345 protein-coding genes, 3 tRNA genes and 4 pseudogenes (2 of these 352 only partly in view) are annotated in these 461,373 nt (G+C 53.5%); 173 read left to right on the forward strand and 179 right to left on the reverse strand.

From position 1 onward, the window contains the following. Positions 1-1,905 carry the 3' portion of a PSD1 and planctomycete cytochrome C domain-containing protein gene (locus F1728_RS07315; RefSeq protein WP_194242724.1) on the forward strand. The gene continues 648 nt to the left of window position 1, outside the view, so only the last 1,905 of its 2,553 coding nucleotides appear in the window; its start codon lies beyond the left edge, outside the window; it ends in the stop codon at positions 1,903-1,905. Positions 1,906-1,930: 25 nt separating this feature from the next. Beyond that, a complete protein-coding gene (locus tag F1728_RS07320) occupies positions 1,931-3,319 on the forward strand; it encodes a DUF1501 domain-containing protein (protein ID WP_155363565.1) in 1,389 nt (462 codons plus the stop codon). A gap of 61 nt (positions 3,320-3,380) precedes the next feature. On the opposite strand, the gene F1728_RS07325 is transcribed toward F1728_RS07320, so the two are convergent. The 3 genes from F1728_RS07325 to F1728_RS07335 are packed head-to-tail and all read right to left on the reverse strand — an operon-like array spanning position 3,381 to position 8,774. After that, a complete protein-coding gene (locus F1728_RS07325) occupies positions 3,381-4,319 on the reverse strand; it encodes an alpha/beta hydrolase (RefSeq protein WP_155363566.1) in 939 nt (312 codons plus the stop codon). Beyond that, entirely contained in the window at positions 4,316-5,773 is a 1,458-nt protein-coding gene (locus tag F1728_RS07330; RefSeq protein ID WP_155363567.1) for a DUF1501 domain-containing protein, read from the reverse strand. Before F1728_RS07330 ends, F1728_RS07325 begins: the two co-directional genes overlap by 4 nt. Next, positions 5,766-8,774 carry a PSD1 and planctomycete cytochrome C domain-containing protein gene (locus F1728_RS07335; RefSeq protein WP_228030539.1) on the reverse strand — a complete coding sequence of 1,003 codons (3,009 nt, stop codon included), beginning with the start codon at positions 8,772-8,774 and terminating at the stop codon, positions 5,766-5,768. Before F1728_RS07335 ends, F1728_RS07330 begins: the two co-directional genes overlap by 8 nt. Before the next feature lie 487 nt (positions 8,775-9,261). Here F1728_RS07335 and F1728_RS07340 point away from each other — a divergent pair, with 487 nt between their 5' ends. The 6 genes from F1728_RS07340 (at position 9,262) to F1728_RS07365 (ending at position 17,523) form a co-directional block, all read left to right on the forward strand. Continuing rightward, positions 9,262-10,218 carry a DUF1559 domain-containing protein gene (locus F1728_RS07340; RefSeq protein WP_155363569.1) on the forward strand — a complete coding sequence of 319 codons (957 nt, stop codon included), beginning with the start codon at positions 9,262-9,264 and terminating at the stop codon, positions 10,216-10,218. Positions 10,219-10,343: 125 nt separating this feature from the next. Then, positions 10,344-10,832, forward strand: coding sequence for a hypothetical protein (locus tag F1728_RS07345; protein ID WP_155363570.1), 489 nt, complete (start codon positions 10,344-10,346; stop codon positions 10,830-10,832). Between the two features lie 282 nt (positions 10,833-11,114). Next, positions 11,115-13,007, forward strand: a complete 1,893-nt coding sequence (locus F1728_RS07350; RefSeq protein ID WP_155363571.1) for an ABC transporter ATP-binding protein — start codon at positions 11,115-11,117, stop codon at positions 13,005-13,007. A gap of 266 nt (positions 13,008-13,273) precedes the next feature. Further along, positions 13,274-14,410 (forward strand): cytochrome-c peroxidase, encoded by a 1,137-nt coding sequence (locus tag F1728_RS07355; RefSeq protein ID WP_228030540.1) that lies wholly within the window; start codon positions 13,274-13,276, stop codon positions 14,408-14,410. Between the two features lie 343 nt (positions 14,411-14,753). After that, complete coding sequence (locus tag F1728_RS07360) at positions 14,754-15,470, forward strand: ZIP family metal transporter (RefSeq protein ID WP_155363572.1); 717 nt, start codon at positions 14,754-14,756, stop codon at positions 15,468-15,470. Between the two features lie 238 nt (positions 15,471-15,708). Then, positions 15,709-17,523: a heavy metal translocating P-type ATPase gene (locus F1728_RS07365; RefSeq protein ID WP_155367332.1), complete on the forward strand. Its 1,815-nt coding sequence runs from the start codon at positions 15,709-15,711 to the stop codon at positions 17,521-17,523. Between the two features lie 30 nt (positions 17,524-17,553). Here the strand turns inward: F1728_RS07365 and F1728_RS07370 are convergent, their stop codons facing one another. Further along, complete coding sequence (locus tag F1728_RS07370) at positions 17,554-18,561, reverse strand: alpha/beta hydrolase family protein (RefSeq protein WP_194242725.1); 1,008 nt, start codon at positions 18,559-18,561, stop codon at positions 17,554-17,556. 208 nt (positions 18,562-18,769) lie between these two features. Here F1728_RS07370 and F1728_RS07375 point away from each other — a divergent pair, with 208 nt between their 5' ends. The 13 genes and pseudogenes from F1728_RS07375 to F1728_RS07435 all read left to right on the forward strand — a co-directional run bounded on the left by F1728_RS07375 (position 18,770) and on the right by F1728_RS07435 (position 33,139). After that, positions 18,770-19,912: a serine hydrolase domain-containing protein gene (locus F1728_RS07375; protein WP_155363574.1), complete on the forward strand. Its 1,143-nt coding sequence runs from the start codon at positions 18,770-18,772 to the stop codon at positions 19,910-19,912. A 298-nt stretch (positions 19,913-20,210) separates the two neighbouring features. After that, positions 20,211-21,185, forward strand: a complete 975-nt coding sequence (gene coxB, locus F1728_RS07380) for a cytochrome c oxidase subunit II (RefSeq protein WP_149336949.1) — start codon at positions 20,211-20,213, stop codon at positions 21,183-21,185. Continuing rightward, positions 21,182-23,413 carry a cytochrome c oxidase subunit I gene (gene ctaD, locus F1728_RS07385; RefSeq protein WP_155363575.1) on the forward strand — a complete coding sequence of 744 codons (2,232 nt, stop codon included), beginning with the start codon at positions 21,182-21,184 and terminating at the stop codon, positions 23,411-23,413. The genes coxB and ctaD overlap by 4 nt, the downstream gene beginning before the upstream one ends. After that, on the forward strand, positions 23,410-24,240 hold the full coding sequence (locus tag F1728_RS07390) for a cytochrome c oxidase assembly protein (RefSeq protein WP_155363576.1): 831 nt from the start codon (positions 23,410-23,412) through the stop codon (positions 24,238-24,240). The genes ctaD and F1728_RS07390 overlap by 4 nt, the downstream gene beginning before the upstream one ends. Further along, a complete protein-coding gene (locus tag F1728_RS07395; protein ID WP_155363577.1) occupies positions 24,237-24,452 on the forward strand; it encodes a hypothetical protein in 216 nt (71 codons plus the stop codon). Before F1728_RS07390 ends, F1728_RS07395 begins: the two co-directional genes overlap by 4 nt. Then, a complete protein-coding gene (locus F1728_RS07400) occupies positions 24,449-24,982 on the forward strand; it encodes a QcrA and Rieske domain-containing protein (protein ID WP_155363578.1) in 534 nt (177 codons plus the stop codon). Before F1728_RS07395 ends, F1728_RS07400 begins: the two co-directional genes overlap by 4 nt. A gap of 31 nt (positions 24,983-25,013) precedes the next feature. Then, positions 25,014-26,450, forward strand: a complete 1,437-nt coding sequence (locus F1728_RS07405) for a cytochrome b N-terminal domain-containing protein (RefSeq protein ID WP_145038000.1) — start codon at positions 25,014-25,016, stop codon at positions 26,448-26,450. A 64-nt stretch (positions 26,451-26,514) separates the two neighbouring features. Continuing rightward, positions 26,515-28,107: an FMN-binding glutamate synthase family protein gene (locus F1728_RS07410; protein WP_155363579.1), complete on the forward strand. Its 1,593-nt coding sequence runs from the start codon at positions 26,515-26,517 to the stop codon at positions 28,105-28,107. 73 nt (positions 28,108-28,180) lie between these two features. Next, a complete protein-coding gene (locus F1728_RS07415) occupies positions 28,181-29,401 on the forward strand; it encodes a DNA polymerase Y family protein (RefSeq protein ID WP_228030542.1) in 1,221 nt (406 codons plus the stop codon). Beyond that, on the forward strand, positions 29,401-29,871 hold the full coding sequence (locus F1728_RS07420; RefSeq protein ID WP_145037996.1) for a hypothetical protein: 471 nt from the start codon (positions 29,401-29,403) through the stop codon (positions 29,869-29,871). Before F1728_RS07415 ends, F1728_RS07420 begins: the two co-directional genes overlap by 1 nt. A 93-nt stretch (positions 29,872-29,964) precedes the next feature. Beyond that, a complete protein-coding gene (locus tag F1728_RS07425; protein WP_155363580.1) occupies positions 29,965-30,828 on the forward strand; it encodes a substrate-binding periplasmic protein in 864 nt (287 codons plus the stop codon). Between the two features lie 56 nt (positions 30,829-30,884). Then, positions 30,885-31,303: pseudogene (locus tag F1728_RS32525) on the forward strand (Appr-1-p processing protein). Positions 31,304-31,582: 279 nt separating this feature from the next. After that, complete coding sequence (locus F1728_RS07435; protein WP_155363581.1) at positions 31,583-33,139, forward strand: hypothetical protein; 1,557 nt, start codon at positions 31,583-31,585, stop codon at positions 33,137-33,139. A gap of 33 nt (positions 33,140-33,172) precedes the next feature. Here the strand turns inward: F1728_RS07435 and F1728_RS07440 are convergent, their stop codons facing one another. Further along, positions 33,173-33,637, reverse strand: coding sequence for a hypothetical protein (locus F1728_RS07440; RefSeq protein ID WP_155363582.1), 465 nt, complete (start codon positions 33,635-33,637; stop codon positions 33,173-33,175). Positions 33,638-34,035: 398 nt separating this feature from the next. Between F1728_RS07440 and F1728_RS07445 the strand changes: the two genes are divergently transcribed. After that, complete coding sequence (locus F1728_RS07445; RefSeq protein ID WP_155363583.1) at positions 34,036-35,121, forward strand: class I SAM-dependent methyltransferase; 1,086 nt, start codon at positions 34,036-34,038, stop codon at positions 35,119-35,121. Between the two features lie 28 nt (positions 35,122-35,149). Next, a complete protein-coding gene (locus F1728_RS07450; protein ID WP_155363584.1) occupies positions 35,150-35,560 on the forward strand; it encodes a methionine-R-sulfoxide reductase in 411 nt (136 codons plus the stop codon). 4 nt (positions 35,561-35,564) lie between these two features. Here F1728_RS07450 and F1728_RS07455 read toward each other — a convergent pair whose 3' ends face one another. Further along, complete coding sequence (locus tag F1728_RS07455; protein ID WP_155363585.1) at positions 35,565-37,172, reverse strand: protein adenylyltransferase SelO; 1,608 nt, start codon at positions 37,170-37,172, stop codon at positions 35,565-35,567. Between the two features lie 263 nt (positions 37,173-37,435). On the opposite strand from F1728_RS07455, the gene F1728_RS07460 reads away from it, so the two are divergent. After that, entirely contained in the window at positions 37,436-38,677 is a 1,242-nt protein-coding gene (locus F1728_RS07460) for a hypothetical protein (protein ID WP_155363586.1), read from the forward strand. An 18-nt stretch (positions 38,678-38,695) separates the two neighbouring features. Here the strand turns inward: F1728_RS07460 and F1728_RS07465 are convergent, their stop codons facing one another. After that, positions 38,696-39,898 carry an aminotransferase class V-fold PLP-dependent enzyme gene (locus F1728_RS07465; protein WP_155363587.1) on the reverse strand — a complete coding sequence of 401 codons (1,203 nt, stop codon included), beginning with the start codon at positions 39,896-39,898 and terminating at the stop codon, positions 38,696-38,698. Positions 39,899-40,207: 309 nt separating this feature from the next. Here F1728_RS07465 and F1728_RS07470 point away from each other — a divergent pair, with 309 nt between their 5' ends. Both F1728_RS07470 and F1728_RS07475 read left to right on the forward strand, forming a co-directional pair. Further along, the gene (locus F1728_RS07470; RefSeq protein ID WP_149336985.1) at positions 40,208-40,873 is read left to right on the forward strand and encodes a response regulator; all 666 of its coding nucleotides are present in this window, start codon (positions 40,208-40,210) and stop codon (positions 40,871-40,873) included. A gap of 276 nt (positions 40,874-41,149) precedes the next feature. Beyond that, a complete protein-coding gene (locus F1728_RS07475) occupies positions 41,150-41,584 on the forward strand; it encodes a rhodanese-like domain-containing protein (RefSeq protein WP_194242726.1) in 435 nt (144 codons plus the stop codon). A 140-nt stretch (positions 41,585-41,724) separates the two neighbouring features. Here F1728_RS07475 and F1728_RS07480 read toward each other — a convergent pair whose 3' ends face one another. From F1728_RS07480 to F1728_RS07490, 3 genes are all read right to left on the reverse strand, one after another. After that, positions 41,725-41,994, reverse strand: a complete 270-nt coding sequence (locus tag F1728_RS07480) for a BON domain-containing protein (RefSeq protein ID WP_187781832.1) — start codon at positions 41,992-41,994, stop codon at positions 41,725-41,727. A gap of 56 nt (positions 41,995-42,050) precedes the next feature. Next, complete coding sequence (locus tag F1728_RS07485; protein WP_194242727.1) at positions 42,051-42,542, reverse strand: Hsp20/alpha crystallin family protein; 492 nt, start codon at positions 42,540-42,542, stop codon at positions 42,051-42,053. 280 nt (positions 42,543-42,822) lie between these two features. Continuing rightward, positions 42,823-43,038 carry a carbon storage regulator gene (locus tag F1728_RS07490; RefSeq protein ID WP_145181471.1) on the reverse strand — a complete coding sequence of 72 codons (216 nt, stop codon included), beginning with the start codon at positions 43,036-43,038 and terminating at the stop codon, positions 42,823-42,825. 683 nt (positions 43,039-43,721) lie between these two features. On the opposite strand from F1728_RS07490, the gene F1728_RS07495 reads away from it, so the two are divergent. From F1728_RS07495 to F1728_RS07505, 3 genes are all read left to right on the forward strand, one after another. Next, the gene (locus F1728_RS07495; protein WP_155363591.1) at positions 43,722-45,188 is read left to right on the forward strand and encodes a PAS domain S-box protein; all 1,467 of its coding nucleotides are present in this window, start codon (positions 43,722-43,724) and stop codon (positions 45,186-45,188) included. A 201-nt stretch (positions 45,189-45,389) separates the two neighbouring features. Further along, positions 45,390-46,796, forward strand: a complete 1,407-nt coding sequence (locus tag F1728_RS07500; protein ID WP_155363592.1) for a magnesium chelatase — start codon at positions 45,390-45,392, stop codon at positions 46,794-46,796. Positions 46,797-46,835: 39 nt separating this feature from the next. Beyond that, positions 46,836-48,536 (forward strand): vWA domain-containing protein, encoded by a 1,701-nt coding sequence (locus tag F1728_RS07505; RefSeq protein WP_155363593.1) that lies wholly within the window; start codon positions 46,836-46,838, stop codon positions 48,534-48,536. Positions 48,537-48,538: 2 nt separating this feature from the next. On the opposite strand, the gene F1728_RS07510 is transcribed toward F1728_RS07505, so the two are convergent. The 6 genes from F1728_RS07510 to F1728_RS07535 form a co-directional block, all read right to left on the reverse strand. Continuing rightward, positions 48,539-49,663, reverse strand: coding sequence for a multiheme c-type cytochrome (locus F1728_RS07510; protein ID WP_228030544.1), 1,125 nt, complete (start codon positions 49,661-49,663; stop codon positions 48,539-48,541). A gap of 74 nt (positions 49,664-49,737) precedes the next feature. Continuing rightward, a complete protein-coding gene (locus F1728_RS07515) occupies positions 49,738-50,190 on the reverse strand; it encodes a hypothetical protein (protein ID WP_155363594.1) in 453 nt (150 codons plus the stop codon). A 35-nt stretch (positions 50,191-50,225) separates the two neighbouring features. Beyond that, positions 50,226-51,329 (reverse strand): DUF1559 domain-containing protein, encoded by a 1,104-nt coding sequence (locus tag F1728_RS07520; protein WP_155363595.1) that lies wholly within the window; start codon positions 51,327-51,329, stop codon positions 50,226-50,228. Between the two features lie 178 nt (positions 51,330-51,507). Beyond that, on the reverse strand, positions 51,508-52,800 hold the full coding sequence (locus F1728_RS07525) for a tetratricopeptide repeat protein (protein WP_155363596.1): 1,293 nt from the start codon (positions 52,798-52,800) through the stop codon (positions 51,508-51,510). Next, complete coding sequence (locus F1728_RS07530; protein ID WP_155363597.1) at positions 52,797-53,768, reverse strand: hypothetical protein; 972 nt, start codon at positions 53,766-53,768, stop codon at positions 52,797-52,799. The genes F1728_RS07525 and F1728_RS07530 overlap by 4 nt, the downstream gene beginning before the upstream one ends. A 517-nt stretch (positions 53,769-54,285) precedes the next feature. Next, positions 54,286-57,621, reverse strand: coding sequence for a LamG-like jellyroll fold domain-containing protein (locus F1728_RS07535; protein WP_155363598.1), 3,336 nt, complete (start codon positions 57,619-57,621; stop codon positions 54,286-54,288). A 252-nt stretch (positions 57,622-57,873) separates the two neighbouring features. Here F1728_RS07535 and F1728_RS07540 point away from each other — a divergent pair, with 252 nt between their 5' ends. Genes F1728_RS07540 through F1728_RS07550 form a run of 3 tightly spaced genes read left to right on the forward strand, consistent with a single transcriptional unit; the run spans position 57,874 to position 61,750 of the window. Further along, positions 57,874-58,719: an HAD-IIB family hydrolase gene (locus tag F1728_RS07540; RefSeq protein ID WP_194242728.1), complete on the forward strand. Its 846-nt coding sequence runs from the start codon at positions 57,874-57,876 to the stop codon at positions 58,717-58,719. Positions 58,720-58,764: 45 nt separating this feature from the next. Continuing rightward, positions 58,765-59,985, forward strand: a complete 1,221-nt coding sequence (locus tag F1728_RS07545; RefSeq protein WP_145181458.1) for a glycosyltransferase family protein — start codon at positions 58,765-58,767, stop codon at positions 59,983-59,985. 4 nt (positions 59,986-59,989) lie between these two features. Further along, positions 59,990-61,750 (forward strand): sugar phosphorylase, encoded by a 1,761-nt coding sequence (locus tag F1728_RS07550; protein WP_155363600.1) that lies wholly within the window; start codon positions 59,990-59,992, stop codon positions 61,748-61,750. Between the two features lie 28 nt (positions 61,751-61,778). Here the strand turns inward: F1728_RS07550 and F1728_RS07555 are convergent, their stop codons facing one another. Then, positions 61,779-62,186 carry a VOC family protein gene (locus F1728_RS07555; protein ID WP_155363601.1) on the reverse strand — a complete coding sequence of 136 codons (408 nt, stop codon included), beginning with the start codon at positions 62,184-62,186 and terminating at the stop codon, positions 61,779-61,781. A gap of 30 nt (positions 62,187-62,216) precedes the next feature. Continuing rightward, positions 62,217-62,585: a cupin domain-containing protein gene (locus F1728_RS07560; RefSeq protein WP_155363602.1), complete on the reverse strand. Its 369-nt coding sequence runs from the start codon at positions 62,583-62,585 to the stop codon at positions 62,217-62,219. A gap of 137 nt (positions 62,586-62,722) precedes the next feature. Between F1728_RS07560 and F1728_RS07565 the strand changes: the two genes are divergently transcribed. Together F1728_RS07565 and F1728_RS07570 are read left to right on the forward strand one after the other, a co-directional pair. Next, entirely contained in the window at positions 62,723-63,265 is a 543-nt protein-coding gene (locus tag F1728_RS07565) for a hypothetical protein (protein ID WP_155363603.1), read from the forward strand. A 51-nt stretch (positions 63,266-63,316) separates the two neighbouring features. Continuing rightward, positions 63,317-63,853, forward strand: coding sequence for a type 1 glutamine amidotransferase domain-containing protein (locus tag F1728_RS07570; RefSeq protein ID WP_155363604.1), 537 nt, complete (start codon positions 63,317-63,319; stop codon positions 63,851-63,853). Between the two features lie 20 nt (positions 63,854-63,873). Here F1728_RS07570 and F1728_RS07575 read toward each other — a convergent pair whose 3' ends face one another. Continuing rightward, positions 63,874-69,306 carry a neutral/alkaline non-lysosomal ceramidase N-terminal domain-containing protein gene (locus tag F1728_RS07575; protein WP_155363605.1) on the reverse strand — a complete coding sequence of 1,811 codons (5,433 nt, stop codon included), beginning with the start codon at positions 69,304-69,306 and terminating at the stop codon, positions 63,874-63,876. A gap of 206 nt (positions 69,307-69,512) precedes the next feature. On the opposite strand from F1728_RS07575, the gene F1728_RS07580 reads away from it, so the two are divergent. The 12 genes from F1728_RS07580 to F1728_RS07635 all read left to right on the forward strand — a co-directional run bounded on the left by F1728_RS07580 (position 69,513) and on the right by F1728_RS07635 (position 87,166). Beyond that, positions 69,513-70,673, forward strand: a complete 1,161-nt coding sequence (locus tag F1728_RS07580) for an AraC family transcriptional regulator (protein ID WP_194242729.1) — start codon at positions 69,513-69,515, stop codon at positions 70,671-70,673. Between the two features lie 161 nt (positions 70,674-70,834). Beyond that, positions 70,835-71,314: a MarR family winged helix-turn-helix transcriptional regulator gene (locus F1728_RS07585; RefSeq protein WP_155363607.1), complete on the forward strand. Its 480-nt coding sequence runs from the start codon at positions 70,835-70,837 to the stop codon at positions 71,312-71,314. A gap of 522 nt (positions 71,315-71,836) precedes the next feature. Beyond that, positions 71,837-72,451: an RNA polymerase sigma factor gene (locus F1728_RS07590; protein WP_155363608.1), complete on the forward strand. Its 615-nt coding sequence runs from the start codon at positions 71,837-71,839 to the stop codon at positions 72,449-72,451. 18 nt (positions 72,452-72,469) lie between these two features. Continuing rightward, a complete protein-coding gene (locus tag F1728_RS07595; protein WP_155363609.1) occupies positions 72,470-74,584 on the forward strand; it encodes a protein kinase domain-containing protein in 2,115 nt (704 codons plus the stop codon). Positions 74,585-74,753: 169 nt separating this feature from the next. Beyond that, the gene (locus F1728_RS07600; protein ID WP_155363610.1) at positions 74,754-76,214 is read left to right on the forward strand and encodes a glycosyltransferase family 2 protein; all 1,461 of its coding nucleotides are present in this window, start codon (positions 74,754-74,756) and stop codon (positions 76,212-76,214) included. 692 nt (positions 76,215-76,906) lie between these two features. Continuing rightward, positions 76,907-77,527 (forward strand): GntR family transcriptional regulator, encoded by a 621-nt coding sequence (locus F1728_RS07605; protein ID WP_155363611.1) that lies wholly within the window; start codon positions 76,907-76,909, stop codon positions 77,525-77,527. A 14-nt stretch (positions 77,528-77,541) separates the two neighbouring features. Next, entirely contained in the window at positions 77,542-80,922 is a 3,381-nt protein-coding gene (locus tag F1728_RS07610) for a PSD1 and planctomycete cytochrome C domain-containing protein (RefSeq protein ID WP_194242730.1), read from the forward strand. Between the two features lie 12 nt (positions 80,923-80,934). Continuing rightward, positions 80,935-82,332, forward strand: a complete 1,398-nt coding sequence (locus tag F1728_RS07615; RefSeq protein WP_155363613.1) for a DUF1501 domain-containing protein — start codon at positions 80,935-80,937, stop codon at positions 82,330-82,332. A 54-nt stretch (positions 82,333-82,386) separates the two neighbouring features. Beyond that, positions 82,387-83,505 carry a mandelate racemase/muconate lactonizing enzyme family protein gene (locus F1728_RS07620; RefSeq protein ID WP_155363614.1) on the forward strand — a complete coding sequence of 373 codons (1,119 nt, stop codon included), beginning with the start codon at positions 82,387-82,389 and terminating at the stop codon, positions 83,503-83,505. Positions 83,506-83,548: 43 nt separating this feature from the next. Further along, positions 83,549-84,583 carry a succinylglutamate desuccinylase/aspartoacylase family protein gene (locus F1728_RS07625; protein ID WP_155363615.1) on the forward strand — a complete coding sequence of 345 codons (1,035 nt, stop codon included), beginning with the start codon at positions 83,549-83,551 and terminating at the stop codon, positions 84,581-84,583. A 32-nt stretch (positions 84,584-84,615) separates the two neighbouring features. Then, entirely contained in the window at positions 84,616-86,289 is a 1,674-nt protein-coding gene (locus tag F1728_RS07630) for a sodium:solute symporter family transporter (protein WP_155363616.1), read from the forward strand. Between the two features lie 34 nt (positions 86,290-86,323). Next, on the forward strand, positions 86,324-87,166 hold the full coding sequence (locus tag F1728_RS07635; RefSeq protein ID WP_155363617.1) for an alpha/beta fold hydrolase: 843 nt from the start codon (positions 86,324-86,326) through the stop codon (positions 87,164-87,166). Positions 87,167-87,173: 7 nt separating this feature from the next. Here F1728_RS07635 and F1728_RS07640 read toward each other — a convergent pair whose 3' ends face one another. After that, positions 87,174-87,608 carry a PEGA domain-containing protein gene (locus F1728_RS07640; RefSeq protein ID WP_228030545.1) on the reverse strand — a complete coding sequence of 145 codons (435 nt, stop codon included), beginning with the start codon at positions 87,606-87,608 and terminating at the stop codon, positions 87,174-87,176. Positions 87,609-88,054: 446 nt separating this feature from the next. Here F1728_RS07640 and F1728_RS07645 point away from each other — a divergent pair. The 4 genes from F1728_RS07645 to F1728_RS07660 all read left to right on the forward strand — a co-directional run bounded on the left by F1728_RS07645 (position 88,055) and on the right by F1728_RS07660 (position 91,834). Continuing rightward, positions 88,055-88,128: transfer RNA gene (locus tag F1728_RS07645), tRNA-Pro, on the forward strand. Positions 88,129-88,476: 348 nt separating this feature from the next. Further along, complete coding sequence (locus tag F1728_RS07650) at positions 88,477-89,025, forward strand: hypothetical protein (RefSeq protein ID WP_155363619.1); 549 nt, start codon at positions 88,477-88,479, stop codon at positions 89,023-89,025. Positions 89,026-90,206: 1,181 nt separating this feature from the next. Further along, positions 90,207-91,193, forward strand: coding sequence for an aldo/keto reductase (locus F1728_RS07655; RefSeq protein ID WP_155363620.1), 987 nt, complete (start codon positions 90,207-90,209; stop codon positions 91,191-91,193). 11 nt (positions 91,194-91,204) lie between these two features. Next, positions 91,205-91,834 (forward strand): alpha/beta hydrolase, encoded by a 630-nt coding sequence (locus F1728_RS07660; RefSeq protein ID WP_155363621.1) that lies wholly within the window; start codon positions 91,205-91,207, stop codon positions 91,832-91,834. Positions 91,835-92,141: 307 nt separating this feature from the next. Here the strand turns inward: F1728_RS07660 and F1728_RS07665 are convergent, their stop codons facing one another. The 6 genes from F1728_RS07665 to F1728_RS07690 all read right to left on the reverse strand — a co-directional run bounded on the left by F1728_RS07665 (position 92,142) and on the right by F1728_RS07690 (position 100,249). After that, positions 92,142-95,306: a fused MFS/spermidine synthase gene (locus F1728_RS07665; RefSeq protein ID WP_155363622.1), complete on the reverse strand. Its 3,165-nt coding sequence runs from the start codon at positions 95,304-95,306 to the stop codon at positions 92,142-92,144. Positions 95,307-95,488: 182 nt separating this feature from the next. Continuing rightward, positions 95,489-95,977, reverse strand: a complete 489-nt coding sequence (locus F1728_RS07670; protein WP_155363623.1) for a GNAT family N-acetyltransferase — start codon at positions 95,975-95,977, stop codon at positions 95,489-95,491. 116 nt (positions 95,978-96,093) lie between these two features. Next, the gene (locus tag F1728_RS07675; RefSeq protein WP_155363624.1) at positions 96,094-97,134 is read right to left on the reverse strand and encodes a sialidase family protein; all 1,041 of its coding nucleotides are present in this window, start codon (positions 97,132-97,134) and stop codon (positions 96,094-96,096) included. A gap of 41 nt (positions 97,135-97,175) precedes the next feature. Continuing rightward, on the reverse strand, positions 97,176-98,651 hold the full coding sequence (locus tag F1728_RS07680; RefSeq protein ID WP_155363625.1) for a neutral/alkaline non-lysosomal ceramidase N-terminal domain-containing protein: 1,476 nt from the start codon (positions 98,649-98,651) through the stop codon (positions 97,176-97,178). Between the two features lie 58 nt (positions 98,652-98,709). Continuing rightward, entirely contained in the window at positions 98,710-99,696 is a 987-nt protein-coding gene (locus F1728_RS07685; protein ID WP_155363626.1) for a hypothetical protein, read from the reverse strand. 121 nt (positions 99,697-99,817) lie between these two features. Further along, positions 99,818-100,249 carry an OsmC family protein gene (locus F1728_RS07690; RefSeq protein ID WP_187781836.1) on the reverse strand — a complete coding sequence of 144 codons (432 nt, stop codon included), beginning with the start codon at positions 100,247-100,249 and terminating at the stop codon, positions 99,818-99,820. Between the two features lie 230 nt (positions 100,250-100,479). Between F1728_RS07690 and F1728_RS07695 the strand changes: the two genes are divergently transcribed. Further along, on the forward strand, positions 100,480-101,643 hold the full coding sequence (locus F1728_RS07695) for a transglutaminase-like domain-containing protein (RefSeq protein WP_155363627.1): 1,164 nt from the start codon (positions 100,480-100,482) through the stop codon (positions 101,641-101,643). Between the two features lie 55 nt (positions 101,644-101,698). Here F1728_RS07695 and F1728_RS07700 read toward each other — a convergent pair whose 3' ends face one another. The 13 genes from F1728_RS07700 to F1728_RS07760 all read right to left on the reverse strand — a co-directional run bounded on the left by F1728_RS07700 (position 101,699) and on the right by F1728_RS07760 (position 112,364). After that, positions 101,699-102,124 carry a YciI family protein gene (locus F1728_RS07700; RefSeq protein ID WP_155363628.1) on the reverse strand — a complete coding sequence of 142 codons (426 nt, stop codon included), beginning with the start codon at positions 102,122-102,124 and terminating at the stop codon, positions 101,699-101,701. A 53-nt stretch (positions 102,125-102,177) separates the two neighbouring features. Continuing rightward, the gene (locus tag F1728_RS07705) at positions 102,178-102,537 is read right to left on the reverse strand and encodes a YciI family protein (RefSeq protein WP_155363629.1); all 360 of its coding nucleotides are present in this window, start codon (positions 102,535-102,537) and stop codon (positions 102,178-102,180) included. A 55-nt stretch (positions 102,538-102,592) separates the two neighbouring features. Then, the gene (locus tag F1728_RS07710; RefSeq protein WP_155363630.1) at positions 102,593-102,952 is read right to left on the reverse strand and encodes a YciI family protein; all 360 of its coding nucleotides are present in this window, start codon (positions 102,950-102,952) and stop codon (positions 102,593-102,595) included. Between the two features lie 17 nt (positions 102,953-102,969). Then, positions 102,970-103,449: a DUF1579 domain-containing protein gene (locus F1728_RS07715; protein WP_155363631.1), complete on the reverse strand. Its 480-nt coding sequence runs from the start codon at positions 103,447-103,449 to the stop codon at positions 102,970-102,972. A 66-nt stretch (positions 103,450-103,515) separates the two neighbouring features. After that, positions 103,516-103,902, reverse strand: coding sequence for a YciI family protein (locus tag F1728_RS07720; RefSeq protein WP_155363632.1), 387 nt, complete (start codon positions 103,900-103,902; stop codon positions 103,516-103,518). Positions 103,903-103,965: 63 nt separating this feature from the next. Next, positions 103,966-104,448: a VOC family protein gene (locus F1728_RS07725; protein ID WP_145181421.1), complete on the reverse strand. Its 483-nt coding sequence runs from the start codon at positions 104,446-104,448 to the stop codon at positions 103,966-103,968. Positions 104,449-104,499: 51 nt separating this feature from the next. Further along, a complete protein-coding gene (locus F1728_RS07730) occupies positions 104,500-104,982 on the reverse strand; it encodes a VOC family protein (RefSeq protein WP_155363633.1) in 483 nt (160 codons plus the stop codon). A 221-nt stretch (positions 104,983-105,203) separates the two neighbouring features. Further along, positions 105,204-106,478 (reverse strand): RNA polymerase sigma factor, encoded by a 1,275-nt coding sequence (locus F1728_RS07735; RefSeq protein WP_155363634.1) that lies wholly within the window; start codon positions 106,476-106,478, stop codon positions 105,204-105,206. Positions 106,479-106,597: 119 nt separating this feature from the next. Further along, on the reverse strand, positions 106,598-107,458 hold the full coding sequence (locus tag F1728_RS07740; RefSeq protein ID WP_145439492.1) for a GntR family transcriptional regulator: 861 nt from the start codon (positions 107,456-107,458) through the stop codon (positions 106,598-106,600). A gap of 238 nt (positions 107,459-107,696) precedes the next feature. Beyond that, a complete protein-coding gene (locus tag F1728_RS07745) occupies positions 107,697-109,067 on the reverse strand; it encodes an alkaline phosphatase PhoX (protein ID WP_155363635.1) in 1,371 nt (456 codons plus the stop codon). Between the two features lie 371 nt (positions 109,068-109,438). Beyond that, a complete protein-coding gene (locus F1728_RS07750) occupies positions 109,439-110,587 on the reverse strand; it encodes an MlaD family protein (protein WP_155363636.1) in 1,149 nt (382 codons plus the stop codon). A gap of 80 nt (positions 110,588-110,667) precedes the next feature. After that, the gene (locus tag F1728_RS07755) at positions 110,668-111,483 is read right to left on the reverse strand and encodes an ABC transporter ATP-binding protein (protein ID WP_155363637.1); all 816 of its coding nucleotides are present in this window, start codon (positions 111,481-111,483) and stop codon (positions 110,668-110,670) included. 38 nt (positions 111,484-111,521) lie between these two features. Then, a complete protein-coding gene (locus F1728_RS07760) occupies positions 111,522-112,364 on the reverse strand; it encodes an MlaE family ABC transporter permease (RefSeq protein WP_145037813.1) in 843 nt (280 codons plus the stop codon). Positions 112,365-112,724: 360 nt separating this feature from the next. Here F1728_RS07760 and F1728_RS07765 point away from each other — a divergent pair, with 360 nt between their 5' ends. Further along, positions 112,725-113,504: a leucine-rich repeat domain-containing protein gene (locus F1728_RS07765; protein WP_194242731.1), complete on the forward strand. Its 780-nt coding sequence runs from the start codon at positions 112,725-112,727 to the stop codon at positions 113,502-113,504. 72 nt (positions 113,505-113,576) lie between these two features. After that, complete coding sequence (locus F1728_RS07770; RefSeq protein WP_149337086.1) at positions 113,577-114,047, forward strand: SRPBCC family protein; 471 nt, start codon at positions 113,577-113,579, stop codon at positions 114,045-114,047. A 2-nt stretch (positions 114,048-114,049) separates the two neighbouring features. Here F1728_RS07770 and F1728_RS07775 read toward each other — a convergent pair whose 3' ends face one another. From F1728_RS07775 to F1728_RS07805, 7 genes are all read right to left on the reverse strand, one after another. After that, on the reverse strand, positions 114,050-115,702 hold the full coding sequence (locus tag F1728_RS07775) for a WD40 repeat domain-containing protein (RefSeq protein ID WP_155363638.1): 1,653 nt from the start codon (positions 115,700-115,702) through the stop codon (positions 114,050-114,052). Beyond that, on the reverse strand, positions 115,699-116,973 hold the full coding sequence (locus F1728_RS07780; protein WP_155363639.1) for a DUF1501 domain-containing protein: 1,275 nt from the start codon (positions 116,971-116,973) through the stop codon (positions 115,699-115,701). The genes F1728_RS07775 and F1728_RS07780 overlap by 4 nt, the downstream gene beginning before the upstream one ends. Positions 116,974-117,023: 50 nt before the next feature. Then, on the reverse strand, positions 117,024-118,760 hold the full coding sequence (locus F1728_RS07785) for a DUF1549 domain-containing protein (RefSeq protein ID WP_155363640.1): 1,737 nt from the start codon (positions 118,758-118,760) through the stop codon (positions 117,024-117,026). Positions 118,761-118,992: 232 nt separating this feature from the next. Then, positions 118,993-120,726, reverse strand: coding sequence for an outer membrane protein assembly factor BamB family protein (locus F1728_RS07790; RefSeq protein WP_155363641.1), 1,734 nt, complete (start codon positions 120,724-120,726; stop codon positions 118,993-118,995). Next, positions 120,704-120,985 (reverse strand): hypothetical protein, encoded by a 282-nt coding sequence (locus F1728_RS07795; RefSeq protein ID WP_155363642.1) that lies wholly within the window; start codon positions 120,983-120,985, stop codon positions 120,704-120,706. The genes F1728_RS07790 and F1728_RS07795 overlap by 23 nt, the downstream gene beginning before the upstream one ends. 94 nt (positions 120,986-121,079) lie before the next feature. Next, a complete protein-coding gene (locus tag F1728_RS07800; RefSeq protein WP_228030546.1) occupies positions 121,080-122,504 on the reverse strand; it encodes a sulfatase family protein in 1,425 nt (474 codons plus the stop codon). Further along, complete coding sequence (locus F1728_RS07805; protein WP_155363643.1) at positions 122,501-122,902, reverse strand: thiol-disulfide oxidoreductase DCC family protein; 402 nt, start codon at positions 122,900-122,902, stop codon at positions 122,501-122,503. The genes F1728_RS07800 and F1728_RS07805 overlap by 4 nt, the downstream gene beginning before the upstream one ends. A gap of 419 nt (positions 122,903-123,321) precedes the next feature. Between F1728_RS07805 and F1728_RS07810 the strand changes: the two genes are divergently transcribed. The 3 genes from F1728_RS07810 to lexA all read left to right on the forward strand — a co-directional run bounded on the left by F1728_RS07810 (position 123,322) and on the right by lexA (position 129,084). Further along, positions 123,322-124,299, forward strand: coding sequence for a vWA domain-containing protein (locus F1728_RS07810; RefSeq protein ID WP_155363644.1), 978 nt, complete (start codon positions 123,322-123,324; stop codon positions 124,297-124,299). A 290-nt stretch (positions 124,300-124,589) separates the two neighbouring features. Continuing rightward, positions 124,590-128,117 carry an acyl-[ACP]--phospholipid O-acyltransferase gene (locus F1728_RS07815; protein ID WP_155363645.1) on the forward strand — a complete coding sequence of 1,176 codons (3,528 nt, stop codon included), beginning with the start codon at positions 124,590-124,592 and terminating at the stop codon, positions 128,115-128,117. A 361-nt stretch (positions 128,118-128,478) separates the two neighbouring features. Then, the gene (gene lexA, locus F1728_RS07820; RefSeq protein WP_155363646.1) at positions 128,479-129,084 is read left to right on the forward strand and encodes a transcriptional repressor LexA; all 606 of its coding nucleotides are present in this window, start codon (positions 128,479-128,481) and stop codon (positions 129,082-129,084) included. Here the strand turns inward: lexA and F1728_RS07825 are convergent. Beyond that, positions 129,081-129,659, reverse strand: a complete 579-nt coding sequence (locus F1728_RS07825) for a DinB family protein (RefSeq protein ID WP_155363647.1) — start codon at positions 129,657-129,659, stop codon at positions 129,081-129,083. The genes lexA and F1728_RS07825 overlap by 4 nt on opposite strands. 278 nt (positions 129,660-129,937) lie before the next feature. Between F1728_RS07825 and F1728_RS07830 the strand changes: the two genes are divergently transcribed. Beyond that, a tRNA-Ala gene (locus F1728_RS07830) sits at positions 129,938-130,010 on the forward strand. Positions 130,011-130,237: 227 nt separating this feature from the next. Next, the gene (locus F1728_RS07835; RefSeq protein WP_155363648.1) at positions 130,238-130,885 is read left to right on the forward strand and encodes a DUF1801 domain-containing protein; all 648 of its coding nucleotides are present in this window, start codon (positions 130,238-130,240) and stop codon (positions 130,883-130,885) included. Between the two features lie 122 nt (positions 130,886-131,007). On the opposite strand, the gene F1728_RS07840 is transcribed toward F1728_RS07835, so the two are convergent. From F1728_RS07840 to F1728_RS07860, 5 genes are all read right to left on the reverse strand, one after another. Next, a complete protein-coding gene (locus tag F1728_RS07840) occupies positions 131,008-131,511 on the reverse strand; it encodes a Flp family type IVb pilin (protein ID WP_155363649.1) in 504 nt (167 codons plus the stop codon). Between the two features lie 939 nt (positions 131,512-132,450). Further along, on the reverse strand, positions 132,451-133,215 hold the full coding sequence (locus tag F1728_RS07845; RefSeq protein WP_155363650.1) for a class I SAM-dependent methyltransferase: 765 nt from the start codon (positions 133,213-133,215) through the stop codon (positions 132,451-132,453). 215 nt (positions 133,216-133,430) lie between these two features. Further along, positions 133,431-143,876: a golvesin C-terminal-like domain-containing protein gene (locus F1728_RS07850; protein WP_194242732.1), complete on the reverse strand. Its 10,446-nt coding sequence runs from the start codon at positions 143,874-143,876 to the stop codon at positions 133,431-133,433. Between the two features lie 20 nt (positions 143,877-143,896). After that, positions 143,897-147,202 carry a beta strand repeat-containing protein gene (locus tag F1728_RS07855; protein ID WP_155363652.1) on the reverse strand — a complete coding sequence of 1,102 codons (3,306 nt, stop codon included), beginning with the start codon at positions 147,200-147,202 and terminating at the stop codon, positions 143,897-143,899. Next, positions 147,175-147,813 carry a right-handed parallel beta-helix repeat-containing protein gene (locus F1728_RS07860; protein ID WP_155363653.1) on the reverse strand — a complete coding sequence of 213 codons (639 nt, stop codon included), beginning with the start codon at positions 147,811-147,813 and terminating at the stop codon, positions 147,175-147,177. Before F1728_RS07860 ends, F1728_RS07855 begins: the two co-directional genes overlap by 28 nt. Positions 147,814-148,350: 537 nt before the next feature. Here F1728_RS07860 and F1728_RS07865 point away from each other — a divergent pair. Next, the gene (locus F1728_RS07865; RefSeq protein ID WP_155363654.1) at positions 148,351-148,797 is read left to right on the forward strand and encodes a hypothetical protein; all 447 of its coding nucleotides are present in this window, start codon (positions 148,351-148,353) and stop codon (positions 148,795-148,797) included. 131 nt (positions 148,798-148,928) lie between these two features. Here F1728_RS07865 and F1728_RS07870 read toward each other — a convergent pair whose 3' ends face one another. Next, positions 148,929-149,798, reverse strand: a complete 870-nt coding sequence (locus F1728_RS07870) for a tetratricopeptide repeat protein (protein ID WP_194242733.1) — start codon at positions 149,796-149,798, stop codon at positions 148,929-148,931. A 513-nt stretch (positions 149,799-150,311) separates the two neighbouring features. Continuing rightward, positions 150,312-151,088, reverse strand: a complete 777-nt coding sequence (locus F1728_RS07875) for a M90 family metallopeptidase (protein WP_155363656.1) — start codon at positions 151,086-151,088, stop codon at positions 150,312-150,314. A gap of 311 nt (positions 151,089-151,399) precedes the next feature. On the opposite strand from F1728_RS07875, the gene F1728_RS07880 reads away from it, so the two are divergent. Beyond that, a complete protein-coding gene (locus F1728_RS07880; RefSeq protein ID WP_155363657.1) occupies positions 151,400-152,881 on the forward strand; it encodes an arylsulfatase in 1,482 nt (493 codons plus the stop codon). Between the two features lie 361 nt (positions 152,882-153,242). Here the strand turns inward: F1728_RS07880 and F1728_RS07885 are convergent, their stop codons facing one another. Next, the gene (locus F1728_RS07885) at positions 153,243-154,463 is read right to left on the reverse strand and encodes a hypothetical protein (protein ID WP_155363658.1); all 1,221 of its coding nucleotides are present in this window, start codon (positions 154,461-154,463) and stop codon (positions 153,243-153,245) included. A 68-nt stretch (positions 154,464-154,531) separates the two neighbouring features. Beyond that, positions 154,532-155,026, reverse strand: coding sequence for a TadE/TadG family type IV pilus assembly protein (locus F1728_RS07890; RefSeq protein WP_194242734.1), 495 nt, complete (start codon positions 155,024-155,026; stop codon positions 154,532-154,534). A 338-nt stretch (positions 155,027-155,364) separates the two neighbouring features. Here F1728_RS07890 and F1728_RS07895 point away from each other — a divergent pair, with 338 nt between their 5' ends. Beyond that, complete coding sequence (locus F1728_RS07895; protein ID WP_155363660.1) at positions 155,365-155,961, forward strand: TadE/TadG family type IV pilus assembly protein; 597 nt, start codon at positions 155,365-155,367, stop codon at positions 155,959-155,961. 82 nt (positions 155,962-156,043) lie between these two features. Beyond that, positions 156,044-156,220 carry a hypothetical protein gene (locus F1728_RS07900; RefSeq protein ID WP_155363661.1) on the forward strand — a complete coding sequence of 59 codons (177 nt, stop codon included), beginning with the start codon at positions 156,044-156,046 and terminating at the stop codon, positions 156,218-156,220. 11 nt (positions 156,221-156,231) lie between these two features. On the opposite strand, the gene F1728_RS07905 is transcribed toward F1728_RS07900, so the two are convergent. From F1728_RS07905 to F1728_RS07915, 3 genes are read right to left on the reverse strand one after another with little or no spacing between them, the layout of a single operon-like run. Then, positions 156,232-158,511 carry a hypothetical protein gene (locus F1728_RS07905; protein ID WP_155363662.1) on the reverse strand — a complete coding sequence of 760 codons (2,280 nt, stop codon included), beginning with the start codon at positions 158,509-158,511 and terminating at the stop codon, positions 156,232-156,234. Beyond that, the gene (locus F1728_RS07910; protein WP_155363663.1) at positions 158,508-159,554 is read right to left on the reverse strand and encodes an AsmA family protein; all 1,047 of its coding nucleotides are present in this window, start codon (positions 159,552-159,554) and stop codon (positions 158,508-158,510) included. The genes F1728_RS07905 and F1728_RS07910 overlap by 4 nt, the downstream gene beginning before the upstream one ends. 32 nt (positions 159,555-159,586) lie before the next feature. Next, on the reverse strand, positions 159,587-160,723 hold the full coding sequence (locus F1728_RS07915) for an ArnT family glycosyltransferase (RefSeq protein WP_194242735.1): 1,137 nt from the start codon (positions 160,721-160,723) through the stop codon (positions 159,587-159,589). A gap of 441 nt (positions 160,724-161,164) precedes the next feature. On the opposite strand from F1728_RS07915, the gene F1728_RS07920 reads away from it, so the two are divergent. The 4 genes from F1728_RS07920 to F1728_RS07935 all read left to right on the forward strand — a co-directional run bounded on the left by F1728_RS07920 (position 161,165) and on the right by F1728_RS07935 (position 166,461). Next, positions 161,165-162,931, forward strand: a complete 1,767-nt coding sequence (locus F1728_RS07920; protein WP_155363665.1) for a flagellar basal body P-ring protein FlgI — start codon at positions 161,165-161,167, stop codon at positions 162,929-162,931. A 119-nt stretch (positions 162,932-163,050) separates the two neighbouring features. Beyond that, the gene (locus tag F1728_RS07925) at positions 163,051-163,899 is read left to right on the forward strand and encodes a sterol desaturase family protein (protein ID WP_155363666.1); all 849 of its coding nucleotides are present in this window, start codon (positions 163,051-163,053) and stop codon (positions 163,897-163,899) included. A gap of 674 nt (positions 163,900-164,573) precedes the next feature. Next, the gene (locus F1728_RS07930; protein WP_155363667.1) at positions 164,574-165,920 is read left to right on the forward strand and encodes a DEAD/DEAH box helicase; all 1,347 of its coding nucleotides are present in this window, start codon (positions 164,574-164,576) and stop codon (positions 165,918-165,920) included. A 343-nt stretch (positions 165,921-166,263) separates the two neighbouring features. Continuing rightward, positions 166,264-166,461 (forward strand): cold-shock protein, encoded by a 198-nt coding sequence (locus F1728_RS07935; RefSeq protein ID WP_145181389.1) that lies wholly within the window; start codon positions 166,264-166,266, stop codon positions 166,459-166,461. Between the two features lie 120 nt (positions 166,462-166,581). Here the strand turns inward: F1728_RS07935 and F1728_RS32530 are convergent, their stop codons facing one another. From F1728_RS32530 to F1728_RS07945, 3 genes and pseudogenes are all read right to left on the reverse strand, one after another. Further along, entirely contained in the window at positions 166,582-166,695 is a 114-nt protein-coding gene (locus F1728_RS32530; RefSeq protein ID WP_390643693.1) for an H-X9-DG-CTERM domain-containing protein, read from the reverse strand. Between the two features lie 50 nt (positions 166,696-166,745). Beyond that, positions 166,746-167,510, reverse strand: a pseudogene (locus F1728_RS07940) (DUF1559 domain-containing protein); the annotation flags it as partial. Positions 167,511-167,767: 257 nt separating this feature from the next. Next, complete coding sequence (locus F1728_RS07945) at positions 167,768-168,790, reverse strand: ferrochelatase (protein WP_155363668.1); 1,023 nt, start codon at positions 168,788-168,790, stop codon at positions 167,768-167,770. Between the two features lie 298 nt (positions 168,791-169,088). Between F1728_RS07945 and msrA the strand changes: the two genes are divergently transcribed. Beyond that, positions 169,089-169,820, forward strand: coding sequence for a peptide-methionine (S)-S-oxide reductase MsrA (msrA, locus tag F1728_RS07950; protein ID WP_155363669.1), 732 nt, complete (start codon positions 169,089-169,091; stop codon positions 169,818-169,820). 30 nt (positions 169,821-169,850) lie between these two features. On the opposite strand, the gene F1728_RS07955 is transcribed toward msrA, so the two are convergent. The 5 genes from F1728_RS07955 to F1728_RS07975 all read right to left on the reverse strand — a co-directional run bounded on the left by F1728_RS07955 (position 169,851) and on the right by F1728_RS07975 (position 171,674). Then, the gene (locus tag F1728_RS07955; protein ID WP_155363670.1) at positions 169,851-170,138 is read right to left on the reverse strand and encodes a hypothetical protein; all 288 of its coding nucleotides are present in this window, start codon (positions 170,136-170,138) and stop codon (positions 169,851-169,853) included. Between the two features lie 527 nt (positions 170,139-170,665). Then, the gene (locus F1728_RS32115) at positions 170,666-170,869 is read right to left on the reverse strand and encodes a YqaE/Pmp3 family membrane protein (RefSeq protein ID WP_155363671.1); all 204 of its coding nucleotides are present in this window, start codon (positions 170,867-170,869) and stop codon (positions 170,666-170,668) included. A 1-nt stretch (position 170,870) separates the two neighbouring features. Beyond that, entirely contained in the window at positions 170,871-171,152 is a 282-nt protein-coding gene (locus tag F1728_RS07965; protein WP_155363672.1) for a hypothetical protein, read from the reverse strand. A gap of 34 nt (positions 171,153-171,186) precedes the next feature. Beyond that, positions 171,187-171,387, reverse strand: a complete 201-nt coding sequence (locus tag F1728_RS07970) for a hypothetical protein (protein WP_155363673.1) — start codon at positions 171,385-171,387, stop codon at positions 171,187-171,189. Further along, on the reverse strand, positions 171,384-171,674 hold the full coding sequence (locus F1728_RS07975; protein ID WP_155363674.1) for a hypothetical protein: 291 nt from the start codon (positions 171,672-171,674) through the stop codon (positions 171,384-171,386). Before F1728_RS07975 ends, F1728_RS07970 begins: the two co-directional genes overlap by 4 nt. 192 nt (positions 171,675-171,866) lie before the next feature. On the opposite strand from F1728_RS07975, the gene F1728_RS07980 reads away from it, so the two are divergent. The 3 genes and pseudogenes from F1728_RS07980 to F1728_RS32535 form a co-directional block, all read left to right on the forward strand. Next, positions 171,867-176,708 (forward strand): DEAD/DEAH box helicase, encoded by a 4,842-nt coding sequence (locus F1728_RS07980; RefSeq protein ID WP_155363675.1) that lies wholly within the window; start codon positions 171,867-171,869, stop codon positions 176,706-176,708. A 514-nt stretch (positions 176,709-177,222) separates the two neighbouring features. Then, a complete protein-coding gene (locus F1728_RS07985) occupies positions 177,223-177,417 on the forward strand; it encodes a helix-turn-helix domain-containing protein (RefSeq protein ID WP_194242736.1) in 195 nt (64 codons plus the stop codon). A gap of 1,131 nt (positions 177,418-178,548) precedes the next feature. Then, positions 178,549-179,355, forward strand: a pseudogene (locus tag F1728_RS32535) (tyrosine-type recombinase/integrase); the annotation flags it as partial. Between the two features lie 212 nt (positions 179,356-179,567). Here the strand turns inward: F1728_RS32535 and F1728_RS07995 are convergent. Further along, positions 179,568-179,641: transfer RNA gene (locus F1728_RS07995), tRNA-Ile, on the reverse strand. 273 nt (positions 179,642-179,914) lie between these two features. On the opposite strand from F1728_RS07995, the gene F1728_RS08000 reads away from it, so the two are divergent. Next, the gene (locus tag F1728_RS08000; RefSeq protein ID WP_228030548.1) at positions 179,915-181,000 is read left to right on the forward strand and encodes a sialidase family protein; all 1,086 of its coding nucleotides are present in this window, start codon (positions 179,915-179,917) and stop codon (positions 180,998-181,000) included. Here the strand turns inward: F1728_RS08000 and F1728_RS08005 are convergent. The 4 genes from F1728_RS08005 to F1728_RS08020 all read right to left on the reverse strand — a co-directional run bounded on the left by F1728_RS08005 (position 180,997) and on the right by F1728_RS08020 (position 187,600). Further along, positions 180,997-181,584 carry a hypothetical protein gene (locus tag F1728_RS08005; protein ID WP_155363677.1) on the reverse strand — a complete coding sequence of 196 codons (588 nt, stop codon included), beginning with the start codon at positions 181,582-181,584 and terminating at the stop codon, positions 180,997-180,999. The two genes, F1728_RS08000 and F1728_RS08005, sit on opposite strands and share 4 nt — an antisense overlap. Beyond that, the gene (locus F1728_RS08010; RefSeq protein ID WP_155363678.1) at positions 181,551-183,065 is read right to left on the reverse strand and encodes a CehA/McbA family metallohydrolase; all 1,515 of its coding nucleotides are present in this window, start codon (positions 183,063-183,065) and stop codon (positions 181,551-181,553) included. Before F1728_RS08010 ends, F1728_RS08005 begins: the two co-directional genes overlap by 34 nt. A gap of 57 nt (positions 183,066-183,122) precedes the next feature. Next, the gene (locus tag F1728_RS08015) at positions 183,123-186,638 is read right to left on the reverse strand and encodes a PVC-type heme-binding CxxCH protein (RefSeq protein WP_155363679.1); all 3,516 of its coding nucleotides are present in this window, start codon (positions 186,636-186,638) and stop codon (positions 183,123-183,125) included. A gap of 110 nt (positions 186,639-186,748) precedes the next feature. Then, positions 186,749-187,600, reverse strand: coding sequence for a 3-keto-disaccharide hydrolase (locus F1728_RS08020; RefSeq protein WP_194242737.1), 852 nt, complete (start codon positions 187,598-187,600; stop codon positions 186,749-186,751). 268 nt (positions 187,601-187,868) lie between these two features. Here F1728_RS08020 and F1728_RS08025 point away from each other — a divergent pair, with 268 nt between their 5' ends. Together F1728_RS08025 and F1728_RS08030 are read left to right on the forward strand one after the other, a co-directional pair. Next, entirely contained in the window at positions 187,869-190,682 is a 2,814-nt protein-coding gene (locus tag F1728_RS08025; RefSeq protein WP_155363680.1) for a PSD1 and planctomycete cytochrome C domain-containing protein, read from the forward strand. Between the two features lie 7 nt (positions 190,683-190,689). Beyond that, positions 190,690-192,111, forward strand: a complete 1,422-nt coding sequence (locus F1728_RS08030) for a DUF1501 domain-containing protein (protein WP_155363681.1) — start codon at positions 190,690-190,692, stop codon at positions 192,109-192,111. 8 nt (positions 192,112-192,119) lie between these two features. On the opposite strand, the gene F1728_RS08035 is transcribed toward F1728_RS08030, so the two are convergent. The 5 genes from F1728_RS08035 to F1728_RS08055 all read right to left on the reverse strand — a co-directional run bounded on the left by F1728_RS08035 (position 192,120) and on the right by F1728_RS08055 (position 197,842). Then, a complete protein-coding gene (locus F1728_RS08035) occupies positions 192,120-192,557 on the reverse strand; it encodes a GNAT family N-acetyltransferase (RefSeq protein ID WP_194242738.1) in 438 nt (145 codons plus the stop codon). Positions 192,558-192,574: 17 nt separating this feature from the next. Then, positions 192,575-194,221: a Na/Pi cotransporter family protein gene (locus F1728_RS08040; protein ID WP_155363683.1), complete on the reverse strand. Its 1,647-nt coding sequence runs from the start codon at positions 194,219-194,221 to the stop codon at positions 192,575-192,577. 112 nt (positions 194,222-194,333) lie between these two features. Continuing rightward, positions 194,334-195,137 (reverse strand): SDR family NAD(P)-dependent oxidoreductase, encoded by an 804-nt coding sequence (locus F1728_RS08045; protein ID WP_145439445.1) that lies wholly within the window; start codon positions 195,135-195,137, stop codon positions 194,334-194,336. 28 nt (positions 195,138-195,165) lie between these two features. Beyond that, on the reverse strand, positions 195,166-196,179 hold the full coding sequence (locus tag F1728_RS08050; RefSeq protein ID WP_155363684.1) for a Gfo/Idh/MocA family protein: 1,014 nt from the start codon (positions 196,177-196,179) through the stop codon (positions 195,166-195,168). A 190-nt stretch (positions 196,180-196,369) separates the two neighbouring features. Beyond that, positions 196,370-197,842: a glycoside hydrolase family protein gene (locus F1728_RS08055; RefSeq protein ID WP_155363685.1), complete on the reverse strand. Its 1,473-nt coding sequence runs from the start codon at positions 197,840-197,842 to the stop codon at positions 196,370-196,372. A 190-nt stretch (positions 197,843-198,032) separates the two neighbouring features. Between F1728_RS08055 and F1728_RS08060 the strand changes: the two genes are divergently transcribed. The 3 genes from F1728_RS08060 to F1728_RS08070 are packed head-to-tail and all read left to right on the forward strand — an operon-like array spanning position 198,033 to position 201,943. Further along, on the forward strand, positions 198,033-199,193 hold the full coding sequence (locus tag F1728_RS08060) for a GntR family transcriptional regulator (RefSeq protein WP_155363686.1): 1,161 nt from the start codon (positions 198,033-198,035) through the stop codon (positions 199,191-199,193). 35 nt (positions 199,194-199,228) lie between these two features. Further along, complete coding sequence (locus F1728_RS08065; RefSeq protein ID WP_155363687.1) at positions 199,229-200,911, forward strand: M14 family zinc carboxypeptidase; 1,683 nt, start codon at positions 199,229-199,231, stop codon at positions 200,909-200,911. A gap of 30 nt (positions 200,912-200,941) precedes the next feature. Continuing rightward, entirely contained in the window at positions 200,942-201,943 is a 1,002-nt protein-coding gene (locus F1728_RS08070) for a sialidase family protein (RefSeq protein WP_155363688.1), read from the forward strand. A 90-nt stretch (positions 201,944-202,033) separates the two neighbouring features. Here F1728_RS08070 and F1728_RS08075 read toward each other — a convergent pair whose 3' ends face one another. After that, a complete protein-coding gene (locus F1728_RS08075) occupies positions 202,034-203,575 on the reverse strand; it encodes an aspartate:alanine exchanger family transporter (protein WP_194242739.1) in 1,542 nt (513 codons plus the stop codon). A gap of 245 nt (positions 203,576-203,820) precedes the next feature. Here F1728_RS08075 and F1728_RS08080 point away from each other — a divergent pair, with 245 nt between their 5' ends. Next, on the forward strand, positions 203,821-206,262 hold the full coding sequence (locus tag F1728_RS08080; RefSeq protein ID WP_155363690.1) for a glycoside hydrolase family 10 protein: 2,442 nt from the start codon (positions 203,821-203,823) through the stop codon (positions 206,260-206,262). Between the two features lie 70 nt (positions 206,263-206,332). Here F1728_RS08080 and F1728_RS08085 read toward each other — a convergent pair whose 3' ends face one another. Continuing rightward, entirely contained in the window at positions 206,333-207,724 is a 1,392-nt protein-coding gene (locus F1728_RS08085; protein WP_155363691.1) for an RtcB family protein, read from the reverse strand. A gap of 666 nt (positions 207,725-208,390) precedes the next feature. On the opposite strand from F1728_RS08085, the gene F1728_RS08090 reads away from it, so the two are divergent. Beyond that, positions 208,391-211,600 (forward strand): DUF1553 domain-containing protein, encoded by a 3,210-nt coding sequence (locus tag F1728_RS08090; RefSeq protein WP_155363692.1) that lies wholly within the window; start codon positions 208,391-208,393, stop codon positions 211,598-211,600. Positions 211,601-211,687: 87 nt separating this feature from the next. Further along, entirely contained in the window at positions 211,688-213,163 is a 1,476-nt protein-coding gene (locus F1728_RS08095; protein WP_145181362.1) for a DUF1501 domain-containing protein, read from the forward strand. Between the two features lie 75 nt (positions 213,164-213,238). On the opposite strand, the gene F1728_RS08100 is transcribed toward F1728_RS08095, so the two are convergent. Continuing rightward, the gene (locus tag F1728_RS08100) at positions 213,239-214,036 is read right to left on the reverse strand and encodes a sialate O-acetylesterase (protein WP_228030550.1); all 798 of its coding nucleotides are present in this window, start codon (positions 214,034-214,036) and stop codon (positions 213,239-213,241) included. Between the two features lie 121 nt (positions 214,037-214,157). On the opposite strand from F1728_RS08100, the gene F1728_RS08105 reads away from it, so the two are divergent. Together F1728_RS08105 and F1728_RS08110 are read left to right on the forward strand one after the other, a co-directional pair. Further along, positions 214,158-215,087, forward strand: a complete 930-nt coding sequence (locus tag F1728_RS08105; protein WP_155363693.1) for an alpha/beta hydrolase — start codon at positions 214,158-214,160, stop codon at positions 215,085-215,087. A gap of 56 nt (positions 215,088-215,143) precedes the next feature. Beyond that, positions 215,144-218,107 (forward strand): PVC-type heme-binding CxxCH protein, encoded by a 2,964-nt coding sequence (locus F1728_RS08110; RefSeq protein WP_155363694.1) that lies wholly within the window; start codon positions 215,144-215,146, stop codon positions 218,105-218,107. 7 nt (positions 218,108-218,114) lie between these two features. On the opposite strand, the gene F1728_RS08115 is transcribed toward F1728_RS08110, so the two are convergent. Next, positions 218,115-218,885, reverse strand: coding sequence for an SDR family NAD(P)-dependent oxidoreductase (locus F1728_RS08115; protein ID WP_228030553.1), 771 nt, complete (start codon positions 218,883-218,885; stop codon positions 218,115-218,117). A 438-nt stretch (positions 218,886-219,323) separates the two neighbouring features. Between F1728_RS08115 and F1728_RS08120 the strand changes: the two genes are divergently transcribed. From F1728_RS08120 to ndk, 3 genes are all read left to right on the forward strand, one after another. After that, a complete protein-coding gene (locus F1728_RS08120) occupies positions 219,324-219,719 on the forward strand; it encodes an ArsR/SmtB family transcription factor (RefSeq protein ID WP_145037667.1) in 396 nt (131 codons plus the stop codon). Between the two features lie 145 nt (positions 219,720-219,864). After that, positions 219,865-221,043, forward strand: a complete 1,179-nt coding sequence (gene carA, locus F1728_RS08125; protein WP_155363695.1) for a glutamine-hydrolyzing carbamoyl-phosphate synthase small subunit — start codon at positions 219,865-219,867, stop codon at positions 221,041-221,043. A 205-nt stretch (positions 221,044-221,248) separates the two neighbouring features. Beyond that, entirely contained in the window at positions 221,249-221,716 is a 468-nt protein-coding gene (gene ndk / locus F1728_RS08130; protein ID WP_145037663.1) for a nucleoside-diphosphate kinase, read from the forward strand. A gap of 93 nt (positions 221,717-221,809) precedes the next feature. On the opposite strand, the gene sucD is transcribed toward ndk, so the two are convergent. Together sucD and sucC are read right to left on the reverse strand one after the other, a co-directional pair. After that, positions 221,810-222,688, reverse strand: a complete 879-nt coding sequence (gene sucD, locus F1728_RS08135; protein WP_145037661.1) for a succinate--CoA ligase subunit alpha — start codon at positions 222,686-222,688, stop codon at positions 221,810-221,812. A gap of 112 nt (positions 222,689-222,800) precedes the next feature. Then, positions 222,801-223,988, reverse strand: coding sequence for an ADP-forming succinate--CoA ligase subunit beta (gene sucC, locus F1728_RS08140; protein WP_145181358.1), 1,188 nt, complete (start codon positions 223,986-223,988; stop codon positions 222,801-222,803). 259 nt (positions 223,989-224,247) lie between these two features. Here sucC and F1728_RS08145 point away from each other — a divergent pair, with 259 nt between their 5' ends. Continuing rightward, entirely contained in the window at positions 224,248-224,679 is a 432-nt protein-coding gene (locus F1728_RS08145; protein ID WP_145037657.1) for an RbsD/FucU family protein, read from the forward strand. An 897-nt stretch (positions 224,680-225,576) separates the two neighbouring features. On the opposite strand, the gene F1728_RS08150 is transcribed toward F1728_RS08145, so the two are convergent. Then, positions 225,577-226,863, reverse strand: a complete 1,287-nt coding sequence (locus tag F1728_RS08150) for an adenylosuccinate synthase (RefSeq protein WP_145181356.1) — start codon at positions 226,861-226,863, stop codon at positions 225,577-225,579. A 237-nt stretch (positions 226,864-227,100) separates the two neighbouring features. Between F1728_RS08150 and F1728_RS08155 the strand changes: the two genes are divergently transcribed. Beyond that, a complete protein-coding gene (locus tag F1728_RS08155) occupies positions 227,101-227,481 on the forward strand; it encodes a response regulator transcription factor (RefSeq protein ID WP_155363696.1) in 381 nt (126 codons plus the stop codon). Positions 227,482-227,667: 186 nt separating this feature from the next. On the opposite strand, the gene F1728_RS08160 is transcribed toward F1728_RS08155, so the two are convergent. Next, positions 227,668-228,180: an REP-associated tyrosine transposase gene (locus tag F1728_RS08160; RefSeq protein ID WP_155363697.1), complete on the reverse strand. Its 513-nt coding sequence runs from the start codon at positions 228,178-228,180 to the stop codon at positions 227,668-227,670. A 328-nt stretch (positions 228,181-228,508) separates the two neighbouring features. Between F1728_RS08160 and F1728_RS08165 the strand changes: the two genes are divergently transcribed. Next, on the forward strand, positions 228,509-229,525 hold the full coding sequence (locus tag F1728_RS08165) for a glycoside hydrolase family 43 protein (RefSeq protein ID WP_155363698.1): 1,017 nt from the start codon (positions 228,509-228,511) through the stop codon (positions 229,523-229,525). A 231-nt stretch (positions 229,526-229,756) separates the two neighbouring features. On the opposite strand, the gene F1728_RS08170 is transcribed toward F1728_RS08165, so the two are convergent. The 4 genes from F1728_RS08170 to F1728_RS08185 all read right to left on the reverse strand — a co-directional run bounded on the left by F1728_RS08170 (position 229,757) and on the right by F1728_RS08185 (position 233,778). Continuing rightward, positions 229,757-230,020, reverse strand: a complete 264-nt coding sequence (locus F1728_RS08170) for a MoaD/ThiS family protein (protein WP_155363699.1) — start codon at positions 230,018-230,020, stop codon at positions 229,757-229,759. Between the two features lie 16 nt (positions 230,021-230,036). Beyond that, a complete protein-coding gene (locus tag F1728_RS08175) occupies positions 230,037-232,331 on the reverse strand; it encodes a xanthine dehydrogenase family protein molybdopterin-binding subunit (protein WP_155363700.1) in 2,295 nt (764 codons plus the stop codon). Next, positions 232,331-232,837: a (2Fe-2S)-binding protein gene (locus F1728_RS08180; protein ID WP_145181349.1), complete on the reverse strand. Its 507-nt coding sequence runs from the start codon at positions 232,835-232,837 to the stop codon at positions 232,331-232,333. Before F1728_RS08180 ends, F1728_RS08175 begins: the two co-directional genes overlap by 1 nt. A gap of 71 nt (positions 232,838-232,908) precedes the next feature. Further along, positions 232,909-233,778, reverse strand: a complete 870-nt coding sequence (locus F1728_RS08185; protein ID WP_155363701.1) for an FAD binding domain-containing protein — start codon at positions 233,776-233,778, stop codon at positions 232,909-232,911. Positions 233,779-234,238: 460 nt separating this feature from the next. Between F1728_RS08185 and pruA the strand changes: the two genes are divergently transcribed. Further along, positions 234,239-237,247, forward strand: a complete 3,009-nt coding sequence (gene pruA / locus F1728_RS08190; RefSeq protein WP_155363702.1) for an L-glutamate gamma-semialdehyde dehydrogenase — start codon at positions 234,239-234,241, stop codon at positions 237,245-237,247. An 11-nt stretch (positions 237,248-237,258) separates the two neighbouring features. Here the strand turns inward: pruA and F1728_RS08195 are convergent, their stop codons facing one another. From F1728_RS08195 to F1728_RS08225, 7 genes are all read right to left on the reverse strand, one after another. Then, complete coding sequence (locus F1728_RS08195; RefSeq protein WP_155363703.1) at positions 237,259-239,235, reverse strand: hypothetical protein; 1,977 nt, start codon at positions 239,233-239,235, stop codon at positions 237,259-237,261. 48 nt (positions 239,236-239,283) lie between these two features. Next, positions 239,284-240,714 carry a replicative DNA helicase gene (gene dnaB / locus F1728_RS08200; RefSeq protein WP_155363704.1) on the reverse strand — a complete coding sequence of 477 codons (1,431 nt, stop codon included), beginning with the start codon at positions 240,712-240,714 and terminating at the stop codon, positions 239,284-239,286. A gap of 181 nt (positions 240,715-240,895) precedes the next feature. After that, on the reverse strand, positions 240,896-241,402 hold the full coding sequence (gene rplI, locus F1728_RS08205) for a 50S ribosomal protein L9 (protein WP_145037632.1): 507 nt from the start codon (positions 241,400-241,402) through the stop codon (positions 240,896-240,898). Between the two features lie 87 nt (positions 241,403-241,489). Beyond that, on the reverse strand, positions 241,490-241,987 hold the full coding sequence (gene ssb / locus F1728_RS08210; protein WP_155363705.1) for a single-stranded DNA-binding protein: 498 nt from the start codon (positions 241,985-241,987) through the stop codon (positions 241,490-241,492). An 83-nt stretch (positions 241,988-242,070) separates the two neighbouring features. Next, positions 242,071-242,487, reverse strand: a complete 417-nt coding sequence (rpsF, locus tag F1728_RS08215; protein WP_155363706.1) for a 30S ribosomal protein S6 — start codon at positions 242,485-242,487, stop codon at positions 242,071-242,073. 125 nt (positions 242,488-242,612) lie between these two features. Continuing rightward, a complete protein-coding gene (gene pth / locus F1728_RS08220; protein WP_145037626.1) occupies positions 242,613-243,179 on the reverse strand; it encodes an aminoacyl-tRNA hydrolase in 567 nt (188 codons plus the stop codon). Between the two features lie 59 nt (positions 243,180-243,238). Next, positions 243,239-243,880, reverse strand: a complete 642-nt coding sequence (locus F1728_RS08225) for a 50S ribosomal protein L25 (protein WP_155363707.1) — start codon at positions 243,878-243,880, stop codon at positions 243,239-243,241. A gap of 629 nt (positions 243,881-244,509) precedes the next feature. Between F1728_RS08225 and F1728_RS08230 the strand changes: the two genes are divergently transcribed. The 3 genes from F1728_RS08230 (at position 244,510) to F1728_RS08240 (ending at position 250,427) form a co-directional block, all read left to right on the forward strand. After that, positions 244,510-249,252 (forward strand): outer membrane protein assembly factor BamB family protein, encoded by a 4,743-nt coding sequence (locus F1728_RS08230; protein WP_155363708.1) that lies wholly within the window; start codon positions 244,510-244,512, stop codon positions 249,250-249,252. A 96-nt stretch (positions 249,253-249,348) separates the two neighbouring features. After that, a complete protein-coding gene (locus F1728_RS08235) occupies positions 249,349-249,810 on the forward strand; it encodes a hypothetical protein (RefSeq protein ID WP_155363709.1) in 462 nt (153 codons plus the stop codon). Between the two features lie 182 nt (positions 249,811-249,992). Then, positions 249,993-250,427 carry a hypothetical protein gene (locus F1728_RS08240; protein WP_155363710.1) on the forward strand — a complete coding sequence of 145 codons (435 nt, stop codon included), beginning with the start codon at positions 249,993-249,995 and terminating at the stop codon, positions 250,425-250,427. 132 nt (positions 250,428-250,559) lie between these two features. Here the strand turns inward: F1728_RS08240 and argJ are convergent, their stop codons facing one another. Both argJ and argC read right to left on the reverse strand, forming a co-directional pair. Continuing rightward, complete coding sequence (argJ, locus tag F1728_RS08245; RefSeq protein ID WP_228030555.1) at positions 250,560-251,759, reverse strand: bifunctional glutamate N-acetyltransferase/amino-acid acetyltransferase ArgJ; 1,200 nt, start codon at positions 251,757-251,759, stop codon at positions 250,560-250,562. A 28-nt stretch (positions 251,760-251,787) separates the two neighbouring features. Then, positions 251,788-252,801 carry an N-acetyl-gamma-glutamyl-phosphate reductase gene (argC, locus tag F1728_RS08250; RefSeq protein ID WP_155363711.1) on the reverse strand — a complete coding sequence of 338 codons (1,014 nt, stop codon included), beginning with the start codon at positions 252,799-252,801 and terminating at the stop codon, positions 251,788-251,790. A gap of 498 nt (positions 252,802-253,299) precedes the next feature. Here argC and F1728_RS08255 point away from each other — a divergent pair, with 498 nt between their 5' ends. From F1728_RS08255 to F1728_RS08270, 4 genes are all read left to right on the forward strand, one after another. After that, positions 253,300-254,523 (forward strand): hypothetical protein, encoded by a 1,224-nt coding sequence (locus F1728_RS08255; RefSeq protein WP_155363712.1) that lies wholly within the window; start codon positions 253,300-253,302, stop codon positions 254,521-254,523. Between the two features lie 85 nt (positions 254,524-254,608). Next, on the forward strand, positions 254,609-255,661 hold the full coding sequence (locus F1728_RS08260; protein WP_155363713.1) for a sugar phosphate isomerase/epimerase family protein: 1,053 nt from the start codon (positions 254,609-254,611) through the stop codon (positions 255,659-255,661). Positions 255,662-255,727: 66 nt separating this feature from the next. Then, the gene (locus tag F1728_RS08265; protein WP_155363714.1) at positions 255,728-256,885 is read left to right on the forward strand and encodes a Gfo/Idh/MocA family protein; all 1,158 of its coding nucleotides are present in this window, start codon (positions 255,728-255,730) and stop codon (positions 256,883-256,885) included. A 127-nt stretch (positions 256,886-257,012) separates the two neighbouring features. After that, entirely contained in the window at positions 257,013-257,501 is a 489-nt protein-coding gene (locus F1728_RS08270; RefSeq protein WP_187782036.1) for a GreA/GreB family elongation factor, read from the forward strand. Between the two features lie 112 nt (positions 257,502-257,613). On the opposite strand, the gene F1728_RS08275 is transcribed toward F1728_RS08270, so the two are convergent. From F1728_RS08275 to F1728_RS08305, 6 genes are all read right to left on the reverse strand, one after another. Next, a complete protein-coding gene (locus F1728_RS08275; protein WP_145181335.1) occupies positions 257,614-257,958 on the reverse strand; it encodes a hypothetical protein in 345 nt (114 codons plus the stop codon). 317 nt (positions 257,959-258,275) lie between these two features. Then, positions 258,276-258,557 carry an alpha/beta hydrolase gene (locus F1728_RS08280; protein ID WP_155363715.1) on the reverse strand — a complete coding sequence of 94 codons (282 nt, stop codon included), beginning with the start codon at positions 258,555-258,557 and terminating at the stop codon, positions 258,276-258,278. A gap of 343 nt (positions 258,558-258,900) precedes the next feature. Next, on the reverse strand, positions 258,901-259,347 hold the full coding sequence (locus tag F1728_RS08290; RefSeq protein ID WP_145439416.1) for a hypothetical protein: 447 nt from the start codon (positions 259,345-259,347) through the stop codon (positions 258,901-258,903). Between the two features lie 108 nt (positions 259,348-259,455). Continuing rightward, positions 259,456-260,403 (reverse strand): DUF1559 domain-containing protein, encoded by a 948-nt coding sequence (locus F1728_RS08295; protein ID WP_149341176.1) that lies wholly within the window; start codon positions 260,401-260,403, stop codon positions 259,456-259,458. A 494-nt stretch (positions 260,404-260,897) separates the two neighbouring features. Continuing rightward, on the reverse strand, positions 260,898-261,227 hold the full coding sequence (locus F1728_RS08300; RefSeq protein ID WP_155363717.1) for a hypothetical protein: 330 nt from the start codon (positions 261,225-261,227) through the stop codon (positions 260,898-260,900). Between the two features lie 514 nt (positions 261,228-261,741). After that, a complete protein-coding gene (locus tag F1728_RS08305) occupies positions 261,742-263,775 on the reverse strand; it encodes a sigma 54-interacting transcriptional regulator (protein WP_155363718.1) in 2,034 nt (677 codons plus the stop codon). A gap of 238 nt (positions 263,776-264,013) precedes the next feature. On the opposite strand from F1728_RS08305, the gene F1728_RS08310 reads away from it, so the two are divergent. Further along, positions 264,014-265,279: a PQQ-binding-like beta-propeller repeat protein gene (locus tag F1728_RS08310; protein ID WP_155363719.1), complete on the forward strand. Its 1,266-nt coding sequence runs from the start codon at positions 264,014-264,016 to the stop codon at positions 265,277-265,279. A 207-nt stretch (positions 265,280-265,486) separates the two neighbouring features. Further along, on the forward strand, positions 265,487-265,936 hold the full coding sequence (locus tag F1728_RS08315; RefSeq protein ID WP_155363720.1) for a hypothetical protein: 450 nt from the start codon (positions 265,487-265,489) through the stop codon (positions 265,934-265,936). A gap of 10 nt (positions 265,937-265,946) precedes the next feature. On the opposite strand, the gene F1728_RS08320 is transcribed toward F1728_RS08315, so the two are convergent. The 8 genes from F1728_RS08320 to F1728_RS08355 all read right to left on the reverse strand — a co-directional run bounded on the left by F1728_RS08320 (position 265,947) and on the right by F1728_RS08355 (position 273,741). After that, positions 265,947-266,393 carry a hypothetical protein gene (locus tag F1728_RS08320; RefSeq protein WP_155363721.1) on the reverse strand — a complete coding sequence of 149 codons (447 nt, stop codon included), beginning with the start codon at positions 266,391-266,393 and terminating at the stop codon, positions 265,947-265,949. A 204-nt stretch (positions 266,394-266,597) separates the two neighbouring features. Then, positions 266,598-266,954 carry a 50S ribosomal protein L20 gene (rplT, locus tag F1728_RS08325; protein WP_145037588.1) on the reverse strand — a complete coding sequence of 119 codons (357 nt, stop codon included), beginning with the start codon at positions 266,952-266,954 and terminating at the stop codon, positions 266,598-266,600. Positions 266,955-267,037: 83 nt separating this feature from the next. Beyond that, entirely contained in the window at positions 267,038-267,238 is a 201-nt protein-coding gene (gene rpmI, locus F1728_RS08330) for a 50S ribosomal protein L35 (protein ID WP_145037587.1), read from the reverse strand. A gap of 410 nt (positions 267,239-267,648) precedes the next feature. Beyond that, the gene (gene fliM / locus F1728_RS08335; protein ID WP_155363722.1) at positions 267,649-268,698 is read right to left on the reverse strand and encodes a flagellar motor switch protein FliM; all 1,050 of its coding nucleotides are present in this window, start codon (positions 268,696-268,698) and stop codon (positions 267,649-267,651) included. Positions 268,699-268,773: 75 nt separating this feature from the next. Then, positions 268,774-270,048: a glutamate-5-semialdehyde dehydrogenase gene (locus F1728_RS08340; protein ID WP_155363723.1), complete on the reverse strand. Its 1,275-nt coding sequence runs from the start codon at positions 270,046-270,048 to the stop codon at positions 268,774-268,776. 288 nt (positions 270,049-270,336) lie between these two features. Next, positions 270,337-270,861, reverse strand: coding sequence for a Crp/Fnr family transcriptional regulator (locus F1728_RS08345; protein WP_145037581.1), 525 nt, complete (start codon positions 270,859-270,861; stop codon positions 270,337-270,339). A 91-nt stretch (positions 270,862-270,952) separates the two neighbouring features. Next, positions 270,953-272,182 (reverse strand): Glu/Leu/Phe/Val family dehydrogenase, encoded by a 1,230-nt coding sequence (locus F1728_RS08350; protein WP_155363724.1) that lies wholly within the window; start codon positions 272,180-272,182, stop codon positions 270,953-270,955. A 341-nt stretch (positions 272,183-272,523) separates the two neighbouring features. After that, entirely contained in the window at positions 272,524-273,741 is a 1,218-nt protein-coding gene (locus F1728_RS08355) for an SGNH/GDSL hydrolase family protein (RefSeq protein WP_155363725.1), read from the reverse strand. Positions 273,742-274,005: 264 nt separating this feature from the next. On the opposite strand from F1728_RS08355, the gene F1728_RS08360 reads away from it, so the two are divergent. From F1728_RS08360 to F1728_RS08380, 5 genes are all read left to right on the forward strand, one after another. Beyond that, positions 274,006-275,211, forward strand: coding sequence for a M20/M25/M40 family metallo-hydrolase (locus F1728_RS08360; RefSeq protein WP_155363726.1), 1,206 nt, complete (start codon positions 274,006-274,008; stop codon positions 275,209-275,211). A gap of 46 nt (positions 275,212-275,257) precedes the next feature. Beyond that, the gene (locus tag F1728_RS08365) at positions 275,258-276,151 is read left to right on the forward strand and encodes a polyprenyl synthetase family protein (protein WP_155363727.1); all 894 of its coding nucleotides are present in this window, start codon (positions 275,258-275,260) and stop codon (positions 276,149-276,151) included. Continuing rightward, a complete protein-coding gene (gene dxs / locus F1728_RS08370) occupies positions 276,151-278,064 on the forward strand; it encodes a 1-deoxy-D-xylulose-5-phosphate synthase (protein ID WP_155363728.1) in 1,914 nt (637 codons plus the stop codon). Before F1728_RS08365 ends, dxs begins: the two co-directional genes overlap by 1 nt. A 57-nt stretch (positions 278,065-278,121) precedes the next feature. Beyond that, positions 278,122-279,528, forward strand: a complete 1,407-nt coding sequence (locus tag F1728_RS08375; protein WP_155363729.1) for a hypothetical protein — start codon at positions 278,122-278,124, stop codon at positions 279,526-279,528. Positions 279,529-279,772: 244 nt separating this feature from the next. Next, positions 279,773-280,708 carry a diguanylate cyclase domain-containing protein gene (locus F1728_RS08380; RefSeq protein WP_155363730.1) on the forward strand — a complete coding sequence of 312 codons (936 nt, stop codon included), beginning with the start codon at positions 279,773-279,775 and terminating at the stop codon, positions 280,706-280,708. A 9-nt stretch (positions 280,709-280,717) separates the two neighbouring features. Here F1728_RS08380 and F1728_RS08385 read toward each other — a convergent pair whose 3' ends face one another. The 3 genes from F1728_RS08385 to F1728_RS08395 all read right to left on the reverse strand — a co-directional run bounded on the left by F1728_RS08385 (position 280,718) and on the right by F1728_RS08395 (position 285,832). After that, a complete protein-coding gene (locus F1728_RS08385; protein ID WP_228030558.1) occupies positions 280,718-283,051 on the reverse strand; it encodes a parallel beta-helix domain-containing protein in 2,334 nt (777 codons plus the stop codon). 33 nt (positions 283,052-283,084) lie between these two features. Beyond that, on the reverse strand, positions 283,085-284,761 hold the full coding sequence (locus F1728_RS08390; RefSeq protein ID WP_155363731.1) for an aldehyde dehydrogenase family protein: 1,677 nt from the start codon (positions 284,759-284,761) through the stop codon (positions 283,085-283,087). Between the two features lie 63 nt (positions 284,762-284,824). Continuing rightward, a complete protein-coding gene (locus tag F1728_RS08395; RefSeq protein ID WP_155363732.1) occupies positions 284,825-285,832 on the reverse strand; it encodes a DUF1559 domain-containing protein in 1,008 nt (335 codons plus the stop codon). Positions 285,833-286,387: 555 nt separating this feature from the next. Between F1728_RS08395 and F1728_RS08400 the strand changes: the two genes are divergently transcribed. The 6 genes from F1728_RS08400 to F1728_RS08425 all read left to right on the forward strand — a co-directional run bounded on the left by F1728_RS08400 (position 286,388) and on the right by F1728_RS08425 (position 294,283). Beyond that, the gene (locus F1728_RS08400) at positions 286,388-287,014 is read left to right on the forward strand and encodes a TetR/AcrR family transcriptional regulator (RefSeq protein ID WP_155363733.1); all 627 of its coding nucleotides are present in this window, start codon (positions 286,388-286,390) and stop codon (positions 287,012-287,014) included. Positions 287,015-287,407: 393 nt separating this feature from the next. Beyond that, on the forward strand, positions 287,408-289,456 hold the full coding sequence (locus tag F1728_RS08405; protein ID WP_228030560.1) for a carboxy terminal-processing peptidase: 2,049 nt from the start codon (positions 287,408-287,410) through the stop codon (positions 289,454-289,456). Between the two features lie 92 nt (positions 289,457-289,548). Next, positions 289,549-290,616, forward strand: coding sequence for a beta/alpha barrel domain-containing protein (locus tag F1728_RS08410; protein ID WP_155363734.1), 1,068 nt, complete (start codon positions 289,549-289,551; stop codon positions 290,614-290,616). Positions 290,617-290,714: 98 nt separating this feature from the next. Beyond that, the gene (locus F1728_RS08415) at positions 290,715-291,743 is read left to right on the forward strand and encodes an ABC transporter ATP-binding protein (RefSeq protein ID WP_155363735.1); all 1,029 of its coding nucleotides are present in this window, start codon (positions 290,715-290,717) and stop codon (positions 291,741-291,743) included. A 48-nt stretch (positions 291,744-291,791) separates the two neighbouring features. Then, a complete protein-coding gene (locus tag F1728_RS08420; RefSeq protein WP_145037556.1) occupies positions 291,792-292,616 on the forward strand; it encodes an ABC transporter permease in 825 nt (274 codons plus the stop codon). 410 nt (positions 292,617-293,026) lie between these two features. Then, positions 293,027-294,283, forward strand: coding sequence for an MFS transporter (locus tag F1728_RS08425; protein ID WP_155363736.1), 1,257 nt, complete (start codon positions 293,027-293,029; stop codon positions 294,281-294,283). Between the two features lie 17 nt (positions 294,284-294,300). Here F1728_RS08425 and F1728_RS08430 read toward each other — a convergent pair whose 3' ends face one another. Further along, entirely contained in the window at positions 294,301-294,567 is a 267-nt protein-coding gene (locus F1728_RS08430) for a hypothetical protein (RefSeq protein WP_155363737.1), read from the reverse strand. 534 nt (positions 294,568-295,101) lie between these two features. On the opposite strand from F1728_RS08430, the gene F1728_RS08435 reads away from it, so the two are divergent. After that, a complete protein-coding gene (locus F1728_RS08435; RefSeq protein ID WP_149341219.1) occupies positions 295,102-296,166 on the forward strand; it encodes a fatty acid desaturase family protein in 1,065 nt (354 codons plus the stop codon). Between the two features lie 136 nt (positions 296,167-296,302). On the opposite strand, the gene gcvT is transcribed toward F1728_RS08435, so the two are convergent. From gcvT to F1728_RS08465, 6 genes are all read right to left on the reverse strand, one after another. Beyond that, positions 296,303-297,400 carry a glycine cleavage system aminomethyltransferase GcvT gene (gene gcvT, locus F1728_RS08440; protein WP_155363738.1) on the reverse strand — a complete coding sequence of 366 codons (1,098 nt, stop codon included), beginning with the start codon at positions 297,398-297,400 and terminating at the stop codon, positions 296,303-296,305. A 209-nt stretch (positions 297,401-297,609) separates the two neighbouring features. Continuing rightward, complete coding sequence (locus tag F1728_RS08445) at positions 297,610-298,371, reverse strand: succinate dehydrogenase/fumarate reductase iron-sulfur subunit (protein ID WP_194242740.1); 762 nt, start codon at positions 298,369-298,371, stop codon at positions 297,610-297,612. Beyond that, on the reverse strand, positions 298,371-300,302 hold the full coding sequence (locus tag F1728_RS08450) for a fumarate reductase/succinate dehydrogenase flavoprotein subunit (RefSeq protein WP_155363740.1): 1,932 nt from the start codon (positions 300,300-300,302) through the stop codon (positions 298,371-298,373). The genes F1728_RS08445 and F1728_RS08450 overlap by 1 nt, the downstream gene beginning before the upstream one ends. A gap of 77 nt (positions 300,303-300,379) precedes the next feature. Then, positions 300,380-301,123, reverse strand: a complete 744-nt coding sequence (locus F1728_RS08455) for a succinate dehydrogenase cytochrome b subunit (RefSeq protein ID WP_155363741.1) — start codon at positions 301,121-301,123, stop codon at positions 300,380-300,382. 309 nt (positions 301,124-301,432) lie between these two features. After that, positions 301,433-303,730, reverse strand: coding sequence for a ribonuclease R (gene rnr, locus F1728_RS08460; protein WP_155363742.1), 2,298 nt, complete (start codon positions 303,728-303,730; stop codon positions 301,433-301,435). Positions 303,731-303,734: 4 nt separating this feature from the next. Then, complete coding sequence (locus F1728_RS08465; protein ID WP_155363743.1) at positions 303,735-304,706, reverse strand: 3'-5' exoribonuclease YhaM family protein; 972 nt, start codon at positions 304,704-304,706, stop codon at positions 303,735-303,737. A gap of 380 nt (positions 304,707-305,086) precedes the next feature. On the opposite strand from F1728_RS08465, the gene F1728_RS08470 reads away from it, so the two are divergent. Continuing rightward, positions 305,087-306,841, forward strand: a complete 1,755-nt coding sequence (locus F1728_RS08470) for a proline--tRNA ligase (protein ID WP_155363744.1) — start codon at positions 305,087-305,089, stop codon at positions 306,839-306,841. A gap of 87 nt (positions 306,842-306,928) precedes the next feature. Here the strand turns inward: F1728_RS08470 and F1728_RS08475 are convergent, their stop codons facing one another. The 5 genes from F1728_RS08475 to F1728_RS08495 all read right to left on the reverse strand — a co-directional run bounded on the left by F1728_RS08475 (position 306,929) and on the right by F1728_RS08495 (position 312,375). Next, positions 306,929-307,594 (reverse strand): 3-keto-disaccharide hydrolase, encoded by a 666-nt coding sequence (locus F1728_RS08475; protein ID WP_145439395.1) that lies wholly within the window; start codon positions 307,592-307,594, stop codon positions 306,929-306,931. Positions 307,595-307,703: 109 nt separating this feature from the next. Further along, complete coding sequence (locus F1728_RS08480; RefSeq protein ID WP_155363745.1) at positions 307,704-309,170, reverse strand: sulfatase family protein; 1,467 nt, start codon at positions 309,168-309,170, stop codon at positions 307,704-307,706. Between the two features lie 171 nt (positions 309,171-309,341). After that, complete coding sequence (locus F1728_RS08485; RefSeq protein ID WP_145037531.1) at positions 309,342-309,863, reverse strand: hypothetical protein; 522 nt, start codon at positions 309,861-309,863, stop codon at positions 309,342-309,344. Positions 309,864-310,280: 417 nt separating this feature from the next. Further along, positions 310,281-311,570: a DUF6655 family protein gene (locus F1728_RS08490; RefSeq protein WP_315853518.1), complete on the reverse strand. Its 1,290-nt coding sequence runs from the start codon at positions 311,568-311,570 to the stop codon at positions 310,281-310,283. 343 nt (positions 311,571-311,913) lie between these two features. Beyond that, positions 311,914-312,375 (reverse strand): tetratricopeptide repeat protein, encoded by a 462-nt coding sequence (locus tag F1728_RS08495; protein WP_145181298.1) that lies wholly within the window; start codon positions 312,373-312,375, stop codon positions 311,914-311,916. A gap of 414 nt (positions 312,376-312,789) precedes the next feature. On the opposite strand from F1728_RS08495, the gene F1728_RS08500 reads away from it, so the two are divergent. After that, positions 312,790-314,421 carry a sulfatase family protein gene (locus F1728_RS08500; protein WP_155363747.1) on the forward strand — a complete coding sequence of 544 codons (1,632 nt, stop codon included), beginning with the start codon at positions 312,790-312,792 and terminating at the stop codon, positions 314,419-314,421. Between the two features lie 28 nt (positions 314,422-314,449). On the opposite strand, the gene F1728_RS08505 is transcribed toward F1728_RS08500, so the two are convergent. Continuing rightward, on the reverse strand, positions 314,450-315,289 hold the full coding sequence (locus F1728_RS08505; RefSeq protein WP_155363748.1) for a hypothetical protein: 840 nt from the start codon (positions 315,287-315,289) through the stop codon (positions 314,450-314,452). Between the two features lie 302 nt (positions 315,290-315,591). On the opposite strand from F1728_RS08505, the gene F1728_RS08510 reads away from it, so the two are divergent. The 8 genes from F1728_RS08510 (at position 315,592) to alaS (ending at position 328,780) form a co-directional block, all read left to right on the forward strand. Then, entirely contained in the window at positions 315,592-316,716 is a 1,125-nt protein-coding gene (locus F1728_RS08510; RefSeq protein WP_155363749.1) for an MraY family glycosyltransferase, read from the forward strand. Further along, complete coding sequence (locus F1728_RS08515) at positions 316,709-319,129, forward strand: O-antigen ligase family protein (protein ID WP_155363750.1); 2,421 nt, start codon at positions 316,709-316,711, stop codon at positions 319,127-319,129. Before F1728_RS08510 ends, F1728_RS08515 begins: the two co-directional genes overlap by 8 nt. Before the next feature lie 93 nt (positions 319,130-319,222). Further along, on the forward strand, positions 319,223-320,455 hold the full coding sequence (locus tag F1728_RS08520) for a DUF1573 domain-containing protein (RefSeq protein WP_145037517.1): 1,233 nt from the start codon (positions 319,223-319,225) through the stop codon (positions 320,453-320,455). 202 nt (positions 320,456-320,657) lie between these two features. Continuing rightward, on the forward strand, positions 320,658-322,346 hold the full coding sequence (locus F1728_RS08525) for a multiheme c-type cytochrome (RefSeq protein ID WP_155363751.1): 1,689 nt from the start codon (positions 320,658-320,660) through the stop codon (positions 322,344-322,346). Between the two features lie 11 nt (positions 322,347-322,357). Next, entirely contained in the window at positions 322,358-322,960 is a 603-nt protein-coding gene (gene cyaB, locus F1728_RS08530) for a class IV adenylate cyclase (protein WP_155363752.1), read from the forward strand. A gap of 296 nt (positions 322,961-323,256) precedes the next feature. Then, positions 323,257-324,357, forward strand: coding sequence for a recombinase RecA (gene recA / locus F1728_RS08535; RefSeq protein ID WP_155363753.1), 1,101 nt, complete (start codon positions 323,257-323,259; stop codon positions 324,355-324,357). Positions 324,358-324,547: 190 nt separating this feature from the next. Further along, positions 324,548-326,146, forward strand: coding sequence for a trypsin-like peptidase domain-containing protein (locus tag F1728_RS08540; protein WP_155363754.1), 1,599 nt, complete (start codon positions 324,548-324,550; stop codon positions 326,144-326,146). A gap of 6 nt (positions 326,147-326,152) precedes the next feature. Next, a complete protein-coding gene (gene alaS, locus F1728_RS08545) occupies positions 326,153-328,780 on the forward strand; it encodes an alanine--tRNA ligase (RefSeq protein WP_155363755.1) in 2,628 nt (875 codons plus the stop codon). Positions 328,781-328,798: 18 nt separating this feature from the next. Here alaS and F1728_RS08550 read toward each other — a convergent pair whose 3' ends face one another. From F1728_RS08550 to nusA, 14 genes are all read right to left on the reverse strand, one after another. Continuing rightward, the gene (locus F1728_RS08550; protein WP_149341260.1) at positions 328,799-329,824 is read right to left on the reverse strand and encodes a dihydrodipicolinate synthase family protein; all 1,026 of its coding nucleotides are present in this window, start codon (positions 329,822-329,824) and stop codon (positions 328,799-328,801) included. A 93-nt stretch (positions 329,825-329,917) separates the two neighbouring features. After that, the gene (locus F1728_RS08555; protein ID WP_155363756.1) at positions 329,918-332,086 is read right to left on the reverse strand and encodes a Na+/H+ antiporter NhaC family protein; all 2,169 of its coding nucleotides are present in this window, start codon (positions 332,084-332,086) and stop codon (positions 329,918-329,920) included. 173 nt (positions 332,087-332,259) lie between these two features. Then, complete coding sequence (locus tag F1728_RS08560; protein ID WP_155363757.1) at positions 332,260-333,480, reverse strand: sensor histidine kinase; 1,221 nt, start codon at positions 333,478-333,480, stop codon at positions 332,260-332,262. A gap of 74 nt (positions 333,481-333,554) precedes the next feature. Then, on the reverse strand, positions 333,555-334,136 hold the full coding sequence (locus F1728_RS08565) for a response regulator (protein WP_145037498.1): 582 nt from the start codon (positions 334,134-334,136) through the stop codon (positions 333,555-333,557). A 566-nt stretch (positions 334,137-334,702) separates the two neighbouring features. After that, on the reverse strand, positions 334,703-336,535 hold the full coding sequence (gene mnmG, locus F1728_RS08570; protein ID WP_155363758.1) for a tRNA uridine-5-carboxymethylaminomethyl(34) synthesis enzyme MnmG: 1,833 nt from the start codon (positions 336,533-336,535) through the stop codon (positions 334,703-334,705). A gap of 39 nt (positions 336,536-336,574) precedes the next feature. Next, entirely contained in the window at positions 336,575-337,645 is a 1,071-nt protein-coding gene (gene ruvB, locus F1728_RS08575) for a Holliday junction branch migration DNA helicase RuvB (protein ID WP_155363759.1), read from the reverse strand. 145 nt (positions 337,646-337,790) lie between these two features. Continuing rightward, positions 337,791-338,789, reverse strand: a complete 999-nt coding sequence (locus F1728_RS08580) for a hypothetical protein (RefSeq protein WP_155363760.1) — start codon at positions 338,787-338,789, stop codon at positions 337,791-337,793. Positions 338,790-338,877: 88 nt separating this feature from the next. Next, positions 338,878-339,792 (reverse strand): zinc ribbon domain-containing protein, encoded by a 915-nt coding sequence (locus tag F1728_RS08585; RefSeq protein WP_155363761.1) that lies wholly within the window; start codon positions 339,790-339,792, stop codon positions 338,878-338,880. A 139-nt stretch (positions 339,793-339,931) separates the two neighbouring features. Continuing rightward, positions 339,932-340,684 carry a YebC/PmpR family DNA-binding transcriptional regulator gene (locus tag F1728_RS08590; protein WP_145037486.1) on the reverse strand — a complete coding sequence of 251 codons (753 nt, stop codon included), beginning with the start codon at positions 340,682-340,684 and terminating at the stop codon, positions 339,932-339,934. A gap of 110 nt (positions 340,685-340,794) precedes the next feature. Then, positions 340,795-343,056 carry a tetratricopeptide repeat protein gene (locus tag F1728_RS08595; RefSeq protein WP_194242741.1) on the reverse strand — a complete coding sequence of 754 codons (2,262 nt, stop codon included), beginning with the start codon at positions 343,054-343,056 and terminating at the stop codon, positions 340,795-340,797. Between the two features lie 337 nt (positions 343,057-343,393). Next, positions 343,394-344,260 (reverse strand): hypothetical protein, encoded by an 867-nt coding sequence (locus tag F1728_RS08600; RefSeq protein ID WP_155363763.1) that lies wholly within the window; start codon positions 344,258-344,260, stop codon positions 343,394-343,396. Between the two features lie 137 nt (positions 344,261-344,397). Next, complete coding sequence (gene rbfA, locus F1728_RS08605) at positions 344,398-344,817, reverse strand: 30S ribosome-binding factor RbfA (RefSeq protein ID WP_145037480.1); 420 nt, start codon at positions 344,815-344,817, stop codon at positions 344,398-344,400. A gap of 38 nt (positions 344,818-344,855) precedes the next feature. Continuing rightward, positions 344,856-347,720: a translation initiation factor IF-2 gene (gene infB, locus F1728_RS08610; RefSeq protein WP_449267414.1), complete on the reverse strand. Its 2,865-nt coding sequence runs from the start codon at positions 347,718-347,720 to the stop codon at positions 344,856-344,858. Positions 347,721-347,739: 19 nt separating this feature from the next. Continuing rightward, positions 347,740-349,218 (reverse strand): transcription termination factor NusA, encoded by a 1,479-nt coding sequence (gene nusA / locus F1728_RS08615; RefSeq protein WP_155363765.1) that lies wholly within the window; start codon positions 349,216-349,218, stop codon positions 347,740-347,742. A gap of 764 nt (positions 349,219-349,982) precedes the next feature. On the opposite strand from nusA, the gene F1728_RS08620 reads away from it, so the two are divergent. Beyond that, positions 349,983-351,404 carry a tetratricopeptide repeat protein gene (locus F1728_RS08620; RefSeq protein WP_155363766.1) on the forward strand — a complete coding sequence of 474 codons (1,422 nt, stop codon included), beginning with the start codon at positions 349,983-349,985 and terminating at the stop codon, positions 351,402-351,404. Between the two features lie 74 nt (positions 351,405-351,478). Here the strand turns inward: F1728_RS08620 and F1728_RS08625 are convergent, their stop codons facing one another. From F1728_RS08625 to rpmF, 6 genes are all read right to left on the reverse strand, one after another. Then, complete coding sequence (locus tag F1728_RS08625; protein ID WP_155363767.1) at positions 351,479-352,780, reverse strand: beta-ketoacyl-[acyl-carrier-protein] synthase family protein; 1,302 nt, start codon at positions 352,778-352,780, stop codon at positions 351,479-351,481. 414 nt (positions 352,781-353,194) lie between these two features. After that, positions 353,195-354,439: a beta-ketoacyl-ACP synthase II gene (gene fabF / locus F1728_RS08630; RefSeq protein ID WP_145037469.1), complete on the reverse strand. Its 1,245-nt coding sequence runs from the start codon at positions 354,437-354,439 to the stop codon at positions 353,195-353,197. 83 nt (positions 354,440-354,522) lie between these two features. Next, positions 354,523-354,756 (reverse strand): acyl carrier protein, encoded by a 234-nt coding sequence (gene acpP / locus F1728_RS08635; protein WP_002649181.1) that lies wholly within the window; start codon positions 354,754-354,756, stop codon positions 354,523-354,525. A 389-nt stretch (positions 354,757-355,145) separates the two neighbouring features. Further along, entirely contained in the window at positions 355,146-356,054 is a 909-nt protein-coding gene (gene fabD / locus F1728_RS08640) for an ACP S-malonyltransferase (protein ID WP_155363768.1), read from the reverse strand. Between the two features lie 53 nt (positions 356,055-356,107). After that, on the reverse strand, positions 356,108-357,037 hold the full coding sequence (gene plsX / locus F1728_RS08645) for a phosphate acyltransferase PlsX (RefSeq protein WP_261344517.1): 930 nt from the start codon (positions 357,035-357,037) through the stop codon (positions 356,108-356,110). A 77-nt stretch (positions 357,038-357,114) separates the two neighbouring features. Continuing rightward, positions 357,115-357,294, reverse strand: coding sequence for a 50S ribosomal protein L32 (gene rpmF / locus F1728_RS08650; protein WP_145037464.1), 180 nt, complete (start codon positions 357,292-357,294; stop codon positions 357,115-357,117). Positions 357,295-357,574: 280 nt separating this feature from the next. On the opposite strand from rpmF, the gene F1728_RS08655 reads away from it, so the two are divergent. Continuing rightward, positions 357,575-358,825 (forward strand): tetratricopeptide repeat protein, encoded by a 1,251-nt coding sequence (locus F1728_RS08655; protein ID WP_155363769.1) that lies wholly within the window; start codon positions 357,575-357,577, stop codon positions 358,823-358,825. Between the two features lie 101 nt (positions 358,826-358,926). Here F1728_RS08655 and F1728_RS32540 read toward each other — a convergent pair whose 3' ends face one another. The 3 genes from F1728_RS32540 to F1728_RS08670 all read right to left on the reverse strand — a co-directional run bounded on the left by F1728_RS32540 (position 358,927) and on the right by F1728_RS08670 (position 360,431). Next, entirely contained in the window at positions 358,927-359,118 is a 192-nt protein-coding gene (locus F1728_RS32540; protein ID WP_228030816.1) for a DUF1559 family PulG-like putative transporter, read from the reverse strand. 41 nt (positions 359,119-359,159) lie between these two features. After that, positions 359,160-359,969, reverse strand: a complete 810-nt coding sequence (locus tag F1728_RS08665) for a DUF1559 family PulG-like putative transporter (RefSeq protein ID WP_155363770.1) — start codon at positions 359,967-359,969, stop codon at positions 359,160-359,162. A 78-nt stretch (positions 359,970-360,047) separates the two neighbouring features. Continuing rightward, positions 360,048-360,431: a carboxypeptidase-like regulatory domain-containing protein gene (locus F1728_RS08670; protein ID WP_155363771.1), complete on the reverse strand. Its 384-nt coding sequence runs from the start codon at positions 360,429-360,431 to the stop codon at positions 360,048-360,050. A 363-nt stretch (positions 360,432-360,794) separates the two neighbouring features. Here F1728_RS08670 and F1728_RS08675 point away from each other — a divergent pair, with 363 nt between their 5' ends. From F1728_RS08675 to F1728_RS08710, 8 genes are all read left to right on the forward strand, one after another. After that, positions 360,795-362,279 carry a PP2C family protein-serine/threonine phosphatase gene (locus F1728_RS08675; protein ID WP_194242742.1) on the forward strand — a complete coding sequence of 495 codons (1,485 nt, stop codon included), beginning with the start codon at positions 360,795-360,797 and terminating at the stop codon, positions 362,277-362,279. Continuing rightward, on the forward strand, positions 362,276-362,533 hold the full coding sequence (locus tag F1728_RS08680) for a hypothetical protein (RefSeq protein ID WP_155363773.1): 258 nt from the start codon (positions 362,276-362,278) through the stop codon (positions 362,531-362,533). Before F1728_RS08675 ends, F1728_RS08680 begins: the two co-directional genes overlap by 4 nt. A 176-nt stretch (positions 362,534-362,709) precedes the next feature. Further along, the gene (locus tag F1728_RS08685) at positions 362,710-363,630 is read left to right on the forward strand and encodes a DUF1559 domain-containing protein (protein WP_155363774.1); all 921 of its coding nucleotides are present in this window, start codon (positions 362,710-362,712) and stop codon (positions 363,628-363,630) included. A gap of 40 nt (positions 363,631-363,670) precedes the next feature. Beyond that, positions 363,671-364,639: a DUF1559 family PulG-like putative transporter gene (locus tag F1728_RS08690; protein ID WP_155363775.1), complete on the forward strand. Its 969-nt coding sequence runs from the start codon at positions 363,671-363,673 to the stop codon at positions 364,637-364,639. Positions 364,640-364,694: 55 nt separating this feature from the next. Continuing rightward, positions 364,695-366,284, forward strand: coding sequence for a DUF1549 domain-containing protein (locus F1728_RS08695; RefSeq protein ID WP_194242743.1), 1,590 nt, complete (start codon positions 364,695-364,697; stop codon positions 366,282-366,284). Between the two features lie 17 nt (positions 366,285-366,301). Further along, the gene (locus tag F1728_RS08700; protein WP_155363777.1) at positions 366,302-367,579 is read left to right on the forward strand and encodes a DUF1501 domain-containing protein; all 1,278 of its coding nucleotides are present in this window, start codon (positions 366,302-366,304) and stop codon (positions 367,577-367,579) included. Continuing rightward, entirely contained in the window at positions 367,576-368,937 is a 1,362-nt protein-coding gene (locus tag F1728_RS08705; RefSeq protein WP_155363778.1) for an EF-hand domain-containing protein, read from the forward strand. The genes F1728_RS08700 and F1728_RS08705 overlap by 4 nt, the downstream gene beginning before the upstream one ends. A gap of 235 nt (positions 368,938-369,172) precedes the next feature. Further along, positions 369,173-370,507 (forward strand): glycosyltransferase family 87 protein, encoded by a 1,335-nt coding sequence (locus F1728_RS08710; protein ID WP_194242744.1) that lies wholly within the window; start codon positions 369,173-369,175, stop codon positions 370,505-370,507. A gap of 1 nt (position 370,508) precedes the next feature. Here F1728_RS08710 and F1728_RS08715 read toward each other — a convergent pair whose 3' ends face one another. Then, positions 370,509-371,777, reverse strand: coding sequence for a hypothetical protein (locus tag F1728_RS08715; RefSeq protein WP_194242745.1), 1,269 nt, complete (start codon positions 371,775-371,777; stop codon positions 370,509-370,511). A 252-nt stretch (positions 371,778-372,029) separates the two neighbouring features. Between F1728_RS08715 and F1728_RS08720 the strand changes: the two genes are divergently transcribed. The 3 genes from F1728_RS08720 to F1728_RS08730 all read left to right on the forward strand — a co-directional run bounded on the left by F1728_RS08720 (position 372,030) and on the right by F1728_RS08730 (position 377,314). Beyond that, positions 372,030-373,454 (forward strand): neutral/alkaline non-lysosomal ceramidase N-terminal domain-containing protein, encoded by a 1,425-nt coding sequence (locus tag F1728_RS08720; RefSeq protein WP_155363780.1) that lies wholly within the window; start codon positions 372,030-372,032, stop codon positions 373,452-373,454. Positions 373,455-373,682: 228 nt separating this feature from the next. Continuing rightward, positions 373,683-376,358: an aconitate hydratase AcnA gene (acnA, locus tag F1728_RS08725; protein WP_155363781.1), complete on the forward strand. Its 2,676-nt coding sequence runs from the start codon at positions 373,683-373,685 to the stop codon at positions 376,356-376,358. Between the two features lie 11 nt (positions 376,359-376,369). Further along, entirely contained in the window at positions 376,370-377,314 is a 945-nt protein-coding gene (locus F1728_RS08730; protein WP_155363782.1) for an RluA family pseudouridine synthase, read from the forward strand. A gap of 30 nt (positions 377,315-377,344) precedes the next feature. Here F1728_RS08730 and sthA read toward each other — a convergent pair whose 3' ends face one another. Continuing rightward, entirely contained in the window at positions 377,345-378,838 is a 1,494-nt protein-coding gene (sthA, locus tag F1728_RS08735) for a Si-specific NAD(P)(+) transhydrogenase (RefSeq protein ID WP_228030565.1), read from the reverse strand. Positions 378,839-379,152: 314 nt separating this feature from the next. On the opposite strand from sthA, the gene msrP reads away from it, so the two are divergent. After that, positions 379,153-380,160, forward strand: coding sequence for a protein-methionine-sulfoxide reductase catalytic subunit MsrP (gene msrP / locus F1728_RS08740; protein ID WP_155363783.1), 1,008 nt, complete (start codon positions 379,153-379,155; stop codon positions 380,158-380,160). A 123-nt stretch (positions 380,161-380,283) separates the two neighbouring features. Here msrP and F1728_RS08745 read toward each other — a convergent pair whose 3' ends face one another. Further along, entirely contained in the window at positions 380,284-381,018 is a 735-nt protein-coding gene (locus F1728_RS08745; protein WP_155363784.1) for a Bax inhibitor-1/YccA family protein, read from the reverse strand. A 340-nt stretch (positions 381,019-381,358) separates the two neighbouring features. Between F1728_RS08745 and F1728_RS08750 the strand changes: the two genes are divergently transcribed. The 3 genes from F1728_RS08750 (at position 381,359) to F1728_RS08760 (ending at position 386,709) form a co-directional block, all read left to right on the forward strand. Next, positions 381,359-385,198, forward strand: coding sequence for a hydantoinase B/oxoprolinase family protein (locus F1728_RS08750; RefSeq protein WP_228030567.1), 3,840 nt, complete (start codon positions 381,359-381,361; stop codon positions 385,196-385,198). 171 nt (positions 385,199-385,369) lie between these two features. After that, entirely contained in the window at positions 385,370-385,906 is a 537-nt protein-coding gene (locus F1728_RS08755) for a peptidylprolyl isomerase (protein WP_155363786.1), read from the forward strand. 5 nt (positions 385,907-385,911) lie between these two features. After that, a complete protein-coding gene (locus F1728_RS08760; RefSeq protein ID WP_155363787.1) occupies positions 385,912-386,709 on the forward strand; it encodes a putative hydro-lyase in 798 nt (265 codons plus the stop codon). Between the two features lie 9 nt (positions 386,710-386,718). Here the strand turns inward: F1728_RS08760 and F1728_RS08765 are convergent, their stop codons facing one another. Further along, entirely contained in the window at positions 386,719-387,006 is a 288-nt protein-coding gene (locus tag F1728_RS08765; RefSeq protein WP_155363788.1) for a hypothetical protein, read from the reverse strand. Between the two features lie 335 nt (positions 387,007-387,341). On the opposite strand from F1728_RS08765, the gene F1728_RS08770 reads away from it, so the two are divergent. The 4 genes from F1728_RS08770 (at position 387,342) to F1728_RS08785 (ending at position 391,210) form a co-directional block, all read left to right on the forward strand. After that, a complete protein-coding gene (locus F1728_RS08770) occupies positions 387,342-388,262 on the forward strand; it encodes a dihydrodipicolinate synthase family protein (protein WP_155363789.1) in 921 nt (306 codons plus the stop codon). Between the two features lie 62 nt (positions 388,263-388,324). Further along, on the forward strand, positions 388,325-389,275 hold the full coding sequence (mch, locus tag F1728_RS08775; RefSeq protein WP_155363790.1) for a methenyltetrahydromethanopterin cyclohydrolase: 951 nt from the start codon (positions 388,325-388,327) through the stop codon (positions 389,273-389,275). A 44-nt stretch (positions 389,276-389,319) separates the two neighbouring features. Further along, positions 389,320-390,243, forward strand: a complete 924-nt coding sequence (locus F1728_RS08780; protein ID WP_155363791.1) for an ATP-grasp domain-containing protein — start codon at positions 389,320-389,322, stop codon at positions 390,241-390,243. Between the two features lie 46 nt (positions 390,244-390,289). Then, complete coding sequence (locus tag F1728_RS08785) at positions 390,290-391,210, forward strand: inositol monophosphatase family protein (RefSeq protein ID WP_155363792.1); 921 nt, start codon at positions 390,290-390,292, stop codon at positions 391,208-391,210. On the opposite strand, the gene F1728_RS08790 is transcribed toward F1728_RS08785, so the two are convergent. Next, positions 391,201-391,986 carry a class I SAM-dependent methyltransferase gene (locus tag F1728_RS08790; RefSeq protein WP_155363793.1) on the reverse strand — a complete coding sequence of 262 codons (786 nt, stop codon included), beginning with the start codon at positions 391,984-391,986 and terminating at the stop codon, positions 391,201-391,203. The two genes, F1728_RS08785 and F1728_RS08790, sit on opposite strands and share 10 nt — an antisense overlap. A gap of 379 nt (positions 391,987-392,365) precedes the next feature. On the opposite strand from F1728_RS08790, the gene F1728_RS08795 reads away from it, so the two are divergent. The 8 genes from F1728_RS08795 to F1728_RS08830 all read left to right on the forward strand — a co-directional run bounded on the left by F1728_RS08795 (position 392,366) and on the right by F1728_RS08830 (position 400,518). Next, positions 392,366-393,472, forward strand: a complete 1,107-nt coding sequence (locus tag F1728_RS08795) for an arsenate reductase/protein-tyrosine-phosphatase family protein (RefSeq protein WP_155363794.1) — start codon at positions 392,366-392,368, stop codon at positions 393,470-393,472. A gap of 303 nt (positions 393,473-393,775) precedes the next feature. Next, the gene (gene rpiB, locus F1728_RS08800; RefSeq protein ID WP_145181247.1) at positions 393,776-394,240 is read left to right on the forward strand and encodes a ribose 5-phosphate isomerase B; all 465 of its coding nucleotides are present in this window, start codon (positions 393,776-393,778) and stop codon (positions 394,238-394,240) included. Between the two features lie 287 nt (positions 394,241-394,527). Continuing rightward, positions 394,528-394,914: a glycine cleavage system protein GcvH gene (gene gcvH / locus F1728_RS08805; protein ID WP_145037415.1), complete on the forward strand. Its 387-nt coding sequence runs from the start codon at positions 394,528-394,530 to the stop codon at positions 394,912-394,914. Between the two features lie 188 nt (positions 394,915-395,102). Further along, complete coding sequence (gene gcvPA / locus F1728_RS08810; RefSeq protein WP_155363795.1) at positions 395,103-396,458, forward strand: aminomethyl-transferring glycine dehydrogenase subunit GcvPA; 1,356 nt, start codon at positions 395,103-395,105, stop codon at positions 396,456-396,458. 65 nt (positions 396,459-396,523) lie between these two features. Beyond that, on the forward strand, positions 396,524-397,993 hold the full coding sequence (gene gcvPB, locus F1728_RS08815; protein WP_155363796.1) for an aminomethyl-transferring glycine dehydrogenase subunit GcvPB: 1,470 nt from the start codon (positions 396,524-396,526) through the stop codon (positions 397,991-397,993). 118 nt (positions 397,994-398,111) lie between these two features. Then, on the forward strand, positions 398,112-398,822 hold the full coding sequence (locus F1728_RS08820) for a lipoate--protein ligase family protein (protein ID WP_194242746.1): 711 nt from the start codon (positions 398,112-398,114) through the stop codon (positions 398,820-398,822). A 436-nt stretch (positions 398,823-399,258) separates the two neighbouring features. Continuing rightward, positions 399,259-400,080 carry an FHA domain-containing protein gene (locus tag F1728_RS08825; protein ID WP_155363798.1) on the forward strand — a complete coding sequence of 274 codons (822 nt, stop codon included), beginning with the start codon at positions 399,259-399,261 and terminating at the stop codon, positions 400,078-400,080. A gap of 228 nt (positions 400,081-400,308) precedes the next feature. Then, positions 400,309-400,518, forward strand: coding sequence for a hypothetical protein (locus F1728_RS08830; RefSeq protein WP_145037406.1), 210 nt, complete (start codon positions 400,309-400,311; stop codon positions 400,516-400,518). 130 nt (positions 400,519-400,648) lie between these two features. On the opposite strand, the gene F1728_RS08835 is transcribed toward F1728_RS08830, so the two are convergent. Then, complete coding sequence (locus F1728_RS08835) at positions 400,649-401,074, reverse strand: hypothetical protein (protein ID WP_155363799.1); 426 nt, start codon at positions 401,072-401,074, stop codon at positions 400,649-400,651. Between the two features lie 77 nt (positions 401,075-401,151). After that, the gene (locus F1728_RS08840; RefSeq protein WP_155363800.1) at positions 401,152-402,099 is read right to left on the reverse strand and encodes a DUF1559 domain-containing protein; all 948 of its coding nucleotides are present in this window, start codon (positions 402,097-402,099) and stop codon (positions 401,152-401,154) included. Between the two features lie 448 nt (positions 402,100-402,547). Between F1728_RS08840 and F1728_RS08845 the strand changes: the two genes are divergently transcribed. The 4 genes from F1728_RS08845 to F1728_RS08860 all read left to right on the forward strand — a co-directional run bounded on the left by F1728_RS08845 (position 402,548) and on the right by F1728_RS08860 (position 406,298). Beyond that, positions 402,548-403,105 carry an RNA polymerase sigma factor gene (locus F1728_RS08845; protein ID WP_155363801.1) on the forward strand — a complete coding sequence of 186 codons (558 nt, stop codon included), beginning with the start codon at positions 402,548-402,550 and terminating at the stop codon, positions 403,103-403,105. Then, positions 403,092-403,778, forward strand: coding sequence for a hypothetical protein (locus tag F1728_RS08850; RefSeq protein WP_155363802.1), 687 nt, complete (start codon positions 403,092-403,094; stop codon positions 403,776-403,778). Before F1728_RS08845 ends, F1728_RS08850 begins: the two co-directional genes overlap by 14 nt. Before the next feature lie 41 nt (positions 403,779-403,819). Then, the gene (locus F1728_RS08855) at positions 403,820-405,631 is read left to right on the forward strand and encodes a DUF3352 domain-containing protein (RefSeq protein ID WP_155363803.1); all 1,812 of its coding nucleotides are present in this window, start codon (positions 403,820-403,822) and stop codon (positions 405,629-405,631) included. Between the two features lie 352 nt (positions 405,632-405,983). Continuing rightward, positions 405,984-406,298 carry a hypothetical protein gene (locus F1728_RS08860; RefSeq protein WP_145037393.1) on the forward strand — a complete coding sequence of 105 codons (315 nt, stop codon included), beginning with the start codon at positions 405,984-405,986 and terminating at the stop codon, positions 406,296-406,298. Between the two features lie 61 nt (positions 406,299-406,359). Here F1728_RS08860 and F1728_RS08865 read toward each other — a convergent pair whose 3' ends face one another. From F1728_RS08865 to F1728_RS08890, 6 genes are all read right to left on the reverse strand, one after another. Next, a complete protein-coding gene (locus F1728_RS08865) occupies positions 406,360-408,057 on the reverse strand; it encodes a SpoIIE family protein phosphatase (protein WP_155363804.1) in 1,698 nt (565 codons plus the stop codon). Between the two features lie 37 nt (positions 408,058-408,094). Further along, positions 408,095-409,777, reverse strand: coding sequence for a SpoIIE family protein phosphatase (locus F1728_RS08870; RefSeq protein ID WP_155363805.1), 1,683 nt, complete (start codon positions 409,775-409,777; stop codon positions 408,095-408,097). Between the two features lie 113 nt (positions 409,778-409,890). Next, positions 409,891-411,171, reverse strand: coding sequence for a glucuronate isomerase (locus F1728_RS08875; RefSeq protein ID WP_155363806.1), 1,281 nt, complete (start codon positions 411,169-411,171; stop codon positions 409,891-409,893). A gap of 190 nt (positions 411,172-411,361) precedes the next feature. Further along, entirely contained in the window at positions 411,362-414,655 is a 3,294-nt protein-coding gene (locus F1728_RS08880) for a c-type cytochrome domain-containing protein (RefSeq protein ID WP_155363807.1), read from the reverse strand. A gap of 81 nt (positions 414,656-414,736) precedes the next feature. Next, the gene (locus F1728_RS08885) at positions 414,737-417,538 is read right to left on the reverse strand and encodes a hypothetical protein (protein ID WP_155363808.1); all 2,802 of its coding nucleotides are present in this window, start codon (positions 417,536-417,538) and stop codon (positions 414,737-414,739) included. A 183-nt stretch (positions 417,539-417,721) separates the two neighbouring features. After that, the gene (locus F1728_RS08890) at positions 417,722-420,256 is read right to left on the reverse strand and encodes a DUF1549 domain-containing protein (protein ID WP_228030569.1); all 2,535 of its coding nucleotides are present in this window, start codon (positions 420,254-420,256) and stop codon (positions 417,722-417,724) included. 605 nt (positions 420,257-420,861) lie between these two features. Between F1728_RS08890 and ribA the strand changes: the two genes are divergently transcribed. After that, on the forward strand, positions 420,862-422,112 hold the full coding sequence (ribA, locus tag F1728_RS08895; RefSeq protein ID WP_194242747.1) for a GTP cyclohydrolase II: 1,251 nt from the start codon (positions 420,862-420,864) through the stop codon (positions 422,110-422,112). Here ribA and solA read toward each other — a convergent pair. Together solA and F1728_RS08905 are read right to left on the reverse strand one after the other, a co-directional pair. Next, a complete protein-coding gene (gene solA, locus F1728_RS08900; RefSeq protein WP_155363809.1) occupies positions 422,109-423,251 on the reverse strand; it encodes an N-methyl-L-tryptophan oxidase in 1,143 nt (380 codons plus the stop codon). The two genes, ribA and solA, sit on opposite strands and share 4 nt — an antisense overlap. Before the next feature lie 495 nt (positions 423,252-423,746). Then, positions 423,747-424,022 carry a carbon storage regulator gene (locus F1728_RS08905; RefSeq protein ID WP_155363810.1) on the reverse strand — a complete coding sequence of 92 codons (276 nt, stop codon included), beginning with the start codon at positions 424,020-424,022 and terminating at the stop codon, positions 423,747-423,749. A 475-nt stretch (positions 424,023-424,497) separates the two neighbouring features. Between F1728_RS08905 and rpmB the strand changes: the two genes are divergently transcribed. The 4 genes from rpmB to gatB all read left to right on the forward strand — a co-directional run bounded on the left by rpmB (position 424,498) and on the right by gatB (position 428,194). Continuing rightward, positions 424,498-424,758 (forward strand): 50S ribosomal protein L28, encoded by a 261-nt coding sequence (gene rpmB / locus F1728_RS08910; protein ID WP_145037375.1) that lies wholly within the window; start codon positions 424,498-424,500, stop codon positions 424,756-424,758. Positions 424,759-424,786: 28 nt separating this feature from the next. Beyond that, positions 424,787-425,077, forward strand: coding sequence for an Asp-tRNA(Asn)/Glu-tRNA(Gln) amidotransferase subunit GatC (gene gatC, locus F1728_RS08915; protein ID WP_145037373.1), 291 nt, complete (start codon positions 424,787-424,789; stop codon positions 425,075-425,077). A gap of 102 nt (positions 425,078-425,179) precedes the next feature. Next, positions 425,180-426,637 carry an Asp-tRNA(Asn)/Glu-tRNA(Gln) amidotransferase subunit GatA gene (gatA, locus tag F1728_RS08920; RefSeq protein WP_155363811.1) on the forward strand — a complete coding sequence of 486 codons (1,458 nt, stop codon included), beginning with the start codon at positions 425,180-425,182 and terminating at the stop codon, positions 426,635-426,637. 78 nt (positions 426,638-426,715) lie between these two features. Continuing rightward, positions 426,716-428,194 (forward strand): Asp-tRNA(Asn)/Glu-tRNA(Gln) amidotransferase subunit GatB, encoded by a 1,479-nt coding sequence (gene gatB / locus F1728_RS08925; RefSeq protein ID WP_155363812.1) that lies wholly within the window; start codon positions 426,716-426,718, stop codon positions 428,192-428,194. Positions 428,195-428,289: 95 nt separating this feature from the next. Here the strand turns inward: gatB and F1728_RS08930 are convergent, their stop codons facing one another. The 6 genes and pseudogenes from F1728_RS08930 to F1728_RS08955 all read right to left on the reverse strand — a co-directional run bounded on the left by F1728_RS08930 (position 428,290) and on the right by F1728_RS08955 (position 433,737). After that, entirely contained in the window at positions 428,290-428,676 is a 387-nt protein-coding gene (locus tag F1728_RS08930) for a metal-sulfur cluster assembly factor (RefSeq protein WP_145037367.1), read from the reverse strand. Between the two features lie 213 nt (positions 428,677-428,889). Continuing rightward, positions 428,890-429,201 carry a Rieske (2Fe-2S) protein gene (locus F1728_RS08935; RefSeq protein WP_155363813.1) on the reverse strand — a complete coding sequence of 104 codons (312 nt, stop codon included), beginning with the start codon at positions 429,199-429,201 and terminating at the stop codon, positions 428,890-428,892. A gap of 36 nt (positions 429,202-429,237) precedes the next feature. Then, complete coding sequence (sufD, locus tag F1728_RS08940; protein ID WP_155363814.1) at positions 429,238-430,578, reverse strand: Fe-S cluster assembly protein SufD; 1,341 nt, start codon at positions 430,576-430,578, stop codon at positions 429,238-429,240. Positions 430,579-430,703: 125 nt separating this feature from the next. After that, positions 430,704-432,127: pseudogene (gene sufB, locus F1728_RS08945) on the reverse strand (Fe-S cluster assembly protein SufB). 107 nt (positions 432,128-432,234) lie between these two features. Continuing rightward, entirely contained in the window at positions 432,235-433,041 is an 807-nt protein-coding gene (gene sufC / locus F1728_RS08950) for a Fe-S cluster assembly ATPase SufC (RefSeq protein WP_155363815.1), read from the reverse strand. Positions 433,042-433,113: 72 nt separating this feature from the next. Beyond that, entirely contained in the window at positions 433,114-433,737 is a 624-nt protein-coding gene (locus tag F1728_RS08955; protein ID WP_145181222.1) for a helix-turn-helix transcriptional regulator, read from the reverse strand. 475 nt (positions 433,738-434,212) lie between these two features. Here F1728_RS08955 and F1728_RS08960 point away from each other — a divergent pair, with 475 nt between their 5' ends. Next, entirely contained in the window at positions 434,213-435,919 is a 1,707-nt protein-coding gene (locus F1728_RS08960; RefSeq protein WP_228030572.1) for an alanine/glycine:cation symporter family protein, read from the forward strand. A gap of 103 nt (positions 435,920-436,022) precedes the next feature. After that, positions 436,023-436,460: a universal stress protein gene (locus tag F1728_RS08965; RefSeq protein WP_155363816.1), complete on the forward strand. Its 438-nt coding sequence runs from the start codon at positions 436,023-436,025 to the stop codon at positions 436,458-436,460. Between the two features lie 10 nt (positions 436,461-436,470). Here the strand turns inward: F1728_RS08965 and F1728_RS08970 are convergent, their stop codons facing one another. Next, positions 436,471-437,232, reverse strand: coding sequence for a 3-keto-disaccharide hydrolase (locus F1728_RS08970; protein WP_228030818.1), 762 nt, complete (start codon positions 437,230-437,232; stop codon positions 436,471-436,473). 503 nt (positions 437,233-437,735) lie between these two features. Here F1728_RS08970 and F1728_RS08975 point away from each other — a divergent pair. The 7 genes from F1728_RS08975 (at position 437,736) to F1728_RS09005 (ending at position 446,078) form a co-directional block, all read left to right on the forward strand. Then, entirely contained in the window at positions 437,736-438,791 is a 1,056-nt protein-coding gene (locus F1728_RS08975) for a DUF3500 domain-containing protein (RefSeq protein ID WP_155363818.1), read from the forward strand. A gap of 703 nt (positions 438,792-439,494) precedes the next feature. Then, positions 439,495-440,379 carry a sugar phosphate isomerase/epimerase family protein gene (locus F1728_RS08980; RefSeq protein ID WP_155363819.1) on the forward strand — a complete coding sequence of 295 codons (885 nt, stop codon included), beginning with the start codon at positions 439,495-439,497 and terminating at the stop codon, positions 440,377-440,379. Positions 440,380-440,665: 286 nt separating this feature from the next. After that, complete coding sequence (locus tag F1728_RS08985) at positions 440,666-441,373, forward strand: PTS sugar transporter subunit IIA (RefSeq protein ID WP_155363820.1); 708 nt, start codon at positions 440,666-440,668, stop codon at positions 441,371-441,373. Between the two features lie 303 nt (positions 441,374-441,676). Beyond that, entirely contained in the window at positions 441,677-442,408 is a 732-nt protein-coding gene (locus F1728_RS08990) for a PIG-L family deacetylase (protein WP_155363821.1), read from the forward strand. 167 nt (positions 442,409-442,575) lie between these two features. Then, a complete protein-coding gene (locus F1728_RS08995; RefSeq protein ID WP_145439324.1) occupies positions 442,576-443,316 on the forward strand; it encodes a PP2C family protein-serine/threonine phosphatase in 741 nt (246 codons plus the stop codon). A gap of 87 nt (positions 443,317-443,403) precedes the next feature. Continuing rightward, entirely contained in the window at positions 443,404-444,984 is a 1,581-nt protein-coding gene (locus F1728_RS09000) for a hypothetical protein (RefSeq protein WP_155363822.1), read from the forward strand. A gap of 257 nt (positions 444,985-445,241) precedes the next feature. Next, complete coding sequence (locus tag F1728_RS09005) at positions 445,242-446,078, forward strand: hypothetical protein (protein WP_155363823.1); 837 nt, start codon at positions 445,242-445,244, stop codon at positions 446,076-446,078. 6 nt (positions 446,079-446,084) lie between these two features. Here the strand turns inward: F1728_RS09005 and aroH are convergent, their stop codons facing one another. Beyond that, positions 446,085-446,456, reverse strand: a complete 372-nt coding sequence (gene aroH / locus F1728_RS09010) for a chorismate mutase (protein ID WP_145181212.1) — start codon at positions 446,454-446,456, stop codon at positions 446,085-446,087. A gap of 400 nt (positions 446,457-446,856) precedes the next feature. Here aroH and lpxD point away from each other — a divergent pair, with 400 nt between their 5' ends. Continuing rightward, positions 446,857-447,957 carry a UDP-3-O-(3-hydroxymyristoyl)glucosamine N-acyltransferase gene (gene lpxD / locus F1728_RS09015; protein ID WP_155363824.1) on the forward strand — a complete coding sequence of 367 codons (1,101 nt, stop codon included), beginning with the start codon at positions 446,857-446,859 and terminating at the stop codon, positions 447,955-447,957. A gap of 43 nt (positions 447,958-448,000) precedes the next feature. After that, positions 448,001-448,894 (forward strand): LpxI family protein, encoded by an 894-nt coding sequence (locus F1728_RS09020; protein WP_228030574.1) that lies wholly within the window; start codon positions 448,001-448,003, stop codon positions 448,892-448,894. 9 nt (positions 448,895-448,903) lie between these two features. On the opposite strand, the gene F1728_RS09025 is transcribed toward F1728_RS09020, so the two are convergent. Continuing rightward, the gene (locus F1728_RS09025; RefSeq protein WP_228030576.1) at positions 448,904-449,389 is read right to left on the reverse strand and encodes an FHA domain-containing protein; all 486 of its coding nucleotides are present in this window, start codon (positions 449,387-449,389) and stop codon (positions 448,904-448,906) included. A gap of 558 nt (positions 449,390-449,947) precedes the next feature. Between F1728_RS09025 and ppdK the strand changes: the two genes are divergently transcribed. Beyond that, positions 449,948-452,680 carry a pyruvate, phosphate dikinase gene (gene ppdK / locus F1728_RS09030; protein ID WP_155363825.1) on the forward strand — a complete coding sequence of 911 codons (2,733 nt, stop codon included), beginning with the start codon at positions 449,948-449,950 and terminating at the stop codon, positions 452,678-452,680. Positions 452,681-453,107: 427 nt separating this feature from the next. Further along, positions 453,108-455,252, forward strand: a complete 2,145-nt coding sequence (gene fusA / locus F1728_RS09035; protein WP_145181209.1) for an elongation factor G — start codon at positions 453,108-453,110, stop codon at positions 455,250-455,252. A 28-nt stretch (positions 455,253-455,280) separates the two neighbouring features. Here the strand turns inward: fusA and F1728_RS09040 are convergent, their stop codons facing one another. After that, the gene (locus F1728_RS09040) at positions 455,281-456,213 is read right to left on the reverse strand and encodes a dihydrodipicolinate synthase family protein (RefSeq protein ID WP_155363826.1); all 933 of its coding nucleotides are present in this window, start codon (positions 456,211-456,213) and stop codon (positions 455,281-455,283) included. Between the two features lie 163 nt (positions 456,214-456,376). Between F1728_RS09040 and F1728_RS09045 the strand changes: the two genes are divergently transcribed. Genes F1728_RS09045 through trxA form a run of 3 tightly spaced genes read left to right on the forward strand, consistent with a single transcriptional unit; the run spans position 456,377 to position 458,697 of the window. Continuing rightward, positions 456,377-457,282: a triphosphoribosyl-dephospho-CoA synthase gene (locus F1728_RS09045; protein ID WP_155363827.1), complete on the forward strand. Its 906-nt coding sequence runs from the start codon at positions 456,377-456,379 to the stop codon at positions 457,280-457,282. Next, a complete protein-coding gene (locus F1728_RS09050; protein ID WP_145181206.1) occupies positions 457,272-457,778 on the forward strand; it encodes a 6-pyruvoyl trahydropterin synthase family protein in 507 nt (168 codons plus the stop codon). Before F1728_RS09045 ends, F1728_RS09050 begins: the two co-directional genes overlap by 11 nt. Positions 457,779-457,833: 55 nt before the next feature. Then, the gene (gene trxA, locus F1728_RS09055; protein ID WP_155363828.1) at positions 457,834-458,697 is read left to right on the forward strand and encodes a thioredoxin; all 864 of its coding nucleotides are present in this window, start codon (positions 457,834-457,836) and stop codon (positions 458,695-458,697) included. A gap of 7 nt (positions 458,698-458,704) precedes the next feature. On the opposite strand, the gene F1728_RS09060 is transcribed toward trxA, so the two are convergent. The 3 genes in view from F1728_RS09060 to F1728_RS09070 are tightly spaced (at most 14 nt apart) and all read right to left on the reverse strand, a layout consistent with a single transcriptional unit that may run on beyond the window. After that, a complete protein-coding gene (locus tag F1728_RS09060; protein WP_155363829.1) occupies positions 458,705-459,853 on the reverse strand; it encodes a hypothetical protein in 1,149 nt (382 codons plus the stop codon). 1 nt (position 459,854) lies between these two features. Continuing rightward, positions 459,855-460,922: a hypothetical protein gene (locus F1728_RS09065; protein ID WP_155363830.1), complete on the reverse strand. Its 1,068-nt coding sequence runs from the start codon at positions 460,920-460,922 to the stop codon at positions 459,855-459,857. 14 nt (positions 460,923-460,936) lie between these two features. After that, a protein-coding gene (locus F1728_RS09070; RefSeq protein ID WP_155363831.1) for a hypothetical protein crosses the window boundary here: on the reverse strand, positions 460,937-461,373 show its end. The gene runs 757 nt beyond the window's last position; only the last 437 of its 1,194 coding nucleotides appear in the window; the start codon falls outside the window, past its right edge — the gene reads right to left on this strand; its stop codon occupies positions 460,937-460,939.

Consider the following 461,373-nt stretch of genomic DNA (forward strand, 5'->3'; position numbering starts at 1 on the left):
CTGCCCCCGACGCCACAGGAAATCACAGACTTCCTCAACGATCCCGCTGCAGACGAAACCGCGTTCGCTACCGTCGTCGATCGACTGCTCGCCTCTCCCGCTTACGGGGAACGCTGGGGCCGCCACTGGCTGGATGTCGCCCGTTACGCAGACACCCAGGGAGACGTCGGCGATTTTCCGATCCCCGGTGCCTACCTCTACCGCAACTGGGTCATCGACGCTCTCAATGCCGATCTCCCCTACGATCAGTTTCTCACCGCCCAGCTCGCCGGCGACATTCTCTCCCAACAGGAATCCGATCCGGCCCGGGCTCGACAACTCAAAATCGCCACCGGCTTCATCGCCCTCTCCCGCCGGTTCGGCAACACCCGTTTTGAAGATCAGCACCTCACCATCGACGACACCATCGATACCATCGGTCGCGGCCTCATGGGCGTCACGCTCAAATGTGCCCGCTGTCACGATCATAAATTCGATCCGATGCTCGCCACCGACTACTACGGACTCTACGGCATCTTCGAAAGCACCCTCTACCCAAGCATGGGCGCCTCGAATCAGCCCTCTCCCACGCAACTGGTCTCCGCAGAAAACACACCCGGTTCACAACAGAAAATCAACGACTACTGGAAACTGCTCAGCCACTATCAGCACCAGATCCGTAATCACTTCCGCCCCTGGCTCAAACCGACTCTCAAGGAATATAAACAGGTCGCCGCAAAAATCGAACAGGCGAAACAGGCTGGCAAACCATTCGACAAACTGGAAGCCCGTCGGCAGAAACTCCTCGCTATGCATAAGGGTAAGTTCCGCGAACTGATGCTGCACGGCCTCCCCTGGCTTAAACAGGAAAAAGCCCGCCTGGTCAAGCAGCCCCCCGTGGAGATGCTCTACGCCGTCATCGACGGCAAACCGCATCACAGCCGTCTGCACCGCCGCGGAGATCCGGAGAACCAGGGGGATGTCGTCCCCCGCCAGTTCATCAGCGTCATCTCGAAATCAAAACCATCTCTCGACAAACAGCACTCGGGACGACTCGAACTGGCCCGCTGGCTGACCGATCCGGAACACCCCCTCACCGCCCGCGTGATGGTCAACCGGCTCTGGTATCATCACTTTGGACAGGGACTTGTCAAAACCGTCGATAATTTCGGCGTCCTGGGTGAAGCCCCCTCCCATCCAGAGCTGCTCGATTACCTGGCCAGTCAACTGATCGCACACCAGTGGTCACTCAAAGCCCTGCATCGACAGATCATGCTGACCCGCGTCTATCGCCTCGACAGCCGGGACCAGCCAGAAAACAGCCGCCGCGATCCAGACAACGTCTACCTCTGGAAACACACCCGCCGCCGCCTCGACGCCGAATCCATCCGCGATGCCATGCTCTTCGTCTCCGGCGAACTCGACCGCGAACAGGGCGGCCCGCACCCGTTCATTCCCTGGCATAAAAAAGGCTACAGCCTCAACGGTCCCTTCCACGAAGTGTACGAGACCAACAAACGCAGCGTCTACCTGATGACGCAGCGGCTCTATAAGCATCCCTTCCTGGGTCGCTTTAACGGTCCCGAAACCAACGAAACCTCGGGCAGTCGGCACAGCTCGCATCTGCCCACCCAGGCACTCTACCTGTTGAATGCCCCCTTAGTGCCCCGGCAGGCAGCCGCCCTGGCACAGCGTATCGAACAGACATATTCGACCCCCGCAGAACAGGTGGAACTCGCCTGGCAGTTGGTCTACGGTCGCAGCCCCACCAAATCCGAACAGGCAGACGCCCTTGAGTTTCTCAAAGCGTACCAGGCACAACTGGCAGCAGAACAAACACAGGATTCAGCAACAGAGGTCCCTTCCGCCTGGACCGGACTGGCCAAAGTTCTGCTCACCAGTAACGAGTTCTTTTTTATTGACTGACCCCGCAATCCACCAGGAACGCAGTATGTCCGATTCTGCATTGATCTCACGACGACAGCTTCTGCAAGCCGGCCTGGGGACCTCCGCAGGCCTCTGGCTTCCCTGCGTATTGCCTGCCGAACTCGCGGCCCCGCATCATCGGCCCCGCGCCAAACACGTAATCATGCTCTACATGTCCGGAGGCTACTCGCACGTCGACACCTTCGACCCCAAACCCGAACTTACCAAACGGCACGACCAGTCGATCGGCAACGAAAACAAAGCCGCCGTCTCCGGTCAGCCCAAAGTCGAACGCTATCTCAAAGCCCCGCTCTGGAAATTCCGCCCCAACCGGGAGTGTGGCACCGAAGTCAGCGACCTCTTCCCCGAGATCCGCAAACAGATGCACGAAGTTGCGTTGATCCGCTCCATGAACTGCGATCACCGCGACCACGGCGAAGCCACCCTGCAGCTGCATACCGGCAGCACCACCGCAGCCATGCCCGGCATGGGAGCCTGGCTGAGTTACGGCTTGAAATCATTCAACCCGAACCTCCCGTCACACGTCGTCATCTCCGAACATCGCCCCTATAATGGACCCCAGTTGTGGGATGCCAACTTCCTCCCCGCAGTCAACACCGGCGTCCGCGTTATGCCTGGCAACGATCCGATTCCCTATCTCAAATCTCCTACGTCGCATTCCCGCCAGCAGCTCGAACTCTCGTTGTTACGGAAACTGAATCAGCGACACTTGGATCGCCGCGATCACGATTCCGAACTCATCGGTCGCATGTGTACCTTCAAAGCCGCCTCCGGTCTCCAGCGTCAGGCCCCCGAAGCACTCGACCTCTCCCGGGAATCCAAGTCAACACTCAAACTCTACGGCGCCGAACAGGGAGACCAGGCCAGCTACGCGGCCCAGTGCATCATGGCCCGCCGCCTGATCGAACGAGGCGTCCGCTTTGTCGAAATCATCGACGCCGTCGGTGCCTGCCGGGACAACTGGGATGCCGCGCACCGCGACATGGCCTCGCATGAAAAATACGCCCGCCGCGTCGATCAGCCCATCGCCGCCCTGATCACCGACCTCAAACAGCGGGGCCTGTTCGAAGATACCCTGCTCGTCTTCTGCACCGAATTCGGCCGTTCCCCCTGGGCCCAGGATGGCAAAGGAACCAAATCCCGCACGCATCACCCCAACGCATTCTCCTGCTGGCTGGCCGGCGGAAATGTGCGTGGCGGTGTGATTCACGGCGAATCCGACGACATCGGCAACTACGTGGTCAAAGACCTGGTCCACATCCATGACTTCCATGCCACCATCCTGCACATCATGGGACTCGACCACGAACAACTCACTTACCGCCACGCAGGACGGGACTTCCGTCTCACCGACGTGCACGGACACGTCGTCAAGCAGATACTCCACTCTTGATCCCTGAACAGGATTCTGGTGTGTTTACCTGAGTCCGCTCCCCAAAAAGATTAAGCGAAGATTAATCGCGCTCCGGCACAGCCAGCTTCCGCAGCCGCAGCCAGTCTGCGGCGCGGTCGGTCCAGCTATCAACATTTGAATCGGCCACCGGACGCATCCCGTAGCCGTGACCACCCGTCTCATAGATGTGCAGTTCGGCCCCGACGCCGTTATTTTTGAGAGCCGTATAATACAGAATGCTGCTCAGCGGCGTCGCGTGGTCGTCATGTGCATGTGCCATGAAGACCGGTGGTGTTTTTTTCGAAACCGTGAAAACTTCATTCAGTTTCCCGGTCTTGTCGTCCATCAGCCGCCAGGGATAAATCAGCAGGCTGAAGTCCGGCCGGCATGAAACCTGGTCGGTCGCATCCTGTGCCGGATACGCCCGTTTGTCAAATCGGGACGTCACCAGTGCCGCGGCCTGCCCCCCTGCCGAAAAACCGATCACGCCGATCCGGTCCGGTTTCAGCCCCCACTCTTTGGCCCGCTCACGCACCAGGCTCAATGCCCGCTGCCCGTCTTGCAGGGGACGTTCGGAATAAGGCGGCAGTTTTTCGTTCGCCCGCTCGGGGGGAGTCTTGCCAGGCTTGGTTCGATAGTGCACCACGAACGCCGTGATCCCCATCGAATTCAACCACTGGGCTGTCTCTGAACCCTCTTTGTCAGCGACCACGTAGTTATAGCCTCCTCCGGGAAAGATCAGTACTGCCGACCCGTTCCGTTTGCCCGCTGGTGGCTGATAGAGAAACAGCTGCGGTCGCGTAATATTTTTAACGCGGGTTGCTGGCGGATTTTCATTCTCCCGTCGCGGCAATTTTTCCCCGGTGTTCTTTGTCGTTTCACCCGGCGCCAGCCCGGGCCAGATATCAATCACCGCATCCGGCTCGCGTGCCTCAACAGCGCTCACCAGCCCACAAATCATGCCTGCAACAAATAATGACAGCAGCGCCCACCGCCTCATACCAGTATCTCCTCAACAATTCTGGACGGTTCGACGCCCGTAAGTTTAAAATCAAGTCCCTGATGTCGATACGTAAATCGCTCGTGATCAATGCCCAGCAGATGCAGTACGGTCGCATGCAGGTCGCGGACATGCACCGGGTTCTCGGCCACGTTGTAACTGAATTCATCGGTCATGCCATAGGTCATCCCCGGCTTGACTCCGCCCCCGGCCAGCCAGGTCGTGAAGCACCGCGGATGATGGTCGCGGCCCCCTTCAGGACTGTTCCATTTACCCTGCCCCGCCACTCCGCGGCCGAACTCTCCACCCCAGATCACCAGGGTCTCATCCAGCAGACCGCGCTGCTTGAGATCTTTTACCAAGGCAGCACTCGCCTGGTCGGTATCGCGACAACGGGCCACGCACCAGGAACCGAGGCGGCTGTGATGATCCCAGTCCGGGTGAAACAGCTGCACGAACCGCACGCCCCGCTCGATCAACCGCCGTGCCAGCACGCAGTTGGCCGCGTAACTGCCGGGCCGACGTGAATCGGGACCATACAACTCAAACGTCGATTCCGGCTCGTCGCTTAAATCATTCAGCTCGGGAATACTCGACTGCATCCGCCACGCCATTTCGTATTGCCGGATCCGGGTTTCAATTTCGGGATCCCCGGTCTGCTCGAGCCGCATCTGATTCAGTTCCGCAATGCCGTCCAGCATCCCCCGTCGGATCGGCCGCGGCATCCCGTCCGGATCGCGCAGATACAATACCGGCTCTTTCGCGTTTCGCAGCTTCACTCCCTGGTAACGGGACGGCAGAAAACCGCTGCCCCAGTAATGATCATACAACGGCTGATCGCTGGGCCGCTTCATCTTGGAGATCAACACCAGGTAGTCAGGCAGATTCCGGTTCTCGCTCCCCAGTCCATAACTCGACCAGGCTCCAATCGATGGTCGCCCCGGCAGCTGATGCCCGGTCAGAAACTTCGTCATCGCGGGGGCATGATTGATCTGATCGGTGTTCATCGACTTGATGAAGCAGAGCTCGTCCGCGACTTCGCCATGAAAAGGCAGCCACTCGCCCAGAGTCGCCCCGCTCTCGCCATAGCGTTTGAACTTCGTCCGCGAAGGCATAATCAGCTGCTTCTGATTAGCGGTCATCGTCGTCAGACGCTGTCCGCCCCGTACGCTTTCGGGCAGTTCCTTCCCCGCCCACTTCATCAGGTTGGGCTTATAGTCGAACAGCTCAATCTGCGACGGTCCCCCCGACTGCGTCAAGAAGATCACGTTCTTCGCTTTGGGTGGCTTGTGCGGCAGATCGGGCAGACCAATCGCTGGTGCTTTCTCAGCCGCTTGACTGCGAGTCGCTTCCAGCAGTCCCAGTGCCATCGCGCCCAGGCCAACGCCTGCGCCCTGCCCCAGAAAATAGCGGCGGGAGACTTCCAGTGCCGACTCTTCCAGTGGCTCATTCATGGGTAATCGCCTCGTCCAGGTTAAAGATCATACTCGCAACCACCATCCAGGACGCCAGCTCATCGGGTGCAACCTTGCTTTTTGCTGGGGGCTGACCTACATCGAGCAGTTGCAGCGCGGCCTCAGGGTGACTCTGATAATAATCGCGTGACTGCTCGTACTCGCGGGCCAGCACCGTCTGCTCCCGCGCAGTTAATTCTCGGGACAGAATCCGCTGTGCGATGAAATTGATGCGATCAGGCGGCTTCTGCTCCTGCTGAATCGCTGTCCGTGCCAACTCACGTGAAGATTCCAGAATCGTCACGTCGTTCAACAGGGTCAGCGCCTGCAGCGGAGTGTTCGTCCGCCGCGGCTGCACTTCGCAGACCCGCCGCTGGGCACTGTCAAACAGAAACGTCGGCGCACTCGAACGCCGCCAGAACGCATACAGGCTCCTGCGGTACTGCGCCGCTCCCTGGCTCGGTTCATACGTAAAGCGTCCCATGAACATCTCGGCCCAGACCCCCGGCGGCTGGTAAGGCATCACCGGCGGTCCTCCTTGTGCCGGGTTGAGTAGTCCACTGGCCTGCAGGGCCGCATCGTGAATCATCCAGCTGGGCAGACGGAAACGGGCTCCGCGGGCCAGCAAGCGGTTCTCCGGATCGCGGGCCAGCAGCTCGGGAGTGACGTCGCTTTGCTGCTGATACGTCCGGCTGGTGACGATCAGTTTCAGAATGTGTTGCAGATCCCAGTCATGTTCCATTAACTCCACGGCCAGCCAGTCCAGCAGTTCCGGGTGTGTAGGTGGCTCTCCCTGCAGACCAAAGTCGCCCGGCGTCCGTACCAGTCCGGTGCCAAAACAGAGCTGCCAGAGATGGTTCACCACCACCCGCGCGGTCAACGGGTTCTGTTCTGCCACCAGCCACTGTGCCAGGTCCAGCCGGTCTTTCGTTTTCTCAGCAGGCAGCGGCAGGATCGCTTCCGGCACCGAGCGGGAAACTTCTTTACCATGCTTGTCCCAGACGCCCCGCTCCAGCACATACGTCTTCCGCGGTTCTTTGCGTTCGGCCAGTACCATCACCGACAGTTCCCCGGCCGCTTTTTTAACCTGCGCCAACTGGGCGTTCGCCCGGTCCAGTTCCGCCTTCCTTCTCTGGTAGTCGGCATGGTCCACCAGGAACTGTTCCAGCAGACGCTTTCTCAATTTCGGATCCAGTTGGCCCGGCTCTTTCACTTTCGCCTTGGCCAGTGCCTCCAGCGGCATCGGATCGAGTGACCGCACCGCCTGCCCCGGCTGATCGGTCAGCAGCAGTCGGAACCGGCCGATGTTCGCATCCCCCTCGGTGGAGCGATGCAGCATCACAAAGATCAGTTCTTCCCCCGGCTCCAGCACCAGTGGTTCCGCCAGTGCAAACACCGCCGTATGCTGCTGGCGGGCCGAGTACGTCTCGGTCGTCCAGCCGTTACGGGGATCGTCATCCAGCGTGTCTTTGATTTTGCCGTAGTTGCGACCTTTGGCTGACTTTTCGACATCCGCCACCGCAGAGGCTATTTCGATGTCGCGTAACTGGGAACTCCCCTCGCGACGCACCTGCAGCTTGACATCGGTCAGAATGAATTCACCGGTTTTTCCCCGTGATAATTTTCCATCCGTGTGCGATGCATGCGGAAAGACTTCCAGCCGCAGTCCGGTAATCCGTGGCAGCTTGGTCGAAGCAATCAGCCGATAGTCATCCTGGCGCAGGACAGGCCCACTCGTCTGGATAACCCCCTCGGCTTCCTGTTTCAACACCGTCCCTTCCACCGAACTCAGCCCGGTAATCTCTGGCTGATACCAGGACTGAAAATCCTGTTGTTTGACTCTTTGGATCTGCTCCGCCAGCCACGGTTCGAATTCCGCTTCCGCCTGTTTGCGGGCTGCGGCTTCCAGCGGCTTCCGGTCCTGCACGACCTGCTCCGCCTCTTTAATCGCCCGCTCCACCAGCGGTGATTTATACTTCAGATAAGGCTTTGCCCGGCTCCCCGCTTTGCCGTCCTCGTCAATACTGTTGAAGAAGGCAAACAGGCTGTAATAATCGGCCTGCGAAATGGGATCGAATTTGTGCGAATGACACTGGCAGCAACCCAGCGTCAGCCCCAGCCAGACGGTCCCCGTTGTATTCACCCGGTCGATGACATAATCGATTCGCGACTCTTCCGGATCGCGGCCCCCTTCACCATTGGTCATGTGATTCCGATGGAAGCAGGTCGCCAGTTGCTGCTCGGGACTCGACTTCGGCAGCAGATCGCCGGCAAACTGCTCGACTGTAAACTGATCGAAGGGCTTGTTCTCATTGAACGACTGCACCACCCAGTCCCGCCAGGGCCAGTTTGTGCGGGTCGCATCCTGTTGAAACCCGTCCGTATCCGAATAGCGGGCCAGATCCAGCCACCACATCGCCATCCGCTCGCCGTAATGTTTTGATTTCAGCAGACGGTCTACCAGCTTCGCATACGCTTCCGGCGAATCATCATTCACAAACGCGTCGACTTCAGCCGGCGTGGGAGGCAGCCCCGTCAGATCGAAGGAGACCCGGCGGATCAGGGTTCGCTTGGCAGCAGCCGGGGAGAGCGACAGCCCTTCAGCAGCCAGCTTCCGCTGTACCAGCACATCAACCGGATGCTGCTTTGTTTCTTTCGCGTTGAAATTCACCTTCGCGGGCGGCTCAAACGACCAGTGCCGTCCCCACTGTGCCCCCTGTACAATCCACTTGCGGATCGTCTCGATCTGTGACTTCGTCAACGGTTTGCGGTGTGAGTCCACAGGCGGCATCAGCAGGTCACTGTCATCAGTACTGATCCGTGCCAGTAACTCGCTCTGCTCCGGCTTCCCGGGAACGACCGCAGTCGTACCGTCCCGATCTTCGATTGCCGCTTCACGGAGATCCAGCCTGAGACCGGCTTCGCGATGTGTGGGATCGGGACCATGACAGTGAAAACAACGATCCGAAAGGATCGGCAGCACATCACGGCTGAAATTCACCTCATCTTCCGCAAGACAGACTGTGCCTGTCACTAAAACAGCTGAAAACGCGATGAGAAATTTGAAGAAATCAGGCATGATAATCAATGCAGATTGAGATTCAGGCAGGAGATCGAACGGAGGTAGCCGGATAGAATCACTTCGGCTTTATTCATGGTACTTACGCCCCTCCCCCAGGTCCAGAGAAACCCTTTTCATGCATTCTGGAATACGGTTCGCATGCATACTAAATCCTGATTTTTCTTCCCAATGAAAAATACATCAGTACAAACTGATCAGTTTTCCGCAATACATCCTGAAAAATGCCCCGGGCCCCACGGTCTGTTCACTTCGGATACGGAAAAAAAGATTGACACGTAGATTAACTCAATTATTATTAATTAGTGATATTTACTTAAATAACTATCCTATATTTCGCGCTCTTAAATACATTCAGTCGCTCAATCAATCGATTTCCGTTTATCATATTTTATTAAGGAAATGAATAATGGGCACCCACTTAAGACGCAAAGCATTCACATTAATTGAACTACTGGTCGTCATCGCAATTATCGCCATTTTGATTGCTTTACTCTTACCAGCTGTTCAGCAGGCACGGGAAGCGGCTCGCAGATCTCAGTGCAAAAACAATCTCAAGCAACTGGGATTGGCCTTCCACAACTACCATGACACCTTCAGCTGCTTACCCAATGGCAGCCATCCCACTCCCACCTATCCGGGCGGTGGTTACCATATGGGCTGGGCTCCTAAAATTTTCCCCTACATTGATGAGGCAACCCGGCTGCACGCCATGGAAGCCTTCTCCCCCAACCCGATCAGTGAGCTCGCTCCCTGGCGAATCGATGCCGCACCGCACAATGGCCGGAACGAAATCTGGGGACCCATTCCCGTTTTTGCCTGCCCTTCATCCGCGTTAGGAAATCGATCTCCCGATATCGTGAATTCAACCCTTCCCTGGATTGTCAGTCATGGAGCACTCCACTATCGCGCCTGTGCCGGTCGTGTTGAAGATGTCACCAACCCTTCGGACTCGAATAACTACCGCTGGGCCAACACCGGTCTGATTTTCCCACAGAGCAAAACCAGATTCCGCGATGTCATAGACGGGACAACCAACACAATTCTGCTTGGGGAATCGTCGTCTTCTTACGGCTGGTCCTCTTCGATGAAAGCCGGCTGGGGCGGAATTCAACCCTGGACCTGGGGCATGTACTGGTACACCGACACCAGACGTCTGATGCTGGACAGTAAAAACATTCAGTTCCCGATTAACTATCGTGGAAGTTTTGGCACGAACCACACCCCTTTCACCAGCTACCACGTTGGCGGAGCACACTTTCTGATGGGTGACGGCTCTGTCCACTTCATCAGTGAGAATATCGATCTCGCACTGTTCAAAGGACTAGGCACCAAAGCCAATGGTGAAGTCCTGGGTGAATGGTGATCTAACCACCTGAAATGGTTTTCTCCCGGAAAGGGCGTCTGTTCTTTCCGGGAGTGATTTACCATGACCGGAATTGGTTTCATTCAATCCCTACCACACCTCACTTTACTACCAGGGTATTTCAGATGATCTCCCGACACATTCCTTCTACCTTTAGAGAATTTCGTGATCGTTTCGTTCAAGCTATTATTTTAGTCCTGCTGATCTCAATCTGGGGCTGTGGAGACGGTCATCCGGCTCGCTCTAAGGTCACAGGCAGCGTCAGTTATAATGGAGAGCCGCTGCATATCGGCTCGCTGGTCTTTATTCCCGTCGGTGGCGGTCCACCCGCACAGGGTAATATCGACCGCGATGGCAACTATTTCATGGGAACCTTCGATGAATCGGACGGCGTGATCCCCGGCGAATACAAAGTCATGATCACCGCCATGACCAGCGAAGGGGGGTCCGGCCTCCCGGAAGATGCCGTCAACGGCAATGCCGGTCCCGTGTCTGTCATTCCAGAATGGTACGGCGATCTCGAAAACTCCGGTCTTGTGGTCAAAGTCGAACCAGACAAACCCAACACCATCGACTTCCCACTGACCGATGACAAACCCAAAAAGGCCAACTGAGCCTGTTCCTGTTCTCACCCCCGACCTGACGCAGATCAAACACTGATCTGCTGCAGGTCGGGAAACAACTTTCTAACGACTCCCCATTTCTGCTCCCCGCCAGTTCCTCCCCGTTCGGCTGAATTCGAGCCTTCCCATACCCAGGTGTACGCGAATCTACTGGAATAATGGCTTGTTCCCCGTCAAAACTCTCTATAATAATAGATACCCGCAATTATCACTCGACTACCCTCTCCGGAAATGCGATTTCGTTCCAGCGATCGTTTCCCTTAAAGAGCATTCATGACTACACATTCGCGTACCAGTCGCCAGCAGTTCGAAGAATATAAAACGGAATTTCGTGAAACCCAGATCAAGGCCCAGCAGAAACAGGCGTCTAACCGGGACCGTTCCTCCTGGGAACTGATCCGCAGCTTTCTGGGACTGCTGAAAAACTACCGTGCCTCCGTACTGTTGTCATTAGGCACACTGACGATTGCGACCCTGCTCGCCTTAATTCCACCTGCGGCCACAAAGTTCGTGGTTGACTATGTCCTCGATCAGAAACCACTGCCCGTCAATCTCCCCTCGTGGATCCCGCATAAACCCTGGCCAATGCTGGTCACAATCACTGTGGGTGTGATTCTGATCTCGATGGTGCGTATCGCTCTGCAGATCTGGGGACGCTGGCAAGCAACTCGCATCACCAAGTTGATTCAAATGAAAGTCCGCAAACTCGTCTTTGCGCACGCCGTCCGCCTCCCCCTGCACCGCGTTCAGGAACTTAAATCAGGTGGTGCGACCAGCATTCTCCGCGAGGATGCCGGCAGTGTCGGCGAACTGGTCTTCGGTATGCTCTACAATCCCTGTCGCGCCATCATCCAGTTACTCGGCAGCTTGATCATTCTGGCCTGGGTCGACTGGCGTCTGTTACTGGGCGCATTGTTTCTGGTGCCGCTGGTCTACCTCACACATCGCACCTGGATCAGTCGGATTCGTCCGCAACATCGCAAGGTCCGTCAACAACGCGTCGCCGTCGATGCCCTGGCCACCGAATCATTTGGTGGGATGCGCGTCGTGCGTGCCTTCGGACGACAGCGTTCTGAAACCGCACGCGTGCTACGCGGCAACCATCTGATGGGCCGCCAGGAACTCTATGCCTGGTGGTGGTCGCGACTGATTGAAATTGTCTGGGAAACCCTGATCCCGATCGCTTCGGCCTGCCTGCTCCTCTACGGCGGGTGGCAGGTTTTACAGGGAGAACTCACGCTCGGTGACCTGGTGATGTTTCTGGCCTACCTGCTGATGCTGCTCGGTCCGCTGGCCGTGCTTGCGCAGAGTACCGCTCAGTTTCAAAACAGTCTCTCAGGACTGGATCGCGTGCTCGATCTACTCGCCGAGCCCCGCGAAATGGAATCGGCCACCGCCAGAAAAATCAGTCGAGCAGATGTGGAAGGCCGCGTCACTTTCCAGGATGTGAATTTTCAATATCCCGGCTCGCTGCAATATGCCCTTGAAGACATCTCGATTGATATCGCCCCCGGCGAAACCATCGCACTGGTGGGTCCCAGTGGGGCGGGCAAAACCACCTTCTGTAATCTGGTCGCTCGATTTTACGATCCAACTTCAGGACAGGTGCAGCTTGATGGTCAGGATTTGAAAGACCTCGATGTGGAAAGTTACCGGCACCTGATCGGTGTCGTCGAACAGGATGTCTTTCTGTTTGATGGTTCCGTCGCTGAAAATATCGGTTATGGGAATCGACACGCGGAATTATCAGAAATTCAACGGGCTGCTGAAGTCGCGAATGCCGATGAATTTATTCAGCAACTGCCACAAGGTTATCAGACTCTCATTGGTGAGCGGGGTGTCAAACTGAGCGGCGGACAACGACAGCGTCTGGCCATTGCGCGTGCGATTCTGGCGGATCCCCGTCTGTTAATTCTTGATGAAGCGACCAGTAACCTGGATACCGAAAGCGAACGCCTGATCCAGGACAGTCTCGCCACATTGATGCAAAATCGCACCTGTTTTGTGATCGCCCACCGCCTGAGTACGATTACTCACGCCAATCGAATCGTCGTCTTTGAAGGGGGGCGCATCATCGAAACCGGCACACACGAGTCTCTCATGGAGACTGACGGCAAATACCGGGAAATGGTCCTGCTGCAGACCAGCCCCGCCGAAGTCAGCTGAACTGAAATGACTTTCAGGTAAAACATCAATTCCACAAAACCCCTCGCGTGCGACATGTTCCAAATTGAAAACCCCTGCATGCATGCGTACAATTTGATATATGAAGTAAAAGTGTTTTCCCACCTGAAACATTCCTCAACCAATATTACTGTCTCAATCACCGACTGCGTCATGATCAGGATGCCGTCGAGATACCTTAACAGCCCCTTTCGTTTTACTGGTTATACTTAAAGCACCGGGATGCCCCCGGAAAGGAAGAGACTCGAATGAACGTATCGGAACACCGAAGCTACCCGTTCCTGATTAAAATCAGCATGACGACTGCCCTGCTGGCAGGACTGACCTGCACGCAGACGGGTACAGCACAGGCTGCCGAAAAAAAATCAAACAAAGTGCAGCTGGGCACAGATGAACTCACGCTGGGAGTTCCCGGCAAAGGCCCCCTGACCAAAGCGGAAATCAAAGAATGGCTCGACAACCCCGAGAATCACCAGATTCTGGAAGTCACGCTCCCCCTCGGCCTCAGCGCCGGTCAGGCCCAAATGCAAGGACTCAAAGAAAATCCCCTCACCAGGGCCAAAGTTGAACTGGGACGCCAGCTCTATTTCGACAAGCGTCTCTCGTCCGATAACACCATCAGCTGTGCCAGTTGCCATCATCCCGATGAAGGCTGGGGACGACACACACAGTTCGGCATCGGTGTCCGGGACCAGGAAGGGGGCCGTAACTCGCCCATCAGCTACAACCGGATTCTGAGTGGTCCTCAGTTCTGGGATGGACGCGCCGCCACTCTGGAAGAACAGGCCGTCGGACCGATCGCCAACCCGATTGAAATGGCTAACACGCATGAGAACGCCGTGAAGACTCTCAAGAAGATCCCCGGCTATCAGATGCAGTTCAAGAAAATCTTCAAAGACGGCGTCAACATTGACAATGTCGGTAAAGCAATCGCGGCTTTCGAACGTGCCGTGGTGACCGGGCCTTCTCCCTTCGATTATCAGGAACAACTCAAGCCGTTCCTCAAACTCGACAAAGAAGATCTGGTCGACTTCAAAGAAGAATATGAAGCTGCCCTGGCGATGACCAAAAAACATCCCATGTCAGACAGTGCCAAACGTGGTATGAAACTGTTCTTCAGCGAAGAAGTCAACTGTGCCGCCTGTCACCTGGGTCCGAACCTGGCCGATGAAAAATACCACAACCTGGGCGTCGGCATGGATGCAGATAAACCGGACCTCGGTCGCTACGAAGTCACCAAACAGGAAAAAGACAAAGGTGCCTTCAAAACACCCACGATTCGTAACGTCGAACAAAGTGCACCTTACATGCACGATGGATCGCTGGAGACACTCGAAGAAGTCGTGGAACACTATAACAAAGGGGCACACCGAACCCCTGGTTGAGTGACAAGGTCAAAAAACTGAACCTGTCGGCCCAGGACAAAAAAGACCTGGTCGCCTTCATGAAAGCCTGCACCGGCCCCTTCCCCAAAGTAGAATCGGGGCGGCTGCCTGAATGAGGCTGATGTAGCATTGTGAATTAAATTCGACAGCCCGGCCGAGAAGCCGGGCTGTTTTTTTGTCAGCACATCAGTCAGGAACATCTTCCTTCCCGTGGAACATCAGGTTGATTTACGACCGTGAAACCATATAGTCTATAGCCAACATTTCAGACGCCAGCCACGTGTCCGGTATCTGATCTGTTTTCCCTCAATGTTTCACGAAACTGTCATCACGAGGACTACCCTTGACCGGCGTACTGGAAGTCATTGTCTTAACCACTCTGGCCGGGATCACCATTCCCATCGGAGGATTCCTCGCGCTGATCGAACGGATTCATCCCCGCTGGCTGGAGGTCGAATTTCGACACTCTATCATCGCCTTCGGTGGAGGCGTCCTGCTGGCGGCTGTCGCGTTGGTTCTGGTCCCGGAGGGTATTGCTGAGCAGCCCCCTCTGATCGCAGCGGCTGCGATTCTCTTTGGCGGCGTCTGCTTTATGAGCGTCGACCGCATCCTGGCGACCCACAAAAACTCAGCCTCCCAGTTAATCGCGATGCTGCTCGACTTTGTTCCCGAATCACTGGCATTGGGGGCCTCCTTCGCGACCAATGGAGAATCCGTCGGACTGCTGCTGGCCATCCTAATCGGACTGCAGAATCTGCCCGAAGGCTTTAATGCCTTTCGCGAACTCAACAGTACTACCACCATGACGAAAAAATACATTCTGCCCGGTTTCTGTCTACTGGTCCTGCTCGGCCCCATCTCGGGATTAATCGGATACTATCTGCTGGCACTCGTTCCGCGGATGGTCGGCCTGATTATGCTCTTCGCCGCCGGTGGCATTCTGTATCTGACATTTCAGGATATTGCCCCCCAGGCCAAACTCGAACGTCGCTGGGCACCTTCCCTGGGCGCCGTCCTCGGCTTTGTCTTTGGACTGATCGCACAAATGGTCATCGCCTGAATATCGACGTTTTTGCCTCAACCTCGACTTTCCCGCGTACTTTTCTCTGATACTCAGAGGACCTCTTTGCTGTGAGCTGCTATAATGCAAGCTGACTGGCAGCACAACATCCGCCGAGCTGTGCGGGCATTCTTCATCACAGATCAAAGGGTCCTCAGTGTCAGACTCCCCCTCTGCCTCTTCGAGTTCATCACTCTGGAAATCACTGGAAACCGTTATCGCGCTCTTCACGATTCTGATGATCGTGGTCTACCTCTGTCTGCGCTATGGCTGGAATGTTCCGGAAACAACCCAGAACATCCCTCTCTGGTCGGTCCTGCTGCTGGGAGGCACCCCCCTGGTCTGGGGCCTGCTGGTCAAAATGATTCATCGCGAATTCGGATCTGACCTGCTGGCCGGAATCTCGATCGTGGTATCCGTCATTCTGGGAGAGTATCTGGCCGGTTCCCTGGTGGTGCTGATGCTCTCGGGAGGTGAGGCGCTCGAAGCCTACGCGGTCCGCAGTGCCTCGTCCGTCCTTCAGGCTCTCAGCCGCCGTATGCCCTCCATCGCACATCGTAAAACCGATTCCCGCATCGACGACATCGCACTCGATCAGATTCAGATCAACGATACGATCGTGATCTTCCCCCATGAGACCTGCCCCATAGATGGAACCGTGCTCGAAGGGCACGGCGTCATGGATGAATCTTATCTCACCGGTGAACCCTATATGATGTCCAAGACGCCGGGATCGCAGGTCCTCTCCGGGGCCATCAACGGAGAAGCGGCCCTGATTGTCCGCGCAGAGAAACGGGCCATCGACTCACGGTATGCCAAAATCATGGAAGTCATGCAGGCTTCCGAACAACACCGCCCCCGGATGCGGCGACTGGCTGACCGACTGGGAGCCTGGTACACGCCCCTCGCGGTTCTGATTGGCATCGTGGCCTGGGTGTTGACCGGCGACCCGGTCCGCTTCCTGGCGGTGATGGTTGTTGCTACTCCCTGTCCGCTACTGATCGCCATTCCGGTCGCGATTATCGGTTCAATTTCTCTGGCAGCACGCCGGGCAATCATTGTCCGTGATCCAACATCCCTCGAAACCGCAGATACCTGTCGGACGATCATCTTCGACAAAACAGGCACATTGACCTACGGCGAACCGCAACTCACCGAACAGATCTACGCGCCCAACATGAATGCGGATGAGGTCCTCTCCCTGGTGGGTAGTATCGAGCGGTTTTCCAAGCACCCGCTCTCGCAGGCCATCCTGGATGCCATGCAGGAGGCCCGGGCCGTCGTGCATGAAGCGACCGAAATCAGCGAGCCTCCCGGGCAGGGCCTCAAAGGCACGGTCAACAGCCATAGTGTCGAGATCACCAGTCGCAAAAAACTGCTGCATCAATACCCCGATCTGGAATCAGAGCTCCCCGAACAGGTCGGCGGTCTGGAATGCGTGATTCTGATCGACAATCAATATGCAGGGCTCTATCGGTTTCGGGATACGCCCCGCACCGATGGCCTCTCCTTTATCAATCACCTTTCCCCCAAGCATCACTTTGGCAGGACGATGCTGGTCTCCGGAGACCGGGAATCAGAGGTCCGCTATCTGGCCGAACAGGTCGGAATTCAAGAGGTCTATTTCAGCCAGAGCCCTGAGCAGAAACTGGAAATCGTCAACCAGGAAACAGCCCAGGCGAATACCATCTTCGTGGGGGATGGCATCAACGATGCCCCCGCACTCGTCGCTGCGACTGTAGGCGTCGCTTTCGGGCAGAACAGCGATGTCACTACGGAAGCCGCCGATGTGATTGTGATGGACAGTTCGCTGCAGAAAATCGATGAATTCCTGCATATCAGCCGTCGTATGCGTCGCATCGCCCTGCAGAGCGCCATCGGCGGCATGGCGTTGAGCATGCTGGGCATGTTACTGGCAGCCGCCGGTTATCTCCCACCGGTTGCAGGTGCGATCAGCCAGGAAGTGATTGACGTTCTGGCGGTGTTGAATGCCCTGCGCGTGGCCCTGCCTCCCAAAGCCCTGATCGATTTCAAACCGGGAGAACTGGACTGATCATTTCTGGATCAGCTTACCGGTGAGAACCTACTGGGCTTCGAAGCGAACTTCAGGAATCCCCTTCTGCCAGGAAATCACGTAGCGACCGTCGGACGTGGGATAGACGACATCCTGTTTCAGCTCAATGTCGGTGGGTGAACTTCGTAATCGATACTGCGGTCGTCCCGGGATGATAAACTCTCCTCCCAGTTTCACAATCATCTGCGTGCGATCACCGAGTGAATGCCCGATCGATTTGAAAATCTTGCCATCCAGATCGTTTTCCGTCACAAACTTCGCGGAAACATCCAGGCCGGCTGCTTTCATATTCTGAAACATGTCCCGCGCGTCTGCATACGGACAAGTGGTATCCCCGCTGCCATGGATGATCAGAATCTTCGTTTCATGTCCCCGGGCCTTCATCAGTTTCAGATGATGCGGGTTGCCCAGATAACGAATCTCCTGGCCGCCAGGCGTCAGGTAGTCGGGAGAATGGGGATCCTTACTGTAGCGGGCATTCAGGCTGCTCCCCCCTGGCAGATTGTATGCGATGTCATCACTCAACCGGGGCATACCACAGATATCAACCACGCCGGTAAACGTATGCGGTGCGAATTTATTACACATCAGGGTGACATTCCCGCCCCCCGATCCCCCGGTCGCATAGATCCGTTTGTCGTTGAACGGAATCTGCTTGGCCTGTAATCCCTGAAAGACAAACGCCAGCGCCCGCAGCGCATCAATAGCCTGCAGGTAACCGAAATCGTAAGGAGCTCCGGACTGGTCTTTCCACGAACCACTCTGCAGATAGTCCACGGAGATCGCAATCACATTGAGCTCTTTGGTCAGTACACTCGGATTGCCGGCTCCCGAAGTATTCGTTCCGCCCCAGTTATGCAGGTTGAGAATCAGCCCCGTCTCTTTATTCACCTGCTGCAGACTTTTACCGGGATAGTAAATGTAGACTTTGACTTCACGCGGCCCCGGCTGAAACGGCCACTCCTGTGTTGCGATCGTGACCGTGCCATCCTTGTCCGGCAATTCTGCGGCCTGCACAGCGAGGTTCCAGAACAGCACACAACATAGACACAATATAGACAGACACCGGTTCATCGTTCAGTCAACCTCAGTAAGTGAATTCATCAGATTGCGAGCCTTCAGAGCAGTCAGCCCCCTCTCTCACTTGACGCTGACTCTTCTATCGATCATCGTGAACTGGCTGGCTCGAGTCAATCCCGCCCCCTGCTTTCAGAGGAACCTGCTGATGACTGCACTCCCCACCGCCGAACCCCGGGAACTGAACCTGGATCCGGAACGGCTCAAACTGGCGCATCAACTGCTGAAAGAATGGACGGACGCCGGCGATATTCCCGGCGCTGCCATCGTCGTCGGCCGCCATGGAAAAATGGTCGAACCAGTCTTCTTCGGCAAACAGGGGCCGGAAAGAAAAGCAGAACCGATTCGCCAGGACGGAATGTTTCTGCTCGCATCGATTACCAAACCCGTCGTTTATATGAGTGCCCTGCGTCTCGTCGAACGTGGCCAGCTGGTTCTCTCCAATCCAGTCACGCATTACATCCCCGATTTCGCAGCGCACCATAAAGAATCAATTCTGGTCCACCACCTGTTCACACACACTTCGGGAATGCCTGATATGCTCTCGAACAATGTGGAACTTCGCCAGTCACTGGCCCCCCTGGATAAATTTATTAACGGGGCCATCTGTGACACGGTTCCCCTGTTCCAGCCTGCGGGCACCAGCCTCAGCTATCAGAGCATGGGCACGTTAATCGTGGCTGAAATTGTGCAGAGACTCACGCGCAAAACGATCGCCCAGCACGTTCGCGATGAAATTATCAAACCTCTGGGCCTCAACAGCACCTGGCTCGGACGGGGCGATTTTCCCCGTGAGCGACTGGTGCGGGTCGAAACGCCCGAGTACCAGGCCGGTTCTCATTTCGGCTGGAACAGTAAATACTGGCAGGACCTCGGTGTCCCCTGGGGAGGGATGTTCGCTTCTCCCGCAGATATGGCGGTCATCTGCCAGTGCATGCTTAATTATGGAGAAGTCCAGGGAACGCAACTGCTCTCCCGCTCCATGGTCGAGATGGCCACGACTAACCGCCTGGATGACTATCCCGATCTGCCCGAATCAATCCGCCGCTCCCAACCGTGGGGGCTAGGCTGGAGATTGAACCATCCGGGGCAAAGTGGAAGCTGGGGCAACCTGCTCGACCGCAGCGTCTTTGGACATACTGGCGCGACAGGGACCATGGTCTGGATGGATCGTCGTCGTGACGGTTTTGCTGTTCTACTTACAACAGCGATCCGCTCGCGTGCTCCCTGGCGACTGGTGCAGCTTTCAAACATCATCGCATCTGCATTCATTGAACCCGCGAATCTTTAACAGCGCTGGGAAATCTAACCTGCGAAAACTCTGATACGTTAAAGTCGACCGTGTATTCATTACGATGGAGAGAAAAATAAAGAAACGTTAAACATTGCCTGTTTCACTTGGGATAAGATAGCCCGTCTGGGTTCCACCTGCCTTGATTTGGCCGCAGTTCCGTTTTTTTTCAGAATAGAAATTGATCAATTCCCATTCATTAATCACACTATTGAACTATACTGAGTCATCAACCTGACTTAGCAGCTCCTCATCACGCAGCAGACATCTTTAGCATATCAGATTCCAGGCATTGTTTATGAACTCTGTGATTCCTGTTCTTGACCCCGCGTCGCCACAGGCAGAGGCAATCAACAACTTGTTTCTTCAAGTCTTATTGATCAGTGCCGTCATCTTTGCGATTGTGACTGGGCTGATCCTGATTGCCATTTCGAAAGGCCGCCGCCGCCAGACACTTCCCGATCAGAATTTTGGCAGTGAAAAAGCAGAAATCGCCTGGGTCATCGGCCCGGTCATCATAGTACTCTGGCTGGTTGCCATCAGTGCGAACCTCGTCATCACCCTCAACGCCATACCCGATGTGAAACCACAGAGCGCAGACAACGCCGAGGAAGTTCAGGATGTCGAACTGATTATCACCGGACACCAGTGGTGGTGGGAGGTCGAGTATCCCAAAGCGGGCGTGATCTCCGCGAATGAAATTCACATCCCTGCCGATCCCAAACGGAAATTTCGCATCCGCATCAACTCGGATGACGTAATCCACAGCTTTTGGGTCCCTCAGCTGGGCCCTAAGATTGACGCCATCCCCGGACGGGATAACTACCTCTGGCTGCAGGCCAGTAAGCCGGGCACTTATCAGGGCCGCTGCTCAGAATACTGTGGTGCCCAGCATGCCTGGATGAACTTCTTAGTCATCGGTGAGAGCGAAGAAGAATACCAGAAGTGGATCGCCGGACAACAAAAGAAACCCGAAGCGACAACGCTGATCTCCCCCCTGGCCATGGCTGGTCGAGAATACTTTTTCAAAGCGACCTGTCCGCGGTGTCATAAGATCGCAGGCACCTCAGCCCAGGCCATGATCGGCCCCGACCTGACTCATTTTGCGACGCGCAGCGAAATTGGTTCAGGCGTTCTGACCAACTCCACTGAGAACCTGACCCTCTGGCTCAAAAACCCCCAGGCGGTCAAGCCCGGCTGTAAAATGCCCAACTTCAAGCTCAGTGAACAGAATCTTAAACAACTCGTAGCCTACCTGGAGACACTCAAGTGACGACAGGATCTGTTGAACAAGCCGACTATACCAGTCTCGAGTCCCCCGCGAACTATACGCGGCTACTCGACTGGGTCAGTACGCTGGATCATAAAAAAATCGGCATCATGTACATCCTGACTGCCGTGTTCTACCTGGGGATCGGCGGTTTCGAAGCCCTGTTGATGCGGATTCAGCTTGCGCTGCCCAATAACACGTTTCTTGGGCCGAAAATGTTCAACCAGTTATTCACGATGCATGGCACCACCATGGTTTTCCTGGTGGGCATGCCCGTACTGACGGGGTTTGCCAATTATTTTGTCCCCCTGATGATCGGTGCCCGCGATGTCGCCTTTCCACGTCTGAACTCGTTCGGCTTCTGGATCTTTTTCTTCGGGGCGGCTCTGCTGCACTTCAGCTTTCTGACGGGTTCTGCCCCTAACGCTGGCTGGTTCAACTACGTTCCCCTTTCCACCAAAGCTTACAGTTCCCTGCAGGGAGTCGACTACTGGATTATCGGTCTGCTACTCATGGGGATTGGCTCCGTTTCGGGGGCGATCAACATCTTCGCCACGATTATCAGCCTCCGTGCGCCCGGCATGAGCCTGCAGCGGGTCCCGCTGTTTGTCTGGATGATGCTCATGCAGGTGATCCTGATCATCCTCGCACTGCCGGCACTGAACTCGGCCCTGGCCATGCTGCTCATCGATCGCTGGCTGGGCTCCGCCTTCTTCGATCCCAGTCGCGGCGGTTCCGCAGTACTCTGGCAGCATTACTTCTGGATCTTCGGTCACCCCGAAGTCTATATTCTGATTCTGCCCGGCTTCGGTATGATCAGCGAAGTGATTCCCGTCTTCTCCCGCAAACCCATCTATGGTTATACCTTTGTCGCTGCTTCCTCTGTGGCCATCGTCCTCCTCGGATATGGAGTCTGGGCGCACCACATGTTCGCCGTCGGCCTGGGCATGTATGCAGACATCTTTTTTGCCGTCGGTTCGCTGCTCATCGCGATCCCCACCGGTATTAAAGTCTTTAACTGGACAGCCACCCTCTGGGGCGGGGAAATCAATTTCAACACATCTCTGCACTTCGCCGTCGCGTTTCTGCTGCAGTTTGTGATCGGGGGGTTGACCGGCATCATGTTCGCTGCGGTCCCCATCGACTGGCAGCTTACCGACACCTATTTCGTCGTCGCACACTTTCATTATGTACTCATCGGCGGCCTTGTGTTCGCCCTGTTCTCTGCCACTTATTACTGGTTCCCCAAAATGACCGGCCGGATGCTCAACGAGCGACTGGGGCTCACCCAGTTCTGGCTCTGGGTCATCGGATTCAACATGACCTTCATGGTTCAGCACTTCCTGGGCATGATGGGCATGCCTCGCCGTGTTTATACCTATGCAGACAATCCCGGCTGGGCATTGCTGAACGGAGTCGCTTCCCTGGGAGCCCTCTTCATGGCCGTTGGTACGCTGGTGTTACTCTGGAATATCGCCGTGAGTCTCAAGCGAGGTAAAATCGCCGGCGACAATCCCTGGGATGCCTTTACCCTCGAATGGGCAACCACCTCCCCTCCGCCCACAGAGAACTTTGAAACGGTTCCCGAAATTAAGAGCCGGCGTCCCGTCTGGGATCTGAATCATCCCGAAAGCGCAGACTGGAAAGCAGAATCCACACCCGAAGACAAAGGCCGCCGTGGCAATCTTCCCAAGATCGCCGCCTGGGCATTTATCGCTTCGGAAGCGGTCTTCTTCCTGCTGCTGCTGGTCGCCTATGTGGTCTTCAATACCCGCAGTGCGGAAGAGGAAGTCACCTCTGCCGTCCTGAACGTCAAACGGACCGGCATCTTCAGCCTGTTCCTGATTTCCAGCAGTGTCACCTTCTGGATTGCAGAACGTTTCCTGAAACGAGGGATGCAGAAAGCATTCAATATCTCCCTGGGACTGACGATCCTGCTGGGCATCACCTTCCTCTGCGGTCAGGCCTGGGAATACACCGGGCTGCTGATGGATAACATCACCATCAATACCGACCTGTTTTCAGCCACATTTTTCACCGTCACCGGCTTTCATGGAATCCACGTGACCGCGGGTGTGATCGCCCTGATCGTGATGCTGATCCTGGGCCTGAAAGGCAGCCTGACGGCCCGGAAATCAAACGTGTTCGCCGCCGTCGGCGTCTATTGGCATTTCGTCGATGTCGTCTGGATTGCCGTCTTTGGAATTATTTATCTGGGACTTCTCCAATGAGTTCATACTTCGATCTGACAAGCGAATTATGGAAATGGAACTCGCCGATCTGGCTCCTGGTGCTGGCCCTGACCGGCCTGTACCTCGTCTGCCTGCGCGGACAGTCAGGCAAACAGATCGCCTGCTTTGCCCTGGCGCTGCTCACGCTGGCACTGGCCTACGTCTCTCCCATCGGCGTGCTTTCTGACGGTTACCTGTTCAGCGCACATGTCATCCAGCATCTGGCCCTGCTGCTGATTGTTCCACTGCTGCTCCTGCTCAGTCTGCCCTCCTCTGCGATGGAAACCCTGTTTCAGAATCCGCTGCTCAACCGCATCGGCCATGTGCTCGCGGTACCTTTTCTGGGCTGGCTCAGTGGCCTGGGTGTAATGTGGTTCTGGCACATCCCCTCTTTCTGCAGTGCTTCAACGGAAAGTTACTCACTGGGAATTGTCCGCGACGCCACTTTTCTGCTGGCCGGTCTGGCATTCTGGTGGCCTATCTTCTCTCCCGTAAAACGCTTTCATCTTCCCTCGGCTCAGGCTGTCCTGTACCTGTTCTCAGCCTGCCTGGGATGTACGCTCCTGGGAATCTATATCACGTTTACCGTCATCTCAGTCTGCCCGGCCTTCGCGAACCCCGTCGATCGAATCGGGATTCTGAACATGCTCTACGACCAGGGCCTGACACCTGCCACCGACCAGAAACTGGGCGGCCTGCTGATGTGGGTTCCCCCTTGCTCACTGTATGTCACAGCCATCATGGTCACACTCAGACGCTGGTACGCAGACATGGAACCCATGACGGCACCTGACACAACAGGCTCCTTAAGGGAGGCACATCGATGAACGAGCCCACAACTGCGGAAACGGAGACCGAAACAGAAGAACCGGAACTTCGGCCGACCTATGCCCCTGCCGCGCTGTCCATGGGAATCATGTTTGCCTTCTGGGGAATTCTCACTCACTGGAGTATGTCCCTGATCGGAGGCCTGATGATGTTCGGTGCCATCTGGGCCTGGATGCATGAGATCCGTACTACATGGAGTAAAACACCTTGAACAGCGATCAGCCCACAAACGAAACACCCTGCTGTCAGCAACAACAGCGCAGAACCTTTCTGGCCCGGCTGTCGATTGCCCTCTCTGCAGTCATCGGTGTCATCATCGCTTTGCCCGGAATTGGCTTTGTACTCGCACCGGTGTTCCGTAAACCCAAACAGAAATGGCGGAAAGTCGGCAAGCTGGAAGACTTCAAAGTCGGCGGGTTTGTGCTGGTACAGTATGAAGACAGTTCTTCCGTCCCCTGGGCAGGCATTACAGCCAAAGAAGGTGCCTGGATCCGTCGCGCAAGTGAAACCGAGTTCATCGCCTTTTCAATCAACTGTCGGCACCTGGGTTGTCCCGTCAGATGGGTCGATGATCCCCGGCTGTTTATGTGCCCCTGTCACGGAGGCGTGTATTACGAAGATGGGACCGTCGCCGCTGGTCCACCACCAGAGCCACTGCAGCGACTGAATGTTCGCATCAAGAATGGTCAGGTCGAAATTGAATCCGGGCCGACACCATTGACGCTGACCAAAATTACTTGAAATCACCTTTGAAAAGCGAGTAGCCGGCTGAATGAGCAAAAATCCTCTGATGCGAACCTGGAACTGGATCGACAATCGAATCGGGTATTCCGATTACATTGTGCCGCTCATGGTGCATCTGGTCCCCGACAATGCCCGCTGGTGGTACATTTTCGGAAGTGCGACACTCTGCGCATTCATGGTTCAGGTCTTCACCGGTATCTGCCTGGCGATGGCCTATGTTCCCGGTGGTGAAAAAACTTACGAAAGCCTCGTCTATATCACCAACACTGCTCCCTTGGGCAACCTCTTGCGCGGCATGCACTATTACGGTGCCTCCGCGATGGTCATGCTGGCCGTCATCCATATGATCCAGGTCTACATGCATGCCACCTATAAATACCCCCGGGAAATGAACTGGATGAGCGGCGTGGTCCTGCTGTTTGTCGTGCTGGGGATGGCCTTCACCGGACAGTTGCTCCGCTGGGACGCCAATGGTGTCTGGTCCGTCACCGTGGCCGCGGAAATGGCAGGCAGAACTCCCATCATCGGTCCTACAATCGCGCACTTCATCATGGGTGGGGAAACGGTAGGCGGCTCGACCATTACCCGCTTCTTCGCCATGCACGTGTTTATCATGCCTGCGATTATTTTCGCGGGCATCGGCCTGCACATGCTGCTGATAATGCGGCACGGTATCTCCGAAATGCCCGATGCCAACGATCCGGTCGACCCGGAAACCTATAAAGAAAAGTACGAAGAACGCATCCACAAAACCGGGGTTCCGTTCTGGCCAGACGCCATGTGGCGAGACATGATCTTCTCCACCATCATCGTGGGTATTATCCTGGGCTGCTCCCTGTTCCTCGGTCCGCCGACACTCGATCCGCCACCAAACCCGAGTAGCATCAACGCGAACCCACTCCCCGACTGGTACTTCCTCTGGTACTTCGCCGTGCTCTCGCTTCTGCCCCCGAAACTGGAAACCTGGGTCATTCTCGGTGTACCGATCCTCGGTTTTCTGGGTCTGTTCTTCCTGCCCATGATCTCCAATAAAGGACACCGGGCACCTTCCAAACGTCCCTGGGCCGGGGGAACCGTGATCTTCGGTTCGGTCGCCTTTCTGGTACTTACCATTTACGGTTACAAAAAACCCTGGTCACCCGATTTCGGCGTGAAGGAATTACCGGCTTCCGTTGTCGGCACCGATCAGGGACCATTGATGGAAGGGGCGAAACTGATGCATATCAAAGGCTGTCTGTACTGCCACGACATCAGTGGATACGGCGGTCATCGTGGTCCCGAGCTCACCGAAATCGGCAAGCTGCTCACCCGCGATGATTTGATCATTCGCATCAACAACGGTGGTCATAACATGCCGGCGTTCGCCAGTTCCATCAGCTCCGATGAGTTGCACCTGATTGTTGATTTCCTGTTAACCCGGGGAGTAGACCAGGATCAACCCATCCTGAACGGGGACTCTCCCTGATCAGCCGTGGGTTGCATTTATAATATTTCGACACCACTGTTCTCGTTTCTGACTGGTCAATCACATGAGATACTCGGCTTTCATCCTGACTGTGCTGCTGACCCTGCTGTTTTTTATCCTGGGTCTCGCCGTTGATGACTGGTTTTTCTGGCCGCTGCTCGTCCTGGCGCCCCTCTCCCTGCTGGGAGTCTGGGACCTGGTCCAGACCAGACACAGCATCACGCGCAGCTATCCAATCATAGCGCATCTGCGGTTCCTGTTCGAGATGATCCGACCGGAAATCCACCAGTATTTCATCGAAAGTAATATTGACGGTCGTCCTTTCAACAACGATGAACGTTCCCTGATTTATGAGCGCTCCAAAAACATCGATGGACTCAAACCCTTCGGCACCGAACTCGACGTTTACGGCGATGAATACGAGTGGCTCAACCACTCCATGGCTCCTCGGCCCCGCTCCAAGGAACTGTTTCGTACGACCGTCGGTGGACCGGAGTGTAAGCAGCCTTACTCCTGCTCCATTCTGAATATCTCTGCCATGAGCTTCGGCGCCCTTTCCGCGAATGCAATTATGGCTCTGAACTCGGGCGCCAAAAAAGGGAACTTCTACCACTGTACCGGCGAAGGGGGCGTGAGCCCGTATCACCTGAAGCCGGGTGGCGACCTCGTCTGGCAGATCGGAACCGGTTACTTCGGCTGCCGAAATCATGACGGCACCTTCAACCCCGATCTGTTCCAGGAACAGGCGGCTCATGAGTCCGTCAAAATGATTGAGATTAAAATCTCACAGGGTGCCAAACCCGGTCACGGGGGCGTGCTTCCCGCTGCCAAAATCACCCCCGAGATCGCCTCGACCCGTAAAGTCCCCATGGGGGAAGACTGCATCTCGCCTCCCGGACACTCCACTTATTCAACCCCCATCGGCCTGTGTGAATACATCGCTCAGTTAAGGGAACTCTCCGGAGGGAAGCCGGTCGGTTTCAAACTCTGCATCGGACATCCCAGTGAATTCCTCGCTATCTGCAAAGCCATGATGCAGACCGGTATCCTGCCCGATTTCATCACCGTCGATGGTGGCGAAGGGGGCACCGGGGCCGCCCCGCTGGAATTTTCCGACAACATGGGTATGCCCTTAAAAACCGGGCTGATCTTCGTGCACAATGCCCTCGTCGGCTGTAATCTCCGCGACAAAATCAAAATCGCCGCCGCTGGCAAAGTCAGTTCCGCTTTCACGATGGCCCGCTGCCTGGCTATCGGTGCCGACTGGTGTAACGCCGCCCGCGGTTTCATGATGTCCGTCGGCTGTATTCAGGCACAAGCCTGTCACACCAATGAATGTCCGGTCGGCGTCGCCACCCAGGACAAGGGACGCCAGCGGGCACTCGTCGTACCGGATAAGAGCGAACGTGCCTACAACTTCCATCACAATACGATGGAAGCCCTGACCGAAGTCATCGCGGCTGCCGGCCTGGACCATCCCAACGAATTACGCCCCTGGCACATCTATCTCCGCTCGAAACGGACCGAAGTTCTCTCCTATTATGAAGCCTTCGACTTCCTCAAACCAGGGGAGCTGCTCGAGGACTGCCCTTACCCCGTTTACAGCAAACTCTGGGATTTGGCCTCCGCGGAAACCTTTGAATCCCATCATGGCTGAGCCCCAGCCCCGGCCTGGTAAATCCGAAATACTGTTCAGTAGTATTCCATGAAAGCTCTGATACCATGCCCGCATGGGCACGACTTTGATTGGACATATTGACTCGGACTGCTTCTACGTAAGCTGTGAAAGAGTAAGATCTTACACACTGCGTAGCGTCCCCTGCGGCGTCCTGGGCAACCAGGGAGCCTGCGTCATCGCCAAGAGCTATGAACTCAAATCCTACGGCGTTAAGACCGGGCACCCCATCTGGGAAGCCAAGAAACTCTGTCCCCACGCCGTCTTTGTCAAACGGGATTTCCGCTGGTACGAAGTCATCTCCCGTCGCCTGCTGGAACTGCTCAAAATGGTCAGCCCCCGTGTCGAATACTACAGCATCGACGAAATGTTCTTCGACGCCGGCGAACTTCAGCGCTACTTTCAACTCCCTCTGCAGGAAGCCACCCGAGCCCTGCAGACGCTCGTCCAGGATGAAGTGGGAGTCCCCGTTTCCATCGGCATCGCCCCTTCCCGATCCCTGGCCAAGCTGGGCAGTGATGCCGCCAAACCGTTTGGCGTACACATCGTCAACAGGGAGAATTGCGAAGCCTTCCTGCGTTCGCAGCCGGTCGGCGAACTCTGTGGCATCGGCCGGCGGAGCGAACGCAAATTGCAGGACCGCAACATTCACACCTGCTGGGATTTCCGCCAGGCAGACCGCTTGCTGATCCGCGATCTGCTGACCATCAAAGGTGAAGCCCTCTGGTGGGAACTGCGTGGCGACTCCGTCACGCCGATTCAGACCAGTCGGCCTCCCCACAAAGCAATTGCCCGCGGCGGTTCCTGTGGCGGCAAGACCAGCGATCCCGAACGGATCCGCGCCTGGGCCGTGCGGAATATTGAACGCCTGATTGAAGCCCTCGACCATCACCGTGTCTACGCCCGGCACATCAGCCTGCAGATCGACGCCAACAAAACCGCGCTCTGGCTCGGACGCACGCCGCTGGCCGTCCCCTCCGCCTCCTTTCGCACCATTTATGACGCCGTGATGCCCATGCTGGCCGCCGCCCCGCAAGACCACCTTGTCAGCCACATGCACATCATCGCTGAAAACCTGGTCTGGCGGGATCGGATTCAAAAATCGCTCTTCTTCGAAGATGCCCAGAGCCCCCTGGATCAGATCAAACGCAACATCAACCAGAAACTGGGCCGCTTCGCGATCCGTAGTGCCGAAACACTGCCCCTGCATGAAATCTACCACGACACGACTCACAACTATGACATCTGTGACATTTCAGGAAAGATGTGCTTCTGATGTGTACTGCAATCACCCTGGCCTGGCGAGAAATCCCCCGCAAACTGATCCGCCGCTTTCAACTGGAAGAACGTGTCATTCAGCGTTCAGAAACCGCCGACAAGGAAATCCTGTTCCTGCAGCGACACCGCCAGCCACTGCTCCCCGTCTTTTACCAGGGGGAACTGCACATCCTCCCCTGGGGCAATCGTCAGCGTAACAGCAGCGCCCCCCTCGCCTGGTGGTGCGATGTCGCCACGCTCCAGTCGGGCGCCTGGGCCCAGTATCACCCGGAACCGGTCGAAATCCTGGCGAACTTCGGACTTGAGCGGGGTGTCTGGTTTCTGATCCGCGAAGGCCTCCAGGGCGTCCTGATCCACGACCAGCGGGAACAGCCCTCTGTCTACCTGCTCCTGCAACCCGCTTCGCATTACTACCAGGTCATGACCGGCTACCACCGCGAACCCGTTTTTCTGGGCGAGCAGATCTGAAGGGAATCTCAGAGTCAGATAACTGCCTGTTGAGTGATCGGTCATGACGCATTATACTCCAGCAAAATCCCCCTTCACTCAGGAGAAACAAAGATGAATGGATGCCGACTGTCTACTGCCGCTGGTTTGATGCTGCTCGCGATGTGCCTGACCGCCTGTCAAAAATCAACGCCTGCGCCCCAGCAGGAAGAGCCCGGGATTACCGCCGAGACAGAAATCATCCCCGAACCGGATGCCGGCTCGGAAAAACAGCAGCTGAATGTCGCCATCAGTACGGACATCGCTCCTTACGTGATGCAGAACGCCACAACAGGCATCGAGGTCGATATCGCCACCCAGGCACTGCCTGACTACAAGCTTAACTTCATTCAGATGCCCTACGCGAAACTGCAGGCTGCGGTCGCCGAAGATCAGGCCGATCTCGCTCTGGGCGTACAGCAGTTCAAAGACGTGGAAGGCATTTTCTACTCCGATAATTTCATCGACTTCACGAACGCCGCCATCACCAAAAAATCAGCGAAGCTTAAAATCGAAAAGGTCGCCGATCTGGCCGATCACAAGGTTCTCACCTGGCAAGATGCGTACCGCGAACTCGGTCCGGAATTCGAAAAAATGTTCTCACCGGACGCCCCCCAGAGAAAGAACTACGTTGAAGTCGCCGACCAGGGTCAGCAGGTCAAACAGTTCTGGGAAGACAAAGCCGCTGTCATCGTCATCGACAAAGCGATCTTCAACGCCATCAGTCAGGCCACCGGCCACAAGCTGGACGAAGTCGAATACCATGCCATCTTCCCGCAGACCACATACTTCAAAGCCAACTTCGAAGAACCCTCCGTGCGGGATGCCTTCAACGCCGGCCTGCAGAAACTCTGTCAGAGCGGAGAATACGCGAAGCTGCTCAAAAAGTATAATATCGACCTGCCCGGCACCATCTGTGACCAGAAATCGAAACCGTGACCGAAATCACTTACCTGCAGGGAGACGCCACTCAGCCGCAATCGTAGGGAAACAAGATCATTGCCCACATCTGCAATGATCTGGGCGGCTGGGGCAAAGGCTTCGTACTGGCAATCAGTAAACGCTGGCCGGAACCCGAAGCCGAATACCGCCTGTGGCACCGTGAACGCGCCAAGAACAGTTTCGGTCTGGGCGAAGTGCAGTTTGTGAATGTCGAGAAATACATCTGGATCGCCAACATGATCGGTCAGCGCGGCATGAAGACCGGCAGCAAAGGCCCCCGGTGCGCTACCCGGCCATTGAACAATGCCTGGCGACAGTCGCTGACAAAGCGGGAGAACTCTCCGCCTCCGTCCACATGCCCCGCATCGGCTGCGGCCTGGCCGGCGGCAAGTGGAATCAGATCGAACCATTAATCCAGCAGACGCTCTGCGCCGCCGGAATCGAAGTCTTCATCTATGACTTCGGCACGTAAACCAGTCAGCGGAATTCCAGCAGCTAATTACGCTTACGCCGGATAGCGTTTTCCCATCAGCCCCAGAGCCATGCTCCTCTAAACAGCATACACTTTTGCACACCAGCAGAAAAGAATAGAAATCCGAACACAAACCTTTGGAATTGTGAAAAAGATTTCTCACTTCGCTGATATATTGATTGATAGAAAGAGCGCTCATGCACACTCACAATTCTGGTTGTATGGGAAGCAGAAATGAGGTCTGACATTTTCGATCCGTAAATTCACAGGAGAGGTAAAATGAAAGCCAACACGCGCCGCGAGTTTCTCGCAGACATTGGACGGGGAATGCTGATTGGTAGCGTCGGTTCGTCACTCGCACTGGACTTGGGAATTTCTTCCACTTTCGCAGGTGAAGAGGCCGCCAAGCTCACTTTCGGCGAACTGGAACCACTGGTCTCAGCCCTGCAGGAAACGCCTCTCAACAAACTGCAGACAATGCTGGTCAGTAAACTGAACTCAGGTACCGATCTACAGACATTGGTCTCAGCAGCAGCGCTTGCGAATGCCCGCTCGTTCGGGGGTCAGGATTATATCGGCTTTCATACCTTCATGGCCCTGGCACCCGCCTACCAGATGACCCGGGAATTACCCACGGAACTCAAACCCCTTCCCGTCTTGAAAGTCCTCTATCGCAACACGGCGCAAATTCAGGACACGGACAGCCAGCATCATGAAATTCTCCACCCGGTGGAGCCGTTAACGCTTCCTCCCAACAGCGCTGGAGGCCCACTCCTGCAGACAGCCACCCGCAGCGCTGACTACGACCAGGCAGAAGGAACGTTCGCCGCTCTTGCACAGGGTCCGGTTGATGAAACATTCAACGAATTACAATATACCATTCAGGATGAACTCAACGTCCACCGTGTTGTGTTGTCCTGGCGTGCCTGGGCGATGCTTGAACTGGCAGGACAGCAACACGCACACACACTACTGCGTCAGTCAGTCCGGTTCTGCGTGAATTCGGAACAGAATCTCCAGAAGTATAATCGCCCGCCTTCTAAAATTCGCATCGTGCTGCCGATGCTCCTTGACCAGTACAGTTTGCTCAGTAAACCACTCGGAAATAGAAAAGCCGATGATTCCTGGGTGGATTCGCTGGCGCGAACGATCTACCGCAGTAATCCGGAACAGGCTGCCGAGGCAGCCGCTGCCGCCCTGGCGGAAGGCTTTGATCCAGAAGCCGTGGGGGAAGCCATCTCACTGGCGTCGAATGCACTCGTCCTGCACGATCAGGGACGCACCAAAGCTTTTCCCGATAAGCCTCTCGGCAGTGTGCACGGTGATTCTGTGGGAGTACACGCATCAGACTCCGCCAATGCCTGGCGAAATATCGCCCGGGTCAGTAACAAACGAAACACGATCGCCAGCCTGATCGTCGGAGCCTATCATACCGCGGTCGGCAGATATAACAGTAAACTGAATGAATTACCCTATCCGCTCCAGGATCAACTCGAACAGATCACATCCCGAAATCCGAAACAGCTGCTTCAGGAAGCAGAAGCAGCCATTCGAAATCAGGACCAGTTCCGCGCTGCAGCGGTGATACATCAGTATGGAGCGCAGGGCCACAACGCCCGTCCGGCATTTGATCTGTTATTAAGATACGCCACCAGCGAAGACGGTGCGTTACACGCAGAAAAATATTACTGCACAGTGAAAGAGGAGTTCCAGAATACACGACCGGCATTCCGCTGGCGCCAACTTGTAGCTCTCGCTCGAGTGACTGCCAGTGAATACGGCAAACCTTCTCCCGGTTATGCCGAAGCCTGTGGTTTATTAAAGATCAATAGCTGATTGTAAAACCACCTCTTACTGTGGAGAAACACCTCAATCGCCAACACCGAAATCGCTGTTGAACGCGTCCTGAACAATCCGGCGTTCGTGTCGCTGGTGAGCGATGTAGCTGGTAATCCAGTCGCGTAGTTCATCACGCAATTCACTGGCAATCTGTTGCATTTTCTGCAGAGGCTGTGAATCACGCATCCGGGTCCGCAGCTGATTCAGCTTCCGCAGGAGCTCACAGCGTTCCTGATAAAGGTCTCTGACTTGTCCCTGCCAGTTCGGCTGTTCTTCCAGTACCTCTTCCAGGTAACCACCTTCGTCCTGCAACTCGAATTCGCGAGGCATCGCGGACAAAAGCGTGTCGAGCACTTTCGAGATCCATTTCCAGGCGGCGGCATCGCCATCTGCTTCATCCAGTAAATCCAATAAGTCGCCAAGCAGAATATATTCCAGTGCGGAAATCTCTTCTAATGCACCATCGACCACAAGGCTTGTCTGTTTTCTGTTCATAAAAACTCCTTTAGCGGGCGAACGAACTGCAGAAAGGCGATCGCCCTGTTACTGGATTGATTGATGTTCCGTAGGCAACTCCTGTTTTATTCAGCGAGACCAATCAAAGAGAAATGAAATAAGAACGCTTGCTGTAGCAGTCAATAATTTACCATTCCCGCTCTCAGTCGTCAAAAAAATCTTTTGTTTCGCAGACAGAGAGCACCTTTATAAACATCATTCACATTTTCAATTCTGTACACTTCCAGCTCCAAAAGTCACTACGGGGAAAATGATTTAGGTCTCAATGAATCATCCCAATACGGGCCGGCTGGTGATGGATTCTGAATTCTGCCTGAGATAAACTGAAAAGACCAATCTGAGTTTCTCAATCATCCCCTCAGCCAGGAGATCAGCCGATGCCAGCGACAACCGGAATGAAAGGGGGCGGCTATTATGATGCCAACTCTCGCGAACAGCGTTCCGCTTCGGATTCGTTTCTCCCCTGGCTGGAAGCAGCGATCGCCGACCTGCCCGCACCGACGGAAAGTCAGTCCAGTTGGAACGTACTCGACATCGGCTCCTCGGAAGGTGCCAACGCCATCTACACGATGAACCGGGTTGTCGCTGTCTTACGTCAACACACCGACTTGCCTGTCTGGGCCCTGTTCGATGATCTGCCCACAAATGACTTCAACCAGCTGTTCCTGAACCTGTTTCCCGATCAGACTCCCGCACTCACCGCCCCAGATGTCTATACCGCTGCCATAGGTGGATCGGCTTTCGGCAGGCTGGTGCCACCGCGCAGTCTGCACGTGGCAACGACGTTCAATGCCATCGGCTTTTTTGAAAATAAGCCGCAAGCGCGACTTCCCCACTTCATTCTGGCAATGCAACCCAATCCTCGCGCGTCTCGAGAGGGAGTCTCGGTCACTCCTGAGGAACTGCAGCCCTTCCAGCAGCAGGCCCATCAAGATCTATGTGAGTTTTATTCTGCCCGGGCCGCAGAACTGGTCCCCGGTGGTAAACTGCTGGTGCAGGTCTTCGGACGAAATGAGAACCACTCTACCGGTCATGGGATCTGCGATGTGCTGAGTGACGCCCTGCTTGACTTTGTGGAAGCCGATCTGTTACCACAGACGTTCTATGAAGATTTTCTGTTCCCGGCCTATTATCGCAGTACACAGGAACTTGCTGCCCCCATCGAACAGATTCCGGAGCTGGCGTCTGCATTTCGAATGGAACACCTCGCCGACATCAATGCCCCGGTCCCGTTCAATAACGAATTTGCCCGCTCAGGAGATCGCAAAGCGTGGGCAAAAAGTTATACCGGCTTCCTGCGGGCATTTACGGAACCGGTGCTGGCGGCAGCCTTGCCTGCAGAGTTGGTCGCAGAACAGATCGTCGATAAAATATACCAGCGAATTGAACAACTACTGGCAGACAACCCCGAACGGTATGAATTTCACTTCATTTCGATCGCCGCTCTGCTGACACGACTTTGACCAACGACCATCAGACAGGAAGGATCTCATGTCTTCTGAACCAGCATATAATAAACTGACTCCCGAAGAAGAATACGTCATTCTGCACAAGGGGACAGAACGTCCATTTGTGGGAGAATACACCGATCTCAAAGCGGAAGGCACCTTCATCTGTCGACGCTGCAACGCCCCGCTCTACCAGAGTGCCGATAAATTCGAGAGCCACTGCGGCTGGCCCAGTTTCGATGATGAACTGCCTGACGCCGTCGATCGCTTCCCCGACCCCGACGGCATGCGCACCGAAATCGTCTGTCACAACTGCGGAGGACACCTGGGACACGTCTTCCTCGGCGAGCGAATGACCGATAAAAATACCCGGCACTGCGTGAATTCCATCTCAATGAAATTCATCCCCGCTGGCGAGCCTCTTCCCCCGGTCGTGAAAGCCGAAAACGCCTGAGCGATCAGGAACTGCAGGACAGCATCGAACAGCCGGGACGATTCCGCGCCCACTCCGGTCGCTTCTCCGCATACTGTTCGCGACCGGGCTGTTCATCATACGGATGCCGCAACACATCCAGTAATTCATTGACCAGGGAAAAATCCCCTTCTTCGGCTTTATCGATGGCTATCTGTGCGAGGTAATTCCGTAACACATACTTCGGATTGATCTCATTCATCCGCGTACGGCGTTCTGCTGGTTCGGTTCCATCCTGTTGCAGGCGATTCTGATAACGCCGCAACCAGTCGCAGATTTGCTTCTGAATGTCGCCTGTTACCTTCTCGGGAGCATAATAAGCATCCCGAAGTGGAGCGAGCAGCGTCTCATCATCTAGATCCGCGTCTGTCTCCAACAGCGCCAGTCTACGGAAGAAAATCGTCATGTCGGTTTCCACCAGTTGCAGGACTTCCTGCAATGATTCGATCAACGACACATCTTCATCGGCCTGAAACGAAGTCAGCCCGAGTTTCTCGACCATCATCTGCTGCCAGCCCTTTTGGAAGCGGTCGGCATATTGATCCAAAGCCTCTTGCAGCGGTTCGACTTCTTCGATCAGTGGATAGAGTGCATTCGCAAACTGTACCAGGTTCCACAGTGCAATCTGCGGCTGGTTACCGAAGCGATAGCGCCGACCTGAAGCATCGGTAGTATTGGGTGTCCAGTTCGGATCGAAATCTTCCAGCCAGCCATAGGGGCCGTAATCGATGGTCAACCCCAGGACCGACATGTTATCGGTGTTCATCACGCCATGCACGAAACCGACGCGCATCCAGTGAATGATCATATCTGCGGTCCGGCGGCAGACCTCCTCAAACCAGGCCAGGTAAGTATCTCGTCCCGGATCTCCGAGACCGGGGAAATCGGTTTGAATCGTATAGTCCACCAGTTTTTTCAATGTCTCAATTTCACCCCGTGCGGCAAACAGCTGGTAATTGCCGAACCGTAGAAAAGATGGCGCAACACGACAGACCACCGCCCCGGGCTCCATCTGGGGATTGCCGTCATAAAACATGTCCCGCTGCACTTCTTCGCCTGTGAGTACCAGGCTGAGTGCCCGTGTGGTAGGCACTCCCAGGTGATGCATGGCTTCGCTGCACAGAAATTCGCGCACCGATGACCTCAGCACCGCCAGGCCATCCGCCATGCGGGAATAGGGAGTCGGCCCCGCTCCTTTCAGTTGCAGCGTCCAGTGTTCGCCCTGCGGGTTGACCACTTCACCCAGATTAATCGCCCGTCCATCCCCCAGCTGACCGGCCCAGTTGCCGAACTGGTGTCCGCCGTAACACATGGCAAACGGATCCATCCCCTTCAGCAGCTTATTCCCGGCAAAAACCTGAGCAAACTCCGGTGTCTCGACCGCTTCCGGTGAAAGCCCCAAGATGTCGGCCATCTCTCGCGAATAGGCCACAAGCTGTGGCTCCCGGACGCTGGTGGGAGACACACGCGAATAACAGGCCTCACTCACCTGCCTGCGATAATTCTTCGCCTCAGGGTCCGCGGGCAGCGCACGTGTAAACTGGTTATCAAACTCAAGCTCTTCCAGACTCTGGATCATTTTTTGACTGTTCATACTATTATTTTAGCACTCTGCACTCGAAACGAAAACCCGGGGATATTTTACCAGAAGCCGGTGATCGAGAGTCGCGATACAATACCAAGCACTTTTGCTTTAATAACGTCAGACCATAAAACATCAGGCGTCGGGATTTCTCGAATGATCTTGCATACCAGTAGTGAATCCGCCATAGTTAACATAAACCATCCTTGATCCATCCCCATCACTCCGCCTCAGAGTGATCCACCCTCTGCAAACCAGATTTCAGGAGGTCCGCCATGACTCTCATGAATCGCCGTCACTGGCTGCAACAGGCATCAGCAACATCACTCCCCCTGCTCCTCTCAGGCAATGCCTTCGCTGCGGAATCGAAATCACGCCCGCAGCTTCCAGTCGCAGCCATCGTGACCGAATACACGCCCAATTCACACGCCGATGTCCTGGTAGGCAAAATCCTGGAAGGATTCCAGCAACAGGGAGGTCCGGGCCCCTATTTGAAACTGGCGGCCCTCTATACCGATCAGGTTCCCCAGCGAGACATGAGTCGCGCTCTGTCACGAAAATATGGATTTCCCATCACAGACACAATCGAGGAAGCAATCACGCTGGGAACACAGCAGGTACAGGTAGCTGGGGTCTTAATCGTTGGCGAGCATGGCGACTACCCTTACACCCCCACCACGAAACAACACATGTATCCCCGTAAGCAGTTCTTCGATGCAACCACCGCCACGTTCAAAAAGTGTCGTAAATCGGTCCCTGTCTACAATGACAAGCACCTCGGCTATCGCTGGGAGGATGCGAAAGATATAGTCGACACATCGCGCGAGATGGGCTTTACCCTGATGGCAGGCTCCTCACTACCGGTTGCCTGGCGGCACCCTACACTGACACTTCCTGAAAACTGCGAAATCGAATCGGTACTGACAATAGGCCGCGGTAATTTCGAAGCGCACGGCTTTCACGCCCTGGAAGCACAGCAGTGCCTGATCGAACATCGTCAGGGCTCTACCGGCGTCACTGCAGTCGAAACCGCACAGGGCAAACAGATCTGGGAAGCTGAGCAGGCAGGAAAATGGAATCGCGAAATGCTTAAAGCCGCCCTGGCCGTGATACCTAATGTCGCGAAAGGCAAGTGGGAAGAGATTCTCAAAGACGACAGTGCATTCTACTTCCTTGAACATCAGGATGGATTAAAAAGTACCGTCGCGATGGTCAACCGACTCGGTCGGCATTACGCGGTCGCCGTCAAATTGAAGGGTGAGAACCAGCCGCGGGCCACCTGGATCAAGCTTGAACTGGATCCCCCGTTCGGGCACTTCGCCTACCTGCTGAAGGCCATTGAGCACATGATTCACACAGGCCAGCCCGCTTACCCGGTCGAGCGCACACTGCTCACCACTGGGGTTCTGGACACGGTCATGCATAGTCTGGCAGCAGGAGGCAAACGCATAGAGACACCGCAACTGGCCATCGACTACGAAGCAGTCCGCTGGCCGTATGCGAACCAGAAGACCTGAGTGAATTTACCCCGCATCTTATTTCAGTTCTTCGCAGAGTCTCCGGGCCAGAACGCTGACCTGTTCAGCCTGCAGGCACAACGGATTGATCGTCAGAATTCCTTCGTACAGACGCGCGTGTCCGACGTAAATCGGCGGCTTCCCTTCCCGTAACTTGCGGCAGACCTCAAAGGCATCACGGTCTTCCACCTGAATTTCCAGGATCGGCCAGCGCTGTGGATTTTCCGGAATCACCAGGTAACACGACGCACGAACATCGGCTAACTCCACTTCCTCTGCCACTTCCTCTGCCACTTTTTCTAACCAGCTGCGATACTCCAGGTTCTGCGCGTCGTACGCTCCGGAGGCAAACAGATCGAGGGCCGTCAGGACTGCGATAATCTCTTCCTTGGAGACCTTGAGCGCCCTGCCAATCCCATGCCGTGGCAGGCCTTTCAGTTGGGTGGCATCAATCAGCCCTTCCGCCGGCGACCAGAGTTCATAATGATCGTCCATGTCCAGCATCTGTAGAGCAGCGGAAGAGATCAGGTCGCGTTTACCACACAATAGCCCAGTGGACTGTGGTCCGCGGATCGCCTTTCCTCCACTGAAGGCGACGAGGTCGGCTCCGGTCGCAGCGATCTCCCGCAGATTCTCGCGAGGTGGCAGCTCCCCGGCGGCATCAACGATCACGGGTAGTCCATGTTCGTGCGCCACCTCAACCACTTCGCTCAGCCCCGGCGCAGAGTCCGCTGCATGCACATAGACGATGCCCGCAGTCCGCTCTGTAATCGCCGCTGCATATTCCCAGGCTTCTGTCCGCCGGACTCCCGCATTCGAAACGATCTCATTGAAACCAACCTCGACCAGCCGGGCTCCTGCCGCCCGAATCGCATGGTCGTAGCCACTGCGTTGTTCCCGTGCGATGATGAATTCGTGAGGAAACTCATCACAGTGAGGCAGCTGTTCTATCCGTCTGAGATTGTGCCCCGCCAGAATCGCCGCGGTCCCCAGTGTCAAAGCGCCCGCGGCACCGGAGGTCACCAGCCCCGCTTCTGTTCCGGTCTGGGCGGCAATTTTTTTTGACGCAGCGGCCTGCAGCTGTTCCAGGGGCACCCACTCTTGTGCCCCCTGGTGAAACGCCTCGAGCACTTCTGGGGGCATTGGCGCGCCCCCCAGTCGGGTCACACTGCCACAGGCATTGATAATCGGTTCCACTCCCAGTTCCCGGTAAACACTCATCAGCGTTGCTTTCTCTTCGGACTGAAAACTCGAGTAAACTCAAATCGGTTGCCCCGACGCCTCTCACCGCAATAAAGCAATATTCAGAATATTTTCACGACTGATGCACGGGACTGTACGAACAAGTAGTATCAACCATTTTAACAGACAACGAAATCACAGGATAGAAACCAGAGATGATCTATCGAAGCAGTTTTCGGGATTGTATAATTCATATATGACGCCAGATCGTCTGTATTGAAACCGACGGTTCCGCAACCAGTCGCAGATGTTTTTCTGGTCAGTCAACTGGGAATCAGGGGCCTCTGAATGGAAAATACGACTCAGTCTAAAACCCGGATCATGATTGTGGACGATCATCCGATTGTCAGGGAAGGCTATTCCCGATTGATCGAACGTGAAGGCAATCTGCAGGTCTGCGCTGAAGCTGACAGTAAATCCGTCGCCCTGAATCAGATCATGAACGATCCGCCCGATCTGGTAATCGTTGACATCTCTCTGAAAGATGGCAGTGGACTGGAGTTGATCAAGGATATTAAGGCCCAGTTCAAGCAGATCAAAATGCTCGCCGTCTCCATGCACGACGAAAACCTGTTCGCCGAACGTTGTATCCGAGCCGGCGCTCTGGGCTTTGTCAATAAGCAGCAAGCCCCCGAGCAACTGGTCACCGCCATCCATCGGGTACTCTCGGGAAAAGTTTTTCTCAGCTCCGAAATTACAGAACGCATGATCTGCCGTTCCATTGGATCAGAAAATTATAGCGAAGAGTCTCCCATTGAAACGCTCTCCGATCGTGAACTGGAAGTATTCGAACAGATCGGCCTGGGAGAGACGACACGCCAGATCGCCGAAAAACTGAACCTGAGCCCCAAAACCGTCGAAACCTATCGGGAAAACATCAAACACAAGCTGAACCTCGATAATGCAACGGAATTGATCCGTAATGCGATTCAGTGGGTCTTGGAAAAGAAATAGTTCTTCCGCGACAGGGAGAATTATTCTCAGACATCGGCGTCTTTACATTCACATCCCCTTGTTGTTGCAGATCCCGTGGAAATCTGCCTGGGGTAATTCCTGATGGCAGCGTCGGAAATTCCCCCCAGACCTATACTCCTGATTGCCTGATAGCAGGACATCCCGGACCTGGATTAAAATACTCACAGTCCGAAGATAACTTCGAGTCCGAGCACATTGCCATCTCAGCATGAGCTCCACCTCCAAGAGACGTTTCAAGAGTAAAGAATGCAGGCCATGACCACAATTGGTAGAAATGATCTTCAGCAACTACTGGCATCTTGCCCCAGCTTGCTGCTTCTGGATGTACTACCCCAAAATTCTTACAAGGAATATCACATCAGGGGGGCCATCAATGCCCCGTTCGACCATCGTTTCAACAGTGAAGTCTCTGCACTCTGCCCGGACAAATCACAAACCATCGTCATTTATGGAATGAACTTTGAATGTCCGATCGCCAGTCAGGCTCTGCAACGACTCGGCGAACTGGGATATGAAAACCTCTTCCATTATGAACCCGGCAAAGTCGACTGGAAAGCGGCTCTGCTACCTGTTGAACAGGGGCCAGCCGTACGTGACTCACTGCAAATTGAACAGGCCGACAAAGAGCAGCGATTCCTGTTTCTGCTCTCGCTGTCCCAGGCCCCCCTGTTTGATCTTCTGCAGCTCTGACCAGAGGCACTGTGAAGAGATGTGCTGAGGTCTCACATGAAATGAAAACAGTCACGCTACAAACTCCCGGGTGAAGTCAGGAGTTTGCAACGTGACTGATGTCTGCCTGGCGGAGCAGACAGAGGCCCCGCTGAGATTGTTCAGGTAAAATGGTGGTACTGGCGGTCCACGTTGAGTTCATTTGTCAGCCGTCTGACGCCCTCAATCGGCAGTACACGTGTCTGGGCCAGTTGTTTCATGAAATAGGTTGGGACTTCTCCTTCCAGACAGACTTTCCCCTCCTCAGCAAACACCCTGACTTTCGCCAGGGAAGCATAGCCCGAAGACTGCAAGACACGTTTCACCTGTGCCACGAGTTGATGATCCGAATTGGAAAACAATTCTGTTTTTATTTCTCCCTGCAGTTTCACGCTGCCCTCCTTAGTTTGTCGAATGAGTCCTGGAAAGTATTATGTATGGATTCGCTTCAGGATTTGGGTTTCACCTGAATTTTACGTGGCTTATTAAATTGCGATTTGGGCAGCACGATCGTCAATACCCCCCGTTCACAGTTGGCTTCTATGTGCTCACTTTCGACCTCACAGGGCAGCTTAATCGACCGTGCGAAGCTGCCGACAGAACGCTCAACCCGGTGCCAGGTCTTCCCTTTTTCTTCTTGCCCAGCTTTCCGCTCACCTGTGATTCTTAATAGTTCTCCCACGACTTCCACTTCGATCTCATCGGGCTCAATTCCGGGTACGTCCATGCGGACTTCGACAGCATCTTCCGTTTCTGATATGTCCAAGGCTGCATTCAAGCCAGCCGTCGTAATGCCTCCCGCCCCGGATATGGTATTTAACAGCTTCTCCATCTCACTTCTCAGATCTCCGAAGGGAGCTCTGCCCGGGAATGAACTGCCCCCAGGCACTGACTGATTCGCCCGCATCACTGTCCCTTTTAATTCTGGTGAAGTTGTCATATTCATTCTCCTGCTGAAATGAAATTGTGACTGATGTCTGTCGGCATTGTTCACTCTATGGCAGAGTTCCGAGTGCCAATCAACTTACCAGTTATCCCTGCCACCGATCGTTATGATTGAGATGCTAATTTATATTTCCCGACAAATAAATCGGGCAAATTGCAGATCATTCCCGCCGGGCGTCCCTCCAGTAGGCCTCAGGAATTCCCTGAGTCAGCAATTTGATCTATCGTCATATCGTCAGACCTGAACGGGCCTGAAACAAGAGCCGTACCGGACTTCAAACGACCAGGTGCTCTGCCGTCATCAGGGGTTCTTCTAACAGACATTCATCCTCACCCAGCATTTCCACCTGCACTTCACTGCGGCGAATCGGAATTTTTGCAGGGCATTTAATACCGATTCTGACTTTCCCCCCTTGAATCCGCAGCACAGTCAACACGATATCATCATTGATACAAATCTCTTCATTTTTTTTGCGTGTTAAGACAAGCATGGCTTTCATTCCCTGAAATTGGAGTACGGGCTCGCTGGTTCTGGCAGCAGTATCGGGCCAGATAAACCAGTCGTTTAAGGGTAGACTGATCAAAGTGAGACAGTCGGTTGGGACAGCGTGTGTTCAGGACCATCGAGCGCGCTGCGCTAACAATTCCCTCCAGTTCCTGATGACTCATCTTTTGAATCTGCTGATTCTCCAGTCCGGCAATCTCGCTCAGGTCGTATTCGACTCGCTCCGTTATTTCCGGATTTACCTGAAAGCGTGACCGTTGTTTCAAATCAGCCGGCTGTGGCCAACTACATGTCGTTCGCATAATATCTTTCCTCTCAAGAGAGTGTGACAAAGGCACGAATTTCCTTAGTTACTCACATCCCTGCCTGAGACTCTCAGAGAAAAGCGAAATCAGTCAGGTTCAGGCCCGATGGCTGACTGTTTTTCTTGTTCTCCCCACTCGCCAGGACGAAACGAGCCAGAGCATAACACATCCTGTAGTGGGTACATTACAAAACTGTGTAATCAGCGGTAATCGGAAAACTGACCATTCTGGGCTGGGGGAAACCCCCAGGTTGTTGTATGCACATGCAATCTTCTTCACAGATTCTTTACACACATCTGGGGAACGGTTACCGTAGAATAGAGTTTGATACCGAACAGGAGGCCCCTTGAAACAGGAATCCAGCATGTCAGCAGGAGCCGCTCTCCAGCCCCAGGGATCGCCGATTCTGCTGGTCGAACCCGATCCCTCATCCCGCGACAGTCTGCTGCAGATTCTTGCAGAAGACGGTTATCCGGTTGATATAGCAGAGACAGTAGCTCAACTCTTCGACCGTAAACGGTGGTCGGATTATTTTCTGATCATACTGGAACACGACCTGCCCGATGGCAGCATCGAAGAGGTGCTCCCCCGAATAAAACAACTGGCCCCGTCAGCCGAGCTGCTGGTCATCACTTCCCGGACCCGCATCGAAAACATGATTCTCGCCTTTCGCACTGGTGTCGCCGATTATTTCGTCAAACCCATCGATCCGGATCTGTTTCGGTCCTCGATTAAACGGATCCTGCAAAACCAAAGCGTTTCCAGCGAACTCCTGCAGACACAGGCCGAACTCAAAGCGATCGTGGAAACCGCCATTGAGGCAGTCATTACCATCAATCGCAGCGGTCTGATTCAATCATTCAACCCGGCTGCCGAAAAAATGTTTGGTTACCAGGCACATGAAATCATCAACCAGAACGTCAGCGTGCTCACTCCCGATGCCATCCGGGCTGTGCATGACCGGTATCTCACCCGTTATCTGGAAACAGGACAGGCCTCAATCATTGGCTCGCGTCGGGAACTGATGGCGCGACGACGTGACGGCAGCCTGTTTCCCATCGAGATCTCCGTTACAGACCTGCCCCAGTTCGGCCTCTTCGCCGGGATCATTGGGGATATCAGTGAACGGAAACAGGCGGAACAGAAACAGGCCGATCTCACCCGAGCCGTCGCCGTCGCAGCCCAGCAGGAACGACGACAACTGGCAGACATCCTCCATGACCACCTCCAGCAGGTTCTCGTAGGAGTCCGCATCCACCTGGATATCGCTAAAAATGACACTACTGATGAATTCATCCGCCAGACTTTGACCCGCGCCGATGAACTGCTCAACCAGGGAATTGAAATCACACGTTCCCTGACCGCGGAACTCAACCCGGTCGTTCTGCACGAAGAAGGCCTGGTCACTGCACTGGAATGGCTGTCACACAACATGCAGGAACGCTACAACCTGAACGTCACACTCGACCTCGACCGCCAGGCGGAACCACAACAAGATACAATCAAAGTCGCCTTATATGAATGCATTCGCGAACTGCTGTTTAACGTCGTCAAACATTCTGAAACCACCGAAGCACGTGTCTGCATGAGCCTGCTGCCTGAGAACAAAATTGAGATTGTCGTCTCCGATCAGGGAGTAGGCTTCGATACAGAACAGCTCGATCACCAGATTTCCGATGCCAGCGGAATTGGCCTCAGCAATATTGAATTCCGGCTCTCACTCATCAACGGAAAATTCCGTCTCGAGTCCACACGAGGACAGGGAACCGTTGCCCGAATTATCACCTCACTGACCCCGATTGAAAACGCAGCCTTGTCGGGAGAATCCTGACAGGAATTCATTGTCTTACCCGGAAACTGCAAAAGTGAACAAACACACTATAGTCTGAACGCTATTTTTGTCTATGATTGAGTGAGAGTCTGAAATGGTCAGTTCACCGCCGACGCACCTGGCTGATTTCAAAACTCACTAACATCAAAACAGCGCTTCCCTCAAACCGCATTCAGCCTCCGAACATAACGAGATTTCTACATGAGTCGTCCCACCAATCTGGCGGAACTCCGCGAAAGCGGCTGGCAAAGCAAAACAGTTAAACGAGAAATATATGACAACTTGATGCAGGTCCTGCAACAGGGGGATGAACTGTTCCCCGGCATTGTCGGCTATGATGATACTGTCATCCCCGACATCGTTCTGGCCCTGCTCTCTGAGCATGACATGCTCTTTCTGGGTGAAAAGGGACAGGCAAAGAGCCGCATCATGCGACAACTGGTCCGGTTTCTGGACCCAGAGATCCCCTATCTCGATCTGCCTGAGTCGCCTGTGCACGACGATCCCTATCAACCCATCACCAGTATCGGACGCAAATTTCTGGCGAATACTCCGGACCACGATGTACCCATCGCCTGGTGGTCGCGTGAAGACCGCTATGCAGAACGTCTGGCACCGGGAACCAAGTTTGCTGACGTGATCGGAGAAATTGACCCCGCCAAACTGGCACACGGCGAAAGCATGTCCGCGGAAAGTGCACTCCACTTCGGCCTGATTCCCCGCATGCACCGGGGCATTTTTGCCATGAACGAATTGCCCGAACTCGATGAACTGGTTCAGGTTGGCCTGTTTAACATCCTCGAAGAACGGGACGTGCAGATCCGCGGCTATCCCATCCGCTTCGACCTCGACATGCTGATTCTGTTCTCATCTAACCCCTCGACCTTCAACCGCAGTGGGAAAGTCATACCCCAGTTGAAGGACCGTATCGGCTCGGTTGTTCATACACATTATCCCCGGGAACGCAGCCTGGGAATTGAAATCATGGAGCAGGAAGCCAATGTCGATCTGGAGGGAGATGTCCCCGTGGTCGTTCCCTACTTTATGCGTGAAATTATCGAACAGATTTCCGTCGCTGCCCGCGCCTCAAAATATGTCGACCACGATTCCGGCGTGAGTGCCCGCTTCAGTATTGCCAACTATCGGATGATGATCGCTTCCGCCCGCCGCCGGGGTGCGGTGCTCAATGAAAAACCGGCTGTTCCCCGCATCAGCGATCTGGGCCACCTCTACTCCTCCTCGCTGGGGAAACTGGAACTCGATTTGATGGGCGCCAACCAGATGTCGGAGCGACAGGTGCTCGATTCCATCATCGCTCAGGCTATTCAGGATGTCTTTCAGGAATACATTGTCGAACATGGCCTCGCGGAGATCAGTGAGATCTTTTCCCAGGGAATTAAAATCGAAGTGGGTGACATGCTTCCTTCTTCTCAGTACGCAGAACGTCTGAAACGCGTTCCCCCGATCTGGGACAAAGCGTTCGAGGTCAATGCCTCGGGAGATGAAGCCGTCCGCGCGTCCTGTATTGAGTTTATTCTCGCAGGACTCTACGCCAACAGTAAAATTTCGCGTTCGCAGGATCATGGCCGCATCACTTATGAGACCTGATCAGCCCCTGGCTCTCGTCAGAGAGATCGAGACACGACTATGACAGACAAACGACTGACCGGCGGTATTATTCATACTTACCAGAAGTATGATCCTAAACGCATCCCCGACCCGATGCAGCCGCCCCCGGACCTGGTATCTCCCGCGTTGAATCACATGATGTATTATGGATCGATGCGGGAACTGACCGAGGAAGAACTGGCCCGCGCCATTCGCCTCGATCCCAGCCAGATTGCCGGCCTCGGGCCGAGTCTTGATGCCCTGCTGGCCATGCTGGAGGAACGGAAACGTAAAATCCTCGAAACCTACGAAACCGACGGCGTCCGAAAGAAAGCCCGCCGCAGTTATCACGATTATGCGAAACAGATCCAACCGCCGCGGAAGTACAAAGACTACTATCGACAGGCAGTTAGGGAAGAACAGATCTACGATCTGGAACGACTCTGGTACCGAATCAATGACGACCAGAGCCCCTTCTCCAAGGGACTGGTCCAGCTGGTGGACCGGCTGAGCAACAAGTACGAAATCGACGAACTCGCCGCCAACTACCATTTCACCGGACGGACTTCGCTGACGATCCCGGAAGCACTTGAGATCAAAGCTGAACTCGAAAAGATCGATGAATTACTGAAACAGCTGGAAGAAGCCCGCGAGACGGCCCAGATCGCGATCATCGACATGGAGGCTCTCTCCGAATTCACACAGCCCGGCGACATGGAAACATTGGAAGCGATCCAGAAACAGGTCCGCGATATGCTGCGTGAGATGGCTGATCAACAGGGACTGGAATTCTCAAAAGGCCAGTTCCGTCTGACCCCCAAAGCTTACCGCCTGTTTCAAAGCCGTATCCTGGAACGAATCTTCAGCGATCTGCAAGCCTCACGTACCGGTCGCCATACAGGTCCCGTGGTTGGCGAAGGTGCAGTGGAAATGCCCAGCACCAAACCCTACGAATTTGGTGATTCGGTCTCAAACATGGATATCACCCAGTCCTTCACCAATGCCATCCTCAGAGACGGACCGGGACTCCCAATCCGCCTGAAATCAGACGATCTGGTCATCCACAAAACACGCAATACTCCCAAGTGTGCCACCACCGTGCTCATGGATATGAGCGGCTCCATGCGCTACGAAGGCCAGTACGTTAACGTCAAGCAGATGGGCCTGGCACTCGAAGCATTGATCCATGGCGAATTCCCGGGTGACTATCTGCAATTCATCGAGATGTACACGTTCGCCAAGCCGCGCACGGTCGGTGAAATTGCTGAGATGATGCCCAAGCCGGTCACGATTTTCGATCCCGTCGTCCGTCTGAAGGTCGACATGAGCGACGAGAAGATCAGCGAGTCAATCATCCCGCCGCACTTCACCAACATTCAGCACGGGCTGCAGCTCTCGCGGAACTTCCTGGCATTACAGGACACGCCCAACAAACAGATCATTCTGATCACCGACGGCCTGCCCACCGCGCACTTCGAAGGGGAACAGCTCTACCTGCTCTACCCACCTGATCCGCAGACCGAATCAGCCACTATGCGGGAAGCCTATCTCTGCCATCGCGAAGGAATCACGATCAACATTTTCCTGATTCCCAGCTGGTCCCAGTCCAGCGAAGACATCCAGTTCGCCCACCGTTTGGCCGAAGCCACACAGGGCCGCGTCTTCTTCACCGCCGGCCGCGACCTCGACCGCTACGTCGTCTGGGACTACGTCTCCCATCGCAAAGACATCATCGGTTGAACTTATTCAGCCTGGGAGCGATTTTCCGGCTTCCGAATCCAGTGATCATGGAACTTAATGCCGGCGGTCCATTCGACTGCCGGCATGTGGCACTCAATACAATCACCCTGGGGCTGGATCGGGCAGGTGCTGGGCTCTGTTGCCTGGTGACAGGACTGGCACTGTTTGCGGTACAACGCCCGGTCGTGTGATGTCGCATCGTGTGGATCGTGACAATTTGCGCACGACAGTTTGCCTTCTGATTTCAGATAACAGGCACTCTGCTTCAGTCCGTAAAGCTGGAACCGCACCAGTTCATGCGGCTGCTCCTTCCCTGTCAGATCGCTGGCATCGCGATGACACTCCGCACAGGCTGCGATGTACTCTTCCGCGTTGTGGTAATTGATCAGCGGTTTGATTTCATTTCCCCGTCCCTGCTGGGCCAGTTCGACGTGCTTCTGCCGCGGTCCGTGACAACGTTCACACCCGACATTGGGAACAAAAAATTCGGTCCGTAATGGTGCCCCGGGAGGAGGACCAACGGTCATATGACATCCCAGGCAGGCCAGTACGTCGGTCGCATTCATCGGACGTCCAAAACATTCGATGCTGTTGCGATTGAATTGATCATACGGTTCGTGATCCGGGGTCAGCCCCGGTCCATTCTGACTGGCCAGCCAGGACCAGCGGAGTTCCACTCCCTGTCTGCGGCGTGGTTCAACGGCAATCGCGGTCTGGGCGTGCGTCCCTGAACCTAACAACCAGGTGACTGCCAGAGCAGGCATGGTGGGATGTTTCTCATCTTTGACCAGAAATTTCTCCTGGTCCAGCTTGAAGGACCACCGCTGATCTCGACGGGAATCCTGATAGGAACCGATCTCCGCCAGGCGTTTCGCCAGTGGACTCTCAGCCATCTGGATCGCAGTATGAGAATGACCGGAACGCTGATGCGCGTCATACTCTTTTCGATGACAGTCCGCACACGCCTGATCGCCGGCGAAGTTGGTAGCAATAAAACGCTGCCAGGATTCTGCTGGAGACAGGCTTTCCGGTTGGTGCTGTTCTTGAGAATCTGCCTGCGATGTGCGTCTGGATGCCTGCTTCCCGGGCTGACCACTGTCAGAACAGCCCGGGAACAGCATCAGCATGGTGAGTACCCCAACCAGTGTCCCGAAAAATCGAGATGGCTTTGCCGTCGAAAGTAACGCGTCACAGCGGCAGCTTAACCTGGCAGGGGCGCTTCTTTGAGTTTCCACTCTTCCCCTTCACGCTGCAGTTTCCAGGTCATTTTCGTTTCTGACTTTTCATCGGTTTTCTTTTTCGATGAACTGTCACCGCCCTGCGTTGAAAAAATGCCTCCAATAATTTTCACAGGCACAGTAGCTTCATCACCGTTAATTTCTGCGGTTCCATCAACTTCATAAGCATATTTGCCGTAATCCTGACGGTTTTCCGGTACCGCCCCGGAGACGAATGCTGCCTGAAACATTGCTTCATCACCACTGGCATCGCCCAGGGCCACAACATTCGCATAGACTTCCTGTTCCACTGTAATTGAAGTGTCATCTCCTCCACCACAACCAGTCAGAACAAAAACCATTAGACATATAATCCAGTATTTCATGCTTGACTCTCTTATCGATCTTCTCATTAAAAATAAGAACGCCACAGGCATCAGCTGCCTGCGGCGTACTCTGAAGCTCACGTTAATTAAAATTCACCAATCGTTTCACCATTACGAACGGTGTTCAAGGGATGCCAGATCCCGTTTTTATCGATGTTGTCGCTGATAAAGCGGACCGCGCCATCAGCCATCAATGCATTCACTCCCCCCGTATGATAGCTGCGAGCAGCTGCATAGACATTCTCTGTTGACCGATCTTCAGTACAATTCATGTATGGGCTCGTCGTAACTGAAATGGTATCATCACAGGCTGCCAGGATATCAGCGACACGGGCGTTAGGAGAATTATAGGCTGAAAAGATAGTGGCTCCCATCGCTGGCGACATCCAGACCCCACGTATATCCGTGGTGTCAGACGAGCCGTATCCATCTGCACTGATAATCTCACTGATCGCCACGGTATTACTCATCCCGTCAGTGAAGTCACTGTCCATTAAGCCCTTATCTTGCTGAAACAGGTCGCCTGATCCACCAGAGGGAATTGAAACTTTACCCTGATCCGTGAAGTAACAGCCGAAAGCACCTTTGGTAGAGCGGCTTTCCCAGGACAGCATATTCCCGCTTCCCCAGCTGGCTGCATAGCTGTTTCCTTTCGCCAGTCCTTCTAACCCATACGACCCATCTGTAAACAGAGTCTTGTCTCGGGGACTCGAAGGACAGTGATTAAATTTGGGTAAGGGATATCGACCAATATGTGCGGGAGCCAGATATTCGCAGTGATCCCAGGGGTTACTGGTCCCCCCCTTCTGAGTATCAGCACAGGTCGTTACCTGATCCCACAAACCGGGCTGTTCCATGTAAGGCAGCAACATCACCAGCCAGTGAAAACCAAATTCGTTCTGTCCGTTCTGCCAGCCTCCTGTCTGCCAGCGGTTACCGGATTCATCATAGCAGACATATCCCGGAGGAAATGCCCCATGAGTATCCAGGTGATTATGCAGCGCCAGGCCGTACTGCTTGAGATTATTCTTGCACTGCGACCGACGGGCTGCTTCACGCGCCTGCTGTACCGCGGGCAGTAATAGAGCAATCAGAATCGCAATGATAGCAATCACTACCAGCAGTTCGATGAGGGTGAAACCGCGACGACAGTTCTGACTCGACTGTTTCTGCGATTGTTGAAGTTGCATTGTAAGACTCTCCTTCTTACTTAAATAAAGAAATATTTTGAGAACAATAAGAACATACTCTCAGCACCGGCTACATTTCCGGACTCTGTAAAACATCTCTAACGATCTCAAATCAGACTGCACTGAACCAACAGGAATCAGTGAAAATTAGTATTTCGATAATCAGGACGGACCGTGGTTAAAATTCCCCATTCCGCCAGATCTGCAGACAGCCGAAATGCTGCTGCTGTAGTGTAGTAATCAGTTTCTGCCCAGACTGTCCGTAGCGAGTCGCATCAAGTGCCATCGCCTGATGAGCATACTCTCGTGCTTTCGCTGTCTGTTGCGTATCTTCGTAATATTGCGCGAGAAGAAAGTGCTGGTCCGCTGTGGGAGCCAGCGACAACGCCGATAGATACGCAGTTTCTGCTGCTTCATAGTTCCCTCGTTTTCGTTCAGCAAATGCAATCCCTTTCCAGGCGGCTACGATGCCTGCCTGCTGCTGTTCGGAAGCTGGTAACTTTTCCCACGCCTGTAATGCCCGGCGATATGCCTGCTGACTTTCGGCCCAATGCTGCTGCTGCTGATAGAGGTTGCCGAGCAACTGGCTGGTCAGCGGGCTGACCGTAGATTTGTCATACCAGGGTAACAGTAGATCAATGGCTGCCTGATCCTCCCCGAGGATGGCCAGCAACCGGGCACGATGGTAGGTCGACTCTTCATTGTGGGATGTCTGCTGGTTCATGTATGCCAGGCTACGCTCTACACCAAAGCAGTCATGATCCAGGTCGCGTGCTACGTCGTCGGCAGGCTGTCCTCCAATCTTGCCCCAGGGAGAAAGAATGCAGACCTCGCGTACAACTTGCCGGGCATCACCCAGTCGACCGCTGCCCAGATATTCGTCTACCTGTTGCGCCATTTCATCCACGCGGGACTGAATATAAAACACGGGAACCAATAATGCCGTCAGACAGACCGTGCTCCACACGAGTTTGCCTGCCCGCACGGAACCTTGCGGGATTTCCGTCCGAAAGAACCTGCCTGCCAGCAGGATCAACGACAGTATCAGCCAGAATGCGATAACGGGCCTCAGAATAAATGATTCCCAGGCATCGTATTCACTAAGTGCCCCGCTGGCATGACTGCTGCTGAAGAGAAAAACGAGAATCCCGGCAGTCCCGGTCAGCGCGATCAGGTTCACAATCTTAAAGAGCCCCGGACTGTGGTATTTGAGCACGCCCTGCATCCACTCTGTTACCACAATCGCCAGTGGCAGCATACAGAGAAAGTTGACAATCGTGATGTCGGCCCGTGCATAAGGCAGGCTCAGTCCACCTGAGTTACGGATGCTCTGTACCCACCAGCCTGCCAGACAGGCAATAAACAGCCCTGCGACTATTGGAACAGTTCTGTCGGGAACGGAGTCATATTTGATCAGGTCAGACGTGGAATTCGCATTCAGATTCTGTAACTTGGACTGACGTGCATTCATGTCGTTACCGCCTTCCGTGATTTCCAGATCAGACCATCATAGGCATAGTGCAGAAAGGCCATGATCAGGTTTGCGGTCAGCCAGAGTTCCATCAGATGGGTCTGCATCAGCCAGGCCCCCATCCCCAGAATGACTATGAAGACCGCCAGAATCATTCCCCAGCGAGGCATAAGTCGTTTAAACAGCTCGGTCGTTGATTTTCCAGACTGGTTCGTCCGGTCAACGGCCCAACTGACAATCGCCAGATATTCAATCGAATGAAACAGAGCAGAGGCCGTGGTCAGCACCAGCAGCAGCATGGGACTGCGGGCCACCACCGCCCCCAGCATTGCCAGGTAAAGCGTCATCACACTTGTAAAATACAGACAGCGGCCCACAGTCTGAGCCCGCAACTGCCAGAATTCACGCAACATCATTCCGATCGGGATTGTCGCAAACAGAGAATCGAGGATTCCCCACCCCGGCGTGGAACTGCCCCACGAAGCCCAGCTGGCGATCCGTAACGTGACATACAGCAGAAAACTCCGCATCAGCCATTTGTCGATACGCGACCGTCGAGGAGATATTCCCCCCGTCTTGCGACCATAGATGCTGTAGATTCCATGATGCTGAGCAGCGAAGTGCCACGCGTTCCAGATATAATCAATGGTTAACAGACAGGTCAGCGCTCCGGTGGAAATCTTGACCGCCAGAGGAATCGTCAGCAGACAGACTGTGATCAGGATGTATTTGTTTCGATTCGCTTCCAGGCGATCGCGTTCCATGAACAGCAAAGCCGGCGTAATCCAGCGGTGCGGCGTCGTAATGAAATAGACCTGCCAGAAGCTGATCCCGCTCTGAATTTCGAGTCCGCCCCACCACTGCAGCAGAACAAGCAGAGGCCAGCCCAGGTTCACGAGAAACAACAGATCATATTTAGGATCGACCAGCCAGGCGGATCGCAACGATTCACGGAACTGGCCCGTCACAGCTGCAGAAGATTCTGAAACCGCCTCTGGTAGGTAAGTTGTTGAAGAAACTTGTGACATATTGAAAATTACACCAAAGCCATTTCAGTGCACCGAAACAGTTTTGTGAGGAAGGAGAAAGTGGCTTGCAGCCTACTCGACTAAAGACAGCTTTCCGCGGAAAACAAAACCTGACGCGTTTGATACCACATCAGATTTGGAAGGCATCTTAGAGCTGATTTATTAAGAATCTGTGAGCAAATGAAGAAAATACACTCACAGAAATTCGCAAAAAAAAAGCACCGACGAGCGAGGGGTAAAGCACACAAATAATTTTTCAGATTAATGTTTCGTGAATTCGAAATGTGAGTTACATCAAGAAAAATTATTTTCAGAAAGGCTTTGAATCGAGGGAATACCTGTGAATCGGCGCAGCAGTATGCCTGTCCGCCCGTATTTCAGGGAACAGAATGTTCTATAAGAAAGGAGTGTGGCAGGGAGGCATGACACCAATGCCCCCTGCCTTTTCAGGCTGTGCTTAGCCGGCGGGCTGTTCTGGATTGAAGCCTTTGATATTCCGCCCGTGAGGTTTCACTGCAGAATTGTCATCGCTCACCCGGAAAAAGGTAGAGGTGCTCTTTCCCGAGGCCAGTTCTTTGACGCGGGCACACCAGATTCCAGCTTTGTCATTAGGAGCAATTTGAATCTGGAAATCCTGTTTCCCGTCGACCAGGGCCCGATAACCGGAAAACTCGGCCAGGCGTCCCTCGGCATCTTCAATCGTAACCTCGACCGGAATCACCGCCGACACCGGTTGTCCCTGCGGGTCGACGACACTGAGAGCTACGGTGCCACTCTCACCCCGTTTGAGTTTTTCAGGCACCTTCACTGTCACACCAGAAACAGGCTGATCAGTTACCAGGTAAATTCCCCCGGCTCCCGGTGCCAGTTGAATCCCTGCCTTCTGCTTACCTGCAGCCTGTTTCACAGACACAGGCTGGTGACGTACCAGGTCATACACGTGACCTGTAGGGCGATTCAGCGTAAGAGTTGTCTCAGCAGGTAAACCGTTTTCCATTACGCGTCCATGCTGGCCCACGTAGTCTCCAAACTCACGTCGATCATTGACCACAAACAGGTAGTCCGCAGCCTTACCTCGACGACAGTAAGGAATCACATCTGGATTCGACGAATCCAGGTACCGCTCGTATTTACCAGCGAGGGACTGACGCAGCTCCAATGCTTTCTTCTGCAGTTCCTGTTTGTCCTGTTCCGCATTTCCGGTTCTTCTGTATGAAGTGATGACAAGATCCGGCTTCACTCCCGGAGCGACATGCTCATCGGCAACCACGATGCCCCCCCGCTGCTGGAAGGCTTTGATCTTCTTTAAAATAGCTTCGGTCACCACATCACAATCCATCATGAACAGCACCTTATATTGATCCAGTCCATGCTGTTGAATCGATTCGTCAAAGACCACATCGGTCTGTAATCCAGCCCACTGCAGCATCTGATGGGCGTCACCCAGCCAGTAACCGTTCCAGCCATACGTTCCCCGTCGCGCAAAAACCTGGGCTGCAAAACTTTCATAGTAGGCAATGTCATTACGGGGTGCGGGAATCTGCTTCAGTGCAGGTCCCAGAGGCTGTACCACTTCATGAATCAACCGTTTGAGTTCATGCTGCGTCTGGGGATTGGTATAGCGATACCCGCTGGTCGATTCCGTAGGTACCAGCGACTGCCAGCCATGATACATGATGCCTTTGATCGGACGCGATATCTTGGCCCAGAACGCCTCGCGCAACTGCATGGGGGCGATTGTAATAAAGGGTGCATCGGGCTGTTCCCGTTCCCAACTCGCCAGAGGCGGAGTGTCTTTGTCGGTCTTCTTCGGCTGTGGGGCGGTCTGTGAACGATACCAGATGATCTGTGTCATCTTCATCACATCCTGATGCTTGCTGGAACCACGGGCCATGGCGAACAGTTCATCCAGCACCACGTTAATTCGAATCGGATCGGGATAGGTATAGGTCCAGTGCGAGAGAAAATCGACATTCCCCCCTGCCCCAAACACACTCGCCACCCGCATCGCGGGATCGTACCAGGTCCAGATCTTGTCGTCGGTCGAGTTCAGTCCCCTCTCCAGATCGCTGTTCAAATCGTTCCAGCCATCGCCGGTCTTCCAGTGCCACTTGTAATAGACATACAGCGGATTGTCATCTTTGATGATCCGGTCCGACGGGAAGTCCTTCAGTTTTTTATAATCCACGCCACGTGGCGGTCCCGCTTCTGCGGGAATATCAATCCCGGCAAATTTACGGAACGCGGCCCGGTCATGCTCGTGAAAACAGGGACGCGAATGCCCGCGAACTTCGGTATGCAGCAGTGCGGAATCGTAGGCAGGATAATCTCCATACGTTTCGGCAACCGAAACGCCCACGTTGTAACAGAACTCTTTAATCTCGGGAAACAACGGGCAGATATCTTCCCGGCTCTCATGGTGTGTTCCATCCCGGCTGACTCGCTGTAATTTCTCCTGGCTCCGCAACCAGGATCCGGGAGAGAGTCCCGCATAAAAGGAAACCCCGTTTGCCAATCCTCGATCCAATCCTTCACGCAGGGCTTGGACCTGTTCTTTGCCATCGGCCAGTGTCGGCTTGCCAGCCTGCCAGATCTTGGAATAATTTGCCCGCACACCAGCGGCATGCGTGAAACCAATTTCTTTCAGTCGATCGATTTCATTGATCCCGGCTCCCCACATCACGACCGGGAACCGGTCCGGCAGAGGGCGGGAGACGATCTGGATCGGGAACGAAGCCTGGGCTGTTGTCCCTGTCTTCTTCCCCGTCTCCAGTTCTGCTTTCAGTTCATACTTGTCGGGGCGTAAAGCGGTATTTAATGGAAAGGAAACCTTCCGGGGTTGCCCCGGTTCCAGATTTTTCAGCGTCGAAGTCCCCTGCACCAGTCCGTTAAGAGACCAGGTGACTGTCGCTTCTGGTAGAGGCTTTCGCTGCAGATTCGTGACCTCAAAATCGAGCGTCCGTTCGGGTTCCATGCGGACAAAACAGGATCGCTCTGAAATCCGTTCGAAACGGACAGGGCGAAATTCCAGTTCCCCTTCACTGATCCGCACCTGATCGATCAGTCCCGGAAAGCCGCCGTAATTACTTCCAGTCCGATCTCCGATTGTGAGATAACGGGAACCGGCTGCGACCGCGCCCACATCGTTAACGGTCTTTTCCCCCCAGGGAATTCCGTTAATCAGAAACCGACCGCGTCCTGCGCCATTGTACAGGAAGACAACGTGATACCAGGTCTCGGGCTCGAGCTGCAACGGATTCGAAAACCAGGTCTCAGATTTGTTACCAAACCCCAGGACGGCCTTTAAAGTCCGCGAGCCGGTACGCCCTGCAGGAGTAAACACCAGCTGGTAATCAGTGTCGCTGACATATTTTTTATCCAGCAAATAAGGAGTCGCAGCTTTTACGATATCTTTTTCCGGCTTGATCCACATCTCCAGGGTGAAAGCACCGCGGGGTGAGAGGTGTGGCGAGTCCGACACCATCGCCCAGTGACGCTTATCAATCACCGGAAAACCGGGAAAGGAACGCATCGCCGCACCGAAACGGCCCTTGGGTTCAATCTCAGCCCCATCAAAAGTGGCGTCCAGCTTATGTCCTGAAAGATCTGCGCCGGGCTTGTCTCCATCAAAAGTCCATAAACCCAGCACATGCTTGCCGGTCGCGTTTTCCTTTGTGTACTGCGACTGCCAGGGTTCCTGCAGATCTTGACTGGCCGGTTCAGCTGACTTTGCTGTGAAAGGAGATGAAAGAAAAACCAATACGAGTCCGAACGTTATTAACGATCTCAGCATGAGCGATCACCACTAGAAAGATTAGCCTGCGAATTTGTGAACTTTTTAAAGTAATTTCTGATTTCAGTTTAGCAACTCAGAATCGGTCTGAAAACTCAGCAGAGAGGATGTCTGCTTTTGTATGAACTTCCTGCAATTTCAGCCTGTTTGTTTGAGTGTCGTGATCCTGCTATGATCGTGAACAATCACTTTTTGTGATCCATGCGCTCCCTTCTGAACTCTGTACCTGTCTCTTTGAATCATTCAATGCTCATGAACGCCCAAACTCCCCATCAGCCGACTACAACGCCGCCACTCGTGATCATGACCGACCTGGACGGCACACTGCTGGATCACGATACCTATTCCTATGCGCCCGCGATCCCTGTGATGGAACGTCTCAAAGCAGCGGGGATTCCTTTGATGCTCAATACGAGCAAAACGGCAGCGGAGTTGATGAGTTTGCGCCATGAACTGGAAAATTCAGATCCCTATATTGTAGAAAATGGATCAGCACTTTATCTGCCAACCCACTTCCTGACGGAGAACTCTGCCCAAAATTCGGGAGACCAGGTGCACATTCTGGGGGCAGTCCGCTCCGAAATTCTGACTTTGATTCAAAAAATCCGGGTGGATGAAAAATTCCTGTTTACCGGATTTGCAGATATGGAAGTCGCTGAAGTCATTGAATATACGGGACTATCGGAAAGTGCAGCCCAACGGGCTATGACCCGTGAATTCTCCGAACCCCTGATTTGGCAGGACTCGGCACATCAATTGCGTAAGTTTGAAGCACTGATTGCCAATCATGGTCTACGGCTGCTGCGTGGCGGCCGGTTTGTGCATGTGATTGGTGCGTGTGACAAAGGAAAATGTCTGCAATGGTTTCGCAACTGGTTTGCATCGTCTGATCAACGTGTGCCTCGATTTGTGGCGCTGGGCGACAGTCAGAATGATGTAGCCATGCTGAAAACAGCAGACATCGCAGTCATTGTGCGCTCTTCCCATCATGAACCTCCTGATCTTGAACAGCAGTCTGCGGTCATAATCACTGACAAAACCGGTCCGCAAGGCTGGGCCACTGCGTTGACCCAAATACTGGATGACGAGCAAATCTGATCATCCCGTGTTGTTGCGCTCAAACATTGATCATGGAGATCTGGTATGGGAGACTTCTACCAAAACGGAATTATTACGACCCTGCATAATCTCTCTTCCCGATCGCTGGAAGAGATGGAAGCGGAACTGCTCCAGTTTTCCAAAATCCGCCCCATGAGCCTGGTGCTTCCCTGTCTCTACAGCGAACTGGAAGGCCCGGCCCTCGATAAAATTGTTACGGAACTCGCACAGGTCAATTACCTGCAGGAAATTGTGATTGGCCTCGATCGGGCCGACGAAAATCAATATAAACATGCGATCCAGTTCTTCAGCCGCCTGCCTCAGAAACATCGTATTCTCTGGAATGACGGCCCCCGCCTGCAGGAAGTCAACACACTGCTGCAGAACCAGGGACTGGCACCCAACGAACTCGGAAAAGGCTGTAACGTCTGGTTCTGTCTCGGGTATGTCCTCGCACAGGGGACCGCCTCATCCGTCGCACTGCACGACTGCGATATTCTGACTTACGATCGCAGCATGCTCGCACGACTGATCTACCCGGTCGCCAACCCCAGCTTCAACTACCAGTTCTGCAAAGGCTATTATGCCCGCGTGGCGGATAATAAAATGAACGGTCGCGTCACCCGACTGCTGGTGACTCCCCTGCTCCGCGCGTTAAAGAAAATTCTGGGCTCGCTGGATTATCTTGAATACCTCGACAGCTACCGCTACCCGCTGGCCGGGGAGTTCTCGTTCCGTACCGATGTGATCAACGACATTCGTATTCCCAGTGACTGGGGGCTGGAAATCGGTGTCCTCTCGGAAGTCAAACGTAACTACTCGACAAACCGCTTGTGCCAGGTTGATATCGCTGACCGCTACGATCACAAACATCAGCAGCTATCCGTCGATGATGCCCAGGCAGGGCTTTCGAAAATGTCGATTGATATTTCGAAAGGAATCTTCCGCAAACTCGCCACCAATGGCGTTGTCTTTTCCACGGAAACCTTCCGCTCCATCAAGGCGACCTACTACCGGATCGCCCTCGACTTTATTGAGACCTACCGCAACGATGCCATCATCAATGGTCTCGCACTGGATGTTCATAACGAAGAAAAAGCCGTTGAGCTGTTTGCAGAAAATGTGTTAAAAGCGGGGATTCACTTCCTGGATAACCCCATGGAAACGCCGTTTATCCCCAGTTGGAACCGCGTTCAAAGTGCGGTTCCCGATATCTTTACCCGTTTGTGTACCGCCGTTGACGATGATTACCGGGAGTTTGCCTGAACCGATGACCGAACCTGTCGCGCACTCTGCCATCAGTGAATACCGTTTCATGGTCGAGAACCATCTCAAGATCATTTATCCCGAGCTGGACCATGCAGCGTTTGCCCAGGATCTAATCGACATCATGTGCCCGGACGGGCAGTGCCAGACGCCGGAAACGCATCAGAATCACTGGGACCAGCGGAACGTCGTCATGATCACTTACGGCGACAGTCTGCTGGCAGAAAACGAGAGTCCCCTGCAGACCCTGCTCCATTTCTCGGAAAAATATCTCAGCAATACAATCAACGGCATTCATATTCTCCCCTTCTTCCCGTATAGCTCTGATGATGGTTTTTCGGTGATCGATTACCATCAGGTGAATCCCACCCTCGGTGACTGGGAAGACATCAATGCCATCGCGGAAAAATTCCAGTTAATGTCGGATCTGGTCATCAATCATTGTTCAAGTCAGAGTGAATGGTTTCAACAGTTTAAACGTGGCGAATTTCCCGGCCGGGACTTTTTCTTCTGTGCCAGCCCGGACGACGACCTGGCCGATGTCGTTCGCCCCCGCACTAATGAACTGCTGCAGCGCATCGATACGCCAGAAGGGCCGCGATACGTCTGGTGCACCTTCAGTCATGATCAGATCGACCTGAACTTCGCAGAGCCACTGCTACTTAAAGAAGTGGTAAAGATAGTCAAACTTTACCTGGACCATGGTGTGCAGATTTTTCGCCTCGATGCGATCGCGTTCATCTGGAAAGTCGCAGGAACCACCTGCCTCAGCCTGCCGGAAACCCATGAAATCGTCCGCCTGCTGAGAACCCTGATCCAGTTTGTCTCCCCCCAGGCCATGATTCTCACAGAAACCAATATTCCCAATCGCGAAAATCTGGCTTATTTCGGAAACTCGAACGAAGCCCATGCCATCTATAATTTCTCACTGCCCCCACTGCTGGTCAACGCCATGCTCTGTGGCAGCTGTCAGCATCTGAAGACCTGGATGATGAGTATGCCACCAGCACTGCATGGTACGACTTATCTAAACTTCATCGCCTCTCACGACGGAATCGGCCTGCGACCGGCAGAAGGTCTGATGGACGACGAAGAAATCAACCGGATGGTCACCATGATGGAACAGTTCGGCGGTCGCATCTCTATGCGTTCCCTTCCGGGAGGAGGCATGCGACCTTACGAGATCAACATCTCTCTGTTTGACGCCATGAAAGGCACAATCGACGGACAAGATGAATGGCAAATCCCCCGCTTCCTCTGTGCGCATGCCATCATGATTGCACTGGAAGGCATCCCTGCACTCTATATTCACAGCTTTCTGGGAACCCATAACGACCAGGAAGGCGTTGAACGCACGGGGCACAACCGCTCCATCAACCGGCACCGCTGGGACTACGAACAATTACAGGCGGTTCTGGCCGATGAAAATTTCTCACACGCCCATGTCTTCCAGGGACTCTGCCATCTGCTTCAGGTTCGCAGACGTCAGCCCGCGTTCCATCCCAACGCGACCCAGTTCACTTTACATCTGGGGGATGCCGTCTTTGCTTTCTGGAGACAGAGCATGGATCGACAGCAGAGTATTTTCGCACTGAATAATGTGTCAAATACCGAACAAATCCTGCCCCTCTCAGAGATCAACCTGATCGGCACCGATTCCTGGATCGATTTGATCAGCGGTGAAATCTATTCCAACCTCAGAGCAGAACTGACTCTCAAACCTTACCAGGTGGTCTGGCTGACCAATTTATTTGAACGTGAGTAACTTCTCCTGATTCGACACGGTGATTGAGTTATTCTGCCATTCTTTCAGGAACCGGATTCTGAAAACAGAGCTCATAACCATCGGGATCTTTCAGAAACAGCTGGTTCATTCCGTAGAAGGCTACTTTCGGCGGATCCAGTCCCATTCCCTTGCCACGCAGTTCCTCGTACATGGCATGTGCATCCTCACATAGAAAAAAGAAGCCGATGCCTTTGCTCCGTTCCTCAGTGGTCCCGTCTTCATCCGGGCAAGCCAGCTGCAGCATCAGAGCCACGCCATCCCGCTCCAGCCGGCACCAGGACAGTTTCCCCTCCGGTTCCCAGTTCAGTGTCATCTCAAAACCGAGTTGATCCCGATAAAAGGAGACAGACTGCATGACATCTTCCACAAACAGAAGCGGTACCAGTTCCTGAATAGTGTTGGGGCCTGACTGCATCAGCGTATCTCCTGCTTCACTCTAAAAGTTTCAGGATGCCTCGTCGCGATGAACGGTATCGGGCGAAAAGGCGGGCGTACAAACCGCGATATATTCGGCCCCCTCCGCGCCAGGTGTACTGTAACGAACCCACTCGCCGGGCTCCAGTATTATCCCCTGTCCCGTCTTGACTTCAAACATCCCCTCACGCGTCTCAACCTGCAGCGTGCCTTTCAAAACCACGGTCGTTTCCCGAAAATCAGGTGTCTGGGCCGGTTCTACCCAGCCACCGGGAGAAACCATACGGGCGATGCTGATCGCGTCGTCTCCCGTATTCACTCGCCCCACAAACTCTTCAATCTGCTTGGGTTTGTTACCGGCGGCTTCTACAACGACAGGACGTTCAATGAATTGAGGCATGTTGATCCTTTCCGATCATCTTGGCTAATGTGGTTATGAATCTTCGTTGAGGTACTAGGAATGCCGGTCCTGAATTTTTATCATGAGACCGAATCAATCCAGCATCTCTTTTCCTGTAACATTCGGGAGTTGAACACATGGTAGCAAGTCTGCTGATACCTGTCCTGTTATCTGCCGTTGCACTGTTTTTTGCCAGCTTTCTGTCCTGGATGGTCTTCCAGTTGCATCGATCAGACTGGATTAAGATCGAACAGGAAGACGAGTTCCTCGATGCGTTGCGAGGTCTGAACCTGGGCCGGGGCAGCTACATGTTCCCTGGCTGCAAAACCCCCGAAGAGATGAAAAGCGAATCCTACCAGCAGAAGTGGGAACAGGGGCCCCGTGGAATTATCACCCTGTTTGACAAAGTCAATATGGGTAGAAACCTGGGGCTGACGTTTCTTTACTTTCTCGTAATCAGCTTTGCGCTGGTCTGCCTCGCGACGCTGGTACTCTCGCCGGGTGCAGAATTCACAGTCGTCTTTCGCTTTTTCGCCCTGGCTGCGTTACTGACGTTTCTCTCTGCTATCGTGCAGCATGCGATCTGGTTCCACAATCGTATCACCGGACATATCATCGAATCGATTCTGTATGCGGTTATCGTCGGACTCATTTTCGGATCCTTCTGGCCGGCTGCATGAGATAGCCAACTTCATTTTTAAAATTAACCTCAAAACCTTAAAGGATATTCTATGACTGATTCACTCCCCCTCGCCGGACAGAAGTTTCTACTGTTCGTAGGAGCGGACTACGAAGACCTCGAACTCTGGTACCCGAAGCTCCGTCTCGAAGAAGCGGGCGCAGAGACAACCATGGCGGGACTGGAAGCCAATCAGACCTACCTGGGTAAGCATGGCTATCCGGCAGAATCGGAAGCCACCATTGAGAGCATTTCATCCAGCGATTACCAGGGGGTAATCTGTGCCGGCGGCTGGATGCCCGATAAGCTCCGCCGCTATGAAAAAGTACTTTCGCTGCTGCAGGAATTCCATGAAAGCGAAAAGCTGATTGCAGCCATCTGTCACGGTGGCTGGATGCCGATCTCTGCCGGCATCTATCAGGGCGTCAAAGTCACCGGTTCTCCCGGAATCAAAGACGACCTCGTCAATGCCGGCGCCATCTGGGAAGACGCACCTGTTGTCGTGGACCGACACTTCGTCTGCAGTCGTCGCCCGGGTGACCTCCCTGACTTCTGTCGTGGTATCCTGGATGTCCTTCAGTCGAAGTAAAGAAACCATTTCACAGACCGTCAGGGAAAGACGGTCTGTGCCCGTTTCTTAATCTCGGCATTCTCTGACATTTTCAGCTGCTGCTGAACTGAGGCATCCACCAGTTCGGCAGCCAGCTCTTTTTTCTCCAGCGCCTGCAGCAGCATCAACGTGCGGACCTCTGTTCTGACGAGAGCCTCGACCGCAAGCTTCCGGTTCCGCGGAGTCAATTTCGGCAGCGCGGTGATCAGATCCTGAGCCGCTTCCGGGGTATTGATGTCGCCCAGCCCACTGACGGCTCCCATCTGCAATTCGGCCTGCTTCGCATCCATCAGGTAACGTTTCAACTGCTGCTGACATTTCTCGTAGTCGAGCATGGCCACCATGCGCAGTGCATCATAGCGGGTACCCGATTTGATTTTGGGATCATCGGCCATCTTGACTGCAGCATGCAGCGACTGCTTCCAGCGAACTTCCAGCGGAGGAGTGGCTTTGAGAATGTTTTCGATTTTCGTTCGTGGCCAGTCGCCGGCGATGGTGATCCCGTTGATCACACCACCGCCTATCACCACGGCCTGCCAGCACTCCAGCGACTGTCCGAAGTCCGGCAGTGAAGCAGCCAGCAAGCGATGAAGTTCATCCGCCTGATTTCGTTTTCCGGCAGCAATCGCCTGTCTCCAGATATCAGGAATGTTGCGATATTCATCGGGTGTACCGACTTTAACATCCGCCACCAGAGACTTGATTCGGGCCACCGGATCGACTTCAGGAGCAGCCTGTTCTGCAGCGCCGGGTGTAACGGATACCGCCTGATGCTGATCGCTGGTAGCGGTACTGGCCAGCGAGATTTCCGAAAGAAACAGCCAGCGACCGGCACTTTGAAAATCAATGCGTACAAACCGTCCCCGTTGTTCCGGGAACGTGATTTCAATCATGCGTCGATCAATTTCATACAGCCCCAGTCCATCCGGGTGGTTATCGAATTCCGAAAACTGTACCGGATTACCAAACTCACGCCCGTTGTTGCTGAAGGAAACCCGCACTGATCGCGGAGCATGAATTGATCCCGGTTCATGATTGACGCCATACACGATCCGCAATGACTGCAGAGGCATCTTCTTCCCCAGATCCAGTTCAATTCGCGGCTGGGGGTGCTCGCCAGTGAAGCGGAACCCGACCCATTGGCCGTCATTGAATTTGGGAGTTCCGTTCATCCGATCGACCAGCTTCGGCTTCTGTGCATCATCGGGATAACTGGCATCCGGAGTCACCGCTCCCGCGTACTTGTAGGTCACGGGGGCACTGTGTTCCTGGAGATACACAATCAGATCCGCCATCGCTGCGGGAGGAATTTCCCGTTCCAGCCCCTCGGGCATGAGTGACTTACCCGAATTGATCAACTCGTCAATCTGGGCTCTCAGAATCGTCAGCACTTTTCCCTGCTGCGCTTTCAGCGTGATACTGTTGCTCTGTTCGGAAACCAGAATCCCCGTATTAAGTTTTCCATCTTCCGTTACCGCCAGATAGGAAGCATAACGACCATCGACGGCTTTATTCGGATCCAGAATTGAAGTCAGCAAAAATGACTTGGATTGATCCGTCAGTGCTGCCAGGTCAGGACCGACCACATGTCCTTTGCCATCCAGGCGATGACAGCTGGCACACTGCTTCTCAAAGACCTGCCGCCCTCGTTCCAGGTTCCCCTGTTTCAGATCAACCGACTGATACTGCTTCAGTACCTGTTCGCGACTGGCACTGCTGGCCGCGGAAAACAGTTTCTGCGCGTGCTCTTTAATCTTGGAATTCTTATGCTCGAGCAATCGCTGTTGATTCGTCAGATCAATCTGGGCAGGTTGCACCTGCTTCTGTTCAACCTGTTTCAGCAGTGCCTGAGTCGTCGATTCCCGCAGGAGTAACTGATTCAGAACTTCTGCCTGAATAGAAGGCGTGAACTGCTTCCAGTTTTCAAACACCAGCTCCAGTGCCTCTGGATTCTGGGTGGCGATCAGGTTTCTCAATGCAGCAATCTGCAGCTTCAATGGTGTCTGGGGAGAGAGCAGATCGGCAACAAAATCGAGGTCCTTCTGATTCTGTTTCAGGCTTAATAAAAACTCCAGGGAGGTCACCCGTTCTTCCGGGGACTGATCGACATCAGATACCAGCTCACGGGCACGCGGACTCAAAGCCGAGATCTGTTCCTGAAATACATCCGAATGGCCCTGCTGTTTCACCTGAGGCGACTGCAGTAACTGAGCAAGCAAGTTCCATTCCCAACTCGGAATCTGCTGACTTTCGGCAGCATGCGCAGTCAGATGGACAGCCAGGTCATTCAACACCTTGGGCTGCTTCGAAGCGATTGCCATATCGGTCAGTGCATTAAGCACCGGCAGCATCTTCGGATTGGCTGTCACCTGAGGCAAAAGTGATGCGATTGCGGATGCCAGTCGGCTTGGTTCAAAACTCGTCAGTACTGCAGAGCGAATATAAACACTGTCGGCATGCTGCTGCATCAATTTCAATAACGCTGCCGTCGCGGCATCGCCTTTTAAATCACCAAGAGAGTAAGCCAGTTGCAGAATCACAGACGGATCCTGTTCCTGCTTTGCCTGTGCCAAGACCGCATCTGCCAGTGGAGACGATTCATTCAAAAATGGTTCCGACAGTCGAATCGCTTCGCGTCGGACTCCCGGATGAGCATCGTTAATCCGCGGTTGTAACAATTCCGGATCAAGTCCCTGTAACGCATCCAGTGTGCACAATGCCTGCAGGCGTGAGGCGGGGAATTCGGCCTCTGCTGCGATCTGTTTCAAGACTGGAACAGCACTCTGATCGCCGCGTAAGCGAAGTTCCTGCTGCACCATATCACGCAGAGTACCATTCTTACTTTCCATCAACCCTGCCACTTTCGCAGCACTGAGTCGTTTCAGATCCGGAATGGACTTGAGCTGTTGTCCCTTACGCGTCACACGATAGATCCTCCCCCGCGTCTCCCCCGCGCGGACATTCAGTTTCTGTACGGACTCCGGGGAAAGAAATTTGGGATGCTCAATCAGATAACGGTACATGTCGACGATGTATAGCGAGCCATCGGGAGCGGTTCTCATCTGAACGGGGCGAAACCAGTTATCGGTCGATGTCAGAAATTCACGTCCCTGCTCTTCTTTCGCCCGGTAGCCGGCGAATGTCACTCCCTCAGGTTTCAAGACGCGACGATGCACCAACTGATTCACTGGTTCACAGACAAACGCATTTTCATAAAAGGGATCGCCCAGTGCGACATCGCGATAGAGCCCCAGTCCACAGGCAGACGTCGGTCGGCCGCGTTGTCCACTGAGGTGGAATTGAACCAGTTCCCCGACCGGATATAACTGACTGGCGTCATCACCGCGGGGCACGGCCACTTCAGCCGGCGGTGAAACCACATACGGATTTTTACGATAGTAAGCTTCATCCACGGGATAATGCACACACAGACTGCCATTCCGACAACCAAACCAGTCTCCCCAGTCATCGCGGACTCGCCCCTGCTGGGTTCGTCCACTGACCGGCTCCAGTTCTCCCGTCTCAGGATGAAAGCGAAAATCCCGATTGGTAACATTAACGGTCTGACCGTTGAAGGATTTGATGATCCCGCCAAAAAGCCCCCCGGAAGCATAGACCCAGTTATCCAGGCCCGGTGCCAGACTGTTGACTCGTGCCTGATAGTTGTGGGTTGCAAAACCGGTGAGCACCTTGCGGTTGATGTCTGCTTTCCCGTCGCCGTCGGTGTCTTCTGCATAAATCACATCGGGGGCAGTACAGACCAGCAACCCGTTTTTCCAGACCATCAGTCCGGTGGGAAACGGCAGCCCCTCCAGAAACACAGTTGATTTATCGTAGGTCCCGTCCTGATCGAGGTCTTCCAGAAATTTGACCACGCCCCCCGGCTTGAGATTGCCGTCCATCCCCTGCGGATAGTCTCGCATTTCCACAACCCACAGTTTTCCATCCGGTCCGAACTCCACTGCCACCGGATCGACTACCAGCGGCTCGGCGGCCACCACATCGACCTGCAGGTCATCTGCGTAATTCATCCGGGAAATCGATTCTTCCGGAGTCAGTGGTCGTTTCCCACCTGTTCGGCTGACATCTTCCGCAGGCTTAAAGTCAGCGGGAATTTGAGCGGCCACTGTCTTGAGAATTTTCCCTTCCAGTCCCGGTGCAAACGGACCCGGCTTGTCATACCAGACCATCGCATTCCGCCCTTCGTAGCCTCCTTCTTGCAGGACGCGTTCGGACGGAATGTAACAGGGAACATCATTCGCATAAGAAGAGACCCAGACTTTCTCTCCGTACTTACTCTTGATCGCCAGTGAGTAATCGACGACCACCTCTCCACCAAGAAACACCATTGCCAGGTCGTCGCCGAACACCCAGGATTTCACCGGATAGTCGATCTCGTCAATTAAAGCCTCGCCCTGTGCCAGTCGTTTCAGATTTTTCTGAGCGTGGTAGCCCGTAATGCCAGGCTTTTGTGCCAGCGATTTCCACTCTTCCTCTGTCGGCAGAGTCGCCAACGGGAGTTTCACTTCCTGGCTGTGTGTGGTCAGGCTGCCGGTAATCGGTGTCAGACTCGTCTTCAACCGCTGCTTGACACCATCGGCGAGCCCCCGCCCATTCACCCGGGCAGCTCCCTGATCGTCGCCACGGACTTTGGGATTCTGATCGGCTCCACAACCAATGGCCACCATTGCCATGCACCCCGGATAATCGGTTTCGATCCCTTCGACAGCACACCCGGCCCAGTCCCCCGACATAAATGGGACCGGTCCTAATGTAGTACAGTGACAGGCATAGCTCACCAGAATCGCGCGACGCTTTCCCTCCGGACTTTTCACGACCAGAATCGGTACCTCGTAATCGACGGGCCCGGTGATCTGTCTGCGGTTTTTGGCAAAGGTGGCTGTTCCAGTTCCCCATTCCAGGTGTGCAGGACGGGAATCCTGAATCGCCTGCTTTGCAACCTCGGTCAAATTCTCCACTAACTCCTGAGTATAGCGGGCAATCACTGCCTGCTCCTCTTTGGTCAGATCTTTCGTGAACAGGTTTGGCAACACATCAGTCAGCATGGGGGCGGAATGGGTGTGAGTCGAACAGATCACAACGCCGGATGGCGTCATTTCATATTTATCTTTCAGATTCGCGACAACCTGTTTCGTCACGAGAGCGGGAACGCCACAGTTATCAACCGTGATCAGCACACGTGGCTTACCCTGTTGATCCTCAACAGCAACGGCACGTGCCCATAAATGCTGTTCCACCTGATTGATCAGCTTCGATCCACGAGCGGCGTATCCGCTTAAGGGGACCGGATACTCCGGAGTGATATCGACTTTGGCGATCCCTACTGAAAATGTTTTCGTTTTTTCAGCGTGAGTGATCGAAAAAGAAATACTGAAGACCACTGCCGTCGTTAAGAGGCGAAAGGCGTGCATGAGCTGGGGTCCTGTTCTGGAAAACAGTCTGGATGACTAGCGCAGGTATTGATTTTGATTGAATCAATTCCAGTGATCCCAGGCTGTTCTCATTTTTTAAAAATCTTTATTATCAAATAATCACTTCAGTGTAACCTCGGCAGAGAGGCGTAATCAATCCAGTGATGCGTCATTCACTTTCAATTTTGCGACACCGGAACTCAGTAATGCAGAACCGTACCGCCCCCCAGGTGGCGATATTCATAGAAACGTCCAAAACTTTCGGTAGAGAAATCCTGCAGGGAATCTCCAGCTATTCGCGGACCCATGGGCCCTGGTCTGTCTACATTGATGAATGGGGACCAGAGACGTCGTTACCTGACTGGCTGAATGGCTGGGAGGGAGATGGCATCATTGCCCGCGTCCGTTCACGTCAGATGGCAGAGCGACTGTCAGCGGCCAATGTCCCCGTAGTCGACACTCTGCAGCAGATCCCCAACCTGGGTCTGCCCGGCGTTTACTCTGATGATACAGCTCTGGCCCGGATTGCCTTCGAACATTTACAGGATAGGCACCTCAGAAATTTTGCCTTTGTGGGTGTTGAACGGGCCAACTGGTCTCTTCGTCGGCAACAGGCATTTGCTGAACAGGCAGCGCGACAGGGTGCCAGTTGTGAAATTTACTCCCCGCTTTCCCGCAGAAGATTCGTGGAGAGTTGGAACGGAGGACAAGAGGATCTGGGCGACTGGCTGGAATCGCTTCCAAAGCCGGTCGGACTGATGGCAGCTCATGATCTGCGGGCGCTCTGTGTCCTGGATGCCTGCCGCCGGCGTAATATCGCGGTACCGGAACAGGTGGCTGTCGTGGGAGTGGACGATGACGATGTCTTCTGTGAGGCAGTTGACCCACCTCTGACCAGCATCGCCCATCAGGCCAAAGCGGTAGGTTACCAGGCTGCAGCGCTGCTTGATCGCCTGATGAAAGGAGAACAGACCGAAGATTCAACAATCCTGGTCCCTCCCCGCCTGCTGATTCCCCGCCGCTCCACTGATACCATCGCCGTCGATGACCCCGCAATCGCAGCAGCACTCGAATTTATCAGGCACAATGCGTGTGGGAAAATCAGTGTTTCACTGATTGCCCGCCACGTCAATCTGGCACGGCGTTCCCTGGAACGTCGCTTTACCAGACTGGTGGGAAAAACGCCGCACCAGATCATCGCGGAAGAACGTCTCCGGCGCGCCAGACAATTGCTGATTGACACTGATTTCACGCTCGAACAGATTGCAGCCATGTCTGGATTCTCCAGTGCCGCCTACCTGAGTGTGATCATCAGGCAGCATGAGGACTGTACTCCGACCGAGTTTCGAATGAAGGCGCAACATTAGAAGGAATCTGCTTCATCTCATCATTGCTTTAAAAGAATCAGAAATTTGATTAGAGAAATTCTAACTGGAATAAGATCAATGATAGTCGATAAGAGGCTATTGACGCCTCAAATACTTACCCATAAAATGGCCGGATTCCATCTCATACATCAGGGCTAAAAATGGCGCACAGCAATCTGCAAGAAGAGCTAAAAAAGAAACAACCTTTCGATTCTCTGGAACAGGCAGCCATTTTAAATATCCTGCGAACCAGCGATATTTTTCATAACCAGTTCGGTAAGCTGTTCCGGGAATTTGGCTTAACCCCTTCTCAGTATAATGTTTTACGCATTCTACGCGGAGAAGGTAAACCCATGCCTTCACTGGAAATTGCCGGTCGAATGGTACAGGTCGTTCCCGCCATCACCGGATTACTGGACCGACTGCAGGCTCAGGATCTGGTCAAACGCAAACGCTGCACGGAAGACCGGCGTGTGGTTTACATTGAAATCACACCGAAAGCACTCAAACTGCTCAAGCAGATCGATGAGCCGGATCTCGAATTGCACCGCAAATTGATCGGCCATTTGAGTAAAAATGAACTGAATGAGCTGTCCCGGCTTCTCGAGAAGGCCCGAACCTCGTTGGTTCCCGCCAACTAGAATTCAAATGACCTGCTTTGCAGTTCGTGGATTTAAGCGGCCGTCACTATCCAGGCAATGTCAAATCTCCTGAATTAACATTCGAGCCTCGCCAGATTTTTTCTCACATCTCGAAACGGTCCTCCCCCCTAAACAATGCGTGAGTCAGGAGTTCCGTACTTACTAAGCACGCTATGCATAGCCGATGCCTGCACAAGTTTTGACTTTTTTGCCAATAATCTGAATTCTCTGAATCAGATCTCTTTTTTAAAGGTAGTTATATTATCACGGGGAAGGTATGCGCCAGTTCTGGCGATCATATTCAGAGATTTTGATGAACTCCAGATAATACCGGATTGTCTGATTACTACTGGATAATTTTATTCCATTCCTTAAGCAGTTTGAGTACATTGAATAATGTATCTCTGATACATCTGCCTTCCTGAACTTAGTTGACTCCCTGCAATAACCAATCGATTGCAATCAGCGTTTGACCACTGTTATTGCTGAGGTTGTAAGGTGATCGGTAAGGAACGCCATCAAATGAACTACGGCACTGAATGGCCTTCGACACATATAACGCTGCTGAACCGTGTCCGCCTGCATACGGATGCGGAGGCGTGGCGGGAGTTTGTAAAAATCTACGGCCCCCTGATCTACAATTACTGCCGAAAAAAACGGCTGAATGACGCCGATGCCGAGGATGTCTGCCAGGAAGTCTTTCGCCAGATCAGCACATCCCTGAACTCATTTGAGTACAACAGAAAGCTGGGCCGTTTTCGTTCCTGGCTGGGTACCGTCACCTACCACGAAATCTGCCGGTTCTGGAAAAAGAACCAGCGGGTTCAACACCAGACGGGAAAAAGCGAACTGGAAGAGTTTATCAACAAACACCCGGGAGAAATCGATGGTGTCTGGTCTGATGAATTCTGCAGTCATATCTATGAAACCGCATTGCAGACAATCCGCCCGCAATTTGATGAAAAAACCTGGCGCGCGTTTGAACTCACCTGGATTCAGGATTCCCCTACCAAAGCAGCGGCGGTAGAATTGGACGTTGATCCGAACTGGATTTACAAAGCCAAGTTCCTGGTTCAACAGAAACTGAAAGAGGAAATCAAACGTCTTTCCTTTGACAGCGTCGTATTCCAGAAGTAAGCAGATCTTGAGTTCTTCATGGAAAATTGCCTCTCGGATAATCAAATCCACCAATATCTGGTACATGACCTGAATGGCGAAGATTTACAGCGCTATTCTGAGCACCTCAATGAGTGCGGCAGTTGCCAGAAACGAATTGAGATCCAGTCAGAAGACGATGAGCTCAAAGTCTGGCATAACCGTCATCGGCAACAGACCCTGGATGAGCCTGTAGAGAAGCACGCTTTTACCGACGATCGGATCGACAAACTTTTTCGCTCCACATTTTCTTCCATCCACAACCCCGGCACCTCCGATAATAAGACAGCCGAACAATCGGCTGACATCGCAGCCTCTACATCGACACTGCCCGATGAAGCCCCCATCAGAACCATTGGGAATTACCATCTCATTGAACAGATTGGGAAAGGAGGCATGGGAGCCGTCTACCGTGCCACACATTCACATCTGAAAAAACAGGTCGTTGTGAAACTGATCCTGAATAATCGCGTCGATGACGAGACTCAGGTTCAACGGTTTTACCGGGAAATGGAAGTAATCGGCAGCCTGGATCATGCCAACATTGTCAAAGCTACCGATGCAGGAGAGATCGACGGGACCTGCTTTCTGGTGATGGAATACCTGGACGGCCACGATGTCAAATCCATCCTGAATGCGGAAAAAAAGATCCCTCTCTCATCCGCTTGTTACATCCTGAGACAGGTGGCAAATGGCCTGCAGTACATCCACAACCATCAGTTAATCCACAGGGACATCAAACCCTCCAACCTGTTTCTGACCACCGACGGGCAGGTCAAGATTCTTGACCTCGGACTGGCCGGATTGAAACAGGGGGAATGCAGCGACCTGACCGATAGTAACTGCATTATGGGCAGCGTCTATTACATGGCCCCGGAGCAGGCACAAAACGTCAAAAACATTGACCAGCGCGCAGACATTTACAGTCTGGGCTGCGCTTTCTATCAGATGCTCACTGGCCGGCCCCCATTCAAGAAGACATCGCAACTCGAAACGATTATCGCGCATCGCGAGACACCACCGCCACATCTGCGAGTTCCCATTCCGAACATCCCCCCTGAAATTGAAGATCTTTTTCAGTCCATGATGAAAAAAGATCCGGAAGAACGGATTCAGACTATGGCAGAAGTTGTGGAGATCCTCGACCACTTTCTGTATCAGCGATCGGAGCTACCACTCAGCGAATCTTCGGAAACCCGGTTCACCGAGTCTCAGGAACTGAAACAATTATGTACGAACGCAAGGCTCTCCCCTGCAATCGAAGCACTGCAACAAACGGCGACGACTCAATACAGTCAGTTGGGAGAATCCGCCCCTCTCCGAAAGAGAATGGTCAGTTCATCTATTTTCATCGCCTGTGCATTGGGAATGGCTGGTGCGATGATCTGGTTGAATAATCCCAAAATAGCAGACAACCAAACCATACAAACAGCCGGTATATCTACAGGGATTCAGTCCGTTATCAATCCGGAACTGGAAAGAAAAGCTGCAGTCTGGTTCCTCAAACATCGCTGCGAGCTACTGATCTCAGGTGAAAATACCCCCATCAGTCAAGTTGAATCGCTCCCTGATCGTGATTTTTCCATCATAGGAATTGATTTCAAACCCCAGCCCATCACTCCCGAACTGCTGGCTCCTCTCAAAAATCTCTCAAGACTCGAGGCACTCAATATGTATGACTGCCGGATCACTACCGGCTCACTACAGTCACTGGAAAATATGGGCTCTCTCTTGAAACTGGACCTGCATAATACAGGAATTACTGATGCTGACCTGGCAGTCGTCAGCAGCCTGAAAAATCTAACCAATCTCTCAATTCATAAAAATCCGAAATTAACTGATCAGGGATTACAACATCTCAGTGCCCTGCAGAACCTGGAATCAGTCAATCTGGCACGCTTAAATACTTCCGACAAAGGTCTGCAGTTTCTGCAAACAAATCCCGCTCTGAACTGGTTGAACCTGGAAGACACCAAAACCTCTGACGCCTCAGTCCCTGCCCTCAAAACGCTCCAAAGCATGGATAAGCTATACCTGAAAAATTCCAATGTTACAGAACAGGGTTTTCAGGAAATAAAAAACAGTCTGCAAAATGCAAGAGTTCTTTCATATTGAATTTCATCTCCCGCATCGCCTTGTTCAGATAAAAGTCGCACACCGCTACTCGGCACAAGACCACCAGCCCGCCTTCCAATCTGAAATCCATATCTTGACCCTCCGGTCCCCTTCTGAATACTTCAACCTGGTTTGTGTTTTCAGATTCTAATTCAAAAGGGCTAAATCGATGGTAGGTAATGCAGTCTGGCCAAAATCTGCGCGCGTAGAACGATTGGAAAATCAGACAAAGTTCCAGGCAGATCCCGAACAGAGTCTGGTCAGCATCGTAATTGCAGCGCGGAACAATGGACCATTTCTGGCAGAAGCAATTGAGTCTGCATTAAATCAAAGTGTGGATTGTGAAGTCATCTATGTTGACGACTGCAGTTTTGACAACTCCCTCATAATTGCCGGTCAATACCAGGATCGGGGGCTACAGGTGATTCGCTCGCAGTTTCACCGGGGGGTTTGTGAAGCACGGAATCGCGGTGCCTCATTTGCCAAAGGAGATTATCTGTTATTCCTGGACGGTGATGACGTTCTGCAGGCAGACTATGTCCAGAAGCATCTGGACGCCATCACTCCCGAGACTCCCTTCATATATGGTTCTGCCGAAGCTTTTGGCGCTTTTACAACATTCTGGGATGCGCCCGAATGGGACGACGGACGCCTGTGGTTACGAAATTTTGTGAACACCTCTGCTTTGTGGAATCGCCACGCGTTCGAAACCGCCGGCGGATGGCGTAACAAAATCAATACCATGTGGGACTGGGACCTGGCCCTCCGCGGTGCGCGCCTGGGTACACCAGCGAAAAGTCAGGCTGTGCTGCTCTACCGCCAACACCCCGGATCCTGGTCTGCCAACATTCAAACCAAAAAAGAGGAACGCCAGGAATCGATGCTCCCCCGTATAAGACAGATCTGCACCCGTCTCAGTGTAGGATCGATCATCAGCGGCCGCCTGGTCGACTACTTTCCCCAGTGGATGTCAGCGGTTGCTCAGGCGGTCAAACTGATCAATACACAGGAACCGGTTGAACTGGTTCTACTGGACAACTCCAATAACCCACGCACACTCGAACAAATCAGAAGAGAAGCCTACCGCTATCTCAATATTTTTGAGTCAATCAGAGTCGTGCCACATCCGGTTAAATATCACCACACGACTGAGCGTGACAGAAGAAACAAGGTGGCCCAGTTCATGGCCCATGCCTGCAATCGACTCAAGGCAGAAATGAAAGGTGAGATCCACTGGATCATTGAAGATGATATTCTGGTCCCCCTCGAAGCAGGAAAAGAGCTAACTGAAAATCTGATGACTGGCTGGGTCCCGCCGAATGCAGTCTCAGGCTGTTACCGCAGTCGGCATGTCGAGTCACAGTTTGTCGGCGGCTATTTTGATGAGGAACATGTTGTCAAAGCTTTTAAAGAACTGGGCGACAAAATCACGTCGGTCGACTATTGTGGTACAGGTTGCCTCATGTACTGGAAAGATCGCACGCCTAAATACTGGCGTAGCCACTACCGAGATTCGCCTGCCCATGACTGGGCCTGGTGCGCGCAGCTCAAGCGTGAAAATGGTGAAATATTGATGCTCCCCTCAGTGCACTGCGGACACGTTCAGACGCCGGAGAACATTCTCTATTGAGCATCTCTAATACGGCCGAGGAAATAAGAGGACGAAATAGAAAAACACGAGCTCACAACACAAAATAGGAAGCAGGCACTAGTCCCCTACGATGTGTGCTTAGTAAGCAAGTGAGCCCGTGTCTTTCGTGATTAGTTCATTTTGTTTTCACAAAAATGAATAACACCCTCTACTGTCATATAGGAATGTAACCGGACAATCTTCCGGAAAATGATCATAAAATTGGAAGGTTTTTCTGAAATAAGCAGAAAACTGTTCTTACGAACCCTACAGGTTTATTTGAACACAAACCGCTCCTGTCTGTCAATAACGAATCAAATACAGTCTGGGATCAATAATTTTCCCAACGTAAATACAATAATATAAACACTTTTCTCAACTTCCACCATAGCGTCTAATTTTACAGACATCGACTCTCGCCTCGGTTGCGATTCTCTAATCCGATCTGATTTGTCATTCACGCACGAAAAAATATACATATTGCCATATATATTTTTATTTACACTTTTCAATATTGAATTCTTTGAAAGTGAATTACGTCCCAGCTTTTTATTTGACAATATATTGTTAACAATTTACAAAAGACAACCTATGGTGCGGTGCATTTTAGATGCAGATCACTGCCAACAAGCTCTGCTCTCAAGAGTCATAGCCCAGACTAGAACCTCTGTTTCGGTTAGCAGGTACAATATATGAATGATTTACAGTTAGTCAGAGGTCTCGGCGAGCAGATCGTTGAGCGACTCAGAGAAGACATCTTTGCTGGTAGAATCGCGGAGGGGGAACGACTGCGGGAAACCGAACTCGCCAGACGGTTTTCAGTCAGTCGCGGTCCGATTCGTGAAGCCATTCAACAGTTAACCTGGGAAGGTGTTCTGGAAACGGACCGCAACAGGGGAGCGATGGTGGCAACGTCTGCACCTGATGAAATTACCGAACTCATTATTCCACTCCGCTGCACGATCGAAAAATATGCCGTCCGACTGTTCTTTGATCAGCTCACAGCGGAAGATTTTCAGGTCTGGGAAAACATCCTGCTGAAGATGAAGCAGGCATGCGAAGCCCGCGATTTCGCCCTGATTTCAGAGCATGACATCGCATTTCACCGCTCCCTGGTAACAAGCTCACAGTCCCCAGACCTGTTGGCAATCTGGTCTGCCATCGTTTCACGAGTTAGACGGCATTTTCGCGAAGCACATTTGAACTACAAGAATCCATTACAGATCTACGAAGAGCATCTGCCGATCATCGAAGCATTCAAAAACCAGAGCCTGACAGAGGCGCTGCAAATCATCGAAAATCATATTGAGTAGATCAAATGAATTACATGATGAAACAATCTCCGAAATTGCCGCACTTCATACTGTTGATCTGCCTGTCTCTGCTCAGTGTCTTTGCGAACGAAAGTCGTGCAGAATCGGAGAAACAGCAACAGGTGGAGCGGGTTCGATTTTTTGAAGAACATGTACGGCCCCTGCTCCTCAAACATTGCATCGATTGCCATGGCCCCAAAAAACAATTTGCAGAACTCCGCCTCGATTCGCGTGAGAATCTGCTCAAAGGAGGGGAAAGTGGTCCGGCAATCGTCGTAAATCAACCTGATGACAGTCTGCTGATTTCCGCCGTCAAACGGGAATCATTGGAGATGCCCCCCGATCAAACACTCTCTTCTGATGAAATCAAAGTTCTCACAACGTGGATTGAACAGGGAGCAGTCTGGCCTGATTCCGCCAGGCTGGCTGACACGAAATCAGTCGATTTCTCCCGGCACTGGTCCTTTCAACCCATTCAGAACCCGCCACGACCTGTCGTCAAGAATATCAGTTGGCCTCAGAACGACATCGATTATTTCATCCTTGCCCGGCTCGAAGCAGAACAGCTCTCCCCCTCCCCCCCAGCCGCTCCCGCTACTCTCCTCAGACGCATGCACTGGGATCTGACAGGTCTGCTCCCCACTTACAGTGAGATCGAAACTTTTACCAATTCCTTCAGCCCCGCAGTATCTCAGGCCACAGTAGACAAATTACTGGACTCTCCCCATTACGGCGAACGCTGGGGCAGACACTGGCTCGACCTCGCCCGCTATGCAGACACCAAAGGTTACGTCTTTTTTGAAAAGCCCACCTTTCACAATGCATTCACCTACCGTGACTATGTCATCGAGAGCTTCAACCAGGATAAGCCGTTCAACCAGTTTGTCCTCGAACAACTGGCGGCAGACTATCTGACCGATGAGTTACCCCACGAAACTTTAGCGGCCCTCGGTTTCATCACCGTTGGCCCCCGCTTCAAAAATGATACCCACGATATTATTTCAGACCGCATTGACGTCGTCACCCGCGGATTTCTCGGTTTAACCGTCGGCTGTGCACGCTGTCACGATCATAAATATGACCCCATCAGCATCGAAGACTATTACTCGCTCTATGGGGTCTTTCGAAATTCGCTACAGCCCATTGATCTCCCCTTCCGCGATCAGGATTCTCTCTCTCCTCAACTGGCCGAACAGGCGCAGAAGATTCAGCAGACAGCTCAGGAACTGAATCAGCTCTATCAGCAGAAACATCAGAAAGTTCTCGAGGACACGCATCAGCGACTTGCCGAATATCTGACCGTGGCCCAGTCCCAGAGAAACGGTCCGGACACCGTCAAATTTGATGTGATCGTCGACGGCGATGACCTCAATCCCGAAGTCCTGCTGCTCTGGCAGGAATTCCTGGACCTTTCCGAGAAAAATGAGGATCCCGTATTCTCGCTCTGGCACAAACTCGCAAAACTTCCTGCCACCAACTTTCAGCCTCAAGCCCTCAAGTTGCTGCAGCACTCAGTCCAGAACCAGAAAACGAGCCCAACGGAACACCTGATCGCAGACCATTTGCTGAAACAGCATCCGCAGACATTCGATGACGTCATTCGCGGCTATGCAAGTCTGTTCAAACAGATTGACCAGGCATGGGACACACGAATCGTGACGGCTGCCAGACCAGGGCAACAGAAAACCTCCCAGCCGTTTCCTGAAGCTAAAACAGACGTTTTGAAGGCCTTTTACAGCCCGCACTCCCCGCTGGTCATGCCCCTGCACGGCTACACGGTGCTGCGACTCTTCCCGGATCGAAAACAACAGCAGAAAGTCAAAGAACTGAACGACGCCCTCGATCAGGCCCGCGCTGCAGCGCCCGCGGAACTCGCTCAGATGCTGGCACTCCAGGATGCGAAACAGATCATCGAACCCCGCGTCTTCAAACGCGGCAACCCCGGCATGCCGGCCCAGGCAATCTCCCGCCGTTATCTGCAGTTCTTTGATCAGGTCTCAGCAGAGCCTTTCACTGAAGGCAGCGGGAGACTCGAACTGGCACAGGCCATTATTTCGCCTGAGAATCCACTGACTGCCCGCGTGATCGTCAATCGTGTCTGGCAGCATCATTTCGGCCAGGGGCTCGTCTCCACCCCCAGTGATTTCGGTATTCAGGGCGCTAAACCCAGCCACCCCGAATTGCTCGATCATCTGGCCCGCTGGTTCATGCAGCACGACTGGTCTATCAAACAACTTCACCGCTATATCATGTCCTCCGCCACGTATCAGCAGCAGAGCCGCTCCAACGTTGCCGGCGAGAAACGAGATCCCGCCAACAAACTTCTCTGGCGCATGAATCGCAGACGGCAGGATTTCGAAACGATGCGCGATACCCTGCTGCAGGTCAGCCACCAGCTCAATCTGACAGTGGGAGGCAAATCCGTCCGAGGCATCGCAGCCACTGCCAACAAACGCAGAACCTTATATACGTTCATCGATCGTCAGAACGTTCCCGGACTGCTGCGTACGTTTGACTTCCCTTCACCAGATGTCAGCAGCGGTGCGCGGAATTCCACCTCGGTTCCCGGGCAGTCCCTGTTCCTCATGAACCATCCCCTCGTATTGAATGCCGCCCGCATTCTGGGAGAACAGGCACACAAGTCACCAGATTCCCAGGCAGGCATCCGGCAATTATTTCAGTCAATTCTGCAACGTGAGCCAACTCCAGATGAATTACAGGCAATGCAGCAATTCCTGGAATCAGACCAGGTCGAATCTCCGCCGGCACCTGTAATCGCAGAATGGGAATACGGCTACGGAGCCTACGACGAAAAAACAGAGACCCTGTCCAATTTCAAATCACTGCCCTTTTGGAACGGAAAACAGTACCAGGGCGGGAACAAGCTCCCCGATCCCAAAATCGGCTGGGTCTTCCTCGACAACACCGGAGGCCATCCCGGGAATGACATGCGACATGTCGCCGTCATCCGCTGGCGAGCCCCCGAGACAATGACTGTCTCCCTGCACGGCAAACTGTCCCATGAACTCCCCCAGGGTAATGGGGTCCGGGGTCGCGTGCTCATCGCGGGTAAGAAAGTCCTCGGTCCCTGGACACTCCACCAGAAATCGGTCGACACCAACCTTGAGAAGATCCAGCTCAAACAAGGTCAGACTATCGATTTCGTGGTCGACATCGCCGGACAGCTCGGCTTCGACTCCTTTGTCTGGTCTCCCGAAATCAAAACACAATCACTGGCGCTCACGGCTGCCTCCGGTGAAAAAACAGAGCAGACACCAGCACGCCAGTGGAACTACTCCCGGGATTTCAGAAAACCGGAACCGGTCCGGATTAGCCCCTGGCAAAGCCTGGCACAGATTCTTCTGTTATCCAACGAATTTCAGTTTATCGATTAAAGCGGTACGATCATGCATCAGTTCAGCCACAACCCGTTTCTGACACGACGCGAAATGCTGACCCGCTCCGGCATGGGGATGGGCATGCTCGCTCTGGCAGGTCTGACCTCACAGGAAAACCTGCAGGCAGCAAAGCAGACCGCATCCGTCACGCGTCACCATCCCGCCCGGGCCAAACAGGTCGTACATCTGTTTATGAACGGCGGCCCCTCCCACGTCGATACTTTCGACCCCAAGCCGCTGCTGAAGAAATTTCATGGCAAACCACTGCCTAACCCCAACCTACCCACAGAACGCAAGACCGCCGGTGCCCTGGGGTCTCCCTTTCAGTTCCACAAATTTGGTGAATCCGGCATCGAAGTCAGTGAACTCTTCCAGAAAACAGCCGCCCACATCGACGACATGTGCGTCATCCGTTCCATGCAGTCTGATATTCCCAATCATGAGCCTTCACTGTTACTCATGAACTGTGGCGACAACGCCCTGCCCCGCCCCAGTTTTGGATCCTGGGTCAATTATGGTCTGGGAACACTCAATGAAAATCTGCCCGGCTTCGTCGTGCTTTGCCCCAACGGCTTTCCCGTCGTCGGCCCCAAAAACTGGCGATCCGCTTTTCTGCCGGGCTCATTCCAGGGAACTCATCTGGACACGAAAGAGACCGACGTCACCCGCCTCATTGAAAACATTAACAACCCACAGACACCGGAACGCCAGCGACGTCAGCTCAATCTGCTACAACAGTTCAACCAGCGGCACCTCGCAGAGCGCGGACACGATCCCCTGCTCGAAGCCCGCATCCAATCCTTCGAACTCGCTTATCGCATGCAGTTCGCTGCTTCGGATGTGCTTGACCTCTCCAAAGAACCGAAGCACATTCACGAAATGTACGGCGAAGGTCTCCAGGGCCGCCAGTTACTGATGACACGCCGCCTGCTCGAACAGGGAGTCCGTTTCATCCAGGTCTGGCACAGTGGCGGACAGGAATGGGATCATCACAGTGGAATCGAAAAGAATCTGAAACGCCTCTGCGGGCAGTGGGACCAGCCCATCGCCGCATTCCTGCAGGATCTCAAGCAGCGGGGCATGCTCGATTCCACACTCGTGCTCTGGGGAGGCGAATTCGGCCGTACCCCGGTCGCGGAGCTCCCCGCGATGAATGGACGCGATCACAATCATTACGGTTTCAGCATGTGGATGGCCGGCGGTGGCGTCCGAGGAGGCCACGTACATGGCGCCACCGATGAAACCGGCTTCGCGGCCGCTGAAAACAAGGTTCACGTGCACGACCTGCACGCCACCATGCTGCACCTGCTCGGTATCGATCATGAACGGCTCACCTACCGTTACGCAGGTCGCGACTTCCGTCTGACCGATGTTCACGGACGCGTCGTCAAAGAAATTATCTCATAACACAAGCATCCATTTTAAGAATCATTCTCCTTTCAGTTAAGGCATCTCATCTCCATGAAAATCGAACAAATCGTCTGCCAAATCCTCCGCTCGGGTTCCGTCACCAATAAAACCGCCAGCTGCCAGGATTCGGTTCTGGTCCGCATCAAAACCGACAACGGCCTGGAAGGAATCGGCGAAGCGGACTCCTCACCCGAAGTGGTCAAAGCCATCATCGACGCCCCTTACAGCCACAACGTGGCCTGCGGATTAAGAGAGCTCCTGATCGGCGAAAACCCGCTGGAAACAGAACGCCTCTGGCAGAAAATGTATCGCCACACTATGTACTTCGGCCGCACCGGTGTCACCATCACCGCGATGGCCGCGATCGACATGGCCCTCTGGGACCTCAAAGGCAAACACTTCGGCGAACCGATTCATCGCCTGCTCGGCGGCGCCCATCACAGTGAATTCCGTGCCTACGCTTCAATCCTGTTCGGCAAAGATGGCCAGGAAACCTGCGACATCGCCCAGCGCTGGATCGAAAACGGTTACACCGCAGTTAAGTTCGGCTGGGAACCGATGGGAGAGTCGGAGGCACTCGACATCGAACTGGTAGCGGGAGCCCGTGAAGGCATGGGAGACGGCACTCTGCTCATCGACGCCGGCTGTGTCTGGGATGCCAGAACCGCTCTGCAGCGGGCCAACGCCTTCGCCGATTACAATATCGGCTGGCTTGAAGAACCGCTCTTCCCTCATAATGTCGCCGGTTATGCCTGGCTCAAAGATCGCTCCCCCGTCCCCATCGCTGCCGGCGAAGAAGAATGCGGACGTGAATCCTTCGGTCCCTACATTGAACAGCGGGCCCTTGATGTCTACCAGATCGACCTCGCCCGTAACGGCTTCACAGAAGCCTCCTATCTGAAACAGCGGATTTCCGACATTGGTGCCCGTCCCTGCAATCACTGTTACACCAGCCCCATCACCGTCGCTGCCTCGCTGCACTGGCTGGCCACCTGCAAAGATGCCTTCATCTTTGAAGACTGCGTCGAAGACGAACCGATCCGCAACGAACTGACCTACGAAAAAGTCCAGGCCGAAAACGGCATTATTCAGGTTCCCGATCAACCGGGGCTTGGCGTCACGCTCAATGAAGAATTCGTTGCCGCTCATATTGTTTCAGAATCGAAATAGTGTCCACCCCTCACACTTCCCCAGCCCAGACTGAGACCACAACATGACACAAACTCCCATTCGTACGAAGATCGACTTTGAACAGCCCGGTACTCAATGGAGCACGCTCAATATCCCCTTCTCTTATAACTTGAGCGGCTGGTCACAACTGCAGATCCCCATCGCCACCATGGCCAACGGCGACGGCCCCACCGTGCTCCTCATGGCCGGTAATCATGGAGATGAATACCCCGGCCCCATCGCCATTATGAAACTGATGAAAACCCTGCAGCTGGAACAGATTTCCGGTCGCATCATCTTCATCCCCGCGATCAACATCCCCGCTGCCAAAGCAGCCACGCGACTCTCCCCCCTGGATGGCAAAAACCTCAACCGCTGTTTTCCTGGAAACGCGGAAGGTACCGTCACCGAAATCATGGCCCACTACCTCACTACGGAGATCTTTCCCCGGGTCGATGTCGTCATCGACCTGCACACCGGCGGTCGGGGCGTTTACTTTTATCCCTGTGCCCACCTGCACCTGGTCGATGATCTCGAACAGCGCCGCCGCATGGCTCAGGCCACGCTCGCCTACAACACCGATTTCGCATTCCTCTATGCCGACATCGCCGGCAAAGGGCTGCTGCCTGTTGAAGCCGAAAACATGGGAAAAACCGTCGTCACGACCGAAATGGGTGGAGGCGAAGTGACTCCGGCCAGCGTGCACCGCACGACTCAGTCCGGTTTGCACAATGTCCTGATCCACCTCAAGGTCCTGCAGGGAGAGGAACAGAGCCGCGCTGACCTCGGCCTGGCTCCCACCCGCTGGATTCAGGCTCTCGACGCCGACGACTATATGTTCGCTCCCGAGTCCGGCCTGTTCGAAAGTTTCGTCGATGTGGGAGCCGACGTCTCAGCGGGACAGCCCCTGGGAGGACTCTACTTCCTCGAACGCCCGGACCGCGAGCCGACGATTATCGAAGCTCCCTCGGATGGCATCGCGATCGCCCACCGTGGCCCCACCTTAACCAGCCAGGGGGACATCCTCTTCTGTCTGGCCCATGATGTGGATCCTGCTGTCCTGAAAACGTTCGAATAACCTCCTGTTTCTCCACCACCGGGAAGACATACATGACGGGTCTGGACTGGTTCATTGTCTTTTTACTGAACGGCGCTGTAATCGCCTTTGGCTTTTACCTCGCCCGCAGTACGAAATCCAGCAGCGACTGGTTTCTCGGCGGACGCTCGCTCCCCTGGTGGGGGCTGGGGCTCTCGATTTTTGCCACCAGTGTCGACAACGCCGACGCCGTCTCACTCACCGGTTACGCATACAACCACGGCATGCACATTATTACCGCATTCACCCTCGCCAGTGTCTGCGGTGCGGTTCTGGCATCGTTCGTCGTGGTCCCGGTCCTGTATCGCGGCGGCTTCTACACCAACGCCGAATACCTGGAGACCCGCTTTGACAAATCCATTCGCGTATTCAGCGCCCTGATTCAGATCCAGTACCGCACCAGTATGCTCGGCCTGATGATCTGGTCTATTTATCTCATGCTGCAGGGACTCCTCGATTTCACTCCCACGCAATGCTGGACGCTCATCGCGCTACTGGTCATCTTCACCGCCGCCTATACCACCTGGGGCGGACTCACCTCCGTCGTCTGGACCGATGCCCTGCAGAGCCTGATCATGATGGCCGGCGGCATCACCATATTCTACGCCGTCTGGTCCGCCACTGGCGGCTGGTCTACGATAGTCGATAACCTCTCGCAGTCCACCGACGCCAATGGACAACCGCTAATTAACTGGCTACACATCGGCCAGTTCCAGGATGCCAAATCCACCTCCCCCTATCTGATCGTCATGGGCTGGACTATCATCGGCATGGGTTACTACACCGTCAATCACACGCAGACCATGCGGCTCATGGGAGCCCGCTCACTCTGGGATATGAAAATGGCCGCCCTCTTCGGCTGCCTGTTGATCATGCCCATCATGATCGGCACCACCTTGATGGGAGTCATGGGCCGCGTCCTGGTTCCCGAATTCACTACTCACTCTGGAGCCGACCAGTTATTACCGCACTTCGCTAATCAGTATCTCGCTCCCGGTTTTAAGGGTCTTGTTGTCGCCGGCATTCTATCCGCTGCCATCAGTACTTTCGATTCCATTGGATCCGCCCTTTCGGCCCTGTTCACCCGCGACATATACGCCCGCTGGATCAAAACCGACGCCACGGAAGCCCATTACCTGAAAGCCACCCGCTGGGCGACCATCGGAATTCTACTGATGGGCTTCCTTTACATTCCTTTCATCGCCCGTTATGACAACATGATTCAGGCCTTCCGCACATTGATTCCTGTGTTTGTGACACCATTATTTACCGTTTATATTGTAGGCGTTCTGACTCGCGTCCCGCGTCAAAGTGGGCTGGTCGGCCTCTGTGCCGGCTCCCTGTTCGGCCTGATTGGATTCATCGACCGCGTGCTGGTTGACGAACCGCTGTTCAGCCCCTGGTTGACGGAAGTCTGGTACGCGTTCCCCTGCTCAATGATCATCACCACACTGGCCATGCTCGCGGCCACCCTCAAATGGGGCTGGCTCAAGCCGGATCAGCAACTGGAACTGCAGACACCCGCCTCACCGGAAAAACATAACTGGCTCTCCGAAAGCCGCCAGGAACTGCTGGCCGTCAAAGAGTCACCCTTTTATAAGCCGGTTCCCCAATACCTCAACCCCAACTGGTACGCGATTCTATTAATCGCCTTCTCCTGCTGGATCATCTTTGGACTCTTCTGGTAATCCGCCACTACAGGAAAATACTCGGGACTTCCCCATGCAACACTGCCTCAGACTATCGTGGATCCCCCTGCTGATTGCCTCATTGGTCCCCCCGGGGCATGCCGCTGATCCGCCCCCACAGAAACCAGCGCCCCTCGACATCGAATTCACCGCTCGTTGTGATCAGACGACACAGCGTTACATCTTGCTGCTCCCGGAACAGTTCTCACCGGATAAGCCCCACTCGCTGCTCATCGCCCTGCACGGACACGGTTCCGACCGCTGGCAGTTTGTCAAAGATCCCCGGGGGGAATGCCGGGCGGCTCGCGACATCGCCCGCAAGTACAACCTGATCTACGTCTCCCCCGATTACCGGGCCCGCACCTCCTGGATGGGCCCCCAGGCAGAAGCCGACCTGCAACAGATCATCGAGGAACTGCAGTCGAAATATCAAATCGACCAGGTCTTCCTCTGTGGCGGCTCGATGGGTGGCTCGTCCAGCCTGACCTTCGCGGCCCTGCATCCGGAACTCATCTCCGGCGTCGCCGCCATGAACCCCACCGCCAATCATCTGGAGTACAACAATTTTCAGCCCGCGATCCAGGGCTCCTTCGGGGGCACCAAGCAGCAGATCCCGGAAGAATTTAAAAAGCGGAGTGCCGAATACTGGCCCGAAAAACTGACGATGCCCCTCAGTATCTCGGTCGGTGGAAAAGACACCAGCGTCCCCCCGGACAGTGCCCGCCGACTGATCAATATCTTGAAACAACTCAACCGAGAAGTCCTGCTGATCGACCGTCCGCATGAAGGCCACAAGACCAGCTATGACGACAGCCGCGCGATCCTGGAATTCATCATCCAGCGGGCCAATAGCAAGAAAGAAAAACCGGCGAAGTAATCTCCGGTCACTGACCAATCTGGGTTTCGCTGCGCAACATGTTACCGCGGTTCAACAGCTCTTCAGTCGGCACCACCACTTTGGGCTGCAGCTGATAAGTGAACTCGTGCCGGTTCGTGACTTCAAAGGGCAGCAGGTTATCCGTCACCGCGTCCAGTGGCATCCACTGATACCAGGGCGTCCGCACCTTCTGCATCACCGACTGTGTTTCATAGCCATCTTTGGTCAGCGTGATTTCGCGAGTCCCGTAATAGGTAAAATCCATCGAGACCGGCGTATAACCGATTTCTTCCCCATCCACTTTGACCAGCGCCCCGGACGGAACCGAGCGAATTGTCATCCGGCGATGCACGCACCCGGTCTGCACCGCTGCCAGCAGCAGTAACAGCGCAAACAGCGATCCACGCTTCACATCAACCGATGCTAATCTGAATCGCGGCACAGCGGCTCTCGCAGGGAGTGTATTGACAGGGTCAGACATGGACCTTGAGACGAAACTTTCGACAGGACAACGTTTGTAGACAGATTCAGGAGGAATTCCTGAATGAAGAGCGGGATTCTACTTTTCTTCCCCAATCCTGCCAAGACAAATTTTGATAGTTCTTAATACAGACATTTCCTGTAAGCCATTATTTTAATAACACTTACAGAAACACTGTTTCGACAGTAAAATAATCGAAATCCGCGAACCTCGCCCCTCGACTCTGTTTCTAAACGGTCAGCAGGCCCGTTGAATCGCACTTTTAGCGAATATCGGCAATTTTTTTTGAGACAAAGCCGGGGAAGTGCCCCGGTTATCTTGAATTTCTCACGCGGTCGTGCGATAAAGTGCTCATAACTATTAAGTTATCGATTGTCGAGCCCCATGTCGACCGTCGAAAATAACATCGGGACGTAGCGCAGCCTGGTAGCGCGCTACACTGGGGGTGTAGAGGTCGCAGGTTCAAATCCTGTCGTCCCGACTTCGTTTCATAAAAAGCTCAACGTCGTTCTGGCGGTGAGCTTTTTTTACGTATTCATCCGATCTGATCTTGATTCCCTCTGATTTGAAAAGTGCCTTTGATTCCTGGCATTGAATTTATAACAACCGATATCTGAATTAAGCTTCATTTTTTTCAAAATAGTACCCCGCTGCTAAAGCTTGAGAGAACGATTTGGCAGAATAGGATAATTCCTTTGTCAGAAGAACGCGAAACCCTCACAATGAACAGTGACAGACGCAGGTATGTATGACTCCGAAACGTATGGGAGTGAGTGCCTCACGACTGCAATTCACGATCCTCCGTCCAATGCTCGTGAAAGGTAAAAATATGAATCCATTTCGTCTGTTAGTCATGTCCATCTCCTGCTCAGTTTTTCTTTCGGCTTGTAACACCCGAGAGAGCCAGAATACACAGCAAATCACACTGAGCAATATCAAGTTCCTGGTACCTGCCAATTTAACCGTAAGCAATGCTGAAGAATTGGAAAATGGAGCGGTGTTCGAAATTGAAGGCATATGGGGTGAATTGAGAAATAATCAACTGGTTGTCATGGGCAAGAGCTATGGCGAAGTCAATGCTGGCGACGAGGTACTGTTTAAACCAGATGGAACTTTTCTGGTCAATGGCTCTCCATCAGAGTCAACTGGCCTCGCCGATAGTGCAGTTATGAAAAACGGGGTGCTTTATTTTTTCCCTGGTCGAGCTATAAAGGAATCAACAAACGACGGTGGAACTCATTTTGTTGAACTGCCTGGAGGCGCAACCTATGAATTAACGAATAGTGGTATCATTATTGAAGGACATGAGTACGGTCCTTTTTCATCCAAGACCGTTGTAAAAATTGATCCAGATGGTTCAGTTGCTTTCAATCCCTGAACCTGCCAATCCATCGAACAATGAATTGATCTGGGCAACGAAGACAGGCTTTCGCCGCCGCTCTATCGCGATTGACAACTCACACAACAGCCGGCCGCGGTCAATTCCGCCAGGCTGTTGTTCTTTTATGCAGGCGCACCAATACGTCAACCGGAATCACGCCCTACCCTCAGTCGACCTGCTGCGTTTTCATACACTCCACACTCAGATCTGGAAAGTCCGTGCACACATCATCCACGCCGGCCTGGTTGAATAACGCTTCATGCAGCGCGGCCACTATTGCGTGCGCCGCCCTCGCCCTCCTCTTGATGAAAGCTCGGCTTTTTGTCTTTGGTGAATGGTCTCCATACTCAGCCTCTCCTCATGAATTTTTCATCGTAAGCACAGTTTTGCAGACAGACAAAGTCGGCATCCACTATTCTCGTGCCCCCTGAGAGCTCCCTTCTGCCCACCATTGTCTGAACAGACTGAACTTGATCCGCACTTTCCGAATCGTATTGTTGTGTAATTCTGCTTCGCGCGCGAGGCGGATAATGCGTGCACCGAAACACCGCGCACAAGTCACTCAGCTTCACCTGAATCGCCGTCGATTTTTCCAGCTTTTCAGTGGAACATTCCGAACCGGTTCGTTTTATCTCGTACATTTTCAAATCATTTCGGAGCATATTCAGAGCACATTCAAACGAACTCGCAGGAACCTCAGAGGCATTCACAGATAACACAAAGCAAAATCCCTCTTGACCTCCCCGCGCCCTTCCTCAAAATCAAAACCGACCTGGCACTTCTCAGACAAAAACAACATTGATCGAGAAACCAGCAGAAGATTTCGTGTCTTTCGTGCATTTCGTGGTAGTAAACCGCAGCATAAAGGCTTGTTGCAAAGAAATAGACATCCTACACATCGGCCCCAGCCAGTACAGATGAAAATAAACGGTCTCAATGGAAGAAATCTCATGATGGCCCACAGGACTCCCCAGCCACTTGATCAGACAATACAAACACAGACCTTTCATGCTTTTCGTTCCATTCGTGGTTTAAAAATCTCCTGCCTGGTTTGTCAATCACTAACCAAAACAGGTAAGCTTTATCAGAGAGCGCATGAATCAGCTCGCGATGTTTACCGCTCTCACTCACAACGCGCACCCAAAATCAAACGAATTCAAATATCGAAAGTCAATACAATGCAGAAACGCACACTCGGCAGTAACCTTGAAGTCTCCGCCCTGGGACTGGGCTGCATGGGCCTCAGCTTTGGCTACGGCCCCGCCGTCGAAGACCAGGATGGCATTGACCTGCTGCGTGCCGCCGTCGATCAAGGCGTGACCTTCTTTGACACCGCCGAAGTCTACGGTGCCTTCACCAACGAGGAACTGCTCGGCAAGGCCCTCTCTCCCGTCCGCGAACAGGTCGTCATCGCCACCAAGTTCGGCTTCGCCATCGACGACCAGGGCGTACAGACCGGCCTCGACAGCCGCCCCACACATATTCGAGACGTCGTCGAAGCTTCGCTCAAACGCCTGCAGACCGACTACATCGACCTGCTCTATCAGCACCGCGTCGATCCGGAAGTCCCCATCGAAGACGTCGCCGGCACCGTCAAGGAACTGATCGCAGAGGGCAAAGTCAAACACTTTGGTCTCTCGGAAGCAGGCGTCGATGTCATCCGTCGCGCCCACGCCGTCCAGCCGGTCGCCGCCCTGCAGAGCGAATACTCCCTCTGGTGGCGCGAACCCGAAGAAGCCATCCTCCCCACCCTCGAAGAGCTGGGCATCGGCTTCGTCCCCTTCAGCCCCCTGGGCAAAGGCTTCCTCACCGGCGAGATCGACGAATCGACCACTTTCGCCAGCGGTGACTTCCGTAACAAAGTCCCCCGCTTCGCCGAAGAAAACCGTAAAGCGAATCTGGCGCTCGTCGACCTGCTGGGTCAGATCGCCCAGCGGAAACAGGCCACGCCGGCTCAAATCGCCCTGGCCTGGATCCTGGCCCAGAAACCGTGGATCGTCCCCATCCCGGGCACGACTAAATTACACCGCCTTGAGGAGAACATCGCTGCTGCAGACATCGAACTCACAGCCGGCGATCTCGCCGAAATCGACAGCGCCCTCGCTGAGATCGATGTATTAGGCGAACGCTACCCCGAAGCAGCCATGAAAATGATCAATCGTTGAATGACCAGACCATGCGGATAACCAGATCACTGCTGCTCATCCAGTCCATTGTCTGCCTCATTGGTCTGAATCTGCAGGCAGAACCTGCTCCCCCACTACGCAAACCCGATCTGGTCGTCCCCCTCTGGCAGGGAGAACCCCCTCAGTTTCAACGGGGTGCCCCCGCCGAGATTTTCGATCCGCGAGGCAAATTCACCAATGTCACGCGTCCCGAAATCGCAGTCTTTTCGTCCGATCCTGACAGGAATACAGGGATGGCCATCATCGTCTGTGCCGGCGGCGGCTACGGTTCACTGGACTGGAAAACGCACGTCATCTACGCGGCTGACGTCTTTAATCCGAAAGGCGTCACCATCATCGGTCTGAAATACCGGACCCGCCCCCCTTTCAAAGGGACGAACTCGGAAATCCAGGCCCTGACCCTGCTCGATGCGAAGCGGGCCGTGCGTCTGGTGCGGCACCGTGCCAAAGCATGGAACATCAACCCGCACCAGATTGGCATCGCCGGTTACTCTGCAGGCGGCAACCTGGCCATGAATCTGGCAGCGAATTTCGACGCCGGTACTCCCGACGCCACCGATCCCATCGACCGCGAAAGCAGTCGCCCCGACTTCGCCATCGGCCTGGCCACCTGGCACTGACGCCAGACAAAATCGCCGTTTCAATTTTCCAGTAATACGCCGCCGGTCTTCCTCGTCCATGCCACCAATGACGGCATCAAGGGAGGCGCCCCGATCGAACTGCCCCGTGAAATCGCAACCGACCTCCAGAAGTTAAACGTCCCCGTCAAACTGGCGGTCTTCGACGTCGGCGCCCACGGAGTAGGCAATCTGATCCCCCAGCGCGTCCAACACGGCTTCCCCCCCCGCCAAATGGCCCGACCTCTTCCTCGACTGGTATCAGCGCATTTCCAGGCACTGATATTGTCATCAACTGCCCGCGCACGGTTCAGGGACTCGTAGCCCACCCCAAATATTGCTGGAGATCGGCCTGGGCTTTCGCCGACAGATCGTGATTGAGCTCACGATACACGGACTGTCTCTTTCTCAGCAGCCAGTCCTTCCAAGGCACATTGGGCTCGATTTCTTCGAGTGATTCCGCAATCTGTTTCGTCCCCATGATCTCAGCGACCAGGAACCGCACCAGTTTCCTTTTATCTTCGAGTCGATACATGGCAAATGGTTCGCTGATATTTACGAAAATCGGTCCCGCCAGGCGCTTCTCAGAGGTTGCGAGTGCCAGGGCGTGTCGCAACAGAGAATCATAAATCCGCTCGAGGCCCCACGGATTCGACTTCATTAACGTAAAAGCCTGCAGCAGCGTGGTACTCCCCTCTGCTTGATCCCCCTGCTTCAATAACGCAATGGCCTGGACTGCAGCCTGCTCTGCAGCATTGCCGGTCGCCAGCTTGTCTGACAGCTCTGCCGAAATCGGGACTCCCGCCTCAGCACAGGCATGGGCATAGACCACCCGCTCGACAGGACAGGTCTCGTCAACCCCCACCTCCCCGAACAACTCCGCTGCCTGCCTGTAATTCTGATCGAGGTAAGACTGGTAGGCCAAACCAATGCCCTGTTCGATGCGAGAGGCCTGGGCCAGTTCCGGCATGGCCCCTCCCAGGTGAAAGTGCATTGCCAGACGACGTCTGGCGATCGTCTCAGGAGTGCTGGAGGATGCCTCCCGGGGACGCGTATCCCCTGATTGAACGGCCAGTTCCTGCAGACGTTGCGTAGAGAATCGCGATACGCGTCCTACGGAACTCGCGAATGCATATTCAAGCAGGTTACGGTCATCGGTATTGATCAGCGACGGGTTCTGATCCAGAAACAGCTGGATCGTCTGATTGTCACAAACATAATGCGCCAGAATCCCCGACACATCCTCGGCCCGCCAGGCGAGCTTCAGCCCTTCCCTGATCACCGGGTTATTCAAACTCTGCTGGAGCGAGTCTGCATCATAAACCAGCGGACGAGGCGCTGGACTGCAGACAAGAACCATATCTCGGGCGCGGGTCCTCCAGATCTCAACCGTCGGAAATACGGAGCGCATGGTTTTGAGAACCGTCGCCACCGTCTGATCATCAACCTCGTATCCCTGCAGCCACTGCAGGAATAATCCCTCCTCCGCAAGCCTGTCAGCCGCCGAGGCGTAAAATTCCCTGGTATAGAGATTGGCAATGCCTGCCCGATAAGGATTCGAGGGTTCCGAAATGATAATGTCGTATTCTGCCGCAGAAGTCAGCAGGAATTCCCGCGCATCATTATGATAGATGTGCACATCCGGTTGGGACAGCACTCGACGATTCATCGATTCACAGCGCCGCGCCATATCGAGCACACCGGGTTCCAGTTCCACAACATCAACCGGTCCGGAAATCGCATCAGCCAGCCAGCCCACGGTTTCTCCCGTGCCCAGCCCGATCACCAGACCGGTTTTCAAGTCCGATTTTAAAACGGGTCCCAGCAGCCCCAGCCCCATCTGGGTACCAGCGTCCGTGTAGGCATTTCCGTCACTCTTTCCGTTGACAATAAAGGACAGACTGTCGGTCGCGGTGATCCCGATACTGGACTCCACCCCTTCGGTCTCCCATAACAGTTGCCTGCGTTTGGTGTTGATAAAATTCTGCTCGGCATTCCGGGTTCCGTCTTCCAGTTCTGCGCGTCCCGCTCCGATCCCGGAATGTCGCCAGGCAGCCGTCGGCCCCTGTTGCACTACTCCCAGAAGCGACAGCAGAGCCAGGCAGGACGCCAGCGAGATACCGAAACGCGAAACCTGCCACAAGCGGGAGACACAGACGATGGTCAGGCCCAGTAAAAGCAGCATCAGCACAGACAGACGCCACACACCGATGGCGTTCAATGCCGGTAGTAAAAAAAAGCCACCTGCGATGGCACCACATATCGCACCGCAGGTATTGGCCGCGAAGGTCCAGCCGACATGCTTGCCCACATCCTGCTGTCCGCTCCCTGCCAGCGCGATCAGCACAGGAAACTGAAAACCGGAAACAAGCGCCACAGGCAGCACCACCAGGGAGCCGACCTCAAACCAGCTCCAGACCTGTTCTGCAAACGAAGAGAAGGCAGACTGTTGCTGCTGTAACACCCACATCGCGATGCGATCCCCCAACCAGAACGGAACTGCAATGCAAATTGCCTCCAGGGTGCAGGTCGTCACCAGGAGCTGATACGAGGGAGTGATCCAGCGACCAATCAGATGATACAGCAGCCCGCCAATGCCGATCCCCAGCAGCACAATACAGAGAATCAGCCCGAAGGTATAAGTCGTCCCCCCCAGCAAAGGCCCCAGCATGCGATACCAGACAATCTCCATCTGGAAAAATACAAACCCGACGACCGCCGCGGTGAAATACAATAGAACCGCATGGGCCCTGGGTCGTTGCACAGCAGCTTCAGACTCTGTCGTGATCAGGGGAGAGACTGACGCATCCGCTGCCTGTTGTTGATTGCCTGCTACCAGCTGCCGGGAATACCAGAAGGAGATCGCCGCCAGCAGCAGATTGACCAGGCACGCCAACCAGAGCAAAACGCGATTGCCCAACAGTTCCAGGAGCAGAAAATTGGCCAGTCCAGCACCAAGCACAGCCCCCAGAGTATTGATCCCGTAAATGCACGCCAGGTTTCTGCGTTTGGCATCCAGTTGACTGGTCACGGCACGGGCTGCAGCCGGCAGAGTGCCCCCCATGAAGATGGTCGGCAGGATCAGAATGGCCGTCGCCGCCAGCAGCCGGACAATCGTGGCCACCTCAACTCCCATCGTCGATTGTCCGCCAGCACGCACATAGGCATACCGGGTCAGGTCAATCAGAAAAGGACTGAGTGCCACGCTAACAGCGATTGCCAGTTCGAGCAGGGCATAGAAGCGAACCGGCCGAGTGAACTGGTCAGACCGTTTTCCCAACAGGGCGTTCCCCAGTCCCAGGCCTCCCATAAAAATAGCCAGTACAGCGGAAGAGGCTAACGTCGTCGCGCCGAAAATCAGACGCAACTCCCGGATCCAGATCACCTGATAAATCAACGCGCACGCGCCGGAAAAGAACAACAGGGTTGCCAGTTTAGATGTAGACGCAGACCGTTCTGATGGAGTGCCACTCACAGATTTTCTCGCGCGTTAATGAGTCCTGCTTTTGATATGCCCGGGCAGTCACTCTATCGCATCAATTATCAAAGATCCAGAGAGTAGTCACGTTCCCTTCACTGTATGTTTTTTCCTGCGAATCTCATAAATTCATAGTTCCATCACATATAATTTCAGTGAAATTCGAACCACTTCCGTTGTCAATCCAGCATCAACTGCAGATAAGTTACGTCCAGCCATTGGTCGAATTTATAGCCCACTTCGCGGAACGTGCCAACCACTTCAAAACCGAAGCTTTTATTCAGATGCAGGCTGATTTCATTCCCCTGTGACACGCCTGCGATCAACGTGTGAAAATTCAGCCGCCGGGACTCATCGATAATCGCCTGCTTCAGTTGTCGTCCGATCCCTTTCCCGCGCTGCGTCCCCTTCACGTAAAAAGAGGTTTCCGCGGTCCGCTCATAAGCCTTGCGGGTTCGCCAGCGGGACAGACAGGCCCAGCCCGCGATTTCTCCGTCGCACTCCGCCACCAGAATCGGAAAGCGTTCATCGTGCGACTCAAACCAGGGCAACCGCTCCTCGCGTGTTTGCGGCTCCAGATCAAAGGTCGCCGTCGATGTCAGAATCGCTTCATTATAAATCTCGGTCATCGCCTCCAGATCCGCCAATTCCGCCCGCCGGATTTTCATCGCCACTCTCCCTTCCGAAACTGTTGATCTGGAAACATGCCGGGCATCTGACTACCGTTACCTGCACAGAAAGCCCACTTGAATAAGACAGCTCAGGCGGGACTGCGGTTCGGCGCTCAAGTCCCCTCAGATCCCTGCAGACGGGACAACGGGACTTTGAGAAAATGCACGCCGTCCCGGTTCATAAACACCGTTCCCAGATGTTCTCCATTCAGTTGAATCGTCCGCGCAGAATAATAACGGGCCGTCACCGGCGTCTCCGGCAGCAGGACCACCGTCCGCTTCGCGTCCCACGTCTGACCGTCATCCAGCGACAGATTATAAGACAGCCCCCGATTGTTGTGCCCCCGGCCCCAGGTCACCAGCACTCTCCCGTCAGTCAGCACCGTCAGGAAACGCCCCTCAGCATTATCCCGCTGATCGGGAACCGCGGGAAAGCCATCAATCTGTTTCCAATGCTTGCCCTGGTCAGCCGAATGTAGCAGCACCGGTCCCATCGCCAGCAGACCTCCGTCCTTCAAACGTACGATCTGCTGAAACTCATGCTGCTTACCATCGGGCCCCACCAATGGAAAAGCCGTAAGTCTGCCGTTCTCCGGATCAAAGACCCGCGGCACACCAGTCCGCAAAGGCAGCAGCCACTGGCCCTCACTCCAGGGGAGCACATTATGTCGCACCGCCCCCAGATGCGTCCCGTCCACAGGACCGATCAACCGCTGATCACTCCACGTCTTCCCTTGATCGGAACTGATCACATACAGCAGGGCCCGCTCGTAATAACCATCGCGGGCTTTATCGTCGGCAATGTAATTCCAGGTCACCAGAATCCGGCCATCGGGCAGCGTGTCCGCCGTGCCGGGATAGACTTCGAACTTCTGAACCGCACGAATGACTTCGGGCCGTTTCGCAGACGCCGGGATCGGCTCCGGCTTGGACCACGTCGCGCCCTCATCCGTAGAACGCGAGCAAAGCAGCACATTCTCCCCCTTGAACACCACGATCAGCGTTCCATCGTCGGCCTGGCAGATCGAAGGATGAATGTGCCCTCTAATGCGTTGCGCCAGAATCGAAACCGGCTGCTCCTCCGCCCGGGCTCCCGGAGAACCAGACATCACCACCAGCAGCATTAGCGCAGCACACAGGAAAAAACGTTTCATCGCTCGAGCCTCGCCCTTGAATGGAATTCCGTGAACCGAACTCAGTCCGCCCGTTTCTCAGCCGCCGCTTGTCTTAACAGCCGAAGTGACGCCTCCACCAGCATCTCACCACTGCCGGGCAGTAGATTAGAATTGGTCACTTCATAACTCCCCCCGGCATACGCGGCCCGGTGCGGAATGTAAATCGTCTCCACCGCGTTCGACAGTTCGACGATGATCGTGGTTTTAAACGGAGACGCCTGCTTGATCGCCAGCCCCAGTTCCACGAACACTTCGCCCGGCAGACAGACGATCGCCACATCCTCGCCAATCGTCATCACGGTCACATCCACGGGCAGCGTCTCGCCGATTCCCGCCAGTGATCGGCTCAAGCCCCATGTAATATGCTGATCAGTTTCCGCATAAGGTTTTTTGTGCCGCATCTGGTCCAGAATCATCTTCTTATACGCAGTCACATGCTCGAAGAAATCCACCTTTCCCTCGGCACGCGCCACCTTCAGCAGTTCAATCGAACGTTTCACTTCCGGCTGCGAGGCATCCTGCAAAGGCAGATCCACCACCTGCGACTGCACCGTCAGACCAGTCCCTTTCACCGGCTCCAGTTTCGGCAGCTCCGCTGTGATCGTTTCCCCCAGCGAATTCCCGATGAAATCCACCTTGTTCCGTACGGGTGACGCTGGATTGGAATGATTAATATCCCCGCAGCAGCCGGTGCCGAAAATTGAAATCACATCTTTCCCAAGCGTCTCCCGCAATGTCTCCTGAATGAAGAACGGGTAGTCGGCGCTCCAGCGGGTCCCGCCCACCGTATCCAGGTGCAAGGCGAAGTTACTCAGCACTCCTTCGTAAGAACCATCTTTCGCATTCTTGATCGCCAGCAGTTCAATCCGCGGATCAATCGGACCAGCGGCCCGGATCACATTCGGATTCTTCAACGACTGCCAGGTCTTCACACTCCCGTCCTTCATCACGAAGCGTCTATTGAAGGCCACCGGCGTCTTCTGCACAGCAGCCCCCGTTTCCAGCTGCGCCGGTTTCGCTGCTTTATTTGCCGCCACGATCGCTTCCACCGGACCGTTGATCAGTTTTTGAATGTACTCGGCCCGCAGCGGCTGCTGTTTCTCTTTCCCCAGGTAGAGATAGAGCTCCTTCATGTAATCGGGAGCCGTGTGCGAATGAGTCGCCGCCAGCACGATATTTTCAGCCGGGATCCCCGTTTTCTCAGCAGCCAGCCGACGCACTTCTTTCGAAAGATCCGTGGCCACGCCGATCAGATCACATACCACCAGCGCACCTGCTGTCTCCCCTTCCCGAAACACAATCGCCTTGGCCTGCAGCGGATCGATCTTCCCTTCCGCCAACCGCTCATGATAATAGCCGGCCATAGGGAAACCGACGGGAGGGGTAATATCCGTCTCCGCCACTCCTACCTGCAGGCCATCGCCCGCATGAGCAACAGAAACCAGCGACAGCAGACACAGACAACAAAACACCAGGCAGCGGGAAACAAACAACATGGAGGGAAACCTTCAATGGGGGTAAGAAAATCATAGGAAGGCGGGCACGCGGCCCGGTTCAGTCGGCAGCTTTGCCATCGCGGAGTTGCTTGAACTTCTGATAACCTTTCCAGGCCATCTTCTGTAATTCGGCACGGTCTTTGTCAGAAAACGTTTTCGTGATCGGGTTGCCGTCACGGTCTTTGTCCCGATCTTTGTTATTCCAGAACCGGATATCGGTAATCGAATCGACGGCCAGTCCTTCCGGACTCTTATCGAACAGGGCTGCATAAATCGTACACGCCGTCAGATAGGCCATCGTCTGATTCAGATGTGCATCGTTCAGGAACCGCAGTGTCAGATCCGGACGTTCTGTCTGACAATACAGCCCCACCAGCGACATCGGGGCGGCGCTCGCATCGAGCTGTTTCGCCAGGGCCGCAATCGCTTTCGCTTTTTTCATTACCGGCTCCGCATCCGGGGCCGTCCGCAGGGGATTTTTATTCTGAGTCGCAGGCGTCGTCTCATACAAAATCACGCGGGCTCCCTGCTCCTTCGCCAGGGCCGCGAACTTTGGTGCATACTGAGCATACAATGACGGATCGCCGCTGACGTCATCCCGATAAGATTGCAGGATGACCACATCCCATTTTGGATGCGGCTGATCCAGTTCCTTGATCAGACCCTGATGTCGTTTCAACGCGGCACGCGCATATCGGTTCTCTTTGTCTGCGGCTGCCTTTTTCAGGTCGGCAATCGTCTGCTCTTCTTCCGCTTTGGTCAGGGAATGCAGCTTCACAAAATTCTGTGTACCCAGATTCCAGTGATCCCTCAGCCGCCGACCGCCATAAATCACCGTCGTCGGTTTGAAAGTCAGCCCCGGATTACCCGCTTCGGCCATCTGCTTCACCACCTCGGCCAGGTTGTGCCGGGCTGTGTAACTGTTGCCGATAAACAGCACGTTCAACGTCTGCTTCTCTTCCGCGACGACCGGTCGGCCTGCTCCACTCCAGAGAATTAACAGACAGATCAGACTCCAGGTTATCAATCGCAGATGTAACAGCATCGCCAGCCCTCTCAAAAGCAGAAATAAAAAACCGGGACAGAACCAATCCCATTATGAAGCGAGCGCGAGCAGCAGTCAAAGGATTCGTTCCCTGTCCCGGTTTGGCATGAGTCAATGCCGGTTAATCCACGGTCTGCACATCCAGCGTAATCGTGGCATTGAACAGCTTGGAAACCGGACAGCCGGCTTTCGCCTTACCGGCCAGCTCTTCCACGGTCGCTGCATCTGCGCCAGGAACTTTCGCTTTCAACGTCAGATGGATGGCTTCGATCGCAAAACCCCCTTCCACCTGATTCAGCGAAACCTCCGCTGTCGTCTCCAGCCGCTCAGCCTTCAGATCCGAGTCACCCAGAATCTTGGAGAGCGCCATCGAGAAACAGCCGGCATGAGCTGCACCGATCAACTCCTCAGGGTTAGTCCCCTGCTCCCCTTCAAACCGCGTGGAAAAACTGTAGGGCAATTCCTGCAGCGCACCACTGGCGGTCGACACGGTCCCTTTTCCATCTTTGATTCCCCCCTGCCAGACGGCAGAGCCAGTACGTTTAATCGACATCTTATCTCCTCCTTGGTTTGAGGTTGCTTTCAGTAAAACACAGAGTTCACCTTAGAAAATCCCACTGCAAATGTCACGAGACTTTTTTCCGAATCAGCTCAACCATGCCCCTCACTTCACTGCTTTCCGGAAAACAGACCGTTGTCAGCGACCCTGGCAGACGTTACAATCTAACATTCTGACGTTATTGAGAATATAATATAGATAACTTTTCCAGGAGCCCTGACGGCATGACTCAGAACCAGAATCGCCTTACGATTGCGTCTTACTTCCTGCTGGCATTGCTGACCGCTTCCCTGCATGCACAGGCCGAAAAACCGGAATCGAAGTCGCTTCGAGCGGACCTCCCTTACCAGGTAAAAAAGAGTGATCCCGTTAACCACGAGGTCGAATTCTCCGTCGTTGTCACGCCCCCTTACCATTGCAAAGTCCTCAAGGTCTGGGTTCCCGTCCCACAGACCGATGCGGCCCAGGAAATCACAGCCAGCAAATTCACGACTTTTCCACAGCAGGTCAGTCCCCAAATCAGCAATGAACCCGTCTACGACAACCGCTTCGCTTACTTTGAATTTCATGATCCCCACGGTGCCCAGATCATCACCCATCGTTTCAGAGCTCGTGCATGGAACCTGCACTGGAACATGAATCCTGCGCATGTCACCCGGGTCGAACAGTGGCCATCCTCATTTGAACCGTATCTGAAGCCGCAGACCGTGGCCCAGCCGGAACAGTTTCAGCAGGTGATTCAGAACATCAACGCCGGCTTTCAGAACAAAGGCCCCGGCCTGATTGGCGCGATGAACTGGATTGACCGGAATCTGACCTACGATCATATCCATGCCTCCCTCCAGGCCGATGCGAATCACGCCTTCGAACAACGCCGCGGGCACTGCAGCGATTATCACGGCCTCTGTGCCACCATGGGACGCGCCTTAGGTTACCCGACACGCGTGACCTACGGACTGGCCCTCTATCCCAAAAACTCTCCTTCGCACTGCAAGATGGAAGCCTACCTCCCCCCGTATGGCTGGATCAGCTTCGATCTCTCGGAAACCCAGAAACTGGCGAAACAGATTCAGTCCGACAAAGAGTTGACCGCAGCCCAGAAAACATCGCTCACGCAAGCCGCCCGCGAGCGGACCCTCTCCGGTTTTCGCGAAAACAGCTGGCTGCTCTTAACTCGCGGGACCGACTATCAACTCGCGCCCCCCGCGCTGAAACCGGTCCGCGTTGTGCGAACCGCGTATGTGGAAGCCGATGGCGAAATCCTCCCCGAACCCGACCCGGCGAATATCAAAAAACGCGAGTTCTCCTGGATGACCTCACACCGCTACACCGCCGACAAGCCATTCAAAAAACCGTTCAAGGACCTCTCCACCCTGAACGCCGATTGAAAAGGAACCGTCAATATACTCACTGGCAAAAAACTGGTCACCAAGCTCAGCTCTACTAGTCCAGTTTCTCAGCTGCTTCCGCGATGCGCCGTTCCTGTTCTTTCAGTTCCGGCGTCATCGTATCACCAAAATCTTCCATCTCAAAGAAGGGGCGGATTTCCAGATCCGATTCTTCCGGCATCGGATTCGGACAGCGTTTCGCCCACTCAATCGCTTCTTCCATCGACTTCACCTTCCAGACCCAGTAGCCCGCGACCAGTTCTTTCGTCTCCGCAAACGGCCCGTCAATCACCGTTCGTTCCGCACCCGAAAAACGGATCCGTACTCCAGCCGAACTGGGACGCAGCCCATCCCCCGACAACATGATCCCGGCCTTCACCAGCTCTTCGTTGAAGTTTCCCATCGCGGTCAGCAGTTCCTCGCTGGGCATTTCGCCCGCTTCCGAACTCTTTGACGCTTTGACCATGACCATCACTTTCATTGTTCCACTCCTCTGCTGATATCTTATTTGAGTATTCTGTATTTCAGACTCTGTTATCGTTTCACTTCAATTTCCGGCAGCTCAAAAATCGGTCGAATCTCAACCGTCCCCTTCTTAGCCGGTGGCAGACGCTCCGCGATCGCAATCGCCTCATCCAGATTTTCGACATCGATCACATAGTACCCGCCCAGTTGCTCTACCGTCTCGGCGAACGGGCCGTCGGTTACCATCTTCCTGTCTTCGCGTACCCGCACACAGGTCGCAGTCGACACTGGATGCAAAGGCGACGATGCCAGGTATTTACCCTGCTCATTCAACTCGTGGCAGATCTCCATCGATTCCTGCATGCAGGCCGACCGTTCTGCTTCGGTCCAGCAGCTTTCCGTACCGTAAATCAGCAACATGTATTTCATAACGATTCCTTTTCACTCCCCGTTGATCTCAAATTGAATGGCTTCAGATAAAACACTATTTTCCCGCAGGCAGATTGGGAACCTCAACAAGTGGACGCACCTCTACAGTTCCCCGTCGGGCGCCGGGGATCTGTTTGGCGATCTCGACCGCTGCTTCCATCGAATCCACATCGACCAGGAAATAGCCTCCCAGGTGCTCGGTGGTTTCCGCAAACGGACCATCGGTCACCAGTGCATCACCCTCGCGCACCCGCACACTGATGGCCGTCTCGACTGGCTCCAGTGGTGCTGCGGAACAGTACAGGTTCCGGCTGTGCAACGTATGACACAAGTCGACAGACTCCCCCAAAGCCACCTTTCGTTCTTCCGGCTCCCAGGCATCGGGGGTCGCATAGACCAGCAACAGATATTTCATCTTCATTCACTCCCGTTTTAGTTTTTCCGTCGATGTTCCGACGTCATGATCTGCAGCCACTCCCCCTCTTCGGTCAGCATTTCACTGCTCAGAATCCACCTGGATTCATCAATCACTTCGATCGCATCTTTATAAGAAGTGGTCCCTTCGCTCCCGCACTTCGGCCCCACTGTGTCCAGCGTCAGTTTGCGTCCTGTCGCATCCAGGCCTCCCTGATAAGACCAGAGACAGGACATCATCGACCCCGCAAAACTACCGACATACTGACCGAGTTTGATATCGTATCCCAGCGTCATCAGTGTCGACCAGGAACCGGATTCTTCATCTTCTCCGCCCCCTTCAATCAGAAACCACATCCCCCCCAGAGAGCGGCAGTTCACATCACCGACCGAATTATAGGTTGGCTCTCCCGGTCCCATCTGGCACTCGGTCTCTGCAATCCAGCTGCCTGTTAACTGCTTCAGCCATTCGTGTTCTGCCTGTGGCTTCTCAAACATTATTCCTCTCCCCTGGTTTAACGATCTATACCTCAACACTAATGCATCAAGAGGCACAGTTACCTGTTACTGAATTGCCGCGTCCCGTTCCTTGATCAGCGCACTGATCTCTTCATTCACTGGATGGATCTCAAACGGTCCCATGCCGATTCCCGGATGCCGCGAAATCAGAGCGATCGCATGGTTCAGATCCCGGGCTTCCAGAAACAACAGGCCGCCGATCTGTTCCCTGGTCTCTGCAAAAGGGCCATCGGTCACATCCACCTGTCCGTTCACAGTCCGCAGCGTCACCGCCTGGCTGGCATGCTGTAGTGCCTGCCCTCCGATAAAATGGCCTCCCCGCCGGAGTTCGTCATCGTAGGCAAAACATTCTTCCATTGCGGTTGAAAGTTCTTCCTCCGATTTCCCCTCCATCCATGCTTCATCGTAATATCCCAGGCAGACAAATCTCATGGTCGTCCCTCATTGAAAATGGTTGTATTGTATCAAGTCATGACTCGATTTGAGTAATCTCTATCAGGCTCCATCAAAGGCCCGCTGCAACCCATCGATCTCCAGCTTCGTCATCTGCATCAATGCCGCCATCACCCGGCCGGTTTTCTCCGCATCTCCCGTTTGCATCAACTCGGGCAGGATTGTCGGCACGATCTGCCAGGAAAGGCCAAACCGGTCTTTGAGCCAGCCACACTGGCCCGGTTCGCCTCCCGCTGACAGTTTTTCCCAATATTCGTCGATCTCGTCCTGACTGTCGCAATTTACCACGAACGAAACGGCTTCGTTGAACTTGAACAAGGGGCCGCCGTTCAACGCGGTAAACCGCTGGCCTTCCAGTTCAAAAGCTGCGACCATCACCGACCCCGCGGGCCCCGGTCCCCCTTCGCCGTAACGCGACACGTCGAAGCGTTTCGAGTTCTTGAAAATCGAAGTGTAATAATCGATGGCCTCTTCTGCGTTGTTGTCGAACCAGAGGAAGGGGGAGATTTTCGGAATATCTGACATCGTGCTGCTCTTCTCTTTTGATTGTCATGGAGATGGAAAACGGCCCTGGTATCAGCCGTTCTGATTCTGTTCGAACATCGCCTGCATGCCTGCCTGAATCTCTTCGAAACTCAGATCACGCACATGCGTCGCGACAGACCAGCGATGACCAAAGGGATCGTCTACCTGACCGTAGCGGTCGCCCCAGAACATCTCCATGACCGGCATAATCAAAGTCGCACCGGCTTCGATTGCCTGATTAAAGACCGCATCCACATCCTCGACCTGCAGGTGAATTGAAACCGGGGTTCCTCCCAGTGCATCCGGTCCTTTCATCCCACACTCTTCGCGTACGTCGGCCAGCATGATCTGGGAATCACCAATCTTCAGACAGGCGTGTACCAGTTTGCCATCTGGTCCGGGCAGCCGCATCAGTTCTTCGGCGTCAAAAGCCTTTTTATAAAACTCAATGGCCTCGGCTGCATTCGAACAAGCCAGATGGGGAGTGATACTGTGCACGCCTGCGGGAATTGGTTTAACGCTGGAACTGTTCATCATATTCTCCTGTGACTGAAGGTCGTTTCGATAAGGGACGAGAGCCTCAGACTGTCTGTCAGCCCCCGTTTATGAAGTAGTCGAACGACAGTCCCCCCAATCGACAACCAGCTGTTATTTTTTTGCAAATCGGGGCAAACACCATCTCCCCGCAAAAACTACAGCCCTAACCCTCTACCAGAGAGCACCTTACAACCAGCACAGCAGTTAACATTATTTGATCAAGATTCCGGAGAGATGCGGCTCTCGTCCAGTTCCTGCAGTCGTTTTTCCAGGAACCTCCGCTCCGAAGCCTGATTCACCAGAGACAAGGCCTGTTCGTACGCGGTCCGCGCTTCAGCATCCCGGCCCGACCGGCGACAGAGATCGGCGCGTGCCGCATAGACCAGGTGATATTCACTCAGTTCCCCCCGCGCAAGGATTGCGTCAATCAGTTCCACTCCCGCATCAGGCCCCTGTTGCATCGCGACCGCGACCGCCCGGTTCAGTTCGACAATTGGGGATGGTGTCGCCTGCAACAGCAGATCGTACCATTCGACAATCCGCGTCCAGTCTGTCGCAGCAGCACTCGGCGCTCCCGCGTGTACGGCTGAAATCGCTGCCTGGATCGCGTAGCTTCCCACCTCCCCCGATGCAATCGCACGTTCGACCAGAGCGATTCCCTCACGTATTTTCTCCCGATCCCAGAGACTCCGATCCTGGTCTTCCAGCAGAATCAAATCTCCCTCTGCTGTTGTCCGGGCTTTCCGACGCGATTCATGCAGCAGCATCAGAGCCAGGAGGCCCATCACCTCGGTATCATCCAGCAGTTCCGCGAGCAGTCGTCCCAGCCGGATCGCCTCTTCTGACAGATCCCGCCGCGTCAGTGAATCACCGGAGGAAGCTGCATAGCCTTCGTTAAACACGAGGTAGACCACAGTCAGCACAGCATCCAGTCGTTCGGGCAACTCGGATCGTTCCGGAATCACATACGGAATATTTGCGTCCCGGATCTTCGCTTTACCGCGGACGATCCGCTGTGCCATCGTGGAAGGAGACGTCAGAAATGCACTCGCAATCTCTTCCGTCGTCAGACCACAGACCTCGCGGAGTGTCAACGGAACCTGCACCTGGGGGGCAATCGCCGGGTGACAGCAGGTGAAGATCAGCCGCAGCCGGTCGTCTTCCACATCCTGCTCAGAGCGGTCGGCATTCTGAGTGGCAACGCCTTCCAGTCGCTGTACGACTTCCTGTTGTGCTTCATCGAAACGAGCTCGACGGCGGAGACTGTCGATGGCTTTGAAACGCCCCGTGGAAACCAGCCAGGCCCGGGGTTGATCGGGAATACCCGTCTCCTCCCATTGCACCACCGCCGCGGTAAAGGCATCGTGCATGGCTTCTTCAGCCAGATCAAAGTCCCCCAGCAGACGGATCAGTGTCGCGAACACCCGCCGCGATTCGCGCTGATAGATCACATCGACCTGCTGTCGAATTGACTGGGAAGAAGTCTCACTCATCTGATTCTGACCTGAAATGACCCGCGACGTGTTTCACTCTCAAAGCGTACTGTAAGGATAGTCAGTCGCTCAGGCAATACAACTGGAGACGCCGCCGAACGCTCAAAAAGAGTTCAGAATTAAGACTGCTTCACAATCTTACTCAGAATCGGATGATTATCTTTGATGTGATACGACAACGCTTTGCGGGCGGTCTTCCAGTCCTCTGCAATCAGTGCCTGAAGAATGGCCTGATGCTGCCGCACCGTTTCGATGGCCGTCTCCCGGTCCTGGTCTTCCCAGTCAAACAGGATGTCATAGTACTTCCCCTGCCGCTGAAAAAAGTCCTGGATGTAATGATTGCCCGCTTTCTCAATGATGTAGGCGTGCAGACTATTATCGATCAACGCTTCAGCATCTTTTGATTCCGGAATCACATTTCCGTCCAGGATCTGCTGCAGTTCCTCTTTGACCAGTCGTGGTTTCGCCAGTTCGAGCGCCTTGAGCTCCAGCAGTTCGCGCACTTCCAGAAACGCCTGCATGTCTTCCTGACGAAACGGTCTCAGCCGCCAGCCCCTGCGGGGAATATGATCCAGAATCCCGGCTCCCGCCAGGCGATTGAGGATAATCCGCAGTGAGGATCGGCTGATCTTGTACTGTTTCGCAGTCGCTTCTTCCCGGATATCAACCGGCTCGCCCTGCAGACTCAGTTTCACGAAATCATTCGTGATCAGTTCGAACATATCCGTCGGGGGTTTGGGCAGGGCAGCAGACTGTCCCTTCTTCAACGGCTTGATCTTCCCCTCGTTGATCTCCAGGCGACGGTTGGCTCCCTTCTGCAACAGACCCGCGTCAACCAGTTCCGCGAGTGCCAGCCGTACCGGAGAAAAACTAACCTGGTAATGATCCGACAGCGCTTCCAGCGTCAGCGGGGCCGGCAGTTCCTGACCGCTGCGTAAGCGAACTTCGAGATCATTCTTGATGTAATTTTTCAGTGACATTGTTTGGGGGCGGGCCCTCGGTTTCCAGGTCTGATTTCGTTTTCGCAGCTCAAACCGCATTAGACTATCTTTCTGTCCGATTTGGCTGCAACTTCAGTGTACTGCTCTCTGCAGAGAGAACAAAGTCACCCGAGAGACAATTCCCGAAATGCCGGTGGTAAGCATAAAAAAATCCCCTTGTGCCATGACCGGTACAAGGGGATATACAAATTTGGGGACTAACAGTTGCCTGCCTGTATCAGACTCCCAGTTCATGCCAGGGGCCGGTGATCGCAAAGGTTACACCCGGATCCTGAATATTCACGAACAGCCATTCTCCGTCGGGACTGAAAGTGGCTCCCGCCCATTCGCCGCCGGTAAAATCGCCGATCAGTCGGGGATGCTCACCCTTGTGCAGATGGATGTTATTGATCGCCAGGGTCTGCAGCAGCCCTTTCCGGCTCAGTGTGTGCAGCCGCAACGGTTTCAGGTCAGCATCTTCACACAGCACCAGACCGCCACGCGGGCTGACAGTCAGGTTGTCGGGACTATCCAGAATGTCATGCGACGGCGACTGGAACACGAGGCCCAATGTCTGCTCTTCGGGAGAGAAGGCCCAGATCTGTCCCAGCCCGGCTTCGCCACCATCCGTGCAGTTGAAGTAGACCAGTCCGTCGCCGTACCAGCAACCTTCCAGACGACCGAAAGTAGTCGCCCCCTGAGCTTTGCCCTGCGAGTAAACGCCGAGACCGTCATTTTTGCCCGGTGTGTTGCGGCGGATCGGATCTTCAATGTCGACCCACTCAGCCTGATAGCGAACACCTCGCTGTGCCCCGGTGCGGAGATCATCCTGCCCCTTGATTTTCAGCATCTGCAGCGTCCCCCCTTTGGAGAGGACTTCCCGTTCGTTGGGCAGGAAACGATAGAAGCCCGCTGTATCGCGGTCTTCGGTCTCATAGATGATTCCGTTTTTGGGATCGATGGCCAGTGCTTCATGCACAAACCGCCCCAGGGCCTGCAAAGGCTCCAGCGAAGCTGTTCCTTCCGCGGGAACTTCAAATACCCAGCCGTGATGTTTCTCGTGTTCGTACTGCACGTCACGGAAACTTTCGTGAGGTCCGATCACGGTCTCTTCACATGACAGCCAGCTGCCCCACGGTGTCGGACCGCCGGCACAGTTCTGGACGGTTCCCGCCAGGCTCGTCCAGCTCTTCAGCCATTCACCGGTCTTGACGTTAAACTGCAGATTCGCACAGCCACCACCGGCTTTAGGGTCGAAGGTCAGCTCGGGAGGCCCAAAAGTGCGCGACCCTTTAATTTCGTGATTCCGGCAGATGGTGACGATATCTCCGTTCTGGGCAATCACGCCCATCCCGTCGTGACCTTCCGGAGTGACCACACCATCCGACATGACGTCGCCGGTCCAGCCAAATGAACGATAACGAAAACCGTCCTGTAACCGTAACAGGGGCAGACCGGTAGTCTCATCGGCTACCGTTCTGAGATCGGAGTGATCTTTAACAATCCCCTTGGCAGAGGCGGTCGAGAGAAAACGGGAGAAGACAGTCCCCGCTGCGGGAGCGGTAATAGCTGCCTGTAAGAAGCGGCGGCGTGAGCAGGATTGCGACAATTTTGCCTCGAAAATAATTCACGGGACATCGATCAATATCCGGCTGAAAATGTCGATCCACTTCGACTACCGGATGAATTCATCAAATTTTAACGCGAATTATTAAGTTTTGATGAACAACACATTAAGTTATCTAAATCGTAACTTCTCATGAGCTGTCATCGCTGCCACTTTGATCAGTTCAGGCTGTCATTCCCGCACAAAAACACGATCAAACCGCAGGGAAAATGCCACCGTGAAAGTCCTCAGGAAGTGATATCAGGTCCCGATGATTCAGCAAGATCGGTGGCCCCGAATGTAATTCGGGGTTGTCGTAGACAACAGGAAACTGTCAGAGCAAACTGCCGAATGAAAGGACAGTCCTCCCCAACTCAGGGCTGTTTCGTAGCAGGGAACGAATACCCCGACTGCCTGACCCGCGAGGGTTGTTCGCCGGATTCCTTGATGCCCGAACTCCCCTTCATCGCCCCGCTCACTCCCAGAATTTCCGGGTGGCGGGCAATCCGGTCGCTGAAGATGCGGATGTCCCGCGCGATCGGTTCCAGGTTGTTCAACAGCACCGTCAGCGAACTGGCCGACCGGTTCATATTCCGATACAGGTCCGGATCGGAGATGAATTTCTTGAGCGATCCGTCTCCCTGGTTCAAGGCCCGCGTAAATGAATTCAGCTCGGCCATCATGGCATCCAGACGTGACAGGCTCCGGTCGAGCTTAACCACCATCGACTGGCTGTGCTTGGCCAGCGGATCGGTGACCCGCGACAGGTTATCCAGATTCTGACCGGCTTTCTGGACCGCGACTTCGACGGACGAGATAGTCCGCTGAGTACTCTCGATCATCGCCGGCATCGCAGCCAGCGAACGTTTCAGATTCTCCTGCTGCTGGGGATCGGCGACGAGCATATTCACATTCTTCATCATCGCGTTCATCTGCCGCATCGCCTGCGAGAATTCCTCCAGCGATGTCGCCGCCCGTTCGACCACGACATCAATATTGCCTTCTTTGGTCTCCAGCAGTCGGTTCATGTTCCCCGCCAGCTTACCCCATTCCTGGCTGGTCTCGGTGAAGGCGGAAAGCGTCTTACTCACCTGTTGTTCCATGCGATAGACAACTTCCATCGGGTCCGTCGAAGACTGACCAATCAGCCGCTCGCCTGGTTCCAGGAACTTCTTATCGACACCGGGGGAGATCACGATCTTCGAATCCCCCATGATGCTCGTCACGATCTGCGGGCTGGCATCTTTTCGCAGGTGCTGTGTTTCATCGATCTTGACCAGCAGCACCACCCCCGGCTTGCTGTCGCTGGTAATGATCTTATCGACTTCACCAATGCGGATACCGTGCCGTACAACGGGCGTTCCGCGATGCACGCCGGAAATCGACTCGAACCGCATCGCAACGGTATATTTCTTCTTCCAGAGGTTTTCCAGCTGGCCGAACTGAAAGATCATTCCCGCACCGGTCAGCAGTGCAGAAATCACGAACAGTCCTACTCGAAATTGTATCTGGCGATCCGTCATAATAACCTCAATCCGATCTCGTCCCTGAGATCATACTCGTGACTCATGAAAACCTGTTTTGTACGTTCTGCTGACCTTTGTTAACCCGCTTCTGCCATCTCTCGCAGTCGATCCCCGGCTTCGCCGTGGACGAACTGATGCACGCGGGGATTGGAGGACTGAAAGGCTTCCTCCGCGGTCCCTTCGAATACGATCTGCGGTTCATCGGGCTGCAGTCGAGACAGTGGATACAGCATGATGATCCGATCCGCGACCTTTCTAACCGTGCTCATATCGTGCGTGACCACGATACTCGTCACTGGCCGACGGGCCCGTGTCTGCAGAATCAACTCGTTAATCACGTCAGTCATGACCGGATCCAGTCCGGTCGTGGGCTCATCATACAGCATGACTTCCGGCGTCATGGCCAGCGCCCGCGCCAGCCCGACCCGCTTTTTCATCCCGCCGGATAACTGGGCCGGCTTCTTCTGACAGATGGTTTCCGACAGGCCGACTTCCCGCAGCCGCTCGACGACAATCTGGTCGATTTCCGCTTTCTTCAGCTTGGTATTCTGCTTCAGCCCAAAGGCGACATTCTCATAGACCGAAAGACTGTCGAACAAAGCCGCCCCCTGAAACAGGTAGCCGATCCGCAATCGGTCGCGGTGCAGTTCTCGCGTGCTGCGATCTTTGATCGAACGCCCGTGCCAGAGCACGTCACCGGTTGAGGGCTCCAGCAGGCTCATGATCATTTTCATGGTCACGCTTTTGCCGCAACCACTCTCGCCGATCACGACCAGCGTCTCACCGCGTCGGACACCGAACGTAATATCGCGCAACACGTCATGCACCCCGAAACGCCGCGAGACGTTCCGCAGTTCGACAACATAATCCGGATCTGATTTCCGTTCATTCATAACTAAACGTACTCTGATTCCCGTTCACGCGTTTCAGGCTACCTGAGCACACCCGGATACACGGTCTGCATGAAGTGGTAGAAGTTGACAATCGAAACCCCCAGCAGGAAGTCGAGAATCATGATCACAATAAAGGAATACACAAACGCTTCGGTTGCCGCTTTACCAACCCCTTCCGCACCAGCCCCGCAATGGAAGCCCCGGTGACAGGAGATCAATGAGATCGCGGCACCAAAAAAGAAGCTCTTGAAAATTCCGCCCATGACATCATAAGCGAACACAAAATTCTTCGAATAATACCAGTAGTAAAAGGAATCGACTCCCAGGATCTGGGTACTGAAAAACCAGCCCCCCAGAATGCCGATCGCATCCGCGATGATAGTCAGCAGCGGAATCAGCAGGCAGCAGGCCAGGAATCGGGGCACTACGAGGTAGTGAATGGGATCCGCTCCGAGTGCACGTAAGGCGTCGATCTGTTCGGTCACCCGCATCGTTCCCAGTTCCGCAGACATGGAAGTTCCGACGCGTCCCGCCAGCATGATGGCTGCCAGCACGGGACCAAGTTCTTCGACCAGCGAAATCGCGATCACGGCACCAATCTGGTTCTCCAGATGCATCAGCTTGAACTGATCGTAAGACTGCACCGCGAGCACCATGCCGATAAAGCCGCCCGTTATCAGAATCACGGGGATACTCTGAATCCCGATGTGATACATGCACGACCAGAGATTACTCCGGGGAGGCAGCCGGGTGATGATCCAGCCCAGCATTTCCCAGGCAAACAGGAACAGGTCGCCCAGCAGACAGACAAGATTGATCACTCCGCGTCCCAGGCCATGAATAATGGTGTCTCGCGGGACCGAAGGTGAAGCCGATGACATTAACTGTTTCCAATTCAGACTTTAGTTGACAAGAGGCAGCAAAACTGAGGGCGGAAGGTTAATCAATTTTCCGATTTGGATCGAGACCATTTCTACCCCACTGGCTGGAAATCCACGGCAAACTGATTTTCCAGCCGGAAATCGACATTTTGGAAGTTGAGTCTTTTCGAAACCGACCGTTTCCTGATAAGATAGATCAAGATCAACTGAAGTGATAAACTGTTATCTATCTTCAATGCACGTATTGATTTATTGCACGTTCCCCGCCCTGGATTTCCAGCGGAAACGCGATTCTGCAGAACGTGTTTTCACCTGTGACATTCAATCCGAAGACCAACCCCAAAAGTAAGGATAGGTAAGATGAGATTTTTTTCTGTCGCGCTGCTGACTGCTCTTTCCCTCACCCAGATTCCGGCCCTCTCCGCCGCAGACCAGAAAAAAGACCCTGCCGTCGAGCAGGCAAAATCCAAAGTGCGTGCCGCTGGCGGCTCGGTACTGGAACTGGCTCAAAACGATGACCGCCTCGAAGTTGCCTTTCACCTGTCAGACCAGAAAGTCACCGACGACACTCTCAAAACGCTGGCAGGACTCCCCAAAGTCTCTTCCCTGAACCTGCGGGGCACCGAAGTCACCTCTGCCGGGCTCGCGCACCTGAAGAACCTCAAAGACCTGACGCACCTCCACCTGGAAAAAACCAAGGTCGACGATGCCGGGCTGAAACACCTGCAGGCACTTCCCAATCTCGAATACCTGAACCTGTATGGCACCGCGGTTACTGACGCTGGAATCTCTCAGCTCAGTCCTCTGAAAAAACTGAAACGCCTCTACGTCTGGCAGACCAAGGTCACCCGCCCCGCTGGACTGGCGCTGCAGGAGCAGATCACCGGCCTGGAAGTCATCGGCATTCCTGAACCACCAAAACCAGTGGCCGCCGAAAAGCCGGAAGTTCCCAAACCCGCAGAAACAAAACCTGCTGAGAAGAAACCGGAACCCAAGAAACCAGAGCCCAAAAAAGAAGCGAAGCCTGCAGAAAAGAAAGCCGAGAAAAAAGAAGACAAGAAACCGGCTGAAAAGAAAGCAGACGAGAAAAAGCCCGCAGAGAAGAAAGAAGCTGCGAAAAAAGACGAGAAGAAGAAATAAAAGCGTCTTACAACCAGGTATCACCTTACGCAGGGCTGTCTTCAGCCCTGCGTTTTTAAGGAGTGAGTTTCATTGGAGATCACCTACCATGAGGAAATCCTCGCTCCCATCGAAATCGTCTTCGACTTTCTGAATGACGATGAGAAGATGAAACTCTGGATGGAAGGGCTCGAGTCGACCGAGTATCCCGAAGGCAAAAACGATGACGATCCCGTGGGCACGATCTTTGTGCAGACCATCCGGGAAGGCGGGCACTCACAGCAGTATGCGGGCATCGTCACCGAATACGATCCTCCCACACTGATCGGCGTGCAGCTGCAGAGCAATGCCTTTCGCGTCGACGTCACCTATGAGCTGACTGACCGGGGACGCAAAACCGATCTGGATTACACCTGCGAGCTGGTCTTCGCTTCGCTGTTCTATCGCATCATCGGTGTACTCTTCAAAGGCCTGACAAATCGGATCCTGAAAAACCAGATGAAATTACTGAAACAGCTGTCAGAACAGGCTGCCGTCCGCCGCTCTCCCCCACCGGAAGCGTAGGGCTACTTCTTCTTTTTCTTCTGCTCGCTGGCCAGTTCCTCGGGGGTTTTCGGCCCCAGGTTATACAGCCGTGCCGTCTTGTCGTAACAGGCCACGCACATCCGCAGACCATCCGGATGAAAGTCCAGATCGTAAGGCACACTCTTGACCTTCTGCGAAACGAACGGCTTCTCTTCTCCCAGTTTCCAGAACCAGATCATCCCGGAAGAATTCCCCCCGGCCGCTGCGATGAAATCGTTCTCCGGATGAAACCGCACGCCCCAGCAGGTTCCTTTGAAGTTATCACTGGGAGTCATCACCGCTAACCGCTTGCCGGTCTCCCAGTCAAACAGAATCACGGTGGGCACACCGATGCCTGCGAACGCATTGGAAACCTCGCCGATCCCGCTGATGGCGAAATACTTTCCATCGTGGCTGATATCCATCCCACGTACGCCGCCGATATGACCATGAAAAGTCGTGTCGTATTTGTAGATCGCACTTCCGTCGAAGTCCCGGACCAACTTGCCACTTACCACATCCCACTGTTTCACATTCCCGCGCAGGTCTCCCGAAATCAGGTAGCGACCACCAGGATGAAATTTGACGTTGTAGACCTGGTGTTCGTGGCCTTCCAGCGTGCGGATCAGCTTCGCTGTGTCGACCGACCAGATCTTCACCAGACGATCATTGCCCGCGGTCGCCACCAGCTTTCCGTCCGGACTGACGGAAACGCCCCGGACAAATCCCTTGTGAGCATCCACCAGGTGCTGAGGCTTGGGTGACTTGGATTCCAGGTTCCACCAGGCGACTTTGCCTTCGTAGGCGCCCGTGATTAACAGGGGACTGGAACGATCCACGTCAAACCGCCTCACCCAGCTGTTATGACCGAGCAGCTCTGTATTTTCTGCACTAACCAGATCCCAGCGATGAAAAGCCGATCCCTGTGCCCCCGCCAAAATGTAGTTTCCACTCGCATCAATCTTGCACGAGTAAAGGGGGCGTGAATTCTGGTAAGCAGCCATCTCGCGAAACAGACTCGGATCAGCAGCCGGCTGCTTGCCTGTATACAGTTTCACGATCTCCTGGAATTCTTTTTCTTTCGCCTGGAGAAGACTGTGCTGCTTCTTGGCTTCTGCAACTTCTTTCTTAAGCTCCCCCAGTTGCTTCTGTTTTTCTTTCACAGACGCATCCCAGGTTTTGATCTGCGCTTCCCGGGCTGCTATCTGGCGGGCCAGCGCTGCACTGTCGGGCAGTGGCTTGGGAGCGACGAGGGGATCAGCACTTCTCAGCTGTTGCTGCTTTGCTTCCACCTGTTTCACCTGCGTCAAAGCGGCCTGCTCCACCTTGATCTGGGCTGCCGTTGTTTTGATCTGCTCCTGCAGTTGCTTTATCTCTCGATCAACGACCCCATATTTATCTGAGACCGCTTTGACCACCTGAAACTGCTCTGCGGTCTGCGCCGCGGACTTACGGGCATCGAGTCTGGCGAATTTCAGCGCTTCAGGTAATGGGGTCGGTCCCTGCTCTGGAATCGGTTTGACAGCCATGATTGGCGCTGTGTCTGCTGCGGGTTTTTCCGGCTGCTTGTCGGCGGCATCCACCGTCAGCGGCGCTGAGGTCATCGCCAGCAGCAGGCAACTGTTCCAGATTCGTTTCGCGTTGCGGGCACTCACGCCAGAATCTCCTTGATCGGTTCTGTTTTAGGATCCGCCTTGGCAATCGGTTGACCGTTGGGGTAGAACTCTTCCGTCGAATCCAGTCCGACAGCCTGATAATACGTATGGAACAGGTGACCGCCGTTGACTTCGCGGTCGATGACTTTAGTTCCCGTTTCGTTCGTCTTACCGGAAACCGCGCCCCCTTTAATGCCTGTACCGCCCAGGGCAATCGACCAGGCCGATCCCCAGTGGTCTCGGCCAATCCGTGAGTTGATTCGCGGTGTTCTGCCGAACTCGCACATGCAGATAATCAGCGTGTGCTCCAGCAGGCCCCTGTCATACAGGTCTGAAATAAATGTGGCAAAAGGTCGATCGAATTCGCCCAGCTGCTCAATATGGAAATTGAAGTTTTCCGAATGCGTGTCGTAATTGGTATGCCCGACTTTAACAAACGTCACACCTTTTTCGACCAACTGGCGTGCCATCAGGCAGTGACGACCAAAATCATGCTTACCGTAACGCTCCAGGTCTTTGTCAGAGAACTTGCTGAAATCAAAAATATCACTGCGTGACATCAGCGCTGCCGCCTGATCGAACGACTCGTTATAGACTTCCGTGTGTGCGGTCTTGCGCTTCTGTTCAAAACGCTGACTGACCTGACTCCGCAGTTTGCGACGCAGCAGGTCTCGCTCTTCACTCAATGCATCATGACGTCCCAGGTTATTGGGAGCCCGTCCGCCGGAAAGCACCAGGGGCGCATGTCGTGGCCCCAGGAAGGTCGACTCAGCCGATGAGCCTCCCGCTCCTACCGAGATGTAGCCCGGCAGTGGACTGTTCGGCGGTGCCAGGTGATGCGAGAAGGTCGATCCCAGATAGGGGAACGCGAAGCCGGGCTGTTCCTTCCGCCCGGTCTGCATAATATAGGCCCCTTTAGCGTGGTTGTTCTCTTTCGTATTGATCCCCCGCACCAGGGCCAGATGATGCATCTGTTGCGCCGTGTAAGGCAGCAACTCACTGATATGCACGCCCGGTGCCGATGTCGGAATTGACAGGAATGGACCGCCGGTCTCGGTTCCCGGTTTGGGATCCCAGGTCTCCAGCTGACTCACGCCTCCGGAGAGCCAGAACACGACAACCTGCTTCTGTTGCGCTGCCAGTTGTTTGGCTGCAGTTGCCTGGGTCATTCCCTGAAAACCCAGCATGCTCAAAGCACCGGCGGCCGTGCCTCCTAAAAAGGATCGCCGGCTGAGCGAATCGTGAGATCCACAGGCATAATTACATCGCATGGTCTCTCCTCCCCTGCTTTTGATGTTCTTGTTCGAACGTTGTTTCTTTGTTAGTGATTGAACCGGAATTCTGAAGACATCATCAATGCCCAGACCAGGTCGCTCACCATGTTATTCCGCGTCGCGCCGGTTTTCCCTGCCAGCAGTTCGGCGACTTCCTGAGTCTCAGTCGCATCGGGACGACGACTTAAGACACTCAAATACAGTTCCTCAGCAATCTGTTCCGGCTGATCCGCGGGGATCTTCAGAACTCGATCTGCGGTATTTCCACTTCGCGGCGAGAGGATTCCCTGAATCGATCCGTTGTTGGACAGATACAGGCTCTGATCGGCCGTCGTTTCAAAACCTTCTACCGGTTCACCAGGTAGTCCGCCAAATAACGACACAAACTGGCGTTCGTAACCGACCAGGTTCTTCCGCAAGGCTGCTTCCGAAAGTTTATCCTTCAGGCTCTGCCGATACACTTCGGCCTGCCCTGTCGCTTCCAGTACGGATCGCGAAAACTGTTCCGGAGTCAGCGGCTTCAAAATCGCATGGGCAAACTGCGCGTCAGACAGTTCCTGATCGGACTTACTCGCAAACAGCTCATTGCTACTTGAACGCTGATAGGTTTTGCTCAGCACCAGTTCCCGCAAATACCACTTCAGATCATATCCGCTGGCAGTGAACTCATCCGTCAACAGTTCCAGCAGTTCCGGATGCGAAGGCGGATTATCGGAATGGTCGGCATCTAGCGGATGGACGATCCCCCGCCCCATCACCATTGCCCACAGACGATTGGCCATCGTCCGGGCGAAGCGTCGATTCTGTGATGAGGTCAACGCATGCCCCAACTGAGCCCGTCGGCTGTACTTGGGAACCGGCCGTACATCTTTGGCCGGTTTGACATTATACTCTTCCCCTTTTTTGAAAGCGGGCTCGGCAACTTTAGGACCATTAAACACAACTGGTAACGTCGTCTCAGGACCTTTGGAGGTTTTGTCTCGGACTTCGAAGACCGACTCATATTTGACTTCACCTTCTGCCTTCTCGGCAAACACAGTCTGTTTCTTCTTTTTATCAGTGAAGACAAAACTGCGGACCAGGAAGGCTGAGATGCCGTAATAATGATCCTGTTTCCAGTCGGCGACTTCCGGGTGGTCGTGGCACTGGGCACACGTCAGGTCGGCTCCCAGAAAAATGCGGCTGATATCGCGAGTGAGTTCATTCACATCGCCATCACGGGCCAGGTAAAACCGGGCCTCCGCCTGTTGTCCCTTGCCGGAACCATCGGCGGCCAGAATTTCCCGCACCAGTTGATCCAGGGGTTTATTCTCCGCGACCGCATCCCGCAGGTACTCCTCCCACAAGGTCACGTTGATGTACTTCTTCCGCAGTCGCTCCATCAGCATCACATCCAGTCGCTGCGAAATGTGCCGCGCGTACTCGGGAGTTTCCAGCAGTTGATCTACCAGAGCAGCCCGCTTGTCCGGATGGTTGTCGTCCAGAAACGCACGCGTCTGTGTAACCGTGGGAATCCGTCCTGTCAGATCGAGATAGACCCGGCGCACAAATTCCGCATCACTGCAAACGGGGGAAGCGAGCTTCGCATAATCTTTGGTGCCACTCTGAATCTGTTCATCAATCAGAGACGAGATTCGGCGGGCAACAGGTAAAGTCGGTTTGCTGGCGACAAGCGGCTCATCAGCTTTGGTCGTAGAATTGGCACATACCAGGTGTGGAGCCAGGGTCGGGCATGAGAAAACGATCAGAAGCGAAACGTAAACGCGCATGTTTGGTCGAAACATGGGTCTCCTTTCTTCCGTCCTCTTCAAATTGTTTCAGACAGGGTCTCTGCCTGAGGCGGGACGCACGGAACTTCAGAACCGCACGTTGTAAGGAAGCTTAAACACATAGGTGGGTGTTTATTTATCGTCTATTGTGCAGGCAGGGCTCCAGTCCGTCAAGTACAAACCGCACATCTTACCGCTGTCCGGGTAAGAGAGAGAATGGACTCTCAAGCTCAGGATTTTACGCATTTTAACGATTAGAGGCCTCAGCAGTGACTGCTGCCCCCTGCTGTGTCAGTGGTGAAAGATCATAACATGCCGCCTCTTCACTGTTTCGAACAAACAGGCGTCCCCGCGCCAGTGCCGGATTGTTCCAGGTCTGTCCTTCAATCGCCTGGAATTTTCCCCGCTGGACATACTTCTCCGGATTGGCCTCCACCAGTTCGACACGTCCATCTTCACCCAGAATGATCAGGTAACCATCAACGAGCAACAACTGCCCGTAACCATAACGTCCCCGCTTCCACTGACGCTTCCCTGTTTCCAGATCCAGACAGGTTAATACACCTTCATCCAGACCGTAGACATAGCCCTCCTGATTCACCGCGGAATTGAACTTGAGCTTCAGGCTGAGGCTCTTCCATTCTTCTTTGACCTGCGCGGTCTTCTCACTGGACTTGCGGGGAGCGATTTTAATCCGTGCCGAACCCTGTCCGTAGCCGGCTCCCAGGAATACCGAATCATCGTCGAGTGGAATCGGCTGGGCCGCATTGCAGCCCGCCTGATTGGTCCATTCAAAGAACCAGAGCGATTGACCATCTTCGAGTGCGAAGCCTTCCAGCCCTTTGGCATTGAAGATCAAAACCTGGGGCGTCCCGTTCAATACGGCATACTGAGGAGAACTGTAACTCGGCTTGTGAGTTCCGCTCCACCAGACTTTCTCGCCACTCAATTTATCAAAGGCGATGACAGCCTGATTCTTCTCGACAACGGAGGCAGGACTCACCCCCTGGTTCACAATTACTAATTCATCGTGAATCAATGGCGAACCGGCCATCCCCCATGTCAGGTTTTTCAGATCCCCTTCCTTAAGCAGGTCGTGCGACCAGACAGGCTGGCCTGTCGCTGCATCCAGACAATTCAAGATGCCCGTCCCTCCCATCGTATACAATCGCCCCTCTGCAAATACCGGTGTCGCCCGGGGTCCGACGCCTCCCAGTGTTTCTGAGAATCGAACCGGTTCACTCTGGGTCCAGATCTGCTTGCCGGTAGTTACGTCATAACAGACGACCAGCTCTTCCTCGCCGCGCTGCTCCTGTGTGAAAACACGATCCCCGACCACACAAAATGATCCCCAGCCAGCCCCCACCGGATGCTTCCAGAGTAACTTGGGCGGCTCCGACTCCCAGTCCGTGCGGATCTGCTGATCGCGGGCAATCCCATCCCGCAAGGCATTCCGGTAACCGGGCCAGTCTGCCTCGAGGGCAACTAATGTTTCAGCAGACTCTGACTTCTGGTTGGCACTGTTGTCAGCCTGTTCGAAATATTCTACGGCCCGCTGTTCTGCAGTCGGCAGAAACCGGAATTGAAACCGGGGTACCATGTCCCCTTCAAAACTTTCCACGCGAACCACGGTAAAAAAGAGCACGAATGCCAGCACCGCGCCGAACAGACCTTTGAAACGCGTCTTCCAGGCAACACCGGAAACGAACATCCACCAGATCAACAGCCCGACAACCAGATTCCGAATTCCCTCGTAGACCGAGAAGACCTGGTAGGTACGATCCGGAGCCAGGCGAAACCACTGGATGACCATCGCAGCAATGCCGATCACCAGAACCGCCAGCCCCCACTTCCAGCGCAAACGACGCGCGGGACGTTCGGTTGTCTCGGCCGGTACCGCAGTCTCAGTGTCAGCAGGCTTGTTCTCAGCAGAGGCGTTTTCCGGCTCTGCTGATTCCTCATTTTTTGAATAATCCGACATAAGATTTCACCACAGTTGAAGCAGGCTCCCAGTCTGATTTCACGACCTGGGCCAGCGGTGCGTACAAGATTTTGACAGTGCGCGAGAAGGGGCTGAATTTCATCTTCCCTTCCAGCCAGACCAGCGGACCGGACGTCAGAAAATAGAGCAGCAGGAGTGCCATCAGGCACATCAGCGCCGCCCCGACCCGCTGACGCAGTGAGGGACGGGACAACTCATCCTCAGAGCTGACTGACGAACTGCTGACTGCTGCCTTCATCGGGTGATTCCAGTATGGGAACAGGGGACTCTGTGAGTGGTATTACCCCTCATCATCGCATTCTGTTTCAGAAATATTTGAGATCGAACGCAGTTTATTTTTTGCGAAACTCCGGTAGTCGCTCACCGGTTTCCCGGTGAAACTCATCCGGCCGTCGACTGCGTGGCAGACGATCGTACGTCGCTTCCTGCCATTGATCGAGCTCGGCCCGCAGTTCCTGCTCCACCTTTTGATACTCCGGCTTTCCGGCCAGGTTCTTCAGTTCATGCGGGTCCTTCTCCAGGTCGTACAGTTCAACTTCCGGTCGGGGGACCACGAAACAGCTTCGCTGATCTTCAGTCAACTTGTTCTGATCGCGCAGTTCGCGCATCACCGTGTAGGTCGGACTCCGCACCGCGTCAGCTGGAGGCGTACCAGGAATATCGGGATAGAAGTTCCGAATATACTTATAGCGGCGTGAGCGGACAGCACGACCGAAATCTTCAAAATCGTGCCAGTTATGTTCGGCAAACACATGTGTGCGGATTGTCGCGTTGGGATTCTCCAGTAATGGTTTGAAACTCTTCCCCTGGAATGTTTCACCGACTTCCAGCCCCGCCAGTTCCAACAGTGTCGGAGCCAGATCGACCGAGCTGATCAGTGACTTGCAGACCGTACCCGCTTTCACCTTTGCCGGCCAGGCAACAATCCAAGGAGTTTTCACTCCGCTGTCATAAACGGTCGTCTTACAGCGTGGAAAAGGTCTTCCGTTGTCACTGAGAAACACGATCATCGTATTATCGGCGACTCCCTGCTCTTTCAGTTCCTGACGCACTCGACCCATCACGCTATCCAACCGCGTGATTTCATCGTAGTACAAAGCCAGGTCACTCCGGACTTCAGGTGTGTCAGGCAGATAAGGGGGCACGATCACATCTTCATTCAGATGCGGCCGGGGAATAATGTTGCGTTCATAGGGGCGATGAGGATCGGTCGTCGCAAACCACATGCAGAACGGTTTGTCTTTAGGGCGCTGCTTAAGTGTGTTGACCCACTGGTTGAGTTTGGTCGTCACGTGATCAAACTTGCTTTCGGTCGGCGTGCCCAGATGCCACTTCCCGGCAGCCGCCGTGTAATAGCCGGAGTCTTTCAGTTTTTCCACAAACGTCACCTGGCTGGCAGGCAGTGGCAGATGCAGTTGATGTGCGCCGGTGCTGTGCGGATAACGCCCGGTGATGATGCTCGAACGGCTGGGGCTGCAGGAACTGCATGTCAGAAATGCTTCCGTAAACTTCATACCGTCTGCCGCCAGCTGATCCAGATGAGGCGTCTGGATTTTCTCATGACCGTAGGTACCACAATCGTCCCACGCCATATCATCGGCGATGAATACAATGAAGTTTGGCTTACCCGTCGCGGGGGCCTGTGCCTGTGACTCGACGGCACCCGTTCCCAGGATCAACAGAACAACCAACAGCACAGCAGACAGCTTGATTCGCATTGCTTTCGTTTCACCAATCTCAGTAATGATTTGTTTCAAGGTAAAAATCGATTTCGCTCTTCGGGTGTCGGCATCCGGCAGGTTTCATGTTTGCCGAAAAAACGATACCGTGCTTTCGCAACCAGTCGATACCCCACGTTTCTTAGTGGCAAAGGGATCAGCCACAACAACCATCCACAGACATTCCAGGGAAACCCCAGTAACCACAACACACGCACCGCAGCCGCAGATCGTCGATAAACCCGACTGCGGTCAGCCGGGAGAAAAATCACAGTATCTATATTTGCCCGATCCTGTTCGCTCAACAGTTCCGTCGCCGTTTCCCCCTGCAGAGGTGAATAGAGCAGCCGCCCTTCCGGATCGCGTGACATTGCAAAATCCACGCTCCGGTTACACAGACCGCAGACACCATCAAAAAACAGAACCGGCTTCTCCATCTTCGCCTTCCATTGCTCACATTCTGACCTGCCCGGCCGAAAACACAGTCGCACTATAGATTTCCAGCGCTGCGCGGGCTGAACCCAGAGTTTGTCGATCCATCAGAACCGGGCTTCGTCCCCTGATGAAATCCAGGAAAACATCCGACCTGCACCTGCCTCCAACGCCCCTGCTGCCTGTCTCCCCCGGATCAACTTAATCTTATACGCTGCAGACATTTATCTCCAGCCGTTTTTTACCTCTTTAAGTGAAAGTCGCTAAATCCCGCAGCGTCACAGACTCGATAATATCCCAAAGGGGGCATTCTCAGATTCCTCCTGTTGCCCGCTCTGTTCCTACGCTAAAATAGCAGCAGTCAGCTGACGCTTTTCGACAAATTCCACCCCCACACCAAGAGAATTGAGGTTTCGGGACCTTCATGCACCAGAGCCAGCCACAATCTGGTACCCAATCACGCTGGAATCAGGGCCTCGGTGTCTCCACACTGGCGCACCTGATTCTCATCGGAGGGCTCTCTTTGCTGGTGGCTGAAGAGGTGGATTCTCTGAATTTGACTTCCCAGACTGCGATCGAGACCCGCTGGTCGCCCACCCGGGAGGAAGTCGACCCCACCGTCATCGATCTCACGCCGGTCACATACAAACAGGAAGAATCATCCAGTGCGGCCGTCAATTCGCCGCTCCCTCAGATGGCGGATCGGACTGCCGCTCCCGACCGGGAATCCCTCTCTTCCCGATATAATGGTCCTCTGCCACAAAGCACGCAGTTCGAAGAATCACCCACGACGAAGCATGCCGCCGACATTGTTGGCGCACTCTTAACCTCCGATGCCATCGGCGGGGCCACATCCGGTTCAGGAAATGGAACGGGAAACGGCAACTTCTTTGGCATTAATCCCAAGAGCAAGAAAATAGTCTATGTGGTCGACTCATCCAAAAGTATGAACTTTCCCCATGAAAGTGAGGGCAAAACCCGCCTGGGACGTGTGAAGCTGGAACTCGCCCGGGCAATTCTCTCTATGGATGAACAGCAGGAATTCTTTGTCATCTTCTTCAGCGATGTGGCCATCCCCATGCCGTCCAACCGGCTTCAGCCCGCTACGAAGCAGGCCAAGTCCCGCTATCTCAACTGGGTCGCACGCGTGCCGGGTGTCGGCAGAACAGAACCACTAGAAGCCCTGCTGCTCGCCCTCAGACTCCAACCGGATACGATCTACTTCCTCACGGATGGCCAGTTCAACATCGCTGACGTCAAGACCTTCAACACGGTGGTCGACAACGCAGGCTTGAACAAACGCGTGACCGTCAACGGAATCTGCTTCGGTAATCGGGAAGGCGAGAAACTGTTACGCGAACTCGCTGAAAACAACTCGGGCGCTTATACCTTCATTCCCTGAGACGCCTCACCTGGGCAACATGTATACAGTGAATGACCCCTTTCCAGCCTGTTGAACGCTCTCCGTTCACTAAGTCTTTACAGAATAATGCCTTTTGGAATATTATTCCCTTTTGCTTGAATTCGCGCATTTTTCTGCGTGGGTTTTTCAACCTTTCTCCGCCATTGTTTGATGTCAGTAATTAAGCTGCATTACTTACAATAAGCTTTCTCAAGCTGAACCATCAGGCTCTGTCTGATGCATACAAATTAATTGACAGCGGCGTATCACAACCTGGATCTCAAACAAGAATGAATTCAACTGTCACGGCTGAAAACAGTGCTCGCGCTCACGGTGGACGCAAAGGAACATTAAATTCCCCTTCCTTCCTGGCGTTACTGGCCACCCAGTTTCTGGGAGCCATGAACGACAACATGTTCCGCTGGTTCATTATCCCCATCGGAAAACCGGAGATCGGAGATGCGGAAGCCCTCTCCCTGGGACTGGCCTGTTTCACGCTCCCATACCTGCTGCTGGCCAGCGTCGCCGGTTATCTCGCCGACCGCTTCAGCAAACGGACGGTGATCATTGCCTGTAAGGTAGCCGAAATCCTCATCATGATTCTCGGCATCTGGGCGATTCAGATCGGGAATATTTATCTGCTCTTTTCGATCGTGGCCCTGATGGGCTGCCAGAGCGCGCTGTTCGGTCCGGCCAAGTTCGGCAGTATCCCTGAAATGCTCCGCGACAACCGACTCTCCCGCGGCAACGGTCTGATGGGACTGATTACCGTCGTCTCCTCCGCCCTCGGCTTCATCGCCGGTAATTATCTGTACTACATCACCCAACCCAGTCTGGAAAATCCCGGTACCTTCTCCGATATTCAGATCGCCGCCTTCGCACTGATTGGTGTCGCTGCCCTGGGAACCCTGGTCAGCCTGAAGATCCGCAAGCTGCCCGCGGCAGCTCCTACACGCGAATTCCCCTACAATCCAGCCAAAGAAACCTGGCACCAGATGCAGTTACTCCGCAGCAGTACGCCTCTGCTCCGCACCGCTCTGGGGGTCGCCTTCTTCTGGATGCTGGCTTCACTGGCACAAATGAACGTCGATACCTACGGCATCAATGAACTGCAGCTGACACAGAAAGACATCGGTCCTCTGCTGGGCATCCTTGTGTTCGGTGTCGCGCTGGGAAGTATCCTCGCCGGGATCTGGTCTTCCGGACGCATCGAGCTGGGCATCGTCCCCCTGGGTGCTGCGGGCATCGTTTTGACCTCTCTGATGCTGTTCTTCACCGGCAACAGTGTGGGACCGGGAGCCGAAAACGCCACCAGCCTGCACTACTCCCTGTCGCTGCTCTGGCTCTTCCTGCTCGGCGTCAGTTCGGGACTGTTCGACATTCCGTTGGAGACATTCCTCCAGCACCGCAGTGACGTAGAAACGCGCGGCAGTGTCCTGGCAGCCGCGAACTTCCTTGCATTCGCCTTCATTCTCGTCGCTTCGTTTGCCTTCTGGGTCATGCAGAAACACCTCGAACTGTCGGCCAGTCAGATTTTCATGGTCCTGGGCCTGCTCACAATACCGGTCGGGATTTACATCTTCAAACTGCTCCCCAACGCCACCATCCGCTTCATGGTCTGGCTCGTCAGCTGCACGGTTTACAAGCTGCGGGTGAAGGGTCTTAAGAATCTTCCCAAGAAAGGGGGCGCCCTGCTGGTTGCCAACCACGTCTCCTGGCTGGATGGCATCTTTCTGATTCTGACCTCCACACGTCCCGTTAGAATGATCGCCTACTCCACCTACGTTGAAGCGCCCTGGGTCGCCTGGCTCTCACGCCTGTATAACACGATCCCCATCAACGTGGAAGACGGCCCCAAAGCACTTATGAAATCAATCAAATCCGCGAGAAATGCCATTGAAAATGGCGAATTAGTCTGTATCTTCGCGGAAGGAAAGTTAACCCGTTCGGGATATCTGCAACCGTTTCAATCCGGCCTGATGAAAATCATTAAAGGCACTGGTGCTCCCGTCATCCCTGTCTATATCGATGAGTTGTGGGGAAGCATCTTCAGTTTTCATGGCGGAAAGTTTTTCTGGAAAAAACCCAGGCGGTGGCCCTACCCGGTTTCAATTCGATTTGGAAAGCCCGTTCTCCATCCGGAAAACGAAAAGCACGTCCAGCGAGTCGTACAGAACCTGGGAGTTGATGCCGCCAATTTTCGAAAGACGTACCAAATGATTCCACCACGACTGTTTTTGAGAAAATGTAAAAGTCAGCGATTCCAGCTCAAAGTCTCTGACTCCATGGGTGACGAACGCACTGGAGGCATGCTGCTCACCGGCGCACTCGTCCTCAGACGCCTGCTCAACAAGTTTGTACTCAAACCAGATGAAAAGATGGTCGGCGTCCTGCTGCCGCCTTCAGTCGGCGGTTGTGCCGTCAACGCCAGTCTCGCGATCTCAGGTCGGGTACCCATCAATCTCAATTACACTCTCTCAGACAGCGACATTAATTACTGTATTCAGGAAGCCGGTATCAAAACCGTGCTCACCAGCCAGAAGTTCCTGGAAAAACGTCCCATCGAAATGGACGCCAACGTGGTCCTGCTGGATGACCTCAAAACCAAGGTCACACTCTGGGATAAACTCGTCAGCATGTTCCAGGCATTCGTCGTTCCCGCCTGGATCATCGAACGTATCATCGGACTGCATCGCGTCAAATCGGATGATCTCAGTACGGTAATTTTCACTTCCGGTTCGACCGGGCTTCCCAAAGGGGTGATGCTCTCCCACCACAACATTATCTCGAATATCAACTCTGCCGACGATCTGCTTCAGCTCTCGCAGAAGGATTGCATCCTGGGAATCCTCCCCTTCTTCCATTCGTTCGGCTACACGATTTCACTCTGGATGCCTTTCGTCAGAAAAATGCGTTCCTGCTACCACTTCAATCCGACCGATGCCCGCACCGTCGGCAAAATGATCGAAAAATACAAGGCAACACTTTTCGCCACCACACCGACCTTCCTCAGGCACTACCTCAAACGCTGCACCAAAGAGCAGTTTGCCTCGATGGATGTCGTCATCACGGGTGCCGAAAAACTGCCCCAGAGTCTCGCCCGGGAATTCGAAGAAAAATTCGGTATCTTCCCCACTGAAGGCTACGGTACCACCGAACTCTCCCCCGTCGCAGCAGTGAATGTTCCCCCCAGCCGCCAGTTGGATCCGGATGAAGTCTCTGCGAAACCGGGAACCGTTGGTCGGCCCATCCCCTGCGTCATGGCCAAAACAGTCAACCCCGAAACGATGGAAGATCTTCCGGATGGTGAAGAGGGACTTCTCTTCATCAAGGGGCCCAACGTCATGAAAGGGTATCTCAACAATCCCGAGAAAACCGCAGAGGTCATCATTGATGGCTGGTACAACACGGGGGACATCGCCACGATCGATGAAGATGGTTTCATCGCCATCACCGGTCGGCAGACTCGCTTCTCCAAAATTGGGGGAGAGATGGTACCACATCTCAGAATCGAAGAAATCATCACCGGCATCGTCAGCGATCCTGATGCGGAAGAAGCCGAGGTCGAAGTCGCAGTCACCGCCGTTCCCGATGCACGCAAAGGAGAACGGCTCATCGTCCTGCATAAACATTTGAACAAATCGGTCGATGAAATCCTCAAAGAACTGGCACAGTCAGGTATTCCCAATCTCTGGCTGCCCTCCAGCGACAGTTTCCTCGAAGTCGAAACCATCCCACTCCTGGGAACCGGGAAACTCGATCTGGCACGCATCAAACTGCTCGCCTGCGAGGCCTTTCCTGTCGAAGTCGCCAGCTAAGTCGGATTACACAATCACCGCTGAAATCCCGGATTCGCACGCTCACAACGTGCGACCGGAAATCAGCCGGTGAACAGCGAGAGGCAACTTTCACTTTTTTTCATAATCATTTCCCGACTGTCCACCTGAAACGACTTCCTGCAAACACCTCTCGCGTAAGCCTCTTCTTTGTAAAGCCTTACCATTACACATCAATTGACACTGATCTCTGAAATTTGACTCTTTTTTTCCTTTATATGTAAATTATCCTGTTAGGAATAAGGGTCATAAGAGTCCATTAGTGTATAGAGCGGGCCAGCTTGTGGAGAAATTCCCCTTAAAGTTACCCGTTATGTAATCAAAGATGTGAGGAAAAGCAGGCATGATTGACCATAAAGTCAAGCTGACAGAACGCCAACAGGCTATTTACCAGTTTCTAAAAGATAAGATTATTAACCGTGGCTATGGCCCCACAGTCCGTGAGATCGGCGATGCATTCGATATTCGCTCTCCCAACGGCGTCATGGGACACCTCAAGGCACTTGAGCGTAAAGGACTGATCAAACGCAAGTCACATATCTCGCGTTCGATTCAACTCTGCGACAATGCCCAGAAGCCGGCCAATATCCATCTGGCAGGATCGCTGCAGGCGGGTGCCCCGATTGGCACAACCATGGGTGATTCACAAGTCGATTTCAGCTCCCTGTTTGAATCGGGCGACAACTTCTGTCTGAAAGTCAAAGGGACTTCCATGATCGAAGCCCAGATTCAGGATGGCGACTACGTGATCGTCAAAAAACAGGACACCTGCCAGCAGGGTGAAATCGTGGTTGCCCTCGTTGACCAGCAGGAAGCAACGCTGAAACGCTTCTACCAGGAAGCAGATCGCGTGCGGCTGGAACCTGCCAACTCGAGCATGGCCCCCATTTATTCCAACAATGTCCAGATTCTGGGCGTTGTCAAAGGGGTCATCCGGAAGTTCGTTTAATCGACTTCTCCAGAAGAGATCTGGTTTTCCTGTGCCATTTCCTGGCGTGCTAACGTGATCAGCATGCTGTCGGGCAGACTTTCTGCGCCTGCCTGTCGCAGCATGTTGATCAGTTGCGCCGTCGTATATTGCGCATGCAGACATACATGCATCAGCACATCCGACCGTCTGGTCTGATGCATTTGCCCCTTACCGGAGCTGGTGCTCTGTTTGCGGACGAACTGATCCAGATCGGCTTCACTCAACCCCTGCAGATACGCAATCCAGCGCTGCTCCAGTTCCCCCCATTTTTCTCTAAGCTCCTCCAGCGACTGAATCCCCCCTTCTCCCTGTTGATTTCCGGGCAACGCTCCCGGCAGGTCACCCGGTAACACGGGCGCCGTATCTCCCTGTAGCGCTTCCAGCCAGACATATTCGGCTGCATACAAATGCATCAGTGTTTTCCAGATCGATCCCTGGCCGATGGAAAATTCCTGACGTCTCTGTTCCTCAGACAGTCGTTGAGCCGATTCCAGCAAACTCTGATTAACCCAGCGGCGATGTGCGTGCAAACGTGAAATCAGTCCCACAGCCATGAAATACTCCCCCTGAAACTAAATTGAGGCAGAGAACCACCTGAACCCCGCCGATACCTTCCCTGTCATTACTTGAGTGGAGCCGAAACACCGCCCACAGGTTCGGAAAACCTGTTTCGGGGCTGTTTTTTCCTAACACATATCCATCAAAGGGGATCTGCAAAAACTTCTACCAGCTTTTTAGGCGTTTTTTTCATTTAGATTGTTTCCCAGCACTTGAATTGCCGAAACTATTTTCTATCCTTATCCTATCTTGCAGGTAGAACTTACCGCAATTCGGGGGATTAGCTCAGTTGGGAGAGCGTTTGGCTGGCAGCCAAAAGGTCACCGGTTCGAGCCCGGTATCCTCCACTCAGATGCTACTTCAAGTAGCCAACATTTAAAAACCTTGTCCATACCGGGCAAGGTTTTTTTATTTCCCCTCACAATGCCCGGCCCTCCTCAGCTCATCACAACTCCGGTATCGCCTCTCTCACCCTAATAGTTACAATGCAGATACAGACCTTCTCAATCTCCCGAGAAGTCACAAGCTTCTCTTCTGCTTATACGACCTTTCACCTTTTTCAAAGCGTTTCTCCATGCCGAACAGGACCCCCGCAGTCGACGACTATCTAGCTGAGTTACAGCACTGGCAGATGGAAGCCACAGAGCTCAGAAAAATCCTGCTCAAGTCACCGCTGACTGAGGAACTGAAATGGCGCAGCCCCTGTTACACATTTCAGAACAGTAACGTCGTCATCCTGGGCTGCTTCAAAGATTTCTGCTCACTCAGTTTCTTCAAGGGTGCCCTGCTGAAAGATCCTGATCAGGTTCTCGCCAGGCCCGGCAAGAACTCGCGGGCTGCGCGGCTGATCCGGTTCACAACGCTGCAGGAAATCAATGATCTCGAACCGGTTGTGCAAAGCTACATCCTGGAAGCCATCGAGTTGGAGAAAGCAGGCCGTAAGGTAGATCTGCAACAGGAAGCGGTACCGGAGCTTCCTCACGAACTGCAGGATCAATTCAACAGTAACCCAGCCTTGAAAAAGGCATTCGCGGCCCTCACGCCCGGCAGACAACGAGCCTACCTCATCCACTTTTCCGCACCCAAACAATCCCAGACCCGCGTCTCTCGGATTGAAAAACTGACTCCACAGATCCTCGAGGGAAAAGGACTGCATGACTGCACCTGCGGACTCTCGCGGAAACTCCCCCGCTGTGATGGATCACATAAATCCCTGCGCTGAAATTAATCTGCCTGATGATGGAGTTTCCAGGCTGCATAATAAAACAGCCAGCAGAAAATGACTTCTGCTGGCTGACATTCACACGTTCCAATTGATCTTGATCAGTGTTGCACACCTCTAAGTTAATTCTTGGGTGGAGCAACGACTCTCGGCTCTGGTTCCGGAGCCAGCATCGGTTCTCCAGGCTGACAGTGTGGACAATCGACGGCAGGCTCTTCAATCACTTCATCGGGCCTGCAGATTTCACAAGGCTGTTCGACAGTTTCCTGCTGCAGTGGAATATCCTGGGAATAGCTGCCTCCGTAAGTCTGATTTCCATAGTTGCAGGCTGCGCCATTATAACCCAGCATCGCTGCCCCGCGAGGAGAAGTGCCGTAAGCAGACCCGGCATAAAATGCTTTGTACTTACCGAAATAGCTCCACGACTGAAATCCGGAATAAGCATAGGTCTGGTTCAATGAAGACAGTGCATTTCCAATGTCATTAAATTCGGTAATGACTGCTGACTGCACATAGGTGAGACCGACGATCATCGCCAGTACTGCCACGGTCAGAATTATGACCAGTTCGGCAGACAGCACGAAACCGCCTTCATCATTCCAGAACTGTTTAATACAACGACTCATTTGAAGCTCCTTTTATTTTGATGTTCCGCGTTTCGATCGCAGTGAGTGATGAGTAATGGTTTGATATCTTCAGAAAATCACCTCGCCTGGCTGTCACAGTTCTCACTGATCATTCACAGGCTTCACAAGCGGGTCAGCCATTCATAGCCACAACCCGGGCTCTTATTTCCTCAGGGACACTTCCCTGTAACTGGCATTGATTCATGTAAGCAAAACGCCGATTGGCTAAAGCGGGAGAGGAAAGTTTCTCAGGCTTTCCTTTTCTGGCGAACGAGGCGGAACTCATTACCTCACTCACCGTAAAAAATCAGGGCAAACTCACCAGAAGTTCTCTCCGCTTCAGTCAATCAGTCATCGGTGGTCTCTCAGGTCACCGATTTGTGCAACGGTCTCTCAGGTCGCCGCACACTCTCTTTATGCACTCGACTTCGCAGCCCCTTCAGGACCGCTGAAGCCATTTCATTTGTAATTCTCATAACCGCTATATCCGGACCATTCTGTAAAGTCGGATCATTCGGATTGATTGATACAATTCGCAAGATGTGTGCCATTACTACGAACCCGATAAAAGACAAAACCGACACAAGCAGCATAAGCCATTTAACCAGAAGAACTTATAAAATCAGCACAACCCCACCTTTTGCGATCACCGCGCACGATCATCCCAGGCTAATTCCAATTTTGTTCAGATTGCTTTACAACGGTTTTAACACTTTTGATAAGAATTCCTGTCGTATCGATTATGCGGATCAGTCCGCTAAAGACGATTTGATCATGCGACAGCCCCGAACGAAGAGCTCTCCTTAACGGGAAGTTGTCCGCAGCAGGCTGCTGATTCCGGAGGGCAGAGACAAGATAGATATCAGCGCAAAAAAAGAGCCCTCAGAAGTCATCTTCTGAGGGCTCTCTGGCTGGTTTAGACAGTTCTCCAGGCAACTGCTAAGGCTTTCTCCCCGCTGCCGCCACGATCGGCACAGCATAGCACAGTGCCCCAGCCTCCTGATGTGCGGAGACGCCAAACCTGTTTTCAGTCACATCATTTTCCAGCAGACTGCGGAATTCCTCTGCTCCGCCTGGAACAGGAAACGAAGCCGCCAGCTGTTCTTCGACGGTCAACTCGACCTTGTATTCGCCGAATTGAATCTGCTGAAGTTTTTGATTCTCAAACAGCGTACATATTTCGTCCCGACTCAATACATGCACGTGCGAGGGGTCACGCAGTTTTTCCAGTGCATCGTATGCTGCCACCTGTTCTGCCGGCAGACAAACATCCGCCACCAACACGATTCCCCCCGGCTGGCAAACCCGACACATCTCGGCTAATACAGTCTCAGGTCGCTCAAAATGATGAAACGCATAACGACTGACGACCAGACAAAAACGGTCATCTGGAAACGGAAGCGTCTCACCGCTCCCTTCTACCCACTCCAGATTCTTCAGCCCGTGCTCTTCCTGCCTCCGTCGTGCCTGTCTCAGCATTTCCGGCGTCAGGTCCACACCGGTCACACGCTGAGCTTTTACCGCAAAATAACAGGCGACAATTCCCGGACCACAGGCGACATCCAGTACCTCATCTGTGCCTTTCAATTGAGACAGTTCAGCCAATAGTTCCAGAGAAGTCGAGTGGCCCGGAAGTTTCGTAAACGGTACCGCCTGTCTGGTGAACTGATCAATCGTCAAACGCTGATGAGATGCTTCCGTCATTTAATTGGTCTCCTGGTTGATGTTGAATCTGAAACAGCTGGCCGACAACCGCTCCTCATATCAATGCCGGCCTCTGAACTGTTCGACAACATCCCGACAGCACAGGTTCACCTGGAAACGTTCATCACAAATGACTCGCTACACCAATAAAAATAGCCCCCGGAAACCTGAGTTTCCGGGGGCCTGTCGGGACTGTTTGTAACTGGACTGTTCTATTAGTCCAGCAGCGGGTTGTCTCCGCCGGCGATACCGCTGAAGAAGTCGTCGAGTTCGTCTGCACTCGGCAGACGACGTTCGGAGACGTCCAGCGACTCGCTCATCAGGGTACCGTCTGAGTCCAGGTCTTCCAGACCCAGCGTGTGACCCAGCTCGTGCATTACGACTGTCAGCAGATCCATCTGACCGAAGGCATCGCTGCCGGAACCGGCCAGCAGGCTGCCGTCCAGCAGTGTGAACTCGCTGCTGTCCAGCGGCGTTCCATCGACGAACCAGCCGTAACCGGCGGCGTTGATGTCGATCAGAACCGTTGTACCTGAGGCACCACCGAGCATCGCATCCGGCAGGTCGGTCAGTACGAAGTTCACCGAACTCAGCAGTTCCAGCTGAGCGTCGCTCAACCCTGCTGTTTCCCAGTAACTCAGGGCTGCATCCACGACCGAGTCCAGGTCGGACTGGGTGATCGACGGAGCCGCAGTGCTGCTCACACCGGCGGCCGCCATCAGTGGTCCGACCCGCTGGATGCGGATCGCATCGGCATTGATCGCACCATCGGCCGGACCGTTGTCGCTCAGGGTCACGGTGATCGATCCACCAGGGGTCACCACGACGGCAGCGGTCAGGATTTCCCAGTTGAAGCCATCGGCGGCGAAGTCATTCGGTGCAATCCGCTGGTTGACCACGACGGGGCCCACGCCGGCAACATTGTACTCGGCGTTCGTGGCCCGTAACGGGTCATTCAGCCAGGTCGCAGAGACCGTGTAGGTTCCGGCGGTCAGGTTCGTGAAGTCCCAGGTCGCCGTTCCGCTCTGACCCAGGTTCAGTCTCTGGGCATCACTTTCGAAGTAACGGGCATCGTAGAACAGTGTGTTCCAGCTGCCCGTGCTGCTGTAGCCCACATCACCATTGTCGATCAGCACCACATCCGTCATTTCGGCTGTGATGTTGAACGTGAACGGGTTCTCATCGCTGTCGTTCGTAACGATTGAGACCGGACCAGCAACCACACCGGCGGCGCCGGTGCTGTTGAACGAGATCTCGAAGGTCGTCGACTGGCCGGCGAACAGAGTCGTCGTGCCCGGTCCAGACGAGACGGTGTACTCGCCCAATCCTGGCAGAGTGATGGCTCCCAGGTTCAGCGTATTGGTCCCCGTATTGGTAACCGTGAAGGTTTGCGACAGGGTTTCGCCGAAGAAGGCGGTGCCCAGATCGATGCTGCTCACGCCGCTGGTCAGGGCCGTGGTCCCGGCTGCGACATCGATTTCCGGTGCCGTCAGCCCGGGCGGAATCAGTTCCAGCCGCATGGCGTCGGCAGCCAGGTTGCCGTTCGCACCGTCGTCCGAGATGGTGACCGTCAGCGTGTTGCCGGCAGCCACCTGGAAGTTACCCAGTTCCTGCCAGATCGAGCCGTCGGCACTGAAGCCCTGCGGGTAGAACCGCTGGTCCAGTGTGACCGTGATCGGTCCCCCTTCGATGCCCGCGATCGTGATCTGGGCATTGGACGCGTATCCGCTGTGGTTCAGCCAGTGCGAGGCCACCTGATAAGTGCCGGCGCCCAGATTCTCGAACGTCCAGGTCGCCGTGTTGGTGCCCGGCAGGTCGCCGCCCAGCAGTACGTCCTGGTCCCGCTGGAAGTATTGCGTGTCGTCACCCCAGGTCCGCACTTCACGATTCCAGGCAGCGCCACTGGTACTGTAACCAAAGTCACCGTTGTCGATGATCATCGAGTCCGCAGCCGAACCGCTGACCGTGAAGTTGAAGGGATTCTCAACCGCCAGATCGCCTCCGAAGCTGACCATTCCACTGAAGCTGCCGCCGATGCTGGCGTCCATCTGCAGGGTGAAGGTCGTCGAATCCCCGGGGGCCAGGTTCGTATCCCCGAAGCCGGAGACCAGGCTGAACCCGGTTGGAACGTTGATCGGCCCCAGGGCCATGTTCCGTTCGCCGAAGTTCGTTACGGTGAAGGTCTTGACCACGGGAGCACCGATGATCGTATCTTCGAAGTCCACGGCACCGCTGTCTTCCACGGTTCCGCCATCCACTTCGACCTTGATCACCGGATCAACCACCCGGATGATCCGGATTTCATCGGCGTAGACAATGCCGTTGGCATCGTCGCTCAGCACCACCGTCATGTGATTATCGTTGATCACAACAGGATCACCAATGTATTCCCACCAGGTGCCATCATCCAGGAAGTCGTTCGAACTGCCCTGATGACTGACCCGGTAAGTGGCGACCGGGGTCGCATCCGAGAAGATCGTATACGGAGCGTTGGTTGCAGCAGCCCGTCCGTAAGGGCTCACGTCCGGATGGACGTACCAGTGGGCTACGACCTGATAGCGGCCGGGTTCCACGTCGAAGTCCCAGAATGCACGACTGGTACCGGTTCCGCCCACGTAAGGCACTCCCGTATACAGGAACTCCGGATCACCCACGACACCCGGAATGTGCTCATTCCAGGCCCCCGTGGCATCGAATGTTGCGTCGTTGATGCCTACGGTTGCCGGTCCGGCGGCACCCGTTACGGTGAAGTTGTAAGGATTCTCATCCGCGTCACCCGTGGTGAACGAGATTTGACCGAAGGTCGAACCGGTGGTCCCGCCGTCGAACTGGATGGTGAAGGTCACCGATCCACCGCCGGGAATGTTCACAGGCACGGTATCTGTTCCGAACGGGGAAGCAGGATCAATGCTGAACCCGGGTGGGAACTCGATCAGGCCGGTCACATCGACCGGATCCGCGGAGAGGTTCGTCACGGTAAAGGTTTTGGAGACCGGAATGCCGGGGATCGTCGTACCGAAGTCGACCACGCCCGTGTCATCGTCGACGACATTGCCGTCCACGGTGACTTCCAGGTCGGGAGTCGGCAGGTATTCAATCCGGACCGCATCGGCGATCACGCCGTTGGCCAGGTCGAAGGTATCCCGCGGGATACTGCTGGCATCGTTGGTCAGGGTCACCGTCAGGGTGCCGCCAACCACTTCGAAGGAGGTATTCAGGTCGAACCAGGCAGCCCCGTTGTCAGCGAAGGTGGACGGAATCAGGGTCTGGTTCACATCAATATCAAAGGTACCGGCTCCACCGTCCAGTGAGTACGGCGCGTCGGTCACTCGGTTGTACAGGGCCGACCAGGTTGTGGAGACCCGGTAGAAACCGTCGGCCAGACCGGTGAAGGTCCAGGTTGCGGTGTCAGTCCCGGCCGGAGGCGGAATGAAACCCGGCTGGTTGGGAATTGCCCCCGCGATGTCCCCTTCGAAGCCGGCACTGCCCCGGTTCACGCCCGAGTCATACAGTTCGAAGCCGGCGGTGGCCGAGAAGTCGGCATCGCCGTTGTCGATGATCACGACGTTAGAGACCTGACCGTGCAGCAGCAGGTTGAAGGTCGCTTCATCCACGTCGTTGGTGTCGAACGAGAACAGCCCCGAGCGATCGCCGAAGGAGTCGGAATCCATGGTGATCTCGAAGCTGATCGTATCGCCGGCGGCCACACTCTGAGCGACCAGCGTCGTCGTGAATCCAGCAGGAATCACGATGTTGCTGATGTCCAGAGCAGCAGAACCGGTGTTGGTGATCTCGAAGGTCCGGGTCAGGTCGGTCAACAGTTCGGTGGTGCCGAAGTCGATGCCGCCCGGATGACCGTCGACCAGGATGCTCGGCGGTGCCGGGGCGTCGGTCACGTCGGTCAGCTGGACTTCCGGACCGGCGGAGACCCGCTCGATGCGAACCGCATCAGCAGTGATCAGGCCGTTGGCCAGGTTGGTCAGCATCACGGTCAGCGTCCGGCTGTTGACAGTGAACGTTCCCAGGTCTTCCCAGAGAGCACCGTCGGCCAGGAAGTCGTCGGGAGCGATCTGCTGATTCAGATCGAAGGTGCCCAGGTTGATCGCCGTGGTGGTAATGTCATTGCGGGATCCGTCGAACACGGTAAACGGTGCATCGCTGGCCATCTGCGGAATCACAAATGGATTCTCCGAAGCCGGCCAGGTAACCGAGACGCGGTATACGCCCGGGGTCAGACCGTAGAATTCCCAGAAGGCGGCGGCATCACCGTAGTGGACGGGATCCACCAGCTGCGACTGCACGGTGTGAATGTCGTCTGCATAGCCAACACCCGTGGTGATCGCTGCGGTGCCTGCCGGATGATAAGGCCAGTCCCCGCTCAGCGAGAAGCCCAGGTCGCCGTTGTCGACGATCGTGGCTGGATTGTCTTCGAACGGGGTCACTTCTTCGAAGTTGAGGTACTGGACGGTACCTACACCGTCGGCCGTCAGAGAGTAGCCGGTGTCGATCACGGCCTGTCCCTTGGCGTCGAAGTCCAGGATGTCAAAGCCGCCCCGTCCGTCGGCCGAACGCAGGACCGGCGGTCCATCAATCGGGAAGTTGCCGTCCTGGGAGAGCGGATCGATGAAGATGTAGTCGTCAAATTCACTGCCGACCACGTTTTCCATGAAGCTGGGGTTCGTGTCCGGCTGTTCGGGCTGCAGCTGACGCAGTTCAACCGTGTTCCCCCCGAAGACGTCCTGCGGGGTATTGATGATATCCACATCGAAGACGATACCCTGGCTGGCGAAGCGGAAGTCGACCGTGTCGTTGCCGTGGATGTCGGTGATCACGTCGACACTGCCGCCGGCCCCCGGTTCCATCAGGAACACATCGTTGCCGCCGTTACCGCTGCCGACGCCGTACCCGCCGCCGTCCAGGTTGTCGCTGCCCAGGCCGTCACCCAGGATGTTGTTGTCGTTGTCGCCGGTGATGTCGTCGTTGCCGTCACCACCGAAGACGTTTTCGATGCTGTTGTCGTCATCGCCACCACCGGTGCCGGCCACCAGGCCGCCGTTGATGTTTGTAGCGGTGCCGGCGAACAGATCGACGGTCACCCCTGTGGTATAGTCCCGGTAGTCCAGGCTGTCGTTACCGGTGTCCCCGTCCAGGGTGCCGGTCAGACCGGCTCCGTCGCTGAGGTCGAAGCGGTCGTCCTGGGTTCCCCCGATCAGGTTCTGGAAGTCGGTGAAGTCCAGACGCTCTTCGGGTGGAGTCGCAATCGCATCGCCGGCAATCGTCGGTCGGCCGCTGGCCAGGTTGTTGCGTTCGGCGATAATGAAGCCTTCATCGGTCGAAGTCACGCCCCAGTAGTTATTCAGGTTCGGGCCTTCCAGCGTGTCGCTGTTGGCTGAACCGACCAGATCGTTGATGTTGTCGAAGCCGGTTCCGCCACCGCCGGTGCCCAGGATGCTGCCGTTGAGCTCATAGCCCTGGAATCCGTCCAGGCTGCCCAGGCCGGCCAGCTGCACATGCACGGCGTTCGAGTAAGTGGTGTAGTCGATGGTGTCGATGTCCCCACCCCCGTTGATGAAGCCCCGCAGCACATAGTTGCTGTCGAAGAAGAATTCATCGTTGCCGGCCTGCCCGTTGAGTACGGTGTTGACGAGGCTTGGTGTGCTGTTCTGCAGGTTGAAGTCGTCATCACCGCCTGCACCGTTGATCGTGACGGTATCCAGATCTTCCTGCAGTCCCAGGTTGACGTTGATCGTGTCGTCGCCGTCGGTGCCGGTGATGTTCAGATCGTCGATGTTGGCATAAGTCACATCAGTGCCGGCAGAGCTGGAGATTCCGTCCACGGTCGTCGAGGTGACTTCGAACGTGTCACCGGTGACGTCGCCGCTATCGACGATATTCAGCGTGTCGTTTCCGCCTTCACCATCCACATCCAGGGCCGCGAAGATGTTGTCCACCGTGCTTCCGGCATCGAAGATCTGGAACAGATCGTCGCCCAGGCCCCCCAGCAGGCTGACGCTGGTGACACCCGCGGGTGTGCTGCGGATACGGATGGTATCGTTGGATACATCGTCAGCCGCAAACACGTCGTCGGCATCCAACTCGACATTGGTGAGCGTCGTGGCGGAGTCGAGGGCGATCAGATCGATCAGCTCAGCGCCGGTTCCCGAAATGACCTGCAGGTCGGTAAAGTCCTCAAACAACAGAGCGGTGAAACCGCCGTTACCGGTGATCTGGGAGACGCCGTCACCGGCTCCGCCGGCATCGTTGATGTTGATGCCGGTCGTGTCGGGTGTGGAAGAAGCGTCGACTCGCAAGCCACCACCAGTTCCCGAACCGGAAAGGCCGACCCCTTCGATGTTGGCAAAGGAGAGTCCCAGGTCGATGTCGGTGTCACCCACAGCAGCGGCACCAATGTTACCACTGCCCAGACCGTCGATCACATCCGAGAAGTAACCGGCGTTGTGATCGGTGATGAAGTTCACATTGATCGCGTCGGCGCCGTTCTTACCGTCGTAGTGAATCGTGATGTCGTTCACGTCGTAGTCAGTAGGAGGGAACTCACCTTCCAGGAACGTTTCCGCAGCCAGGTTCAGGTGTGCCCCGTTGGAACCGGGGATACCTGCGGGTGCGGCTGTCGCGAAGAACGGCAGGCCACCCGCGGTTTCGTTGATGTTCAACGTATCGTCGTCGTCCGACCCCAGTACGGTGAAGGAGAGAATATCCGCATCAGCGCCGGTGAAGAAGTTGCTGCCATTGATGTCGATCAGCAGATTGGTACCGCCGGCATCCAGACCAACGTCGATCGTGTCGTCGGAAGCATCTTCGAACCCGGAGAACAACATGTCCAGCACCAGGTGGTAGGCACCGGCCAGGGTATTCACATCCTCAATGCTGCTGTAGCTGACAGGCAGTTCGGTATCGGGGGCCAGGAAGTTAAACGTGCCTGAACCTGGTGCTCCTCCCAGAACCAGCGCGGGATCGGTCACACCACTGAGATCAATATTCAGCGTGTCCCCGGGAACCGCCGGTAGAGTCGGATCTCCGCCTACAACAGCAATCGTGGATGTGCTGCTGGGCAGGATGTTGAACGTGTCATCGTCATCACCGCCGGTCACCGTCGTTCCCCCGGGGGCGGAAATACCGCCAACCAGATCAACGGTACCCCCCACGGCATCCGGATCGCCGACACTTGGATCGACGAAAATGCCAATGGTTGTCGCGGCATTGATCTGGGAAGTTGCATCCATGGTGAAGTCATCACCGGCCGTCAGTACCACATCGGCGCCGGTTGATTCGACTGTCACACCGGGGTCAATCGTGAGATCATCGCCGGCGACAGCGGAATCAGTGGCCGTCAAGGAGACGGTACCTGCACCTGTCACATTGCTGGAGACCGTCAGCGGGCTGGATGCGGAAATCGTCACCACACCATTCGTTGAAGTGACTCCCGACAGGGGAGCCACATCACCGATGATCAAGGCACCAGTATTGCTGATCACAACATCGTTATTGGTTGTGAAGGCAGCCAGGGTACCGACCGCGGTCTCAATATTTCCACCCACACCGGCATCGATGCCAGCCAGGGCACTCAAAGCAGCTTCATCAGCCGTAATCAATGCGGTTTCGGCAACGGTATTGTCAATGATGCCACCGCTGGTAGAAGTGACACTGACCGTTCCGCCCACACTTCGTAGATCTGCAATGCTGGCCGAGCCGGTAGACGAAACATCCAGATCACCTCCCTGGGCATTAACCAGCGATCCTTCGAACTGCGTAAAATCACCACCGCCGAGGGAGTCGGCATCAGCAGTCAAAGTTACTACAGCCGCGGAGGTGGTATCCACCACGGAGGCCGGCCCCAGAACCAGACTGTTGTCAGCCAACAGATCAATCGCACCACCGTTGGTCTGGACGGTGCTGCTGACGTTAACATCACCTTGTCCTTCAACCAGAATCGTGGAAGCAGCGCCGGTAGCTTCAATGGCATCATTGACATTCAGGGTCCCGCCGATTTCCAGTGAAATGTTACCAGCAGTTGTGATCCCGGCCAGTCCGTCTACGGTCCCCACTGTGGCAGCAGAGGGTTCCTGCAGGTAGATATCACCGGTGGTCGTATCGGCGGCGATGGTACCAACCGCCAGGTCAATGTCCCCTGCTCCCGCAGCACCAATGCCGGTCGCGGCCCGCAGCGCGACTGTGTCAGCGGTGATCAGTGCCGCTTCGGTACCTGTATTATCAGTAATCGCACCGGCGGAGGTTGTGATCTGCGCTTCACCACCGGTATTCACATTCGCCAGGGCGATATTGTTGACAGCATCAATGTCGATCAGACCGGTACCCAGACTGGTCACAAGCGATCCGTCTGCCAGAGTTACAGCGCCGGCAGAATCAATGTCGATCAAAAAGGCAGCTGCGTTGGAAATCTGTGCGGGGCTGTTCAACACAAAGTCACCACCGAAGTTTTGCAGCTTCAGGGTTCCCGTAGAGGCACTGACATTATCTGAAATCGTCATCGTATCATTCGACCTCAGGTCGACGGCTCCCCCGGTAACTGTGTCACTGACCAACAACGTGCCGGTTGTCGTCAGGAAGATGGAGCTGGCCGCGGCTGTAATACCAGCCAGGCCATCGACCGTGCCAATTTCCAATGCTCCGGTGTTGTCAATTGTAAATGCACCACCGGCCACGCTGGTTGCCAGAGTATTGACGTTTGTGTCAATTCCGGTAATACCGCCGGGACCACCGACACGTAACGCCGCCCGATCAGCTGTGATCAGAGCATTTCCTGTCAGGTCATTGATGCCACCGCTAGTAGCCGTCACACGTACTTCACTGGTTGTGGTCACATTCAACGATTCCACATTGAAGAAGGCGGTTAAATCGATATCACTGGCACCGGCATCAATCGAGCCAGCTGCAGCAAAGGTAATATCAGCGAATGTCGAATCAATATCCACGCTACCAGTAGTGGTAAATGCGCCATTCACGAAGACCTGACCGGCAGTCAGATCCAGGGCTCCCGCTCCGATGTCAACCGTTCCGGTGTTGATGACATCATCGTTACCCGCATTGACCGTCAGATTGGCTGTAAAAGTCGAATCCAGGGGATCGATATTGATGGCATCAGAGCCACTGCCGCCGGACAGTTCGGTGTTGATCGTCAGTGTCGCAAGCGGATGCACGAAGTTTACTGATTCGCCGAGGTCAGAATCAATCAGTGAAAGCCCATCCCCGGGACCACCGTCATCTGAGAGTGTGATCGTCTCAGCGGCACCTGTGAAGGTAAAGATACGATCGGTGGCGGTGATGGTATCATCAATCGGTTCCAGGCCGGTGTAGGTAATCGTGGCGGTCCCTTCGCCATTAAAGAAGACCGAACCATTGTGGTTATCTACAAACTGATGTTCGACGGTCGCGGCGGTACCGCCCAGAATCTGCAGTGTGTCGCCGAGCGTTTCACCGCCGGTTCCGCCGTTGAAGGTAATTCCATTCACCGGGTCAAACAGTCCGCCAGCAGGATTATTGATAATCAGTGTGTCATCGCCGTTCAGACCGTTGAAGGTAAAATCTGTGTTGGCATTGAAATTGATGACCGGACCGCCGTTGATCTGGTACGTCCCCGAGTTGGCAGTCAGAGCGGTAATCGTCAGCGTATCATCGCCGGCAGTACCATCAACGACAATGCTGCCGCCGAAGGTCAGACCTTCGATTTCATCAAAGGTCACATCCTGATATCCACCGGTTGCGGAAATGGTACCGCCATCTAAACCAGAAGGTGTGAATGTGGAAGATTCGCCCGGAGGGGTCAGGTAGGTCAGTGTATCACCGGGTGAAGTGGGCGCGGCTGGATCTCCGCCTACAATGTCAATCGTCGTCAGTACATTAGGATTGACTGTGATGTCATCAGCGTCAGTTCCGGAATACAGCGTCAGATCTTCCAGGGCATCATAACTGAGAGAAACTGCACCGGCACCGATCACCGAACCAACTCCTACCCCTGTATTCTGGATGAGAATATTATCGCCGGTGTTATCGCCGGAATCATCGACGATCAGTTCATCCGCACCCGCATTACCGTAGAATGTAAACAGGCCCGAGATGCCATCGACAGTGCCGCCATCATTAAGCGCGCCGCCGTTGCCGTCGATGATGACCTGGTCATCATCCGAGGCCCCGGTTACATCGATGTTTGTGGCTGCATCCAACGTTCCATTGAGGTTGGCCACACCCCCTGTCCCCGTATCCGCATCCAGGTGGTCTATGGAGATATAGATATAAGAAGTATCCGAAATTACACTGGCAGTCGGGCTGACATTCACATTATCTCCGGCCAGCAAGGCCACTTCAGCCCCTAGTGACTGCACCTTCGCTCCCGCATTTACCGTCAAGTCATCACCTGCTCCAGCCGAATCTGCGGCTGTCAGGACAACGCTGTCACCAGCGACCACATCACTGGAAACCGTAAGCGGGCTTGAGGCAGTCACATTAACCTTACCGTTGACGGAAGCCACACCCACCACACCCACCACATCATTGATGTCCAAGGCGCCAGTATTACTGATGGCGACATCATTGTTGAATGTGAACGCGGCCAGGGTATTGACTTGAGTCTCAAAGATATCAGCAGGAAGAATCAATCCTCCCACACCATTCTGAGCAGACAACCCCGCCTGAGCGGCGGTGATCAGCGGTGCTTCAGCCAGCGTATTATCCTGGATGGCCCCCTGCGTGGATCGGATCTGAACAATCCCCCCGCGCTCTGCAGATCAGCAATCAAGGCATTCCCACTTGCGTCCACGTCGATTAACCCTCCATGAGCATCGACAAGAGAACCTTCATTTTGTGTGAAGTCACCGCCACCTAGACCATCTGCGTTTGCCGTCAGGGTTACCGCAGCGGAAGATGTCGTATCGACCAGCGAAGAGGCTCCCAGTGTCAGATCATTATCGGCCAACAGGTCGATCGCGCCGCCATTGGTGATCACATTGTTGGTAACATTGATGTCACCGTCAGCGGCCAGGTTAATCGTGGATGCAGCTCCCGTAGCTTCAATCTTCTGGTTGATGTCCAGGGTGCCACCAATATTCAGATCAATGTTACCGCCGGCTGTAATCCCCGACAGGCCATTCACAGTAGTGACCGTGGTTTGAGAGGGTTCAGACAGATAGACATCACCGCTGGTCGTATTGGCAGCCAGGGTGTTGAGAATCAAATCAATGTCTGCAGCACCAGTGCCCCCGATCCCCGTTGCAGCTCGCAAGGCAACACTACCGGCACTGATGAGTGTGCCTTCCGCAGCAGTATTATCGGTAATACTGCCGGTGGTCGTTGTCAGCTGGACTTCCAGTAAGGTGAAGATCGATGACAGAGCAATATTGGTCACCGCGTCGATATCAATCAGACCGATGCTGCTGTGGGTGATCTGACTTCCGTCCGCCATGGTCACGGCGCCAGCGGAATCGATGTCAATCTGATTAGCCGCATTGTTGGAAATGGTCACACCTGGATTCAGGATAAAGTTCCCGCCGGTGTTTTCCAGTTCCAGCGCGCCGCCTGTGGCAGAGATATTTTCTGCCACCGTCATCGTATCGGTCGAGGTAATGACGGAAGCCCCGCCGACTGTCAAGCCGATCACGGGGCCGATGCCACCGATCTGCAGTGTGCCGGTATTTTCTAATTCCAGACCAGCACCAATATTCGCTTCCAGGTTCGAAACAGCCGTTTCCAGAGCATCACCCGCACCGGCTCCGATGCCGGCCGTCAATATGGCATTGGTCGCGGTAATGTTAATTGCACCAACATTCGCATCATTGATTGCCCCTGCTGTCGAGGTGACGGTCACATCGCCGCTGGTAGCAACCTGCCCCAGTTCAACATTATTCACAGCATCAAGGTCGATGCTACTGGCCCCTGCAGCAATACTGCCCGCCAGCGCGAAGACGATGGTATCACCGGCATTGATGTCGACAGCACCGGTTGTGGTGACCGCACCATTCACATTGACGTCTTCGGCATTGATGGTGGTATTACCACTGCCCAGAGTCAGTGCTGCCGCCAGATTGACGGTATCGTCGTTGCCTTCACCGTTGATAATAATATTGGCAGCAAAGGCAGGGTCCAGCGAGTTGACGTTGACGATATCATCACCGCCGCCGGCGTTAATCGTCAGAGTTCCTGTGGGGTTATTGAAGGTCGTGATTTCCCCGGCAGATGAGTTAACCGTGGTCTGACCTCCCCCTGCGTCGGTCACCGTGATGGTTTCGCTGGTGCCGCCGTAGTTGAGTGTCACGTCAGTTGCGTTAATCGTAGACGAGATTGGCTCCAGGCCGGTATATGTAATGAAATCGATTCCCGAGCCATTGAGCTGAATACTACCGTCGCTGTTATTGACAAAGAAGTATTCCATTGAGGTCAGGCTGCCATTGATCAGTTCCACAGTATCAAATCCGCCGACCCCACCGTTGAATTCGATTTGCAGCGGCGTGGTGTGATCAATGCCGGTCATGTCGATCGTCAGGGTATCGTCCTGATTGTCTTCACCGTTGATCACCAGGGGGCCATTCAGTGAAGCCAGAGGTATGGAAGAAATGATATTACCGGAACCGACTTCGGTAATGACCACGCTCCCGCCATCGATTTCGATCGTATATTCATCGTCAGTACCATTCGTCGGCAGGTCGACTTCCGGTGTGGAATCGACCATGTGAATGACAACATCGTCTCCGTCACCACCGACGTAGGTCAGATAGGCACTCAGCCCACTGCCCAGGAAGTCGATGAACTCAAAACCTTCGGGGAGTCCTGCGAATGTACCTGTAACAGAGCTGGCTCCATCGTTCTGGATCAACGTGAATACGTCACCATCGACGGGATCATATCCGTCGATCAGGTTCAAAGCGGCGCCACCGAGATCAACGGTCCCACTCACGACGAACTGATCAAAACCAGATCCGGCGGTTGCTCCATTGACTTCGATGTCGAGTGTGTCATCGGCGTTGAGAATAAAATCGCCGTTGATAATGACCTGGCCGGGGCTGTTGCCAGGAGCCAGCGTGACAGATTTATCGACACCAGTTGCAGTCGCATCAACATTTCCGGCATAGGTGCCGCTTTTGATATTGATCGTTCCGCCGGGAGTAACTTTCTCAACAGCTTCCTGGATGCGTCCGACAGGACCGGTCTGACCTCCTAAGGCAGTCACATTCAGCGTGGAGAAATCGCCCTGAAAACCTGCGGTAACGCCATCGGTATCGGTGCCGTTGTCGAGGAACGATGTGAAGTCGACCATGAGTGGTGTGCCGCCATCTGCGTCTTCCATTAACGCTGCAATACTACTTTCGCTGGTGGTTCCCCACCAGTTTCCCGACGCATCGACAGCGGTTGTCTGGTCACCGAAATGTCGAATCGCTTTGGCATCGCCGCGAACGCCGCCATCGAGAAATGCGTTGTTGTTGATGTGAATTGTGGATGCATCGATCCCCGATCCTCCATCGGGGGTACGTAATCGGATCCCGTGAGTCGGCTCGGCAGCACCGGCAACATCATTGTAGTGGATCACGTTATTCTCGATTGTCACATTCGCTGAAACAGTCGTGCCGTACTGTCCTCCCCAGAGCTCGAATGCCTGCCCAAAGAAACCAGGGTAGGCTTCGATGTTCTGAAATGTGTTGCCGACGATTTCACCATCAATTGTTCCAACCTGAAAACCAGTGTAGAAATTCCCATCGAAAAGGTTTTCTCGGATCTGAATATTACCAGCATCGCCCATGTTCATCCCGACGCCGCCTGTAAACTCGTTCTGTTCGACGACAGCGTCATTGATCGTGCCACCGTTTTGGAAGATTCCCCCCGTCGTTCCAGCGAAGTGGTTTCCGACAATGTGCATTCTCTCGAAAGAACCGCCTCCGCCGACCACCAGCGCATTTCCGTCTCCCGTGAACTGAAATAGGTTTTGTTCGACTGTCAAATCATCAAACGAACCGGATTGCAACTGGATGCCACCTTGCCCCCCGGAATATTTGTGTTGTTGAAAATGTTGTTGGCAATGGTCAGGTTATCCGCACCTGCGTAGCTATCGATCACACGTCCGCCGTTTCCTTCGAAGGAAAAACCGTCAATCGTGATATCGTCGGCAGTCGGCTGAATCGCATAAAAACCATCATGGTCGATGATACTTTCGGCTGCTCGGGCCATGCCATTCGGGTCGACACCTGCATTAGCTCCGAGCAAATCGACCGACTTGTTTAATGAGATCAGCCCGCTATAGGTACCCGCGGCGACTTGAATCGTGTCCCCACTGGCGGCTGCAGCGTTGACTGCATCTTGAATCGTCGCGAATGCTGTCACATTCCATACGGCGTTCTGGTCTCCACCTGTGCCGGGGTCGGTGTCGGTCCCGCTGAAATCTGATCCAGAGGTGTAGTCATCATCGACAAAGAATGTCGTCAACAGCGTGCGGTCTTCCAGAACTTCAGCTGTGGTAATCTGGTTTTGAGTGGCGGTCTGCCAGCGACGTCGAATTGCACGGCGGTCACGCGAGCGGAAAGTGGGGCGTTTTTTGATGCGTGAGGTCAAAGTGGTAAGCCAATTGGTAAGCAGCATCCTGGAAACTCCTGAGTGATTAAGTTTTTTTTCAGCTTATCGTTGGGTGCGTTTGTATCTTTGTATCCTGCGAACAGTGAACCATAGGGCAGACATTACTTTCATTTGAGGCAGTCAAATGCCTCTAAATGCAAATCACGCTGTCTCTGTAGTCACATAATTGCGCCTGTTATTCAAAATTTGCGCAGACGTTCCATCTTAATATTCTTAACCATCAGTATCGTAACCATCAGTAAATTTCCACAAAAATAACCCCTATTATTCCAATTTTAATAATTTTACCTGAACGCACACATTTCACAACACAGACCTATTTGTCCACTTTGAGGGATTTCAGCCTATCCATCTGCGACATATCTACCCATGCGCCACATTTCATCCTTTTTACTTAGATATTGCACACCCCCTTCTTTACTTGTCATAATCAACCTGCACACAATGGAGTCAGCCTCGGAACTGAGCACTTCCAACTGTACTCAGTACAGGCATAGGAATGACGTTAATGAATCACGGCAATACAAAGTGTTGAGGAAATCGATGCACACCAACCAACTCAAACCATGGATCCTACTGGCAGCTATCAGCCTGTTATCTGCCTGTCAGCAATCAGATGAAGAGTTTCTGGTCGGGCGCTGGCACAGTTCTGGCGGTCCCAACATGATTTTTGAGAAGGATGGTACGGTCTACAGCATTAACCGTGGACCGCGGAGAAAGGGACGCTACTATCTGGACCAGGAATCAAACCCGGCAACCATGATCATGGATATGCGAGGGTCTGAGATTAACGCCGTACTGTGGTTCGATTATGAGGCGTTTTCCCCGAAGCACTTCCAGTTAACCCCAACCTACGTGCAACGAACCGGGGAGAAGAAAGAGCGTGCTGAACTCGATCGCAAGCTGTTGTTCCAGAAACTGGATCCACAGGAGTCCCAAGCGAGCCAGACACAGTTCAAGATCACCACGACACCACAACAGGCGCCCTGAGGGAATCCCTTATCAGATGCAGAGGGAGGCTCCACCACGGACTCACTCTACAAATCAGGTTGATGAAACGCAAAAAAGCAGAGGCCCGAAGACCTCTGCTTTTTTATTTGACTTGATGTCGGGCTGATAAATTACTCAGCACTGCGTACGTTTGTTACCGATTCAGCACTTTCGACAGTTTCGAAGAAAGCCCCGTCGTCGGAGGGAATGTAATCATCATTGCTGATGTTGAGCGGAGGCTCAAATCCCTGAATCGGCAGTTCCTGCACAGCAGAAATCTGGGCAACTGGAGTTTCGCTGGCCGGGATCATCTCAGAATTGATGACATCGACGTCGGAATCCGTAATCACCCGGAACTCAGATTCGGGAGCAGCTGCGGTTTCAGTTACGACAGCTTCCACAGTTTCAGCTGCAGGTGCTGTCTCAGCCACCATGACCTCAGGCTGTGGTTCGGCCTGCTCCATCTGCTTTTTCTGCAGTTCTGCGATCTGCACAATCGCTTCTTTGACAGAGTCCAGTTCAGGATTGATTTCCAGAGCCTGACTATAGTGCCGTGAAGCGTCTTCCAGCATTCCCCGCTGCAGGCAGATATAGCCAATATTGGCATGGGCTTCTTCTGCACTCAGAACAGTCCGGGCAACCTGGTAGGCTTCATCCATCCGTCCCTGATGCCCCAGAACCAGGCTCAGGTTATTGAATGACCGCTTGGAACTGCCATCACGCTTGATCGCTTCTTCCAGTGCGATTTCTGCAGCGGGCAGATCGTTCTGCAGATACAGGGCGTAACCCAGATCGGTCAGCAGCTTGGAATTATCCGGCTGGATCTTTACAGCTTCCATCAGATGACGGGTTGCCATGTCGTGCTTACCCATTTTGGAGCTGACAATGCCCATGCGGTGCAAAGCGGTTACATTCTTAGGATTCCGCTGCAACATGACACGATATGTCTGTTCTGCTTTGACAAACTGGCCTTTTTCCTCGGCCGTTCTTGCCATTATCATTTGTGGTGATTCTTCCAGAGGAAGATTCATTCCCGCCATTTTACCGGTATGGGAACATCCTGCTGAGAAGAGAGTGGCCATTCCGGAAAGGATGACCAGAGACCACGTTGTTGAGTTTCGCATTCCATTACCTCACAAAATTCTATTGTGATTTTTCACGATCCATTGTGAGAAACACTCAGACCATCCCTGGGCAGAAACAAAAAACGTCAAAGGTTATTTTGACCTGAAAGTTGCTCGAAGGTGAATCCATTCGATGCCCTCTCCACTGAACAGATTTTTCAGCTCAAGAGAAGGACTTACTCTCAAGTATCGACTAACAATTGCAGCAAGATGAAAGAACTCAAAGAATCCCTAGACTCTTCTTGAATTCCTATCTGGATCAAAGCCTATATCTTAACAACGCCCTTCCCATCGGCAGATTCTGCCGGTTGAGAGCGGTTTATACAGGCGCTGGGTCCCAAAGCGACAATGTGGTACACCAGACACAACACGACAATTCCAGGCGGAATTTCAGCCACGGTCGGCGGCTGCGGGATCCTGTCGATAGAACAGTTTCATCGTTTCATATAATTCTGGTGAGTACTCTTGCATCTGAAGGGGTTGCTCAAAGAAGTGTTCGGAGCAGACCGCAAAAAATTCGGCCGGATTGGTGGCCGCGTAGGGATTTATGAAGCGGGAATGTCCGTGCCTGAGTTGATCCACCAGGTCGTCATATTCCCGCGTCATCACCTCGCCCCAGTGCTGGTATGCTTCTTCACTGTTTAAAGGAGGGGTGCCATTCATTTCACGATCGATTGCATCATAGTAGTGGGCGAATTCATGAAAGACGACGTTTTCGCCGTCATCAGGGATCTCAGCCCCTTCAAGCACGTTCGCCCAGGACAGAACAATCGGCCCCTGATTCCAGGCTTCTCCCAGCCGGAAAGAAGTGCCTTCCGTCATGACACCAATTGAATTCACCATTGTCTCTTTCGCGACATAGGTATCAGGGTACACCAGCACTGTCGCCAGTCGATCAAAACAGTCGCTGGCAAAACCAACCGTCAACAGACAGGCCTGGCCTGCAATCAGTAACTGCACTTCTTCAGTAATCTCGAAGCCGTTGCAGCCCTCCCAGTACTTCTCCTGGATAAAAATCTGCACACGCTGATAGTGCAGCTCTCGCTGTTCGGGAGAAAGTCGAGACAACTGCGACACATGCTGATCCAGAAAGGTTTTCCAGTGCTCAGGCATCGGTGAGGCCAGAATCTTGCGACGACGACGATTACGCCACCACGTCAGTAACATATTTCCAGTTCCTCACTCGCTGATTTCAATACCACTGCTGTTCGACGATAGGCACATCTGTGAGCATTATAGTACTCAGCCCCTGCTGTTCCTCTGACTTTTATCGATTTCCGAGAGGACCTGATTCGAGTAAACACCGCAGAGATTGGAAAAAATCACAAAAAAGCCGAAACAGCCTCTGTTCAGTGGCCGGAATTCCCGGTTCCCGGCCTCAATATTGAATACGTACGCCAAACGTGGCAGAATTGTCAGTGCAGAAGTTATCGCTGCCCGCAATCATTTAAGACCTTCAACATGAATTGAAACCAGTTATGCAAACAATCGCTCGCCTGTTACTCATCACTGCTGCACTCTGCTTTCTGAGTTCCGCGCCGGTCCGTTCTTTCGCGGCCGCCCCTGAAAAGCCAAACATCATCTTCATTATGGCCGATGATCTGGGCTACGGCGATCTGGGCTGCTACGGACAGCAGAAGATCCAGACGCCCCGCATCGACCAGATGGCAGCTGACGGGATGAAGTTCACCCAAATGTATGCCGGAAGTACCGTGTGTGCCCCTTCGCGTTGTGTTCTGATGACCGGTCGGCACATGGGACACACCCGTGTGCGTGGCAATACCTGGGTCAAGGAAAACCAGTCGCTGAAGGACAAGGACTTCACAGTCGCCGAACTGCTGAAAAAAGCAGGTTACACGACGGCTCTGACGGGGAAATGGGGCATCGGTGAGGAAGGCACAGCGGGAGTTCCCAACAAGCAGGGCTTTGACTTTTTCTATGGCTATCTGAACCAGCACAACGCCCACAACTACTATCCCGAGTTCCTCTGGAAGAATGACAGGAAAGTCGCCCTGCGAAACGTCGTTGATCCGAGCACCATTTCCAAAGGCCCGACCGGCAAAGACCGACTGGGCGGCGTGGCCACGAAAAAAGTGGACTATTCCCACGACCTGATCCTGGAGGAAGCCCTGGGATTCATCGACCGCAGCGCACAAAACCCCTTCTTTCTCTACGTCGCACTCACGATCCCGCATGCTAATAATGAAGCGGGCAGAAAAGTCGGCGATGGTCAGGAAGTCCCCGACTATGGCATCTATAACGAGAAAGACTGGACCAAACAGAACAAAGGTCAGGCAGCCATGATCACCCGCATGGACACGGGTGTGGGTCAGATCTTGGATCGACTGAAGGCATTGAATATCGACCAGAATACGCTGGTCATCTTCACCTCTGATAACGGTCACCACCGCGAGGGGGGCAATGATCCGGAATTCTTCGACGCCAACGGACCGCTCCGCGGCATGAAACGTGATCTGTATGAGGGGGGAGTTCGGGTGCCATTCATCGCTTACTGGCCCGGTACGACGCCCGCAGGCAGCGTTTCAGACCACATCGGCTACTTCGGCGACCTGATGGCCACCGCGGCCGACCTGGCCGACGTCCCCTGCCCTGAGGGCCTGGACAGCGTGAGTATTGCCCCCACCCTGGAAGGCAAACCTGACCAACAGAAAGAACACGACTTCCTGTACTGGGAATTCTACGAACGGGGTGGTAAGCAGGCAGTCCGCTACGGCGAATGGAAAGCCGTTCGCATGCCCATCTTCAAAGGCAAAACTCAACTGTTCAACCTCGAAGAAGACCTGGGCGAAGGCACTGATCTGGCTGCCAAACACCCGGAACTCGTCAAGAAGCTGGAAGCCATGATGGATTCAGCTCATAGCTCTGATCCACTTTGGAAACCGAGTGGCAAACCAGCCAGGAAGCAACCAGCCCCCGGCGACGGCAAGCAGCGGTTCTAATATCACGGCAAGCAACAGAAATAAATATAAGCAGACTGTGCATGCAGTCTGCTTTGTTTATGCCTGCATCTTTATTCACTCAACGCGGAACAGCCATCTGAGATTATTCCAGATTCCTTCCAGCAGACCTGCATTTTGAACGTAATTATTGCAGACAGGAAAGAATTCAGACAGGGAAAGTCGTCCACCAGATTTCAGTTGGAAAGGAAGCGATGATGTGCTTTACCATCGATCAGGTTGAAGAACCGGAAGAAAGTTCAAATACACACCAAACGTCTTCGAGTTGATATTAAATTATCTGGCAACCTGAAACAGAGTCCCAGGTATTGTCAGCCACCTGACAGAATGTAAGCTCAGAAACTCAGGGAACGGGAAAGATAAAGTTTGTGATATCGACAAGGTGGGTGCGGTTAGTGCTGCAGTCATAATAGGCAACGGATGAAGCAGACACATTGAAGAAGCTGACTCCAAACAGCGATGTACAGAAGCCCTGCACGGGTACAGTCGCTTGGGCCACGACCGCGGGAAAGCCCCCTCCTCCACCTGTTAGATGTACCTCTGAGGAACTGGTTCCTGGATCATCAACAAATACACCGAAGCCCGTTGATGTCTGATTAGTTATTGTATTGCGGAATTCAACCTCTACCGTAACCCCGTAGTATCCAAATGCCTCTCCCACATTACCTGGATAAGGAGAAGGATATCCAGAGGGGCCTAACTGATTCGTGGAGACTCCAAAATGAAAGAAGTCAGTTTCGATAAAGGAATTGCCGTTAAAATTGATCCGGACTGATTTCCATTTTTCAGGAGCTTCCAGCTGATCTTCAAATGTAAAAAAGATATCACCATTGTTGTTTGGGTCACTCCAGATGCGGTTCAGATAGTCGGGAGCAGGTCCATGGGAAGAGGGTTCCGTATCCAGACCGTTCAGATCCCAACCGGTTAGAGTAATATCAGCATTCGATGGTGTTAACACCTGAGGTGGGTCAGAGGAATCAAAGTAAGCAAAGGCACTTGCCGGCCCCTTAACCTTATCTGGAAGGATAAATTTAATGGAATCGATGGCAAGATTCGATCCCTCATTAAAACTCACGTAGATCGAATCGGCATAAACGCCACCATCAGCGCTGTTATCTGTAATCCTGATGGTAACATCACCGGCGGCACAGCTGACTTCTGCATTTCCGTTAAATGTAATCGGGGCCGTGACACCATTGATGGCACCAAATACAAAATTTCCGTTGTTCGTGTCGTTCGCATTGGGGTTCGCTGGCGTCACAGTACCTAAATTAGTTTGCGGCGTGAATGTCGTGCCAAGAATGGGATTTGCTTGCGTGTAGGCAACCCCAACATTCCTGGGTATGTTAGTTGGACCAACGCCACTCACCCCCCAGTCTTTGACAGCAGCCAGCGCAGCTGCATCCATCGAGTTTTTGAATTCAACATGCGCCTGCCACAGAGTTGAAATCTCCAGTACAACACAGAAAAACGTCAGAAACATCCCCCCCCAGAGAATTAGCCAGAGGATGGCAATCCCTCGTCGATTCTGATGCAGTTGTTGTTTTGTGTGAAGTGTTTGCATGGGAAATATAAATCAGTTTCTCGTGTTATTAAAAATTGAAGGCACAGTTTCGTAAGAGTTTGCCACAATCAAAGTTCGTAAATGTACGTGGTGGATTCTTCCACCACATAATCCTGAATAGAAAACCCCAGACCAGAGAGAAAATCAGGGATATTGCCATCCAGCTTGACACAGACTGTCGTACGCACTGAATCAGTAGCAGACGCTCCTGTTACCGAAGGTAATGTCGAACTAGGAGGTCCACAATCGCAGCCTGCCACTGCCGGATCCGGATCCCTGTCATCTTCAACCACTCCCCCAGTCAAGACATTATATTGAAGTATCACGCGGCAGCTTCCAAGTGGAAGTCCCCCGACCTGCAAATATCTGTCAACGCGGCTCTTCAAATCGCCGGAACTGACCAAGGTATCCAGGGAACCAGAATTCGTTTCAGAAGCAATTTTCGCTGCAGTACGACTGGCGTATGCCGTTTGTTCAATTGCCGTGTAAACGAGCGAAAATTCAACAATTGCCAGCATGATGATCAAGAACGCTGGTGCTGTCAGGATAAGCTCCAATACCACAGCCCCGGATCGATTTCCCCTCGGGGCACCTGATTTATTTATGTGTTTTTGCACAGTAAAACACCGCTGTATTTCTGTTTGAAAAAGGAGTCTGACAGTAAAATTTCTTTATGTCACAATAGTAGTTTGGCAAGCAATTTGCGTTCCCTAGACAGTCAGTGTCTCTTTTCCAGGTTGAATTAACTGATAACCGAGGCAAGACAACTAAATTGAGCTCATTTTGTAATGAGTTGACACTGACCTAAAACATGTTGACTGGAAACATGATAACAAAACTTAGCAGATGCTAAGCGAATGTCTCCGTTAGTTAACACTCTAAAGAATGAGAAACACGTCGAATGATTCGCAAAAGGCCTCCAGCTCTGACCAGAGCCCAGTCAAAACGATTTGCAGGATCGTGTGTTCACACACAGCGTTCTGGTTCCGTTCTGCTGGAATTCATTCTGGCCTTCCCGATAATATTGATGCTATCGCTGGCGATCATAGAATTCGGTTTTTATGTGATCCTGCAACAATCTATCACAGCAGCTGCAATTGAGGGTTCCCGGAAAGCAGCTCAGGTGGGGGCTACTACTGGGGATATTGGCAACCTGATTCAGGAATATATGGCCATCAATTCATTGACACTCGATGTGTCAGCAAGCCCTGCCGCCCCCAATCAAGGAGATGTATTTGTAGCTATACAATTTGGAAGTGGGACTGGAATTGGTACGCTTACGTCGACGATAGGCAATTCGTCTATTCCCTGTTCTCCGGTCGGTCCAGAACCATATGATGGCTCATCGCCACCGCCGCGTAGCGAAATGAAGGTGACTGTCTGCGTCAATCTAACCGATACGAATGGCACAGCCCCCATCCCTGACCTTTTGTCCTACTTCGGCTTTTCGCTTTCGGGAAAACAACTTGAAATCAGCGCGATGACCGAACTAGAGTAGGTAAAGAGCACTTTACCCACTCCCCTGCACCAGGTCACTGTTGAGCCAGTCGCTGAACCAGATTAATGAGTTTTCCCTGTCCATGAACGAGATTGCCGCCGACCTGTTCATCTGGCTGTTCAAAATCCTGGGAATCTATCTCGCACTACTGATTCTTCTGACCCTGATTTTGAATCAGTGGAAGAAACGTTCCAGGCAGAAAGCAGAAGAGCTCGAAGAGGAAGCTAAAAAACGCTGGAATCGTTCGGACCGCAGATAATCAAAGCGAAACTATTGAGCGAACGGCAAGGGGAAATTTTGCCGGATCGAACCGACACCGCCCTGAGACGCTCGGGGCCAGCGATTAGTCGCGTTATTATTATTCGTCGGCCCACCCCGCATGACATTATTCAGGAACGTCTTCAGAGAGCCATCGAGCAGCGGGTTCGACTTGATATCCACAATCGGATTCGATGTCGTGCCCCGCAGTTCCACCCGGATCCAGCCACTGGTGGCATGCCCGATCAACTGGGTAATCGCCGGTAGAGGCAGTTGCCTGCGGGTCAGCTGAGAAAACAGATCGACTTTCAGTCGACCATCGAAATGAGCTTCTCCCGCCTGGCCGTAAAGGCTGATCGCATTCCCTTTTAACTCGATGTACTTCAGATGAAACGTCTGGTTCGAAACGGTAAAGTCACAAAACGCGGAATCAAAGGCCGTCTTGTCGGGTTGTGCCAGACGCACCACTTTGAAGATCTGGGCAATCGGCGGCAGCTCATAAATGGCCGCCGGACTGATCTGTAACTGTCCCTGCCCTTTCAGGTCGGACTTATTGGAACCGCGTCCCCAAAGCTGGATCCAGCCGTTCATAACGCCCCGCAGCTGAGATTGCCCCGGCATATAACGGGCCGCGTACTCTTCCAGCAATCCCCGATTCAGTTCAATCTGCATGTTGTAAGTCGGCACTGCAGTCAGCTCAATGTCCCCCATACAGGTAATCACACCACGGATCGCCTTGGCAGTAATCGGTTGCTTGGCATTGATCTGGGGCAGACTGACCGACTGCATCTGCTCGCGGCGGATCTGGCGTGATCCCACAGTCAGTTGGGTATCGTTAATTTCGAACGGCCCTTTGATCTCGGTCAGATGATAGCCCAGGATGAAAGCCGAATCGAGATCCAGGTCACCCGTCAGTTGCAGATGAGTTCCGTCCCAGGTCCCCTTCGAATGAACCTTGCCGTAAACCTTCGTTATATCGACACCCGCTGTCACACTGTTCTCAGCCAGATAAGTATCCATCCCCCAGGCAGCGGTCACCGCAGTCCCCTGCTGCTGCGAACCACGAAACTCGATCCAGCCACTCGCCGAAATCGGTCGTTGGATATTCAGGGTATTCAGTGCAGACCCCATCGCTTCCGGCAGAGCAGACTGAAAAGACCGATCTGCGGAGATATCATCGATGTTCATATTCTCCATCTTGAAACGCCAGTCCCCCTGCGGCGTAATCTCGGCAAACGCATCTCCGATCCCAATCCTGGTTTCATCATGCTTTCCGGAGATCGACTTCATAACCACAACGCTATTGCCGGTCCCAGGATCAACTTCGTAACTCCATTGCGCATTGAGGTTGTCGATCGGATAGGGGAAGTCTTTGAGATTCAGACTACCATTCCACCATTTTGCCTGGGGAATGCTGATCTGTGCCGGCAGTCCCCGTTGCCAGGATATATCGGTCGTCAAATTCAGCTTACCGGTCGGAGACAGATCTCCCCACAGCTTCTGCAGCGAATCAGGCAGCGCCAGACGCAGATTGGAATCACAGGTCGCATTCTGTGCAGCGACCTTCAGCTTCAGCTTCCCATCACTGTCAAAACGGTCGTAAGTTCCCTGAGCAGAGAGTTGTGCATTGCCGTGCCTCCCCTGTAACTGTGAAAAGTAAACTCGACCGGTATTACTGGAATAAGAAACCTCGCCTTTCAGATCGGTCACGCGATACGGAAACATCCGATACTGGAGCGCCCCACCCTCTTCCATTTTGGCCCGCAGATCCACCTGTATCGGCTGATTCAGAGCCGGCGCCCGCGTCAGCTTGACATGGGCATTGAGTTTCCCCTGCAGTTCCAGTTCATCTAAAACAGTCTTGATTCCATCAGGGCAGGCTGCCTGCAGCGAAGCATCAATGGGAACGCCATAGGATATCACATCAATATCCATTTTCGATGCCGGGCCGGGATGCTGCACTTTCCCCTTGGCAGTCACGGGACGATCGCCGGCGATACCACTGAAATCCAGATTGAGAATATCCGGTTCTTCCTGCCATAACTCTCCCTTGATGTGATCGACTCGATACGGAAAATGCACCGGGACGATCGCACCATCATGGACGGTAACCTTCAGGTTCTGTATGCGCCACTTCCCGTTTCCTGGATAACTCAGATCGACATCCAGGTTAACGTTCCCGCTGGGACGCAGGGTGTCGTAGGTTCGGGCCAGCCCTCCTGACAGGCGGCTCCGCAAACGTTCATCCAAGGGAAGCTGACGTGTCTGAAAGGAGAACGTACTCTGATTCAAAGGAACCCCCGCCTGCGAAAATCGCTTGCGGAAGTAATAGTCTCCCCGAGGGCAAAGCTGGTTTCTCCGTTGTGAGCCTGTAAATTCTGAACCTGCAGACTCTCGTTATCAATCAGGACTTTACCCACAATATTACGTAAAGGAAACGGGAGCAGCGGATGCTTGAATTTGCCCTCGCGCAAATGCGTGAGCACCTGAAACTGCGGCGCCTCTTCTCTGCGCAAACGGGACAGGCTGAACTGGATATCCATCTGCGCGCTGATTCCCAGATCGTACATCCCCGTCGACTGATTGGGCTGCAGCTGCAATGACGGAAAAGCTTTCTTCAGTCGTGATTCCAGCTCTGGAGAAATCCCGGTCGCCAACCTTACCAGGTCTGGACCAAATTCCAGCTGACTCCACTTTCCGGAGACCGAACCCAGTTTCGAATCCAGATCCCAGTAACCGGCAATCTCCAGTTTCCCCGCCTGGGGAATCGAAGTATGGCCCTCGATTTCATAGCGGCTCGCGCCGGAAGGAATCAGACGCAGGTCCAGGTTCTGCAATGTGATGACTGTGGGAACATTCTGTGGCCCGTGTTCAAACTTGAGTGACAGACTTCCCCGCTCAATGATCAACTCGGGCAGCGGGTTGTCACTCTTGATCGGTTCCGGCAGGCCTTCCCAGTTCCAGGTCCCGTCCGCCATACGCACCAGTACCAGCTGCGGACGATTGAGCACAATCTTCTGCACATCAATCAGTTGATGCCGGGCCATTTTTTCCTGGTTCAAGGTCACGACCACTTCGGGCAGGTCAATGATCGTATCCTGATGATTAACCGTCTGTATCCGGCAACCTTCGATCCGCACCCGTCGACGAAAATCAAACTGAGCCCGGTCGATATCAATCATCAGTCCCGGCACGTGGTTCTCGATTTTCTCGAGGATCCCGGCTTTGATCATGTCGTCACTGCGCATCCACAGATAGTACCCGTAGCTCCCGCCGGTAATTACCAGCGAGATCAGGATCAGCAGACACCATTGAAAGGTTTTACGAACAACCATGACACTTCAAAACCGGATCAGATCCTCGCGGATCATGATTTGATTTTCTCCTTGTTTAATCTGTCCCCAACCAGGGCTGTCACCCCGATGGCAGACAGGATATACAGACTGTATTCCGCCGGCAGCCGATACCGCAGCGAACTGACAAACACCATGTGAATCAGAGAAAAATACAGAATCGGTCCTAACGTTATCAGTAACAACAGCCCCTGCTGGCGCGATATCCAGATACCGTAGCCAGCCAGCAGTAACACCGGCAGAAAGACCACTGAGACAGCAGCCATCATCCACCATGAACGAAACTGTGATGCGTTGGGCCACGGTTTCCAGTAACGCAGCAGCTTGGCTCCCATCAGTTGAATCACATGACCGGGATGCTGACGCGCATATTCCACTGCCTGTTGTGTGTAGTACCGATTCATTTCGTACTCACTCATTTTCAGCATCACTCGATCTCGATCGAAAAAAGTCATATCACTGTCACCGGTCGCCTGTGGATTTAAACCATCGTACAGGCTGGGTCCCGACCAGAGTGATGTCAGCACAAAGTGTCCCGTGACCTGATAGTTACGGTACACCCAGGGCACCAGCATCACAGTAAAACCCAGTATCAATATGGCGGCCCGTTCCAGGGCACGGGCCCGTTGCCCTTTCGCTCTCCAGATCATCAGGGCCACGATGATCGGCAGAGTTAACAGCCAGCCTGGTCGGACATAAAAAGCCGCTGCCAGGGAAACTCCCGCCAGCGCAGACCAGAGACAGCCCTGCAAACGATCATGGTCTCCCCATTTCACGTTTCCTAATTTGACCAGTACCCACAGCGAAAACAGCATCGTAACTGCGAAGACCGTTTCGCTTAAAAACAAAACACTGAACCCGGCCATGACCGGAGAGACTGCTGTCAGCCCGGCGGCGATGAGTCCTGTTGTTTCATTGGTGAGTTCTTTTCCCAGTAAATAAACGAGATAACAGGCAACCACTCCGGTCAGCGCCAGGAACAACCGCACGCGAAAATGATCTTCGCCTGCGACAGACATCGCACCGGCCAGAACCAGCGGAAACCCGGGCATCCGCAGTACACGTCGCGGAGGGGTATAAATCGAATACTCCTCGCCATGCACGATCGTTTGTGCCAGTCTCCAGTAACCGTCTGCATCCCCTTCGATCACGTATGTTCGTTCAGGTTGTTGATCTAATTGGCGCTGAACGTAAACCGCCAGCCCGCACCTTATCAGGGCGGATATCAGTAAAATCAATATCAATAAATACTTAGGCCGTTTTGATTCCGGCATCTTTTTCCCTGCCACTTGTGAAATGTGGGAATAGTACGATTACACGTCTATCAGGGTCAATTCCAATATAGCTGCCCTGTCATCGCGGGGGCGATTCATCTCATTTTCCCATTAGTGAAATCACATATTTCAGAGCCGGGCACTGTACAGATTCCGTAATGAAAGAAACCCGCAAAATGGAATTCCTCTCATCCAGGCTTCCCATCTTGACTCAGATCTGGTTTTCCCATAAGGTCCCCGCTCCTCTCTCAATTCTTGCAGTTTTGCACATATTCCACTCCTATCACTAAGCCTGTCTAACCTCGGCTGAGGGAAACTATGCGCTATTTAAAATTCTCCGTACTCTCAGGAATCGCACTGTTCGCAGTCGGTATGTTTTTCCTTTCACAGACCATTCAGGGTTTCCTGGGTTCTGATGACTCGGCGGAACAGGTCGCCAGTGAATTGGAACTGGAAGCAACGCTCTCCGAACCAGCGCCCTTCCCTGACCTGAACCTCGATTTTCCAGCCGGCGAACTCCCCGACATAGACAGCGACAAACAAGCTGTCGCCCCACCTGCGCCTCTCGCAACAGCTCAGGCGAAAGCAGCGCCGACCGAGGACCAACTCCCCGGAGCCTCGGAGTCGAACCAGGAAATCTTCCCCGGCCTGAATATTCTGATGCTGACCCAGACCACACGAGAACAGCGCACCCGGCTACTTGAAGAACTCTTGAAGCTCGACGCCGATCTGGTCCAGCAGGTCGTCCAGAATAGTAATTCCCAGAAACCGGCGCAGGCCCATATCAAGACTGTCCAGCAGGTCGCGATGACAGGCCCTGCCACCACCAATGCCGTCTCTGCTGCCTTTGCGCAACCGGGGCAACAGACGCCACCAATGGATTCCGCAGTACTCATTCAAAAAGACACTCCCACACAGATCATTGCCAGCTATCGTGGCGTCACTCTGAAAACCCAGGGAAAACCACTCCAGAGCGGCAGACTCCATCAGAAAATTCAGGTCGTCCCGCAACATGCAAATCTGCTGTTCTCCTCAACCGTCTTAAGTCAAAACCTGGTTGCCCTGGACTTGCCGGCTGAACTTCCCCCTCCCGAAACCAGCGCCGCCACACCAGTAATCAAACTGGGCCAGATGGGAGAATTCCAGCCAGCAGAAATCATTAAGCTCACAGGCGCCGGACTCGTGGTCGGATTGAATGGAACCGGCGATCAGAACATTCCCCCCGAAGCCATCCGGGCTTTAAAATCATCGATTGCTGCGATGAAGATTAACCTGCAGGATATTAAATCCCCCCTGCAGGCTGGCAATATCGCCAATGTCTCCATCACGGTTTACATCCCCAGCCAGGGCGTCCAGCCCGGACAAGAGGTGGAATGTTATGTCAACGCGAACCAGCCGGAAGTCAATTTAACCGGCGGCTACCTGCTGCCGACAGCGGTCGCCGTAGAGGGTTCAAATCAGAAAAAGGTCGATGCGCTGATTGTCGGTCCGGTCCGTACCGATCGCAGCCGGAACCAGGCACAGGGATTAATTGAAAATGGAGCCCAGATCCGTTCAGCCATCGCTCCCCGTCTGGTTACCGGACAGGGCATTCCGCATCTGAAATTCTTCCTGAATGCTTCGCTGTATGATCCCCAGACCGGTCGGCTGGTTGTGCAACAGATCAATCGCTTCCTGGCTGCCAATATGGTCAATACCTCGAAAGCCATGCTGCAGTCCTCCGGACTCGTCATGATCTCACTGCCTGATGCGAATCCCAACTATGCTCAGCAGCTGGCAACACAGTTGTTGAATGTCGAGATCCCCCAGCAGTCCCCCAACAGTGCTGACCAGCGGCCGGAAGTCATCATTGATACGGGATCAGCTCGTATCGAAACACGCGGTACGGTCCTCCTGCAACCGGCACGACTTCAGTTTCCGGACCTGATGCTGGAGATTTCTCGGGACTCCCGAGGCGGCGCCACTCGTCTGGATGATCTACTGGCACTCTGTCAACAGTTACAGCTACCACGTCAGCAACAGGTATCCCTGGTGAGAACACTTCAGCAACAGGCAAAAATCCAGGCGAACTATCACGAGCAATAAGAAGTCCCTTGTCTCTACTGGTTCTTACTGAGAAAATAGAGGGAGTAGACCACCAGCGGGGCTGGTCTGCACGCCCCGGTTCAGATCCGGCCGTCATTCAGAAATGAACCTCAGCCCTCATGCTTGCCAACTTCTCAGCGTCCGAACTACTCTCCCTGTTCTATTTCAGCACCCCGATTGTGCTGCTGGCATTGCTCTGGAGCTGGGAAAGCTGGGCTGCCTTCAAACCATTCCGGGGAGAGAGCCGTTATCGGCACGCCTTTTACAACCTCTCCCTGGCAGTATTGAATTCCCTGCTGCTCGGACTGCTGTTTGGCTCGATCGTAGAGGCAACCTCCGCCTGGACGCTGCAGCATCAATGGGGGCTGCTGCACCAGGTGCCACTCTCTCTATTCTGGCAGACCTTGTGCGCCATTCTGCTCCTGGATGCCTGGATGTTCTGCTGGCACTGGATGAACCACCGCATCCCGGTTCTCTGGCGGTTTCATCGCATGCACCACAGCGATCCTGACATGGACGTCTCCACTGCCACCCGCTTCCACTGGGGTGAACTGGGAATTTCCACTCTCCTGCGTCTGCTGTTGATTCCACTGCTGGGCCTGCAATCCTGGCAACTCGTTCTATATGGCATTCTGGTTTTCCTCTCCACGCAACTGCATCATGCAAACATCTCGCTGGGTCGGGCAGACCGTTTCTACCGCTGGCTGTTTGTCTCTCCGGACATGCACAAAATTCATCACTCGCGACTGCCGCAGGAAACAAACTCGAATTATTCCACGATCTTCTCCCTCTGGGATCGACTGGCCCGCACCTACCGCATGCGTCTGGACCTGAAGACCATCGACTTCGGCTTACCCCACTATGATGCGCCCCAGTGGCAGACTCTGCTCGGCATGTGGAAGACACCTTTCAGCAGACCGCCGGTTCTGCCCGGCGAACAGGATCAGCAGGCAAAAGCGATTGACTGATCGGTATATTCGGTGTCAACTTGCCTGTTTCCCCACGCATTTAGTTTTACTTGATTCTGGGATTTTCAAGAATCCCTCTAGGCAAAGAGATCCAGACAGGGTATACTTCTGCGTGACTTCAAGGTGCTTCTCTCGAATGAACTGAGGGAACAACCATGTCACCCTGGTCAGAACAAAGCGAGTAACGATCTACAGAAATAGATTCGTTTTCTGACCTGTGAGGGTCTTAATACAGAGCTGGAACCTCTCGTAACCCTCTTTACTGTGCGAGCTTATTCGTCGCACACTCCTGCTGCCAACCTCGGTTGTGTTGACCGCTGTCGAAAGCTGCCGCGTCGTTGTGGACGCATTGAATTCCGTGATTTTCTTGTTTGTCCGGAGTTCCCACAGAAGCGACGTTTGCTTTTGGTACCGCTGGTCCCAACCCGCCTAACCTGAGCGAAACTGGAAGAGCCAGGTATTTTCCTCCGCTCTCCAGCAAGTCCCGTCGATTTGCACTGTCGCCGACCGGTTCAGCTGATCTCCTCCCACGGAACATCACCTGCAGCCCCTTTAAAATACATTCGGTCTAACATTAGACTAAAACAGGCCCTGCCCTTGAATGAATACTGCCAACCACAGATTCACTTGCACAACACACCGACGGGCCTGCAACATTTCCCTAAGGAAAACCATTGAAAACATTCAAAGAGATTGAATTGATCGCCCCAGTCCAAAGAGCACTGGTCGAAGAAAATTATGAAACCCCGACGCCTATCCAGGCGCAAACCATTCCCTCCGCACTCGAAGGACACGATATTCTGGGATGTGCGCAGACAGGAACGGGAAAAACAGCCGCTCTGGCCTTACCCATACTCAATCATCTGGGAAAAGAGAATCGCAAAGCCAAGCCCTATCGTCCACAGGCTCTGGTACTGGCCCCCACCCGGGAGCTGGCCATTCAGATCGGTGACAGTTTTGCCGCATACGGCAGACACCTCAAACTGCGCCACCTGCTGATTTATGGTGGTGTCAGCCAGAAAAACCAGGTCAAAGGCCTGAGTCGTGGCGCTCACATCGTAGTCGCTACGCCAGGACGTCTGCTGGACTTAATGAACCAGGGAGAAATCCATCTGGACCAGCTGGAACTTTTCGTCCTGGACGAAGCCGACCGCATGCTCGACATGGGCTTTCTGCCGGACCTGAAGAAGATTATCAGTCAACTGCCTGAAAAACGTCAGTCACTGTTCTTCTCAGCCACCCTGGCTCCCAAAATTAAGGAGTTGGCTCAACGCCTGCTGAAAAATCCAGTCAGTGTGAATGTCACTCCTCAAAAGACCAGTGTCAAAAAAATCCAGCAACAACTGATCTACGTGGAACGGAATGGAAAGCAGTCTCTGCTGCAAAATATCCTGGCCGACTCCGCTGTGGATCGAGCCCTGGTCTTCATGCGAACCAAGCGTACTGCCAACATGCTGTCAAAACGTCTCACGCAAATCGGCATCCGCTCATCTGCCATCCATGGCAATAAATCACAGTCGGCCCGCCAGCAGGCACTCGAGGCTTTCCGCAGCCGCAAAATCCAGGTGCTCGTTGCTACCGATGTCGCGGCCCGTGGCATCGATATCGAAGGCATCACTCACGTGATCAACTTCGATCTACCGGTTGAACCGGAAGCCTACGTGCATCGCATCGGCCGCACCGGACGCGCAGGGGCAGAGGGAATCGCCATCTCCTTCTGCAGTGATAACGAACGAGGCGAACTGCGGGCCATCGAAAAACTGATCGGCCACAAAGTTCCCGTCTCCAAAGAACACCGGGCTCCTCGTGCTCAGAAGAATAAAGCTGATGCCCTGCCAGACCCTACGCCCCGACAGCGGAGCAATGGTAAAAACGGACACACTGTGGAAGGAACAGAAACGACTTCGCGAAACCGCTTTCGACGCAAGAAAACAGCGAAGACAGCCGCGAGTAAACTACAACAGGAACCTAAACGCACAAAATGGCGTCGCCTGAAGCCGCGTGCCAGTCAATCAAGTTAGTCACTTGCCTCTTGCAGGTGCGGCGTTTCATTTTCAATTTCAAGGAGATTCATTATCGCTAAAAACAGGAACACTTATGCCAAGCGTCAACGAGAAGCAGAAAAAAAGCGAAAGCAGAAGCCAAACGGGTACGCCGGAATCAATTGAAGCAAAGTGGTCCGTTAAGTTCTCCGGTTCTCCCACCGGATAACGAATCTGAATTCCTGAATGATTCAGAATAACTCCAGGCCCGTCGACTAGACGACGACAGCCTGAATCAACTCGAACACTCTTGCAATCTGGGGACGCGAATGTTTCACCTCTCCCGGATTGTAACATTTTTTAAAAGTACTGGATGAATATCATGTCAGAAGGAACCATCAAACGACTCACAGACAAAGGCTTTGGCTTCATTGAAGACGGCACAGGGAAAGATGTTTTCTTTCACAGCTCTTCACTGTCAGACACCAATTATGATGAGCTCTCAGAAGGTCAAAAGGTCTCGTTCAATATTGGACAGGGCCCCAAGGGACCACGCGCTGAAAACGTGCGTGTACTCTAAAACAGTCTGAAGACTGAGGCGAAAGCCTCATTCAAATGACAAACAGCACCGCAGGCATTTCGCCGGCGGTGCTGTTTTTTTTTTGTCGCGATTGTCAGTGAATGTTCAGAGTTAAAGAGCTTAAAACTCGCCTAATACCTGACCATCCTTTTTATTTCCGAGGTTCTGGAAGGTCCCGCGGTCAATGTTGGAAGAGATGAACCGCACGGCACCATCGGCCAGCAGAGCATGCACGCCCCCACATGATAGCTGCGGGCAAAGTTATACTTGGTCCCAGTATTCACGACGCAAGGCGAAAGCGGGAAGGTGGTTGACTTACAGGCATAGTTCTGGTCGGCAACCGGTGTATTGGGGGTCTCGCGGGTTGTGAAAGTCATTTCACCATGAGCACCACCGATTCCGTAACAGCCCGGGCAACCCCAGTAGGTAGTCGAAGCGGTGTTTCCGCGAATGATGATCTCCGAAACCATAATCGTATTCGAAGAGCCATCCTTCAGGTCACGAATCTTAGTATTCGAGTTATCAGCGAATACTCCATTCAGGTTGGCCCCCGTTGTCGTCGCCTCATTACCTGCGCAACCGATATAACTCCCCTGCGAACGCCCCAAAGAATCGGCATTTCCCGGAGTAGAAGGATCCGAGGGACACAGGTAGACTGGAACTACGGCTTTATAAATTTCCGGGTCCGTGACCAGATGCACGTGGCTTGCCGTATTGGCGGAGTACTTATTGTATAACGGGGCCTGGTCTACAAAGGGCAGAATCTGATGTGCCCAGGTATCACGCCAGTGATAAGTGCCGTAAGGAGCAGATGAATTATAGTTTCCGGGCCTGACTTCCATATGACCGTAAGGAAACAGGCGATGCGTATCGTGATAGTTGTGCAGTGCGATACCGATCTGCTTCAGATTATTCTTACAGGTCGACCGGCGGGCCGCTTCACGTGCCTGTTGCACAGCAGGCAACAGCAGTGCGATAAGGATCGCAATAATAGCAATCACAACCAACAACTCAATGAGGGTAAATCCTCGCTTGGTAGACGCAGACATTCCAACTCCTGTAACTCGGTAGGACAAGACAGTTCAATAACAACTGGATTGATAAATCGGTAAGTGAGTCTGCCTGGCAGGATGTCTAAAATAGACTTGGGCAGGGTGGGCGCTCTTACTCAAAACTTACATTTGTTAAGTATTTCTCACTAATGAAGCTTTGACAAGCTTAGTCCGGCATGGATGCTGCCGGAATTCAAAAATCTTCTGTACACATCTCTAGAGAATGGTGACTCTACATCACTTCTTGTCTCAGATCACCGTTTGATTTCGGTAACCCTGAGACAACAGTCCACCGGACAGACATCATGGTTCGGCCCCAATGGTCCCAGGGCGGGACGATCAGCAGTGCCAGCGATGCGTTCCTCGATCAATTCTCGAATCATGGTGATAAAGCGGGGATGGACTCCCACTGTTTTTGCCCGGGCGACATTGATGCCGACTTCACTGCCGACCTGTTTCGCCTCTGTGTCCAGATCGAACAGCACCTCCATGTGGTCGGAAACGAAGCCGATCGGAATAATGACGACATCCTGAACCTCTCCCTGCTGCCCCAGTTCGGTGATAAAATCACAGATATCGGGTTCCAGCCAGGGTTGATGAGGCGGACCACTGCGGCTCTGGTATACCAGATGCCAGGGGTGCGTTCCCAATCGTTCACTCACCAGCTGAGCAGCGTCCTTCAGTTGGGTTTCGTAGCGACAGCCCGCGGCCATCGCCAGGGGGATACTGTGAGCGGAAAACAGAATTGTCGCCTGCTCTCGGCGTTCTTCCGGGATCTCGGCCAGTGCTTCCCGGGCGCGATCAAGGGTAGCCTCGATAAATCCGGGATGATTAAAGAACATCCGCAGCTTATCGACTTCGGGAGCCCCAGCTCCAACCGCTTCCTGAGCCTGCTGGATGTCTTCCCGGTACTGGCGACAACCCGAATACGAGCTGAATGCCGAGGTGAAAAAGCCCAGGGCCCGCTGAATGCCATCCTGTTTCATCTGCGCCAGCGTATCCGTCAGCAGGGGATGCCAGTTCCGGTTTCCCCAGTAGATGGGGAGTTGCGGCCCGTTCGCAGCCAGTTCCTGTTCAAGTGCCGCGATCAGGGCCCGATTCTGCCCGTTGATCGGACTCACTCCACCGAACTGCTGGTAATGCTCCGCGACTTCCAGCATCCGCTCCCGGGGGACATTCTTGCCCCTGAGCACATTTTCCAGAAAGGGAATCACATCGTCAGGCCCTTCCGGCCCCCCGAAGGAAACTACCAGAATCGCGTCATATTCATTATTCATTCAGGCTGTCTCTACTGTCTGGTTGGCAAATCACTCATCGGTCGCTGCTGAACCGAGGGCTTGTCTTTCCTGCTATTGATCTCATCATAACAACTTTTTTCCGTTGTAGTCAGCCTGCAAAAGATGACTACTCCTGTTCCATAAAGATTTATCGCCTTCACTCACCATTTTCTCCCCCTGCGTCTGAAGAAAGTTTCACCCTGTCCCTGCCCGGTCGGATTGCCTAAAATGAATTCAGTCGCTTAGAATATGACAGACTGCTTTCATTCAAGCACTTTCGTAAAGGGATTTTACTCCAATGACGTTTTCACAACTGCCTCAGCTGGCACTGGTTGTCTTATCGATTGCTACCCTCTTCACACTGCTCACCGCCTGTGAAAATTCCATCTCCAAAGAAGACCGCCCCGTAGCGATCTCCGAAGAACAGCCCGAATCGGAAGTAAAAATGGTCGCCCACGAAGCTGCAGACGGTCTGGAAGTCGTCACCCTCGGCTCAGGCTGCTTCTGGTGTACCGAGGCGGTTTTCCGCGAACTCAAAGGGGTCAAGTCTGCCGTCTCCGGCTACTCGGGAGGCGCGGTCCCCAACCCGACTTACAAAGCCGTCTGTACCGGCACCACCGGTCACGCAGAGGTCATTCAGGTCACCTTTGATCCTGAAGTGATCCCCTTCACAGACATCCTCAAAGTCTTCTGGGAAACACACGACCCGACCACGCTCAACCGCCAGGGAGCAGACGTGGGAACGCAGTATCGCTCCGCTGTCTTCTATCACAATGAGAAGCAGAAAGAAGAAGCGACCGCTTACAAGAAACAACTCGATGAATCAGGACAGTTCAAAAGTCCCATCGTCACTGAAATCACCGAGTTCCAGAAATTCTATCCCGCCGAAGACTACCATCAGGACTATTTCAAACTGAATCCCAACCAGCAGTACTGCCAGTTCGTGATCCGCCCCAAACTGGAAAAGTTTCGCAGCAAGTTCAGCGAGAAACTGAAATCCGAAGAGAACACCAAAGAGAAGCCAGAATAATCTACTCTGACAATGAGACGACTTGACGTCTCAGGCCTTTGATCCACTCTTCACACTTTCAGAGGGAATCCCTGCCAGGGCTTCCTGCTTACCCGGAGTGGGCAGGGACGGATTGTCCTGAAATTCGGGATCCGGAGCTTCTCCACTGGAGAACCGGTCACGAAACCAGCCGGCCACCTGATGACTCAGTTTGAGTACATTCGCAATCGGCGAAGTGGGTCCAGTAGTCCCGCAGCCATTCCGGCGAACGATAAAATGAACCACCCGGCGTGACTGACAACAGACGCGTCCAGTCCTGGTGATATTCCAGTAATGCATCAATCTCATTCAGCTCGATCACATCTGACATGAATTATCGGCCCTTGCATCTTCTCTCCGCTTCACTCTGCTCTGGCGGTTGAGCCTTCGTCCCTGATCGCAGTTTCGTGCGGGAAATACCTCAATTTGAGTCAGCAGAAACTGTCCCCCGTTCCGAGCAGCGGGCAGCTTCCATACACGCAATGAACTTAGCCCACGTACAGTGTCACTCAAAAAAATCAGAGCTGAGAAACTGGAATCCCGCAGGGGAACGGAGGTGACGGTCAGGTTATATCGGTCTTGAGAATGAAAAAGCCGTCCGCAACTTTTAAGACATTTTGATCATGTTAGAACAGTTAGGATGTGCGTTGCATGATCGACTGAAATATGCGGTAAAACACTGCAGGGAGAATGCTGCAACAGCCATCGATATGGAGGGAATTATCTGCTGTTCGCTGAAAGCAAGCCGTTGAAAACACTGTCGACTCACACCAGATCGTCAAGATTATTGCACAGGTTTGAGAACCGGAGGTGAGTCGTTGCCAGCCTCACTCTTTCTTCTTATCTGCCGACATCGCCTCGACCAGCAGTCGGTTTCGCTGGTCTGCTTTATATTCATTGACCACCATGATGGCATGAATCATTCCCGGCAGCCAGAACAGCAGCGTCAGAATGATGTTCAAGATGAACTGGAAAGGCTTCCCCGCCAGCAGGACGGCGAGGGGTGGAATCACAACTGCCAGAAAATACATCTCACTCTCCAGTCTCACGAGTGCCCAATGGACAGGCTCCTGATTCACGAAATTTTAGAGACACAACCTTCTCACCAGAAAGCGAGAAAAAATAGGGCCGACAGGACTCAAAGCGTTCTGCCCAACGACATTGATATTCAATAGTTAAAGCAAAAACAATTCTGACGCGCTGCGAAATGCGCTGCAGTTGGGAATTTTCAAGAATCAACGTGGTAAGCTCTGCAGGCTGAGAAATCAGACCGTTAAAGCAGGTTTGCCACGTTTTTTCTTTCCCTTGAATCATCCTCTCATATCTCAAACGGCTTGCCTGTTCTGCATCAGACCAGGCTTTGAACGATTACCGCAATCAGTTTCCCTATGAGAATGGCTCCAGACGTCGCTATCAGGACGAATAAGCCATAAGCGAGGTTATCCTTGAGAGTCTGTCTCTCAGCTGCTTTCAGGGCTTCCTCAGCCTGTCTGACGAGTTCAGCTCTCTCTGATGCCTCTTTGTGAGTGGATGCGACAGGGCGAATCATGATGCAGCCCCCCAGTTCAAAAAATAAATCAATGCAGCAGTAAAAATGCAGATGATAATAAATAGGACAAAACTGAACTCGAATTGTTGCGCCTGCTGATTCGCAGAAATGTGAAGCTGTTGTAATTCAGGAGGCAGATCGGCAATTCTTTCGGCTTCCTGTCGTCTGAGCTCCTTTTTCCGTTTCGCTTCCCTGCTCCCCCAGACAATCAGAACCACGAGCGTGACAAGTGCCACGAATGCCCAAAACAGGACGTTAAGGATTTGCTCTATCGTGAGATTCGCCATTTCTCCCCCCTCTCCAGCCTGGATCCTATCCTCCCTCAATTTGCTCTCACGTGGATATTGCAGAGCAGTTATCATACGCTAGAATGACGATTCTCATTTGTCTACTGCTTTTTTATTCAATTCAGCCAGTCTACCAAAGTTCTGATCCAAGACGGCAACAGAACAGACCAGCCAGCCCCCGGAAAGTGAAATATGAAATTTCATCAGGTGATTGATAAATACCGGAAGATTGCATTTTCAGAGCGAGACAAAGGAGACCGTTTTGAAAGGCTGATGCAGGCCTATCTGTTATCTGATCCCATCTATGCCCCCAAGTTCAAAAACGTCTGGCTCTGGAATGAGTTTCCCGCGCGTAAGGATTTCGGCGGCAAAGATACGGGTATCGATCTGGTAGCGTTGACTCATGAGGGGGATTTCTGGGCGATCCAGTGCAAATGTTACGAGGAAAGCGCCACCATCGATAAAAAAGAGGTCGATTCCTTCCTCTCGACTTCCGGACGTCAATTCAGCAGTGAAGAGATTAAAACAACCAAGTTTGCCCATCGGCTCTGGATCTCGACCACCAACAAATGGGGAAGCAACGCAGAAGAGACTATCAAGAATCAGTCTCCCCCGGTCTCCCGAATCAGTCTGTATGATCTGGAACAGGCCCCCGTTGACTGGGGAAAGCTGGAAAAAGGCATTACAGGCGATTCTGCCCGAACCAAGAAATATCCCCTCAAACGCCACCAGAAAACCGCCGTTGAAGAGACTCATAACGCATTCCAGACGGCGGACCGGGGCAAGCTGATCATGGCTTGTGGAACCGGGAAAACCTTTACCTCTCTCAAGGTTGCCGAAAACGAGACAGACGGGAAAGGATTAATCCTGTTTCTGGTCCCCTCTATTGCCCTGCTCGGTCAGACGTTGCGTGAGTGGTCTGCACAGGCTCAGGAACCGATCAACGCTATCTGTATCTGCTCAGACCCAAAGATTACCAAGAAACGGTCTAAGGGGGACGATTCGAGCAATGTCAGTGTAGTAGATCTGGCTGTACCGGCATCAACGAACGTGAAACACATTGTTCAGCAATTCCAGGCAATCCAGGAAACAGCGCCCGCGGGAATGACCGTTGTATTCTCAACGTATCAATCAATTGATGTCATTTCCAAAGCTCAGCAACAGCTGCACAAGACTGACAAATCAGTGGGAATCTTTGACCTGATCATCTGCGATGAAGCCCACAGAACAACAGGCGTTGCACTCTCAGAGGATGATTCATCGGCATTTATCAAAGTACATCAGAATGATTTCATACAGGCCAGAAAACGGCTTTATATGACAGCCACTCCCCGCCTTTACAGCGATGATTCAAAAGCCAAGGCGGCAAAAGATGATGTTATTCTCTGTTCGATGGATGATCCTGAAATCTATGGAGAGGAGATCTACCGGATCGGCTTTGGTGAAGCAGTCGAAAACAACTTGTTGAGTGATTACAAAGTTTTGATTCTGACACTCAATGAAAGTGATATGCCTGCAGCCGTTCAAAAAATGGTAGCCAATCCAGAGAGCGAGATTAACGCCGATGACGCATCAAAACTGATCGGCTGTATTAACGCGCTCTCCAAGCAGATTTTGGGTGATGAGGGGATTCTGAAAAGCAGCGATCCCGAACCGATGAAACGGGCCGTTGCGTTCTGTCAGAACATCAAGATTTCAAAAAAGATCACCAAAACATTTAACGATACCACAGATATCTATCTGGATTCCCTTTCCAGTGAAAAACGGAAACAGATGGTTGAGGTTGCCTCTCAGCACATTGACGGCAGTATGTCCGCGCCGGAACGTGACGAGCTTATGAGCTGGCTCAAATCCAGTGAAGCCGATTCCAACGAATGCCGGGTTTTAACCAATGTGAGATGTCTCAGTGAGGGAGTGGACGTCCCCTCCCTGGATGCGGTGATGTTTCTCTCTGCTCGTAACTCTCAGGTAGACGTTGTGCAATCAGTGGGGCGCGTGATGCGTACCTCTCCCGGTAAAAAATACGGATACATCATCATTCCGGTAGTCGTTCCTGCCGATGTGGAAGCCTCTAAGGCCCTGGACGATAACAAGCGGTATCAGGTCGTCTGGTCCGTTCTGAACGCGTTACGGGCTCATGATGACCGTTTCAACGCCACAATCAATAAGATCGAGCTCAACAAAAAACGTCCGGATCAGATCATTGTGGGACGTCCCGACACCGATTCAGACGGGGAAGCAGTCCCCACAGAGAGCAACGCAGATCTCAAAAAACAGCTGGCGTTCCAGTTTGAAGAACTGCAGAGCGTTGTCTATGCCCGGATGGTAAATAAGGTTGGTGATCGTAAATACTGGGAACAGTGGGCAAAGGATGTTGCCGTAATCGTTGAGCGTCAGATTGAGCGGATTACGAAACTCAGCCAGGAAGAGGGGAAGCACAAACAGGTGTTTGAGGATTTCCTTTCCGGACTGCAGGAAAATATCAATCCATCAATCAACCAGCAGGAAGCCATTGAAATGCTGGCTCAGCACATTATTACGAAGCCAGTCTTTGAGGCTCTGTTTGAGGGTTACTCCTTTGTTCAGAACAACCCGATTTCGGTATCGATGCAAAAGATGCTGGATTTGCTGGAAGGGCAGGCAATCGCCAAAGACACCAAAGTTTTAGACAAGTTTTATCAGTCGGTCCGATCCCGCGCGGAAGGCATTGACAATGCCGAAGGGAAACAGCGGATTATCATTGAACTGTATGATAAGTTCTTCAAAACCGCCTTTCCCAAGATGGTTGAAAAACTGGGCATCGTTTATACCCCGGTCGAGGTTGTGGACTTCATCATTCATTCGGTGAATGACGTTCTCAAGAAAGAGTTTGGCCGGTCTGTTTCCGATGAAAACATTCATATTCTCGACCCGTTTACAGGAACCGGCACGTTTATCACGCGACTGCTGCAGAGTGGTCTGATTACTCAGAAAGATCTGGAACGGAAATACGAAAAGGAATTGCACGCAAACGAAATTGTTCTGCTGGCTTATTACATCGCAGCAGTCAATATTGAGAACGCCTATCATGACCTGTTGTCTGAGGGGGAATCTTATAAAACATTCGAGGGGATTTGTTTAACAGATACATTCCAGCTTGGTGAAACAGACGCAAGCAGCCAGCTGATTTCCGAGATATTCCCTCACAACTCAAAACGCGTTGTAGCTCAGAAGAAAGCTCCAATTCGGGTGATTATGGGGAACCCACCTTATTCTGTTGGTCAAAGATCTGGCAATGATAATGCTCAGAATCAGCATTATGAAAAACTGGACAGCCGAATTTCCAACACATATGCCAAAGAAACCAATGCTACCAATAAAAACTCTCTTTATGACTCATTTATAAAAGCCTTTCGCTGGTCTTCTGATCGTTTAGATAAAGACAATGGCGGGATAATCTGCTTTGTCTCTAATGGATCATGGATTGATGGAAACGCGCAAGATGGATTTCGTAAGTGCCTGGAAAAAGAGTTCTCTTCGATTTACGTGTTAAATCTCAGAGGCAATGCACGGACTCAAGGAGAGTTAAGACGGAAAGAAAAAGATAACGTCTTTGGTCAGGGGACGCGTACAACAATCTCAATCACACTTTTGGTAAAGAACCCAAAATACAAAGAGGAAAAAGCTGTAATTCATTATCACGATATTGGTGATTATCTGACACGTGATGAGAAGTTAAATTTGATCTCGAAATTTAATTCGATCAACAGTCCTGATATAAAATGGAAAAAGATCATCCCCAATGATCAAGCTGACTGGATCCGGCAGCGGAGTAATCTATTCTTAACTTATTTTGAATTAGCGCCAGAGAAAAAATTTCAACGTGCTTCTACTTCATTTTTCACAACAAACACAAATGGCTTACAAACCAATCGAGATGCTTGGGTTTACAATTTCTCAAGAATTACTCTTGAAGAAAACATCTATAACCTTGTCTCAAAATATAATCACCTGTTGGAAACATCAGGTGCGAAATCGGCAGAAAAGGTAATCGAAAGAAACGATAAAATAATTAAATGGTCAAGTAGTCTTGTGTCAAGATTTGAAGCTGGACAAAAACTAGAGTACAGCACCGATAACATTAGATTTGCATTGTACAGACCATTTTGTAAACAGCTTGTTTACAGACAGAACGAATTGAATCACCGCCCATATCAATTGCCTAAAGTCTTCCCTTCAAAAGCAACTGATAATTTACTGATTTGTGCCTCTGGAGTTGGAGTAACAAAAGATTTTTCCGTCATCATAACTGATACTCTTCCTGATCTTGAGTTGATCGGAAAATCTCAATGTTTCCCGTTGTACTACTTCGATCAAAAAGAAAAAATTGCCAAGACTCTGTTCGACTCGGAAAGTGAATCTAGCCATTTCCAAAGGGATGGAATCACCGATTTTATTCATACAAGAGCCCGAGAGATTTACGGTAAAAAAGTAACCAAAGAAGACATTTTCTATTATGTCTATGGTCTGCTCCACAGTCCCGATTACCGTACTCAGTTCTCCAGTGATCTGAAAAAGATGTTACCCCGTATTCCATTGGTGGATGAGCCCAAATCATTCTGGAAGTTCAGCAAAGCGGGACGGGAACTGGCTGACTTGCATATCAACTATGAATCAATAGAGCCTTATCCGGGAGTTGATATCTCTGGTTGTGAAACTGAAAATTTTCGAGTGGAGAAAATGCGTTTCCCCAAGAAAGGCCAGAAAGACACCATCATTTACAACAGCCAGATCAGCATTACAGGCATTCCTGAAAAGGCGTATGAATACGTTGTGAACGGCAAGAGCGCCATTGAGTGGATCATGGAACGCTATCAGGTGAAAACCGATAAGAACAGCGGAATCAAAAACGATCCCAACGACTGGGCAGAGGAAGTCGGGAAACCGCGGTATATCCTGGATCTGCTGCTGAGCGTGATCAACGTCAGCCTGCAAACGGTCGATATCGTCAACGATCTGCCAAAACTGGACTTTGAAGCGATGGCAGCGGAATAGAAGCCAGCCCGTTTCCTGATCCACTCCCTCACAGGGAAGCTCTCCCGATTCTTTCATTTCTTGAATTCAGAGTCCTGCTGCGCACTCTGAACCAGGCATCCACTCCCCTCTGATCGATGCCAGAGCCCTGTACCAATATGTACAAAACCACCAGTAGAACAATCTCAACCCGTTTTTGAAAAAATCGCCTTTCTGAGCCAAATTCGCATTTACCGCATTTGGGTGATTGTTATCAAACGCGTAGTCAGACACCACAATCAGCCTGATTTCACTTGAAAGAGCAGGTTTTCTGGAGTTTGACATTGGAGGTGAATGAGTCGTTTCGAATTGATCTGCTCACAGTCGCAGCAGTACCTGGAAATCATACTGATTGAACGTTTCAGTGTGATCCCAAAGAAAAAGTCTTGACGTCGCCATTTATCTCCCAAAAATCAGGCCCCTGTAACGTGGCATGTGCGGGCACAGGCTCGGACACTTTAGTTCAGAAAAGCAATATTTGGCAAAGGATATCGAAATGAAAACGACAACTCAGGAATCACCTGTATTGATCACTGAAAAAGAAGCAGCTCGCCTGCTTGGTTGCTGTGAGCGTTCCGTCTGGCAGTTACGCAAAGACGGAAAGCTCCGATGCGTCAAGATTGGAACAGCAGTCCGGTATGCCCGATCTGAACTGGATCGCTTTATCCAGGAACAGATGAGCCAGAACTGAACCGATCAGTTAACGTTTGCAATATTTAAACGAGGAAAGTATCTGACTGAACTTCACTTTTTAGTGACGGCGTTATGTTTTTGGAGAACTTTGCACGCCGCGATTTTAAAGCAACTCCAGATCGTACTGAATGTTGGAAACGATAGTCATACGGTCAATGACACAACTTTTAAACCTCAGTTGGTGATTGTAGAAACGACTCAGGGCGTGAAGGTGAGTAGGCAAAGATTTGGTCTCGTTAAACGAGTTAGTCCGGGGAACGGGCAGGTAGATGATCCTGCAACGTGGCCTACGTCCCGGTCCGCATGTAACAAAAATCAAAACCGATCAGTAAAACCTGCTCACGCAATCTGAAACAGTCATTTAAACAGTCAGTGAATTACCAGTGAAGCGTAACGACACTGGAGCGAGTCAAACCCAAACATATAGTTGTTACAGGGGAAGGCCACTTTGTGCACCAAACCTGTTAAATAGGAAAGAATTGATTGATCATGTCTGGATTTCGATTAACATTCCGGGGGGCTTGGGGGGACATTGTGCGACTCTCTTTTCTCTCTCGGGAAAGATCTATTTACGTCGCGCGCGAGGGAATCAGGAAATCCGGTCTCCATTTCAGCATGTTTTCCATTTCCCCTGGATGTTCGTTATCCTGTATTTTCAATCTTGCCTGTCTCCGGATCCTGAATAATACAGCGACTTCCGGCAGATTCTCTGATCAGTCCGGACCGTTTCAACGTTCACAGCCTCAGCTGGTCCGCATTGAATAAACAATCAGGTAATCCCATCAACCAGCAATTTCCGAGATATTAAATACGTAAATAATCAAACTGGCTGTATCTCAAACCGTCTCAGCGTCCTGTTTTTGCTGAGATGCAACAGAGAACAGAACACAATGAGCCCTGAAAGGAGCGAGTATCGTTTATGGCAAGTATTTCGAAGCATCCCAACGGATGCAAAATCATTCAATTTTATGATGCTGATTCACAGAGGCGAACCATGCGAGTCGGCAAGGTTTCCATGAAAACAGCAGAAGCAATCCGGGTACGCGTTGAGTGTCTGGTATCGTCCAAGATCACTGGACATGCCCTGGATGACGTTACCGCTCATTGGTTGACCAGTCTCGATAAAGTGATGATCAATAAGCTGACAAAAGCCGGTCTGATCAAAGCGCGGGAATCTGCCACTTTGGGAGAATTGATAGACGGTTTTATTAAGCTGCGGACGGGAGACGTGAAACCGCGGACCGTGGCAAAATACAAAGTCGTCAAAAAACACCTGACTGACCATTTCGGGAAAGACAAGCCATTGAAGGCCCTGAACGCAGGAGAGGCTAAGGAATGGCGGGCTTACTTGGTTGGTCGAGGTCTGGCAGAAAACTCGATACGGAAGCTCTCAGGCATCGCCAAAACGATGTTCAACTATGGAATCGATAAAGAGCTGCTGATTAAAAATCCGTTCAAGTGTCTCCCGTCTGCCTTGGTTCCGACCAGGGAACGACATTTTTTCCTCTCTCCTGCGGATACTGAAACGGTTCTCAAATCCTGCCCTGATGCAGAATGGAAACTGATCATAGCACTGGCCCGCTATGGTGGCCTCAGAACGCCCTCAGAGACGTTTTCTCTTCGCTGGGAGGACATCAACTGGGAACGGGAACGATTTTATGTCAGAAGCCCCAAGACGGAACGATACGAGGGGAAAGAGGGGCGCGTTGTGCCGATCTTCCCGGAACTCAGACCGTACCTTGATCAATGTTTCTTCGCTTCACAAGAGAAGCCCTCAGAATATGTGATTGCCAAGCACCGGATCAGGAGCGAAAACCTGCGGACGACGTTTCACAAGATCATTAAACGGGCCGGGCTCAAGCCGTGGCCTAAGCCCTTCCAGAATCTACGATCCAGCCGGGAAACAGAGCTGATTGAGCAGTTTCCTATCCAAACAGTGGTTGCATGGCTGGGGAATTCACCTGCAGTAGCGATGCAAAGTTATTTGCAGGTAAGGGAATCCGACTTTGAGAAGGCGCTGCGAAATGCGCTGCAGTACACTACCGTTTACAGTAAATCAGGCCCGCAAGGCGATGATGAGGAAAATGATGTATCTCAAAGCGAATCAGAGACTTGCGAAGACATGCGAAAGGACACGGAAGAGGGAAATAGGGCCGACAGGACTCGAACCTGTAACCAACAAATTATGAGTTTGCTGCTCTAACCGATTGAGCTACGGCCCCGTATTTGGTTTCTGACTTAGGTTGGATCGTGCAGTTCAGCAGGGACATCAAACCTGAAATCGGCCAATGCATACCTGTGAACCGGGTGGCTGATAGCTTACTGGAGACTCCAATGAGTGTCAAAGCAACAGGCTGCGAAACACACGATCCTGTCTCACTTTCGGTCAAATGAGCCTCTCTGTTGATCTCTGACACCGGAGCGGGTAAACAGGATCGTAGCTCAATCGTTTTTTTTTGAGATTTCCTCTACCACTTCCGGGAGGCCCGATTCGAATGGTTCAACGCTCTTTGATCCCTGTTTTGAGTCTCTATCTGCTACCTGGCCTGCTCCTGTTGTCCCTCGGTCTCACGACCACCCGGGCGGAAAAAGCGACTCCGTCTGCTCCCATCCGCGTCGGCTCAGTCAAAGGAGGACACGTCCACCCTGCCCTCTGCCGGGCTGCGAACGGGGATCTGCTTGCCGTCTATAACGAAGATGGCGGCGGGGGAAAAGAACTGCTCCTCTCCCGCTCGACCGATGGAGGGGTGACCTGGTCTACGAGTCGACCGATCCCTGTCATTAAAGACTGCTCCATCTATCCCGGTTCTCTGACCACTCTCCGCAGTGGCGAAATCGTCCTGCACTGGTCCTGCTATCGCATCGATGGTAAACGCCGCTGGCGGGTGCCTCAGTTCTGCACCTCACGCGATCATGGCGTCACCTGGTCCCCCGTCACCGAAATTCCTCTGGAGGACCATACCAACTACACCTGCCTGCGTCATCCGATCCTCGAACTCGACATCAACCACTGGGTCTGCCCCTTCTATGATCGAACCGTGATCTACGACCGGACTACCAATTCCGTCACTCCCTTCGGCGACGGACGAAACCATGGCATGGTCCCCCTGATCAGAACCGCGACAGGTACCCTCATCAGTGGTGCTCCACAAAGCGAAGCCCCCGTACCGGTCGGCAAGCCGGGCCAGATGGTTTACGGCCTCCGCTCGACCGATCAGGGTCAAAGCTGGCAGGCAATGCATAACCTCCCCTATTTCGGTGTTGCGGGCTACGACCTGAATGTTCTGAAATCGGATGACGTTGTGCTTACTTCCATTCTGTACGGCGTTGGCCGCGATGACGAATGGGCTTACGAACTGACGCTCTCTCATGATGAGGGAAAATCCTGGGACACCGCGAACTCAGTCATCATTTATAACCCGGAGCGTCCCATCAAAGGTCGGGGCTGGCCCCGCACCGTGCAGATCGACGACCAGACGCTGGGGACGCTTTTTTATGACCTCGATCCAAAGCAGCCGGATGGCCCCGGCGTCTTCTTCGTGCGCACGCCCCTGTCGGCCCTGCAGTCAGACAAACACTAGTTGCTTTGAAGCGCGATCTGACTCTTCCGCCAGGCAGCACCATACAGGGCAAAGCCCAGCTGCACCGGTTCCGCTGCCTGTCTGAGCGCTGCAGTCAACTCTGGATCAAAGGGAGAAATGCCACGCTGCCGCAACAAACTCGCAGCCTGCAGAGTCACCGCCCGATCATATTTTGCCAGGCTCTTCAGTAACTCGGGCAAATTCTCTCCCTGCTGTTTCACCAGTCGCTCGGCATACACGACTGCCGGCGTACGCTGACCGTCGCCGTCCGCGTCAATCCAGACCGCCCCGGTCGAACCTACAACCTGCGACTTATATTCCGGAGATTCCGGCTGGTAAGGTTGCGCCATCGGCCAGTAAGGGGCAGACACACCCGGCCCCGTCGCTATCGCCACCAGGTGACAGTCCTCGGAACGCGGCTCCAGCTTCCAGGTCTCCTGCCACTGTACGCCTCCCCCCGGCTTTGAGGTAATCTCTTCGCTGCGGATGAGCTCTCCGTTCGCATACAGGTCGATTCGCTGCGCACTCACCCACGCCGGACCGGAGACTGTCAGCGAGACTTCCATATCCTTCGACGCAGGCACCAGTTCCCGGGACCATAGCGGCCATTGACCTTGATCCGCGTGAACAGCCCATAGGACAACAGTACTTTCCCATCAACGAAATTCTGAATCGTCCGGGTGGCATCAATTTTCCCCGGATCCTGATCATCCGCCTGAATATAAGTCCGCGACTGCCCCACGATATACCGGCTCACATCGTGCGAATCGCTGCACCCTACGGGCGTCAACATCACACCCCGGTTCAGTTCGCCGAACCAGTCGCGATACAGCTGCAGCACATCGGTCTGAGTTGCTCCCGAGTTGATGATCTCCATCGCATTCGCCCGCAACTGCCAGTTCTTCAGACTTTCCCCCGTCAGACCAATATGGTTCTGCGGCCCAAAGGGGCGGTAATTGGAATGAATGTCGCGGGCATGATTCAGGATCACCGCCTTCACGTTCGGCGTACCATAGATGCTCTTGAAAATCGCCTCCCAGCTCATCAGCTTATAATCAGGTATTGGTCCCCCTTCCTGTACGGAGAAGACATTGAAGTGCCCCAGCTTCGTCGTCACTTCATTGCCAATGACCGGCGTAAAATATTTCCTGACGTGCAGCTTGCGGGCCAGCGGATCGTAGTTGATCTGCTTGTTATGATCAGTGGCGATGGGAAACTCGATCTGCTCACCCGCCAGCGTAATCATCCGCTCTTCCATCGAACAGTCGCCATGCCCGGAATGGGTAAACGTATGGATGTGCGTATCACAGCTGACATAGCCGCTCGTATCGACTTCGCGGTCGATCTTGAGGTTGACCTGCTTTGTTTCCCCCGCCTTGAGTTTGATTTTCTGCTTTGCCACACCATATTCAAATCCGCGGCCGGCATAGATCGTATACGTGCCCGCCGGCAGCTGGAACTTCGCCTTCCCCGTACTGGTATAAATCACACCGGTCCGTACCGCCTGTTCCGCATTCGACTCCGCCGACGTCGCCACCAGCGTTCCCGCTGGGTCAACAATCGTCAGCCGACAGGGTACCGGTTTGTTACTGTCCCCCTCAACGACACTCACAGAGACTGTCGCCCCTGCCAGCACCCTGGATCGGTCTTCAGGAAACAGCACAATCTCACCCACGCGAATATCATCAGGTGTCAGTTTCCCCGACTGAAATATCCGTAACCGGTTTTCTCCCACCTTTACCAGTCCCTCAGGGACCGGCAGCAAGAGCTGTTGATCGTTCTCATCCCGCGTCAGCTTGCCCAGCACGACGCCGTTCAATTCGACATTCCAGCCCTGCTTTACGTCCTGCTGTCGCAACTGCAGAGTGGATGCTGCCTGATCAGCTGCCACCTTGAACGGGATCGACAGTTCCGGCCTGGGTGTCCCTTCCGGGAAGGTCGTCCATTCCCGTTCGCCTGAGTGCCGCAGATGCACCAGCTTCGAAGAAATCACTATCGCATCATTGGCCGAGACCAGGCCGGTGCTCGCCAGCCAACAGCACAGAGTCAGAATTTTCCAGTTCATCGTTGAAAACGCTTCGAAAAAGAGAATGAAATTGTATGTGGAGCAACCGGAAGAACATCAGCGATGTGCGGTTGCTTTCTTTGTACTCTGCAGCAGGTAGGCCAGCAGGTCATGCAGTTGCTGTGGGGTGAGGATCTCCAACAGATTGGCCGGCATCAGCGACAGGGGCGACTGTTTCTGTTCCTCGATCTCATCCTTCGCGATCTGAAATTCTTTCCCCTGGTTATCGACAAACACGATCACCGCTCCCTCTTCCCGTCGCTTGAGGCCTGTAAAGACACGTCCTGCATCCGTGATCACGGTGCTCGTGCGGAAATTAAGATCGACCGCACGATTCGGATCGAGTACATCTTCCAGCAGCCGTTCCAGACCCCTGTTGCCGATCCCATCCAGTTGCGGCCCCACCAGGGCTCCTTTACCGTTCAGCTGATGGCAGACTGCACAGTTCTTCTCAAAGACCGCTTTACCGTTCTCGAGTGACAGTTTGAAACTGTAGTGCGACTCGAAATGTTTAGCGATCTGCTGTTGTGTCTCTTTCCCCCGGGGAGGCAAGCCGTTAACCAGCTTTTCCAGACGTTGTTTGAGTTCAGGACTGCCAGACTGTTCGATCTGATTCCGGATATTGGGGCTGCTCAGCAGTCGCGGCGCAGCGATCCCTTTTTCCGCGAGGGTAAGTAACAGCTCACTCCCCCCGGCCTGTTGACAGAGTGCTTCGGCCAGTCGGGTTTGTAGTCGACCTGGATAAGTCTTGAATGCATGCTGTAACAGAGGTTCCAGTTGAGCTTCATTTTTTTCAATCACGGCTCGAATCACGTTGTTCTGAAACGAATCTGTTGACGGAACCGATTCGAGCGGGAGTGGAAACAGGGGCTGAAACGCTTCTGTCCCATCCAGTTTGATCAGGGCCTGAGCCAGTTCATCCTTCAGTTGGGGATCCAGACGCTCACGTGAGAGCCAGGCTGCCAGGTTCTCACGCTCGTCGTGCAATTGAAACGCCTTGACCAGCAGAGCTGCTGCCGACAGCCGTTTAATCTGCTGTTGCAGACCTCCGTGGGGCACAGTGACCACAACAGGCTCAAATCGCCCCACCGCCAGCCAGGCATAAGCTCTCCCTGTGTCCCCATCGACGATTTCCAGAAAACCCTGTTCTCCTGACACATCTTTCAAATCCCAGTTCACTTTTTGAGCCAGATCATTACGCGGCGCCAAGGCCTTCTTGAGCACACTCCCATCAGCAGATCGACGGAGTTGCACAAAATTCAAACCGTTATGGGGTTGCTTCGGAAAACCGGAATGCCCGGCAATATAAAACTCGAGTTGGTCAGGAATCTTGAAGTCCGTAGAAACCAGTCGGCCGGCAGTTTGTTCTCCTGCGGGCAGACTACTGAAAAAAGAAGCTGCTTTGACACCATCTGCAGAATCACGCTGTTGAGTCACCCAGGGATTTTCGGAGTATTTCTCTGACACAGGTAAATTCACCCATTGCAGCGGCTGGTCTTTGACCAAATCCAGCAACTCAGCTGCCAGCGCGGCTCCCCATTCCTGAAGTGCCTGATCGAACGCCAGCCCTTTCTGCTGATAGCCCTGCAGTACTGCTTTGATAATTTCCACCTGCAGATCAGGTTGACCAGCCAGTTTTGTCTGGGCGAGTCGAATCAGTGCCGACAGTTTCTCGGCCGGCAGATAACGGACAATGTGACGAAAATAAGCCGGCAGATCACCGGATGCCGCCGGTTCATCCTGCAGATAACGAATCAGATACAAGGCCGCCTGTTCGGTCGGAACCGCCAGCGAGAGTTCTGCCAATGTTTTCCTCTGCGAGGGATCCAGTGCTTCCCAGTCCAGCTTCTCCAGTAGAGATGGTTCGCGGATCTGCAACATCAGCGCGCGGCGCACCACGTATTCGAGGTGATTGTCTTCGGTCGGCACCCGGGCTTTGAGTGCAAACAGTGGCGACAGGTTATTCAAATTCGGGTGCAAGCCCAGCCCTGCCGCAGCCGCGCGCTGGACGAAGGCATTTTCATCCTGCAACGCAAGTACCGCCAGCAGGCGCTGCGCTTCTTTCCACGACTGCTTCTCGGCCAGCATCTTTGTGGCATGAATTCGTACCAGATCGTCCTTGCACTGCAGCCCCTGTTTCAGCAGATCATCAGCCAGAGCACCGCGGCGGAACAGAACCCACATCGCATGCACAACAATCGTCGGTTGTCTGGCATCCACGACAGCCTGTTGCAGCGGCGCGATCACTTCGTCGTCGAACTGATCGGTCAGATAATCGGTAATCAACATCCGTGTCGTCAGGTTGGTTGACCCCAGCTCTGCGATCAGATCGGGAATACTCAACTTCGTATAATCTTTGAGCAGGTGCTCCTTGCCGGTGGTAACGATCCGCCAGATCCGTCCCCGGTGACGATCGCGTCCCGGATGATCTAGGGGTACTTCGTAATGCCCGATGATCTTGTTATAGAAATCAGCGACATAGATGGCACCATCTGGACCAAGTTGAACATCCACTGGTCGAAACCAGGGGTCGGTCGTCGACAGGAAATCGGGTTCTTCCTGTGCGATGATGGTCGAGCCGTGATACACGGGAGTATTTCGGTTCAACCGGCTGGTCATCACGTTACCGCTCAGAAAGTCACCCTGGTATTCCGCAGGAAACTGATCTCCGGATACAACGGCCAGCCCCGCGATTGCGGTGGAGCCATGCAGGTGTTCCATCATCGGTTTGACAAAACCGAGTCCATCGTGCGGCTTCCCGAAACTCGGATAGTAACCGCCCCGTAAAATCTGGTAGATGGGTTTGGAGTGACAGTCCGCGGTAAACAGGTTCCCCATCTCATCAAATGTGGAGCCGAAGGGGTTTACCTGCCCGTGCGTGAAATGTTCAATGCGGGAACCGTCCAGCCGCATCCGATAGGTATTACCGGACTGCATTTCAATCGTGTGTCCATCGCTGCCGCTGACCCGGGTCTGGTTGTTAAATCCGTGATTCGCATACAGCCAGCCGTCAAAACCCCGGCGGAAGGAATTGTTCATGCCGTGGGTATCCCGCTCAAAGCCCATCGGCCCGAACAGCTTCTTCACCCGGTCCGCTTTGTTGTCGCCATCAGTGTCTTCATAAAATGAAATATCCGGAATGCTGAATGCAATCACGCCAATCTTGTAGGGATACAGACCGATGGGAATATTCAGCCCTGATGCGAACGTGGTCACCTTGTCGTAGCGACCGTCACCATCGGTGTCTTCCAGAACTTTGATCGTATCCTTACCCGGTTTCCCATCCTTGACCGGATACGGATACTCCGATGAATCGGTTACCCACAATCGGCCGCGAATATCAAACGCCATATTCAGCGGTTTCTGAATCTCCGGTTCCGAGACGACCAGTTGCACTTCGAATCCGGGTGGGACGGTGAAACTCTTCTGTTCCGCCTGAGGCGTCAACGGTTCGGTGGGGCGAATGAATTCGCGGAAGGGATCTTTCTGTTCCTGGGCCATAAGGTTACAAGGCAGCCAGAGACTGAAAGCCCCCAACAGGCACAGCCAGGAAGTGCGGAGCGTCTGCATCATTGTTGTATCACCTGCGCTGGATCAATGAAAATACCCGCCTGCCATCTCATTTAACGAGACAGCCGACGGGTTCAATCCTAAATGATACATAAAGCAGAATCAATCTGTAGCTAATCAAGTTCCTTGATGTAAATATTACGGAACTGCATCAGACTGCTGGCCGGGCTGAAAGTACCATCTTTCAGTTTTCCTCCATGATGCTGTAGCGCAATCGGACCTTTCTCGGGCACGTCGGGCAGCTGGGCATTTTCCAGGACCATTTTGTTATTCAGAATCACGGTCAGACGATCCTTGACCATGATGATGATGAACTTGTTCCATTCTCCTACAGGATTATCGGCGTTCACTTTGGGAGTTACACCGGCCCGGACTTCCGGAGCGACCGACTGATTGCGGCGGTACGAGTAAACTTCTCCAGATCCGATCGGCCAGCACCAGATATTCACCTGGGCCTTGGGAGTTCCTCGCAGGTAAATGCCGGAATCGGCATTTGGCAGTTCAACGGTGATGACTTTGCCGTCCGCGTCTTTGAGTTCCGATCCATCTGACAGCACGATCGGAACCTTATACAGGCCGGTCGTCTCTTTGATCCGCCATTCCATACTTAAAATGAAATCGCCATATTCTTTCTCGGTCCAGAGATTCTTATCTCCCTTGGATTCACTCTGTGCGTCATAGTCGATGACACCATTTTCAACTTTCCAGTGCCCGTTATCCCCTTCCGGCACTTTCCAGCCACTCAGATCTTTTCCATTAAACAGCGATGTGTACCCCGGATGCAGTTTGTCTTCAGGTGGTATTTTGACAATGGCACCATCGGTTACCGAACCCGGTTTTACTTCCAACTGCTTTTTAGCCTGCTTCTTGACTTTGTTCTGTGCAGGCAGACTTCCCTGAGAGAACAGACTCAAAGCAGTGCATGCACTCAAAATTAATAACGACTTATTGAGCCGGATATTCATGTTTTTCCTTTTCCTGTTGTTGGGCGGGACACAGCAGGCTTCACGCACTGCCGGGATGATTCTCTCCTGCTATCCTATCGCATGCCTGTGCGCCTTCCCACCCAAATTCGTAACTTTGTTTAGAGAAAGACAGTGTAACTTTGTGGGCGCCAGACAAAGTCATAGATCAACAGAAATTGATTTCTCTCTGATGAGCAAGTAACCTGTAGGCATCAATGTCTGTGCCTTCTGCTCCTGGAAATCACCCGAACCTGAAAGAAACTGTTTCATGCGTGCGCTCACACTTCATGATGCCTTGAGGCTTTTGTTCCTTCTGGGCTCTGGTCTGCTCTGCAGTTTCCTGTCGCCCGAATCTGCAAACGCAGAAGAAACACAGCTCACGCCGCAGGAAACATTTTTCCTCCGCAAAGTCCGCCCCCTGCTCGAACAAAAATGTCTGGGCTGTCATGGTGCGACCCCCGACGACATCAAGGGGGATTACAACATGCTTACCCGCGCTGCACTGATCAAAGGGGGCGAATCGGGTGAGCCCGCGGTGATCGTCGGCAAACCGAAACAGAGTCCCTTCTGGAACGCTGTCACCTGGAAAGATGACAGCATCCAGATGCCGCCACAGGAACGAAACCGCCTGAGTGATACGGAAATCGATGTCATCAAACAATGGATCGCAGACGGTGCCGTCTGGACTGACAAGAGCCTGCCTGCCCCAGGTTCGAGTGACGCCAGTTCTACACGGGAAATCGTCATGTCTACTTCCGGCGGTCAGTCTCCCACCTGGACGAATCGCACATACGAACCGGAAGATGTCTGGGCCTATCAACCAATCCAACGACCGGACGTCCCCTGGCAGGCCCTGACGAAAACACCTGCTTCCCAGCGGCATCCAATCGACGCCTTTATTCAGCGTAAGCTCCAGGAAAAGAAGTTAACTTCCTCTCCCCCCGCTGACCGCAAAACGCTACTCCGACGGGCCAGTTATGATCTGACTGGACTTCCTCCTTCACGTGACAAAATCGATTCCTTCACGAATCAGAAATCCTCCGAAGCCTGGTCGCAGACCATTCAACGTCTGCTGGACAGCCCACACTACGGCGAACAGATGACCCAGATGTGGATCGACATCGTCCGCTACGCCGATACCAGCGGTTTTGCCAACGACTACGAACGTCCCAATGCCTGGCGTTATCGCGATTATCTGGTACGCAGCTTCAATGCCGACAAGCCATACAATCGCTTTATCGTCGAACAGCTCGCCGGCGATGAACTCGATCCCACCGATCCTGAAATGCTGATCGCCACCGGCTTCCTGCGGAGCGGCCCCTGGGAACATACCGGCATGAGCGTCGCCGCAGTCACCCGCCAGCTGTTTCTGGATGACATTACACAAAGTGTTGGCGTCAGCTTCCTGGCACACAGCTTCCGCTGTGCCAAATGTCACGATCACAAATTCGACCCTGTCCCCACCCGCGACTACTATCGCATTCAGGCCGTCTTTGCCCCCGTGCAGTTCGCCGACCGCAAAGTCGCCTACCAGCCATTTGAAAACATCTCCGGCTTCGACCATATGAAGGTTCGCACGGAAAAACTGCTCGCCGAGACAAAAGCACAGCAGGAACAGTTCAAGCAAAAGACCGACGCCGCGATCGCAGCCTGGCTGAAAGAGAACGGCTACAAAAACCTGAAGCAGGTTGCCGCCGACAAACGACCGCCCCTTCGCTGGTTTGGCCTGTCCGAACTCGAAAAAAGCTTGCTCAAAATCAACAACAAACGCATCGACTACTTTGAGCGGGAACTCAAACGCTACGAACCGTACTGCTTCAGCGTCTATAACGGTCCGTCGAATAACTTCCGCTCCACCAAAGCGGTTAACCTGATCCCGGGACCCAAACAGCGAAAAGGCAATGTCGAAGAGATCTTCATTCTCGCCGGAGGTGCCATCACTGCCCCTACGAATAAAGTCACTCCCGGCGTACTGAGTGCCATGGCGGGTTCGAATGACCGTCAGACACCCAACGCCTGGAATACCATTCCCAATACAGCCGATGGACGACGACTCGCACTGGCCCGCTGGATTGCCAGTTCGAACAACACACTCACCGCCCGTGTCATCGTCAACCGCATCTGGCAGATGCATTTCGGCACCGGTCTGGTCGCTACCCCCAACAACTTCGGCCAAAAGGGCGCTAAGCCCTCTCATCCCGAACTGCTGGACTGGCTGGCGACCTGGTTCATGGATCACGGCTGGTCAATCAAACAGCTGCATCACCTGATCATGACTTCCAACACTTATCAGCAGAGCAGTCGACCTATCGATGCGGAGCTGGTCTCGAGCCTTGATTCCAGCAACCAATGGCTCTCCTACTTTCCGACACGTCGCCTGACTGCCGAACAGATTCGCGACTCGTTGCTGACAATCACGGGTGAACTGAATCCGGAAATGGGCGGCCCCGGCGTCTTTCCGGAAATCAACTGGGAAGTCGCACTTCAGCCCCGGCACATCATGGGTTCGGTCGCTCCCGCGTATCAGCCCATGCCTGAACCGAAACAGCGCAATCGCCGGACGCTGTACGCCTTCCGCTACCGAACGCTATCCGATCCGATGCTCGACGTTTTCAATCGGCCCGGAAGTGAAATCTCCTGCGAGCGTCGTGACGAAACCACTGTCACTCCCCAGGTCTTTGCTCTGTTTAATGGACAGTTCACCCATGACCGTGCTATCGCTCTGGCGCATGAAATCAGTCAGAAAAACCAGCCACTGCCTGAGGCTGTTTCGCAGGCCTTCCAGCAGGTGACGCTCCGCACACCGACTCCAGAGGAACTGCAACTGGCGTTGACGCATGTCAAAGAAATGCAGAACTACCACGCCGCCCATCCCACGAAACCAATTCCGCTTCCGCGGGAAGTCAAGCGGTCGATGATCGAAGAGCTGACAGGCGAGTCTTTTACCTGGACCGAAAAACTGGATCTGACCGAAAACTACATTCAGGATCTCAAGCCCTGGGACGTCGATGTCGAAACCCGGGCGCTGGCCGAACTCTGTCTGGTCCTGATGAACTCCAACGAATTCATTTATCTGCGGTAACACAAATATGCACCGATTACAACGACGCGATTTTCTCTATGGCATGGGCGCCAGCCTGGGCACCGTCGCTTTCAATGCGCTGCTGCAGGCCGAACAGAAAACAGAGCCGAAGCAGCAGAACCTGATCGACGGACCGCCGCTCGCCCCCCGCGATCCGCATCTGAAACCGCGTGCCAAAGCCTGCATCTTTCTGTTCATGGAAGGCGGCCCCAGCCACATCGACACCTTCGATCCCAAGCCGGCCCTGGAAAAGCTGCACCTCAAGGAATTCGTCCGCGAAGACAAACAGGTCTCCGCGATGGCCAGCGGTAAACGCTACTACATTAAAAGTCCGTTTAAGCATCGTCAGGCGGGCGAATCAGGGATTTCACTCAGCGAACATTTTTCGCACCTCTCAGAAGTCGCCGACGACCTCTGCGTGTATCACGGCCTGCAGGCGGAATCGATTAACCACCCGACCGCCTGTTACCACATGAATACCGGCAACCGGTTCGGCGGTGATCCCGCGATTGGATCCTGGATGACCTACGGGCTGGGTACCGAAAATCAGAACCTGCCCGCTTTCATCGTCCTCCCCGAAGTGGCCTACCCGCAGGGAGGCGCTGCTAACTGGTCTAACGGGTTTCTGCCCGCTTACTTCCAGGGAACCGCACTCCGTTCGACGGGCTCACCGATTCTCGACCTGAATCCACCTCCAAACGTCACCCGTGCGACCCAGCGTAAAAATCTCGATCTGCTGGCAAAGTTGAATCAGCAGGATCAGCAGCGGCATCCGCACGAAGAGGTTCTCGCAGCCCGCATGGAATCGTACGAACTTGCGTTCCGAATGCAGACCCAGGTTCCGCATATCATCAACCTCGAATCAGAAACCCAGCAGACTCAGGACATGTACGGTCTGGGACAGAAAGAAACTGACAGCTTCGGTCGCCGCTGCCTGTTGGCACGGAAACTCGTCGAATCGGGAGTGCGTTTCGTGCAGATCTACGCTGCTGGCTGGGATTCGCATGACTTTCTGGAACGTTCTCACAAAGCCCGCATGCAGGCCGTCGATCAGCCGATTGCGGCCCTACTGAAAGACCTCAAAGCACGCGGGCTGCTGGATGAAACGCTCGTAGTCTGGACCGGGGAATTCGGTCGCTCGCCCGACAACGGTATCCGCAGTGGCAGACAGGCCGCCGGTCGGGACCATAATGCGAAAGGCATGGCCATGTGGATGGCGGGGGGTGGCGTCAAAGCCGGTCATCGCATCGGGGCCACCGACGAAATTGGCGACCATGCCGTCGAAGTCGTCAACCCGATTCGCAATCTGCATGTCACACTCGAACACATCATGGGACTCGACGACAACCAGCTGACCTACTTCCACGAAGGCCGCTTCAAGGTGCTGAGCCAGACCGGGGGCGCTGTGATTAAAGAGCTGCTCGGCTGAGCAACGTTTCAGTCAGCCGCTATCACTTTCGTCATGCGTTGATGCGGAATTGTCACCGAAATGAACTCATCCCCTTTCGGAATGTAGCCCAGTTTCTCATAAAAGCCAATCGCTTCCCGCCGAGCATCCAGTTCCACAACCTGGAACCCTTGCTGCACCAGACAATCTTCTACCGACTCAACCAAACGCCGACCAATCCCCTGCCCCTGACACTCACCCGACACCGCCATCTGTCTCAGCTTGGCCCTTCGCGAATCAAGAGGCACCGCGAGCACACAGGCGATCAGCTGGCCGTCCTGCTCGATACCGAAATGCAGATATTCCGATTCGGGCGACAGATCCTCCGACTGCAGATCGAGTCCCAGCGGCAGACGCAGCACCTGGTTCCGCAGCACACACGCCTGCGCATACCAGCGAGACTGAAAAGAGATCTCCAGAAAGGACATTGATTTACAGCTCCACATCAGGCTTGAGGTTCGGTATCCGCAATTTTTTTCTCCTCGTCGGGTTCGATGTCCGACTGATCATTGATGATCCGCGCACTTTGCAGGTGATGCACCGTTCTCCAGAGATGGTAACTGATGCGATACAGCCAGCGGTAGGAGTCCAACTGATTAAGTACATATTCAAAATCGTCCCCCGAACGGGACGCGGCCTCAGTAAACCGGCGGCGGACCGACTTCTGGTCCTGATCCAGTTCGCGCGCACAGTCTTCCAGCGGCTGCTCGTCCATTAATTCATTGCGATCCTCGAACGCCGTTTCAGTCTCAACGAACAGTTTCGTCAGCCGCTGCACGACCTTTTGCAGATCTTCCACATCAACAGTCGCGTCCAGTCGCTCGATTTCGTTGAAGCGTCTTGTGAGACGTCGAATGTGGTCCAATGCCAGCACGACTTCCTGATAACTGCGTAACGTCTGCGAATCTGATTTCGACACATTGATTCGCCTCAGGTAATCTTCCGTGATTGTCAACGTCTCATGTGTCTGTTCCGTCATCGAAGAAATATCTGCCCGGTCTGCTTCATCGGTAAACAACCCGTGAAACAGATGCAGCACATCCTGAAAAACTTCGGTTAACGTCGAGCGCGACGCTTCAATCGCCACGTTGGGAGTCTGGATGAATGACTCTTCCAGGCGTTCCACCTGGTCGTTCACCGCATCAGGCACCAGCCAGCAGAGGACGCGAATCACCTGGCTGGATAACGGAGCCAGCATCAGGATCCCCACCAGATTAAACAGGCTGTGAAAGAGAACCAGTCCGATTTCCGGGGAGAAACGATTCCCCTGGTTCACGTAAGATTGCCAGACCCACATATAGAGCGGAATCAGCAAGTAAGCCACACAGGAGGTCGTTGTATTAAAGAGAACATGCGCAAATGCGGTTCGTCGCGCCGTCACGGAACCTCCCAGCGTGGCGATCACCGCGGTGACGGTTGTCCCCATATCGAAACCGACCACCATCGCGACCCCCTGCGTCAGCGAAATCGTACCAGTATGCACGGCGGTAATTGCCATCGCCATTCCCGCGCTGGACGACTGCGTGACCATGGAGATCCCCATGCCAATCAAAATCAACAGGACTCGCCCCAGCCAGTCATCTGCGGGAAACGATTTCGGCGTGACCGTATCCGTCAGTCCGGACATCCCGGCCTGCATGTTATCAATGCCGACAAAGATCAGACCAAAGCCGGCCAGCGCGAAACCGATCATCCCGACCCGCTTGCGGGCAAACATGTACATCAGGGTTCCGACCAGAATCAGGGGAAAAGCGATCTGTCCCAGCTTCAATTTGAAACCGAAGACCGCCACGATCCAGCCCGTCATGGTTGTGCCCAGATTGGCACCAAAGATGATCCCCAGCGACTGTGATAAAGAGAGCAGCCCCGCACTCGCAAAACCCACGGCGGTGACCGTGGTGGCACTTGAGGATTGCAGTACAGCCGTCACAACCGCACCGGTAGCAATTCCGCTGGGCAGATTCTTCGTAAACTTCGCGATCATCCGGCGGATCGTATCGCCCGCCAGTTCCTTCAGACCGCTGGTCAGGATGACCATCCCCAGCAGGAACAGCCCCAGGCCTCCAAGTGCATTGAGAATCTCTAAACCCATAGATCGTCCGGCGGTGCCCAATCAAAGCGCGTTATTCAGACTCAGCTGATTCCAGTTCATTTGAATCAGCTATTCTATCACAAAACACGATCAGATCGAGGCTGTTTTCCGTCTACCAGGCGGTCCAGCCACCATCGACCAGCAGGTTCTGGCCTGTGATATAACTGCTCGCCTCGCTCGCCAGGAAGACGACTGCTCCCTTCAGTTCGGCCGGTGACCCCATGCGGCCCATCGGACTGTGCTCGCTCAATCTCTCGGCCAGGCCCGCGGGTGCTTTTTCAGAGGGAAACGGTCCCGGGCTCAGGCAGTTGACCCGTACGCCATCTTTGGCCCAGTAGACCGACAGATGCCGCGTCTGATGAATCAGTCCTCCCTTCATCGTGTGATAGGCCACGGGACTGGCTGCACAGATCCCCTCGTACGCTTCAGGATAAGAACCGACCACGCCGTACATCGAACCGATCATGATCACGCTTCCCCGGGCTTCTCGCGCGACGAGGTGATCACGCAATTTGCGGGCCAGCAGAAAATAGCCGGTCGCATTCTGCAGGTGACGGTTAAACGCATCCGCAGTCACATTCCGCCAGTCTTCCCCCACCGGGTCATTGCCGTTATTCACCAACACGTCGATCTGCCCGGCTGCTTCCAGAGCTGCTGCAAACCCCTCTTCAATCGAATCGGCTTCCATATGATCCAGGGCGACTCCCAGGTGCCCCACACCGTTAGGATCGGGTAGTTCCGAAGCCGTCTGCTCAGCCCGTTCCTGGCTGCGGCTGCTGACCACCAGCCGTGCCCCGGCTTCGGCCAGTCCCCGCGACATCGCACCTCCGAGGTAACCACTCGCACCGGAGATTAAAATCGTCTTGCCGGTAAGATCAAACAGCTGCTGTATCGTGGGTTCATCACTTGGTTGCATAACGAATCCTGTTTTCAGGTAGAAAAACTCAATGTGTAAGGTAGTGCGCCGGTTCGACCCAGGCACGCTGTTCGACAGATTCCAGAATCGAAAGATTTACCGCCAGCGTCTGCAGTCCTTCTTCCAGCGAACAGAGCGGCGGACAGAAATCATCGAGATAATCGAGAAAGGCACTCGCCTGTCGCGAAAAGAGTGTGTCCCGTTCCAGCGTTTCCTGGTAACCGACGACCCACTCCCCCTCCGGCTCAGTAACGTGACGATACCAGCTTTTCTGATACTCAAATCGGAGCATGCCCCGTTCGCAGATCACAGTAATACTCGATTCATTGGCCGGTTGATGCTGATTCAGACTGAAGTTGCCCAGTACACTTCCCTGGCGGGTAATTACGTGTACGGTGTCTTCCACGTCCACACCTTCCAGCACCTGATGTGCGTAATCCGCCACCAGGGCTTTGACCGGTCCCACCAGGTATTCGCCAGCATTCATCGAATGCGTCAACGCATCCTGCACCGCCCCTCCACCGGTCGCGCGCGACTTGTAATAGATGTCGCGATACGCGGGCCGATAGGTGGGAAAGTTCTGACCGGAAACCACAACCAGTTCTACGGGTTTGCCATAGCGGCCCGTATCCAGATCAGCCTTCATCGCTGCCAGCGCGGGATGAGCGCGATAGACATAAGCGATTCCCGCTTTTTTCTGTTTCTCTTTCAGCAGCTTCTGCAGATCGGCTACACCGTCCACCGACGTGCTCAGGGGCTTTTCGATGAACACGTCCAAACCCGCTTCAACGACCCGTTGCGCCATTTGAATATGCAGGTGCGCTGGAGTCGCGATGACCGCAAAGTCATGTGGCTCCGCCAGTGCCGAGTCCAGATCCGCATACTGAGTTTTCACAGAATATCGCTCGGCGACCTGCTGGCGCAGGTCGGAGTTCAGTTCACAAATCGAGATATCGACACGGTCCGTCGCCTGGAAACAGCGCAGATGCCGTTCTCCAATTGAACCGACTCCGACTACCAGTAATCGTCTACGCTCTTTCATGATTTACTTCTCAGGAACCAGAGGGGCGGGAGCAAGCGCATTTCGCAGAAACTCAGAACTCGATTGGGGGCAACTCTACCTGTATCATAAGACAGTCAGCGAACCGGGCAATGAATCTCTGGTGAAAAATCAGGAAAGTCGACGAGAGAACCCGGTCGACCTTCCTGAGCGAATCGCAAGTGAATTTACATTATTTCACGAACTGCAGTGAATACAGATCGGCATCTTTCATCACAAACTTCAGGCGTACCGGTTTGCCACTGAGTGAAGAGACATCGGAGCCCCCTTTCCAGGTGACGATCCGATTGATCTCGTTTCCGATCTGCTCACGTGCATCAGCGAGAGTGAAACCGGGAATCGGCTTACCGTTTTCATCCTGGATCTCGACTTTGATGCCTCCTGCTGCAGACGTCGAAAAGTTGATCGACAGTTCAGAGCCGTCAAAAGTCAGCGGCTTCGTTACTAATTCCCCGCCGGCATAGTCAGCCCGTACGGAAGCAAAACCATCCAGACGCAGCGAATAGCGACGCAAATGCGCGGTAGGCTGCGCATAATCCTGATTCACATACACCGACATTTCTGCCGGCCCGGTCTGAACCACGTTCAATGCAGGATAGTTCGTCCGAGAGACCCAGTTCTGAGCGCCGATGCCCCCGGTGATGAATCCACTCAGAAAAGTACGATCATACATGTTACCGCCGCGAGTCGTCATCAGAATCGCATCGGACGTATCTTTGAAGTAGCGGGGATGCACGCCGATTTTTTCTGCTTGCTCATCGGTCAGCACCTGCCGCCCGGGCATGAAGCGGGCCGCGACAGCCAGATAAATATGAGGTGCCCGGAAATAGGGATGGGTCTGATTGGTATAGAGATGTTCGATCGGCGATTTGTCGCCCCGATGCGTGTATTCCATCAGCACCGGTTCGGACCAGTGAATGAAATCGTCACTCTCAGTCCGGGCAATCCGACGGAGTTTATCTTTGAACACCCGGAAGTAGCTGATGTATTTTTTCTCCACCGGGGACCAGAACGCGACGTTCTGAGAATCAAACATATAAGGAAACGGCACCATCTCTTTGGAGATCACGGTTCCCGCAGGATGCTGTTTCCAGTGAATCCCGTCCGGCGAAGTGAACGCGACCAGGCCGCTTTTCATCGTCCCGCCCAGCGCCTTGTAGCGTTCCGACTCAGGAACTCCAGGGCGTGTATCCAGGAACGGGCTGAGATTATGCGTCATCGGAGCCGCGTCAGCCAGGATGATGTTGTTCTTTTTGAAACCCTGCTTTTCGAACAGAGAAAACTCGGGCTTGGTCCAGTGAATCCCATCCTTCGATTCCGCATAGCAGTAGACTTCTCCGGTGTCGCCGTCCGCTCCCGCCTGGGGGCGTCCCCGGTAGTAAGCGCGATACAGGTCGCCATCTTTAATGATCGTGCAGTATCCGCAGAACAGTCCTTCCCATGGCTTATCGAATTTCAGAACGACGCCTTCATCAACAGGCTGATGCAGTCGCAGGCTCACGTTTTTCATTTTGCCGATCAGATAGTCATCCACAAACAGCTCGCGGTGATCCCCGATCGGGAGCGGCTTTTTCTCGCCTGCCTGCAGGCCGACAACATTCAGACTTCCCACAAAAAACAGCATGAACAGCAGCAATGGTCTCATGTGAATCTCCCGTCTCCTGAAAAGACATCTTGTATCTTTAGAAAAGCATTCCTGTCTGGCACCAATTCAGATTATTGACATTACGAGTATATGCATTGTTGACACCACACAAACAACTTGTATCATATTTAAATACAAGTAACGTCAAACCCTGCTTTTTTCAACCCTGATCTGAGAAATTCTCGCGGCCATGACAGCACGTGCCCCGGATTCACAACAGACCAGCCCTGCAACCTCGCTCCCCGGCAAGCAGCGCCCGAAATACCTGCAGCTGGTGGAACAGCTCATGGAGCAGATTACGCAGGGCGAACTCAAGCCCGGAGCCGCACTGCCCTCGGAGCACCAGCTCTGTGAAACGCATCAGCTGGCGCGAACCACTGTCCGTAATGCGATGCAACTGCTCGAAGAACAGGGCTGGATCAACCGCATTCACGGCAAAGGTTCGTTCGTCAGTACGAAACCGCCGATCCCCATTAAACAGCAGCTCGATATTTTCGCTTTCGTACTCCCGGAAGTGCGTACCGGCTTTTATCCGTCATTGCAGCGGAGTTTCGAACAGGCAGCCGCCCTCACCCAGAACCAGGTGCTCGTCTGCTGCACGGAAAATAAAGTCGACATGCAGGGCAATACGATCCTGCAACTCATCGACAAACACGTTGCCGGTGTGGCCCTGGTCCCCGCGACCGTTCCCCCGACCCCCGCGTACCAGGTGCGACAACTGCAACAGCATGGCATTCCCGTTGTCTTCTGCCACCGGGACGTCGAAGGTATTCAGGCCCCCCTGCTTTCCATCCCCTTCCGTGAAGTCGGTCTGCTCGCCGGACAGACACTGCTGGAACAGGGACATCGTTCGATCGCGCTGTTTTCCCCCCACCGTGCCACCGCCTCGATTGAATACGAAACCGGACTCCGCGAAGCCCTGGCTACCAGTCCTGATTCTTGTCCGGAACCGTTCATCTTTCACGGCCCCAGTTCGCAGCTGCATCCGATTGACTATGAACCGGATCTTCTCAACACCCTGGAGCTCATGTTCCAGCGTCCCGATCCCCCCACGGCGATCTTCGCGACCTTCGACTCACTGGCCGAGCTGATTTACCTGCTGCTCGGCAAACTGGGAAAGCGCGTTCCGGAAGACGTCTCCCTGCTCGGGTTTGGTGGCACGGTCCGCCATGGCGCAATCCAGAGCCGGCTCTCTTCAATCACTGTCGATGAAGTCGCCATTGGTAGAAAAGCAGCTGAGCTGCTGACCCAGATGAAACAGGGAGAACTTCCCATCGATTCTGCGGAAGTATTTCCCATGCCCATTAACACCAGCGCCGGACAGACACTGGGACCACCCCCAGCTCAATAACAATTCCCCAACTTCGCCCCGATGAGGCCTCAACCATGCCTGCCAGACTGTTCTCCCCACGTATCCCATTGACCACTCCCCTGTGGTTCGCACTCTGTCTGCTCTACTTACTTACCTGGCAACCACCTCAACTGGCAGCCCAGGAAACCCCAACACTGGAACAGAAACTCGCCGGGCTCCCGCAACCCTGGCAGGAAAAGCTGCATCGGCTGACACTCAAGGAATACACGGAAACGCTGAAATACTGGGAGGAAACCCATCCCGATCTGGTTCAGGTCGACCGAATCGGCGTGACACTCGAAGGCATTCCGCTCCCCATGCTGAAAATCACCGACTCCAAAACCGACCTGAAACTGAAACAGATCTGTCTGGTCACAGCCCTGCATGGCGGTCCCGAACGCAGTGGCACAACCACAGTGCTGCACTTTGTTGAATGGCTGCTCAGCGATGATCCAGAGGCCGTACGCACCAGACAGAATCAACTGCTGCTGATCATCCCGATCATCAACCCGTATGCTTACTTCGAAACGGATCGCTTTGGCAATTCCCAGAAAATCGATCCCTACACCGGAGGTGGCACCGCCAACTGGGATCTCAAAACCCTGCAGTTCAAACTGCCGGAAAAATCGCCGGAAGTCATGGCGGTCCTGTCCGTCGTCGATCAGTTCAAGCCTGACGTCCATGTCGATGTGCACGGAACCGGCCTGCAGGAATACAGCCCCGAACAACTGGGCTCCCGAGAGCGCTACCGCGGTCAGACGATGTTTGAAGTCACCGGCTCCGCTTATTCGAACATGTCGCTCCGTCCCTGGGACTGGCGGATCACCGAAGCCATTAACCAGGCGGGAGAAGCAGCGGGGTACGGTTACGATCGCTTCGAAGCGGACGCCCAGCGTCTCTTCTGGGGCACTTCCCTGACGGCAATCTCCAATCGACTCTGGCTGGGACGCCCCCAGTTCTACACCGCGCATTACGGCTATGCCCACTATCATACCATGCTGATGGCGTTTGAAGTCGGTTGGGAACAAAGCGGACTGGCGCGGCTGAAAGGCCTGATGCAGATTGGCAACCAGCGTTGGGATGAAGATTATCATCCCGGCTACCCCGTCAATCGCGTCAACAGTTATATCGGCCACTTCGTCAGTGCCTGGGGTCCCACCGCCCAGGCCCGTCGTCAGAGCCGGGTCGAACTCTGGAAACAACAGCCCCGCTTCTCCCAGGCCGTTCTCTATCCGCAGACCGCCGGCCGGGATACCTATTTCGTCGCCACATCCCAGAAAGCAGCTGAGCTACTCTCTGCCGACATCACTGAACTCCTCGAAAATATCAAGGACGTACCTGGCATCGACCAGAGCTCACTCAAGTCAATCATCAACGCGGGACCGGAAATCAAAATCGCCGTCAGCAAAGGACGTGCGCCAGAACCGGAAGAACCGTCCATTCAGCAGGGCATTTCGTTTCAACTCCGTCTCCCTTATCAACGCCCGGAACTCGTCGACATCAGACTCAACGGGCATCTGCTGGAAAAAAGCGAAACAGACGGCTATGTCTCCTGGCCCGGGGCCGGTTTCACGCATGTGCAGATCAATGTGCCTCCGGAAAAATCCAGTAAAACTGAACTGTACCTTGTCACCTGCCTGTATCACCCGCGGGAAACCAGAACCTATGGCTGGAAGCCTCCTGCCCCGGTCCTGGACCGCATTCAATCGGAAAAATAACTCGACCTTCACAACTCAAAGGAAGACCTCATGAAAAACGCCTCGCTCCTCTGCGTCGCCTGCCTGGTCCTGCTCTGTCTGGCAGCGCCACTACAGGCCAACGACAAACCGGTTCAACTGAAGCTGGAAAGTGTCCAGAAAATCTGGGACAAAGACCCACACAACGCCTTCACCGGACTGACCCGCTTCAAAGACAAATGGTACTGCGTGTTCCGCACGGGGAAAGCACATGTCTCCCCCGACGGTGCCCTGCAGGTCCTCGAATCCAAAGATGGTAAAGACTGGAAACCGGTCGCCCGTATTACCTCCGAAACCGCTGACCTCCGCGATGCAAAAATCAGCGTCACGCCCGAGGGGCAGCTCATGCTCAGCGGTGCCGGGGCCCTGCACCAGCCTGCCCCCTATCGGCACCAGTCAATGTCCTGGTTCTCCGATGACGGCAAGAACTGGTCCAAGGCACACATCATCGGCGATCCCAATCTCTGGCTCTGGGGGAATAAGTGGCACGATGGAGACGTCTACAGCATCGGTTATCATACCGGTAAGGAAGGCCCTCGCTTCACTCGCCTTTACAAGAGCAGTGATGGCAAGAATTTTGAAACGGTTGTCGACAAGCTGATTGACGAAGGGTACTCCAACGAGAGCTCCCTGGTCTTTACGAAAGACAACACCTGCTACTGCCTGCTCAGACGGGACGGAAAAGGTGCCACCGGCCTGCTCGGTGTTTCGAAGCCCCCCTACACCGAATGGGAATGGAAGGACCTTGGAATCAAGATCGGCGGACCGGAACTGTTCCAGTTGCCCGACGGTCGCTTCCTGGCCACCGTGCGCCTCTACTCCCCCAAAGTGCGGACATCAATCTGCCAGCTCGACGTGGAAAACGGTAAGCTCACCGAACTGCTCGCGCTCCCCAGTGGCGGTGATACCAGCTACGCGAACATGGTCCTGCATGATGGCCTGCTGAACGTGAGCTACTATTCCAGCCACGAAGGCAAAACCTCGATCTACTTTGCCAAAGTCAGTTATAAATAAATGCAGCTAGTCTGACTGTGGCCTGCAATCGAAACGGGAGCATGAACCAGATTCACTGCTCCCGTTTTTATTTGCACTCACCGAGCGATACTACAACAACGCAATCAAAATCGGTGCCAGCAGTGTTACCAATACCAGAGCCACCGGATAGACGGTTGCATAACTCGTCGCCGGCACACTCGAATCAATGGCAGAGGTGACCGCTCCCAGACCGGGTGTGGATGTCATCGCGCCACACAGCCCCCCGGCCGTCTCCAGCAGATTCAGACGCAGCCAGTACCGCGCCGCGAGAAACCCGGACAAGAGTGGCACCACAACCACCACCGCTGCGGCCAGACACATTGTCAATCCGTTTGCGCGGACCACTTCCACGAAATTACCACCTGCCTGACACCCCGCCTGTGCGAGAAAGACCGTCAGTCCGAGTTCACCCAGCAACAACCGGCCAGCGCGTGGCATGCGAACTGACAATCCACCAAACTGGCCGAAGTGCCCCAGCAGCAGTCCGACCAGCAACGGTCCTCCGGCCATACCCAGAGAAAACGACTGATCTCCCAGCGACAGACTCAGCCTCCCCAGGATCATCCCCAGTATCAGTCCGCCCGCCAGGATGATGAGGTCCGTTTCATCCGCAGTGCGAGCCCGGTGACCAACGGCCGTCGCAAAACGTTCCAGATCCTCCGGCTCACCCACCGCACGCAAAATATCTCCGAAATGCAGAGTCTGTTCTGAACCGGGAACGAACTCAATATTCTGACGGGTAATACGGGCTATCGTCACACCAAAGCGGGACCGAAAATGCAGATCCTTGAGTGTGCGTCCCACCACCTCTTTTGACGTAATCACAATATTACGACGCTGCCGCTCCACATCGAGTACGTATTGCGCGTCGGGACAGCGGGTTCCCAACGCTTCAATTACAGTTTCGATCTGCCCCGTCCGGCCGATGACCAGCAAGAGCTGTCCCAGTTCCAGTTGAAATTCTTTTGGAATCGGTCGCGGTTGCCCCTCCACGATCAATCGTGAAACCTGGCAGTTCGATTTCGCCAGAATGGTCACGTCCCGCAGCCGCTTCCCCACCAGATTTCTATTCTGGACTTCGACCACTTCGCGAATGATGTCTCCGCGGGCCGCAGTCGATTCGTTCAGGACGCGTTCAATTCCACCGGGAAACCAGCGGGGCAGAATCTGAATGAATAGAATCACCCCGATCACGCCAAAGGGGTAGGCGATTCCGAATCCAACCGCGACATCCGAACCAGCGGGCAGCTTCTCTGTCGCCGCTGCGAGCGCCGGCGTACTCGTCAGGGCCCCCGCAAACAGGCCACTCGCCAGATCAGGACTCAACTTAAAGAGACGCCCCATGAGCCAGACGGCCAGCAGAGCCGAACTCATCATGACTCCGGCCAGCAGCGCCAGCGCTTTGCCACGATTCAGAAACATCTGTAGAAAACTGGGCCCCGCACCGATGCCCAGGCAGTAGATGAACAGGACAACCCCCGCCAGCCCCGCCTCGGGCGCAACCTGGTAACCCCAGTGCCCTGCGAGCAGACCGGCGAAGATCACACCCGAACTTCCCAGCGAAATTCCACGGACCGAAATTTTTCCCAGTATCAGACCGCAACCGATCACAGCAAATAAAACGACAATCTCTTCGATGGCTCTGCACCTTTCCCTGGCCTCCGGAGCGCTAATTGAATGCCCGCACTATAGTCAACAGACAAGCTCAGTTCTACGTATTCATTAAATATCACTGATAAATACCAGGATCTCCCCCGTTTCCAGAGGAAATCTTGTCAGCATTTCCCGAACCCGATACAACTTAAACAGAATTTTGCGTTCTCGATCACTTACTTATACCCATCTATTGATTTGCTATGATCTATCAGCTGCCTTATATCCTGTCCCTTGCTCTCAGCTTCACCACCGGCACAGAAACCCTGCTGGACGACTTCAACTATACAACGTCCTCCGCGGCCCGACAGGCGTGGACCGAACTTAAGGGAACGCTCCCCCTGGCGATGCAGAAATCAGGCAGCCAGAATGTCCTGCTCCTCTCGGCCCCCTTTCAATCCAACCGCGACATTCCCCGGGCCGGGATCGACAAACAACTCAACCAGAGCCTGACCGCCCCCGGTCTGTTTACCATTGACGTCAAACCGGCTTCGCCCGACAGCAACCACCAGGTCAGCATTTATTTCAAAAGTGGCCCCGGCTGGTATTCGACCTCTGCCCGTATCAAGGGGGCTGACTGGCAGACACTCCGTTTCCCAAAAGGTGATTTTCGCGGCGAAGACAATCCGCGAGGCTGGGACAAAATCGAAACCGTCCGACTGGTCGTCTGGCGGGAATCCGACAGTGAACCCGACACGCACTTTCAATTCCGTAACCTGAAAGCCATCACCGGCGATGTGACGATTGTCGTCCCCGACCTCAGCCAGAAACAGAAAGAAAAGGATACCTTCGCTGCCGCCGACCGCATCGAAACTTTTCTCGAGACTTCTGGAATCGGATGTAATCGTATCAGTGAAAGCGAACTCTCGCTGAACACGCTCGGCTCACGTTCCATCGCAATTCTGCCGTTTAATCCCCGTATTTCTTCCCAGGCCTGTGGAGTACTGAATCAGTTCATGGAACGGGGCGGTAAGGTCTATCTGAACTTCAACATTCCGACCGCCCTGGAAAAGAATCTGGGCATCAAAAAAGGCAGCTATTTCAAACCGGCCAGTCCGGGTGGACTGGCCTCGATCCATCTGCAGGACGCCGGTATCCTGGGTCTCCCTGCGGAGGTCAAACAGGCTTCCTGGAACCTGGTCACTGCCACCCCAACCGGACACAACGCCCGGATCGTGGGCGAGTGGTACGATGACACAGGTAAACCAACGGGCAAGCCGGCCCTGATCGTCAGCGACCGGGGGGCCTATTTCAGCCACCTGATCCTGGGAGATGATCCGGTCCAGAAACAGGCCCTGCTGACCGCCCTCATGGCTCATTTCCAACCCCGGCTCTGGGATGCGATCGCTGCCGGCACGATTCAGCAAGCAGAACAGGTGGGGCCCTTTCACTCCTTCGATGAACTCCGCCGCAGCATTGTATCCACCGTCACACCGCAGCAGAGTAAAGTACTCGCAGCCCGCGATCTGGATCGCACAACCGCGTTACTCGTGCGCGCGAAACAGCTCCTGCAGAAAAAAGAGGCGTTCCAGGCCATCGCCTTTGCCCGGCGCTGTCGTGAAGAGCGGGTCAAAATCTATCTGTTGACCCGCGCCAGTCCGCCTCGCGAAGCCCGTGCCTTCTGGGACCACAGTCCAACCGGCCCCTACCCGGGCGACTGGGACCGCACTTGTAAAGAACTTGCAGATGCTGGCTTTAACATGCTCATCGTCAACATGCTCTGGGGCGGTCTGGCCCATTACCCCAGCGATGTTCTTCCCCGCAGCGAAACGTTTAAAACTCAAGGCGACCAGATTGAACAGTGTCTCCAGGCCGCCCGGAAACATGGTCTCGAACTTCATATCTGGAAAGTGAATCACAATCTCTCGACCGCACCGCCGTCGTTCGTCAGACAGTTACGTGACGCGGGTCGGACCCAGGTCAGTGTGACCGGCGAACCGAGCGACTGGCTCAATCCGGCTCATCCCGAAAACTTTCAGCTCGAAGTCGACAGCATGCTCGAAGTCGTTAAAAAGTACCCCGTGGATGGCATTCACTTCGATTACATCCGCTATCCCAATGATCGCCACGATTACAGTGACTATAGCCGTCAGAAATTCGAGGCCGACACCGGCATCAAAGTCAACAACTGGCCCGCCGACTGTTACAAGGGACAACTCAAAAGCCAGTACCGCGACTGGCGTGCTGACCAGATCACCCGGCTCGTCGAAACCGTATCACGCGAAGCACGTAAGATCCGCCCCGGCGTCAAACTCTCTGCCGCCGTCTTCCGCGAATATCCGGACTGCCGGGAATGGGTGGCGCAGGACTGGCCCCTCTGGGCCAGACGCGGTTATCTCGACTTCATCTGCCCCATGGATTACACCGCCAGTGACGAACAGTTCCGACTCTGGATTGAAGATCAGCAGAAGCACCTGGCTGGCAGCATTCCCATCTACCCGGGCATCGGTGCACTCTCATCAGAGGCAACCCTCAGCAGCGACCGCGTCCTGGGACAGGTTGATGTAACCCGACAGCTCAATACCGGCGGGTTTACCGTCTTCAGCCTCAATCCGCAGACACTCTCCAGCGTCGTCCCCGATTTCAAACGAAGTGCCGGGAAAGTGAAGGCGACTCCCCCGCACCGCGCACAGAAAAAGCGTTAAGCCTGATGAAACAAAAACAGGCAGGTCAGAGAGAAACCCCAACCTGCCTGTGTTCCTGCTTTACAGCGAGTCAATCTTCGGCCCGGCTTCCGTCGCCACACATCTTCACCACTTTTGGGTTGAAGCGTGCTACGATTTCCACCAGATCCTGCTGCTCGGCCATAACCTCATTAATGTTTTTGTAAACACCGGGAACTTCGTCAGCCCCCGCTGAGATCACGGTGATGCCTCGCTTCTCCAGATCGTTTTTCACCGCCTTCCAGCGGTACTTATCCTTCGCTTTGTTACGAGACATGCAGCGTCCTGCACCATGCGATGCCGAGTTCAGGCTCGCTGGATTTCCTTTTCCACGAACCACAAACGCCGGATCGGCCATCGAACCGGGAATCACACCCATCTCGCCTGCCGCCGCTGGAGTTGCCCCCTTACGGTGCACGTAGACCTCCCGGCCGCCGTGCTCTTCCTTCCAGGCGAAGTTGTGGTGGTTCTCCACGCCGGAGATCACTTTGCTTCCCAGCAAAGCCGCCACGTTCTTATGGATCACAGCATGGTTGGCTGCAGCATAGTCGCCCATCAGATTCATCGCTGCCCAGTATTCCTGGCCGGCTTCCGAATCCATGTCCAGCCATGCCAGTCGTCCCAGGTGCTGATGACGCTTTCGCAGTTGCGACTGCGCAATCGCTGAATACGTGCTGCATACCGACGCACCGGTTCCCCGGCTACCACTATGGCTCAACAATGCCACGTATTCACCTGCAGTCAGGCCCAGCTCTGCATCATCTTCCGTAATCGTCAGGACACCGAACTCAACAAAGTGGTTGCCCGAACCCGAAGATCCCAGCTGTTTCCATGCCTTGTCTTTGTTCTGACGTGTCACTTTCGTCACCGTCCAGTCCTGATCCATCACTGCATGATGCTGCTTCTTCTCGTGAGCCGTACCCACGCCGAATACGGTTCCTCGATTCAGCGCATCAATGAACTGATGACGTTTGTCATCCAGTGCATCAACGGCCGTATCCAGAACCGACAGCTTCATTCGGCAGGCGATATCCACACCGACCGCGTAAGGAATCACTGCGTTTTCCAGTGCCAGTACGCCGCCGATAGGCAGACCATAACCGATGTGTGCATCCGGCATCAGCGCAGCGCCGTAAGCCGATGGAACATGGCACGCCAGTTCCATCTGGGAGAACGCACCTTCATCGATGCCCTCCTTACCCCAGATCTGGTAATCGATTGGCTCAACAACTTCTTCCGAGTTATCTTCAACCAGCTCTGCAGCCAGGGCTCCGAATGCCTCATCTTCCAGAAAGTCCTCAGGCGCAGCGATGACCTGCTGCATGCGCGCTTTGACTTCCTTACCGCGAATATTTTCATTCGCGACGGCCTGCTGAATCGCCGTCATGGCCGTCTTCAGACAATACTGTGGAACACCCAGTTTCAGTAACTGTCGAGAGTTCATCTCTCTTCTCCTCATACATAAAAAACATTCAGACCCGATTTCCGCTCGGGTCACATATCATTCTATTCCAATTTGTTCTCACTGGACACCGGAGTAGTAAGAAGGTTCCCGGTTTCCGACTTCGCCTGGGGAAAAACCGAAAAGTTACTCCGCGCATGACGTGCTTCATCATTCTTTCTCTGCATATGCCCAAAAACATCCCATCTCCGCCAACACTCAATCGGGCACACGCGTAGAACTCTCAACAGGTGATCGCACCGGCACGTTGCTACAGACGAAACCCGTAAACGATTCCTGACAGCAAACGAAACACAAAAATCCTGTAAGCTCAGGCAGAAACGCCTGTTAGACTACACCGCACGGAACTGTCGATACTGTAACGAGATACGTCACTTTATCCCGATCCGCGTCTTGCAAAGGCCCGGAACGACGATTAGAATAAATCATTGAACCTGAATTCGGGAACACAAGCATTGCTCCCCCGTTCCCGGAACATCTGCCATCCCGCCTGCTGAACCTTGGGGTTCAGCTACCGCCGTTGCAAACTGATATGGATTGTCGGTCGGACAGGCATCACCAGAGATTCATTGACAAGTTAAGTTTGAAAAGCCCCGTCCCCGGCGGCCGATCATCCACTTGAAAATTACTATCCAGAAGGTGAATGTCATGCTTCTTCTGTGTTCGAGCAAGCGCATCGTCCCTGCACTCGTTCTCACTTTCCTGTGTACTTCACTCACCCGGGTGAGTGCTGAAAAGACAACGAAAGTCTCCCCAGCCAGAATACGTTCCATCCTTTCGGAAAACTGTTTCCAGTGTCACGGACCGGATGCCAAGAAACGCGCTGCCGACCTGCGCTTCGATACCCGTGACGGCGCCTTTGCCGACCTGGGCGGTCACAAAGCCATTGTGCCCGGCAACCTGAAGGAAAGCGAACTCATCACCCGCATTACAACTGACGACGGCGACATCCTCATGCCGCCGGCTGACAGCGGGAAGAAGCTGAAACCGGAAGAAATTAAACAGCTCAAACTCTGGATCGAACAGGGTGCTCCCTGGCAGGATCACTGGGCCTTCGTAAAACCTCAGAAAGCACCACTGCCTTCCGTCTCACAACCGGGCTGGGTGAAGAGTCCCGTCGATCAGTTCATCCTGGCACGGCTCGATGAAGAAGGACTCAAACCCGCTGCCGAGGCTGATCGTCGTACTCTCATTCGACGAGTCACCCTGGACCTCACCGGGTTGCCTCCCACGCCGCAGGAAGTGGAATCGTTTGTAAATGACAAAAGTCCCAATGCCTATGAGAAGGTTGTGGATCGATTGCTGCAGTCTCCCCGGTACGGCGAACACATGGCCCGCTACTGGCTGGACATCGCCCGTTACGGCGACACTCACGGACTGCACCTCGATAACTACCGCGAGATGTGGCCTTACCGTGACTGGGTCATTAATGCCTTCAATACCAACAAACACTACGATCAGTTTGTGATCGAACAGCTGGCCGGTGACCTGCTCCCGAATGCAACACTCGATCAGCAGATCGCCACTGGCTTCAACCGCTGTCACGTGACCACCAACGAAGGGGGTTCGATCGCCGAAGAAGTCTATGTGCGCAACGTCATCGACCGGGTGGAAACGACAGGCCAGGCCTTTATGGGGCTCACCCTCGGCTGTGCCGTCTGTCACGACCACAAGTTCGATCCCTTTACGAAAACCGAATTCTATCAGCTGTTTGCATTCTTCAATAACCTCGACGGCCCCGCGATGGACGGGAACATCAAAGACTCCCCCCCTTCCGTCCGTGTCCCCGATGATGCCCAGTCCAAGCAACTCCAGGCTTATAAAGATCAGATTGCAGCCATTGAAAAACGGGGAGCCGACCGTACCAAGGTGAACGAACCCGCGTTTCAGTCCTGGCTCCAGTGGAAGCAGCAGATTCAGAAGACGGGCAGCAATCCCGATCTCTCTATTCCGCAACCTGGCGGTCTGCTGGCTGCTTACTCGCTCGACGAGAAAGAAGGCGACGCCGCTGCTGACAAAACGAACGCCAAAAACAAAGCGTCTGTCAAAGGGGCTCCGAAATGGGTCGCCGGTAAATTCAATAACGGATTCCAGTTCGCCCCCGGCAGCTATCTCGACCTGGGAAAAACCGGACAGTTTGCGAAAGCGACCCCTTTCAGTTATGCCATCTGGGTCAAAACCAACGGCAAAACTTCGGGACCGATCGTTTCCAGCATCAATCCCAATTCGCGTGAACGGGGTTACGACCTGCAGATCACTAACCAGACCCTCAGTGTGCGTCTGATTGACCGCTGGCCCGGCTATGCCGTCCAGGTGCAGACCAAGAATAATGAAATCACACCTAACCAGTGGCACCATGTCTGCGTGACCTACGATGGTTCCGCGAAAGCCCATGGTGTGACCATCTATGTCGATGGTAAAGAATCCGAACTGACCATCTCTTCCGACTCCTTCAAAAATACAACACCTCTGAACTCGGCCACGATCCTGCTGGGTCATTCACCAACCAAGCAGCACCTGACGAACGGCTTCGTTGACGAATTTCGTATCTACGATCACGAACTCTCAGAAACCGAAGTTAATCAAGTCTACTTCGATCATCAGATTGAACCGGTCCTGAAACTGGCTGCTGACAAACGTACTCCCCAGCAGACTGAATTGCTGAGACAGTATTATCTGAATCAGTTCGATTCCGAATATCGCAAACTGCTGGCCGAGAAGGTCAAAGTCAAAGCACAGGAAGAAAAACTGATAGCGTCGCTCCCCACGACGCTGATCTTCCGCGAACGCAAGACCATCAAAGAGGCCTTCGATCTCAAGCGAGGACAATACGACCAGAAGGGGGATAAAGTCGATCGGAAAACTCCGTCGCAGTTCCCTGCCATGGCAGCCGAATGGCCCGTCAACCGGTTGGGTCTGGCGAAATGGCTCGTCGATCCCAGTCATCCGCTGACATCCCGCGTTGCCGTCAACCGGTTCTGGCAGCAGTTGTTCGGCACCGGTATCGTCGAAACCAGCGAAGACTTCGGCAACCAGGGAGCAGTCCCCAGTCATCCCGAACTGCTGGACTGGCTCTCTGTCGATTTCCAGGAACACCAGTGGGACGTCAAACGGCTGATGAAACAGCTCGTAATGTCCGCCACTTATCGTCAGAACTCCAGCGTCACTCCAGAATTGTATCAGCAGGATCCCGAGAACCGTCTGCTGGCTCGCGGCCCCCGCTTCCGTCTCGATGCGGAAATGCTGCGTGACCAGGCACTCGCCGTCAGTGGACTGCTCGTCCCCAAAGTAGGTGGCCCCAGTGTCAAACCGCCTCAACCTGATGGGCTCTGGTACGCCGTCGGTTATTCCGGCTCGAATACCGTGCGATTCAAACAGGATACGGGCCCTGAGAAAGTCTTCCGCCGCGGCCTGTATACCTTCTGGAAACGGACCTCACCCCCGCCGGAAATGTCGACCTTCGATGCACCCAGCCGGGAAGCCTGCACCATGCGTCGCGAACGGACCAACACGCCACTGCAGGCCCTGCTGCTGTTGAACGATCCGCAGTACATGGAAGCCGCCCGTGCGTTCGGCGAACGGATGATGAAAGAAGGCGGTCCCTCTCCCGAAGAGCGGATCAAGTTTGCTTACACAATGGCCACCGGTCATCCCATCTCACAAGAAAACCTGACCCTGATTAAACAGACTTTTGAGGACATGCTGGCCGAATACCAGAAAGCTCCTGAAGCTGCCAAAGAACTGATTGCTGTTGGCGAGTCCAAACCTGACGAGAAACTGAATCCGCAGGAACTGGCCGCCTGGACCATGGTGGGTAACCTCATCCTCAACCTGGATGAAGTGCTCAATAAAAATTGACGAAGTTGTTATTCATCATTCCACAGTATCCACGCCGGACAGCAACAGCTGCGGCTTAGAACTCAACAGAAATAAACAGGTATCGTCATGAATCCCATGCAGGAACATCTCTCACAGATCACGCGACGTCATTTTTTCAAAGCGGGTGGCCTCGGACTGGGAACCGCCGCCCTGGCCTCCCTCGAGGCCAATCGACAGCCCTTGCAGGCAGCGAATCCCGAATCACAGACAATCGGCGGACTCCCCGACATTCCCCACTTCGCTCCCAAAGCGAAGCGGGCCATCTATCTGTTCATGGCGGGTTCCCCTTCCCAGATCGACACGCTCGACTACAAACCGGAGCTCGACAAACTTTTCGACAAAGACCTGCCTGAATCCGTCCGACAGGGACAGCGACTGACCACGATGACCTCAGGCCAGTCTCGCTTTCCACTGGCGCCGTCGAAATTCAAATTCACGAAACACGACAACGGTGGTGATGGTGCCTGGGTCAGCGAACTGCTGCCTCACACCGCAGGCATCGTCAAAGATATTTCCATCGTCCGCTCGCTCTGGACGGAAGCCATCAACCACGACCCGGCAATTACCTACATCTGCACCGGCAACCAGTTGCCCGGGCGCGCCAGCCTCGGTTCCTGGCTGAGTTACGGGCTGGGTTCAATGAACGAAAACCTGCCCGCCTTCGTTGTTCTTACTTCCACCTGGTCAGGTCGGCAACAGGCTCAGGCGCTTTACAACCGTCTCTGGGGTAGTGGATTCCTACCGAGTAAATACTCGGGTGTCTCACTGCGTTCGCAGGGCGATCCGGTGCTGTTCCTCTCTAACCCGCCTGGTGTCTCCGCCAAATTGCGCCGCCGCATGCTGGATACCCTCTCGCAGGTGAACCAGAACGAATACGAAAGTATCGGCGATCCGGAAATCCAGACCCGTATCTCACAATATGAGATGGCATTCCGCATGCAGACTTCGGTTCCCGAGCTGACCGATATCACCAAGGAAACCAAGGCCACACTCGACATGTATGGCCCCGAAGTACATAAACCGGGCACATTCGCCTATCACTGCCTGCTCGCCCGTCGCATGGCCGAACGGGGGGTCCGCTTCTCGCAGATCTTCCACCGTGGTTGGGACCAGCACGCGAATATTGCAGGCGACCTGCCCAAACAATGTAAGGACATCGACCAGCCGGCAGCCGCCCTGGTCAAAGACCTCAAACAGCGTGGCATGCTTGATGACACCCTCGTCATCTGGGGCGGTGAATTCGGCCGTACCGTCTACTGCCAGGGGAAACTCAGCCGTGAAAACTACGGACGTGACCACCATCCCCGCTGCTTCTCCGTCTGGATGGCCGGAGGTGGGATTAAAAAAGGACAGGTTTACGGATCGACCGACGATTTCAGCTACAACATCGTCGACAAGCCGGTCCACATCCATGATTTCAACGCAACGATCCTGCAGTGCCTGGGCATCGATCATCGCAAACTGACCTATAAATTCCAGGGTCTCGATCAGCGTCTCACCGGTGTCGAAGAACATCACCCGGTCAAAGACATCCTCGCCTGATCTCCAGTGCTACATAATAAAAGAGGCAGTCAACAAAGACTGCCTCTTTTCGTATTCACAGCTTTTCGAAATCGCTTACTTCTCAGCAGCCTGCTTCTGCAGTTTCAGCATCTGTGCCGCATAACGCTTGCCAAACTCGCGCTCTGCTTCCGCATTGAAGTGCACCTGATCGCTTTTCGCAGGCAGACCTTTTGAAGAGGCCACCGCGGTGGCAGGCACCGTCTCTGCAATTCCGTGCAGTGACTTGTTGACGGTCTCAGCACCAGGGCGTGTGAAAAACTCACCCAGTTCTCCCATGACGAAAGGCATGTCAGGTTCGTTCAGATCTTTGCGCAAATCCGCGATCATGCCCGAGAGTCGCTTCTGGTATGAGTTATACAGCTTCGGATTGGAAGAATCCCCTTCCCCCTGGTGCCAGATTGCACCTTTGATCTCGCCATACTTCTGATTCTCTTTCGCCAGCTTGACGGCACGTTCATACAGATCGCCCCCTTTGACCCAGCGACTGAGGGGCGTTCCGCCAACGGCTGCGGGAATCAGCCCAATCGTCATGCCCGGCTTTGCCTCAGCAATCACGGGCCCAAATCCGGATCCGGGCCCCACGCCGGCAATCTTGGGTTTATCGAAGTGCAAAGGATCGGTGGCCGGCACCCATTTTCCCTGCTTATCGAGTTTCAACACCCGGGGATGCGACTTGTTAGTCGCGGGATCGACTTTCCCCCGACCAGCCATATTTGACTGTCCGATCAGCAGATAGATTTCAAATTTTTCTTTGGGAGGTAACTGAGACGCTTTCTCTTCCGCCCGGGTTGTACTCAGAACCGTAAACAGCCCCATGAACAGGGCCACACTCAACAGCAGTTTAATTTTCATTTTTTGGGATTCCAGCCTGAAAAGAAAAGACAATTCGATCATACTTTCATTTACTATAGAAGGTCATCCAATCTGATATCAAGCAACCGGTTTCAAGTTTTACAGAAGGAATCTCTGCAGCATGAATTTCCGTTTCACAATCGCGCTCATCGCTTGTACCCTCGCAGCCGCAACGCAATTCGCGGGCTTCGAGTCTTCTTCTCCCCTCCGGGCAGCAGAACAGAAACAGAAACAGAAAGCCAACTCCCCCAAGACCGGTTGGAAACCGCTCAAGGATGCGGAATTCAAAGTCTATAAAAAAACCGACCAGGGCGATCTGCATCTGAATATTTTTAAACCCGATGACTGGAAACCCAGCGACTCCCGACCTGCGGTTGTCTTCTTCTTTGGAGGGGGCTGGCGGAGTGGAAATCCCAGTCAGTTTGAACCTCATTGTCGTTACCTCGCCTCGCGTGGCATGGTCGCCTGCGCTGCCGAATACCGCATCAAATCCAAGCACGACACTACCCCCTTCGAATGCGTCGCGGATGGTAAATCAGCCGTCCGCTGGATTCGCGAACACGCTGCAGAACTGGGAATTGATCCCAATCGCATCGTTGCCGGAGGCGGTTCGGCCGGTGGACACGTCGCCGCCTGCACGGGTACGGTAACTGGTTTCGATGAACCGAATGAAAATAAAAAGATCTCTTCCGTCCCCAATGCGATGGCTCTGTTCAACCCGGTCGTTGACACCACCGAAACCGGTTGGAAAGGGGGACCGAAGCAGCTCGGCGAACGTTGTAAGGAAATCTCTCCCATCCATTTCGTGCGGAAGGGGACCCCACCTACGATTATTTTCCACGGCACCGGCGACACAACAGTACTTTTCGAAAACGTCGAACGCTTTACTGATCAGATGAAGCAGAAAGGTAACCGCTGTGAGCTCATCGCTTACCCGGATCAACCGCACGGTTTCTTCAACCTGAGTCGTAACAAAAAGAACTACGAAGACACCATCGTAAAACTGGACGCGTTTCTGACCTCGCTGGGCTACCTGCCCCCTCAGAAATAAGACCGCTGACGACATCCTGAAACATCCTCCCTTAATCCCAACCAGGATCTGACGACATGACCGGTCTTTCCCCAGCCCGACTGTTGGCTTCCGCTCTTTTGTTCTCCGCTGTCTGCAGCCTCTCCTCCCTGGCAGCAGCGGAGATCAAACCGCCTCGCTCACTCGATCCGCGGATCAAGATCGAACTTTTCGCTGCCGAACCGGACATCGTCACTGTCACCGGCCTCACCGTTGACCAGCGGGGACGCGTATTTGTCGTCGAAAGTCACACTCACTTTCGCCCCGAGAATTACGAGGGTCCCAAAACGGACCGGATTCGATTACTGGAGGACACCACAGGTGACGGTCGTGCCGACCGGATTCAGACGTTCTACGAAGGCTCGACCGAAACCATGAATGTCGCCGCTCATCCGGATGGCTGGATCTACGTTGCCACTCGTAGCTCCATTTTCCGACTGCGAGACAAAGACGACGACGGGAAAGCGGACCTCCGCCAGAATCTTGTTCAACTGGAAACCACCGCCACCTATCCGCACAACGGCTTCTCAGGCTTTGCATTCGACTTCTTTAACAACATCTATTTCGGCATGGGAGAAAACGAAGGAGCCGACGCTGAACTCGTGGGCGACTTCGGCAATATTTATTTCACTCTCGGCCAGAATTACGGAGACGATGCAACACTCGTCGGCAAAGGCAGCATCCGCATTCCCGCTCTGCGCGGAGAAGGAGGCATCTTCCGCTGTCGCACTGATGGCAGTCGCCTCGAACGTATCGCTACCGGCTTCTGGAATCCCTTCCATCTCTGCTTCGATGTCTACGGCCGCATGTTTGTTGGCGATAACGATCCCGGTAATCGTCCCCCCTGTCGCCTGCTGACCATCGTTCAGGGGGGTGACTACGGCTACCGGCGTCGCACACTCGAACCTTTTATCGCCGTCAACGCCGAAACCCCCGGCACCCTGCCCATGACCTCTTCTACCGGTGAGTCCCCTACAGGTGTCATCTCCTACGAATCCGACCAGCTCCCCGCCGACTATCGCGGCGACCTGCTCGTGGCCAGCTGGGGCGAACACCGTATTGACCGCTACCACCTCACCCCCGATGGTGCCTCTTTCAAAACCACCACGCAGCCAGTTATCGCTGGTGAAGAACACTTCCGTCCCGCGGGCATCGCCGTTGGTCCCGACGGCTGTCTGTATGTCGGCGACTGGGCCGATCGCTCTTACCCCCTGCATGGCAAAGGCCGCGTCTGGAAGATCAGCGCCGTAAAACCGGAACTGTCTCCCCGCGAAAATCAACTGACTTCCCCCGACTGGCAGCAACGTCAGAACACGGCGCGCAACTTACTCGCGCAGAAGAAGCCTGGTATCGAGAAACTCCAGGTTTCCCTCAGCAATACCGATCCTCGCGTCCGGGCCGTCGCCTTGAATGCCCTGGCCAGCGTTAACAAACTGACGCCCGCACTCATCGCCGGCCTGCTCAAAGACAGAGAACCCGACATCCGCGAACAGGCGGTCACGATTCTTCCCGCCAACCAGGTCGACTTCGCACAGGTTGCCCGGGCAGATCAGTCCCCCGCCGTCCAGGCTGCAGCCCTCAGACGCATCTCAAACAAACAGAGCCTGCCCCTGCTCTTCGAGCGTCTGCACAGCAGCGACCCGTTCATGCAGCAGGCCGCCCGTGAAGGGCTCCGACAGACACTGACCAACGCAGAGCTCGCTGAGTTGTTCTCCCAGAACGACGATCCCGCCGTCCGGCTGGCAGCGATCTTCCTGCTCAAAGAGAGCAATACATCAGCCGATGTAAGCCTGTTGAAACAGGCCCTCAAAGATCACAGTCCCGATGTGCGTTTCTTCGCCGTCGAATGGATCGGCCGTGATCAGCTCAAACCATTCCGCGAAACACTGGTCGCCGACCTCGCCAGTCAGGCTACGACCCCCGATTTACTCAAAGCCTACCTGGCTTCCATCGCGCAACTTGATGGCGTGATGAAAGACTGGACGCGGGGCACGACAGGCGACTGGTGGGTCACCAAATCTCAGGCACAGCAACTGGCCGCCCGCCTGCTGGATCTTCCCGAAACGTCTCCCGAAGTGTTAAAACAGATCCTGCTCTTCCTGCCCGCGAAACATCCTGCGTTGAGTGAAGCCAAACTGACCTCGCTGACACAATCCATTGACGCGGGAGTCCGTACCGAAGCGATCCGCAGTCTCCGTGATCTCAAAACGAAAACCGCCCGTCAGCTGCTGCTGCAGCTCGCTAATAATTCAAAAGCCGACGCCAACCTCCGCGCGGAAGCCATCATCGGACTCTCTGCCACTCAACCTGAAAATGTCAAACCTCTGCTCAAGCTCGCTGCCGACACGAATCCGATCGTCGCCAACGAAGCCCTGCGAACCCTGAGAGGTGCTTCACTCACCCCAGCACAGCAGGCGACCCTGAAACAGCTGGCTGCAGAGAACTACGCGACCAACGCTCTCGTTCAGCGGGTTCTGAATCAGAATCCTACAGAAACCAAACCGAACCGGGACGAACTCTCCGAGTGGATGCAGACCCTCGCCGGTCCCGCAGACCCCCGCGCCGGTCAGCGTCTCTTCTTTCATCCCCAGGGCCCCGGCTGCTTCCGCTGTCATCAGATCGACGGTCGCGGACAACAGGTGGGTCCCGGCCTGATTCGCACCAACGGTCGCATCGCTTTGAACCGGGAACGTCTGGTCGAAGCGATCATCAATCCCAGTAAAGATATTGACCCGGGCTTTCTCCCACTGACGATCGTCACCATCGATGGTCAGACCGCCTCGGGTATTTATCACAAGCACAATAATAAGGAACGTTCGATTTACGACTCCAACGGAAAAATCCGTTCGTTCAAAATCGACGAGATCGAAGAAATGGTCCCTTCCAAAACCTCGATCATGCCTAACGGCCTGGTGGACCAGATGACCCTCCAGGAATTTCGTGACCTGCTTGCCTACCTGCTGCCGGAATCGAATTCGAAGTCGAAACCCGGTTCCGAGTAATCGAAGCTCAGCGAACGGCGCCCCCATTCACATTGATGACCTGTCCGGTAATGTAAGCCGCTTCCCGACTGCAAAGAAACCGCGCCATGTTGGCGATGTCCTGGGGAGTTCCCCAGCAGTCCATCGGGGTTTCCTGTTTGACTCGCTCCTGCCAGACTTCACTCGCCGATTCACCCCAGGCCGTCAGAATCCAGCCGGGTGCGATGCAGTTCACGCGAACCTTCGGTGCCAGCGAGACCGCCAGCGAACGACTGAAACCCATGATGGCATTCTTGCTGGTCGCAAACAGCTCACCACTGGCGCCTTCCATTCCCCGATCCGACTGGTCCCAGCCGATATTGAGTATACAGCCATGACCTTGTTCGCTCATGCGACGTCCCACTTCACGCGACAGCAGAACGGTTCCCCGCACATCAATATTGAACAGTTTTTCGAGCTTCTCGCCATACTCCAGTTTGGCCTGATCTCCCGTCAGCAGATCGACGCCCGCGTTATTCACCCAAATGTCCAATGCTCCCCATTTCTGAAAAGCTCGATTTATAAAATCGTCATACTTTTCCTGGTGAGCCAGGTCGAGGGAGAGCAGATCTGATTCCCGTCCGCGACTCCGGATCTCTTCCACCACAGCTTCTGCGGCCTGGGACGAATCCCGATAATGGATCAGCACGTCCGCCCCCGCCTCAGCCAGCTCCAGTGCAATAGCTTTTCCGATGCCCGAAGAGGACCCGGTCACCATTGCTTTCTTACCGGTCAAATCGCAGAACGCAGAGTCAGACACCACATAACCCCTTACTAAAAAGAGACTTAATCACATAAAACAAGTCTTATTTCGCGAATAATTAGATAAACTGGATAAATACTAGTTGACGATTGGGCAGAGCACTACCATAATTGCCAACGAAATAAGGGAGCGGTCTTCAATTTCTGAACTGAAGCGACTCTCCTACGTCACATCTTTCGCCTGTCTGGCAACATTACAAGTAGTAGTTGAATATTTCAGCTGAGATCTGCGCGCCATGTAGTACAGGCGATTTAGGGCCACAATGTTTTGAACAATTGGTATGGCCAGCGGTTGGCTGCTTGTTTTTCATGATTTAACTTCCCCACGCTGACGTGAGTGGAACGAACAAATTTGCCCCACAGGCTGGTCACGTATATAAAGTGACCGGTTTTAAACGAGCTCTATTGCATGAATTTAAAAAAGGAAACTAGTGATATGGCCACAAATCTTGTGGATCCGCCCCAGGAAGGAACGACCCAGCGTTTTCCGACGCTGCCAGATCATCTGGAGAAAAACCTCGTTAAAGTCTTCAAACTGCTGTCCGACGAAACGCGACTGCGGATTATGCTTTATCTGGCCCAGGAAGAAGAATTATTCGTAACTGCCTTGTGTGAAAGGCTGAATCAGAGCCAGCCGGCTGTGAGCCACCATCTCGCACTCCTTCGCGACGCAGGCTTAATTGAAGCACGCCGCGACGGCAAACACAACTTCTATTCGATCTGCCGGACCCATTTTCACGCGATCATGGCTGAACTGTTCAACAGTTTTAATGATCCGAATGAGAACATTATCCGCATCGATAATTTCGTCCTCACCCAGGACCTGAGCTGATTCCCTTTCGAATCAATTCAAATTTGAAAAAAACGACCGAAGAGGCCGGCCATCAGCGCCGGTCTCTTTTTATTTGCGCCAATCTTTGATAGAACATATCAGATTTGACCCGAATTTCTTCAATCCCTTAAGATCAGTGTAGACAATGCAGAAAACAGCGAAGTTAGCCCTTGCCGATGGCAGTGTATTCACAGGGACGGCTTTTGGTGCGGACGGAGAAGTCCACGGTGAAGTTGTGTTCAACACGAGCATGACCGGGTACCAGGAAATCCTGACCGACCCTTCTTACTGCGGACAGATCGTCACCATGACCTATCCGCAGATCGGGAACTACGGCATCGCCCCCGAAGATATTGAGTCCGGCGGAATCGCTCTGCAGGGCTTCATCGTTCGTGAGCTCTGCGAAATTCCCAGCAACTATCGCTCGACACAGACTCTTGATGAATACCTCAAAGCCGCAGGCGTCATCGGACTGCAGGGAATCGACACCCGCGCCCTGGTGCGGAAGATCCGAACCTCCGGCGCCATGACCGGCGTCCTCTCCACGGTCGATCTCGATGATGAATCGCTGGTCAAAAAAGCCCAGAGCAGCCCGCAACTCGTCGGCCAGGACCTGGTCAGCAAAGTTCTGCCCGCGGAAGCCCGCGAATGGGATGAAGGCCTGCATCCGCTGGCCCACAGCAGTTCGACTCACTCCCTCTCCGGAAAAACCGTCACCAACATGGCCGAAGGGGAAGATCAGGCGGAAAGCAATTACCACATCGTTGCCATCGATTACGGCATGAAGTGGAACATCCCCCGTCACCTGAAACAGCTCGGCTGCCGCGTAACGATTCTCCCCGGAAACTGCACCGCGGAAGACGTTCTCGCCCTCAACCCGGACGGCGTCTTCCTCTCCAACGGCCCCGGAGACCCGGAACCGTTGACCTACGCCATTGAGACGATTCGTAACCTGCTGGGCAAAGTCCCCATCTTCGGAATCTGTCTCGGACACCAGTTGCTCGGACTTGCCTGCGGTTGCAAGACCTTCAAGCTCAAGTTCGGACATCGAGGCGCAAATCAACCTGTTCTCAACCATGACACGAAACAGGTGGAAATCACCTCGCAGAACCACGGTTTTGCCATCGATCCTGAAACCATGCCGGACGATGTCGAAGTCACCCACACCAACATGAACGACAACACTGTCGCCGGGCTCCGCCACAAAACCCATGCTGCCTTCAGTGTGCAATACCACCCTGAAGCCTCGGCCGGCCCCCACGACAGTCATTACCTGTTCAAACAGTTTTTTGACAGCATCTGTCAAACACGGGTTTCTTCCTGATCGCCGCATTTTATCCTCTATATCAGGGTTGAAATGAATCGCATTTTTCATTTCAATTCAACCGGCTGGCGTGGAAATTCCGTACCAGCCAGGCATCCCCCGCCAATAAGTTAAGTTTCCCAATACAAAATTCCAGTGAGTACAGCGAGGGAATTCCGATCCCTCCGTTTCATACAGACCATCGACTTGATAGAAAGAACTCCACATGGCTCTCGAACGCACCCTGATCCTGATTAAACCCGATGCGGTTCAGCGCCGGCTCGCCGGCACCATCCTGTCCCGCTTCGAAAACAAAGGCCTCAAAATTGTCGGCCTCAAACTGATGCAGGTCACCAAGGAACTCTCCGCCGAACATTACGCAGAACATGTGGAAAAGCCGTTCTACCCGCTGCTCGAAGAATTCATCACCTCCGGCCCGGTTATCGCCATCGCCGCTGAAGGACCGGAAGCCATTTCCGTCGTCCGCTCCATGATGGGATCCACCAACGGTCGCGAATCCGCTCCAGGCACCATCCGGGGTGACTTCGGCGTCAGCCGCCAGATGAACCTCGTTCACGGCAGCGACGGCCCCGAAGCTGCTGCCCGCGAAATTCCGATCTACTTCAAACCCGAAGAACTGGTCGATTACGAATCCTCACTGAGCGCCTGGGTCTGTGCTGACGACGAAAAATAGTCGTCTGCTGCTCCGTTCAAGTTGATATAACGACAACAGGGCCACCGGTTAAATCCGGCGGCCCTGTTGTTTTTGGCTGTCTGTTAAAGACGATTAAGAGGCTTTCTCAATCGCCCGCTTGACCGCAGCACCCATGTCTGCCGGGCTTTCCGCCACAACGACACCGGCTGCTTCCAGAGCGGCAATCTTCTCATCCGCTGTTCCGCTACCGCCGCTGATAATCGCACCAGCGTGCCCCATCCGTTTTCCGGGAGGCGCTGTTTTACCGGCGATGAAACCGGCAACCGGCTTGGTCACATGCTCTTTGATGTATTCCGCTGCTTCGATTTCAGCGGTTCCCCCGATCTCACCGATCAGCATGATCGACTCGGTCGCAGGATCGTTCTGGAACATCTCCAAAAGATCGATGAAGGTCGTCCCGATAATCGGGTCACCACCAATACCAATCGCCGTGCTCTGCCCCAGACCAATGTTCCCCAGCTGCCAGGCCGCTTCGTAAGTCAGCGTACCACTCTTGCTGATCAGGCCAACGGAACCGGGCGTATGAATGTAACCGGGCATAATGCCGATCTTCGCGATCCCGGGAGTAATCACACCCGGGCAGTTGGGACCAATCAGACGGCTCGGCTTGTCTTTGAGGTATTCCATCACCCGTACCATATCGGTGACGGGAACACCTTCGGTGATCGCGATGATCAGTTCGATACCCGCATCAGCAGCTTCCATGATCGCTTCGCCACAGAATGGAGGTGGCACGAAGATCAGGCTGGTATTGGCACCGGTCTTCTCGACCGCTTCTTCCACGGTGTTGAATACCGGGAAACCATCAACCTCGGTTCCCCCTTTGCCGGGAGTCACGCCCCCCAGCATCGGTGTGCCATATTCCCGGCACTGCTGGCTGTGAAACAGCCCGGATTTACCGGTGATCCCCTGGCAAATGACGCGTGTCTTTTCAGTAACTAAAATACTCATAATCTGTCACCCTTGCGGGAAATGTGTTTTATTAAAAGATGGCTAAGATCGCTTTTTGCAAAACAACCACGTCACACGAGCGGCGACCTGACAGACAGGTCGCCCGCCTGTACTAAGTACTCAAAGTGGCCACAACCTTCTGAGCGGCGTCGGTCAGGTCGTTTGCGGAAATAATATCCCGACCACTCTCTGCCAGCATCTTCCGGGCGGTATCCACGTTGGTCCCTTCCAGTCGTACCACCAGGGGTACCGTGAAACCAACCTTTTCATAAGCTTCCAGTAACGCGGTCACGATCGTATCACACTTCATGATCCCGCCGAAAATATTCACCAGAACTGCTTTCACATTGTCATCAGCCAGAATGATCCGGAAGGCTTCGGTGACCTGGTCGACGTTCGCTCCGCCGCCCACGTCCAGGAAGTTAGCCGGCTCACCACCATGATGCTTGATCAGGTCCATGGTGCTCATCGCCAGACCAGCCCCGTTCACCAGACAGCCGATGTTGCCGTCCAGCTTGACGTAGCTCAGGCCGGCATCGCCCGCCTGTACTTCCGCCGGATCTTCTTCGGTCAGGTCCCGCAGTTCGTCGAATGACTTGTGACGGAAGAGTGCGTTCTCGTCGAAAGTCACCTTCGCGTCCAGTGCAACCAGTTCACCTTCGCCGGTGATCACCAGCGGGTTGATTTCGGTCATGCTGCAGTCGTTATCAATGAAAAAACGGCTCATCTGGCAGAGGAACTTCTCTGCATGACGAACCGTTTTGCCTTCCATTCCCAGCTTGAATGCCAGCTTGCGGGCCTGGAAACCGAGCAGTCCGGTGTGAATCGAGAACGGCTCGCTCAGGATCTTTTCCGGAGACTCTTCGGCGACGACTTCGATCTCCATACCACCTTCGGTTGAGAGAATCATCACCGGGCCGCCTGCTTCGCGGTCAATCACGCATCCCAGGTAAAGCTCTTTGGCAATGTCCAGCCCCTGCTCGATGAACAGTGTGTTGACCTGCTTGCCTTCTTCCCCGGTCTGCACGGTCACGAGGGTCGATCCCAGCATGCGTTCCGCGTTCTCGCGAACTTCATCTGCAGAACGAGCCAGTACCACACCAGCCTGCTCCGGATGTTCCTTGAAACGACCTTTTCCGCGGCCCCCTGCGTGGATTTGTGACTTCACAACCACCAGCGGACGATCCAGTTTTTCAAATGCGGCCACCGCTTCATCGACGGTCTTCGCTACGATTCCCTCAGGTACGGGAATCCCGACTTCGCGAAACAACTGTTTGGCCTGATATTCGTGAATTTTCATTGATTTTTCAGACTTTCTCCTGAAAACTTGCTACCGGTGAGAAAAAGCGGTGTTCACTCTGTCGAGCCCACAGCTTGAACTCAGGCCATCATAACGGGATCACAGCAGCATATCCAGCAAGCCATCCTCGCCTTCGACGTAAAATTTCTGCATAATGGAAATCACTCTCACGAGCCCCTTTGATTCTGCGTTTTGAGTTGTCAAAATCAGTTCCAGCACACACAATACCACTCACATAATCACAGCCAGGGTGAACCGCATGCTCAATGGAATTCCTCCCATCATCTCCCCCGACCTGATGTACGTTCTGATGAAAATGGGACATGGCGACGACATCGTCCTCGCTGACGGCAACTTCCCCGCCGACTCCCACGCCCAGCGTATCATCCGCCTCGATGGTCACGGCGTCCCTGAAATCCTCTCCGCCCTGCTCCCGTTCTTCCCCCTCGATACGTTCGTCGATCAGCCCGCCGGCCTGATGAACCCCGTCGACGACCAGGCCGCCGAGCCCCCCATCTGGCAGACCTATCGCGAACTCATTCACCAGTACGATGACCGCGCTCCGGAGCTGGAAAAAATCGAACGCTTCGAGTTCTACGAACGCGCCCGCCAGGCCTACGCCATCATCGCCACCAGCGAAACCGCTCTGTACGCCAATCTGATTCTGAAAAAAGGAGTTGTCGTCGAATAACGCTTTCCGTTTTTCACTGCACAAACTGAACTTGATCCACCCCCGCCGCTGCGTATGCTGGTCCCCTCTGGCTCGCGCGCGAGACAGGTGATCGTGCACCGGAACAGCCCTCACCACTGACGCAACAACACCTGAATCTCCATCGATTTTCACCCGCTTTCCACCTGTCAATCGCGCATCTGTTCTCAATGTTCTCCCCTTTCCAGCCGGTCCAATCGGGACAAACACAGGTCACACAGGGACAATATCCCGGACAGACCAGGACAAAATCCGGCCACATCGGGACAAAATTCTGTCTTGACCCCCACACGCCCTTTTCGAAAATACGAATTGCACTCAACAGACCATGCAGGGCCAGAGCCTGCGTGCCTGCCCGCCTGGAAATATTCCATTCGTTTCGCCTTCCAAGGGAACCACGGACTGCGCACCAACCCTGAGCGGAATGGCGCTAGCCACCAGTAAAAACAAGACAAGGCAGGAATAATACGCGCAGGCACAACCCAGGAAAGGTAAACATCCGCCACCGGATTCATAACCAAACCAGCAAGAAAAGGGGTGGGCTCGGATGCAATCCGAGCCGAGCGTAGCGAGCAAGAGGTCTCAGCGAACGCGAACAGTCCAGAGAAAAGTCGCCCACCTCAACATTCAGAACATGAGGCACGCTTTCCCACAATAGAACGCGTGCCCCGCAACCTCCTGTTGTCTCCGACAACCTCGAATTACATTCGAGGCCACCCAACCAGGTTAAATAGAAATTCATCGGGTGGGCTCTAATGCAATCCGAGCCGAGCGCAGCGAGCAAGAGGTCCCAGTTTAAACCTGTAATTCAGGGCAAAGCTTCCTACTTCCCATACAGAAAGTGAGTTACCCCTCCTCAACAGAACTCGAACCAGCCGCCTACTTCAGCAGAATCGTCTGTTCCCGATCGGGTCCGACAGAAACAATCTCAACCGGCTTACCAATGATATCTTCGATCGCCTTGATGTACGCGATCGCATTCTCAGGCAGATCTTCCATCTTGCGGATGCCGGTGATATCTTCTTTCCAGCCGGGAATCGAGCGATATACTGGCTTGGCCTGCTCCAGATCCAGAATGTGGCTCGGGAAGTCGGTGACCTGCGTGCCGTTCACGTCGTAAGCTTCGCAGACCTTGAGTTCGTCCAGTCCGCTCAGCACGTCCAGCAGCATGACGGCAATGCAGTCGACGCCACTGATATTCGCCCCGTATCGGGTAGCGACAGCGTCAAACCACCCGCAACGCCGCGGACGTCCGGTGACAGTACCGTATTCATTCCCCACGTCGCGAATCCGCTGCCCGATTTCATCATGCAGCTCGGTCACGAAAGGACCGCCGCCCACGCGTGTCGTATAGGCTTTCACCACGCCGATCATCTTGCTGATGTAACGCTCGGAAACACCACTGCCGTTGTGAATCCCGCAGCCGGAACTGTTGGAAGAAGTCACATACGGAAAGGTCCCGTGGTCAATATCCAGCAGGCTCCCCTGGGCTCCTTCGAACAGAATCTTCTTCTGCTCGGCAACCGCTTTCAGCAGATAAGCACTGGTATCGACGACGTGCGGCTTCAGAGTCTCGGCATAACCGCAATACTCTTCAAAGATCGCGTCGACGTTCAACGGCTCTGCTTCGGGATCGAGGGCCTGGAAAATCTTACTTTTATAAGCCACGATTTCTTCCAGACGAGCCCGGAAAAAGTCAGGACGCATCAGATCGCCCATCCGAATGGCATGGGTCCGGCTCGCTTTGTCGCGATAGCAGGTTCCGATGCCCCGCATGGTCGTGCCGATCGCGTTCTCTTTGCGGCTCTTTTCGAAAATGCTCTCTTCCTGCATATGATACGGGAAGATCACGTGGGCCCGGTCACTGATCAACAGCCGACTCGGATCAATCGGCCCGTTCTGTTCGACGATCGAAGCCACTTCCTGCAGAAACGCCTTGGGATTGATCACCACGCCGCCGGTAATAACGGAGGTGACATTCGGATTCAGCACCCCTGCCGGCAGCAGGGAGAGTTTATAGGTCTTGCCGTCAAATTTGACTGTGTGGCCTGCATTATTGCCCCCCAGGTAACGCACCACGATCTCGTGTTGCTCGGAGAGTAAGTCTACAATTTTGCCCTTGGCTTCATCGCCCCACTGTAACCCGATTACCGACGTCGCTGACACAAAACTATCCCATTGCGTGATTTAAGAATAAACAGATAAAGACATATTGATCTCGGACCATCCCGAAACTGGCGCACGCCACGCGCGCACCGGCCCATTTTATCGAACCGGCACCAGTTTGGGGAGCGCCACACGTCCGTTGGATCTTAATAATTGGATTTTCGCCAGCGGGGGTGATATAATACCTTCTGCACACTTCCCCAGCGCGGGCCACACCAGGATTTAAACGCCAGGCTAATGAACACTTCTCCTCAAAAACGTGTCCTCATCATCGACGATGATGAGGGTCTTACAGAGCCTTTACAGCTGGCCATCGAAGCAGAAGGGTATGAGGTGCTCACCGCCCACGATGGCAATGAAGGCCTGATGAAAATCGAACGCGACGCCCCCGACCTGGTCCTCCTCGACCTGGTCATGCCCCGCCGCAGCGGATTTGCTGTCCTCGACAGCATCATCAACAACAAGCAGCGGGCTCCCAAAATCGTCATGGTCACCGGTAACAGCGAACCCAAATACCGCGAACTCGCCCTCGACCGCGGCGTCGACCGCTTCATCCCCAAACCCTACCACATCGAAGACCTCGTACAGACAGTCAACGAACTGCTCAATGCAGAGTGATAAACTGCTCTCTGATAAACCGGGTGGGCTCGGATGCAATCCGAGCCGAGCAAAGCGAGCAAGAGGTCTCAGCGAAAGCGAACAGTTCAGAGCAAAGTCTCCTACCTCAACATTCGGAACGTGAGGCACGCCTTCCCGCAACAGAACGCGTCCCCCCAACCTCCTGTTGTCTCCGACAACCTCGAATTACATTCGAGGCCACCCTACAGGAACCCCCACAGATTTACCCAGCACATAATAGCGAGCAGAACTCCAACTCCAGTCTGTAATCCTGTCCGCCAGCCCTTTCTTTACGGGATTCATATGCATGTAGGTTAGTTTCTCTTCTATCTTTTCTTCTGATTCAATCTCAAATGAATAATAGTGTTTTTGCCAGAGAGGATCCTCTTTTGAAAACATTTTTGCATACTGGCTCTGTTCAAGTAAAAACTGTTTGATCGAGCGACTGGAACTTCGTTTCCAGTCTCTCATGAAAGCACTGAGTTCACCGATCCTGTGAAACCAGACCAGGGCATGCACATGATCGGGCATAATCACGAAACCGACACAGATCGCCTCGTGCCGCATTAGTTCATGATTTAGTGCCCCCAAAAGACGACGTTTGGCACCATCATGATCGAGGTAAGTCCGATTTCCGTAACAGGAAAACGTAACGAAATGGACGTATCGCCGATCATCAAACTGAGTTCGTTTGTTCATGTTCACATATTAGCAAACAAAAGCATATCACCAACTTGATTATCGAAAATAGAACGGGTGGGCTCGGATGTAATCCGAGCCGAGCAAAGCGAGCAAGAGGTCTCAGCGAAAGCGAACAGTTCAGAGCAAAGCCACCCACCTCAACATTCAACACGTGAGGCTCGCCCTCCCACAACAGAACGCGTCCCCCGCAACCTCCTGTTGTCTCACGACAACCCCGGATTACATCCGGGGTCACCCTTCAAATAGTAGATCAGAACCAAGGCACCCGCTACCATTGAATCCAGACAACCAGCTACAAACCGCTCTACAAAGAAGAGACGCTCCCATGAAACCGCAAACGCCCTGCATCCTGTTTCTCCTACTTTGCTCTTTCCTCACCACGCTCCCCGCAGCAGAAAAACCAGATAACACCAACCAGATCTTCCTGCTCCCCTACTTCCTGGGAAACGGTGAAACCGGTGTCTACCTCGCCTTTAGTACCGATGGTCTGCGCTTCAACTGGCTCAACGAGGGGAAGGTCGTCATGCCCGCCCCGAAGTGGGGCGAAGAAAGCCTGACCCGCGATCCATCCATCGTCTACCACGACGGTAAGTTCCACATGGTCTGGACCACCAGCTGGAAGTCACGCAGCATTGGCTATTCCTCTTCAAAAGACCTGCTGCACTGGAGCGAACCCCGCAAAATCGTCGTCTGGCAGGCAAGCGACGGCGCAAAAAACACCTGGGCCCCCGAAATCCACTGGGATCCGGAACAGCGGGAATACCTGATCCTCTGGAGCACCACGCTGGATACAGAACTCAACGATCAGGACCAGAGCCAGGATCAGCACGGCCATGATCACCGCCCTTACGCCATCCGCACCCGCGATTTCAAAACCTTCACGCAACCGAAACTCTTTTTCAGCCCCGCCCCCGAAATCAGCGTCATCGATCCTTTCATCGCCCACGATGATCGAAATACCAAAGACACTGCCGACGATCGCTGGGTCATGGTCATCAAAAACGAAATGCCGGCCGACCAGGGAGGCAAAAACTTAAGGCTCGTCTTCAGCAAACACATGCAGGGACCTTACGAGACCACGCTCGGACCGCCGATCGTCGGCGCAGGTACCTCAATTGTCAACACGATGGGCGAAGGACCTTCACTGTTCAAACACGACGGACTCTGGTACCTCTACTGGGACGCCCCCGGCAGCCACTTCTCTTACTGTCTGGCCACAAGCCCCGACCTGCAGACCTGGACCAACCGCACGCCGGAAATGAAGCTCCCCGCCAAACAGATGCGCCACGGCACCGTCTTTTTCGCTCCGAAAGACGCTATCGGCTTTCCGCTGAAGAAGTAATTATCTGGCAAGAATAGAAGAATGGGTGGGCTCGGATGCAATCCGAGCCGAGCGCAGCGAGCAGGAGGTCTCAGCGAAAGCAATCAGCCCAGAGCAAAGCCACCCACCTCAACATTCAGCACTTGAGGTACGCCCTCCCGCAACAGAACGCGTCCCCCACAACCTCCTGTTGTCTCACGACAACCTCGGATTACATCCGAGGCCACCCTTTCTGATAGAAAGTATGCTTGCTTACCCGCCACCAATCGCGGGCAAGAAATGAACCTCACTCTCGGGTGACACCTTCTGCGCCAGCCCCCGGGGAGTTACGTTCTGATCGACGGTCACCGCGATTCCGGGCCGCAGCTTCCCGTCAGGACAGAGCCGCTCCAGTGTTCCCGGATATAGAGCATCGAGGGACTGCACCGCTTCCAGCACGGTGCTCCCGTCGACAACCACTTCTTCCTCCCCCTCACAGAATGGTCTGAGCAGGGGAGGAACAAACAGGTGAGGCATCAGGGCCTCCTTTACTTCAGGACTGTTTCTGCAACAGTTCGTGCAGTACGCGTGGCGGCGACATCGGCAGCTCGTACATCCGCACGTCGACTGCTTCGTGAATCGCGGCTCCCAGCGCGGCCGGCGGCGGTACGATGGGAACTTCCCCAACGCCACGCACACCAAACGGATGACCGGGGTTCGGCACTTCCACGATAATCGTTTCGATCATGGGCAGGTCGTAACAGGTGGGAATCCGGTAATCGAGGAAGTTCGCATTTCGCATGCTGCCTTCCGTGTCATACCAGTATTCTTCGTTCAAACCCCAGCCAATCCCCTGCACGGCACCACCCTGGATCTGTCCTTCGACATAAGCGGGATGGATGGCTGTTCCGCAGTCCTGGGCAGCAGTGTAACGCAGAATATCGACTTTACCCGTATCCGGATCGACTTCCACATCGACCACATGGGCACCAAAGGCACCGCCGGGCTCATTGTGATTGGAAACGCCCCGCCCGACCAGCGGTTCGCCGGTCAGACTCAACTCGATGGCAATCTCTTTGAACGGCACCCGCTTGTCGGGACCGACGACACAACCATCTTCATAAGAGACAGCAGACGGATCGACTTCCCACAGTTCAGCGGCGCGAGCCACGATCTGACGCTGCAGGTCTTTCCCCGCTTCATAAGCAGCCCAACCGGTCGCATAAGTCACGCGGCTGCCACCCGTTACGTCGGTGTAACCCACGCTGTCGGTATCAACCACAGCCGGCTTGATGTCTTCCGCGGCGATTCCCAGTGTTTCCGCAAACTGCATCGCGATCGCGGTACGCGAACCGCCGATGTCGGTCGAACCTTCGAGCAGACCGACCGAACCATCTGAGTTCACGGTCGCCGTCACAGCCGACTTCAATCCGGCGTTGAACCAGAAACCACAGGCAATGCCGCGGCCTTTGTTGTCCCCTTCCAGGGCTGAGTTAAAGTGCTCGCTGTTTTTGATCGCTTCCAGTGTTTCCACCAGACCGATGCGGGGATAAGTCACGCCATCGATCCGCCGGGTTCCCTCTTTCGAGGCGTTCAGCAGACGGAAATCAATCGGTGCCATTCCGATCTGTTCGCACAGTTCATCGACGACCGTTTCTGTCGCAAACGCAGCGTTGGTCGCCCCGGGAGCCCGATAGGCATTCGTCCGTGGCTTATTGACGCAGACGTCGTATCCTTCCACGCGGCCGTTAGGCACATCGTAGCAGGAGAAGACGCACATACAGCCGGCCCCGATCGGCGAACCGGGATAACCGCCCGCTTCGTAGGCCATCCAGGCTTCGGCGGCGGTAATGCGGCCGTCGGCATCGGCTCCCATTTTGACTTTAATGTAAGAACCCGGAGTCGGCCCGGTTGCCTGCAGCACGTCAGCCCGGTCCATCACGAGTTGCACGGGAGCTCCCGACTTGCGGGACAGCACGGCAGCCACCGGTGCGAGGTAGACCGAAATCTTACCACCAAAGCCACCACCGATTTCCATCGGCACGACTTTCACACGGGCCAGCGGCACATCCAGCAGTTCAGCAACCTGCTGACGAACGGAGAAGGTTCCCTGAGTCGATGTCCAGACGGTAATCTGTCCGTCGTTGTTCCAGAGCGAGGTCGCCACATGCGGTTCGATGTAACCCTGGTGCACGGTTGCGGTACGGAATTCTTTTTCGACGACGTATTTCGCATCCGCGAAACCCTTGGCGATATCACCTTTTTCATAGACGAGATGCTTGGCGATGTTCGAAGGCTTGTCGCCCATTTCTCCCGAAACGGCTTCTTCTGTATGCACATCCGGGTTAAGTACCGGAGCATCGTCTTCCATCGCTTTCAGCACGTCCATCACCGGAGGCAGAACTTCGTACTCGACCTCAATCAGACTGGCAGCTTCCTGTGCGATGTGAATATTATCGGCAGCGACCGCAGCAATCGGGTGTCCCTTGTAGAGCACCTTGGTACGGGCCAGGTTGTTGCTGCTCAGGTGATTCAGATTCACGGCTCCTTCGCCGAGTTCTGCAATTTTATCACCGGGCTCGGGCATGTCGGCACTCGTCGCCACAGCGCGAACGCCGGGCAGTGCTTCCGCCTTGGAAGTATCGACTGACTTGATCACGGCATGGGCGTGCGGGCTGCGATGAATCGCACCGTAGATCATCCCTTTGACCTTGATGTCCGCGCCGTACAACGCACGACCGGTAACCTTGTCGGCTCCGTCGTGACGAATCGGACGCGTGCCGATCACTTTGTACTTGGGAGCATCACCACTGCCTGCATCTGTTTTGGTTTCATCGATTGTCGCCATTAGACCGTCTCCTTTTCACATGAGGCAGCTTGTCCACATCGTACTTCCGCAGCCTGCTGAATCGCACGCACGATCTTGTCGTATCCGGTGCAGCGACACAGATTGCCCGCCATCGAGAAGCGAATTTCCTCTTCGGTCGGGTTGGGATTCTTATCCAGAAACGCTTTGGCGGACATAATGTAGCCCGGGGTGCAGATGCCGCACTGCAGCGCTGCATTTTCCAGAAAGGCTTCCTGCAGCGGATCCAGACCATCGCCGGGGGCAAGCCCTTCGATGGTTTCGATCTCGGTCCCTTCGGCTTCGACCGCCAGAACCATACAGGTATTGACGGCTTTCCCGTCCATCACGACCGAGCAGGCACCACAGTTGCCGTTGGAACAACCTTCCTTGGCACCGGTCAGGTTGAGTGTATTGCGTAAGACTTCGAGCAAGGTCTGTCGAGGCTGACAGAGGAACTCCTCTTCACGGCCATTGATAGTCGCGGTTACGATCCGTTTCTTCGCCATCGAAGTGTCCTTATTAAAAATTTCAGTTGGGATTCAGTTGTAAGAGAGAGTTTTCGCTTCGCAGAAACGAATCATCCCCGAGCACGTTCCACCGCCTGTTTGATGACACGTTCGGTCAACACGCCGGTCACATGAATGCGGAATTCTTCGGTGCCCCGCATATCGGTAATCGGATGCACGACCGACTTCGCTGCGTCCGCCGCTTTTTTGATGGTTTCATCATTCACCGGCTGACCTGCCAGTGCGTCATACGCTTCCTGGCACAGGAACGGTTTCGCAGCGACAGCCCCCAGTCCAATGCGGGCCGAAACGAAGTTTTCGCCACTCTCATCCAGAACCACGGAGGCCCCGACTCCCACGACGGCAATATCCATTTCATTCCGGGGAATGAACCGCCGATAATGTGAACCGCTGTGAGCGGGACGAGGCGGGAAGTGGAGTTCCACAATGATCTCCCCCGGTTCCAGCACATTCTGGCCAGGCCCGGTGCAGAAATCTTCAACCGCGACTTCGCGAGTCCCATCAGGACCGGCAATCACGACGGTCGCTTCCAGAGCGATTAACGCTGGTGTTGAATCCGCGGCAGCACCGGCATTCGCCAGATTCCCCCCGACGCTGGCCCGGTTCTGAATCTGCATGCCGCCGATAATATGACTGCTGTCAGTGATCGCGGAATAGTTATCGACGATCCCCTGGTGGCCGTAAATCTGATAACAGGGAACCGCGGCTCCCAGGCGGAGCCCGTTGTCGTTGAACTCCAGTGCCATCAGTTCCGGAATCTTCTTCAAATCGACAATCAGATCGGTCGTCAACCGGCCGGTGCGGACATGGTCGATCAGGTCGGTTCCCCCTGCCAGCGGGCGGGCATTTCCATTGCTTTTGGCCAATAACCCGACGGCATCAGCCAGGGAAACAGGTGCTTCGTATTCAAAATCACGCATCGCAGGTTGGTCCCTCTCCAAATTGTCTTGATCTTGCTCAATTCGCAGCCGCACTCGACTCGCTGAGTGAGTTCGTCTTACCATCCATTATCAGTCACAGGTCATTTAACATCAATGCAACCAAAGACGAACAGCCGCCCGATTTCCCATTTTTATAATTTCCTTTAGAATAAAGTCTCAGGCCGGTCTGACAAGCCCGATTCCCGTCCGCCAGCGGAGAAAAGTTCCGATTGAGCGACCCGACACACTTACCACGCCTTTGCGGATTTGTTAACCTGCTTCGCAGTGAACAGTTCCGGCGGCTCCAACGTCGCAGGGACCGTTGACGTAAGAGTATTGCTGACAGGATGTCATCAATCTGGACCCGCAATCCGGAAAAACACCATCAGCCAATGGTCTCTGAAACAAATTCCATCTACCAGAGATAGTGCCTCGAGCACTCAGAGGCAGGTTATATATAGTGGCACGTAAAAAATCGTCTTCTGATCTGAATCAACAAATCGAACAGCGCACCCGGGATCTCGGTGAGCAGATCTGGGGGCACCTGGAACGGCGCGAGCCGACCATGTTCGAAAAGCGCTGGTGGGATGATCGCATTCTCTCCTGGGCGATGGCCGACGAATCCGTCAAAGTGCAGATGTTCCGCTTTGTTGATGTGCTTCCCATGCTCCGCTCGCACGACTCCATCGTTCGGCACCTGCAGGAATATTTTGAAGATGTCCGCAAGCATCTCCCCTGGGCGGCCCGCATCGGTCTGGAACTTTCGCAACCGAATTCCGTCCTCGGACGTGCACTGGCCCTGAACGCCCGCTCCAATGCCCGCCGCATGGCCAGCCGCTTCATCGCGGGTTCCTCAGTCGAAGAAATCCACTACACCGTCGACCGCCTCCGCAGCGAGAACTTCGCCTTCACCCTCGACCTGCTGGGCGAAGCGGTCATCAGCGAAGTCGAAGCCGAAGCGTATCTGCAGTCCTACCTGGATCTGATCTCCGGACTCGCACCCCGCGTGCGGAAATGGTCCGAGAATGTTCAGCTCGACTGGGACAGCCAGGGACACCTGCCCCGCACTAATGTTTCCATCAAGCTCTCTGCCCTGTGCAGCCAGTTCAAGCCCACCGACCCGGTCGGCACGATGGCCGTCGTCCAGCCCCGCCTGCGGAAACTGCTCCGACACGCGATGAAGTACGACGCCTACCTGCACGTCGACATGGAGCAGAACTCCTACAAGCCGCTGACGCTGGAAATCTTCAAGCAGACGCTGATGGAAAAAGAATTCCGCGATTTCGACAACGTCGGCATTGTGATTCAGGCTTATCAGCCGGCCGCCGAACAGGATCTGCAGGACCTGCTCAAGTGGACCAAGAAACGCAAAACACCGATCTGGATCCGCCTCGTCAAAGGCGCCTACTGGGATTACGAAACCATCGTTTCCGGCTACCGCAACTGGCCGATCCCCGTGTTCCAGCAGAAATGGGAATCGGACGCCAACTTCGAAAAACTGACCAAGGTCCTGCTGGAAAACCATCAGTGGCTCCGACCTGCCTTTGGCAGTCATAACCTCCGCAGCCTGGCGCACGCCGTCGCCGCGGCCCACGAGCTGGACATTCCCCCTTCCGCTTATGAAATTCAGATGCTGTATGGCATGGGCAAGGAACAGGCCCAGGTCTTTGCGGAGCTGGGGCATCGCGTCCGCATTTACACGCCGTTCGGCGAACTGATTCCCGGCATGGCATACCTCGTCCGCCGACTGCTGGAAAACACCTCTAACGATTCATTCCTTCGACAAAGCTTTACCGAGCACGTCAACCTGGAGACCCTGATGATGAACCCGTCCGAACATGCGAAAACCGCCACCAAACAGAAACCGGCAGAAGACGACGGCTTCCAGAATGAACCGCTCACCGATTTCAGCCTCGAAGAATCCCGCACGAAAATGCAGGCAGCTCTGGAAGAAGTCGAAGACCAGTTCGGTAAAGAATACCCGCTGCTGATCAACGGTCGCGCGATCGACACCAAAGCCACGATCACTTCGCGGAACCCTTCTCACAAATCCGACTCACTGGGCACCGTCTCCTCCGCCTCCGCGGATGACGCCATCGACGCCATCGATGCCGCCCGGCGTGCCTTCCCTGCCTGGTCGCGTACCGAACCCCAGTACCGCGCCGAATACCTGGAACTGATCGCCGCCAACATGCGCCGCCGTCGTTTCGAGTTGGCCGCCTGGATCGTCTTTGAATGCGGAAAACCCTGGGAAGAAGCGGACGGCGATGTCGTCGAAGCCATCGACTTCTGCATGTACTACGCCAACCAGATGCGCCGCCTGGCTCATCCGCTGCACTGTGACGTACCCGGTGAAGAGAACGTCTACTTCTACCGTCCCCGCGGCACCGTAGCTGTCATTGCCCCCTGGAACTTCCCACTCGCGATTCTGACCGGCATGACTGTCGCTTCCCTGGTCACCGGCAACACCGTCGTCATGAAACCAGCAGAACAATCGTCGATTGTCGCCGCCAAGCTGATGGACGTAATCCATGAATCAGGCATCCCCGATGGCGTCGTCAATTTCCTGCCCGGCATCGGTGAAGAAGTCGGCCCCGAACTCGTCGGCAGCCCCGACGTGGAAATGATCACCTTCACCGGCTCTCGTGATGTCGGCCTGGCGATCAACGAAACCGCCTCTGATACCGATACGCGCCAGAAGATGGTCAAACGGGTCATCGCGGAAATGGGAGGCAAAAACGCGATCATCGTCGACGATGACGCCGACCTCGATGAAGCGGTCCTGGGAGTGATCCACTCCGCCTTCAACTACGCCGGCCAGAAATGTTCGGCCTGCTCCCGCGTCATCGTGCTCGAATCGATTCATGACACCTTCGTCAGCCGCCTTGTCGAAGCCACCAAAGCCCTCAAGATCGGCCCCGCGGAAGATCCCGGCACCGTCGTTGGTCCCGTTATCGATGAAGAAGCCCATCAGCGGATCCTGGAATACATCGAGATCGGCAAAGAAGAAGCCACCCTCGCCCTGGCCTGTGACACCTCCGACCTGGAAGACGAAGGCTACTACGTAGGCCCGCACATCTTCACCGACGTCGATTCCACCTGCCAGATCGCCCAGGAAGAAATCTTCGGCCCCGTCCTCGCCGTCATCAAGGCAGACGACTTTGATGAAGCGATCACCATCGCCAACGACACACCTTATGCCCTCACGGCAGGCGTCTTCAGTCGCAGCCCCGCTCACCTGAACAAGGCACGCATGGAAATCGTAGCCGGCAACATCTACCTCAACCGGAACATCACCGGCGCCATGGTCGAACGCCACCCGTTCGGCGGCTTCAAGATGTCCGGCATCGGCAGCAAGACAGGCGGCCCCGATTATCTGCTGCAGTTCCTCGTCCCGGTCAACGTCACCGAAAACACCATGCGTCGCGGCTTCGCCCCCGATGCTGCAGCGGAAGACGAAGAAGAATAACTGCCTTCAGACTACTCTTCCCGCAGTCCTTCCGCGGGAAGATATTTTTCGAATCCCTTGAAGTACTTGCCCCGCTCGATCATCTCCCGCGTCAACAGGCCGGCAAAATAGATCGGCAAATGCGGCTCGGCTTTTAGATTCTCGACCAGCCAGTCTAAGCCGGCACGTCCGCGCACAAGCACAATCACATTCTTCTCCCCCTTTTCATCCAGCCCCTGCGTCAGAATGACATGCTCGTTTTTCCCCAGGCGGCGGGAAACCAACTGCTGTGCCTCTTCCAGGGTTCTTGCCGGTCGACCGCTGCAGATAACCACGTACACTCCACGGGACGCATATTCATCCGCATTAGGCGGCTCCGATCCGGTCAATTGCGTGTAAGCCATGGTCACCAGCGGCAAGACCTCATCCGTCAACTGCTCATGTTCGCGTAATGCCTGGGCAAACAGAGTCGACATGTAATACTTATCATCCTCATGATCCCGCACACCCCATAGAATCCGCGTGCGCATATTATGATTGGTCGTGGCATCAAAGGGAGGCGCCATATAGACGTGATACAACGCCCGTAGCACGTTCTTCGTCTTCTTCGTCCCCAGGCCAAAGCCATAATAGAGTGCTGCTTTGCGCAGTCCCGGCGGTCCTTTCGGATCGAGCGCCTGATATAAGATCTCCGTCAATCGAGGATCCCGGGGCCAACCCATTGACTGAGAAAACCAGCCAATCATGACATTGGGTGAATGCTTCGAATGCCGCAGACCCTGACGAAACAATTCCAGCAGTTCCGCATCAGCCAGTTTCAACTGATCCCGTTTCGCATAGACATCATCCAGCTGCTTGCCTGCTGCCGGATCATCGGCGAAATAGGCCTCATAATCAGGGGCCACATATTCCGCCGCCTCATACGCATATGTCGCATCCGCAGGAGGACGCGTGTAGTCAGGCAGATTACTCCGGGGACTTCCCTCAGGCAGGAAGCGAGCCAGTTCATTCAGCCGACACGTCTGTAACTGGCGGGCCGTAAACAGCTCATTGAAATCGATTTCTACATTCGTATATTTCGAGAGAGAATCCATGAGCCACTTCCGTGACTTCAGCCCCTGCACCAGGACCACGGCTGTCTCATGTCCCGCGTCGACACGCGTTACGAATTCGAGCATCGCATCCTCGTGCCCGCGCAACACCTTCAAGACCATCGCACGCAGAATCTCCGCAGCCCGCGGATGGGTTGCAGAAACATCCGCACGATGAAAAGCAATGACCCACAGCCCCAGATCATCAAACCGCTCCAGCTCAGGCGGATCGGCCTCGAACACCGCCTGCCAGGTCTCCAGTGTCGCTCCCACCGTCAGATCGTCCAGCTGCCGATAATCATCCAGCAACTCGCTCAGCAGCTCACGCGTCTGTGCTTTGTCCCCATAGGTTCGCATCCCCCAGCCAATCCGATCCTGCATCTGCCCGTCAAGTTTCGGATAGCGTTCCATCAGCATCCGTACCAGATTCGGCGAACGATCTGAGACCACTGTCGGACCGTGATAGAGCGCAGAATGCGCAACACCGGGCAGGTTACTGGCACTCGCGTGATACATGAGTTCAATCGCCCGGGGATCCTGCGCTTTGCGATTCCAGATATACTGGTTCCCCACCTGCCCCAGCAGTGTGGTCCGATGATGCGAACAGTTCCGCAGGCCACGCCGAATCAAAGCCAGACGCGCGTCGGTGCTGGAGACCTTGAGCTTCCCTTCGATCAGCTGATCCAGCTGCGCGCCCGCTGCATTGTCATCCGGGAAAAACGCTTCGAAATCGGGAGGCACATACTTATCGGTCCGGTTCCAGCCAAACGGCGGCTCAATCTTTCCGGGCAGCGCCTGCGTCTCAGACTCCTCTGCCGGGAAAGCGGGCTGCATCCTGGAAACAGCAGCGACGCTGATCAGCAACAGCACCAGAAACTTCACCACGCCACGCAACTTCAACTCAGAGGTCGATCGCATTTCATCTCCTCCTCAGTTTGCAGAATTCCCGGTGGCAGCCAGGCGAGTTTAACCGAATCCGCCGCCTCCGCCATCATCTCCCATGTAGCCCCCTTCAGGGACATCCAGGTTCGTGTAGTTGCCGAACCGCATCGATTCACGGAGCCACGTCAGGTTTACAATCCCGGTCGGACCACTACGGTGCTTGGCCACAACCACTTCTGCCAGACCCGGATGGTCTTCGGGATCATAAGCGTCCGGACGGTGCAGGAACATGATCAGGTCGGCATCCTGTTCGATGGCTCCACTTTCTCGCAAGTCGGCCAGACGCGGACGCTTGTCTTCACGCAATTCCACACCGCGGTTCAGCTGGGCCAGGGCGATCGTCGGCACATTCAATTCCTTGCACAGCCCCTTCAGACGCCGCGTGATCCCCGCAATCTGCTGTTCACGAGGCATCGTCTTGTCTTCCGGTTCAATCAACTGCAGGTAGTCGATGATGATCAGCCCCAGGTTACTCAACCGCTTTAAACGCCGACAGATCGCACTGATTTCCTGAATCGTCCGCCCCGGTTTATCGTCGATAAACAGAGGCATCTCGCTGATCTGGGAAGAGGCCTCCAGCAACCGGTGCCGCTCGTCATCTTCCAGATCCCCGGCACGCAGCGAGTGACCATTCACCCCCGAGCGGATACACAACAGACGCTCTGCCAGTTCCAGCTTTGACTGTTCCAGAGAGAAGATGATCGTGGCCACGCCCCCCTCGTCGGCGGCGGCTTCCGCGAAGTTACAGACCAGCGCGGTCTTCCCCATCGAAGGACGGGCCGCCAGGACAATCAATTCGGAAGGCTGAAAACCGTTGATCTGTTCGTCCAGATCGACGAACCCGGTCGTGGTTCCGGTCAGTGATCCCTCTTTCTGGGTTCGCTCGTGGATCCGGTCGAAGGCATCCATCAGGATGTCCTTGATGTCGATCTTATCCCCTTCTCCCTGCGATTCGAGAATACTGAAGATACTCTGTTCGGCCTTGTTTAACACTTCCAGAGTGTCGCCCTGCGGCGAATAGCTCTCTCGAATGATTTCGGTACAGGAGTGAATCAGTTCCCGCTGGACCGACTTGTCACGCACGATGTTCGCATAGTATTCCGCATGCGCCGCGTGGGGGACGCTCTCCAGGATCTCGTGCAGGTACATCACATTGCCGGCTTCGTCCAGCTCTCCCTTCGAGTCGAGCTCTTCGGCCACTGTCACCGCGTCAATCCCGCGGACGCCGGCATCGTGTAAGCGCAGAATCGCAGCAAAGATCCGCGCATTTTTATCGCTATAGAAATGGTTGGTTTTGACAATCTGCACGAGGTCATCGATGACCACGTTGTCGAGCAGAATACTGCCCAGCACGGCTTTCTCTGCATCCAGGTTCTGTGGCGGCACTTTACCGAACAGCTCTTCCACAGACTCCTGCTTTGGACGGCGAAAATTTCCTTTGCCCGCAACTGACATGACCATCCCCTGGAACGTTTGACTCAATGAAATGAAAACACACGACGCAGCCCCCCGTTCAGCTCCGGGCGAATGCACGTCGTGTTGCAGGCGTCATCATATAACAACAAAAGAGGTCCGGCAATAACCGGACCTCTTCGTTTTTTATGACGCAGTTCGACAGCCCTGCTGCCGAAACGGGTTAGCTTTTTTCTGCAGTCGGTACGACCCAGACTTTGACTTCGGTCTTCACCTTTTCGTGCAGCTGCAGCTTGACGGTATACATACCCAGCTCTTTCAGCGGACCTTCCAGGCGAATCGCTTCGGCATCGACTTCGAAGCCGCTCTCCTTGAGGGACTTGCTGATGTCAACAGCCACGATCGAACCATACAGGTGACCTTCTTCGTTGGCGTTGGCTTCCATGGTGACGCTGTGCTTGCTGACTTTGTCTGCCAGACCCTTGAGCGATTTGAGATGCTCTTTTTCCAGCTCGGCCACTTTCTTCTGGTGCTGTGTCACCATCCGCTTGTTGTGCTCAGTGGCAATGGTGGCCATGCCGTAAGGCAGCAGGAAGTTACGGGCATAGCCGGGTTTGACCCGCACAATGTCACCCTGCTCACCGAGGTTGTCGACATTTTCTGCCAGCAAAACCTCGATAGATGACTTGGAACTACCGACCACAGAGGTGCTACGTTGTTTGCGAACCATTATCAATCACTTCCGTAATTTTCAGTTTTTACTATCGTTTTGAATAAAAATTGACTCGTTGTGCTGCTCCGTTGAAACGGCCTTCACTTAGAAAGGCACGTCGTCGTCGGGCATTCCACCTGGTGAATCGTAAAAGGAATCTGCCGGGCTGGATGAACCACCACCCTGCGAGGAACCGCCACGGCTGCCATAACCGCCGCCGCCACCGCCGCCGCCGCTGGGACCACCACCGCCTCCGGGGCCATCGCCACGTCCGCCGAGCATGGTCATGTTTTCGCCAACCACTTTCAACTTGCTGCGTTTCTGGCCCGATTCTTTGTCATCCCACTGATCCAGTTGCAAACGCCCTTCGATCAGCACCGAACGCCCCTTGGTCAGATATTCGCTGGCAACTTCTGCGGTGCGTCCCCACAGGGTCACATCCACAAACGTTGTCTCTTCCTTCCGGGAATTGGAATTCTTATCAAACCAGCTTCGGTTCACTGCCAGACCAATTTCCGCAACCGCACTTCCTCCGGGCGTGTATCGCACCTGCGGATCGCGAGTCAGATTTCCTACCAGGATGACTTTGTTGAAACTGGCCATCAACGGCCTCCGTGAGTTTGAATGACTTAATCGGGTAACTTTCCTGGAACTCTCTTCAGCTCCAGACTCCAGATGCAGACGTGTTAGTTGTCGCTGTCGTCGTCATCATCGTCGTCGTTGAGAGCATCGTAGTCGACGCTATCATCGCTGCCTTCGCTAACCGTTTCTGGTGCAGCGGAAGGATCGATAGCAGAAACCATGGCATCAAACAGTGTCTGAGGCTGCTTGATGACCATCTGGCGAATCACAATGTCGCTCAGGTGACAGGAACGGGTGATAATATCCATTCCGCTACCAGGCATGGTGAAATACACCAGGTAATGCAGGCCTTTCATGTGGCCTTCGATTTCGTAAGCCAGCTTTCCATCCTGCCAGGGACGGTGAGCCACGACTTCGGCACCTGCTTTTGACAGAATTTCCAGAACGTGTGCAATGGTTCCTTCGTGATCTGCAGCAAATTTGCCGCTGTCCAGCAGGAACATACCTTCGTAATTAACCATAACCGCTTTTTTCTCTGCTACAGACAAGACTGTTCTCCCGGAATAATTTGGCCCCAAGGCCAGATTGACGATCAGACTCTATTTTGTTTTAACCACCGGTTTTCACAAAAACCAGGGTCCGTATTTCATTCAGGTGCATTCACCTGATTCATGGCGATTTCCAGGCCCTGTTCGACCCAGCATTCAACCCCGCGGGCCGCGTTTTGTACCGCCTGCGAAACCGAATCGGATTCGTGATCCCGAAATCGACTTAAAACATAATCCGCTACCGCAAACCCGGCCGGAGGTCGTCCCACTCCCATTCTCAGGCGTGGCACATCCTGGGTCCCCAGTTTCTGGAGAATGTCCTGTAAACCTTTTTGGCCTCCCGCCGAGCCGGATCCCCGTAACCGGAGCCGCCCCAGAGGCAGGTTCATATCATCACAAACCACCATGACATCACTGGCAGGCAGTTTGTAAAACTTTGTCACAGCGGCAACGCTGCGACCACTTAAATTCATAAACGTCTGCGGGGCAACGAGTAACACCTTGTCACCCCCCAGCGAAAACTCACCGACGAGCGCCTCAAACTGGCTTTTGAACCCGGCAACACCGTGCCAGTCTGCCAGCTGAGACAAAACGTCAAACCCGATATTGTGACGTGTTCGCTCGTATTGTCTACCGGGATTCCCCAGCCCTACGACCACTTTCACAACGTCACCCGTCAGGTTCTTAACAACTGATTACTTGATCGCGATTGAACCAGAAGCAACTATTCTTCGGTTGATTCTTCTGATTCCCCGATAACTTCGGGTTCTTCGGGTGCTTCGCCTTCTTCTTCCCCGAGTTCAGGAACACCCTGCGGAGGCAGAACATGCACCACAACCATTTCTGGTTCGTTATGAATCTTCGACCCACGAGGAACTTCGATATCGCTGACGTGAATTGCATCGCCAATTTCCAGCGAGTTGATTCGCACGGGAATGCTGTCCGGAATGCTGTGAGCCAGACAGTCCAGTTCCAGTGTGTGCAGAGGCTGTTCCAGCACCCCACCATCGAGGGCACCAGGTGAAGTACCACGCAGGGTCACAGGAACTTCTACAGTCACCCGCTCAGATGCGTTGATCCGCATCAGGTCGACATGCAGAATATAGCTGCCAAAGGTGTCCCACTGCAGATCACGCAGAATGGTTTCTTCGACTTTGCCATCCACGTCGATTTCAAAAACCCGTTCCCGGTTCTTGATCAGATCACGCAGATCGTGATCGTCGACACTGATATGGGCAGGCTCCAGCTCATGTCCGTACACGACAGCAGGAATACGCCCTGCACGACGGATGCGACGGCTTTCAATGGATCCCAGTTTTTCCCGTTTGGAGGCACTGATTCGCTGCAATACAAAATCGTCTGACATTTCCCAACATTCCTCGAAGAGTGACTCGACACATCTCGTCGAACCACTCGTCCATTAAAGACTTTGAATCGATAAATCCGACACGATATCGTGAATACAGTAATATTATCGTTGTCTCAAAGGGCTTCCGCAGTGGAACCGGAGATCGAAATCGGCCTCAAAACAGGCCGAAAAGGACAATTCCAACCGGTCTCCCCGGAGACAAAATCAGCGGGTCCAGCCGACTACATCAGCTGGTCTCTCACCAGATCGTTATAGTTGAAGCGTGCAAAAATAACTTCCCGCTTACAAATCTGCAACCGAACACCCCCTCTATCTTGGTTGAAAGTCACAAGACAGCCTGATTTTCAGGAATTGATTGACGGGAAACGCCCGGCCTGACATCGCGATCTGCTTCTGGACCGCACGGAAGTATACACAACACCACCACCAGAAATCAACCAGACCACCTCGGGTTTCCCCTGATTCACCAGAAAAACTCAGCCACCGATGTTCGAATCGGCGAGATTCCGTATTGGCTCAACCTGATCTGACTGTAGAATGGAATCAGCGTGAAAACTCAAGCTGCCCCGTAACTTCTGCATCTCAGAAGCAGGGGCTTTCGCTCGATATCCCAAAAGGCAGTCTGCATGCATTTTATCCGTCTCACCCGGACAATCGCTTTTTCCATTATTACCAGTCTCATCCTGGTATCGGCCCCCGCTCTCCAGGCAGACGAAAAAGCAGAACAGCCCTTTCAGCCCAACGATCCACAGCAGGCCAAACCTAATCCCCCCCTGAATCAGCTCAAGCAGATCCTGCAGGGAATCTTCGGCAAGAAAAAGCCTGCCGAAGCACAGGTAGACGAAGCCGACAAAAAACGCACACCAGACTACTACCGTTACCCGCAGGACCTGGAACAGGAACGCCGCTTCAAAAGTGTACAGCAGTTACTCCAGGACGAGCAGTGGGAAGCCGCACGCGAAAAACTGCAGCTGATGCTGGAAAACAGCCTGAATCTCCCGGTCCACATCGCCGGGGAACGGGGATTAATCACTGACCGGGAACTGATCTACGAACTCCTGGAACTCCTGCCCGAGGAAGAGCAGCAGAAATTCGAACGGCAATATGCGGCCCTCGCAGAAAAAATGTTCAACGACGCGCAGCAGAATAACGCGCCCCCCGAGCAGTTCGCCGAAATCGCCACCCGCTTCTCCAGCACTGCTGCCGGCGCCCGGGCGATGAACTACCTGATCTCCTATCATATGGAACGCAAAGAGTTCGGACTGGCTGAGCAATACGTTCAACGACTTCTGAAATACCAGCCCCCCCTGACTCGATCCCCCCAATGGAAAACTAAAGCCGCCTATATCCTGAAACAGACAGGCAACCAGGAACTGGCCCGGCAACTGATGGCATCATCTGGCGGTGCTGTCGACCTCAGCCAGCCGATTCAAATCGGAGGCAGCACCGAAAAACCGCTGACCTGGCTCGAAAAACAACAGATCCTTGGCTCAACCGGAAATCAGCCCCTGGACGAATGGCCCATGCTGTTCGGCTCTCCCAGCCATGCCGCCCGCGCCCAACAGGCCGATCCGCTGCTGATTCCCCGCTGGTCTTACCCACTGACTTCCAACCATTCGATCCAGTCTCAGCTCGATCTGATCCAGGAAGATCTGGCCAGCTCCGAGCATGCTACTGTACCAGCTCTGCCTCCCCTGGCCATCGACGGAAAAATCGTCTTTCGCACCCTGAAGGGAGTGCAGGTCATCGACTCAGCGACCGGGGCTCCGCTCTGGCAGACAGCCCTGGAGAACTCTCCGGAAGAGTCCTTTATCAAAGCACAGCTAAAGGGACAACAGGAACCCGAGGCCCGGCGACTCTTTGATCCCGCACCAGAAGTGCGTCCGTTCTCTATATACAATGGGACCGATCCCGATGCGCACCCGCTGACCAGCCTGATCTACCGCAACGCCAACTGGGGCAGCCAGAGCAGCGATGGCGAGCGGCTGTTTATTCTGGAAAGCATGCGACTGAACCTCAGCGCCAGCGGCACTTCGCGGAATCTGAACCGCTTCCGCCGTCGGCGAGGCGACTTTGAGGAAGACTTCTGGTCATCCAATCAACTGGTCGCCTACGACCTGCAAACCGGTCAGCCTCTCTGGAAAGTCGGAGGCGTCAAATTCGATGAACCGTTCGACCTGCCCCTCGCGGGAACCTTCTTCTTTGGTGCTCCCACCCCTTCCGGCAACGAACTCTATATCATTGGCGAACGCGATCGTGAGATTCGGGTTTATGCCCTTAATCCACAGACTGGTGAAGAACTCTGGTCTCAGCAGATCGGCAACCCCGAACAGGATATCGCCCTGGACATGGTCCGCCGCTGGTGGATCGCACCGGTCGCCGTCGACCAGGGAATTCTGATCTGCCCGACCACCATCGGTCTGGTCACCGCCATCGGCCAGTTGAACCACTCCATTCTGTGGTCCGCCCGCTATACCTCATCTGCTTCAGATGAGAACGGCCAGCATTTCAACCGCCTCGAACAGACCAGCTTCGAACCCCTCAATCAACGCTGGAGTCCCTCTGCACCGATTATCATCGACAGCAAAGTCGTTTACACGCCCCCCGATGATCAGTCGCTGATCTGCCTCGATCTGATCACAGGCCTGCCGGCCTGGACCAAACGGGCCAAAGAGGCCATGGTCTCCCTGGCCGGCGTCGCGGATGGCAAAGTCCTGATGGTGGGCATGAACAGTGTGACCGCCATCGACCTCAAAACAGGTAAAAACGCCTGGCAGACACTCTACGACAGACAGGCGGGCGCCCCTTCAGGACAGGCCGTGATTGCCGACCAGCATCTGCACGTCCCCCTGCAGAGCGGACAGGTCTGGACCTTCGACGTCGCTTCGGGCAAAGTCGTCAACCGGCTGTCGAACGCCAGCACCAACCAGCCTTTGGGAAATCTGATCGTACATCGCGGTCAGTTTCTTTCCCTGAGCCCCCGCGGCCTGGTCAGCTACGAACAGAAACAGACCTTTGAAAATCAGATCCAAAAGATCAAGCAGCAGAACCCGAACAGCCCGCTGGCACTCTTCAAAGAAGCCGAACTGCTGATCATGAATCAGCGCTACCAGGCCGCCTGGTTCCGTCTGCAGCAGATCGATCGCAGCCAGCTCCCTGCCGCAGATCAGAAAAAATTCCACGACCAAGAGGTTCACTGCCTGACCGCACTGATCCGCTCCGACTTTCAGCAGCACGATGAACTGGTCACCGAGTTGCAGCAGCAGGTCAGCTCCGAAAGCGAACGACTGGAACTGCAGCGTCTGCTCATCGAACGCGCCCGGGCCCGGCACGAATTCTCCCGCACACTCTCACTGCTCAAGGAACTGGGACAGGCTCCTTCCGAGACTTTCTTCCAGAACGATAATACTGAAGTCCAGATTGACTGCTGGATCGCCGGCCAGGCCGAAGATCTCTGGAGTCAGGCCAGCAAAGTAGAACAGGAACAGTTCACACAACACTTGAATCAACGGGCAGCGGAACTCGCAAATGCCGACAGCGAAGATCAGCAACGCTTCCTGCGTCAGTTCGGTTTTCATACCGCCTCGATTCCGGTTTTGAGACAGCTCATCGATGGCGCCCTGGCTTCGGAAGAATTCTTCACCGCTGAACTCTGGCTCTCCCGTCTGATCCAACAGAAGCAGCCGGAACTCACCGCAGAAGGCCTGTCAGGCATGGTTCGACTCTGCCTGAAACACGAACTCTACGCCGATGCACAGCATTATCTGGAAGAACTTGCCAGCCTCGATTCTCAACTCCGTCTGCCCAATAACCAGAGCGTGGAACAGTTCATGGTCGCCACCTTACAGACGCTGCGCGACAACGAACAAGGGCGACCGCAGTCCAGCAACTGGCGTCCGGAAAAACTCAAGCTGATTGTCGGCGGTTCAGGCCGCTATATCTCAACCCGCGAACAGACGCTCGACACACTCGACTCGCCACTCCCCTTCTTCCGCACACACAGCCTGACCGTCGATCCCCGCGAGAACCGGCTGGCCATGACTGAGACCTTCAGCAAGCGAATGATCTGGTCAACGCCCCTGCGTTCCATGCAGCAGTCCCGTTCATCCAGTTTCAATGAAAGCGAACTGGTGGGCCACAATCTGGTACTGCAGCACCGCGATATGCTCCACCTCTACGACCTCGTCGACCGGAAGCTGATCTGGAGTCAGAAGCTCGAACGGGAGCAGACGAATCGCTACTACAACAGCATGTTCAACCGGACGCCCGCACCGCTGGGAACCGAATCGTCTCTGATTCATCGGCACCATCCATCGATCGTGATTCGCAATGTCGGCATGATCGCCGCTGCCAACGCCGATTACACCTGCTACTACAGTCGTCGCAAAATTATTCTTGTCGACACCCGCACCGGCCAGATCCGCTGGACCCATGAAAACGTGGATCAGGACACCCGGGTCCTCGGGGATGACCGGCAGATCTATCTCGTCTCACGGAATCGTGAAGTGAAAAAGATCCTCCGCGTTAGCGATGGTCAGGAGCGCGAACTGCCGACCAACATTCGCCTGATGAGTCACGCGATTTATCAGGGGGGCTCCAACTTTGTCGGCATCATTCCTACCGGCGACATTAAGCATCCCATCCGCGATGCCCGCCTGACTTCGATCTTCGCCTTCCAGCCGGGCGTGACGCATCTGCCCTGGACGCGGGAATTTGACCGCGAAACCAAATTCGCCATGTGCAGCCAACATTTCCTCGCGGCACTCACGCCTGCTGGGGAACTGAAAATCGTCGACCTCAGAAACGGTCAGGTGCGGGACCTGGGAACCATCAACAAGGATCAGTTAGGGAAACACGATGACTTTTACGTCGTAGCAGATCGTGCCCGCGTCTACCTGGTCGGCAATTCCCAGGCACGCAATACGATTTCGGTCAGCGTGCCCTCAGTTCCTACGAATGGTTCTCTGACCGTCTTTGATCGCCAGACCGGAAAACAGATCTGGACCGAGGACTTCGAAAAGAAACATCTGGTCCTCGACGAACAGAATCTGCTGCCAATAACGCTCCTCGTCTCGCGAGATTACCTGCGGACCGGTAATCGGTCCACCAGTATTATCCATCTCAAAGCGCTGGACAAACATACCGGCAAAACGCTGTTCGACTGGAAAGCACCGCTGGAATCCAATATTCGGGACATCCGAGTCGACTACGAACAGAAAATGATGGAAATATTAATGTACAACGCCAAAATCCATCTCTACGACGCCAACGTGCTCGCTTTAGGCCGAACCGCCCCCGTTGCACCGGAAAACGATCCCGCGAAAGCCGCTGAAAAGCCATCTCAGGAAAAGGGCGAAAAAAAGAATTGAAAAATTCTACTTGCGAAATAAAACTCACAAAAATAAAATGATGTAGTTTCACACCTGATATTTACTTGCCTGATTTAACACCGTTTGAGAATCTCTATGTTTCACCGCCTGTTTGTCCTGATCCTGATTGGCTCCCTGGTTCTGCCAGCCGTTCCAGTCTCAGGTTGCGAATGTGGCGAAAAACAGACATCTCAGTCCAGTTCCTGCTGCTGTTGCACACAAGCCAACAAGCAGCCAGAGCAGCCGCAACCTAAATCCTGCTGCTGTAAAACTGCGAAAACAGAAGAAAAACAGGCCCCTGCGGAGCAGAAGCAGCTAAACTGCCAGCAGAATGGCTGCCAGTGTCAGCACAGCTTCTCCCAGCCCGCAACCGCGACTTCGGTCAAATCAGTTGAGCTGGCACAGCAGCTCCGTTGTAACTGGGACCTGATTGACCTGACAGCTCCCCTGAGCCCGGCGACACGCCCGGCCACTTCTCAATCTCGTGAGCTGCATACTACCGAAGTTCCCTGCTCTGCAGAGGAACATTGCGCGCATTTCTGCCTCTGGTTGATCTAGTTCGCCCCGTTTCCGGCCGGATCAACCCGTGCCGTTCCCCGCATTTCATCATGTAAATGATGACGTGCGCTCCTACCGGCCCCACGCCTTTCTGCAGGAGTCCCGAACGCACACCGCTTTAAGATACGTCACGTTTCAAGTAAGAAAAACCAAAACTGTTTTTTACCCTTAAGGAGAAAACCATGCGTCAAGTATTATCAATCGCCGCCGTACTGGCTGTTGTCGCTTTTGCAGGTCAGGCATTCGCCGCAGATGCTAAAGCGATCTGCCCCGTTGCCGGTAAGCCCGCCAAAGACAGCGTCACCGCTGACTACAAAGGCACCACCGTTGCTCTCTGCTGTGGCAACTGCAAAAAAGCTTTCGAAGCAAACCCCAAGAAGTTTGCCGCTAAAGCCAACCTGCAGCTGGTTGCTACCGGCAAAGCCAAACAGGTCAAATGCCCCTTCGCTGGCAAGCCTGTCAATCCTGCTCAGTCCGTGACTGTAGCTGGAACTGAAGTTAAATTCTGCTGTGGTGGATGCAAAGGCAAAGCCGCTAAAGCTTCCGGCGATGAGCAGATCAAACTGATCTTCAATGACAAAGCCTTCGAAAAAGGTTTCAAAGTCACTGAAAAATAAGCTGATTCGTCAGCGAAATCTTTCAGCATGCATTCGCGGGCCAGCGTGCTGAGATTTTAAATAGAGAGCGGGCGTTTCTATCGAGAAGCGCCCGCTCTTTTTTCATGCCTGGATCTGATCAACGGGCGTCAATCAGGTCGTGTATTCTGAATTCAGCCGCACGTATTCCTGAGTCAGGTCACTGGTCCAGAACACAATCGACTCTGCCCCGAAAGGCAGCTGCAACTGAATCGAAACGTCCCGGTTTTCGCGAATCGAGCGGGAGACCGCTTCTTCATCGAAGTCGGCCGGCATACCCTTTTCGTAGATCAGCATCCCGTTGATATGCAGCACGATGTCCTGCTCGGTCAGCTTCACGTTCGTCCGACCGGTCGCGGAAACAATCCGTCCCCAGTTCGGATCCGAACCGGCAATCGCCGTCTTCACCAGCGCATCGTTGGCAATCGTGCGGGCAATTTCTTTCGCTTCCGCCTGCGTATTCGTCCCGGAGACTTCAATCGTGACGAAATGATCGGCGCCTTCTGCATCACGGATGATCGCCTGCCCCAGTTCCATCGCCACTTCCATAATCGCCGTCTGCAGATGTGTCAGGTCGTCTGTTGAAAGTGCTTCTGCTCCCGAGGCACCATTGGCCAGCAGAATGACCGAGTCGCTGGTACTTGTATGCCCTTCGACCGACACACAGTTGAAACTGTAATCCACGGCTTCCCTGAGCAGTACATCGGCCTGGCTGGCATTTAACGGAGCGTCGGTCATGATTACCGACAGCATCGTCGCCATGTTAGGAGCAATCATCGCCGCACCCTTCGCCACGCCACTCACGCGCACGGTTCTCTCACCAATCGATAACTCGCGGGTCGCCTGCTTGGGAACGGTATCCGTGGTCATCATGCCCCGGGCTGCGTTCAGGAAGGACTCCGCGTCCGCCCCCAGCTCAGAGATCACTTTGGGGATCCCCGCCTCAATCGGTGTTCGTGGCAGGAAGTGACCGATGATTCCGGTCGAGCAGACCAGGACTTCTTCGCTTTCCAGTCCGAGTCTTTCTGCGACCTGGCTGGTCATCCAGCGGGCATCTTCGATGCCGCGTTCGCCCGTGCAGGCGTTCGCATTTCCCGAGTTGATGATCACCGCCCGCACCGAATCGCCGGGCACACGTTCGCGGGATACCTTCACGGGAGCGCCACAAACCTGGTTCGTGGTATAAACGCCCGCCCCCACACAGGGCTCATCAGACACAAACAGCGACAAATCGAAGGTCGATTTGTTTTCCTTTATCCCGCAGGCCAGACCGGCAGACCGGAAACCCTGGGGCAAAATCATGTCAGCAGTCAACTGCTTCTCCTCGGAAATAAATCATGGTTCAGACAATTAAGCCTGTCGTTTCCGGATAACCGGCCATCAGATTGAAATTCTGTACCGCCACGCCTGCAGCCCCTTTAATCAGGTTATCGATTGCCGAAAAGACAATCAGCTGGTTCCCCGCGGACTGCAGCGAAATATCACAATAATTGGTCCCCGCCACTTCCCGGGTCGCGGGCAGCCGGTCGATGATGCGTACGAACGGCTTATCCGCATAGAAGGCACGGTAGACCTCTTTCAGATGATCCAGGCTCGTATCTTCTTTCAGGCGGGGATACATGGTCGCCAGAATGCCCCGGTTCATCGGGGTCAGGTGCGGCGTGAAAGTCACTTTCACGTCTGTTCCGCCCAGCGTCGTCAGGACTTCTTCGATTTCCGGTGTGTGCCGATGCGTTCCCACACCATAGGCGGTGATGCTCTCATTACATTCCGGGTAGAGCGTTCCCAGCTTCGGTTTCCGCCCCGCACCGCTGACGCCACTTTTCGCGTCGATGATAATCCCCGTCGGCTCAATCAGGGAGTTGGCAATCAGGGGAGCCAGTCCCAGAATCGAGGCGCTGGTATAACAGCCGGGATTGGCGATCAGATTGGCACTGGGAATTTTGTCCGCACCGAGCTCGGGCAGACCATAAATCGTGCTCCCCAGCCGGGTCGGATCGATGTGCACATGATGATACCACTGCTCGTAGACCGCAGGATCACTCAAACGGTAGTCGGCACTCAAATCGACCACGCGACAGCCGTCGGCAAGCAGATCCGGAATCACTTCCATGCTGGCCACGTGTGGGAGAGCACAGAAGACAAAGTCGGCCCGTTCTGCAATTTCTGCCGCTGACAGATTCTCACAACGCAGATCCAGGCGCCCCTCGAGAGAGTGGTGAATCTCACTGATATGCGGTGCTTCATCTGAGCGTGTGGTCAGCGCGACGATCTCGACTTCGGGATTTCGCAGCAGAATTTTGATCAGTTCCAGAGCCGCGTACCCCGTGGCTCCCATGATGGCAACTTTGGTCATTGTTCCCCGTTCCAGGTCTGTTCTCAAAAACCGTTCAGATCGGAGCGAGCCCCGCTGAACAAAATCAAAACGTACATTCTAAGCAGCTATATGGGGACGACAAGGTTGCCTGCCCCGGGGATCGCCCGCTTTCTCCAGATTTTGCAGTAACGCGGGCTTCACACGAGACAGAATCAATCGAACTCGACCACTGTCGGATGCGAACCAGCGTTCTCTGCAACCCTTGATTTATAATGGTTCTTTAGAATTAACAAAGTCAACTCTCTCACATCAAATGCCCCCGATTCTTTCAAATTAAGCGGCAAAATTAATTCTGTTTCCTTTTCAAAAAGTACCTGAAACATCACAATAAATTGATCGATTCTGGTAGTTTCTACCGACGACAATTCAATTCGCTGGCGCTCGGCGTTCCTTTCTCAAATGGCCAGGACGGTAGGTCTTCGTCAGGGGTCGCGCCGACACGCATGCTAGCTCAACACGGATTTAGAATAGAGTAGAATGTCTAACGTTGCCAAACTAGCCGCCGATGCGCTGTCTGAAGGTGGTGGAATTTTTCGACTGTCTCCTACCTGGGTTCCCCGAGCGTTCCTGCAGCCTGGCCGTCGTCTCAAACTGCATCCCAATGACTACTATGCCCTCGGAACACACCGTGGCGGGATCGATGAACGCTGGTTTGGTTCTACAACGGTCGCTACCAACGAAGGGGCACCGGATGACGAAGGGCTCAGCTACTGTGTCTTCGGCGATGAAAAATTCACCCTGAAAGACGCCATCAGCGAACTGGGCGGCGAAATCATCGGCGACGCCATCTGGGGCAAGTACAACCGCTGGCCCGTCTACTCTAAATTCTTCGATAACATGGGTCCGATTCCGCACCACATGCACCAGAATTCCGAACAGGCTGCCAAAGTCGGTCAGGAAGGTAAGCCGGAATCCTACTATTTTCCTCCCCAACTGAACGCCATCGGAAATAACTTCCCCTACACTTTCATGGGACTGGAACCCGGAACCACTAAGCAGGACGTCATCGACTGCCTGGATCGCTGGAACGACGGCGACAACGGCATTCTGGATCTCTCCAAAGCCTATCGCCTCAAACCAGGAACCGGCTGGCTGATTCCTCCCTGTGTCCTGCATGCTCCCGGAAGCCTCCTGACCTACGAACCGCAGTGGGGCAGCGATGTCTTCGGCATGTACCAGTCAATGGTCGAAGGTCGAGCCGTACACCGCTCCCTGCTCACCAAGGACTTCCCCGAAGACAAGCACGACGACAACGCCTACCTCGTTGAAGCCCTCGACTGGGAAGCCAACGTCGATCCTAACTTTAAACAGAACAACTACCTCGAGCCGATCACCATTGGCGATACCGCCGCAGCAGGTTACGTTGACCGCTGGGTCGTCTACGGGAAAGTCAATGGCGAGCAGCTCTTCACCGCTAAGGAGTTGACCGTCGATCCGGGCGCAAAACTCACCCTCAAGGATACCGGCGCCTATAGCTGGATCACCGTCCAGGGTGAAGGCAAAATCGGCAACCTGCGGCTGCAGACGCCCGCCATGATCCGCTTCGGCGAAATAACGGAAGACGAAGTCTTCGTCATAGAAAAAACAGCGAAAGAAGGCGTTACCATCGAAAACACCGGCAGTGAGCCTCTCGTCTCGCTCCGTTACTTCGGTCCCGACGCCTGCCCCGACGCTCCTAACGTCGGCGACCATCACAAGTAAACTGAACCGTCACACGCGACTGCCCGACCTCTCGGGCAGTTTTTATTTCGATCTGATACCTCCTGCAGACATGAAGGACCCTCTCATGAGTGATAACGCAGCCAACACCCTCCCTAAACTTCACAATGCCTCCTGGCCGGGTGTCGTCGGAAAAGGCCCTGATTCCGAGCCCCCCATCGATCTGGATACCATGCTCGACCTCACCTCCGCTGCCGAAGTGGACGGCGTCAAATTCGACGGAACAGACCTGTTCCTGTTTGATCCCCATGTCAGCATCGACTCCACCGACGATGACCTCAAACAGCTGGCTGAAAAAGTTCAGTCACGGAATCTGGTCATTGGCTCGGTCGTGGCTCCCGTCTGGCCTCCCACCGGTGGTGGATCCGCGATGGGCAGCGACGAAGAACGCGGTCAGTTCCTGGAACAGGTTCGTAAAGGCTGTGGTATCGCCAAGAAACTGCGGGAACTCGGCGTGCGTCCCTATGGCGTCGTTCGCATCGACTCCGCTGCCGGACCTGGCGACTGGGTCGCTGACCCCGATGGCAACCAGGCGAAAATCGCTGCCACCTTCAAACAGGCCGCCGACATCGCCGCCGATCATGGCGAACGACTCGCTGCCGAAGGGGAAATCTGCTGGGGCGGCATGCACAGCTGGAAACGCATGGTCCAGTTGCTGGAAATGGTCGATCGCCCCGATGTCGTCGGCTTCCAGGCAGACATGTCTCACACCCTGCTCTACCTGATGGGTTACAACGCCCCCGAAGACCGACTGCTCCCCGAAGACTTCGACTGGAATGACGAAGCCACCTTCGACGCCGCTTACACAGCCCTGACCGATGCCCTGCGTCCCTGGACCATCGACTTCCACGTCGCCCAGAACGACGGCACCGTACACGGCACCGGTTCACACGACAAAACCGGTCGTCACTGTCTGCCCAACGATCCCAACGGCAAGCTCGACATCACCAAACGCGCCGGTTACTGGCTGCGTGACGGTAATGGTGAGCTGACGAAGAAATTCGAGCACATCTGCTGGGACGGCTGCATGTTCTCCAACGAAGTCATGATGGACCCGCAGACCTGGAACGACATCCTGGCAGCCATGATCAGCGTCAGAAACGCCCACGGATGGTCCTGATTTCTCACCGCTGAGCACTTTCTTAAATCTGCATTTTCAATTTTAAAACGACAAGGAGTCACACCAATGTCCAAACCAGTACGCGTCGGCCTAATCGGCTACGGATTCATGGGACGTACCCACTCCAACGCTTATCGCCAGGTCAGCAAGTTTTTCGATATCGATCACACCCCCGTTCTGCAGGCCTGCTGTGCCCGTAGCGAAGACAAAATCAAAGACTTCGCCGACAACTGGGGCTGGGAGTCCTACGAAACCGACTGGCGGAAACTGATTGAACGGGACGATATCGACCTGATCGACATCACCACCCCCAACAATTCGCACCACGATATCGCTATCGCTGCTGCGGAAGCCGGTAAAATGGTCCTCTGCGAAAAACCGCTGGCCATGAATGTCGCTGAAGCCGTCGCCATGACCGAAGCGATCGAAAAAGCGGGTGTCGCCAACATGGTCTGGTTCAACTACCGCCGTGTCCCTTCGATCACCCTCGCTAAACAGCTGGTGGACGAAAACCGCATCGGACGGCCTTTCCACTACCGCGCCCAGTACCTGCAGGACTGGACCATCGCCGAAGACGTTCCCCAGGGGGGTGCGACACTCTGGCGTCTGGATGCCAAAGTCGCTGGTAGCGGCGTGACCGGCGACCTGCTGGCCCACTCCATCGATTCGGCTATCTGGCTTAACGGCCCGATCACATCGGTCTCCGCAGCCACCGAAACGTTCATCAAAGAACGCGTACACCAGGAAACCGGCGAAAAGACCAAGGTCGAAATCGACGATGCCTGTATGTTCCTCGCCCGCTTTGCCAACGGCTCCATGGGAACCTTCGAAAGCTCCCGCTACGCTCGCGGACGCAAGAATTTCAATACGTTCGAACTCAACGGTGAAGCCGGCTCGGTCTACTTCGATCTGGAAGATCCGCAGATTCTGCAGTTCTTCGAATACGCCAACCCCACCACCGGCAAAAAGGTCGAAGACCACGTCACCGGCTGGCGGCGGATTCACGTCACCAACTTCGAGCATCCCTACATGGATAAATGGTGGGTTCCCGGCTGTACCATCGGTTACGAGCACACCTTCACCAATGCCCTGGCCGACTTCTTCCAGGGACTGGATACCGGCAAACCGACTCAGCCCGACTTCCGTTCCGCCCTCGAGACCCAGAAAGTCTGCGACGCGGTCCTGCAAAGTGCAAAAGAAAAGCAATGGGTCGAAATAGCATAGCATTGCAGTCAGGTTTTCTGCTATAATGCTTACTCAATCAGAATTTACAAAAACGGGTGGCACTCCGCGTCGCCCGTTTTTGTTATAGGTAGAATCAAAAATAGACGTTAGAAAATTGGGAGTCAAAATAGTGGACCGTCATCCAATCTCACAAGAAGGTTATGATAAACTGCGTGAAGAGATCCGCCATCTCGAAAACGAAGTCCTGCCTGATATCGCCCAGAGAATCGCCGATGCCCGGGCCGAAGGGGACTTGAAAGAAAACGCAGAATACCATGCCCAGCGAGAAGCACAGGGGATGACTAACCTGAAAATCAGCAAGCTGAAATCAAAACTTGCCAGCTGTTATATTGCTGATAAATCGTCCATGCCTAAAGGGCAGGTCACCTATGGCTCCGTCGTCACCGTAAAAAACCTCGACGATGGACTGGACGAAAAGTACGAATTCGTCGGCCCGGGTGAAGAGGACTACATGGGCGAAGTCATGAAGATCCTGACCTCCAGCCCCCTGGCCCAGGGTCTGCTGAACAAAAAAGTCGGAGACAAGGTGGAAGTCGATGTTCCCTCCGGGAAACTCCACTTTGAAGTTCTGGAAATTGAAGATATGGAAGACTGAGCACCGCTCGTCTGAAAATAAAAAAAGCGACGTGAAACCTGTTTCACGTCGCTTTTTTATTGGGTCAGAGACTACCTGGGGGTCCAGTCAGGCAGCGTCAGAGAACCCGGGCTTATTTCACTTTAACCATCACCCGGTTCATCAGAGGAACCGAAGGGGCGAAGGTCTGTACGATTGTGGTAACCAGCTGTTTCAGGTAGTAGCTGGAGCTGACACCGTAAACGGTGATTCCTGCATGATCGCAGCGGACTTTGATATTACGAACTTGCTGATGCGTCCCGGAAACAATCTCTGTTTCCAGTTCTTCTGCTTCCGGGCATGATTCCCACTGGCTGGCAGCCGCCGACACAGATGCGGACTGTTCAACGACAGGTTTCAGGCTTTTGCGGAGACCGTCCAGGATTGTTGTTTCTTCTGCAAAGGCACGACGGGGCTTTTGTAAGATCTGCAAAGACATAGCCATTATCCAACTAAAATAAATGAGGGTCGGCTGGGATTCATACTGATTTACCAGCAATGGCGAATCATGTGCCGAAACGGGAACAGTCTCAAAAAAACTGCTCAAACGGTATGCCCACCTTGATATAAAAAAGCCATATCCAAAGCAACTGCATACACTTAGTTAATTCAACTTTGAACCCAATCTTAACCCGCTCCACATCTTCGCTGGCCCCTCAGTTAAGATTCCGTGTGCAACCTTTATTTGCGTCTGCCGAAAATCTGCTCAAGACTCAGGCAGGAAGCCCAGCCCCCGCCCCCGAAGCCCTGCTCTCATTATGGCCTGAGGGCTTTTACCCAATCCGCAATGTCCTGTATCACCTTTTCAGCGACATGCCCTGGAACCAGGTATTCCGCAGAGAGGCCCTTTCCCTCCCCTGCCATCAGGAGATGGTTCAACCCGGGATACGAACGCAGGCGGACATCTTTCCGTTCAGCCAGCGTCTCTTTCCAGAGCCTGAAGTCTTCCATGGTGACCTGATAATCCCGTTCTCCCTGCAGAATCAACAGGGGCTGTGAGAGCGTTCTAGCGGCCTGGGCGGGCTGATAACCCCGCATGTCCTGCCAGTAGCTGGCCGGTACACCCAGAGGGCCTGCAACCGTTCAGCGGAGAGTGCTTTGGCCATCACCGCATCAAATTCCCGGACGGCTTTAGATGCTTCTCTCCGGTTTAACTGCTCGATAAATGTCCGGGCCTGCTCAACGCGTCCCCCGCTTCCCTGCTCCGCCCCCTGGACAGGCAGCATCAACAGACAACAGATCGCCAGTAAACCGATCGTTCTGAAGACAATCCACATCGACAATGCCCCGTTGCTTGAGGTGACCCGGAAATGAAAAACGCCCTGCCAGCCTGAATTCTCTCAGGCCGACAGGGCGTGGTCAAATCATCAGCAAAGTGCCGTTATTTCAGCTCGAAGTCGACCGTATTCTCCCCTTCCTGAATCTGGGCAGAAAGTGTGGACTTGGAATTGTAGTCCGCGGGAATGAACTGTTCTTCGACCTCAATTTTTTCGCCATCACCGGCGGAACTGACCATCTTCTTGCCGGTCCCGCGATAGCTTTTAATCTCGACACGGTTCTTACCCACCGTGACTCCCTTCTCAGCGGGAACCGAGTATTTCCCATCCTTGATGTCGGCAAACACGGCCTTGCCGGCGACTTTGCCATCAATGACTTCCCCATCGGGAATGAAACGGATTTTACCCGTCTCCAGAGGTTTCCCCCGGAAGCTGACGCTTCCTCCCACCGAGGCAGTGGAGAACTGCAGTTCGGAACTCCCACTACATCCCGGCACCAACATCAACAACAACGCAAAAAAACAGAGACTGGTCGGGCGCATCCCATCCATTTTTGATTTCCTGTAACTGTAATCAGATGAAGCAACCGGCTTTGAAATCACAAAGCCGGTTGCAGAAGTTGAACTCAATTCGATCAGAATGATCGGAGACGGCTGGAATTAAAATTCGCCCAGCACATTGTCATCCGACTTGTTCCCCAGGTTCTGCCAGGTCCCCAGGTGAATGTTGTCGGAGACAAAACGGACAGAGCCATCGCAGAGCAGGATATGTACGCCGCCCACATGCTTACTGGCTGCGGGTGCATTCGCATATTCCTGGAAGGTTCGGCAGGCCAGATCATGATTTGGCGGGAAGACCGTCAGGTAAGCCCAGCGAATGGAGGCATCCCCTTTGAACCAGGATTCTCCCCGATATCGGTTGGTGCTGGCAGTGGTGCTGCAGTCATCCAGCAAAGCGCCACCACTGACGTTACCGTAGTTCCGGTATTCCGACCCGACCAGCAGTTCAGAGACCATCATCGTGTTTGATGTTCCATCGGTGATATCCCGGATCAGCGTCTTACTGTCGGTGAAGAACACGGAGGTCCCGTTGTTCTGGTAAGAGCTGCCTCCGCCGGAAACCGCTCCCAGGGGGCTGTTCCCGACACAGCCCGTGTAGTTGCTCGGGCCGGCACTGGAGTTGGTCAGATTCTTTCCGCCCGGATCACTGGGGCAGCGATAAACGGGCAGAATCGCGTTCCGCGCTTCGGCGTTCACCGCATTCCGTCCCGGGTCGGCAACCTGAAAGTTGATTTTGTTATACAGCGGTCCCTGATCCATGAAAGGCAGAATAAACGCCGACCAGAGCACTTTACCGGTGTTCCAGCCTTCAACCGGGCCATAGGGATGTCCCTGTGCCCGGGTAATCCCGGGGGGAAATGTGGAATGTGTTTCCAGGTAGTTATGCAGTGCCACACCAATCTGTTTCAGATTGTTCTTACAGGTACTGCGACGGGCGGCTTCCCGCGCCTGTTGGACGGCGGGCAGCAGTAAAGCGATCAAAATGGCGATGATGGCAATCACCACCAGTAGTTCGATCAGAGTGAATCCTCGTTTGCGAGCGCTCATGGTTACTCCAGAATCAGGTTCAAATCAATCAATTGAAACATCAATCACCCGGGCAGAAGCGGGAAAGCGACCCCGAGCAGACAGTGGTCTGCAGCCTCTGTGGATGAGTGAACAGCACAAATTTAAATGCGGGTTACGTAAACCGGGTTCAGCTTACGGTGTGAAAAATCAGGTTGGATGTTTACAGGTAAGTCTTCTCAGGCAGGTTCACCACGGGTTTCGTAGCGAAGGGAGAGCACGGGATGCGAACACGATACTTCCATCCCGAAAGCAGTGTTCACTAGTCGATGATAGCAGACCAAAGACCCAATTCCAAGCAGGAACTCAGTCTGTCTGCAAAAACCCGGCAATCTATACCGGATGTTTCCGGAACGAAATCATAGCCACAGAGGTTCAGGAGCGACCTCCAGGCGCAGAGAAAGGGCCTTCAGAAAGTTCTGAAGGCCCTTTTCTATGTAAATATCACGATCTGTTGACTGAACAGATCGATCGCTTTAAGCAAGCAGACCCTGCAGCAGGTTTTCCCCTGGTCCGTGATCATAGCAATCACTGTGATTCCAGAGAGGCAGGCCAGCAGCATAGCGAGCGGCAAGCATCAGAACTTTCTGTTCTGAGCCAGGTTTGGCCTGAGTAGCTTCGTCCGGGTTGATGCCCATTTGACGGTACTCTTCTTCACCAAACAGAGCATCAAAGTTAGGCTCATAGCCATCTTCCGAGTACTCATCCTGGAAATCACCATCTTCGTAGCTGACCAGTGACTGATCATCTTCAAGTTCGTATGAAAGATTCTCAACGTCATCTGTACCCATCAAAAATGCCGACATTCTCTTCTTCTTTCTCCAACAACAATTAATAAGCCCAGGCTTTCAGCCCATACCATATGAGCAGACAAACCCTCTACGTGGAACAATAAAATTCAGTCATCTCTACCAAACCGAGAAATTCAATCGCTCGTAGCGTACGCTTCCATTGCGTTATTTGGGAGATTGAAAGCAACACCCTCCAAGGGTGTGGGAAGTTTTTATCAGGCGGGAAACTCTTCTAGTTCTGGTGTTGAAAAAACATCCCGAAAGTTCAAGGTTGCAGCCAGGAGCCGCAAGAGAGGACACCCAATTGATATCCCCTGTTTACAGGACAATTCTTGAGTTTTTATGCTAAAATGTCAACAAGATTTTTGACATTTTTGCAAACTACTCTGAAATCGAATCGCCCATAGACCCAAGTCTCCCAGTGCTGGCAATTCCTGCCGATCAGCAGCTGATCAATGTTGATTTTTTCGATCACTCAAAACCGGGCCCTGGCTCACCAGATCCCAGCTGAAAGCCCCTCAGAGCCCGCTCAGGGCCGGCTGATCCCATAGCGCTTCAACTTCCGATCCAGCGTCGAACGCTCGATACCGAGGATCTGAGCGGATCGGGACTTGTTCCAGTTGGTGTTATTTAGCACCGCCAGAATATGCTCCTGCTCCACTTCTTCCAGAGAGACCTCACGGAAGCCCCTGTGCACAGCGGGCAGCACACTTTGCGGATCACTCTCCATCCCCACCGCGGAAAGCTGAATGTCCTCAGCATCCAACACATCACTCGTACACAGGATGAAAGCCCGCTCGATCGTATTCTGCAGTTCGCGGACGTTACCCGGCCAGTGATACGACTCCAGCAGATCCTTGGCCTGATCGGTGAACCCGCGTATCGGTCGGCCCGTTTTCGTCACGAACCGGTTCAGAAAGTAATTCGCCAGCAGCAGGATGTCATCCGCACGCACCCGCAACGGATCTACGCTCACTTCCACCACATGCAGCCGGAAATAGAGGTCCTGCCGAAACGTCCCTTTGGCAACCGCCTTCTCCATATCGCGGTTCGTCGCCGCTACCACGCGGACATCCACGTCAATCGAGGCACTCCCCCCGACCCGCTCGAAGGAGTGGCCTTCCAGCACGCGGAGAAACTTCGCCTGAACCGCCAGAGACATCTCCCCGACTTCATCCAGAAACAGTGACCCGCGGTGTGCCTGTTCGAATTTCCCGGGCTTCTGACTCGTCGCACCGGTGAAGGCACCCTTCTCGTGGCCGAACAACTCGCTTTCCAGCAGCCCCTCACTCAACGCCGCACAGTTCATACAGACGAACGGCTGCTTCTTCCGATGACTGTTGAAGTGGATCGCCCGAGCCACCAGTTCTTTCCCGACGCCACTCTCCCCCCGGATCAATACACTCGCATCCGTCGGGGCAATGCGGAGAATCTGTTCCTTCAACGCCACCATGCTCGGGCTCTGTCCCACCAGCTCGCTCTCCAGTTCCAGCTGTTCGCGGAGCGCCTTGTTCTCCCCTTCCATCCGAGCCAGGCCGTCTGAGAGCTGCAGCTTCTCGCTCAGGTTCTGCAGTGAAACCGCCAGCTGATCGGCGAGCGCCAGCGTGAATTCCAGATCCTCTGAATCCAGCGGATTATCGGGGTTGGTCGAATAAAGGTGAATCAGCCCCGACACTCCGTTCTTGTTACGTAGAGGAGCACAGATCACACTCTGGGCATGAATCTTCCCCAGGCTGTCGCGTGTCGAGAGCTTGCTGTCATCGGCGATGTTGTGCGCCAGCAGCGCATCCCCCTCGTCGAAGACCATCTTGGAAAGGTAGTCGGACGGCTTCCGATAAGGCAGCTCATCCACGGACTGAAATGCGATCACCCTCAGATTTTCCGGCTTACGGGGCAGGCTTTTACTCGGATCGAGGTTCAGAATCGCACCAATGTCGGCACTGGTTCCTTCAAACAGGCCGTTCAGCACGATCTGGCACAGCTCCTGTTCGGACTGGGCATTCCCCATCTCCAGAGCCAGTCGATACAGACGCCCCAGTTCCCGGCTGGCACGATCCCGGTCGATCTGTGCGGGGGGGGGCGGCGTGTGAAAGCGGGTGTGGCTTTTCCGCTGAATAATCTCGGGCATATTCAGCTCATCCCAGCTCGACTGCTGCCCGACTCCCATCGTCTCGCTGTCGATCACCGCACTCGAGCCGTCCGAAGTCGGACGCGCAGAGAATCGCGAGACATCGAAGGTGAAGATCGCCTCGCTGTCACCGATCTCGACCACATCCCCTTCCTGCAGTCGATGGTCCTGCGATATCGCGAGTCCCTGCACCAATGTGCCGTTACGGCTGCCCAGATCGCGAATGTACCAGCCACCATCGCTGTAGAAGATCTCACAGTGGCTGCGGCTGCAGACTTCGTCGTCCAGTACGATTCGATTGGTCGGAGCACGCCCGATGGTCGTCACCTGGCGGTCCACCAGACGGTAGACCTTGCCCCGTTCGTCCACTTCCTGCACGATCAGGTAGGCCACCGTTGAGGCAGTCTTGGAATTTTGTTTTTCAGAATTATGCATAGATAATTACGCAGGAAAGAACACACAGACCTCCGGCCCGTGCACCTGATGCCTCATGAAAGAACTGACAGGCATGCGTTTCGCAAACATTGCCGAAACCCGTACGCCCTGTTTACTTACGATAGCCCTATCAAATATTATATTCAATTAACTTGCACCAGAACATAAAATTCGTCAAGCTAATCCTGTGAAATCTCAATAACATCCTGCCTGTAATTCCGCATATAGAGAATCTCCCATGAAAGATTTACTACCTTCCCGTGCGTTCTCTCCTGCCCTGAAGTTCACAGCAGCCCTCTGCTTCTGCCTGCTGGCGTTTTCCTCCATTCAGGCCGAAAACTGGCCTCGTTTCCGGGGGATTGACGGTTCTGGCCTCTCCAGCGAGAAGGGCTTCCCCCAAAGCTGGACCGAAAAGGACTACGCCTGGCACAAAGAACTCCCGGGCCTCGGACACTCGTCTCCCTCCATCTGGGGAGACAACCTGTTCGTCACCGCCGCCCTGGGTGAAGGCGAAACACGCTACCTCTTCTGCCTCGACCCCAAAACCGGGGAAGAAAAGTGGAAGCGGGAAACCAAACTGAAAAAGAGCCACAAGCACCGCAAAGGGAGCTGGGCTTCCAGCACGCCGGCCACCGATGGCGAGCATGTGTATGTCGAATTCGCAGACGAAGAATCTTACATGCTCATCTGCTACGATTTCAAAGGCAATAAGATCTGGGAACGCGACCTGGGTTCCTTCACCAGCCAGCACGGTCACGGCAGTTCCCCCATGATCTACAAGAACCTGGTCATCGCCACCAACGATCAGCAGGGGCCCAGCTCGGTCACTGCCTTCAACAAGCTCAACGGAGAAATCGTCTGGAAAGCCGACCGGGCCGTCCGGAGAACCTCCTACGCGACTCCAATCATTGTCGAACACCCCAACACCGGACCACAGCTGATCTGCGTCAGTGGGGCCACCGGTATCAGCAGCCTCGATCCGGAAAACGGTAAAGTCATCTGGACCACCGGCGAATTTCCGATGCGAACCGTCTCCTCACCCGTCTACGGCGAAGGACTGATCTTCGCCACTTGTGGCGGCGGAGGTCGCGGCAAGCTGCTCTACGGCGTCGATCCCACCGGATCCGGAAACATCAAGGAAACCCACATCAAATACGAACGGTCCACCAAGCTGCCTTATGTGCCGACCCCCGTTGTCTACGAAGGGCACCTCTACCTCTGGGGCGATGCCGGCGTGGTCAGCTGTGTTGATCTCACCACCCAGAAGAACGTCTGGACCGAACGTATCGCAGGCGACTACAGCAGCTCTCCCGTCTGCATTAACGGCGTCCTGTACTGCATCGACGAAAATGGTGAAGTCGCCATGGTCGACGCCTCTCCCAAATTCAAAGCTTACGAAAAAATCAAGCTCGGAGACCAGAGCCACGCTACCGTGGTCGTCGCCAACGGACGCATGTTCCTGCGAACCTTCAAGCATCTCTACTGCCTCGAAGCCAAAAAGTAAGCACAGCAGTGATGGATACAGAATTAGAAAAAACTGATTCATATCAATCACGGGTTCTGTTATAATTCAGTTACAACGGTATGACGGGCTTCCGCGTTCTCTGGAAGCCCGTTCCATTTCCTTTTGACAGACTCTCCAGACGAGATACCGGGCCATCTCAAATCTGTCAGTGACTCTGATTGAAATTTTGAAAAAGAAGGACTGACCATGCCCGCTTGGCCCGGCGGCCCCTGTCCACGCTGTGGGGAGGACATGCCTGCAAACCTCGTTCACTGCCAGACCTGTCGTGAGCTGCTGAATGAAGACCTCGAACACGACACTGTCGAGATCCCCGCCTTTCACCCGCTCAAGGAACTCGCCGTCCGCATTGACGCCTTTCCGATCGGCTTCTACTTCCAGTGCCCCGACTGCCGCAAAGAACTCCGGGTCCACAAAAAGTATCTGGGCAAACAGGTCAGCTGCAACTTCTGTCAGTCCACAATCCAGCTCCCTGACGAATCCCACAGCCATGTCGCTTCCGCGTTCTACACGAAGTGCCCACACTGTGAAGAAGAGCTGCGCATCGCCCGCAAATACCTGGGCTCTGTCGCCGCCTGCAAGTTCTGCAAGGGGCATATTCAGCTGCTGGAAAAACCTGCCGACCCCGTCGACAGTTGAATCCTCAGGCTCACTGGAGCACCTGCTCCGTCGCCTGTCCGGCTGACTGCTCACTCTCAGCCGCCTCTTCCGCACTCTGCCAGGTGACATCCGCCTGAGCGGGCCGCGTCTTATAGAGCTCGCCCTGCTCATTGAACAGCAACGCGACATTCATGTGCCAGCGGTTTCCGTTCTCCTGCTCCCACAGATCGCAGTAATAGATGGACGGGCTGGAAGCAAATTCCCCGCTGATTCCGGCGTCCGTCAGCTTTTGAATCGCCTCGGCTTTCGGCGTGCCCAAAGGAGCGATCGCCAGAATCTTCTGAGACTGCTCTTCAAACACCAGCGGGGCAGGCACGACGCGACGCACGCCGGTACAACCAGCCAGGAGACAGACGCACGATACGCCCAGCGTCCACGCCAGCAGCAATCTTCGGAGCTGCTGCTGTCGGTACGATACTCGCCTTAAGTGAGTCATACTCTCCTGCCTCCCTGCGGATCAAAACGAGAAACCCAGGCCTGCCTAAGCCCACAGGCGGGAACGATGACTGAATTTACCAGATCCTTCCCGTTTTGCGTATGGCAATTTTCGCTCTCCCCGCAGCCAGGTACAAACGCAAACAGCCGGACCTGTTAAAAACAGATCCGGCTGGAATTTGGCTTATTTCAGCAGAAAGGCAGATTATGCTGCCAGAGCTGCCTGTGCTGCTTTGACGATCTCATCGAAGATCTGAGGCTGAGAAATCGCCAGCTCGCTGAGAGACTTCCGGTTCAGCGTGATGCCCGCTTTGGACAGACCGTTAATGAACTGCGAATAGTTCGTACCCCTTGCACGACAGGCAGCGGTGATACGGGTAATCCACAGAGCGCGGAATTCACGTTTGCGAACCCGACGGTCACGGTAGGCATAAGCACGAGACCGAATGATTGTTTCTTTTACGGTACGCAACAACTTGCTGCGGCCACCGTAATTACCACGGGCTTCTTTAAACAGTCTTTTCTTGGCTCGACGTCGAGCTGAACCTTTGCTAACTCGCATTATTACTTTCCAACTGAATGTGTAATCTGGATTCTGTCAGGATCGTTTCCCCGCGTGCCGTTGTCAGGGGAATCGGGAACGGCTTAAGAACCGGGACGCAGGGCTTCCACGATCAGCTTCGCTTCCGTTCCGGTCACGACGCCATCGCTACGCAGACCGATTTTCCGCTTGGGGCTCTTCTTGCTCAGAATGTGGCCCCGAAATGCTTTGCGGTGCTTGGCTTTTCCTGAAGCGGTAATCTTAAAACGCTTCTTCAATCCTTTGTGAGTCTTTTGCTTGGGCATTGTTCTTCAATCTTCGTAAATGACTTCAGCTTTCGCCGGCCCTCTGACACAACAGAGTTTCTAGGCGTAAGTCCTGAATGACACTATCTATATATCTCTTTACCGGACCAGATTTCACCCGGTCAACAGCAAAGAATACTGTTCATAAAAACAGAAACCACAACGGTAGCGCTGTAGATTGATCGGGCAGTATAATCAGCCTCCCCTCTGGTTTTCCACCGAAACGGGAGTAAATTCCGTATTCCTGCAGAGAAAAAAACCGATTTCCCGAAAACTCGCGTTCTCCGGTCGACGTGAACGCTCGGAATCCATCAATCTTGCAGGTGATGGCTCCCGCTGCAGGTTATTCAGCAGTGGCTCAACCAGTAAAATGTAAACTTATGACCACACCGCCGGCGTGCTCGTCTGCGTCAGGCCTGGCCTGCTTCCGCCTGCTTGATTCGCTGCTCGATGATATCTTTGGGTATCGCCAGCATTTTTTCAATGCTGATCGCCTTATGCCCCTTATAAACACCCGGATAAGCCGTGAAGACCGGTGCCCCTTCGATTTCCACCGTCAGGCTCTGGGCACTCCCCTTGTTACACATGATCACATCACCGACAGCCAGATTCATTACCTCACCCGCAGTCAGCCGACTGTGATCCAGCTCCACCTTCATCTCGATCTTGGACTTGGAGACACTCGCTTCCAGATTCAACTGCTGACGCATGTCAGGCGTTTTCTTCTTATAAGCCGACCAGGTATCTGAAGTCAGCTTGTTCGATAGCGGCTCAATCGTATTAAAGGGAATACAGAGGTTGATAATTCCCCGGGTCTCCCCCATCGTCACTTCGAAAGAGATCAGCACGATCACTTCGTTCGGCGGCACGATCTGAACCAGCTGGGGATTACTTTCCACCTGGGAAACCCGCAGCTTCCAGTCGCAGAGGTTACTCCAGGCAGATTCGATCCCCTCAATCGCCAGGCCGGTAATACGCGACACCAGGCGGATTTCGATTTCGGTAAGAGCCCGATTGGGATAGGCACCGTGCGTGTGGCCATCCCCTCCCAGCAGCCGGTCGATGATCGGGAAGATAATCGATGGGCTGATATCCAGAATAATATGTCCGTCCAGCGTCTCGGATTCGAGCAGGTTGAAGCAGGTCGGGTTTTCCAGACTGAAGACGAATTCAGAATACGTCAGCTGGTCTACACTGATCAGTTTGACTTCAATAATCGACCGCAGCATCCCGCTGAGTGCCGCCCCGAACTCCCGGCTGAAGCTTTCATGCAAAGCGCGAAACGCCCGCATCTGCTCTTTACTGACGCGTTCCGGGCGTTTGAAGTCGTAGATGCTGATCTGGGAATTGAAATCGGTATTCCGGGCCGCCGGTCGACTCCCCCCACCGGAAGAGCCGGCAGATGGATCCAGCGCCGATAACAGCGATTCCACTTCATTTTGACTGAGTACATCTGCCATCCCTGGCCTCCCTGTAATTCACAGCCCGCCGGGATATGAGGCTCACCGGCCGGGTCGCAAAAACTTGTTTCCCCTCTATTCTCTGATCTGCCCTGCTCCGTGGGCCACGTATTTATAACTCGTCAATTCGTTGAGCCCACAGGGGCCCCGTGCATGAAATTTGTCTGTGCTGATACCGATTTCCGCTCCCAGACCGAACTCACCCCCATCATTGAAACGCGTGCTGGCATTCACGATTACAGCCGCAGAATCGACCTCGGTCGTGAACTTCTCTGCTGCCGCCAGTTCGGTCGTGATGATGGATTCGGTATGCCCCGAACCGTACTGATGAATGTGCTCAATCGCAGCATCCATATCCTCGACAACCTTAACCGACAGGATCTTCGCCCCGTACTCGGTGCCATAATCTTCCTCGGTCGCAGGCACACCGCTTCCCACCAGTTCCAGCGACCGGGGACAACACCGCAGCTCAACCCCCGCATCCAGCAGTGCTTTCGCAACTTCCGGTAATAAGGTCTCTGCGACATCCGCATGCACCAGCAGACACTCGGCGGCATTACACACACCGGGCCGTTGACACTTACTGTTGACCGTAATCCGCTTTGACAGTTCCGGATCCGCCGTCTTATCGAGATAGACGTGGCAGATTCCGTCGAAATGCTTGATCACAGGCATCGTGGCATCACGGGCCACACGCTCGATCAGCCCCTTACCACCACGGGGAATGGTCACGTCAATGTATTTGTTCAACTTCAGAAAATGCCCCACCGCTTCGCGATCGGTGGTCTCCACCAGTTGTACGGCCTGCTCAGGCAGCCCCACGTCGCGGAGCCCTTCCTGCAGCAGCTGATAAAAGGCCATATTGCTGTGAAAGGCTTCTTTTCCGCCGCGTAAGATCACCGCGTTGCCGCTCTTCACGCATAATGCGGCCGCATCAATGGTCACATTCGGACGCGACTCATAAATGAAGAACACCACGCCCAGAGGCACCCGCACCCGGGTTACCAGCAGACCGTTGGGACGCATGTTACTGTCAATCACTTCGCCAACCGGATTAGGCAAAGCCATGATCTCTTCCAGCGCCGTGACAATGCCCTCCAGCCGCGCTTCGGTCAATCGCAGACGGTCAATCGACGCTTCCGACAAACCGTATTCGGGAGCCTGCTCGATATCGCGTTCGTTCGCAGCCAGTAAATCAGGAGTCCGTTCCCGAATCAGTTCGGTCATCCGACGGAGCCAGGCATTCTTCTGGTTCCCATTAGCGGAAACCAGTTTACGCGATGCAGCGCGGGCCTGCTGAGCCAGTTGTTCGGTGTATTGCGCCAGGTCTAATTCGGTCGTACTACTCATAACTTCAAGCGATCTAAGCAGGGATTCACCGGCCCCTGCCACCGGGTTAATCTGAAACTGATAACAGCTGTGGAATGTGGATTCTCAAAATATTGACACAGACTTCCCCCGGCCGGTGCGCTTCTGTATCGCCCACCGCAGTCCAGACGAACCGGGTTCCGCATTCCGGAGTATCAGCAATCAGCGGAAATGTGTCAACGCGGGATCACTTTTCGCGCTGATAACCTTCTAATTTTATCTATTTTAAACGCTCTCCGGAAGAATTTGAGTTCCCGGAGAGACCTCTGCTCAGAATTGCCAGTCGGAATACAGTTTGGAACGAAACTCGTGCCATTCCGCATTCTTGTTCTTGGTACCACAGCTTTCAACCATTTCTGCTGACCATTTATCCATGGTCCTCAACCGGTCAGACATGATTCGCACGGTATTATAAACGACTTTCTGCGCCCCGCTGACTCCCGCTTTCAGCAGTTGATCGAAATTCTTCCAGGGGATCCGCACGATGGACACATCGGAAGTCGCCACCACGCTCGCCGAATGCGGAGCCGGTTTGAAAAAGGACATTTCACCAAAAATGGACAGGGGCCCCAACTCGGTCAATGTCTGCTCATCTCCGTTGGAAAGCTGCTTGCGAACCTCGCAGGTACCGCGCTGAATGATCCAGAGATACCGGGTCGAATTACCTTCATCCAGAATGCGGACTCCTTCCGGAAAATCCTCTGTCTCAGCCTGGTCGAGCAATTCGTCCATTTCCTCCGGCGTAACTGACTGAAACAACACGCAGTCATTGATCAGCTGCTCTGTGGAAACCATTTATATCACCTCTTCTATAGCGCCTGGTGTAAAATTAAGTTAGCTTTTGATCACTGCCTAATCATGGCTGTGATCCCTTTAAAAACCGCGATCAGATGCCTCCCATCACGGTGGCTCGCCCCACACGACCAATGCCCAGAATATAGGCCGCGATGCGGAGCGATACTTTTTTATCAGTGGCAATCTTCCAGACAAGCTCAAAGCTGTCATCCATAATACGGTCTAACTCGGAACGAACGCGAGCTTTTTCCCAGCTGAAGTGCTGTCTGTTCTGAACCCATTCGAAGTAACTGACGGTTACTCCGCCGGCATTGGCCAGAATATCGGGCACCACCACGATCTCATTTTTCGAGAAAATTTCATCCGCATCCGGATCAGTCGGGTTGTTCGCAGCTTCAATAATGCACCGCGCCCGGACCTCTTTGGCGTTCTCTTTCGTCAGCACGCCACCCAGGGCTGCCGGAATCAGCACGGTCACATTGGAAGCCAGAACTTCATCATTCGAAATCGCTTCCGTCTCCGGAAACCCGCGCACGGCCTTGGTATCTTTGCAGTATTCCATCAGCTTGGGAATGTTGATCCCGTCCGCACAGTAAATGCCCCCGCTGGCATCGGAAACCGCGACAATCTTGGCTCCGAACTCATCCAGAAATTGTGCGGCAAAGCTCCCCACGTTGCCGAATCCCTGAATCGCCACAGTCGCACCGGACAGATCGATCTTCATGTGATCCAGAGTCTGCCGTGTGATCATCGCCACGCCGCGGCCCGTCGCTTCTTCACGACCGTCCGCACCATGCAGTTCCAGCGGTTTTCCGGTCACACACGCCGGGTTGAAGCCACAATACTTTTCATACTGGTTCATGATCCAGGCCATCACCTGGGCGTTGGTTCCCATGTCCGGGGCCGGAATATCTTTCAGGGGACCGATCACATCGTAAATCTTATCGATAAACTTGCGCGTGACGCGTTCCAGTTCTCCCTGGGACAGCTTGGACACATCGACCGAGATGCCCCCTTTCGCTCCTCCGTAAGGAATGTTGACCAGCGCGGTTTTCCAGGTCATCAGGGATGCCAGGGCCAGCACTTCATCGCCGTTCACTTCGGGGTGAAAACGCAGTCCCCCTTTCATGGGTCCGCGGGAGCTGTCGTGCTGTACACGGTAACCGATGTAAGTGGCAATTTCCCCGTTGTCGCGTTCGATCGCAACTTCTACCTTGACCTCGCGCTCCGGCGTCCTGAGCAGTTCCTGCATGTTCCGCGAAAGCCCCACCTGACGGGAAGCCTGGTCGAAGTAACGGCATGCGGTCTCGTATGAACTCATGAAAATCTTTCCTCAATCAATTTCAAAACCGGTCCCGCAGTAACGGCTCAGAGACCTCAGCAGATCAAATTTCCGCATTGCAGCGACCGATGAATATTTTTCGCTACCAGCTGCCCTGTGAAGCGGACTTCACATAAGTAAAAGATAGGTCGTAGTTTTGTCTTAAACCCTTTGAAAATCAAAGAATTTGCCATTCTACACCCGGTTGAGGGAAGCCCCTTAAACCAGGCGATGTCTCTTTGTTCCCAGGCAGCCTGACGATGAATCAGACAGCTCTGGAACAGCCTCTACAATCACGATAGTTGTTATAGTCCGTTTATTCATCTTTATTACCGGTTTTCTCAGCGCAGCGGAGCCAGTGCCTGTTGAGGCGCCTGCTCGGAAGGTGAGGGAACCGGATCAGACCAGATGCCGGGGATCTCCTTTAAAATATAAAGTGCCAGCTCGCGGGCATACAACGCATGCCCCTCACGCGAGAACTGGGGTACGTTCTCCAGAAAATAACGATCCGGATTCTGAATCGCCTGAAATACGGGCGAAGTATCACAATAGGGCACATTCAACTGTTTGGAGTACGTCTCCAGCAGCTCAAATGGAAACCGGCTGCCGTACTTCACCCCTTCGCGGACTCCCACCGCGGCCCGCGCATTTTTTCCACTCATCGCGGACTCGGAAACCTGCCAGGGCTTGGGATAAGTCGCCAGAATGAACCGAGAATAGGTTCCCTGTGAGATCTGCTGAATATTCTGTATCGGCTCCAGCGTCTGACGCACATACACGGACCAGTCGGGCGGATGATCCTCCAGCCAGAGAAAAGTCCCCTGGGGAGTATCAATATCTCGATCCAGTCCCGCAGGCTGGTTCTGAACCCAGTAATCTCCTAACCATCTCAGCAGATATCGGTAGACCAGAAAATGGCTTTCCAGCTTCTCGGGAGCATTCATCTCTTCAAACAGCGGATGCATCGCACAGAGCGGCACGCCCGTGTCTCCGATCTGCGTGAAGCGGCGTAATGCGTGATCATTGGCAACATCGGACATATCAAAATTAAACAGGATCAGATCCGGCTGCAGCCCAGACAGCGAATGCCGCAGATGCAGATAAGACATCAGCGGACAGGCATCAGGCACCCCCGCGTTGATCACTTCCACCTTGAGCTGAGTCTGTTTCTGCAGCAGTTGTTCCAGCCTGACGCAGAACGTATCCTCGTCAGCCATTTCAGGGGCCAGGACGGTCTCTCCGCCCAGGCAGAGGATCCGGTACACGCCCGTCGGCTTGGGAATCGCATATTCTTTGCCCCGCAGTCCCATGCTGTTGATCGAAAACTGGACGACCTCTTCGGTATCCGGGTGCTTCCGCGTGACCTGCTGCAGGGGACGGATGCGGTGATAACTGACATCTGAGGGAATCAGAAAACCGTCGGCGTCATAGCTGCTGACACTCTCCTGCTGCCGGTATTCCTCGATACGTAACGCGACCTCACTCCCGACCGCAAGGAGGACGAGAGTCAGCAGTGCCAGCGTTAAATGCTTGAGCCAGCGCAGGCGTGAACGAATCATTTTCAATTATCAGAATACCGCTGCTAAGATTCTGTCCGAGGCGTCCGTGCCCCGTTACGGAATTTCGGCGAATCAAGAAGGCGGGATTCTAAGTTTCATCGGTAAATACAGCAATATGAGTCTGTCAGAGCCACTTCGCACGCGAAAACGACGACGGCTCCGCATTGAAAAAACAGAGCCGAGTACGTACCTTGCATCATCCTTTGGTTCGTTTCTGACGCTTCAGAAAACGACCACTTCACCTTCGATCTGGACGAGAGCCCCATGAGCCAACCTAAAACCACTACACCTAAAGTCAATGACAAGAAGGCATTACAACTTGTCACCGCGCTGATGGCCATCCCCGGAAAAAGCGGAGAGGAAGGCCAGATCGCCGCCGAAATCCAGCGCAGACTCATCGCCGCCGGTCTCCCGGAGAAACAGATCACCTTCGACACCGCCCATAAGAAGAGCAGCATTGGTGGTGAATGTGGGAACATGATCGTCAAACTGCCCGGTACGGTGAAAGGACCGCGGCGGCTCCTGATGGCCCACATGGACACAGTCCCTCTCTGTGTCGGAGCGGAACCGATCAAAAAAGGGAAGCTGATCCATTCAAAGAGCCCGCTCACCGCTCTGGGAGCTGACGACCGCGGGGGCTGCAGTGTGATTCTCAACGCCCTGATCACCATCCTCGAACAGGATCTGCCCCATCCCCCTCTCACCTTTGTCTGGATGGTACAGGAAGAGATCGGCCTGGTCGGCGTGCGGCATTTGACGACAAGCAAGCTGGGCAAACCTGCCATGTGCTTCAACTGGGACGGCAAACTGGCCGACATGGTCTGCATTGGTGCCACCGGTGATTCAGGCATGCTGATTCATATCAACGGACTCGCCAGCCACGCGGGTGCTCACCCCGAACTCGGCGTCAGTGCCGCCGTCATCGCGGGCAGAGCCATCGACGATCTCGCTACCAACGGCTGGCACGGACTGGTTGTCAAAGGTAAAGACTCAGGCTCCAGCAATATCGGCGTCCTTTCCGGCGGAGCAGCCACCAACGTCGTCATGCCGGAGCTCACGATTAAAGCAGAAGCCCGCAGCCATAACCCCCGCTTCCGCGAACGCATCCTCAAGGAATTCAAAAAAGCCTTTGAAAAAGCAGCCAAATCCACGAAAAACAGTGCCGGACAAAAAGGTCGTGTTTCGTTTGAGTCCTACTTAAAATACGACTCCTTCCGGCTCTCCGCAGACGAGCCCGCCGTCCAGACCGCCAGCCAGGCGATCCGGAAACGGGGGGGGACTCCCGACCTTACCATCGGCAATGGCGGACTGGATGCCAACTGGATGACCGCCCACGGCTTCCCCACCGTCACCCTCGGTTGTGGCCAGCAGGATATTCATACCACCAGCGAAACGCTGATGATCGATGAATATCTCAAAGCCTGCCAGATCGGCCTGGACCTCGCGACAGCAGCCGAATCAGATACATAAACAGGCCCTCTCTTCAACACAAAGCCAATTCAAAGAACGTAACGTTATGAGTCAGCCCCCGTCCTTCAAAGCCATGTGGAGCAGTCTGCAGGAACAGGTCAACCAGCGTCTGGACGCGGCCCTGGATCCCTCAACCGACTGCCCACCCATTCTCAAAGAGGCAATGTCTTACAGCCTCTCTGCCGGGGGAAAACGACTCCGTCCCATCCTCGTACTGCTCAGCTGTGAAGCCTGTGGCGGAGATCCGGAATCCGCCCTCTCCGCTGCCTGCGCGATCGAAATGGTGCACACCTATTCGCTGATCCATGACGACCTCCCCGCCATGGATGATGATGCCCTCCGTCGGGGCATGCCCACCAGTCACATCAAGTTCGGGGAAGCCAACGCGATTCTCGCCGGCGATGCCCTGCTCACGCGGGCGTTTGAACTGCTGGCCAGCGAAATTGAAGTAAAGTCTATTGCAGCAGACTGTTGTGTCGACCTGGCCAATGCCGCTGGCGCTGTCGGCATGGTCGGTGGACAGGTCGCGGATCTCGAGTCCGAACACCTGACAGAAGCCACACTCGAGCAGCTGGAAGCCATCCATCGTCGCAAAACCGGTCGACTGATCTGCAGCGCCCTCACCATGGGTGCCCGGATCGGAGGCGCCGACCCCGAACTGCTGCGAAACCTGGAGAGATACGGAACCTGCATAGGATTGGCATTCCAAATAACTGACGACCTGCTTGATTTAACAGGTGATGAAGAAAAAATGGGAAAAGGCGTGCGAAAAGACGCTGATCACGGTAAATTAACTTACCCCTCGCTGATTGGCGTTGAAGATAGTCGCCAACGCGCCCAAAATTTAGTTGAGGAAGCGTGCCTCTCGATCGCCCCACTTGGGAGCCACGGCCAAAGATTGGAAGAACTGGCCCACTTTATATTAGAACGAGATCACTGATGAAAATCGAAATTCTTCCCCGGATCAAATCCCCCGTGGATTTGAGAACGCTTTCCGGGTCTGAACTCGAAATACTGGCAGACGAAATACGTGAAGTTTTGTGTACCGTGGTGGAAGACCGGTCGGCTCACTTTGCCAGTAACCTGGGAGTTGTCGAACTCTGTATCGCCCTGCACCTCGCGTACGATTTCCGCAAGGATCGTCTCATCTGGGATACCGGGCATCAGATCTATCCACACAAACTGATCACCGGCCGCTACGAAGAGATCTCCAGCATCCGCCGCAAAGGGGGCCTGATGGGCTACCCCAACCCGGAAGAGAGTGATTACGACCTCTTCATGACCGGGCATGCCGGCGCGAGTGTCTCGACCGTCATGGGCCTCAAAGCGGGCGATGATCTCGCCGGCGAACCGGGACGCAAATCGGTGGCCGTCATCGGCGATGGCGCACTCCCTTCGGGCGTGGTCTTCGAAGCGATGAACAACGCCGCCGGCCTCAACCAGGATGTCCTCGTCATCCTGAACGACAATAAAATGGGAATCTGCCCCCGTGTCGGCGGACTCGCAAAGTACCTGGATAAAGCACGTGTTGCCCCCTTCTATAACGGTCTCAAACGCGATGTCTCCTGGCTGCTGAATAAGCTGCCCGTCGTCGGCGAGTCGATGGAAAACACACTGGGCAGCTTCAAAGAAGCCGTCAAAGGCTTCCTGCATGGCGGGATGCTCTTCGAGGAAATGGGCTTCCGCTACATCGGCCCGGTAGACGGACACGATATTGAATCACTGTCCGGTTACCTGCAGATGATCAAGAACATTAAAGGCCCGGTTCTGCTGCACGTTCTGACGGAAAAAGGACATGGCTTCGAACCGGCCACCAACGATCCAGTCTCCTTCCACGCACCAGCTCCGTTTCAACGGAACGAAGACAACGAAATCGTTCCCATCGAAAAGCCGGGGGCTGCTAAATCCAAGGCCTATACCGACGTCGTCAGCAATTCGATCTTCCAGGCCATGACCGACAACGAACGCGTTGTTGTGCTCACTGCCGCCATGTGTGCCGGCAATAAACTGGGCAAAATTCGTGACGCCTTCCCCGATCGCTTCTTCGATACCGGCATTTGTGAAGCGCACGCGGTCGCATTCGCCGGCGGGATGGCCAAAGCCGGTCTGCGACCGATCGTCGATATCTACAGCACCTTCCTGCAGCGGAGCTTCGACCACATTTTCCAGGAAGTGGCCCTGCAGAATCTGCCCGTGACCTTCTGTCTGGACCGCGCCGGGATTGCCGGCGAAGATGGCCCGACCCACCACGGTGCCTTCGACAACTCTTACATGCGGTGCTTCCCCAACATGGTGCTGATGTCCCCCGGCGATGCCCAGGACGTCGAACGCATGCTGGAATTCTCGCTGACCTTCGATGGCCCGACAGCCATTCGCTACCCCAAAGCAGCCGCCGATGCGGTGGAACGTCAGGTTGCCCCTGTCGAACTGGGCAAGTCCGAAGTCTATGTCTGGGGCAAAGATGGCATGCTTGTCGCCTTCGGATCCCTGTTTACTGACTGTGTTCGCGCCGCCGAAGAACTGCGGGAAGAGGGGCTCGATGTCGGCGTGATCAACGCCCGCTTCGCCAAACCCCTGGATACCGAGGTCATCCATCAGGCCCTGCAGGAATCGGGCTTTGTGATTACCGTTGAAGAAGGTACACTCTGTGGCGGTTTTGGATCCGCTATGCTGGAATCGGCTAACGAAGCCGGCATCAACACGCAGCATCTCAGACGTCTGGGCATTCCCGATCGATTTATCGAACACGGTCATCGTGGGGAACTCCTGGCTGATTTGGGACTGGATGTGGCAGGCATTTCTGCCGCAGCGCGTGAGATGGCTCAGCAGTCCAGATTATTGATCAACGAGTAAACAAATCGGCTTTCCTTCTCCAATCAGTATGGACGCTTGATTTACGGAGCCTTCCGCATGTCGTTATTGAATGCAGCCCTGCCCTCATCCATCGTAAAGTTCTTCTGCCTCGGTCTGACAACAGCCTGCCTGCTGTTCTCGGCCCAGGCGGTCTCCGCGGAAACATATGAGCTCCAGGAGTCAGCCCAGGCCCCGCGGACCTTCAAAGTCAAATCCACAATCAAAGTCAAAGGTCAGCTGGAAACCGCAGTCAACGCTGCCAAGGCCCGTTCGCTCGAACTGGATGTAGATGGAAATCTCGAATACCTCGAACAACGTCTACCTGGCACCGGTCGCGATGCCGAAGCCTTCCGCTCGGTTCGCTTCTACGAAACCGCGACAGCCACCATCGACGTCCAGGGACAGAAAACCTTCGCCCGCGGCAGCGATCGGCATCGCCTGATTGTCGCAGAAGGACAAACCGAAGGCCTCTCCCTGCATTCGCCGAACAGCAACCTGCTCCCCTCGGAAGTGGAACTGCTCAATTCCCCCGGCGACTCCCTGCCCGTCCTCGCCCTGCTGCCTCAGTCGGAAGTGGAAGTCGGCGAAGTCTGGACTCCCGATCGCTGGGTTCTGCAGTCACTGACCGGGCTCGAAGCAGTCTTGAAATCAGAACTCACCTGCCAGCTCGATTCCGTCGCCGACGATATCGCCACGATCACCTTCAAAGGTAAGATCGAAGGCGCCACCGTGGGTGCCCAGACTGAGATCGATGTGAAAGGGAAATTTCAGTTCCGCACCGACGAAAACTTCATCAGTCACCTGGAACTGGAGCAGACGGAAAAACGCTCAGTCGGTTCCGTCAGCCCAGGAATGAAAGTCACCGCGAACGTCAACTGGGACCGCAGCCTGGCGGCCAGCCCGGGAGAACTCACCGAAGAAGTTGTGGCCTCGATTCCTCTCGAAACCAGTCCCGAATCCAAATACCTGAGTTTTGAAACACCCTGGAACGTACGACTGCTGCTCCCCCGCGACTGGTATGTGTTTCACCAGACCGGACAGGTCGCCGTCCTGCGACTGCTCGACAAAGGCAGCCTGATCGCACAGGCTAACATCTCCAAGATCCCGTCCGTCAAAGCAGGCGAACATACTTCGGAGCAACAGTTCCATCAGGACATCCGCACTTCGCTGGGCGATAAACTGATCGAAATCCTCAAAGCGGAAAACCTGAAGACCGACGACGGTCGCTACATTCATCGTGTCACGGTCGCCGGCAAAGCCAATAACGTCCCTGTGCACTGGATCTATTACCTCTGTGCAGATCCCTCGGGACGTCAGATTTCGTTCGTCTTCACCGTCGATCAGAAACTGCTGGGAGAACTCAAAGACCGGGACGCGGATATCGTCCTGAGCCTCCAGTTCCTCGATCCCCAGGCCGCTCCCCGACAGGCAGGCCCCGCTGAAGAGAACAGCGAAATCAAATAGTCGCACGGAGAAAGGGAGCGTCGTTCTTCCAGCTCCCACTGCACGAATCGCCCGATAACCGGCACAACCCGCGCCACCCCACCGCAGGATTTCGGATCGGGTAAGCTTTGTCGGCAACATCCCTCCATTCTGCGCGGTAAGCTTCAGATGTACGACGATCAACCGGGCCGGTTCGCCGCACGCGTGAGTACGTTGATTCTCATCCTTTGAAACTCTGTTTTCCTTCCTGATCAAGAAGTGAAGCATGACCGCGATCCCTTTAGCCAGCCTGTTCTCTCTGTCGTCAGATATCCTGATTTGCTTCGGCGTCGGTCTATTGATTGCCGTCAGTCTGGGCTTCGTCGCTGGCTATCTGCTGGGCAAAGGGAGCACCGACCGCGACTTCCGTCGCGCGAAAAAACATCTTCAGAACTGCTACCAGCACGTACAAAAGTCTTTGGAAACCGCCTACGCAGCCTGTGCCCTGCTTGAGAAATATCCAGGTCCCATCCTGACTCGCGAACAGTCTGCCGAACTGAATCAGAAGCGTTCCAGACTGCTCGACCTGGTCGGTCGCCTCGTCGAACGCAAGACACCCGATCCCGCAGCAGAATCAGCGTCTCCCAAAACAGACAAGAAAAAGCTGCAGGAATTTCCTGCGATGCAATGGGCACTCCAGCCCGAACAGACTCACATCAAGCTCCCGGACGCATCCGCCTTTGAAGCGAACCTGGAAATGATGCTGCTCGCGGGAACGGAAACCGAACAAAACAGCGGCCTGCTGCTGGTACAGATGAATCAACACGAACAGCTCAAAGACCGCTTCGGCCTGATGGCGCCTGCCAAGTTCATGAAGACACTCTCTCGTCTGGTCCTGCATAAAATCCGGGACGAGGATGTGATCTGTGTCTGGAAATCAGATACCCTGGCGATTCTCTTTCCGGGACTGACAGTCTCAGAAGGACAGGCCTGTTCCGAACTCATCCGCGATGCCATCCGCCATCACCACTTCCGTCTGGAAACCAGCAGTCCGGAAGTCGTGGTCACTGCCAGCCTGGCTTACATTACCTGCGTACCCGGCGATTCAGCGGAACTGGCCCTCGAACGGGGCGCCCATGCTCTGACTCAATCTCAGAAACAGGGGCGCAACCAGTTGATCATTCAGGACAGCCACTCGTACGAACACAAGCGGGCCATGTGATCCACTGCGCTACTGCGCAGCTTCGTCGTTCGTCGATTCCATTTTACTGATCCACTGCCGAATCAGTTCTACCGCTTCCTGATGTACAATCCGGTTTCCAATGTTGGGCATGCGTGCAGCCAGATCGTTTGACTGCAGACGATGCATCAGAATCGATTTCTCCGGCGCACCGGGAACGATGTCGTAGCTCCGTCCACCGGAACCCCGTCCCGCCGCCACTGGCGTTTTCCAGACACCGATCTTCGCAGGATCCTGTTGCAGGTACCGCAGATCGAGACCAGTGGTCCGTGCATTTCCACCGGGACTGTGACAGTGTCCGCAATTCACCGAGAGATACGCCCGCACCCGCTCGTTGACATTACCCGAGTGGGCATCAGCAAAAGCCGGCAGCCGCTCAATCGCATCGGGCTCCGGGCAATCCTTGATCAGATCATTCCGTTTCAGGTAGGCCAGCTGATTCTCTGCCCCGTGGGCATAGTCGAACATCCGGTTCAGATTCGCAGCCGTCGGTCCGATGGGGACGTACTTATCGTGGTGACTGTGACAACTCAGACACTGATTCGCATTCGGCACCAGATGCCGCGTCGAACGTGGCTGGCCGTCTGCATGAATCCAGTCGACTTCGACTTCGCCCCCTCCCAGACTTAACTCGGCGTCCGTCTGTGCCTCATTCCAGATATAGGAGTAACCATACCAGCCCGTCGGTTCCAGAAATTCGACTCGCGTTTCCAGCAGTCGTTCTCCCACCTGCGAATCGCGCATATCCTTGGGATAGGCAAAGGTCTTGATCAGCATCGTGCCCACTGGAAACTCAAGCACACCCGACTGCTGATAACTGATCTGCTTCCCCGGCGGGAGTCGGATAAACCGGTGTTTGGAAGTGTAATCGGTAAACAAAGTCGTGATTAAGTCATAAGGAATCACACCGGCAGCTGGCTGTTGATCAGCTCCGTTCCCTTTAAACAGTTTCAATTCAGAAAGCTTGCGGGGTGCATCATAATACACGTTCAAAGTGGTGTTCTGCGAAAGATTGGGAATCCCATGTGGCTTGAGTTTGACCGGCTTCAATGACTCCAGCGTGCCTTCAAACGGTGCCAGATCTCCACTCGGACGGTATTTGCCTGTCGCAATATTCGCAGGTGTCAGATTACTGAAATCGATATTCAGAAATCCAACTTCTCCATTGTTGGCTAGTGTAAGGCTTCTCGTTTTCGCTGCCTGCTTCCCCTTCTGTTGAGAGGGTCCTGTCACCCCGTCATAGACAATCGCGGGCAGAGGCGTTCCCACAATCGATTTCAGCAGCAGTCCCAGTTCGCCATCCGGATCGGTGCCTCCCCCTTTAATCGTGTTGTCGTGAATGTAAACCTGCTCCGGAAATGGATCGTAATGTGGATCTTTCAGCTTTTTGCCATAGATCAGAAAACTGACAACCGACACACTGAAGGAGCGATTGTCTTCAATGCGATTCTCAAACACTTCGACCTCGTCGGTCGCCATGATCAGCACCCCCGACCCCGCGGGCACGGAAGCCACCATGTTCCCTTTCGGGGCGAAGTTGGCCAGATTATTCTTGAAAATATGATTCCGAAACGCCCGCACATGACGTCCGTTCTTCTGAGGCAGTCCCGGCAGATCGAACACCAGCAGACCGCCGGTATTATTCGTGACCACGTTATCATACACGTCGGCGTTGATCGTATTCTCGATTTCAATCCCCGCTACATTCGCCTCCGCGCGAGAACCGCGTACGACCACATCGGTCGACTGCCCCACATAGATCCCCGCATCCGCGGCTCCAATCGCGATGCAGTTCTCGATTAACACGTTCCTGCATTGAACCGGGTAGAGGCCATACGCACCATTGGTTGTTTTCGGTCCGTCGGTCCACTCGGTACGCACCCCGCGAAAGGTTACGTTCTCCGCCCCCAGGACTTTGATCGCATTATGGCTCGTATCTTCGACGGCAAAATTTTCCAGCACCAGGTTATCGCCGCTGGCCAGCAATCCAAAACTCCCGTCCCGCTGGTTTTTGAAAGAGAGAATCGTCTTATCCTGGCCCGCCCCCCGGATCGTGACATTATCCGTCACCAGGTTCAGCCCCGAATGCAGATGGTAAGTCCCCGCCTTCAGCTCCAGGATATCTCCCGGCACCGCTTCGATCAGGCGTTCCTGGAATTCAAACTGAAACTCAGGCCCCGGACGGAACGTGTATGTGGCCGGCTTCAGTTCTCTCGGCGCGGCCGCATGTGTAGAAGAGACAGTGGTCAGGCAGACCAGACCGGTCCACAGACACAACAGCAAAACGGAGTGAACTCGAGTGCCCGGGCGAGAAAGCATATTCATGGAAATCAACCTGCATCGAAGAGAAAAATAGAACTAAGGCTTCACCACAGAGAGCCCGACCTTCATCAAACCACCCAGCGAAGGTCGGGTATATAGATCAAACAATCGCCAGCCCACCGCTTCCGGATGGGGATGCGAAGCAAACCAGACCGGATGCGGAATCAAAGTCAGCGGCCCGAACAGAACCGTTTTTTCCACACCGGCCAGGAAGTAGGTGTTGTGCACATTTCCGATCCCGCTGGCGACATCCCGCAGATCGGCTCCAGGAGCCCCGCCCCAGGGCGTTGTCATGAACGCATAATTCAATGCCGGCCAGTGGTTGATCGCAACCGCACCGTAATTCAACCGGGCAATTGCCTGCTCCAGTTGATCTGCCTGTTGTTTGCGAAACCGGTCCGGTACCGTGATCGTGGCACAGAGGGTCCCCCAGACTTCCTCGTTCACAAACGAAACGGCACGTCCCAGAAATTCAACCGCCGAATCCCCCCCGAGAGCCGTCTCCGCACAGACGCAGACAAACGACTCTTCCTGAAACAGATGAGGCGATTCACTGGGATCCGCATCCCGCATCAGTTTCCAGGGCAGATATTCTTCATCGGGAGGCAACTCACCGGCAAAGCGATCCCAGCGGTCTGCCGCTCCCGGATAATATGCATAGCGGGGCGGTATCTGTGACAGCCGTTCTTCAATCAGTGATAGAAAACGGTCGCGCTGTTTCCAATGAGCCGCAGTGACAATCAGCTTGGTGGCCAGGCAGTTGAACGAAGCATTATTCACAATCGAGGCGACCACGTTTTCCGCCTGGAACCGCAGCTGCTTCTCAGAATACTCGCCGGGAACCACAATCCACGGCGAGACATTTCCCAGTTCACTGGTAATAGGCACTTGGAGGCGCGGCTGATTCTCTTCCTTCCGCGTACTGCGTTCGTCACTAGTCGCGCCCCAGACAATCGCATCATGTGTCTGCGTCGAGCCGGTAATATGAATTCGTTCGAACACCGGCTGCTCGACCAGTGACGCGCCGATGCCGCTGTCACCACAGACAATTCGCAAGAGCCCCGCAGCAATCAACGGTTGAAAGGCCCGCTCAAACACCGGCTGTAAATATTCATTGACCGGATTCATTTTCAACAGAACCCGCTCTCCTTCCTGCAGGATCTTTGTCAATACATCCGTCGCAGGGATCGCAGAAACATTTCCCGCCCCCAGCACCAGAGTTAAAGGCCGAGCATGATTCTCCAAAACAGACAGATCGAACAGCCCACTATTACCTTCAGAACGATTTAACCAGGCTTCTGCTTTCAATCCGTAAAAGACCAGTGAATCATAAATGCCAGACGCAGGAAACACAGGAACCCGTGTCAGACCCGTCTTCGAATCCACCGGTGTTCCCGGCAGTGGTGGTGCTCCCGTCCGTGCGATGGACTTGAAGCTCAAGAGCAGAACCTGCAGGTAACGGGCCACCGAGACCGGTCCCGCCAGCACCTCCTCTGCACGAACCGGGCTCCCTTCAGGAATCCGTTTGGCCCGGCAGGACAGACTAACCCACTCTCGCGCCGCTGTTGACAGGCAGGAGAGGCATTCACGCGTCAACCGCATCCGCTCCTCCAGCGGGAGCGAGCGTGGGGAATCGTCTGTCGTCAGATCCAGCAGCGCCTGCGCTACCGCAGGCGCTGCTTCGTCAGAGACGTGTGGTTGTTGCTGAATCATAATCTCCCTGACAGAGCGCTGGGTATCAGTGACCGATTCATCTTTCTCAAACGGTTCCTGTTACTACGGAGTCTCGACGACTTCGCCTCCGCCAATCGTAGACAGCGCCTGGTAGGTTCCCAGGTCAACGTTTTCACTGATGAAATGCACGGAACCGTCGGCATACAGGAAATGACAGCCACCAATGTGCTGACTGCGGAAGTTACTGGTCGCATCCGCGCCACTCAAGGAACAGGTGGAATAACCTGCCAGATCAATCAGTGTCTCTGTAGTAGCATTCTTATTGATTCGATCTGCCGTACTCCCGAAAATACTGGCCCGGGCCCCGAGCACAGGTTTGAAGTCAGTATTGGGTGGCTGTGCGACAATCCAGGCTTGAGAAGCTTCAACCACCGGTGAAGCCGCTGTGGTACAACCCTGTCCTTCACACAACTTGAACTGGGGGCCGGTCCCTGCTTCTCCCATCGCGATCGTATTGCTGGAACCGTCGATGATATCCCGCATCTTGGCACCGCGGTTCAGGTCAAACATCCCTCTGACGGTACTGGGATGATTGCTCGAACTGCACCAGCCGATATTCGATCCGCGACAGAGCGCATAGGTGGTGATACCAAATGTATTGCCCACAGGCAGACTTAAGGCCCCCAAAGCTGAGTCGGTAATCGGGTTCTGTCCGACATTCGAAGGACAGACAAACGTAGGCACCACGGTCCGGGCTGCAGCAGCGGACTGGTTTTCCCAGGCGATCGTCTGATTGTAGAGATTCGAAAGGTTGGTCTGATCGAAATAAGGCAGCATCATCACGATCCCGTTGGAGATAAAGTTACCTCCCCCGGAAGAAGTGCTGAAATTAACGCTCGTCCCCAGCGGAAACGTGCTGTGCGCTTCGTGATAGTTGTGCATCGCCAGACCGAACTGTTTCATGTTGTTCTTACACTGCGTACGACGGGCCGCTTCCCGGGCCTGTTGAACTGCAGGGAGTAACAGTGCGATCAGAATTGCAATGATGGCAATTACGACCAGCAACTCGATGAGAGTGAAGCCTCGCTTCAGACGTTGACGACATACCATAGCGTTACTCCTCGTAGTTCCGTAAAAGTATGAAAAGTGCCTGATCAAATTATCGAACACCGATTCTCAGAACCGGTTCTGGTAATTACATGACGCGAACACAGTATGAGAGTGCATCCCTTGTCGCCCCCCCCCCCGTCTTTCAAACAGACTGGGAGCTACAAAGTCGCGTGCTCTCGGAACATTCTTTTCAAACAGAATTGAAGTAGTGGCTGCAGCAGATCTCCCCTTTCGGGAAGCCGCCGCGCATCTCAGCTATTTAGTCCGATACAGACCTGTATCAGGTATTAGACGTGACGTTCTCTAAAGTGATTAACCTCTTGTTCACTCAAAATGTGAACGAAAATTCGACTGATTTTGTCTAAAAAACCAATAGATCACCGGTAACGTTACCGTTACAATGCACATGCTAGCGACTCGGTTTTTCGATTTCAATATAATTCTTCAGGAATTTCTCGATGGAACCAACCGCTGATCCGTTCCCCCCTTCTGGGAATCTTCACAACCACAGGCGTGACAGGTATACTCTTTCAAACCGCCAGGAATGGAGCGAATATGTCGTCAACTGATACCAGTGCAATCTCCCCCAAAAAAGAAGTCTCTTCCCAGGAAGCCATCCTGAAGGCGGCGATTGAAGAGTTCGCCGAACGGGGAGTCGAGGGAGCCCGAATTGAAGCGGTCGCCCGACAGGCCAACTTCAACAAATCACTGATCTATCGCTATTTCACTGATAAACAGGGCCTCTTTGAAGCCGCCCTGCAGAACAAACTCCAGGAACGCAGCGACACCGTCGAAAAGATTCCTATCGATATCACCGAGATTCTGCAGTACTACTTTGAAGAGAATCTACGCGACCAGAACTATGTTCGCGTTCTGCTGAATGAAGCCCAGCAGAATGAGGGGGCTCCCCTGATTGATGAGCCCTGGCGACGGGAATACTACCAGAATCACATCAACCGTCTAAAAAAATCGCAGGAAGCGGGCATCGTCTCTGACGAGTTCGATCCGGTCTGCCTGATGTTGATTTTTACTGCCCTGGTCTTTTTTCCGGCCACGCTGCCCCAGCTGGCGCAGCTGATTTCCGGACACCCGGTTGATTCCCCAGAATTTCAGGAACACTGGAAGAACTGCCTGTCAATCTTCGGAAAGCTGTTTCAACCACAGCCCCCCGACGACAAATAATAACGCAATCTGTTTCCTTTAATACACTTAGGAATATCGCGCGGCCTTAAATATCTCATCGGTTCGAGCCGACCGGAACCGGAGAAATCCTGCTGCGTCCCCCGGGAACTGAGAGCGATAGAATTTCCTCAGGTTTGACCAACAGATCTTCACCCAAATGCGTAAGAAAGCCTACGGGATTGCTGCCTGAAAAGGACCTTCGTTCTGACAGCAGCAATTCATTAAATCCGCCGCTGTCAGGTAGATCGGAGACGCCTAACTGGAAAATGTCATCTTGTCCTCTTTTCCGAGATCCTATAATATCGAATGGCTTACATAAGTGAATTCCCGGTGTCACGTCGGCTTCACTGATGCTTTCTCTTTCACATGAAATTCAGATAACGGACGAAACTTATGAAGTTAAATCCTCCCTCAAAAGCAGCCTCTGCTCTCAGTCTCTGCATGGTCCTCTTGCTGGGAACCGCAATCTTCGCTCAGCAGGCCTCTGTCTCGGACTCTTCGAATGACTCTGTCACCGCCAAACGCGTCTGTGCCATGGTCAGTCGGTTCCACATCAGCGGCAAACCCATCAATGACGAGATCTCGGCGAAACTGATGAAACGTTTCATCAAACAGCTCGATCCACAGAAGCTCTACTTCTACAAATCCGACATCGAGCAATTTGAGGCGGAAAAAGACCAGCTGGACGACAAACTGGCCGTTGGCGATGTCAGCTTTGCTTACAATGCTTTTGACCTCTACCTCCAGCGTCTGCAGGAGCGGATGGACTACGCACAGCAGCTCGTCGATGTCGATCATGACTTCACCGTCGATGAATCGATCATCGTGGATGCCAAAGATCTCGATTTTGCCAAAGATCAGAACGAGATGAACGAACGCTGGAGAAAACGGGTCAAATACGATCTGCTCAACCTGATTCTGGATGACACCGAACTCGCGAAAGCCCGCGAGCAGTTACACAAACGTTATCGCAACAATCTCCGCACCATGGCTCAGACTGAAAAGCCTGAGAAACTGGAGATGTACCTCAGCGCCCTGACTCACTGCTTCGATCCCCACTCCAGCTACATGTCTCCCCAGACACTGGAAGATTTCCGGATCAGCATGGAACTCAGCCTCGATGGAATCGGTGCCGCTCTGCGTTCCGAAGAAGGTTATACCGTCGTTGCTGAAATCGTGCCCGGTGGTGCAGCCGATGCAGACGGTCGCCTCAAAGCAGGCGACAAAATCGTTGGTGTCGCCCAGGAAGATGGCGAGTTCGTCGACGTTGTCGAAATGAAACTCAGCAAAGTTGTACGTTACATCCGTGGCAAACGAGGCACCGTAGTTCAACTGCGGGTCAAAAAAGAGAAAAACAATGCCATGGAAGTTTACAAACTGACCCGGAAGAAGATCGAACTGAGCACTTCCGAAGTCAAAGGGAAAATTATCGATACTGGAGAACGTCTCCCCGGCAAGACCGGACGCATCGGCGTGATCAGCATCCCTTCGTTCTATCGGGATTTCCGTGGAGCACAACGGGGTGATGAGAACTTCAAGAGTACCGCCCGCGATGTCCGTCAGGTACTTTACGACTTCCGTGATCAGGGTGGCGTCGATGGCGTTGTTATCGATCTGCGGTTCAACGGTGGTGGTGCACTCAGCGAAGCCATCGAAGTCTCCGGTCTGTTTGTTGACGAAGGTCCTGTCGTGCAGGTCAAGCAGATGGACGGCGAACGCAAAATCCACAGCGACGTTGAACCGGGTGCAGTTTACACCGGTCCGCTGGTTGTGGTCTGTAATCGCCTCTCCGCCTCTGCTTCCGAGATCTTTGCCGGCGTCATCAAAGACTACAAGCGTGGCATCATCATCGGTGATACCACCACTCACGGTAAAGGAACGGTACAGAACGTAATGCCGGTCAGCAACCAGATGTTCTCCTTTCTCAAAGGCCAGGACCTGGGTGCTCTGAAACTGACCATCAACCAGTTCTACCGCGTCAACGGCGACAGTACTCAGAACCGGGGCGTCCGTTCCGATATCGTTCTGCCTTCGCTGATCGACAATATGGACCTGGGTGAATCCTTCCTGGATGATGCAATGGAGTTCGACAAAACCGAAATCGCTCCACACGAATCGCTGGGAATGGTCAGTCCGAAAATCCTGGATTACCTGAAGCAGGCCAGCACCAAACGTGTTGTGGCTGACAAAGATTTCAAAGAAACCCAGGATGAAATCAATAAGTATCTGAAAAAGAAAAATCAGAAAACCATCTCTCTGGTCGAAGCCGAACGGCGTAAAGAGCTGTCAAAAGACAAAGAGGATAAGAAAAAAGAAGACGAGAAGAAGGACGAAGCAGCCGACAAAGACATCTTCAAGAAGGATCACTACAACGATGAGATCCTGAATATCACTGTCGACTACATGAACGTGCTCAAAAACATGAACACAGTCCAACGCTAGTCTCAAAGGATATGATTCCCCCCGGTAGCTCCGACTCTCAATTGAGGGTCGGAGCTTTTTTCATTCGCTGATTGATTTCTTCAGGATACCAGATGCAGAACCCTGCCTCCCTGCCCCGCTACGATCGCCTGCAGACTTACCAGTGGAACTACGAGCATGCCCCCGAACCGTGCGAACTTGAGATCCCAGCTGTTCCGGGCAACTGGAGCTTCTGTGGTCTCCCGGTCCCCTCACCACTGGGCATCCCCGCCGGTCCGCTGCTCAATGGAAAATGGGTCCTGTACTACGCCAGCCTGGGCTTCGATGTGTTGACCTACAAAACAGTTCGCTCGTCTGCACGGGAATGCTACCCGCTTCCCAACCTGCAGCCTGTAACTGCAGCTTCCATGACAGGTCAGGAATCGCAGGTCACCCTCACCGACCAGATGCAGGGGAGCTGGGCCGTCTCTTTCGGTATGCCTTCCGCCGCTCCGGAAATCTGGCGCGACGATATCACCCGCACCCGCGAGTTACTGCCTGCTGAAAAAATCCTGTCGGTCTCCGTGGTCGGCAGTCTCCAGCCTGGCTGGTCTCTGGAAGACCTCGCTGAGGATTACGCACTCTGTGCCCGCTGGGCCCTTGAGAGCGGAGCCGACTGTATAGAAACGAACTTCTCCTGCCCCAATGTCTGCACCCGCGACGGACAGTTATATCAGCAACCAGAGGCCGCCACTCTGGTCGCCAGTCGCGTCCGAGAGGCGATCGGCGACACTCCTTACCTGATCAAAATCGGACATCTAACTCAGGAACAGACCGCCCTTGAATTCCTGCAGGCGGTCGCTCCCTTCGCGACAGCAATCGTGATGACCAACAGTGTCGCCACTACGGTCACCGATGCCCAGGGCACTCCCTTATTCAACGGGGAGCAGCGGGGAATCTGCGGTGCCGTTACCCGTGAAGCCTCTCTGCACCAGCTAAAATGCTTTGCCCGACTGATCGCAGATTTACCTCAAAATGTAAAGCGTCCGGAACTGGTCTCCTGTGGCGGCATCAGTACAGCAGAGGATGTCAGAGAGTTCCTGAACGCCGGTGCCCAGGCCACTCATCTGGCGACGGCGGCGATGATCGACCCGCTGATTGCCCGGCAGATCCGTGCAGAACTCGTGCAAAAAGCGTCTTGAGAGCCCCGGGTTAGAGCAAAGGCCCCCGCCTGTCTGTTTTTTCTGAATCGCTGGTTTTGTCGCTCGACCCATCGCGACAGGTACCGTAAGATGATGGCATGAATGCCATTGTCGTCCGAAATCTTGAGAAAACGTACAAAGTCTACCAGAAAAACGAAGGGGTTTTTGCCTCTTTGAAAGGCCTCTGGAAGCGCGAGCATAAAACCGTTCATGCGGTGACCGATGTCAGTTTCACCATCGAACAGGGGGAAATCGTCGCTTTCCTCGGTCCGAATGGCGCAGGCAAAACCACAACCCTGAAACTCCTCTCAGGACTGATTTTTCCCTCAGCAGGCGAAGCCACCGTGTTGGGACACGTTCCCTGGAAACGCGAGAACGAATACCGTCGCCGCTTCTCGCTGGTCATGGGACAGAAGAACCAGCTCTGGTGGGACCTTCCGGCACAGGAATCTTTCCGGCTGCACAAAGAGATCTACCGCATCGACCCACAGCAGTATGATCGCCGGATCGATGAACTCACCAGCCTGCTCGAAGTCAAACATCTGATCGGCCAGCCGGTCCGCGAACTTTCCCTCGGGGAGCGGATGCGCATGGAACTCATCGCCGCCCTGCTGCACCGCCCTGATGTTCTGCTGCTCGACGAACCCACGATCGGCCTGGACGTCGTCTCTCAACGCCGCGTGCAGGAATTTCTGAAATACTACCAGAACGAGCAGAAGACGACGGTCGTACTCACCAGTCATTACATGAAAGATGTGGAAGCCCTCTGCAAACGGGCCATCATCATCAACCAGGGAAGCATCAAGCATGATGGCCCCTTAAGCGACATTCTCGACCGCTTCAGCAATTATAAAATCATGGACGTCCAGTTTGACGGTGATGACATGCCCCGCGACTTCTCCCAATGGGGAGAAGTCCTCGAAAATGAAGCGCCACGCGTGAAACTCAAAGTACCCCGGAATAAAATTCCGGAGATCCTCTCCAGCCTGCTCGCGAAATACCGTATCCTCGATGTCGGCGTCCAGGAACGCCCCCTCGAAGAAGTAATCGCAGAAGTCTTTACCGAACACAAAGAGACGTCGGACTACCAGCAGGCCCAGAGTCTGGAGCCGACAACAACCGAGTAACTCCGTCTGCCACCAGTAAACGTATTCTTAGCATTTCCATAAAGAAACATGATCGCCAGCCTGCGGACTAACTGGATCATCCTCAAAACATCAATCGAAGAACGACTGGTGTACCGGGGAGATTTCGTCTTCGCGACCTTCGTCCGCTTCCTGCCAATCGTCACTCAGATCTTCCTGTGGGGCGCCATTTACGGCATCCACACGGCCAAGCCGATCAGTAATATTAAAGGCTACAACTACCAGGAAATGGTCGCTTATTACCTGCTGGTTATGGTCGGACGTGCCTTTTCCAGCATGCCCGGTCTGGCCAATGGCATCGCCAACGATGTGCGGGATGGCACCATTAAAAAATATCTGATTCAGCCGATCGATATGCTGGGCTATCTGTTCTGGGCCCGCATGGCTCACAAGCTGGTGTACTACATGGTCGCCCTCGGTCCGTTTATCCTGCTCTTCTACCTCTGTCGGGATTACTTCTCGGGCTGGCCGGATGCCTTTACGATTATTGCCTGGATCCTCTCCCTGCTGATGGCCTTTCTCGTCGGTTTCCTGATTGAGTCACTCATCGGCCTGATTGCGTTCTGGTTTCTGGAAGTCAGCTCGTTGATCTTTATCTATATGATGCTCAACTACTTCCTTTCAGGCCACATGATTCCCCTGGACCTCTTTCCGGAACCGCTGAGCCAGTGGATGCAACTGCTGCCATTCAAATATCTGGCGTACTTTCCCGGGACTGTCATTCTAGGGAAATATACCCATCAGGAACTGATCATCGAATTGTCCATTGAAATTGTCTGGATTGTCGTCCTGTTTTCACTGAATCGGATCGCATTCCAGCGGGGTATCCGCCGTTACAGTGCCTTTGGTGGATAAAGGCAGCAATCGCCACCCGGGCGGACGCCTTGAAACCACCCCGCAGCCCTGTTCAGCTGCACGAAATCACTGGTTTCCACGCCGTTTGAGCGAAACTTTAACATTTCCCCCTTAGACGGATCGGCCCCACTCTGCTAGAATATTGTCATGGATGTGGTGTACTTCCGACATCTGCGACACCTCGCCAGAAAGTGAGTCGCGACATCCCTCGAAATCACGAACTCGAAGACACCCCGCTGTGTCTCCCCGTTGTGAACCCGCCAGAGAGCCTCACAAGACGCTTGCAGGACTCGGACTGATCCCGCCGAATCAGACATGCTGATCCTGAATTGTGAGCGGAAACGGTTTCTGTTTCCGAACGAAAGACTGGTACAACGTCCGGCAATCTGTCCTAACCTGAATTAAAACGAATGTCTATCACACCTGTAATTCCCTCAGATGAAGAGGAACCTATATACAACCGGCTGTTCTGGTTCTGTTACCTGGCCAATGTGCTGCTGGTGACCGCAAATGCAATCACCTTCCGCTTCGCAGATCTGGTCACCTATCTGGGAGGTACCGAAGAGCTCGTCGGTGATATTGTCAGTTGCGGCGTCTTCGTCGCCTTAATCGGCCGCTTCTTCCTCGGTCAGGGTATCGATCGCTACGGTGTGAGAAAACTCTGGGCCCTGTCTGCAGCAATTTTCGTCGTCGGAACCGGCGGCATGACACTTTGTCGTAGCCTGGGCTGGGAAATCTTCGCCTTACGAATGTGCTTTGCGACGGGTATCGCAGGCATGTTTACCTGCTCCGTCGTACATATCCAGCAGAAAGTCCCACATCACAGGCGGACCGAAGTCATTGGCAGCCTGGGTAGCAGCGGATTCGTCGGTATGATCCTGGGAACCCAGGTAAGTGACCTGATGATGCGCTGGCTTCCCGCCGGCAATGCCCAGTTTTACGCCCTGTTCGGTATCCCTGCATTCCTGGGCTTCAGTTACTTCCTGATCGTCTTATACGTCACCCACAACGATGTTCACCGCAGACCACAGGTCACCCCTGCTGCACACCAGCTCCTGTTCCGCTACTGGCCGGGGCAGGTTATGGTGGTCGCGATCATGATGGGCCTCAGCTTTACCGTGATCAGCGTCTTTTTAACCCGCTTCGTCTCTCAACGTGGTCTGGGCGGGATCGGGACATTCTTCCTGGGTTATGCGATTTCAGCCTTCTTCATTCGTATCTACACCCGCCGCTGGGGAACGACGGTAGGTCGAACCAAAATGATCACCATGGGCCTGATGGGACACGCGATTGGACATACGATCCTGCCATCCATCACTCAGGAATGGCAGCTGATTGGCCCCGCGATTCTCTGTGGCTTCGGACACGCCCTGCTCTTTCCGGCTGTGGTCTCCCTGGGAACCGAATCGTTTCCAGCCCAATATCGCGGGACGGGAACGACTATCGTGCTGGGCTTTTTCGACGCAGGTGCTATTATTTTCGCTCCGATCCTGGGGGGCATCATCGATAACTGGGGCTTCTACCCCATGTTCTACACGTCTGCTTCAGTCATGACGTGTACGGCACTGGTCTACACACTGACGACGAATCACAGCATCAGCAAGGATAGCGCGGTCCCCGCGCCGAAGCAGGAACTCTGCACCGTAATGGACGATTCCGGCGATTGAGTTCCTGCCGAAGTTCGCTAGCGAATCACCCCGGATTCCAGATCCTTGACGACTTCTGCCAGGATGGCTGGATCGGCGGACTTCAGAACATGATCAATGCGGGTCGGCGGCACATTCAGGCGTTCCATGATCTCCTGAGCTTTCTCCCACAACTTCTGTTTTTTTTTGCCTTCCGTCAAAAACAGATTGGTACAGAGCTCAGACAAGCGTTGCTGATCAATCGAATCCCGATTGTCATAGTAACGTTTGATCACATCCTTTTGATAATTTGAATATTCTGGCATCGGAAAGACTTAACTCCTGAGATCTTTTTCCCAAAAAATTTAACGCAAAACGGGAAGGGCCCCTGTCCCGGTCGGGGTGATTGAAGACTTATATCGGTTTGAATTATCGCAGGTCTGACTACAATTTCTACTCAGCCTGCAGGTTTTGAAAAATTGGGATTTCCGCACTTTTTTCAAGTGCAAGTTCCATAAACCAGCTATAATAATGAATTTCCGACAATAAGGGTGAGAGATTTGCGGTAGAACCCGCATTTCCCCAAAATCAACTTAACTGGCTTAACACTCCCAATGTAAATATTACTCCCGAATAGTCCGACTTAAAAAAAATAATTGCATCATGAGCGCGAGATCACAAGACATGATGTAGTAAATAAAGAGAATGGCCGAAATTTCTGATAAGTTGACTCACAGTTTTGCTGTGAGTAACATTTTAACTGGTTTAACTTGATTTCATTGTAACGCAGCGCCGTTACTCACAACTGGTTAAATAAAATATTAGAAACGTGCTGGTAGTTTATTAGACCGGAGCTCAACGTGTCCGTAACACAATTCACTGAACAGGAATTAAAAGCACTAGAAGAAAAAACGACCATCCCTCGTTTTTTGTTCCTGCCTGTCGGATTGATCGCAATCTGGTGTCTTGCCGTTTACTGGCCCACTGATGCCATCAGCTGGCAGATCTTTCTAACACTGTTTATTTCCTACTGTCTGTTCTGCTGGACCAGTTGCTTCCACGAATGTTCTCACCATACGCTCTCCGGCTCCAAGAATGCGAGCATCTGGCTGGGGCGAATCCTGGGGACAGCGATGTTCGTACCCTACACGGTTTACCGTGAGAGCCATATTCGTCACCACGCCTACCTGAATAAACCCAGCGACTGGGAACTCTGGCCCTATTCTGACCCGAACACATCACTCCGCTTTCGCAGAGTGTTTGTCTGGTTCGACCTGGCTCTGGGTTTGTTCATGGCCCCGTTCATTTACGGTCGCATCTTCTGGCACAAAGATTCTCCTCTGACCGATCCCAAACTCCGTAGAACCATTCGCTACGAATATGCGGCGATTGTAATCTTCTGGGGTTCCGTGATCGCTCTCTGTGGCTACTACGGTGCACTCATCGGTCTGCTACGTGTCTGGGTTCTGCCCCACTATCTCGCAGGGATCTACCAGAATACCCGTAAGTTCACAGAACATCTCGGAATGAGCAGTTACGATCCCATGCTGGGAACCCGTACGGTCGTGGGAAATAATATCATCACGAAGCTCTGTACCTACTTCAACTTTGACATCTTTGTACACGGACCGCATCACCGCCATCCAAAAATCGCCCACAACCTGCTCCTGCAGAAAATGGATGATTACAAAGAGCAGAACCCCGATGTCAAATACCCGGTCTTCACGACCTACTGGAGCGCCATCATCGACATGGCCCCCTCCTTCTTCAAACAACCGGGTGTCGGCATGAATGCCGGAGCACCAGCGCCAGGCAAGGAAAAGAAACAGATCGACAACTTCGTCGGCGACGTTGCTCAGGAAGTTCTGGCAGACACCGACTATGTTTCCAAAAAAGAACAGAAGACAAACGCTTCCGGTTCTTAAGATTACCTGAAACCCCCACTGTCTTACGCTCCTTCTCTGGTGTCGGCGATATAAGCCGCTGAGCAGAAACTCGAACGGAAGACCCAGCTTCAGCGTAGCCGATACCACTTGCCGGCTACGCCTCGCCTGTGGTTCTCTAAGTGTCGCGTTTGTAGAATGGCAGTGCGGTCACTTTTACCGGAAATCGCTTGCCGCGAATATCCGCTTCCAGCACCTGTCCTGGTTCTGCATACGCGGCTTCGACATAAGCCATGCCGAGTGGCAGATCCAGCGTCGGTGAAAATGACCCAGACGTCACGACGCCCACCTTCTGATCGCCATCGTACAGCTCTGCACCTTCGCGTGCCGCCCGTTTCCCTTCCAGGGTAAAACCAATGCGTACCTTACGATCTTCACGAGCCTTGGCGGCGATCAATGCCTCTTTACCGACGAAATCAGCCGCCTGCAGCTTCACAGCGAAGTTGAGCCCTGCAGTAAAGGGATCGGTCTCTTCGTCCAGTTCGTGCCCATACAGGGGCATAGCGGCCTCCAGACGGAGCGTATCGCGACATCCCAGCCCCGCAGGAACCAGTCCTGCCCCCTGACCGTCTGCCATCAGTCGTTCCCAGAGTGCCAGACCTTCAGCCTGCTCAACGACGACCTCGAAGCCGTCTTCCCCGGTATATCCGGTCCGACTCACGAGAGCATCTACGCCCAGCACTTTGGTTTCCACGCCGTAATAATATTTGATTTCGCTCAGCTCCGCCTCAGCCAATGGATTCAGAACTCCCAGCGAAGCAGGTCCCTGCAGGGCCAGCATGAACTTTTCGCAGGTCATGTCATCGATCTGCACATCGAAACCTTCCCGCTGCTGTTCGATCCAGTCAACGATTTTAAGTCGATTGGATGCATTCACCACCAGCAGATAGAAATCGGAAAATCGATAGACCAGCACGTCATCCAGGATCCCCCCGGATTCATTGGTCACCAGTGAGTAGCGGATCTGTCCCGGCTTCAGTGATTCGACGTTATTCGTCAGCAGATGATCCAGGAAGCGGCATGCATCCGGCCCACTGAAAAAGAGCCGCCCCATGTGGGCGATGTCAAACAAACCTGCCGCCTGGCGTACCGCATGATGCTCAGCGGTGATATTCGTATACAGCAGAGGCATTTCCCAGCCGGCGAAATCGACCATTCGGCCGCCATGATCAACGTGCCACTGGTGGCAGGCAGTAGTGAGTAAAGATTCAGACACAGCTCTCTCTTCTGACTTTAAATTGGGGACTGATAAAGGGGAATTCAGGCGCTGTCGACTATTGTGGAACTTCCCGGACTATCTCGCAATCAACAGACTCCGCGAATCTTAAAATCCTAATTTAATCAAAACCAACCGCCGGCCACCAACAAAAAAAGCGAGGGTCCCTGCAGGTCCCTCGCTCTGTAAATGATCATTCGGTTGCGTGCTTAGTCTTTCGCACACAGCTTTGCACGCAGGTATTCGCGGTTCAGACGGGCAATGTTGGAAACCGAAATCTCTGCGGGACACGCAGCCGAACACTCTTCCGTATTCGTGCAGTTTCCAAAGCCTTCTTCGTCCATCTGGGCAACCATCTTCTGCACACGACTCGCACGCTCGGGAGCCCCCTGAGGCAGTGTCGACAGATGTGACACCTTCGCAGAAACAAACAGCATGGCCGAAGCATTCTTACAGGCGGCCACACAGGCACCACAGCCAATACAGGCTGCGGCATCCATGGCTGTCTCCTGGACCGGCAGGGGAACGGGAATATTGTTCGCATCGGGAGCATTCCCGGTGTTGACCGAGATAAAGCCCCCCTTCTCGATGATCCGGTCAAAAGCACTGCGATCGACGACCAGGTCGCGAACCACAGGAAACGCCTGCGACCGCCAGGGTTCAATCACAATCGTGTCGCCATTCTTGAACCGCCGCATATGCAGCTGACAGGTAGTTGTGCCTGAATCCGGACCATGTGCCTGTCCGTTGATCATCAGGCTGCACATCCCGCAGATCCCTTCACGACAGTCATGGTCAAAAGCAACCATCTCTTCGCCCTGCTGCAGCAGCTGCTCATTCAACACGTCCAGCATTTCCAGGAAGGACATATGCGTGGAGATGTCGGTAAGTTTGTAATCGACGTATCGCCCGACGGCATCGGGGCCAGGCTGGCGCCAGATTCTGAGCGTCAGATCCAGAGTCTCGCTCATTATTTATAACTCCTCGTAGCCAGAGGTACTTCAGTAAATTCTAATTGTTCTCGGTGTTCGACCGGCTCATTGCCGACCCCTGTGAATTCCCAGGCAGCCACATGACAGAAATTCTCATCGTCACGCAACGCTTCGTTTTCCGGAGTCTGATGTTCTTCACGGAAGTGACCACCGCAGGATTCCTCCCGCACGAGGGCATCTCGCACCATCAACTCACCGAATTCCAGGAAGTCTGCCAGACGACCAGCGTGTTCCAGGTTTTGATTCAACTGCTCGCCTTCGCCCAGCACTTTCACGCTCGACCAGAACTCATCCCGCAGATCGCGAATCTTACCCATGGCTGTTTCCAGCCCTTGGCGTTCGCGAGACATACCACAGTATTCCCAGAGGATGTGTCCCAGTTCGCGATGGATGCTGTCGGACGAACGCGTTCCGTTGACTCCCAGAATCTTTGAGTTTCTGTCCTGGGCATTCGCCAAAGCGGCCTTGAACGCCTCATCCTCGGTTGAAACCTCAGGCAGACTGTTCGAAGCCAGAAAGTGACCCGTTGTGTAAGGAGCGACGAAGTAACCGTCTGCCAGTCCCTGCATCAAAGCGGAAGCCCCCAGCCGGTTGGCACCGTGGTCCGAGAAGTTCGCTTCACCCAGCACGAACAGACCGGGAATCGTACTCTGCAGATGATAGTCCACCCACAGCCCACCCATCGTATAGTGCACAGCGGGATAAATCTGCATCGGCACTTCGTAAGGGTTTTCGCCGGTGATCTTCTGATACATGTGGAACAGGTTGCCGTACTTGGTTTCGATGGCGTGTCTTCCATCGCGGATAATCGCATCGCGGAAATCCAGAAAGACCGCCTGTCCGGTCGAACCGACACCGTAACCGGCATCGCAGCGTTCCTTGGCTGCACGAGATGCCACGTCACGAGGCACCAGGTTACCGAAAGCGGGGTAACGTCGTTCCAGGTAATAGTCCCGTTCTTCATCAGGAATTTCATTACCGCGACGTTTATCATCGGCTGATTTGGGAACCCAGACCCGACCGTCGTTTCGCAGACTTTCACTCATCAAAGTCAGCTTGGACTGGTAATCACCACTCACGGGAATACATGTCGGGTGGATCTGTGTGTAACAGGGATTCGCAAAGAACGCCCCCCGTTTATGACACCGCCAGGCGGCGGTCACATTCGAACCCTTCGCGTTGGTCGAAAGGTAGAAGGCATTTCCGTAACCGCCGGTCGCCAGCAGCACACAGTCGGCCGAATAGGTTTCGAACTCACCGGTAATCAGATTACGAACGATAATCCCCCGGGCAACGCCGTCGACCACAACCAGGTCCAGCATTTCACGACGCGGGAACAGCTTGATACGCCCGGTTCCCACCTGCCGCATCAAAGCACTGTAAGCCCCCAGCAGCAGCTGCTGCCCGGTCTGCCCGCGGGCATAAAAAGTACGGGAAACCTGGGCCCCACCGAAGGACCGGTTGGCCAGCAATCCGCCGTAATCACGGGCGAAAGGCACGCCCTGGGCAGCACACTGGTCGATAATGTTGTTACTGACCTGGGCCAGGCGATGCACGTTCGCTTCACGGCTCCGGAAGTCGCCCCCCTTCACCGTATCATAGAACAGACGCCAGACGCTGTCGCCGTCATTAGGATAGTTCTTGGCGGCGTTAATCCCCCCCTGGGCGGCAATACTGTGAGCCCGACGGGGAGAGTCCTGAAAACAGAACGATTGTACCTGGTAGCCCAGTTCAGCCAGTGAGGCAGCAGCAGAGGCCCCTGCCAGACCGGTCCCCACCACAATGATCTTTTTCTTCCGTTTATTCGCCGGGTTAACCAGCTTCATCTCCTGCTTACAACGATCCCATTTTTCGGCCATGGGACCTTCAGGAACTCGAGAATTCAAAACCGTCGTAGCCGACTCGGCCATGATATCTACCTTCAAAACGGAACGTGTGAAACTATCTATTGGATGGTGCTAAACCGACGCAAATGACTGGCGGAAGGTTAGCGGATAAAAAAGCCCCAGAGTGGCAGACTGACAAAGCCAGCCGCAATGACGATCGCAAATAGAATCGCCAGTTTCTTGATCCAGGGTGTATATTTGGGATGATTCAGTCCCAGCGACTGGAACGCACTCCAGAATCCATGAGACAGGTGAAATCCGAGGACAAGCGTTCCCACAATATAAATCGGGGCACTCAAAACACTGCCCAGAACCTGCACGATGATGCCATAAGGTGACTGGTCTTTGTAGTCGACCGTTGGGTTCAGATGCAGTTTCATGTCGATCATATGCATGATCAGAAAGATCAGAATGATGGACCCCGAAATGAACATCCAGGAACTGGTCCGCCCCATCGGAGTACGTCCGAAAATGGAAGGTGGCTCCTGAATCTTGCTCTGCTTCTCATGATAAGTGATCTGGCGTGCCTTGCGGTTATCGCTGGTCAGCTTGAATGCCAGTGCAATGTGAGCGAACAGCAGCAGGAACAGTCCCGTCTCCGCTACAGGCAGCAGCATCATGCTGTGCAGTTCTTTTGCGTAGTTGTTGTAGGCGTCTGCGCCGACATACACGAGCAGGTTCCCCGCCAGATGCACAACCAGGAAGCCGCACAAGAGAAGGCCCGTGATGCCCATCACGAACTTCTGGCCAATGGAAGAGGAAAGCAGGGTCATAATCCACTTCGTCGCTGATTTTCCGCCTGCTGACGGAGAGGATTGCTGTTTCTCAGCCAATTTCGTCACCATAATCAAGCACTCACCCGGTGATCTGCTTGAGATCCCGTGAATAATATTGTGATAGTGAAATCTATAAACATAGCAGCCAGCGTGGCGGTCACTCAGTCTGACCTGATTGAATCTGCCGGCGCCGAACGATGCATATTCGTTATAGAGCTTAAGTTATTATATTTCTTCGCCTTCGTACATCAATCTTCACAGAATTATAAACTGAAGTCCTTTTGCAAATTTCCGCTCTGCATAGTTGTTTTAGCTCCAGCTTACCCGGTTTCAAGTAAAACATCCGTACCCTGCAGACACTTCTCAAAGGCACTCAGCTTACTTGCGTTTCTTCTTTTTGCTCCGCGGTGACTTCCCCGGCCGGTTCTTCTTCTTTTTCACAGCCCCCTTCCCCTTGGAAGAGGCCCGAGTCGGCTTTTTACCAGACTGCTTCGAATTACCGTTGTCTGATTTTGACTTCGAATTGCCTGACCTCTCCGCTCGGGGCATTCGAAAATCCAGCTCCCGACGATCCAGATCGATCTTTTCGACTTCCACCTCCAGGAAATCGCCGATACGGAACTCCTGACCTGTCCGCTCCCCAACAATACTGAATTTGGCTGGATCCTGGTGAAAGTAATCGTTTTTGCCCAGTCGGCTGATGTGTAACAGTCCTTCCACAGGCACATCCACACCCCGGCAGAACAGCCCGAACGACTCTACTCCCGTGATCATAGTTTTCAGTGTGGTGATTTTATTTTCGACCATCCAGGTCAGTAGTTTGACTTTAGTCAGCTCCCGTTCTGCCGACTCGGCACGACGCTCACGCAACGAGAGGTCGTGGCCCAGTTGACGCAGCCCCTGGGGGCTCTGCCCTTTCCCTTTGTCGGGACGCTCCAGAATTTCATCGATCATGCGATGAATTGTCAGGTCAGGGTACCGCCGAATCGGGCTGGTGAAGTGGCAGTAATGCTCAACGGCCAGAGCGTAGTGCCCAAGCTCTTCATCCGTATATTCTGCCTGCTTGAGACTACGTAACATGGAATAATTGATGGCCTGTTCGACTGCGGTTCCATGCACCTGCTCGATCAGACGCTGCAGGTCCTTACGACTCTGGGCCTTTTTGAGTGTATAACCCAGTGCGCTCACAAACTCGGCGAATTCCACCTGCCGCTGGTAGTCAGGCGACGGATGCACGCGGCGCAGAAACCGCAGTCCCCGGTCATTGAGTCCTTCTGCCACAGCGATATTCGCCGCCAGCATGAATTCTTCGATGATCTGGTGGCTTTCGTCGTGCTCGCGTTCAACAGCACCACTCACACGATGTTTGTCGTCAAAGGTGAGCCGCACTTCGGAGAGGTGCAACTCCAGTGCGCCGGCAGCAAAGCGACGTTTCCGCAGCATCATTGCCAGATGATGCATGTTTTTCAGCAGTTCGCGGACGTCCCGGGGTATCCGGTCCCCTTCTTCGTCACACTCCTGAATGATGGGCAGTACCTGCTCGTAAGCAAACCGCTTCTTGACCCGAATCGCGGAATTGACGAACTCCGTATGTACAGGCACACCATCCGACGTAAATTCGATAAACGCAGATTTGGTGAAACGCACCTGATCCTGTTGTAGACTGGCCAGACCATTTGAAATGATCTCAGGCAGCATCGGAATCACCTGGCCGGGCAGATACACACTGGTCCCCCGCCGTCGGGCCTCACGGTCCAGTACAGAACCCTCTTTGACAAAGTGCGCCACATCAGCAATATGCACGCCCAGCACCCAGTGCCCGCGCTCGTTCTGAGTCAGCGAAATTGCATCATCGAAGTCCCGGGCATCCGCAGGGTCAATCGTCACGACCGTCTCGTTAGTCAGGTCGCGGCGATTCCCCAGTTTTGTCTCATCAAACAGGCTCGCCTGCTCTCGAGCTGCTTCCAGAACCTCTTCCGGAAAGTCCATCGGGATGCCGAATTCGTAGACGATGGACAGCAGATCAACGCCCGGCTTCCCGTGTGGCCCCAGGACTTTGGAAATCACCCCCTGCCCCAGATAGCTCTTCGAAGGAAAATGCAGAATGTCGATGACGACCTTATCCTCAGGTTCAACACCTTTCGCACCCGGATCGCCCACATGAATCGGCGAGTTGAATATCTTGCCGTCCACGTGCACATAGCCTTCGCCCTGTGTTTCGAAGTAAGTGCCGACAAATGTCGTCGAAGCCCGCTCGATGATTTCCACAACGCGACCACAGATCTGCCCTCCGCTGCGGCGGCGATTGATCACGGTAGCATAAACCTCATCGCCAGTCTGAGCATCCCCCATATCCCGCTCGGAAATATACAGATCGCCTGCGTGACGCTGGTCGTGGGCGATGTCGTCCGGCTTATGATGAGGAATCAGATACCCGGCCCCGGAATTGATTTTCTTGATAATCCCGGCAATCCAACCCTCTTTTTTCACGGGGCGAATCAGCCCCGAATCGGAGACGAGAATCTCTTTGCGGGACTGGAGGCTCTGCATGGCCTGCTCGAATTCAGAAGAAGTTGACTTGGAGCCTCCCACTTTTTTCAGCAGCGCTTTTTCCCGAATCGGTGTGTAACCGGGGCGGGCTACGTACTCGAGAATCTTCTTCTCAAAATCGGGCATTCACTCAGTCCTCAGTCATTCCCTTAAACAGTTTTCGCTGCAGGCGAGGTGAATAGGGAGTCCAGCTGGATGTCGAATTGAGATCATCGTCAATGAACCGCGCGAACTCATTGACTTTCGCATCCAGGTTATCCAGATGATGCAGGGCGACTGCTTCTGGAGTCATCGGCAGACGGGGGCTGCCAAATTCATACGTGCCATGATGGCTTACAATCATGTGTTTCAGCCGTAATTCCGCTTCCTTGGGGAAAGATTCTCCCGTCATTTCCTGGTAAGCGCGAATCTTCTCGGTCAGCATTTCTACGCCAATAATCAGGTGCCCCAGCAACTGTCCTTCATCGGTATAGATAAATTCGTTCTCGTAGCCCAGTTCGCGGACCTTGCCGATATCGTGCAGGAACACACCTGCCAGCAGTAGACTCATATCCGCTTTGGGATACAGATCCGCAATCCGATGCGCGGTCTCCATCAGGTTGACCACATGCTCGATCAGCCCGCCATGGTAGGCATGATGCGTCTTCACACCGGCCGGAGCCCGACAGAACTCTTCCATCAGCGCTTCATCAACCAGGAAGCACTCCATCAGAGTGCGGACCTCATTATTTTCAATTCCCAGCAGCATCTCACGTAACCGCGCCAGCAGTGCCTGCACATCATGTGATGCCTGGGGCTGAAACTCAGCCGGGTCCAGGTTCTCCGCGGAGACCGGTTCGATGTAGGTCAGGATGATCTGCAGTGCGCCCTGGAAGAGATGCACTTTGCCTTTCACCTGAACGTAGTTGCCAGACTGAAAGTGCAGCATCCGATCTTCGACAACATTCCACATCCGCGCATTGACGACACCCGACGCATCTCTCAGATCAGCAGACAGAAACAGACTTGCATTCCGATTCGCTCGTAACTGCTTGTCAACTAACAGATAAACCTCGTTTACAGTATCCCCGTCTTTCAGTTGATTTATATTTTGTCGAGACATCTCGAATCGGCTTTCAGAATCTCAATTCAAACGCAGCGGTCGATCTTCAGTTTCGCTAAGAAACACAATAGAACGATCTTAAGCCGATCCATCCTGCTCAACAAGTCCGACACCTGTCTGATCTGAAACTCTCTCCTATTTGCTCTCCGATTGTTAAGAACAGCCCTGTCAGCCCGATCTGAATCCCCTGTTTCGACAAGCCATTGTCCGACAGGCTTTATCTCATCCGAATATTTTTGTCCCCCACTAAGGCGAACCTTTTGGAGTTGAACCCGTTCTGCTAGAATACGCGGCCATCAGTCGGCTGCAAAAGCAAGACTCCGCCCGGCCGATCCACTAGTAACATAAACACCTACTCCTCAATCACTTAAGGAATTCAAGTGCGCTGGTCAAATACGCTGATCCCCACGATTAAAGAAGTCCCCTCCGATGCGGAAATTCCCAGCCATCAGCTGATGCTTCGCGCCGGACTGATCCGACAGTTGATGGCAGGCGCTTATACCTACCTCCCCCTGGGCTGGAAATCGATCCAGAAAGCAGCTCAGATTGTGCGGGAAGAGATGGACGCCGCCGGCGCCGCAGAACTCCACATGCCCGCTCTGCAACCCCTGGGTCTGTTTGAACGCACTCAGCGGAAAGACGCATTTGGCTCCGTACTGATCCAGTTCAACGTCCCTCGTGGAAACCGTCAGATCCCCATGGCACTTGGGCCCACACACGAAGAGGTCGTCACCGACCTGATCAGCCACTGTATCAGCAGTTACAAACAGCTGCCGCTGACCGTTTATCAGATTCAAACCAAGTTCCGCAACGAAGAACGCCCCCGCTTCGGCGTGCTGCGGACCAGCGAGTTCCTGATGAAAGACGCCTACAGCTTCAGCTCTTCCGTAGAGCAGCTGGATGAAATCTACGACCGCATGTACCGCGCTTACTGCCGCATCTTTGCCCGCTGTGGCCTGAAGTATCTGCCCGTAGAAGCAGAAAGCGGCCCCATCGGCGGCGATGCCTCGCACGAATTCATGATCCCCGCCGAAAACGGCGAGGACTCGATCGTTTACTGCGAAGCCTCTGGATACGCAGCCAACATGGAACGGGCCGACACCGGTCGTCCCACCCCTGAAATCAAAACCTCCGCTGATGCCGGGACTATGGAAAAACAGGCCACTCCTGGGGCAACCAGCATTGAACAGGTCAGTCAGATGCTGGGCTGTGAACCCTCACAGATGATCAAAACGCTGATCTACCAGGCTGATGACGAACCAGTGGCTGTCCTGATTCGCGGCGACCATGAAGCCAACGAAGGCAAGATTCGCCGTGCCCTGGGTGCGACCACTGTCGAACTGGCTGATGACAAGACCATCCGGGAAGTCACAGGCGCCCCCACCGGTTTCGCCGGCCCTGTGGGAATCAAATGCAAGATCATCGCCGACCATGACATCCCGCTGATCGCCAATGCCATCACTGGTGCGAATGAAGCCGACGCCCATTTGGTGAATGTGAACGTGGGCCGGGATTATGAACTGGATACCACCTACGACTTGCGAAACGCTGCCGCCGGCGATCCCTGCCCGAAAAGTGGGGAACCTCTGGCGATCGTACATGGCATCGAAGTCGGTCACGTCTTCAAACTGGGTACCAAATATACGGAAGCCCTCGACGCCGACTTTCTGGATGAGAAAGAGAAACGGCATCCGATTATCATGGGTTGCTACGGCATCGGGATAAACCGCATCATCGCAGGCCTCGCTGAGACAAAGCATGATGACAAAGGCCTGATCTGGCCGCTTTCAATTGCCCCCTATGAGGTGCTCGTCATTCCGCTGAATACCAAGGATGACGAAGTCATGCAGACTGCAGAACGCTACTATGAAGAGCTCAAAGCAGCCGGCATCGACGTCCTCTTTGACGACCGTAACGCCCGGCCAGGTGTCAAATTCAATGACGCCGACCTGATTGGGATTCCCTATCGCGTTGTCATCGGCGGTAAGGGACTCAAAAACGGCGAAATCGAAACCAAATGGCGGACTGCTGATGATGCAGAAATGATTGCCCTCGATGCAGGCATCACCCCCATTCTGGATGCTCTCGCTGCCCGCAAAGCGGAAGAATATAAAGCCGCAAACGTACCTGAATAGAACGAATTCAGTACTCGCAAAATAAAACAGGCCGGCAGGAAATCTATCCTGCCGGCCTGTTTTTTATTTCAGTTTCGGTCTTCAGAACTAGTCGAGTTCTTTGATCCGAATGTTTTTCCAGGCAACCGAATAAGGACCGGTACCCTTCTTGATGCCGTGTACCTGCAGGCCAATGAAGCCTGTGGGATGCGTCTTATAGATCGCCTCATCCGTCAGATCTTCGATCTGCTTACCATTGATCCAGGTCTGGATCCGGGGACCTTTGGCAACGATCCGAAACTTGTTCCACTCGCCATCTTTCATGTTTTTATGTGGCTTCAGACGATCCTCGGGAGTCAACCAGCCCCGACCGGTAGCTTCGCCATACACATAACCGGCTTCGGCTCCGTTCTTACCACTGGCTTCGATCTCAACCTGGGGACCATTCACGCGACCATCGCCGTCTTTCTGCTGGCTGCGAATCTGACAACCGGAGTTCAGTTCATCTGCCACCTTAACTTCGAACTCCAGCTCGAAATCGCCGTAATTCTTTTTGGTGCACATGAACGAGTTGGGGCTGCCTTCAGAGGTCGTTCCCACGATCGTCCCATCTTCAACCTTATAGGTCGCCGTTCCGTTATGCTGTGTCCAGCCTTCGAGATTCTTGCCGTTGAACAGCTCGACCCAGCCAGATTCTCCAGCCTGCACAGAACCTGCCAGACAGAGGCTTGCCAGGAACGCCAGGGTTAAGCCCCATACTTGATTGCGTTTCATACTTTCTCTCCAAAATAAAGTCTCGTAGTTGTCAATTAATTAATAGCGGGTTATTTAATCGTCGGCACCAGCCGTGCTGACAGGATTGAAATCATCATCGCCTCCGAGATCAGTCTGCCAATACAGGACCGGGCTGATTGACCTTTTGCGCGTCACGGGCATCGCCGGGCATCTCGCGATGTTCAAACTCACCCGGTTTCGGCTCCCCGGGACGCTGGTTGCGGTCCGGAGTCGGATTGTCGGGAATTGTATCCCCGGTCTGCTCAGCCCACTGATCCAGCACTGTGCGGAGACGAGCCAGTTCGCTCGCATATTCAGGCTTATCCGCCAGATTCTCAAACTGATGAGGGTCTTTGCTGACCTTGTATAACTCTTCCTGCGGACGGGGCTTGAGAAACACATCCTTCTGATGCTTGTTCAACTTGCCGGCTTCATACCGTTCCCATAACGCTTCGCCCGAGGGGAAGTCGATCGATTCCACGCACAGATTGCGCTGCCCCGGCAACGCGTTTCTGATATAGAGCCAGTCGCCGGAACGAACCATGCGTTCATGGGCTTTAAAAACGTGCCAGTTATGCTCACCAAATGCGTAGTCACGAACCTTCGCCTTCGGATCGGTAAACAGATTCTCAAAGCTGACGCCCTGCATCCGTGGATCCGCTTTGACTCCCGCAACCTGCAGAAAAGTCGGCCCGAGGTCAATTGTACTGACCAGGCTGTTCGTCACGGTTCCCGGCGAAATAACTTTGGGCCAGCGAACCATCATCGGCGTTTTGATACCACTATCGTAGAGTCTGGTTTTACAACGGGGAAAAGGACGTCCGTTATCAGCGAAGAACAGCACCAGCGTATTGTCTGCAATCCCCTGGGCATCCAGTTCATCCAGAATCTGACCGGTGAAGTAATCCAGGCGGCTGATCTCATCGTAATACTGGGCGAGGTCTTTCCGCGTTTCCGGGCTGTCAATCAGATAGGGAGGCACAACCACATCCTCAGGCTGATGCGGCTGAGTCTGTTTGGATTTCTGCCAGGCACGGTGCGCATCGGTAGAAGCGAACCAGCAGAAGAAGGGCTGATCCTTAGGCCGTTTTTTGAGAATCGGTACCCAGTCTTCTTCGCGTCCCGGTCCTTTTCCCTTGGAGACATGGTCGAAGGAGGTCAACGCGTACGGGCCCATATGCTGTTTGCCGGAGATCACCGTGTAATAACCGGCATCGCGCAGTAACTGGGGAAATAATACCTGTCCTTCCGGCAGCGGCGTATGCAGTTCCGGGGCACCTGTATTATGTGGATAACGACTGGTGATCACACTGCAGCGACTGGGGCTGCAACTGCTGATGGTGAGATAAGCGTTATCAAAACGCAGACCTTCTTTTGCCAGCCGATCTAGATTAGGAGTACGGATCGATGGATGACCATAACAGCCCAGATCATTCCAGGAGACATCGTCTGCCAGGATCATCACAATATTCGGACGCGTTTCGGCAGCCGGGGAAACAGAGACACACAGCAGAGAGAGCAGGCAGAATGTAAACAGGCAGAGCAGCCCGTTTCGAGAACGTATCAGAACATGCATCGGGCACGTCACCTCGTTTAGAAAGATTGCAGGATCAATAAAAAACGACCTGTCACCAGACCGCAGACTCTACGGTACTACAACAGGTCGGACTTCACAATCTTGAGGTGGTAATTCTACGGAGAAGATTCTCAGCAAGTCATTTCATAAACAAAGGTTAGTAAATCAGCATCATTCGATTTCAGGGTCAATTCCGAAGTCTTCAGTCTCTTCATTTTCGAGCAGAATATCTTCGTCTGACTGGGCCTGTTCTTCTTCAGGCATCGGTTCAAAATTGATGGTGAGATGCACTTCATGGTGGACGACGGGATTGTATTGCGATCCCAGTGGTTCAAAACGCAGATGGATATTCGCTTCTGAGGCGATTTCATCCGCCGTCTGCTCGGCTGTTTCCGCCAGATCACTCTGGCCACTTTCCCGATAACAGGCTCCCAGTGATTTCCAGGGAAGTTGACTGTGCGGGATCGGCAGCAAATCTGCCGCGTACTGTAAAGGTTTGATCGCCTCCGAGAAACGACCGATCCGTTTTAAAGATTCCCCTCGCAGGAATGAAAAGGACGCCGTCAGGGATCCTGGATCAGTCACTTTATCCAATTCTCTGAGTGCCTGATGGGGCATCCCCAGTTCCAGATAACCCTCTGCAGCAATCAGTCTGCGAACTGTTTTTTGAGGAATTCGAGGAATCATCATCATTACCTCCCATATCACCATCAGCAGGTGAAGACGCTGGTTGAATTTCAGGGGAAATTAAAACCTCTCGACCCGCTTACCGTCTCCCATCATTTTGAAACGTCTCGACGAGTCTGTTGGTTTAATTTTATTGCATAGAATGTGCCAAATCTGCCTCCCTGCAACAAAAGCAATCCCTAAACTCATAAATAACTGTCACTTAACACAACATGGCAGCCTTGCAATCGGCATGGACAGTGCCAATTTGGCGGTCGCTCAGGTATCAATCTGGTGGCAGATCGAATCAAAACTGCACAACCACAAGGCTTTTCTTAAGACAAGCGAGAAACGGAACCGGTTCACTTCCGGGATGGGAATCGAAGTCAGCACCCTCTGCTGCCCTTTGCCAGGCCTATGTACCTACTACGTAAAAACGAACAACTATTCAGCAGGAATTTTCCGAAACATCTGTTCTAAATCCTGTTTTTCTTCAGCTTCCGTTTTCGGAGAGGCAGCATCGGACTCTGCCTGAGGACTGTTCGGCCAGACAGTGGAGAGGCGTGAGGTGTCGCCCTGCAACCAGTCTTTATGTCCGTTCGCTTCTTCTGGTTTCAGGAAGAGCACGGTTTTAAACTTTTCCGGCTCCAGCGCGACTTGTTGTTTGTCACCGACCGTTGGTGCAGTCTCAGCCTTGGTGACCTGCTTCCCGCCCTGTTTCTCTGCGTCTGACGGGGTCTCTTGCTTCGGCTTGGCTGTCGCGTCCTGTTTGCTCTGCGGCTTTTCTTTCGGCTTGTCTTTTGTCGTCGACTCTTCCTGGATCCACTCGGCCAGTGTCTTTACTTTCCGGTCTTTGATTTCAGCAGGAATTTCGTTGGCGGCATCTGAAGTCTCAATGAACTTAGCAGGCTCCAGGTAATCCACCGTGCTCTCATTATTGAACTCATCACCCGAGCCAATCGGGATTTCAATCCTGGCCCCCGCAAACTGAGCTCCATCTTTATAGATCGATCCCCGTTGGAAAGGTCCTGCTCCCAGAATCCAGGTATCACGGGCCGTGCTCTTCGCCTGCAGCACACCAGACTGCCAGACACGCTCCTTCGTCTTCTGGTTATAGGCAAACACACTGATTTTCGCAGCCGCGATCTGATTGTTCTTTTTCGCCAGCGAGATTTCCGGAATCGTCGGAATCGCGGGAGCCGTCGGGACCAGCGAAGCAGCTGAGGAAAGCATGTTACTGGCTGGAATCCCATAATTCACTTCATGGCCGTTCGTGGCCAGGGTTCCCACGCGGGCTTCAATAATGTAATCCGCGTCTTCCTTCTTTTCCTGAATCAGGCAGTTCGCAGCCACGATCTGCTGTCTGAGAGAACTGATGATATAGTCGCCATTCACGAACCCAACCCCTTTGATATTCTTGATATAAGAGGTATCAAAGAAGACTTTTTTGTTCGAAAGCGTGCTGAAGTCGAGATGTGAAATCGTCTGATCAACTGCATCAGATGTCAGCAGCTGTTCGGTCGCGCTGTTGCTGATCATCTTACCGCACCCACATAAACACGGGAGCAGCAGCACCAGCAACCAGATCGAAATCCTGTTGTTGAAGAACCGAATTTTATCAAACATGAGTTTCAGCGATCGTGAGTTCAGCACAGAGTAGATCCACACGGTTTCCACTGGCAGTTCGGTCAACACCGACAGACAGTAGCCCGGAAGACTGTGTGAAAGGCACATCAGTACGCAATCTCTGTTCCTTCATGCGCACATGAAAAACAAAGGCAGGTATACTAAATTGTAATGTGGGAAATGCAGGCCAATTCCAGGACGGAATCAAGACCAGGAGGAGATACAGAGCCCATCGGTTGTAGAACCGACCAAAACCCGGTATCAGTCAGCGGGCGACCTTAATTGAGAGTGATTAAGAAACCCGCCTGGGAGCGGCAGTATAGCTGACACATCGCGAAACTCAAATATGATTCTGCAATTCGTTCAAATCACACAATTCATTCTAACACAATCACTTACAAAGATTCTATATCTGACACTCAGAAATAATTTCTGAGTTTTTCTCAGCAAATCAGCGGGGAATTCGGGGTAGATCACGCCAGTTACTCCCCACGGATCCGCTCATCCGGGAAGAGACCTGCATCCATTCCCAACGTGGAAATTCTTCGCGCGGAGCCCGCAGGACTTCGCACGAGGATTCGATTTCCTCGACCGCCTCAGCAGTCAGCAGTGCGACTTCCGCCAGCTCGTGATAGCCCCCCAGTCGGAAGCATTCACTCAGGGAACTCCAGGCCTTACGACTTTCCATTACAGGAAACAGGCGGGCAGCCTGATGCAGTGGCTCGATCGCTTCGTGGTAGCGTTCCTGACGCAGATACGATTCGCCAATCAGAAACAGTCGCATCGCTTCCAGGGGGCCGGCCTCTTCAACCGTCGAGAGCGCTTCCAGAGCCTGAATGGGCATTCCCAGTTCCAGGTATCCTTCAGCGGCCATCAGTTTGTGTACAACTTTGGGAGAAACGTTTTCTAACATGATCAATTCCTTTTTTAACCGGTGGGGCAAGCAATCCATTGCCCGGCTGCAGTCAGTTTCTTAACAGGCCTCAATCCTCTGAGACACAAATCACGATGAGAAAGTTCAAATGCAAGCCGCATACCAAAGGCGATCCCTCAGTATTGCAATTCTCCTATCTCCCGCTCAGACAACAGTTTTCAGGCTGAAGATTTTTCACTTCGTATACGAAGGACCGATGTTTCTGCACTTTCTACTCTGAAAAACACTGTAATTTATACATCATCAGAAATTGATATCTCGTATTCGCGGCCCCCTCAGAAGATGTGAAAACTTGCACTTCCTCTCTGTAAACTGCATGATAGAAATCAATCCAGAAACTCAGATACGATTTGCATGCACACTCATTTCTACACCAGCTTGAGGACGAACCCGATGCAGCCGCGCTTAGAACACCCTTTCCGTTTCACATTCACTCTGCTCGCCGCTTTCTGTTTGAGCCAGTTGCTGCTCACAGGTCACGGTCTGCAGAAACTCGCTGCAGCTTCCAAACAGCGCCCCAACATCCTCTTCATTTTTACTGACGATCACGCCTCACACGCGATGAGCTGCTACGGCTCCAAGGTCAACGAGACTCCCAACCTGGACCGGATTGCCCGCGAAGGCATGCGGTTTGATAACTGCTTCTGCACCAACAGCATCTGTGGCCCCAGCCGTGCTGTGATCCTCACCGGAAAACATAGCCATCTCAATGGCTTCAAACAGAACGGCAACAAATTCGACGGTTCGCAACAGACCTTCCCCAAGCTGCTCCGCAAGCAGGGTTACCAGACCGCCATCGTCGGAAAATGGCACCTCGCCTCCGATCCCACCGGCTTCGATTACTCTGAGATCCTGATCGGCCAGGGGCCCTACTACAATCCTCCCATGATTCGCAATGGGGAGCGTGTTAAACACGAAGGCTACACCACTGACATCATCACCGACCTGGCACTCGACTACCTCAAGAACCAGCGAGATCCCAACAAGCCTTTCATGCTGATGTTCCAGCACAAGGCCCCGCACCGCAACTGGCAGCCCGGCCCGAAACACCTGCATATGTACGACGACGTCACCATTCCCGAACCGGAAAACCTGTTTGACAACTACGAAGGTCGAGGCACCGCAGCCAGACAACAGGACATGACCATCGCTAAGACGATGACTGATTTCGACCTGAAACTCACACCTCCCAAAAATCTGACACCAGAACAACTGAAGGTCTGGAACGCCGCTTATGAACCGAAAAACGAGGCCTTTCGCAAGGCCAATCTCAAAGGCAAAGATCTGGTCCGCTGGAAATATCAGCGTTATATGAAAGACTATCTTCGTTGTGTCGCCTCCGTCGATGATAACGTGGGTCGCATGCTCGACTATCTGGAAAAGTCCGGACTGGCTGAAAACACCGTCGTCATGTATTCCTCAGACCAGGGGTTCTATCTCGGCGATCACGGCTGGTTCGACAAGCGGTTCATGTATGAAGAATCCTACCGTATGCCACTTCTGGCCCGCTGGCCTGGCGTCATCAAACCGGGCAGTGTCAACACAGACCTCGTCTCCAACCTCGACTTTGCAGAAACCTTCCTGAATATCGCCGGAGCCCCCATCCCCTCCGACATGCAGGGAGTCAGTCTGGTCCCCCTCTTCAAAGGCGAAGAAACTGCATGGCGCAAAAGCCTGTATTACCACTACTACGAGTTCTACAACGACCGCCGTTCCGCCCACATGGTTCGTCGGCACAACGGGGTCCGTACAAAACGCTACAAGCTGATTCACTTTTATAACCTGGGTGAATGGGAACTCTATGACCTGGAAAAGGATCCCCAGGAAATGCACAGCGTGTACGATGATCCCGCCTATGCCCCCATTGTTAAAGAGCTGAAAGCAGAACTCAAAAGTCTCCAGAAGCAGTATCAGGTTCCCGATGACACCGGTTCGGTCCAGAAGGATCCCCCGTCTCTGTATCAGAAACCGCGGAACAGCGGCACGCCTCAGAAAAAACGGGCACCGAAGAAGCAGAAGCAGTAAGCGGCATTACCCCCAGCAGCGGTCAGGCTTAGGGAATCCGCTCAAAGCGGATCCCGGCTACCGCGTATTGTCGCATGCCCAGATCCCAGCGCCAGGGTGGCAACATTTCCAGGTTGTAGACCTGTTTCGCCAGGGGCGACTTACCCTGCAATTGTGAGAGCAGGATTCCGGGATGCACACCGTGAAAAAAATTACGCGACGAAAGCAGCTGCGAAAGGTACTGCGTAAACTGAAAATCGGGAACCTGCTTCAGATCAGCAGCCGACTCTGATGAAACAAAATCACTCACGATCAAGCCGCTGCCCCCCGGAGTAATCAGATCCACTATCGTACGATAATGCTGTGCGCGGACAGCCTGCATTAATTCCTCGAACCGGGGATCGGTCTCCCCGACCGCATGAATGACCTGCAAAACCAGTTGGCTCAAAATGCAGGTGGAACAGACCACATCGAACGGACCGGGCAATTCCAGCGGATTCGATCCCGACAGTTCTTCCAGGACTTCATCCAGCAGAGATTGTGACGTGTCCTCTTTCCGGGACAATTCCGCAAGCTGCTCACCGACTCCGGTCAGATCACCTGTATGGCAGAAAACCGCTGACTCTTCTGAGAGGTTCTGGGCTTCCAGCGCATACTCCAGTGCACTCTGATCCAGATCGACCAGATGAATTTCGTCGTAGACCTGCAACAACTGGTTAAGATCGAGATCATTGCAGTTCCCCGCCCCCAGCACACACAGCCGATCCCCCTGTACAGAGGACAGTTGTTTCAGGTAACGGGTTACGGTATTTCGATGCTGCTGGCTCGACTCCCAGCTGGGACGGCTGGCTTGATTAAATCGAAATTCTTCCTCGAATAGTGGATTCATTTACCTGGTCTGAACACTTTGGAATGTTGAGTGGGTTCTCGGATTATAGGAGTCAGTTCAACTGTAATTCCTGCACCAGATATATCAATCGAAAACGGAGTAGAAATGCATTTTTCGCTACCACTACCGCGTTGATTCAGCCAAACTAGGGGTCCATCAACCTGGAAGGCACTGGTAATCGATAGCGAACGCACGCCAGTCGGCGGGCCGATCACTTGATTCAGTGTGTCGTTCCCGGCCTGATAAAGCACTCTGAACTTAACTTGCAAGAACTCTCTTACCCAAGCTGATAATCCACAGTCATGTTATTTTTCGTATTTGCCTGCCTGGTTCCGGCCTTTGTCATTTCCTTTCTGGCAACAGCGCTCATGCGCAAACTGGCCCCGCGCTGGGGACTCATCGATCAACCCGCCCAGCGGAAAGTTCATGTCACACCCACCCCACTCGGAGGGGGAGTCGGCATCTGGATGGGCGTGATCATTCCCATCGCTTCTGCTCAACTGATTGCCTGGATCATTTTGAAGTCAGGCAGCACCCCCGCATGGATTCCCCGCGAACTGGCTCCGCATCTGGAAGGAGTCCTCTATCGCTCCCAGCAACTCTGGATGGTTCTGGGCGGAGGCACCATCCTCGCTGTCATGGGACTGCTCGATGACAAACTTAATATTTCGTGGAAACCACGGTTGATCATTCAACTGCTCGTCGCCATCGGCCTGGTGCTGGGCGGCGTACGGGGCACCCTGTTTGTCGAACAACCCTGGGTGGGTATGGCACTTACGGTGGCCTGGATTATCGTGCTCGTCAATTCCCTGAACTTCCTGGACAATATGGATGGACTCACTTCGGGCATCGGCCTGATCGCTGCAGTACTCTTCGCCTGGATCATGCTGCGTTACACCGGAGAACCACGCTGGCTGGTAGCAGGTGTCCTGCTCGTTCTGGCGGGAGCCATCGCTGGCTTCCTCTGTCATAACTGGCCCCCGGCAAAAATCTTTATGGGAGACTCCGGCAGCTATTTCATCGGGTTACTGCTCTCCACCATGACGGTTCTGGGAACCTTCTATTCGGGAAACTCTTCTGCAGGTGCGTCCGAAGGTGCCCGCCACGTGATTCTGGCTCCCCTTTGTATTCTGGCGATTCCCCTGTATGATTTCTGTACGGTGATGATCATTCGACTGAAGGAAGGACGCAGCCCGTTCCATGCAGATAAAAGTCACTTTTCACATCGTCTGGTTGAACTGGGACTCAGCAAACGGGACACCGTGCTGACCATCCACCTGGCGACACTCACCACCGGTGTCGGAGGCCTGATCCTGTATGAGGTTTCCTCCTGGAACGCGGCACTGCTGATTATCCTGATGATTCTCTGTGTGCTGTCCATCGTTACGATTCTGGAGAACGTAGGTCGGAAAAATCGGAATGAGTAAACGCCGAAAGCAAAACCGATCACAACCAGAGGAGTCCAGCCCTGCACTACCGGATGCAGCACCGATTTCGCTGGGACTTTTCTGCGACGCCAAGCTGCTGTTCCTGACCGGATTACTGATCACTGCCCGCTATTTCCTGCCGGCGGAATCGGCCCCCCAGGGAGAGACACTCCCGCTCGTGCTGGCCTGGTTTCTGGTCGCAATCCTGTTCTTCACGTCTCAATTTACCGACTGCGCCCGTTCGCTCCGACTCGACCGGTTTGACGCAGCTGTCTGGTTGCTGGTACTGGGACAGGCACTGTCAGCCCTGGTAATGATCCTCTTTTACGAAGGTCAACAACGGGCGGCGCTCCACATGCTCTGGGAGTGGATGGCCCTCGGCTTGTCGTTTTCTCTCTTCCGCCGCATCGTAAGGTTCCCCTCTCAACGGATGACCTTTCTGCATTGTTTTATGGCTACCATCGTCCTGCTCTCCCTCTACGGAATCTGGCAACATCACTGGATGTACAAGCAGCTCGCCCGCGAATATCAGTCGGTGAGGCAGCAGTACGATGCCGCCGTCACTCCAGAAACACAGGCTAAATTCCAACACGAACTCATCTCAATGGGGGTCCCCGCGAATGCCCTGAGTGGCAGCGGCCGAAAGCAGTTCGAAGCGCGCCTCTTGGACAGCAGCGAACCGCTGGGCATGTTCGCCCTGGCCAACACCTTCGCCGGCCTGCTCACTGTCGGGTTCCTGATCGCCGTAGGACTGAGTGTCCACAGTCTCCTGCCCCCCAGAACCGAAGGTAGTCCGCCAGTGGATCGTAACAGGCTCCAGATCGTGGTCTACCTGATCTCGACCATGCTCATTAGCTACTGTCTGATTCTGACGAAAAGTCGCAGTGCCTGGGGCGGGGCTCTGGCGGGCCTGGTCTGTCTGGGTCTTCTGAAACTGCTGCAACGTCAACGCCTCCGTCAGACCACGCAGCGGCTTTCCCGCAAACAACTGATCACAGGCGTCACCCTGGTTGTCTGTGTGCTGGTCGGATTTTTCCTGCTCGCCACACTCAGTGGCGGCTTCGACCGCGCCGTTCTTTCCGAAGCCCCCAAGTCACTGCAGTACCGCATCGAATACTGGACCGGGACCTGGGACGTCATTAAAGAAAACCTGATGTGGGGCACCGGTCCGGGTAATTTTCGCGAACACTATCTGAAATATAAGCTCCCCGGTTCGAGTGAGGAAATCGCTGATCCACACAATCTGTTTCTCGACGTCTGGGCGAATGCCGGCTTGATAGCCCTGGCCGGTCTTTTATTGATCATCGCGCTGGCAGGCTATCAGTGGTTCCTGAAGCCGCTGCTCCAAAAGCAGCCGGCAGACTCGATATCCCCCGTGAACGATGAAGCTGATTCCTTCCTGCGAATGGCACTGGTTCTGGGTTTCGCTTTCACATTTCCCCTGCTCTGGATTCTGCAGCTCTTTCTGTCAGGCATCGATGAATCGGTGCTCTGGCTGTTTCTTCCCGGCTGGGCCGTTATTTACGTCCTGCTGCGAGGCGGTAGGAAACGGACCACTGCCCAAGCCACGCTGGATCTGTCTGCCACATCATTTATCCCGCTATCATTGGCTGCCGGATTTGTCGCTCTCTCTGTGCATCTACTGGTGGCGGGAGGCATCGCGATGCCCGCCATCACCCAGACCTGGCTGCTCCTGCTCGCGCTGGCTTTCCCGGTGCCCCACGCTATCTCTCCCGAAAATTCAGAACAGGTCGACGCAGATCAAGCACAACAGCGCCCCAATCAAAGTGTACATAAGAAAACCCTGGCTCTCGCATTATGTGGTCTGTTATTGATTTTATTCGTGATGAGCGACTTTGCGCCAACATTTCAGAGTCAATCGCTCGTAAAGAGGGCAGAGCAGACGCTCATGCGTGGGCAGTCTGTTCGGATTGCGCAACAGCTATTCAGTCAGGCCGGTCAGGCGGACCCGTTCTCCCCCGAACCCTGGCAGGCCCTGGCTGAGCTGAAATTCAGAGAGGGAGTCCAGAATCGACAGGCTTTCGAGGAGGCTGTTTCTTTCAAACAGGCAGCCATTCAGCGAAATCCGTTGAGTCCGCTCAACTATTTTGAGCTGGGACGTCGGTACTATGAACAGTTCGAAGCATCTCATCAGCAGGAGGATCTGACCGAAGCGATCGAAAATCTCAATCGGGCCGTCTCCGGTTACCCGCATAATGCCCGCTACCGCGCTCTGCTGGCGGAAATCTTCCACGCAGCGGGACAAATCAGCGAAAGCCGGGAACAGGCCGAACAGGCACTCGAACTCGATCAGGCCAACCGCAGTGCACAACACGTGGACAAATATCTGACAGACGAAACGGTAAGTCGCATGAATCAAATAATTAACGAGAGACAAACGAATCAGAATTGAACTCAACCATGCTTGGGCTCATAATGACATAAGTTTTGATTACAGACTTGTTTTTATTGCTGGTATTTTAATTCTTTCTTCGTTGGTGTCACAATGAATTTTCGAACTGTTACAACTGTAGTTGTTCTGTTTATCGCCCTCGCGGGTACCGTCTGGCTGGGCCGGACCAATAGTGAACTCAAGACAGTTGCCCCCGTCAAACCCGCCTCCGAGCCGGATGAGAAGCGTCCCAAAATCGCACCTAACGGACCGTATCCCAAAGCAGTCGTACCACAGCCGATCTACTTCTTCGGCAGCATGGCAGTCGGGCAGTCCATGTCCCACAAATTTGTCATCAAAAACGAAGGCGAAGTCCCTCTGGAAGTACAGAAAGGGGCCACCACCTGTAAATGTACTCTGAGTGAGATGCAGGACAATCTGGTCCCGCCCGGTAAACACATTGAAGTCGAACTCACCTGGACCCCCAAAGCAGCTCAGGAACGCTTCGGTCAGACCGCAACGATTTACACCAATGATCCCGAGAAAAAAGAAATCAAACTCCAGATCGAAGGAGCCGCAAACAGCCTGATCTCCTTTACCGGCGATTATCAGGGCTCTGCTAACTGGGCCTTACCCGTCATGAGCAGCACGGAACCCGTGAAATACACCGGTAAGATTCATACGAAATATCTGGATGAATTCAAAATTCTGGAAATCGAAGCCGATCACCCCGGCCTCACTTCCACCTTCCGACCGCTCACCAAACAGGAACTCAAAGAAGTGGATGCCAAGACCGGCTACGCGGTCGAAGTCACCGCAGATCCAGATAAATTTCCCCTGGGTGGTTTCAACGAACGCATGCTGCTCAAAACCGACATCCCCAACGAGCCACACGACCACCCAGAGGGCGAAGGACATGATCATAAACATGACGCTGATCCGGGAACCAGAGATTTCATCATCCAGGTCTCGGGAAATCACACCGGCCCCATCCGCATCGTCCCCACCTTCGGCGTCCGCTGGGATCCGGCCAGTATGCACCTGAATCTGGGCGAGTTTTCAGCAGAAAAAGGCAAAACTGCAGTCCTCTCCATGTTCGTGGAAGGGCTTGACGAACCGCTGAAAATCCTCGACCAGCAGATCGAGCCCGGCTCCCTGAAATTTGAAATTGAAAAAGACGAATCCTTTGATTCCAAAAACAAACAGCGCTACTTACTGAAATTTATCATTCCTGAAGGGCAACCTCCTGTCTCATTCGGCCGTGGGAATCTGGCAAAGGTGAAATTAAGTACCAACCACCCCCGCGCCAAAAACATCGAGTTCAAGGTTCAGTTCATTTCACTGTAAGCATTATAAATTTCAATACGTTACCAATTCAGAACACCCGGGCGTTCACCTCTCTGGGATGGATCTGAATTGTCAGATCAACCTCACGGGCCAGAGGCAGATCGACTTTGACGCAAGACCATGTTTTGAACTAAGATAAAACATGCGGAGTTCCTTCTGCATCGTTATGTTACTCAATCAATTCCATGGAAGGCCGCACTGAATGTCTTACCTGCCACAATCCTCTTTCACCTGCCTGCTGGCACTCTTACTGACTCTACTGCTGGGATGCGAAGGGCAATCAACACCGCCCGCCACCACGGAAACAGCCACCGACACGACTCCGCAGAGTACTGCTCAGACAGAACCAGAACCGTCTGCAGAGAAAACATCAGCGGAATCAACCAGCCCCGAGCAGCCGACCGTTAAACCTGAGGAAAAACAGACACCAGTCGCAGCGGGGCACACACCGGCCAAATCAGAAAAAACGCCCCCGAAATCATCTGATACACCTCCGCCAAAACCAATCTTCGAAGGCTGGCCCACTCCTAAACTGGCTATCGTCCTGACCGGCGAACGCCATGGATATCTGGAACCCTGTGGTTGCACACAAAACCAGACAGGTGGGGTCTCGTTACTCGCTAATCTCTTCAAGCAGATTGAAGACCGCAAGTGGCCCGTCACTGCCTTTGACCTGGGCGGTCTGGTAAAACGCAACCGTCGACAGAGTCAGATCAAATACGAAACCATACTGGCTGCCATGAAAGACATGAAGTATGGCGGAGTGGCCCTCGGACCGGAAGAACTTCGTTTTGGAGCCGACATCTTTCTGCAGTTGCACAATCCGGATCCCCCACAGCCTGATACCACACCAACCTTCCTGGCGGCAAATCTCCTGGTCCTGGAGACCCCCGAACTGGGCAAAACCAAGTTCAAAGTTGTTGAGACGAATGGCGTGAAGATCGCCGTCACATCCATTCTGGGGAAAAGTCGCAAAGGACAGTTTCCAGACATTACCTGGCAGGAACCCGCCAAAGTTCTGCCCGAAGTCATCAAAGAAATGCAGGCCACCGAACCAGACCTGATGTTACTGCTGTCGCAATCCAGCAAGGATGAATCCAAGGAACTCGCAAAACAGTTCCCCGACTTCGACATTCTGCTCACCGCCGGCGGAGTCGAAGACCCACTGGGAGATCCCGAGTATATTGGCAAAACGATGATGGTCGATGTGGGACACAAAGGGAAAAGCGCCGGCGTGGTCGGTTACTATCCCGATGCCGATGCCCAAGGCGATCCCAGGAAACGTTTCCGCTTCACGGTCATCTCTCTCGACCGACAGCGGTTTAAAGAAACACCTAAAATGGCCGAACACATGCAGTTCTATCAGGATCGCCTCAAGCAGGAAGATCTTGCCGCCAAAGAACTGCCGATTGACCACCCCCGCGGTGCGACCTTCGTCGGAGCGGAAAAGTGTGGTGAATGTCACACCAAAGCCTATGAAAAATGGTTAACGACCGCCCACGCCCATGCCTACGAGAGCCTGATCAACGGCCGAAAAGACCAGATCGAACGGGGAGATAAAATCATCTCCCGCATCTATGATCCCGAGTGTCTCTCCTGCCACGTCACCGGCTGGCATCCACAGGAAGTCATCCGCTACAAAAGTGGCTTCGTCAACAAACAACAGTCACCGCATCTGCTCGGACAGCAATGTGAAAACTGCCATGGCCCGGGAAGCGGACACATTGAACTCATCGATATGGACAAAGTCGAAGAGGCCAAAAAGGTCATGCGGGTCACGCTTGCCGAAGCCAAGAAAACGACCTGCTATCAGTGCCACGATCTGGATAACAGCCCGAAGTTTGAATTCGATTCCTACTGGGAAAAAATCAAACACCCCTGGCGGGACTGATCCGGGACCTGTTGCCTAATATTGCAGACTTCTACTTTTATCAGAGACGTTCCCCCATGCTGGAAATCGAACAGAAATTTCGAATCCCCGATCAATCGCAGCTGCTTGCGCAACTCGAACAGATCGGTGCTGAGCAGGGTGCGACGCTGGATCAGGAAGATTACTACTTCGCTCATCCCAGTCGGAACTTTGTCGAAACTGACGAGGCACTCCGCATCCGCCGGATTGGCACTGAGAATCACATTACCTACAAAGGCCCGAAGCGGGCCACGGTCAGCAAGATTCGCAAAGAGATCGAACTGGCATTCGAAACGGGCCCCGAGGCTCTGGCCCAGCTGAAAGAGATGCTCGAACTCCTCGGCTTCCAGCCCGTGCGAAATGTAAAAAAACAGCGGACTCCCTACTCCTTTCATCACGAGCAGCGGCACTTCGAGATCACCATTGACGAAGTCGAAGGGCTCGGCACCTTTGCCGAGGTAGAAACTCTGGCAGAGGAAGAGGAACTGGAACAGGCCGAAGCCGCAGTCATCCAGTTGGCAGAACAACTCGGGCTCTCCTCCCCCATCCGCACCTCATACCTGGGAATGTTGATGCAACAGGCTGAGGACTCCTGAACGGAAGCGGTCTTCTCCAATTTTTCATCGTTTTCCGGCCAATTAGTCCTTTTCAGACTGCGGAAAATCTGAAATAATTGCCGACAGCTATAAATGTCTCATGTTTGCCGTTGTGACAGGAGTTGATTCAAGATAATATATCTTTGTCCACAACAGGCACTTCTTTGAAAACCATGGGTCGAGACGGCGTTCAATAATAGGCGTCCCCGCAATTCTCGATAAATTAGGCACTTGCTTCGCCTGACGGACTCGAACTCATTTGCGGGGCAATTGCATATTATTGAAGGAAGACCTCAATGGCCGCTAAAGCAAGATCAAAACGGGCTGCTACCCCTCCCGCTCCCAGCAATAATGGAACCAAAGATTCCGAGGGGATGCTCAAAAACGCATTGGGACAAATCGAACAGGCGTTCGGTAAAGGCTCCATCATGAAACTCACCGGGGAAAACGCCCGCGCGGTCCCCTCGATCGCCAGCGGTGCCCTGTCCCTTGACCTGGCCCTCGGAGGCCATGGATTTCCCCGTGGCCGTATTATCGAACTCTACGGACCGGAATCCAGCGGTAAAACCACCCTGGCCCTGCACGTTATCGCCAACGCCCAGAAAGAGGGTGGCATCGCCGCGTTTATCGACGCCGAGCATGCTCTCGATCCCGTCTGGGCCAAAAAACTGGGCGTCAACATCTCCGAACTGCTGGTCAGTCAGCCGACCTACGGCGAAGAAGGCCTGCAGATTGCTGAAATGCTGATCAAATCCAATTCGGTCGATGTCATCGTTGTCGACTCGGTCGCTGCCCTGGTCCCGAAGGCGGAACTGGATGGCGAAATCGGTGACTCACACGTCGGCCTGCAGGCACGTATGATGAGTCAGGCCATGCGGAAACTGACCGGTGCCATTTCCAAATCCAAAACCACGGTGATCTTCATCAACCAGATCCGTGAAAAGATTGGCGTCATGTTCGGCAGCCCCGAAACGACTCCCGGCGGTCGCGCATTGAAGTTCTACAGTTCCGTTCGCGTTGACGTCCGTCGTATCGCGACACTCAAAGACGGTGACACGGTGACCGGCATTCGCATGAAAGCCAAGATCGTCAAGAACAAAATTGCACCTCCGTTCCGCATTGCTGAGTTTGACATGCTCTCCACCGGAGGCATCAATTTCGAACTCGACCTGCTGGACCTTGCCGTGGAAAACAAAATCGTCAAGAAGAGCGGCAGCTGGTTCAGCTATGGTGAAACGCGACTGGGTCAGGGTCGGGACCGTTCCAAAGCGGTGCTCGAGGAAAACCCCGAACTCTGTCTGGAGATTAAACAGAAGGTCCTGGAAGCCCAGGGGCTGGTTGCCTCCACCGAGGAAGAACTGGAACCGGAAACAGAACCGGAAGCCGTCGAGGCCTGACCCTCTCGGCTGGCCACAGCCTGACAAATACACCTGCTAACGATGAAACGACCTTGATGCCCCACGGGTATTCAAGGTCGTTTTGCATTGGGTTCTGTACGAAAACACTGTAAAATAAGGACTATTCGAACGCCAGCGCTTTCGGTTCCCGCGTGGTTCCTGTATCCGAGTCTCCCCTCTAAGGCAAAGTATGTCTACAGCTCTGAAAAATCTGATTCGTTTTCATCACACGCTGATTTGCCTCATTGCCATCAGTGCCTGCTGGCTCTCTTTACCGACGCGAAATCTAAACGCCCAGTCCCCCGATGCCCGCGCGGTCGCGTTTGCCGTCCAGCAGCAGCTGGTCAAGGCAATTGAGAAAGCAGAACACTCCGTCGTCGCGATCTCCAAAATCAAAACCCGCAAACAGCAGTTCCAGTCGCGCATCCCCGCTCCGTTCGGACTCGATCCCAATCAGGATCTGAATCTGAGCCATGACCCACAGGATCTGAATTTTATTCCTACCGAATTCGGTTCGGGTGTGATCATTCCGGATCCCACCAATCAGCAAAGGGTATTGGTGCTGACGAATTTCCACCTCACTCAGGGAGGGCCGATCACGGGGCAGAAGAAAGTTCCCGAGTACCGCCTGTACGTCCACACTGAGGACCGCCGCGGATTCTATGCCACGCTCCTCGCTGCCGATCCGAGAAGTGATCTCGCGGTTCTGGTTCCCGCAGGACGAGTTGCGACAGATGCTTCCCGCCCTCTCAAACCGGTCCAGTATGGAAACACGGAATCAGTCCGTAAGGGACAGTTTGTGATCGCACTGGGGAACCCTTACGCCATTGCCCGTGATGGTTCACCGAGTGCCAGCTGGGGCATTGTGAGTAACTTCCACCGCTACCCCGTCCCCATATTTAAAAACTTCCTGAATCAGGAGCTGTCCAAGAAAGAAACCATCCACCACTTCGGAACCCTGCTTCAGGTGGATACACACCTCGACCTGGGAACCAGTGGCGGCGCTCTCCTCGATCTGGATGGTAATCTGATCGGAGTCACAACGGCCCTGGCCGCTCTGGAAGGTTATGAAAAATCGGCAGGCTACGCGATTCCCATCGATCCGGATACGCGGCGGATCATCGACAGCCTGGCAAACGGGCTTGAGCCGGAATACGGTTTCCTGGGGATCACCCCTGGTACCCTTGATCGCAATGAAGCGAACCGAAATCTTGCCGGTGCTGTCAACCTTACAGAGTCGAGCTATGTTCAGACGAGCGGCGTCAAACAGCATTCACCGGCCCAACAGGCGGGCTTGCGCACCGGCGATCTGATCCTTTCAATCAACGGTAAGCCGCTACGCAACGAACTTGACCTGATGCGTGAAGTAGGGAAAGCAGGCGCGGGGACCGAGGCAAAGCTGCAAATCTTGAGAGGAAAAAATCCGCGTGAGTTGACTCTGACAGTGAAACTGGGAAAATGGCCCGTGGCGGATGATGAAGGGATTGTACAAACCCGCTATCGGCATCCCCTCTGGCGCGGTTTAAGAGTCGATTATCCCACTGCCCGTGCAAAATATACGTTTAGTCCGTTCACTTACCCGCCCGCTGTGGTTGTGACGCATGTCGCTCCCGACAGTCCCGCACAACAGGCCGGGCTGACAGAAGGAACGTTCATCCGCCTGGTCAATGATCAGCCGGTACAAACGCCTGACGCGTTCTATCAGGAAGCACAACGGGCCAGCACTTCACCGGTAACATTACAACTTCTGGATGACCGCAAGGTCGTTCTTCCAAACAGTAAGCAATAAGAAACAATGAAAACAGACGAACTTCGCGAGAGTTATCTTTCCTTCTTTGAAGAAAAAGGCTGTGTCAGAAGACCATCCGACGTTCTGGTCCCCCGGGATGACCCTACGGTTCTGTTTACACCCGCCGGGATGAACCAGTTCAAAGATCAGTTTCTGGGCGTAGGCAAGCTGGAATTCACAAAAGCCACCACCTGTCAGATGTGCCTCCGCACCGGCGATATTCAAAACGTCGGCGTCACCGCTTACCACCATACCTTCTTCGAAATGCTGGGGAATTTCTCGTTTGGAGATTACTTCAAACGCGAAGCCATTCACTGGGCCTGGGAATATCTGACCTCTAAGAAATTTCTGGGCCTCGATCCCAACCTGCTCTCCGTCACCGTCTACCTGGAAGACGATGAGGCCTACAACATCTGGCACGATGAAATCAAGCTCCCCGCCAACCGCATCAGCCGCGAAAACGAACACGAAAACTTCTGGCCCGCCGGTGCTCCTTCAGATGGCCCCGACGGTGTCTGCGGCCCATGTAGCGAAATCTTCTACCACCCCAACGGCGGTAAAGATAACGTTGAAATCTGGAACCTGGTCTTCACCCAGTTCAACCGCGTCGGCGATCCGCCTAATAATCTCAAACCGCTGCCTAAGAAAAACATCGACACCGGAATGGGGCTGGAACGTACCGCTTCCGTTCTGCAGGGCGTGCGCAGCAACTTCGAAATCGATACGCTGAAGCAACTCTGTCTGGCCGCCGGCGATGTTGTCGGCACCGGCTATGGATTCGACAAACCAACGGGCCGTCCGCTCCGTCGTATCTCCGATCACGTTCGCGCCATCACCTTCAGTATCCACGAAGGGGTTAACCCCGGTCGCGATAAGGAAAGCTACGTCGTTCGGCAGCTCCTCCGTCGCGCCTTGCTCGAAGGCTATCTGCTCGGTAAACAGGAACCGTTCCTGTATCAACTGGTGCCGGCTGTCGTCGACATCATGCAGACTCCCTACCCGGAAATCGCCAAGACTGTCGAACACGTACAGCACACCATCAAGGAAGAGGAAGAACAGTTCCTGGGCGTCATCGAAAAAGGTCTCACTCGCTTCGAAGGCTTCCTGAAAAAAGCCGAACAGGAAGGCAAATCGGAAATCGCCGGTGAAGATGCTTTCGACCTGCACCAGACTGATGGCTTCCTGATCGAACTCACCGAAGCTCTCGCTGCTAAAAACAATATCAGCGTCAATCGCACGGAATTCAACAACCTGATGCAGCAGCACAAAGAAGGCAGCGGCAGCGGGTTGTTCCTCGATTCGGTTATGTCAGAAGGTCCGCTGACAGCGCTGCACAAAACCACCAGCGACACGCAATTCAAAGGCTATGAAACCACCGTGGATGAAGGTAAGGTCGTCGGCATTATCGCTGAAGATCGCCTGGTGGAATCCGTCGTGGAAAAGGGTCATGCCCATCCCGTCGTTGTCGTGCTCGATCAGACCCCTTTCTATGCCGAAGCCGGTGGTCAGGTGGGAGACACGGGTTACCTCGAAGGAGAAGGCCTGAAATTTGAAGTCGTGAATACCCAGCGTAACGGCGGATTGATTCTGCACATCGGTCATCTGCAGGAAGGCAAACTGGAACAGGGACAAACCCTCAAGGCTACGGTAATCGAACCGCGCCGGTCCGGCATCCAGCGTGCTCACTCCGCCACTCACCTGCTGCATCACGCCCTGCACACCGTCATCGGCGACAGCGCCATGCAGCGGGGGTCGAAAGTCGAACAGGACACACTCCGCTTCGACTTCTCACACAGCAAGGCACTCACCCCCGAAGAAATCAGCCAGGTCGAAGATATCATCAACCAGCGGATTTCCGAAGGCGCCTCTGTCACCACCCAGTTGATGAAACTGCAGGATGCCCGCAACCTGGGAGCCATGGCTCTCTTCGGTGAGAAATATCCTGACAATGTCCGCGTGGTCCAGATGGGTGACTTCAGTATCGAACTCTGCGGGGGAACCCACCTCACCAATACGGGACAGGTCGGACTCTGCAAGATCGTTAATGAAGAACCGGTCGCCAAAGGCGTTCGTCGAATTCACGCTTTAACCGGCCCGAAAGCCCTGGAAAAGACGCGCAACAGCGAAAAGCTGCTGCAGGAAATCGCTGGTCAGCTCAAAGCGCCTCGACTGGATGAACTTCCCCAGAAAATCGCCCATCTGCAGGACGAAATCCGGGAAATGAAAAAACAGCTGCTTAAGTTCTCCAGTAAATCACTGGCGGGAACCGCCGATGAACTGCTGGATGAAGCACCTGTTGTGAACGATGTCAAAATCGTGGCCTATCACGCGAAAGATGTCTCACGCGATCAGTTGCGGGAACTGGCAGACCACCTGCGGAAGAAAGGCAAACAGGTCGCACTGATCCTGGGTACCGAGATTGACGGCAAAGTCGCTTTGATGGCCGCCGTTAACCAGGAGCTGGTAAAACAGGGACTCAAAGCCGGTGACTGCGTGAAAGCAGCTGCCAAAGTGGTCGGCGGAGGCGGCGGTGGTCGTCCCGATATGGCCGAAGCCGGCGGTAAGGATCCGGAACAACTCGACGCCGCTCTGAAAACCGGCGCAGACTACTACCGCAGTCAGCTCGAAGGTTAACTTTGACGCGTTGAACGCCTAGAGCAGCTTACGACGATTCAGCTCAGCGACGACATGTTGCACAATCTGCGACACGTCGCTGGCGCTGAGATCTTCGCTGACTCCTGTCGCACAGCCACCGATGGGCTCATTGGTGAAGCCATGCTCAGACAGCATGCACTGCAGCGTACGACTCAAAGTCACGATATCCGTTTTCTGTTCGGATGTAATCGGCTGACGTCCCTGCCCCATATTGAACCCACGGAGTTCAACCGCAGCCCGGAACCCTTCCGGAAACTCAGCAGAATAGATCATCGTATCGAACAGCGTCAGCAGATCATATTGCACACGACGGGCTTCATCGAGCTGACCGGAAGTGGTCAGGTCATACAGCTTGCGTGTCAGCTCCGGTACGACACCAGAACTCGCATTGGTTCCCCCGTCTGCACCAATCAGCATCAACGGCATGAGTGCCGCATCCCAGCCTGTCAGAAATGAGAATTCCGGACGGTTGGGCCGCACGGCCTGAATCATACGAATCATGTTGGGCAGATCGCCAGAGGAATCTTTGATCGCCACGATCTTTTCACATTCTTCTGAAAGACGCTGGATCGTTGGTACATCGATCGGACTCGCAAACATCGGAATGTTATACAGAGTCACATCGATGGGAGTATTATCCCCAATTTCCTTAAAATAGGCATAAACAGAGGCCGGGCTCAACTTGTAATAAAAAGGAGCCACAATGGCGACTGCCCGAATACCCAGTTCGTAGTAGTACTCGCAGGCCTTGATCGTTTCCCGCACATTGGCTTCCGCAGCCCCGGCCAGAATCGGTACACGGCCGCGAGTCTGATCCGCAATGATGGCTACAATTCGTTTGCGTTCTTCAGGAGTAAAACGAGTGAATTCCCCCGTAGAACCGTTGGGATAGAGCCCATGCACTCCCTTTTCGATCAGCCAGTCAATATAACGGCGTAATTCCGGCTCATTAATTTCACCACGAGAATCGTAGGGAACCAGGTTGGGAGTGAAGATACCACGGAGCTTGGTCTCGGACTGCATGTTGGGGGACACCTATACTGAAAATCAAACAGGACTGGGAGTTTGAAGAATTTAGGTGAAGTATAACATATAAATCAGCCCGGGGACACGGATTCAGACCTCTTCTCGCGACTCTTCCGGAGACTCGGAGGGGTCCTCAGAATCGGAATCCGTCTGATCCGATTCACCTGCGCTCTCCGTTTCTTCGTCAGATCCGTTATCCCTGCTGTTAAACTCCTCAGCCGTCACCCCCGCTTCCAGCAGGGCCTTCGCCTCGGTTTCCGCAGATCGGCCATAGAAGAACAGAATCAGGAACAGCACCACCAGCCCGACCGGTAACAGGATATAAGGCTGAAATCCGAAGCCCACCGGCAGGTACCCGAAGAGCACCGAGACCCCCGCGACTGTCAAAGCGTAAGGGATCTGGGTCAGCACGTGATCGAGATGGTCCGAGCCTGATGCTGCCGACGACAGAACCGTAGTATCGGAGATGGGAGAACAGTGATCGCCAAAAATGGCGCCAGCCAGCACACCACCGATGGTTCCCAGCATCAGATGATGATTAGGATCGGCTTCATTCAGTGGCACCAGCAGACTGTAAGTCAACGAGATCGACAAAGGCATTAACAGGCCCATGGTAGACCAGGAACTTCCGGTTGCGAAACTGACGACGGCTGCCAGCAGAAACGTAATGGTAGGCATCCAGTTGGGTGACAGTTTTTCAGAAAGTAGTTCCACCAGCACACCGGCGGTATTCAGGTGCTGCTGATCACAAACGGTCGCTACGGACCAGGCCAGTACCAGAATCAGGATCGCCAGGAACATACTCTTGGCCCCGTTTGCCCAGGCCTCTACGCATTCACTCAACGGAAGCGATTTGGAAAGGCTGCAGCTCACGACCGCTGCAATCGAAGCCAGAAAAGAGGTAATCAACAGTACGCGGTTGGGAGAAGAATGCTCAAGGACATTTTGAAAATTGACTTTGAGCTCCGCCTGTCCCAACTGTTCCCGTTCCAGATTGAGCCTGTTAATCTCGATCGTCCCTGTCCACCAGAGTCCGATCATAGCCAGCCCCAGTAATACCACCAGGGGGACCAGTGCATTCCGCAACAACTGGCGTCGCGCGAGCTCACCACTTTCGGCATGCCCCTCTACTTCCGTCACATTAAACCGCCCGGGACGAACCAGTTGCCCGTAAGCGATGGCCCGTGTCTCTGCTTTTAACATCGGTCCAAAATCATTACCGATGTAAGCCACCAGCCAGACAAACGCCAGCAACTGTAACGGATAGAATCGATAAGGCAGACTGTATAAGAAGGTCGTATAGTAGTCCCCGGTCATCCCCAGACTTGCGTAAGTATCCGCGATATATCCGATCTCGACACCAACCCAGGTGGAAATAATCGCAATTCCCGAAACGGGTGCCGCGGTTGAGTCGACCAGGAAAGCCAGCTTTTCCCGCGAGACTTTCATCCGATCGGTAAATGGTCGCATTGAACTGCCGACCAGCAACGAATTCGCGTAGTCATCAAAAAAGATAATCAACCCCAGAAACCAGGTCATGACCTGGCTGTGCTCTCGCTTTGATGCATAGCGGGAGAGACGATTGACCAGAGCAGCCGTACCTCCCCCTGCGGACATCACACCGACCATCGCTCCCAGGAACATCGTAAACATGATGATCATCATGTGGGAATAACTGGTACTGCCTGGCTCGACAATCTCATGGATCACGAACGTATCCAGCGTATGCACGAATCCCAGAAACAGGTTTCCATGCGATAAGATGACAGCCCCCACCCAGATACTGACCAGCAAAGCGAGGATAATATTCCGAAACCAGATCGCCAGTATCACCGCAATCAAAGGAGGTAACAGGCTCAGCCATTTGGAAATTCGATAAACTTCCACAGTGCCTGACCGACGCTGGTCAGGATCCACACGGATCACATCGCTGGTAATGTAGACCTTTCGATTCTCCGCGAGATCCGTTTTAAGCTCCAGCACTCCGTTTTTAAAAGGCGGCAGTGCCGTGTCGACTTCATGGACCCAGAGCTCAAGACCGACAACTTTCTGAGGGTGCTCAGAAAAATTGGTATCCAGACTACCATCCAGATTTAGCGCCCGGATTGTGACCTGACTCACGGGAATATCGATCACAGCCACATTGGGGGCTTCAATCTGGTAACGTGCCGGCTCCTGTTTGAGTGGCACCTCCGCAATCGGTGCGGTCTGCCCCAGCAGGCTGGTGATAATAATCAGAAGTGAATGAGTCGCCGCCATCGTCCCTCAGGCTGCTGAGTGATTCTAAGATTGGGACAGAGCCTGTCCGCGTCAGATCAGACGTTCCATTTCTCGTGAAAACATATTGAAACGGATCATCATCCGAACCGCAAGCGAGGATTTCCAGAAACGCATGTTCGCTGCTTAATCACCGCCGGCAGATGTAAAGCTGGCTAATCTACCGAGTTATCTGGCTTCTCGGCGGGCCAGTAAAGATGGAAGGTGACCCCGCGATCGGAGTTGGGTTCTGCAGCAATCGTAGCGCCGTGCTGCGTGGCAATCCGCCAGGACTTGGACAAACCAAATCCGAGCCCTCGTCCCGCCTGCCGCGCCGAATAAAATGGATCAAACAGGTGGATGCGTTCTTCCTCCGTCAGCCCCGCCCCCTCATCAATGACCTTCAAGTGAATGAAAGGCCCTGACTCCGTCTCAAGCGGGGAGGCACTGATCTTAATCTGTCCACCTGCTTCCATCGCCTGCAGACTGTTCAACAGCAGATTACTCAACACGACTTTCCACTGTGTTTCATCTGCGTACAGGGACAGCGACTCAGCAATGTTGACCTCTAGCTGTACTTTCCATTGATTGATTTCTTCCTGTAAGCTTACGAGCACGTCATCAATGGTTTGTGAGAGCGACAATGCTTCAGGTCGGGGAGCGGGCGGACGTGCGAACAACATCGCATCACCGATCATATCCCTGACCCGGTAAGCCTGACCGCCAATTGTCGACAGGGCCTGCCGACGTTCGGGGTCAGTCTCTGATTTGAGCAGCATCTGCACCCGCCCGACGATGGTCGCTACGGGGTTATTGATTTCATGTCCGGCCCCGGCGGCAAATTCCGCCATCGCTTCCAGCTTATCAGCGTCGGGGAGAATCCATTTCGCTGTGGAGGTCGACTCTCCCGAATTAGATTCTCCCTGTATTAAGGCCTGACTCAATACGCGCTGACTCACATCCAGTAATTCAGAAACCAGAAGATCAAACCCGTCTCTCACACTGGGAGTAAATAGAAACAGGCCCAGCATCGTCTCCCGATGACAGGCCTGATAATAAGCGCGTGCAGGTTGATCCGAAATATCGGCAAAAGAATGAGCCTCATTCATCAAGGCGTGCAGCCGTTCTTCGCGGGAAGCCCCGGGAAGTACGGGAACAATCTCACGATTCACAGAAGAGGCTTCCTGCTCCGAAGCATACAGCATAGCAGCCGAAAACTGAGAGGGCTCTGATTCCAGAACCCCCAGATAAACGGCAGCAGAACCTGTTGCTTCACACCAGACTGAAGCGAGTTCACTAATGGTCGATCCCAGTGAGCGCGTGGGGATCAATGACCAGAGACGTCGAGAAATGACAGCCGGTAAGTGAGTCTCTACGCTACCGGTCTCGCTCGACATCTGACACTCCCTGCAGCAGTCTCCACGACGACCGGACGTTTTCCGATCGTCATGAAACCGATGACTGCCCTGGTTCAGGCAGTGTGAACAGACTCCAGGTTCAACAGTGTGCAGACCCGATCTGCCAGTTGCTCAACTTCGAACGGCTTCTGCATGAAGTCGTTAGCGCCGGCTGCTTTCAGATCATCAATCTTGTCTGCTTCGACCATACCACTGATACAGATGATTTTCACATCGTCCATGGATGAATCACTGCGGACCCGCTGACAGACTTCTTTACCGTTAATATCAGGCAGCATCACGTCCAGAATAATGATGTCCGGATGATATTCTTTGACCATCATCCCTGCATCGAAGCCGTTGTTCGCAACACGAATTTCGAAGCGTGAATCGGCTTCCAGAACGTCGCGAATCAACTCTACCAACTCTTCGTCGTCGTCCACAATTAAAGCTTTGCGCTTCCCACTTTCCAGGGCATCAGTGGGAATTCCGTTGTCCTTCATGAACTTGAACAGAACATCGCGCGGAATACGTCGAAAACGAGAACCGGGTACCCGAAATCCCTTTAATTGGCCAGAATCAAAACAGCGAATAATCGTTTGTTGACTCACTTTGCAAATCTTTGCGGCTTCGCCTGTGGTAAAGACCGTTTTCATATTGCTCATCCATCCTTTGAAGACCCGACCCTGTTGAGCGGGAATGACCAAGCGCTGTAAGGTTATTACGACATGCAATAACCGAGCCCCTGCGCAGGTGCCCCAGTGACCCGTTCACTGATCAACCTGCCTGAAACTGACATCTCCATAATCAGCCTCTTATCTATTCACTTGAATCCAGTCAACTGAATTCAGGTAAAGCGATAAAAAACCGCATCCTCCAAGGTGCAGTTCTGTGGCCCGTCACTTGCCAAACGCTACTGATTGGCCAGACGTCACAGGTATCCCACATGGATCCAAACGCCAAAACTTTCAATACCGCTTGACTTTACCAGTATTATCAATAATTCCGATTGTATCTATTCTGACGATTTGGTCAACACGCATTCGCTCGGTTGACCAATTTATTGAAATAAACATGTACAAAACATGAACTTAGAGAAAGTCGAGCAGGCTGAATTCGTACTATTTCAACGAAGATTAAATCAGACAGTTAAGTAGCGCGCAGCACAAAACTGACGCATTCATAATGAGTTATGAGAAATATTCTTCCAGAACGGAAAATTTCAGGTCGCCATGCGGCTGCTACTATTGAGATACAGCACCAGAACCGTCAGATCGGCTGGAGTCACTCCACTGATCCTTCCTGCCTGTCCAATGTTACGCGGCTTGACACGACTCAGCTTCTCTTTGGCCTCATTTCTCAGATTGGGGACCAGCTGATAGTCAATATGGTCAGGTATGTGCAGTGTCTCTACGTTCTTCTGCTTTTCGATTTCAGCAGTCTGACGACGGATATAACCAGCGTATTGGACCTCAATCAGCGTCTGTTCGATGGCTCTCTCCGAGAGCGGCATCTCTTTGAGGGCCGGAGCAATTTCACAGATTTCTTCCCAGCCCGTATCCTGGCGACGCAGCCATTCCTCCAGCGTGTTCCCCTGGTAACGGGTTCCCTGAATGAACTGCTTGATCTGGTCAATCTCGGCTTCATACGCCTGGTACTTCTGCCAACGTTCATCATCGACCGAGCCTACTTTACGCCCCAGCGGTGTCATCCGGCGGTCTGCGTTATCCTGTCGGAGCAGCAGTCGAAACTCGGCCCGTGATGTAAACATTCTGTAAGGCTCATCGACGCCTTTCGTCACCAGGTCATCAATCAGCACACCCAGGTAGGCCTGGTTCCGATCCAGAATCAGGTCTTCCTTACCAGCCAGCTTCAAAGCTGCATTCAAACCGGCCAGCAACCCCTGCCCGGCTGCCTCTTCATAGCCCGTCGTTCCATTCAACTGACCAGCGAAGTAAAGACCGGAAACCCGTTTCGTCTCCAGCGTCGGCTTGAGCTGCGTCGGGGTCGCGAAGTCATATTCGACTGCATAGCCGTACCGCATGATCTCGGTCTGCTCCAGTCCCCGAATCGAATGAATCATCTTGTCCTGCACATCACGAGGCAGACTGGTGGAGATCCCATTACAGTAATATTCGTTGGTGTAACGTCCTTCCGGCTCCAGAAAGATCTGATGAGAATTCCGCTCTGCGAACCGGACGACCTTATCTTCGATCGATGGACAATAACGCGGCCCAGTCGAATTAATCTGTCCCGAATACATGGGCGCGCGGTGCAGATTCTCGTTGATCAACTGATGCACGTAGTCGTTGGTTTCTGTCAGATAGCAGGGCATCTGCGGCTGTGTCAGCTTCTCTGTCAGATAAGAGAACGGCTGCGGTGCTTCATCACCGGGCTGTTCTTCCAGTACAGAGAAATCAATGGTCCTTCCATTCAGACGGGCGGGAGTTCCTGTTTTGAATCGCTGCAGTTCAAAGCCAAGCTGGGCCAGGCTGTCAGACAGGGTTCCCGTGGTCCCTTCTCCGGCGCGCCCCCCTTTGGTTTTCGCTTCACCGGTATGCATAATCGCCTGCAGAAAAGTTCCCGTCGTCAGGATTACGGCTTGCGCTCGATAACAGGCATCGCCGTGTACCAGCACTCCGGTAACCAGATCCTGTTCCACAATCAGACTTTTGACCATCTCCTGGCGTAACGCTAGATTGTCCTGCTGCTCGACCTTCCACTTCATGCAGAACTGATAAGCCTTTTTATCAGCCTGGGCCCGGGGACTGTGCATCGCCGGCCCTTTGGAACGATTCAGCATCCGAAACTGGATCCCGGTCTCATCGATCACCCGCCCCATTTCGCCGCCCAGCGCATCGATCTCTCGCACGATCTGTCCCTTGGCAACTCCACCAATGGCGGGGTTACAGCTCATCTGACCTACAGTGTCGCAGTTCATGGTTAACAGAGCCGTTTTCGCTCCCAACCGGGCTGCAGCCAGAGCGGCTTCGCAACCGGCGTGGCCGGCACCGACAACAACGACATCAAAATCATAGGTGACAGAATAACTCATGGTTCTTCTTTGCAGTTCAGAGACGCCAGGCGTGCTAACTTATCGAAACAGGGGACCCGCATCGGGGGGATTGAGCTTCAAATGCTCCAATGCCGCCATCGTGACGATTCGCCCGCGGGGAGAACGCTGAATGAAACCGGAACGCAGTAGAAACGGCTCGACTTCATCTTCCAGCGTATCAGCCGGGATATTCAGACTGTGCCCCAGCGCCTGGACTCCTGCAGGCCCGCCGGAAAATGTCTTGATCAGAGTTTCCAGGTACCGGCGGTCCTGGCGTTCCAGACCAATCTGATCGATTTCCAGCATTTCAAATGCCCGCTTGACGACTTCATCGGTAATATTACCATCTGCCTTGCTCGTCGCAAAGTCCCGCGCCCAGCGTAACAGGTTATTTGCCTTACGTGGGGTGCCTCGGCTGCGGCGGGCAATTTCAAAAGCAGCATCGTCGGTGATCGGTGTTCTGAGTTTGCGGGCATTCCGCCGCACAATTTCGATCAGATCCTGGTCTTCATAAAAATCGAGGTGCTCGCGACGGACAAAGCGATCCCGCAAAGGCGCGGTCAACATACCGCTCCGTGTCGTCGCACCAATGACGGTGAACTTCTGCAGTTTCATATTCACCGTCCGGGCATTCAATCCTTCACCCAGGGTGATATCGACCCGAAAATCTTCCATGGCCGGATAAATAAATTCTTCCACGGTCGCCGGCATTCGGTGAATTTCATCGATAAACAGGAACGAACCGTGGCTGGCATTGGTCAGGTAAGGCAGCAGGTCTTTGGGGGCACTGAGTGCAGGACCGGATGTGATCTGCAGTTCGGTTCCCAGTTCGCGAGGCAGTACGGATGCCAGTGTCGTCTTTCCCAGGCCAGGCGGACCATCCAGCAGCAGGTGCCCCAGCGGCTCATTCCGCTTACGGGTCGCGTCCAGAAAGACCTCCAGGCGTTCCACGACCTGTCGCTGACCGACCACTTCACTTAAGCGCTGGGGACGGAGTTCGTCATCATATTCAGGATCATCAGCCAGATAGCCGGAATTCCAGCCCCCGCCACCGCCGGAAAAATCATCTTCCGGCTCGTCTTCCCCTCTAATTACAGGCTCACGAACCATAGTTTCGACCAGGACCTTATGTATATCACCCGGAGACCCCACGGCCTCTGCAAATCGGCTGGTATCATAGCAGACAGACTCCCCTGACGTAAAACCCAGACAGGCAGGCTCTGGAGAATTCTGACAGCTCAAAGGTCGAAAAAGTTCACGGTGAGTGTGTAATCTGCGCGTAGGCTACTGCTTTGACCAGTAATACATAAGAGTAAAAGAAGACCGTCGCCGGAAGGCTCAGCAGAATGGCTCCTCCCAGCACTGCCTCAAATGGTAGTTCCAGCGAATACACCAGCAGAAACGAGATCCCAAATAATGCTGCGACCCCCAGCAGAACCAGCCCAAACAACGAAAGAAATATCAGAAACAATGTCAGCAGATTTCCTTTAGTCACATCAACCGACTTACCGAAAGCATCGACCCCGGGCAGGTTTCGGTCTACCAGCAGATAGGGATAGGGCCAGAACATCAGCGCCAGTACATACCCCAGCAACGCAAATATCAGATTGGCAAAGAAGATGAGTCCCTGAAAGAGGATGGTACAGAGAACCATCCGCCCCACAAATGGTCTGCCTGCGAACAAGTCCCCCATGACGGGCTGATGATCCCGCGCCATTTTCAGAAACAGGAGCACTTTTCCCAGCTCACAGTAAGCGGCACCATAGAGCGTCACAATGACCAGGATCAGCCCCAGAAATGCCACACCCAACACCATCAGAGGCCCTTCCGGCATCACCGACTGCAGCCCCATACAGACCAGAAGAAACACTCCCAGGAGCAGCCCTGCAAAGCAGGCAAACAGAATATTGGCCAGTAGAGGACCAAGGATACAAAGGCCCGGATACTCCCAGAACAATTGCCAGGCACGGTCCAGAACCTGCCCGACTTTGATTGACTGATACTCGTCTGTTGTTAATGATTTTCGGCTGAGAACCTCTCCACATTCGGTACATGCGTCATCGGATCTGAGGTTCACAGCCCCGCACATGGGGCATTCCACAGTCTCAGCGGCAGGCTGCCGGAGGGGAGGTTCCTCGAAGAAATCGTCGTAGACGTCAGCAGCCAGCGAGTCATCGGGACGCGGAACGGAAATCGTTTCAGTGCACTGAGGACATCGTGCCAGGCTTCCCGCCTTATCATCAGGAGCAGACAATACTTTCTGGCAAAACGGGCACTCAAACTCAATCGTCAACGAATCGGGACTTTCTCAGCTGTTCTAACCGCGTTTCAGCAACCATCGATTACTGGTTAGTCATTTCGGCGTAGGCGACCGTTTGAAGCATGTACGTAAAGGGGACAATCAAGATCAAACCGACGAACAAAGTCACAATCCCCCCGACCGCTACGATCAGGAAGCTTAAAATGGATAGCCCGAAGAACGTCAACTTGTTGCCGGCCATGACTTCTTTTGCCTTTTTGAATGACTCAATCCCCGGCAGATCCCGATCGATCAGGATGAACGAGTAAGGCCAGAACATCAGCGACAGAATGATTCCGGGAATGATCAGAGCGATGAATCCCAGTGTGACAACCAGACCGTAAATGATACTGCAGAGAATCATCCGCCCCAGAAACGGACCTCCACTGAAGAGTTCATTGAATTCAGGGTTCTCCCCGCGGGCCAGTTGGAGGAAAACCCTCTGCCCTCCCAGCTGAAAGTAAAACATGACACAGTAGGTCATAAAATTCTGCATGAGCGCCAGGACCACAACTGCCACCATAGTACCATCTCCGCGCCCCCCTCCCTGCAGGACCGCCGTCTGGACGATCTGCATGAAAATTCCGATGACCATGGAAGCCACAAAATAAATACTGCCGGCGACCAGAGGAATGGCAATGACCATTCCGAGATTGGCTTTGTAGAGCTCCCAGGCACGGGAGAATGTCTCATTGATGCTGAAGATCCGGGGTTCCCAGCCACCTCGACCAGAGCTACTCGTTGCTTTCAGGGTCTCGCCGCAGTAGTCACATTTCGCAGCGCCTGCAGGGACCGATTCACCACACATGGGGCAAACCTGCTGACCACCGGCGAGAAAACTCTGTTCCTCGCTGACCGTCTGCTCTCCCAGAAAGCTGGACTCCTCCGGGACAGGGGCGTCAAACTCACCAAAGCCATCATCAGCACTAATATCTGTTGCCGGCGCCGGTACAGTCACGGCTTCGCCACATTGGGGACATTTTGCTCTGCGGCCGGCTTTGTCATCTGAAGTTTTGAGAACTTTGTCACAGTGTGAGCAACTAAATTCAATCGTCAAGCCGCTGTCCCCCTCAAAATCAGGTTGTCAATGTTGTCAGCTATTCGGCCATGACCTCGGCCATGATTTCGTCTGGAATGTTGAAGTTCGCTGTGACGCTCTGCACATCATCATGGTCTTCCAGTGCTTCCATCAGTTTGAGCACTTTTTTACCATCTTCCACGTCCAAGTCTACAGTTGTCTCGGGAATCCGTGAAATTTCTGCCAGATTGGTGGGAATCTGTTTCTGTTCGAATTCATCTGCCACCTGCTGAAACGCTTCCACGCTACAGGTCACCTCATAGACATCGCCATTTGCTTTAACGTCATCGGCTCCCGCTTCCAGGGCGATTTCGAACAGCTCATCTTCTTCCACGTTTTCACAGGGAACCAGAAACAGCCCTTTCCGCTCAAACATCCAGGCAACACAACCAGTGCTGCCCAGATTACCGCCGTGCACTTCGAAGATTTTTCGAACTTCCCCTGCCGTCCGATTACGGTTTTCAGTCAGAATATCGCACAGTACGGCGACACCGGCTGAACCATAGCCTTCATAAACCAGTTCTTCAAAATTCTCTCCGGAGAGTTCGCCGCAGCCTTTTTTGACAGCCCGGTCGATATTCTCCTTAGGCATACTGGCCTTGCGGGCTTTATCGATCGCATAACGCAGGGCCAGGTTCATCACCGGATCCCCACCCCCATGCTGAGCAGCCACGATGATAGCGCGACTTAATTTGCCAAAGAGTTTCCCTCGCTTTTTATCTACCACCCCTTTCTTGGCGGCGATATTAGCCCAGTGTGAATGACCTGCCATGGATGTATTTCGCTTAACTCGATATAGGTGGAAGATGACTGCGCGGAAATCACGCAGTATGAAATGGATTTGCGCCAATAGTACAAAAACTCACAGGGGATTGAAATCGATCACTGACTCAGTTTTTGCTGGATCTGATCAATCAGCTTGGTGTCAGGCGGGGTTGCTTTCCGGGCTGCTTCCAGAGCTTTTTTCCAGAGTTCAGCAGCCTGCTCGTTCTTATTCAACTTATGGTAGCAATCTGCCAAATGGTCCAGGATCGTACTGTCTCCCCCTCCGGGAAGTTTGCTGGCCTTTTCCAGATATCCCACGGCCTCTTCGTACTTCTTCAGCTTGAACAGCACCCAGCCCATACTGTCGAGGTAAGCCATGTTGTCTGGTTCCGACTTCAGAGCAATCCGGATCATCTTTTCCGCCTTCTCCAGGTTCTTTCCCTGGTCTGCATAGAGATATCCCAGATCGTTGTTGATCGAGGGACTGCTTGGATCTTCTGCCAGCATCTCCTCGAGCACTTTCTCACCTTTGGCGATGTCCCCCTTCTGAACATAACTGTTCGAGAGCATCATCTTGACCTCATAGACCCGGTCTTGCTGCTGAGGATATTTTTTGATGAAGCTCTGAATCTGCTCGATTGCGTTATCCCAGTCATGTGCATGGTAGTAGATCCAGGCATGCTGATAGTCGAGCATCGGAAACCGCGGAGCGGCCTGACGTGCTTCCTCGTTGACTTTGAGGGCCGCTTCAGTCTCTCCATTCCGCTCCAGTGCGTCAGCCAGAAACGACATCAGGTTAATTCGCTGTGGTGCCAGCAAAGGATTCTCTACCGCTTTCCGCAACAGGTCAGAAAGTTCGCCGTACTTCCCTTCTTCGCGCAGTAAAGTGCTGTACTCCTGCAGAATCAATAGCGTCCAGTTCCCACGGATCTGGGGTTTAGCGTGTTTCCCTGCTGCATCAATGGCGTACTCGTAAAATTCTCCAGCAGCCTTGTTGTCGCCCGCTTCGGCCGCCAGTTTCGCAATGATGAATGCCGAAAAGACATCGACTCCCGGCGGATCTTTCTTTTTCTGTTTTTGTGCTTCTGCGACCAGGGCATTTACCAGCTTCTTGTCCTCTGACATCCGCTGCAGGTCCGGCTGAATTTTGCGAATCCCTTCACCGGACTGCACGATTTCAGAGAGGGTTGTAATCAGTTGTTCGTATTTCTGATTCTTTTCATAAAGCCTCAAGAGACCTGCCAGCCCCTCGATGTCTGATGATTCTCCGATTGATGTCTTGTAAGTCTTTTCGGCGTCATCGAATCGTCCGGCTTCTCCATACTGCTCAGCCAGGTAATAGTGCAGGGTCCGGTTGTACTTGTCTTTTTCAGCCAGTTTCTCCAGACGGGGAATCAGCTCGTCTGACTGATTCAAAGCCACCAGAATTTCTCCGAGGAACTCATAAGCCTTGCGTCCTTTCGATTGCAGCTGTTCATCGAAATAAGACTGCAGTGAGTCCAGTGCCTGCTGATACTGTTTCGAACGATAGTAGACCTGCGCCAGGTGATACTTGAGAATCCCGGGGCGCCCCTTCTGTGATTCTGCTGCTTTGTTAAAAGCTTCCACAGCCAGCTTCAGACGATCAGTCTCCAGAAACGACTGACCGATACGCTCGAAGAGCTTGCCCTGCTTGGCTTCCAGTTGAGCCCGGGTATTGAATTCAAACGTATAATCATCCGGCTTGGTCAGCGCCTTAAATACGACTTCCCAGCACTGGGCCGCTTCTTCCTTTTTCCCCAGACGCTCATACAGATTGGCCTGATCGTGTTTGATTATGACGTAGACACCAGACTTCTTATCGATCGCAGGAGACTCGGAAGCCTTCTCCAGAAAGTTGACCGCTTCTTCAAAACGGCCCTGACCAGCCATATGCAGGCCTAGTTTCCGCATCAGCTCATAATCACCCGGATCGAGCTCGACGGCTTTCTGAGCATATTGAATGGCTTCGTCTGTCTTATCCAGTCCGGAGGCCAGACGAATCAGTACCCGGTAAATTTCGAGTGAATTCGGATTGTCTTCCATCGCCAGCTTATACGCTTCATACGCTCCGACGAAATCGTTGCGTGCTTCGCGCATCCGCCCTGTCATATACCAGGCGGCGGAATCAATTTTTTTCTGCTCTGTCTTCGAACGAGGTTTGGCAGGCACAAAGGGGAGCGTCACATCATCCGCAATGCCCTCTTCCAGAGTGATCACTTTAGGCGAGGCCTGCTTTTGAGCTGGTTCATCTCCCTTCTTCCCGGGCATCTCTGCCGTAAGCGCCGCTGGAATGAGAAGAAGCAAAACGGCGGGCAGGAACAGCCAGCCACAGACTGGCATTTTGATAGACCGACTCATAATTTGAACTCCATTAAAAACAGAGATTTCATTTACTCTCGAGCGCATTCCCCCAACCGGTATTCGTCGGACATCAGTCAGCCCGACTGGATCAGCTACAGGAAACGCCACAGACAGCCCTGATTCGGGCTGTGGAAAACAGTGACAGCATCAGCAGATACAATCAATGCGTGCATCCATTGTAACGCGTTTTCACTATCTTCTCCAAGCCTGCTTTTGCCGGAATCCCGTTTTTTCAGCTGGGACTCTAAAAGAATACGCATACCGTCTATGTGAAGAGGGGAAGCGGTAGCGGTACAAAACAGCAGAAACTCAAAAGCGTCGGAGTAAAGCAGCTCTATTTTTTAGTCGACGAGGACTTCTTCGGCACCTTCTTTTTGGTGGTCTTTTTCGTCGCTGAGGACTTGGCAGCCGTTTTCTTCACAGCCTTTTTAACCGACTTGGTCTTTTTGGCTGGAACCTTCTTTTTGACTTTGGTGACCGCCTTCTTGCCTTTGACAGCAGCCTTCTTTTTCTTCACTGTCTTCTTTTTCTGCTTCGACAGCGGATTGGCAAACAGATCTTCCAGCCGACTGGGGGCATCCATCAGATCCACGCCCTCCTCGGGCAGCGGATTTTTATCCAGATTAAAATCGGCCTGTAGTTCTTCATCGGTGGCCAGACAACGCAGCAGGTGACTCAACAGAGGAGCATCCGATTTCCGCGCGGTTGACTTCAGGCTGTCACTGGCAGTCTCAATGCTCTCATCGGCAGGCAGCAGGCCCAGCCATTTGCTGGCATTCAGGATCTTCTCATCTGCCGGAACCAGGTGACTGCCCAGCACCACCTGTAACGTATGATTCAGCACAAATGGCGTCAGAGCCTTCATGCGGGTCAACTGTTTCTGAGCCTGTTCCAAGGTCTTCTTACGCATCCCTTCAAGGTCAAAACAGAATTCTTTATCGAAGACATACTGCAGTACCGAGCGGATTCGATACGAACGCCACTCCGCATCTCCCACAGAAGCAAAGACCGGTTCCAGTTCGGAAATGGTGCTGACCCGAATCTCGTTCAGATCATGAAACCCGTCGAGTAGATCTTCCAGGACCTGATCTGCCAGCTCGTTCGTTGTATTCTCAAGACAGATACCGTGCAGGATCGTTTCCAGGACAGGACGGTCGTATTTGGGTAATGTTGCTGAATACCGCTTCTTCAGGAGCGTCATCAACTTTTTGCAAATCGCCTGTTTATCCGACGTCGATATTTTTTTAGCAACCATATCTGTCTGCGTAATATTTGAGTTATTTCAAAAGGAATGAATATGAAAACAGCGTCTGTGCTTACTCACATCAACGCTGTCCCTCAATCTTCCGGTGGCGCCTCTTCAAGAGGACCATCTTCTTCAGAAGAAAGATGCTGTGTGGCCTCTTCCTGTTCTCTCTCGTGTTGTAACTCATCCAGAATACGAAGCGTATCCATGGTATCTTTGACGGCAGTGTCCTGGACAAACTTGATCACCGGCGTGTAGCGGGTCTGAATGCGATCTGCAATTTTGGACTGAATGAACCCGCGGGCCGACTCCAGTCCATGCATACAGAGTGCTTTTGTCCGCTCATCTCCCATGATCGAAATATAGACCTTGGCTGACTGCACATCAGGTGCAACTTCAACGTGTAATACTGTCACATTGCTGATCCGAGGATCGCGCAGCTGAAACAGGACCGTTGTACTTACCGTTTCTTTTATCGCCTGAGCGATTTTTGCTAGTCGACGTGATGTCATTCAGTTCTCGCCTGCATTCCCTGTCTGATCGCAGCTGCTTATGAGCTCGAATCCAGAGTTCGTTTGACTTCGTTAATCCGGAATGCTTCCAGCAGGTCTCCCTCTTTAATGTCATTGAAACCGGACAAGAGAATACCGCACTCCATGCCTTCCCGAACTTCCTTGACATCATCTTTCTCACGTTTCAGTGACGCAATCGGATACTGATTCAGAATTTTCTGATCCCGGATCAAATGCACCCGGTCATTGCGGTTGATGGTTCCATTGAGAATCCGGCAACCGGCAATCTTTCCGAAGCGGCTGATCGAGAATGTCTGCAGTACGAGTGCCCGACCTGTCTGTTCCTGTACCAGTTCAGGTCGCAGCAGGCCTTCCAGTGCAGCCCGGATATCATCTACAACTTCATAAATGATGCTGTAGCGACGGATCTCGACATCTTCCTGGGTTGCCAGGCTCATCGCCCGGTCTTCAGCAACCACATGGAAGGCTATGATAATCGCATTGGAAGCGGTTGCGAGATAGACATCACTCTCGTTCACACCGCCAATACCTTCGTGCAGAATTTTAACCCGGACTTCCGGATGCTCAAACTTGTTGATTTCGCTGCGAATTGCTTCCAGTGAACCAGGCGTATCAGCTTTGATAATCAGCGGCAGATCCTGGATCGCACCTTCACGGGCCGACCCCAGAATGTCATCCAGCGTTCGAGGTCCACCGCTATGACGCGACAGAACATCGGTTCGACCTTCGTGGCGACGCTCTTCAGCCAGTTCACGGGCCTGCTCGATATCGCCCACAACCACAAAGTGGTCACCAGCACCAGGCACTGAATCCAGACCTGTCACCTTGATTGGAGTGGATGGGGGAGCCTCTTCAATCTGCTGATCCTGGTCGTCATACATCGCACGGATATAACCATAGGATTTACCGCAGATCACGGCATCGCCAATCCGCAGGGTTCCCTTCTGAACGATCAACCAGGCGACTGAACCACGACCTTCGTCGCGGAAACCTTCCAGACAGACCCCGACAGCCGGTCGATTGGGATTGGCCTTGAGTTCATGCAGTTCAGCGGTCAACAGCAGGGTTTCGAGCAGGTTATCCAGGCCGGTCCCCTTGAGTGCGGAAACACGCACGACTTCTGTTTCACCACCCCACTCTGCGGGCAGTACATTCTGTGCTGTCAGTTCCTGCAGCACTTTCTGCTCGTTAATGTCAGGCAGGTCGATTTTATTCATCGCCACGACCATCGGAACTTCCGAGGCTTTCACATGACTGATACTTTCTGCAGTCTGAGGCATCACACCGTCGTCTGCAGCAACAACCAGGACAACCATATCGGTTACGTTAGCCCCACGGGATCGCATTTCACTGAATGCCGCGTGACCGGGAGTATCAACAAACGTCAGTTTATGGCCATTATATTCAACCTGGTAAGCGGCGATGTGCTGGGTAATCCCACCGGCTTCACCTTCCACAACCTTGGAATTACGCAAGGTATCAACCAGAGTCGTCTTACCATGGTCCACGTGACCGAGTACGGTGATGATCGGAGGACGTGTGACGAGATCTTCGGGAGCATCTTCCTGCTCCACGATCTCCTCAACCAGTTCCAGAGCACCTTTCTGCTTCTTGAATGTCAGATCCACGCCCAGTTCCATGGCGACGGCCAGAGCAGTGTCCTCTTCAATGATCTGATTGATGGTGACCATCTCACCGAATTCTTTGAACATGATCGACATGATTGTTTTTGCCGGACGTCCCATCGCTTCCGAGAGACTCCGCACTGTCATTGGCAGTTCCACTTCAGCCTCTGTCTTGTGAACGATATTGGAAGAATCATGCTTACGCTTGGACCGGCGAGGCCGACGACCGACGACGTCCTGCTGTTCGCCACCTTCGGTATTAAAACCCCTGCGCCCTTCTTTACGCTGCTCGCGACGCTGTTTTCGAGCCTCAACCAGGCTCAGGCTGCCCCGACGCTGCTTCGAATCATCGTCCTGCACGTCGCGATCTTTGTCGCGTTTCTTCTGCTCTGAATGCTGAGCCAGATGTGCTGCCAGAGGACTTTTTTGTTCCAGGATATCTGCTGTCAAACGCACCTCAGGCTTCTGCGCCTTCTCTTCTTTTTTCTTCTGCTTGGGAATCACTGGCTGTTTGTAGGCCGGTGGAGCAGCAACGGAAGGTAATGCAGTATTTTTCTTCGATTTGGACTGGGGTTTGGAAGACCGCGGGGAACCAATCGGTTTCATCTCGCGGATACTGGAGGTCGGCGCGCCCCCTGCCGGAACATAATCTTCACGGCTCATTCCCTGATCGGTTTCAGGTTTAGTTTCATCTTTGGGTTTCGGAGTTTCTTCCGCCTGTTCTTCGGTAGCTGCAGGCTCTGAAACCTCTTGAGAGGGAGCATCTGTTTCCGAAGCAGTCTGCTCAGCAACTGCTGCTTCAGTCGCGTCTTCCGTCTGCTCAACATCAGCGGAAGACACTTCCTCTTCTATTTCCGGCTTCTCTTCTTCGGTGCGTGCTTTCTGAGAGGATCGGGATGGCTGAGGACGCGAGGTCATCGCCTTGATTGTCCGCATCTTCTGAGGCTCCCTCTGGGGGGCCATCGCAGACTGTTCGGCCTGATCACTGGCTCCTTCAGCAGGCTGATCCTGCTTCTGGAGGTAATCGATCACGATATCGCGCTCCTCGGGCGTGATGCTGGCCAAAGCGGAGTTTTTGAGCTTCACCCCCGCCTTGTTACATTCATCGATCAGCACCTTGCTGTCCATTCCCAACTCTTTTGCAAGAGCAAAAATACGAATCTTCAACAGCCCTTCTCCCGTGAACAAATCGGCAATCTGCCTGCAGGCCTTATCAGCCCCGACACCCTGCCTGTTGAGGCATGCGCCTCTTGACACTTACTCGTAATAAAACGATTTATTCCTGCTTTTCTGTCGATTCTTCTGTTTCGCTTTCCACTTGCAAAGGCTCTTCCGTGGAACTCGACACATCTTCAGAATCGGTCGTTTCTTCTGTCTGAGTTTCTGCGACCGCCGGCTCCTCTACCGGTTCCGACTCGGATGCAGTTTCTTCAGACTCAGCAGTTTCAGTCTCTGCTGCATTCTCTTCAACAACAGGCGCAGTTGCTTCTTCCGACTCCGAGGCAGCTGCCACATCTGACAGTCCCGGAGCAGGTACAGCCGGTGCCTTTGCCGCCGGCTGATTCTGCTGCGCGTGTTTCATTGCTTCTTCTTCCGCTTCGACCCGCTCGCTTTCACGATCAGCAACCTCGACAATCTGCTCGCACTGCTCGGCGGTCAGACCGCCCAGTTCGGCCAGCTGATCCGGCTCAATTACTGACAGATCGTAGTAACTGAAGAAGCCCTGAGAGACCAGGCTTTCAGCCAGCTCTTCAGAGACTCCCGGAATCGAGGAAAAGGCTTCCACGGTTTTATCAAGTTGCTCGTCCAGTTCGGTCTGAGTCATCACTTCAATGTCCCAGCCAACCAGTTTCGATGCCAGACGCACATTTTGCCCCTTGCGGCCAATAGCCAGAGGCAACTGATCATCTCGCACCAGCACGATCACCCGGCCCAGCATCGGACAGAGGATCACATCTTCGACTTCTGCAGGTTGCAGTGAATTAGGCACCAGTACCTGCAGCGAATCGTTCCAGCGGACGATATCAATTCGTTCGCCCGCCAGTTCGTCAACAATATTTTTAATCCGGGCACCACGCATCCCCACACAGGCACCTACACAGTCAATACTGCTGTCGATACAGGAGACGGCGACCTTCGAGCGATAACCCGCTTCGCGTGCCAATGACCGAACATCAATGATCCGATCAGCCACTTCCGGAATTTCCAGTTCAAACAGACGACGCACCATGTCAGGATGAGTTCGCGAAAGAATCACTTTCACCCGGCTGCCCGCCTTACGGACATCCAGAACAATCGCCCGCACACGGTCATTTACACGGAATGATTCCCCGGGAATCTGCTCGCCACGCGGCAGGATACCTTCAATTTTCCCCAGGTTAATCAGTACCGCACCACCCTCCACGCGCGACACTGTCCCGGAAACGGACTGGTACTGCATCTCCATGTATTCATCAAATACCGTATCGCGTTCTGCTTCACGGATTTTCTGAATCATCACCTGCTTAGCCGTCTGGGCTGCCACACGTCCCAGGATTTCTCCCAGAATGTCCTGTGCCAGCTGTTCCTGATTACAATAGACGGTTGGCTCGCCTGATTCACGATCGATGTCGACCGTCAATTCCTGATCATCCCCAAAGTGTCGGCGGGCTGCTGACAGGATCGCCTGCTCAATCCCGCTGAACACGATCTCTTTATCGATGCTCTTATCGCGTTGAATCGCATCAACAATTCGGAGAACTTCCTTACCGTCCATAATGTGTTTCCTTCATTCGACAGTTGATAATTCAACTGACTCGAAAACTACTCAAACAAGACCGCTGTCGGTCATATTTCTATCTGTTATCAGCTGAGCCCTGAGGACTCAACTGCTTTATGGCCAAGCCATTAACAAAAAAAAGCGGGAACATGCCCACTTTATGACTACCCGTGCCACCGCAAAAACGGTAGTCAGGCATAGCCGCGATTGGCATTTTTCAATGCAGCAAACGCGACAATCGGATTGGTGAGCAAATGCTCGAGTTCCAACCAGCCTACATATGAGAGGACTCCATTCGAGTTTACGAATGCCGATTCATCACAAAGAAACAAACAGCCAAACTGGCATGTCACCCCTTGCAAACACAATGCCTACTGAACATCAGTATGCAAAACCATTGCGCATAGAGCACCATGGTTAATGCTCTACCTTGAGAAATTAATCTTCGCGCGTTCAGATGTCAAGCACCGCAGGCAACTATTTCACAACGACTTAACTTCAGCGCCTCCGCTTACCAGAAAGTCAGCGAATCAGTGTTCAATCGGCCAGACCAGATAGATAAAATTTCCGAATCCTGGATCAGGGACGTCATACGTCCATTTTTCCGAATTCCCGGGGATGGCCGGAAATTGATCTCCATCAAAACGCCAAACTATCATAGTATCATAGGAGAACTCCCGGATTCGTCGACCCTTTTTCTGCGGATCCGGGTTTGTAGTATCTGAATATCAAGCCTGAAATTCAATAAGGACAACTCATCCATGGCTCGCTTACTGCCTGCACTGATCCTCTGCCTGGGGCTTCCCCTCGCCGCGGCAGCCCAACCAACCGCCACCACCAACGATCCATTCGCTCAACTGAAAATGCAGGCCGATCAGGCCCAGCAGCAGGGCGACTACAACAAGTCCGTCCAACTCGCCTCACAGGTGCTGCAGCAGAAGCCTGACGACCATGTCGCCTACTACCTGCGTGCCAGCGCCCGCGTGGAATCAGGTCGGGAACAGGGAAATACCCAGACGATCCGGGAAGGCGTCAGTGATGCCCGTGAAGCCATCCGCTACAGCCAGAACCAGAATGTCAATTACTACCTGCCCTACCTGTACGGCATGATGAACCTGGCGGTCATGGAGAACAAGAAAAGCCATGCCGAGACAGCACTGAATGTGGCGAACCAGGTCCTGGCCCGCCCCAACCTGAGCACCGAGGAACGCGCCAACTTCCATTATCAAAGGGGCATGATTTTTCTCCCCCTGAACAAGCCCCGCGAAGCGGCACAGGACTTCTCAGAAACTATCAAACTCTCGCCAAACCATTTCGCCGCCCTGCTCGCGTTGCCCGACGCTTACGCCCTGGCAGGTGAAAACGACCAGGCACTGGCCAGCTTCAATCAGGTCATCGAAAAACAACCCAATTCCCCCGTGGTCTACAACAACCGGGCGATGTTCTACCAGCAGCAGGGAAAGCTCCAGGAAGCAATCAATGACTTCTCCCGGGCAATTCAGCTCGACCCCAACTATCACCACGCCATCACCAACCGCGGCTTCGCCTACCTGGAAGGGGGCAAACCCGATACTGCAGAAGCGGACCTGAACAAGTCCCTCTCGATCGCCCCTGAGCAGCCCTTTGTACTGGGAATGCGTGGGGAAGCCCGCCTGCTGCAAGGGAAAATCGCCGAAGCAATCCAGGACCAGACCCGCGCCGTGCAACTCGACCCACAGAACCCTGCCCTGCACTCCGACCTGGGCTTCTCCTACTTCTTCAACCAGAATTACAATGAAGCCCTGACCCAGTTCAACCAGGCCACCCAACTGGCACAGGACCAGATGAAGGTCCTCAACCCCTGGGTCTACCTGGCCATGGTCCGCAACAACCAGAAAGCAGAGGCAGACGCAAAATTCCAGACAGTCCTCGCCGAGAAACCCGAAGCGCGCGACTCGGTCGACATGCTCACCGCATACCTGATGGGCGGCGTGACCGAAGCAGACCTGCTCAAATCTATTGACCAGAAGGATCCGCAACGCGCTAAAGCACAAACCTGTGAAGCACACTACTTCATCGGACAGAAAGCCCTGCTGGCAGGTGACACAGCAACCGCCACCCAGAACTTCCAGCAGTCATTGAATACCGGCATGCGAAACCTGTCCGCCTACCGTGGTGCACAGTACGCACTCAAGAAATTCTGATTCATCCTGAGACGACAATAAAAAAAGCCCCGCCTGGATTATCCCGGCGGGGCCTTTTAACGATTGATTCAAGCTCAGACACCACAGACAACCGAGGCACTGGCCTGGCCGAAAGTCGTGGTACTGATTTTCAGGAACAGCTTATTGTCGGTCGGCTGCGGTTCATTTCGAACGACATTCAACGGACAATCTGCATCCTGAGTTTCGTAGTTTAATGTCGCTGGAATCACTCCCTGCTTCAGTCCCACAAGTGAACCACTGGCTTCCACGATTCCACAAGCAGAACCAGAATTTCCGAAGTAACTCTTTAGGGCAGTAACCGGAATTTCTGTCGCCTTGTCACCAAAGATGTCACAGATCGCCTGGTACTCTTCGACATCCAGCTTGGTATCACCCAAACCGTGGGCATTGATATGACCAATATCTCCTGCTTCGACACCAGCTCGCTTAAACGCGAGTTTAATGGCATTAGCAATCGAAGTCCTGGTATCGGGAATACCATCCCGACCAACAACACAGGAAGCACCAGTCCCGAGCAGTTCGCCCCAGACCTTGGCCCCACGCTTCTCAGCATGAGACTTCTCTTCCAGCAACAGGGAGCAGGCTGCTTCTCCTACGACCTGACCATTGCGTGCCTTATCAAAAGGACGAGAACGCTTAGAGAAATCTTCGGGAGAGTCAGCCAGTTCATCCCACAGCTTCGCGTGGATCGATTTGACTTCATGTATCCGGGTTCCAGTCACACCAGCGACCATGACATCTGCCCAGTCACGCTCAATGATCCGCTGAGCTTCACCCAGCACCAGATTCCCAGACGCCTCAGCCTGTGTGATCGAGTTACTGGGACCGCGGGCATCCATCACGATTCCAATGTGACAGGCCGGCATGTTCGGCAGATATTTCAACAGCCAGAGCGGCTCCATCTTGGGAAGCCCGTCTGACCCCCATCTTTCGTATTGGAACTCAGTGCCTTCGGTGCTGGCCATGCAGGCCGAGTAAAGCACTTCAGGAGGGCTGAGCATCAGGTTCGCACCAAACTCAATCCCGAAACGTTCACTGTCGACGGCTTCCAGGTCAATCCCGGAATCATCCATCGCCAGATTGGCAGAAGCAACTCCCAGCTGGATTTCGCGGCACATCACTTTGAGGCTTCTGCGCTGCTGCTTCAGATACTCTTTTTTGATTGTACTGTCATTGAAATCGGCGACTTCAGCCACGCAGCAGTCTGGAGCTGCCAGAAACTCATACAGCTCCGATTTTTTAATGCCCGAAGTCCCCGACATCAGACTGGCCTGAAACGCTTCTGTTCCAATTCCGATCGGGCTGAGAATCCCCATCCCGGTAATCAGAATACGACGTCGTGATTCTGTATTCATTTGAATCTCTTTTGAAAGTCCCGCTAATCGAATATGCCGGCTGCTTGTGAATAATGTAACTTCATCGTAGAGGATAATCCGGTCCAGACAAGACTTTTGCCTGCCTCAGCACTAAAAACCCTCATCCCAGGATAGATACTGCTGATTTTCAGGACGCCGAGACCACCTATGAGCGACTGCTTTGAACTTGAACCCAGCTCAACCACAAAAAGCAGACATTCATACACTACTCTGACCCAGTAATGTACCGGCAACAGGGGATAGTCAAGACAATCAAGGCGCGATTTTCAAGCCTGACGCGACTGCCAGATCAATAATTATCCGGGAAATCTCCTCGGGAGCAGCAGGATGCCCATCGAGCACCAGGGAGATATACACACGAGCACACACTCGGCAGCAGAACACGCCCCGAAATTATGGGGCTTTCTGCATAATCAGACAGGCGTTGTGCCCACCGAAGCCGAAGCTGTTCTTCATGACCCGTTCGAGTTTCATTTCGCGCGGCTCATTAGGAACATAATCGAGATTGCACTGCTCGTCTGGATTGTCCAGGTTGATCGTAGGCGGTGCGACCTGCTCCATCAGCGCCTTGACGCCCACCACAAACTCGACACCACCAGAAGCTCCCAGCAGGTGTCCCAGATGCCCCTTGGTACTGGAAACGGGCATCGATTTGACGTGCGAACCAAAAACGGTGTTGATGGCCACGGTTTCTGCAACATCACCCAGCGGTGTACTTGTACCATGCGTATTGATGTAATCAATGTCTTCCGGGTTCAGCCCGGCATCCTTAATTGCATGCAGCATGGCACGGGCTGCACCACGACCTTCCGGATCGGGAGCCGTCATGTGCGTGCCATCAGCAGACATACCATAACCGACCACCTCAGCCAGAATCGGTACACCCCGCTTCTTAGCATGTTCATACTCTTCCAGAACGACGATGCCGGCACCTTCCGCCATCACAAACCCGTCGCGATCACGATCGAAAGGACGGCTGGCCGCCTGGGGATCATCATTCCGTGTGGACAGAGCGTTCATCCGGGCAAAGCCGGAAAGCCCCATCGGAGTGACTGCCGCCTCGCTGCCGCCAGTCACCATGATATCAGCCACATCATTTTGAATCAGCTTATAGGCATCGCCGATCGCATTCGTCGCCGAAGCACAAGCAGTCGCCACAGCACTGTTGGGACCTTTCAGTTCATATGCAACTGAAATATTCCCGCTGGCAGCGTTGACCATCAGCTTGGGGATCATGAATGGCGACACTCGCGCCGGGCCCTGGTTGTAGAGCTTATCGTGCTGGTTTTCAATTTCATTCAAACCGCCGATACCACTGCCAATCAGGACGCCTCTGCGATAAGGATCTCCCTCAAACCCTTCCAGTTGTGCCTGACGGTAGGCAATATGTGCCCCAACCAGACCAAACTGGACGAAACGATCGACCCGCTTCAGATCTTTTGAAGAAAGATTCGTATAATCGGCTGCGTTGAAATCCTTGATTTCGCCGCCAAAACGGACTTTGTAGTCGGAGCAGTCAAAACGTTCGAGGGGACCGATACCGCTTTTACCAGCGCACAACTTGTCCCAAAACTCTGAGACATCTAAACCCAGAGCCGTTACGACAGAAACTCCGGTAACGACGACTCTCCTGCGCATCCGAGAACACTTCCTACAATGAAAAGACAGGACCCTGTAGATTCAAAACGCTTGTGGTTTTTGTCTGATTAACGCGTATTTAATCAGCTGGCTTTTTCAGTGATATAGCCAACCACATCACCAACGGTTTTGATTTTGTCATAATCATCGTCAGGAATGGTGACATCGAATTCATCTTCGAATTCCATTACCAGTTCGACAATGTCGAGCGAATCAGCCTTCAGGTCGTCGATAAATTTGCTGTCCAGAGTGATGTCTTCTTTAGGATGGCCTAACTGCTCGCTTACGATACCAACCACTTTTTCTTCAATTGACACGCTTCTTCTCCTTCACCGTCTTAGTGATAGTTTTTACTTTTTGTATGGCTGGAAACATCTTTACCATATCAACTTGTATGGATTCACCAACAGTTGTAGCGATGATATATCCAGTTTCCCGATTTATGTAAACCTTAAAATGCGACAAGAATTATGAGTCTTGTCTACTCCACCAGAGTTCTCTCATAATCAGCCTCGACCAACTTTACCAGCCCGAGAACTGCTGATTTTGCCTTCTGATAGAATTTCCCTGTCGGAGCCTCGTAAGTTGTTGTAGCACAGATCGATAGAATAGATCAAGCTCTGAATTTTTCAGACAGATGAACCGGAACTCACTACTGCCCTTTTGCATGCACTTTCGCATCTGAGGCACTTTTGCCCCAGATTTCCTATGAATCGTTAACCGTCTCACAGGAAATCTTGCGATCAATACGCTTCATCAGCCCCTTGAGAACTTTCCCAGGACCGATTTCATAGAACTCATCAAACCCCGCATCCAGCATGGCTCGGATTGAATCCTCCCAGAGCACAGGACTGAGAACCTGACGAATCAGTAATTCGCGAATCTCGTCCGGATCTTCATGAGTTTTAGCGTCCACGTTGGAAATCACTGGAATTTCCGGCTTTTTCAGCCCTACCCCTGCCAGTGCTTCAGACAGCTTGCTGTCAGCGGGCTTCATGATTTCTGTATGAAATGCACCAGCCACCGCCAAGGGAATTGCACGCCCACCTTCCTGCTCAGCCAGTTCCGCCGCCCGCTCACAGGCGCTGTTTTCACCTGACAAAACAATATTACCCGGACACAGGTAATTGGCGATCCAGATCCTTCCAGCGGAAGACGCCGCCGCACAGATTTCTGCCACCTTATCCCGGTCCAATAACAGAATGCTGACCATACCGGAAGGGTTGGCATCCGCAGCAGCCTGCATGGCTTCACCGCGACGCTGAACGACCCGCAGGCCATCCTCAAAACTCATCGCACCTGCAAATACCAGTGCCGTATATTCCCCCAGGCTCAATCCGGCCGTCATTTCGCACGCCAGAACCTTATCGGGAGAATCCGCCCGCAGCATTTCCAGAGCCGCCAGACTGGTCACAAACAGAGCAGGCTGACTGATGACCGTAGAGTCCAGTTCCTCGCTTGGCCCTTCGAAGCAGAGCTTTGCCAGATCATACTGAAGAATATCTGCAGCGCGATCAAACAGCTCTTTCGCCGCCGGATATTTCTCGACGATGGTCTTACCCATACCTACATGTTGAGCACCCTGTCCGGGAAACAAAAAGGCGATTCTGCTCACGGGTCGATCCCTCTAAATTGAACTTGCGCTGATCTAGTAAAGACGCCGCTATATTAAGCTACCGGCTTTTGAGCCAGATGTTCGGCGATCTGGGAATTGATGCCACGATCCTTGAACATGATACTTCCTTTCAAGGCATTCGTGATAGAGTGGGCGTCGCTGGAACCATGACAGATAATGCAAATCCCGTCAATTCCCAGCAGAGGAGCTCCGCCAGTCTCATGATAGCGGAATCGCTTGGCCATCTCCTGAAACGCCTGCAATGCCTGTCCCTTCTCCTTGTCGAGGCTCCCCAGAATCTGCTGCGACGCTTCCTTCATCAGGAACTCGGCCATACCTTCGCTGACCTTGAGCACAACATTTCCGACGAAACCTTCACAGATCAGAACATCGGCCTCGCCCTGGTACAAGCCCCGTCCTTCGACGTTACCCACGAAGCTCTCTTTAAGCGGGCTGTCGTTCAGCAGACGATAGGTATCACGATAAAGATCGTTCCCCTTGACGTCTTCACTGCCGATATTGATCAGACCAACTTTGGGCGATGCGACGCCCAGCACTTCGCGTGCATAGATCTCCCCCATGACTGCATACTGATACAGGTGCGCGGGACGAGCAGAAGGGTTTGCCCCGACGTCCATCAGAACAGCGTGGCCAGCAACAGTTGGTAGCGTGACGGCAATTCCGGGACGCTTGACTTCTTTGAGAAAGAGCCGCGTCTTCAAACCGGATGCGACTACCGCACCGGTATTGCCTGCACTGACAACCGCATCCACTTCGTGCGCCGCCATCAGTTTCCAGCAGACCGAGATAGAGCTGTCAGGCTTTTGCCGCATGGCTTCGGTGGGTTTTTCTTCCATCCCCACCACCTGACTGGCATGCACGATCGACAGACGATCTCCGCTGTAACCGGAAGCCTCAATCTGTGATTCAAGAAGATCCTGCGGACCCACCAGCACCACTTCCAGAGCGGGTTCCGCCTGCAATGCGTCGATCGCTCCCTTTATGTTCGGTTCAGGGGCAAAATCTCCCCCATTGCATCCAGTGCAATCCGCATGGGTGCTTAGTCCTCAGTATCAACGATGGTTCGCCCCTGATAGAAACCACAGTGAGGGCAAATGGCATGAGAAGGGGACGCGGTACCACATTGGGGACAATAGGTGGGCTTGCTAGCCTTTACACCATTGTGACTGCGTCTCTTACGAGAGTTGGATTTTGACATCCGTCTTTTTGGAACTGCCATGAATCAGACCGCCTTAAAACACCTGACTTAACTTAAACTGTATTAGTAAAACAACTTACTGCATATTGACAGCAATAACATCATTCAGTGAGCGCACCGGGATCACTCCCACCCACCTTTCTGACAGGAATCGCACATACTACGCAATTTTTAAAACAACTGTCAAGCTACAGGGCACACATCAGACGATATCAAAAATGATATTTTTTGTTTGTGACACCTGACAAGACATCAGTATACATCAACATCAGCCATAAGATCAGGAAGATCGAGAATTGACATGACGGATCATCGTATCAATCGCCCCTTTTTCCAGTCCCTGCTCGTCGCCATCACCGTCCTGGCAACCAGCCTCGCCACAACTGAACACATGTCAGCATCCCCCGGGGCCATGACACCTCAGGAATTACAGGCTTTCGGTAAGGAAATTCAGCAGACCGCCTATTCGCAAGACTCTGCCAAATTCCGCGCACTGTTTGACTGGACCACATTCATCAATCGCGTTTTGGGTGACTACGAACAGAATCCAGCCGTGAAAGAGGCCATCCAGCCGGTCCGTAAGCAACTGGAAACCGCTTACTCCGAAAATAATCAGGGGATTGATTCAGAGATTCTGGCCGAAGTCGGCAGCGGAGCAGATTACCGCTTCCTCGCGATGCGTAAGGAAGACAACCAGTTCAAAGTCATTTTCCGCTTCCTGCGTCCCGACTGGACATTGAACTACCAGGCCCTGATCATCGAGAAGCAGGCCTCCGGCGAGCTGAAAATTGTCGACATCGACAGCCTTTCAACAGGCGAACTGATTTCCCAGTCTCTGCAGCGACTTTACCTGCCCGAAATCTATAAAGCACATCTGGACGTCAAAGATAAACTCAGCGATCAGGAAAAGAGCCGGATCATTAACCAGAAAAAGCGGTACGACTTCCTGACAGCAGCAACTGATAAAACAGATCCATTCCAGACATACACACAACTCCCGAACGAGTACAAAAACGAGAAAATCGTCCTGCTCTTCCTGGCTCAGAACACGATCGAAACTGAGAACGACAAAAAATACCAGTCTGTACTGGGCGCCTATCGGAAATATCATCCACAGGACCCGGCAGCAGAACTGCTCAGCATCGATTATTTCTCAATGACCAAACAATACAAACAGGCCCTCGAAAGCATCGATCGCCTGACGGCTGCCATCAAAACCACCGACCCTTACCTCTATTCAGTACGGGCCGGAGTATTGATTGAAATGGGAGATCACAACCTCGCAGGAAAATACGCCAGTAAAGCGTCTGAGCTCGAACCAGACCTGCTGCAGCCCTACCTGCACCTTATCAATCTTTCGGTCATGCAGGGACAATTCGATGCCACCATCAAATACTTGGACGTTCTTAACGACAAATTCGGCTTTGCTTACGAAGACCTCGACCTGAGCGAACTGGAAAACTTTGATAAGTTCACAGCCTCTCCTCAGTTCAAACAGTGGCAGTCAGTCAAGAAAGTCGCCGCTCAACCAAAAGAGGGTTCGGTTAACTGATCGCAACCAGAGACGATCACAATTCAATCACCAGCAGCGGGAAACCATTCCCCTGCTGGTGATTTCGTTTATAGATGTGGGGCACCACCGTTGATCAGAAATTAAAACTCACCAACCACCTGGCCATCATCTCGAACCGCCAGCCTTTGAAATGTGGAATTGATGTTCTGCAGATAATTGGCCGTGGAAACCGATCCCTTTTTGTAATCGATGTTCTCACTCAGGAAATGCACCGATCCATCGCAGAAAACAAAATGCGCCCCACCAACATGATTACTGCTGAATCCTCGCACATCGTGCTCGGCTCCCGCCAACGCATTGATTCCGTTATACGTCAGCCCAGCACCGCCATTCCATTTCCCTTGCGGGCATAACTGCTGCTCTGAGTATTATTCGAGCCGGAAAAGCCAATCACATTGGCGCCGCCCACCTTATTTGTACTCTTATAAATGTAAGCACGCTCGCCAACCAGGATTGTGTTGCTGCTACCATCGATGATATCCCGAAAACGAACCCGGGAATTCGCGTATCCAATTCCATGCGCCGCGCCATAGGAAACGGAATATACGGGAGGCGTCGTACTGTCCCAGGCGTTGGCCACCATCACATAATCGGAACGGGCAATCTGATAGGGTGTCGTACCATCTGTGACCGTAAAATTATAGTTGTTCGTACCGGAAACGTAGTCGTTAAGACTCGGCCCCGGATCTGAGGGACAGAGAAAAATAGCCAATGGTTGCTGTAATGCCTGTCGAGTACTGGCATTCGCCAGATTCTGATCCAACGTCATACCACCAATATTAAGCAGATTGTACAAGGGAGCCTGATCGATAAAAGGCATTATAAACGCCCCCCAGCCGTAAACACCCAGTTCTCCCTGATTGCAGCCAGACCAGACCGAAGCAGAACTGCAGTGCGTTTTAGTGACATATCCTGGAGGAAAGGTGTTGTGCACATCGTGATAGTTCTGCATCGCCAGTCCGATCTGCTTCATACTGTTTTTGCAGGTCGAACGTCGTGCCGCCTCGCGTGCCTGCTGAACCGCAGGCAGCAACAGCGCGATCAGGATTGCTATAATGGCAATCACCACCAGCAGTTCAATCAATGTGAATCCACGTTTCCTCAAGCTTCCAGACTGACTCATGACGACGCTCCTCTTTATCTCAAAACACTGAAACAAAGCATACCACTCATCGAGAACGCAGCAGTCCCTTCGCGAACATTACTTTGATTTCATTTCGATATCGAACACGTTGTCTCCCGGTTGCACATCCAGTTTTAATTCACTCTTTGACCCGTATTTAGCTGGGATCTTGGGGCCGCTGGCATCAATGCCCCACTCCAGTCGCACCACACTGGGCCCCACCTTCACACCGGCTTCATCAATCAGATATTGGGCTGAGTAACTTCCATCCTCTTTCGTAGTAGCCCGGGAAGTGCGCCCCGTTTCCGGTTCGAACAGCAGATCCACACCAGAGAGCGGCTGACCATCCAGCGTGACCTTTCCATGCACCTGCCCCAGTTCGGGCATATCAGCACCGTGGCTGCTGCAACCAGCCAAAATGGAAATCAGTAACACAAACACCAGAAGAAACGACAGACGCATAACACAAGTCCTTTCCAGCGCGCAGGCGCGTACCCGGATGGAAAACAATGTATGCTGACATTGAACATGGAAATGGGGGAAATGATTTGGAATCCATGCAGGTGCAGAGCGCAGCCTGAATATTAAGACCTCATTAAGAAAATACCTTAACAATTTGAACTGTAAAGATGACTATTGATAAAATTGAGAATTTGTTCAGATATTCATTTCACCTTATATCACAGCTCAACAGCAGCATCTTCAGCCAGACAGACTGTTGTGTTTTACTCCTCGCAACACTAAAAGAGTGAGTAGGTTTTCATAACTTCTTCAACACAGCCCACCTCAAGGTCAATACCTGCGATCGACATGAATCCCCCACAAATGCCACCCGTAAAACGAACAATTCGTTTCCAGCTTCTGCTGGTCGTGAACATGGTTCTGGGGATATTTGTGGTCGTTTTTCTGCTCTTCTCCTACCAGCGCGATCTCGCAGCCCGCCTGAATGACAAACGCATCGCTCTCGAAGAAGAAGCTGCCACCATCCTCCCCACCATTCTGGAAATGCAGCAGGAAGAACGAACCGAAATTCAGAAATATATCAATACCATCCATCGCCAGATGCAGGAGATCCATGCTCCGGAACACCACATCTTAATTACATTTGATAAACGGGAACGACCTGCCATCTCCGACGTAGGTCAATCTGAGGAACTGATCACAGCCATCCGCCAGGCAGCCCGTTCTCCCGGCAAACTAACCCACTTCCATAATTCCGAGATTGTGGTCGGAACATTCCAGGAAGGAGGTATCACGGTCTCCGTCTCTGAAACCGTAGACAATCTGTACGGCGATGTCTTATCAGAAGTGCTGAACCGCCTCACCGGCTTCATCGTGCTCGCCTTCATCACAGGAATCATGATCAACCTGGCCCTGACCTACATTGTCACCCGTCCCCTCGATCAGTTAATGCAAACCGTCCAGCTGATTGGACAGGGCGAACTCGGAACGCAGTCGGAAACCTTCCACAGTATGGAGCTCAATTATCTGACGCATGAAATCAATGCGATGAGTACCTCGCTCGCTGCAGTCGAGAAAGTGCGACAACGCCAGATGAATAAAGCCCGTATGATCCAGGAAAATCTGCATCCCCAAAAAATCAATGTGCCAGGCCTGGATGTTGCAACCATCTACCACCCCGCTGACGAAGTTGGGGGTGACTATTATGATGTTTTGCAACTCGAAGATGGTGCCTGGCTGGTCTGTGTCGCAGATATTACCGGTCATGGAATCTCAGCCGCCATGAGCGCCGCTGTACTGAAGACCCTGCTCATCCAGGCCTGCGAACATTCCAGTTGCCCGGCAGAAATCATGGAATTCATAAACCGTCGCTTTACTGTCATCAGTCCCGTGGGCGAATTCGTTTCTATGCAGTTGATTTCAATCCATCCTGAGACTCATGTCATTGAATACGCCAGTGCAGGACATGAACCGGCCTGCATACTCAGATCGACAGGAGAAATTTCCGAGTCTGAAACGACCGGGCTGCTGGTCGGGATTGAGCAGGAGACGTCCTGGAATACAAACTGCCTCCAACTGAATCAGGGAGACCGCCTGCTGATGCTCACTGACGGCGTCTCCGAAACCCACAGCCCCGCAGGGGAAATGTTTGGTCGCAAACGTTTGACCGCCTTGCTGCAGGAATGCCAGCACCTGTCAGTCAGTGAAACGGCTGAGCAGATCCGCTCAACGCTTTCCCGGTTTCGGGCAGGTGGCGCTCAACAGGATGACATCACTCTCCTGCTTGTGGAGATGAGAGCCCCCTGTTCCGGTTCCACCACACCTGCTCCTGAAGCGGATCACCAATGACACTTTCACACTTCAAGGCAATTCTGATCCGACAGTCAAACCACCATTTCTGGTACCAGTTTTTTCCGGATATTATTAACGCAGGGGACCTCTCAGGAGAATTCTGCTATCGTGCTGATCAGGAACAAGTTGAGATCACCCATCCGGTGGAACAAACTCAGGCACAGATCGCTCTGGCCGGACTGACCAGCAAGCTCAAACGGGAAATAAAAAAGACGGGAACCGCCCCAGAAGTCATCACACTCATCTCCTGACAGCCGTCGAATAAATCGCCATCCAGGTCGACCATACCGACACATCACCTGCAGCTCGCCCTTTCAAAGCTGCGAAATATACCAGAATCAACGACAAGTTGGTTTGGCACAACTGTTGCGACAGTGAAATCCCTCAAGCTGACTGATGACCATTTAAATGAGGGGGAACAGATTTCGTGGCCCGATTGTCCACCAGAAAACCACGTTTCGGCTTCACGCTGATTGAACTGCTAGTTGTCATCGCCATCATCGCGATTTTGATCGCGCTTTTACTCCCAGCCGTACAACAGGCTCGTGAAGCTGCGCGGCGGATGAGTTGTAAGAATAATCTCAAACAGATTGCCCTCGCGACACACAACTACGAATCCGCATTCAGAGTTCTTCCCCCGCGCAGAATTCTTTCATCAGGAAACCGCCGCGGATGGGGTCCTTCAATCCTCCCCTATCTCGATCAGGCAAATCTGCAGGGACGATATGATTTCAACAAGAATTTTTACGACCCCGAAAACGCAGATAATATTAAAGTCCCCCTCAAAGTTTTCATGTGCCCTTCTGCTCCCGGACCGCGACCAATCACCGTTCTCGTCAGTGGTGTTTCATCGGAGGGCATTGCAGGAGACTACTTCGGCCCAAACAGCTTTCGCTCCAATCTGTATGGAGTCTCAAGCTTGAGCGGAAACAACCAGATCACAGCCATGGACGATCTGCCCCGCACTCGCAAGTTCCGGGATATCACAGATGGAACGACGAATACCATGTTGATTACCGAACAGGCGGGCCGTCCCGACTATTATATTCGTGGAATTAAACAACCATCGAACGCTGGTTTGAGTCAGGCAACCAGCTGGGGATCCTGGCCGTCTTATCAAGTGTTTCAGGTCCAGGTCTTCGGCAGTGATGCCGTAACCCGCGATGGCCCTGGAGGCACGTGTTCCATCAACTGTAATAACAGTCAGGGAATCTACAGTTTCCATACTGGCGGCGCTCAAGCTTCTTTCGCGGATGGTTCGGTTCATATGCTCTCGGAATCGATTGATGCCAACATCCTCTTTGCCCTGATCACGATCAATGGCGGGGAAGTCATTGGAGAATTCTGAGACAGACTAGTACGCTCCTTTTAATTATGAGAGAACGACTATGCGAGAGTGGTTTACCCCTCTGGAAGTCATTATTACGACCCTTTGTGTCGCACTCCTGACTATCATTCTACTGCCCGGCATGCTCGTCGCCCGGGATACCGCACGGGAACAATCCTGTCAGGACAGCCTGCGTCAGTTGGGAACGGCTTTCCTTGAGTACGAAAAAGTCCATGGCGGCCTGCCTCCCCGTCGCTCCGGATTCAATGACGGCAATGCTTACGGCGGCTGGGGTGGTTTCATCCTGCCGCACCTCTTGACAGACGACCAGGCGACCGCCTACGACACGCGATTTGATTTCTTTGATCCCCGCAATAAACAGATTGTCGAAACGCAACTATCGGTCTTCCTCTGCCCCGCCAGTCTCGCAGAGCGATTCGTACAGATTCAGTCACAGGCCTCAACCAAGTCGCTCAACCCGAACAAGGAAACTGTCTATACCTGCAAAGCCGCAGCCGTCGATTTCATCACGTCGAATGGCGTGCAGATGGCCCGAAGCGGTTACGGTATCAACGCGATGGGCAAAGACGGGCGTATCGGCAACCAGCGTCAGCCCATGACCGACAACCAGGATCTTCCCCTTTCAAAAGTAACTGACGGGCTTTCGAACACACTCCTGTTGATCGAACAGGCGGGACGTCCAGCGGCCTGGTACAACCGGAAGAAACAACCCGGAGATGGACAGTTCGGCATGAGTCCTAACGCACGCGGTGCCTGGGCCGGCTGGGGATCGATTTCCTTTGGTGCAGTCAACCCGGAAACCGGACAACGCCCCCCGAGAGGTGACAGCACCGATTGCAGCGTCAACTGCAACAACTGGCTGGGGATCTACGGTTTTCACAATGAAGGCGGTAATGTTTTATTTTGCGACGGCAGCGTGCGACTCATCGGAAAAAAACTCGATCCACTCACCTTCGCTTACCTCACCATTCGAGATGACGGGCACCTGATTCAACATGACGACTTTTAAATCTAAGCCACTTTCTCATTCGCCGGGGATTCCGTGTCCACGCACGCTGTTTTCAGTGCAGAGAATAATAGGGACCAGCCTGTTTTTCCTGGTCGCCACGCTCGCTTTTGCTCCTACCGGCTTCGCCAAAGAAATCACACCGAGATCAATTTCCCGTCTGATCGACGAACGTCTGGGAACCGAAAACCAGACCCAACTGCAGTTCGCCACGGATGCTGAGTTTCTGCGGCGGGTCTCCCTCGATCTGGGTGGGCGAATCCCCACGATTGTTGAGGTCTATGACTACCTGGAAAACACTTCCGAATCACGTCGCAGTGAAGCAATCACGCGGCTGATGAACTCGGGCGTCTATTACCGTAATATGGCGACTTTCTGGCGTCGTTCCTGGGTGCCTCAGGCTGATACCCCTGAATTTGATTCCGTTACCGGCAATTTTGAACGCTGGCTCATGCACCGGTTGCAACAAAAGACGCCTTATGACGAACTCGTCACGGAAATTCTAACCTTAGACCAGGCCGCTATTGTCCCCGAGAGCACCACTCCCGTCGGATTTTACGATGCCAATCTTGCAAAACCGGAAAATCTCGCTGCCAGCTCCACTCGCGCATTCCTGGGTATTAATCTGGACTGTGCACAGTGTCACGACCATCCCTTTTCCCGCTGGACTCGCGAGCAGTTCTGGCAGACGGCTGCATTCTTCGCGCCCCCGGTAATGGGCAAAGGAGATCGGCCACAGCCCCCTGAAGTCCAGATACCAGATACCAAACTCGCTTATAAACCAGCCCTGCTCTCCAAAACGAAAATTCAATGGCCGCAGCAGCTCGACTCCGTTTCCCTGAGACTGGTGCTGGTTGACTGGATGAAAACCAACCAGGAACAGTTGCTGGCGAAAAATGCCGTCAATCGGCTCTGGGCTCACTTCTTCGGTGAAGCCATCATTGAACCGATGGATGACCTCAGTCGCGATGAATTCCAGTCAGGTCCCCATGCTCAACTATTGAATGAACTTTCTCAGACCTTCATCGACAGTGGCTACGATCTGCAGACGCTGGTGGAAGGTATCGTCGGCTCCAATGCGTATCGGTTGTCATCGTCGCCACAAAGTATCACTGATGCGAAGGGCGATATACAGAAACAGAATCCCGCTACGGAAAACGACTCCAAAGCAGACAGCGTCGCATCCTTCCACATCACAAAAGCAACCGTACGTGGTCTTACCGGAGAGCAGATCTACGATAGCCTGCAGACCGCAGCCGGCCTTGCCCCGGAAAGGAACGATGTTCGAGGCAGTAATGATCGAAGTCAGCGAGAAGAATTTTCAACACAATTTTACATCGAACGTGCACACAGCGCCGAACGTTCGATTGCACAGTCACTGACCCTCATGAACGGCGGATTCATCAACGAACTGACTGCTCCCGAGGGGAATCGGGTGCTCGTTTCTCTGGTGAGCTCCCCCTTTATGACTCCTGCAGAGCAGATTGACACCGTATTTATTGCCGTGCTGGGACGACATGCACAACCAGCCGAACTACAGGCTGTGCAACGCAGTTTCAAATCTCATCCAGACACTTCCCACTCACAGCACCTGGGAAACCTGTTCTGGGCACTGATTAATTCGTCTGAGTTCAACACCAACCATTAAGACAAGCGAAGTTTCCTATGGTCAACCACCCATTTTTACGACGGACCGCTTTAAAAAACATGGCCCTCGGAGTCACTGCCTGGTCGACTTCCAGCTGGCTCCCCGCCCTGGCCGATGTGGCGTCTGCCACAGGGAAAAAACCCAAATCAGTGATTCTGATCTGGCTGAACGGCGGCCCTGCCACAATTGACCTCTGGGATCTCAAACCCGGAAACCAGAACGGCGGCCCCTTCCGGAAAATTGATACGAAAGTCCCCGGAATGCAGATCAGCGAGCATCTCCCGGGACTGGCTGCCCAGGCAGCAGACTTCTCCCTGATTCGTTCCATGTCAACACGGGAAGGGGATCACTCCCGTGCCCGCTTTGTTTCGATGACGGGCTACACACCTCAGGGCGCGATCAAGTTTCCAGCGTTCGGCTCTCTGGTGGCTCATGAATTCAATGTCGAAAATGATATACCCGCTTATGTGCATATTGGAGGACGACCGGCTATCAGTGGCGGCGGATTTCTTGGTCCGCAGTTCGCCCCCTTTGTCGTCGGTGGACGCAGTCGTCGCAGAGGCCCCGACAATGTAGATCTGAAGGTCGCGGACCTCGCCCCGGTCTCTCCAGACCAGCAGGCAGAACGGTTGCAACTGCAATCCGAACTGGGCTCCCTGTCTACCATGCCCACTTCCGTAGTCACAGATGCACTCAACTCTGCCCGCGACCGGGCCCTGCGACTCATGAATCCCCAGGCTGCTTCTGTATTCAACCTGGAAGAAGAACAGGCGTCAGTCCGTGAAGCCTACGGCCCCGGTTCATTTGGGCAGGGCTGCCTGATGGCTCGCAGGCTCGTGCAACGGGGCGTCAGCTTTGTGGAAGTATCCCTTAACGGCTGGGACACGCATTCGAATAACTTTGAACGCGTCAAGGAACTGTCGCAACAACTGGATCGTGGCTGTGCCTCACTCCTCAACGATCTCCGCGAGCGGGGGCTTTTGAAAGATACGCTGGTTGTCTGCCAGGGTGAATTTGGTCGCACCCCGCGCATCAACGGACAGGATGGGCGGGACCACTGGCCAGCTTCCTGGGCCATGATGCTGGCCGGTGCCGGCATTCGAGGCGGTCAGGTGATTGGAGAGACCAGCGATGATGGCGCTGAAATCAAATCGAAACCCACCCGCACCGCAGACCTCATGGCCACCATTTTCCGAGGTGTAGGTCTCGATCCCCGTAAACAGAATATGTCCAACGTCGGACGCCCGATCCGACTGGCAGATCCAGATGGCACTCCCCTTGAGGAATTACTATGAGAACCGCATTGATCCTCACATTCGCTCTCTGGTCAGCCGGAATTGAACTTCAGGCGGGACAGACGCAACCGAAGCAGGCCACCACTGTTCTGAAACTGCAGGGAGCTGGTCAACCTAGTACGATTGAGATTCCGGTCACGATTGATGGGCAACCTTTCGATGTCTACTGGTCCGGGACCTTTGATGCCATTTTTGATTTTGCTGACAGCAACCAGGATGGAGTGCTCACTGAAAACGAAATCAAACTGGTCCCCTCCGCCCGCGCCGTCCGTCTCTCACTGGGCAATGCTTTCACGCCCCCCGTCGCCGCGATTACATCGCTGAGTGAAATCGTAAACGATTCTTCTCAGAAATGTACGAAGACACAACTTCGAAACTATTATCTACGCCATGGTGCGGGGCAACTTCAGATCGGCACAGGTACTCTGCCACATACCTCAGCTTTGACGCGGGCCCTGGTACAAGCTCTCGACACGGATCAAGACCACCAGATTTCCGAAGTGGAGCTCCAACGGGCAGAGACGGTTCTCCGCAGACTTGATACGAACGATGATGAGCTCATCGGCGTCGGTGAACTGATCCCGAATGCCACCTATCCCGGCAGTTGGGCCGCACATACTCTCAAGGCAGAACAGGAAGTCTCCCTGACACCAACAGGTAAATCCGATCTGACCCTGAGCCGACAGAACTCACAAGCTGAAGTCAAACCGGAGAATCATTCGGCCTGGCAGCTCTCTGTGACCGACCACATCTCCGACCAGCCACTAAACTTTACAACCCCCAAAATACGTTTTGAAAGCTGGAGCATCCCCGGGCCCCTCAACGAACTTTTTTCTCAATTGCGTGAGGAAATTGCTAACGCAGATCCCGATCCACCACAAGCCGAACCAGAACAACGCTCACGAAATCGGCGTCCCTCGCGCGCCTGGCTGACTCCCCTGGGAGACCGGAACGGGAACGGCGTACTCTCGCAGGATGAAATTGATCAATGGCTGCAGCTACAACAGCGACTGATCCACGGTCAGTTGCTGATCAGCATTTACTCTGGCGGAGGGTTGTTTGAACTGCTGGATAAGAACCACGATGCGGGACTTTCCATTCGCGAACTGAGGAACATCTGGCAGAATCTTAAAGCGGCGGGATGTACTACCGGCAGCCACGTGAATCTTCAGCAGGTCCCGCATGTCGTACTATTCGTGGTCAGTCAGGGATACCCGGATCAAGTGGGAAAGACGACGACCTCCGATGTAGAATGGTTCAACCTGATGGACCGCAACCGGGACGGCGACATTTCACGCCGTGAATTCACAGGTCCCCAGCCGCCTTCGACCGTCTCGATCAGGATCATGACAGCCTGATCTCTCCGCTTGAAGCAGTCAAATCGGATTGAGACCTGATACGGACACGGCACTCATCTACTTCACTTCACCTCCGATCGGGAAATCTTTACGAAATCCCGACCTGCACTGGACATCAGGGGGCGACACATAGTTTAATGACCGGCAGTCAGTTTCCGGACTGAAAACCCGCCAAACCCCATGACAACAGGATCTTGATGCGCACCGTATTATATCCCTGTTTGTGGAGTCCCTCGTGTCTGAAGCTATCGTCGCTCAACAGAATCACTGGCCAGCTGCAAGAAAAATATTGTGGGTCATTCTTTTCCTGTGTGCCCTGGTGGTCTTTGCGCCCGGATATATCGCCGCCCTGAGACCCGCCGATGGCCAGGTCTTCGATTTCTTCAAGGAATGGGCGTCGGTCCAGAACCGCCTGACCGGTCAGCCCGTTTATCTGGATCAGGAACTGGCGCTGGAAAAACATCTGAATCTGAAGCTCTCAACTCCGGGTGCCTTTTTTGATCACTACAATACACACCCCCCGTCTGCCAACCTGATTGCGGTCCCTTTTGCCTGGCTCAGTTACCAGGAAGCACAGCTGGCCTGGAACCTGACCGCCCTGGGTCTGCTTGCTCTCTCGCTTTACTGGATCGTAGAGGGACTGAAGATTCAGATGACCTTCTGGACGACTCTGGCCCTGCTCACACTCCTGCTCGCCACCGATCCCCTGCAGCAGACCCTGATCCAGGGACAACCCAATCTTCTGCTGGGATTGCTCATCGTCGGTGCCTGGAAAAACGGTCGTAGCGGCAAATCGCTCCTGGCAGGCAGCTGTCTTGGTCTGGCAACAGCAGTCAAAATCTATCCGGCGTACCTGTTTCTCTATTTCCTGGTCCGTCGCGACTTCCGCGCCCTGTTGGGGGGAGCACTCTCTCTGGGACTGGTTACTCTTCTCACCGTCGCACTGTTCGGAATCGACGCCTATCGCGATTATCTCTCGGTCGTATTACCTTCTCTCTCAGATGTGACGAACAACTGGGGCAATGCTTCGCTGCTGGCATTCTGGGAACGGCTGTTTGAACAGTCCTCTGACAGCGTACTACCAGTTGTCGATTCCCCCGCACTGTTGAAATTCGCGGTCTGGTCTTCCTGGATCGCAGTGACATCCATCGCCGGACTGGCTGCCTGGCGGACGCGCAACGCGAATTTCGACGACCAGGCCTTCGGGATTACGATCGTGGCAATGCTGCTGATGACGCCCACCACCTGGCATCACTACTTCATCATTCTGCTCCTGCCGATCGGACTGTTGCTCACCATGTACACCCCTTATTCGGGAAAACGCTGGCTGGTCAACCTGCTGATCATCGCCCTGGCCATCAGCCCCCGTCTTGCCTGGGCACTGTTGATCTCACAACAACAGACAGCGCCGGGATCCGGTGCCACGCCTTGGGAACAGGGAGGCATGGTCGCCCAACCCTGGCAGTCACTAACGGCGCTCTCCTATCAGTGCTATGCCCTGCTGCTCAGCATCGTCATGCTCTGGCCACTGCCCGAAATCGAAGAAGAGCAGAACAGTCTGGCAGCTTGAATTACTCGCCGATCTTTACGATGACCTTACCGCTGTTATCTGCCAGTTCATGCCAGGCATCGCGACAGCGGAGGTACAGCTTGCCACTGGCCGGGGCCTGAAATCGCCCCGCTTCACCCAGTTCGAATTCTTCACTGAGTTCATATTCATCGCTGTCATTTTCTATTAGCACGGCTCCGACCAGCATACCCCGGCCGGCTGCATTCCCTTTCGCGGTCACAGGTTCATCTTCCTCACTGACCTTCCAGTCTCCCTCGGTTGAGACTTCATACTCCTGCCCTTCCTCCACCAGCACATGTGACGCTTGCCAGCCCTGTCGGGCTTCGATCTTTGAAGTCTGCGGGCGAACCGAATTGGGTTTGCGGAATTTCGTTTTCCAGTCCCACTGGCAGAGGTCACAACGATATCCCTGATCGAAATGCTCCAGGAAAAACAGGTACTCAAACGAGATTTCGCGTGCCATCGATCCGTAGGTCTGGTTGAACGAAACCGGCTTCTTCATTAACAACCCCAGCCCCAGGGGACGAAAACGATTCGCATAATTCGGGTTCGTGGCCAGCAGATGACACAACGCCCACCGCCAGCAGTAATTCTCCCAGGAATCACCGGTGGTCTCTTTCGAATTGACTATCTCATTCAGACTTTTGGGCTCACTGTTCTTGATGTAATCCACTACATAGCGTTCGCAGTTCACCGATAGCGGCTGTCCCTTCTTAGGCACTTCTTTCCAGTTATTACCCATCTCTGCCATTCCCTCGCTGTACCAGACAGGCCCGGTATGCCCAAAATTCTGCCCACAATACGCATGTACGGCCTCGTGCTGGGGCGTCCCCCGTTCAGCAACGGCATAGACAACAGATTTCGACTGAATCAGACGCCCTCCCCGGTAGCGCGCACGACTGATGGTGACACCTCCGCCTCCTGAAATCGATTGCAATCCGACCGGGTGCAGACTCCCCGACGGCCAGTTTGCCAGATCTTTCACTACATAGCACTCAATCACGCTACGATTCGGACTGGCCCAGTACGCCGAAATAATGACGAGCATCTTTTCCAGTCGTGCCAGTAAATCCTGGGCCTCATCCGGAGAGAGGTCGGTATGAATCAGGAAATTTTTCGAGCGGTAATCGCGGGGCTCTGTGGTAGTCGAACCACTTCGAACCTGGGTTCCCTGGGCAGCCAGCTGTGTTCCACCGCCGAGCCACAGACAGGAACAGCAAAGAGTCAAACAGACGATAAGTGGCTTACAGATATTCAAAAGTCCTGACACAGACAAACGTCCTTCCTCTGATCTCAGCTCCGACAATTCAACTGATTTCTTCACCATACAACGAGGTTTTATAGTGTGTTCATACCATTCTAACACGTATCCGACCTGAAACAATTTACATTGCTAAAAGAAGGATAACACATCCCGATCGCTTGATATGTGGCCTTACCCCCTTTACTCTGAGGGAAAACTGTTTATAAAGAAGGTTTAGTTTCTTCTGTTTCGACTTCCCAGAGTTAAGAGGGATTCTCCATGCATTATCTAACGCAGTTTCGCGCCGGCATTCTACTTTTGTTGATTTCCTGTGTCTGTCTTTCACAAACTCCACAGAGTTACGCTGACGAGGCACTCTGGAAAGCCGGTTCTGCCAGTGCTGTGATCACCCCGCAGGAAGATCTCTGGATGGCTGGCTATGGTGGTCGCACCAAACCGGCAGATGGAAAGATCCACGACCTCTGGCTCAAAGTACTGGTAATTGAAGCACACGACGGACATCGAGGCGTGATCGTCTCGACCGATACCCTGGGAATTCCCCAGTCGATCTACAACAACGTCTGTGCTGCACTGAAGAAAAAATTCGATCTCGATCGCAGCCAGATCATGCTCAATGCATCCCACACCCACTGTGGCCCTGTGTTGCGAGGTGCACTGCACGACATCTATCCTTTGAATAAAGAACAAATCGCACAGGTCAACAAGTATTCTGATGAGTTGGAACAGAAACTCGTCGATGCCGTCACCACTGCAATCAAGAACCTGGAGCCCGCAAGCCTCTGGACCGGCGAAGGCCATACAAGCTTCGCAGTGAACCGCCGCAACAATATGGAAGCCGATGTTCCCAAACTGCGAAAAGAGGGAAAGCTTAAAGGCCCCATCGATCACAGCGTCCCGATTCTGGCCGTGAAAGATAAAAACGGGAAGCTGAAAACCATCGTCTTCGGCTACGCCTGTCACAACACCACTCTGGGTATTCAGCAGTGGTGTGGCGACTATGCAGGCTTCGCTCAGTACGACCTCGAAGCCATGTTCCCTGGCGTGACCGCCATGTTCTATATGGGCTGTGGTGCTGACCAGAACCCACTCCCCCGCCGAACAATGGAGTTGGCTCAGTCTTATGGTTCCCGGCTGGCTCATGCCGTCGCCGATACCGTCCGACTGCCGATGGTCGAACTCGATCCCGTTCTGAAAACCGAAATCGAAATTGTCGATATCAAACTGGGTGATGCTCCTACAAAAGAAGAACTCGAAACACTCGCTGCCGGAAATCAGAATAACTACCGTAACCGCTGGGGCGCCCGCCTGCTCAAGCAACTCAACTCGGGTAAACCGTTCCGGACCTCCTATCCCTTCCCGGTTCAGGTCTGGCTGATGGGCAAGCGACAGCTCTGGGTCACCATCGGCGGTGAGGTTGTCGTCGACTACGCCCTGGGAATGAAAAAGATGTTCGGCGACAGTACCTGGATCGCAGGCTACTGTAACGATGTGATGGCCTATACTCCTTCTCTCCGTGTTCTGGAAGAAGACGTGCCTCCCCGCAAGTCATCCCGCTGGGGCTATGAAGGCAACACATCGATGGCCGTCTATGGAATGCCCGCCAATCGCTGGTCCGACGAAATTGAAGACAAAATCGTCGAGAGTGCCCAGCGACAGGTCGAGAAGGTCCGCAATGGAAAATAGGCCTCGCCAGCGTTAAAATTTGCCCTTTCTGACCCGAATCTGCCGCTAAACTCCAGCTTCTGGGGATGTTTTGCGTTTTTCGCCCCCCTGCCGTTTGTCGCGCGGGAAGCGAAATCCTAGAATGCAGCATATTCCGTTCTAAACAGCAATCAATCTATGACAGGTTCGCCGAAGCAGCCTGTATTCAATACTTTACCTGATTTTTAATGTAGCACTGAGGAGAGATAAATGGCTTCCGGAAATCCTTTTGGCGCGGAAGGTCAATTAACAGCAGCCGGTGGTGAGTTTAAATACTACCGTTTACAGAAACTCATCGACGATGGCATTGGAAATATTGAGTCGCTGCCTTACTCGATTCGTGTGCTGCTGGAATCCTGCCTGCGTAACGTAGATGGGTTCGTCGTCAACGAGTCCGACGTGCACAATCTCGCCAACTGGAGTGCAGAATCTCCTAATCCGGTGGAAATCCCCTTCAAACCCGGTCGCGTGGTCTTGCAGGACTTTACCGGCGTTCCCGCTGTGGTCGACCTGGCAGCTCTGCGAAGTGCCATGGTTCGTCTGGGCGGAGATCCTCAGAAAATCAATCCACTGGTTCGCTGTGACCTCGTCATCGACCACAGTGTGCAGGTCGACGAATTCGCGACCAAGCTCTCGCTGCAGCACAACGTCGAAAAAGAATTCGAACGGAACCAGGAACGTTACCAGTTTCTCCGCTGGGGACAGCAGGCATTCGATAACTTCGGCGTTATACCGCCGGCAACCGGGATCGTACACCAGGTAAACCTCGAATACCTGGCCAAAGCCGTTCTGACCAAAGACGGCGTCGCTTACCCGGACAGTCTCGTTGGTACCGACAGTCACACCACCATGATCAACGGCCTGGGCGTCGTTGGCTGGGGCGTGGGTGGTATCGAAGCGGAAGCCGTGATGCTCGGACAGCCCATCTACATGCTGACCCCCGAAGTCGTCGGTTTCCGCCTGGAAGGCAAACTCCCCGAAGGCGCAACTGCGACTGACCTCGTACTCCGTATCGTCCAGATGCTCCGCGAGCACGGCGTCGTAGGCAAGTTCGTCGAATTCTATGGTCCTGGCCTGTCCAACATGAGCCTCGCCGACCGGGCTACTATCGCCAACATGGCTCCCGAATACGGGGCCACTATCGGCTTCTTCCCCGTTGACGATGAAACTCTGAACTACATGCGTCGCACCGGACGTACCGACGCTGAAGTCGATCTGGTCGAGCGTTACTACAAAGAACAGGGTATGTTCCGCACTGACAGCTCACCTGAGCCGTCCTTCACCAGCAAACTGAGTCTGGATATTTCCACGATTGAAGTCTCGCTGGCCGGTCCCAAACGTCCACAGGACCGAATCGCATTGACCGACATGAAATCACACTGGCACAGCGATCTCAGCTCCACCTTCGGCAAACAGGATCCTTCACCAACTCACGCTCCCGTGAACTACGCTGGTCAGGATTTTGAACTCAAAGATGGTTCAGTCGTCATCGCCGCAATCACCAGTTGTACCAACACCAGTAACCCCTCAGTCATGCTGGGTGCCGGCCTGCTGGCAAAGAAGGCTGCTGAAAAAGGCCTGACCCGTAAGCCCTGGGTGAAAACCAGTCTGGCTCCCGGAAGCCGCGTTGTAACCGACTACCTTGAAAAAGCCGGCGTGACTCCCTATCTCGATGAACTCGGTTTCAACCTGGTTGGCTACGGCTGTACAACCTGTATTGGTAACAGTGGCCCACTGCCCGCACCAATCTCCAAAGCGATCAACGACAACGACATCGTCGCCGCTGCTGTCCTCTCCGGAAACCGGAACTTCGAAGGACGTATCAGCCCCGATGTCCGGGCAAACTACCTCGCCAGCCCGCCGCTGGTTGTGGCTTACGCCCTGGCAGGTACCACCGATATCGACCTCAGCACCGAGCCTCTCGGCCAGGACAAAGATGGTAATGATGTCTTCCTGAAAGATATCTGGCCTTCACAGGCTGAAGTCAACGCGGCTCTCGAATCGTCCATCAACCCGGAAATGTTCCGTGATGAGTACGGCAAGGCGACCCAGGGTTCTCCTGAATGGCAGGCCATTGATGGTGGCGACGGTGACATCTTTGAATGGGATGAAAAAAGCACCTACGTTCAGGAACCTCCGTTCTTCGTCGACATGCCCGCAGAGCCGGCCCCGATCAGCTCTATCACTGGAGCCCGCGTCCTGGTCTCTGTAGGCGATTCCGTCACCACCGACCACATCTCTCCTGCTGGAGCCATCAAAGCAGATTCTCCTGCGGGTAAATACCTGCAGGAAAATGGAGTGACTCCTGCTGAATTTAACAGCTACGGTAGCCGTCGCGGAAACGACCGGGTTATGACCCGCGGTACCTTCGCGAACATTCGCCTGAGCAACCTGCTCGCCCCCGGCACCAGTGGTGGCGTGACCACCTACCTGCCCACCGGCGAACAGACTTCGATCTACGAAGCCTCACTGCAGTACAAAGACGCCGGCACTCCACTGGTTGTTCTGGCCGGCGGTGACTACGGAATGGGATCGTCTCGTGACTGGGCCGCCAAGGGAACCTTCCTGCTGGGCGTCAAGGCTGTCATTGCGACTTCCTTTGAGCGGATTCACCGTTCCAACCTGGTCGGCATGGGTGTCCTGCCCCTGCAGTTCCGCGAAGGCGAAAGCCGCGAAGAACTGGGCCTTGATGGCACTGAAACTTATGACATTGAACTGGATGACAACCTGAAACCAGGTCAGGCGATCCGCGTGACCGCTACCAAAGAGGACGGTACACAGGTCCTGTTTACCGTTCAGTGTCGTGTCGATACCCCCGTTGAAGTCGAATACTATCGCAACGGCGGCATTCTGCACAAAGTTCTCCGCGATCTGGCCAAAGCCTGATCCCTGAATTGATGAAACCAGCCTACGAGACCGATCTGATAGTCGAGGATTACCTTGATGGCTCCCGCATCGATCGGTTTCTCAGCCGTCATTTCAGAAACTACTCGACGCACCGTCTGCAACGCATCGTTCAGGCAGGGTTTGCCAAAGTCAATGGCATCCCTGCCGAACCGTTGCAACGAGTCTTCCGCGGTCAGCAGATCAGTATTCTCCTGCCTGAACCGCCGGACAAAACCTATCAGCCTGAGGCATTGCCGCTGGAGATCCTCTATGAGGATGCATGGCTGGTCATCGTTAACAAACCGCCGGCGATGATCGCCCACCCCGCGGGGAACATCCATTCGGGTACTGTCGCTAACGCGTTACAGCATTACCTCGATCAGCAGACAGGAATCCGCAGCCTGCTCCGTCCAGGAATCGTACATCGGCTCGACCAGTTTACCAGCGGTATTCTAATTGTGGCCAAAGAGCATCTGGGACACCGCAGTCTCTCGATTCAGTTTCAGCAGAACCTGGTCAGCAAAGCATATCTGGCAATCATTCGCGACCAGCCTCCGGACGATTACTTCGAGAACGATGCTGCCATCGGTGAGCATCCCACCCAGGCTGGGGTCTGCATGTCGACACACCCCCAAGCGAAAAAAGCCAAGTCCGCTTATACGCGTTTCGAAGTCCTTGAACGGTATACCGGATATTCGCTGGTCCGTGCTTTCCCACAGACGGGACGCCTGCATCAGATCCGTGTGCATCTGGCCGATCTTGGCTTTCCCATTATCGCCGACGACTTCTATGGAAACGATGAACGACTGAAAACAGATCGCTGTCTGATTTCGCGACAGGCATTACACGCTGAACAGATCGAGTTTGCACATCCGGTGACGGGATTGAAAATGAAGCTCTCCGCGGGAGCGCCTGATGATTTCCACCAGGCGCTCGAGCGGTTACGGAGCGCCTAAAGCTGTTCTCGGTTTTTCCTTTTTACTGCCTCACTTCGTCTGAGTGAGGACTTCCACTGAGGACGCTTCGTCCTGTGTCTCCTGCAGCTCTTTATCCAACGTAGCTGCTGCTTTGGATGTTTTCGATGCTTCGAAGAGTCGATCCAGACTCATTTTTTCCAGTGCATCGAAAGCGGCGACTTTATAGCATTCTGCCATCGTCGGGTAATTGAATACAGCGTTGCGGAAATATTCAATCGTGCCTCCAAATGACATTACTGTCTGTCCGATGTGTACGATTTCAGTGGCCGCTTCTCCGATCGCATGGATCCCCAGAATCTTAAGTGTCTCGCGGTGGAACAGAATCTTCAACATCCCGTCCCGGTCACCCGAGATCTGCCCACGGGCAATTTCACGATAGCGTGCCGCGCCGACTTCATAAGGAATGTGAGCTTCAGTCAGCTGCTGTTCGGTTTTACCCACCATCGAAATTTCCGGGATCGTAAACAGCCCGTAAGGCATCAGATCAAACGCTTCAAATGGCTCATTAAAGGCATTACAGATTACACGGCGTCCCTGCTCCATAGACACACTGGCTAGAGCAGGAAAACCAACAATATCGCCCGCACCGTAAATATGAGGTACCCAGGTCTGATGATCTTCGTTGCACCACAGACGACCGCGTTCATCCGGTTCGAGCCCCGCCGCCTGAAAATTCAGTTCGTCCGCATCTCCCACACGTCCTACAGTATACAATACCGAATCGGCCACCAGTCGTTTGCCACTCTCGGTCTGCACTGCGGCCATTGAATCGGAAAACCGCTCAATTCCAACGACTTCTTCGCCCATCCGGAAAACCATTCCCAGTGAACGGGCATGATGAATCAGAGCGTCGATAATTTCACGATCACAGAACTCGAGCAGGTGCTCCCGACCATCGAGAACGGTAACTTCGACCCCCAAAGTGGCGAACATGATCGCGTATTCGATGCCGATCACACCGCCGCCCACGACAATCATTGAACGGGGAATCTGTTTCAGGTCGATAATTTCATCGGAATCAAAAATCGTTTCGCCATCAAAGGGGATATGAGGCGGCCGCGAAGGCTTGGTGCCGGTAGCGACCAGAATGTAATCCCCGTGCAAAACCTTGCGTCCGGTCTCACAGTCGACAGCCACTTCATGCGGGCTGACAAACTGAGCTTCTCCAATAAAGATGTCGACGCCGTTTCGCTCAAGCTGATCATGGATGATTTCCAGTTCATGCTCTGCTACGTCTGCCAGCTTCAGCCGCAGGTCCTGCATCGTGACTCGCCGCTTCCGACGATACCATTTGCTGTAGACGTCCCGATGCCGATATCCAGTTAAATATAAGATTGCTTCGCGCATCGTCTTGGAAGGAATCGTCCCCTTGTGCAGACAGACGCCCCCCATACCGCGAAAATTACGCTCAATGATCGCAACCCGCTTCCCCAGTTTCGAAGCTGCTATCGCCGCCTTCTGACCAGCGGGACCGCTTCCGATAATTACAATGTCGAATTTCATGGATCTATTCTCAATCACTCACACCAGTCTTCTCAGCAATGGTTTTTCAACCCCGCATGTCAAATTGAGAAACCTGGTTAAACTTTACAACGTAAACAACCACCTCTAACTTCGGTCATGGGTTGGAATGGAAAAGATAGAAAGATTGATCTGATCTCTGAAACAGGCTATTTTGCGCCCAGACTGACGGTTATACTGATTGTATAGCTCAACTTTAAAACTCCTCGGGGGAAACTCCTCCTGATCAAGACCACGGAAGTGTCTGTCTCGCCTCACATTGCTTCAAGCTCTGATCTCAGGTCAAAGGAACTCTGATGAATCACCTGCTCCGAAAAATCTGGCATGTCCCGGAACACGCCCACACCCCAGAATCCGTTTATCAGAATCGCAAATCGCATCGCCGTGAATTCCTCAAACTGATGGGCTACGGTCTGGGTATAGCCGGGTTTGCTGATCTACTCTCCGGCTGTGAACAGGCAACCCAAGAGGAAATCGAACAGGCGGGTGCAGTGGAACCTCTGCCGGAAGCCCTGCAATCCGTCTATCCGGCTAAGCGTAATGAAGCTTTCAAATACGGCCGCCCCGAGACAGCGGAAATCGAGGCAGAAGAGTTCACGAACTTCTACGAATTCACCGGCCCCACCAGTAAAGAGGCCTGGAAGTACGTCGGAAAATTCCAGACCACGCCCTGGGCGGTTTCCATCGAAGGAGATTGTGCCAAACCCCGCACGTTTGACCTCGATGATCTCTACAGGGAAATGCAGTTCGAAGAGCGGGCCTACCGCCATCGTTGCGTCGAAACCTGGGCCATGTGTGTTCCCTGGACCGGTTTCCCCCTGGCCAGCCTGCTCAAGCTGGTTGAACCGAAGCCTTCAGCAAAGTACGTCGCCTTTGAGACGTTCAACAAACCCCAGGAAGCGCCTTACATGGAAAAAAGCGGCCCTGGCACCTGGCCCTGGCCTTATACCGAAGGCCTGACCATTCAGGAAGCGATGAACGAACTCGCCTTCATCGCCACCGGCCTGTATGGGAAGCCGCTGTTGAAACAGAATGGAGCGCCGATCCGTCTGGTCGTTCCCTGGAAATATGGATTCAAATCGGGTAAATCGATCGTCAAGATCAAACTCACTGCAGAGCAACCCGCGACCTTCTGGAACACGGTAAATCCAGGGGAATACGGGTTCGTCGCCAATGTGAATCCGGATCAGCCTCATCCCCGCTGGAGCCAACGCACGGAATGGATGCTGGGCACTGAGAAACGCTACGACACCAAGATTTACAATGGTTACGGGGAATATGTTGGCGGCCTCTACACAGGCTGATTTGAGCCCGGCTTTCGAACTGGAAGCCTTCATTCATCAAGTTAAATGCGCAAAAAAGACCGGATAGAAACATTCTACCCGGTCTGTATATTCGATTGTTGGTTCGTTCAAACAGCGTTTTGCTTAGTCTTCCGAAGCAAACATCATTACGATCCGCAGCACGTACCAGAACAGGGTGGCGACGGAGGCGAACAGCGCCAGTGAAGCCGAAACGTACTGATCGGTCGAGTACTGATGCAGGACATTTGAAGTTTCATACAGAATGAAACCACTCATCAGCACTACCATGGCAGCAGCAAACCAGAGTCCCAGGGAGACTCCAAAGATTGCAGCACCGATGGCAATCCCGATTGCTGCCAGCAGGGCAATCGTCAGTCCTCCGCCCAGGAAGGAGAAGTCTGCGCCCGTCACGAGCACGTAAGCTGTCAAGCCCCCGAAGATACAGAGGGTAATCACCGCCGCAATCGGAATCACGGTCTGATTCGACATCTGACTGGCAATAGCCAGGATCGGCACAAAGATAATCGCTTCCGCCAGGGTATATAACCCCAGCCCCAGATACTGCGTTCCCAGAGACTTGGCACTTGACGCCAAGGAACTGGCTAACCAGCTGGCTCCCAGGAAGGCAATCAAAATAATCCAGGGACTGGCGGTGAACAGGCTCAGTACGCCGCGCAGTAAGGTGGGCGAACTGAAAATTATAAATTCCAGTCCCATAAATACAAAGATCGCACCGGTCAGGTGCATGTACGTTTTGCGGATGAAAGCAGCGCGCTCTTCTGCAATCGCGTCGATTGCAAACATACCGCGGCCGGCCGTCGTATCCTGGTCATAGTAGTCAGGACTGTAGTTGTTCATTGACTGAATTCTCCATGTGATTGAGAAAAGATGTTCCAGACGAACACGGAATGAATCATCGCTTCAAACATCGGTTCCGCCGGCACTGCGGTTTTGAGAAAGGGCAGGCGGGTGAGACAATTATAAGCCACACTGCACATAATTCAAGTACCAGCAGAAACTCTTTTATTTTTCATAATTTACCACAGTCGGATCCCCGGGTCCGACTTCCCGGCGGGTTCGTTGTGTCCGTCCGCCGGTTCTGTTATTTCATACGTAAGTCTACGTCAGGGAATTCAAAAAATTCCACCAAAATCCGGGGAATCGCTACGAAATTTTTGCTGATATGAATGGCACAAAAATGGATCAGATCGAAAAAAAGTGGGAATTCTGGATCGATGTAGGCGGCACCTTCACAGACTGTATTGCCCGCTCTCCCCGGAATGAGTTCATCCCCTTTAAGACTCTTAGTTCGGGTATCACGAAAGGTCGTATACAGGAAATCCCTGATCCCACGATCATTATCGATCCTTCCCGGCAGGGTGACCCGGCAGACTTCTGGCAGGAATACCAGATCGTATTTCTGAATGAAGCGGGACAGCCCGTGCATTCGGCACAAGTAACTTCCTTTGACACCACCACCGGTTCCCTGCAATTCACCCCCAGCCTGCCTGAGTCTGTTTCCGTCTCATCCGGCTATGAACTTTCATCCGGCGAAGAAGCACCGGTTCTCGCTATTCGCTGGATTCTCGGCCTCAAGAAAACCGAACCGATTTCCAATGTCATTGTGAAACTCGGCACGACACGCGGCACCAATGCTCTGCTCACCCGTAACGGTGCCCGCACCGCTTTCATCACCACCCGGGGCTTCGCAGATGTGCTCCTGATCGGCAATCAGGATCGCCCCCGGCTATTCGATCTCGTGATCCAGAAACCGGAGCCCCTGTTCGAAAGCACGGTCGAAATCAACGAGCGAATCGACTCTGAGGGAAGTGTTCTGCAGCCCCCTGACCCGCAAATCATCCGCCAGCAGTTAGCAGAACTCAAAGCAACCGGTGTCGAATCACTGGCGATCTGCCTGCTGCATTCTTTTGCCAACCCGGAGCATGAAGAACTCGTCGCCCGACTCGCAGAAGAAGCAGGCTTTGATGAAATCAGTATTTCCAGCCGGCTTTCGCCCCTCATCAAAATCGTCTCCCGCGGCGATACGACGGTTATGGATGCCTACCTGAATCCGATCCTCAAAGACTACATCAAGAAGCTCCGCACTCCCCTGGAAAATTGCGAACTTAAACTGATGACCTCCGCCGGTGGTCTGGTTGACGCTTCGCATTTCGTCGGCAAGGACAGTATCCTCTCGGGCCCCGCTGGAGGTGTGATTGGTTATTCCCGCGTCGCTGAAATCGCAGGTTTTCCCCGTTCGATCGGCTTCGACATGGGAGGTACCAGCACCGATGTCTCTCGCTTTGATGGCGTTTATGAGCGGGAATTCGAAACCCGTAAAGCAGGCGTGCGGATTGTTGCCCCGATGCTGAGTATCGAAACTGTCGCAGCCGGTGGGGGAAGTATCTGCGGATTTGACGGCATCAAGCTCCACGTCGGCCCCGCCAGTGCAGGCGCGGATCCGGGCCCTGCCTGCTATGGACGAGGTGGCCCCCTGACGGTGACTGACCTGAATCTTTTCCTCGGAAAGATTCTTCCAAGCCGATTTCCGTTTGCTCTCGATCATGGTGCTGTCGAGCAGCGTCTGACGGCGCTCTGCGAGGAAATCGCTGACTCCCCGATGGGCAAAACATACACTCCTCTCGAACTGGCTGAGGGGTTCCTGCAGATCGCGAATGCCAACATGGTACGTGCGATCCGCAACATCTCCGTAGCCCGTGGTTACGATCCTGCAGACTACGTGCTGGTCAGTTTTGGCGGCGCCGGTTCTCAACATGCGTGTGCCATCGCCCGTTCTCTGGGAATTCATGAAGTACTGATCCATCCTTACTCCGGTATTCTCAGTGCCTTTGGTATCGGTCAGGCCGATGTACGCCGTTTTGGTCAGCAGTCAGTTCTTGAGACCTGGTCAGATGAATTACAGCAGGAACTGCAGAACCGCTTTTCAGCGCTCGACCAAAGCGTTTACGATGAAGTCCGCGCGGAAGGCATCCCTCCGGAACGGATCAAAGCCCCCGAGCATTCCCTTGAGATGCGTTACCTTGGCACCGACGCCACGATTCAGGTTCGTTGTCAGCAGGGACTGGATGAGCGGACGCAGTTCGAACAGGAACATCAGCGACTCTATGGCTACAAACACACGGCGCGAGAAATTGAGGTTACTGCACTCCGTACCGAAATAGTCGGACTGATGGAAGAGCCCCATTTACCCGCCAAGGAGCCGGTTTCGCGTACCCCTCAACCTGTCGAAACCACAACAGCCTACTTTCAGGGACAGGCCCAGGAGACCGCCGTTTATCTAAGGGAGGACCTGCAGCCCGGCGATCAGCTCGCAGGCCCCGCGATCATCTGTGAAGCGATCTCGACAGTAATCATCGATCCCGGCTTCACTGCAGAGATTCTGTCCCGCGGAGAAACGTTGATGCGGGAGACCTCACCGCAGTCAGGCGGCCATGCGGATATCAGCACCGAAGCCGATCCGGTCATGCTGGAAATCTTCAACAACCTGTTCGCGTCCATCGCCGAGCAGATGGGAATCACCCTGCAGAAAACATCAATTTCCACCAACGTCAAAGAGAGACTGGACTTCAGTTGCGCGGTCTTCTCCGCAACGGGAGACCTCGTCGTAAATGCGCCACATATCCCCGTTCACCTGGGAGCCATGAGTGAAACGGTAAAGCGGATCATCGCCGATAATCCGGACCTGGGACCGGGCGATGTGTTCGTGACCAACGATCCGTATCGAGGTGGTTCCCATCTGCCCGACGTAACGGTGATCACTCCCGTGCATCATCCGGAAAGCGGAGAACTCGTATTTTTTACTGCCAGCCGCGCACATCATGCAGAGATCGGTGGAATTGTTCCCGGCAGTATGCCCCCCTTCTCTAAGACACTGGCCGATGAAGGTGTGCTGATTCGAAACTTCAAACTGGTCGACCATGGCACCTCCCGTGAAGCTGAACTCCGCGATCTGTTGCTTTCTGGCGAACATCCTTCGCGTTCGGTGGCTGATAACCTGTCGGATGTCTCCGCGCAGGTTGCGGCTAATAATTGTGGTGTCACATTACTGAATGATCTAGTGCATCGTTATTCCCTGCCGGTCGTCCAAGCTTACATGAAACACATTCAGCAGGCTGCCACCGAAAAGATGCAGCTCGCACTCACTGCGATTGAAGACGGCGACTATTCGTTTACCGATCATCTTGATAATGGTGCGCCGCTCTGTGTGAAAATCTCGATCCAGGGGAGTCGTGCTGTTGTCGACTTCACAGGTACTGGACCGGTGCTGGAGACCAACCTGAATGCGAATCGCGCCATTGTGAACGCGGCTGTGCTCTATGTCTTTCGCTGCCTGATTCAGGAAGACATTCCGCTCAACAGCGGCGTACTGGCTCCGGTCGAAATCATACTGCCTGAATGCTTCCTGAATCCACCCGAACGGGATTCTCCCGCCGAATGTGCCGCGATGGTGGGAGGCAACGTCGAAACCTCGCAGCGAACCGTCGATACTCTGCTCGGAGCGTTGGGTAAAGCAGCTGCCAGCCAGGGAACGATGAATAATCTCACTTTCGGCGATGAGACCTTCGGCTACTACGAAACCATCTGCGGTGGTAGTGGCGCGACCGCAGACAGTGCTGGTACTGACGCCGTCCACACGCATATGACCAATACCCGACTGACCGATGCTGAGATTATCGAACGTCGCTATCCGGTTAGACTACATGAATTCTCGATCCGCACTGGATCTGGAGGGGCAGGTCAACACCCGGGAGGAGACGGCATCGTCCGACGGATCGAATTCCTCAAACCGCTGCGAATCTCACTGCTCTCTGAACGACGGGGCGATTACGCTCCCTTCGGCCTGGATGGTGGAGAACCGGGACAGATCGGCGAGAATCTGCTGCAGAAAGCTGGCAAGTCGACCGAGGAATCGCTGGGAGGTAAACTCTCCATTTCTGTAGATGCGGGCGATACACTGACCATCAAAACGCCAGGTGGCGGTGGTTACGGGACACCAGGCAACACACCAGCAAAGTGAATAACAGTTTGTTCACTTTGCCATGAATTAGGTGCTGCTAATTGGGTTCTCTCGTTTAATATTCGTGAGTTCTGCTTTGTGATTTCGCCCTGCAGTCGGTAAGGTAGCGCTATACCCAATTGAAACGTATCACTCATTATTTATAGAACAAAACTAAGAAGGAAGAGTACCGTGTCTCAAAACCGTCGCGCCGAAGTTGATGCCGCGTTGGCTGATGTTGATTTCGACAAGTTTGATTACCAGGTCGTCTTTGAAACCACTAAGGGAACCATTCGCATGGACCTCTATCCCGATGTGGCTCCCGGACACTGCAAGAACCTGATCGGACTGACAAAAATCGGATTCTATGACGGGATTATCTTTCACCGCGTTATTCCCGATTTCGTGATCCAGGTCGGCTGCCCCCAGGGAACAGGCACCGGTGGTCCGGGTTACACGATCGACGCGGAATTCAACAATATTCCCCATGAGACCGGCGTGCTCTCGATGGCCCGCACCAGTGACCCGAATTCCGCTGGCTCTCAGTTTTTCATCTGCCTGGGCCGTGTACCTCACCTGGACAACTCATATACTGTCTTTGGTAGAACCAGCGACAAAGAGAGCGAAGCGGTCGTACTCGAAATCGGTAATGTCGAAACCGACCACGGCGATCGCCCGCTGGATGAAGTCAAAATCACGAGTTCTGAAGTGATCGCCAAGGAAAAATAACCGCGATGAGCATTGATCGTGCTTCACTGTTAACCGGTGCGGCTGTGCGTGAAGCCTGTCGCACCGATCAGTTCTCCGGGCAGACCTCGGGGCTGGCTCCCGGGTTCGCCCAGGCGAATCTGGTGATTCTTCGTGAAGCCGAGGCAGCTCACTTTCGCGAGTTCTGTGCGAAAAATCCGAAACCCTGCCCTGTCCTGGAAGTGACGGAGGCCGGCAATCCCTGCCCGCGGCAGTCGACTCCCGACGCTGATCTCAGGACTGACCTGCCCCGCTACCGTGTCTGGGAATCGGGTGAACTGGTAGAAGAACCGACCAGCATCTCCCACCTCTGGCAAGACGACCTGGTGGCATTTCTAATTGGTTGCTCGTTCACCTTTGAAGCAGAAATGATTCGTGCAGGGCTGCCTGTCAGACACATCGATCTGGGTGTTAACGTCCCCATGTATCGCACGAATGTGCCTTGTGAATCAGCGGGGATCTTTTCCGGTCCACTGGTTGTTTCCATGCGTCCCTTTCTCCCGGCCGATGCAATTCGCGCGATCCAGATCACCGGGCGTTTCCCGGCTGTCCATGGGGAACCTGTGCATCTGGGGTTTCCTGATCAGCTGGGAATTACCGACCTGAGCCAGCCCGATTTTGGAGATCCCGTTCCGCTCCATGAGGGAGAATTACCCGTCTTCTGGGCCTGTGGTGTGACGCCGCAAACGGTGTTGATGGAAGCGAAGCCGGAATTTGCGATCACGCACAGTCCTGGCTGCATGTTCGTCACTGACTGGAAAGACGAACAACTGGCCACGCGCTAAAACGCGGGTTCAGGAGTGAGACTTCAGCTGTGTTGCAGGCTCGTCTGCTGTAGAGACTTCCGGCAGATGCAGTGATCGGATGCGAAAGTTCTCCCACAGAAGCGAATACGCGAAGCAGGGCTCTCGCTCCAGCGTGTAAGCTACAGGCTGACTTTCCCAGAAGCTCATCAGATTGCCTTGGGGAGGATTCGTATACAGTCTCTGCTTGCAGCGCGGGCAGAACGTCCCATGGGGAGTCGCTTGCGTCTCAGCAGACTGATGTTCCAGACAGATTGTCGTTGCGTGTTCGTTTCTCATAGCAGCTGAATTATACCGAGCCCGTCCGGGCACTCTCCAGTTTTTTCTTGAGCCGGCAATCAAGATTTTCAGGGAACCCGAACGGCCTCGCTTTCTCTTCTGGAAATTTGTCTGCTTGCCTGTTCCGATCAGCCACTACAGTCCTGAAAAACCGCCTGACCGTCATAACAGGCCATCGGTGGCGACCCATAGCAGGCTGTGTGTCTGATTCCGGGAGTCAATCCCCTGGAATCATCGCATCCTGGTTTCCAGTTTGGTATAACAGGGGCTCAGAATCGAACCTGCTCAGGACCGCTGTTCCGTTTAGTTCAACACAGACTCTTGGTACACAACTCATGACAATTGATCTTTCCACTCAACTGAAGGGAGTGCTCCCTCCGGTCATCACACCGCTGACGTCCGAACGCAGGCTGGATGCAGCGTCAGCAGAATCCGTCTACCGTTTCATGCTGAAACAGGGCGCGCATGGACTGTTTCTGTTCGGCACCTCAGGCGAAGGCCCCCTGCTCTGTGAACCAGATCGGGAAGAGGCCACCGAAATCGCCGTTAAAGTGGTGGATGGCAGCGTCCCGTTACTGGTGGGCGTGATTGCCCCGGGAACCGAACAGATTATCGCACAGGCCAAGGTCGCCAAAGCACAGGGTGCGGATGCAGTTGTTGTCTGCCCCCCCTTCTATTATCCGGCGAGCCAGAAAGACATGCTCGTCCACTATCGCACAATTCGGGAAGCAGTCGACATTCCGATCTTTGCTTATGACATCCCTGTCATGACGAAAATAAAAATCGAACTCGACACTCTCATGACGCTTGGCAAAGAAGGCACGATCATCGGAGTCAAAGATTCCAGCGGCGATGCCGTCGGCTTTCATCGACTTGTTGCCAGCAAGCCTCCCGGAATGAAGCTCTTCACCGGTGCGGAGATGCTGGTCCATGCCGTCATGATGGCAGGAGCTGACGGCACTGTTCCCGGTCTGGCAAACATAGGTCCTGAACTGTTCGTACAACTCTATGAAGCTGCTGCTGCAGGCAATCACCAGGAAGCGGTTCGTCTTCAGGAAGCCATCGTCAGATTGTTTGAAGTCTTCGTTTGTCCCAACGGAACCATGAATGTAGGCTACATTATCGGCTCGATGAAAACCGCACTGCGTCTCCGCGGCATCATTGAGAATGATACACTGTTCCATCCGTTCCCTGCCTGCACTCCCGAACTGATCGAGCGCACCGAAACAATTATGAAAGAAGTCGGCTGTCTCTGATAAAATCGACTCTGCCGAGTGCCTGCCATACCAACCTGAATGTGGAATGAATTGAATAAACCATGAGCGGTGTTTTAAACGAACGGGCGTGTCAGCTGACAGAACAGCTGCTGGCCAGGTCCGGCGAACTGAAAGTCTTTCCGCATGCCCTGGACAACGGCGCTATTGTCGTTGACTGCGGCATAGAGACACCGGCGGGAATACAGGCGGGCCTGCTCCTGGCAAGGATCTGTATGGCGGACCTGGGCGAAGTAAAACTGGTTTCTGGTGAACTCGACGGTCAGCCTCTCCCCTACCTGCAGGTGCAGACTGATCATGCCGTCGAATCCTGTCTCCTGAGTCAGTATGCCGGCTGGAAAATTAATGTAGGTAAATTCTTCGCTATGGGCTCCGGTCCGATGCGGGCTGCTGCCGAAGTCGAAGATCTATACCGGATTCTTGCCTTTGGTGAGTCGCCTGAGAAAACGGTCGGTGTGCTGGAATCCAATACACTGCCCGACGTCAACGTGGTCGAAAAAATTGCACAATCAACGGGCGTCGATCCGAAGAACATCATGCTTCTGGTTGCTCCCACGTCGAGCATCGCCGGTAACATTCAGGTGATTGCCCGCTCGGTAGAGACGGCCATGCATAAACTGTTTGAAAGCAAGTTTGACGTGCATCGTGTCCAGGCGAGCTTCGGTACTGCACCACTGGCTCCTGTCGCCAAAGATCACCTGACGGGCATCGGACGTACTAATGATGCGATTCTATATGGCAGTGCCGTCACACTCTGGGTGGTCGGCGACGACGAGTCGCTGCAGGAGATTGGCCCTTCGCTCCCCTCCTGTTCGGCAGCCTGTTATGGCAAACCGTTTCTGGATGTCTTCGCTGAAGCCAACCATGACTTTTATGAAATCGACCCGAGTTTCTTCAGTCCTGCCGTTGTCACGTTGCAGAACCTGGAGACCGGTAATGTCTTTCGGTTTGGCGAGATGAATCCCGATTTGCTCAAGCAGAGCTTCGGACTCTGATACAGCTACCTGTTTCCGATCCCGTTTAGCCAGGAACAAGTTTCGTGCGGATTGCCATTCTGGGAAATCAGGGAAGCTGGTACTGCCATGAGCTTCAGCAGGCTGCGGAAGCTCGCGGGCATTTGTCCTGCACACTCGAATTCCACGATCTCGCAGCCTGGCTCCCTGGTCTTTCTGCAGAGCAGTTCAACAGCTATGACGCAGATGAGTGTCAGATTGATCTCAATCGGTTTGACGCCCTGGTCATTCGCACGATGCCTCCCGGCTCGCTGGAACAGGTTATCTTTCGCATGGATTTGCTGGGGCGGCTGGAACAGGCAGGCGTAACCGTATTCAACACTCCCCGAGCCATAGAGTGCGCAGTCGATAAATATCTGACAACTTCCCGCCTATCGGCAGCGGGACTGCCTGTTCCTGCGACCGCCGTCTGTGAATCCTCAGCAGCGGCAATGCAGCGGTTCGAAGATCTGGGGGGAGACGTCGTTGTCAAACCGCTGTTTGGTTCTGAAGGACGTGGCATCTTCCGGGTCAGCGATCCCGATCTTGCTTACCGCTCATTCCGCACGCTCGAACGCACGCAGGCTGTCATCTATCTGCAGCGTTACATTTCTCACCCGGGCTACGACCTGCGAATTCTGATTCTCAATGGTTCCGTCGTTGGAGCAATCCGCAGACATAATCAGACTGATTTTCGAACCAACATTTCCCGCCAGGGACGAGCGGAAGCTTACTTGCCGACTGAGTCTGAAGTTCAACTGGCGTTGCGGGCCTGCGAACTGACCCAGGCCGAATTTGCGGGCGTTGATCTGTTGACTCCCGTCGATGCACCTGAGAACCGTTACCTGCTCGAAGTCAATGCGGTACCAGGCTGGAGAGGACTGCAATCTGCCACAAATGTGAATGTGGCTGCACTGGTGATTGAATATCTGGAACAGAAACGAAACAATGCAGGTGCCAGCCAGACCTGATTTACGATTTCATCTCTATCACAGCTAACAATAAAGATTCAAAACCATGGAACTCAATTCTCTACTCGACGCATTACAGGCCCATCTTCCCGAAATCCTCCGCTGGTCCGGTGCGATCGCGAAACGCCTGCGAAATTTCAATATCGCTGTCGAGAATAAATCATCGGGCAGTGCCCTCACTGACGCCCTGACTCTGGCTGATCTGACATTGCAGGAATTGATTGTCGCTGCTTTACGGGATCGCGATCCGATTTTTCGTGAGTGTCGCATCGAAGCTGAAGAGAAAACCGGCGACCTGGATCGCTTCTCAGAGGACTCTCCCTACGTACTCTCGATCGATCCGATTGATGGCACTAAACAGTATCGTGATAAAACAGCCAACGGTTACTGTGTCATGGTTCATCTGCGCGATAGTGAAACGGTCCATTATTCGCTGGTTTATATTCCGGAAACCGCAGAACAGGGCACCTGGGTAGAAGCAGTACACAAAAAAGTGATTTGTGGTCCAGATGACCTGAGCCGTCCCGCCCGGGAAGTGCTGGATGCGATGCCTGCCATTGATCCTCAGACACGCCCCGATTCACCACGCATCTACCTGATCGGCTTCCAGGATAAAGACACATCGAACGCCCGACTGGTGACGGAAACCGGACTGGAAGGAGTCCCACCGGATGAAATGCCAGGCAGTATCTATGACCACCTGGCAACTGGAGCCTTTGGCGGTTCGCTGATCCACACTCCGAATGTCTACGACTTTCCCGTCTCACTGCACATCGCCCGCATCCTGGGTGGCGATGCGGTCTGGGTACACAATGGCGAGCCGGTTAACTTTCACGAGCACTGGCTCGACGATCGGGCAGACATGCTGCGTCTGCCCGGTATCACGGCCTGCAGCGCCAATCCAGAGACGTTAAAAACACTCTGTGAACTGGCAAAAGACTGGAGCCAGGTCCGATATCAGGACTGAGTTGTGGTAGAAACGGCATCTACTGTAAGATCTTCAGCAGCTTCCAGCGGTTTAGTCGCTTCGACAATAATTCCGCCCAGCTTCAGGAACTGATGGATCGGTGTAAACCAGTGCTGCTCTTTCCAGGGCAGCCCTGTCTCTTCGAAGGCCTGCTGGAGTTCAATCCGATTATAGGTTTTGCACTTCCAGGTTGCACTGTTGAGCATTCCGGACAGACGATCTTCAGTCGCCATCAGAAACAGGCTACCACCGGGCTGCAGAACACGGTGAATTTCTGACAGGCCATGACGGGGATCCGTCAAGTATTCCAGCACCCAGCCACAGGTAACGCAATCAAAAGATTCATCCTGAAATGGCAGACAGGTCAAATCTGCTGAAAGATAATCCGGACGTGGACTCCCCATACGAGTTCGCGCCCGTTTCAGCATCTGGTGTGATAGATCGCAGGCGACTAATCTTGCTTCGGGATGCGTTTCCCGCAGCAGATGTCCCAGAATCTGTCCGGCTCCAGCGCCGATATCCAGGATATTCCGAAACTCGGTCACATCGAAACGACGAGTTTTGAGAATCCTCCCTACCAGGGGATCATGCAGTGACAGCTTACTGGCCAGATAGAGCACTGCTCCTGCCGGACCGTCATATAATTTCCGAGCGGTCGACTGAAACTGGTTTTGGTCCAATTCAGAAGCACCACGAAATTCGATCAGTGAGCGAATCGATTGTTTGAGGCGTTGCCGCTTTGGATTATTTTTTTGGGGAGAACTTAATGGAGCCATAGTGCACTGTGCTTGTGAAACCGGAAGGAATGCTGTTTAGAGCAGATGCAGGACTGAAACAGTCCCCCATCCTAACAAGGGGCCCTGGTTAACGCGTCAGGTATTCCTGATTTCTTAAAAATCACGTAAGAACACTTTTTACGCAAGCGTTATAAACTTCCTAATGATAATACCTTAAGAGAGTCAATTATTCCAGCAGCTTGATCAATCGAATTGCGCCGGTTATGATCAAGAGCATTGGGACAGATTCAAATCAGTATTTCCTAAGCAGTTAGACCTGAATCGTGATTCGTCGCGGGATCGAAAATCTTACTTTTTTTGACCGTTGAATTGCGCCGCAAAACAATTTCTGCAGAAAATCTAAGGCTTAAATTGTTCAATGACCGAACGGATCAATTTAAAACAGACTGACGATATCCGTGATGTGATCCATCTGGCAGTCCAGTACCTGGCTAAAGGCGAATTAGTTGCATTTCCAACGGCAACCGCTTATGTGATTGCAGGACAGGCTTTGAGTCCGGATGTCATGCAAAAACTTAAACATCTTGCCGGAAATGAAGATCCGCTGGTGCTCTGTGTCAAAGATTTTGATGAAGCACAGGATTATCTCCCGGAAATGCCTCCGATTGCCCGCAAACTCTCAAAACGCTGCTGGCCCGGCCCGATCGTACTGGAACTCGATCGCCCCGGCCCTGACACACTGTTCTCTGAGCTGCCCGCCGAAGTTCAGCAGCAGATCTGCCCTGCAGAGCGTATCCGACTGCGTGCCCCGGCACATGAGATTATTTTTCAGACCATGCGGCTCTCTCCTTCACCACTGGTTCTACTGAATGAAGACGCTCGTTTTCAGACAGCAGACGCCGTGACGGAGGCGTTCGGAGACCAGATCGCCCTGGTTATTGATGATGGCCCATCCCGCTTCGGAGATCAGTCTACCCTGGTCTCAATCAAGGATAACCAATGGAGCATTCTCCAACCGGGCGTCGTCACAGATACAACACTGAAACGACTTTCCAGTGAAATTTACCTGTTTGTCTGCACAGGAAACACCTGCCGCAGTCCGATGGCTGAAGGCCTGTTCCGAAAACTGCTCTCTGATAAACTGGGCTGTCAGGAAGATGAACTGTCGGACCGTGGCTATATTGTCGCCTCAGCGGGACTCGCAGCTGCAATGGGAGCCCCTCCCAGCCCCGAAGGCGTCTCGATTCTGGCTGAACAGGGCATTGATATTCAGGCTCATGAAAGTCAACCACTGACCGAACGCCTACTTGACCAGTCCGATCATCTTTATACGATGACACAAGGACATCGATCCGCGATTCTCGCGGAACGCCCCGACCTGGCAGAAACCGTCAGATTACTCTCGCCCAATGGGAAAGATATCTCGGACCCGATCGGTGGAGGCTATCAGTGCTACGTAGACTGTAAACAAGAAATAGAGAACTGTTTAAAGACGATTGTCACTCAACTCCATCTCCCTGAGTGAAAATTGAGCGAACTGAATTCCCCCCCGCCTGAGTTCTCGTTTTTACGATAAAATATACCTAACATCAGCAGGTACTCGCTTGCTATAATAGATTAGTAATCATTAACCTTACCTTTATGAAGATACTGTTAACTCTGCACCCGCGAGCTCATTTCACGCACGGTGAATAGAGTCTCAGTCTGGCCAGCGATTCTGTTAGCCAGGCGTCCTGAGCTCATCAGCCTGCCATAATCCGATTGGTGCTGTATGGAACCTGTGCAGAGGGCTCTCTTTTTTTGATCATCCAAATATCAAAGAGTTTCGATGAAAATTGCAGTTGCCAGCGATCACCGGGGATTCTCCACCAAAGCCAAAATCCTCACACTCCTTAACCAGTTGGGGCATGTCGCTTACGATTACGGCCCGGAAGATGGAGAGTGCGTCGACTACCCTGACTATGCAGTGAAAGTGGCAAAAGCCATCGGCGACAAGTCCATAGATCGGGGAATTCTGATCTGTGGTACCGGCATGGGCATGTGCATCGTAGCCAACAAATTTCCGGGAGTCCGGGCAACACCGTGCCACGACGACATCACTGCTCAAATGAGCCGCCTGCATAACGATTCTAATGTTCTTTGCCTTTCAGCCGACCTGCTGGGAGACCGACTCGTCAATCGCATGGTAGAAATCTGGCTCAAGGAAGAATTTGAAGGGGGCCGGCACGCACGTCGACTGGAAAAACTCCACAAGGTCGAAGAAGAAACCATGCACCCTCACGAAGAAGCCTAGGCAGCGCAGCGACAGGGTTTTTACAGGCTCTGCTTGCGCCCATCGCCAGTGTCCATACGACCTTCGGAAATCACCATCCTGCAGCAGGTTTCACCTGTGAAACTCTTCCGCGGCCTCAGCAAGATAGTCCTCAGTAGTCATAGAATTTCCCTCACTGAATCCTTTTCAAATGGATCAAATCTCTGTATCGTCAACAGAGAGATATCAGGGATTTTTTGACCTCTTTTTTCCAGATTTCCGCTGTTCAATCTCTGGGAAAAAGAACTTACACAGAGGGTTTTACGATCATGGATCAGGCCAATTTAAAATTTACTAAAACTCACGAATGGGTCGGCGTTGAAGGCGAACTGGCAACAGTAGGAATCACGGATTTCGCCGTCAATCAGTTAACCGACCTGGTCTATATTGACCTGCCTGCAGTCGGCTCAACCTGCGAAGCGGGAAAAGTTTTCGGCGAAGTCGAGAGCGTCAAAGCAGTCAGTGACCTCTACTCACCCGTCAGTGGAGAAATTGCAGAAGTCAACGAATCACTGGTTGATGATCAGGCTCCGCTTTCTGACGATCCGTTTGGCACCGGTTGGATTACTAAAATCAAAATGTCCAACCCGGCTGAGCTCGAACAATTCATGGACGCAGACGAATACAAAAAATTCTGCGAATCTGAAGCGCACTGAGAGTTGCTCTGCCACCGACGAACTTCCTGTATTCCACTGCGGCAGGCTGAAATAGACAGCCTGCCTGTCGGATCATGATTTCGTGGCAAAATGGAAAAAACACATTACCAATATATTTAGCGCTACTATAAACCCTCGGGCTGAAGCTTCAGCCATCGTCACCCTCTACATTTATGATTGAGTGAACCGTGTCTTATCTCTTCAACACACCAGAACAGCAGCAACAGATGCTGCAGACTATCGGCGTCGACTCACTGGAAGCCCTGTTCGCGACCATTCCCTCAGACCTGCGACTGGATCGCCCTCTGGATCTCCCCCCTGCTCTGACAGAAATGGAACTGCAGAAGCATTTCTCTAATCTGGCCAGTCAGAATGTCGGTCCCGGAGACCGCGTCTGCATGCTGGGCGGTGGAGCCTATGACCATTTTGTGCCGGCGGCCGTCGATGAAATTGCCCGTCGGGGTGAATTTTACACCGCTTACACACCTTATCAGGCGGAAGCCAGTCAGGGAAGCCTGCAGACCTTCTTCGAATTCCAGTCTCTCATCTGCCAGCTCACCGGCATGGATGTTTCCAATGCGAGCCTGTATGAGGGGGGAACCTGTGTCAGTGAAGCCGCCTTCATGGCGATGCGGGTCACGAATCGACACAATCGGGTTGTCCTGCTTGGATCATTGCACCCGGAATATCGACAGGTCGTGGAAACCTATCTGAAACACCTCAACTGCGAAGTGGTGATCGTTCCCTGCAAAGACGGTTCTGTCGATCCTGCCGACGTCGACGCAGCCATGGATGATCAGACCGCTTGCCTGGTCATTCAACATCCCAACTTCTTCGGTACTCTGGAAGAAGCTGCTGAGCTGACCGAAATTGCACATCGCTACGGAGCACTCTCTGTAGTCTCCTACGATCCAATCAGCCTTGGAATCCTGAGTCGTCCTGGCGACTATGGAACCGATATCGCGATTGCCGAAGGTCAGTCACTGGGCACCCCTCTGCAATTTGGTGGCCCCTATCTGGGCCTGTTCTCCTGCAGTGAGAAATTCGTCCGCCGCATGCCTGGTCGCCTGATCGGCCAGACGGTCGACCGTAACGGTAAACGCTGCTATGTTTTAAATCTCCAGGCACGCGAGCAGCATATTCGTCGCGACAAAGCAACCAGTAACATCTGCAGTAACCAGGGGCTGATTGCAATCCGGGCTGCCGTCTATCTTTCCCTGCTGGGCAAACAGGGAATCCGGGAAGTCGCTGAACTTTCCTGCCAGAAAGCTCACTACGCAGCAGACCAACTCACAAGTGTTGAAGGCATTGAACTGCTCTTCCCAGAGCGTCCTTTCTTCAAAGAGTTTGCCGTCAGCTGTTCCGAAGGAGCTGACTATCTGCTGCGAAAAGCTCGTCAGGCAGGCTTCGATCTGGGACCGGAGCTTTCCCGCTTTACCTTTGAAAATAATCCAGAAAGCTATCAGACAGCCGTACTGGTAGCGATCACAGAACAGCGCACCCGGGAAGAAATCGACCGCCTGGTGACCGCACTCAAGGCATAAACGCGACGCTCGACTCCCCGTTCACCGTTTCAATCGTCAAATATTTCGAAGCGATAACTACTACCATGCGAAACAAACTGGCCACTCAATCTTTATTTGCTCTCTCTCAGCCCGGACGTCGCGGTGCACAGTTTCCTGCTGCAGATGTTCCAGTCAAACCGCTTGAGGAGCTGATCCCCGCGCAGGCGCTGGCCACCGAACCCACAGGGTTACCTGAAGTCACCGAATCTGATGTGATTCGGCACTTTGTCAATCTCTCCACCTTAAACATGTGTGTGGACACTCACTTTTATCCGCTGGGCAGTTGTACGATGAAATACAACCCCAAGCGCCATGAACGACTTTCCAGTCTGCCCGGTATCGTCGACCTGCATCCCTACCAGAATCAGGCTGACCTGCAGGGCATGCTCGGTCTGCTTTATGAGATGCAGGAAATGCTGGCTGAAATCTCAGGACTACCTGCGGTTTCCCTGCAGCCAGCCGCTGGTGCCCAGGGAGAATTCACTGCCCTGCTGACAGCAAAAGCCTACTTTGAGGACAAAGGGGAGAAACGGACCAAGGTTCTGTTCCCCAACAGTGCTCACGGCACCAACCCGGCCAGTGCCGCAATCGCAGGCTTTGACTGCGTCCAGCTGGCCAGTAGTAAAGAGGGACTGGTCGACCTGGAAGATCTGAAATCGCATCTGGATGATCAGACCGCCGTTTTCATGGTCACCAACCCCAACACACTGGGACTGTTCGAGAAAGACATTAAACAGATCGCTCAGATGGTTCACGACGTAGGCGGCCTGGTCTACATTGATGGCGCCAACATGAACGCGATCCTGGGCTATACCCGTCCGGGAGACTTCGGCGGCGATATGATGCACTTCAATGTGCACAAAACATTTACCGGCCCTCACGGAGCAGGTGGACCGGGTTCCGGCCCGATCGCCGTTCGTGATTTCCTGGCTGACTTCCTGCCCGGCCCCGTCATCGGCCATGATGCTTCCGCTGAGGAAGGGGAAGCATACCAGCTTGTAACACCATCCAAATCAATCGGCCGTGTTCGCTCCTTCTGCGGCAACATCGGGATCCTGGTACGGGGCTACTGCTATCTGCGCACACTGGGTGCAGCAGGGTTAAAAGCGGTTTCTGAAAATGCGGTCTTGAATGCGAACTACCTCAAGGCCCTGCTCAAAGACGTGCTGCCTGTTCCCAATGGCGATCTGTGTATGCATGAGTTCGTGGCCTCCGCGTCCAAGAGCAAAGCAGCCAACGGTATCACAGCCATGGATATCGCTAAGCGGCTGCTCGATTTTGGATTCCATGCCCCCACAGTCTACTTCCCACTGGTAGTGCCGGAAGCCATCATGGTTGAGCCGACCGAAACGGAATCCAAAGAGACTCTGGATGCCTTCGCTGAGACGATTGTTAAAATCCTCCAGGAAGATCCCGAGTTCCTACATCAGGCTCCGCACTCTACAGACGTAAGTCGACCAGACGAAGTGGTAGCGGCGCGTAATCCGATCCTCCAATGCTGCGAGTCTGAATAACAAAACGACCCGCTTGTTGAATTCCTGATATGAACTGCTTCCCGGCATGACAGCTTCTCATCTTCCAGATCACTGTCGACTGCTGAATGAACCAGCTCCCCAGCCGGGAAGCTGGAATATGGCTGTGGATGAATCCCTGCTGGAATCAGCCGTGTCAGATCAAGTCTGTTCGCTCCGCTGGTACCGCTGGGATCAGGCAACGATCTCTCTGGGTTACTTTCAGCAGAATGACGGCGACGCCCAACAGGGGCCCTGGGAAGGACTACCCCGTGTCCGTCGTCTTTCAGGCGGGGGTGCGATTTTACATCACCATGAGCTTACCTACTCATTTACAGTACCCGCCAATCACCCTCTTGCGAAGTCACCACCAGAGCTATATGTCGCCATCCACCAGCCTCTGATCGACGTACTGGCGGCACACGGTCTGAATGTAGAATTCCGGGGAGTTTCCTTCCGTTCCGCCTCAGAACCCTTTCTCTGTTTTGGACGTGGAGATGAAAGGGATCTGGTCTACCAGGGTCAGAAAATACTGGGGAGTGCACAGCGACGACGGCGCGGGGCCATCGTTCAGCATGGCAGCCTGCTCCTGTTGACTTCAGAGTACGCTCCTGAATTTCCGGGACTGTTGAATCTGGTTGAGCAACCCGGTCGCTATAGTGAAAAATTGCTCAATGCGCTCACCATAGACTTCTCACAGGCAATTTCTACAGCATTAAAATTACCGCTCCAGTCTGGAAACCTGACTGACGAAGAATCCCTGCGAGCCCGTACACTGGAAAAAGAAAAATATTCACAAGACAGCTGGACCAGCCGGAAAAAACAGGTTTAGAGGTTGAGAATTCAGCAGTTACTAAAATCAAGCAAAATCGATACGTTATTAATAAATTATTTACGTGTTGGATGCAGGATTGATACTTGTTGACATACCGTCAAATCCCTGATAGCGTTACATATATAAAGCTCTTATTTTATTTTCTTCCAGCAGTTTAAAAATTGTGTGTTACGGAAAGAAGTAGTGGATCTTTGCTTACGATGAAGTGAGACAAACCACACAATGCGGGCCAAAAGGGCATTGTTATTTGCTCCTTCCATTTATTGACGAGAAGTTTTTCACTCATTTCTGTTTCTTGTTCATTTTCGATTCCTGTCTCCTTTCTTCTGTCAAAATGAAAACAAGTCACCTGAGTTAGAATGGTGCGTGTTATCGCCATTCCACAATCCAGAACATTAACACGTTCTGCGGGCACCCACGGAGTGAATGATTTATGTTACAGCTTTCTCTGAAAGTCATTGGCGGTCGCCATGATGGCAAACAGATTCCCATTAAGGGTAAAAAATTCCTCATTGGGCGTGAAGAAGATTGCCATTTACGACCTAACAGTGATATGGTCAGTCGTCACCATTGCGTCTTTACGGTCGATGAATACAGCGTACGCTTGCGAGATTTCGGCAGCACCAACGGGACACTGGTCAACGGCAAACGCATCAAAGGTGAAGTTCAACTGTCGCATGGAGATAAAATCCAGGTAGGCAAACTGGACTTTGAAATTGTAATCTCACACAGTCCGGATGCGAAAGAGGCTCCAGCAGGAGCAGCTCCGGGAAGTGATATCCTCACCGGCTCCGATACGGTCTTTGATATTCCCGTCCACAAAGAGGAAACCGAAGAGACGAAAGCTGAGTCTGTAGAAAGTGAACCAGCACCTGCGGACGACGCACCAGAGGCTCCCGGGGTCTATGAAGGGGATACCCAGATTCTGACTGCAGAGCAACAGCAACAGGCACAACAGGCCTATGACCAGGCTGCTCAGCAGCAGGGTTACCCACAGCAACCTTACGGCTATCCACCCCAGCAGATGCCTTATCCGTATCCCATGCCACCTCAGTATTATCCGCAGCAGGGGTATCCTCAACAACCCATGCCGGCGTACCCGCAACAATACCAGATGCCTCCTCAGGGTTACCCACAGCAACCGCCTCAACAGCCCCAGGAGCAACAGGGAGAACAAGGTCGGTCAGGAGTTCCTGATCTCCCTCCAGTGACTCTGCCCAAACCTGAGGAAACTGGACTGAAAAACAAAGAGTAGAATGCTCTGAGTTTTAGCCAGAATACATACAAAACAGAGATGAGATACTGAGTTCCAGTTCTCATCTCTATTTTTTTATAGGTATAGTGGCCTTAGTTTCCGCTTGAGAATACGCCATTCTGCAAGCTGCCCATTGCTTTTATGATTCCTGTTTGGGAAAATCATAATCATCAAGCAGGTTTATAAGACTATGCGAACCAGGACGAAATCCAAAGGGAGACACTTTCAGTGAATGACTCAGCCAGTGCCAGCAATGATATCCAGCGTCGTTATCGTGAATTTCTGGATCTACTGCCGTTGACCCTGTCACTTGCAGGACTCCCTGCCAGTGATCACGGTAAATATTATACCGAAGAGCAGGTCGAGGCGCGAGCCTATACCATCAAACATGCTTTCAAGCAGGCTCGCATCCTCGCTCGGGAATGCATTCAGAAATAACTGATCTCCCGAATCAGATTCGCTCTGAGCCAGTATCAATAAAAAAGCCACACCAGGCAGGTGCGGCTTTTTTTACGTTCAACTAAAGCTCAGACAGAATTGACACTTGGCCCTATTATGACAGGAGAGATTACTCTGCTTTAGTCTTCAATTCGAAAGTAAATTCATTTGGTCCCGACTCGCTGACTTCAGCTTCCAGTGTGGTCTTCTCATTATACTCCGCAGGCAGATACTGCTCTACGGCAGGTACTGCCGGCTCCCCGGGAGCGCCACCAGCGACGGTCTTACCGGGAATCTCGCGTGTCGCGGTAATCACAACAGCTTTTTTACCCGCAACGGTTTCAAAAGAGAATGCCCCTTCTTCAATCTTGCCGGCACCACTGGTCGCTTTCCCCTCTGCATCGCGGAAAATAATATCCCCTTCTGCCAGAGGTTCACCATCCACGGTTACTTTACCAGAGACAGGATAATTAGTCGGTCCTGACTCACCACCGCCACATCCAGCAAGCACACCTGCAGTGCAGGCCAACATCAGATAATACGCAACTGTTTTCATTGACTCATTCCTGTAAGTTCTGCCCGCACCACACAACCTGTGTCGGGACGGGCAGATTTCATTTTGACTTGAAACGTTTAAAATTCTCCAATGACTTCATCGCCAGAACGGGTAGCCAGCGCTCGGAAAGTCCCCAGATCAATATTGTTTGAGACAAAGCGAACTGCTCCGTCAGCCATTCCGACGTGCACTCCCCCCACGTGTTGACTACGTGCATAGTTCCAGCGGCTCGACTGGTTCGTTACACATGGAGCATTCACATCCGTGGTTGACTTGCAGAGATAGTTCTGATCGGGAACCTTGGTATTGGGGGTTTCATACGCAGTGAAAGTCACTTCTCCATGTGCCCCACCAATCCAGTAGCAGCCCGGGCATCCCCAGGAAAAACCGCTGGGTACTGCAACACGCTGCACTCCCTCGCTCAGCATCATCGTATTCGAAGTACCATCGGTCACATCGCGAATCTTCGTTTTGGTCTCGTAACCAAACATCCCATTATCCGATCCAGTAGATCGATTATTTGCCCAGCCGATGCAGGCCATGTAACTTCCAGCCCAACGAACGCCTGAATTTTCGGCAAACGCAGGCCCAATATCCGAAGGGCACATGAAGGCCGGCAAAGCAGTTCTCACAAAAGTCTGACTGCTCGAAATGTTATGCACATGATTACTGACACTGGCTGACAGATTCGCACAATCCCCTTCGTACTGATTATACATCGGGGCCTGATCTACGTAAGGGAGAAGACGATGAAACCAGGTATCTCGCTGATGACAGGCCTGGGGGTACCAGCCGTTTCCACCACGATGAGCATAAGGAAAGACCCGATGAGCGCTCTCATAATTATGCAGTGCCAGGCTGATCTGCTTCACATTGTTTTTACATGTACTCCGCCGGGCTGCTTCACGCGCCTGCTGCACGGCTGGTAACAACAGTGCAATCAGAATGGCAATAATCGCGATGACCACCAGTAACTCAATCAACGTGAAACCACGTTTTCCAGTGAAGGTTCTCAAGTGCTTCATTTTGAACGTCCTTAAAATACAGGTTAATAAAAACAACACATTTAATAATAAACAGTTAATTTAGAGACAATTATTAAATGTAATATAATAAGTTTCGGATGCTTATCGAAGGTTGTCAACTTTCAGATTTAAAGGTTTCTCAGATAGGGATTTAGACCTCACACGAACCCGCACATTCGACTATCTGAACAAAATCAGGTTAATCAGATCGATAAATCTAGAATAGCAGCACATTAATAATCAGAGGCACACCACATGTATTCACATGTACCCAACCCCATTAGCATTCTGAATTTCTATTTGCTTAGCCTGGTCTTCTGACGAAAACAGGACCGAATTTTTAGCCTCCTCTGAAACTCCCGCAGTAGAAAACTGGTATAGTTAGTGAAATCGAATGAAGTTCTGATTCAGAATTCTGTCGTTGTGCAAGCCGAAACGGGATTTTTCCGTGAACGAAGAAGATGCGGCACTAGTCCAAAGTTGCCTGGATGGTAATACAGCGGAGATGCGCGCGTTCGTAGCACGGTTCCAGAGTTCCATCTTTGGTTTGTGCTATCGGATGCTGGGGCATCGTCAGGACGCGGAGGATGTCGCTCAGGAAGTCTTCGTCCGCGCCTTTCGCAGTCTGCATCAGTGGGATCCTGCCAGGACATTAAAGCCCTGGTTACTGACGATCGCTGCCAATCGTTGTCGGACGTTCCTCAGTCAACGGTCCCGTCGACCTGTCCCTGCGGAATTTGCATCGGAACTGGCCGTCAGTCAGTCGTCTGAAGAGCTGCAGGATCTGGGTGAAGAACTTCAAAACGCCATCAGTCAGCTGCGGGAAGATCACCGCACCTGCTTTATTCTGTTTCACCAGGAAAAATTGAGTTGTCAGGAGATTGGAGAAGTGCTGGAACGTCCGGAAGGGACGATTAAAACCTGGCTGCATCGATCCCGTCAGGAACTGGCATCTACCTTAAGACAACGTGGAATTGTACCAGAGGTCAGACATGAATCTCGTTGAATATCAATCGAAACTGGAATCCATGATCGAATCGCAGTGCTTCGATCAACGTTCCCAGCTGGAAAAACAGTCCGCACTTTCCCCGGATCATCAGCGGCTCTGGGAAGATTTTCTCATCCTGGAACAGGCACTCCCCGCATGGGAACAGACCATGCCTGAGATTGACCTGGTTGATGCGGTGCTGACCCAGTTGACTGACATATCGGGTAATGGCGCCCTGCCATCTGTGACCACAGATATAATTGCCCGCCCTCATCGTCTTTCCACTCCCTGGATCTGGACCAGTCTGGTGGCCGCCGGTTTGCTATTGGCGATTGTGATTCCGTTTTTCACCAATCGATCAGAAAAGGAAACCGGCCTCCCGGTAGCTGCCAGCCCACCGACTCCCGAGCCTGCAGCTAAACAGCCCGCTGCTCCACATGATCTGAATCAGCTGCTGAAAAATGCAGGCGCTGCTTCGTGGGGACTTGCCCAAAGTACAGCCGGAGCGATGTCGGAGGCAGTCACCCTGGTCCCGGTTTCACGGTCGGCCCCGCAGTCTGTAGATACACTTCCTTCTGAACCGAACTGGGTTGATGATATCAATTCAGAAATGCAACCCATTAAAGATCAGTTCAATCACGCCTGGAACTTTATTATTCATTCGGTCCCCGAGTCATCAACGAAAATCTGATACTTTTCAACTCGCGCAGAGTCTCATCAGGAATACAGTCCATGAAACCAAATCCATCCGTCAATTGCAGACGCTTGACCACACTTCGGTTCGTGCCAGCCCTCCTCCTGAGTCTACTCTGTTGTCTTTCCGCCCATACCGCTTTCGCCTCCCGGCCGCTCAGTCAACTCGTCGATCAGAAAGCAGGGCTGTATCTTGAAGCCACACAGTTGGACCAACATATAAAGCAGTTCCTGCATTCCCAGCTCGCATCACGCTTTCGTGAGACAGATGTCTTCCAGCACTGGCTTCGCAGCCAGGATGTGAAAAACCTTAAACAGGGCCTCACTCAGCTGGAAACATTAACTCAACGCCCGTTACTTCCCCTGCTTCGGGATCTGTTCGGAGAATCGGTTGGCCTGGCAGTATTTAATAATGGCCCGGATCAGAATCCATCCATTTTGCTACTAACCGATGTTAAGGATCCTGCTGCAACCCGTGCTCTGTTCGCAGACTGGTTTCAAAAGACAGGCGTTAGAGTGACGGAATCAACTCATCTTGATATCCCCTGCTTTACTGCCAGCCAACAGACGGCGGATGCCGAGAAGGCTTCTCCTGGGATCCATTATACGTTTCTGCAACAAACTCTGATTCTCTCTGAAAATGAGAACCTGCTCCACTCCAGCGTCGCACTCTTTGCCGCTTTGCAGGAAGGGAAACCTCTTAAGGAGCAGAACTGCCTCTACAATCATAAGATGTACCAGCGAGCGCGTGCAGTGCTCGCCGATGATGTCACAGGTTCCGCCTTCCTGAACCCACGGGCCTGGGATGAATTTATCAAACCTCCGCGCAATGAAGTCGAACAGGGAATTGTCAACTGGTGGCAGAAAACCGGTGCACTGATCGCAGGTCTGCATCTAAAAAATACTCTTGCCCTGGAGACAGTGATTCTATTCAATTCCGAAGTGATTGATCTGCCGCTGCTCAATATTCTGCAGACTTCAGCCAGCACTCCGGATCCCTATACGCTGATTCCACAGAAGGCCCTGGCGGTGATGGCTGGCCAGCTGAATCTACAGTTGTTGACGCAAAAGTTTGTCGATTTCTATGCACAGAAACACCCGGAAAAGTGGAAAAAAATTCATGCGGCCAGTGTTGGCCTGCTGGGTGGGCTGGATCCGATCACCGATATTGCCAGTGCCCTGGGACCTAACGTCCTGTTTTATTCGGTTCCCCGCCAGCAACTGTCCTTCGATGCGATCTCATTCGACGGTCTGATCGCCATGCAACTCTCTCCTCCTGAGAATGCATCATCCTCATCAGAAAAATCCAGTTATCATCTGGCTCTCGAAAATGTAGCCCACTTCCTGATGAACAGCGTGCTTGTTCAGCACAATACGGATGCGAAGCATAAGGATAAACCAGCGATCCTCAAGGTGGAAGATCATGATTTATATCATCTACGCTGGATCGACCACCTGGGGCCTTACCAGCCCGCTTATGGCATCAGTGATCAACAGCTGGTCCTGGCCAGTTCCCCGGATCTCGTTCGTGAGTTTTTCACCTTGAAGTCCGAGGACAGTCTTGCAGCGCTGCCCCTGTTTCAATCCTGGAAGGAGACTTTTTTCCAGGAAGAGAAACAGCTTTGCTTCCTGAACATTTCTTCGATTCGCACTTTCATCGAACAGAATTCCGATTTTCTGGCAGAACAGCTCTCAAGACAGCAGGACAGTGATCTAGCCAAGGGAAAAAGCAAGCTGGCAGGGCTCAAAAGCCTGCTGGAGTCATTTGATGGAGTCTTTCTGGCGGCAGGACTGCAGAAAACACAGGTCCGGATCGTCATCGGTCTGGGATCACTCTCACCGACACGGTGAGCAATCTCAACTCTGTACACAATTCTGAACAAAGCACGACAGGAGCCGCCCGATAATCCTCATAATCGGGATGACTACTCAATCGGCACGGTCGATCATGCTTATCGGTGTTAATTATTTTAAACAAATCTCCCAATCCGGATTTTGGTGGGAATAATTGAGTAAGTTAGCTCCACTTTCCGACTCGGGCCAGAACTATTTCGGAATCGTGGAGAAATTCTTCCCCAAAGCATATGAACGGATTGTGTGAGAATGACTGGGAGTCCTTTTGTATCGGACTTGGTTCTCAACACTGGTGTATATGTGAAAGCCTCAGGTAATTAAACTCCCTCAAAGAAAGCTGAAATTGAATATGGTAAATCAACTTGATCCCCCCTCTGAACTGGTTGTTGACCGTCGTCGTGTTAATCGTAGAGCTTCCGGCAGCAAAGGTACCATTCATGAGAAGCATGGCGTTGTGGATCAGCGGAAAATCGAGCGTCGCCGCCAGATCGACCCAACCACCTGCGAACGCGATTACAGCGAACAGGAAATCGATTTCATGAAAGCCATGGATGATTACAAACGACGCAGTGGTCGGCAGTTCCCCACCTGGAGTGAAGTACTGGAAGTCCTCCACAGCATGGGCTATCGCAAGGTTGCCGAGCCAACAGATATTTCGCTCTGATCACAAATCATATAAGGTCAAACCTGCAGGTGGGATGCGATTTATTCGCTTCCCACCTTTTTTATTGCGCGGCAGACTTACCGATGATTACCAGCGTGAGATCGTCATACTGTTCGTGTTGACCGACAAACTGTTTCACGGCCTGTAGAATCTGGGGGCCTCGCTCAGCGGGACCCGCTGCCGGCTCCAGTATCGCAGACTTGAGACGTTCGATTCCGAAGAGCTCTCGATCCTCATTCATCGCTTCTGTGACACCGTCGGTATACAGAATCAATTGTTCTCCCGGTTGCAGCACATGGGTCAAAGCCTCGTATTCGTAGTCATCCATCACACCCAGTGGAATACTTGGCTGATCGGCTGATAATTCGCGAAGAGTCCCATCAGCCTGCAGCAACAGTGGCTCCAAATGTCCTGCGTTGACGAAGGTCACCAGATCCCGGCTGAGCCTGATTTGCCCCAGAATAAACGTGATAAAGCGACCATCGTGGGCTGCCTCATCAATATGATGATTTACGCGGTGTACCGCATCGGCAACATCTGGCACAAACTCCACAGTGCTGCGCACCGCACTACAAACGCGGGACATCACCAGCGAAGCCGGGACACCCTTACCGGCCACATCCCCCAATGCAAACCAGACGAGATCATCCTCGGTCTGGATCAGGTCGTAGTAGTCACCGCCGACAGCCCGTGCCGCTTCGTATGACACGAAGAATTCATAGCCGGGAACTTCGGGAATCTTGGCTGGCAGCAGTCCTTTCTGGACACGGGCCGCAATTTCCATTTCGTTATCGTAACGCTGCTTTTCTACATGCGAGATCATCAACCGGGCACTCTCATAAGAGAGAGCCGTCTGGCTGGCTATAACCATCAGGAGCTCCAAGTCATCATTGGAAAACATCTGACCTGCCAGCTGAGTATCGAGGTTGATGATTCCAATCACACTCCCGTCTAATCCCAGCATCGGGGCACACAGAATCGAGCGAATCGTGAGTGTCGAAACGGATTCGCTCTTTTCAAAGCGTTCATCATTCGCCGCATCGGCAGAAAGCACTCCGGTTTTATTATCGATGACCGTTTTGAGCACTGTGCGGCTGAGCTGCAGCGCTTCCTGATCATCATCTCTGCGATGGCGAACTGCTTTTGGCAGAAACCGTTGATTGTTTCTGTCATGCAGTAGAATACAGCCCCGATCCGCTGCCGGAAAAATATGAAACAACCCCTCAAGAACCCGTTCGGCCATCATATCCAGGTCAGAAGCCGTCGCAATCGTACGGCTGATTTCCAGGATCGCCTTCAGCTTGATTTCTGGTTTGACCTGGTATTGATCAAAATCATCATTCGAACCGCTGGACCGCAGGATCGTGCTCTTATCGACTGCCGGGGGCTTCACGGAGACATTTTTCAATGAAGGAATCAAACCGTATGCAGTCAAGAGCCCCTCATGCTGCTCGGCTTCATACTCGGCATCACTGGAGAATTCCAGCAGAAAAGGACCTATCGAGATCTGATCTCCGGAATGTAGCAGCACCGGATCATTGACCGGCTGATTGTTCACAAATGTGCCGTTACCACTCCCCAGATCTTCCAGTTCGAATCGTTCCTCATCAAGCACGGAGATTCTCGCGTGATACCGCGAAACCGTATTTGACTTGAGACAGATATCACAGTCCGGATGACGACCGAGTGTCATCTGCTCGCCCGTTATCTCCAGCCTGGACGAACTGCCGTTATTTTGCAAAAACAGACTGGCGGACATGGTGAGGCCATAGACTGGGTGACTGGAAATTTCACTTTCAGGAAACACGCCCAAAAGTCATGATAGTAATATCGTCATTCTGGGGGCGACCATTCGCATGCCGGCGGACATCAGCCAGCAGTGCCTGCCCCAGTTCAGCAGCATTCTTTTCACGGTTGGCCTTAATGAACTCCCGCATCCGGTCGAGGGTGTATAACTCCCCTTCCGGATTCATCGCTTCATCTACGCCGTCAGTAAACAGGACTACAATCTCGCCTGGTGCCAGATCCCGTTCGACCACTTCAAACGGAAAGCCTTCCATCACACCAATCGGGACGCCGATACTGTCTTCCGGAAACTCATCAATCGAACCATCCGGCTTCAGAATCATGGGTGACATGTGCCCTGCGTTGACCAGCGAAATGTGATGCGTCTGGGGATCCAGAATTGCCAGTACGTAGGTCACAAAACGTCCCTCAACAGCACTGTCGCACATGTGGTCGTTAATTGCTTCCACCGCAGGTCCGACTTCATGCAGAAAGCGCATTGTGTGCTGCACACAGCTCGACATACGAGCCATGATCATTGCCCCGGGGACCCCTTTACCAGCGACATCACCGAAGGAGAGCCCGATCTTCCCATCCGGAAGCTCGAAGATGTCATAATAGTCACCACCTACGGCCTGTGCGGAATGATAGGACGCGAAGAACTCATACCCGTCCACTTCCGGCACCGAACTGGGCAATAACCCCTGCTGTACCCCGCGAGCGATGTTCATCTCGTTGTCCTGCTTCTGTTTCTCCAGATAGGAGTTCATCAGCCGGGCTCCTTCGTAGGAAAGAGCCGCCTGGCCTGCAACGGACATCAGCAGGTCCAGATCTTCTTCCTGAAACTGTTGCAGCGGGTTCTGTGTATCAATGTTGATAATCCCGATTGGCTCTTCCGACAGTCCCAGCATCGGTACACACATCATGGAGCGGATCGACAGATTCGAAATAGACTCACTGGCGTCAAACTGGGAATCACTGGCTGCATCGGCCGACAGAATACCTGTTTTTTCCTTGAGCACTTTATTGACAATCGTCCGACTCAGCTTGACAGTTGCATCTTCGCCCTCGCGGCGATGCTTGAACGCACGGGGAACCATCTCTCCTGACTCTTCATCCTTGAGCAGGATACAGCCGCGGTCGGCAGCGGGGAATATATGAAACAGAGTAGTCAGGATTTGCGGCAGCAGTTTTTCCAGATCGACGGTTCCTGCCAGACTGCGACTGATCTCAATGACCGCCTTCAGCTTGGCCTCGGGACGCACATCGAGCCCCCCGAATCCGCCGACTCCGGATACCGCCCCCATAATAGTGGCACCGGCGCCACCATCTTCATCAGTAGCAAAACCGATATCAAAGCCGCTGTCGACCTGCATCATGGCCGAGGACTTTTTCGCGCCCGCTTTGTTATCTGATTCGAAGCGGAACAGAATGGGACCGACTTTCAGACGATCTTCGTGTGCCAGTAGGGTCCTTCCGTCAATCTTCTTACCGTTAACGAAAGTCCCATTTCCACTGCCCAGGTCTTCAACGAAAAACTGATCACCATCACCGACAACCTGAGCATGTCGACGGGAAACCATATTGGAATCAAGCTGGATCTGGCAGTCAGGGTGCCTGCCAATCACCATCTCATCACCCGAAAGGGAATAAGAGACCGCCTGGCCCGCCTGTAGCATGACTAGAGTCGCCATAAATGAAGCCCTTGTGATGACACGATAAATGATATGATAAAAAAGGGATATGATCCTTATTTTAAAATGATCCAGCCCTCGATGCAATCACCGTCTGATTCCCTACTGGCCGATTAACGACCAAAAATGGTCTCGACGTTCCCTCTCAAAACCAGCTTGCCGAGTTCGATGGCCCGCTCTTCTGACCAGCCGCGGCCGATCACAAAATCACTGGCCAGTACATTCGCAAGAACGCGGCGATACATGCGGAATTTGGGAAGTGCAAATTCCAGCTTGTACATATCGCTGTAATAGCCAATCTGCTTGGTTTTGGGAACGGCTTCCAGTCGGCTCTTACAGTCAAACGTAATGAACGCCGGTGTGTTTGAATACCACCAGTGTCCGTTGATGACTACGTTCGGGAAAATCCAGCTGTAACTGACCAGTTCCTGGTTGCTGGTACTGGTCAGTACCGATACCGGGAACGTCACATTGGGAAAGGCATTGAACAGTTCTTTGTACTGAATCAGTGAAGTCCGTTTGTCGTACAGATCCTGTCCCTGGTAAACGCCGGCTTCATAAACCCGGCGATTGACGCCGATCATCAGATCGAAAGGCAGGCTGTGGACGGCACAATATTCAGCAAGGGTCCAGAACACATACTGGCTGACCAGCTTCGATTCATCACGGCTCAGTTCATTACCTGCATACAGCGAGCGAACGACGGCATCTGCTTCTTCGGGCATGACTGCTGTCGGAGAGAAATCGGGAGGCAGTGAGATCGCACAGGCACGGGCGCCCCGGGATGTGAAATGTTCAAACAGTTTGGCGATTGCATCGCGGAGTGTGTGGGCGCAACCGATATCCAGATTTGTGGCTTTTGCCAGGCGATCGCGTGTTTCGCTTTTGCCTAAGTGGAACACCAGATCATCTGTCCGCAGACAGGGGATATACAGATTCGTGTCGAAGCCCTCTAACGGATCGTCGAAATCGTTCGTCAGGAAGACCTGCTCAAGACCACTTTGCTTGAGAACCTGCTGTTCCCAGTCCGGCTGTGCCATCTTCTCAGCAGCAGTGTCGTATAGTTTTTCCCAGTTGGCTTCAGTGATCGCTTCTTCCTCAAAACCAAAGAATTCACTGCAGATGTCCATTAACCAGCTGAGCTGAATGGTATTGTCCAGATCCCCCAGTTGCTTGACCAACCGACCGACTTTTTCTTTCGGATCCAGTCCCGGCTCTTCAATCTGCTCCTTGGGAAGTCCGGCAGAATGGGCCAGTTCGGTGTAATAATGATATCCCATGATATCGGCCAGCGTAGTTGAGGCAGCAGCATGGGGATTGATATGGGTATGAGGGTCGATCAGAACGAGACTCTCTAATTCGGCGAAAATACGCTTGCTCAGTTGATCAGGCATGATGTAATAGTTCCTGCTGTTTCTAAAGATAATTCTAACCAGCTTGCGAATATACTCAGTCCGCTGAGACAGTGCAATCAGGCGGTGATTTCCGCCCCGATCTATCAACCAAATTGCATAAAAAAGGCGGTCCCACGATTAGTATCGCGGAACCGCCTGGAAAAAGCAGCGAAATCAGTCAGGCTGAGTGCTATTTACCGGCACTGGCCTGCTGTTCCTGTGGAACAGGGGGCGGATTAAAGCTGTGGAGCAGTTTGCCCGTTTTGGCATCCCAGACCCGCAGGACGCCATCTTCACCACCGGCAATCGCAACCGTTTCATCCCGGCTGGATGCGACGCTGTAAACGTAATCAGTAGATCCGCTCAGGTTGCGGAAATTAGAGCCGTTAGTCGTCAGGTGCATCCGCACGGTCTTGTCTCCGCCACCGCTGATGATGTTGTCACCCAGTCCCATAAATGCGATTGAGGTGACCTGCTTGGAATAACCTGAAATCGTACGCTTCTGTTCGCCGGTCTCGATATTCCAGACTTTGATCACGTTATCTGCACCCGCACTCACGATTGTGGATTCATCCGCTTTCCAGGCCACGTCCAGCACATGGTGGGTATGACCTTCGAATGATTTCACGAATTTCCCGGATGCGACATCAAAGATTTTGACAAACTTATCAGCTGCACCGGTGAGTAATTGTTTTCCAGAACGGGAAAAACGAATTCCCAGAACGGTATCACTGTGGGCATCTCCCAGTTTTTTCACCACGTTGCCGGAGGCGACATCAAACAGGATGACCTCACCACTTCGTGATGGATCTCCCCCACCGACGGCCAGCAGTTTGCCATCCGGGCTGAAATCCAGACAGAGTGCCCGATTCGAAATGGGGGAAGCGCCCACTTTACTGGGATCTTTGGGATCGGCTCCCAGTTGAGCAATCAGAGACCAGACAGGTTGAATGCTCTGGATCAAAATGCTCTTATCGGCACTCCCGGAAGCGACAGTGGTCCGTGTTGTGTAAGCAACAGCAGAAATCGCTCCCGTGTGACCAGCGAGAGTATCCAGCTCTTTACCCGACTCGACACTCCACAGTCTAACCTGCTGGCTGTCATCGCCAGTGACGACCTGCTTCCCATCTTCAGAGAATGCAACAGACTTGATCGGCGTCAGCACAGCAGCCTGTTTTTTCGCTTCTTCGAGGGCAGCGTCGACTTTCTTGGCTGTTTCATCCAGAGCGGTCTTTTCATTAGTCCGTTCTGTCAGCTGACCTTTAATTTTGGTCAGAGTACTTTCAGCCACTTTGACCGAGCGTTCTGCAGAGGTAATCTTCTTTTCTGCTGCAGTAACCGCTTCAGCCTCTTTCTTGGCTGCAGCATCTGCATCAGCAACTTTTTTATCGGCAGCTTTGGTATCCGGTTTAGACTCAGCCAGTTTCTTCGCAGCAGCAACCGCGGCATCTGCTTTTGGCACAGCCTGTTTGGCTGTCTGGATTGCCTGAGTCACGGTCTTTTCATCGTTGGTCTTTTTCTGCTGAGCAGCTGTCAGCTTTTTCTGAACCGCATCGAAGTCTGCCTGAGCTTTTGCGACGGCGTCCTTCTTTTTCTGCTCGCCTTCTTTATCCGCTGGATCGGGTTTAATCGCATTAGCGGCATCCAGGGCTTTCTTCGCAGCATCGACTTCTTTCTGAACAGCGGCAATCGCCTGCTGATTCTGCTCATTGGTCGTTTTCAGCTTGGCTTCTGCATCAGCAACTGCTTTATCCGCAGCTGCCTTCTGTGCAGCCGCAGCTTTCACAGCGTCTTCACCTTTCTTCTTATGATCAGCAATCAGCTTGGCAAGTTCATCCTGAGCCGCTTTCAATTTCTGGGCAGCTTCATCGGATTTCTTCTTGGCTTCCGGAAGTGCTTTTTTCGCAGCATCCAGTTCTTCATTCCGTTTTTTCAACTCCGCTTCACGGTCCTTAACGTTCTTGTCTGCTGCCTTGACGGCGGCATCTGCCAGGGCCACTTGCTGTTTGGTAACGGTCTGTGTTTCGGTTGCCAGTACCAGCTGACGTTCCTTACTCAAGTCTCCACGGAACTCTTTCAGCATTTTGCCATCACTCAACTGCCAGATTTTACCGGTACCGTTGACTGAGACAGAAACAAGGTTTTTCCCATCTGGACTGACATCAACATCAGTCACAGGAGCACCATGGCTGATTGAACGAATCTGCTTCTTACCAGCCAGATCCCAGACACGCACCGTACCGTCTTCACTACCAGAGACAAGTTGTGTACCGGCGGGCAGGACCAGTTTCAAAGACGAGACTGGTTTTGCATGTCCTTTTAGTTCAAACAGGGGAGCGGGTGTTTCCGGAGCCTTCTCCCCTTCTTTGGGAGCAGGAATCGTCATAGGCCAGACGTAAATGCTGTTATTGGCACTACCGGCAATCACCTGTGAACCGTCTTTACTGACGGTCAGGGCGCTGATTACCGCAGGAGTTTTCATGGTTGAAATCTGTTTTCCATCGGCCGCATTCCAGACCCGCAGGCTCTGATCAGCCGAAGAGGTCACAACTTTAGAACGATCGGGAGTGAAAGCCAGTCCCTGAACGGCTCCTGTGTGCCCTTTGAGATCGACCAGCTTCGTTCCTTCAGGCAGCTTCCAGAGTGAAACTGTATTGTCAGCGGTTGCAACCGCCAGAACGCTTCGGTCCGCATTGAGAGCAATCCCGGTCACAGCAGCAGGCAGATCTACTTTTTTGACCACATTCCCCAGTGATTTTTTCCAGAGCTTAACAACGCGATACCCACCTGAGGCGAGCAGGCTGCCATCGTTGTTAAATGCCAGTGAATGAACAAAGTCACGATGAGCGGCTCCCTGCGGATAGAAGGGTTTACCGTCTTTCTGCAGTTTCAACAGTGCCGGATCATTCAGTACGGCGACCTCACTGCCAGCAGCCAGATCGTAAACGGCAATTCGGTTTGCCCGACCTACGGCTGCATAACGGGCCCAGGGTGAGAGTGCGGTACTGTAAATCGAGTTCAATCCCGGAGGCAGTGACTGCCAGGCAACTCCGGCATCAGCCGACTTGCCGCTGGACTTTGCTCCTTCCAGAATCCACTGGCGCAGAATCCAGACTTCTTTTGGAGTCAGTGCCTTGGCGCCAACCTTGTTCGGCAGTGGCGGCATGAAGCTCTCTTCGGTGCGGGAAGCAACCTGATAGAGGTAGCTGTCGTCCGGCTTGCCGGGAACGACGGAAGCACCACTGTCGCCCCCTTTGATCAGGTCTTCAACGTTCTCCAGAACGAGCGAGCCCTCTTTTTTGGCAACGTTATGACAGGCGATGCAGTTTGCATCCAGAATGGGAAAGACATCCTTTTCAAAGCTGACAGGACGGCCTAAATCGACTTTTTCTGGTTTGATCGGCTTTTCTTCCGCCACTGCCACACTGGTGGCAACAAAGACTGCAGCCAACATCATACCTAAACTGGCAAACCGGTTCCGCATAACATGCCCCTCTGATATCACTGTTTCAACAGCTGTAAACAAACAACTGTCTGTATTGGAATCTCTATAAGTCTGGATTTCTTACTTGGTCACTTTCAGCTTAATGGGCGCGTCAACCAGTGCTTCTCCTGAGAAGTCAGCTTTAGCACGCACAACCATATTCGCCAGATCGCCTTCAGTGGCATCCGCAGCAGCCTTAATTGGAATGGTGACTTCCGTTTTATCGGCTGGTATCTGCACAGTCTCTGCGGTGACCCCGGCTACTCCCGGTGGAAGAGGCAGGGTCAGTTCGACCGGTCCTTTAAAATCGTTGATACGCTTGATCGTTGCTTTGACATCGATGGAAGCTCCTTTCTTAAGAGCTCCCCCACCCGGCACATTCAGGCTCAGTGTCACTGGTGCAGGCTGTACTCGAATCACAAGCGGTGTCGAAGGTGCGTAGACTTTAATTTTCTTAGGTGCGGCAGCCTTTTCGGCATCGGCCACCTTCTTATCAGCAGCTTTCTTCGCAGCATCAGCGGCTTTCACCTGTGCATCCGCGGTTTTGATTTCTTCATCAGCCTTGGCCTGCTCTGTCTTTTTCTGTTCTGCTGTTTTGTCAGAGGCCTTGGCGATTTCTTCGCGTTTTTTCTTCGCAGCAGCCAGAGCAGCTTGCGCATCTTTCAGTTTTTTGTCTGCTTCGGCCTGCTCTTTTTTGGCTTCATCAACCTGAGCGGGATTCCGCCGATAAGAAACGTCAACTGTCGATTGCAGGTAGGTGGTATAAACCCCGGGTTTCGCATTTTCTTTGACAAATACCTGGAAGAGTTCGTCCTGCTTGCCTTTGGCGATCGTTTTGTTTTGCGTTGTGATGTTGCTGTTCTTAGGAACCCCATTCCATGCCAGGGCGACAGCTTCATCAAAACCGGTCCGCTTCAGAACTTTGACGGGTACCAGGATCTGACGTCCCTGATTTGCTTTGACTTCAGCAACATCGGCGACCACCTGATAGGGGGCGACTTCATCAATTACTGACAGCACCAGTGAGCGGGCAATGCGGGCTTCCGCACGAATATTATTAGCAACGGGACGCAGAACTGTAGCAGCTCGAGCAACACGTTCCAGCTTTTTGGAATCAGCGCCAGTTGCAGTCCCCACGATTTCAATCGGTCCAGACCAAGGCTTGGCAGATTCCTCTGCGGTAAGAATCATTTCCGCAGTGTTATCTCCAGGACCAATCGTAGCAGCCTTGCAGGAGACTCCGGCAGGCAGTCCCTTCACAGAAAGTTCAATCGTCTCGTTGAACCCATCCTGCTTGAGCGCCATGATGTCGATCTTGAATGAATCCCCTTTGCGTAAGGTGATCCCGGCAGGAGAACCACCTGTATTGACTGCCTGGGGATACAGGGGCAACGCCGCCAGACGGAAGTCCGGCTTGGGTTCGCGAATGACTGCCCGATACACCATCCGGGGATGGCCGCGGGTCTCGAACTGCAGGTCCCGCAGAGTGACGCGGTACTCCCCGTCTGCAGGTGCAGTAAACAGGTAATAAGGATCGTCTGTGCGTGTGTCGAACAGTTTGTCTCCCAGGTCAGGAAAGACGCTGGTGGCTCCGACGTTCGCAATCCGCTTGAATGTCTCTTTGCCCTCTTTATCTTTGATTACCTGGTCAACGACAATCACCGGATCCATGACAATTCCGTTTCGCTGACCGAAGACTTCAATCGAATATTTCTGCTTTGCTTTTCCCTGAAATCGGAAGGCGTCTGTGTCATTCTTAGCTTCGAACTGCCCCACAAATTCACCTGGCAGAGTCAGAGTTTCCTCTTTGGTCTGTTCATCCCGAATAATTTTGCCATCAGCAAAATAGATTGTCACGGGGTTGGAGCTTCCGGCAGGTGAATTCCAGACATACGAGAAACCATCGGCACTGACCTCGTGTGGAAAGCCCTGTTCGCCCATTTCGAGAGTAGTGGCTTTCGCCGGCAGCGCGACGGATACCTGCACTTCCTGGAGTGGTTTATCATCAATACTCCAGTCTGAGAGTTTTCCGCCTGGCAGGTTATAACCATATAGAGTGAACTGCTCCGTGGCTCCCGGCGTACCTGAAGGAGGCATAATGAATTCGATGTGCGGTTTTTTATGAACTCCCAGACGATAAATATACTGGGCTCCACCTGAGTAAGTCAGGTCATGCACTTTCACCAGATAAGTTCCATCCTGAGGCAGAGTCAGGTTGATATAGGGGTCGTGACGGAACGTATCACGTTCGCTGACCAGACGCCGCTGATCGGGCCCATAGACTTCCACAAGCGCCACCATTGGAGAATCAATGCGTGCTGCGCGACAGTTGACGGAAACCTTCTCTCCCTTTTTACCAGGAAAAGAGAAGTAATCGACATCGGTTGCACTTTGCAGAGTCGCGTTGATGACCGAATCCATGGCCATCGCCGTTGGTTGTGCCGGTGTATTATTGGGTTCAGCTTCCGCTTTTTCCGGAAGGTCCCCTACGACGAATGACCGTGGGTTACTGATACCAAACAGACCATGTGCCCGAACATCATAGACGCCCGCAGGTACATCTTTGCCAATCGACACCAGGAAGGTATTAGCAACGGGAACCTTCTTCCCATTACTGTCCTGAGTTTTAGCAACGGCTTTGATACCGGGATGACTGAACCAGAGACCGTCCAGTTCGTCCAGGTCCTTACCATCTGTCACCCGTACTTCAACGGTCTGGCCTTTCTGCCCTCCCGATGGGAAGATTGCATAGATAGTTGTCTGGGGTAACTGTGCCTCTGCGGCGGGCGGATTGATTAAGGAAAACGTTCCAATCCCTGCAGCAAGAAAACAAACAAGCTTCGCAACTAAACGACGTCCGTCAAAAAATCGCGTATGCGTCATAATACTGCTACCAATTTTCTGGATGGAAGTTTCGGGAGGATATCAGGAGGGTACCCATACCAGCGGGAGTGGATTCCGTTAGTCTGGGATTACTGAAGTTTATTCTAAAAAAGCTGACAGCCCCTGTCTAAACCTAAAATGGCTGCCAGCTTAAATTTCAGAGAGATTTATCAGAATTCCAATTTAGTGGTTAAACAGGAATTCTTTAGTGTTGATCAGCGCCCAGATAATATCTTCGTAGGCGATCTGTGGTTTCTCTTTATGCCGAGCGATATAGGACAGAGCAAATTTCATTTCTTCATCCTTGGGAGCACGGGCATAAACCCAGCGATACAGTTCATTGACCTTTTCTTCATCGGTACGTTTCGTATCCTTGGCGAGCATGGCAGCCCGACCAGAAGCACCGGTGATTTTGTCCTGGACTTCCTTACTGTTCAGCAGGTGCAGACTCTGAGCCAGGTTGGCACTTTGAGAACGTTCGCACTCGCAGGCAGTATCTGCCTGTGGCTGGCCAAATACCTTGAGGAAGTAAGGAGCAGATGTTGCATCGGTAATCTGGATTGCCTTTGTTTCAGCGGGCAGACCAGAGAATCGCTGCGAGGAGTTCGTTACCTGATGGAAGACGTCATACAGTACTTCTGCCGTGAGTCGTTTGGGGTAATAACGGGAGAAGTTCTGCTTGTCTTTCAGGTTATATTCGTTGGGCAGAGAACTGAGCTGGTAAGCATTGGAACGACAAATCTGACGTACCAGTTCTTTCAGGTCAAAACCACTCTCAACGAAGTGTTTGGCCAGACCATCCAGCAGTTCGGGGTTTGCAGGTGGGTTTGTGGCCCGCATATCATCTTCAGGCTCAACAATGCCGCGACCGAAGAAATGTTTCCAGTAGCGGTTAACCAGTGCTTTCGCGAAGAACGGATTATCCGTCCGTGAAAGCCATTGCACGAGAGCGACACGAGGATCACGTTCCGGACTGATTTCCATGGGCTGCATTCCCAGCGCGGTGGGCTTCAGATTTTCACCGGAGCGGATATTCTTGGCGGTCGCAACCCCTTCTTTGTGGTAAACGCGTTTGTCGCGGAACCCACGGGTTCCGATTGAACCGATGGTCGGATCTTTGCTTCCCACCCGACTGAAGAAGGCAGCCAGACCATAGTAGTCATCCTGGCTCCATTTTTCGAAGGGATGGTGATGACAACGGGCACATTGAATTCGCAGCCCCAGGAATAACTGGGCGGTGTCTTCAACCTGCTCTTCAACTGTGTTTACTTCACGATACCAGACTACAGCCGGATTCTGACGGAACTCACCGGAAGCGGAGAGAATGTCACCGACGAATTCATTGTAAGGCTTATTTTCGTAAAGGCTGTCCCAGATCCACTGATAGAAGGCGTTCGTACCAGCAATATCAACGGGCTGCAGTTTTTTATTCCGCAGAACCATATTCCACTTGTTGGCAAAGTAATCCGCGTAGGCAGGGCTGTCGATCAACTTATCAATCAGCTTATCCCGCTTGGCAGGATCCTTGTCGGCCAGGAAGCTCTTGACTTCTTCTTCGCTCGGAGTGCCGCCTGTAATATCGATATACACGCGACGCATGAAGGTCGCATCATCGGCAACTGGTGAAGGTGGAATGCCCAGTTCTTTCAGTTTGCCAAAGACGGCTTCGTCGATCAGATTCTTCTTTTCTGGAAGATTTGCCACTTCGATACCCAGGGGAATCGTAGCACGGAAGGTAGAGACCTGCCCCTGATACCGTGCCATGATGGCAACTTCACCAGAGAGCTTCAATGTTTTGACCAGACCGGTTTTGTTGACTTCGGCCATTTCTGTATCGTTGGCTTCAAACAGAGCCATCCGGGTCACGTCTTCTGTAGAACCATCTGAGTAAGTCGCGATGACGGAAATCTGCTGTTCTTCCTCCTGCCCCATGGTGCGGGTAGGAGGATAGCATTTGATTGAAGCAACGCTCCGGTCACTTTCATTCCCGTAAGGCATTCCCTGCTCAATCCAACGGTAGAGCAGTCGATATTCGTAAGAATCCTGCTTGATCAGCTTTCCACCACCATGAGGAGTCACACCAGTCCCCTTCATCAACAGCAGGCTTTCCGCTGGTGAAGTTGGAAACAGACGACGGCCACGGCCTTCTTTAACGAGGAACTCATAATCATCTTCAGGATAAAAACCGAGCAATGACAGTTTGAATCCATTCTGACCACTGGCCTTACCATGGCAGCCACCACTGTTACAGGTCAATTTGGTAAAGATGGGCACAACCTGGTTTTTGAAGTTGATGGCATCCGGAGTCGCGATGCCGCTGATAGCGACAGGAATCGAGGCAGTCTTGCCATCTTTGGATGTCGCGACCAGGCTGGTCTCGCCATCTTTCAGTGGAGTGAGATAGCCGTCAGTGGAAATCGTTGCCATTTCCGGGTTGGCAACCTTGAAGGTTACGTCACGAGTCACATCCAGCAGTTTGCCAGTTGGCAGTACACCGGTCACGATAACCTGCTGGCGTGAGTCCGGCCCCCGCAGTTGCAGTTTTTCAAAACCACCTGCATGTGGACCGATCTGGAGTTCCTTGAAATCCACTTTTGCTTTTTCTGCGGTGGCAGCGCGAACTTCTGTAATACCTGCTCCACTGGCAAGCAACAGGGCCAGCACGCCGCTGAGCATAAGGATCTGAGGGGTCCGAGAGCCTTGAATTCGGAAGTCCATACGTCAAACTCCTGTGTGACTGAGTTGTTCTTTGATGAGGTCTGTCGGCAATCCAGTTTGCGAGATCTCAGGCAGACGCTACTCTCAATTACGATTGATTATGGCAAACGCTTTGGTTGGTTTTGGTCAGGTAAGCTTTTTTAGGTAAGTTCACCAGACAGTCCTCACCGTCTGGCTAATTGTTGCGGGCAGGAGCACTCTAATTTCTTAACAGAGTTTTCCTAATACTTCAATGTATCAAAGTTGATTGAATTGTCAACATTTTAAAACCGCTTCTCATATATTTACGAACATATGAACACACTCTAATCTGAAACAAGCCAAACTGAACCGTGACACAAATGGAAGCGTCATGACTGGTATAACCAGTTGAAATCGCCCGGTTGGCAGATCCAGACCAAAGTCTCCCCTCTTTAAAACAGGGGCGAAACTCCTGTTTTCAGTTTGAATCAAAGCGTTCTGACAAAAAGCGGATTTCTATGATTGCCAGTCAAACACACTTCTATAGAATAAAGTTAGCATAGATTTTCCTGTCAGACCTTTCTGCAGGAGAATTTTTTAAGATTCCACATTTTTTCAATTATCGGCGGCATTGAAGCACTCCCATGTCTGATTCTCCTAAACAAGATTCCCCGCTTCCCAAAATCCAGCATGTCTTCAAACAGTTGCAGGCAGGCAAACCGGTCATTGTGACGGACTCCAGCGAGCGGGAAAACGAAGGAGATTTCATAGTCGCCGCTGAGGCAATTACCCCTCAAATCGTGCAGTTCCTGCTGCGATATGGGAGTGGTGAGCTTTGCGTTTCGCTGCCGGAAGAGGTTGCAAACCGTCTACAGTTAAACCCGATTGTCGGCCCTGAAGAAAATACTGCCCCCAACCAGACCCAGTTTCTGATTCCCATCGACCACAAAGACAGTGGCACCGGAGTCAGTGCTGAGTGCCGTGCCATTACAATTAAGGCACTCAGCGATGAGAACGCCCAGGCCAGCGACTTTGTCCGTCCGGGGCACATTCACCCCCTGCTTGCCAAACAGGGTGGAATTTTACGTCGAGCCGGTCACACTGAAGCTACAGGTGATCTATTACAGATGGCAGGCATGAAACCGGTTGGTGTGCTGATTGAAATCCTGAGCCAAAAGGGGTTCGGCATGGCGGATGCCGAGGAACTCAAAGAGATTTCTGAAGAGTTTGATATCCCCATCATTTCCACCGCCGAGGTGATCCGACATCGCTACATCAGCGAAAAGCTGGTCCACCGCGAAGTCGAAGTCCCCATAAACACTAAGAATTACGGCACCGTCCAGGTTATTGGATACTCGGTCGAACACGAAGGTCAGCAACCTGTGGCGCTGGTCTGGGGAGATCTATCGTCCGTGGAAGCGCCCCTGATCCGTATGCATTCATCCTGCTTTACCGGGGACCTGCTGGATTCGCTTCGCTGCGACTGTGGCGACCAGTTGCACATGGCAATGGACGCAATCTGTCGCGAAAAAACCGGTGCTGTGGTTTATCTCCCGCAGGAGGGCCGTGGCATTGGATTAATCCCCAAGCTGAAAGCCTACGTATTGCAGGACGAAGGATATGACACTGTTGAAGCCAATATCCAGCTCGGCTTTAAAGCGGACAGCCGCGACTTCACCGTGGGAGTGCAGATCCTCAAAGATCTGGGACTGACTCGAGTTCGGCTGCTGACAAACAATCCCAAGAAGACCGATTCCGATGTCTACACTGGATTCAATCTGGAAGTGGTAGAACAGGTGCCAATTGTAGCACCGCCACACAAAGATCGAGAATTCTACCTGCAGACCAAACGGGATAAAATGGGACACATCCTCCCCGCCAGTCCAGCTGACTAGGTGTCTTCTTTCTGAAATCGCCCCGCTCTCAGAAAATCGATCGGGTGACTGGTTTTTCCCTCGGTCACCAGATCGGCCAGGATTTCGCCCATCACCGAGGCGAATTTAAATCCGTGCCCTGAAAAACCGGCTCCATATACCAGCCGCTGGTTCCGGGGATGCTGATCAATAATAAAGTGTCTGTCGGCAGAACGTGTATACATACAGACGGCGTGCCGCTCGGGTTCAGGGCTCAGCCCTGACATCACTTCGCCCACGAAACGGCTGACAGACGTGGAGTCCGCCTCTTTAAGCTCCCGGTTCACGTTGGTCGGATCGGTCACCATGTCACCACCGGTATGCTCCGCCAGCTTAACCGTTTTCCCATCCAGCGAAGGGAAACCATAAAACTCGCCAAAAGGCATCTGGCAGAGGAAACCGCATCCCCCCTGATCTAAATTGTAAACCGGGCTTTGAACCGGATTCCAAAACAGGACCTTGCGGGCAACTTCCAGTGGAAGCTGCAGGTCCTTGAGACATTCACCAGCCCAGGCACCCGCAGTGACAATCACACCTTCAGCCACCCAGTGCTGATTTGCCGTCTGAATCTCGATTTCTGTTTCAGTCACAAGTAACGATTCAATTGGCTCGTGCAATACGATCTGCGCACCATGGCTGAGTGCACAATCCATGTGAGCCTGCACACAGTCTTCCACGTGCAGGAAACCCGCCTCGGGTTCAAAGGTAACTTCAAATCCCTCTGGAAGCTGAAAGCCGGGGAAGCGTCTCCGTGCCTCGACCGTCTCCAGTGTTTCCACCTGGACGCCATGCCTCTCTTCCGCGAGATGCACTCCCTTAATGACATCGCCTTCAGGAGGCCCCGCGACCATCAACCCACAGAGATTCAACAGCGACTTTCCGGATTCCTGCTCGAGATCTTCCCACAGAGTATAAGCCCGCTGCAGCAGGGGGATGTAATCGGGATGCTCGAAATATGCTTTGCGAATGATACGCGTTTCACCGTGCGAGCTGCCCCGGTCATGGGCGATGCCAAACTGCTCGACCCCGAGCACCTTCAAGCCCCGACGCGCTAAATGATACAGGGCACTGCTCCCCATGCCCCCTAAGCCCAGCACCAGATAATCTACGTGAACGGGCATCGCGGAATCCGCCTTTTCTAATGTCAGTTCTGTGGTGAATGAGTTCTACAGCGCATTACAACCCTTTCATTTGATTATGATCACTCGAGATGCCAATCGTCAATCGCGATTGACTGGGAGCGTCCACCAGGCGGCTGTTCTATTTTTCCAGGCGCGCAAAAATTACCGGGTGTTCCTCAAATGACAGTCAACCTACCCCACATACACACTGACCATCAGATTGGAACACCCGGTAATTAATGACAACACAGAAAACCATCAGGATTCGATCATTTCCTGCCCGCAAAGAGCTGCAGTCAACCGGAGTAACTTGTCACTTCACGTTAACAACCCATCCAAGCCACTCCTGTTACTACAGTCCCCTGCTTCGTCGTACATCTCTTCCTCACCGCATCGCTACTCCTCGTCAGAGCTGCCTTTACTCCTCGGAACACGACCACCCTGGTAAAAATCCCCCCCTGGGCGACGCCATGTCAGCAGCGATCTGTTCATGGATTAACAAACCAGACGGGCTGCCTCGACGACAGACAGCGTCCCCAGGGAATTGGTCTCAGACAGGCCGTCGCTGTCCTGATGCTTTCCCAGGCTTTTGACGACCGGCTTGCTCTCAATCCCCATTTCCTCGTCAAACAGTTCTGCCCGAACCACACGCATGTCGTCGGGTGCATCGATGCCGATTTTGATGGAACCTTTTCCCGTCCGAATCACTTTTACCAGGATGTCGTCACCAATTCGGATTCCTTCAGCCAACTTCCGTGTCAAAACCAGCATGATCATCACTCCTTACTTATTATTTAAACTGAATCTGGTTGTCATAGTTTGGTTTACCTGAGCCAAAGTCGACCTGTCCACAAGCGACTCATGTCTCATGCCATAAAGACAATTGCGATTCGCGTGCCAATCACAGAGATTCTTTTTTACATTTTCTGTAACACACTTTCGTATTAAGACTTAACGCCTTTTCAATTCCTGCTGGCCAGTAATGCGATGGGGGCGAATTTCAAAAAAACTGTCCCCAATAGTACAATTTTCAATTCTCCAGAATCATTTTGGGGACACATTTTTCAATTTTTCCCGGTGCAGTAAACGATAAGTCAGCAGCATCGGTTGCATTCTCAGACCGGGCAAATATACTATTGGGTTCTTCAAATGGCCGAATCTATTCGTCTGCGGTCGCTTTACGTCAATTGAAATCAGCTCGAGCTGAATAATTTCAGAACCCACTAGATAGACAAAGAGTGTACAAATGGGTCAAAAGTGTGATGCCTGTGGCAAAACTCCCGTAATCGGTAATCGCGTTCGCCAGCGTGGTAAATACAAGTACCTGGGTGGTAACGGTCGTCAGACAACCGGTGTCTCGAAGCGCGTATTCCGTCCGAACCTGCAGAAAATCCGGGTTCAGGTTGGTGGCAGCGTACAGACGCAGCGGGTCTGCACTCAGTGCATCCGCTCTGGCAAAGTGACCAAAGCCGTCGCTCGTAAGCCATTCAGCCTGCCTGCCACCTAACAGGCCCTTCTGCTGAAAGCCACACACGATGAGCACGCAACTCACCCGTGAAGAAGTTGAAAAAGTGGCGAGCCTTTCCCGCCTGAAGCTCTCCGAAACTGAGCTGGAGGCCTTGGGAACACAGATGGGGTCCGTCCTGAAATACATCGCCATGCTGGATGAGCTGGATACATCGTCTGTCGAGCCGATGGCGCATGCGATCGAGATCTCCAATGTCTTTCGGGAAGACGAGCTTCGCGAAAGCCTGCCCCGGGAACAGGCGCTGTCCAATGCTCCCCAGACCGATGGAAAATATTTCCTCGTACCCGCGATCCTGTAATCGGCCGGCGGCTTGAACATTGAGTACATCAAAGCAATCATCTCCAGGCCCGACTTGCTGACAAGTCGGGCCTTTCCAACTTACAGGGAGACCGAACATCCCATGTCAATCACGTCAGCCACTGCCAGCGATCTGCTGGCAAAAATGAACGCGGGAGAACTCACGAGCGAAGCGATCACCACCGCCTGCCTGGAAGCGATTTCCCAGCGCGATGGTGACATCAATGCCTTCCTTTCGATCCAGCAGGAAGCCGCCTTGAATGCAGCTCGCGAAGTGGACCGCAAACGTCAGGCAGGTGAACCGCTGGGAAAGCTGGCGGGCATCCCGGTCGCAGTTAAAGACAACATCTGCTCAAAGGGGAGTGCCACAACGTGTGCCAGTCGGATGCTGGAACAGTTTCAGCCACCCTATGATGCTCACATCATCGAGCAACTCAAAGCTGCTGACGCCATTCTGATTGGCAAAACTAACCTCGATGAATTCGCCATGGGTTCTTCGACGGAAAACTCCGCTTTCAAAACGACCGCTAACCCCTGGAATACGACCCATGCCGCCGGGGGATCCAGCGGTGGTTCTGCTGCTGCGGTTGCTGCCGGGTTCAGTCCTCTATCGCTGGGCAGCGACACCGGTGGTTCAATTCGTCAGCCAGCCAGCTTTTGTGGTGTTGTGGGATTGAAGCCAACATATGGCCGCGTCTCCCGTTACGGCCTGGTCGCATTCGCCAGCTCGCTCGACCAGATCGGCCCCTTTTCACGAGACGTCACTGACGCTGCCCTGCTGCTGGAAGTGATTGCAGGAAAAGATCAGCGGGATACTACCAGCCTGGACTCCCCCGTCCCCGAGTATACGACAAACCTGGAACTGCCACTGGAAAACCTCAAAGTCGGCTATCTGGAAGATCAACATGTCGAGGGCCTGAACGAAGAGGTCAAAGCAGCCACGCAGGCGGCCCTGGATGTTTATAAATCTCTGGGCGCGGAACTGATTCCGATTGAATTACCACACGCGAAATACTGCGTTGCCACCTATTACATTATTGCCCCTTCAGAAGCCTCAAGTAACCTTGCCCGGTATGACGGGGTACACTACGGGCGTCGCGCTGACCAGTTTGAAGATATGGTCGACATGTATGCCGCCAGCCGGGGTGAAGCATTTGGTGACGAAGTGAAACGTCGGATCATGCTGGGGACTTATGCCCTGTCATCAGGCTACTACGATGCCTATTACCTCAAGGCACTCAAAGTCAGACGCCTGATCCGCAATGACTTCGAACAGGCATTCCAGAATGTTGACATTATTGCCACGCCGGTCACTCCCACTCCCGCCTTCAAAATTGGCGAACTGATCGATGATCCGCTGGCGATGTATCTGGCCGACATTTTCACCACCAGTGCCAACCTGTCAGGAGTTCCCGGCATTTCTATTCCCGCAGGCATGAGCCAGGATCAGCTACCAATTGGACTGCAACTGCTCGCACCGCCGCTGGAAGAGGAACGGCTCCTGCGAGCTGCCCGCATGTTCGAACGGGAAACAGACTGGCACCAGCGACGACCAGCCTGATCCTCAACGAATACTGGCAAACCAGACAATACGAAACTTGAATTACTCAGACATTGATATAAAGGGTAGCGTGACATCATGGACTATACGGTGATCATCGGTCTTGAAGTCCACGTGCAGTTACAGACCAGAACCAAACTTTTCTGCGGTTGCTCCACTAAGTTCAACCCGGACCAGCCCAACACACAGACCTGCCCTGTCTGCCTGGGATTGCCCGGCGCACTACCAGTGCTAAACCGTGAAGCATTTCGCTTAGGCATGAAAACCGGTCTGGCCATCAACTGTGAAATCCCGTCCTTCACCAAATGGGACCGTAAACAGTATTATTATCCAGACCTGCCCAAAGCCTATCAGATCAGCCAGTACGATCTCCCCATGAGCCAGAATGGCTGGCTGGAAATCGAAATCGATCCGGAAACGCGTGAGACGAAAAAAGTAGGCATCATCCGTGCCCACCTCGAAGAGGATGCCGGAAAAAACAGTCACGACGAATCAGGACGTGGCCAGGACAGTAAAGTCGACCTCAACCGGTGTGGTACCCCCCTGGTCGAGATCGTTTCCGAGCCCGACCTGCGCTCGGCACAAGAAGCGCGTAAATACCTGGAAGAACTGAAACTGCTCCTGACTTACATTGACGTCTCCGACTGTAATATGCAGGAAGGGAGCCTGCGCTGCGATGCCAACGTGAACCTGCACATCCACCAGGAAAACGGCGATGCGATCGCCACACCGATTGTCGAAATCAAAAACCTCAACAGCTTCCGAGGGGTCGAACAGGCGATCGAGTACGAAGTCAAACGCCAGTGGGAAGAATGGCAGAAGACAGGCCAGAGCATAAAAGACGTTCCCAAAGAAACTCGGGGCTGGGACGCAGACCGAGGGGTTACACTGGGTCAACGCGGCAAAGAAGAAGCAGCCGACTATCGCTACTTCCCAGATCCGGATCTGGCCCCGGTTATGGTAACCGATGCAGAACGTGAAGAAGTCGTGAACGAACTTTGTGAACGCCCCGCGAACCGCAGAAACCGCTTCGAAGCCGACTATGGGCTTTCTACCTATGACGCTGCAGTCATCATCGATCAGGGGATCGCTTTTGCAGACTACTTTGAGACAGTAGCCCAGGGATGTGGCAACGGCAAACAGGCTGCGAACTGGGTCACTCAGGACGTTCAGCGGGAATTAAACGAGCGAAGCTGTCAGATCGCTGACTTCCCCATCCGCCCTGAAGTGCTGGCAGCCTTACTTCAGAAAGTCGAAGCCAGTGAGATCACAATCAAAAGTGCCCGCACTGTATTTCAGGTCCTGCTGGAAGAAGGTGCTGCAAGCGTTGAGCAAATTCAGGCTGTGATTGAGGAAAAAGGCCTGGGCCTGGTATCAGACACCGGAGAACTGGAAGCGATCGTCGAGGCGGTCGTCGCGAAAAACGAGAAAGCAGTCGCCGACTTCCAGAGCGGCAAGCAGGCTGCAGTCGGGGCGCTGATTGGTCAGGTAATGCGGGAAATTAAAGGAGCTGATGCAAAAGTTGTCAGGGAGCTCCTGATCAAGAAAATGAGCTGAGCACAGCTTTTTACCAAACGAGCAGCAGCATCATTCAGACAGGCAACTAGAATGGCTGGCGAGCATTCAGCCATTCGTCGCATTATACATCGCGTCTAGAAAATCCCCAGTTCATCGCGGGCATCGTCGGTCATCAAGTCAGGCGACCATGGCGGAGTCATTGTCAGCTGGATGGTTGCTTCATTCACGTCATCCACTCTCTCCAGCGCCATCTTAGCCTGCGTGATAATCTGCGGACCAGCAGGACAGGCAGGACTGGTTAACGTCATGGAAACGGTGACCTTGGACGGATCTTCTTCCGAGCGAAGAATTTCATAAACGAGCCCCAGATCCACGATATTGATGTTTAACTCGGGATCAATGACCTGTTTCAACGCTTCAACCAGCGCATCATCTCCACCGACCCCTTTGAAAGCAGAGAATACCGGCAGCTGATTCTCCTCTTTCTTTTCTCCAGTCTCATCTCTGGATTCATCTGACATGGCTCTGTTTCTCCTCCTGGAAGTGATGACGCCCTGTTTCGATCACTTTTCAAATTTACCTGATACCAAGCAGAACCTAGAAATTTGCGAAGAAAACTCAGTAATTCTGCTTAATAATATGATTATTAGAATACAGCCTCTAAAAGGCATTAGTTCTTGCTTTAATTGAATACGACCTGAAAAAGCCCGACAAAATACGTACAAAAAAATTCTTTAGTTAGGTTTAGCAAAGATCTTACGATCTCTGACTTCTAGCTCAAATGTACGAACGGGCTTGGTGGCAGGCATACAGAGTGATTTGCCGGTCTGTAAATCAAACCGAGCACCATGGCGGGGACAAACGATCGCCCCCTCTTCAATACACCCATCAGTCAATGGCTGACCATCATGCGTACATACATCTTCAATCGCGAAGTATTGATCACCCACACGAATCAGTAGCACGGGAGTATCTTCAACGAATACTTCCAACCGGTCAGCATCCTGAAAATCGTCAATGGATGCGATCTCTTCAAAGTCGAGCATTTGTCTATTACTCTATTGTCTGTGTCCAGTGAAAATTTACCGACCAAAACCCAATTTTTTGATAATCGCCTGGTTCAGCGTCTCACGGACGGCCTCGACAGGGATTCGATCGAATACGGTCTGGAAAAACCCTTCCACGATCATATGCATGGCCTCATACTCGGACATGCCTCGCGACATACAATAGAAGATCTGCTCTTCATCAACGCGCCCGGCCGTTGCACCATGTGTACAGCGTACATCATCCGCCTCGATCTCCAGCCCTGGAATCGCGTCGGCTCGACAGGTGGGGGAAAGCATCAGAGAATCGTTGCGCTGATAGCCGTTCGTCTGCTGGCCTTCTTTTTCGACACGGATCATCCCACGCCAGATGGAGCGGGCCTGATCCCGCAGTACCTGCTTATACAGCAGGTCAGAACGTGTTTCAGCCGCGTTATGTGACTGTTGCGTGTAGAACGAATGGATCTGATTATCAGTCGAAAAGGTGACACCATTGACTTCAGCTTCAGAGCCACGGCCATCCAGAACGACGTCCTGGTGAATGTGAGCCAGCTTGGCACCGATTCCTCCGACGGTCCACTGCAGGAAGCCGTTGTTTTCGACTCGTCCCGCCTGGTGAGCAATATGCCACACCTTGTGATTCCAGTTTTGCAACTGGACATATCGCAGGCGCGCCTCTTTCGCGAGAATCAGTTCAACGGCCCCCACATGCAACCCGAGCAGATCATCGCTCACGGAAGCGGTTTCCTCCAACAGAGTCGCGGAAGCCCCCTCTTCCAAAATGACCAGAGTGTGACTCAGGTCAGCTGCCTTGTCAGCCTGAAGTGTGATCAGACTGTGAAGCGGAGCATCCACAACCACATTACGAGGCACATAAAGAACGGTACCACCGGTCCAGAATGCGGCGTGCCATGCAGAAAAGCGATCACGCTGACTGTCAACGGCCCGAGTCATAAAGTAGGGCTGAATCAATTCGCCATGTTCGCGAACCACTGTCGCCAGGTCGCCAAAAATCACTCCTTTGGCCGCCAGTTCTTCCGACATTTCGCTGGAGATCAACTGCCCGTCTGTGTGCTTCACATGACCAGCAAAATCAGCCTGTCCGGTGAGCAGTGTTTCCGTTTCCGGTGCAGTTGACTGTTCAGCCTGTGCAGCACACAACTGAAATCGGTCCGGACGCAGGGCACGTAAATCGACACGTCGCCACTCTTCCGGATCGAGTTCCGTTTCCAGAAGCTCGCAGTAACGCTGAAATGCCTGACGCCGGGATTCGGTAACCCAGGCCGGCTCGTCGCGCGTGGCCAGAAATGCTTCAAATGCTGCTTCACCAAAACCGGCGGGAATTTCAGCAGACGTATTCACGGACGGAGTGCTCATTGTACTCTCTGTTTTACTTTCAATATCGGAATCAGTGCGAGTCACTTCGGCCATGGGCCATGCTCGCTGACAACCAGTTGATGACTAGAATGATGGAACTGAACTCCTGAGTCTGACCTCGGGAATCAACCAATCGAACCTTCCATCTGTAATTCAATCAGTCGGTTCATTTCGACTGCATATTCCATGGGCAATTCTTTAACGAGAGGCTCAATGAATCCAGTGACAATCATGGATGATGCTTCCGCCTCGGTTAAGCCGCGGCTCATGAGGTAGAACAGCTGTTCTTCACCAATCTTCGAAACGCTGGCCTCGTGCTCGATTGCCACATCATTGTCTTCGATCTCGATGTAGGGATATGTATCACTACGGCTTTCCGGATCCAGCAGCAGGGCATCGCAGACCACGTTGGATTTACAGCGATCCGCCTTAGGATCAACCTTCACCAGACCACGATAGCTGGAACGGCCGCCATCCTTGGAAATACTCTTAGAAATAATTCGACTGGACGTATTCGGAGCACAGTGCACCATTTTCGCGCCAGCGTCCTGATGCTGCCCCTTGCCGGCGAAGGCGATAGAGAGAGTTTCTCCGCGGGCACCTTCACCCATCAGATAGATGGCGGGATATTTCATGGTCAATTTAGAACCCAGGTTCCCGTCGACCCACTCCATCAGCGAATTTTCATAGGCAAACGCCCGCTTGGTCACCAGATTATAGACATTGTTCGACCAGTTCTGAATCGTGGTATAGCGGAAGCGTCCGCCTTTTTTCACAATGATTTCCACGACAGCAGAGTGCAGACTTTCCGAGCTGTAAGTCGGAGCGGTACAACCTTCGACGTAGTGGCAGGAAGCCCCTTCATCGACGATTACCAGCGTCCGTTCAAATTGCCCCATGTTTTCCGAGTTAATCCTGAAGTAGGCCTGCAGAGGAAATTCGATATGAACTCCGGGTGGTACATACACGAATGAACCACCTGACCAGACAGCCGAATTCAAAGCAGCATACTTATTGTCATCGGGTGGAATGATGGTGCCGAAATATTCTTTCAACAGCTCGGGATGATCACGTAGAGCCGAATCGGTGTCAGTGAAGATTACGCCCTGCTTAGCCAGGTCTTCCTGAAGGCTTCCATATACTACTTCGGATTCATACTGTGCCTTGACTCCCGAGAGGAATTTCTTTTCTGCTTCGGGTATCCCCAGGCGATCATAAGTTTTCCGAATGTCATCAGGTACTTCATCCCAGCTGCGTCCCTGTCCTTCTGAGGCGCGGACGAAATAGTGAATGTCCTGGTAATTCAGTTCGGCTAAATTCCCCCCCACTCGGGAGTCGATTTCTGTTCGAAAATCTCAAATGACTTCAAACGAAATTCCCGCATCCAGGCCGGTTCGTTTTTCATCTCGGAAATCTGGGCGACAACTTCCGCATTCAAACCTTTTTTGCCGGTAAATACATATTTGTCGGTGGGATCATGAAACCCGTATTGGTATTCACCAATATCAACGCTTTCATTTTCCGAATTGGTATCCAACCTGGTTGCCATTTCAACTTCTCCCACTTTGTATTAACGGATACATCTCTCAATGTTGAGGATGTTTAGTTTTAAACTCGATCGCTTTTTTTATCTGCTACTAAAACTCTGCCAGTCAACTACACAGGCTCAACGGTTTCAGAAACTTCCTCTGCAGCTGCTTCGGGATGACGTTCGCGAATACTCTTATAGCCGTGTTCGTGAAGCTCAGCAGCCAGCTGGGCATCGCCGGTTTCCACAATCCGACCCGCCAGCATCACATGTGTAAACTGCGGTTCGTTGAATTCCAGAAGCCGCTCGTGATGCGTAATGATCAAAACCCCCATCTCCGGACCGGAGAGTCGACTCAGACCTTCACTCACGACTTTTACCGCATCGCTGTCCAGACCACTGTCAGTTTCATCCAGTACAGCGAACTTGGGTTTGAGCAGGGCCAGCTGCAGAATTTCCATCCGCTTCTTTTCACCCCCCGAAAAACCTTCATTCAGGTATCGGCGAGCCATCTCCAGATCCATGCCCAGATCGTTCATCTGCTCACGCAGTTCCTTACGGAACTCACGCATCGGAATCAGCTTTTCGCCTTCTTTCCGTTCCGGATCCCGAACGTTAGACATTGCATGACGCAGGAAGTCGGCGACTTTGACTCCTGGAATCACGACAGGATACTGAAACGCCAGAAACAGCCCGAGGCGAGCACGTTCATTCGGATCGAGTTCCGAAATATCCGTGCCATCGATTTCGATTTTACCCTGAGTAATTTCGTAACTTGGATGGCCAGCCATTGCATAGGCCAGCGTGCTTTTACCGGAACCGTTGGGCCCCATCAAAGCATGAATCTCACCCTGTTTGATTTCCAGGTTGACCCCCTTGAGGATCGGTGTGCCACTGACTGAGACATGCAGGTCGGTAATTTTCAACAAACTCATTTTTCGTAATTCATCCTGTCATTCAGAATTCGACTCGAATTCGGAAACCTCGTAAAACGGAATTGTGTTCAATTAACTTGTCTGTGCTTCAAACTCACAGCAATGGTGCCCGTCCAGACAGCATTCGGAGAGATGCATCTTTGTACCGAGCACGCGTTCAAAAACTCTTTGTTCCAGTTCACAAATCGAAGCGTCTGCACTGGCAATATCGTGGTAGGGACAGTTATGTTCCCGGAGAATCGGTAATGGACCGGTATGATCCAGTTCTACGACAAACCCGCGTTCTTCCAGAGCCTGCTTCAATTGCTCCATCCGCCCATGCAGGGAGGGTGCATCCACATGTTTTCCATACTGCTGCACCAGTGCTGTCTGAATACGGGAAGCCAATCGGCAGCGTAATTCTTCGTTCTCGATCCCTTTGAGCTCATCCCAGAGGATGTTGGCCAGCTCAGCGTAGTTATCGCCCAACAGCCGCATGCCCAGACTGGTCACGGAATAGGTATAATGGGGGCGACCTCGTCCTTCTTTCACCTGGGTGCGTGCAATCAGGTCTAATCCCTGTAAACGCACAAGCCGTTGACGGACTGCCGTTGCCGTCACGCCTTCCTGATCACAAATCTCTTGAATAGTGGCAGACTTGAGACGATTAAGCCCCAGCAGAAAGCTACGATCATTTTCATCAATTGAAACGCGCATTGGTCGTGCTCTCATAAAGTAATAAGGGGTAACAGTTTCGAGAAAACTTTTCGGCGCTCCCTGCTCCAGATTATGCCGGAGGGTCAGCACCCGTTTGATTCCTTCTTTATACCAGCATCCTAGGCAGATTTATTATTTTTGACAACCAATATTGTCAAAATTGATCAATTGAGATTCAGTTTCAAAATCGCACTGGAATTCGCTTGTTTTTTCAGAATCGTCTTGGAACGTAAATCTATATTTGATAGTATCATACAACAATCAGGGTCGCCTGATTCGGAGTAGCGCTTTTCAGGACCACTCAAACCTGGTCCTACACCAGACCCACTTTACTACCATCCTGAACTCATTTTCTCAAGAAACGCTGTAACACCACTCAGACTCTGTCGCTGGGAACTGTACCTGAAGACAGACAACGGATGAAATCGGAGTCAACCGCCGACCAATGTTACCTGCAAATGGGAACCGACTGAAAATGAAATACCAAAGGCTACCTGCCCCCGTGATCTTGCGCCCCCTGTTAATGACAGCTTTAATCCTGATCTTCTGTGGATGGTTAGTTTCCCCAAGCCAGGCACAGGATGACTCCCCTGCCGAGCAGCCAGCCAAAGCGGAACAGCAAACCGAATCACTGGAAGCCGCTTTGGAAAAAGCCGAAGCCGAGGCAGACAAACCTGCCACAGGTGGGTTTGCTTTGGTTGAACAAAAAGTGGATGAGCTATTCGGAAAGTTCAACGGTATTCTGGCGAAAATCATTTTTTATCCTGTCCCCATCACACCGACGCAAATCGAAAAGGGAACGGGAGTCCCGCTGGCAGTACTCTGGCTGGTGATCGGTGCCACATATTTCACATTACGAATGAACTTCATTAATATCCGCGCCTTCAAGCACGCAATCCTGCTGGTCCTGGGGAAATATGATAACCCTGAAGACGAAGGCGAAGTCACTCACTTCCAGGCTTTAACTGCTGCCCTGTCTGCCACTGTGGGCTTGGGAAATATAGCCGGGGTGGCTGTGGCGATCAGTACGGGTGGTCCTGGCGCCATGTTCTGGATGATGCTCGCCGGCCTGCTGGGCATGACTTCGAAATTCGCAGAATGTACTCTCGCCCAGATCTATCGACGCATTAATCCTGACGGTCGCGTGATGGGGGGGCCGATGTGCTATCTGTCTACCGGATTAACTCAACAGTTCCCCGGAAATGCCTTTTTAAAAGGCCTCGGAGGTTTCCTGTCCATCCTGTTTGCCGTCATGTGCATCGGCGGCTCACTGGCAGGGGGAAATGCCTTTCAGGTTAAATTATCTCTGGGTGCTGTAGCAGAGACCTTTCCCTTACTGAAAGAAAACAGCTGGGTTTACGGCCTGTTAATGGCAGTCTTCGTCGGGATTGTGATTATCGGTGGCATTCGCAGCATTGCCCGAACCACGGAAAAGATCGTCCCCTTTATGTGCGGTATTTATGTGCTGGCCGGAATGGCGATCATTATCCTGAATATCCAGAAAGTCCCGGCGTCGTTTATGGCCATCATCGAAGGTGCCTTTGACCCGGACGCGCTGTATGGCGGAATCATGGGCGTGCTGATCATCGGCTTCCAGCGTGCGGCTTTCTCCAACGAAGCCGGCGTCGGGTCGGCAGCGATTGCTCACTCAGCTGCTAAAACCGAATATCCGGTCCGTGAGGGAATCGTAGCCTCACTGGGCCCCTTCATCGACACCATTGTGATCTGCACAATGACCGCACTGGTTATTATCATCACGGGTGCTTATAACGATCCGCAATATGCAGACCTGATCGCGTCCAATGAAGGTGCTGCCCTGACAGCAGAAGCAATGGACTCACAGATACCGTATTTTAAATACGTGCTCTCTGTCTCAGTGATTCTGTTTGCCTATTCAACAATGATCTCCTGGTCTTACTATGGAGAACGATGCTGGGCGTTTCTGTTCGGCGACAGCCAGAAAGTATCCATGGCTTATCGAATTCTGTTCCTGGTATTTGTAGTCCTGGGTTCGATTGTCTCGGCGACCAACGTACTTGACTTCGGCGACCTTATGATCCTGGGCATGGCCTTCCCTAACATCCTGGGTGTGCTGCTGCTCTCTAACAGGGTCAAACAGGAACTGGATAAATACTGGAGCCGTTATAAGTCAGGGGAATTCGATGAGCAGGCCAGCAATTGACCAGTCGAAAATCTCATACAGTGCTGTTGCCCCTGACATCGATTACATATAATTAAAACAGTCGTTTGTTTTCACTCTCTCCCATTCAGGAAAGCATGACATCATGAGCTACTTTCATGGCAAAAAAATTCTGGTTCCCGTCGATTTCTCAGAAACCTCTCTGGAAGCCATCAAGAAAGCCATTGAAATTACAGAAGATCCGGCACTGGTGACCGTCGTGCATGTGATGATCCCACTGGACCTGGTTTCCCCAGGCGTGCTGTTCGGCGGACTGACCGATGAAAAACGAACCGATCACGTCAACAAACTGGCAAAAGAAGAATTCGCGAAACATCAGATTGAAGGTATCACCTTTGAAACACTGATCGGAGACCCTGGCATTAAAATCGCGGACTACGCTAAAGAAAAGGGAATGGACCTGATTGTCATCCCCTCACATGGCTATACCGGGATTACCCGACTGGCACTGGGATCTGTAGCTGAGCGGGTCCTGCGACATGCCCCCTGCCCGACGCTGGTACTGAGACAACCAAAGCCCTGAGTTTCGCTTTTCAGGATTCGCCGTTTTTCTTTGGCTTGGCGGGAGATTCCGGGGCCGGGGCGGGAGCCAACTCTTCCACGACCAGATTGCGAAAGTGAATTTCGGAACCTTCACTCTGCAGTGCGATGGCCCCTTTGCTGGGGTCGCAACCTGTGACCTCTCCCAGCTTGATGCCGTTGATCATCACCGAAATACTTCCAGAGCGACAGGTCAGCACACACTTGTGCCATTTTCCGACAGGCAGATCCAGCGGAGTGGTCGGCGATAGCTTGTTGGCAGATTTCGCACCACTTCCAGGAGTAGGAAACACGAAACCAGCTTCCGGTCGATGCAACTGTACCTGAAATGCTTTAGGCCAGACCTTGTCAGGCTCTGCAGTAAAAAGCAGGATGCCACTATTGGCATTGGGATCACCCGGATACATCCACTCCATGCTGAACTGAAAATTTTCGTATGTCTTCTGGGTGCGAATGTAACCGTAAGGCTTCCCGGTACACGTTAAAACGCTGGGTTGATCCTGCCCGCCACTCACCACTTTCCAGGTTACGTTCGGATCAGTTTCCTTCGATTCTTCACTGACGAATTTCCAGTGATCCCAGAAATCACCTCCATTGAGCAGTTTCTCAGGCCCAGGCAAAGTCTTGGGAGCGGGTGGTGCCTTTTTCGCTTCAGGTTCAGGAATCTTTTTCTCACTTTCAGCTGGTGCTTCAGCCGGTGTAGAAGACTGTGCCCATACTGCTTCAGGACTGGAGAGAAAACAGAGTGCCATCATGGGCAGCAAGAGTGAAGACCATCTTCTGATCAAGACACCTGGTCTGGCGCAGACAGTCTCCCGTCTCCACTTCTCCCGAGATCGATGATGGAAATACAACACGCTGATTTTGCCCGACTTGACTGTTAAAAGAACCTGATTATGGAGATGTAGATAAAGAACCAATTATTCTAAGCCTACATTCATCAACATTCAATTATGGCCGGCGCTCCATCTGCCAGTTTTCAAAAATGGCCTGCCTCCCATTCTCTGAACACAAAGCCACACCATCAGACTAACAATGGCCCGGGGGGATACCAGCACCAATTCCATGCATTTCGCCACATTCGGGATCTTTTATAACGATTAAATGGGTCTGTCAGGCAGCCCACCAAAGCCTGCACCGAACAACCAACCCCCAGTGATCTGTGAATTTTATTTGACGGTCAAGTTCCGGGATTGATAAACTGTTCTAAGAACCGGAACAATCTACCCTCTCCCCTTTAAAAAAGATTGGTGCTCTCATGCAATTTAATCCTGGCTCCTCCCCTGATAATAAATCTCCCGAATTTCTGCAGATCTCTCGACGGCACTTCGTCAGAACCATGGGAGTCGCTCTGGCAGGATCTCCACTGCTGGGTGCAGAGCATCTACTGGCAGGCCAGTCGGATACTCCAGCTAAAACAACTGCTCCAGAACCACTGGTCAAAAAATTGTACGAAAGCCTCACACCGGCTCAGAAATCAAAAGTCTGTTTCGACTGGGATCATAAAAGCAAATCAGGACTGCTCCGCCAGAAAATCCAAGCCAACTGGAACATCACCAAACCTTATGTCACGAGTGATTTCTATAACAAAGACCAGCAGGAGCTGATTGAAGCCATCTTCTTCGGTCACTTCGACCCAAGCTGGCACAAAAATATCCGTCAGCAGCTACTGGACGATCAAGGAGGCTACGGTGAAGAACAGTCTATTGCCATTTTTGGAACCCCTGGTACAGACCAGTTCCAGTTTGTCATGACCGGCCGACACACAACGGTTCGCTGTGATGGTGACAGCGCCGAGCATCTGGCATTTGGTGGCCCGATCTTTTATGGTCATGCTGCAGAGGACTTCAATGAAAAACCAGATCATCCCGGAAATGTTTTCTGGCAACAGGCACTCAAAGCCAATCAGGTTTACAAGATCCTGGATGGGAAACAACGTAAACAGGCACTGATTCCTCAAGCTCCCCAGGAATCACGAGTGCAGTTCAAAAAGTCAGTCGACCAGATCACTGGTCTGCAGATCGCCGACATGACTAAGGACCAGAAACAGGAAATGCAGGGTGTTCTCAGCCTGTTATTGGAACCGTTCCGAACCTCAGACCAGCAGGAAGTGCGCAAGTGCATTGACACCCAGGGCGGGCTGGACCAGTGCCGAGTCTCCTTCTATCAGTCCGGAGATATCGGCAATGATGAAACCTGGGACATCTGGCGACTGGAGGGCCCTTCCTTCGTCTGGCATTATCGCGGTGCCCCCCACGTTCATGTGTGGGTCAACGTATCAGATGATCCCAAAACGAAGATCACCACTACTTAATGCAATGAATGTGCATCGCAGGGGACTGAATTCCAGCCCCTGCTTCTGTCGTTCACTGACACTGAATTGACAATGCTAAGTGGCTTTACATCTTTTGAGAATAACCGGGATCACAGTGCGCCCACAATTGCCCACTGCTGGGCAAAGTATAAGCCATCAGTAGAAAATAATTGAGCGGTTGAGCATGCGGCGCCTCGGTCTACATAACTCACCGTTACGGGTGCACGTCATCATTTTCACTGCGTAAAACTGATGATCAATCCACATCACAACTAATCACTCAGTGTGCTGTATCCCTGCCGCGATTGCTGTTTCGGAAAGTTGTGAATCACTTGCAAAAATATTAATGCAATCGGAAACTCATGAATATTTCAATCGCTGAAAAAATATTTCCCAGGCAAACAGAAGAGAAACAGAAAGTTCTTTCAACTCATTAAATCCTTGTTTGATGTCGGTTGACTTTCTGTCGCGATAGACAATATTGGTTGATAGCAATTCTTGTTTTCTATTTTTTAGTATGGAAAAATAATTGCGATTACTTATGATACGCTCTGCCGTATCAGTTTCGATGTCAGCAGAATAAAAAAATCTGACAGCGTAATAGCCGGGCAGCCCTGGCTGATACTTTTGTTATTCACAATCGGAATCTTTTTTCTGATTGTAAATATAGACCTGATCTACTCTCCAGACAGCAGGTGACCGAGTGACTAAAGAGCTTCTCTCACAGCAAAAAGTCAGTTCGTTCTCAACTCCAGCTTCCTCAATAAAACCAGATCATGCCAGCCCAATACTCTCGCTGTCAGAGCGTATTTCGATCAACCAGATAACTACCTACCACTGGTCGTTCAAAGAAAGTTTGAACGGTCTGCTTTCGGCAGGCATCCCTGCGATTGGATTGTGGAATCGAAAAGTCTTGGACCTCGAACCTGCAGAGGCAGCTGAACTGGTCATCGATTCCGGAATGAAAGTCTCCACAGTTTCCCTTGCTGGAGGATTTACAGGCTGCAATGAATATGCGTTTGAAGATGCCATTGCTGATGCGATCCAACTGATCTGCTTTGGTGGTCAGGTCAACGCCTCTGCCATCCAGATCGCCAGTGGACCTCGAGCGGGACACACACTCAATCACGCCCGTGACTTGACCACGGAAGCTCTCAAACGACTGGGGGATGTTGCTTCGCTCACCGGGACCCGGCTGGCACTCAAAACAATGCGATCCCCGCAGTCCCGCCACTGGACATTTCTGAATTCTCTGCATGCGAACCTGGAACTGATTGATGCTTGCGGGCATCCTGCAGTTGGCCTGGCACTGGAACCGGCATTGCTGCTCAACGAAGAAAATCCTGAGCAGTTACTCTCTGAAATCATGCCACTTATTGCCTCAGTTCAAGTTTCTGACTGGGACATCTCTGAAGAACTGACGGACGAGTTCCCGCAGTACCAGCTGCTCGAGATGATCCATGATTCCGGCTACAAAGGTTTCTACGACCTGGAAATCTGGTCCGAAGAAATCTGGCAATCCGACTACGAATCACTGTTGAGTCGAGTGCGACAACTCACTCAGGCAGAGTCTTCCCGCTACGAATAGTCACACACCGACTCGGCCTCCATTCCCCGGAACTGCTGCGAATCATCGCGTCTGTAGATTGATTCCGGACTCCCTGTTGGTTTACCATGGTTGACAGAGACGATCTGCACATGCAGCACACCAACTTCTAAAATCCAGCCAGTATATTCCTCCCCGCATACTCCCTGCTTAAGTTGGTAAGCAGAATGTCTCATGAGTTGACGCAATTCCCCGCTCTCCGGTATGCGGTGAAAAAATACACCGAATCAGTCCGTCTCGGAACTCCTCACAGACATGGTAACCAGCGATGGAGCATGAATCTTACAGCCTGGATGATTTAGCAAGACAGCTAGGTCGTGACAAACGCGAGTTGGAAAAACTGGTAAGCCGGGGCAGAATTCCCGGCCGTAAGGTTAACGGAGAATGGCTGTTCAACTCGACCGAAATTACACACTGGCTGGAACAGGAAATGCGGTCCTACTCCACCAGCGAGCTGGAACGTGTAGAACAGACCCACCCCACGACCCAACTGGATTCAGAGCACTTGATCAGCAGCCTGATGCCTGAAGAGTTGATGGAAGTCCCCCTGGATGCCCGCACCAAACGCTCCGTTCTGGAAAGTCTGATTGAAATTGCCGGCCGAACCTGGCAGATCTGGGAACCGTCAGCAGTCCTGACCGCTGTCCAGGAACGTGAAGAAGCGTACCCGACCGCCTTTGATAACGGCGTTGCAATCCCGCACCCCCGTAACCCACTCTCCGATGCCGTCGGAGAACCGGTCATCGCTTATGGCAGAACACTCACGGGAATCCCTTTTGGCTCAGACAGAGGCGGACTGACAGACATCTTTTTCCTGGTGATCTGCTCCGACACAGCAACACACCTCTCTGTTCTGGCGCGACTGGGACGAATGCTGCAACTTCCCGATTTTGTCGATCTGCTGCGCGAGGCAAGCACTCCTCAGGAGACCAGACAGGTGATCATCGAAGCGGAAAAACGGGTCGCAGAACAGTAAGATGCGTCACCAGTGAGCTCAGCCGGTTCTCTGCGTCCTGATGATTCATCTGAAATTCATCTTGCCGTCACATCGAAATCTGTCCGGGACTCGATTGATCCGTTTCCTGAGATAATCCGACAGACATCATTGACGAATCTGTCTCCAGCACAAAGAATAGTTTTCACTGCTCGAACTTTCGCCCCTGTCTGAAACCATTCTCACAATCAAGTTCTGTACAGGGCGACCCTTCCAGAAAAATAACGGGCAAAGAAATAAACGATCAACATGAATCAATTTTGAACGTGATAAAGAATAACCGCCATGAACGTAGACCTGCCTGAACCTCTGGACGTCATTGCCGTAGGTGCCCATCCCGATGATGTCGAAATTGCCTGTGGCGGTACTCTGGCCAAACTGGTCCAGCAGGGATACCGGGTCGGCATAATCGACCTGACTGATGGTGAACCCACTCCCCTCAGTCCCGGGCCGGAACACCGTCTCGAGGAAGCCCGAAAGGCTGCAGAGATCCTGGGAATTCAAGTCCGGGAAACCCTGGAACTGACCAACCGGCGGTTGTTTGACAGTTTTGAAAATCGTGTCGCGCTGGCAACTCTGTTTCGCAAGTACCGCCCCAAAGTCGTTCTGGGTCTGGCAGGTAAAACCCCCATGGCCTCCCCTGATCACTGGCAGGCGATGCAGATCACGGACGCCGCAGTTTTCTATTCTCGTCTGACAAAATGGAATGAGCACTTCAGCCACACGGAGCCGCATACCATTCAGAAGCAGGTCTGGTACCCCCTTGGTTTCGGCTCACTGAATTACCCGGAAGGCAGCGGGCAGTTCGTGGTCGATATTTCCGAAACCCTTGACCAGAAGCTGGAATCGATTCGCGCCTATCAGTCGCAGTTTCCTCCAGAAAAGAAACGTGTCTACCGCCTGGTCGAGAGCCAGAACAGGCTGGTCGGCACCAGTGCCGGTTTTGAAGCAGGCGAACTCTTCATCTGTGCCACGACCCTGGGAGTTCGGGATCTGGTGCAAACGGTCTGCCCCTGAAATGCTTCATAAGACACTAAAAAACCAGCAGATACGGTATTATTAAAATTTCCATCGTCATAAAAAGATGTTATGATACTATCAGAAATCGCACATGTGTCCCCTACGGACATCGGGATTGAGTAGCCACTTTTTGATTTTTCATCGACGCACATACAGGCCCATTAATGGTTGAAATTCGTTACGGCAAAGTCAGTATCACGGGAAATTTCCGGGAGAACAATGAAGATAATTTCTTCATTGATGAATCGCGGAAGTATTTTCTGGTTGCCGACGGTATGGGCGGACAATGTGCCGGAGAGAAAGCCAGCCAGTTAGCAGTCGAGTTAATTCCCAAACGACTGGACGAACTCATCGACTTTAATTCCACTCCCACAGGAGAGGTTGTGCAGTCGATCGATAAAGCTGTCGCGCATGCCAATGGTGAGATCATGGCTCTGGGCGAGTTGGATCCTAATTGTCGCAGCATGGGGACAACGATTGTCTTCGTGGTTCAGGTTGGCGGAGAACTCTTTATTGGCGGAGTTGGTGACAGTCGAGTTTATCTGCTCCGAGAAGGAAAGCTGCATCAGCTGACTACTGACCATTCACTGACTCAGGCACTGGTCGATGCAGGCACAATCACTCCGGAAGAAGCATTAACGCACCGTTATAAAAATGTGCTCTATCGGTACCTGGGAACCAAAGATGGCAGTGCAGGAACCCAGGCCCAGCAACTGGCACCGCAGCCACAGGATCGCATCATTCTCTGTTCGGATGGTGTTACGGACGGAATTCCCGACGAGAAACTGCAGGAACTGCTCAGTCAGTATGACGACCCGCAACAGGCGGCTGAAGAAATTGTTAAGTCGGCCCAGGAAGGTGGCTCGAAAGATAACATCACCTGTATTGTGCTGCACGTCAGCTGACATCCCCTTTCAGAAATGCCGGTTTGAATCCGGCAGCGGCAACGGAGCCCTTTTTCGTCGACGCCCTGTTTTCTATCTGGCTGATCAATGCGAGTCCGATCCTTCATCCCGTTTCTGATCGCCATTCTGCTTACACTGGGTCTGTTTTATTCTGATTCCATCTCACTGGGTATCCCCGGAGAATGGAGCTGGCAGCGAATCCCTTTCATAGGACCAAGCGTCCTGTTCGGTGCCATATTCGCCGGCCTGATTCTCGCCGCATATCTCTTGCTGGTTGTCTGGGGCCATGCGCGCATCAGCGACTGCCGTCGTGGCGAGTTGATTGCCTGGCTCACAGGGTTAGTCATCGCCAGCCTGACCTGGTCATTCTACCTGCAGGACAGCCCCCCGGCGGAATATTCACTCTCCAAGGCTCCTTTCGTGTTGTACTACAAAGGATCTTCCGGATACTTCACAGAAGCAAATACCAACATCAAAGACGTTGCCACCTACCTCTCTGAATACGAAACCAAAATGGAGGGAGGAGACGTACTGCACGAAGGGACGCACCCTCCCGGTCTGCCCCTGTTCTATCGATCGTTGATCTGGCTCTGTGACACCTGGCCGGGACTGCAGTCCTTCCTAGTCGAAACGCAACCAGCGTCCTTTCAGATCGCCTGTGAAATTATTGCAGAGACGACCGCGGTCACTCCTGATCCACTGACCCAACGGGATCGGGCCGTACTCTGGCTGGCGACCCTGATCACCCTGCTCGCTTCTGCACTGACCGTGATTCCCCTGTTTCTACTTGCCCACGAATTCTGTTCGCGCAGAATCAGCTGGCAGGTCGTTGCATTCTGGCCACTGATACCTGCAGCACTCATCTTTCAACCTAAGTCAGATGCACTTTATTCCGTTCTGGCGGTATCGTTTCTTTACTGCTGGGTTGCCGCCTGGCGTCGGAAGTCTGCAGCCTGCTTTATCCTGGCGGGACTATTGATCTGGAGTGGTTTGTTTCTAACGCTCGCCTTTCTACCGGTTGCGCTGTGTGCCGTTCTTTATTCACTACTCTCCGCATGGAAACGGAGAGCAGAAACAACTCCACATCAATTCCCCTGGAAACGATTGTTTGCAGCGGCAGGCTGGAGCCTCCTGGGATTTGCTGTCCCGCTGATCCTGTGTGCGGTTCTGTTTCAGCTCAATCTGCCTCGGGTCTGGATTCTGAATCTCCAAAATCATGCCGGCTTCTACGATGAATATCCCCGCACATACTGGAAGTGGTTGTTGCTGAATCCCATGGAGATCAGTCTGTCAATCGGGCTACCTGTTATCTGGCTGGTTCTCAAGTCACTCTGTCTACGCCCTGATCCAGATCTCAAAACAGGATCACACCACGCCACCAGCGTGTATCCCCTATTATATTCCTGTCTGCTTGTGCTCGGACTACTCTGGCTCTCTGGCAAAAACATGGGAGAAGCCGCTCGCCTCTGGCTCATCTTTCTTCCCTGGTTCCTCTTGATGACCATTCCTGTCTGGCAGCTTCGCCAGCAGCAATTTGAGGTTTCTCAAGAACAGCCTCCTTCCTCTCTCAGACAGCAGACTTTCTGGATTGGTGCTCTGGTCGCTCAGGCGATTGTCTGCGTAGCGACGGTCTTCCGTATCACCGGTTTTCATTTCCCCCCCGGTTAGATATATCCTGAGCGATTTAACCATAGCGTCGCAATCCGCTATATCCCCTACAACCCGATAAGTCGGAATTCTCGGCAAAACAGTCTTCCCAATTCACAGATTCCGACGATAAGCATTGTGTGCGCCCTGCCTGATCAGTCGCTGCGGTCCAGTTCCATAACTGTGGTTTGCCGCTGCCTGAACTGATAGAGGTGTCTCCCTTGACCGTTTAGTTTCACCCCCGAATACTTCCAGAGCCAGACTGCAGGTTGCCTCTCATGGCGAAGTTTAAACTCGGTTTCCTTTCAACACTAAACAGCCTGTGCATGGTTCTGTTTTTGAGTGCGGGATGTGCGGACGACTCTCTGGAATTCACCGAACTCAAGCAGATCAATGAGAAGGTGACTGAGGCAGAACTCAAGCGTTACCTCAAAGTCATTGAGCTTCTGCCACAACAGAAGCTGCCTGCCTTCCCCTCGGTTTATGCTCCAGCACCATCCTGGAGCCACATCCGGTCGCTGCCGATCGAGGATCTGGTTCACAGCGAACAGAATAACCTGTCACTGCTCTGGGATGTGGATCGCATTGGGGATCAGTTCGGACTTCGTAATCGCAGTCTGAAGAAAGCACTTCGCAGACGGGACATGTCGAAAGAACAGTTCATCTGCTACACGCTTGCGCTGGGACTGGCAGCCAGCCGGAATCAGCTGCGCGAGGATCAGGACCTGGAGGAAGTCATTGAAAAGGGTAATAAAACGATCCACCAGTTGAAGCTGGATAAACGCCCTTTCTCTTCGCTTTCCCTGGAAGAGCGTCACCGCACATTGCATGAAGCCATGTGGATTTCCCGGGTGAACCGGGCCGAACACCTGATACAGGTTCCCCCGGAAAACATGAATCTCGTTAGAACCCACTGGGATGAATTACAGAAAGTTCTTCCTCCGGAGTTCCTGAAAAATCCGCTGGATGAACTCACCGACATCCTGGAAGAAAGAGGGATTCCCTTCACCTTTCCAGAGGACGACGCGGACGAGCTGCTGCACTGGACTTCGACCAATGCCATTATTGGCAACGATGAACCAGACCCCGAACCGGCACAAACCCGGATTCAGTAAGCCGGCTTATTGAGCCGCGGCGACGTCCGGCCGAAGTTTTTGAGCTTCATTCAGGTAAACGTGCACCACTTCGGACTGTTTCTGGTCAGTATTTACGTGAATCATCACACGAATGCAGCGTGGCATCGCCCCTTTAACGGCGATTTCAGAGGCACAAATCAGTGGGACTGATTTCATTCCCAGCTCACGGGCTGCTTCGGCCGGAAAGGCGGATGTCAGGTCAGGCGTGGTGGTAAAAAATACGGAGACAATATCTTCGTAGTTTTCAATCCGATTCGCTTTGAGCAGTTGCTCCAGCAGTTCACGTGTCGCAGACAAAACCTCTGCTGAAACGTCCTGAGTCACTGTTGTTGCACCACGAATTCCACGTACCGACATCGTTATTACCAAGCATTCCTGAAAAATCTTCTGCTGCACCACTGAACATACGAACCAGCCAATGCAACCTGATCAACGTAAAATTAGCCTATTCCATGAAAAGAATATCCTAACTAATTCTTCGGCTGTTGGCTACCAGTGGCATTCCTGAATTCTGAGGAGACTCTGGTCACCAGACAAAGAAGCAGCAGCGCTCACCGCCTTGCTTAACATCACAAGATGTGGAAACAATTTCCGTCTGAGTTAAAAAATGCTCTTGCGTTACTTTTGTAAAATCAGGTAAAAATCATCCGATTCCGGGAAATCAGGATTCAAAGAGTGCCAGGATGGTATCTCATTTTCCCGTATTCAATCAGACAATTGATATCGCATACGTACATCTCTCGGAAAGGACTCCTTGATGTCGACGACGGTAGAGTGGATCGCTCAAGAACTGAATTGCCCGGCCCGTGGCAATCAGAGGCTGGAAATACATGGAGCGGAATCCGTTCTCAAAGCGGGTCCCCATGATATCACTTTTGTGGGCGATGAACTCAACCTGAAACGCCTCAAGTCGAGTCAGGCCGGTGCCGTGATTATCGAGCAACGCCTGGAAGAGTCGTTCCAGAAAGCTTTTGAATCCACCCCGATGACCTCCCTGACTGTGGTGGATGCCCAGGCTGCCTTCATCAAAGTCATTCAGAAACTCCGCCCTGCTCGGGAGCTTCCCGAAATCGGCATTTCTCCTGCAGCTGATATCAGTGACCAGGCCACAATCGGTGAGAACTGTCACATTTATCCGCGGGTCACGATTCGCCCTGGTGTCAAAATTGGAAATAACTGCCGGATTTATCCCGGTGTCTACATTGGTGATGACTGCGTCCTCGGAGACGACGTGACCATCCATGCCAATACGGTTCTCTATCCGGATGTCAAAATCGCTGACCGGGTTTTAATTCACGCAGCCGCTGTCTTGGGATGTGATGGCTTTGGCTATCGTTTCGAAAAGGGCCAGTACGTCAAGATTCCTCATCTCGGCAGTGTGCGTATCGAAGACGACGTGGAAATTGGTGCCGGTACTACCATCGACCGAGGTATGATCGGCCCGACAGTCATCGGTCTGGGAACCAAGATCGATAACCAGGTAATGATCGCCCATAACTGCGAAATCGGCAAACATAACGCGTTTGCTTCACAAGTCGGTTTTGCCGGTTCGATTACCACAGGAGATTACGTTCGCTGTGCAGGACAGGTCGGGATCGCAGACCACGTGCACATCGGCGATCAGGCTACTCTGGGTGCCCGGGCCGGTGTCCACCGCGATATTCCGCCCGGCGAAGTCCATATCGGAACACCTGCAGCGCCTGAAAAAGAACAACGGAAAATCGTGATGTCAATTCGCAAGGTTCCTGAAATGCGGAAGCAGATCCGTAACCTGGAACAGCAACTCAAAACACTCACAAAGCAGTTCGAAGCTCTGAACGATTCGAGTCAGATCAACGACAAATCAGCGCTTACCTGAGTCTTCATTTCAAAACCCGTTTCAACGTGAAACTGACTGATTAATGATGAATACATTACAAACTTCTCCTCCCGATACCCGACGACAGATCGGATTGCTGGCTGGTGCAGGCCGCTTCCCAATCGTCTTTGCGGAACAGGCACAGCAACAGGGTTATTCCGTCTGCTGCCTGGGCATCTTCGGCATGGCCAGTGACGAACTGATGGACATCTGCGATACGTTCCACTGGATTCCCCTGGCACGTATCGGCCGGGCAATCAAGTTGTTCAAACGGGAAGAAGTTAAACGCATCGTGATGGCGGGCAAGATTGAAAAAACGGTCCTGTTCAGCCCGTTTCGAATATTCAAACTGTTACCTGATTTCCGCACGCTGCATATGTGGTATCGTTACGCCAGGGAAGATCGCAAAGACGATACTCTGCTTCTGGCGGTGATCAAAGAATTTGAGCGTGACGATCTATTTTTCGAATCAGCACTGGATTATTGCCCGGAGTTACTTGTGAAACACGGATTTCTGACGAAACGACGTCCCAGCCACTCACAGTGGGAAGATATTAAAATGGGTTGGGATATTGCCAAGCAGATGGGCCAGTTGGACATTGGACAAAGTATCGTCGTGAACGATAAAGCTGTCATCGCAGTTGAAGCGATTGAAGGTACCGATCGTGCGATTCAACGGGCCGGCCAGCTTTGTAAACGAGGTGGCTTTACAGTGGTCAAAGTTGCCAAACCTCAGCAGGATCGTCGATTTGATGTTCCCACGGTGGGTATCAAAACATTGCAGACCATGCACGAAGCAGGTGGACGGGTACTGGCAATTGAAAGCAACCAGACGATCATGATTGATCAACAGGAAGTCGCCGACCTGGCAGACAAGCTGGGGATCGCGATCGTTTCACTCAACGAAGAAGAGCTGTCACTGCAACTGGCCGGCTGAGTTATCAGTTTATTCTGAGGCCAGTTTCATCTCACTGTCACCATCGGATTCTGGTTTCTCATCCAGGCTCTCGACCTCCAGGTTGAAGGCAGTCAGCATCTCGGTATGGCGATGACTTTCTTCAACCGGTTCCTGCTGCTTTTTATGCTTCCCGGTTAGTTCTACCTCGAAGCGGGTCGAAGCGATTGAGAGTTCATCTCCGGGCAGCAGTGCACCGCGGGTTATTTTCTGACCGTTCACCCGGGTCCCGTTCGTGCTGCACAGGTCTCGCACGAATAGCAGACCGTCCGTTTTGATAATCACACAATGGATCTTAGAGATGCTGTTTTTATCAATCTGCACGTCACACAGGTCCGATTTCCGACCGACCACTGTAACGTCTTTATCAATCAGAATCGGCTGACCACCATTTAATGGAATCAGTTTCGCTATCATGGTACAGCCCGCATCGAGATCTCGAGATTTGTAAGTGAAGAAATGGAAGTGAGTTAACATGATCCCGAGATCGGCCCCTGACCGGAATCACAAGCGCTCAATTAAATGTTATCACAGCTGAAGCAAATTTCCACGCTAATTCTGCTCACTTCAGGGGAATCAACCGGCTATGAGCTCTGATTACGTCGGCTTTGGTGAAGATTCAGAGGATTTCCGAGAGCGTTTAACCCGAATCTATCCAGTCGCTTGACGGCCAGACGGAGCAATGGTAGTGTCCCTAGTAAATATGCTGCAATCCGATGGCTTAACGTACAGTAGCCATATCCGCTGCAAACAGCAGATTGCCCGGACGGAACGACTTCCAACGAAGTCCCATCGGAATCACTGGATAGCAACCGCCAGAGACGAGTCTGTCTTCCAACAAAATAATCAGCAGCTGGCAAATTCTTGCCGACTGTCACGTGTTAGGAATTGAGCAGGAGAGGGGCTGAATCTTCAGTCCCGCATCTTACTGGGAAGCTGCGAGCTTCTGAACAATAGATATGTACTGGTCAGCGTCCGGTTTCTTTGCGTGAAGGGACCGACGGGCTGATTGATTAACATTTAGAGGAATTAAGTATGTCAGGTCAAAAGTATGTGTACTTCTTCGGTGATGGAAAAGCAGATGGCGACGCCACATTGCGCAATACCCTGGGGGGGAAAGGGGCCAACCTGGCAGAAATGATTAACATCGGGCTCCCCGTCCCAGCTGGTTTCACCCTGAATACAGACGTCTGTATTCACTACAGCAAAACCGGAGGCGAATACCCCGAAGGTGTAGACGCACAGGTTGAAGAAGCTCTGGCCAAAGTCGAAGAAGCCATGGGTGCAAAGTTCGGCTGTGACACCAACCCCCTGCTCGTCTCATGCCGTTCCGGTGCCCGGGAATCCATGCCCGGTATGATGGACACCGTTTTGAACATCGGTCTGAACGATACCACCGTCGAAGCACTGGCGAAACAGTCCGGCAACGAAGCGTTCGCGTGGGACAGCTACCGCCGCTTCGTGCAGATGTACGGCGATGTGGTTATGGGTATGAAAGGTGAGCACGAAGATCCGTTCGAACATGCTCTCGAAGCCAAGCGTGAAAAAGCCGGCGTCCAATACGACTCTGAACTGAGTGCTGAACACCTCAAAGAACTGGTCGCTGAATTCAAGACACTGATCAAAGAGAGCACCGGAAAGGACTTCCCGACCGACCCCAAACAGCAGATCTGGGGTGCTATCGGCGCCGTATTCAGTAGCTGGGATAACGACCGTGCTGTCGTTTACCGTCGTGACTACGGGATCCCTCACAACTGGGGAACCGCCTGTAACGTTCAGGCTATGGTTTACGGAAACCTGGGCGACGACTGTGCGACTGGTGTCGGCCTGACCCGTAACTGTTCTACCGGTGAACCTGGTTTCTGTGGCGACTACCTGATCAACGCTCAGGGTGAAGACGTGGTTGCAGGTATTCGTGCTCCCAAACAGATCGAAGCCACTCTGAGCAGCGATATGCCGGAAGGTTATAAGCAGCTCGAAGAAATCGGTCAGATCCTGGAAAAACACTACAAAGACGTGCAGGACATCGAGTTCACAATTCAACGTGGTAAAGTCTGGATGCTGCAGACTCGTAACGCAAAACGAACCGGTTTTGCCGCCGTCCGCATCGCCGTCGATCTGGTAAACGAAGGCCTGGTCAGCAAAGAAGAAGCGATCACCAAACGCCGGATTCCTGCTGACGACCTGAACCAGCTCCTGCAGCCGATCTTTGACCCGGCTGAAAAACAGAAATCCGCCCAGGAAGGCAACCTGCTGACCAAGGGGATCAACGCCGGTCCGGGTGCTGCCAGTGGTCACATCTGCTTCAGTGCTGAAGAAGCCGAAGCCATTTTCAACCGTGACAACTCCGCTCAGCTGGTACTCGTACGTCGCGAAACCAGCCCCGAAGACCTTCGCGGAATGCGAGTTTCAAAGGGGATTCTGACCGCCCTGGGTGGTGCCAGCTCACACGCTGCCCTGGTGAGCCGCCAGATGGGTAAAGCCTGTGTTGTAGGTGCTTCTGAACTGAAGATTGACTCTGCTGCTGGAACCATCACCGCCGGTGACAAAGTTCTCAAGAGCGGCGACTGGATCAGCATCGACGGTTTCACAGGCGAAATCTTTGCCGGTAAAGTGGAAACCAAACCGAGTGAAATCGTGGAAGTGCTGATCTCTAAAACCATGAAACCTGAAGACTCAGAAGCATTTCAGCGATACCAGCAACTGATGGGCTGGGTTGACGAAATCCGCAAGCTGCGTGTTCGTACTAACGCTGACCAGCCCGATCAGGCAGCTGAAGCCATTGCTTTCGGTGCTGAAGGGATTGGTCTGTGCCGAACCGAGCACATGTTCTTCCACCACCTCGCGGAAATCCGCGAAATGATCGCTGCCGGCGATGTGGAATCACGCACCAAAGCTGTTAACAAGCTGCTGCCCTTCCAGCGCGAAGACTTTACCGGCATCTTCAAGGCCATGAATGGTCTGCCGGTAACCATTCGTCTGTTGGATCCGCCGCTGCACGAGTTCCTCTCTGACCGTCACCTGGAAGAAAACCCGACTCTGGCTGAAGAACTGGCCAACGAACTGGGTGTGACTGTCGAATTCATCCGTCGCCGTGTCGAAGAACTGCACGAGCTCAACCCGATGCTGGGTCATCGTGGCTGTCGTCTGGGTATTGTTTATCCGGAAATCACCGCGATGCAGGCCCGGGCCATCATGGAAGCCGCCTGCGACGTGCAGAAGGAAGGCATCAAAGTGCATCCTGAAATCATGGTGCCTCTGGCTGGATTCCAGACTGAATTCGATAACCAGGCCAAGATCATCCGTGAAGTTGCCGAGCAGGTTCTGGAAGAAAAAGGCGTCAAGGTTGAGTACATGGTCGGAACCATGGTTGAGCTGCCGCGTGCTGCCATCTGTGCAGATCAGATCGCAGAAACCGCCCAGTTCTTCAGCTTCGGTACCAACGACCTGACCCAGACCACTCTGGGTATGAGCCGTGACGACTACGGTACCTTCATCGGTCACTACCGTGAAAATGACATCATCCCTGCAGACCCCTTCCAGACCATCGACCAGGATGGTGTAGGACGTCTGATGCAGACCGGTGTCGAACGCGGTCGTGGTACTCGTTCCGACCTCAAGATCGGGATTTGTGGTGAACACGGTGGTGATCCAGCCAGTGTGATCTTCTGCCACGAATTGGGTCTGGATTACGTCAGCTGCTCACCTTTCCGGGTTCCAATCGCCCGTCTGGCAGCAGCCCAGGCCGTACTGGATGAAAAAGCATAAGCTTAGTTAAAGTTTGAACTTACCTGCAGGGAGAATTTCATCTGAAATTCTCCCTGTTTTTTTCCCTTTCACATTCGGCTTCTGACGTATACAATATTGAGGCAATAAATCAGGGAGTTTTCGGAATTTAACCAAAAATCCTCTTCCCCCGAAGTCGATACAACGATAAGATTCTACGCTCACACCTTACGCTCAGATTATCTACTTGCGAATGTATCGGATGTCAGTGATCCCTTGTTGTGAAAACCTGCCGGGTCAGCCATCACACCAGTAGAGTGATGCGATTTGCGGGGCCTGCCTCCCTGTAAAACTTGAGAGCTTCTTCTCAAAAAGTTCCGAATAATATTGAGCTCTTGATCAAGGTCGGTACGTTGCCGATCATTTTGTATCCATAACACGTTCCCTAAAGTAAACCTGCACTAAAGCCATGAAAAATCTGGACAAGTATCGAAACATTGGTATTTCGGCTCACATCGACTCTGGTAAAACCACACTTACCGAACGGATTCTGTACTACTCAGGCCGAATCCACAAAGTGCGTGAAGTGCGAGGTGGTGACGGTGGAGCAACCATGGACAGTATGGACCTGGAGCGTGAGCGTGGGATTACCATCGCTTCTGCCGCCACACAGGTGCAGTGGAGAGACTATACTGTCAACATTATCGATACCCCGGGCCACGTTGACTTTACCGTGGAAGTGGAACGTAGTCTTCGCGTACTGGACGGTGCCGTTCTGGTTCTCTGCTCGGTAGGCGGTGTACAGAGCCAGTCTCTGACCGTTGACCGTCAGATGAAACGTTACGGCGTTCCCCGTATTGCCTTCATCAACAAGATGGACCGTACTGGTGCCGATTCTGCCAGCGTGATCAAGCAGATCGAAGAAAAGTTGCACGTTGTGCCTCTGCCGCTGCAGATTCCCATGGGCGAAGGTGCTCAGTTCGAAGGTGTAGTTGACCTGGTAACCATGCAGGCGGTCACCTACGAAGGCGAACAGGGTGAAAAAGAAGTCCTCGGCGAAATTCCTGAGCAGTTCAAAGCTGCTGCTGAAGAAGCTCGCGCCGCGATGCTGGAAACCCTCTCCATGTTCAGCGACGACCTGATGGTCGCCCTGCTGGAAGAGGCAGAAATTCCCGTTGACGACATTTACAAAGTCATTCGTGAAGCGACTCTGTCTCACGAAATCACCCCCGTCATGATGGGAACAGCTTTCAAAAACAAAGGTGTGCAGACTCTGCTTGACGCCGTGGTTCGCTTCCTGCCCAGCCCGCTCGATCGTGAAATTTCTGCGATTGACCTGGACGCTCAGCAGAAAGCCATCAAAGAAGGTGCAGAAGATACTCACAGCGATTCGTTCCGTACGAAGCTGTCTCACTCTTCTGACAAACCTCTGGTTGCCATGGCTTTCAAGATTGTCGACGAAACCTTCGGTCAGCTGACCTACATGCGAATCTATCAGGGCAAAATTGAAAAAGGTCAGAGCTACGTCAACACCCGAACCGGGAACTCAACCCGCTTTGGCCGGTTGGTACGTATGCACGCTGACAGCCGTGAAGACGTTGATGTAGGTGAAGCTGGTGACATTATCGCAGCTGTAGGTATGGAGTGTGCCTCCGGGGATACGTTCTGTAGCGATGGTGAAAACTACGCTCTGGAAAGTATCTTTGTACCTGAGCCTGTGATTCGTCTCTCGATCGAACCACTCGACCGGGACGGTGCCGATCGTCTGGCTAAAGCGATTCAGCGTTTCAACCGCGAAGACCCCACCTTCCACGTGATGACTGATGAAGAAACCAATCAGACCATCATCGCTGGTATGGGTCAGCTGCACCTCGATGTTTACATCGAACGTATCAAACGTGAATACAAAGTCGAATGTATCGTGGGTGAACCCCGCGTGGCTTACCGTGAAACACCGACTATCCCTGTGGAATACAACCACAAGCACAAAAAGCAGACTGGTGGTTCTGGTCAGTACGCTCACGTCGTTGGTAAAATTGAACCAATGCCCGTGGAAAATGACGGTGAAACCTACGAATTCAAAAATGCGATCACCCAGGGTCGTATTCCTAAAGAATACATCCCGGCTGTGGACAAAGGATTCCAGCGGGCTCTTGTTAAAGGCCCCTTGTGCGAATGTGAAGTTGTGGGTGTTTCCGCCACTCTGTCGGACGGTAGCTACCACGATGTTGACTCTTCAGAAATGGCGTTCAACGTCGCTGCATTCAACTGTATGCGTGACTCTCTGAAGAAAGCAAACATGGCACTGCTCGAGCCGATCATGAAACTCGAAGTGGAAGTTCCTGAAGAGTTCCAGGGTGCTGTCACTGGTCATATCGCTCAGAAACGCGGTGTGATCAATACATCGGAAACCAAAATGGGAACGAGTGTCTTCATCGCTGAAGTCCCGCTGGCAAGCATGTTTGACTATGCCAACGAGCTGCGTTCCATGACCCAGGGTAAAGGTGGATTCAGCATGGAATTCTCACGCTATGCCCAGGTTCCTCGTAACATTCAGGAAGAAGTCGTCGCCCGTCGTCTGAAAGAAAAAGAAGAACGGATGGCAACTGCCTGATTCTGAGAATCAAACAAAAAGCCCCGTTTTACGAAACGGGGCTTTTTTGTTGCGCCAATTCAGCTTCCGCAGCCAGAACCGGCTCCATCAACTGACGAATCTCTGCTTCCTGTTCGCTGGTCAGTGTCCGCTGAGGTGGCCGCGGAGGCCCGAAATCTGCTCCGGTCAGAGTGATGGCATACTTCAACATACTGATGTTGAAGCTGTCCCCACAACGTGCCCGATAATCTTCAATCGGCAGGATCTGTTGCTGAATCCGCATTCCCTCGGCATAGTCGCCCGAGAGAAACGCCGCGTGCATCGCCAGCGACAGATGCGGACAGACATTCCCAGCCCCGCTGGTAAATCCACCTGAACCAGCCAGCATGTAATAAGGCGCAAACCGCTCTGCAGAACCGCAGACCCATTCCATGCCTTCCGTATCGGCGCTGACCGTGGTACGGAACTGATGCATCTGATTCACCGAATACTTGACCCCCACGGCCCGCTCGTCCGAGGCCAGCTCCAGCAGCAGCTCATCACTGGGAATCGCTGCTTTCTTGTAGAACAAGGTGGGACAGTCGGCAGCGTCCATCACGGCACGGTAATACTCTTCCGCCCCGCGATCACTCATATAAGGATGAGCAAAAGGCATGAACATGATGCCGGTGGCCCCTGCTTCCAGACAGTCTACCGCCAGTTGCTTTGCTGCATTTACCTGGTAACCGATGGGTGCAAAAATCAGGGTTTCCGGACCGGTAACTTCGCGAGTGATCTTCACCAGCTGCACGATTTCCTCTGGCAGCAGACTGTGAAATTCACTGGTCCCTGCCCCGGGAAGATAAACACGCATGCCTGCCTCATACAGTTTCGCCGTGTGTGCTGACTGCATCTCGACGTTGATTCGATCCTGCTGATCGAAAGCGGTCAGTGGGACAATATGCACGGTTTGCAGCTGTTGACGCTCAATCGATGGGCTCATAAAACAATTCCTGTTACCTGTTCGGTTCAAGTTGTCAGAGACTTCAATTCTCAGGATGGATCCTGCAGAATTGACCTCGGAGTGAATTCCCCGCAATATTCTTAACAGTCTTTACTTACTGTTGTACGCAGATTTTCACCGACCATCAATCAAACCAGCGTATATGAGTCAAAATAAAGCACAACTCGAAAACTGGTGTTATCTGGCCTGCCTGCTCGAAGCGACCGCACAAAAACCGGGGAATGTACATCCTGGCGTCTCGTTTCCCGATCTGACATATGTTGATTTCCTTCGCTCTGCACGGGCGATAGCCCCCCTGCTCCCACAGTCAGAGCCAGGCAGGGTAGCTGAAACCATCTTGAATTGCATCACAGCAACCCGTGATGTCTCTGCCAGCAACTCCAACCTGGGCATGGTCCTGTTACTGGCCCCGCTGCTGGCTGTACCGACCGAGCAGACCATCTCTGAGGGAATTGACTCGGTCCTGGAGGGATTGAGCGTCGCTGACGCGCGACTGGTTTACGAGGCAATCAGAGTGGCTTGTCCGGGTGGTCTGGGAGAGACAGAAACACAGGATATCTCAGACGAGCCAACGGGCACACTGCGCGAAGCCATGGCCCTCGCAGCTGAGCGGGATGCCGTCGCGCGAGAATATGCCAGCGGATTTCAGATCACGCTCCAGACAGCAGTCCCCGCACTGCAGGAATTCTGGAATCAATCCTCAGACTGGGAAACCGCTGTCATTCGTCTGCAGCTCCAGCTGATGGCCGACTGTCCGGATACATTGATCGCCCGTAAATGCGGCAGTGCTGAAGCAAATGAAGCAGCCCGGCGAGCTCGCGAGACCTTACAGGCAGAAGACTTTGAGAGCGGTTTGCAGGAACTTGACCACTGGTTGCGCGAAACGGGAAATCGCAGGAATCCAGGAACGACAGCCGATTTAATCGTCGCGGCTCTGTTTGTTGCCCTGCGGGACGGTTTCATCAAGCCCCCTGCTCCGGCTACAATCAGAGAAAAAGTCCCTCCACCTTTTCAAGCGGAATTGAGCTCGTTAATTCATGAAGGATAGCGTCCCCCGATACAAAGTTCGCGTCACCAAAGACCACCTCGTCTTCAGTGCGGCACACTTTATCACATTCAACGGCAATATCTGTGAGCGTCTGCACGGTCACAACTGGCGTGTCGCTGCTGAGCTGACCGGGCCTCTTGACGAAAACGGTTATGTTTTCGATTTTATTGCACTCCGTGATCAGTTGCAGAAAACGGTAGACGCGCTCGATCACCGTGTTCTGCTTCCCACGCAGCACGATAAAATTAAAGTCCGGGAAGATCAGAATGAAGTCGAAGCCACGTTCGAAGAACGGCGCTGGGTTTTCCCGCGTGAGGACTGCATCCTGCTGCCGGTTGCCAATACAACGGCTGAATTAATCGCGCACTGGATTGGCCAGCAGCTGATGACTGTGATAGGATCAGACGCCGCAAGCCAGATTGAATCGGTCCAGATTGAAGTAGAAGAAAATTTCGGGCAGTGGGCAATCTGCGAACTCCCTGTCACCCGGAACTGATTGTCAAACCACCAGAGTTTCCCTCTTGTGGGAGTCTCAGATAAGGAAACATAACATGTCAGCCAATGCCCCCTGGATCATTGATGTTACCGAAGAGAACTTCGAAACCGAAGTCCTGCAGAAGTCACAACAGATACCGATCATCATCGATTTCTGGGCTCCCTGGTGCGGCCCCTGCCAGCAGCTGGCGCCCATGCTGGAAAACGTGCTCAACGAATTCCAGGGAAAAGTCCAGTTGGCCAAAATCAATATCGACGAACAACAGGGACTCGCGGCGGCATTCCGCGTACAGTCCATTCCAACAGTGGTTGCTTTCCTGAACGGGCAGCCCGTCGACCATTTCCAGGGGATCCTGCCCGAGGAGTCGCTGCGGGAATGGGTAACGCAGCTGGTGCCTTCTCCCATTGATATGTTGCTGCAGGAAGGTCAGATCCTGGAAGAGACCGATCCAGCGGCCGCTGAAGGCAAGTACCGTGAAGCAGCAGAACTCGATCCGAAAAACGATACCATCAAACTGCGACTGGCAGCTGTGCTGGTAAAGCTGTCCCGCTTCGATGAATGTGGCCAGATTATCGAAGAACTGGAAACCCGTGGTTTTCTGGAGCCCGAAGCAGAGCAGATTAAATCGCAGCTCGAACTTCAGGCAGCCGCGGATGAAGCGGGTGGGGTGGAAGAGGCTCGTAAAGCATTGGAGGCAGATCCCGATAATGCAGACCTCAAAATCGCCTTAGCAGACGCCCTGGCGATTTCCAACAAGCATGAAGAAGCCCTGGAAATCTGTCTGGTGATCATCGCGGAAGATAAAGCGGGAGCAGGCGTAGAAGCCAAAGCCACAATGTTGCGAATCTTCGATCTGCTGGGGCCACAGTCAGCCCTGACCAGCGCGTACCGTCGCAAGCTGGCGACTCTGCTCTATTAAACGTGGCTTACTGTCCTGCAGAGCGAGTTCCGGCAGGTGACCCCGCAATGGGTACCCCAAAAGGCAGCGGCCTGCCCGCTACCTGGTATCCGAGTGAATGGGCATATTTCTGCAGCTCTCGATAGAGTTCGAAGCTGTCCGGGTAAACCCAGAAGGTAACCGTCGAACCGGTCCCGATTTCAGTCAACGCCCGGGAGAACTGTGATTGAGGCCTTAATGCAGCCTCTTGGACTTCGCCGGATACATCATCGCTACGACCAATTTCCCATTTGGTGACTCCGACTCGAAATCCGCCCGTGCCACCAGTCCGTAACTGATCCAGCGCAGAAAGGGGTTGTCGCTCGACAACATAATTCATGGTGTATCCCTGAACGGGCCCTACTTTGCCATGATGCTCACGATACTTGGCCAGCCAGCTGCCACGCTTCATGACCTCGTGTTTCAACTCCAGCAGGAGTTCATTGATGGGCACGTAAGAAACGCGGTTTTCTGAAAGCAGGAAGTGCCATTCCTTATCCGTCACCAACTGGCTGACGGGAGTGAGGCGGTGCTTCAGCTCTTTCACCTGCTCACGTGGCTCAGAGACTTCCCGTGCTTTGGCGACCACGTGCTCCAGTTGCTGACGTGCCGCCTTCGTTTCATCGACCAGGCTGAGTAACTGTCGATACTCCTGTTCAAGTCGACTGCTCTTGTGATTGATCTCAGACAACATCGACTGGACCTGACCTCGGACAGCCTGCTTACGCGACTGCAGATCCTGAGCCCCTGATGACCGTTCCTGCATGATGCGATCCAGGCGAGAGAGTTCGGCTTCCGCTGCTTCGAGTTGTGCCAGCAGTTCTGCGGAGGGGTGTTGATAGATGATCTTCGGTTCTTTCGGCACCAGTTTTTCCGGTTCCGGATCTGGCAAAATCACCACAGGTGCCGGCAGAGGAGGTGCTTCCAACTCAGGAGGAAAGGCATCAAGATCGCCATCGATCACAGTGGGCGCAGCAGGGGGGTTGATTTCGGTATTCGCGACCGTTACCGGTGCCTGGCTCATCCGGACGCCAGCGATCACGATCAGAATAATCAAAATCCCGACAATGTTCGCGACGATATCCAGAAAGGAATCTGAACCAAATCCGGCTTCTCCCTGAGGTGTGCGGCGGCTCATATTACTGCTCCTTTCCCGTTGAGGCAGCAGGACCAGCCGGTAAAGGCTCGAGCGTATACTGTGCCTCGGTCTCAAGTCCCATTTTCTGGGCGGATGATTTTATCCGTTCGTAGTACTGGTTCCCACCGGGACTGATTGTAAACTGCAGTGAAGGCACCCAGTAGAAACCTTTGGGGGCAGGTCCCCAGGATTGCACGTACTGATCCATGACCGCGAAGAGCGACGCCTGCAAGCGTTGCGGTGACATTCCCGGATCGAGTTGCAACTGTTTTTCATCTCCGACAATGATGCGATCTGAACCGATCTGAATACTGATTTCTCTTTCAAATCCAATACCGGAACGGGACTGAGGCGGGCCCCATTGACGGTTCATTGAGGATTCGCTCTCAGCCTGTGCTGAGCGACTGCGGCTCAGCGAAACTGAATTCGCGTTCCCCGCTCCTGCAGCCGAGGAACCAGATGCAGAACTCTGGAATGGATTGCTGGATTGGGAAGATGCGTTCGACGAATATGGATTTGCAGAGGATCCCGGAGTCGATTCCGAAGACCGCATGCCTTGCTGTCCGGCGACTGTCTGGCCAGACTCTGCGGTTCCCTCTCGACTCCCCTGTTTTTTCAGGTACGGATTTTCGATCACTCTCTGGCTAGAACTCGTCGAACCACTGGCCGCGCTGCCTGCCAGTTGCTGGTCACCCGGTGTTCGTTGATCTCCCGATTGACCTGGTTTTCCTGATGCTCCCTGGCCCTGTAATTTTTTCAGTTCAACCAGGTGCTGCTCGGCCATTTCTCGCAGTTGATCACGGCCCATAACCTTAGCCTGCTTCAAACCACCATCTTCACCAAAACCACTACTCGATCCGCGTTTGAGTTCATCCAGATCGTAGACTTCGGCTCCTTCGAGACTTCCGGGCAGCCCTCTTTTCCCGGTGGAGCTGCCTCTCCCGGTGATACGTTCCAGTTCAGAGCCTGTGCCCCGCTCACCCTGTGCACTGTCTCCATCATCAAAGCCTTCTTTGTAGACAATGTTTGGCTGGTTGGCGACTTTACGGAGATACTCGGCACGAGCCATTTGCTGTCGCGGTGTCAGAACATCACTGAAATGTGATTTACCATCTCCCGAACCCGTCCCCCCACGGCTGATTTTTCGGTTCCCTGACCGGTTCCCAGTCCTTCTTCCGGTTCGATCACACGGACCATTCCGGTACGAGCATCAAACTGCAGTCGACGCTCCTGGGGACTGGCAGTCTGTTTTTGATTCAACTGGGAGACCAGTTGCCTGCGTCCACTCAACACACGGTCGATCGCATCCTGGCAGACCTCTTTCGCAACTGGATCCTGTTTGGGTAATGCCAGTTCCCAGTCTGCATCAATCAATTCGTATCCAGAGTCCAGATCCAGGTTGCCCAGCAGCTTACGGGCCACATAGTAACCGACACTACCACTGGGACGAACCAGAATCAGAACATAAGGTTCCTGACCTGAATTTCGATCTTTACCACTCCAGTAGCGAAACAGTGCCT

It is taken from the genome of Gimesia benthica, from assembly GCF_009720525.1.
Lineage (GTDB): Bacteria > Planctomycetota > Planctomycetia > Planctomycetales > Planctomycetaceae > Gimesia > Gimesia benthica.

Excerpts from the sequence above, each read along its gene's own strand:
- F1728_RS07320 (WP_155363565.1), top strand. The coding sequence starts at position 1,931 with ATGTCCGATTCTGCATTGATCTCACGACGACAGCTTCTGCAAGCCGGC.
- F1728_RS07325 (WP_155363566.1), bottom strand. The coding sequence starts at position 4,319 with ATGAGGCGGTGGGCGCTGCTGTCATTATTTGTTGCAGGCATGATTTGT.
- F1728_RS07330 (WP_155363567.1), bottom strand. The coding sequence starts at position 5,773 with ATGAATGAGCCACTGGAAGAGTCGGCACTGGAAGTCTCCCGCCGCTAT.
- F1728_RS07340 (WP_155363569.1), top strand. The coding sequence starts at position 9,262 with ATGGGCACCCACTTAAGACGCAAAGCATTCACATTAATTGAACTACTG.
- F1728_RS07345 (WP_155363570.1), top strand. The coding sequence starts at position 10,344 with ATGATCTCCCGACACATTCCTTCTACCTTTAGAGAATTTCGTGATCGT.
- F1728_RS07350 (WP_155363571.1), top strand. The coding sequence starts at position 11,115 with ATGACTACACATTCGCGTACCAGTCGCCAGCAGTTCGAAGAATATAAA.
- F1728_RS07355 (WP_228030540.1), top strand. The coding sequence starts at position 13,274 with ATGAACGTATCGGAACACCGAAGCTACCCGTTCCTGATTAAAATCAGC.
- F1728_RS07365 (WP_155367332.1), top strand. The coding sequence starts at position 15,709 with ATGATCGTGGTCTACCTCTGTCTGCGCTATGGCTGGAATGTTCCGGAA.
- F1728_RS07375 (WP_155363574.1), top strand. The coding sequence starts at position 18,770 with ATGACTGCACTCCCCACCGCCGAACCCCGGGAACTGAACCTGGATCCG.
- coxB (WP_149336949.1), top strand. The coding sequence starts at position 20,211 with ATGAACTCTGTGATTCCTGTTCTTGACCCCGCGTCGCCACAGGCAGAG.
- F1728_RS07390 (WP_155363576.1), top strand. The coding sequence starts at position 23,410 with ATGAGTTCATACTTCGATCTGACAAGCGAATTATGGAAATGGAACTCG.
- F1728_RS07395 (WP_155363577.1), top strand. The coding sequence starts at position 24,237 with ATGAACGAGCCCACAACTGCGGAAACGGAGACCGAAACAGAAGAACCG.
- F1728_RS07405 (WP_145038000.1), top strand. The coding sequence starts at position 25,014 with ATGAGCAAAAATCCTCTGATGCGAACCTGGAACTGGATCGACAATCGA.
- F1728_RS07410 (WP_155363579.1), top strand. The coding sequence starts at position 26,515 with ATGAGATACTCGGCTTTCATCCTGACTGTGCTGCTGACCCTGCTGTTT.
- F1728_RS07415 (WP_228030542.1), top strand. The coding sequence starts at position 28,181 with ATGGGCACGACTTTGATTGGACATATTGACTCGGACTGCTTCTACGTA.
- F1728_RS07420 (WP_145037996.1), top strand. The coding sequence starts at position 29,401 with ATGTGTACTGCAATCACCCTGGCCTGGCGAGAAATCCCCCGCAAACTG.
- F1728_RS07425 (WP_155363580.1), top strand. The coding sequence starts at position 29,965 with ATGAATGGATGCCGACTGTCTACTGCCGCTGGTTTGATGCTGCTCGCG.
- F1728_RS07435 (WP_155363581.1), top strand. The coding sequence starts at position 31,583 with ATGAAAGCCAACACGCGCCGCGAGTTTCTCGCAGACATTGGACGGGGA.
- F1728_RS07440 (WP_155363582.1), bottom strand. The coding sequence starts at position 33,637 with ATGAACAGAAAACAGACAAGCCTTGTGGTCGATGGTGCATTAGAAGAG.
- F1728_RS07445 (WP_155363583.1), top strand. The coding sequence starts at position 34,036 with ATGCCAGCGACAACCGGAATGAAAGGGGGCGGCTATTATGATGCCAAC.
- F1728_RS07450 (WP_155363584.1), top strand. The coding sequence starts at position 35,150 with ATGTCTTCTGAACCAGCATATAATAAACTGACTCCCGAAGAAGAATAC.
- F1728_RS07455 (WP_155363585.1), bottom strand. The coding sequence starts at position 37,172 with ATGAACAGTCAAAAAATGATCCAGAGTCTGGAAGAGCTTGAGTTTGAT.
- F1728_RS07460 (WP_155363586.1), top strand. The coding sequence starts at position 37,436 with ATGACTCTCATGAATCGCCGTCACTGGCTGCAACAGGCATCAGCAACA.
- F1728_RS07465 (WP_155363587.1), bottom strand. The coding sequence starts at position 39,898 with ATGAGTGTTTACCGGGAACTGGGAGTGGAACCGATTATCAATGCCTGT.
- F1728_RS07470 (WP_149336985.1), top strand. The coding sequence starts at position 40,208 with ATGGAAAATACGACTCAGTCTAAAACCCGGATCATGATTGTGGACGAT.
- F1728_RS07475 (WP_194242726.1), top strand. The coding sequence starts at position 41,150 with ATGACCACAATTGGTAGAAATGATCTTCAGCAACTACTGGCATCTTGC.
- F1728_RS07485 (WP_194242727.1), bottom strand. The coding sequence starts at position 42,542 with ATGACAACTTCACCAGAATTAAAAGGGACAGTGATGCGGGCGAATCAG.
- F1728_RS07490 (WP_145181471.1), bottom strand. The coding sequence starts at position 43,038 with ATGCTTGTCTTAACACGCAAAAAAAATGAAGAGATTTGTATCAATGAT.
- F1728_RS07495 (WP_155363591.1), top strand. The coding sequence starts at position 43,722 with ATGTCAGCAGGAGCCGCTCTCCAGCCCCAGGGATCGCCGATTCTGCTG.
- F1728_RS07500 (WP_155363592.1), top strand. The coding sequence starts at position 45,390 with ATGAGTCGTCCCACCAATCTGGCGGAACTCCGCGAAAGCGGCTGGCAA.
- F1728_RS07505 (WP_155363593.1), top strand. The coding sequence starts at position 46,836 with ATGACAGACAAACGACTGACCGGCGGTATTATTCATACTTACCAGAAG.
- F1728_RS07510 (WP_228030544.1), bottom strand. The coding sequence starts at position 49,663 with ATGCTGATGCTGTTCCCGGGCTGTTCTGACAGTGGTCAGCCCGGGAAG.
- F1728_RS07515 (WP_155363594.1), bottom strand. The coding sequence starts at position 50,190 with ATGCCTGTGGCGTTCTTATTTTTAATGAGAAGATCGATAAGAGAGTCA.
- F1728_RS07520 (WP_155363595.1), bottom strand. The coding sequence starts at position 51,329 with ATGCAACTTCAACAATCGCAGAAACAGTCGAGTCAGAACTGTCGTCGC.
- F1728_RS07525 (WP_155363596.1), bottom strand. The coding sequence starts at position 52,800 with ATGAATGCACGTCAGTCCAAGTTACAGAATCTGAATGCGAATTCCACG.
- F1728_RS07535 (WP_155363598.1), bottom strand. The coding sequence starts at position 57,621 with ATGCTGAGATCGTTAATAACGTTCGGACTCGTATTGGTTTTTCTTTCA.
- F1728_RS07540 (WP_194242728.1), top strand. The coding sequence starts at position 57,874 with ATGAACGCCCAAACTCCCCATCAGCCGACTACAACGCCGCCACTCGTG.
- F1728_RS07545 (WP_145181458.1), top strand. The coding sequence starts at position 58,765 with ATGGGAGACTTCTACCAAAACGGAATTATTACGACCCTGCATAATCTC.
- F1728_RS07550 (WP_155363600.1), top strand. The coding sequence starts at position 59,990 with ATGACCGAACCTGTCGCGCACTCTGCCATCAGTGAATACCGTTTCATG.
- F1728_RS07555 (WP_155363601.1), bottom strand. The coding sequence starts at position 62,186 with ATGCAGTCAGGCCCCAACACTATTCAGGAACTGGTACCGCTTCTGTTT.
- F1728_RS07560 (WP_155363602.1), bottom strand. The coding sequence starts at position 62,585 with ATGCCTCAATTCATTGAACGTCCTGTCGTTGTAGAAGCCGCCGGTAAC.
- F1728_RS07565 (WP_155363603.1), top strand. The coding sequence starts at position 62,723 with ATGGTAGCAAGTCTGCTGATACCTGTCCTGTTATCTGCCGTTGCACTG.
- F1728_RS07570 (WP_155363604.1), top strand. The coding sequence starts at position 63,317 with ATGACTGATTCACTCCCCCTCGCCGGACAGAAGTTTCTACTGTTCGTA.
- F1728_RS07575 (WP_155363605.1), bottom strand. The coding sequence starts at position 69,306 with ATGCACGCCTTTCGCCTCTTAACGACGGCAGTGGTCTTCAGTATTTCT.
- F1728_RS07580 (WP_194242729.1), top strand. The coding sequence starts at position 69,513 with ATGCAGAACCGTACCGCCCCCCAGGTGGCGATATTCATAGAAACGTCC.
- F1728_RS07585 (WP_155363607.1), top strand. The coding sequence starts at position 70,835 with ATGGCGCACAGCAATCTGCAAGAAGAGCTAAAAAAGAAACAACCTTTC.
- F1728_RS07590 (WP_155363608.1), top strand. The coding sequence starts at position 71,837 with ATGAACTACGGCACTGAATGGCCTTCGACACATATAACGCTGCTGAAC.
- F1728_RS07595 (WP_155363609.1), top strand. The coding sequence starts at position 72,470 with ATGGAAAATTGCCTCTCGGATAATCAAATCCACCAATATCTGGTACAT.
- F1728_RS07600 (WP_155363610.1), top strand. The coding sequence starts at position 74,754 with ATGGTAGGTAATGCAGTCTGGCCAAAATCTGCGCGCGTAGAACGATTG.
- F1728_RS07605 (WP_155363611.1), top strand. The coding sequence starts at position 76,907 with ATGAATGATTTACAGTTAGTCAGAGGTCTCGGCGAGCAGATCGTTGAG.
- F1728_RS07610 (WP_194242730.1), top strand. The coding sequence starts at position 77,542 with ATGATGAAACAATCTCCGAAATTGCCGCACTTCATACTGTTGATCTGC.
- F1728_RS07615 (WP_155363613.1), top strand. The coding sequence starts at position 80,935 with ATGCATCAGTTCAGCCACAACCCGTTTCTGACACGACGCGAAATGCTG.
- F1728_RS07620 (WP_155363614.1), top strand. The coding sequence starts at position 82,387 with ATGAAAATCGAACAAATCGTCTGCCAAATCCTCCGCTCGGGTTCCGTC.
- F1728_RS07625 (WP_155363615.1), top strand. The coding sequence starts at position 83,549 with ATGACACAAACTCCCATTCGTACGAAGATCGACTTTGAACAGCCCGGT.
- F1728_RS07630 (WP_155363616.1), top strand. The coding sequence starts at position 84,616 with ATGACGGGTCTGGACTGGTTCATTGTCTTTTTACTGAACGGCGCTGTA.
- F1728_RS07635 (WP_155363617.1), top strand. The coding sequence starts at position 86,324 with ATGCAACACTGCCTCAGACTATCGTGGATCCCCCTGCTGATTGCCTCA.
- F1728_RS07650 (WP_155363619.1), top strand. The coding sequence starts at position 88,477 with ATGAATCCATTTCGTCTGTTAGTCATGTCCATCTCCTGCTCAGTTTTT.
- F1728_RS07655 (WP_155363620.1), top strand. The coding sequence starts at position 90,207 with ATGCAGAAACGCACACTCGGCAGTAACCTTGAAGTCTCCGCCCTGGGA.
- F1728_RS07660 (WP_155363621.1), top strand. The coding sequence starts at position 91,205 with ATGCGGATAACCAGATCACTGCTGCTCATCCAGTCCATTGTCTGCCTC.
- F1728_RS07670 (WP_155363623.1), bottom strand. The coding sequence starts at position 95,977 with ATGAAAATCCGGCGGGCGGAATTGGCGGATCTGGAGGCGATGACCGAG.
- F1728_RS07675 (WP_155363624.1), bottom strand. The coding sequence starts at position 97,134 with ATGAAACGTTTTTTCCTGTGTGCTGCGCTAATGCTGCTGGTGGTGATG.
- F1728_RS07680 (WP_155363625.1), bottom strand. The coding sequence starts at position 98,651 with ATGTTGTTTGTTTCCCGCTGCCTGGTGTTTTGTTGTCTGTGTCTGCTG.
- F1728_RS07685 (WP_155363626.1), bottom strand. The coding sequence starts at position 99,696 with ATGCTGTTACATCTGCGATTGATAACCTGGAGTCTGATCTGTCTGTTA.
- F1728_RS07690 (WP_187781836.1), bottom strand. The coding sequence starts at position 100,249 with ATGTCGATTAAACGTACTGGCTCTGCCGTCTGGCAGGGGGGAATCAAA.
- F1728_RS07695 (WP_155363627.1), top strand. The coding sequence starts at position 100,480 with ATGACTCAGAACCAGAATCGCCTTACGATTGCGTCTTACTTCCTGCTG.
- F1728_RS07700 (WP_155363628.1), bottom strand. The coding sequence starts at position 102,124 with ATGAAAGTGATGGTCATGGTCAAAGCGTCAAAGAGTTCGGAAGCGGGC.
- F1728_RS07705 (WP_155363629.1), bottom strand. The coding sequence starts at position 102,537 with ATGAAATACATGTTGCTGATTTACGGTACGGAAAGCTGCTGGACCGAA.
- F1728_RS07710 (WP_155363630.1), bottom strand. The coding sequence starts at position 102,952 with ATGAAATATCTGTTGCTGGTCTATGCGACCCCCGATGCCTGGGAGCCG.
- F1728_RS07715 (WP_155363631.1), bottom strand. The coding sequence starts at position 103,449 with ATGTTTGAGAAGCCACAGGCAGAACACGAATGGCTGAAGCAGTTAACA.
- F1728_RS07720 (WP_155363632.1), bottom strand. The coding sequence starts at position 103,902 with ATGAGATTTGTCTGCCTGGGATATTACGATGAAGCATGGATGGAGGGG.
- F1728_RS07725 (WP_145181421.1), bottom strand. The coding sequence starts at position 104,448 with ATGTCAGATATTCCGAAAATCTCCCCCTTCCTCTGGTTCGACAACAAC.
- F1728_RS07730 (WP_155363633.1), bottom strand. The coding sequence starts at position 104,982 with ATGAACAGTTCCAGCGTTAAACCAATTCCCGCAGGCGTGCACAGTATC.
- F1728_RS07735 (WP_155363634.1), bottom strand. The coding sequence starts at position 106,478 with ATGAGTGAGACTTCTTCCCAGTCAATTCGACAGCAGGTCGATGTGATC.
- F1728_RS07740 (WP_145439492.1), bottom strand. The coding sequence starts at position 107,458 with ATGTCACTGAAAAATTACATCAAGAATGATCTCGAAGTTCGCTTACGC.
- F1728_RS07750 (WP_155363636.1), bottom strand. The coding sequence starts at position 110,587 with ATGACGGATCGCCAGATACAATTTCGAGTAGGACTGTTCGTGATTTCT.
- F1728_RS07755 (WP_155363637.1), bottom strand. The coding sequence starts at position 111,483 with ATGAATGAACGGAAATCAGATCCGGATTATGTTGTCGAACTGCGGAAC.
- F1728_RS07760 (WP_145037813.1), bottom strand. The coding sequence starts at position 112,364 with ATGTCATCGGCTTCACCTTCGGTCCCGCGAGACACCATTATTCATGGC.
- F1728_RS07765 (WP_194242731.1), top strand. The coding sequence starts at position 112,725 with ATGAGATTTTTTTCTGTCGCGCTGCTGACTGCTCTTTCCCTCACCCAG.
- F1728_RS07780 (WP_155363639.1), bottom strand. The coding sequence starts at position 116,973 with ATGCGATGTAATTATGCCTGTGGATCTCACGATTCGCTCAGCCGGCGA.
- F1728_RS07785 (WP_155363640.1), bottom strand. The coding sequence starts at position 118,760 with ATGTTTCGACCAAACATGCGCGTTTACGTTTCGCTTCTGATCGTTTTC.
- F1728_RS07790 (WP_155363641.1), bottom strand. The coding sequence starts at position 120,726 with ATGTCGGATTATTCAAAAAATGAGGAATCAGCAGAGCCGGAAAACGCC.
- F1728_RS07795 (WP_155363642.1), bottom strand. The coding sequence starts at position 120,985 with ATGAAGGCAGCAGTCAGCAGTTCGTCAGTCAGCTCTGAGGATGAGTTG.
- F1728_RS07805 (WP_155363643.1), bottom strand. The coding sequence starts at position 122,902 with ATGGAGAAGCCGGTTCTGTTTTTTGATGGTGTCTGCGGTCTGTGTAAC.
- F1728_RS07810 (WP_155363644.1), top strand. The coding sequence starts at position 123,322 with ATGCACCAGAGCCAGCCACAATCTGGTACCCAATCACGCTGGAATCAG.
- F1728_RS07815 (WP_155363645.1), top strand. The coding sequence starts at position 124,590 with ATGAATTCAACTGTCACGGCTGAAAACAGTGCTCGCGCTCACGGTGGA.
- lexA (WP_155363646.1), top strand. The coding sequence starts at position 128,479 with ATGATTGACCATAAAGTCAAGCTGACAGAACGCCAACAGGCTATTTAC.
- F1728_RS07825 (WP_155363647.1), bottom strand. The coding sequence starts at position 129,659 with ATGGCTGTGGGACTGATTTCACGTTTGCACGCACATCGCCGCTGGGTT.
- F1728_RS07835 (WP_155363648.1), top strand. The coding sequence starts at position 130,238 with ATGCCGAACAGGACCCCCGCAGTCGACGACTATCTAGCTGAGTTACAG.
- F1728_RS07840 (WP_155363649.1), bottom strand. The coding sequence starts at position 131,511 with ATGAGTCGTTGTATTAAACAGTTCTGGAATGATGAAGGCGGTTTCGTG.
- F1728_RS07845 (WP_155363650.1), bottom strand. The coding sequence starts at position 133,215 with ATGACGGAAGCATCTCATCAGCGTTTGACGATTGATCAGTTCACCAGA.
- F1728_RS07860 (WP_155363653.1), bottom strand. The coding sequence starts at position 147,813 with ATGCTGCTTACCAATTGGCTTACCACTTTGACCTCACGCATCAAAAAA.
- F1728_RS07865 (WP_155363654.1), top strand. The coding sequence starts at position 148,351 with ATGCACACCAACCAACTCAAACCATGGATCCTACTGGCAGCTATCAGC.
- F1728_RS07870 (WP_194242733.1), bottom strand. The coding sequence starts at position 149,798 with ATGATAATGGCAAGAACGGCCGAGGAAAAAGGCCAGTTTGTCAAAGCA.
- F1728_RS07875 (WP_155363656.1), bottom strand. The coding sequence starts at position 151,088 with ATGTTACTGACGTGGTGGCGTAATCGTCGTCGTCGCAAGATTCTGGCC.
- F1728_RS07880 (WP_155363657.1), top strand. The coding sequence starts at position 151,400 with ATGCAAACAATCGCTCGCCTGTTACTCATCACTGCTGCACTCTGCTTT.
- F1728_RS07885 (WP_155363658.1), bottom strand. The coding sequence starts at position 154,463 with ATGCAAACACTTCACACAAAACAACAACTGCATCAGAATCGACGAGGG.
- F1728_RS07895 (WP_155363660.1), top strand. The coding sequence starts at position 155,365 with ATGATTCGCAAAAGGCCTCCAGCTCTGACCAGAGCCCAGTCAAAACGA.
- F1728_RS07900 (WP_155363661.1), top strand. The coding sequence starts at position 156,044 with ATGAACGAGATTGCCGCCGACCTGTTCATCTGGCTGTTCAAAATCCTG.
- F1728_RS07910 (WP_155363663.1), bottom strand. The coding sequence starts at position 159,554 with ATGGTTGTTCGTAAAACCTTTCAATGGTGTCTGCTGATCCTGATCTCG.
- F1728_RS07920 (WP_155363665.1), top strand. The coding sequence starts at position 161,165 with ATGCGCTATTTAAAATTCTCCGTACTCTCAGGAATCGCACTGTTCGCA.
- F1728_RS07925 (WP_155363666.1), top strand. The coding sequence starts at position 163,051 with ATGCTTGCCAACTTCTCAGCGTCCGAACTACTCTCCCTGTTCTATTTC.
- F1728_RS07935 (WP_145181389.1), top strand. The coding sequence starts at position 166,264 with ATGTCAGAAGGAACCATCAAACGACTCACAGACAAAGGCTTTGGCTTC.
- F1728_RS07945 (WP_155363668.1), bottom strand. The coding sequence starts at position 168,790 with ATGAATAATGAATATGACGCGATTCTGGTAGTTTCCTTCGGGGGGCCG.
- msrA (WP_155363669.1), top strand. The coding sequence starts at position 169,089 with ATGACGTTTTCACAACTGCCTCAGCTGGCACTGGTTGTCTTATCGATT.
- F1728_RS07955 (WP_155363670.1), bottom strand. The coding sequence starts at position 170,138 with ATGCATTACTGGAATATCACCAGGACTGGACGCGTCTGTTGTCAGTCA.
- F1728_RS32115 (WP_155363671.1), bottom strand. The coding sequence starts at position 170,869 with ATGTATTTTCTGGCAGTTGTGATTCCACCCCTCGCCGTCCTGCTGGCG.
- F1728_RS07965 (WP_155363672.1), bottom strand. The coding sequence starts at position 171,152 with ATGATTCAAGGGAAAGAAAAAACGTGGCAAACCTGCTTTAACGGTCTG.
- F1728_RS07970 (WP_155363673.1), bottom strand. The coding sequence starts at position 171,387 with ATGATTCGCCCTGTCGCATCCACTCACAAAGAGGCATCAGAGAGAGCT.
- F1728_RS07975 (WP_155363674.1), bottom strand. The coding sequence starts at position 171,674 with ATGGCGAATCTCACGATAGAGCAAATCCTTAACGTCCTGTTTTGGGCA.
- F1728_RS07980 (WP_155363675.1), top strand. The coding sequence starts at position 171,867 with ATGAAATTTCATCAGGTGATTGATAAATACCGGAAGATTGCATTTTCA.
- F1728_RS07985 (WP_194242736.1), top strand. The coding sequence starts at position 177,223 with ATGAAAACGACAACTCAGGAATCACCTGTATTGATCACTGAAAAAGAA.
- F1728_RS08000 (WP_228030548.1), top strand. The coding sequence starts at position 179,915 with ATGGTTCAACGCTCTTTGATCCCTGTTTTGAGTCTCTATCTGCTACCT.
- F1728_RS08010 (WP_155363678.1), bottom strand. The coding sequence starts at position 183,065 with ATGAACTGGAAAATTCTGACTCTGTGCTGTTGGCTGGCGAGCACCGGC.
- F1728_RS08015 (WP_155363679.1), bottom strand. The coding sequence starts at position 186,638 with ATGATGCAGACGCTCCGCACTTCCTGGCTGTGCCTGTTGGGGGCTTTC.
- F1728_RS08020 (WP_194242737.1), bottom strand. The coding sequence starts at position 187,600 with ATGAATATCCGGCTCAATAAGTCGTTATTAATTTTGAGTGCATGCACT.
- F1728_RS08025 (WP_155363680.1), top strand. The coding sequence starts at position 187,869 with ATGCGTGCGCTCACACTTCATGATGCCTTGAGGCTTTTGTTCCTTCTG.
- F1728_RS08030 (WP_155363681.1), top strand. The coding sequence starts at position 190,690 with ATGCACCGATTACAACGACGCGATTTTCTCTATGGCATGGGCGCCAGC.
- F1728_RS08035 (WP_194242738.1), bottom strand. The coding sequence starts at position 192,557 with ATGTCCTTTCTGGAGATCTCTTTTCAGTCTCGCTGGTATGCGCAGGCG.
- F1728_RS08040 (WP_155363683.1), bottom strand. The coding sequence starts at position 194,221 with ATGGGTTTAGAGATTCTCAATGCACTTGGAGGCCTGGGGCTGTTCCTG.
- F1728_RS08045 (WP_145439445.1), bottom strand. The coding sequence starts at position 195,137 with ATGCAACCAAGTGATGAACCCACGATACAGCAGCTGTTTGATCTTACC.
- F1728_RS08050 (WP_155363684.1), bottom strand. The coding sequence starts at position 196,179 with ATGAAAGAGCGTAGACGATTACTGGTAGTCGGAGTCGGTTCAATTGGA.
- F1728_RS08055 (WP_155363685.1), bottom strand. The coding sequence starts at position 197,842 with ATGAGACCATTGCTGCTGTTCATGCTGTTTTTTGTGGGAAGTCTGAAT.
- F1728_RS08060 (WP_155363686.1), top strand. The coding sequence starts at position 198,033 with ATGACAGCACGTGCCCCGGATTCACAACAGACCAGCCCTGCAACCTCG.
- F1728_RS08065 (WP_155363687.1), top strand. The coding sequence starts at position 199,229 with ATGCCTGCCAGACTGTTCTCCCCACGTATCCCATTGACCACTCCCCTG.
- F1728_RS08070 (WP_155363688.1), top strand. The coding sequence starts at position 200,942 with ATGAAAAACGCCTCGCTCCTCTGCGTCGCCTGCCTGGTCCTGCTCTGT.
- F1728_RS08080 (WP_155363690.1), top strand. The coding sequence starts at position 203,821 with ATGATCTATCAGCTGCCTTATATCCTGTCCCTTGCTCTCAGCTTCACC.
- F1728_RS08085 (WP_155363691.1), bottom strand. The coding sequence starts at position 207,724 with ATGAACTCTCGACAGTTACTGAAACTGGGTGTTCCACAGTATTGTCTG.
- F1728_RS08090 (WP_155363692.1), top strand. The coding sequence starts at position 208,391 with ATGCTTCTTCTGTGTTCGAGCAAGCGCATCGTCCCTGCACTCGTTCTC.
- F1728_RS08095 (WP_145181362.1), top strand. The coding sequence starts at position 211,688 with ATGAATCCCATGCAGGAACATCTCTCACAGATCACGCGACGTCATTTT.
- F1728_RS08100 (WP_228030550.1), bottom strand. The coding sequence starts at position 214,036 with ATGAAAATTAAACTGCTGTTGAGTGTGGCCCTGTTCATGGGGCTGTTT.
- F1728_RS08105 (WP_155363693.1), top strand. The coding sequence starts at position 214,158 with ATGAATTTCCGTTTCACAATCGCGCTCATCGCTTGTACCCTCGCAGCC.
- F1728_RS08110 (WP_155363694.1), top strand. The coding sequence starts at position 215,144 with ATGACCGGTCTTTCCCCAGCCCGACTGTTGGCTTCCGCTCTTTTGTTC.
- F1728_RS08120 (WP_145037667.1), top strand. The coding sequence starts at position 219,324 with ATGGCCACAAATCTTGTGGATCCGCCCCAGGAAGGAACGACCCAGCGT.
- carA (WP_155363695.1), top strand. The coding sequence starts at position 219,865 with ATGCAGAAAACAGCGAAGTTAGCCCTTGCCGATGGCAGTGTATTCACA.
- ndk (WP_145037663.1), top strand. The coding sequence starts at position 221,249 with ATGGCTCTCGAACGCACCCTGATCCTGATTAAACCCGATGCGGTTCAG.
- sucD (WP_145037661.1), bottom strand. The coding sequence starts at position 222,688 with ATGAGTATTTTAGTTACTGAAAAGACACGCGTCATTTGCCAGGGGATC.
- sucC (WP_145181358.1), bottom strand. The coding sequence starts at position 223,988 with ATGAAAATTCACGAATATCAGGCCAAACAGTTGTTTCGCGAAGTCGGG.
- F1728_RS08145 (WP_145037657.1), top strand. The coding sequence starts at position 224,248 with ATGCTCAATGGAATTCCTCCCATCATCTCCCCCGACCTGATGTACGTT.
- F1728_RS08155 (WP_155363696.1), top strand. The coding sequence starts at position 227,101 with ATGAACACTTCTCCTCAAAAACGTGTCCTCATCATCGACGATGATGAG.
- F1728_RS08160 (WP_155363697.1), bottom strand. The coding sequence starts at position 228,180 with ATGAACAAACGAACTCAGTTTGATGATCGGCGATACGTCCATTTCGTT.
- F1728_RS08165 (WP_155363698.1), top strand. The coding sequence starts at position 228,509 with ATGAAACCGCAAACGCCCTGCATCCTGTTTCTCCTACTTTGCTCTTTC.
- F1728_RS08170 (WP_155363699.1), bottom strand. The coding sequence starts at position 230,020 with ATGCCTCACCTGTTTGTTCCTCCCCTGCTCAGACCATTCTGTGAGGGG.
- F1728_RS08175 (WP_155363700.1), bottom strand. The coding sequence starts at position 232,331 with ATGGCGACAATCGATGAAACCAAAACAGATGCAGGCAGTGGTGATGCT.
- F1728_RS08180 (WP_145181349.1), bottom strand. The coding sequence starts at position 232,837 with ATGGCGAAGAAACGGATCGTAACCGCGACTATCAATGGCCGTGAAGAG.
- F1728_RS08185 (WP_155363701.1), bottom strand. The coding sequence starts at position 233,778 with ATGCGTGATTTTGAATACGAAGCACCTGTTTCCCTGGCTGATGCCGTC.
- F1728_RS08195 (WP_155363703.1), bottom strand. The coding sequence starts at position 239,235 with ATGCGATCGACCTCTGAGTTGAAGTTGCGTGGCGTGGTGAAGTTTCTG.
- dnaB (WP_155363704.1), bottom strand. The coding sequence starts at position 240,714 with ATGTCAGTTGCGGGCAAAGGAAATTTTCGCCGTCCAAAGCAGGAGTCT.
- rplI (WP_145037632.1), bottom strand. The coding sequence starts at position 241,402 with ATGGTTCGCAAACAACGTAGCACCTCTGTGGTCGGTAGTTCCAAGTCA.
- ssb (WP_155363705.1), bottom strand. The coding sequence starts at position 241,987 with ATGGCCAGTTTCAACAAAGTCATCCTGGTAGGAAATCTGACTCGCGAT.
- rpsF (WP_155363706.1), bottom strand. The coding sequence starts at position 242,487 with ATGGTTAATTACGAAGGTATGTTCCTGCTGGACAGCGGCAAATTTGCT.
- F1728_RS08225 (WP_155363707.1), bottom strand. The coding sequence starts at position 243,880 with ATGTCAGACGATTTTGTATTGCAGCGAATCAGTGCCTCCAAACGGGAA.
- F1728_RS08230 (WP_155363708.1), top strand. The coding sequence starts at position 244,510 with ATGCATTTTATCCGTCTCACCCGGACAATCGCTTTTTCCATTATTACC.
- F1728_RS08235 (WP_155363709.1), top strand. The coding sequence starts at position 249,349 with ATGTTTCACCGCCTGTTTGTCCTGATCCTGATTGGCTCCCTGGTTCTG.
- F1728_RS08240 (WP_155363710.1), top strand. The coding sequence starts at position 249,993 with ATGCGTCAAGTATTATCAATCGCCGCCGTACTGGCTGTTGTCGCTTTT.
- argC (WP_155363711.1), bottom strand. The coding sequence starts at position 252,801 with ATGACCAAAGTTGCCATCATGGGAGCCACGGGGTACGCGGCTCTGGAA.
- F1728_RS08255 (WP_155363712.1), top strand. The coding sequence starts at position 253,300 with ATGTCTAACGTTGCCAAACTAGCCGCCGATGCGCTGTCTGAAGGTGGT.
- F1728_RS08260 (WP_155363713.1), top strand. The coding sequence starts at position 254,609 with ATGAGTGATAACGCAGCCAACACCCTCCCTAAACTTCACAATGCCTCC.
- F1728_RS08265 (WP_155363714.1), top strand. The coding sequence starts at position 255,728 with ATGTCCAAACCAGTACGCGTCGGCCTAATCGGCTACGGATTCATGGGA.
- F1728_RS08275 (WP_145181335.1), bottom strand. The coding sequence starts at position 257,958 with ATGTCTTTGCAGATCTTACAAAAGCCCCGTCGTGCCTTTGCAGAAGAA.
- F1728_RS08280 (WP_155363715.1), bottom strand. The coding sequence starts at position 258,557 with ATGCGGGGTTATCAGCCCGCCCAGGCCGCTAGAACGCTCTCACAGCCC.
- F1728_RS08290 (WP_145439416.1), bottom strand. The coding sequence starts at position 259,347 with ATGGATGGGATGCGCCCGACCAGTCTCTGTTTTTTTGCGTTGTTGTTG.
- F1728_RS08295 (WP_149341176.1), bottom strand. The coding sequence starts at position 260,403 with ATGAGCGCTCGCAAACGAGGATTCACTCTGATCGAACTACTGGTGGTG.
- F1728_RS08300 (WP_155363717.1), bottom strand. The coding sequence starts at position 261,227 with ATGTCGGCATTTTTGATGGGTACAGATGACGTTGAGAATCTTTCATAC.
- F1728_RS08305 (WP_155363718.1), bottom strand. The coding sequence starts at position 263,775 with ATGCATAATTCTGAAAAACAAAATTCCAAGACTGCCTCAACGGTGGCC.
- F1728_RS08310 (WP_155363719.1), top strand. The coding sequence starts at position 264,014 with ATGAAAGATTTACTACCTTCCCGTGCGTTCTCTCCTGCCCTGAAGTTC.
- F1728_RS08315 (WP_155363720.1), top strand. The coding sequence starts at position 265,487 with ATGCCCGCTTGGCCCGGCGGCCCCTGTCCACGCTGTGGGGAGGACATG.
- F1728_RS08320 (WP_155363721.1), bottom strand. The coding sequence starts at position 266,393 with ATGACTCACTTAAGGCGAGTATCGTACCGACAGCAGCAGCTCCGAAGA.
- rplT (WP_145037588.1), bottom strand. The coding sequence starts at position 266,954 with ATGCGAGTTAGCAAAGGTTCAGCTCGACGTCGAGCCAAGAAAAGACTG.
- rpmI (WP_145037587.1), bottom strand. The coding sequence starts at position 267,238 with ATGCCCAAGCAAAAGACTCACAAAGGATTGAAGAAGCGTTTTAAGATT.
- fliM (WP_155363722.1), bottom strand. The coding sequence starts at position 268,698 with ATGGCAGATGTACTCAGTCAAAATGAAGTGGAATCGCTGTTATCGGCG.
- F1728_RS08340 (WP_155363723.1), bottom strand. The coding sequence starts at position 270,048 with ATGAGTAGTACGACCGAATTAGACCTGGCGCAATACACCGAACAACTG.
- F1728_RS08345 (WP_145037581.1), bottom strand. The coding sequence starts at position 270,861 with ATGGTTTCCACAGAGCAGCTGATCAATGACTGCGTGTTGTTTCAGTCA.
- F1728_RS08350 (WP_155363724.1), bottom strand. The coding sequence starts at position 272,182 with ATGAGTTCATACGAGACCGCATGCCGTTACTTCGACCAGGCTTCCCGT.
- F1728_RS08355 (WP_155363725.1), bottom strand. The coding sequence starts at position 273,741 with ATGATTCGTTCACGCCTGCGCTGGCTCAAGCATTTAACGCTGGCACTG.
- F1728_RS08360 (WP_155363726.1), top strand. The coding sequence starts at position 274,006 with ATGAGCCAACCTAAAACCACTACACCTAAAGTCAATGACAAGAAGGCA.
- F1728_RS08365 (WP_155363727.1), top strand. The coding sequence starts at position 275,258 with ATGAGTCAGCCCCCGTCCTTCAAAGCCATGTGGAGCAGTCTGCAGGAA.
- dxs (WP_155363728.1), top strand. The coding sequence starts at position 276,151 with ATGAAAATCGAAATTCTTCCCCGGATCAAATCCCCCGTGGATTTGAGA.
- F1728_RS08375 (WP_155363729.1), top strand. The coding sequence starts at position 278,122 with ATGTCGTTATTGAATGCAGCCCTGCCCTCATCCATCGTAAAGTTCTTC.
- F1728_RS08380 (WP_155363730.1), top strand. The coding sequence starts at position 279,773 with ATGACCGCGATCCCTTTAGCCAGCCTGTTCTCTCTGTCGTCAGATATC.
- F1728_RS08385 (WP_228030558.1), bottom strand. The coding sequence starts at position 283,051 with ATGAATATGCTTTCTCGCCCGGGCACTCGAGTTCACTCCGTTTTGCTG.
- F1728_RS08390 (WP_155363731.1), bottom strand. The coding sequence starts at position 284,761 with ATGATTCAGCAACAACCACACGTCTCTGACGAAGCAGCGCCTGCGGTA.
- F1728_RS08395 (WP_155363732.1), bottom strand. The coding sequence starts at position 285,832 with ATGGTATGTCGTCAACGTCTGAAGCGAGGCTTCACTCTCATCGAGTTG.
- F1728_RS08400 (WP_155363733.1), top strand. The coding sequence starts at position 286,388 with ATGTCGTCAACTGATACCAGTGCAATCTCCCCCAAAAAAGAAGTCTCT.
- F1728_RS08405 (WP_228030560.1), top strand. The coding sequence starts at position 287,408 with ATGAAGTTAAATCCTCCCTCAAAAGCAGCCTCTGCTCTCAGTCTCTGC.
- F1728_RS08410 (WP_155363734.1), top strand. The coding sequence starts at position 289,549 with ATGCAGAACCCTGCCTCCCTGCCCCGCTACGATCGCCTGCAGACTTAC.
- F1728_RS08415 (WP_155363735.1), top strand. The coding sequence starts at position 290,715 with ATGAATGCCATTGTCGTCCGAAATCTTGAGAAAACGTACAAAGTCTAC.
- F1728_RS08420 (WP_145037556.1), top strand. The coding sequence starts at position 291,792 with ATGATCGCCAGCCTGCGGACTAACTGGATCATCCTCAAAACATCAATC.
- F1728_RS08425 (WP_155363736.1), top strand. The coding sequence starts at position 293,027 with ATGTCTATCACACCTGTAATTCCCTCAGATGAAGAGGAACCTATATAC.
- F1728_RS08430 (WP_155363737.1), bottom strand. The coding sequence starts at position 294,567 with ATGCCAGAATATTCAAATTATCAAAAGGATGTGATCAAACGTTACTAT.
- F1728_RS08445 (WP_194242740.1), bottom strand. The coding sequence starts at position 298,371 with ATGAGCGAGACTCTGGATCTGACGCTCAGAATCTGGCGCCAGCCTGGC.
- F1728_RS08450 (WP_155363740.1), bottom strand. The coding sequence starts at position 300,302 with ATGGCCGAGTCGGCTACGACGGTTTTGAATTCTCGAGTTCCTGAAGGT.
- F1728_RS08455 (WP_155363741.1), bottom strand. The coding sequence starts at position 301,123 with ATGGTGACGAAATTGGCTGAGAAACAGCAATCCTCTCCGTCAGCAGGC.
- rnr (WP_155363742.1), bottom strand. The coding sequence starts at position 303,730 with ATGCCCGATTTTGAGAAGAAGATTCTCGAGTACGTAGCCCGCCCCGGT.
- F1728_RS08465 (WP_155363743.1), bottom strand. The coding sequence starts at position 304,706 with ATGTCTCGACAAAATATAAATCAACTGAAAGACGGGGATACTGTAAAC.
- F1728_RS08475 (WP_145439395.1), bottom strand. The coding sequence starts at position 307,594 with ATGAAACGCAATCAAGTATGGGGCTTAACCCTGGCGTTCCTGGCAAGC.
- F1728_RS08480 (WP_155363745.1), bottom strand. The coding sequence starts at position 309,170 with ATGCATGTTCTGATACGTTCTCGAAACGGGCTGCTCTGCCTGTTTACA.
- F1728_RS08485 (WP_145037531.1), bottom strand. The coding sequence starts at position 309,863 with ATGATGATGATTCCTCGAATTCCTCAAAAAACAGTTCGCAGACTGATT.
- F1728_RS08490 (WP_315853518.1), bottom strand. The coding sequence starts at position 311,570 with ATGTGCCTTTCACACAGTCTTCCGGGCTACTGTCTGTCGGTGTTGACC.
- F1728_RS08495 (WP_145181298.1), bottom strand. The coding sequence starts at position 312,375 with ATGTTAGAAAACGTTTCTCCCAAAGTTGTACACAAACTGATGGCCGCT.
- F1728_RS08500 (WP_155363747.1), top strand. The coding sequence starts at position 312,790 with ATGCAGCCGCGCTTAGAACACCCTTTCCGTTTCACATTCACTCTGCTC.
- F1728_RS08505 (WP_155363748.1), bottom strand. The coding sequence starts at position 315,289 with ATGAATCCACTATTCGAGGAAGAATTTCGATTTAATCAAGCCAGCCGT.
- F1728_RS08510 (WP_155363749.1), top strand. The coding sequence starts at position 315,592 with ATGTTATTTTTCGTATTTGCCTGCCTGGTTCCGGCCTTTGTCATTTCC.
- F1728_RS08515 (WP_155363750.1), top strand. The coding sequence starts at position 316,709 with ATGAGTAAACGCCGAAAGCAAAACCGATCACAACCAGAGGAGTCCAGC.
- F1728_RS08520 (WP_145037517.1), top strand. The coding sequence starts at position 319,223 with ATGAATTTTCGAACTGTTACAACTGTAGTTGTTCTGTTTATCGCCCTC.
- F1728_RS08525 (WP_155363751.1), top strand. The coding sequence starts at position 320,658 with ATGTCTTACCTGCCACAATCCTCTTTCACCTGCCTGCTGGCACTCTTA.
- recA (WP_155363753.1), top strand. The coding sequence starts at position 323,257 with ATGGCCGCTAAAGCAAGATCAAAACGGGCTGCTACCCCTCCCGCTCCC.
- F1728_RS08540 (WP_155363754.1), top strand. The coding sequence starts at position 324,548 with ATGTCTACAGCTCTGAAAAATCTGATTCGTTTTCATCACACGCTGATT.
- alaS (WP_155363755.1), top strand. The coding sequence starts at position 326,153 with ATGAAAACAGACGAACTTCGCGAGAGTTATCTTTCCTTCTTTGAAGAA.
- F1728_RS08550 (WP_149341260.1), bottom strand. The coding sequence starts at position 329,824 with ATGCAGTCCGAGACCAAGCTCCGTGGTATCTTCACTCCCAACCTGGTT.
- F1728_RS08555 (WP_155363756.1), bottom strand. The coding sequence starts at position 332,086 with ATGGCGGCGACTCATTCACTTCTGATTATTATCACCAGCCTGCTGGGG.
- F1728_RS08560 (WP_155363757.1), bottom strand. The coding sequence starts at position 333,480 with ATGTCGAGCGAGACCGGTAGCGTAGAGACTCACTTACCGGCTGTCATT.
- F1728_RS08565 (WP_145037498.1), bottom strand. The coding sequence starts at position 334,136 with ATGAAAACGGTCTTTACCACAGGCGAAGCCGCAAAGATTTGCAAAGTG.
- mnmG (WP_155363758.1), bottom strand. The coding sequence starts at position 336,535 with ATGAGTTATTCTGTCACCTATGATTTTGATGTCGTTGTTGTCGGTGCC.
- ruvB (WP_155363759.1), bottom strand. The coding sequence starts at position 337,645 with ATGGTTCGTGAGCCTGTAATTAGAGGGGAAGACGAGCCGGAAGATGAT.
- F1728_RS08590 (WP_145037486.1), bottom strand. The coding sequence starts at position 340,684 with ATGGCAGGTCATTCACACTGGGCTAATATCGCCGCCAAGAAAGGGGTG.
- F1728_RS08595 (WP_194242741.1), bottom strand. The coding sequence starts at position 343,056 with ATGAGTCGGTCTATCAAAATGCCAGTCTGTGGCTGGCTGTTCCTGCCC.
- F1728_RS08600 (WP_155363763.1), bottom strand. The coding sequence starts at position 344,260 with ATGACGCTCCTGAAGAAGCGGTATTCAGCAACATTACCCAAATACGAC.
- rbfA (WP_145037480.1), bottom strand. The coding sequence starts at position 344,817 with ATGACATCACGTCGACTAGCAAAAATCGCTCAGGCGATAAAAGAAACG.
- nusA (WP_155363765.1), bottom strand. The coding sequence starts at position 349,218 with ATGGACGGTAAGGAAGTTCTCCGAATTGTTGATGCGATTCAACGCGAT.
- F1728_RS08620 (WP_155363766.1), top strand. The coding sequence starts at position 349,983 with ATGGCTCGCTTACTGCCTGCACTGATCCTCTGCCTGGGGCTTCCCCTC.
- F1728_RS08625 (WP_155363767.1), bottom strand. The coding sequence starts at position 352,780 with ATGAATACAGAATCACGACGTCGTATTCTGATTACCGGGATGGGGATT.
- fabF (WP_145037469.1), bottom strand. The coding sequence starts at position 354,439 with ATGCGCAGGAGAGTCGTCGTTACCGGAGTTTCTGTCGTAACGGCTCTG.
- rpmF (WP_145037464.1), bottom strand. The coding sequence starts at position 357,294 with ATGGCAGTTCCAAAAAGACGGATGTCAAAATCCAACTCTCGTAAGAGA.
- F1728_RS08655 (WP_155363769.1), top strand. The coding sequence starts at position 357,575 with ATGACGGATCATCGTATCAATCGCCCCTTTTTCCAGTCCCTGCTCGTC.
- F1728_RS08665 (WP_155363770.1), bottom strand. The coding sequence starts at position 359,969 with ATGAGTCAGTCTGGAAGCTTGAGGAAACGTGGATTCACATTGATTGAA.
- F1728_RS08670 (WP_155363771.1), bottom strand. The coding sequence starts at position 360,431 with ATGCGTCTGTCGTTTCTTCTGGTGTTTGTGTTACTGATTTCCATTTTG.
- F1728_RS08675 (WP_194242742.1), top strand. The coding sequence starts at position 360,795 with ATGCCACCCGTAAAACGAACAATTCGTTTCCAGCTTCTGCTGGTCGTG.
- F1728_RS08680 (WP_155363773.1), top strand. The coding sequence starts at position 362,276 with ATGACACTTTCACACTTCAAGGCAATTCTGATCCGACAGTCAAACCAC.
- F1728_RS08690 (WP_155363775.1), top strand. The coding sequence starts at position 363,671 with ATGCGAGAGTGGTTTACCCCTCTGGAAGTCATTATTACGACCCTTTGT.
- F1728_RS08700 (WP_155363777.1), top strand. The coding sequence starts at position 366,302 with ATGGTCAACCACCCATTTTTACGACGGACCGCTTTAAAAAACATGGCC.
- F1728_RS08705 (WP_155363778.1), top strand. The coding sequence starts at position 367,576 with ATGAGAACCGCATTGATCCTCACATTCGCTCTCTGGTCAGCCGGAATT.
- F1728_RS08720 (WP_155363780.1), top strand. The coding sequence starts at position 372,030 with ATGCATTATCTAACGCAGTTTCGCGCCGGCATTCTACTTTTGTTGATT.
- acnA (WP_155363781.1), top strand. The coding sequence starts at position 373,683 with ATGGCTTCCGGAAATCCTTTTGGCGCGGAAGGTCAATTAACAGCAGCC.
- F1728_RS08730 (WP_155363782.1), top strand. The coding sequence starts at position 376,370 with ATGAAACCAGCCTACGAGACCGATCTGATAGTCGAGGATTACCTTGAT.
- sthA (WP_228030565.1), bottom strand. The coding sequence starts at position 378,838 with ATGAAATTCGACATTGTAATTATCGGAAGCGGTCCCGCTGGTCAGAAG.
- msrP (WP_155363783.1), top strand. The coding sequence starts at position 379,153 with ATGAATCACCTGCTCCGAAAAATCTGGCATGTCCCGGAACACGCCCAC.
- F1728_RS08745 (WP_155363784.1), bottom strand. The coding sequence starts at position 381,018 with ATGAACAACTACAGTCCTGACTACTATGACCAGGATACGACGGCCGGC.
- F1728_RS08750 (WP_228030567.1), top strand. The coding sequence starts at position 381,359 with ATGGATCAGATCGAAAAAAAGTGGGAATTCTGGATCGATGTAGGCGGC.
- F1728_RS08760 (WP_155363787.1), top strand. The coding sequence starts at position 385,912 with ATGAGCATTGATCGTGCTTCACTGTTAACCGGTGCGGCTGTGCGTGAA.
- F1728_RS08765 (WP_155363788.1), bottom strand. The coding sequence starts at position 387,006 with ATGAGAAACGAACACGCAACGACAATCTGTCTGGAACATCAGTCTGCT.
- F1728_RS08770 (WP_155363789.1), top strand. The coding sequence starts at position 387,342 with ATGACAATTGATCTTTCCACTCAACTGAAGGGAGTGCTCCCTCCGGTC.
- mch (WP_155363790.1), top strand. The coding sequence starts at position 388,325 with ATGAGCGGTGTTTTAAACGAACGGGCGTGTCAGCTGACAGAACAGCTG.
- F1728_RS08785 (WP_155363792.1), top strand. The coding sequence starts at position 390,290 with ATGGAACTCAATTCTCTACTCGACGCATTACAGGCCCATCTTCCCGAA.
- F1728_RS08790 (WP_155363793.1), bottom strand. The coding sequence starts at position 391,986 with ATGGCTCCATTAAGTTCTCCCCAAAAAAATAATCCAAAGCGGCAACGC.
- F1728_RS08795 (WP_155363794.1), top strand. The coding sequence starts at position 392,366 with ATGACCGAACGGATCAATTTAAAACAGACTGACGATATCCGTGATGTG.
- rpiB (WP_145181247.1), top strand. The coding sequence starts at position 393,776 with ATGAAAATTGCAGTTGCCAGCGATCACCGGGGATTCTCCACCAAAGCC.
- gcvH (WP_145037415.1), top strand. The coding sequence starts at position 394,528 with ATGGATCAGGCCAATTTAAAATTTACTAAAACTCACGAATGGGTCGGC.
- gcvPB (WP_155363796.1), top strand. The coding sequence starts at position 396,524 with ATGCGAAACAAACTGGCCACTCAATCTTTATTTGCTCTCTCTCAGCCC.
- F1728_RS08820 (WP_194242746.1), top strand. The coding sequence starts at position 398,112 with ATGGCTGTGGATGAATCCCTGCTGGAATCAGCCGTGTCAGATCAAGTC.
- F1728_RS08825 (WP_155363798.1), top strand. The coding sequence starts at position 399,259 with ATGTTACAGCTTTCTCTGAAAGTCATTGGCGGTCGCCATGATGGCAAA.
- F1728_RS08835 (WP_155363799.1), bottom strand. The coding sequence starts at position 401,074 with ATGAAAACAGTTGCGTATTATCTGATGTTGGCCTGCACTGCAGGTGTG.
- F1728_RS08840 (WP_155363800.1), bottom strand. The coding sequence starts at position 402,099 with ATGAAGCACTTGAGAACCTTCACTGGAAAACGTGGTTTCACGTTGATT.
- F1728_RS08850 (WP_155363802.1), top strand. The coding sequence starts at position 403,092 with ATGAATCTCGTTGAATATCAATCGAAACTGGAATCCATGATCGAATCG.
- F1728_RS08855 (WP_155363803.1), top strand. The coding sequence starts at position 403,820 with ATGAAACCAAATCCATCCGTCAATTGCAGACGCTTGACCACACTTCGG.
- F1728_RS08860 (WP_145037393.1), top strand. The coding sequence starts at position 405,984 with ATGGTAAATCAACTTGATCCCCCCTCTGAACTGGTTGTTGACCGTCGT.
- F1728_RS08865 (WP_155363804.1), bottom strand. The coding sequence starts at position 408,057 with ATGTCCGCCAGTCTGTTTTTGCAAAATAACGGCAGTTCGTCCAGGCTG.
- F1728_RS08870 (WP_155363805.1), bottom strand. The coding sequence starts at position 409,777 with ATGGCGACTCTAGTCATGCTACAGGCGGGCCAGGCGGTCTCTTATTCC.
- F1728_RS08875 (WP_155363806.1), bottom strand. The coding sequence starts at position 411,171 with ATGCCTGATCAACTGAGCAAGCGTATTTTCGCCGAATTAGAGAGTCTC.
- F1728_RS08880 (WP_155363807.1), bottom strand. The coding sequence starts at position 414,655 with ATGCGGAACCGGTTTGCCAGTTTAGGTATGATGTTGGCTGCAGTCTTT.
- F1728_RS08885 (WP_155363808.1), bottom strand. The coding sequence starts at position 417,538 with ATGACGCATACGCGATTTTTTGACGGACGTCGTTTAGTTGCGAAGCTT.
- F1728_RS08890 (WP_228030569.1), bottom strand. The coding sequence starts at position 420,256 with ATGGACTTCCGAATTCAAGGCTCTCGGACCCCTCAGATCCTTATGCTC.
- ribA (WP_194242747.1), top strand. The coding sequence starts at position 420,862 with ATGTCTGATTCTCCTAAACAAGATTCCCCGCTTCCCAAAATCCAGCAT.
- solA (WP_155363809.1), bottom strand. The coding sequence starts at position 423,251 with ATGCCCGTTCACGTAGATTATCTGGTGCTGGGCTTAGGGGGCATGGGG.
- F1728_RS08905 (WP_155363810.1), bottom strand. The coding sequence starts at position 424,022 with ATGCTGGTTTTGACACGGAAGTTGGCTGAAGGAATCCGAATTGGTGAC.
- rpmB (WP_145037375.1), top strand. The coding sequence starts at position 424,498 with ATGGGTCAAAAGTGTGATGCCTGTGGCAAAACTCCCGTAATCGGTAAT.
- gatC (WP_145037373.1), top strand. The coding sequence starts at position 424,787 with ATGAGCACGCAACTCACCCGTGAAGAAGTTGAAAAAGTGGCGAGCCTT.
- gatA (WP_155363811.1), top strand. The coding sequence starts at position 425,180 with ATGTCAATCACGTCAGCCACTGCCAGCGATCTGCTGGCAAAAATGAAC.
- gatB (WP_155363812.1), top strand. The coding sequence starts at position 426,716 with ATGGACTATACGGTGATCATCGGTCTTGAAGTCCACGTGCAGTTACAG.
- F1728_RS08930 (WP_145037367.1), bottom strand. The coding sequence starts at position 428,676 with ATGTCAGATGAATCCAGAGATGAGACTGGAGAAAAGAAAGAGGAGAAT.
- F1728_RS08935 (WP_155363813.1), bottom strand. The coding sequence starts at position 429,201 with ATGCTCGACTTTGAAGAGATCGCATCCATTGACGATTTTCAGGATGCT.
- sufD (WP_155363814.1), bottom strand. The coding sequence starts at position 430,578 with ATGAGCACTCCGTCCGTGAATACGTCTGCTGAAATTCCCGCCGGTTTT.
- sufC (WP_155363815.1), bottom strand. The coding sequence starts at position 433,041 with ATGAGTTTGTTGAAAATTACCGACCTGCATGTCTCAGTCAGTGGCACA.
- F1728_RS08955 (WP_145181222.1), bottom strand. The coding sequence starts at position 433,737 with ATGCGCGTTTCAATTGATGAAAATGATCGTAGCTTTCTGCTGGGGCTT.
- F1728_RS08960 (WP_228030572.1), top strand. The coding sequence starts at position 434,213 with ATGAAATACCAAAGGCTACCTGCCCCCGTGATCTTGCGCCCCCTGTTA.
- F1728_RS08965 (WP_155363816.1), top strand. The coding sequence starts at position 436,023 with ATGAGCTACTTTCATGGCAAAAAAATTCTGGTTCCCGTCGATTTCTCA.
- F1728_RS08970 (WP_228030818.1), bottom strand. The coding sequence starts at position 437,232 with ATGATGGCACTCTGTTTTCTCTCCAGTCCTGAAGCAGTATGGGCACAG.
- F1728_RS08975 (WP_155363818.1), top strand. The coding sequence starts at position 437,736 with ATGCAATTTAATCCTGGCTCCTCCCCTGATAATAAATCTCCCGAATTT.
- F1728_RS08985 (WP_155363820.1), top strand. The coding sequence starts at position 440,666 with ATGGAGCATGAATCTTACAGCCTGGATGATTTAGCAAGACAGCTAGGT.
- F1728_RS08990 (WP_155363821.1), top strand. The coding sequence starts at position 441,677 with ATGAACGTAGACCTGCCTGAACCTCTGGACGTCATTGCCGTAGGTGCC.
- F1728_RS08995 (WP_145439324.1), top strand. The coding sequence starts at position 442,576 with ATGGTTGAAATTCGTTACGGCAAAGTCAGTATCACGGGAAATTTCCGG.
- F1728_RS09000 (WP_155363822.1), top strand. The coding sequence starts at position 443,404 with ATGCGAGTCCGATCCTTCATCCCGTTTCTGATCGCCATTCTGCTTACA.
- F1728_RS09005 (WP_155363823.1), top strand. The coding sequence starts at position 445,242 with ATGGCGAAGTTTAAACTCGGTTTCCTTTCAACACTAAACAGCCTGTGC.
- aroH (WP_145181212.1), bottom strand. The coding sequence starts at position 446,456 with ATGTCGGTACGTGGAATTCGTGGTGCAACAACAGTGACTCAGGACGTT.
- lpxD (WP_155363824.1), top strand. The coding sequence starts at position 446,857 with ATGTCGACGACGGTAGAGTGGATCGCTCAAGAACTGAATTGCCCGGCC.
- F1728_RS09020 (WP_228030574.1), top strand. The coding sequence starts at position 448,001 with ATGATGAATACATTACAAACTTCTCCTCCCGATACCCGACGACAGATC.
- F1728_RS09025 (WP_228030576.1), bottom strand. The coding sequence starts at position 449,389 with ATGTTAACTCACTTCCATTTCTTCACTTACAAATCTCGAGATCTCGAT.
- ppdK (WP_155363825.1), top strand. The coding sequence starts at position 449,948 with ATGTCAGGTCAAAAGTATGTGTACTTCTTCGGTGATGGAAAAGCAGAT.
- fusA (WP_145181209.1), top strand. The coding sequence starts at position 453,108 with ATGAAAAATCTGGACAAGTATCGAAACATTGGTATTTCGGCTCACATC.
- F1728_RS09040 (WP_155363826.1), bottom strand. The coding sequence starts at position 456,213 with ATGAGCCCATCGATTGAGCGTCAACAGCTGCAAACCGTGCATATTGTC.
- F1728_RS09045 (WP_155363827.1), top strand. The coding sequence starts at position 456,377 with ATGAGTCAAAATAAAGCACAACTCGAAAACTGGTGTTATCTGGCCTGC.
- F1728_RS09050 (WP_145181206.1), top strand. The coding sequence starts at position 457,272 with ATGAAGGATAGCGTCCCCCGATACAAAGTTCGCGTCACCAAAGACCAC.
- trxA (WP_155363828.1), top strand. The coding sequence starts at position 457,834 with ATGTCAGCCAATGCCCCCTGGATCATTGATGTTACCGAAGAGAACTTC.
- F1728_RS09060 (WP_155363829.1), bottom strand. The coding sequence starts at position 459,853 with ATGAGCCGCCGCACACCTCAGGGAGAAGCCGGATTTGGTTCAGATTCC.
- F1728_RS09065 (WP_155363830.1), bottom strand. The coding sequence starts at position 460,922 with ATGGCTCGTGCCGAGTATCTCCGTAAAGTCGCCAACCAGCCAAACATT.